Source organism: Janthinobacterium sp. 67 (genome assembly GCF_002797895.1).
Lineage (GTDB): Bacteria > Pseudomonadota > Gammaproteobacteria > Burkholderiales > Burkholderiaceae_D > Janthinobacterium.
In genome coordinates, this window is record NZ_PGES01000001.1 from 5,827,381 (window position 1) to 6,189,404 (window position 362,024).

The following is a 362,024-nucleotide window of genomic DNA, read 5'->3' on the forward strand; positions in this document are numbered from 1 at the left end:
TCACCAGGGCCGATGCCTTGCTCGCATCGTCGATGTAGGCGGCCAGGTCCGAGCGGCGCAAGCCGGGGCCGTTCATCAGGCGTTCCACGTCTTCCGTCTTTTGCTGCATGGTGCTGGCGATTAATAAACTGTTGCCGATCGGGGTATTCAGTTCATGCGCCACGCCGGCCATCAGCGAGCCGAGGGCGGCCAGCTTTTCCTGCGACGCCAGTTGCGCCTGGGCGTCCTGCAGTTGCCGGTAGGCGCTGGCATTGTCGAGCGCGATGGCGCCGTACGCGCACAGGGTGCGGAAGATCAGGCGTTCGCGTTCGCCGTAGGCATGGGCATGGCAAGCCTGCACCGTCATCACGCCCAGCACGCGCTCGCCCACCGTCAAGGGCACGTACAGCACGCTCTGGTTATGCAGGGTGCCGGGCACGGTGTAGGCGTGGCGCTTCGGTGGTACCTGGTCGATATACACTTCGCACCGGCCCAGCAGGCAGCGCACGGAGTAGGCGCGCGGGTTGCTCAGCGGAATGGCATTGTCCGACAGGGGCCGGCCCGCTTCCATGCCGTGCGCGCGGCGCAGCGCCGTGCCCGCCGCATCAAGCATGTAGACGGCGAAGGTATTGACTGGCAGCAAGGCGTGCACGTGGCGGTCGAGCACTTGGAACACGGCGCTGGCGTCGAGGTGGGTGGTGATTTCCTGGCCGATGGCCGACAGCCGCTCCAGGGTGTCGCTCGTTTGCTGCAGCACTTCGGCGCGTCGCGCTTCGGAGGCGGCCAGTTCGCGGTGGTGATAGCCTTCCGAGCGCGCATGTTCCGTCTGGTGGTAGACCTGCATGGCGGTGGCGCGGTTGCTCGCCTGCTGGGTGTGGCTTTTTTCGCGCGCCACGCCCGCCGCGAGGGCGATATCGTAGGCGCGCGCATAGTCGCCCGCATGCGCGTATTCGCGCGCCAGCGCATCGAGCAGTTCGCCGGGCGGCACATAGCCGTCGATGGAGTCGGCCACCTGCAGCGCCTGGTGCAGGAAATGCAGGGCGGGATTGCGTTCCTGCATGCCTGCGGGCGGCGGCAAGTCGTTGCGTGCGTGCAGCATGGACAGCACGCGCAGCGCCGCCACCTGGTGCATGGCGTCGCCCTGCGCGGTGGCCAGCTGGCAAGCCCGTTCGGCCGCCTGCAGCGCTTCGTCCGGACGGTCCAGATAGGACAGCGCGTGGGCGCTGCCGCGCTGCGCCATGCTGCGGAAATCGGCCTGGCCCAGCGCTTCGGCCCGCTGCGCCAGGCGGCTGAAGGCGTCGAGCGCCGTGTCGTAATCGCCCTTGTCCAGGCTCAGTTCACCGAGGTGGAACAGGGCGTTGGCATAGGTGCGCGCGCCCGCCACGGGGGCCAGGATGTGCAGCGCTTCGCGCAGCAAGTCTTCCGCCGTGCCCAGGCGCCCCAGCTTGCGCATGGTCTCGGCCGTATGCGTCTGGCAGGCGCCGATGCTGCGCGGCCAGCCGGTGGGGCGCGCCAGGTCCAGCGCGCACTGCATCCATTCGAGGGCCGATTCGTTGTCGTTGAGGCTGGAGAAGCAGTCGCCGATATTGATGGCGGCCGTGATCGCGCCGCGCAACTGGCCGCTTTCCAGCGCCGCCTCGTAGCTTTGCATGTAGTGGCCGGCGGCCGTGCCCAGGTCGCGCGACGTATGCGCCAGCAAGCCGCGGAAGTCGTGCACCCAGGCGGCCAGCGGCGCGGGCAGCTTGCCGCCGGCGCCGTCGATCTGAAAGTGGCCGCCCCAGCGGGCCTGGGCGGCCGGCGCATCGCGCAGGACGGCCCAGCGCGCCGTGGCCGCGTCGGCCAGGCTGGCGCGCATCGCATCGCCGGCGCCGCGCGCTTGCTGCGCCGCGGCCAGCAGTTCGGCATCGCAGCGGGCATGGTCGCCGCGGTCGACGGCGATCGAGGACAGCAGCCAGTGGGCATCGGCGCAGCCGGCGCCGTCGCCGTGCGCGTCGCAGGTGGCGCGCGCCGCCGTGGCCAGGCTTTCCGCGGAGTCGAGCGCGCCTTGCAGCCAGGCCACTTCCGCCTGCACCAGTTGCAGGCGCGCGCGCGCCCGTTCCTGCGCGCCCGCTTCCAGGCCGGCCAGCGGCAGCAGCAGCTGCGCTTCTTCGCTCAGTTGAATTGCTCTGGCGCAATCGCGCTGGCGCAAATGCCAGGACAGCAACAACAGCAGCGGTACGCGCCCGGCGCCGCGCAACGGCAGCAATGCGCTTTCCCACTGCGCTACGTCATGTTCGAGCGCGAACATTTCCATTCAAGCATTCTCCCCGCAAACAGTGGCGCCAGCCTGCGACCGCACAGGCCATGTGTCATCGCATTGTAAGCTGCATTCAGGGGAATTGTTCAGTGCGCCAGTCAGAATTCTGCGTCCGGCATGGCGCCACAGGCGAGGGCGGTTGGCCCCGTCGTTCGATGGCGGACCAGGCGCCTAGCGCGACACGAGGCGGATGCTGGTGCCGCCATTCGCGGTGCTGGCGCTGCGCGTGTCGGCAGGCACGTGCAAGCCGGGCAGGAACTGGGCGTCGTCGATCACCACGTGCGTGCCTTCGTTGCTGAAGACGAAGTTGGCGCCCTTTTTGCTGACGAACTGGCCGGGGCCGGTGGGGTAGATTTCCACGCTGGGTTTTTCCTGCCATTCGCGGTCATCGATCAGGCGGCCAAAAAAATGGTTGTCCTGCTGGTGGACTTCCAGGCGTTGTCCATTCGACAGGCGGTATTGCTGTTCGATGTCGAAGGCTTCCTGGGCCGTGACGTGATAGTAGGAACCCGAGGTCACGCGCACGCTGTCCGTGGCTTGTGGTGCGGCGGCGGTTTGCGCCTGGGCGGCGGCGCCGGCAAGTGCGAAGAGGGTGGCGAGGAGGGGGAGGACGCGTTTGGTATGCATGACATTCACCTTCGATCAGAATGGCTGGATGGATGGAAATTAGATCGTGTGGTCGCTGGCAGGTTTCCGGCAGGGACTGGTGTCAAGTTAGCAAACACGCCTGGCCATCGCCAGCGACAGGCGATGGAAGGCAGGTTTTAGGCGATGAAGTGCGTAAAACGGCAGACGAATGGTTTTGGGATTAAAAACGGAAAGCGAACTCGACGGCAAAATTAAATTTTGCCGGCCGAGGTTTTTTGGCGCTATTTTTGCGTTGCGGCGGGAGCTTAGTACAGGGTCTGCGCCGATTCGTGCAGCAGCTGGCCGTACAGGGTGTGGCGCATCTTGGCGATCTTGCCTTCAGACACGGCTTGCAGGATGGCGCACTGCGGCTCGATCAGGTGGCGGCAGTTATAGAACTTGCAGCCGCCCAGGTAGGGCTGGAATTCGCGGAAGGCCCGCTCCAGCATGCCTTCGGACAGGTGGTACAGGCCGAATTCCTGGAAGCCGGGCGAATCGATGATGGAGCTGTTCGCGCCCAGTTCGTCGAGCTTGTACAGGCGCGTAAAGGTCGTCGTGTGCTTGCCCGTGTCGAGCGCGGCCGAGATTTCACGCACGGCGATGTCCGCGTCCGGCACCAGCAGGTTGATCAGCGACGACTTGCCCATGCCCGATTGGCCGATCAGGATCGACGACTGGCCCGCCAGCAGCGGCGCCAGCGTGGCCACGGCATGTTCCGGTTCGGCGCGCGCCGACACTTCATCGACGGGATAGCCCATCGAGGAATACGGCAGCAGGCGTTCGCGGGCGCGTTCCAGCGACGCGGTCACGTCCGTCTTGTTGAGGATGATGCGCGCCTCGATGCCGGCCGCGTCGGCCGCCACCAGCGAGCGCGAGATCAGGTCGTCGGCAAAGCCCGGTTCCGTCGCCACGACGATGAACAGCTGCGTCAGGTTGGCAGCCAGTAATTTCGATTTGTACTGGTCCGAACGGTACAGCAGGGTCTTGCGTTCCTCGATGCGGTCGATGACGGCCTGGTCGCTGGACGTGCGCGTCAGGTGCACGATGTCGCCCACGGCCACATTGGTTTTCTTGCCGCGCGTCACGCATTGCAGCTTGGCGCCGTCCACGTCGGCCAGGTAATGGCGGCCGTGGGCGGCGATGATGATGCCCGTCAACTTGCCTTCGCTCATGGGGCCACCTGGCTGCTCTGGTAGATGAGGTCTGCCTTGGCGGCGCAGATGAAGTCGTTTTCGGACAGGCCGCCGGCGCCCTGGTTGACCGAGTGCGTGTCGTAGCGCACGGCGCAGGTTTTGTAAGTAATGATGAGCTCCGGATGGTGGTCTTGCGTATGGATCATATAGGCCAGGGCGTTCACGAACGCCAGGGTCTGGTAGTAATTCTTGAAGCCGAAGTCGCGGCACAGCTTGCCGTTTTGCAGCGTCCACTGGGGCAGCAGGGCGTGCAGGGTGGCGATGTCCGAGTCGCCCAGCGCCTGCTGGCGCGGCGCGCAGCTCAGTTGGGCCAGGTCTTGCGAAGTCGATGGCGTATTCATGCGAGAACCCCTTTCAGGTGGCGGATGCGCACGCTGGCCGGCGGGTGGCTATCGTAAAAGGCCGAGTGCAGCGGGTCGGGCGTCAGGGTCGACGCGTTGTCTTCATACATTTTGACGAGGGCCGAGACGAGATCGTCCGCTTGCGTGTGCGTGGCGGCAAAGGCGTCCGCTTCGAATTCGTGCTTGCGCGAGCTGAGCGACGTCAACGGTCCCAGCAGGAAAGTGAAGACGGGCAAGGCCAGCATGAACAGCAGCAGGGCCAGCGCGTCCGTCGGCTGGCCAGTGAGCGCCAGGGCGACCGGGTCGACACCGAGGCCCGCATAGAACCACGGCTGCGTCTTCAGGTAACCCAGCAGTGCCAGGAAGCCCAGCGAGATGACGAACATCATGGCGATGCGCTTGACGATGTGCTTGAGCTTGAAGTGGCCCAGTTCATGCGCCAGCACGGCCTCGATTTCCTGCGGCGCCAGGCGCGACAGCAGGGTGTCGAAGAATACGATGCGCTTGTTGGCGCCAAAACCCGAGAAATAGGCATTGCCGTGGGCGCTGCGCTTCGAGCCATCCATGACGAACAGGCCTTTCGAGGCGAAACCGACGCGCTGCATCAAGCCTTCGATGCGGCTTTTCAGGGATTCGTCGGCCAGCGGCGTAAATTTGTTGAACAGGGGAGCGATGACGGTGGGGAACAGCACCATCATCAGCAGCTGGAAGCCGCTCCAGACGAACCACGCGTACAGCCACCACAGGCCGCCCGATTTGGCCATCAGGGTCAGCACGACCCAGATCAGCGGCAGGCCGATGGCCGCGCCCAGGCCCACGCCCTTGAGCATGTCCATGAAGAACAGCTTGCGCGCCATGGTGTTGAAGCCGAAGCGCTGCTCCAGCACGAACTGGCGGTAGTAATCGAAGGGCAGGTCGATCAGGCCGGAAATGGCGGCAAAGGCGGCGATCAGGCCGATCTGGTACAGCATGGGCGAACCCGGCCCCGTCAGTTCGTTCAGGTACAGCGCCAGCCATTGCAGGCCGCCCAGCAAGGTAAAACCGATCAGCACGGCGTAGTTGACCAGCAGGGTCAGCAGGCCGAACTTGGTCTTGGCCACCGTGTAGTCGGCCGCCTTCTGGTGCGCGGCGAGCGGGATTTTTTCCGCGAATTCGGGCGGAACAGCCGCGCGGTGGGCCAGCACGTGGCGAATCTGCCGTGAAGCGAGCCAGAAGCGCACGGCCAGGGTCAAAACGAGGACGGATACAAACAAAATCGAAAACGCGAGTGAATACATTCTGTGCCTGTGAGAAAATGGCTGATTATTTAGTTTGATTAGGCCAAGAGAGAATTATGTCACAAGCGACCGACTTAACTGCAGCCACCTCTGCATCCGCCCCCGCACCCACCGTGCCGGCACGTCCAAACGAGATGAACCTGGTCTGGGTCGACATGGAAATGACGGGCCTGGAGCCCGATACCGACCGCATCATCGAGGTGGCGGTCGTGGTGACGGACATGCATTTGAACCTGCTGGCCGAAGGCCCCGTGTTCGTGATTCACCAGTCGGATGAAACCCTGAACAAGATGGATGCCTGGAACAAGGGTACGCACGGCCGCTCGGGCCTGATCGACAAGGTCAAGGCGTCGACCGTGACGGAAGCGCAGGCGGAAGCGGAACTGATCGCGTTCCTGAAGAAATACGTACCGGCAGGCAAGTCGCCCATGTGCGGCAACACCATCGGCCAGGACCGCCGCTTCATGGTGCGCGGCATGCCGAAGCTGGAAGCGTTCTTCCACTATCGCAACGTTGACGTGTCAACACTGAAAGAGCTGTGCAAGCGCTGGAAACCGGAAATCGCCACCGGTTTCAAGAAACACCAGAAGCATACGGCGCTGGCCGATATTCTTGAGTCGATCGAAGAATTGAAGTACTACCGCGAGCACTTCATCAAGTTGTAATGATGTTGTCGGCTTACGCGCTGCGCGCTAAGCCGACCTACGGGCCAGCCACCGCCGCTGGCGTAGGTCGGCGTAGGTCGGCGTAGGTCGGCTTAGCACCCCGGCGCGTAAGCCGACACATCCGCCGCCTCAAAGACAAGGCTGTGCCAAGCGCCATCCTCACCCTGCCACTCCAGCGCAAACGGTCCCGTTTGCCGTAAAGCCGTGATCCAGCGCACCGCGCCTGGCTGGCGGAAATAGGCCGCGCACTGGCCGAACAGCTGGCCCAGCCGGCACAGCACCAATCCCTCGCCCGCCACGGCGCACCATTGCTCATTCGCATCGATCAAGGCCACGGCCGGGTCGCCATAGAACTCGCCCAGGCTCGCTTGCCGGCCATCGGCCGCCGTCACCGTGGCCTGTTCGTATTCGTGCTGCACGCTATATGCGGCGCTGCGCGCCAATTCCTGCTGAGTCATGCGGTCTCCACGGTGGGCCAGACGGTTTCCTGGTCGGCGCGCGCCTCGGCGATCAGCCATTCGCAGAATGCATGCACGAGGGGCCGCGTTTCCGCCTGGGGCGAGCGCAGCAGATAATAGCAGTGGGGGCCGCGCACGGCGTGTTCGAACACGCGCACCAGGCGGCCCGAGCGCAGATCGTCGCCGATCAGGGGGCTGGCGGCTATGGCCACGCCCTGGCCGCTGGCGGCCGCGTCCAGGCATAAATACGTGTGCGAAAAGCGCGCGCCGCTGTTGCCGCTATTGCCGCTGTAATGCACGCCGCAGCTGTGCAGCCAGCGCGTCCAGTCGATTTCGCCGGGCAGGTGCACCTCCGGCTCGTCGTGCAGCAGCGGATAGCGCAGCAGGTCGGCCGGCTGGCGCAGGCTGGCCGCGTTGGCGCGAAAGCCGGGGCTGCAGACGGCGGAAAACCATTCTTCCATCAGTAAATCCACTTTGAGGCCCGGATAGCGTCCCGGTCCCAGGCGGATGGCCACGTCCACGCCATCGCGCGCCAGGTCGACGGGGTGCATCGACGCCAGCACGCGCAGTTCGATCTGCGGATAGCGGTCGCGCAGCCGGCCCAGGCGCGGCATCAGCCAGCGCGAGACGAGCGAGCTGGTGGCCGTCACCGTCACCACCTTGTCATCGCCCTGGCGCCGCGCCTGCTCGGACACGTCGGCCAGCTGGTTGAGGATCGGCCCCAGCGAGGCCGCATAGCGCTGGCCGGCATTGGTCAGCACGACGCCGCGCGGCAGGCGCTGGAACAGTACGATGCCCAGCCATGCTTCCAGCTGCTTGACGTGGTGGCCGATGGCGCCGGCCGACACGTGCAATTCTTCGCCCGCGCGCTGGAAGCCTTCATGGCGGGCGGCCGCCTCAAAGGCGTGCAGGGCGGCAAGTGGGGGCAAGGGACGTGACATGGCGTTCTCAGGAGAATTGAGCCTCAGTATTATTGGGCCTATCCGTGAAGAATATTGGTTTGTTTCATTTTGCGCAAGCGAATATGATGCCGTCACTGCGTGAAGCGACCCGCAATAGGATTTACGCATGCATCATCTCCCGGCCTTGCTGGGCATTTATATTTGCAACGTTACAACGCCTGGAAAACCGTCGCGATACGCAGCAGGTTTGCCCAAGTGTACTCAAAGAGGTTAGTCATGTCTGATCGCCGCGCCGTTGCGCTGGTGTTGCTGTCGGCCGCCGGTTTCGGCAGTTCCGCAGTGTTTGCCAAGGCGGCCTATGCGTCCGGGGTCAACCCGTCGACCATGCTGGCCTTGCGTTTCGTCATCGCCGCCATGCTGTTGCTGCCGCTCGTGTGGCTCGGTGGCTGGCGCTTGCCGCGCGGCCGCCTGCTGGCCGGCTACATGCTGATGGGCCTGATGTACACGGCCCAGTCGCAAGGCTATTTCAATGCCCTCATGTATGCCAGCAGCGGCCTGTGCGGCATGCTGCTGTACGTGTATCCCGTGCTGGTCACCATCCTCGCGCTGGCGCTGGGCTGGGAAAAGCTGGACCGGCGCATGCTGGTGCTGATGGCGCTGGCCATTGCCGGCATGGCCATCACCCTGGGCGGCAAGCTGCAGGGTCAGCCCATCGGCATCGCCCTCGCATTGATGGCGGCCGGCGTGTACGCCGTGTACATCCTGTTTGGCAACAGCCTGGCCAAAAGCCGCGAGAATATTCACCCATTGGCGGCCTGCGTCGTGATTTTGGGGACGGCAGGCCTGTCGAACAGCGCGATCGCCCTGTGGCAGGGCGTGTCCTTGCCGGGCACGGCGACGGGCTGGCTGGCCGTCAGCGCCATCGCCCTGTTCTCGACGGCCATCGCCATTGCCGCCTTCTTTGCCGGCGTGGCGCAGATCGGCGCGGCCAAGGCCTCGATTATTTCCACGTTCGAGCCCGTGATCACGATGGCCTTCGGCGTGACCTTGCTGAAGGAGTCCGTCAGCGGCACGCAATTGCTGGGCGGCGCCATGGTGCTGGCCGCCGTCGTCCTGCTGGCGCAGCGGCCCACTGCCAAGCCGGTATCCATGCCGGCCGTGCAGGCCAGCGCCTGACTTTTTTTCCGAACTGATCGGTTGTATCGATCGGTCTCCTTTGGCGCCGCGACGGGTTTCCTGTCGCGGCGCTTTTTTTTGCCGGACACAAATATCTCTTGATTGCGAATGATTCTCATTTATAATTGATTTCAAGATTCCCCACCACCAGCCAGCCCATGCCAGCCAGTGTTCGCCTTGAAAGGAGACACCGTGACGAGCATGCCCCCTATTTGCAATACCGAGATGATCGCCGGCGAATTTGCCCGCCTGCGCCGCGAGAAAAAAGCCCGCCACCGCGACTTCGCCGAGCAACTGGCCATTTCCGAAGGCGAGCTGATCGCCTCGCATGCGGGCCTGTCGCTGGCCAACGGCGCCTTGCTGGGCGCCGTGCGCCTGCAGCCCGACTGGCCCGCCATCGTCCAGGCGCTGGAAGCGCTGGGCGAAGTCATGGCGCTGACGCGCAACGCCTCGTGCGTCCATGAAAAGACGGGCGTCTATCGAAATGCCAGCCACAACAACCACGTGGGCCTGGTGCTCGGCGGCGACATCGACTTGCGCGTGTTCTACCGTCAGTGGGCGCATGGCTTTGCCGTACGCGAGATGGGAGAAAAGGAAGTGCAGCGCAGCCTGCAGTTTTTCGACGCGGCCGGCCAGGCCGTGCACAAGATTTTCATGAAGCCGCACAGCGATATTGCCGCTTATGACGCGCTGGTCGCGCATTTCGCCGACGCGGACCAGGCGGCCGGCATCGCCGTGAAGGCGCCGGCGCCGGCGCCGGCCGAATTGCCCGACGCGCAGATCGACGTGGCCGGCTTTCGCGCCGCCTGGGCAGACTTGCGCGACACGCATGAATTTTTCACCATGTTGAAAAAATATTCGGTCTCGCGCCTGCAGGGCCTGCGCCTGGCCGAGGCGCGCTTCGTGCAGCAGCTCGACAAATCCTGCGTGCTCGACCTGCTCAACGACGCCGCCCTTGAAAAAGTATCGATCATGGCCTTCGTCGGCAATGCCGGCATGATCCAGATCCATTCGGGACCCGTGCACAAGATCGCCGTGATGGGACCGTGGATCAATGTCCTCGATGCGCGCTTCAACCTGCATTTGCGCGAAGACCATGTCGCCAGCGCCTGGGTGGTGAAAAAACCGACGGTCGATGGCCTGGTGACGTCGGTGGAACTGTTCGACGCGAATGGCGACACCATCGTCATGTTCTTCGGCGAACGCAAGCCGGGCGTGCACGAGCTGTGCGAATGGCGCCATATCGTCGACCGGGTGGTGCGGGAGGGCGAGCTATGCGCCGCATGATCGCCGCCAGCGTGGCGCGCCGCATCGCGCTGAAAAAAACGGGGGCGGGCGCGCTGGCCCTGGCCGCGCCGATGCAGGTGCTGGCCGCCGTGCCAGACGCGGCCAAGCCGGTGGCCAAGGCGCGGCGCATCGTCAGCGTGGGCAGCGGGGGGCGTTACAAGAGGGGATAAGAAAACGCCGGGACAGTGCCCGGCGCGAATGACTTGATTACTCGGCTGCCGGCTCGGCGCCGCAGCATTTCTTGAACTTCTTGCCGCTGCCGCAAGGGCAGTCGTCGTTGCGGCCCACTTTCGGCTCTTCGCGCTTCATGGTTTGCACGGGAGCCTTGCGGCGCGGGACCCAGAATCGGTGGATGGCCGGCAGGTTCGCTTCCAGTTCCTGCGCCAGCTTGTGCGCCTTGACCGGGTCTTCCACCAGTTTCAGCTCTTCTTCCTTGATTTCGTCGGCGCCCAGCAGGTAGATAGGCTGCATCAGTTCGGCCACTTCGGAATCCCAGATCTCGTTCCACGAGCCCGGACGCAGTTCCATGCCGTCCCAGAAGCCCCAGCACCAGGCTTCGGCATCGATCAGGGTCTGGCCTTCGTAGTCGTGTTCGACGAACAGGGCTTCGAACTCCTTCGGCGCCACTTCGAACGTCACCAGCACTTCATTCATGAAGCGCATGATCAGATTGACGATGCGTTCTTCTTCCTTGCTGTTCTTGAACTTCGGCGCGTCGTTGGCATCTTCGCCCCATACGCGCGGCAGCCATTCGGCCGGCATGATCGGCTCAGGACCGATGGCCACGGCCGTCAGATAGCCGTGCAGCATATCCATGGTCATCGCGTCTTCGGAGCACCGGTCCGACAACAGGAATTGGTCTAATTCGTCAAATTCTTTTTCTGATAATGGCTGTTCGAGTTGCATGGCTTGCTCTTTTATGAATGTAAGGCGCCAGTATACGCCTTGCGGCGCTTCAGCACCGAAGTGTTTGCACCTGCGGCCCGCGCGCGCCTTACAATGTCGCTTATGCACAATGAAAACCAGCCGCACGAGGACGACCGGCCCGTCCATCCCTTTTCCGCCCTGAGCCCCGATTGCGTGCTCGACGCGCTCGATAGCGTGGGGCTGCGCGGCGATGGCCGCCTGCTGGCCTTGAACAGCTATGAAAACCGCGTCTACCAGGTGGGCATCGAAGACAGCGCGCCGCTGGTGGCCAAGTTTTACCGCCCCGCGCGCTGGAGCGATACGGCCATCCTGGAAGAACACGCGTTCGTGTCCGAGCTGGTCGAGCGCGAAATCCAGGTGGTGCCGGCGCTGTCCATCAATGGCAGCACCCTGCACCAGTACCAGGGCTTCCGCTTTGCCGTCTTCCCCCGTCATGGCGGACGCGCGCCCGAGCTGGACGACCCGGCCACGCTGGAATGGATAGGGCGCTTCATCGGCCGCATCCACGCCGTCGGCGCGCTGTCGACCTACAAGGAACGGCCGGCGCTCGATCACCAGACGTTCGGCGTCGAACCGCGCGAGTTTCTGCTGGAGGGTAATTTCCTGCCGCCCGAACTGCTGGCCGCCTATTCCAGCGTGGCGCAGCAGGCGCTCGACGGCGTCAAGCGCTGCTATGACCGCGCGGGCGACGTGGCCATGCTGCGCACGCACGGCGACTGCCATGGCGGCAACGTGCTGTGGACGGACGCCGGCCCCCATTTCGTCGATTTCGACGACAGCCGCATGGGACCGGCCATCCAGGACCTGTGGATGATGCTGTCGGGCGAGCGCAGCGACCAGGTGCGCCAGATGGGCGACATCCTGGCCGGCTACGAGGATTTTTGCGATTTCGACCCGCGCCAGTTGTACCTGGTCGAAGCGCTGCGCACCCTGCGCCTGATCCATTATTCGGCCTGGCTGGCGCGCCGCTGGGACGACCCCGCCTTCCCCGTCGCCTTCCCGTGGTTTAACACGCAGCGCTACTGGCAGGACCGCATCCTGGAATTGCGCGAACAGGTGGCGTTGATGGACGAGGCGCCTTTGTGGCCCATCTGAATGCATATTTTGCCAATAAAACCGTAGCGAGCGGCAGTGATTTGCGTCCGAGAAGCGCAACTGGGCTGACGCCCAGTGAGCATCGCCGGACACAAAGCGCGACGCGCAGTAGGTTTGATTGGTGAAATGATGAAAAGGGCGGTAAAAGGCGCTCTTCTTGCCGCGCTGATTTGTGCATGCCTGTTCGATAATGGTGGTAATAAATTCCCATAAGCAACGGAATTCACCCGAACAAGCGAGAAATCATGCAAGCACAGCAAAATCAGCGCCAGGCCGCCTCCCTTACCGTCGCGTATTCCGCCGACGACGAGTTCGACCAGGACAGCATCGTCTCGCTGCATGATTTCAAGGACCTGGAAAGCAAGGCGGAAGCGCCTGCCGCCGCCATCACGCCCGAGCTGCAAGCCGAAGCACAGGCCGAGCCGGCAGTCGAAGCCGACAGCAAGGCACCCGCCGCCGAACGCCAGAAAATGGAATTGAAAGCCATCCACGAGGCGATCGCCCGTGTGGAAGCGGAAGCGAAGGCCACCTGCGCCGCCGAAAGCCGGGCCCTGGCCGAGGCACGCGTGCGCTCGCTGGCCGAGGACCGCGCCGCCATCGACGCGGCCGCCGCCGCCGCCGCGCAGCAAAATGCGCAGGCCGCTGAAGAAGCGATTGCCGCCAACCGCGAACGTCTCGATACCATGCGCGCCGCCGCGCAAGCGAGCGTGGCCCGCCTGGAAGCCGTCAAGCAGGAGACGGCGGAACTGCGCGCCCGCGTGGAGTCCGACAATGAAATCCGCCTGGCCGCCGAACAGCGCGCCCGCGCCGAGCAGGAAAGCCGCTTGCGCGCCAGCGAGCAGGTGGCCGTGCAGTCGGAACTGGCCGAGCAGGCCGCCCGCGCCGCCGAGGAATTGCAGGCGCAGACGGAGCAGGCGCGCCTGCAGGCCGTCGAGCGCGTCGCCGCCGTGCAGGCGGCCAAGGAAGAAATGGTGGGCATCGCCTCGGCCGACGCGCGAGTGGCCGTGCTGGCCCGCGAACGCGAGCGCCATGCGCACGGCGCGCGCCAGACGGCGCAGATGCTGGCCGAAGCGGAAAGCGAAGCGCTGGACTTGACGGTGCAGCGCGAGCGCGCCGACCAGATCGCGCTGGAATCGGCATTCAATCGCGCCGCCGCCGAAGTGCGCGCCCTGGAAGAAGCGCGCGCGCTGGCGCACCTGGAACAGGAACGCGAAGCCATCGCGCTGGCGCAGGCGGAATCGGAACGCCATGCGGCGCAGTCGCTGCGTTTGCGCCTGCAGACGGAAAAGGAATTGCGCGACGCGGCCATCCACCGCGAGCGCCTGGAAATGGTCGCCGTGGCCAGCGCGCAGGCGCGCCGCGATGCCGACGTGCGCATCCTGGCCGCCACCGAAGCGCGCATCGAGGTGGACCGCCAGCTGCGCGCCGTGGCGCTGGCCCGCGTGGCTGCCGAACAGGATGCGGAAATCGCCGGCCACGCCAAGCTGGAAGCGGAAACAGCGGCTCTCGAAGAAACCAAGGCCCGCGAAGCGGCCGAGCAGGCCGCCGCCGTGGCCGCCGCCCGCGAACTGGAAGAGCAGCAGCGCGCCGCCAGCCTGGCGCAGGAACGCGCCGAACTGGCGCGCCAGGCGTCGGAACTGGCCGCCAGCCAGAACGACGCCGAGCAGGCCGAAGTCGATGCCGGCAAGGCGACCTTGGCCGCGCAGGCGCAAGTGTCGCAACTGGCGCAGGAAAAAGCCCGTCAGGCAGAGCAGCTGCTGCAGGCGGAGCAGGAGCGCCTGGCCGCCGAACAAGCCGCCATCACCGCCTTGAAAGAAAAGCTGGAAGCGGAAGCGCTGGCGTTTGGCGCGGCGCAGGAACGCATCGCCGCCGAAGGCGCGCAAGCGGAACTGCTGCGCGGCCAGCACGCGGCCGAACTGGCCTTGCGGGAAGCGGCGCAAAAGGAAGCGGACGCCATCCGCATCCTGATGGACCAGGCCCTCGTCGAAGGCGAACAGAAAGCCGCTGCCGCGCAAGCCGTGCAGGCGCAGGCGCGCCTGGCCGTGGAACTGGGCCAGGTGCATAGCGAGCGCGCCCGCGTGGAAGAAGACAAGGCGCAAGCGGCCGAAGCGCTGCTGGCGTCCGAGCGCGATTTCGTCGCGGCCGAACGCGAGTCGCTGGCCCTGATCGCGCAAAAACTGGTGCAGCAGCGCCAGACCAGCAGCGCCGAAGAGCGCGCCTCGCAAGCCATCGCCGGCCGCCTGGAAGCGGAAAAGCAGGCGACGGCGGCTGCCGAAGCGCGCGCCGCCCTGGAGCAGCAGGCGCTCGACGCCATGCGCCAGCGCGAGCAGCTGGAACTGGCCGCGCAGCAGGCCGCCAGCGAGAAGCTCGACGCGCAGCAAGCCTTGCTGGCCAGCGCCCAGGCCCATGCGGCCCTGCAGCGCAAGGCGGCCGAGACGACGCGCGCGATGGCGGCTGCCAAGCAGCAGTTGCTGGAACGGGAAATGGAGCGTGCGCAGCAGCAAGAGCGCGAACTGGCCGCCCTGCGCGCCAGCCTGGAGCAGCCGCAAAGCGCGTTTTCCAGCTCATTGACCGCCGCCCGCGCGAAAGCCGAACAGGTGAGTTCGGCCAGCTTGACGCGGGAAGTGATCGAGCGGCTGACGCAGCCGAATGACGCGGGAGCCGTGTGGCGTTCGCGCTGAGAGTCTGAGAACCCGATAACAGCCGGGGTCGGACCCTAATGGGGAAACGCAGTCCAATGGACTGCGTTTCAATCGCGCAGCGACCGACCCCAGTCCTGGGTTTGGGTTACGTCTGTATCTTCCTCAAAACTTCCTGCCCACGCCGACCAGGAACACATCGGCATCGCGGTGGTAATCCGTCACCACCCGGTTCCACACCACGTGCGCCACCCAGTGGCGGTTGACGTGGTAGCGGGCCACGGCCGACAGCAGGCCGTTCAGGCGCGCGTCGTGGCCCGGAGTGTCGCGTGCATCCCACGCCATGTACGGGCCGCCGCCCATGCCGAATTCCACTTTTTCATTGAGCGAGCGTATCAGCCACAGCTGGGCGGCCAGGCCGCGCCGGTGCGCCAGCGCCGTGCCGCCTTCGTCGATGAGGGTGGCGCTCCAGTCCACGTATTTTCCTGCCGCGCGCCGGTATTCCAGGGTGAACGGGCGCGCGGTTTCGGAGCGGAAACTGTTGACGATGGTGTGGCCCGTCGATAGGGTCAGGGTGTCGTCGTATGCCCAGTTCTGCAAGTGCAGCTTGGCGCCGGGCACGCCGTCATAGCGGTAGCCGGCGCCGATCAGCAGGTGCGTCGTGTTGTCCTTGCCGTCTGGCTTGATCCGGTTGAGCTGTGCCTGCGCATACCAGCGGTTGTCGAATTGCCAGCGCGCCTGCAGGCTGGCGATGGACCCCCAGCCATGGTCATTGGCGAAGTTGTGGAGGCCGTCGTCCGTCCTGGCCGTGTCGAAGAAAAAATAGCGGCCCACGCCGGCGCCCAGCATCAGCCCTTGCTCCACGTTTTTCGTGCGCAGCCACACCTGGCCCGCCATGCCGTCGCGGTGATGGTCTTGCGGGTGTCCCTCGTTGATGTACGACAGGCTGACGGCGCTGTAGGTGTTCACGGGCTGCGTGTAGCTGACGGCGGCGACAAAGGTGCGCTCATTGGTCGCGTTCACTTTCAGGGCGCCGGCCATGCCGGAGATATCCTGTGCCTGAGCGGACAGGGGGAGCGAGGCGGCCAGCAAGGCCAGGGCGGTGTATGGCAGGCGCATGACGTTTTCCAGTGACAGGTGAATACACGCTAAAGGTCGTCTGGCGGGGCATCATGCGATTGCGCAAGAATCTTGCACATTGGCTACATTTATGGACTGTATTGGCCAGAACTCAGCACAAGTGTATAAGAAAGTGAGAATGTGTGAGGCGCGCCAATGATGAGGCGGGAGGGGAGGCGCCGGCCTGGAAGGGCTGGCCGGCGCGATGCTGCCGAATTGTGGTGTTACTGGCTCAAGACGACTTTATCGGCAAAATATTCCGTCTCGCCGAAGCATTGCGTGGGCACGCCCTTGTGCTGGCTGTAGGTGACGAGAATGCGCTTGCCGGCGGCGGCCGTCAGCTGCTTCGCCACCTCTTCATCGCGCACGCTGAACTGGAATTTTTCCGGGATGGTGCCCGGCAGCGCCGTCAGCAGCAATTCCCCCTCCCATGTCTTGCAGATCCAGCCCCGCTTGGAGAACTTCTGCAGGTAGCCCGCCCGTTCGCCTTCCGAGTACGAGAAGCTGAGGGCCATCCACGTGTAGGCTGCCAGCAGCAGGAAGCCGGCCACGAGGAAGATGGCGAAGGCGAAGGTGACTTTTTTGGTCGTAGGGGTCATGGTTGGGTTGTCTAGGTAAAAGGATCAGTCCTTGCGGCCGGCTTTCCAGTTCAGGCCGAAATTGTAGCGTTCGTCCATGGCCTGGTGCGCCGTGATTTTACCTTGGCCGCCGAAGTATTCCACCAATTTTGTCACCTGCAGGTTGCCGCCGTGGTTTTCCAGCATGGCGATGGCGCACATGGCGTGCTGGCTGTCGCTGTCGAGGCGCACTTCCACGGTCGGCTGGCCGGGAATCTCGATCGTCACGACGCCATCGGTGGCGGCCCAGTTCGGCACGCCTTCGTAGATGAAGGCGTAGACGAGCACGCGCTTGATCTGGTCGAAATGGGTGCCGTTGATGAAGATGTTTTCGCCGCTGCTGATGCTGCCCGTGCGGTCGTCGCCTTCCAGGTGGATGTACGGCGGACGGTCGTAGGCGCCCCAGCTGTTGCCCAGCGCCTGCACGGCGCTTTTGCTGCCGTTGCTCATCTCGAACAGGCAGCCGATATCGAGGTCGATGCCGCCCGAACGGCCGGCCGGCTTGTTGAACAGTTTGCCGAGGAAGCCCGTGTCCAGTTTCGAGGCGGGCGCCTGGCCTTGCGACGCGTTCTGGTTCCAGTTCAGGTTGACCCGGATGCGGCCATAGCCGCCGCTGTCGCGCTTGTCGAGCGAAATCTTGTCGCCGCGTTTTTCCAGGCGAATTTTCGACAGCGAGATCTTATTTGCCGGCGGCGGGGCCGCTGGCGTGGGCACCGGGATCGGTGCTGGCGCAGGGGAAGACGAAGCGGCCTCGCTGCCGCCAAAGTGCTTCAGCAGGGCCGCCAGGCCGCCCGCGAAACCCTGGCCCACGGCGCCGAAGCGCCAGCTGCCGTCGCGGCGATACAGTTCGCCGATGATGACGGCTTTTTCATCCTGGAAGTCCGTGCCCGTGAAGGCGAACGTGGCTGCCTGGCCCAGCGCCATGCTGGAGTTGCCCAGCGCGCGCATGCTGCCATGTTCCGTCGCCGCGGTAAACACCAGCTTGTCGATCGAGGCGGGCAGGCGCGACAGGTCGACCTTGAAGGTGGAGCGGGGGCCGTTCAGCTCCACCGTGACGGCGTTGTCCGGCGCGCTTTTCTGGTTGTAGAACACCATGTAGCGGTCGTCCGACAGCTTGCCTGCCGCATCGACGCCGAAGCAGCTGACGTCCACTTCCATCGAACCCGATGCGATATCGAGGGTGACGGCAAACGGGCCGTTCAAGCCCAGGTCAGCCAGTTTGCCTTTTTGTCCGCGTGTGAAATTGGTCATGGTCGTGCAATCCCTTCGTCGCTTGAGAGTTGAGTCAATGTGGTAGTGGGCAGGTGCGCGGGCGCCGCGTCGGCCGCATGGCGGATGCCGAACAGGCGCGCCTGCTCGATGATGCGCAAGGCCCAGCTGCTGTGCGTGGCCACTTCGCACATCGATTCCTGCATGCGGAACACGGCCGGGCTGTCCGGGTCGATGATGCGCAGCGCCAGTTCGATGTCGGACTGCGCCACCTGGTAGTGGCGCTCGATCTGCGGCACCTGGTCCGGGTGGATGGCCGTCTTGGCGATCATGCCGTGTGCCATGTCCTGCGCCACTTCCACGTCGAGCCACCCGCCCTGCGACAGGTGCTCGAAGACGGGCGCCGTCAGCTGGAAGCCGTGCGGCTTGAAGGTGGTGACCAGGCGGCCGATGACCTGGCCCAGCGGCGTCTGGTAAATGGTGCCGCTGGTGGGGCGGCGCAGTCCCAGCAGGGCCAGCAGATCATTGCCGCCGATGCGCAGGGCCAGGATGCGGCGCCGCACTTCCGGCGCCGACAGCTCGATGCGGAACTGCTTCATTTCCTCGTCGTCGAACACTTCCGCCGTTTCCAGCGTCGGCATGAGCCAGTGGTGCGTGTGGCGCACCAGCTCGAAATACGCGCTGAAATTGCTGCGCGTGGATTTCGGCAGCACGAAGCCGCTCAATTTGTCGGCGCCGGGCATGGCCAGCACGCGCGCCAGCACTTCGAGATTGCGCACGCGCACGAAGCGCAAGGTATCCGAGTCGTCGCCCATGTTTTGCAGCGCCAGCGACAGGTTGAACAGCGCGTAACTGAGGTCGCGTTCCGCGATGGCGTCTTCGGTGCAAAGAATGACCGAACGCAGATGGCTGAATTTGTCGCCATTGGCGATCGCCAGCAAGTCCTTGTGCGTGGTCGGCACATACATGGAGGCGCCCAGCGCCGCCTTATGTTCGCTTTGTGGGTGTAGGGAGTTGTTATCCATCGACTGCGCTCCTGATAAGGGCGACCGCCTGGTAAGGCAGCGCCGGTTCTACTGTGACGGGTATGGCTTTTTCCTGCGCCAGAAGCAGCAAATGTGCCACGTCCGGCGCATTCGTGTCGCGCACGATCAGGCGCTCGGGCACGCGGCGCAGCAGCACGCGCGTCGCTTCACCGATGCCCGGCTTGATCAGGTTGATGTCGCTGATGCCGTATGCCTGCTGCGCGGCGGCCATGTAGGCTTGCGAGCGGGCCGCCATCGCCGGCGCATCGCTCGCTTCGGCCAGCGGCACGCCGCTGCTGGCGGCAATGGCCATGGCGTCGGCCACCAGGCCGTCGGCGAAAGCGCGCGACTGGTCGTGCTGCTCGAACTGCGCGTAGTACACGCAGCCGTGGAAGTCGTCGGGACCGATGGCATCATTGAGCACGGAGCGGCTCACCAGGCCCGAGACGGTGGCGTTCAGGATGCTCGACGGGATCAGGTAGTCGCTGGCCGAGGCGGCGCAGGCGGCCGTGCCGGCCAGGTCGGACAGCACGAACAGGCCGCCGTCGATGGCCGTGCCATGCGCGGCATTGAAGTCGTTGACGGTCTGGCGCAGTTCGCGCGAGATCACGCCCTTGCCCGTCCAGCCGTCGACGAAGACGAGGGAAGCGTCGCCATGGCCCTGTGCCAGGATGTGCCGCAGGGCGTTCGCATCGATGCCGCGGTCGCGGATGATGGAGACGGAATAGTGGCTGCAGTCGCGCTGGAACACCTGGCGCAGCAAGTGGCCCAGGATCACGCCCACGGGCGTGCCGGCGCGCGCCAGCGATACCAAGGTGATGGGCCCGGTGCGACGCGCCGCGATCAGGGCGGCCAGGCGCAGGCAGTCGCGCGCCATCTGCAGGCGATTGGCCGCAAACGCGCTCTGGAACAACGCCAGGTAGGCGGGCGAGGGCAAGGATTCCGGCGACAGCATTTCGCTGTAGTGGCGCTGGCCAGACTGGATCAGACGCTCTTTTTCGGCCAGGTCGAGGATGGGCTCGAGCGCCATCGGCGTGAGCAGGAACTCCACGTCTTCCTGGCGGTAGCTGCCGCTGAAATGCTGCGTGCCTTCGGTCATAGCGCCGCCACCGTGAGTGCCGCCAGCTGGGTACCGTTGGGGATGATGGCGTAGTCGCAGGCAGCCATGAAGCGCGCGTCCGAACGGCTGTCGCCCATGCCGAAGCTGACGATGGGGCCGTGTTCGGCTTCCAGTTCCGCGCGCAGGTAGGCCACGGCGCGCGCCTTGTTCAAGGTCTTCGGCAGCACGGCCAGGTTGTTGCCGTTGCGGTGGATGAAGTAGTCGGAACCTTCCGCCGCGATCCACTGCCGCAGCACCTGCTCTTCGATGTCGGCCAGGCGCTCGCCGCGCGCTTCATGGTCCTTGACGACGATGTAGAACGGCGTGTCGTAATCCTCGATCAGGCGCGCGCGCGAAGGCATGCCCGTCCTGGTCTGGAAATCGTCGATGATGCGCATCGCGTCCCGCAGGCCGGGCAAGGCCGTCTGCATGTCGTTCTGCATCAGGGCCAGCCAGCCAGCGTCGAGCGCACCACCCGGCTGCAGCACGATGCCGCCGTAATCGAGCACGCTGTAGCTGGTAAACGGCAGGTCGACGCGGCGGAAGGCGTCGCCATTTCTCGCCGTGGCGGGTATCAGGGTCATGCCGCTTTGCGCGAACTCGAAGAAGGCGCGCTGGCGCGCCGTCGTAAACGAGCAGGCGTCGCCATTTTTCAAATAGGCGGCCGCTTGCAGGTCGGTCTCGCCCGGGCATTTTTTCGGGGTCTGGAACAGTGTGTCGTCCAGGTCAACAAACAGGAATTTCTTCAATTGTGGTCTCTGACTGAAAGTGGAACAGGCGGCCGTTCAACTGGCCGGCGAGTTGCATGAGGGCCGGGCTGGCCGGGGTTTCATGGCAGATGAAAACGTGCTGGTACTGGCCAGGCGCCACGTTGTACAGGTAATTGGCGATGCCTTCGCCGTAGTTGTCGTCGCAGTGGACGATGTGGCCGACGGAGCCCCATGACAAAATCGGCGAGCGCGTGGTCGATTGCACCACGACGTTCTTGCCCAGCGCTTCGAGTTCGCGCGCCAGCAGGAACGACGGGTGCATGAATTCGCCCGTGCCCAGCACGAGCACGGAGTCGCCTGCGCCGATTTCCTGCGCCAGCCGCACGGCCAGGCCTTGCGGCGGCGTCAGGGCGCGTCCCACGCCGATGCGGCCGAACGCGGGACTGGCGCCCCGTTCCGCATTCGCCTCGAAGCGCTGCGCGCTGGCCGCCACGGGAGCCGGCGCAGCGCCGGCCTGGAAGGCATACTGGCCGGAGAGCGCCGCGCCTATGCTGGTGGGCAGGCCGAAACGCTCGCTCAAGCCCGCATTGGCGGCCTGGCCCATGAAGTTGGTGATCACGCCCAGGTGCAGCTTTTCCAGCTGCGGATAGCGCGCGCGGCACACTTGCACCAGGTTGGCGAAGGTGTTGCCGGTCGACGCTTCATCGTCGATCAGCACCAGGCTGCTGGCCGTGGAAAACAGGGCGCTGGCCGCGTCCGACAAATGCAAAAACTGGCGCGGCGCGTGGCTGTGCGATTCCTCGAATTCGAAGAAGGGCACCGTGCCCACGCGGTAGCGCGAGCTGTGCAAAAACAACGCTTTTCCGTTCGGGTTGGCGCGCAGCCACGCTTCGAACACGCCCTGGCCCAGGCCGACGGCCGTTTCCGCCATGGCGATGAAGACGACGGGACCGGGCAGGCTGGGAGGGATCTGCGCGGCCAGGTCGTCGTGGATGGTTTGCATGGCGCGCGGCGTGACGGGCCAGTGTTTGCCCAGCACTTTTGAAAGGAACAGGAAGCCGCGCTTGGCGTTGGCGCGCGCGGCAAAGCCGATCAGCCAGTCCAGCGGAAAGCGCGCCTCGTCCACTTTCAAGGTCAGCTCGCCCGTGGGCATCTGCTGCTTGACGAGGTTCATGGCAGCTCCACGGCGTAGGCGGCTTCGCCCACGCGCATGCCTTCGGCGATGGCGGGCACGGCGAGCTTGTCAAAGCCCTGGTCGAAACCTGCCAGCGCCAGGTAGGGCAAATTCGGGCCGGCCGCGCAAGCCATGCCGATGCCGCCCGACATGCGCGGGTTGATCTCCAGCAGCGCCAGGCCGTTCGCGCCTTCGCGGAACTGGATGTTGAAGACGCCATTCAGGCGGTAGTCGCGCGCCAGTTTCTCGCAGGCCGCCAGCAAGTCGGCGCGCAGCTCGATCAGCTGGCCGCTGCCGCCCCCGTGCAGCTTCTTGCGCGGCACGGCGCAAACGAGCGTGCCCTGGTCTGCCACGCAGTCGGCGCTGTATTCGTGGCCATCGAGGTATTCCATCAGCAGCAGGGTCTTGAACGATGCCATCTGCGCCAGGCCGTTGCGCAATTCCTGCGCATTGATCTGGTAGGCGGCGCCGGCCAGCAGCAGCTGGGCGCTGGTGCGCTCCTCATCGAGAATGGCAAAGCCCAGGGCATACACGGATTCGGACGGCTTGATGCACAGCTTGCGATGCAGCGGGCGCAGCTCGGTGTAGGCGGCGTCGTATTCTGCAATGGTGGTCACGGCGCGGTAGTCGGCCGGGCGCGCCATCGGCAGATCGAGGCCGTCGCAGAAGCGCGCCTTGTCGTGCATCAGGGTCAGGGTCTCTTCGCTGGCCACGCTGAGCACGCGCGTGCCGATGGCGGCGAAGCGCGCGCTGGCGCTGCCGATCAGGCCCGCTTCCTTGCCGGGCCAGAAAATCGTGATGCCCCGCTCGCGGCAAAATTCCAGGCACCACTCGACATAATCGAGACCCGTGAGGCCTGACGGCTCGACCGCATATTCGTGGGCCGCCAAAAAGGCGGCAGCGTGCGCATTCGTATTGCTGCACACGATGTGATAGCGGGGCACGCCGTTTGTCGCGGCCATGTCGGCTTCGCGGATCAAACGCATGGCCGTGCCGACCGAGGAAAATGTTTTGTTGAACCAGACTCTTTGCATGTACGGTGACCGGGTAAAAGAAAAGGCGCGCGCAGGTGCGCGCGCGGGGAGTGTAGCTAGAAAAACTTAACCTGGCCTTAGAAAAACGCCAGCCCAGACCTGCTGCGCATCGTGGACGGTTTTGGCGGGCGTTTGGGGATCAGCCGGCTTTGCCCGACGCCGTCCACTTCAGGAAGGCGTCGCGGTTGCGCGAGCAAATAAATACTTTGCCCGAGCCGGAAAAGCGCAGCACGATGCCTTCGCCGCTGGTGACGCTATTGACGATATTGCCGAGGAAACCGCCGATGCCGCCGCCACTGCCCGAGCCGCCGCCCGTGGTCACGGAAATCTCGTATTTCAGGCTGTTGTCCCAGCAGACCACGTGGGAATTGTCGATCACGACGTCCTTGCCCGGCTCGACGTCGAGCTGGAACATGGAGCCGAAGCCCGACACCACCACTTGCCCCGTGCCGGCCGTCTCCATGACGAAGAAGCCGCCCGACTGGGCGAACAGGGCGTTGCCGATGCTTTGCGTGCGCACCTTCATTTCCGTGCCCGAGGTGGCGGCGACAAAGGCGCCGTCGTTGAGCAGGTACTGGCGCGCGCCCACGTCGACCACTTCGATGGCGCCCGGCAGGGTGGGCGAGAGCAGGCAGTCGCCGCTGCCGCGCACCGCTTCGATATGCTGCTGGAAGAACGATTCGCCATTCGCGAAGCGGCGCATGATGGCGCTGCCCAGGCCGCCCGTCATCTTGCCCTTCAAGTCGAGCGCCGTCTCCATCATCACCATCGCATCGGATTCGCAATAGATGGTTTCACCCTGCTTCATGCTGACGTGCAGGAATGGATCGACGTCGCCCGTGACACTAAATACTGGCATGATAAATCTCCAAAAAAAAGCCGCCTGATCTGTGCAGGCGGCAGTAATGATATGACATTAAGATAATTCACCTCGGAAAACCGTAGCGAGCAAGCTCGATTTCGGGTTAAGTCGCGCAGCTGTACGGAGGTACGGGACCGCCGAGGTAGCGAGCAACGCAGGCCCGAAAGTGAGCGGCGCAGCAGGTTTAACGAGCGTGAATTAGGCGTTGACGCCGAACGAACGTGCGAGGGGGCCCAGGCCGCCGTTGAAGCCCTGGCCGATGGCCTTGAACTTCCATTCGCCGTTGTAGCGGTAGATTTCGCCGAAGATCATCGCCGTTTCCGTCGAGCTGTCTTCGGACAGGTCGTAGCGGGCGATTTCTTTTTCGCCTTCCGCGTTCAGGCAACGGATGAAGGCTTTCGAGACCATGCCGAAGTTCTGGCGGCGCGCATCGGCGTCGTGGATGGTGACGGTGATGCTGATGCGGTCGATGTCGTTTGGCACGCGGGTCAGGTCGATTTCGATGCGCTCATCGTCGCCTTCGCCTTCGCCCGTGGTGTTGTCGCCCGTGTGGACGACGGAGCCATCGGTCGACTTCAGGTTGTTGTAGAAGATGAAGTCAGAGTCGCCACGGACTTTGCCGTCGCTTTTCAGGAGGAACGCGCTACCGTCAAGGTCGAAGGTGGCGCCGTCCGTCGAACGAGGATCCCAGCCGAGGCCGACGATGATCTTCTTCAGGTTCGGTGCTTCCTTGCTCAGGTTGACGTTGCCGCCTTTTTGCAAACTGATTGCCATGTGGTGCTCCTTTTCAGTAAATAACTCAAACATGCCTGCATGGGATGAGCGCGCATGGCGCTCGTGCCATTACTCTTTCAATTGGGGGCGGAACCCCCGATTTCAAGCTTGTGCCGCGTGCCGTTTGCGATAACGCAAGGATGACCACAGCGAGACCAGGATGAAAGCCACGCCCGACAGGCCCGTGAACCACTCCGGAATATGGTATTTGACGGACGCCAGCATGATCAGGGCGAGGATGCCGATCGCATAATGGGCACCGTGCTCGAGGTAGACGAATTCGTCCAGGGTACCCTTGTGCACGAGGAAGACCGTCATCGAACGCACGAACATGGCGCCGATGGCCAGGCCCAGCATGATGACGACGACGTCGTTGGTGATGGCGAAGGCGCCGATCACGCCGTCAAAGCTGAACGAGGCATCCAGCACTTCCAGGTACAGGAAGCCGCCGATACTGCCGCGTGCCACGCTTTTTACCAGGTCGCCATTGCCGTTGCGGGCTGGCGCGGCGCCTTCTTCTTCGTCATCCTGCAAGTCCGGTTCGCCTTCTTCCAGCAAGCCGCTGATCCAGTTCACGCCGATGTAGACGGCGATGCCGACGATGCCCGACGCGAGCACGCTGTATTTTTCATCGACCGGCCCCATGGCCACGCAAGCGGCCACGGCGCCCATGGTGATCAGCACGGCCAGGCTTTCGGTGCCCAGCGCGTTGACTTTTTCCTCGGCCCAGCCCAGCCAGTGCAATTCCTTCTCGTCGTCGAACAGGAAGTTCAGGAAGACCAGCAGCAGGAAAGCGCCGCCGAAGGCCGCCACTTGCGCATGGTTGTCCGTCAGGTGCTTGGCATACACGTCCGGCGTCGTGGTGGCCATGGTCCACACGTCGACCAGGCTCAGGCCCGTGGCGACGGAAACGATGACGAGCGGGAACAGCAGCCGCATGCCGAAGACGGCCACGAGGATACCGACCGTCAAGAACAGTTTTTGCCAGAATTCATTCCAGTGGCGCAAGACCGAGGCGTTGACCACGGCATTGTCGAACGACAGCGACACTTCCATGATGCCCAGCACGCCCGTGATCCACAGCGCCTGGATCATGCCCGGCATGCCGCCATGGCTGTAACCCCACCAGCCCGACACCGCCATCAGGACAAAAGTGACTAAAAAGGAAATTCTGAAATGCCGCATGAGTACCCCGTTGCAAGTATGAAAGACGTTTGATTATCCGCGCCGCTGTGCGCGCCGCACTCAGTGTTGATATACGTCAATTGTTGTATATGCCATGATTTTATATGATCGCCGGCGGCGGCGGCGTTTTTATGGCCTGGCAATGGACAGTTCTGCTGGCGCGGCTGATCTGCGATAATTGCGGCGCGCCTGTCTGGCTGCCGCAGCCCCTGACACACTCTCGACATATATATAAGAAGGAATACCCCGTGGATATCGCTTACCTCGTCACGCCCCTGATCGCCTGGATCCTGGTCGGACCGATCAAATTCCTGATCAACAGTGCCCGCACGCGGCAATGGGCGTTCGGCCTGGTCGGCAATGGCGGTTTTCCCAGCAACCATAGCGCCGTCGTGTCCAGCATGGCAACGCTGATCGCCTTGCGCGAAGGCATCGGCCATCCCGCCTTCGGCGTGGCCGTGACCTTGGCCTTCATCGTCATCATCGACGCCAACAGCCTGCGCCAGCACGTGGGCAAGCAGGCTGCCGCCATCAACCGCCTGGCCAAGGAAGCGGGCAGCGCCGCGCACAAGACCTTGCGCGAGCGCATGGGCCACACGCTGGTGGAAATCGCCGGCGGCCTGTGCACGGGCGTGGCCATCGGTTTCCTGATCAACACCGTGTTTGCCCGGTAGGCGTCTTTCCCCTGCAATGCAAAACCCCGCTTGAAGGCGGGGTTTTGCGTTTCAGGGCGTAAAAACTACGTTTCATCCATTGAATAAAGCATTACAGGAAACGGCCGATTGACATGCCCGGATGCGCTCATGGATACTTTGGCGCTTGTGGTTTTAATAAAAATAAATGCTTGCTATCGCCTGCAGCCTTATCCGGGCCGCCGGGACGGTCGTGGCGCTATCTATCCGGAGAAATACCCATGTTGCGCAAAACCCTGTTTGTTCTGGCAATCGCTTCTGCCCTGACCGCCTGCGGCAAAGAGTCCAAAGATCCCGGCAAGGGCGGCAAGGATGGCAAGGAACAGGCGGGCGCCGCCGTCAATCTGCTCGTCTCTCCGGAAGACTTGCTGACCATCCAGAGCAATGCGCTGGCGTCCGGCCCCGTCATCACCGGTTCCGTGCAGCCCGAGCGCAACGCGGACTTGCGCGCCGAAGTGTCGGCCGTCGTGATCCAGGTACTGAAGGAAAATGGCGAAATCGTCAAACGGGGCGACGTGCTCGTGCGCCTGGACGAAACGGCCATCCGCGACAGCCTCAATTCGGCCGAGGAAGCGAGCCGTGCTTCGAGCCAGGTGCTGGAACAGTCCGAACGCATGTTCCAGCGCATGAAAACCCTGCGCGCCTCGGGCATGACGTCGACGCAGGCGCTGGAAGACGCGGAAATCCGCCGCAACAATGCGCAAAGCGATCTGTCGGCCGCGAAAAGCCGCGCCGCCCAGGCCCGCCAGCAGTTGCAGCGCACCCTCGTGCGCGCGCCGTTCGACGGCATCGTGAGCGAGCGCAAGGTCTCGAATGGCGATACGGCGCAAGTCGGCAAGGAATTGATCAAGGTCATCGATCCGACCAGCATGCGCCTCGAAGGCCTGGTGTCGGCCGACAAGATCGGCGTCGTCAAGGTGGGCCAGCCCGTGCTGTTCCGCATCAATGGCTATCCGGGCCAGGATTTCGCGGGCAAGGTGCGCCGTGTCGATCCTGCCGCCAACGCCGTCACGCGCCAGGTGGCCGTGCTGGTCGATTTCAACGACAAGGAACAGCCGCGCGTGGCGGGCCTGTACGCGGAAGGGCGCATCGAGACGGAAACCGTCAGCGCGCTGATGATCCCCGACTCGGCCCTAGTGAAGGCGGGCGACGTCACGTACACGTGGAAAGTCAAGGACAAGGCCTTGCATAAAGTGAATTTGCGCATCGGCGCGCGCGACGTGCGCACGGGCCAATGGGAAGTGCAAAGCGGCCTGGCCAGCGGCGATACCGTGCTGCGCACGCCGGGCTCGACCTTCAAGGATGGGCAGAAAGTGGAATTGACGGCAGCCAAAGCCGTGCCCGCCGCCGCCGTGGCCAGCAGCAGCGTCGCCGTTGCCGGTAAAGGAAACTAAGCCATGTTCCTTTCCGATTTCAGTATCAAGCGGCCCACGGCCACCATCGTCCTGATCCTGGCGATGATGTGCGTCGGCTTGCTGGCGCTCAAGAAACTGCGCGTCAACCAGAATCCGGACGTCGAAGTGCCGTTCATCGTCGTCAGCATTCCTTACCCTGGCGCATCGCCCGACACGGTCGAGCGCGAAGTGGTGAACCGCCTGGAAAAGTCGCTGCAGAGCATTTCCGGCGTGACCGAGGTCAACAGCGATTCCAACGAGGGGGCCGCCAGCATCTTCCTGAAGTTTTCCTTCAATACCAATTTGATCGAAGCGTCCGACAATATCCGCAATGCGATTGCCGCCGTGCGCTACAAGTTGCCGACGGAAATGCGCGAACCGATCTTGCAGCGCATCGACCCGGCTGCCGAACCGATCATGCAGCTGGCGCTGTCGTCGAATTCGCAAAGCCACGCGGAAATTTCGCGCCTGGCCGAGGACGTGCTGTCGGACCGCTTCCGCACCGTCGATGGCGTGGCGCTCGTCAACGTGGGCGGTTCGCTCAAGCGCGAACTGTCCGTGCTGCTGAGGGCGGAAAAATTGCGTGAATACAATGTGTCCGTCAGCGACGTCGTCACCGCCTTGCGCAACCAGAATACCAATGCCCCCGTGGGCAAGGTGCGCGGCACGCTGGACGAGAAAAGCATCCGCCTCGTGGGCCGCATCGAGTCGCCAAGCGACTTCGAAAAAGTGGTGATCAAGCGCCGCGGCGACGAAATCGTGCGCCTGGCGCAAGTGGCCACCATCGAAGATGGCTTTGCCGAAGTCAACAGCCTGAGCATGCGCAGCGGCAAGCCCAACGTGGGCATTTCGATCACCCGCGTGCGCGACGCTTCCACCGTCAGCGTGGCCAACAAGATCCGCGACATGGTGGCGGAAATCAACAAGACCTTGCCGAAAGGCACGATCCTCCAAGTGACGCGCGACGGCGGCGAAAACGCCCAGCACAGCTTGAACAACGTGATCGAATCGCTGGTGCTGGGTGCCGTGCTGACGATCTTCGTCGTCTACGCCTTTTTGAACTCCTGGCGTTCGACCCTGATCACGGCGCTGAGCCTGCCCACGTCCGTGATTGCCGCCTTCATCGCCGTGTGGCTGTGCGGCTTTACCCTGAACTTCATGACCTTGCTGGGTCTGTCGCTGGCCATCGGCGTGCTGATCGATGACGCCATCGTCGTGCGCGAAAACATCGTGCGCCACATGCAGATGGGCAAGGACCGCCGCACGGCCGCGCTGGAAGGCACGGCCGAGATCGGCATGGCCGTGGCCGCCACGACCTTCTCCATCATCGCCGTCTTCATTCCCGTGGCCTTCATGCCGGGGATCTCGGGCGAATGGTTCCGTCCGTTTGCCTTGACGGTGACGTGCTCGGTGCTCGTCAGCCTGGGCATCTCGTTTACGCTCGACCCCATGCTGTCGGCCTACTGGGGTGACCCGGTCGAGGAACATTCGGCGCCGAAAAAAGGCATCGGCCGCGTGCTGGAAAAATTCAACCACTGGTTCGACCACCAGGCCGACCGCTATGGCCGCGTGATCGCCTGGGCCCTGCATCACCGCCGCTGGATGGCCGTCATCGCCTTCGGCAGCCTGGTGGGCGCCATCGTTCTGCATGCAACGCATGGCGGCACGAGTTTCCTGCCTGCATCCGATTCGGGCAACCTGATGATCAATGTGCGCACGCCATCGTCGAGCAGCATCGAGTATTCGCGTCTGAAACTGGAAGCGGCGGCCGTGCTGGCGCGTACCTTGCCTGAAACCAAGGATACCAACAGCTCCATCAATGCGGGCGGCGGACGTGTGTATGTCGACATCGGCAAGCGCAACACCCGCAAGCGTTCGGCCAAGGAAATCGCGGTCGAGCTGCGCGAGAAGATGTCGCGCCTGGTGGGCGCCGAATACGTGGTGCAGGATGACTTGAGCAACGGTTCGCAAAAACCGATCCAGGTGGAATTCACGGGCCCGGATTCGCGCAAGCTGATGGAAATCACGAATGCCTACATGGACAAGCTGCGCGCCATTCCCGGCGCCGTCGACGTGGGCCTGTCCGAGCAGGACCCGAAGAACGAGCTGCAGATTGAGCTCAACCGTGGCCTGGCCAACTCGATGGGTATTTCCGTCAACGACGCGGCGCAATCGTTGCGTGTGGCCTTTGCCGGCGTGGAAGTGGGCGACTGGGTCGATCCGACGGGCGAGACGCGCGACGTGGCCGTGCGCCTGCATCCCGACGACCGCGTGGCCTCGGAAAATATCGAGCGCCTGCCGATCAGCGTGACGGGCACGTCGCAAATGGTGCCGCTCGACCAGATTGCCACCATTACCATGGGCAAGGGCCCGTCCGGCATCGAGCACAAGAATGGCAAGCGCACGATCACCGTGTCGGCCAATGCGCAAGGCCGCTCGAACGGCGAAGTGACGAGCGACGCCATGAAGCTGGCCAATTCCATCGACTTCCCGCCTGGCTACGGCCTGGCGCTGGGCGGCGCGGGACAAGACCAGCAAGAGCTGTTCACGGAAATGCTGATCGCGCTGGTGATGGGTATCGGCCTGATGTATTTGATCCTGGTGATGCAGTTTGGTTCCTTCACGGCGCCGGTGGCCGTGATGATGTCCTTGCCGCTCAGCCTGATCGGCGTGGTGGTGGCGCTGGTGATCACGAACAACACCCTCAACCTGATGAGCTTTATCGGCATCATCATGCTGATGGGCCTGGTCGCCAAGAATGCCATCCTGCTGCTGGACGCGGCGCGCAAGCGCGAGGAAGAGGGCCATGGCCGCGAAGACGCGCTCATGTATGCGGGCCGCATGCGGCTGCGCCCCATCCTGATGACGACGTTCGCGCTGATCGCCGGCATGTTCCCCGTGGCGCTGGGCCTGGGCGAGGGCGGCGAGTTCTACCGCCCGTTGGCGATCGCCATTATCGGCGGCACCATCACCTCGACGATTCTGACCCTGCTGGTCGTGCCGACCTTCTATGACAGCATCGAGATCGCCCGTGATGGCGCCGTGGCCAAGTTCCACCGCCGCGCCGCGCGCATGCCCGTGGCTTTTGCCCTGATCCTGACCTTGCTCGAGTGCGTGCTGACCCTGCTGCTGGTGCGCTTCGTCTACCGCATGCTGAAGAAGGCCGTGCTGTTCCTGATGGGACGCCGCGCGCCGAAAGCGGTGCCGGTCGGCCTGCAAAAGTAAGTCAGGCAGCCTCGGCTGGGTAATCCTTGTGCCAGGTCAAAGAGCCTTCTTCGGAAGGCTCTTTTTACGTCTGGTGCTCTACAATCGTAGAACGGGTGGGCGGGATCGCCAGCCCGTAATGGAATACTTTTGCCCCCCTTTTCAACGGTGATGTGATACTGCAACGTATCGGACAAGAACCATGTTCTCCAGCATCCGGCAGCCCATACTCGGCATCCTCATGGCATGCCTGCTGGCCGCTTGCGCCGTGGGGCCGGACTTCCGGCGTCCCGCCGCTCCCGGCGGTGGCGATGGCTACACGCCGGCACCGTTGCCGGCGCAAACGGCGGCGGCGCCCGGTCCCGCTGGCCTGGCGCAGCGCTTCGTGCCGGGCCAGGATATCCCCGCGCAATGGTGGTCGCTATTCCAGTCGCCGGCGCTGGACCAGCTGGTGCGCGGCGCCCTCGCGCGCAATCCCGGCCTGGCGTCGGCCCAGGCGGCCTTGCGCCAGGCCGATGAAAACTACCGCGCCCTGTCGGGCAGCCTGCTGTATCCCGAGGTGGGCGCCCAGCTGGGCGCCAGCCGCGAAAAAAACAGCGGCCTGGAAGGGACGGGCGGCGTCCTCAATTTGTACAATGCCTCGGTGAATGTGTCGTATGCGCTCGATGTGTTTGGCGGCAACAAGCGCCAGCTGGAAAGCCTGCAAGCCCAGGCCGAATATCAGCAGTACCAGCTGGAAGCGGCCTACCTGGCCCTGACGGCCAACCTGGTGACGACGGCCATACGCGAAGCATCCTTGCGCGCCCAGCTGCAGGCCACCGGCGAGATACTCGACGCGCAGCAGAAGCAGCTGGAGCTGATCGAACAGCAACTGCGCTTTGGCGCCATCGGCCGCGCCACGGTGCTGGTCCAGCGCAACACGGTGGCGCAGACGCGGGCCAGCGTGCCGCCGCTGGAAAAAGCCCTGGCCCTGACGCGCCACCAGCTGTCCGTGTATGCGGGCCGCTTGCCCAGCGAGCCCGGCATGCCTGAATTCGACCTGGCGTCGCTGCGCCTGCCGCAGGACTTGCCCGTTTCGCTGCCGTCGGTCCTCGTGCGCCAGCGCCCCGACATCCGCGCCAGCGAAGCGCTGCTGCAGCAGGCCAGCGCGCAGATCGGCGTTGCCACGGCAGCCATGTATCCGCAGTTCACCTTGACGGGCAATGTCGGCGCGCTGTCCACCAGCGTTTCCGCGCTGCTGCACGCCAGCTCTTCCGTGTGGGGCGTGGCGGCCGGGCTGGCCCAGCCCATTTTCAATGGCGGCGCGCTGCGCGCCCGCCGGCGTGCCGCCATCGCCGCCTACGAGGGGGCGGCCGCCACATACCGCGCCACCGTGCTGGGCGCCTTCCAGAACGTGGCGGACAGCCTGCGCGCCCTCGATGCCGACGCTGCCGCCTTGCAGCAGCAAGCCGAGGTGGAGGCGCTGGCCAGCGAATCGCTGGCGCTCAGTACGCAGCAATTCAAGCTGGGCGCCATCAGCTACCTGAGCCTGCTGGACGCCCAGCGCACCTACCAGCAAGCCAGGGTGGGCCTGGTGCAGGCGCAGGCGGCCCGCTATGCCGATAGCGCCGCGCTGTTCCAGGCGCTGGGCGGCGGCTGGTGGAACCGTCCCGCGCTGCAGGCCGTTTCCACTGCGACAAGCTTGCCGGTGGCGGCGAGCGCGGACTGACGGGCTTGGCACCGGCAGTCTTGCGGCGCACGCGCAATGGCAGCCGCAAGCAATGACTAGGAGCGTATCCATGACGAAACGCACGAAACGCATGTTCATCATGCTGGGAACCGTGGTGCTGTTGATTGCCCTGCTGGCGCTGGGATTTTTCCTGCACATCCGCCAGCTCATGGCCAGCGCGCCCAAGCCCACGCCGCAGACGGTGTCGGCGACCATCATCCGCAAGGTCGAGTGGCAGCCGCACCTGTCGTCCGTGGGCACCCTGGTGGCCGTGCGCGGCGTCGACGTGACGAGCGAAATCGCCGGCCTCGTCAGATCCATCCATTTCAAGTCCGGCCAGGAGGTGAGAGCGGGGCAAGTGCTGCTGCAGCTGAACGCGGACGCCGACCTGGCGCAGCTGCGCGCGCTGGAGGCGGCGGCCGAACTGGCCGCATCCGTGCTGGCGCGCGACCGCCAGCAATTTGCCGTGCAGGCGATCAGCCAGGCGCAGGTCGACAACGACGTGGCCGACGTGAAAAGCCGCAAGGCCCTGGCGGCCCAGCAGGCGGCGCTGGTGGACAAGAAAACCATCCGCGCGCCGTTCGCGGGCAAGCTCGGCATCACCACCGTCAATCCGGGCCAGTACCTCAATCCCGGCGACAAGATCGTCACCTTGCAAACCATCGATCCCATCTATGTCGACTTCCATATTCCGCAAAAGCAGCTGGGCGGCCTGCAGGTGGGGCAGCTACTGAACCTGTCCAGCGATGCGCATGCGAACACGGCGTTTGCGGGCAAGGTCAGCGCCATCAGTTCCAAGGTCGATCCCGCCACGCGCAACGTGCAGGTGGAGGCCACGGTGGCCAATCCGCAGCGGCAGTTGTTGCCGGGCATGTTTGCCAACGTCAAGGTGGAAGTGGGCGACAAGAAACAGTACCTGACCTTGCCGCAGACGGCGATCACCTACAACCCGTATGGCTCCACCGTCTTCGTCGTGCATCCGGCCCCGCCGCCCAAGGTCGGCGCGCCTCCGCCGGCGGCAGGCGAACGGGTGGTGCGGCAAGTATTCGTGACGACCGGTGAAACACGGGGCGACCAGGTGGCCGTACTGACGGGGCTCACCGAGGGGCAGCAGGTCGTCACCAGCGGGCAGATCAAGCTCAAGAACGGCAGTCCCGTGGTGATCAGCAACGTCGTCGAGCCGCGCAACAATCCGCAGCCCACGCCGCAGGAACACTGAGGCGCCGTCATGAACTTCACCGATCTCTTTATCCGCCGGCCCGTGCTGGCGATGGTGGTAAGCCTGCTGCTGGTGGTGCTGGGCTTGCGCTCCCTGTTCAGCTTGCCAATCAACCAGTATCCGAAGACGCAGAACGCCGTCGTGACGATCTCCACCACCTATTACGGTGCCGATGCGCAGACGGTGGCCGGGTTCATCACGCAGCCGCTGGAATCGGCCATTGCCCAGGCGCAGGGCATCGATTATCTGTCCTCGTCCAGCAGCAGCGGCGTGTCGACCATCACGGCCACCTTGCGTCTCAATTACGACGCGAACCGGGCGCTGACGGAAATCAATACCCAGGTCAGTTCCGTGAAAAACCAGCTGCCGGCCCAGGCGCAGACGCCCGTGCTGACGGTGGAGAGAGGGCAGACGACGGACGCCATGTACCTGGGCTTTTACAGCAAGACCTTGCCGACGAATAATGTGACGGATTACCTGAGCCGCGTGGTCAAGCCCAAGCTCGATTCCGTCAGCGGCGTGCAGACGGCGGAACTGCTGGGCGCGCGCCTGTTCGCCCTGCGCGCCTGGCTCGATGCGGACAAGATGGCCGCGTTCGGCGTGACGGCGGCCGAGGTCAGCACCGCCCTGGGCAATAACAATTACCTGGCCGCGCTGGGCTCCAGCAAGGGCCAGATGGTGACCATTCCCCTGACGGCCGGCACGGATCTGCATTCGGTCGAGGAGTTCAGGCAGCTCGTCGTCAAGCGCAGCGGCGACTCCATCGTGCGTTTGCAAGACCTGGCCACCGTCGTGCTGGGTTCGGAAAACTATGATTTCAACGTGGCCTTCAGTGGCGTGCGTTCCGTCTTCATCGGCATCAAGGTGGCGCCGGAAGCCAATATCCTCGACGTGGCCCAGCGCGTGCGCGCCAGTTTCCCCGATATCCAGGCCCAGCTGCCAGCCGGGCTGACGGGGGAAATCGTGTACGACTCGACCTTCTTCATCAATACGTCGATCCGGGAAGTCATCAAGACCCTCGTCGAGGCGCTGCTGATCGTCACCATCGTCATCTATCTGTTCCTGGGCAGCTTGCGGGCCGTGATCGTACCCGTGATCGCCATGCCGCTGTCCCTGATCGGCACGTTTACGGCCATGCTGGCGCTCGGCTATTCCATCAACTTGCTGACCTTGCTGGCCATCGTGCTGGCCATCGGCCTCGTCGTCGTCGACGACGCCATCATCGTCGTGGAAAACGTGGACCGCCACATGAAGCAGGGCCAGCCGCCGCTGGAAGCGAGCCTGCTGGCGGCACGCGAACTGGGCAGCCCCATCCTGGCCATGACGGTGGTGCTCATCGCCGTGTACGTGCCCATCGGTTTTCAGGGCGGCCTGACGGGCGCGCTGTTCACCGAATTCGCCTTCACCCTGGCCGGCGCCGTGGCCGTGTCTGGCGTGGTGGCCCTGACCCTGTCGCCCATGATGTGTTCGCGCTTTTTCCGTCCGGAACAGGACAGCGGCCGCTTCGTGCAAGCGATCGACCGCGTCTTCGGCAAGGTGCATGATACGTATTTGCGCCTGCTGCACGCGCTGCTCGATACCTGGGTGGTGCTCATCGTCCTGGCGGCGATCTTGATGGTGGTGCTGGGGTTGATGTTCAAGATGGCGCAGTCCGAGCTGGCGCCCGAGGAAGACCAGGGCGTCGTGCTGTCGCAAGTGGTGGGCGACCCGACGGCCACGTCGGACCAGATGCAGGTGTATGCCGAGCAAATCTACCAGGTGGCCAAGGCCATGCCCGAATACAGCCAGATGTTCCAGATCACGGGCGTGCCGACCGTCAACTCCGGTTTTGGCGGCATGCTGATGACGCCCTGGGACGAGCGCACGCGCAGCGCCCAGGAAGTGCAGCAAGACTTGCAGGCGGGCTGGAACCGGATTGCCGGCGCCCGCGTGGCCGCCTTCCAGTTTCCCGCCTTGCCCGGTTCCTCGGGTTTGCCCGTGCAGTTCGTCATCGCCACCACGGAACCGTTTGAAAACCTCGACGCCATCGCGCAGCAGGTGCTGGAAAAGGCGCGCGCATCGGGCAAGTTCTATTTCATCGATACGGACTTGAAAATCGACAAGCCGCAAGCGACCGTCGTGGTCGACCGCGACAGTGTCGCCGCGCTGGGCATGACGCAGCAGGACGTGGGCTCGGCCCTGGGAGCCGCCTTGGGCGGAGGCTACGTCAATTACTTTTCCATCGCCGGGCGCTCATACAAGGTGATCCCGCAGGTGCTGCAGGTGGACCGCCTGAACCCGTCGGCCGTGCTGGATTTTCATATCAAGACGCCCAATGGCACGATGATACCGGCCAGTACCGTCGCGCACATCCAGTACGACGTCGTGCCCGAATCGATCAACCGCTTCCAGCAGCTGAACTCCGTCACCTTGTCCGGTGTGTCCGGCGCCTCGCAGGGCGAAGTGCTGGACTTCATGCGCGAGACGCTGGCCCAAGTGGCGCCCAGTGGCTACACGGCCGATTACGCTGGCCAGTCGCGCCAGTTCGTGCAGGAATCGGGCGGCTTCATCGTCACCATGCTGTTTGCCGTGGTGATCGTCTTCCTGGCGCTGGCGGCCCAGTTCGAGAGCTTCCGCGACCCTGTCGTGATCCTCGTTTCCGTGCCGCTGGCCTTGTTTGGCGCCACCATGTTCATCTTCCTCGGCTTTGCATCGATCAATATCTACACGGAAGTGGGCCTGGTGACCTTGATGGGATTGATCAGCAAGCATGGCATCCTGATCGTGGAAGTGGCCAATCAGCTGCAAAAGACGGGCAAGAGCAAGCGCGAGGCCGTCGAAGCGGCCGCAGCCGTGCGCCTGCGTCCCATCCTGATGACGACGGCCGCCATGGTGTTCGGCGTGCTGCCGCTGGTGATCGCCTCGGGCGCGGGCGCGGCCGGGCGCCACGCGATGGGGCTGGTGATTTTCACGGGCTTGTCCATCGGCACTTTGTTTACCCTGTTCGTCGTGCCGGCCATGTATCTGTTCCTGGCGGCGGACCATCAGGCGCTGGGCGCCCGGAGCACAGCGACAGCGGCGCCAGCCCACTGAGGCACCGTGGCGCCTCGTGATGGGGAGAATTGCTGCGCTGTGCAAGAAAAAGAGCCTTCGTCGGAAGGCTCTTTGCTGCGTATGCTGCCGCAGGCTTTGTGTTGCTGGCGTTCCGGCCGGTCGCCGGAACGCGGCTGTTAGCTGTTGCGCGGCGGTGGGGTGGTGCCGGTACCGGTTCCTGTGCCGGTACCGGTCCCGGTGCCCGGCGTGGTGCCATTGTTGGGCGTGGTGGCCGGCGGCGTGGTCGTGCCGTCGGGATTGGTGGTGGTGCCCGGTGCAACGGATGGGGTGGCGGGTGTGGTGGCGTCCGGCGTGGTGGTGCCGCTGGTACCAGAAGTGCCGCTGCCGCCTGTGCCGGGTGTGGTGGCGGGCGTGGCCGGGGCGGTGGTGGTCGATTCGTTGTGCTTGTTGCAGCCGCCCAGCAGCGCGCATACGATGGCGGTGCCGAGGACAAGCTTGCTGGTGCTAGGGAGTGGGGCCGTCATGATTGTTCCTTTCTCGTTGGAAAGCTGTCGTGGGTGATCCTACCTTGCCAGGTTGCCTGCCACAGTGCGGGCAGGCTATCGCAGCAGTGCTGGCATCGCTTGCAAAAATTAGAGTAGGCAGGCGCGCGCAGGTTCACCGGATTTACAAATCAGCGGCCATCGGCGCAAGGAGAGGCGATCCGCTTTGATATGGCGCAAACGTGCCACGTGAACGAGAGGCAGTGGGCCAGGACAGGACGCCCTGGCCGCAGCGGTGTTTATTTCGACGACGAAACCTTGCTCACTTCTACTTCCCAATCCACGCCCGATTCGACGTGGTGTTTGGCGGCAAAGTCGCCCTGGCTGATGGCGACGGCCACGTCGAGCAGGCTGTTCAGGTAGACGAGCGGCTTGCCCTTGGCGACGCCGCCAAACGTGTGCTCGAACGGCGCCGTCACCTTGGCCACTTGCTTGCCTTTGTGCAGGATGCGCACTTGCAGCGGATCGTGCAGTTTGACCTGCAATTCATCGAGCAGGGATTTCGGGATATTCGTCCACACGTTGCCGTATTTGACGTCCAGCACGGGCACGATGCCGCGGATGGTATTGCCGTCGCGTACAGGTTTCTGATACGCGATCTTGACCACGGCTTCGCTTGGCAGCTGCGGGCCCACCTGTTCATAGCTGATGGCGCCCGAGGCCAGGCGCGCACCGACATAGGCGTACACGTCGCGGCCATGGAAGGTGTACGACTCGGCGGAGCCAGCCAGGCGGTTGACCTTTTCATCGATTTCACGCAGTTCCGCCACGCCGTCGCGCTCGGCGATCAGGGTGAACAGGCCATTGTCCGGCCCCACGAAGTAGCGTCCACCCTTGGTTTTCAGCACCACCGACTTGCGATTGGTCCCCACGCCCGGGTCGATGACGGACACGAACACAGTGCCTTGCGGCCAGTAGTTGGCCGTCTGGTACAAACGGTAGGCGCCCAGCCAGATATCGTAGTCGGGAATCTGGTGCGTCAGGTCCGAGATGGTGAGCTGGGGATCGACGCCATAGGCGACGCCATGCATGGCGGACACGGCGCCATCGGCCGTGCCGAAGTCCGTCATCAGCACCAGCGGCGCGGCGGCCTGGGCGGCAGACAGCATGAGCGCGCTCAGGCAGGCACCGGCGACGAGGTGGGAGATTTTCTTGATGATCATGTGTTCTTTCCGTGGCCTTAGAAGGTGTAGTTCAGCTTGGCGTAAAAGTACGCGCCATTGACGCCGATGGGGTTGATGAAATTGTAGGGCAGGGCGCCGCCATACGTGGCGTTATTCGTTTCCCGCACGCGCTGCGGATAGCGGTCGAGGATGTTGTTGCCGCCCACGCTCAAGGTCAGTTGCTTGCTCAGCTTTAACTGGCCTTCCAGGTCCAGCGACCAGACGGCGCCGAAGCGCTGCGCGGGGATGCCGTCGATCAGGGGCGCATCGCTGTCGTACGAGAAATCTTTCAGCTCGCCAAAGCGCGTGGCGCGTGCCTGCACGCCCCAGCCGGCCGCCTGCCAGTCGGCGCCGAGTATCAATTTGCTGTTGGGGGACGCATGTTTGATGCGGAACAAACTCGTCTCCGTCAGCAGGGTCAGACTCGGATCGATATTGGCCAGCGCAGCAGAACTCTGGCGCACCTTGTCGAGGCTGGTTTTGTTCAGGTTCAGCGCCGCGTTCAGGTTCAGCTTGCCTGACGTGAACGCCAGGTCGTGGTTCAGCACCACGTCCAGGCCGCGGGTAGCGGTGTCGAGCAGGTTGGCCAGGTAGGCGACGGACTGGATGTCGCTGCGCCCATTTGCGGCCAGATAGGCCGTGACGGCGTCGCTTTGCAAGTCGCTCGAGCGCGTGATGCGGTCGCGGATGCGGATCACGTAGGCGTCCACCGTCACGCTGGTGGCGGCGGCCGGTTTCCAGGCAAGGCCAAGGGACACGTTGGTCGATTTTTCAGGTTTCAGCTGTTGCGCGCCGAAGCTGCGCGCCAGCGGGTCGCTGGCCGGCAGCAGCGCCGCCGTTTGCAGGGCCGTGCCATCGGCGTTGAAGTTCAGCGTGGCGAAGCGGAAACCCGTCTGAACGAGGGCCGGCGCGCGGAAGCTGTTCGACAGCGAGCCGCGCACGAGAAAATTGTCCGTCACTTTATAGCGCGTGGACAGTTTGCCCGTGCTGGCGCTGCCGAAATCGCTGTAATCGGAATAGCGGGCGGCGGCGCCCACCAGCAGGCGCGGCGTGAGGTCGCTTTCCACGTCCGCATACACGGAGCGGATCTGGCGGCTGCCGTCGTAGGCGTCCGACGGGCGCAAGCCCGGTCCCGCCTGCGCGCCCGGCGGCGCGTCCGTGAAGCTGCCGGCCGCGTACGAAGCGGGGTCGCCGGCCGAGCTGGTGTAGGTTTCGCGCATCCATTCGGCGCCCACGGCCAGGCTCAAGGGCGCGGGCAAGCCGATGTCGATGGTCCGCGTGGCATCGAGGTTCAAGGCGTTCTGGCGGAAGTCGAAGCCGGCCAAGTTGAAACGCGTGGGGCTGGCGGCGCCCAGCGAGGCGTTGACGGAGTGGCTCACGCCGTAGTCGAAGCGGTCGCTGCCGTGACGCGCGCTGGCGTCCCAGTTCCATTCGCCCAGACTGCCGCGCACGCCGGCCACGATGCTGAGGTCGCGCTTGTCGCCATTGGTGACGGGGCGGTAGCCGTTCGGATACAGGGCCGGTACGTTCGACGGGTCGCCCGGGTAGCGGAAGTAGGCGCTGCCGTCGGACTTGCGTTCGTTCAGGGTGGCAAACGAGTACAGGTCCATGCCGTTGGCCAGGGTGAGCTGGGTGTTGTAGAACAAATAGTTGTTGCGCTGGCGCGAGTCGCCCGACTTGAACACGACCTTGCCGTCGAGCGCCTGGTCGGCCGGCGTGAAGTTGTAGGACGTCCAGCCCGCGTCGCTGGGGCCGGCCCGTTCCGTGGGCGAGCGGCGCCGTGTTTCCGCGCCGAAGCGGAAGAATCCCGCCTCGCCCAGCGGCACGCCATAGTCGGCGTTGACGATGACGGTCTGGCCATCCGTCAGGGTCTGGTCGGTCGGCTCGAAATGCGTGTGGTTGGCGCCATAGCTGACGGAAGCGGCGCCGCCCGTGCGCGCTTTTTTCAGCACGATGTTGATGACACCCGCCACGGCATCGCTGCCGTACTGGGCGCCGGCGCCGTCGCGCAGGATTTCGATGTGGTCGATGGCGTTGGGCGGAATCGCATTGATGTCGACCGGCACGGTGCCGGCAAAGCTGCTTTCCGTGTCGAGCACGGCGCTCGTATGGCGGCGCTTGCCGTTGATCAGCACCAGCACCTGGTCGGGCGCGAGGCCCCGCAACTGGATGCCGCGCACGGAGTCCGATGCGCCGCTCGACTCGATGCGGGGGAAATTGATCGATGGCGACAGGTTTTGCAGGGCCGCGCCCACGTCGCCCGTCGACAGCGCATTGCTCACTTCGCGTGCGCCGAAACGGTCGATGGGCACGCTGCTGTCGAACACCGTGCGGTTGCGCGCGCGCGAACCGACGACGGTGACCTGGTCGATGCTGGCGCTGGCCGTTTCCGTGGCGCTGCCCGCCACGTCTTGTGCCCAGATGGATGGTGCGCCCAGCATGGCGCAGGCCAGCACGGTGGCGCGCAGCGGTGTGGCGGGAAGGGAAAGCGTGGAGGTTGAATGGCGCGGATACAAGGTGGTGTCCTTTAAGCTTGTTCATCTGAAAACAATTGAATGAGCTTAAGGGAGGTTGTTGCCTGGGCGAACGATTCTTTATGGATATGCTTATGGCTGTTGTTTTTATGCCGCCAGATTGCGCAGCAGCGCGGGAATCTCGGCCGGGATTTCGCGCGCCAGGTAGCCGAGGATGCCGAAGCGCAGGGCCAGCTGTTCGCCCGCCAGCGCATGCAGGGCAATGCCCCAGGCGCACGCCTGCTCCAACGGCGCGCCGCGCGCGGCCAGGCCCGTGATGATGCCGGCCAGAGTGTCGCCGGAGCCGGAAATGGCCAGGCCGATATTGCCGCCTGCATGTGTCCAGTTGGTGCCATCGGGCATGGCGATGACGGTCAGCGCGCCTTTCAGGGCGACGATGGCATTCCAGCGCCGCGCCGCGTCCACGGCGCAGGCATGCGGGGCGGCCAGCACGGCGTCTTTCGACAGGCCCATCAGCTGGGCCAGTTCGCCCGCGTGCGGCGTCAGCAGCACGGGCTGGTCAAAACGGAAGTGCGCGGGCTTGCGCACCATTTGCATGGCGCAGGCGTCAAGGATCAGACGGCTATTCGCAAACAGGGGCAGCAAATGGCGCATCAGCTCGCAGCTGGCGGCCGTGTCGCACATGCCTGGCCCGACGAGCACGGCATCGACCTTGCCGGCCAGCGGCGCCAGCTGGTGTTGCGCTTCGTGGCGGAAGCCGCCCAGCGCCGTTTCGTCCAGGCCGATGACCCGCGCCTCGGGCATGGCGACGGCCACTTGCGCCGCCACCGACGCGCCCGTCGCCAGCGTCAGCTTGCCCGCGCCCGCGCGCAGGGCGGCCGTGGCCGCCAGCAAGATGGCGCCCGGCATTTCCGCCGAGCCGGCGACGATCAGCAAATGGCCGCGTACTTCCTTGTCGCCATCGGGCTGGGGCATGGGCAGGGGCCAGGAACGCAACTGGGTAGCGGTGATGTCGGTGGTGTCCATGCATGAGCTCCGAAAAAACTAGGATTTGGGACTAGGACTTAGGCGCGGCCGGCATGTCGGGCTGGGCCGTGACGGGTGTGCCCGCCGCTTCCAAAGGCGCGACGAAGTTGCACAGGTCCAGCTGCAACTTGCCGTGCTTGCCCAAGGCCGGGTTGAAAGCGTACGAGGTGACGCCGCAGTTGGGCACGTCGGCCGCCTTGTCGATGGCCAGGATGGCTTGCTCGTCGCAGCGTTCCAGCAGGTAGCGGAAGCAATTGACGATGACCTGGTGGCCGACGATCAGCACCCGTTCTCCCCGGTATTCGCGGGTGATGGTGTCGAGCACGCTGCGCAGGCGCAGGATGACGTCGCACCAGCTTTCGCCACCGGGCGGACGGAAATAGAACTTGCCCACGTGCTGGCGCTGCTCGTGCAGTTCCGGGTACTTGCTGGCGATGCCGTGCACGGTCAGGCGGTCGAGGATGCCGAATTCCTTTTCGCGCAGGCGCTCGTCGGCCACCACGGCGTTCAAGCTGTCCGCATCGATGCGCGCCAGCACGGCTTGCGCCGTCTGCTGCGCCCGCACGTACGGCGAATACAGCACGACGGTCGGTTGTTGTTCAGGGGGGAGGGTGGCGAACCAGTCGCCCAGGGCTTGCGCCTGGCGCGCGCCAAGCTCGGAGAGGGGAACGTCGACATCGCGCTCGGCGATGGCGATCAACAGCTGTTTTTCCGCTTCGGCGGCATCGCGCGCCACGTTGCCGGCACTTTGGCCGTGACGCACGATCCAGATTTGCTGCGGCCATTTCTGTTCCATCGCCTTGCGCCTTCCTCCGTATTTATTGCTAATAAATATAGACGAAAGCGGCAAGGCGCGGCGCGCCGCTGGATAGATTTTTAGGCTGCGTGTTCCGCTTCGTCCAGGTCGGGCGCGTCGTCGCTGTTGTAGACGGCCAGGTCGGTCTCGCCCATGACCCGGCTGGTGACGGTGCCGGCCGTGATCGAGCCGCTGACGTTCAGCGCCGTGCGGCCCATGTCGATCAGCGGTTCGACGGAGATCAGCAAGCCGGCCAGCGCGACGGGCAAGTCCATCGCCGACAGCACGATCAGCGCGGCAAACGTGGCGCCGCCGCCCACGCCGGCCACGCCGACGGAACCGATGGTGATGATGGCCAGCAGGGGCAGCAGGAAGCTGACCGTGAAGGGATCGACGCCGACGGTCGGGGCGATCATGACGGCCAGCATGGCCGGATAGATGCCGGCGCAGCCGTTCTGGCCGATGGTCGAACCGAACGAGGCGGCGAAGTTGGCGATGCCTTCCGGCGTGCCCAGGCGCTGCGTTTGCGTCTGCACGCTCATCGGGATCGAACCGGCGCTGGTGCGCGACGTGAACGCGAAGGCCAGCACGGGGAAGACTTTTTTCACGAAGCGCAGCGGGTTCAGGCCCACGCCGGCGATGATGGCCAGGTGCACGAGGAACATCAAAATCAGCGCGCTGTACGAAGCGACGACGAAGTTGATCAATTTCAAGATGTCCGTGTAGCTCGACGAGGCCACCACTTCAAACATCAGCGCGAACACGCCGTACGGCGTCAGGCGCAGCACCAGGGTAACCATGCGCATGACGATGGCGTGCGCCACTTTCATGAAGTGCTCGAACGAGGCAAAAATCTCCGGCTTTTTCGCCGCAATGCCCGTGGCCGAGATGCCGATGAAGATCGAGAACACGACCACGGCGATGGTCGACGTCTTGCGCGCGCCCGTCATGTCGAGGAAGGGATTGGTCGGCACGAAGCTGACCAGCAGTTTCGGCAGGGACAGGGCCTTCGCCGTTTCCAGCGAGCCTTGCAGCTGCACGCCGCGCGCCACTTCGGCGGCGCTCGACGTCAGGCCGACAGCCGTCAGGCCGAACAGCTTGGCCATCAAAATGCCCAGCGCGGCGGCGACGGTCGTCGTGATGAGCAGGGTGCCGATGGTCAGCGCGCTGATCTTGCCCAGCGAGCTCGCGTCCTTGAGTTTCAGGATGGCGGAAATGATGGACACCATGATCAGCGGCATGATGATCATCTGCAGCAGTTTGACGTAGCCGCTGCCGACGATGTCCATGTATTCATTGGTGCCCGCGATGATGGGCGAGCCGGCGCCGTACAGCCACTGCACGGCCGCACCGAGCAGCACGCCCAGGCCCAGGCCCGTGAAGACGCGCACGGTAAACGTCGCGTGTTTGCGTTGCTGATGGAACATGAAAGCGAAGACGAGCAACGCAACGAGCAGGTTCAGGATGATGTTAATTGCCATGAAGGGGCCTTATCTTGGTTTTATTCGAGACTGCACGGAGCACATAAACTGTACTACAACTGACAGCTGCCCCAGCCCGGGGCGGAAGGGCAAGCACTGTACAGTACTATGGTGGCGTTTTGCGCAATACCGCTGCGAATATTACGCTATATAAATATGCTTCACAGGTATAAGCCTTGTGGCTGATTGTGAATTTAGCTATTTCGTGCCAGCATGCTTTTCCCGTTTGCTAAGATGCGCCAGACTATTTGATAGGAAGAAGATGAATGCATTAACTGAAGTACAAGTGCTCGATGCGGAAGAACGCTTGCGCCTGGCCATGATGGCTTCCGACGTGGCCGCGCTGAACGTCTTGCTGGCCGACGACTTGCTGTTTACCAATCACCTGGGCCACTTGCTGAGCAAGCATGCTGACCTGGCCGCGCACGAGCAGCGCCTGCTGGCCATCACCGACCTGCGCGCGTCCGAGCGCCATGTGCGGATCAACGGCAACGTGGCCGTCGTCTCCGTGCGCATGCAGCTGACGGGCACCTACCACGATGTGGAAACGCATGGCGACTTCCGTTTTACGCGCGTCTGGGCGCAGGATGCGGCCGGCGCGCTGCAAGTGATCGCCGCCCATTCCGGCGTCGTGGCTTGAGGAGTATCAGTGGATCATCGTTCCAAAGGGCAGCTGTTTGAAGCTGTCATCGCCGCCGGCCCGGCCACCCTGGCCATCACGGCAGGCTATCCCGTGCTGCTGTACAACCTGGTGCGCACCTGGGCCGACGCTCCCGGCGCCAATGCCCTGGCCGCGCTGCTGCTGACGGGTGGCGTGTGGGCCTTGCTGGAATTCTGGCGCATCGCGCTGGCGACCGTGGCGCGCAAGGCATACGCATTCAACTGGCGCTTCTGGCTGGCCATCGCCAGTTTTCTTGCCTGCTTCGTGCGTTTCGTGCCGGACATGCCGGCCGGACTGATGCTGTTGTTGCTGGTGCTGCCGGCGCTGGCGTGGACGCATTTCATTTTGCTGCAGCTCAAGCGGCCCGCCAACTTGTAAGTTTCATTCTTCCTCTTCCGCTTCCGCTTTCAGCCAGACGATGCGGCCATTGCCCGCCTCATGCAGATGGGCCAGCAGGGCGGTGGCGGCCGTTTCAGGCAGGCTGAAGTCGAACAGCACGTGCTCGCCGTGTTCCACGTTCAGCAAGGTGGCGCCGGCGCCATCGAGTTCGCGGCGCAGCATGCCTTCCATCGCATACGGCACCGTGCAGCGCAAAGTTCTCTGGCGTACGATGGCCGTCTTTTCCGCCTGCAGCAGCGCTTGCGCCACGCTATCCGTGTAGGCGCGCACGAGGCCGCCCGCGCCCAGCTTGATCCCGCCAAAATAGCGCACGACGGTCGCCAGCACGCCTTCCAGGTCCTGGTGGCGCAGCACGTCGAGCATGGGCCGCCCGGCCGTGCCGCTCGGTTCGCCATCATCGACGGCCGCCGATTGCCCGCCCGCCAGCAGCGCCCAGCACACATGGCAGGCGCCCGGATGCTGCGCCTTCAAGTCATTGACCACCTGCTGCGCGCTGGCGCGGTCCGTCATCGGCTGCACGCAGCCGATGAAACGGCTTTTCTTGATGATCAGTTCGCTGTGGACGGGAGTGGCAATGGTAAACGGCATGGCGGGTGCGAAGGCGGGCAAAGCAGCATGATAGAGTAAATGCGCGCCGTGGACGAGTCAGCTCGCTCGCGCGGCGGAAGCGGCCACCAGTTCGCGCAGCGCCGCATCGCGCACTTGCAGGATATCGAACAGTCCCAGCGCGTGCAGGGCGGGCAAGGCGTCGACAATGTCGCGCTCGGCAATGCTCCGTTCGGCGCTGCCGCTGGGCTCGTCCAGCCATAGCCTGGCATTGGCGAGGAAGGCGCCCACCGTGCCCTTGCGTACGGTCACGCCATTGAACTGGCCCTGGTTTTGTTGATCCGGCAATACGTCTTCTGCGCGCATGGTGAACTCCTGAGATAGTAAGAGACTCCACTGTATGATGATCTGATTGTCTTGCCTGCGCTGTTTATGTCATTCGATACGTCAAATCCGCCAATCTTGTCGCCATCGCTGCCGCTGCGCGCCATACGCATTGCCCAGCCGCAGGAGAGGGTGACGGCGGCGCACCGCCACGCCAGCGGCCAGCTGTTCGGCGCCATGCGAGGCCTTTCCGTTGCCGCCGACAGCGGGCAGTGGGTAGTGCCGGCCAGCCATTGCGTATGGATGCCGCCCCATCACGTCCATGCCCTGCGGTCGCACGGCCCGTTTGCGGGCTGGAGCGTGTATGTGGACGAGACCAGTTGCGCCAGCTTGCCCGCCGCGCCGTGCGTGATGCGCGTCTCGGGCTTGCTGCGCGAAGCGGTGGACCGTGCCAGCACCTGGGACGATGTCGCGCTCGACGTGCGGCAAGCCCGTGTGGCGGGCGTGATCCTCGACGAAATCGCCGCCGCGCCGTACGAGCCCTTCGGCTTGCCCCTGCCCACGGACCCGCGCCTGCTGCGCGTGGCGCGCGCCATCCTCGATGACCTGGCCGACGAGCGGGGCGTGGAAGCGCTGGCCGCCTGGGCCGGCGTATCACCGCGCACCCTGGCCCGCCGTTTCACGCTCGAGACCGGCTTTACGCCCTCGGCCTGGCGCCAGCGCGCCCGCATCCTGCGTGCCCTGGAATTGTTGGCTAGTGGCCAGCCCGTCACGACGATTGCGCTGGACTTGGGCTACGACAACGTCAGCGCCTTCATCGCCATGTTCAAGCGCGTGATGGGCGTGACGCCGGGCAAGTATGGGGAAGGCCCCGCGCCAGAAACTTATTTTGTGGTGTAGCCGCCATTGATCAGGATAGTCTGACCGGTGATCCACCAGCCATCGCTGACCAGGTGCCGGATGAACGGGACTACGTCATGGATATCGGTGAGGCCGGTCTTGCTGAATCCGGAGAGTGCCGCGGCCGTCTTGTGGTACGCCACCGCGTCATCGCCTTCGGCGGGATAGAAAAACGGCGTGTCCATCGGACCTGGCCCGACCGCCGTCACCGAGATGCCGCGCGCACCGAACTCCTTGGACGCCGCGCGGGTGTAGTGCTCCACCGGCGCCTTGGTGCCGGCATACGCGGCGTAGAAGGGCGTGAATGCACCCAGCAGCGAGGTGACCACGGTGCAGATCTTGCCATTGTCGTTGAGGTTCTTGCCGGCCTCCTTGAGAAAGAAGAAAGCGGTCTTGGAGTTGACCGCCGTCATTTCGTCGTATTCGGCTTCGCTGATCTCCGCGATCGGCTTCTTCAGCACCTTCCCAACGGTGTTAATCGCGATGTCCAGGTTGCCGACCGCGGCAATGGCGTCGGCGAACAGCTTCTCGACGGCCCCGGCCGTCGTCAGGTTGGCCTGGATTGCGACGGCTTGTGCGCCTGCGGCCTTGATCGCGGCCACGGTTGCCTCGGCATCGGCCTTGCTGGCTGCGCTGTTGTAGTGGATGGCCACTGCCTTGGCGCCTTGCTGCGCCAGGTCGCGGGCGATCAGTCCCCCGAGGTTCTTGCCTCCTCCGGCGATGAGGACGGTCTTGCCTTTGATGCAATGGTCAGTCATGTCGATCTCCTTGGATACGTATTGGGAGGCTCGAGTATAAGCAGCATCCAATGGAAGATCAGCTACGCCCGGCTGGATGGATTGTCCAGAAAAACAGCCCAATCGGGACTGGCCAGGCCAGAATCAGCCACGCCAGCCTCGCTGCGTTTCATGATTCGAGATGTGGCCGCATTAACGTTTCGAACCATTCGAAAAATGCATTCAGCCTGCGCGACAGTTGCTTGCGGTGCGAGAAAACGAGCGACACCGGCATGGACGCCGCGCGGAATTCCGGCATGACTTCAATGAGTTCGCCGCTGTCGAGCAGGTGTTGCACGTCGAAACGGGGAATCTGGATCAATCCCACCCCCGCCACACAGCAGGCAATGTAATTTTCGGCGTTGTTGACGATCACCCGGCTGGGAATTGACAGTGATCGTTTGCGTCCCGCATCCAGATACTCCCAGGGAGACTCTTTCGCGGCAGGACCGGAGGCATATCCAACCGTCCAGTGTCCTTTGCTCAAATCATCTGGCGTTGCCGGCACACCATGCTCGCGTACATAGCCTAGACTGGCGCAGTTGATCAGTGCGATATGCCCGAGAGGACGCGCGACGATACTGCTGTCCTGCAACGTCCCGACGCGCACGGCACAGTCCACGCCTTCCTGCACCATGTCGATCGCACGGTCCGAGGAACTCAATATCAACTCGAGCCGGGGGTAGGCGCGTAAAAAGCCGGGCAGCGCCGGAGCGATCAGCCTGCGCCCGATGCGGCTGGGGGCATCCACGCAGAGTCGCCCTGAAATCTTGCTGTGCTGCACATGAAACAGTTGATCGATATCTTCCGCATCCGCCAGAAGCGAACGAACGCGCTCGAGCAGGAGCATGCCATCCGCGGTCAGTTGTACTTGCCGCGTGGTGCGATGCAATAAGCGCGTGCCAATCACCAGTTCAAGCTGCTGTATGGCGGCGGAGATGGAGGCCCTCGGCATGCCCAGCGCATTGGCAGCCTTGATGAAACTCCCCATTTCAGCTACTTGTGTGAAAACACGGTACTGATTGAATTTGTCCATGAGTGTTTTTTATATCGCCTTGACCGTAATCAAAAATCAATCTATGGCGCAGCATACGCGATCGGCAGCGGTGTCGTGCGGACGGTCGAGCAGGCCAAAGCGGACGACAAAGCGGCCGTTTGCTCCCGCACCCAGCCTGGAATTTTTTGATCAAACAGCAAAAATCGGTCTTGCTGTATGCGGACGCTCAGTGGACCGGGAATGGGCCGGAAAACAAAAAAGCCAACCGCGAACGGTTGGCTTCTCTGAAGTATTTGGTAGGCCGTGCGGGATTCGAACCTGCGACCAACGGATTAAAAGTCCGCTGCTCTACCAGCTGAGCTAACGACCCAAAAACTTTTACAACGGAACTGCGGTAACGCTGTGTCCATCAGCATGCTTGCATGGTGACGACTGAATCTTGGTAGGCCGTGCGGGATTCGAACCTGCGACCAACGGATTAAAAGTCCGCTGCTCTACCAGCTGAGCTAACGACCCAAGGGCGGCTATTATGACGGCCAAAGGCGGTTTTGGGAAGGGCGGGGATGGAAAAAAACCTTGCATGGCGCCCGGGTACGGCATAATATAGGTAGATAGCCTACCTACTTATAAATTCTTATGCCCACTACCGAAGATCTTCCCATCCCCGAACGCGCGCTGGCGCTGTCCGATGATTTGCGCACGGCGTTCAAGCGTTTGCTGCGTTCCATGCAGCGCGAAGGGGGCGAGCTGGAAGGCAGCGTGTCGATGATGCAATACATGCTGCTGGCCCTGATCCACGAACAACCGGGCATCGGCGTGGCCGCGCTGGCGCGCCTGCAGAATGTGCGCGGTCCCACCGTCAGCGCGCAGGTCAAGTCGCTGGAAGAGGCGGGACTGGTCGAGCGCGGCGCGCCCGATCCGCAGGATCGGCGCCGCTCGGGGCTGCAGGTGTCCGCGCAAGGTCTGGCCATCCTCGAAACCCTGCGTGCGCGGCGCCGCGATGTGCTGGCGCAGCGCATTGCCCGTCTTACGCCGCAGCAGATCGATGCGCTGGAAGCGGCCATGCAGCCGCTGCTTGAGATCGGACAAGCATGAGCCGCCACGATCAAGCCGCAGGCGCAGAAAAGGACGCTGTAAAACCCGTCACCGAGCGCGAAGTGCGCGCCATCTACCTGGGCCTGATGGCCGTGCTGGGCCTCGGTGCGCTGGACCAGAGCATCGTCGCCACGGCCTTGCCGCGCATCGTCGATGACCTGGGCGGCATGGCGCATCTGTCGTGGGTGGTGACGGCGTACGTGCTGGCCTCGACGGCCACCATGCCCCTGTACGGCAAGCTGGCCGACCAGTACGGCCGCCGCCCCATGATCTTCACGGCCCTGCTGACCTTTCTGCTCGGCTCCGTGCTGTGCGGGTTGGCGCAGAACATGACGGAGCTGATCATTTTCCGCGCCATCCAAGGTCTCGGTGCGGGCGGCTTCATGCCGCTGGCGCAAATCATCATCGGCGACATCGTGCCGCCGGCCGAGCGGGGCAAGCGGCAGGGCATGGTGCCCATCGTGTATGCCGTCACCAGCGTACTCGGCCCCGTGCTGGGTGGCGTGATCACGGATGCTTTGTCGTGGCACTGGATTTTCTATGTCAACCTGCCCATCGGTGTCGCCGCCTTTGTCATCATCGCGCGCGCCATGCGCAAGCCCGTGCGCATGCATGCGCACAAGATCGACTATCTGGGATCGGCCTTGCTGACGGGCGCCATCACGGCGGCCCTGCTGGTGCTGGCGCTGGGCGGCACCGAGTGGCCGTGGGATGCGCTGGCCATCAAAGTGTGCGGCGGCGTCGCCGTGCTGCTGGGGATCTGGCTGGCCTTCCACGTGGGCAGGGTCGATGAGCCCGTGCTGCCGCCCGACCTGTTCGAAAACCGCACCTTCAATATCGCCAGCCTGGTCATGGCCGTGACCTTCATGGGGTTGATGGGCGCCAGCGTCTTCTTTCCCCTGTTCTTCCAGCTGGTGATGGGCACGAGTCCGGCGCAGTCCGGCGTGATGACGGTGCCGATGATGGTGGGGCTGGTGGCCTCGTCTATCTTCAACGGCCGAGTGCTGTCGCGTTCGGGCAAGTACAAGATGGTGCAGGTGGCGGGATTGGCGGTGGCGCTGCTGGCGTTTGCCGTGCTGGCCTGGGGCATGGAAACGTCGCGCGGTTACTGGATCATCGAGCCGGCCATCTTCTTCCTCGGCACGGGGCTGGGACTGGTGATGCCGAACATGACGATCGCCGTGCAAAATGCCTTGCCCCTGGCGCGGCGCGGCGTGGGCACGGCCATGCTGGCCTTTTTCCGCTCGCTGGGCGGCTTGCTGGGCGTGACGGCGTCCGGCGCCATTCTCGCGCATCAGTTGCACAAGCACGGCGTGGAAGCCGTCTCGGCGCTGGGCGCGCAGGCGGCCACGCAGACGGTGGACGTGTACCGTCATGCGATCGCCAGCGTGTTTGGCGCCGGCGCCGTGCTGCTGCTATTGGGGCTGATCTTCCTGCTGTTCCTGCCGGAACTGCCCCTGGAGGGGCATCCGGCAACGGTCAAGGACGATCAATAGCGCTCGAGCCAGTGCGCGTACGGCGCCGGCAGGGTCCACGAGGCGCGTTCCACGCCGAGTTCCTTGGCGGCAAAGTATGCCCAGTGCGGATTGGCCAGGTGCGCCTTGCCGACCATCACCACGTCGAGTTGCTCGTCCTTGACGACGCGCTCGGCAATCGCTGGCGTGCCGAAGCCCCAGGCGGAAGAGACGGGCACACCCGCTTCGCGACGCACGCGTTCGGCAATCGGCCCCATGAAGGCGGGGCCCCATGGAATCGACACGTCGGGAATGGTAAAACCCATGCTGACGCTGATCATGTCCATGCCCGCGTCCTTGAACTGGCGCACGAGGCCGATCGATTCGAGCAGGGTTTGCTCGTCGCGGCCGTCAAATTCCAGCACGCCGAAGCGGATCGTCAACGGCAGGTGCTCGGGCCACACTTCGCGCACGGCTTTCAATGTTTCCAGCAGGAAGCGGCTGCGGTTTTCCAGGCTGCCGCCATAGATATCGTCGCGCTGGTTCGAGTGGGCGGAAAAGAAGCTTTGCGCCAGGTAGCCGTGGGCGAAGTGCAGCTCCAGCCATTCGAAGCCCACTTCGCGGGCGCGCACGGCTGCGTCGACGAAGTTCTGTTTCACGCGGGCGATATCGTCGAGGTCCATGGCGCGCGGCACTTTCGGCAGGCCGCCGCCGAAGGCGATGGCGGACGGGGCGATGGTTTGCCAGCCGCGCGCGTCACCCTCTACGATATGGTCGTCGCCTTCCCATGGACGGTTGGAACTGGCCTTGCGGCCCGCATGGGCGATCTGGATGCCGGGCACGGAGCCGGCCGCCTTGATGGCTTTCACGACAGGCACGAAGGCTTGCGCTAGGTCATCGTTCCAGATACCCGTGCAGCCGGGCGTGATGCGGCCTTCCGGCGCCACGGCCGTCGCTTCGACGATCACCAGGCCGGCGCCGCCACGGGCCATGCCCGCGTAATGCGACAGATGCCAGTCGTTGGCCACGCCATCGACGGCCATGTACTGGCACATGGGCGGCACGGCGATGCGGTTGCGCAGGGTGACGTTTTTGAGAGTGTAGGGCTGGAAGAGGGCGGACATGGTGGCCTTTGTGTTTGTTGGTGGTGTAGGGAAATATTGATTCGGTAGTTCGTAAATATTCGAAGAATGGAATTAGTATAGCGCATGCTGTATGATTCTGCTCATGCGTCCACACAAACATCCTCCCGCCAGCGAATTCGTGCTCGAAAGAGTGCTGTACGCCTTGAGCGATTCCATTCGCCTCGACATCGTGCGCCACCTGGCCAGGGTGGACGCGGCCGCTTGCGGCGACCTCGACGGCGGGCGGCCGAAGTCGACCGTTTCCCACCATTTCAAGGTCTTGCGCGAAGCGGGCCTCGTCTACACGGAAAACGCGGGCACGACGCACATGAACACCTTGCGCCGCGCCGATATCGAGAGCCGTTTTCCCGGCCTGCTCGACGCCATCCTGGCGCAGCAGCCATTGGCGCCCGCATCGCCGGACGCGGGCGGACAGGCAGTCTAGCCGCCTGCCGTGCCCCGCCATTTGCCAGGCTCGGCTATCATGTCGGCCTTTCGGTAAATCCTCGGCCGCGCGCCTGTTGCGCGCATGGCTGGCGACACTACCTGGCACGGCAAGGATAGGGAATGACGGCAGTAGCAGCGGTATCACAGGCGGACCTGGCACATCGTCCGCAGTTTGGCTGGATCAATGGTTTGAAGGCGGGCGCGGCGCAGCTGATCGTGTTGCATCACCTGGCGTTTTACGGGCCCATGTCCGACTACGTGCAGCCCCTGTGGCCCGCGCTGCTGGACTGGCTCGGCGGCAGCGCGCGCATCGCCGTGCAAGTATTTCTCGTCATCGGCGGCTTTCTCGTCGCCAAATCCCTCTCGCCCGCCGGCCATCCCGGCATTGCTTCCCCGCTGCAGGCGATCTGGCGCCGCTATGCCAAGCTGGCGCCACCTTTCCTGGTGGCCACCTTGCTTGCCGCCATCATCACGCCCGTCGCCGGTATCTGGATGCAGCACGATTCCATGTCGGCCGCCGTCACCCTGGGCCAGTTGAGTGCCCATGCCTTGCTGCTGCACGGCGTGCTGGGCTATGAATCGCTGTCGGCCGGCGCCTGGTACGTGGCCATCGATTTCCAGCTGTACCTGCTGACGGTGTCGCTGCTGTGGCTGGGCGGCCGCCTGGCGGGCCAGCGGCGCGGGCGCTGGCTGATGCCGCTGGCCGTCACTGCGGGCATCACCTTTTCCTTGCTGTATTTCAATCTCGACGCGGGTTGGGACAATTGGGCGCCGTATTTCTTCGGTAGCTACGGCCTGGGCATGCTGGCCTGGTGGGCCAGCGACCCGGCCCGCAAACCCGGCGCCATGACGGTGCTCATGGTCATGATGGCGGTTCCCGTCCTGCTGGCCCTGGCCGTCGACTACCGCAGCCGCATCGCCCTGGCCCTGATCGTCGCCTGCGCCCTGATCCTGTTCGGCCGTGCCCGCACGCCGTCGCAGGGCGGCGCCTGGAACGTCATCAACGCCCTGGGCCGCATCTCGTATGCCGTGTTCCTCGTCCACTTCCCCGTCAGCCTGCTGGTCAATGCCTTGTTTGTCACCTATGTTCCGTTGGAGCCAGAGTGGCAGGCGCTGGGCATGCTGACGGCCTGGGGCGCCAGCCTGGCGGCCGGCGCCGCGTTTTACCGGTGGGTGGAAGTGCCGCTGGGGCGGGTGATGGGGAGCGTGGTGGCGCATCTGGCCGGGCGGCCGGCGCTGGTGTCGCGTTAGAAACTCGGAGCGGGCTTCTTGAGCTTCAACCTTCCACTGAATCGGCAGCATGGCCGTCAGTCTGCGGCGTGACGATTTTCTTCAGTTGCGCCATGACTGTCTCGTGCGAGGCGGTAAGAGATGTATCGCAGGTGGCAAGGCGTTTGATTTGTGTCAGGGGGAGGGTGTCCCGTGCAAGTGACGCTGCTGAAAACAAAAAAGCCAACCGCGAACGGTTGGCTTCTCTGAAGTATTTGGTAGGCCGTGCGGGATTCGAACCTGCGACCAACGGATTAAAAGTCCGCTGCTCTACCAGCTGAGCTAACGACCCAAAAACTTTTTACAACAACTTCGGTAACACTGTGCCGTAAAAAAATGCTTGCTATAACAACTCGCAAGCAGATCAGTACTGCGTATTCGTGGTAGGCCGTGCGGGATTCGAACCTGCGACCAACGGATTAAAAGTCCGCTGCTCTACCAGCTGAGCTAACGACCCGAAGAAGAAAGATTATAGGGGGTGCCCGGGATTCTGTCAAACCTAACGGGCAACTTTTTCCCTGCTTTTACTTTTTGCCGGCCCGTTCCTTGGCGGCCTGGGCCGCGCTGGAGTCCGGGTAGCGCGAGATCAGGGCGTTCAGCGTCTTGGTGGCGTTGGCCTTGTCTTTCAGCTCCGTGTAGCAGCTGGCGATGTTGAGCATGGCGTCGGCCGCCTTCGGGCTGTCCGGGTAGTTCTTCAGCACTGCCTGCTGGGCCGTGATGGCGTTCTTGCAGTCGCGCTGGGCGTAATAGGCGTTGCCCAGCCAGTATTGCGCGTTGGCCGCGTAGGCCGATTCCGGGTAGCGCTTGACGAAGCCGTCCAGGGCCGAGACGGCGCCCTTGTAGTCGCCCGACTTGAACAGGCCGAACGCGGATTCGTATGCGCTTTGCTCGGATACGCCCACGGCCGCTTCCTGGCCGTCGATGGTGACCTGGCGCGGTTCGAGCTTGCGCAGGCGCGCGTCGATGTCGGTGTAGAAATCCTTCTGGCGCTTTTGCACGTTCGCCAGGTCGTTGCCCAGTACTTCGATCTGGCCGCGCAGGCGGGCGATCTCTTGCATGGTCTGGTCGTGCTGGTTGATCAGGCTCAGGGTGCTGGTCTTGTCCGCCTTGGCGTCGATGCGGCTGTTCAGGTCGCGCGCCATGGCGTCGACCTTGGCGCGCAGCTCGAGGATGGCCTTGCGCGCTTCGTCGTCATCGAACAGGGCGGCGTTGGCGTGCAGGGGCAGGTAGGCAAACGCGGCCATCAAGGCGGCGGCGACGCCGGCTTTCGAGAATGTCATCATGGGTCGGGCTTTCTAAGGTTACGCAAACATGCAAACGGGGCGCCGGGCGGTGAATCACCGCGCTGCGCCCCATTATTATGCCTATGACTGGCCAGTTAGGTAAGCGCCAATGCTGCCGCGCTCACCCGTCAACATCAATAAACGATGTCAGCGCGGCGGTTTTCTGCCCATGCTGCTTCGTTGCTGCCTTGTGCTTTAGGCTTTTCTTTGCCCAGCGACACGGCTTCCATTTGGCCTTCTGGCACGCCCAGGGCTGCCATCGACTTGCGCACGGCTTCAGCACGTTTCTGGCCCAGGGCCAGGTTGTACTCAGCGCCACCGCGTTCATCGGTGTTACCTTGGATCAGGATCTTGCGGCTAGGCGTTTTCACCAGGTAAGCAGCGTGGTTTTGCACGACTGGGGTGTCCGCTTCACGCACGACGTATTTGTCGAAGTCGAAGTAGATGCTGCGGTTAGCCAACACGCCTTTTGGATCGTCCAGTGGATCGACCGATGCGGTCGTTACTGGCTGAACTTGACGGGTGTCAACTGGAGCTGCGACTTTTTCAGGAGCGCGCTCAACCACTGGGGTCTCGGCTACTTTGACTGGGGTGCTGCAGGCGGACAGCAGAGCTGCGGTAGCGGCGATGAAAGCCAAGCTTTTAAAGTTACTCATTTTTATTCTCCGGGTCATGGTTAAAGGTGAAACTGTACAGCATTTACTTCATGAAAGGACCCCAGGTGGGCTCCTTGATATTGCCAGCTTGCGTAGTCAAACGCTGTTTGACGCGGCCATCCACCGATACCACTGCCAGCGACTTGCGTCGTCCGGATTCGGTCGCGTACATGATATATTTCCCGTTGGGCGAAAAGCTCGGTGATTCGTCGTTGGCGGTGTCCGACAGGCGCAGTTCCTGGCCACTAGCCAGGTCGAGCGCGTAGAGCTGGAAATTGCCGTCGCGACGGGAAATATAAGCAAGTGTCTTCCCGTCGGACGAGATCCGCGGGCTGATGTTGTAGGAGCCGCCAAACGTCACGCGCTTGGCTTCGCCACCGCTGGCCGACATGCGGTAGATTTGTGGTCCGCCGCTGCGATCGCTGGTGAAGTAAATGCTTTGGCCATCGGCCGAGAATTGAGGTTCCGTATCGATGCCGCTGCTGGTGCTGACGCGGCGCAAACCGCTGCCGTCGGCATTGACGGTATAGACTTGGGTATGGCCATCGCGCGACAGGGCCACGGCCAGGCGCGAGCCGTCCGGGCTCCAGCTCGGCGCCGAATTGCTGCCTTTTTCATTCGATACGATGGTGCGCTGGCGCGTCACCAGGTTTTGCACGTAGACGATCGGCTTTTTCTTTTCAAACGAGACATACGCGACCTTGGTGCCGTCCGGCGACCAGGCTGGCGAAATGATCGGCTCGTTCGAGCGCAGGGCGACCTGGATGCCTTCGCCATCGGCGTCGGCCACTTCCAGCCGGTACTCGCGGCCCGATTGCGTGACGTAGGCGATGCGCGTGGCGAACGCGCCCTTGACGCCCGTCAGCTTTTCATAGATGTCGTCGGCGATCTTGTGCGCCAGCAAGCGGTTGAACTGCGGGGCGGCCGCATTGTTCATGCTGGAAATCTGGGCGCCCTTGATGGTGTCGAACAGCTTGTAGCGCACGTCCAGGCGGCCGTCGGCCATGCTTTGCACGGTACCCGCCGCCAGCGCGTCGGCGCCGCGCGACTTCCACTGCTCGTAGCTGACGGGCGCCGTTTCCGATACGGGCGCATCGGCGTCGATCAGCTTGAACACGCCGCTGCGCGCCAGGTCGGCCTTGATGATGCCGGACAGCGATTGCGGCGCCGCCGATTCATTGACGAAGCTGGCGACAGCGACCGGGATCTGGTTGCTGCCGATTCCCGTAATCTCCACGCGCAGCTGCGCCTGGGCGCCGGTCGCGCCCAGCATCAGGCCGGCGCAGAGCACGACATAGCTCATTTTTTTCATGGTCATCATTTAGGCAAATCCTTCATCTCGAATATGAGTTCAATCTCGCGTTCCACGGTGCCGTCTTTTTTCTTCGGCAGTGGCGACGATTTATTAATGGCGTTTTCCACCGAGCTGTCATACGCCGGCAGGCCGCTGCTTTTAATCTTTCGGACCGAAATAATTTCCCCAGTTGGCAGTTGCTCGATCTTGAACACGGCGCGCGGGTTGCCCGGCACGTCCGTGCTACCGCTGTATGCGATATTGCTCTTGATCTTGCTCGTCAGGGCAGCGACATAGCCGCTGTCCTTGCGTGGCGCGGTCGCTTTCGCGGCCGTGCCCGTCGTGCCGGCGCCCGCCGCACCCGTGATGCGGCTCATTTCCGCAGCGCGCGCCTTGTCGGCGGCTTTTTTCTCTTCCGCCGCTTTTTTCGCCTTGGCAGCTTTTTCCGCCGCCGCTTTTTTCTCGGACAGTTCCTTCTCGGCTTTTTCTTCCGCCGCTTTTTCTTTCTCTTTGGCCTGCTTGGCTTTCTCCAGCTTGTCGGCCTTTTCTTTTTCCAGCTTTTCAGCCTTGTCTTTTTCTTTCTGCTTCTGTTTTTCCAGTTCGCGTTTTTCTTCCTCGCGTTCCTTCTGTTCCTGCTTGCGCCGCTCTTCGGCCGCCGCTTTTTCTTTCTCTTCCTTCAGCTTGGCCTTCTTGCGCTCGAGGGCGATCTCCGCTTCGCGCAGGTCGACCTTCGGCTCGGGCGCGGCCACCGGCGGCGGTGGCGGCGGGGCCGGCTGTTCCACTTGCGGTTCAGGCGGCGGCGTTGGCGTCGGCTCCGGTTCCGTCGCCACTTCGGGCGGCGGCGCGGCCGTCTGCACTTTCATGTCCCATACTTCCGCTTCGACGGCTACAGGCTCCGTATTTTGCCAGTGTACGCCCACCCACAGGAAAAACAGCAGGCCAAGATGCATCGCCAGCGCCAGGCCCAGCGAGGGCCAGCGGCTGCGTTCGCGCGGCACGCTGTAGGGCTTGCCGAGTACATGGTCGATTTGTTTGGTCTGCAAAGTCTAGTCTATCTAAAAACGGTCAAGTCTGGAAAACACGATGCTGCGCTTACTTGGTGGCCAGGCCGACGCGGGTAATGCCCATTTTTTTTGCTTCCGAAATGAGCTGGATCACGTCGTCGTACTTGCTTTCCTTGTCGCCCGCGATCATCACGGGATAGTCGGGATTGCTTTCATGCAGGCCGCGCAGCTTGCGCAGCAGGGCGTCGCGGTTCGGTTCCGTTTCCGGTGACAGCTGTTCCTTGCCGATGACGCCGATCGACAGCGAACCATTTGGTTTCAGCACGATCTGAATATAGTCATCGGGCGGTTTCGCCGACTTTTCCGCGTTGGGCAAGTTCACCACGCTGGGATTGTTCGACGACGGCATCACCATGAAAATGATCAGCAGCACCAGCATCACGTCGATGTACGGCACGACGTTGATCTCGGACTTGAACTTGCGGCCACGGCCGCCGCGCATGCCGCCGCTATTGAATGAGGAACCCATGGACGCTGCTCCCTCTTAGCGCGACTGGCGCTGCAAGATGTTGGAGAATTCCTCGACGAAGCTCTCGAAGCGGATCGCCAGGCGGTCGATGTCGTGCGAAAAACGGTTGTAGGCGACGACGGCGGGAATCGCGGCGAACAGGCCGATGGCGGTGGCGATCAGCGCTTCGGCAATGCCGGGCGCGACGGCCGCCAGGGTGGCTTGTTGCACGTTGGCCAGGCCGCGGAAGGCGTTCATGATGCCCCAGACGGTACCGAGCAAGCCGATGTACGGCGAGACGGAACCGACGGAAGCGAGGAAGGCCAGGTGCGATTCGAGCACGTCCATTTCACGCTGGAAGGCGGCGCGCATGGCGCGGCGTGCGCCGTCGAGCACGGCACCCACGTCCAGCGCTTCGCGCGAACCGTAGGAAGCCTTGCCCTTGATGAATTCACCCATGCCGGCGTCGAAGATGCGGGCCAGCGCGCCGCTCTGGTCGCGGTTGCCGCTGGCGTTCTGGTGCAGCGCATGCAGGTTGCCGCCGGCCCAGAAGCTGCGTTCGAATTCGATGGTTTGCTTGCGCGCCTGGCGCACGGCAAACATCTTGCGGAAAATGTAGGTCCAGCTGGTCAGGGAAATCAGCAGCAGCAGGGCCATGATCAGTTGCACGATCAGGTGGGCATTGGTGATGAGCGCGAGGAAAGAAAGATCTTGTGTAACGTTCATTGGCTGGCAGTCTGTTGGGTGAATTATCCGGGGTGGCGGGTGGGGTTCAGGCGGCGCGCATGCGGGCCGCTACCGCATCGGGCACGGCGCGCGGGCGCAGTGCCGAATCGACGCAGCCGATCTTGACGCGTGCCGTGTTGAGCAGGCGGTCGCCGCACCAGGCTTGTTGCAGGAAAACGATGGAGGCGCGCCCCATTTTCTCTATGCTTAATGTCAATCTTACCGTGTCATCGAGCCTGGCTGGCGCATGATAGTCGGCGTTGACGCTTTTGACAACGAACATCGCGTCGTGCTGCTCGAGCAATTCCTGCTGGCCCACGCCGATGGCGCGCAGCCATTCGGTGCGCGCGCGCTCGAAGAATTTCAGGTAGTTAGCGTAATAGACGATGCCGCCGGCGTCGGTGTCTTCATAGTAGACACGTACGTTCCAGGTAAAGACTGAAGGCATGTTTATTGCGCCAGTAGTGAGATTGAGCAACATTTTACGCGATTTTTCTTCTTGTGACTGTGGGCGCTTGCTGGAAAGCCATGCAAAAGCTGCATATAAGTTGCACCGCAGCATTGTAAAACGGAGGGCTGCAATGGCAAGCCCCGTAACATACGCTTACATGCATGAGCAAAGTTTACATCCAGCTTAAGACGACGGAGCGGCGCTGCCCGGGCGGCGATTATAGCCGCACGCTTGCATTCCTTGCTCAATTTGGGCACTTAACTTACAATTTGCATTCCATTACGTCTCACGTGACTGGCGAAAAGTCGGGCGATCTCCATGAGTGGTGATCGGCAATCCGGCGAAAGGTGGGCACCCACCGGGAAACGTGAGATTTTTCATCAGCCGTTCGCCTGGGTAGCCACTATGGAAAAGCACGAAGAGGCTGCCTGTCCAATGTTGTTATTCACTTAACGCCGGCTCCCCTCATTCGATCCAATCTGCCAGTACAAGCACCCTCATACTTGGAGTTTTTACATGTTTGCAAAAGATCATACCCTCGCCAACGTCGATCCTGAATTGTTCGCCGTCATTCAAAAAGAGAACACGCGCCAGCACGATCACATCGAACTGATCGCGTCGGAAAACTACACGTCGCCGGCCGTAATGGAAGCGCAAGGCTCGCAGCTGACGAACAAGTATGCCGAAGGCTATCCAGGCAAGCGCTACTACGGCGGCTGCGAATACGTCGACGTGGCCGAGCAACTGGCTATCGACCGCGTGAAACAGCTGTTCGGCGCCGAATGCGCGAACGTGCAGCCGAACTCGGGCTCGCAGGCAAACCAGGGCGTGTTCTTCGCCATGCTGAAACCAGGCGACCTGATCATGGGTATGTCGCTGGCCGAAGGCGGCCACCTGACCCACGGCATGCCGCTGAACATGTCCGGCAAATGGTTTGACGTCGTCTCCTACGGCTTGACGGCGGAAGAAGACATCGACTACGAGGCAATGGAGCGCCTGGCCCGCGAACGCAAGCCGAAACTGATCATCGCCGGCGCGTCCGCCTTCTCGAAAAAGATCGACTTCGAACGCTTCAGCAAGATCGCCAAGGAAGTCGGCGCCTACTTCATGGTCGACATGGCCCACTACGCCGGCCTGATCGCCGCCGGCCTGTACCCGAACCCGGTGCCGTTCGCCGACTTCGTCACCTCGACCACGCACAAATCGCTGCGCGGCCCGCGCGGCGGCATCATCCTGATGAAGGCCGAACACGAAAAAGCCATCAACTCGGCCATCTTCCCTGGCATCCAGGGCGGCCCGCTGATGCACGTGATCGCCGGCAAGGCCGTCGCCTTCAAGGAAGCGCTGAGCCCTGAATTCGTCGAATACCAGAAGCAAGTGATCAAGAACGCCGACGTGCTGGCGAAAACCCTGATCAAGCGCGGCCTGCGCATCGTGTCCGGCGGCACCGAATCGCACGTCATGCTGGTCGACCTGCGCGCCAAGAACCTGACAGGCAAGGAAGCTGAAGCCATCCTCGGTTCCGCGCACATCACCTGCAACAAGAACGGCATCCCGAACGACCCGCAAAAGCCATTCGTCACCTCGGGCATCCGCCTGGGCAGCCCGGCGATGACGACGCGCGGTTTCAAGGAAGCGCAAGCGGAAGAAGTGGGCAACCTGATCGCCGACGTGCTGGACAATCCGCATGACGCCGCCACCATCGAGCGCGTGAAAGCGGCCGTGAAAGTGCTGGCCGACGCGCACCCTGTGTACGCCGCATAATAATTTGTCCAGAATGTGTCATACAGAGTAAGATTCTGGATGACACATTCCTTCGTGCCCCAGGGCGCCCGGAGTGATTCGGGCGCCCTTTGTACAAGGGCGGCGATTTCCCGTAATTATTACTATAAAGTTGTAGCCAGCCCATGAAATGTCCATTTTGCCAGCACGGCGATACCCAGGTTCTCGATACGCGCGTATCGGAGGAAGGGGATGCCATTCGGCGCCGCCGCCGCTGCGGCAAATGCGACAAGCGTTTTACGACTTACGAACGCATTGAACTTATCATGCCGGCCGTCGTCAAAAAGAATGGCAGCCGGACGGAGTTCGCTGCGGATAAGTTGCGCGGCAGTTTGATGCTGGCCTTGCGCAAGCGTCCCGTCGCGGCCGCCTCCGTGGATACGGCCATTGCCTCCATCCAGGAAAAACTGCTGACCAGCGGTCAGCGTGAAGTCGATTCCGGCTATATCGGCGAACTCGTCATGCAGGAACTCAAGCGCCTGGACAAGATCGCCTACATCCGCTTCGCTTCCGTCTACAAGAATTTCGAAGACCTGGCCGAGTTCCAGGACGCAATCGCCGAAGTGGGGCAGGCGCGCAAGCCCTGACCTCACCTTCTTGTTCACCTTCTTGAAGGCGGGGCTGCTTATGCGCCCCGTTTTCACCACGCCAAGGTTTGTCTGGCAAGCGGCCTGATCAATACCAACGCTGTTCTTCCCACCTTATTGCCGTGTTGTTTGCGCCAGCGCAGACCCGGCTTTTTGCGCGCGCCTATCTTGTAGCTGGGCCGTGCGTCCGTGCGGCTCCGGTCCTGGTTTCATTCTGTCCGCAGGAGAAGCTCATGCACAGCGGTGCGCGCGGTCTGATCGGTGGCAGCAGCCTCGTCGAGGTGCTCGTGTCGCTGCTGCTGTTGGCGCTGGGCCTGCTCGGCGCCAGCATCCTGCAACTGAATTCCCTGCGCGCACGCCATGAGTCGGCGCTATTGTCGGCGGGCGTGCAACTGGCCGCGGGCATGGCCGAACGCATGCGCGCGAATAGCGTACTCATGAATGGCCCCGATACGGGCAATCCCTACCTGAACGTGGCCTACGCAGCGGCGGACGGTGGCGACACTGGCGGCGGCGCGCCGGACTGCTTTGGCGCCACGCTCTGCAGCGCGGCCGACCTGGCGCAATTCGATATCGCCGAGTGGAAACAGCAACTGCATGTGGCCTTGCCCGGCGCGCGCCTGCATATCTGCCGCGACACTTCCGCGTGGGATGCGCCCGCCCAAGGCTTGCAGTGGGCGTGCAGCGGCGGCATGGGCGCGCCCATCGTCATCAAGCTGGGCTGGCGCGGCCGCCTGCCCGATGGTTCACCCGCCGTGAATGCGGCAGGCGAGTCGTTGCCCAGGCTGGCATTCCAGCTGGGCGGGGGCGGCGCATGAACGAGGTCCTGTATAGGTATCGCGGCATGAGCCTGGTCGAATTGCTGGTGGCCCTGTCGCTGGGCGCGCTGCTGATGCTGGCCGCCAGTAGCGTGCTGCTGGCGGCCAGCGGCAGTTATGGCGACCAGTCCGCCAGTGCGCGGCTCGACGACAACGGCCGCTATGCGCTCGACACCATTGCCCGCGCCGTGCGCCAGACGGCGTACGTGAACTGGGACAGCAGCGCCGCGCCCGTCGCCCATGCCGATGACGACAGCGCCAATGTGGCTGGGCTCGACGCGCGCACTCTGGGCAAGAACAGCGAGGGCATCGGCGGCGCGCTGCCCGGCGCCCTGCACGGCAGCGACGTGCTGGCCCTGCGTTATTACGGCGCCGGCAAGGAAGAGGGCGGCGACGGTTCCGTGCTCAATTGCGCGGGCTTCGGCGTGGGCGCCGCGCAAACGCAGGCGCAGCGGGGCTGGAGCATTTTCTATGTAGCGCAGGGCGCCGATGGCGAGGGCGAGCTGCGCTGCAAATACCGGGGCGCGAACGGCTGGGGCGCGGACGCCATCATCCGTGGCGTCGACGGTTTCCAGGTGCTGTATGGCCTCGACACGGATACGCCGCCCGACGGCGTGGCGAACCGTTACGTCAACGCCAGCGCGCTCGACGCCTACGATGCGGCACTGGTGCTGGAGGGGGCGGATGAAGCCGCCCGCCAGCGCGATCTGTACCGGCGCACGCACTGGAAGCGCGTGGCCAGCGTGCGCGTGGCCCTGTTGCTGCACGGCGAGGCCGGCCAGGCGGACAAGCTGGCGGAACTGGGACCGGCGCAGTTCGACCTGTTCGGCAAGGCCTATGCCGAGGCGCACGGCGCAGGCGACACGGGCGTGCGCATCGCGCGCGCGTCCTTGCCCGCCGCGACGCGCTCCCGGCTGCGGCAACTGGTGCAGACGAGCATCATGCTGCGCAACGGGCCGGCCTAGGCGGGCGGCGCGATGGCTGGCACGGGCGTCAACTGTCGCAAACCGTGGCGTCTGCCTCGTGTACGCCACGGCGGCGCCACTCTGGTGTATGTGCTGTGCCTGCTGGTGATCATCTTGCTGCTGGGCGTATCGGCGGCGCAGATGGCCTTGCAGGGCGAGAAGGCGGCGCGCGGCGAGCGCGACCGGCAGATCGCGTTTCAGGCGGCGGAGGAGGCATTGGTGGATGCGCAGAACGATATCGAAGGCTTGCCCGGCGCGCCGGGACGCAGCAGCCTTTTCGCGCCGGATAGCGCGGCCGGGTTCGCGGATGGCTGCGGCGAGGCAGGCGCACTGGGCCTGTGCCTGCCCGCCGCCCCGGATGCGCCGGCCCTCTGGTTAAGTACTGACCTCGATGGCGCCGAAGCTGGCAACCGCACGGTGCCGTACGGCCAGTTCACGGGCGCCGTCATGCAGACGGGGCAGGGTTTCCTGCCGTCGAGCCGGCCCCGCTACCTGATCGAACTGCTGCCGTTTCATCCGCCCGGCGCGCAGGCCACGGCAGCGGCTGGCGGCCTGGCCACGGAAAGCTATGTGTACCGCATCACGGCCATCGGTTTTGGCGCACAGGAAAGCACGCAAGTCGTGCTGCAAAGTTATTACCGCAAGCAGGCGGTGGGAGCGGGGCCATGAGGCCTTTGACGTTTGCCTTGCTGCTGCTCGGCTGGATTTTCCTGGCTTGCGGCGGCGCCATCGCCGCTCCGCTCCCGGTGGTGCTGGCGCGGGCCGACGCGGGCTTGCACGGTGCCAGGGTGCCGCCGAATCTGCTGCTCAACCTGTCCCTCACGCATGCGGCCGCCGCTGCCGCGCATGGCGGCGACTATGCGCCGCAGCGCGAGTACTTCGGTTACTTCCATGCACGCATGTGCTACAGCTATCCATATCGCAGCAAGGACGGTGTGACGCTGCCGGACTTGCGCGTAGCGACCGCTTACTTCTCCGTGCTGAAACCGGCCGATGCCTTGCACGGCTGCGGCGGCGACAGTTTCAGCGGCAACTTTCTCAACTGGGCCAGCGCCAGCATGCTCGACATCGTGCGCTATGCGCTGACGGGCGGCGACCGCGTCATCGACGAAGTGCGCAAGACGGTGCTGCAGCGCGCCTACCTGCCCGATGCCGACGGTCCCATCGACTTCTTTGCCCACCCTGTCTTTTTCCCGCGCAAGGTCTTGCAGACCGGCGTGGCGGCCGCGACGCCGTTTGCGCTGGCGCAACTGGCCATCGTTTCCTGCCGCAACCGCCTGCTGTTTGGCGACGCCAGCTTGCCCCCGGGCGGCAGCTGCGCCGCGCCCGGCTTTGCTGCCACGCACGGCGTGTTCCTCGCGCGCGTGCGCGTTTGCGATGCCGATGAAGGGCCGCTGCGCGACGACTTGTGCCTCGCGTATGGCAAGAACTACAAGCCGGTGGGCGCCGTGCAGCGCCATGGCGGCCGGGTGCGCGTGGGCGTGTTTGGCCACTTGAACGGCCAGCCCGCCAGCGCCGGACCCGTGTATGGCGGCGTGCTGCGCGCGCCATTGGCTCACGTGGGACGGCAGCGTTGGGCGGCGCCCGATTTTATGCCGCAAGACAATGCCGGCGCCGAATGGAATCCCGCCACTGGCGTGTATGCATCTCAATCTGTGGGCTCTGGCGGCGGGGTGACCGCTTACATCAATGGCGTGGGGCGCGGCAACGCCGGGCATCCCGGTGCGTACGCAAAGGCGGCGCCGCTGGCCGAATTGCTGTACGAATCGCTGCGCTACCTGCAGGGACGGCAGGCGAGCGCTGTGGTGCCGCCCGCCACGGCCCCGCCTGCCATCGATGATGGCTTGCCGGTCGTGACGTCATGGAGCGATCCGCAAACGGCAAGTTGCCAGCGTCACGTCGTCGTCAGTCTCGGCGATGCGGGCATGGCGGGCGACCGCTATGTGCCCGGCAATGTCCCGGTGACTCCCGCATCCAACGGCGATCGCGCACGCGCCGCCGATGGCTTTGCGCCGCCGCCGTTCGACGCGATGGCCTGGACGCATGCGGTGGGCAACCTGGAAAGCGGCGGCGCGCAGGGCAATCCCGCGCCACGGCCTGAACTGGCGGCGCTGGAATGGCTGGCCGACGGGGCGGGCGGCGCCAGCTACCATGCGGCAGGGCTGGCCTACTGGTCGCATGTGCAGCCGCTGCGTCCCGGCGGCAAGAACGACGGCGTTGCAAAGGTCGAGCACTACGCGGGCGACTTGCGCCAGGGCGACCCGGCCGCCCCTCCTGCCACTACGCCCTTGCTGCTGGCGGCCAAGTATGGCGGTTTTCTCGATATGAATGGCGACGCCAACCCGTTCAAGAGCGCGTCGGGCAGCGCGCTGGACGAGTGGACGCTGGACGGGCGCTGGCCCGACCATTATTTGCCCGGCAGCGATCCGGCCGCCCTGATCGCGGGACTGCGCGCAGCCTTTGCGGCCGCCGACAAGGCTACCTTGCCGGCGACGCTCGCGGGGCCGGCCCTGATGGCGCTGGCCAGCGGAACGGAAGAGGCATACTGGTTCCAGACGCAGCTGCGCCTGGCCGATGGCGGCATGACCGTGTCGCGCTCTGCGTTTGTCGTGGGCGCCGATGGCGCACTGCTTCCCGGCAAGCCCTTGTGGCGCGCAGGCGGACAGGAAAAGTTGGAGCCGGATGGACCGCCGTCGGCCTTGCGTCCCGTCTACACGCTCGACGCCAAGGGCGCCCTGATGCCGCTGGCCTGGAAGCGGCTGGACGCAGAGCAGCGCGGCGCATTCGACGGCGGCGATGGCCGGGGCGAGGAGCGCCTGGCGTATCTGCTGGGACAGCGCACATACGAGGTGGGCCAGCCGGGCGGCTTTCTGCGGCGCCGCTCAGGCAGCTTGGGCGCGGCCCCGTATGGCAACCTCGTGTACGTGGGCGCGCCGGGACTGGGCATGCCGGGCGCCGGCTATGGACTGCATCGCAAGGCCTTATTGGAGCGGCGCAAAATGCTGTACCTGGGCGCCAACGACGGCTTGCTGCATGGCTTCGACGCGCGCACGGGCAGCGAAGTGTTCGCCTATCTGCCGCAAGCGTTGCTGCACCTTGCGCCAGCTGTTGCGAGCACTCACTACAGCCCCGGACCGCTGCTCGACGGCGCGGCGGCCACGGCGGAAGTGCTGGCGCTGGGACACTGGAAGACGGTATTGGTGTCGGGTATGGGCGGCGGGGCGCAAGGCGTGTTTGCGCTCGACGTCACGGACCCGGCCCGCTTCGCGCAAGACGGGGCGCTGTGGGAATTTACAGACCGCGACGACAAGCTCATGGGTAACGTGCGCGCGCCGCCCGCCTTTGCCCGCATCAACATGGGCGGCAAGGACGGTGCGCCGGCCTACCGCGATTTTGTTGTCGTCGCCAGCGGCTACAACAACCATGTCAACGACGGCAAGGACACGACGGCGCCCGCATCGGCCGATGCCATTTTCCTGCTGGCGCTGGACAAGACGCCCGGCACGCCATGGACGTTGGGAAGTAATTACTTCCGCCTCAAGGTGCCGGTGGCCGGCGGTGGCGGTGATGGCGGCCATGGCAGCGATGCGGATGCCTCGCCCCAGGCGCTGGCCCCGCCTGCCCTGGTGCCGGGTGGCGACGGGGCGCTGACTTTCCTGTATGCGGGCGATTTGCAGGGCAATATCTGGCGCTTCGACTTGGCTGCCGGGCCGCCGTGGAAGGACGGCCAGGGGCGCAAGCTCGTCTTTGTCGCGCGCGATGCGCAGGGCCGGCGCCAGCCCGTGACGCAGCAGCTGAACGTGGCGTATGCGCCCGGCGGCTATCTGCTGCTGTTCGGCACGGGCAAGCTGGTCGAAGCGGCCGATACCTGGCCTTCCGCTTTTCTGTCGCAGTCGTTTTACGCCGTGCACGACGATCTGCGCGAGTCGTCCCCCACGCGCAGCCGGAGCGACCTGGAGCAGCGCAGCTTGGGCGAGGCGGCGGGTGGCGTACGCGTCGACGGCGCCGAGTTGCGCTATACGGGCAGCGACGCCATGCGCGGCTGGTACCTCGATTTTCTCGATACCGCGCTGACAGGTGAACGTAGCATAAATAGTCCTGTGCTGGCCGCCGGCAAGGTGCTGTTCAATACCGTATTGCCCGGTCGCGACCCTTGCGCCAGGCCGGCCACGCGCCTGTACGTGCTCGACGTGCTGAGCGGCTTTGCCGCCGATGGCGCCGGTGTCGTGCAGGCGGGCGAGCAGACGGGACACTTGTTCGACGGCCTGGCGCGTGCGCCACCGCTGGCGCTGGAACTGACCAGCACGGTGGGCGCCGCGACGGCCACCGGGCGGGCCGAGGGGCGCAAGGAACTGGCCGTGCTGCAACCTGGCTTGCCCGGCGCGGTCAGCGGGACGGGGCTCAAGGTCGTCAGTGCGCCGCTGCCGGCGAGGCGCCTCAGCTGGCGCGAAGTGGCGAACTGGCGCGAATTGCACGAGGCGGCCAAGAAAAAATAGGTCCTGGCAAGGCTGCAGCGTATTGGCTGGCGCTTTTTGGAAAGGGGGAGATCGCATGGGGATGCTGGCAAGACGGAATGGGCTCTCAGCAAAAAGTGGGCGCACTCCCGGCTTCAGCCTGATCGAACTGCTGGCCGCGCTGGCGATCATGAGCCTGCTGCTGGCGCTGGCCGTGCCCGCTTATCATGGCCACGTCGTGCGCGCCAAGCGGGTGCAGGGGCAGGCGGCCCTGCTGCGGCTGATGCAGCAGCAGGAGCGCTATTATTCGCAAAACAACCGCTATCTGGCGTTTTCCTCGGCGTCGCCGGCGGAGCAGGCGCAGCAGTTCCCGTGGTGGTCCGGCGACGGGGGCGCGGCCGGCAGCGCGTATGAAATCGAGGCGCTGGCCTGTCCCGGCCTGGCGATCGGGCAATGCGTGCTGTTGCGCGCCATGCCGGGCACGTCCAAGGTCGATGCGCAGTTCCAGGATGCCGATTGCGGCGTCCTGTCGTTCAGCAGCATGGGCCAGCGCGGCAGCAGCGGCCCGGCCAGCCATTGCTGGCCCTAGCCGATGGCCACCCGCAAGCGGCCACCTTGGAGCAGGCAAACTTTCGGCCACACCGTCGGGCACACCATGCTCGAATTGCTGGCCGTGCTGGCGATTGCCGCGCTGCTGGCGGCCGCGGCCATGCCCAGCTTGCAGCAGGTGCTGGCGCGCCAGCAGGTGCGCGCGGCGGCCACGGACTTGTTCTCGGCCATCGAATTGACGCGGGCGCAGGCGATGGCGCGGGGACAGCGCGTGCTGCTGATGCCGGCCGGGCCCGGTGGCGCGGACTGGCGCACGGGCTGGCTGGTATTCATCGACCGCAATGTCAACCTGGCGTTCGATGGCGATGACGAATTGCTGTTCCGCCAGGGACCGCTGCCCGAGGGCATCACGGCCCAGTTCACATTTTCCTCGGCCACGGCGCCGTTTTATATCGCCTACAATGGCGCAGGACGCAGTTGCAGCGCGACCAATAGTTTGGCGGCGCGCTGGGGCACCTTGTCCCTGGCTTTGGGAAAGCAGGTACGGCATATTAAAATCAATATGCTGGGCAGGGTGCGCGTGTGCGATCCGCAGCAGCAGGCGGTCAATTGCAGCGGCGTGGCCGACAGTTCGTAGCAAGACTGACCAATTATTTATCTTCAAGCAAAGAAGCCCGTGGAAATACTCAACGATATCGATGGCATGCGCCTGGCGCTGGAATGGGCGGCGCGCGGTTTGTACACGACCTCGCCCAATCCCCGCATCGGCTGCGTGATCGTCAGGGACGGCCAGGTGATCGGCGCCGGCGTGACGCAGGCGGCCGGGCAGGATCATGCGGAGGTGCAAGCGCTGGCCAATGCGGCGGTGCGCGGCAACGACGTGCGCGGCGCCACCGCCTATGTCACCTTGGAACCGTGCAACCACCACGGCCGCACGCCGCCATGCTCCGATGCGCTCGTGCGCGCGGGGCTGGGCCGCGTCGTGGCCGCCATGACGGACCCGAACCCGCTGGTGGCGGGGCAGGGGCTGGCCAAGCTGCAAGCAGCCGGCATCGCCGTCACCACGGACGTGCTGGCCGATGAGGCTTATGAAATGAATATCGGCTTCTTTTCGCGCATGCAGCGCGGCAAGCCGTGGGTGCGCATGAAAACGGCGGCCAGCCTGGACGGCATGACGGCCTTGCACAACGGGCAAAGCCAGTGGATCACGGGGCCGCTGGCGCGCGCCGACGGCCACGCCTGGCGCGCGCGCGCCTGCGCCATCCTGACGGGCATCGGCACGGTCAAGGCGGACGACCCGCAACTGAACGTGCGCGCCGTCGAGACGCCGCGCCAGCCGCGCCGCATCGTCGTCGACAGCCGGCTCGACATCAGCGCCGATGCGCGTATTTTGCAGGGCGGCGGCACGTGGATCGTGGCCGCCGTCGCCAATCCGGAAAAGGAAGCGCAGCTGCGTGGCCTGGGCGCGGAAGTCATCGTGCTGCCGAATGGGGACGGCAAGGTCGACCTGCCCGCGCTGATGCTGGAACTGGGTCGCCGGCAAATCAATGAAGTCCACGTCGAGGCTGGCGCCAAACTCAATGGTTCGCTGATACGCGAAGGCTGCGTCGACGAGTTGCTGGTCTACCTGGCGCCCACCTTGCTGGGCGATGCGCAAGGCATGTTCGACTTGCCCGCACTGACGGATATCAAGCAACAGCGCACTTTGCAATTTCACCAGGTTCAGCAAGTGGGCGAAGATGTGCGTATCCTTGCAAGATTCGCCCAGCGCAATTAATACTTTTACACTTTTATAGGGTTAGCTCCATGTTTACAGGAATTGTTGCCGCCATCGGCAAGATTGAAACCGTGCAAGCACTCGACGGCGGCCTCGATGCCGGCGTGCGTCTGAACATCCACGCTGGCGGCTTGCCGCTGGCGGACGTGGCCCTGGGCGATTCCATCGCCATCAATGGCGCCTGCATGACGGTGGTGGAAAAATCGGACACGGGCTTTGCCGTCGATGTCTCGCGCGAAAGCCTCAATTGCACCGTGGGCCTCGATACCACCACGGAAGTGAACCTGGAAAAAGCCCTGACCCTGGCCGAACGCCTGGGCGGCCACCTGGTGTCCGGCCACGTTGACGGCCTGGGCATCGTGCGCAAGTTCGAAGCCGTGGGCGAATCGTGGGAACTGGTGATCGAAGCACCGCATGAGTTGGCGAAATACCTGGCCTTCAAGGGTTCCGTCGTCGTCAATGGCGTGTCCCTGACCGTCAACCGAGTGGAAGACCTGGGCGCGGGCGCCGTCAACGGCTGCCGTTTCTCGATCAACCTGATCCCGCACACGATCGCCATGACGACCTTGAAACACTTGACGGTCGATGGCAAGGTCAACCTGGAAATCGATTTGATCGCCCGCTATGTCGAGCGCATGTTGTCCTTGGACAAGGCTGCCGCTTAACATCACAGCTTGAAGCAACACAGCTGCCGCCTTGCCAAGCGTGTGTTGCTTTTCCTTCAGACGCGCATACTATGAAGCTTTCCGCAGTGGAGGCTAGCCATGGACCCGATTTCGCGCGCAACCGTGCCCAATACCATCCCGGCCACGCCGCGCGTGGGTGCGACGGCGCCGCTGGCGCCCGCGTGGCCCGTGCCGCCGTCCAGTGCGGCGGCGGCCCTTGCCATCCAGTCCTCGACCCAGGTCGATATCTCCCCGCTGGGCCAGTTCCTGTCCGGCGTGGCCTTGTCGCGCCGGCAACTGCTGGCCCTGCAGGGCGCCACGGAAGAGGCCAGGGCGGCAAATACTCCCGTGAATGTTAATGACGACCTGCTGGCCTTGGCGCGGCAGTTGACGGAATCGTTCGCCCAGCTGCAGACGAGCGGCATCGACGCCAGCCAGCTGGCGACGGCAGGCGACACACCGGGCAGCCTGGCGCAGCGCTACGATTTGCTGTCGGGCGATGGCACGACGGATACGGCCGCCGCGCTGGCGCAGGACGGCGGCTTGCTCACGCAAGCGCAGCTGGCCCGCATCGGCATCGACTTGCGCAATGAAGATGTCGATGCGCCAACTTTGCAGGCAGCGTATGCGGCCGACAGCAATGCCACCCTGGACGCCTTGCAACAGGGAACGGACGTGCTGGCGCAGGTGGGCGCCGTGCTGGCCCAGCAGCAGGGCGCGCCGCTGGCAACCAATGTCGAAGCGGATTTGACGGGCGAAGCACTGTCGCCCAGCGCAACGCAAGCCGTCCAGCCGCAGCCCGTCGACGAGGCGCCGCCGCAAACGGCTGCCATTGCGCAGCGACAGCTGGAACTGCAGCAGCAACTGGAAGCGGAAGAGCTGAACCTGGACTTGCGGGAACTGCGGCCCCCGCCTGCGGCGCAAGCCGCCGCCGATGCAGCGGAACTACTGCGGACGCGGCGCACGGACAATCAGCGCGTCGATGCCGAGCGCCTGGATGCCGAACGCCTGGATAACGAACGCATCAATACCGATCAGCAGGCGCGGCAGCAGGGAGCGGAGCGGGTGGACGAACTGCGCCAGGGCCAAGTGCAGCAGCAGGGGCTGCAGCAGCGGGCGCAAGCAGCGGCGGATGATACGACGCGGGCGCAGCTGGCCGCCGACGCCCCACAATTGGCGGCTCAGGTACTGGCACGCGCAGCGCAGGGGCAGGCCGATGCGGGCCTGGCGACGGCCCAAGCCCAGATGGCCCGGCAAAATGCGCAGGCGCAAGAGCTGGCTGCGCAAAACGCGGGCCAGGCCGTGCCCTTGCCCTCATCGCAAGACCCGTCCGTGGCGGCGGCCATTGCCGCCTATAACCTGAACAATGCAGCCCTGAATCCCGGCCTGATGAACCGGCCATTGCCGGCCAGCGACTCGCGCCTGCCGCGGGTGGCGCCGGTAGCCCCCGTGGAGCCCGTCAAGCCCGTGCCTAAAATCTAGGGCAGCAGGGTGGCGTCCAGGGTGATGTTGGCTTTCAGCAGCTTCGACACGGGGCAGCCGGCCTTGGCCTTGGCCGTCAATTCCTCGAATTTCGCCTGGTCGGCGCCCGGTATCTTTGCTTTGAGGATCAGGTGGACGGCCGTGATGGCGAAGCCATCGTCCACCTTGTCGAGGGTCACTTCGGCCGTCGTGTCCATTTTTTCCGCCGTCAGGCCCGCTTCGCCGAGGATCAGCGACAAGGCCATGGTGAAGCAGCCCGCGTGCGCGGCGCCGATCAATTCCTCGGGATTCGTGCCGGGCTTGCCTTCGAAGCGGCTGGCAAAGCCGTAGGGATATTCCTGCAAGGCGCCGCTGCGCGTGCTGATGGCGCCCTTGCCATCCTTGATGCCGCCTGACCAGATAGCCGATCCATTGGTTTTCATATTGCCGCTCCTGTGTGGGGTGTCGCTGCGAGTGGGTATCAGCGCCGTGGCGGTGACAGTCTGATCTTATGCTCTTTGCAAGGCCGGCGGCGCGCGCTTTGCCGCCGCCGCGTGCGCAGGATCGGGGAATCGGCGCTTTCCCGGGCCTGCTGCGGCATCCGTGCCGCAAAGCTGTCTTATTTCAGGTCTGCAAGCGCTAAATCCTTTAAAATAGCAGGTTATAAGAAAATTCCCGGAAATCCGAGGAATATTCGTGCTTGATGTTTCAGTTTTAGTTTCACTAACAACGCCCGGCAAAACCGTCGCGAGCGGAAGGGAGAGGTGGCCGAGACGCGCAACCGTACGAAGGTACGGTGAGCATCGCAGGCCGCCTATACCGACGCGCAGCAGGTTTGGCCAGGCGTCATACGAGGATGAACAATGTCTATATCCAGCACCGAAGAGATCGTCGCTGAATTGCGCGCCGGCCGCATGGTGATACTGGTCGATGAAGAAGACCGGGAAAATGAAGGCGATCTGGTGCTTGCCGCCGATTTCGTGACGCCTGAAGCCATCAATTTCATGATCACGCATGCGCGTGGCCTGGTCTGCCTGACCCTGACGGAAGAGCGTTGCGACGAGCTGAACCTGTCGATGATGACGTCGCGCAACGGCACGGCTTACGGCACCAATTTCACGGTCTCGATCGAAGCGGCCGAAGGCGTGACGACGGGCATTTCCGCCGCCGACCGCGCCAAGACTATCCAGGTGGCTGTTGCCAAGGGCACGCAGCCCAGCGATATCGTCCAGCCTGGCCATATCTTCCCGCTGAAAGCGCAGAAAGGCGGCGTGCTGATGCGCGCAGGCCATACGGAAGCCGGTTGCGACCTGACGGCCATGGCCGGCTTGACGCCCGCGTCCGTGATTTGCGAAATCATGAAGGATGACGGCACCATGGCGCGTCTGCCGGACTTGCTGGTGTTTGCCGAGCAGCATGGCCTGAAGATCGGCACGATTGCCGACCTGATCCATTACCGCAGCCAGACCGAGTCCCTGGTCGAGCGCGTTGCCGAGCGCACCCTGCACACGGCGCACGGCGAATTCCGTCTGATCGCCTTCCGCGACAAGCCCAGCGCATCGGCCCACCTGGCCCTCGTGCATGGCGACCTGGCTCCCGGCCTGGAAGCGCTGGTGCGCGTGCACCAGCCCGTTTCCCTGCTGGACGTGCTGGAAAGCGAAGCGACCACCCACTCGTGGACGGTGGCCGCCTCGATGGCCGCCATCAAGCAGGCCGAGCGTGGCGTGATGGTCTTGCTGAACTGCGGCGAGACGTCGAGCGAGCTGTTTGCCCAGTTCGCCGCGCTTGATACGCCGCAAGCCAAGCCAAAAGGCCGCGCCGCCAGCATGGACTTGCGCAGCTATGGCATCGGCGCGCAAATCCTGCGCGACCTGGGCGTGAGCAAGATGCAATTGCTGGCCAGCCCCCGCAAGATGCCGTCGATGGTCGGTTTCGACCTGGAAGTGACCGGTTTTCAGTGCCATCCTGGCCAGCAGTAATTAAATAATTTCGGCGGCCTGGCGCATGGCTGGCCGCTGATCACCTGATAAAGAGGCATATGATGACCGTAGGAGCATACGAAACCAATTTTGCCGGCGAAGGTTTGCGCGTCGGTATCGTCCAGGCACGATTCAATGAAATCGTCGGTGGTGGCTTGCTGTCGGCATGCCTGGAAGAGTTGAGCAAGCTGGGCGTGGCCGATGAAGATATCCTGCACGTGACCGTGCCGGGCGCCCTGGAAATCCCACTGATTCTGCAAAAAATGGCGGAAACCGAGCAATTCGACGCCCTGATCGCACTGGGCGCCGTGATTCGCGGTGAAACCTACCACTTCGAGCTGGTATCGAACGAATCGGGCGCGGGCATCACGCGCGTCGGTCTCGATTACGGCATCCCCATCGCCAACGCAGTGTTGACGACCGAAAACGACGAGCAGGCGGAAGTGCGCATGCTGGTCAAGGGAGCGGAAGCGGCACGCGTGGCGGTGGAAATGGCCAATCTGGCGCAAGCGCTGGAAGAGTTGCAAGACACAGACGAGGATTAATCGTGCTTGCGCCGCAGTGTGCTGCCTGGCAGCGCACCGCGGTATTCGTCACTATCTGCAGTAAATACGTATTTAAGAACAGGTAACAATCATGACTGAGAAAAATTTGCTCGCCAATCCCAGCAAAAACCGCACGCCGCGTCACCGCGCGCGCGAGTTTGCGCTGCAGGGCTTGTACCAGTGGCTGCTGAACAATGAAGACGCGACCACCGTCGTGAACAATATTCGCGCGGCCCACGGTTTCGACAAGGCCGATGGCGATCATTTCACGGTGCTGCTGTACGGCGCCATCAAGGATTCGCTGGCGCTGCGCGAAAGCATGGCGCCCTTGATCGACCGCAATATCGCGGAACTGTCGCCGATCGAACACGGCATCCTGCTGATCGGCGCGTTCGAGCTGAAGAACAACATGGAAATCCCGTACCGCGTCGTCATCAACGAAGCGGTCGAGCTGGCCAAGTCGTTTGGCGGTATCGACGGCCACAAGTATGTGAACGGCGTGCTCGACAAGCTGGCAGTGAAATTCCGCGAGGAAGAAGTCAACGCCAACAAGCGCAAGTAATATAGCGTAATCCCTGCGGCTGCTGCCGCAGGGCAATAAAAAAGCCACCGGCACTTGCGTGCGGTGGCTTTTTTACTGGGTGCTGCTTTTTGGATGCCCCTGTGAGGGCTTTTAAAGGGTCACAGGCCGGCGATCTCGTTGTGGGGCAGTACTTTGATGGTGATGCCGCTTTCCGCTACCGCTGTCGGCGCCTTGGCTGGCGCTGGCGTGTTCGATGCCATCACCGGCGTCGTGGTCGGCACGCGCTGGCCGGCCGACACTTGCTTCAGGCGGCGGTATTCGGCCAGCACGCGCGAGCCGTAGCCCGAGTCGGTGGCGAAGTTGGCGGCGCCCACGTAGGTTTTCAGGCCCGCTTCGACGGAACCGCCACGCGTGACGTAGTCTTTCAGGATCAGGGAGCCGACGCGGATGTTGGCGACCGGGTTCAGGGCTGCCTGCACGCCGCCCATTTCCTGGAAGCGCTCATGGTGCACTTTCGACATGACTTGCATCAAGCCTTGCGCGCCGACGGGGCTTTCCGCGAACGGGTTCAAACCCGATTCGATGGCCATCACGGCCAGGATCAGCAGCGGGTCCAGCTTGATTTCGCGGGCCGTCAGGTAGGCCGTCGACACGAGCATATTGGTCGCGTCGTTGGCCACGCGGTAGCGCTTGGAGAGCCAGTTGGTCACCCATTGCTGCTGCTTTTGCGTACCCAGCAAGGCTTTTTCTTCCTTGGTCAAAGGTGCTTCGCTGGCGGCGGCCGTTTGCACGGAGGCGGGCGCTTCCATCAGTGCCGACAGGGCCGGCGCTTCAACGGCTTGCGCTTCCGCCATCGGCAGCGGGAACAGGCTGTGCGTCAGTTGCTTGCCCAGGTCCGGGCGGAACATCAGCAGGGCGATCAGTGCCAGGGCGGAAATGCCGAAGACTGTCAGTGTGTGTTGCGCCGTGGTCAATACGCCACGTGCTGAAATGGCCTTCGCGCGGGCGCGCAAACGCGCCAATGCTGGCTGGCCAGCCACGGTTGAAGCAGGCAATGCTGCTTCAGTGCTACGATGAGTCATAGAGTTCCCCGAAATGTCGCGTCAACAGGCGGTCCCTCCGCGGTGTCGCGGTGTTGTGGGTACTGCCAATGCCGTGCATCAGAAATATCATCGTTTCCGCCGCGTATGGATGCGTGCGAGAAACGCCGTCATTGCTTGCTTGAGCTGATCGGTCCCATGCTGGTATTGGATCAGTCGCAATACAACTTTTACCGGGGGTAAGGCAGACGCCTTTTGAAAACACTCCTTAAAATGTCATGTGGAGCCCCGACTCCGTGAATGAAAGAGAAACGCTAAAATCAAGCTCTGGGCCGGCGTGCTCTTTCAAGTTGGGCGAATTGTAGAAGCCGTTTTATATCAAGTCAATACTAACGAATCGTTTCTTTATTACTTTTATGTCTTACTTTTTGACTTGCATTGTGCCAAAAGCCAATAAAATCAATTACTTGGCATAGATCCTTCAGCAACGGCGTCCGACGTCAAAAAAAATTAAAAACACATGAAATATTCAGATTTACGAGATTTTATTTCTCAACTGCAACAAATGGGTGAACTTAAGCCCATTTCGACCCCCATTTCACCGATTTTGGAGATGACGGAAGTCTGCGACCGCACCTTGCGCGCGGGCGGGCCGGCCTTGCTGTTCAATAATCCGACGGGACACGCCATGCCGGTGCTGGGCAACCTGTTCGGCACCACGCGCCGCGTGGCGCTGGGCATGGGCGCGGAAGACGTCAGCGAGTTGCGCAAGATCGGCCATGTGCTGGCGCGCCTGAAGGAACCGGAACCGCCGAAAGATTTCAAGGATCTGTTGGGCCTCGGTTCGCTGGTGAAATCCGTGTGGGACATGTCGCCCAAAGAATTACGCGGCGCGAAGTGCCAGGAAATCGTCTGGGAGGGTAACGACGTCGACCTGGCGCGCCTGCCGATCCAGCATTGCTGGCCCGGCGACGTCGCCCCCCTGATCACCTGGGGCCTGGTGATCACCAAGGGCCCGAACAAGAAGCGGCAAAACCTCGGCATCTACCGCCAGCAAGTATTGGGGCGCAACAAGGTCATCATGCGCTGGCTGGCGCACCGGGGCGGGGCGCTGGACTTCCGCGAGTACGCGATCCAGAGCAAGGGCAAGCCATATCCGATCGCCGTCGCGCTCGGCGCCGATCCCGCTACTATATTAGGGGCCGTCACGCCGGTGCCGGACAGCCTGTCCGAATACCAGTTCGCCGGCCTGCTGCGCGGCAGCCGCACGGAGCTGGTGAAAGCCATCGGCAGCGAGCTGCGCGTGCCTGCGTCGGCCGAAATCGTGCTCGAAGGCCATATCTATCCGGACGAAAACCATCCGAGCGGCTACGAGCATGCGCTGGAAGGGCCGTATGGCGACCACACGGGCTACTATAATGAGCAGGACAGTTTCCCCGTGTTTACCATCGACCGCATCACCATGCGCCGCGACCCGATCTATCACTCCACCTATACAGGCAAACCGCCGGACGAGCCGGCCGTGCTGGGCCTGGCCCTGAACGAAGTGTTCGTGCCGCTGCTGCAAAAGCAGTTCAGCGAAATCACCGATTTCTACCTGCCGCCCGAAGGCTGCAGCTATCGCATGGCCGTGGTGCAGATCAAGAAACAGTACGCGGGCCACGCCAAGCGCGTGATGTTCGGCGTGTGGAGCTTCTTGCGCCAGTTCATGTATACCAAGTTCATCGTCGTGGTTGATGAAGACGTCAATATCCGCGACTGGAAAGAAGTCATCTGGGCCATCACCACGCGTGTCGACCCCATCCGCGACACGACCCTGGTCGACAACACGCCGATCGACTACCTGGACTTCGCTTCGCCGGTCAGCGGCTTGGGCAGCAAGATGGGCATCGATGCGACGAATAAATGGCCGGGCGAAACGACGCGCGAGTGGGGCACGACGATTGCCATGACGCCGGAAGTGAAGGCCAAGGTGGATGGGATTTGGCAGGAGCTGGGTTTATAGGTAGTGACGTAGGTCGGCTTAGCGCGCAGCGCGTAAGCCGACGTTGCGGTGCTTGCGTGTTCGGCAGCGTTTGGATACCCAGGGCAGGCATATTCAGTAGCGTCGGCTTACGGCCTGCGGCCTAAGCCGACCTACGCCGGCCTAAGCCGACCTACGCCGACCTGCGCAGCATTGACACGGCAATTTCCCAATCTTGCGCAGGTCGGTTATAATTGTCCCCGGCGGGCCCCTGCGCATCGTGGCATGGCTAACCTGGTCAGGTCGGGAACGAAGCAGCCACGGCTATTAACCATGAGTGCCGCAGATCAGGCTCGCCTCCTTCGGGAATGTTTTATCAGGATCAACAATCAAGCTGCCAAGGGCAGCTTTTTTGCTTTTACGGCCCCGTTTTCTTGCCGATCCACTGCATTGCCGGGCTTGCCGTGTTTTCACTGTTTCTAGCTGGCCATGTTATACAATTGCTGCTTTGCCGCGTCTGCCATATTGGAATGGCCCGGCCATGAGGCTTGCGCCCGCCGCGCAGGATCACCCGCAAAATCGCATGGTAAAATCTCAGCATGTCCTATCAAGTCCTCGCCCGTAAATACCGCCCCAAGAATTTCGAGACGCTCGTCGGCCAGGAGCACGTCGTGCGCGCGCTCACGCATGCCTTGCACAGCGGCCGATTGCATCACGCCTACCTGTTCACGGGCACGCGCGGCGTCGGCAAGACGACCCTGTCGCGCATCCTGGCCAAGTCGCTCAATTGCATCGGCCCCGACGGCACGGGCGGCATCACGGCCCAGCCTTGCGGCGTGTGCGAAGCGTGCACGGCGATCGATGCGGGACGCTTTGTCGACTATATAGAGATGGATGCGGCGTCGAACCGCGGCGTCGATGAAATGGCGCAGCTGCTCGAGCAAGCCGTGTATGCGCCAAGCAATGCGCGCTTCAAGGTCTATATGATCGATGAGGTGCACATGCTGACGAACCACGCGTTCAATTCCATGCTGAAAACCCTGGAAGAACCGCCCGAGCACGTCAAGTTCATCCTGGCGACGACGGACCCGCAAAAGATACCCGTGACCGTGCTGTCGCGCTGCCTGCAGTTCAACCTCAAGCAGATGCCGCCCGGCCACATCATCAGCCACCTGGACAATATCCTGGGACAGGAAGGCATTGTCTTCGAACAGCCGGCCTTGCGCCTGCTGGCCCAGGGCGCCCATGGTTCCATGCGCGATGCGCTGTCCCTGACGGACCAGGCCATCGCCTACGCGGCCGGCGCGGTGACGCTCGACGCCGTGCAAGGCATGCTCGGTGCGCTCGACCAATCGTACCTGGTGCGCCTGCTCGACGCGCTGGCGCAGCAGGATGGCGCGGACTTGCTGGCCGTGGCCGACGAGATGGCTTCGCGTAGCCTGTCGTATAACGGCGCCCTGCAAGACTTGGGCACCTTGCTGCACCGCATTGCGCTGGCGCAAACCGTGCCCGCCGCCTTGCCGCAGGATTTGCCTGAGTACGCGGACATCGTGCGTCTGGCTGCCGCGTTCGATGCGGAAGAAGTCCAGCTGTTTTACCAGATCGCCGTGCATGGCCGCAATGAACTGGGCCTGGCGCCCGACGAATACGCGGGCTTTACCATGACCTTGCTGCGCATGCTGGCCTTTCGGCCCGGCATAGGCGGCGCCGAAGGGGTACCTGCTGCCGCGCCTGCGTCAGCTCCTGGCAATCGTCCCGCCGCCGTGGCCGCCGCGCGCGCCGCCGCTGGCGCATCCGCACCGGCTGCCCGCGCCGCCACGAACAGCGTGGCCAGCCATGCAGCCGTAACACCGCCCGCCGTGGTGGCAGCCGCTGCCGCCAGCATGGCGCGCGGCGAAGCGCCGCCGCCACGCCCGGCCGCTCCGGCACCGGCACCTGTAGCCGCCCCGGCGCCAGCACCTGTGGCGCCGCCGCCTGCCGCCGCTCCCGCTGCGGCTGCCCCGGCCGCCTCGGGCGCCCCGATCAGTTCCGCCCGCGCCGCCATCAATGCGGCGCTGGAAGCGGCCCGCGCCGCATCGAAAGGCCGTCCGGGCAGCGCGCCCTCGGCGCCATCGTCGGCGCCCAAGCCGGTGGCTCTTGCACCGGAACCTGTCGCCGCCGCGCCAGTGGCACCTGCAGCACCACCAGCACCTGCAGCGCCACCACCGCCCGCCGCCGCGAAAGCGCCTGCGCCGTGGGACGATGCGCCACCGGTCGCCGTGATGGAAGCGCCCGTGGCCGCTGCCGCGCCCGTGCAGCAAACGCGTCCTGCCGCGCCGCCGCCACAGCAGGCGCCCGCCGACGACGACTTGCCGCCTTGGGTCACCGAATTTTCCGACGACAGTGCTTCGGCTGCCGTGTCGGCGCCCGCCGCGCAAAGCAGCGAGCAGCCGGCCGTCGTCATGCCGCAGCGTGCCGCCAAGCAAGCCGCACCGAGCGGGCCGTATGTGATCACGCCCGTGCCGGGCCTGGACTGGGACGGCAACTGGCCGGCCGTCGCCGCCGCGCTGCCCCTGCGTGGCATAGCCCAGCAGCTGGCCGTGCAGGCCGAGCTGATCGAATGCCTGCACGACGGCCACAGCACCACGTTCCGCTTGCGCGTGCCGATCGACACGTGGCGCAGTCCGGCCAACGTGGAAAAACTGGCGGCCGTGCTCAGCGAGCGTTTCGGCCGCAAGGTCAATGTCGACACGGAACTGGGCGCCGTCTGGTACACGGCCAGCGCGGAAGCGCAGGCCCACCGCGAGGCGTGCCAGCTGCAAGCGGAAGAAACCATTGCCAGCGATCCCTTCGTGCTCGACATGAAGCGTGCATTCGACGCTTTTGTTGTGCCGGGAACGATTACCCCTGCACCGGCCGGCTCCGCCGCGCCGACCCTGCATTGATGATTAACAAAACTCATAAACTGAATTGAACGGAGCATTCTCATGATGAAAAATCAACTGGCTGGCCTGATGAAGCAGGCGCAAGCAATGCAAGACAACATGAAAAAAGCCCAGGAACAACTGGCGCTGGTGGAAGTGGAAGGCCAGTCCGGCGCCGGCCTGGTGAAAATCGTCATGACGTGCAAGAACGACGTCAAGCGCGTCTCCATCGACCCGTCGCTGCTGGCCGACGACAAGGACATGCTGGAAGACCTGGTGGCCGCCGCCTTCAATGATGCCGTGCGCAAGGCGGAAGCGACGTCGGCTGAAAAAATGGCGGGCTTGACTGGTGGCATGAACTTGCCAGCCGGCTTCAAAATGCCATTCTGATGCACTGCCGCATGCGCTCGATCTATGGCACGGGGCAAGGTTGATCCATGTCCAAGTCGCTTGAATTCTTGACCGAGGCGCTGCGGCGCCTGCCTGGCGTCGGCCCCAAGTCGGCGCAGCGGATGGCGTTTCATTTGTTGCAGCACGATAGGGAAGGCGCGGCCATGCTGTCGCGCGCCCTGTTCCAGGCCGTCGATGCCGTGCATCACTGCGGCCTGTGCAATACCTTTACCGAACATGAAGTGTGCGAGACCTGTCTCGACGAAGAGCGCGACAAGCGCTTGCTGTGCGTGGTGGAAACGCCCGCCGACCAGCTGATGATCGAGCAGACGCTCACCTACAAGGGCCTGTATTTCGTCCTCATGGGGCGGCTCTCTCCGCTGGACGGCATCGGCCCGAAAGACATCCACCTCGAAAAATTGCTGAACCGCGCCAACGATGGCGTGGTCGGCGAAGTGGTGCTGGCCACCAACTTCACCAATGAAGGCGAAGCGACGGCCCACTACATCAGCGAAATGCTGAAAGCGCGGGGCTTGCGCGTGAGCCGTCTGGCCCGCGGCGTGCCCGTGGGCGGCGAACTGGAATACGTCGACGCGGGCACAATTGCCCGCGCGATGCTCGACCGCAGGGCAACCTGAGCACAACATGACTGAACCCTCCGCGAATACTGGTCCTTTAAAAGGTATCAAAGTCCTGGAACTGGGCACCCTGATCGCGGGGCCGTTCTGCGCCCGCATGCTGGCCGAATTCGGCGCCGACGTGATCAAGATCGAGTCGCCCGATGGCGGCGACCCCATCCGTACTTGGCGCGTGCTGAAGGATGGCACCTCGCTGTGGTGGTCGGTGCAGGCGCGCAACAAGAAAAGCGTCACCCTGAACCTGAAGTCGCCCGAAGGCAGGGCGATTGCCCGCCAGCTGGCCCTGGAGGCGGACATCATCATCGAGAACTACCGCCCCGGCGTGCTGGAAAAGTGGGATCTCGGCTACGAACAGCTCAAGCAGATCAAACCGTCCATCATCATGGTGCGCCTGTCCGGCTTTGGCCAGACGGGGCCGATGAAGGATTTGCCCGGCTTCGGCGCCATCGGCGAATCGATGGGCGGCTTGCGCTATGTGTCCGGCTTTGCCGACCGCCCGCCCGTGCGCGTGGGCGTGTCCATCGGTGACTCCGTGGCGGCCCTGCACGGCGTGATCGGCGCCATGATGGCCTTGCGCCACCGCGACGTGACGGGCGGGGCGGCCGCCGGCGAAGGCCAGATGGTCGACGTGGCCCTGTACGAATCCGTGTTCAACCTGATGGAATCCTTGGTGCCCGAGTACGACCAGGCGGGCGTCGTGCGCGAGCGCACGGGCGGCTCGCTGCCCGGCATCGTGCCCTCGAATACCTACACGACGGGCGACGGCGAAAACATCGTGATTGCCGGCAACGGCGATGCCATCTTCAAGCGCCTGATGCTGGCCATGGGTCGCATCGACATGGCGGGCGACCCGCAACTGGCGCGCAATGACGGCAGGGTGGCGCGCACGCAGGAAATCGACGACGCCATCGGCGCCTGGTGCGCCACGCACACGATAGACAGCGCGCTGGCCGTGCTCAAGGCTGCCGACGTGCCGGCCGGCAAAATCTACTCCGTGCGCGACATGATGAGCGACCCGCAATTCCTTGCCCGCGAGATGTTCGAACAGCACCAGTTCCCCGACGGCACGCCCGTCAAATTGCCCGCCATCAGTCCGAAACTGTCCGCCACGCCGGGCAAGACCCAGTGGCTGGGGCCGACCTTGGGCCAGCATAACGACGAGGTGCTGGCGTCGCTGGGATTTGATGCTGCCGCCATCGCGCGGCTGAAGGCCGATGGGGTGGTGTAGTGGAATGATGTCGGCAAGGTAGGTCGGATTAGCGGCGGCACGCCGCGTAATCCGACGCCACCACCGGCCAAGTTAACAATGTTGTCGGCTTACGTGCTTCGCGCTAAGCCGACCTACGCAACTCACTGATACCTGTCATGCACCGACCTTTCCGCACTGCGCTTGCCCTGGCGTCCACCGCCATCCTCCTCTCCGCCTGCGCCAGCTTCCCCCATGACGCACCGGTTGCAGGCTTGCGCCTGATCGGTGAGCAGCGCATCGCGCTCAGGCAGGCGTTCGAGGGCACCACCGTAGGCGGCTTGTCCGGCATCGATTACGATGCGGCCAACAAGAGCTGGGTGATGGAAAGCGATGACCGCTCGGAAATCAATCCGGCCCGTTTCTACCGTGCTACCTTGAATTACGACAGCAAGGCGTTTACCAGTGTGACCTTGAACAGCGTGCATTTCTTCACGCAACCCGACGGCAGCCGCTATCCGAATCTGGCGCATGCCAAGCTGGAGCAGGGCGAGCAGGTACCCGACATCGAAACTATCCGCGTCGATCCGCAGGACGGCAGCCTGTGGTACGGCAGCGAAGGCAACCGCAAGGTGGGCCTGCACCCGTTCGTGCGCCATGCCGACAGCGGCGGCCACTACCTGGCCACCTTGCCCACGCCTGCCATGTTCAAGGTCTCGCAGGAAGCAACGGGATCGCGCAACAACATGAGTTTTGAAGCGCTGTCGTTTGCCAGCGATGGCAAGAGTTTGTGGCTGGGCATGGAAGCGGCCCTGTACCAGGATGGCCCGCTGGCCACGCCCGACCATGGCTCCGTCGTGCGCATCACGCGCCTGGACCGCGCGGGCACCGTGCTGGGCCAGTACGCGTATGCTATCGAACCCATCGCGTCGCGGCCCGCACCGGGGCGCGAGGCGGACAATGGCGTGTCGGAAATTCTCTCCGTCAACGATCACCAGTTGCTGGTGGTGGAGCGGGCCGGCGTGGAAAACGCGGCCGGCGTCTACACGAACCACGTGCGCATCTACGAAATGGAAACGGAGGGCGCCACTGATGTGCAGGCCATGCCGGCCCTGGCGGGCGCGGCTTACGTGCCGGCGCGCAAGCGCCTGTTGCTGGACCTGGAAAAGACCGGTCTCAAAAGAATCGACAATATCGAAGGCATCAGCTGGGGGCCGCGTCTGGAAAACGGCCGCCGCAGCCTCGTATTGATTTCCGACGACAATTTTAATCCGCAGCAAGTCACGCAAATCCTTGCCTTCGAAGTGCTCTAGTTTCCACGCTGGCCAGCTGCTTCGCCTGCCTGGCCAGCATGGCCGTGATCGTGTCGTGCGGCGACGGGTGGCCCAGGAAATAGCCTTGCACCATGTCGCAGCCGTATTCTTCCAGCATCACCAGCTGCTCGTCCGTTTCCACGCCTTCGGCCACCACCACCATCTTCAAGCCATGCGCCATGGCGATGATGGCGCGCGTGATGGCCGCGTTTTCCGCATCCTGCGGCAAGCCGGCGATAAAGCTCTTGTCGATTTTTAATGCCCGCACGTCGAAGCGTTTCAGATAATTCATTGACGAATAGCCCGTGCCGAAGTCGTCGATCGACAGGTACACGCCGATGCCGCGCAATTGCTCCAGGGTCGCCATGGTGGCGCGCGCATCGTCCATCAAGGTACCTTCCGTCAATTCCAGTTCCAGCAGGCGCGCATCGAGGCCCGTGTCGGCCAGGGCCGAGAGCACGATCTGCATCAGGTTTTCATCCTTGAATTGCTTGGCCGACAGGTTGACGGCCATGCGGATGGCGCGCCCGCTACCGTTTTGCCACGCCTTGGCCTGGTTGCACGCCGTGCGCAGCACCCATTCGCCGATGGGCACGATCAGCCCCGTCTCTTCGGCCAGCGGGATGAATTCCGTGGGCGAGATGATGCCCCGTTCCGGATGGCGCCACCGCACCAGCGCTTCCACGCCGACGATCTGCGTGCTGGGCACGTCGATCTGCGGCTGGTACAGCAAGTACAGCTCGTTGTTCTGCAAGGCTTTCCTCAAGCCCACTTCCATTTTGACGTGGCTCATGATTTCCATCGTCAGCGAAGAGCTGTACAGCTTGGCGTTGTTCTTGCCGCAGTTCTTCGCGTGGTACATGGCCGTGTCCGCATATTTGAGCAACGAATTGCAATCCTCGCCGTCTTCCGGATACAGCGAAATGCCGATGCTGGCCGTGACGAAAATCTCGTGCGCCTCGATCATGAATGGCCGGCGCATGGCTTCTTTTACACGGTGCGCCACGTTCAGGGCGTCTTCCACGCGCTCCAGGTCGGGTATCAATATCGTGAATTCGTCGCCGCCCAGGCGCGCCAGGTTGCTGCTGCGGAAAGTGGCTTCAAAGTCGTGCTCGGCACGCAGTACCAGGTCGCTGGGGCGGATGGTTTCGCGCAGGCGCTCGGACACGACCTTGAGCAAATGGTCGCCCACGTCGTGGCCCAGGGTGTCGTTGATGCGCTTGAAGGCGTCGAGGTCCATGAACAGCACGGCGAATTTCTTGTCGTGCTCTTTCGAGCGCACCAGTTCGCGCTCCAGGGTTTCCAGGAACGCTTGCCGGTTGGGAATGCCCGTCAGGCTGTCGCAATAGGCGAGGCGGCGGATCTGCTCTTCCGTACGCTTGCGCTCGCTGATGTCGCGCACCAGGCCCAGCACTTCATCGGCCCCCGTCGCCACCAGGCGTGCTTCGAAATGGCGCGTGCTGTCTTCGTGCGTGAGCGTGTAGTCGACCGAGCCGATGTGCTGCGTGGCCAGCACGGCGTGCGCCTGGTCGAGCAGGCGCGCGGCGATCTCGGGCGGCAGCACGTCGCGGATATGGCTGCCCACGCAGTCGCTGAGGGAAAAGCCGGCGCTGGCGTCGTGTCCCTGTTCGTAGTCGAGATAAAAGCCTTCGCGGTTGAGACGAAAGAAAGTGTCGGGGATGGCGGCCAGCACGGCGCGGTTGTGCGCGTCGGCGATGCGCAGGCGGGCGATGGCGTCGCTGGCGCGCAGCACGTACAGTACGCGGTGTCCGAGGATGGGCCAGTTGATGGGCTTGGAAATGAAGTCGGTGGCGCCCACCTCGTAGGCGCGCGTGACGGCTTCCAGCTCGTCGCCGCCCGTGACCATGATGATGGGCACCGTGCCGCCCACTTCCTGGTGGCGGATTTCGCGGCATACGGCAAAGCCGTCCATGGCCGGCATGTCGACGTCGAGCATGACGAGGTCCGGGCCGCTGTGCTTGTAGCTGGCCAGCGCCTGCACGCCGTCTTCGGCTTCGATCACGTCCAGGCCCACCTGCGTGAGCATTTGCCGCATCAGCAGGCGCATCACGGGATCGTCGTCGGCCACCAGCACCAGGCCGCGGGGAGGGGAAAGGGGCGCTGTCATGTCAGTGTTCCTTCACGAGGATGGCGTTCAGCGATTCGCGTACGGTCAGGAACGCTTGCCGCATCTGCCGCAGCAGGGCAGCTGCGCCCTCGGTGCTGCCGGCGCGGCCCAGTTTTTCCATTTCCTTGCACAGCTGCGCCAGGCCGTCGGCGCCCACGTTGGCGCTGCTTGACTTCAGGCTGTGCGCCGCCTTGCGCAGTGCTTCCGCATCCGCGCCGGCAATCGCCTCGCGCATGGCCGTCAACTGGCGCGGCGTCTCGCCGGCAAAGGCGAGGATGACGCGCTCGAGCAACGCATCGCCGTCGGTGCCAGACAGGGCGCGGATGTTTTCCAGCGCCTGCCGGTTCAGCGGCTGGCCGTCGGACGCGGTCTCGGGCGCGGCTTCGGGCGTGGGGGGCGGCGCCGCTGGTGGCGTCAGCAGCTCCGGCGCTTCGCTGTGGTGCACGGTGGCTGCGCGCGGCAGGGTGATCCAGCGCGCGATCGTGTGGCCCAGGTCCTGCTGCGTGAACGGTTTGCTCAGGTAATCGTCCATGCCGGCCGCCAGGCACGCTTCGCGGTCGCCCTGCAGCGCATTGGCCGTGATGGCGACGATGGGCAGCACGCGCGCGTGGCCGCACTGCTGTTCGTGGCGGCGGATTTCCTCCGTGGCGGCAAAGCCATCCATCACGGGCATCTGGCAATCCATCAGGATCAGATCGAAGTCCTCGGCCTGCGCCGCCTGCAAGGCTTCCTCGCCATTGCGCGCGCAGACCACGTCCAGGCCCAGGCTGTCGAGCATGGCCAGCGCCACTTCCACGTTGACGGGATTGTCCTCGGCCAGCAGCACGCGGCGGCGCTGGCGCCGGCCGGGGTGGCGTACGGCATGGCGCCCCGTGTGCGGTGGATGGATGCGCATGCCCTCGCTGGCGCGCGGCGGCGTGACGATGCAGTCGAACAGGTCGCATTCGCGGGCCGGCTTGATCAGCTGGAAGGCCACGCCCGCTTCGCGCCGCTGCACCGGGTCGGCCGCCGCCGGTTCCGTGCTCAGCAGCAGAAGCTTGAGGTCGGCCAGCAGCGGGTCGCTCTTGATGGTGGCGGCCAGGGCCAGGCCGCTGGTGCGCGGCAATTCCATGTCGAGCAGGGCCACGCCATACGGCGTGCCCGCCTGGGCGGCCGCGTGCAGCTTGGCCAGGCAGTCGCTGGCCGTGCCGGCGCTGTCGCTGACGATGTGCCAGCTGGCCAGTTGCCGCTCCAGCACGGCGCGCGTGGCCGGTGTGTGGTCGACGATCAAGGCGCGTAATCCTCGCGTGGTTTTCAGGTTGAAGGACGGGTCGTCGCTGTCGACCCGCCGCTTATCGAAATTTACTTCGAACCAGAAGATCGATCCTTGCGTTAAAGCATTATCGACGCCGATAGTGCCGCCCATCAGCTCCACCAGCTGCTTCGAGATTGTCAGCCCCAGGCCCGTGCCGCCGTGCTTGCGCGTGGTCGAGCCGTCCGCCTGCGAAAACGATTCGAAGATGCGGCTCTGCGCCTCGTTCGATACGCCGATGCCCGTGTCGTGCACCTCGAAGCGCAAGCCCACGCTGGGCGCGTCTTCGCTGCAGACGGTCACTTTCACGGTGACCTTGCCCGTTTCCGTAAACTTGATGGCATTGCCCAGCAGATTGACGATGATCTGGCGCAAACGGTTCGGGTCGCCGCAGATGGCGATCGGAATGTCAAACGCGATGTCGAATTCCAGGCTGATGTTTTTCGCTTGCGCCTGCGGCGCGAACACGTGTTCTATGTCGTCGAGCAATTCGCGGAAATTGAAGCGGATGTATTCCACGCTCAGCTTGCCTGCCTCGATCTTGGAAAAGTCGAGGATGTCGTTGATGATCACCAGCAAATTCTGTCCCGAGCGCTGCACCATGCTCGTGTAATGGCGCTGCTGCGGGCTCAAAGGGCTGGCCAGCAGCAGCTCCGTCATGCCCAGCACGCCATTCATCGGCGTGCGGATTTCATGACTCATGGTGGCAAGAAACGCGCTTTTCGCCTGGCTGGCCGCCTCGGCCGCATCCTTGGCCTTTTCCAGCTGCGCCGTGCGCACGCCCACCTGGCGTTCGAGCTGGTCGCGGTAATTGGCCAGGGTGCTGTCGCGGCTGTCGATCTGCGCCAGCATGTCGTTGAAACTGTCGATCAGCACGCCCAGCTCGTCGCTGCGCTGGTGTGCGATGCGGTGGCTGTAGGTCTGGCTGCTCGAGACTTTTTGCGCCGTATCGATCAGCTTGGTGATGGGTTCGGCGATCACGCTCTTGAAGCGCCGCGCGAGGAACACGGCGATCAGGAAGGACAGCACGGTGGCGCCGCCGATGGCGCCCACGTGGCGGCCGATGTCGCGCCACATGTGGTTCAGGTCGGCCTCGATCAGCACGGCGCCGATCAGCTGTTGCGGCTCGCCTGGCCGGTAGACGGGACGGTACAGACGCATGGCGGGCGCCAGGGCCGTGCCCGTGCCCTGCGTGACGGGCTGATCGGCCATGCCGGCCAGCAGGGCCGGGTCCAGGTCTTCCGGCGCTGCCAGGCCATCCGCATGCTGCGGCGCGCGGTACAGGGCGAACAGGCGCCCGTTCCGGTCGAACAGGGCCGCCTGGGCGACCTCGTCGCGCGCGGCCAGCGCGGCCAGCACCTGTTCCGCCTGCGGCTGTGCCGATTTCCCCGCCAGCAGGGGCGCCGCGCCGGCCGCACCGATCACGCCCGCCATGGACAGCAATTGCTTGCCTTCATCGTCCTTGTGGCTGAGCACGGACGTTAGCGCAAACGCCACGAACACCAGCAGCAGCGCGCAGCCCGACGACAGTACCGAAATCATGGTCAGCTTCTGGCTGATGCTGGAGCGTTGGAAATTGAACATGGTGGCGGCGCTTCTCCGGTCGGCCTGTTGACTGTTTTTTAATTTCCTATTGGAAAAATATAGACGCGAAGACACACCATGATATTGATGTGGGTCTAAGGGAGGAGAGGGGGAGGGGAACTAAATATGGCCGGGGTCGGACCCTTCGGGTCTGACCCCAGTATTTGCTTTGGGGCTTACACGGTTAAACCCCTGAGAAGCTGGGGTCAGACCCGGCGGGTCTGACCCCGGTGCTGGCCCGGTATTAGCAACAACCACCACGCTTACCGGCGCCGCCGTAACGGGCTTCCTGCCGTTCGCGGAAGAACTCTTCATACGTCATCATCGGCTCGCCGGGATGGGTCACTTCCCGGTGGGCCACATAGGTGTCGTACTCGGGCAAGCCGCACATGAGCCGCATGCTTTGCCCCAGATACCGTCCAGCCTTGATGATATCGGCTATCATCATTGCACCGTGGGCAAGGCCTGGAACGGCGTTTCCTTGGTGCTTGGACGGCTGTCGGCGCGCGCCTTCATGATGGTGCGGATGCCGAAGAACAGCACGCTGACGACGACCACCACGAAGAAGGCGGCCAGGCCGGCGTCCAGGTAATCGTTGAAGATGATCTGCTGCATCTGCGCCACCGACTTGGCCGGTGCCAGCAGGGTGCCTTCATCGAGTGCCGCCGAGTATTTCTTGGCGTGCGCGAGGAAGCCGACGCGCGGGTTGGCGTCGAAAATCTTTTGCCAGCCCGCCGTCAAGGTGCACAGCAGCAGCCAGATCGTCGGCGTGATGGTGACCCATGCATACTGGCCACGTTTCATCTTGAACAGCACGCAGGTGCCGAGGATCAGCGCGATGGCCGCCAGCATCTGGTTGGCGATGCCGAACAGCGGCCACAGGGTGTTGATGCCGCCCAATGGATCGACGACGCCCTGGTACAGGAAGTAGCCCCAGGCCGCCACGCACAGGCCCGTCGCCAGCAGGTTGGCGATGACGTTTTCCGTCTGTTTCAGCGCTGGCACGAAGCTGCCCAGCAAGTCTTGCAGCATGAAGCGGCCGGCACGCGTGCCCGCATCGACTGCCGTCAGGATGAACAGCGCTTCGAACAGGATGGCGAAGTGGTACCAGAAGGCCATCATGGCCTTGCCGCCGATGGCGCCGGACAGGATCTGCGCCATGCCGACGGCCAGGGTCGGTGCGCCGCCCGCGCGCGAGATGATGCTGTGCTCGCCAACGTCCTTGGCCGTTTGCGTCAGCATGTCCGGCGTCACATAGAAGCCCCATTGCGAGATTGCCTGTGCGGCCGACTCGGCCGTGGTGCCGATCAGGGCGGCCGGGCTGTTCATGGCGAAATAGATGCCCGGCTCGATGGTCGAGGCGGCCACCAGGGCCATGATGGCAACGAACGATTCCATCAGCATGGCGCCATAGCCGATGAAGCGGGCGTGGCTTTCGTTTTCAATCATCTTCGGCGTGGTGCCCGAGGAAATCAGGGCGTGGAAGCCAGAGACGGCGCCGCAGGCGATCGTGATGAACAGGAAGGGGAACAGATTGCCCGACCAGACGGGGCCGGAGCCGTCGATGAACTTGGTCATGGCCGGCATTTTCAGGTAAGGAGCGACGACGATGATGCCGATGGCCAGGCCCAGGATGGTGCCGATTTTCAGAAAAGTAGACAGATAGTCGCGCGGCGCCAGCAGCAGCCACACGGGCAGGACCGAGGCGATGAAGCCGTAGCCGATCAGCATCCACGTCAGTTCCGTTCCCGTGAACGTGAACATCGGGCCCAGAACGGCGTGTTCCTGCACGTACTGGCCGCCGATGATGGCCAGCATCAGCAGGACGAAGCCGATGATGGAAATTTCGCCGATGCGGCCCACGCGGATGAAGCGCGAATACACGCCCATGAACAGGGCGATGGGGATCGTCGCCATCACGGTGAAGCTGCCCCATGGGGAGCCGGTCAGCGCCTTGACGACGATCAATGCCAGCACGGCCAGGATGATGACCATGATCATGAAGCAGCCCAAGAGCGCAATCATGCCGGGAATCTCGCCCAGTTCAGCCTTGATCAGGTCGCCCAGCGAGCGGCCGTCACGGCGCATGGAAATGAACAGCACGATGAAATCCTGCACGGCGCCCGCAAACACGACGCCAGCCAAAATCCACAGCATGCCGGGCAGATAGCCCATCTGCGCGGCCAGCACGGGGCCGACGAGGGGACCGGCGCCGGCAATCGCTGCGAAATGGTGGCCGAACAGCACATATTTGTTGGTCGGCACGTGGTCGAGGCCATCGTTGTGCTTGAACGCCGGCGTCATGCGGCGCGGGTCCAGGCTCAGCACCTTGTCGGCGATGAACAGGCTGTAGAAACGGTAGGCGATCAGATAGACGCAGACGGCGGCGATGACGATCCAGATCGCGCTGATCGGTTCGCCACGTTGCAGGGCGACGACGCCCAGGGACCCGGCGCCTGCCAGCGCAAGCGCTGCCCAGCCGAGCTGTTTGAAAATGCGGTTCATGCTTCCTCCAGAGATGTGACGGGCGCTGTGCCGTGCGATGATGTGTGCTGCCGAGCCTGGTCGTCGCCAGTTTGGGTATGAATCGGGTGTATCTGCAGCTTATGGCGAGTATTCAGGAATCGTATAATCGATGCAAGCGCAGCACTACGCAGTAACGCTCAGTATTACTACGCAGACTGATCGCCGCGCCCCGACGTAAAATCACGCATTCCCACCAGCATCGACGCCGCCGGAGCGCCAGGCCATGAAACTCAGACAGAAAGTGATCTTCCTGGCCCTCACGCCGCTCATCCTCGCCCTGTGCGCGATCGCGTTTGCCGTGCGGCACCAGGCGATTACCCTGGCCGAGCAGCAGCGCGCCACCATCCAGCAAGCGTATCTGGCCAGCAAGGAAGCCGAACTCAAGCATTACGTGACCCTGGCCAGCCATTCCATCGCCTCGCTGTACCAGTCGGGGCGCAAGGATGACGCCACGCAAGAGGAGGCCAAGCGCATCCTGTCCGCCCTCAGCTATGGCGACGACGGCTATTTCTTTATCTATGATTTGCAGGGCAAGTCGCTGATGCATCCGCGCCAGCCTGAACTGGTGGGGCAGAACCTGTGGCAGTTGCGCGACGCCGAAGGCAATCTGACCATCCAGCGCCTGATGCAGCGGGCCAGGAGCGGCGGCGGTTTCGAGCGCTACAACTGGATCAAGCCGTCGACCAACAAGTCCGCGCCCAAGCTCGGTTATGTGATCCTGATGCCGGAATGGGGCTGGATGATGGGCACGGGCATCTACATGGACGACGTGGACCAGGCGCTGGCCAAGGTCGACGCCCAGCAGTCGCGCAACATCCGCTCGACCATGGAGCTGATCGCCGCCATTGCCATCCTCGGCTCCCTACTGGTGGCCGCCTGCGGATTGGTACTGAACTTGCGCGAATTGCGCGTGGCCGACGCCAAGCTGAAAGTGCTGGCGCAGAGGGTGGTCGAGTCGCAGGAGGAGGAGCGGGCGCGGCTGTCTCGCGACTTGCATGACGGCATCAGCCAGTGGCTCGTGTCGATCAAGCTGCAGATCGAGGCGGGCATCGCGCGCCTGGCCGGCAATGCCGAGCAGAAAGACAAGGCGCCGGCCACCTTCGAGCGGGCCGCCGAGCAGCTGAACAAGGTGCTGGGCGAGGTGCGGCGCATTTCGCACAATCTGCGCCCGGCCATTCTGGATGACCTGGGCCTGGCCGCCGCGCTCGACCACCTCGTGCATGAATTTAATGACAGCAGCAGCGCGCAAGCCAGTTTCACGGCCAGTCCGGCGGCGGCGGGCGAGGGCTTGCCCGATATGGTGAATACCGTGCTGTTCCGCATTGCCCAGGAAGCGCTGACCAATTGCGAGCGCCATGCCCACGCCCGCGGCGTGGAAGTGAGCTTGCACGAGGCGGGCAAGGCCGTGGAATTGCGCATCGGGGATAATGGCGGCGGCTTCGATTTCGACGGTATCGCCCTGCATCCGCAGCGCGGCATCGGCCTGCGCAACATGACGGAACGCATGGAAGCCATCGGCGGCAGCCTGCGCATCACCTCGTCTCCGGCCGGCACCGTGGTGCTGGCGCGGCTCGAGCTTTCTTCCACACATTAAAATAGAAAACCATGACGGACACGATCAAGATACTGCTGGTGGACGACCACCCCCTCGTGCGCGACGGCTTGCGGGCGCGCCTGGAAGCGGTGGCGCATTTCGACGTGGTGGCCGAGGCGGGCGGCGCCGATGAAGCATTGAATCAGGCGCGCGCGCACCAGGTGGATCTCGTGTTGATGGATATTAATATGCGCGGCACGAACGGCATCGAAGCGACGGCCCTGTTCAAGCAGGCGTTTCCGCAGATCGCCGTGCTGATCCTGTCCATGCACGACAAGCTCGAATATGTGTCGCAAGCCATCGCCGCCGGCGCGCGCGGCTACGTCCTCAAGGATGCGCCCGGCAAGGACATCGTCTTCGCCATCGAAACGGTGATGTCCGGCGGCATTTATTACAGCGCCGCCCTGGCGCGGCAGCTATCTCGTCCGCAAGTCCACGATTCCTTCCTCACCACGCGCGAGCAGCAGGTGCTGCAGCACATCGCGGCGGGCCAGGCGAACAAGCAGATCGCCCGCGCGCTCGACCTGAGCGTGCGCACGGTGGAGACGCATCGGCTGAACATCAAGCGCAAGCTCGGCATCGAAGGGCAGGCCGAATTGATCAAATACGCGGTCGAGCACGCGCACGGCGGCAGCGCCTGAGCTTGCGTGCGCCGCGCCATGTTGTTGCCTAAGCCGCATGACAGGCGGGTCTCGCGGGGGAATGTTCTTTTTGAAAATTTATTGCCAAAATTAAACTGTTTCGTGGGTGAGATTCGGATAGAATGATTCTCGCTGTCGAGGGCATCCCTGTCGGGCCAGGGTTGCCAATGCTGGTCAGTTTATTTACTATGGCGCCCTACCCACACTGAGATACCGATGTCAGCGTCTGAATCAAACCTGTTTCCGTTGGTGGGATTACAAGCAGTGGCCAATGCTCATAACGAGTGGGTCGCTGTCACCCTGCATGTGCCGCAGGCCTCGACGGCGCCGCTGCTGGCGGCGCTGGCCGCCGCCGATGCGTATGCCTTCCTGGCGCCGCTCGATTGCATCATTCCCCTGGCCGACCCGCATGGCGTGGACGAGGCCGTGCTGGCGCAACTGGCGCCGCAACGCACCATCTTCCGTTTGCCGGCCCAGCTTGCCGACGACAAGCAACTCCAGAAAAAATGCCGGCAATGGCGCGACGCCGGCTACCGCATCCTCCTCGATGGCGCCGATGCCAGTCCCGTGGTGGCGGCGCAAGTCGACGCGCGCGCACTGAGCTTTGACGCGGCCGGCGCCCGCCCGGCCCTGCATCAGCTGCTGCCCTTGCCGGGGCCGCACCTGGCCTACAACATCGCCGATGGGGGGCAGATTGCCGCATTGCAAGAACTTGGCGTCAGCTGGTTTGCCGGCGATTACGCCTTGCAGCATGCGCGCCAGCAAGGCGAGTCGGAAGACGCCACGTCGCGCAAGCGCCTGCTGGCTCTGCTGGGCCTGCTGGCGCGCGATGCCGACGCGCACGAGCTGGAAGTGCCGCTCAAGCAAGACCCGGCCCTCAGCTATCATTTATTGAAACTGGTCAATTCAGCCGCCTTCGGTTTCACGGCGCCCATTACCAGCTTCAGCCAGGCCATCACCCTGCTGGGCCGGCGCCAGCTGCAGCGCTGGCTGCAACTGCTGCTGTATGCGCGCCAGCAAGATGACGGCAAGATCCACGCGCTGCTCCCGCTGGCGGCCGTGCGCGCGGCGCAGATGGAAGCGCTGTGCCAGCTGCGCGGCGGCGACCGCGACGCGCAGGACCTGGCCTTCATGGCGGGCGTGTTCTCGCTGCTCGACGTCCTGCTGGGCATGCCGATGGAAGAGATCATCGCCACCCTGAACCTGGCGCCCGAAGTGAGCACGGCCCTGCTCGAACGCAATGGCGAGCTGGGCACCTTGCTGGCGCTGGTCGAAAGCGCCACGCCGCCGCCCGAGGGCTTGCGCCGCGCCGGCATCGATGGAGAAACCTATTGGCGCAGCCTGCTGCAGGCCTACCAATGGGCCATCCAGGTCAGCCGGAATATCTAGCATGGCCCTGTTTCCGGTGTCGGATTTCCTTGGTGACAGCGCCGCCCTGTGCGACGCCGTCGTGCGTTTGCGCGGCCCAGCGCTGGTAGCCGAGCTGGGCCGTATCGCCAGCACCGTGATGGCCAGCCCGCTTGGCCAGTTCCTGCCCGCGGCCAGCACGGACGCCGCCGCGCCGGTGGCGCCATTTCCCCGCGATACGCCCGCCTTGCTGCAGGAAATCAGTTTCGACGGCCATTGTTTCGGCCATTACGCCGTGGCCGGCCGCCCGCTGTATAACGACGCCGACCGCCGCCACCTGGCCAGCCTGGCCTCGTTGACGGCCGGCGTCCTGCAGGTCCATTCGCTGGCGCAACGCTCGACTCATGCCTACGCGCAAGTCGAAGCCTTGCTGGCGCAGCAGACGCAAATCCTCGACCAGTTGCACGAATCCGTACTGACGATGGACTTGACCGGTTACATCACCAGCTGGAACAAGGGCGCCGAGCGCCTGTTCGGCTACACCTCGGTGGAAGCCGTGGGCCGCAACATCCTGTTCCTGTACGACGATGAAGACACGGGTTTCCACGACGCCTTCCTGGAGCAGGGAGGACGCCTGATGGAGGTGCGCCGCCGAAAGAAGTCGGGCGAGATCTTCTGGGCCAGCTTGTCCCTGTCGCCGCTGCAAGACCTGGACGACAAGCCCATCGGACTCATCGCCTACCTGACCGACATCACGGAACGCAAGCTGGCCGAAGAGCGGCTGCACCACCTGGCCTATTACGACCCGCTGACCAGCCTGCCCAACCGCACCTTGCTGGCCAAGCTGGTCGACCAGGCCCTCTCCGTGGCGCAGCGCAGCAAGATGCTCGGCTGCGTGCTGTTCATCGACCTGAACCGTTTTAAACTGATCAACGACACCCTGGGCCGGCGCATCGGCGACGAACTGCTGCGCCAGGTCTCCCTGCGTTTCCGCCAGGTATTGCGCGACCAGGACCTGGTGGCGCGCCTGGGCGGCGACGAGTTCGCCGTCGGCCTGTTCGACATCGGCCAGCATTTCGAAGCGAGCATGGTGGCGCAAAAGCTCTTGGCCTCGCTGGTGGAGCCGTTCCTGATCGAAGGCCACGACTTGCGCGTGGGCGCCAGCATCGGCATCAGCGTCTATCCGCAGGACGCGCACGACGCGGAAACCCTGCTGCGCCTGGCCGACATCGCCATGTACCGCGCCAAGCAGGACAGCGGCGGTGAAGCGGAAAGCGTGGCCTTCTACAGCCAGGACATGAATGTGGGCATGCAGGCCCGCATGCGCCTGGAAACAGGCTTGCGCCAGGCTTTGTCTGAACAGCAACTGCTGCTGCACTACCAGCCGAAATACGCGCTGGGCAGCGGCCGGATCATCGGCGCCGAAGCCCTGGTGCGCTGGCACCACCCGCAGCACGGCATGATCCCGCCCGCCGAGTTCATCCCCCTGGCCGAATCGACGGGCCTGGTGGTGCAAGTGGGCGAATGGGTGCTGGAAGCGGCCTGCGCCCAGGCGCAAGCGTGGAAACTGGCCGGCCTGCCGCCGATCCGCCTGGCCGTCAATGTCTCCGCCCGCGAATTCACGGCAGCCTTGCCCGCCAGGGTAGCGGCGACCCTGGCCCGCTACGGCCTGGAAGCGGCCTGGCTGGAACTGGAAATCACGGAAAGCACCCTGATGCACAACATCGAGCGCGTGATCGGCATCATGGACCGCATCACGGCCCTGGGCGTGGCCCTGTCGCTGGACGATTTCGGCACCGGCTACTCAAGCCTGTCCTATTTGAAACGCTTTCCCATCGATACATTGAAGATCGACCGGTCGTTCACCACCGGCATCCCGACAGACGCCAGCGACTGCGCCATCGCCAGCACCATCATCAGCATCGCCCAGCAGCTGCACCATAAAGTTATCGCGGAAGGCGTGGAAACGGCGGAGCAACTGGCCTTCCTGAAGAGCTCAGGCTGCGACGAAGTACAGGGCTACCTGTTCTCGCGCCCGCTGCCGGCGGGAGAGTTCGAGCGCGCGCTGCGGGAAAACTGGGGCGTATAAGGCAAGCGTGCCCGCTCTTTCCTGTCAGGCAAACGGTGCTAGCCATTGGTAAGCCACCGACCTTTATGTATAATGCTGCCATCTGGAAGCGTGGCCGAGTGGTTGAAGGCACTAGTCTTGAAAACTAGCGACGGGTTAAACTGTTCGTGAGTTCGAATCTCACCGCTTCCGCCAGGAAATAAAGAAACCGCCTTCGGGCGGTTTTTTATTGCCTGGCGGAAGCGAGCAGGGCGGCACCCTGCGTGTGAGATTCGAAGGGCTGGGCCTACCGGCCCAGCCCGCCACGAATCTTCCACCTGCTGCCGCTGCGCGGCAGCTCCGCGCGCCGCAGGCGCGCGTTCGTGGTTCCAATCCGCTTTTCGGCTGAGCCAGTGTCTACGGCGCCAATGGATCAGTTCGTGTCCGAATAGCGGATCTGACCCCGGCTCGCAATAAACATAAGCATGCTTGGCTCCAATTGTAAAGGAAAAGCCCCGCGAATAAGCGGGCCTACTTTTTAAAACGAACTCAAGAGTCTAGAAACGAGGTTGTCATTATGTTGCCTTCCGTTCCCAGTACTTCTCCGCTGGCAGGACTGGAAACAATTTTTCCAGGAATTTCTGGGTGCTTTCGGGGAATAATCGGCAATATGCGTCAGCTCGTGGCGTAACCAGGCTTTGGGTCCGACGAGAGTGGCCCGATATCAAGGGTGGGCTATTTAGCAGAGAAGGTTTGCGGCAAATTCTGGACACGAAATGCCTCGACAACAAAATCGATAAAGGCGCGCGTCTTAGCCGGCAACAGTTTCTGACTGGTGAAATACAACGAGACCGCCCCGACATCCCCATACCAATTTGGCAGTAATCGCACCAGCGCACCACTTTTCAGATGTGGAGCGGCGTGTGGAACTGGTATTAACCCGACGCCAAGGCCTAGTACCACGGCGCGACTGAGTGCATCCGGATCGTTGACCAGCATTACTGGTTGCTGTTTTGCCGTGACTTCGATGCCAGTGTTATTGCGCATGGCTTGCGTCCGCATGCGACCAGTCAATGGAGAACGTATCACCACACTGGGAAACTCGGCAAGTTCAGAAGGGTCTTTCGGACGGCGCTTGCCCTGTAGTAGTGCTGGCGATACCACCGCAATCAAATGTATTCGCGCCAATTCGCGCGCCACCATACCGGGCGGTAGCTCAAAACCGGCGCCGACTGCCGCATCAAAGCCGCCTGCGATCAGGTCCAGCGGACGGCTATCGAAAACCCAATCGGGAGTTACGCCCGGATATCTTTCGAGAAACGCCGGCATGAGAGGTAACAGATAATCCATGCCGAATCCAGGTGCCGCGCTCAACTTCAACACGCCAGCCGGTTGCCCGGCATTGACCTTGATGTCGGCAATTGCACCTTGGATGCTGTCGAGACCATTCTGCACTGATTGCCGAAAACGTTCACCCGCTTCACTCTGCGTCAGGCCACGGGTGCTACGCTGGAAAAGTCGTACGCCAAGGTTCCGTTCAAGAAGCGCGACGTTCCGACTCACTGCTGCTGGCGTCAGGCCCAGCCGGCGTGCTGCAGCAGAAAAGCTACCGCTCTCGGCACTGCGGACGAATGACTCCAGATTGGCCAGAGTTTCCACGATTTCACCTTCAAGCAATAATTGAAACTGATCATAGCTGATTGATACTAACGCCATAAACGTCAAGGCCCTAAAATTCAACTCAACAAACAGTTGATTCATTTAATTTTAAAGGAAAAATCATGACTATCGGCATCATTGGCTCGGGCGCTCTCGGCTCCAACTTCGCTCGCATTCTTGCAAAAAAAGGGATATCCGCCACCATCTCTAACAGCCGTGGACCAACCTCGCTTGCTGACCTGGTTGAGGAGCTGGGGCCATCTATTAAGGCCGGTACAGTGGAAGAGGCCGCAAGCGCCGACATGGTACTAATTGCGGTCCGCTGGGTCGATGCAGAGAAAGTACTGGGTAGCCTGCCAGCGTGGAGCGGTCGCATCGTGATCGACGGCACTAACCCGGTGGAGTTCTTCGATCCCGCAACGTCGCCGGATGCGAACGACGCGAACAATCCTCTCGCAGCATATGGGATCAAGGCGGTTGATCTTGGCGGAAAGCATTCGAGCCAGATTATCCAGCAATTCGTTCCTGGTGCACGGGTCGTCAAAGCATTCAATCATAACGACGTCAATGTGCTGAAGGAGCCGGAGAAGGCCGGTGGCAAGCGCGTATTGTTTTACTCTGGCGATGATGCTGCCGCAAAGGCCGAGGTGCGCAGTGTCATGGAAGTCGCCGGATTCTTCCCGATTGACCTCGGCGCGCTGGACGTCGGTGGACCGCTGGCCTCGCTGCCCTTCGGGCCGCTGTCGACGCATAACTTTATCAGTATCTGATCGAGATCATGCGCGCATGCCCTGTATCAGCTGTAAGTAACTATTGTGCATAGGAGAAGTGCGAGGATTTTTGTGGCGATGTCTGTGCGTAGGTACGATTGTTAAATTATTCGTAAAAACTGCATAAAAACTAGCTATTCGCGTTACACCGCTTCTGCCAGGAAATAAAGAACCCGCCTTCGGGCGGTTTTTTTATTTCACCATGACTCCAGCACCGAAATTCGCTGGACTACGCTACAGCCCGATACAGCAGGTTTATCAATGACTTAAGCGAGTTCAACATATGCCGGTGCTTTCCGAAACCTGACCTGACTTCCGACCGCCTGACTCCTATCCGGCCCTTGGAATCCAGGTCTTTCCAAGGAGTCATCATGGCTAAGATCAAACTCACTAAGTCCGCTGTCGATGCGGCGCAACCCCAGGCAGAGGCCGTCGAACTCCGGGACACGCTGGTCCCCGGCTTCCTGTGCAAGATTACCCCGGCGGGTCGCAAGGTGTTCATGCTCCAGTACCGGACGAACGCTGGCGAGCGCCGCAAGCCCTCGCTAGGACTGTACGGGGAGCTGACCGTCGAACAGGCGCGGTCGCTGGCGCAGGAATGGCTGGCCCAAGTCCGCCGAGGCGGAGATCCCGCCGCAGAGAAGGCGGAGGCGCGCCAGGCACCTACGGTCAAGGAGCTATGCACGAAGTTCATGGAGGACTACTCCAAGAAGCGCAACAAGCTCAGCACCCAAGCCGGCTATCAGGCTGTCATCAATCGCAACATTATTCCGCTGCTGGGACGCAAGAAAGTTCAGGACGTGAAGCGTCCTGAAATCGCCGGACTGATGGAAAAGCTTTCGTACAAGCAGACCGAGGCGAACAAGGTATTCAGCGTCTTGCGCAAGATGTTCAACATGGCCGAGGTATGGGGCTATCGGCCCGACGGTACCAACCCTTGCCGTCACGTCCCGATGTTCCCTGCCGGCAAATCGACTCACCTCATCAGCGACGAAGAAATGGGCAACCTGTTCCGACAGCTCGACAAGATCGAGTCGGAGGGGCTGGAGAACTACGTCATCCCTTTGGGAATCCGCCTGCAGTTCGAGTTCGCCGGCCGCCGCTCGGAAATCATCGCGCTGGAATGGAACTGGGTTGACTTGCAGAACCGGCGCGTCGTCTGGCCTGACAGCAAGACAGGCGGCATGTCTAAGCCCATGAGCGAGGAAGCCTATCGGCTACTCTCGACGGCACCCCGGCAGGAGGGTAGCCGCTATGTGCTGCCTTCTCCTAGCCACGCTGGCAAGCATCTAACCACGGGCGAGTATTACGGTGGCTGGAGCCGTGCGCTCAAGGCGGCTGGCGCTACGCACGTGGGCACGCACGGCATCCGCCACCGTTCGGCGACCGACATTGCCAATTCGGGCATCCCGGTCAAGGTCGGCATGGCGCTAACGGCGCACAAGACCGTCGTCATGTTCATGCGCTACGTCCACACCGAGGATAAGCCGGTGCGAGAGGCGGCCGAACTGGTGGCGAATCGGCGTAAGACGATCACCGGGATGCAGGGAGCCAAGGAGGTGGCCGCATGACCCGGCGCAAGGCATCCGTCTCAGCGCCAGCAGCGCCGCCCGCGCTGCTGGGCGACATCCGGGCACTGATCGAAGCGTCGCGCCAGCGCGTCGCCTCGGCGGTCAATGCCGAGCTGACATTGCTGTTCTGGCGCATTGGCCAGCGCATCCATACGGAAGTGCTTGCCGGGCAGCGGGCCGGGTACGGCGACGAAATCCTGCCGACCCTGGCGGCGCAGCTTGTCCGCGACTACGGACGTAGCTTCGCGGACAAGAACCTGCGCCGGATGGTGCAGTTCGCCGCCACCTTCTCGGACGAGCCAATTGTCGTGACGCTGTCACGACAATTGAGCTGGTCGCATTTCGTGGCGCTGCTGCCGCTAAAAGACCCGCTCCAGCGGGACTACTACGTGCAAATGGCCAGCGCCGAACGCTGGAGCGTGCGGACGCTACGCGAGCGCATCGACTCGATGCTATACGAGCGCACGGCGCTGTCCAAGAAGCCGGACGAGACGATCACGCAAGAGCTGGCGGCGATGCGCGATGCGCAGCGCATGTCGCCGGCGCTGGTCATGCGCGACCCGTACATCCTCGACTTCCTGGGCCTGCGCGATACCTGGCAGGAAGGCGACCTGGAAGCCGCGATCATCCGCGAAATGGAGTCTTTTTTGCTGGAGTTGGGCGCGGGCTTCTCTTTCCTAGCCCGGCAGAAACGCATCCAGATCGACGACGAGGATTTCCACCTGGACCTGCTGTTCTATAACCGCAAGCTGCGGCGGCTGGTGGCGGTGGAGTTGAAGATCGGCGAGTTCAAGGCAGCATACAAGGGGCAGATGGAGCTTTATTTGCGTTGGCTCGACAAGCACGAACGCGAACCGGAGGAAGCCTCGCCGCTGGGCATCATTCTTTGTACCGGCAAGAAGTCAGAGCAGATCGAGTTGCTGGAGCTGGACAAGTCGGGCATCCACGTAGCCGAATACCTGACGACCCTGCCGCCGCGTGCGGTGCTGGGGGAGCGGTTGCAGCAGGCGACCGAACGGGCGCGGTTGCAGATCGAGCAGCGGCAGCCTGGCGAGAAGTCCTGACAGCAGCATCTGTCCAACCGTACACCCAAACCACAGCACGAGCATGTGGCAACGGATCTCTTGCTCTATCGAGGCTCCATGCTAGTGTGGAATCGCCATAGGCCGATAAGGAACTGGCCTGCGGCTCAAGGATGCGCTGGGGCTAGTGGGCGCGAGCGCCCAATCACATGATTATCGCGGGCAGCAGCGCCATGTTCTATGCCGATCGCTGTTTTAATTAAATATCTCAAACTATAAAGTCAGTTAATTTTTTCAAAATATTCACGAATCAAGTCATCATTTTTTAAATACGAATCGAGAACCTGAAACAGAAAAAGATCCCCGCTAATATTTATATCAAACGGGATCATTGAGTTATCTATTTTGAATGTCTTTATTTTTCTATGCCCCTTGATGTTGGCATTGCTCAATCTTTCTTGATAGCTATCCAACGTATATACGATAAATTCGTGATCCAAGTGAGTTATAAAAAAATCATCGCCTTTTGAACTGTATTCAAGATGGATGACTTGCGTTACGACGTCGTCGCCTGCCACCTCAAAGTCCTCCATCAATTCTTCAAAAGTCAAACTTAGCTTCTCTGCGTCATGGTGAATCCATAGATTGTTCTCATATTTATCGGTGGAGTAGAACTTTGACAATCTAGGAAGGGAAGATATTTTCAATCGCAACGGAGCGCCAAACTCCATCTCCTCCATTGCAGGGACATAATCGGAGACGTAATCAATCCTGAATGCTATTTCGGACAGCATTCCTTTTTCAATGAGTTCCTCGATAGAGGTAAGCAGCTTCCTCGGAACTTTTATCCAGAAGTGTCGCCCTATGCGTTCATCGCGTATTGTCTGACTATCCTTGTCGTTGAATATCTGAATATTCTCGTTCAGGCTGACAAGACTATATTTAGAGAACTGAGCATCTTCCTTTCTTATGTCAATTCCAATTTTCTCGTACTCACGTTCAACTACCTTGGAATATTTTAGCTCCAGCATCTCAGCCCTCCCCATGATTGATTGGTGCTTGGAATAAAAAATGCAGCCAATGCGATAATTTGCGTAATTTTCTTTTATGTACGAAACACCATCTTCGTCATGGATATGCTTGTAGGAATTGTTGAGAATTTCTAGCGATCCCGGATACTCGTTGAGATAATTATTTAAGTAGTCCATTAAATGCTGGATTGTCTTTATAGCCAATCGCTTGTCCACTAGATCAAGCTGTGGCCCATAAAACTTGGCTGCGTTTGGATGGTCGCGTTTGGCTTCAAATTCTTTCAGAATGGCCGCCTTTTCATTCATGCAGCCCTCCGTATAAGCACGCATTACGTCTGCCTGAAAGCTCTCATTTGCCAGAGAGGTTTGGATGAGGGGAAGCAATTTCTTGACAAAGATCGGGTCTTTATTAAGAAAGACGTAGCAAAATTTCCCAAAGCTGAATAACGCGATTTTTTCCGAAGAAAATTCATTGATTTCTTCAAAGATATTTTTCATATTTTTTACTCAACTCGCCGTAGTCCAAATAGTAAGCGACGGAACCTTGAGCGTCTCCACTTTGTGGATCGCGCTGCTCCACGTTCGCTATTCGCTCATCCCTGACGGGACTGGCATTCGCCAGCCCTCCACGGCCCGACACTGTGATCCGGGCCTGCGCGCTCCGCTTGCATGTTGAGCTGGCGACAGCAGGGCATGCAGAGCGAGCCGCGCGCAGATGATTCAGCCAAACGCTAAACAAAGCTGTAGGGCATCCCATAGAGAGCGCGGTTGCGCTACTCGTGATTTCTATGGAATTTGATCGTATCCAAAACTGCATGAGGCAAGCTTGCGAGTTACTTGATACTCTTCGCCAGAATACTGGCGAACTCGACCTCGTTCCGAAACAAGGTGCAGGTTCTTCCTTGCCCGCGAACCAATGACATACAGCAATTTCATCGCGCTTTCTTGACCGTTCGGATCATTGAAATGCGGCACCATATCTTCTAATAATGCATAAGCGATCACTGCATCGAACTCGGCTCCCTTGACGCCGTGTATCGTCGAGATGGTGATTCCAGTCCTATGCTGAAATACCTTCCTGAATGTCTCAATATCGCCTATAAATTCGCTACCTTCACTCTTCAATCGATTTACCCGGGCTTGCGAACTATCGAAGAAGGCAACGTGATGCTCTTGAAGCAGCGTGAAAAGGCGAAAGTCGATTGCTAAGTTTGCAAACAGACGCTCGAAAAATGCGCTCAAGTAGGTAAGACCATCTGTTTCATCGATCTTAATTGCATTGCACTCCCTCAACAAGGACCTCCGCGTGAGCTTCGACACGCTAGCCCCGGCCGCCTCTAGGTCATTCAGAATCTCCCCGGCCCACCGCAGTCTGCGCACATACATTCCCGGCGATGCCTGAGTAAGTGCAATCTTAGAAAGCCTGTACCAGAAATTCTCTGTGTCCCGTGCAAAGGGAACCATACCGGGGCCATCGAATGAGTACTCCGGCATGCTGGCGACCAAACGACGTGTCATGCTTGCAAGATGCGTCCACTGTGGCGCGAGAATGCACACCTCGTGAGGTGAGATGCCCATAGTCTCAATGTTGAAACGGATGAGCCGGATGAGCTCAGCGTCCAGATCATTTTTGCTCACTGTGTCGTCGAATGAAATAAGGCTTGGGTACGCCTTGTCCTCGGATGCGGCTTCGATGCGTGTGTTGTGAACGTTGTAGTTTCCGAAGTACTCAATGATGCGCTCAGAAGAACGGTAGTTCCGCGACAGTTCGAGTTCGTCCAAATCGATATTGGCCATCGCCTTGAAATCCTCGAAGGCAATCGGATATCCGCCAAGCGATTGATAAATCGCCTGGTTAGGATCTCCGACAATAAAGGCCTTGGTCGCACCTTGACCAGCTTTCAGAATGGCGGTGATGATCGAATACTGAATTCGTTTGGTGTCCTGATACTCGTCGATCAGCACGAAAGAGAACAACTGTGCCAGAAGAGTGCTGATCGCAGGATGACGTGCGATCAGTTGGTACGCATAGTAAAGAATGAGCTCAAAGTCTAGCTGCCGACTTTCGTGCAGAATCTCAAAATACTTGCCCAATATGACGTGAAGACCCGAATGCTTCCAATCTTGTGGGCAGGAGAGCACATATCCAGTTTCGGTGTAATAAAACTCACAATCCCAGAATGTTATTTTTGGCTTCTGGTAAGGCTTGCACAATGCCTCCAGGATTTTCTCGCGCTCATGCTGATCGATCACACGGAAGCCTCGATCCAACGCTTCGTGATAGATGCCGTACGGTTTCAATATCCATTCAAGACAGAACGAATGTATCGTTCCTATCCATAATCGGGATGTATCCACCCCAAGGCTCTCAATGCGCTCGTGGATTTCGTCGGCGGCACGGTGCGTATAAGTGATGGCAACGACAAACTGCTTGTTCGATTTCAGCCTGGACAACTCATAGGCGATTTTGTAGGTGAGCGTGCGCGTTTTCCCGCTGCCCGGGCAAGCGATGAGAAAGACGCTCCCTGGCTTCAGAATGGCTGCTTCCTGCTCGGGATTCAGATCATCTTTGTTCCACATGAACATGATCAGAACACCGCGAGTACATCGTTGATGCGATCATCTGGGAACGTGGCAAGCATCTCGTTTCGGATGCCGACGAAGTCGATGTCTCCATTTCGGAAGGCCAGCAGCTTGGCCCTAAAGTCGTCGAATACGGCAGACGCAGTGAAGATATCTTCTGCATCGATGTAGTTCACGCGGTAGCTCAGCACGTTAAACCAGACTTCCTTAGTGACCACCGGATGCGCAAAAGCGATGGCGTCCAAGATGTACTTCGGAATGGCGGTCTGCGGATCGATCTTCTTTCCCAGCAAGATGGCAAACCATCCCTTGCCGTAGTTGTCCGCCATGGTCAATGCGCGCTGACCGAACAACGCGATGTCCGCTGATTCGAGCTCCGCCTTGGCCGTCGCGATGGTTGGTGCATCCTTGTAGACATCAGGAAGGATGCCGACCACCTTACGCGCATTGCCGGCGGCAATGAAGTCGACCTCGAAGGTATGGGGGGCAAAGAATGGAGAAACCCACCCGTTATCTTTGAAGGTGTCTTCCAATAACGCTTTCCTGGCGACCCCTTTTTCCTGGGATGCCTGATACTTGCCCTTGCGCCGGAGCAGCCCTTCGGAGTCTCCCGCCGCCGGCGTTGTGTCAATGATGGACTTGTCAAGGTCGGTGACGATGCTGCACCGCTTCCGGATTCGGGCATCATCGAAAAGAACCGCGACGTTCTGAAATCCAGTGCTGCGGATATTAATTAAACTGATGCCGAGTTCATCAAAGCTGACGCCTAGCACGTTCTTGATCAGGATCGGAACGAGAATTTCTTCTGCATCGCCCTCCACTAAGAGGACGCTCTTGGCAAACAACAAGTTGCTACGGACAGCATCCAGGTAGCGTTGAATGTTGCCGATCTCTTCTGGGTTTAGGCCAATTGCAGGCTGGTATGCCTCGCAACGATCACCTTCTCTGCCGAGGATGTTCACGTTCTGAACATTGCTGACCTCAGAGATGTGCGTCGAATGGGTCGAATAAATGATCTGTGTGTCGTCGTATTTGAGCTTGTCGAACAGTGTTTTCTGGATATGTGTGTGAATGTGAGCTTCCGGCTCTTCGATAAGCAGAAAGTTGGCGATCGACTGTTTAGCCTTTTGATACTTGAATTCAAGCAGTTTCAACGTGAGGAATATCAGGTTTGCTCCACCAAGGCTCAGCTCGTGGATCGGTCCTTCGTGGCTCTCCCCCGATTCGCCAACGAACAGCTTGAGCGACTGGAACAACTTGTCAGCTTCGTCTGGCAGATCCGACTTGATAGAAAGAGAAGACGGCGAATACGCCTCACCCGCCGCATCCTTGATGGTGTCTCTGATATCCGTCCGGACGACCTGCACGTCTGGCAACGCTTCGATGGAGTCATTCAATGCCTTTACCCCGTCGGTGATAGCCTGGAACGCCACGGGGTCGATATCGCCGCTCTTGCCCTTCAGAAGCGAAAAGAGCGGATTTGTCCGGTTGTTGTGAAATTCGGAGACGACGTCCCGTAGCGCCTGGACGAAAGTGAACGAAATTTCTTTGGAGACGGACAGCACGTTCGGAATCTTCGCGCCGATAACACGAAATTCAACCTCTTCATTGAATCGAACATTCGCGAAGTCGCCGACCACATCCTTATAGAAGGCCTCGTCGTTGAAGTCGGCTTCACTCCGACCTGTGAAAATCGTTTCATAGTCGTCGATGGTGACCGGGTTCAGGATAGCGTCGAGGCCTGCCTGATCACCATCGTTCAATTGAGAAAGTCGCAGCCTGATTTCCTTCTTCGGACGAAAGATCAGGTTGTAAGTGGCCTTGCCGTTCGCCTCTTCCTCAATTACGCCCGTCCCATGTCGGAAGAGCGCCTGCACTGATTCATCCGCAGAGATTTCCTCAAACTCAAGACTGATGATGATCCAATGTCCCTGCCAGCGCCCTAGGCCGCGATGAAAGTCGGTATGCTCCAGCCGGTAGGCAGAGCGAATCATGTTGTCATCAAGCAGCAATCTGATTGCGCGAAAGAGATTGGTTTTGCCAGATCCATTTTCGCCGATGACAGTGTTGATACCCTTCTGGAACAGCAGCTTCGTGTTGGGAAAGTTCCGGTAGTTGACCAGGCTGAGCTTGGATATATGCATTTGATTCAATCTTGTTGTTGAAATCCACATGCCGATCGGCCGATGGATTGGTTGAACACTGCAGCCATTGATCCCAACTACGGAATGGCCAACTGTCAGTTGGTTTTAGAACGGCACCGTGTCTAAGGTAGGAATCGGTTGGAGCGCATTTTTAATCTCGGTTAGCCTTGCAAGTAGTTCATCGAAAGTCACGATCACGATCTCTGCGAACGCATTTCGAACGAGCTCGAATGACTTTCTGAGGTACCCTGACTTTTTCGGACACTCTAGTTTGGTAAACTTCACCAACTGGAGAACTTATGACACGCTCAACAACATACACACCGGAGCTTCGGGAAGAAGCGGTAAAACTGGTCCTGACACAAGGCCTGACGCTGGAAGACGCCGCGTTGCGTCTCACCATTCCCAAGGGCACGCTAGCGAACTGGGTCAGTGCGGCAAGGCGCGGCACGTCGCCCAAAGTAGCCCCTGGTAGCCGCTCCGTGCCGGAGCTTGAGGCTGAGGTAACCAAGCTGCGCAAAGAGCTTGCCGAGGCACGCATGGAGCGCGATATCGTAAAAAAAGCGGCAGCGTACTTTGCGCGGGAGTCGCTGCCAAGTACGCGGTCATGAAGACCTTGCGACTCGAATTTCCTGTCACCATCATGTGCCGCGTCTTTAGCGTCTCGCGCAGCGGTTTCTACGCTTGGGCGAACGGCAAACCGTCGCAGCGGGCGCAGGACGACGCACGCCTGAAGGTCGCCATCGAGGCCGTGCACGCGCAGAGCCGGCAGACTTATGGCCCGTTGCGCATGCAGCCGGAACTGACGGCGCAAGGCTTTCCGGCCGGCCGTGATCGTATCGTCCGTCTGCGTCGCGAGCTCGCCCTGCGCTGCAAGCAAAAGCGCAAGTTCAAGGCCACCACGAACTCGAATCATGACCTGCCGGTGGCCGACAACCTGCTCAATCAGACTTTCGCGCCGACCCGGCCGAACGAAGCCTGGGTGACCGACATCACCTATGTGGCGACCGGCGAGGGCTGGCTTTACCTGGCCGGTATCAAGGACGTGTTCACCTGCGAGCTGGTGGGCTACGCGATGGACGAGCGCATGACGCAAACGCTGACGGCAACAGCACTGTGGAAGGCCGTGCGCAACAAACGCCCCGCGCCGGGCTTGATTCACCACTCCGACCGTGGCAGTCAGTATTGCGCCCACGACTATCAGAAACTGGTGACGCAGTTCGGCATGAAGCCGTCCATGTCGCGCCGAGGAAACTGCTATGACAACGCGCCCATGGAAAGCTTCTGGGGCAGCCTGAAAAACGAGCTGGTGCACCATCAACGTTACGCGACCCGGGCCGACGCGAAAGCCGCAATACAGGAATATATCGAAAGCTTTTACAACCGCCAGCGACGCCATTCGCGCCTTGGCAATGTTCCGCCCGCGTTGTTCGCTGAAAAATTCAGCAAACAGCCGCGGGTGGCTTGAAACAAGAGTGTCCGCTATTGACAGTACACCTCATTCTTTGCTGATGCTCTTGTGGCGTCATGCCAGCGACAACTATGCAGCGAACCGCATAGCTGTGGAGGTCGTATCGGTTCATGTTATTTTTTATGACGGGTAGTTCACTCTGCAATTTGAAACGCTGATCTAGAATTTGAGCAATCGCTCCACCCAATTCTGTCGATGGGCCAAAAACATCATCTCCACGATAGGGAGATTTTCCTAGCAGTTCGGTTTGCGGCTTTTTTATCTCAATGAGGCCAAGATTGCCCGTGGAAGCGGATGCGTATAGAAAATCTGAAAATTTTCCGCCGGACCCGTTAAGTCGCTTGCCACCTGCATAAGCTTGCCCCTGAACCAGCATGGCTGGAACGGCAAATGCAAGACTAAGTATGAAAGGATTTTCCAGAAAGAAGCTTTGCCACTTGCTTTCCGTCAGTCCTTTTCCAAGCATTTCCTGGTATCGCTCAATCAGTTGATTCAGTGTGATGAGCTCAATATCATTCTTTAATGCCAGCAGCGAGCGCGGCTCAGATTCCGCCAGTGCTTCTATATTGTCTTGAACCATGCGAACAGCGGCGCGCCGATCACGCTTGGAAAGCGTCACATGCTGCCGCCCACCATCGGTCATTTCCGTTAGTGCATCAGGTCTTACGCTCTTCTTTAGAGCGGGAAATTGTGCTGAATCGGCAGCATGTAATAAGGTCTGGTAGACATGAAATTGCTTGTCCTTGCGCGCGTCTCTCTGGTGGCGAGAGGCTATGCGATTTAATTCTTTTCTTAATTCATGAAATCTTCTTATTCCGAGAATAAAGAATGGCGAATCAATTTTCGCGTCATTTCCTTTGTGGACAATGAGTATGCTTACGTTTTCTAAGCTGGCGGCTGTTTCGCAAATTTGCCGATATTCCCACAGAAGCCCCAAACCGAATCGAAAATCTTTGGCAAACCCATCCGGCAACTGCTCAAGAAGCCCAACGACATCGTCAGTAGTCTCTGGCAGTATGTAGGGCTCGATAACAGGCCGAGCGACGACGATGCGTTCAAGGGTGCCGTATTTAGGTTGCAGGTAATCGTCGCGATCTTCTCGAATATTAAGAGGCCAAATGGTCAATCTGTCTGGACACACATTGAGCAGTCTCGCTATTGGCGAATCCGGCTTGCGCTCCGCTGCGGGAATATCAGTGAAGAAAACGTTAATGCCTTCCTCTTCCGGTTCGGCTGCTTCAATGACAAGGAAGGGGCCGCCGTCCAAACGCTCACGTTGATTGAATGCTGAAGGTCTGATAGATGCCATGAACTATTCTTGATCCCTACTGTTCAGAGAAACGATTTGCGGGCCTTGCCTCAGCGCAACCTTATGGTGCCTTCCGATCAGAATCGGACGACACACGATTGATGTCAAAGGGGAGTGCCTTATCTGCCGCGATTCGGGTCAGCAGCATCCGAATCGCATCCGAAATTGATAACCCCATTTCAGCCAGAACAACAGTTGCGGCTTCTTTAATCTGCCCGTCAATCCGGGCACGAACGACGTCGTTACTTGCCATTGTTGCGCTCACAATAGATGTAGCTACATTGTGGCTCATAAGTACTATTGCGTCACTTACATTTTGTTGTGAACAGTAGAGCATCCCGGCGTGCCGCCGTCGGGCTCGCGGGCGTTGCCCCGCGCCTCGTGCCGAGTCGCGGCCATGCGGCTTTGATCCCTGATGCCTCCGGCCGTCTCTTCGCTCCTGGCCTGCGCGCGGCGCTTGCCCTCCAGGGGATCGGCTGGACAGCCCATCCCCGCCGCGCCTTGCTTGGCGCCCCTCGCATGCACCGAACAGGTTGCACCTGATCGACCAACAGCCATCCAGCTAGGCGTGCCGCTGGCACGCAGGGGCGCTCGCCGCGCGGCGTTGGTTTCAGCGCACCCCCTGGCCCATTGGCCGCTGTTCGTCTTTCCCCAAGTTCATCGCTTTTTCCCGCGACCGTAGCCCGCGGTGCCTGGCCGTCAAGGCGCGCAGGGCCGAGTCCTCGCTGCGCTGCGGGCCGCACCAACCCTGCGCTTCTCCCTTGACGGCCAGTCCCTCGCTGGCCCGGTTTTTCGCGGGCGATGAACTCAGGAAAGACGGCGGCAAACAGGACCGGCCCAGGTCTCTGCGCCGAACCAACCGAAGCCACAACGGGCTCCGAATCTTGGAATCCGGTCAGCTTTGAAACCACAGCAACTCATTGGAGAAAACCATGCAACTCGCATCTCGATTCGCTTCCCATTCCCCGACGCTGCGCAGTGACTACCCGCTGTCCGACGACCAAATCCGCCGCGTAGCCCCGTCCATCTTCGCGGAGGCCCCGCACGATAGCCGCTCCGAACGGTACGCCTACATTCCCACCGCCGCCGTGCTGGCGGAACTGCGCAAGGAAGGGTTTGAACCCTTCATGGCAGCGCAAACCCGCGTGCGGCACGACGACCGCCGCGACTACACCAAACACATGATTCGCCTGCGCCATGCCAGTCAGATCAACGGCGCGGAAGCCAATGAAATCGTGCTGCTGAACTCGCACGACGGCACCAGCAGCTATCAGATGCTGGCCGGAATGTTCCGGTTCGTTTGCAGCAATGGCCTTGTGTGCGGCGATACCGTGGCCGATGTGCGCGTGCCGCACAAGGGCGACGTGGCCGGTTCTGTCATCGAAGGCGCTTTCGAGGTGTTGAGCGGCTTCGAACGCGTGAAGGAATCCCGCGACCTGATGCGCGCTATCACGCTGGACGAAGGCGAAGCCGAAGTGTTCGCCCGTTCCGCGCTGGCCCTCAAGTACGACCCCACCGATAACAAGCCCGCGCCCATCACGGAAAGCCAAATCCTGATGCCGCGCCGGTTCGACGACCGCCGCCCGGACTTGTGGAGCGTGTTCAACCGCACCCAAGAAAACCTGACCAAAGGCGGATTGCATGGCCGCAGCGCCAACGGACGCCGCCAGCAGACCCGCCCCGTGCAGGGCATTGATTCCGATGTGCGCCTCAATCGCGCCCTCTGGATGTTGGCCGATGGCCTGCGCCAGTTGAAGGCCTGATTCCCCACGCGGCAGGGGCAGGCAGCAGCCCTTGCCGCTTTCTTCGCTGCTGCATCCCTGAACCGATAGGAGTTATCACCATGAACGCCATTACCCAAACCGAAGCCCGCGCCCTCAACACCGCCGCCGCTATCCCGCTGGAAGCCGCCGACCCGACCAAGAACCTGATTTTGGTTCCGCTGTCGCGGCTGGTGTCGCGTCCTGCTGGCCGCAACGTGCGCAAGACCCCGCGCATGTCCATTCCCGAACTCGCCGCGAGCATTCAGCGTGTCGGCCTGCTGCAAAACCTCATCGTCATTGCCGCCGCCGATGGCGAGCATTACGAAGTCGTGGCCGGTGGCCGCAGGCTGGCCGCGTTGAAGCTGCTGGCGAAGAAGCGCCGCATCAGCAAGGAATGGGAAGTGCCTTGCCTGTTGGTGGCCGATGGCACCGCCCGCACGGCCAGCCTCACCGAGAACGTGCAGCGCGAAGCCATGCACCCCGCCGACCAGTTCGAGGCATTCGCCGCGCTGGTGGCCGAAGGCCGACCCATCGAGGACATAGCCGCCGATTTCAGCGTCACGCCGCTGGTGGTGCAGCGCCGCTTGAAGCTGGCGAACGTCTCGCCCCGGCTGCTGGCCGACTACCGCGCCGAAGCCGTGACGCTCGATCAGTTGATGGCCCTTGCCATCACCGACGACCACGCCGCGCAGGAAACCGCGTTCTACGACGCGCCGACGTGGCAGCGCAACCCTTCCCAATTGCGCGACCGCCTCACCGAGCGCGAGATTGACGCATACCGGCATCCGCTGGTGCGTTTCGTGGGGCTGGATACCTACGGAGCCGCAGGCGGTGGTGTGCGCCGTGACCTGTTCGCGGAAGGTGACGCGGGCGTGTATCTGACCGATGCCGCGCTGCTGGAACGGCTGGCGCAAGACAAGCTGGCAGGTATCGCCGCCGAGGTGAAGGACGAAGGCTGGGCGTGGGTGGATGCCACCCCCGCCGTGACCCATGCCGACCTGCACGCCTTCCAGCGTGCGCCGAGGGAGCGCCGCGAACCGAACAAGCGCGAAGCGCAGCGCATCGAGAAGCTGCAAACCAAGATGCACGAACTGGCCGCCGCCGTGGATGACGCGCTTGATACCGAAGACGAGGAAAAGGCCGATGCCTTGCAGGAAGAAGGCGAAGCCGTGGGCGAGCAGTTGCAGGCGCTGGAAGATGGCTTGCAGGACTACGGCACGACCGTGAAGGCCGCAGCCGGTGCCATCGTCACCATCGACCGCAACGGGCAGGCAGTGATTCATCGCGGGTTGATGCGCGAGGCCGAGGCCAAGGCGCTGCGCACACTGGAACGCCTGCGCCAAGGTTTCGGCAGCGAAAGCGAAGCCGGGAACGACGACGAAGGCGAGGACGACGAGCAGCCCAAGACCGCCGCCATGTCCGACAAGCTGGCGCAGCGGTTGAGCGCCCACCGCACCGCCGCGCTGCAAATCGAAGTCGCCCGGCATCCGCAAGTGGCGCTGGCCGCGCTGGTGCATGGCATGGTGCAGACCGTCTTGCAGGGCAGCCACTACGGCCACGACTTGCCGCTGGGCGTGAGCCTGAAAGCGCAAGACCGGCTGGAAGGCATCGCCCCGGATATACCGGATTCGCCCGCCGCCGTGGCGCTGCGCGAGTTGCAGCAGGTAGCAGGCGAAGGCTTGCCGGAGGACAGCGCCGAACTGTTCGCCGTGCTGCTAGCGAAGTCGCAAGATGAACTGGTGCGGCTGCTGGCGATATCCGTGGCCGTCACGGTGGACGTGGTGACACCCCGCGCCACGCCGCAGCAACCGGGCGCGGAACTGGCGCAGGCTGTCGGCTTGGACATGGCCGCATGGTGGAAGCCCACCAATGAGGGTTATTTCCGGCATGTGCCGAAGGCCGCGATTCTGGAAGCCGTGGAGCAGTACGCCCCGGCGCACGTCACCCGGCTGGCGAAGTTGAAGAAGGCCGACATTGCCAGCGAAGCCGAGCGGCTGGCCGATGGCACCGGCTGGATGCCTGCCATCTTCAAGGCCGAAGGCACCGACGACACCACGGCGCAGGATGCGCCGCAGGCGGTGACGAACGACGAGCCGGAAGCCATCGACAACGACGACGAGCAGCAGGCCCACGCACTCGCCGCCTGACCTTCACCACCACCGAGCGCCCCGGTTTCGGCCGGGGCGCTTCGCTGTTCCATCAGCATCGGCCCCAGGCCGTTCCGCCCTGGTGCCGATGGTCAAAAATCCGGGCGCGGCGGTGGCCGCGCCCGGTTTCCAAGCCCAAAGCCAGAACGCCCCTTCGCCGCCTTCGGGCGGACGGCGAAGGGGCGGCGCACAAGTGACCTTGTGCGCGGGAAACCCTCGAAGCCCATAAGTGCGTCGGCGCACAGCGCCGACGACATTCCGAACGCGCCCCACCGCAATGGACGGGCGTGTGGGGCTACGCCCCGGCTTGCTGCCGCAGGTTGCACGAAAGCGTGCCGTCCTCGACGCTGGCGGTTCGTCGCCTGTACGTCACGAAGGACGGTTCACCGACACGCCGCCCGGCCTTGCAATGGAGCTTCCACGCCACGCCTCACGCAAAGGGCCGCAAGCAGCAGTAGGGACGCTTTCACCTTGTCGCTGGGCATTGTCCTTGCCCGTGTCAGGGCGCAGGCCGGTGAAGCCGTCGCGCGGGGATGCCGAGTCGGCCATGCCTCCATTCGGGAGCGGGCGGCCAGTACGTCCTTGTGTTGTTGTGAATCCTGGCGGTGGCTGGGCTTCATGGCCGCAACCTTCCAGCGAAAACAATTCCCCCTGCGCTGCGCGCATTCCTCGCGGGACAAATTCTTTTCGCTTCCAGGTTCTCCACGGTGTTGCGACCGCTGCGCGGTGCGGCCAGCCCATCCCCCGCCGGACGGATCACAACAAGGACGCACTGGCGCGACCTTGTTCAACCCGAAAGGAGAAATCATCATGGCTAACATCGGCACCTTCACCGCAGAGAAAGACGGCTTCACCGGCCAGCTCCGCACCCTGACCCTCAACTTCAAGGTCAAGCTGGTTCCCAACGACAAGGGCGAGAACGAAAGCGCCCCGGACTTCCGCCTGCAAGCGGCCGGCCACGACTTCGGCGCGGCGTGGAAGAAAACCAGCGAGGCCGGGCGGGATTACCTGTCGGTGGCCATCGACGATCCTTCATTCCCGGCGACGGTCTATGCCCGCCTGATCGAAGGCGAGAATGACACGCACGACCTCATCTGGTCGCGCAGCAAGCCCAAGGCGGCCTGACGGCCGCCCACCGCGCCCCGCCCATTGCGGCGGGGCGCGGTGCTGCTGATCGCAGCATCGCACGCACAGGGTTTCGGCAGTTGCCCCATGTCCCGCATGTCCAAGGCCAGCATTGCATTGGTGATGGTCGAATGGCTCGAAGCCCGTGGCAGTAGGAACAGCATGGCGTGTCGGCGCATTGCGCCGCCGGGCTTTCGGGCTGCGCCCCATGCCGCCAATGGCGTCATGTCCATTCGGCTTCAATCCCTCACGCCTTCGCGCCTGGCGGCGCTGCGCGCTCCGCTTGCGGGCATTCAGACGCGCTAGGGCGCGTCGCGCTCTTTCAGCACGGCCTCGAACTCCTGGCGCACCCGCGCCAGCAGTTCGTCGGCCTTGTGCGTGTCGTCGCCGGCGTAGGCCAGCGTCAACAGCGTCAGCGGATGCACTTCCATGACCTCGCACAGCTCGGTCAGCTTGTGCAGGGTCGGACTTTTCAAGTCGCGCTCCAGCGTACTCATATAGGTGCGGCTGGACACGTCGGAGAACGCTTCCTGGCTCAAGCCTCGCGCCTTCCTGACTGTCCGTATTGCCGTTGCCAATGAGTGTTTCGCTGTCACTAACTTGGTTTCCCCATAAAAACCAAGATGACAGCCCATTGCGCCCTATAGGGCTACAATCTATAGTGTTCATTCATGGCTGAAAGGCCCGCTTTCGTGCTTTTACGGAAATCCGCAGATGCGGATTCCGACAGAACCGGGGAATCGCATCCGTGTCTTTCCGGCTTCCGACAATTCCGCTTCGGCGCTTCTGTTCTTCTACGGATGCGATGGCTTGCACATCGGTGCTTCCACACGAATGCACGGATGCGTTTCGGCAGTTCTGCGCTTCGGCACCAAAGCGCATTCGCGCATCGTCGGTTTCGTGGAGAAGCTGCCCATGACCCTGCCGCTTGTCACCGCTGATGAACGCGCCCGGCTGCTGGCCCACGGCGCGGCGCTCGCCGCTGGTCAGCGGCTCGACCCGCTGCCCGTGGTGCGCTTGTTCACCCCGGACGCGCATGTGACCTGGCTGCTGGTGTCGCTCGACCCGGCGGATGGCGACACGGCCTACGGCCTGATCGACCTCGGTATCGGTATGCCTGAGCTCGGGATGGTCAAGCTGTCCGACCTGGCGGGCATCGTCGGGCCGCGCAAGCTGCCGGTGCGGCGGGATCGGTATTTCCAGGCGGTGCGCCCGTTATCGGAGTACGTCCGGCTGGCGCAGGAGAACGGCGCGATCACGGACTGATGAAAACCAGCGCGGCCTAGCCAGCCGGGGCGCATCGTGACTATTTCAATCTTGATCAAGACCGTGCAGGTCTGAATCCGCATTCTTGCACCGAAGTGGTGCGATCCTGTTGAAAACAGTCCTGATCTTGGGCGCGGGCTGCGGCACGGTGTTCGGTGCTGCGCGTCATTTTCCTGAAGGCGTAGCCGTCGCATTCAGACGATTTCCGCAACACGCAGAGCCAAATGGTCTTGACACCGACAGTTACAGCCTAACCAATTTTGATGACGACCTGATGGCATTTCGATAGTTCCCGCATCGCGGAAATCGTGGCGACGCATCCCAAACAGAGGGAGGTTTCGCCATGACTGATCGCAGCGCCGAACACTGGTATCCGACAGCGGCCTATCTCTACGTTCTGCACCTTGACGGCCCTGCGCTGGCGTGGGAATACCTGCGCCGAAATCCCGACTACCGCCGCGACTGGCTGCGCCGCCGCCGCCGGCCGGACACGGCGCAGGCGTGGGGCCTGCGCCTGCTGGAAGACCCAGCCCTGGATGCGCGCGACGCGCATCCGGCCTGGTTTCCCGATCACGATGCCGTCGTGCAGGTTTACCCGGACGATGACCCGCCACCCGAAGCCCATGCCTTCGAGTTCTGGCGCGTCCCTGGCCGCAAGCAACTGATCCACGACGGCAAGCGCCTGGTGCTGGTGTCGCATTGGCCCGGCTGCTGCCTGCGGCTCGCGCTCGCGCCGGGCCTGGAAGACGGCATGGCCTACCTCTACGCCACCCGCGCCTGCGCCACGCCCTGCGCGCGCTATCGCACGCTCGCGTCCGAGCTGGACGCATTGGCCGTGGCCACGGTTGCCACGCCTGCGGCGGCGGCCCGTTCCAGGCCCACGACGGCCGCGGTGCTGGAACTGCACACCTTGCAGACGCTCGACGCGACCCTGGCGGGCGCGTCATTGCGCGAAGTGGCCGAAGGGCTGTTCGGCGCCGATGCCGTCGCCGCCGACTGGCACAAGGACAGCGCCTTACGTGCCCGCGTGCGGCGGCTGGTACGTCGTGGCGATGCGCTGATGCGTGGCGGCTATCGCCGCCTGGCACAGCTTCCGCCGCCGTTGCAGTAGGGGGGGACGTTTCGCGTCCCCCGTAGATCGTCCCTTAGCAAGCAGCCTCGCTTTCTTGAAAGTGCCTCTAACCGGCCGCGTGGTGTGGCCGGGCTTGATGGAGGTACATCCCATGCGACCCGCTCCCTTGCGGCCTGCCGCCGCTGCTGTCGCTGCGCCTGCGCAGCCCCAACGCTACCTGACCAACGACGAAGCCGCCGAGTACCTGCGCCTGTCGCCACGCACGCTGGAGAAACAGCGCGTGATCGGCGGCGGCCCGAAGTTCCGCAAGTTCGGCCGCCGCGTCATGTACGCGGTGTCCGACCTCGATGCCTGGGCCGACCAGCGCAGCTACGAGGCGACTTCCGACCCGGAATATGCCGAACGCCACGCGGGCGATTACCGTGATGGCCGCTGATCGCTGGCGCGTGGGTGGCCGTCGCCATGTCCAGCCCGCCAGGGCAAGCCTTGCAGCGCGAACAGCTCGACCTGTTCCGCGCGCTGCCGGGCGACATGGCACCCCGCGACAGCCAGGACTTGATGGCCTTTCCGTTCTTCTCGCTGGCGAAGTCGCGGCGTACCGCGCCGATCGACTTCCGCGCCGGCGGCATCACCATCCGCGTGGAGGGTACGCAGGAGCACGGCATCGCAACGATATGGGATGCCGACCTGCTGATTTGGGCCGCCTCGCAGATCGTGGAGGCGCGCGACGCGGGCTTGCGCCCGTCGCGCTGGATACGCGCCACTCCCTACGAGATCCTGCGCTTCATCGGGCGCGGCACGTCCCTCAACGACTACCAGCGCCTGAAAGCCGCGCTCGACCGGCTGCAATCGACCACCGTGGCCACGTCCATCCGCGAAACCACGGGAAGACGATTGCATCGCTTCTCGTGGATCAACGAGTGGAAGGAGCTGGCCGATGCCAGCGGCGTGCCGCTGGGCATCGAACTGATCCTGCCGGACTGGTTCTATGCGGGCGTGCTCGATGCCGCCCTGGTGCTGACCATCGACCCAGCCTATTTCCGCTTGAAGGGCGGGATCGAACGCTGGCTGTACCGTCTGGTGCGCAAGCACGGCGGCAAGCAGCCGGGCGGCTGGCAATTCGACTTCCGGTACCTGCACCGCAAGTCGGGCAGCGCTGCGCGCTTCTCCGACTTCGCTTACGACCTGCGCGTCCTGGTGGCGCGGCAGTCGCTGCCCGGTTACGTCCTGGGCATCGAGCGGATGCCGGACGACGGAATGGAGCTACTGACGTTCCGGCCCGTGCTGCACACGGCACGGGGATAAGTCGGGGAAAAGGTGTGGACGGCCTCGTGCTATCAGGAGTACCGGGTATCGTGCTATCGGGAGTACGCCTATCGTGCTATCAGGAGTACGAAAACGCCGGGAAGCCAATAACGGCGCGGGTTTGCGGCCCCTCTAACTTCCCTAACAAGAAATACATAACTTGTAGTAGAAGCGCGCCGTTTCGGTGGACAACCGCGAAACGGCACGGCGAACAGCGTTTTGCACGGCAGGCAAAGCTTGGCTTTCCAGTCTGGAGGGCCACGCCATGATCGTCGCGCTGCTCAACCAGAAAGGCGGCGTCGGCAAGACCACGCTTGCCACACACATCGCCGGCGAGCTGGCGCTACACGGCCAGCATGTCGTCCTGCTCGATGCCGACCCGCAGGGTTCATCTCTGGACTGGACACAGCGCAGAAGTCAGCAAGGCTTGCCACGGCTGTTCAGCGCCGTGGGCCTAGCCCGCGAAACGCTGCATCAGGAAGCGCCAGAACTCGCCAGGCGGGCCGATCACGTCATCATCGACGGCCCGCCGCGCATCGCCGCCCTGGCGCGCTCCGCGCTGCTGGCGGCCGAGCGCGTGCTGATCCCGGTGCAGCCCAGCCCCTACGATCTGTGGGCCAGTGCCGAGATGGTGGCGCTGATCCGCGAGGCGCAGGTGTTCCGGCCTGCGCTGCGCGCGGCCTTCGTCATCAACCGGCGCGTCAGCACCACAGTGATCGGGCGCGAAGCGCGGCAATCGCTGGCTGAACAGCCGCTGCCCGCGCTGCGTTCGGAAGTGCATCAGCGCATCGTGTTCGCCGACAGCGTGGCCGCTGGCCGGCTCGCACGCGAGACAGCGCCCGACAGTGCCGCCGCCCGCGAGATCACCGCCCTGGTGGACGAACTGCTGCGGTGGCCGACATGACAGCGCAGCAGCCACCCAACAGCAAACGCACGGGCAAGCGCGTCGGCATCGGCGCGCGTCCGCCCGCGAATCCGCACGCCGAGGCGTGGATTCGTCAGGGCGATGCCGACGCGCTGGGCAAAGGCGACCTCTACACCGCGCGCCTGACCCTCGACATCACGCCCGCCATGCGGGCGCGCATCAAGGTGTTGGCCTTCACGCGAGGCGTGACCGTGGCCGACCTGCTGCGCGGTCTGCTGGAGCGGGAGTTTCCACCGGAGAACACACCATGACCGCATCCGCTTTGCCTGCCGCGAACGCGGCACCGGCTGCGCTGCCGCTGCATCCCGTAGCACTCGCCGGACAGGCCGGCAACGTGCCGCTGACGCGCGTTTCGTTGGCCTATCTCGAACACCGCTTCAAGCTCTACCTGCGCTTCGGCGAACCCGCACGCACGCTGCGCCTGGACGACTGGCGGCGCTGCGCGGTGTTCCTGCCGAGCGCGATGTTCTGCCGCATCCGCTGGCAGGCCAACGACTACGGCACGATCCGCTGGCAACTCATGGTGATGCAGGCTTGCACACCGCTGGACGCGGCGCAGCGCATCCCCGGCGTGCAGCCGGGTGCACGCTTGCTGCTGCACGCCGAAGGCGATGCCAACGTGCGCGCCGTGCTGGAACGTATCGACGGCATCGAGGCGCTGGGCATCGCCGCCATCGACGTGTCGCCCGCGTACTGGTGCACGCTGGGCAACCGTCTTGCGGCTCGCCTTGCGCTGCCCGAATACAACGCCGAGCGGCATACCGCCTGGCTGGCCGGGAAGGTGCTGCCATGACGGCCCCGACCACCACGGCCAACGCGCCCGCCGTACCACCGCGTCCTCGCTCACGCCTGCGCGCTCGCATCGTGCTGGCGACACTGGCCGCCATCGGCTTCGCTGCGCTGACCTGGGCGGCTTTCGTGTCGCCGCTGCCGCGTCTGACCTACAACCCGTCCGACAGCGTGGCGGTCGGTTGGTATCGCATTGACCCGTTCGACCCGCGCACCGCCTCATTGCCACGCCCGTTGTCCGTGGACAACATCGTGCTGGTGCCGCTTTCGGCCACGGCCGCCGCGCTCGCTGCGCAGCGCGGCTATCTGCCGACGCGCGTTCCGCTGCTCAAACGTGTGGGCGCGGTCGCGCCGCAACACGTCTGCATCGTCGCCGGTCAGGTACGCATCGACGGCGTGCCTTCCGCCGCCGTGCTGCCTGCCGACCGGCTGGGCCGGGCGCTGCCGTCCCTGCAACTTTGCCGCCGCCTCGAACCGGGCGAGCTGTTCCTGTTGAGCGTGACCAATCCAGCATCGTTCGACAGCCGTTACTTCGGCCCGGTCAGCGCATCCGCCGTGATCGGCATTGCGCATCCGGTGTGGCTGGAGATACGCCCATGATGGCCGCCGATTCGCTACGCTCCGGCGTGCCATCGGGCATGTCGTTCTCGCTGCTGCTGCCGTGTCGTCGCGGTTGCCGTGCTGGTGCATTCGCACCGCACGTCGCGCAGCATCCGGCGCAGCCGTCCAACGTGCAGGCGTCTTGCCTCGAACGCGCCCGGCCTGCGGCCATTGGCGCGTTCGCCGGCGCGCTGGCTGCTCACGCAGCAGCGCCGCCGGGCCGCCGGTGCCTGGAGCGACAGCGAAGGGCAAAGGCGGAAGGCAAGACAAAAGGACGCGGCACTGGGCCGCGTCGAAAGCCTGTCTGCACATGGGGGGAACACAGCACGGAGCGGCTTTGCCGCCGTGCCGCGTTCGGCGCGAGGGTCGCGCCAATGCAGGCATGCCCGCGTGCTTCGCACGACAGGACACGCCTGAGCTTGCCGGGAGAATGGCGATGACCGACCGCCGCGACGACGATTTCCGGGTGCGCCCCAGCGCCCCGAAGAACCGGGGCAAGGGCCAGGGGCAGAGCTTCGTTTCCAAGGTGCTCAAGCAGGCTGGCAAAGCCAGCAGCGGCAAGTCGGCGGTGCGCCGTCCTGGGGCCGCAGGCACCGGCCAGCGCCCCGGCTCTCGGCTCGGGCGCGGCCACACGGCAGCGCGCTTCGCCGGGGCGAAGCTAACGCCCATGTCGCGGCGCGTGACCATCAAGACCTTGCTGGTCAATCACCAGCGGGCCAGCCCGCAGTCGCTCGCCAAACACCTGCGGTACGTCGAGCGCGACGGCGCGGGCCGCGATGGCGAACCTGGCCAGGCCTACGGACCGCAGTCCGACGAAGCCGACCTGGACGCCTTCAAGGAACGCTGCGCCGATGACCGCCACCATTTCCGCTTCATCGTGTCCCCCGAAGACGGCGTGGAGCTGGACGACCTGCGCACCTACACCCGCCATCTGGTGAACCGCATGGAAGCCGACCTGGGCACACGGCTGGATTGGGTCGCGGTCGATCACTGGAACACCGACAACCCGCATACCCACTTGATCGTGCGCGGGCGCGACGACACCGGCAAAGACCTCATCATCGCGGGCGACTACATCGCACACGGCTTTCGCCATCGGGCCGCCGAACTGGCGACCGAATGGCTGGGGCCGCGCACCGAACTGGAGATCCACCAGACCTTGGGGCGCGAGGTCGAACAGGAGCGATGGACGAGCCTCGATCGCACGCTGCAACGCGAGGCCGGCGAGGATAGCAGGGTGCGAATCGAACGCTTCAATGAGCCGGACTTACAACGCCAGCGCCTGCTGCTGATCGGCCGGCTGCAACGCTTGCAGCGCCTGGGCCTGGCCGACGAGGTGCAGCCCGGCACCTGGGCCGTCCATACAGACGCGGAGAAGACGTTGCGTGCACTGGGCGAGCGCGGCGACATCATCCGCACCATGCAGCGCGCCATGCGCGGCGAGCCGCGCGAGCTGGCGGTGTTCGAGCCAGGCGACGACGGCCGAACCATCCTCGGCCGCGTGGCCGCCAAGGGCTTGGCCGACGAGCTGCACGACCGGGGCTATCTGGTCATCGACGGCACGGATGGCAAGGCCCACTACGTCACGCTGAACGCCCGCGACGAGCTGGCGAACTACCCCACGGGCGCGGTGGTGGAAGTGAAGGGTTCGGCCGACGTGCGCGCCGCCGACAAGAACATCGCCGCGCTGGCGAGCGATGGCCTGTACCGCGCCGATCATCACCTGGCGATCGAGCAAGGCCGGGCAGTACCCGGACGCGACCCGCAGGAAGTTGTCGCCGCCCACGTCCGGCGGCTGGAAGCCCTGCGCCGGGCCGGCGTCGTGGAGCGCGTGGCCGAAGGGCTATGGAAGGTGCCGGACGACATGGCCGAGCGTGGCCGTCAGTACGACGCGCAACGGCTGGGCGGTGTGTCCGTGGAGCTGAAAACGCATCTGCCCATCGAGCGGCAGGTGCGCGTGATCGGCGCGACTTGGCTCGACCAACAATTGATCGGCGGCGGTCGTGGGCTGGGCGAACTGGGCTTTGGCGGCGACGCCAAGCAGGCTATGCAGCAGCGCGCCAACTTCCTGGCCGAACAAGGGCTAGCCGAGCGGCGCGGGCAGCGCGTGATCCTTGCCCGGAATCTGCTGGGCACGCTGCGCAGTCGGGAACTGGCACAAGCCGCCAAGGACATTGCGGCGGAAACCGGCCTGGAACATCGCTCTGTCACAGACGGCCAGCGCGTCGCCGGCATTTACCGGCGCTCCGTCATGCTCTCCAGCGGGCGCTACGCGATGCTCGATGACGGCATGGGGTTCAGCCTAGTGCCGTGGCGGCCGGTGATTGAGCCGCGGCTGGGGCAACAGCTTGCCGCCAAGGTTATCGGCGGAAGTGCCTCTTGGGAACTCGGACGAAAGCCCGGTATCGGTATCACTTAAATATCAAGGGGAGCTGAGTCCTAGGCACTGTCTGCTTGCCCGTCGAGATTCTTTTTAAAGATTCAATCAGCGCCAGAAACTCCTCGGATTGCCTCAGTGCTTCGCTTCCCGCAGTTTGCAGGTCCAAGACATCCTTGGCCTCGATTGTGAAGGCTGTGGGCACGCGTAGCAGCGAGTGCCGGATCTTGTCGTCCGGCACGTCGTTCAGACTTACGCTTACTACATGGATTTCTGCGTCAGCTGCAAAGGGGCTGTCCGCTTGGCCACGGGTGCGAGCAATCTCGGAACGCCAGTGCTGCAGGTCGTCGTTAAGCATGGCCAGCGTCACCTGGGTCTCGCGAGCGCCTGCACCGAAGATCAGCGACTCAAGTACTTGCGTCGTACTGGGGACTCGGTCGCTACTGTCCACGCGCTCGCTCAGGCCGCGTTCGGAGTTCACAGTCACCAACACGAGTCGGCGCAGGCTTCCGGGCTTGACGTCCGAGAAGTTGGCGCTCATTGAGCCCGAGGCTACTAGCCGGTCTAGCATCAGACGTACGCCGAGGTTGTCGGAGACACCACCGTCTACGAGGTGGATAAAGGGCCGATCCTGCGCATTGCGGTAGCTGTCTATGCTGCTTTGCAGGATGCGTGATCTGAAATCTTGCCCACGGATAGGCAAAGATCGAAGAGGCGGCGGACAAGTATTCGCGTTGTTTCGTACCGTTACGGGCGACAGCAGCAGCGGCACTGCCGACGAGGCCGCCACCGCGAAAGACAGCGGCGTGGCATCGAGGTCGGAACAGATTAGCCGGAACTGCTCGGTAGTGAAATCGAAAGGGGCACCGGTAGTGAGGTCGGTTGCCGTGATCATCAGATCGGGCGCGCCCGGTCGTCGACGCACGTCACCAAAGGTGCGACCTTCGAAAAGTTCGTCCAGGCGTTGAGCCAAGATCTGGCTGCGTCCAAACCAAGGTGAAGTTAGTCGATAGAGACGCGCAGGCCAGAGAGCTTCACGTACGAGTCGCGCCTCAAAGGGTACAAGCAGAAAATCCGGTTCGAAACGAGTCAGCGTGGCATCGCCGAATGCCGCGAAATGCGCGGCAAGGATGCTGCCCCCCGACACGCCGCTGACCAAAGACACCTGGTCCAGCAGAGTTGTCTCCTGGCCCTCTAGAGCGAAGCGTGTGGCCTTGAGTTCGCGCAGCACGCCCAGGCCAAAGGCCGCCGCCCGCGCGCCTCCACCTGACAGTGTTACCGCGACAACGACCGGTTGGTTGACCTCTGGCGGCCGGATGCGTTGGTCGCCCTCGGCGGAAGCCACTAAGGTGGCCTCGGAAAGTGGTGGGTTGATCCAAGGACGGTAGGTGGAGCACCCTGTCAGAACTACCATCGCCATCGCGCAGGCCAAACCCAACCGCGTGGATCTACACGCCTCCAGTCGCTTTACCCCCGCAAATAGCATCGCGCAACCTCTCGAATAGAAAAGAACGAAAGGCCACGGCAATTTTGCGGTGGAACCGAGCGAATTCAGAATGATGCTGGCGATCCAAGAAAGGCACCCCACCAACCCTCTTAATGGGGTTTCTCGCACTTTGCTTGTGGCGCGCGCAGGTATGGAATAAATGCTATTCACGAGTCAGCACTTCTCCAAGCGCTATTGATCTGTTCAAGGCAGGTGGAGATTGCAGACTTTGCATGTCCGAGCAGTGTATAGGACCCTTTGAAATCAGCGAGAGCGTTGCCGTGCCCGAAGCAGCTAGCAGCAGCAACTCGACGACCTGTTTGTTCATCTACTGCCTCGAACTCCAAACTGGCTCCGCCGGTTGTCACTGGCCCAACAAGCAACGTCGTTAGGGTATTGACTGCTCGATTAGGTGTCTCAATGGTCGTAATTGCCACACGCACACGTATGCGGCCTGACGAGGAGGGAGCTTCGGACTTGGTTTGGAGGTGTCGCAGTTCACTGTTGACATGATCGAGAAGCTCACGCACTTGCTCCGAGTCAAGACCATCAATGCGTCCAGTTCCCGTCACTATCTGAGCACCCTCGACTACTATTTCCCGGTAATGACGGGGCTCAAAGCCAGGCGCTTTAAAGAGTAAAACGTTCTCGTACTTCGTTTTTTCCAATGCATCGTAATTACCAAGAAACGCAGATCTCGTCATTCCGTTTGATGCACAGCCAGACAAGGTCGCAGCAAGGCTTAGCACCAGAAGGAGCCGGGCCGGTGAAATAGAGGTATTCATAGAAAGTTTCGCTTATCCCATTTTCAAACAGACAATTCCGGAGACAACAAGCGCAATGCCGGCCCAACGTATCAAGGAAGCCGTGTCACCGAACACATACACACCCACAAGAAATGCACCTAGTGAACCGATGCCGGTCCAGACCGCATAGGCTGTTCCCATGGGAATATGCTTGAGTGATAGCCATAGGAAAAATCCACTGGCTGCCATACAGGCAACCGCAATGGCCGGCCCCACGTAGCGCATCGCCACATTGATTGCACCCAGCTTGAGGCCGAGTGGCCAACCTATTTCGAAAAGTCCAGCAAGCAGAAGCACTAGCCATGGATTCCACATCAGCGGGTTCATGTATTTCTCCAAATCTATTCAGAAAAACTTAGCCATCCAACCATCGACAAAATCGGCAGGTTGGCGACAGTTAGTTTTATTCCTAGAGTCTTTCCAATAACGCTGAATCAGCCCCCTGCGTTGCCCCAGCTACGGGACATGACGGGGCCTAACACGTTGATCAGATGGTTTAAATCGGCTGCGTCGGATGTCGCGTCGCTTCTTGACGCTGCTTTCTGCCGGGCCACTTCATCCCAAACAGCACTTCGTAGAGCAGCGGGATCAATCCCAGCGTCACGAGAGTGCCAAGCGCTAAGCCACCAATCATGGCGATGGCCATGCCCTTCCACAGCGGACCTGCAAACAACATCAGTGGCACCAGACCGGCGATACAGGTCACCTTCGTCATCACGATCGGACGCAGCCGCTGCATCGCCGCCCCCACCAGGGCCTCATGCCGCGCGAGCCCTTCCGCGAGGCCCTGTTCAATGCGTTCGAGCAGCAGAACAGCGTTGTTGACGATGATTCCAAAAAGCGCGAGCACACCAAAGGTCGCCATGAAGCTGAAAGGCGTCCCTGTCGCCTTCAATGCAATCACGACACCAATCAACGTGAACGGAATGGTTGCTAGGATGACGATCAGCTTGCGGAACGAGTTGAACTGCCAGATGAACAGCAGCAGCATCGCCAGAAGAGCAAACGGCATGTAGTGCGAAAGCGAAGCATTCGATTCAGCTGATTCTTCAATTTCTCCACCAAGCTCTATGGCATAGCCTGCAGGTAGTTCAATTGCGGCGATCCGAGGTGCGAGGTGATCCACGATCTCTTGCGCGGTGTATGCGGTGTTCTGCCCCTGAACTGTGACTGTACGAATGAGATTGCGGCGCTGGATCACAGACGGCTCGCTAGCGAGCGTGACATCGGCCACTTGCGCCAGGGAAACCGGCTGGCCACCCGACGCTGGATAGATGGTCGTCGAACCAACGTCCGCAGTGCTGCGCCGATCATTGGACGTCCCGCGCATCACGATTGGCACGCTGGTATCGCCATCTCGGATCACAGAGATCGACTGGCCGATGTAGCGGGTGCCAAGCCAGGCAGCTATGTCGTCGGTGGTGACGCCAGCACGTCGCGCACGATCTTGATCGACCCGAACATCGAGACGGCCGACACGGGTATCCCAGTTGTTCTTGATGTTGGCCGTACCTGGCAGCTCCCGTAGCGCGGACTCAATTTTCGCCGCCGCATTCATCAGCACCTCATGATCCGGCCCACTGACCCGGTAGACGGCTGTGCCGGCTTCGGTAGTGCCTAGCGAGAACCGCTGAGGCTCTGCGCGTACATCTCCATGATGCTGCGCGAAGTAAGCCCGAGTTCGGGCAATCACGACGTCAATGTTGGTGCCTGCCTTGACCGTCACGACAAAGTACGCGATGTTCGATGCTGGCAATGGGGGATTGAGCCCAAGGATGAAGCGCGGCCCACCGTCAGCGACGTAGCCAATGTGATCCGTGATTTCGGGGTTGATTTCTTGATCACCGAGCCAGCCGCTCACTTCCTTCACTTTGGCAAGAGTGAGCCGTGAATCCGTTCCAGGGGCGAGCTGCACCGGTATTTGGAATTGAACTCGGTCGGACTTCGGCAAGAAGTCGTATGGCAGTGTCGTGAATCCGTACAGAGCTACGGCCAATGCACCCGTCATCACACCAACGTAGATCGCCTTGTGGTCAAGCACCCACTCAAGCAACTTGCGATAGCCGCGATAGAAGCGTGTGTTGTAGGTTTGCGCGTCATTCGCCGGTTGATGATGCACTTTGGTGAAGTGGTAGCACAGCAGTGGAGTGACGGTCAGACACAACAGCCAAGATCCGAGTAACGTGAGCGCGAGGACAATGACGAGAGAGCGCAGATACTCACTCGTCGCACTCTGGCCGAAGAAGAACGGGGAGAAGGCGATGACGATAACCAATGAGGACGTCAGCAGCGGCAGTGCGAGGGTACGACCCGCTTCGAGACAAGCCTGTTTGCGGTCTTCACCGGCTGCCAAGCGCCGTTCAATGTCTTCGGCAATCACGATGCCGTTGTCTACCAAGAGCCCCAAAGCGATGATGATGGCTGCCATCGAAACACTTTGCAGCTCGATGTTCAGCGCGCGCATCACGATCAGTGCCCCCAGAATGGTAAGCGGCACGATCATCCCGACGATGAATCCTGTGCGCCATCCCAGGAAAAGGACGACGACGCCGAGCACGATGACAATCGTTTCGATCATCACCTGGTTCATCTTGCCCATTTCACGTTTGACGACGTCTGCCTGGAATGTCACATAGGAGAGCTCGAAACCTGCGGGCAGAAGTTTCTCAAGCTCGGCCACACGGGATTTGAGGGCTACGCCGAATTGCTCCACGTTCTGGCCCGAGGTCATGGACACTGCCATCACTACGGCAGGCTGGCCCTTATAGACTGCAGCAGACTCGGGAGGATCTGCAGGTTGTACCTGCACGCGCGCAAGCTCTCCCAGTGAGATTGAAGGAGCAGGCGAAGCACCGCGCGCACCCTGAGCTTGCGCCATCATGATCGGCAACGCGCGCAGCGAAGCGGCGTCGCGAACCTCTCCACTAACAGCCAGCGAAGCGTTGATGCCACCGATGGCGATTTGCCCGCCTGAAAGCACGACGTTTTGTTTAACGAGTTGATCGATCACCCCTTGTGGGGTCAATCCAAGCTGGGCTAGTTTTGGTCGATCAAATTCGAGATAGACGCGCTCTTCCTGCAAGCCGTAGAAGCTGATGCGATCAACGCCGGGAAGCGCGTATAGGCGATCGCGCATCTCTTTCAACGACACACGCATTTCGCCCATGGAGTAGCCCGGCGCGGTCACCGCAATGGAGGCCACGGCAACACGGCCGAAGTCGTCGTTGACAAATGGCCCCAACGTACCCTGTGGAAGCAGAGGCTGAGCATCGGCAACCTTCGCGCGAACGCGCTGCCATATGGGGGCTAGGTCGGTGTACCGCTCCCAGATCGTGACCTGTATGACGGCCCCGCCCGCGCGAACGGTTGTGGTTACACGCTTGACCTCGGCCAGCTCCCGCAAACGCTCCTCGATCGGACGCGCGATCAACTGCTCAACACGTTCGGCTGGCATGCCAGGGTTCAGAACGGCAACAACCGCATCTCGAATCGTGACCGATGGCTCTTCCTGCGAAGGGAAATTGAGAAACGTGGCAATGCCGGCAACAAGAATGATGACCGCGGCAAGGTAGGTGAGTCTGCTGGCGCGCAGCGCCATTTCTGTGATCTTCATAGCGAAGTCTTCCTGTAGCGGGTCAGCGTCCGGCCAATTGGGTCGTGGCCTTGAGTGGGGTGACTTGTTGCTCGTTCGTCAGCCAACTCGCGCCAGCCGCGACTACCATCTCGCCGCGCTTCAGGCCGCCCACAACGCGAACGTTGTCGCCGCCTGGCTCGCTCTGGAATTGCACTTCCCGGCGGTGCACCTTCTTTCCGGTCACGTCATATACAAACACTGCGGCTTGTCCTGCTTTCTCACTGAGCACCAGTGCCGAATAGGGAAGCATCAGACGATCTGGTGAGGCATCCTTCGCTTCCGGTGCCTTCAGCAATACTTGAACGGCAGACCCGGGTCGAAGACTGCGCGCAAGAGTAGCATCTTGAGGAACGAGCACGACAGGTAAAAGTGAGCCATTTTCAGCACGCAAGCCGATGCGTTGTACCGAAGCACGAACGGGACTTGCTGACTCGCTCAGGCGCAGTTCGGCGACCTGCCCAATTTTGATATTTGCCGCCTGGGTCGTCGATGCAGTCGCAAGGACTTCTACGCCGCTGCGTAGTCCATCCACTTGAAGCACCGGCGCTCCGGCTGCAATATCTGTGAACGGCAGAGCGAGTTTCTCCGCGACGACGCCGTCGAATGGCGCATGAATGGCGGCCCCCCTTCGCGCACGCTCGGCAAGGCCGAATGCGGCCTTTGCATTGCGCACCTGGCCTTCAGCTGCAACCAACTGTGCTTTCACACTCTCGAATGCAGCCGGGGAGATTACGTTGCCCTCAAGCAGCCCCCTTTGCTGCGTTGTCTGCACGATTCTGTCTGCCAATGCGGCTTCCGCAGCAGCGAGTGTCGCCCGAGCCTGTTCTAGGCGGAGTTGCTCGGGCTGAACATCCAACTCAGCCAGAAGCTGTCCGCGAGAGAAGCGATCTCCCACGTCCACATGAAGCTTGCTGATACGCCCGCCAGTCTCGAACCCCAAGGTACTCCGCTCACTGGAGCGAGCTAGACCACTCAATTCAATGCGATTGGCCACAGAACCTACATCCCCCACCGTGAGCAGCTTGACCGCTCGCGGTGGATCGGAAGCAGGCTCCTTCTGACTACCACAGCCGGCAAGCGATGCGAGCAGAACAAACGCGAGGCCGACTTTCTGCATTTGCCAGGACTGGGATTTAAAGGGAGTGCAAGACACGGGAAGGCCTTTCATCAGCGTTTATCAATAGGGGTGAGTTCCAGTTCGCCGCGGGCGAGCGCCTGGAGGGTGTGCATGAGTCGAGAAAGGTCTTCGGCAGCAAACGTCGGAAAACCCATCATTTCGGCGAGGAAGACTCCGTCCAAGGCAAATAGAACGATTCCGGCGATATCGGTGCCGCGTGGAGATTTGCTCGCGTTCTCGTACTGCCTGCGGTACCAGCCGCGCACAGGCTCAAGCAGCGTGGGGTCTTCAGCCACGGCCGCCAGCAATGCAGCGCTCATCTTTTGCATCCCGCCGTCAGGCATAGCCGAGACCTGGCTGGATAGCCAAGGGTCTGGATCGCCGACGAATGGCAGCTCTCGCTCTTCCTGCCCGCCATCAAACGCCGAGACCTGGTCATCAATCATCGTGAGGAGCAGATCGCGCTTGGTCTTGAAGTGGTACAGGAACGCACCTTTGCTCATTCCTGCCCGTGCAACGACCGCGTCAAGCGTTAGGTGCCCGGCACCTCCCTCCATGACTACGTCACGCGCAGCTTGAAGGATGCGCTCCCGTGTTTGTTGCGCTTTCTTAGAGATGGAGGGGGCTTCAGCGCCGTTGTCCGCCGAATGCGACTCCTCTGGGCTTGATTTCATACGAGTTGCCATGGTGAAACTCCAAAGATGCTTGATTTTTGAATCGTCTGGACGGTATAGTACACGCCATGAACTATGCCCGTCAAGACGGCCTCCTCAATTCACAACCTAGTGGCTCAACATGTCCGATCCCTACGCCCGCCGCGGCCTTACTGCTGTTGCATTCCTATCGATCACGCTTCTCGCCGCGTGCAGCCACTCGCCTCACAGGGTGGAGACATCACGCGTTGAGGTTCCGGCCAAATTCATGAACGAAGCGGGTCTGGCTGTGCAGCAGGTGCCAGCACAAGCACTCCCGGCCGAGTGGTGGACGGCGTACGGTGATCCGCTGATTGACGCGCTGGTGCGCAACGCGCTGGAGCACAACACCGATCTCGCTATTGCAAGAGCGCGGATTGATGAAGCTGTGGCGATCACCCGACGTACACGCGCTTCAATGTTCCCTAGCTTGGCGCTCACGCCCCAAGCAACGCGCGCGCGCGACTTTTCTTTGGCACCGACCATCAGCAGCGATGCCAGGCTTCCGCTGTCGGCTTCATGGGAAGTTGATCTAGCGGGCCGCCTCTCGCATGCCGCTGATGGCGCACGGATGGACGCAGTTGCTGTCGAACAGAACTGGTTCGCGACACGTTGGCAGATCGCCTTTGAGACAGTGTCCGCTGCACTGCAGCAGCGGCAGGCGGCAGAGCTGGAAGATCTGGCAAAAGAGCGACTTCAAGTCGCCGAGCGCCTTGAGCGTCTGACAGAGCAGAAGTTCAAGGCAGGTCAAGCTACGGGCTTTGACATTGAACGCACGCGTTCCGAGGTCATCGCCCTCCGGGTGGAGCAAGAGCAGTTGCGACGCGTACGCGGCGAAGCAACGCATGCCTTGGATGTGCTCGTTGGCCGGATTCCGGGGGCGCTTGGCAGCGGTCCTGCGCTTGCCTCTCTCACCATGCCCGATTGGACTCCCAGAAGCGTGCCAGGCGAATTGCTGCAGCAGCGCCCCGACGTCAGAGCCGCGCAGGCGCGTCTTGCAGCGGCGACGGCGCGATGGAACGCAGCAGAAGGCGAGCGGCTCCCCAAACTTGTGCTCGATTTGAGTGGTGGGCGCCAACGCTTCGAGAACAACGGAACACGTGTGGCAGGGAACATTTTCTCTCTGGGCTTGGGTGTGACGCTTCCGATCTTTGACGGTGGAGCAATACAAGCGGGAATCGACGAGGGCTCAGCACGCAGTCGCGGCGCACAGGCTGACCTGGAACGCACGGTTTTGCTTGCGCTTCAGGATGTGGAGAACGCTTATCTGGGCTGGCAGACCCAGCGGACTTCTCTGCAGCATCAGGTCGATGGTCTTGTCGTCGCTGATCGACTCCTTGACCGCAGTCGACGCCTCTTTGAGGCGGGACAGGTGGATGCGACCGTTGTTGCAGAAGCGGAGCGTGGCACCTTGTCCCAGCGAGCGGCTCTGGTCCGTGCTCGCGCCGACGCAGCCGTGCAATGGGGTGTTCTCGCTAAAGCGCTTTCTGGTTCGCCAGAGCATGTGAATCTGCAATCTTCACCCTGAGTCCTTGAGTTGGAAGAACGCAGCATGGCAGCGAGTTTTAAATACTGAATAGATCGACGATTAGTAGGGGACGCATGGAAATTCGACATCTACGTTGTTTTATGGCGCTCGCCGAGGAACTTCACTTCGCTCGCGCCGCTGCGAAACTGCATATTGAGCAGTCCCCACTGTCTCGCACGATCAAAGAACTCGAAGAGGAGTTAGGAGCACAGCTCTTTATTCGGAACACGAGAAGCACGCGTTTGACACGAGCTGGGTTGATGCTCATGGAGCACGCACCTCGGGTGTTCGCATCCTTGCAACAGGCGCGGGACTGCGTGAAGGCAGCAAAAAATGGCTTTCATGGACAACTCCGCGTCGCCTTGTCAGACGGCGCAACACTACTGTGCTTACCAGCCCTATTGGCGTTGTGTCGCGAGGAGGAGCCCGAGGTTGAGATTCGCTTTTTTGAGGTGCCACTATCCCAACAAATCAAAGGATTGCACGACGACCTGTATGACGTCGGCTTTGCACAGTCCGACGACGTAGGTGATGGAATCGTCGCACTTCCCGCGTGGACTGACACGCTTATGGTGGCGCTGCCAGCTCGGCATCCGTTGCTGGCTCTTAAGCGAATTCCATTGGATGAACTGCTGCGCTACCCGCTAGTGCTATCTGATCCTCAAGTGTGCGAGGGCCACGCCAAGCACATTGAGCGAGTACTTAGCCGGGCTGAAATGCAGCCTCTAGTTGCCGAGCGGGTTACCACTTTCGACCTGATGATGGCGTTGGTATCTGCCGGTTTTGCACTCGGACTTACAGGGGCTGCACACATTGCAGCCTCCCGAGAGCCAGGAGTCGTGGCGAGGCCGCTTTCGACACGCGTACCACCTTTGACGACCTATCTACTCAGACTTGAAGGCGATCCGTTTGACGAGCTTGCGCGCTTCATTCAGCGAGTACAGGCCATCGAATTGCCAGAGTTTCTCAGGTCAACAAAAAGCCGAAATCCCGATCTTCCGGAGGAATTGATGCCATGAGACTCGCCATCACGCTCGTCGCTGCAATGCTAGTCGCATGCGGTCAATCTGATAAACCGCACAAAGCCACTAGTGCAGAAAAGAAAACCCCGACAGTAGAAGAGCTGGTGGCAGACCCGGAACAGCTCAAGAAGTTGCGCCAGCAATGCAAGACGGATCGGCCTACTTTGGGCGAACTGCTTTGCAACCGGGTAGCGGAGGCAACACGTAAGCGGTTCTACGGTGACGGAAAAACGCCATACACACCGCCCAAAGAATCCCCCAAATTCTGAAATTCAGCAATTCAGCAATTCAGCAATTCAGCAATTCAGCAATTCAGCAATTCAGCAATTCGCTAGTCTGCCTGAATCTTCTGTTCGGCACGCTGATATTCGCCGGCGCTTACGGAGTCACTCCCTGGCTAGACACAGCGCGAATTCATTCTTTCTTATCGACCTTTCTGCCCCAAACGGTCTTTGACCGGCACTAAGCCAGCACCGATCCTGACGCCTGCGGCACATTTCTAAGCCGCGTTTCCCAAGGGAATCAGCGTAGGAGAGATTGGAGGCGGGGCTATGCAAGGTACGAATGTGCTGTTCGGTCAGATAGCCGTGGTATTCGGCATCGTGATCGCGGGTGTGTGGGGCGCCACACAATGGACGGCAGCAGCCCTTGGCTATCAGGTACGCCTTGGCTCCCCCTGGTTTGATTTCCTCGGCACACCGATCTACCTCCCGTGGAAGCTGTTTGAGTGGTGGTTCTTCTTCGATGCCTACGCGCCACGCGTTTTCGACACGGGCGGTGCCATAGCGGGTGGCAGTGGCTTGCTGGCGGTGGTGGTCGCAGTCTGCATGTCGATCTGGCGCTCTCGTCAATCACGCCTAGTCACGACCTATGGCTCGGCACGCTGGGCAAGTACGGAGGACATTCGCAAAGCCGGCCTTACGCAGCCGATCGGCGTGTTCCTCGGTCAGCACGATGGCAAGTACCTTCGGCATGAAGGCCCGGAACACATCCTCACTTTCGCGCCCACGCGCTCAGGCAAAGGCGTCGGCCTTGTGGTGCCGACGCTGCTTTCTTGGCCTGCATCCGCCGTAGTCCACGACATCAAGGGCGAGAATTGGCAGATCACCGCAGGTTGGCGCTCACGCTACTCACACTGCCTGCTGTTCAATCCGACCGATGCGAAGTCGGCGGCCTACAACCCGCTGCTAGAAGTTCGGCGCGGCGCACATGAAGTGCGTGACGTACAGAACATAGCCGACATTCTGGTCGATCCAGAAGGCGCGCTTGAGAAGCGCAACCATTGGGAGAAGACTTCGCACGCGCTGCTGGTCGGGGCCATCCTGCATGTGCTCTACGCGGGCGAGGACAAGACGCTGCGCGGCGTCGCCAATTTCCTCTCCGATCCGGCCAGCCCCTTCGAGCTGACCTTGCACCGGATGATGACCACACAGCACCTCGTGAACGTGGAAGGTGGTGGCCCGCATCCAGTCGTCGCTTCGGCGGCGCGCGAAGTGCTCAACAAGTCGGACAACGAGCGTTCCGGCGTGTTGAGCACCGCCATGTCGTTCCTGGGCCTCTACCGCGACCCCACGGTGGCCGAAGTCACCTCGCGCTGCGACTGGCGTATCGCCGACCTGATCGCGTCCGAGCATCCGGTGTCGCTTTATCTGGTAGTGCCACCTTCGGATATTTCGCGGACGAAACCGCTCATTCGCCTGATCCTCAACCAGATCGGCCGACGGCTCACCGAATCGCTCGACGGCAGCGACGGCATCGAACGCCGCCACAAGCTGCTGCTGATGCTCGATGAGTTCCCGGCGCTGGGCCGCCTGGACTTCTTCGAGACGGCGCTTGCCTTCATGGCGGGCTACGGAATCCGCAGTTTTCTTATCGCCCAATCGCTCAACCAGATCGACAAAGCCTACGGCCAGAACCATTCGATTCTGGATAACTGCCATGTCCGCGTGACGTTCGCCACCAACGATGAACGCACTGCGAAACGGATCTCCGAAACGCTTGGCACCGCTACCGAACTGCGCGCGCAGCGCAACTATGCCGGGCACAGATTGGCACCGTGGCTGGGGCACCTCATGGTGTCGCGGCAGGAGACGGCCCGCCCGCTACTGACGCCCGGTGAAGTGATGCAGCTTCCGACTGAGGAAGCTGTGGTGATGGTGTCCAGCGTGGCACCGATCAAGGCCAAGAAGCTGCGCTACTACGCCGACGCGAATTTCAAGAACCGCGTTTTACCGCCGCCTGTGCTCGCGGCCGGGCAATACGCGGACGCGCCACCGGCCCGGCCCGACGACTGGAGCGGCCTATCGATCCCAGCCGTGTCAACGGTCCGGGCTGCGGGCCTGTCCGGCGATGGCACAGGCACCGCCGATGACGGCGGCCCACGCCGACAGCCGGAGCTATCCGAAGTCAGCGAATACAGCCCCGAACCGCTGCTCGCCGGCCATGACCTGACTCTGCTCGATGACGACGACGACCTGCCGCTGCCGCTTCCCGGCCAGCTCGACCCGGCCATGCAGCGCACGGCCCGGCTGGCTTCCCTCGACCCCAACGACGGAATCGACTTATGAGCCAATACCGCCTCAATCTGTTCATTCAGCCCGAGCACGCCAAGCGTCTCGAAGAACTGGCCGCCAAGAAAGGCGTGTCCAAGTCGTCCATTGTCGCGGCGGCGCTCGCGTCGTGGCTATCGCCCGATGCTGGCGACCAGCGCGAGGCGGCCATCGCCAAGCGGCTCGATCGCCTGTCGCGGCAGGCCGAGCGCATGGAGCGCGACCAGAACATCCAGATCGAAACACTGGCGCTGTTCATCCGCTACTTCCTGACCGTCAGCACCCCGATTCCCGAAGCCCATCAGGACGCAGCTCGCGCCCAAGGCAAAGCGCGTTTCGAGCAATTCGTGGAGCGGCTCGGCCGCCACCTGCTGCGTGGCCGCAGCCTGGTGCGCGACGTTGTGGAAGAACTGCACCCAGACCCGGCGCGAATGGATGACGCGGAGGCACTGGCTGAAGCGCAGGAGCGTGCCTCATGAGCGCCATTCCGCAAACCCCGCCCGAACTCTCATCCGCCGCAACCTCTCTGGATCGCCGTATCCAGATGCTGCGCACGGCAATGGGGCCAGTCATCGCCGCTGCGCTGGCCGACCCCGACGTGGTGGAAATCATGCTCAACCCCGACCGCACCCTATGGGTGGATCGGTTGTCATCGGGCCGCATGCCGCTGGGCGTGGAGCTGTCCCAAGACGATGGCGAACGCATCATCCGGCTGGTGGCTGCGCACGTCGGCGCAGAGGTGCATCGCGGGCGGCCGCTGCTGACCGCCGAGCTGCCCGAAACCGGCGAGCGGTTCGAGGGCATCTTGCCGCCCGCAGCGCCCGGCCCAGCCTTCGCGCTGCGCAAGCGCGCCGTGAGCATCATCGGGCTGGATCGCTATGTGGCCGACGGCATCTTGACCACAGGCCAGGCCGAGTTCCTGCGCCGCGCCGTGCGTGAGCGCCAGAACATCCTGATCGCCGGGGCGACGAGCAGCGGCAAAACCACACTCGCCAATGCCTTGCTTGCGGAGATCGCCGCCACGGGCGACCGCGTGCTTGTGCTCGAAGACACCATCGAGCTGCAATGCGCAGCCCGCGACCATGTGCCGCTGCGCACCCGCGCTGGCGTCGTGTCTATGACCGAGCTGGTGCGGGCCACGATGCGCCTGCGCCCCGACCGCGTGATCGTCGGCGAGGTACGCGGCGGCGAAGCCCTGGACTTGGTTAAGGTGTGGGGCACCGGCCACCCCGGCGGCATCGCCACCATCCACGCCGGTTCCGCGCTGGGCGCGCTGCTGCGCCTCGAACAGTTGATTCTTGAAGTGGCGGTGAACCCACCGCGTGCGCTGATCGCCGAGGCGGTCAACGTCGTGATCCACATCGCCGGGCGTGGCCGCAAGCGCCGCGTCGAAAGCATCGCCCGTGTCGTCGGTTTCGACGGCACCGGCTATCGCCTGGCGGACGCGCTGGAAACACCGTTTCCCGAGCTGATGCCGGTTCCTCTCGCAGCCGATGCCGCTGCGCCTTCCTCGTCCCTTGACCTACCTGGAGAACTGCCATGACGCAGATGCACGTTCACGCTTTCCGTAATTCCGTAAATCCGGTTTCAACCATCGCACGCCTGCGGCGGCTGGCCGGCCCCGCGCACCACGGCCTGCTGCTGGCCGCAGTCATGCTGATGACGGCGGGCACGGCGAAGGCATCCGGCTCCTCGATGCCGTGGGAAGGCCCGCTGCAATCCATTCTGGAGTCGATTCAGGGGCCGGTGGCACGCATCGTCGCGGTCATCATCATCATCGCCACGGGCCTCGCGCTCGCCTTCGGCGACACGTCGGGCGGCTTTCGCAAGCTGATCCAGATCGTGTTCGGTTTGAGCATCGCGTTCGCCGCGTCCTCGTTCTTCCTGTCGTTCTTCAGCTTCTCCGGCGGGGCTGTCGTATGAGTGGCCCGGATAGCTTCGCGGCCGGCTTCGAGGTGCCGCTACATCGCTCGCTGACCGAGCCGCTCTTGATGGGCGGCGCACCGCGCACGGTGGCGATTGCCAACGGCACGCTAGCCGCTGCCGTCGGGCTGGGCCTGCAACTCTGGATTCCTGGCGTAGTGCTCTGGATCGTCGGTCACTCGCTGGCCGTGTGGGGCGCGAGGGTCGATCCGCAGTTCATGCAGGTCTTCGCCCGGCACATCAAGCACAAGCCGCTGCTGGACGTGTAGGAGACGCCGCCATGCTTAACCTTGCCGAATACCGCCAGCGGCCCGCCTTGCTGGCCGACTGGCTTCCCTGGGCTGGGCTGATCGCGCCGGGCGTGGTGCTGAACAAGGATGGCTCGTTTCAGCGCACGGCGCGCTTTCGCGGGCCTGATCTGGACAGCGCCACGCAGGGCGAATTGATCGCCACGACGGCACGGCTAAACAACGCGTTGCGCCGGCTGGGTTCGGGCTGGGCGCTGTTCGTGGAAGCCGAGCGCCAGTCGGCCGCGGACTATCCGCATTCCGACTTTCCCGAACCGCTGTCCTGGCTGGTGGACGAAGAACGCCGCGCTGCCTTTGAGGAATCGGGGAACCACTACGAAAGCAGCTATCACCTGACGCTAGCCTATCTGCCGCCGGAGGAATCCCGCGCTCGTGCAGCCAAGCTGCTCTACGAGCACGCGCCGGGCGATGGTGTGGACTGGCGCGGTCGGCTTGACGCCTTCCTGGCAGAAACGGATCGGGTTTTCGACCTGCTCGATGGCGTGATGCCAGAAATCGTCTGGTTGGACGATGCCGCGACGCTGACTTATCTTCACGCCACGGTGTCCACGCGGCGCTACCGGCTGGCCGTGCCCGAGGTGCCTTTCCACCTCGACGCACTGCTGGCCGATTCCGCCCTAGTCGGCGGCCTTGCGCCCATGCTGGGTGACCAGCATCTGCGCGTGGTGTCGGTGCGGGGCTTTCCGACCTCGACCTGGCCGGGCCTGCTGGACGACCTCAATCGCCTGGGCTTTGCCTATCGCTGGAGTACCCGGTTTCTCTGCCTCGATAAAGCCGAGGCGGAAAAGGAGCTGGGCCGCCTGCGTCGCCAGTGGTTTGCGAAACGGAAGAATGTCATTGCGCTACTGCGCGAAACCATCTTCCAGCAGGAATCGCCGCTGGTGGACACGGATGCCAGCAACAAGGCGGCCGACGCGGATGCCGCCTTGCAAGAGCTTGGCAGCGATCAAGTCGCCTTCGGCTACCTCACCGCCACGGTGACGGTGTTCGATGACGACCCTGCCGTAGCCGACGAAAAGCTGCGCATGGTGGAACGTGTCATCCAAGGACGTGGCTTCGTCACCATCCCCGAAACCTTAAATGCAGTCGATGCGTGGCTGTCGTCCATACCAGGCAATGCCTATGCCAACGTGCGCCAGCCCATCGTCTCGACGCTGAATCTGGCGCACATGATGCCGGTGTCCGCCGTGTGGGCTGGGCCGGAGAAAAACGCCCATCTCGACGGCCCGCCGCTGATCGTCACGCGCACGGATGGCGCGACGCCGTTCCGGCTGGTGACGCACATCGGCGACGTGGGGCATACGCTGGTCGCGGGGCCGACGGGCATGGGAAAATCTGTCCTGCTGGCGATGCTCGCCTTGCAGTTCCGCCGCTATGGCGGCTCGCGCATCTTCGCCTTCGACATGGGGCGATCCATGCGGGCGACGGTGCTGGGCCTGGGCGGCGAACACTACGACCTCGGCGCGGACGGCGCCATTGCCTTTCAGCCCTTGGCCCGTATCGACAGCGAAGGCTATCGCACCTGGGCCGCCGAGTGGATCGAAGGCCGCCTGCTGCATGAAGGCGTGACCGTCGGCCCCGACGAGAAAGCCGCCATTTGGTCGGCGCTCGGCAGCCTCGCTGGTGCGCCGGTGGAGCAGCGCACGATGACCGGGCTTTCGGTGCTGCTGCAATCGAACGCGCTGCGGCAGGCATTGTCGCCGTATGTGCTGGGCGGCGCGCACGGCAAGCTACTGGATGCCGACCGCGACCGGCTCGGCAGCGGCGACGTGCAGGGCTTTGAGATGGAAGAGCTAATGCACAGCCCCGCCGCCGTGCAAGCGGTGCTGCGCTACTTGTTCGCCCGCTTCGATGCACGTTTCGACGGTGCTCCCACGCTGCTGATTCTCGATGAAGCCTGGCTATTCCTTGATGAACCGTCCTTCGCGGCACGCATCCGGCAATGGTTGAAAACTCTGCGCAAGAAAAACGTGTCGGTGATCTTCGCCACGCAGTCGCTTGCCGACATCAAGGATTCGACCATCGCGCCCGCGATCATCGAAAGCTGCGCGAGCCGGATTTTCTTGCCCAACCCGCAGGCGACCGAGCCGCAGATTCGCACGGTCTACGAGGGCTTTGGCCTCAACAGTCGGCAAATCGAAATCGTCGCCACCGCGCAGCCCAAGCGCGACTACTACTACCAATCGCGCCTGGGCAATCGTCTGTTCGACCTCGACCTGGGGCCAGCCGCGCTCGCCTTCTCGGGCGCATCCACACCGCAAGACCAACGCGACATTGACCGAGTGCTGACGCAGGCCGGCGCTCCCGGCTTCGCCGGTGCGTGGCTACGCCATCGCGGCCTCGATTGGGCCGCCGACCTGCTGCCGTCCTCGCCGTCGGCGGCTTCTTTCCTCGCTACTCAACCCCTGGAGATTTCGCCATGAAGACCCGTGTACTTTCCGTTTCGCTCGCCGCCGCGCTGGCCGGCTCGCTGATGCTCGCTCAGCCAGCGGCGGCGCTCACTTTCGTTGATCCCGTCAACTTGGTGCAGAACACGCTGACTGCCATCCGCACGCTGGAGCAGATCAACAACCAGATCAACCAGCTCCAGAACGAAGCGCAGATGTTGATGAACCAGGCGCGCAACCTGGCGAATCTCGACTTCAACATCGTCAACCGGCTGCGCTCGACGCTCGCCACGACTGAACGCCTGATTGCCGAGGCGCAAGGGCTGGCCTACGACGTGCAGAGCATGGATGCCACGTTCTCGCGCCTGTACCCGGAGCAGTACGCCGCCACCATCAGCGGCGACCGCATGGCACAGGACGCACGCGAACGCTGGAAGAACACGCTCGACGGCCTGCACACCGCGATGCGGATGCAGGCGCAGGTGTCGCAGAACCTGACGCAAGACGAAAGCGCGCTGGCCGACCTCGTGAGCCAAAGCCAATCGGCCACGGGTGCGCTGCAAGCGATGCAGGCAACGAACCAGCTTCTCGCCTTGCAGGCCAAGCAGTCCATCCAGGCCCAGCAGCTCCAGATCACACAAGACAGGGCGGCCTCGCTGGAGCTGGCGCGGCAGGCAGCGGCCACCGAGCGCGCCCGCGAAGTGCGGCGGCGCTTCCTGGGCACCGGCACGCCGTACACACCGCAGTCCGTCAACTTCTACAACAACTGACGGGAGGCGGCCATGCGATGCGTTCCTGTCCTGCTGGCCGTGCTGCTGACCGCATGCGGCCAGCAGCCGGCTGAAGACCTGACCGCCACCTTGGCCGCCGATCCCGTGCGGCTCAAGGCGCTGCGCGCCCAATGCGCAGCCGACCGGCAAACCGCAGGCGAAGACACCTGTCGCGCCGCTGCCGAAGCCTTCCGGCGGCGCTTCTTCACCGGCCAGACTGGGCCGGACGAATACCGGACGCTGGCAGAACTGCCGCCGATTCCGGCGAGTTTCGACACGCCAACCGACGACGCGCCGGAAGGTGATGCGTCGCTCGCCGCTGCGGAGGACACGCCATGAACGACGTAACGATCATCGACAGATTCCTCGATACCTTCTCGCGCTACATCGACTCCGGTTTCGGTCTGCTGCAAGGCGAAGTCGCGTTCCTGACGGCCACTCTCATTGTCATCGACATGACCATTGCCGGTCTGTATTGGGCCATGAGCCATGCGACCGGCCAGGGCGAGGACGTGATCGCCAAGCTGCTGCGCAAGGTGCTTTACGTCGGTGCCTTCGCCTACATCATCGGTAACTTCAATTGGCTGTCGAGCATCGTGTTCCGCTCGTTCGCCGGGCTAGGCATCACCGCCACTGGCTCGGCCATAACGATGGAGAACTTCTTGCAGCCGGGTCGGCTTGCCAAGACCGGCATCGACGCCGCTGCGCCGATCCTCGACCAGATCGGTGACATGGCCGGCTTCCCCGAAGTGTTCGTGAACCTCGACCCCATCGTGGTGCTGTTCATCGCTTGGCTGGTGGTGATCCTCTGTTTCTTCGTGCTCGCGGTTCAGCTTTTCATCACGTTGATCGAGTTCAAGCTGACCACGCTTGCCGGCTTCGTCTTGATCCCGTTTGCGCTCTGGAACAAAACCTCGTTCCTCGCGGAAAAGGTGCTCGGCAATGTGGTTTCGTCAGGCATCAAGGTCTTGGTGCTGGCGGTAATCGTCGGCATCGGCTCGGGCCTGTTCGCGGAGTTCCAGGTTCATCCCGACGAGCCTTCCATCGACCATGCGCTTGTCGTGATGCTGGCTTCGCTTGCCTTGCTGGCGCTGGGCATCTTCGGCCCCGGCATCGCCACGGGCCTTGTGTCCGGTGCGCCGCAGCTCGGCGCGGGTGCGATGGCGGGCGCTGCCGTCGGCGCGGTAGGCACGGGTGTTGCCATCGGTGCCGCCGCGACCGGCGTGGGCGGTGCCGTCATGGCGGGCGCACGCATGGCCCCGGCCGCCGCAAAGCTGGCCGGGAGCGGCGCACGCGCCGCCACGTCGGCGGCCAGCAGCGCCAAGTCCGCATTCCAGGCCGGTTCCGCCGCTGCGGGCGGCGGGGCTAAAGGCGCGGCTGCGGGCCTCGGCAATGTCGCCAAGACCGGCGCGCAAGCGGCAGGCCGCCGAGCTGCATCGGGCGCTTCCGCTGCCGGTCAGAAGGTGGCCGACTCCTTCCGGGCAGGATGGAACGGTGCGGATGTCGGCGCTGCCGGTTCCGGCCAGGCCGCCGCAGGCGAAGGCGCAGCCAGCGCGCCGAAGCAAGAGCAACCCGCCTGGGCAAAGCGGATGCACCGCCGCCAGCAGATCACCCATGCCGCAACCACCGCAGCCCACACGCTGCGCAGTGGCGACGGCGGCGGCTCAGGGCAAGGCCCAAGCCTGCGCCCCGATGCGTGACCCGATACCTGACCACCAAGGAGAACCCTATGCGATTCAAACGCCCGCAGGTGCGCTATGCCGACACGCCGCAGCCTGCCACCCCGTACCAATCCGCCGCGCAGGTGTGGGACGAGCGCATCGGCTCGGCCCGCGTCCAGGCCAAGAACTGGCGTTTTATGGCCTTCGGCTGCCTCACGCTTGCGCTGCTGATGGCCGGTGGCCTGGTGTGGCGCTCGGCGCAGTCCATCGTCACCCCTTACGTCATCGAGGTCGATCAGTCGGGGCAGGTGCGCGCCGTCGGCGAAGCCGCCACGCCGTACCGGCCCGCCGATGCGCAGATCGCGCACCACCTGGCGCGCTTCGTGACGCTGGTGCGCTCGCTGTCTATCGATCCCATCGTGGTGCGGCAAAACTGGCTGGACGCCTACGACTACACCACCGACAAAGGCGCGGCGGTGCTCAACGACTACGCCAGCAAGAACGATCCTTTCGCCCGTGTTGGCCGCGAGTCGGTGACGGTGCAGATCACCAGCGTGGTACGCGCCAGCGATGCCTCGTTCAACGTCCGTTGGACGGAGCAACGGTTCATCAACGGTGCCCCCGCCGGGACCGAGCGATGGAACGCGGTGCTTTCCACCGTCCTGCAAACCCCGCGCACCGAACAGCGCCTGCGCAAGAACCCGCTGGGTATCTACGTCAACGGCCTGTCGTGGAGCCGCGAACTGGATTCTTCTGAAGGAGCCAAGCCATGAACCTGTCTTTCCGCTTATACGCTTTCGCGCTGACCGTGGTGGCCCTGTCGGGCTGCGCTTCGCAGGGCAAGCCGCCTCCGTCCATTTCGCTCGATGAGCCGGTGCAGGCACAGCCGCTGCCGGAGCCGCCTGCTCCAGTGGAAGTCGTCGCCATGCCCGAGCCGCTGGCGCTGCCAGCGCAGTTGAAGCCGCTGCACGAGTTGGACGCGGCCCCGGCTAAGCCGGAGCCGGCCGATGAGAAGGTGCGCGTTTCCCGTGCCAATGCCGAGGCGCGCATCGCGCCCACGCGCGAGGGCTACGTCAATGCGATTCAGGTGTGGCCCTTCACCGATGGTGCGCTCTTCCAAGTCTATGCCGCGCCGGGACGCGTGACCGTGGTTTCCTTGCAGCCGGGCGAGGAACTAGTGACGGTCGCAGCCGGCGATACCGTGCGCTGGATCGTCGGTGACACGTCCAGCGGCAGCGGCGACGCGATGCGCATCAATGTGCTGGTCAAGCCCATCCGCTCAGGCCTCAAGACGAATTTGGTCATCACCACCAGTCGCAGAACATACCTGCTGGAACTGACCTCGACGGAAAAGGCATGGATGGCGTCGGTGTCCTGGGACTACCCAAAAGACCGGATGTTGGCCTTGCAGCGCCAGTCGCAGGCGGCTAGCGCCGCCGCACCGGTCGATACCGGACTGTCGCTGGAGAAGATCCGCTTCCGATATTCCGTCTCAGGCAGCAATCCGCCGTGGAAGCCGCTGCGCGCCTTCGACGATGGCGAGAAGGTCTATATCCAGTTCCCGCCGGGAATCGCCCAAGGCGAGCTGCCACCGCTGTTCGTCATCGGCGCGCAGGGCGACGGACAACTGGTGAATTACCGTTTTCGCTCGCCTTACTACATCGTGGATCGGCTGTTCGGCGCGGCCGAACTGCGCCTGGGCGGCGACAAGGGTGACGTGGTGCGTATCGAACGCACGGATGGCTTGGCGCGGAGGAACTGACCATGAGCCAGGACGACACTCCCGACCTCGCCACGCCGCATGCGGGCAAGGTGGCACCCGAGGCAGTTGCGCTGCGCGCCCAACCGCGCCCGGTCACGCGCCTGAACCGGCGCACGCTGGCCATCCTCGTCGGCGGTCTCTCGGTCGCTGTGCTCGGCGCGCTGATGTGGTCGCTGCAACCGCAGCGGCGCGGTGCAGGCGAGCAGACCGAGCTTTACAACGTCGATCGCGTCTCGAAGTCCGAAGGGTTGGACGCGCTGCCGGCGGACTACTCGAAGCTGCCGCCCCCCTTGGCGGCATCCGTGCCGGAGTTGGGGCCGCCGCTGCCAGGCGATCTTGGCCCGGCCATTGTGAAGTCGCAGCAGCCGGTGACGGCCGCCTACGCGGCCCCCGGCAACGACCCCAACGACGCGTTGCGCAAGGAAGCCGAAGCAGCAGCGGCATCGGCGGTGTTCTTCCGCTCTGGTTCGCAGAAGGCCGCGCCGGTGGCGCAGACACAGGTAGCCGCTGCGCCGGGCTTCACCGCCAATGCGGCCTTCGACCCGCTGGCGGCCGGGCCTGCGTCGACGGCGGCCCAGCCCGCCGACCCGACCGCCGTGCAGAACCGGCAAGACCAGAAAGAGGCATTCCAGAAAGCCGGAACCACGGAAGCCCGTGATTCCGGCAACCTGACGCTGCCGGCGTCGCCGTATCAGGTCATGGCCGGAACGGTGGTCGCCGGGGCGCTGGTGACGGGCATCAAGTCGGACTTGCCGGGCGATGTGATCGCCACAGTGACGGAGCCGGTCTATGACACGGCTACCGGCAAGTTCCTGCTGATCCCGCAGGGGTCACGCATCCTGGGCAAATACAACAGCCAGGTCAGCTACGGGCAGAGCCGCGTGCAAGTGGTGTGGAACCGGATCATCCTGCCCGACACGTCTTCGCTCAAGCTCGACAACTTGGCCGGCACCGATCCGGCCGGCTACGCCGGCTTGGAAGATGATGTGGATTGGCATTGGGATCGCGTCTTTGCCGGTGCGGCACTGACGACGCTACTGGGCATCGGTGCCGAACTGGCTGCGCCGGAGAACCGGCAGGACGGTGATCGCGTCATCATCGCCGGCCGCGATAGCGCCCAGGACAGCATCAATCAGGTCGGTCAGGAGATGACCCGGCGCAACCTCAACATCCAGCCCACCTTGACGGAGCGCCCCGGCTTGCCGGTTCGCATCATCGTCAACCGCGATCTGGTGCTGCGGCCGTACCAGCCACTTTTCTTCAACAGGGGGACTTCGCGATGACGACGCGCAAGCTACGGCTCGGGCCGCTGCCGAAAACGGAATCCACGAAGCTGACTTTTGCTTGCCCGGCCAGCCTGAAAGCCGACCTCGACCGCTACGCTACGCTGCACGCGCAGACCTACGGCGAGGCGGTCGATGCCACGGTGCTAATTCCGCACATGCTAGAAGCCTTCATGGTCGGAGATCGGGGATTCAGGAAGGGAGGCGCGGGCAAGGCCGCGCCGCCGAAGCCAAGCTGATGATGCCGGTTTCCGCTGGCGGCCATCCCTCAAACGCGCAGCCCAAGGCTGCGCGTTCTTCATTCTGGAGGACGGCGACCGATTGGGCTATGAAGACCAAACGCGGCTACCGCCTGCAGGCAACCGCCCCCGATGCAGCACGCTCGGGCTTTCTACCGCGAAGCTCCTATGTGGCTCCCAGCCCACAACGCCACAGCCCCGCAAGGCGGCCCGAAGTAGAGCCAAACCCGCACCCCATATAGACTTCCGGCCATCAGGCTGATTTCAACAATCGCTTGACTGCGGACATTTTTTATTGCCTGTCGGAAGCGAGCAGGGCGGCGCCCTGCGTGTGAGATTCGCAGGACCGAGCCTACCAACCCATCACGCCCATCGACATTTCATGGCAATTCCAACAACACCAACCCGCCAGCGTAGTGTATAACTAATACATGCCACTGCTGTGTGACGCACGGAACCAGCGAGCCTTGTGCTCGCCCGAAAACCTCAAAGGAGACTGCTATGCCAAAGTACGTTATTGAGCGTGATATTCCCGGGGCTGGAAAGTTGTCAGAGCAAGAACTTCAAGCCATTTCGCAGAAGTCATGCAGTGTATTGAACAAGATGGGACCGCAAATTCAATGGGTCCAGAGTTATGTTACCGGCGATAAAATCTACTGTGTTTACATCGCTGCAAACGAAGAGCTCGTTCGCGAACATGCGCAGCAAGGCGGCTTCCCTGCAAACCGCGTGTCGGAAGTCATCTCAGTGATTGACCCGACTACGGCAGAGTAGTGCCACCCAACAAAGTACTGTAGCTTCGTCCCTGGCCAAGCTTCGCTCTGATAATGCTGAACCTGGCCAGGCCGTTGCCGCCGCGCGGCGGCTTCGCGCGCCGTGGGTGCGTGTTCGATTATCTAATCAGATTTCGACTGAGCCAGCTTTCACGGCACCCAGCGCATCGGTCCGTCCCTTCAACCGTGACCTGATCATTTACGCGCGACCGGCCCCTTGTCGACCGGCACAAAGACTTCCCATTTATGTTGTGGAGTGGGCTTTACAGTCTTGTCGCAACTTACCGCAACATTCGGTCCAGACAGACCATGGCTCTTCGGAACCCATTTCACCCGCAAAGCTGCCGCGCATTTCGCCACCAGAATCTTCCGGTTCGGCTCCAATACCTGCCAGCTTGTTCCATTTTTGGAATTCTCGGCAGCCATGAATTTTACTGCGGCCTCCCTGATCTCGAACAAGCCATGTATGTCACCGCGTGTGCGATCCTCGTCAAGCGTGGCAGCGAGTGCCGATGCGGCACCGGCGGCAAGAAAGCCGACAAGGGCGGTGCACACGCGTTTATTCCATCGTGACGCTAGCAATATATTTACAATCCAAATCGGCATTCCCCACCCTCGTAAAATCAAGCCGCTTCACCCCGTCGATATACAAATTCCTGACGGTCAATACCCTGCGTAACAAAATCCGCATCCGCTGGTATCGTTTCCCAGAAATATACATGTTTAAAGATGGGAATCTTGTTGAATTTTTTGGAGCGGAATATCCATCTGTTTTTCGTGAAATCGCTGTAGCGGTCGCCTTTGAACTGCTTGTGCACGGCGGTGAAGGGAAGCAGTCTTTCCGCAATATCCGGGAAAGAATAATCGGGATGATTGTCCTTGAATTTCTCGAAAATTTCGAATTGATCCCTGCAGATAACTTGAATGGCGGTTTCCGGGAAACGATAGCGCGGCGACCACAGGACGTTCCAGCCTGATTCGATTTCATTGATAAACTTTACCAGGCGCGGTGTCATGATATAGGCGTCCGATTCGATATGGATGATTTTATCCACGCCTAATTCATTTGCCACCTTGACGGAGTGGAGAAAGCTGCGCCACCAGCCAGGGTAGTCGGCCCCGCTTTGTCGTCCCAGATTGTTGTCGAAACGAATGATGAGGTTTTTATCGTCATTCGATGCCAACGGAGCGCTATGGGAAACTGTGTTGATAATGTCTGCGGGTGGAAGGAATGGCGATCCATCATCGATCATTATCTTCTTTACCGCATTGATAGGAATATCTTCGTAGTAATCGAGCCACCGCTGATACCGACTTTCCCATGATGGGGCATCTTTTATAAAGCTGGTGCAGAATATAATGGCTTTCATTTGCTAAGCACATTTCTTGTATTTGAAAGATTCGGTTTATTCATGGTCTGATCATTAAAATTTTCAACTATTTTAACAGGTTGGGGGCGCCAAAATAACTGGATGGACATGCCGGCGATGTGCTTGTTTGCATCATGGCGCCCCTGGCGCCGCCTCCCCCTCGCGGTACAGGCGGTCACCCATTTGTACAGAATTGACCTCGGACAAATTCCTCACTGGAATTCGTTTGACCGCCCCTCGCGCCAGGTCTAGAGTCAACAAGAAGACTTCAACCGACTGCGTCCCCCCATGGCCAAGCCCTTTCCCCTGAATCCCAAGAACCCCGAGCGCATCTGCTGGGGATGCGACAAGTATTGTCCGCCGGACGCCATGCGTTGTGGCAATGGTTCCGAGCGCACGCAGCATCCGATCGAGCTGTTTGGGGAAGGCTGGAATGACTGGGGCCTGGCTGCCGCCGACAAGGAAGAGGCGGAGACAAAATCTGAACAGTGATCGCAAGCGAACCGTGCTGCGACCCGCTACAATTTCCCATCGCATCCGCGCCGAGGAAATGTCCATGCAAGAAACCTTGTTCCGCTGGCTGGAAAGCCATGCCGGCGATTGCCCATTCGTCGAACACCCGGCCGTGCATACCATCGCCGAAGCACTGATCCACGTGCCGCCCATGCCTGGCCTGATGGTGAAGAATCTGTTCGTGCGCGACGAGAAAGGCCGGCGGCATTTTCTCATCATCGTGCCTTTCGACAAGCGTATCGACCTGGCGGCGCTGGGACGCTTGCTGCCGACCAGCAAGCTGAGCATGGCTTCGCCTGAACGCCTGCTGCAGCACCTGGGCATCACGCCAGGGGCCGTCAGCCTGTTTGCGTTGATCCACGACAGCGCGCACGCGGTGGAACTGGTGCTGGACCAGGCCGTGTGGGATGCTGACTCAGTGCAAGCCCACCCGCTGCGCAACACGGCCACGGTGGCGCTGTCGCATGCCGCCGTCGTCGATTTCCTCGCGCATGCGGGTCACGTTCCCCGCATTCTGAACGTACCGGCAGCTATTCAATAGCGTCTTCTCAATGCCCGGCCATGGGCGCACCGCCGCTGCGCCGTCCCGGCCGGAAGCCGTGCGCGGTAAAAGCCGTAGGAGCGCGAGGCGGGGTCGCTGGAGCAGCCGAGGAACAGTCGTTGGTGGCCTTGCGCGCGCAGTTCCGCCATCACCCGTTCCAGCAAGGTCTTGCCGATGCCTAAGCCTTCGAATGCGGGCGAGCTGTTTGGCGAAGGCTGGAATGACTGGGGGCTGGCGGCGGCTGACAAGGAAAAGGACGCGGACAAGAAGACGCCATAAGCCGATGGTGGCCAGGTGGTAAACTGCTTGTCGGCGGCTGAAACCGTCCACTCTTCGCTTTCCTCCGCGAAGCACGACAATCGGCGCATCGCCTGTGCGCTACGCTCATTACATATTGAGCGCGCCAAGGCCGGGCTAAGTGCCTGGGTGAACCATGGGCATCCCCCGTCTGAAAGAAAAAGGGCTGAGCCCTGTGGAAGACAGGACTCAGCCCTTGGCTATCGGCGCACCATCACGCCGGCAGCAGGTGATTACATGAAGTGGTAGTTGGCGCTGATGCGGAAGTAGCGGCCTTGACCATTGTGCAGCTGTGGATTGAAACCTTCCACTGGGTAACGTGGATCGTATGGCGCCTTGATATCAAACACGTTCTTGATATTGAACGACAAGGTCAGATCCTTGAAGCCCGTGTAGGAGTACGCCATATTGGTCGTCGTCCAGCTCTTCACGTCGCAGCTGCTGATGTAGTTGCTGTACTTCGGCAAGCCGCTCAGCCCATATGCCGACTTCGGTTGACCGACGCCGTACTGGCAGTATGGTTTCTCGTAGACCACGTCGTTGTCGCTACGGCGCAGCAACGATACGGGACCGACGAAATCTACCGACGTCGTCAGGGAGTGGTCGCCACGGGTCCAGTTGACGGACAGGTTGCTGCGGTTCTTCGGATTGTCGCCGACCGAGGTCGCATAGTCGGACAGGCCGCCATTCGAGCCGGAGGTATCGGTTGCCACTTCGCCCGGGCGCTCGGCGCGCTTGAAGCTCATCAGATAGCTCCAGTTCAGGTTTGCGGTCAGACGGCCCAGATCGCCCAGCGATTTGCGGTACGCCACTTCGAAATCGATGCCCTGCACTTCGGTGCTACCCTGGTTCACATACGAACGGTTGACCTGGGAAATCGGACCGGAGTTAGGCACCACATTGCCGTTGGCATCGGTCACCAGATTGGCCGGATTGTTGTCGCGTATGACGCTGCCAGGGTAGCGGTCTTGACGATCAACCATGTACTGCGCACTAAACAAGGCGGTTTCATCCACTTTCTTGATGCGGTAGTAATCGACCAGCACGTCGATTTCCTTGGTTGGGGCCAGGATCAGACCCAGCGAGTAGCTCTTCGATGTTTCAGGACGCAGATCAGGCGTGGCCGCGGACAGGCTGGAAATGCCTTTCTTGCAATCGCTGATGTCGGCGCCGGAGGCAGGGTGAACGCCGTCCGGGCAGCGCAGCGGGTCGACCACGTTGCTGAACGACTGCACGCCGCCGGGCGAAACCTGGGTCAGCGCAGGTGCGCGGAAGCCTTCGGCATAGGTGCTGCGCACGGCCACGCGGTCGCTGATGGTCCACTTGGCGCCGACTTTCGGCACGAAGTTGCCCTTCAGGTTAGGGTATTTGTCGTAACGGCCGGCGAAGTCCATTTCAAAGTATTTCGCAAACGGCGTGCGTACTTCGATGAAGGTCGAGCTGACATTGCGGCGGCCATCGGCCGACGAGTTGGCCAAGCCAATGATGTCGCCGCGCTGCGTCGCCATGTCCGGAGTCAGACCGATTTTTTCTTGACGGAATTCGGCGCCGAATGCCACGCCAATCTGGCCGCCGGCCAACTGGCCAAATGCGGTACTGGCCTTGGCGTCGACTTGCGTTACCTGGGCATAGCCGCGGTTTTCCAGGTCGCGCGTGACGCTAGGATCGGCATTGACCTGCGCCAGGGTCCAGTTTTGCGTCATGACTTTTTCGAGGGTCGGGCGGTACAGCATGCCGTTCCAGTTTTCGGTGCGCTCGGCACGGTTCCACAGCACGGCCGTTTCCCAGTCCCACGCACCAGCCGTGCCGCGCACGCCAGCGAGCAAGCGATAGGTTTCGTTCAGATTGACAGCGCCGCCAGGGGCGCTCACGCGGTAGCCGACCGCGGCGCGCTGCGTCGGAAACGGATTGTCAGGATGACCTACCGGCAAGATCATCTGGAACTGCTGCGGTGCGCCGTTGAGTTGATACACGGTGGTCGAAGCCGTACTGCGGAAGGCCGTCGGCACGCGCAGATAGGTGCGCTCGGAACGGCTGTAGCCGGCTTCGGCAAAGGCCGTCATGTCCTGGTTGATTTCGAACGTGGCGCGCGACAGGACGTTGGCGTCCTTGCCGGCGCTTTGCACTTCGGCGTAATCGTCGATGTTGAAGTTGCAGAAGGTGCGGCCCACCAGCGGGTCGCTTGCCAGCATGTTGTGCGTCGCCATGTTGCCGGTAATTTGCTGCGACGTAGGGCAGTCCAGGCGATTGACGATTTGTGCGCGCTGGGCGTAGGTGGTAGCGAATTTCTTCGTGCCTGGCACTGTCTCAGCGTAGAAGAAAGGCGACGTGGTCAGACTGCTGGAGAACGGGTTCAGGCGGCCGTTGATGTCGGCATACATGCCTCTCTCGACGTCCTTTTCGTTCTTGATGATGGTGCTGTCGCGCTTGGCTACGTCAAAGCTGACGAAGGCATTGAATCGGTCCTTGCCAAAGCCGAAGATGCCGCTGGCGCTCTTGCGGGCAAATTCGCCGTCGTCGTTGGCGCTGATGCTGGCGCTCATTTCGGCGCCCGTGTACTTGGTTTTGGTGATGAAGTTGACTACGCCGGCGATGGCGTCGGAACCATACACGGCCGATGCGCCATCCTTGAACACTTCAACGCGTTCGATCGCCGACACGGGGATGCTGTTCAAGTCATAGACGGCCGATTTTCCTTGGTTCGGGTCGGCATACGCGGATGCGGTGATGCGGCGGCCATTGAGCAAAATCAGGGTGGAAGACGAACCCAGGCCACGCATGGAGGCGGTTGCCGCACCGCGGGCGAAGCCGCCATCGGTCACGTCCACCGACGAGCCCGAGCCGAAAGCTGGAATCGAGTGCAACAGTTCGGCCACAGTATTGGCGCCGGTAGCGGCAATCTGTTTGGCATTCAAGGTCTGGATAGGCGAGGAGCCTTCTTTTTCCGTGCGCTTGATGTTCGAACCGGTCACCAGGACTTTTTGCAGTGCCGGCTCTGCCGGTACTTCCTGGGCAAACGCCACATGGGATGAGGACAGTGTCAATGCGACAGCGACGACGCTGCGCTTCAGAACAAACTTCTTAGTCAATTCATTTCTCCGTACGAGTCATTCTCAGGACCCGTTTTATGCGAAAAACTGTTGAAACAAGCGCATTGCGATAGGCGCGCGCCTGTCAACCCGATCTAGTTTGACCGTTCAAGTGCAGTCATTTTTTGTAAAATGTGATATTCATTTTACCTAGCAGACACATAAAAACATTTCCATGCAGGAAATGTCAATTTTATCTAGCACTGTTGCTCTTATTTACAACAGTAAATATTTTCTTTACAGATCGGCGATGCTGAAATTTCCGTTTTTTTGCAGATGATGAATGGAATGAGGCGCGCTCATCGCGAGGCAGCGAGGTGGTGGGCATGAGAGAGCATGCCGCTTCAGGAGGGAAACCCGTGATTCAAAGCTGTTGTCTTGCTGGCAATTTACGTGTAACGGAAATTGTCAACAGGCGTTTTTTGATGACAGCGCGATAGCTGTCGCCAATACGCCGTAATCGCTATGACGGACGCCATGGATGGCTGAAGGAAAATGCAAGCGCCATGACGGCGCTCCTGCTGTCAGTTGAGTATGAACTCCAGCACGTCGTCGCCATACTTGTCCGTCTCGCCCGTCGCCGTCCAGCCCAGGTAGCGGTAAAAGCCGTAGGAGCGCGAAGCGGGGTCGCTGGAGCAGCCGAGGAACAGTCGTTGGTGGCCTTGCGCGCGCAGTTCCGCCATCACCCGTTCCAGCAAGGTCTTGCCGATGCCTAAGCCTTCGAATGCCGGCAGCAGGGCCAGGACGATGATTTCGCCCGTGTCGCGCTCGCCAAAACAGTAGCCGACCAATTGCCCGTCGTGATGGCATACCTGGCCAGGCAGGCTGCCCGAGCGCATCATTTCCGCCCAGGACTCGGCCGTGATGCCCACTTCCGCCAGGCGTTCCTCGGGAATGGCGTTTTGCCGCGTCTTGCCGCGCAATGCGATGAAGGCTGGCGCATCTTCCGCCTTGGCGGGGTGGAAGGTAATCGATGCCGGGTGTGTCGTCATGTGTGTTGTTCGATGATGTCGGATAGTGGATAAGATCATTCCCAGGATTTGCGCATGGTTTGCGCCTGGCGCTGCCAGTCAACAACATTTGTCTTTTCGATGGCCTGCTGGCCGGGATTGCCGTTATCGATGATTTCATCCCTGACGATGATCAAATCGTTTTTTTCATTCAAGCGATATTCCCGATAGCGCTCGCAATCCTGTTCGCGCCGGGCGGTGGCGATTAATTTGTCGGCCCGCCAGGTATAGCTGTCTTCATAAAAACATTGCGCCGCGCAGCCGCAATTGGGGATGCCGCCTTCGATACCTTGACCGGCGATGCGGATATCCAGATTCGGAATGACTGATAATGGCTTGTTGAAGCTGTATTTTTTCGCCGATGCGTCCCACAGCCACACGTCGGAACAGCGGATGCGTCCCTGGCTATCCGTGTAGCCAGTCACCCACAGGTCGGCATGGCCGTCGAAATTCATGTCGACCAGCAGCGCGTGCAAATTGCCTGTGCCGCTGCTGCTGCAACTGCCATTGAGCCACTGCTTGCCGATTTTCAGCTGGTAAGTCTGTTTTTCATCGTGATTCGCATAACGGATATCGGCCGCTTGCCGCACTTTGCCTGTCACCGCTTTTTCCAGGTGCAAGGTGCCGCCATAAGCCGAGGTGGAAATCAGGGATAAAAGCAGCGATAAAGACAACGCGGTCAATTTCATGGCGATATTCTTGGGCGGGTATTGGGCACAATGCGCCGATTGCATCAGGCGGGGAACGATCATAACGCATGATTTGGGCAATGCGCCACACCATTCCTATCGTGCATTCTGTGTGGAACCGTGCTGTGTACAATGAAAAAAATCCCCGAATAAGGAATTCTCATGACATCGTCTCCCGAATCGTTGAATGAAGCGGGCATCGTCGCGTATAACGATCATAATCATGCCGAGGCGTTCAGGCAATTCGACGCGGCGGCGCGCACTGGCGATCCCGCCGGCCAGCATTTATTGGCCAGCCTGTATTACCAGGGCCATGGCGTCGAGCAAAATTTGCCGAAGGCGGTGGAATTGTTCACGGCCGCCGCGCAATCGGGTTTTCCGCCGTCGCTGGCCAATCTGGCCCTGATGTATGCGAGCGGCGACGGTGTCGCGCAAGACATCGCGCAAGCGCTCGCCTATGGGCGCAAGGCGGCCGAGGCGGGCGATGGCCAGTCGCAATTCAACCTGGCGCAGGCCTACCGCAAGGGCGATGGCGTACCGCAAGACTATGCCGAGGCGGCGTTCTGGTACAAACAGGCGGCCGAAGCCGGTTCCCTGTCGGCGCAGAATGAATACGGCTTGCTGTACGCGCAAGGGCAGGGCGTGGAGCTCGATTACGTGCAGGCCTACGCGTGGATCGCCATGCCGGCCGAGGCGGGCAGCACGCAATCGATCAAGAACCGCGACCAGTTGCTGGAAATCCTCACGCCCTCACAGCAGCAGGCGGCGCGTGCGCTGGCGGCCGAGTATGCGGCGCAATACGGCGTCAATCCCCACTAAAATAACACCTGACAAAACCTACTGCGCGTCGTAATTTGCGGTCTGCGATGCTCACTGTACCTTCGTACAGTTGCGCTTCTCGACCACAACTTCCTTCCGCTCGCTACGGTTTTGTCAGGCGTCGTTAATTCGGTTTTAACGGCAGTTTGATCAGCTCGCCGGCCGCATCGAGTTCATAGCTGTCGAAATCGCGTGCCAGGAATAGTTCGCCCGAGTAATGCCGCCGCGCTTCCGCTTCCAGTTCGGCCATGCCGTCCGCATTGTGATAGCGGGCGCTGAAGTGGGTGAGGATCAGGTTCGGCAGGCGCACCGCTTCGGCGAACTGCGCCACGCGCTGCACGGAGCTGTGCGTGGGGCCGGGGCCCACTTTCTGCAGCATCGCTTCCGTGTAGGTGGCTTCATGCACGAGCAATTGCGTGCCGATGCAGGCGTCCGCCAGCAGCGATGGCGTGTCGTTGTCGCCGCCGATCACGACCGTGGCGCGCTGCGTTTCCGTCTGGCGGAAGGCACCGGCCGCTAGTACCGTGCCATCGTCCAGGATCGCGTCCTGGCCCGCCTGCAACAGTCCCCAGGCGGGGCCGGGTGGCACGCCGGCCGCCAGCAGGGCTGGCTTGTCCAGCTTCCATCGGCGCGTTTCCAGCGCAAAACGGTAAGCGACGCTGGGTGCGCGGTGCGACAGCGCGTGGCGCTCGATGGTCAAGCCTGCCTCGTCATGCACGACTGGCGCGCTGTCCACGTCGATGTGGATCAGCGGGTACGTCAGGAACAGTTCCGTGTGCAGCAGGGTCGCATCGATCCAGGCCTTGATGGCGGCCGGGGCGATCAGCAGCAAGGGCTTCTTGCGTCCCGTCATCGAGGCGCTGGCCAGCAAGCCCGGCAGCCCATAGCTGTGGTCGCCATGCACGTGGGTGATGCAGATGCCGACCAGGTCGTGCACGGACAGGGGGATGCGCTGCAGCCGGTGCTGCGTCGCTTCGCCGCAATCGATCATCCACCAGTCGCGGTTGTGCGTGGTTTGCAGGGCCAGCGACGTGACGTTGCGGTGGCGCGTGGGCACGCCGGAAGACGTGCCGAGAAAAGTCAGTTTGAACATGCCCGCATTATGCGGCAGGGCCGCGCTTTTGTGCAGGATCCAGGCAACTCGCCTGTGCCGTGTAATCGACAAAACCGTCGCGGCGGCAAAAGCTGGCCAGCTGCATGCCGGCCTGGCGCGCGATGCGGATGGCCAGCGAAGTGGGCGCCGAGATGGTGGCGACGAGCCCGATATGCATGCGCGCCGACTTGCGTACCAGTTCATAGCTGGCGCGGCTGGACAGGAAGACGAAACCGTCATGCATGGCGATGCGGTGCAGCGCCAGGTAGCCGATCAGTTTATCCAGGCCGTTATGCCGGCCCACATCCTCGAACACTTTCACGATGGCGCCCTCGGCCGTGCACCAGGCGGCCGCGTGCACGCCGCCCGTCTTGTGCATCAGTTCCTGCCAGGGCAGCAGCTCGCGCGCGGCGCGCCCGAGGATGGCGCTGCTGGCGATCAGCGGCGGCAGGGGACGCGTGATCTTTTCCGGCACCAGGTCCAGCAGGGCCAGGCTTTCGATGCCGCACACGCCGCAGCCCGTGCGCCCCGTCAGCGCGCGGCGGCGGGCCTTGAGCTTGATCAAATCCGGCTGCGCGATGGTCAGCCGTACTTCCGCGCTATCCTCGCCGCAGCATACGTCGAGGTCGTAGATGTCGCGCACGCTGCCGACGATGCCTTCCGTCAAGGTAAAGCCGACGGCGAATTCCTCGAGGTCGCGCGGCGTGGCCATCATCACGGCGTGGGCGATGCCGTTGTAGACGAGGGCCACGGGATACTCCTCGGCCACCATGTCGTGGCCCGCCGTGGCCACGCCGGCCTGATGGCGCACCATGGGAACTTCCAGGAAACCGTCGCGTTCGGTGGTAGTGGTATCAAAGTCCATGCTGTTCTCCCGTTAATTGATTTGATAGCGCGGGCAGGGCCGGATCGAGGGCGGCAGCGGGTCGCCATTCAATTCCAGCAGTGAGCGTTCCGTTTCCCGCGTCATGGCGTTCAGGGCCAGGCAGTTGGGCGCCAGGCCGAACGGTTCGGCGATCTGCTGCGCGATGGCTTCCAGCGCAAACAGGGTGTAGGCAACAAAGACGGAAATGAGGGGCGTGGCCACGCCGATGGCGTCCACCAGGCCCAGCGGCAGCAAGAAACAGTACATATAGACGGTGCGGTGCACCAGCACGCCGTACGGATACGGTATCGGCGTGTTCTTGATGCGCTCGCAGCCGGCCACGGTGGCGGCCAGGTCGTTGAGCTGCGTGTCGAGCATCCACAGCAGCTGCGTCTGGCCCGGCTGGCGCTGCACGGCGTCGTGCAGCATGGCGCGCACGGAATGGAGCACGGCGACGGGCTTGAAGGCGATGCCCTGCAGACGCTGAACTTCCTCGGCCGGCAGGTAGCGCGCCAGGTCTTGCTGCGCATCCGTCTGGCGCAGCTGGTGCTTGAGCGCATAGACGAAGGCGATCAGGCGGCGCAGCAGCAACTCGCGGTCCAGGCCGCTCGTTTCCTGCGGCAGATACGTGAGCGCCTGCGAAGCCAGGGCGCGCGCGGCGATCAGCAATTGCCCCCAGATATGCCGCGCCTCGACAAAGCGCGCATAGCTGGCGTTGTTGCGAAAGCCGAGGAAGATCGCCAGGCTGATGCCGACCATGGGAAACGGCGCCGTATCGAGCGGAATCTTGACGCCAAAGATACGGCCATCCGTCAGCAGGGCCAGCGAACTGACGACCAGCATCAGCAGCAATTGCGGGATGATGGCTTGCAGCACCGAGCCATCCCAGACGAACAGCATGCGGAACCAGTTGGTGGTGGGGCGAATGATCATGATGGAAGACGCATGCCGTGATGCCGGTTAATGTTTCCGGGGCACGACTTTGCCCTCGAAGACGTAGTATTGGAACAGGTTGTAGCCGATCATGATCGGCAGCATGGAACCCATGCCGATGAGCATGAAGATCAGGGTCGGTTCATCCGACGCGGCCGCCGCGATGCTCAGCTTGCCCGGCACGAGGTCGGGGAAGAAGCTGATGGCCAGGCCCGCGAACGAGGCCAGGAACAGCACGATGGCGCCACGGAACGGTCCGCGCACGCCGTTCACATGGACGGCCCACAGGATATAAATAAAAGCGCTGGCGGCGATGGCTGCCAGGGCCAGCAGCACGCCGAACACGCCCGGCTGCGCCCAGCGGTCGTGGCCGATGGCGCTGAAGACCATGGTGCCGGCCGACAGCACGATGGCGGCCGCGACAGTCGCCAGCACGCTGGCCGTCGCATAGCGGCGCGCCGCCGCTTCCAGCTGGCCGCCCGTCTTCTTGATCAGATAAGTGCTGCCCAGCAGGCAATAGCCGGCCACCACGCCCAGCGCCGTGCACGCCGTGAAGATGCCGCTCAGCCATCCCGGCTGCAAGCCCGTGATGACCTCGCCCAGCACCACGCCTTGCGCCACGGCGGCCAGCAGGCTGCCCACGCCGAAGACCAGGTCCCACAGGCGCTTCTTGCCGGCCGCATGGCGGAACTCGATCGAGGCGCCGCGCATGATCAGGCTGGCGATCAGCAGCATGATGGGGATATACAGCTGTTCCAGCAAGGTGGCATAGGCGCTGGGAAAGGCGCCGAACAGGGCGCCGCCCACCACCACCAGCCAGGTTTCGTTGGCGTCCCACACGTGCTCGATGGACTGGAAGATCAGGTTGCGTTCCTGCTCGCGGCGGGTAAACAGGCTGAGGATGCCCACGCCCAGGTCGAAGCCGTCCGTGACCACGTAAAAGATCAGCATCAGGCCGATCAGGCCGAACCATGCATTGCCCAGCATGGCATGCGAATTGATATCCATTACAAACTCCTTGATTGGTAGCGGCGCATTTCAATACCCCGCGGCATGGGCGGTGTCCGGCAGCGGCAGCGCCACGTCCGGGCCTTGTTGCAGCCATTTCTTGGCAAACACAAAGAAAGTGACGAACAGCACGATGTAAAACACGCAGAACATCAGCATGCTGCCGGCCACGGCATGGGCGGCCACGTCGGAGACGGCGTCGCGCGTGCGCAGCAAGCCGTACACGACCCACGGCTGGCGTCCCACTTCGCGCACGATCCAGCCGCACTCGACGGCGATGTAGGGCAGCGGTATCGTCAGCACCCAGGCCAGCAGCAGCTTGCGCTGGCGCACGAACTCCTGCACCCGCCCGCCCACCTTGCGCCAGGCCACGAAGGTCCAGAACGACAGCAGCACGAACCACATGCCGATGCCGGCCATGGCGCGAAACGCGTAGTACAGCAGCGGCAGCATGGGCGGCTGGTCTTCGCGGGCGATGTCGGCCAGGCCCGTGATCTTGCCCGTGGCGCTATGCGTGGCGATCACGCTGAGCATGCCGGGCACTTCGATGGACCAGTCATTCTTCTGCTCCGCCTGGTTGGGCCAGGCCAGCAGGGACCAGGCCGCGCCTTCGCCATCGCGGTTCATGTGCCAGTGGCCTTCGATGGCCGCGCCCTTGGCGGGCTGGGTCTTGAAGACGTCGACGCCGCTCGAATCGCCGAGCCAGACTTGCAACGGCGCGATGACCAGCAGCAACATCAGCGCCAGCTTGAACGAGCGGGCGAAGAAGGCCGGTTCGCGGCGCTTGAACATATACCAGGCGGAAATGCCGGCGATGACGAACAAGCCCGTTTCCACGGCGGCCACCCACATGTGGCCCACGGCCCAGGCCATGTCGGGATTGAAGATGGCGGCCACGTAATCGGTGACGATGATCTTGCCGTCGAGCACGCGCACGCCGGCCGGCGTCTGCATCCAGGAATTGGCGACCATGATCCAGAACGAGGAAATGCTGGAACCGAGCGCCACCATGCCGGTGGCAAACAGGTGCACGCCCTTCGGTACGCGGCCCCAGCCGAACATCATGACGCCGATGAAGCCCGCTTCCAGCATGAAGGCCATGGCGCCTTCGAAGCCGAGGATGTTGCCGATGAACTGCCCCGAATGGTGCGAGAACGGCGCCCAGTTGGTGCCGAACTGGAATTCCAGGGGAATCCCGCTGACGACGCCGACGGCAAAGTTCAGCACCAGCAGCTTGCTCCAGAAGCGCGCGTGGCGGTAGTAGACGGGGTCGCTGGTACGCAGCCACAGCGCCTCGACAACAAACAGGAACAGCGACAGGCTGATCGTCAATATGGGCCACAGGATGTGGAAGATGGCCGTCATCGCAAATTGCGCGCGCGACAGGTCCAGGGTATCGAAACCGAACATGGCGTTCTCCTGATCAACTGAGGGCGGCCGAAGGCGACAGCAGCACGGGGATGGATTTGAAGGTCGGCGTGCGCGAACCTTCGCCCACGCTGTCGAGGGGCACCAGCGGATTGGTTTCCGGGTAGTAGGCGCCGATGCAGCCGCGCGGAATGTCGTACTCGACCAGCAGGAAGCGGTCGGCGCGGCGTTCGATGCCGTCATGCCACACGCCGATCAGGTCGACCCAGTCGCCGGCCGCAAAGCCCAGCATGGCCAGGTCGTCCTTGTTGATGAAAACGACCCGGCGCTGGCCGAACACGCCGCGGTAGCGGTCGTCCATGGCGTAGATCGTCGTGTTGTACTGGTCGTGCGAACGCGTCGTCATCAGCACCATCAGGCGCTCGCCATATTGCTGGCGTGCACGGTGGATCGGCGTGTCCAGTTCGATGGCGTTGACGAGGAATTGCGCCTTGCCGCTGTCCGTCTTCCATACCCGTTCACGCGAGGCGATTTTTAGGTGGAAACCTCCCGGTTTGGCCACGCGCAAGTTGTAGTCGAAAAAGTCTTCAAAAACTTGTTCGATGGAATCGCGCAGCCGCGCATAGTTGCCGGCATAGCGCAGCCAGTCGATCTTTTCGCTACCGATGGTCGCCTGCGCCATGCCGGCCACGATGGCGATTTCCGAACGCAAGTTGGGCGAAGCGGGCTGGTTCATGCCGAACGAGATATGCACCATGCTCATCGAATCTTCCACCGTCACGCCTTGCGCCACGCCTTCCTGCACGTCGATTTCCGTGCGGCCCAGGGTGGGCAGGATCAGCGCATCCTTGCCGTGCACGAGGTGGCTGCGGTTGAGCTTGGTGGAGATGTGCACGGTCAGGTCGCACGAACGCAGCGCGTCCCACGTGCGCGGCGTATCCGGCGTGGCCATCGAGAAATTGCCACCGAGCGCCACAAACACCTTGACCTTTTTTTCCAGCATGGCGGCGATGGTGCCGACGGCGTCGTAGCCGTGGTGGCGCGGCGGCTCGAAATTGAAGACGAGGCCCAGGCGGTCGAGGAATTCCTTGGTCGGCTGTTCCTCGATGCCCATGGTGCGGTCGCCCTGCACGTTCGAGTGGCCGCGCACGGGGCACAGGCCCGCGCCGCGCTTGCCGATATTGCCGCGCATCATCATCAAGTTCGACAGGATTTGCACGGTGGCCAGCGAATTCTTGTGCTGCGTCACGCCCATGCCCCAGGTGGCGATGACGGCCTTGCCCTTCACGTAGATCTGCGTGAGTTCCTCGATCTTGTCGCGCGCCACGCCCGATTCGGCCAGCAGCAAGTCCCAGTTTTCCGCGCGCAGGTCGGCCGCGAAGGCGTCGAAGCCCGTCGTGTGTTCGGCGATGAAGGCGCAGTCGAGCACGCGCTCCTGGCCGTGGGCGATGGCCTCGTCATCGAGCTCGACGACGCGCTTGGCCATGGCCTTGATCAGCGCGAAGTCGCCGCCCAGGGTGGGGCAGATGAACAGCGAACAGATGTTCGTGCTGCCGCCCGTCAGCATTTCCAGCGGGTGCTGCGGGCTCGTAAAACGCTCGAGGCCCCGTTCGTGCAATGGGTTGATGGAAACAATGGTGGCGCCGCGGCGCGATGCTTCGCGCAATTCGCCCAGCATGCGCGGATGGTTGGTGGCGGGATTCTGGCCGAACAGCAGCAGGGTGTCCGCATGTTCGAAGTCGTCCAGCAGCACCGTGCCCTTGCCGATGCCCACCGTTTCCGGCAAGCCGCGGCTCGTCGCTTCGTGGCACAGGTTGGAACAGTCGGGGAAGTTGTTCGTTCCGTAGGCGCGCACGAACAGCTGGTACAGGAAGGCCGCTTCGTTGCTGGCGCGGCCCGACGTGTAGAAGGCGGCCTGGTTCGGGTCGTCCAGCGCGTGCAGGTGGTGCGCCACGAGGGCGAACGCATCGTCCCAGGAAATGGCCTGGTATTTGTCGCTGGCGGCGTCGTACACCATGGGGTCCGTCAAACGGCCATGTTGCTCCAGATCATAGTCCGACTGTTCCATCAATTCGGTGACCGTGTGCTCCTGGAAAAACTCGGGACGCACGCGCTTGCTCGTCGATTCGGCGGCCACGGCCTTGACACCGTTTTCACAGAACTCGAACGTCGACGCGTGTTCGCGGTCGGGCCAGGCGCAGCCCGGGCAGTCGAAACCGTCGGGCTGGTTTTGCTCGAACAGCGAGCGGTAATTGCCCGCGCTGACTTTTTCCTTGAACAGGTTGATGGCCACGTACTTGAGGGCACCCCAGCCGGCCGCGGCATGGGTGTAGGGCGCGATGCGCGCGTCGGACTTTGGCTTGCTCATGATGACTCTCCTGGTGATGTGCGATGGGACAATCACATGGTAGGGGCGGCGGCTTGCCCCGTAGGCGCACAGTTCCGGACAAAAATACAGAGTACAGATGGCAAGACGACGATGCCGGCCGCGCCGGCGCCGGCCGTGATTTATGATGCGGGCAAGGAGAAAGAACATGCACAAGGAAGACAAGGAAGAAGGAATCGACGCGGCGCTGATCGCGCTGCTGGCGCTGCTGTGGGAAGCGCGGCGGGAGGCGCCTGAAAAACCGTGGTCGCTGGCCAAGCTGGCCAAGCGGGCGGGAATACAGATGAGCACCTTGCTGCGCCAGCTCAATGCGCTGTCCAGCGCGGGACTGGTGACAGTTGCCACGGCGGAGAGCGGCGGCGGCAGCGCTTCGCTGAGTACGGCGGGCGCCGAGCTGTGCGCCAGCGTGTTCGCGCCGCCGGCAGCGGATTAGCGTGCGTCTGTACTCTATCGGCTGGCGCCGGACTGTACCTCACTGAGTGCCTGCATTCGTCCTATGCTACTTCCAGACGAATGCACATCAAGGGGAAGCACAATGAACACCATCAGGTATCCGCAGCCAGACGAGAGTGAACCATGCGTGGACATGCTGGGCCGCCCCCTGACGGACTTGCGCATTTCCGTCATCGACCAGTGCAACTTCCGCTGCACCTATTGCATGCCGGCCGAGCTGTACCCGAGCGACTATCCATTCCTGCCATCGAGCGAGCGCCTGTCCTTCGAGCAGATTGAAACCATGGCGCGCGCCTTCGTGCGCCTCGGCGTCGATAAAATCCGCATCACGGGCGGCGAGCCGCTGCTGCGCAAGAACCTCGAGCAGCTGATCGAGACGCTGGCGCGGCTCACCACGCCGGACGGGCGCGCCGTAAGCATCGCGTTGACGACGAATGGCAGCTTGCTGGCGGCCAAGGCGCGCTCGCTGAAGGATGCGGGCCTGGACCGGGTCACCGTCAGCCTCGACAGCCTGGACAACGGTATTTTCCAGCGCATGAATGGCGTCGACTTTCCCGTCGAGAAAGTGCTGCACGGCATAGCGGTAGCGCAAGCCGTGGGCTTGAACCCCGTGAAGGTCAACATGGTGGTGCAGAAAGGCGTCAACGATAGCCAGATCGTGCCGCTGGCGCGCCACTTCCGCCATACGGGCGTGAACTTGCGCCTGATCGAATTCATGGATGTGGGCGGCATCGGCGCCTGGTCGCGCACGCACATCGTCACGTCCGAGGCGGCACGCGCGCTGATCGCGGCCGAATTCCCCCTCGAGTCGCTGGGGAACGGCAAGCCCATGTCGCATGAAACGGCCAGCCGTTACCGCTATCTTGATGGCGGCGGCGAAGTAGGCTTCATTTCCAGCGTGTCCCAGCCGTTCTGCGGCGACTGCAGTCGGGTGCGCGTGTCGTCCGATGGCAAGCTGTTTACTTGTTTGTTCGCCCAGGACGGCCTCGACCTGCGGCCCCTGCTTGACTCCGCGCAAGGGTTGGAAACCGCGCTGCGCCAGCACTGGCAGCGCCGTGGCGACCGCTACTCGGAAGTGCGCGGCGCACTGGCCCAGCTTGGCGGGCGCAAGCAGTATCCCACCGTGCGCATGTCGCTGGTGGGCGGGTGAACAGTCTACAAAAACTCGGTGATGAGTTTGCCGAGCAGGATGATGGCCTGTTCCACGCCCACGCTCCACGGATAGCTGTAGTTGAGGCGGATGCAATGCCTGTAGGCCTGGCTGACGGAAAACATGCGTCCCGGGCCCACCGTGATCTTGCATTCCAGCGCGCGCCGGTACAGTTGCATGGAGTCTATGTCGCCGGGCAATTCCACCCACAGCACGTAGCCGCCCTGCGGGTGCGAGATTTTCGTCCCGGCAGGAAAGAAGCGCAGCACGGCGGCGGCCATGATGCGCGCCTGCTGGGCATAGGCTTTGCGGGTGCGGCGCAGATGCTGTTCGTAGCCATCGTTTTGCAGATATTCGGCAATCGCCAGCTGCGGGAACGAGGACGTGGCCAGGGTGTTGAGGAATTTGAGTTCCTCGACCCTGCCCCGGTAGCGTCCGGCCAGGGCCCAGCCCACGCGCTGCGCGGAACTGAGGCTCTTGGAAAACGAGGAGCAGTGCAGCACCATGCCTTTGCGGTCCCAGGATTTGAGCGAGGACGGGTGGGCGTCGCCGTAATACAGTTCGTTGTAGACGCCGTTTTCGATGGCGGGTACGTCGTGCTGCTCCAGCAACTGGACCAGGGCGCGCTTGCGCTGGTCGGACATCTGGAAGCCCAGCGGATTCTGGAAGTTCGGCATCACCATGACGGCGGCGATCGGTTGCCGGGCCATGATGTCGGCCAGCGCTTCGATGCTGATGCCGTCGTACGGATCGGTGGATACTTCCACCACCTTCATGCCCAGCCGTTCGACGGCCATCAGCATGGCATAGAAGGTGGGCGACTCGACGGCGATGGTGTCACCCGGCTTGGCCACGGCTTGCAGGCACAGGTTGATCGCTTCCGTGGCGCCCACGGTGACGATGATTTCGTCGGGATCGACGGCCAGGCCGTTTTCCATGTAGCGGCGGGCGATTTCGCGGATCAGTTGCGGGTTGCCCGGCGGCAGGTCGTCCGTCACGTTCCACGCGCGGTTGCGGCGCGCCACGGCGCCCGCATACTGGTTGATGCGTTCCCAGGGAAACAGAGACGGGTCGGGGTAAGGCGAGCCCAGCGGGATGGCGTCGTGCAAGCCGATCGAGCGCAAGGTCGACAGCACCAGGCGGCTGACGTGCACTTCCGCCGGCACGGTACTGGGCTGCGACGCCTGCATGCACAGGTCGGTGGCCCGCGCATCGCCGGCGCGGGCGCGCACGAAGTAGCCGGACTGGGGCCGGCTTTCGATCACGCCCATGCTTTCCAGCTTGACGTAGGCGCGCAGCACCGTGGTGATGCTCAGCTTGTGCTGCTGGCTGGTCTGGCGCACGGAGGGTATGCGTTCGCCCGGCAGGAGCACACCCTTGGCCACCAGTTGCTCGATGTCGCCGACGAGCTTTTCATACAGTTTCATGCAATGGTATCCATTCTTTGATTCTTGCTCTACGTCATTGCATTATCGTCCAATTCATGAAGGCGGTACGGCTGCGGTCACCGCATATTGTCGAAATGAAACTTTCATTCGACAGTTCTGGTTTAATATCTACTTAGCAAATAAAAAGGAATATTGGTCATGGCAATTCCACAAAGCATGCTGTCTGTCGTCGCGCGCGACGAAGTGCATTTGCAGTTCAATGTGAAGGCCGGTGTCGACCTGCGGCAGTTGTTCAAGTTGCTGGGCAAGCTGTGGGAATCCGAAGTCACGGGCATCCTCGACCCCACCCTGAACCGCCACCATCAGTTGACGGGCGGCACGGCCAACGTGGTACTGGGATTCAAGCCCGAGCTGTGGCGCGCCGCTTGCCCCGGCTGCGTGCCGGACAACATGGCATCGTTCGCGCAAGACCTGGTGGGCGCCAACGGCAAGACGGCGCCGGCCACCCAGCACGATTTCTGGGTCTGGATCACGCAGTCGAACGCGGCCACCCTGTACGACAGCATGCGCACGACGCTCACGTTACTGAGTCCCTTCGCCGAACTGGCCAGCGAGCAGGTGTGTTTTCCGTATCACAATAACGTGACCTTCGACGGCTTTGCCGATGGCGTCGCCAATCCGAATCCGTTCCGTGCCAATGGCGTGGCCATCATTCCGGACGGCGAGGCGGGCGCGGGCGGCTCCACCGTGCTGCTGCAGAAATGGCGCATGGACGTGGAGCGCCTGCGCGCCTTGCCCGTGCACGCGGCCGAGCAGGTGTGGGGCCGCACCAAGGCCGGCAGCCATGAATTGTCGCCGCTGCCCGTCGATTCCCACGTGGGCCGCAACCAGTTCATCCGCGATGGCGAGGAAGCCGACATCGTGCGCCGCAATGCCAATTACGCCAATGCGAGCGAGGCGGGCGTCATGTTCGTCGGTTTCTGCAAGGACATCACGGTGACCATGGGCATGCTGCGGCAAATGTATGGCGTAGGCTATGATGGCGTCACCAAGACGGACAGGCTGCTGGATTTTTCCACGGCGCTGTCGTCGGCGATCTATTTCGTGCCCAGCATCGATGCCTTGCTGGCCGTGGGTATTTCGCCGGCGGATCCCGGCTAAGGGCCGCTCCGGCGGTTCCGATTTTTACTTTTACTAGGAGTTTTTCATGCGTATTCGTCCCGCCACCTTGCTGTCCGCCCTGATCTTCGGCAGCGTCGTCTTCAGCGCTTCCGCCTCCGCCGTCGGCCTGGGTTTCCTGGCCGATACGCCGATGGCTTATCTGAACAAGAATGACAAGCCCGTCTTCGTGAAGGCCGTCACCGACGTGCTCAATGACAAGAAGGATGGCGAAACCGTGCAATGGAGCAATGAAGGCTTGCGCAATTCCGTGCGCATCGCCGCCGACATCACGGCCAGCGACACGGAAAAGACGGATGCGCAAACCTGCCGCAAGGTGCAGGTGGGCTTGAGCGCCAAAGGCCAGGAACAGACCCTCAAGCTGAAGGTCTGCAAGGCCGGCACGGCCGCGTGGAAAGTGGCAAAGAGCTGATCGTCCGTGTTGCTCCCTTGCCGGTTCCGCACCGGCAAGGTGCGACTTTCCTCTAGGTAAGTCTGGCAGCGGTTAGAATCACGCTTTACCCTCACTTTTCTCACCTGCATGCAGCAAAGTCGCCTCCTGTTCTTCCGCCTGGCCGGCCAGTTTCGCCGCTATGGCGCCATCGTTGCCGCCACCTTGCTGGCCGTGGGCGTGGCGTCCGCCACCGATGTGTTGTTAATCCGTCAGTTGCAAAACGTCGTCGACGCCATGCGCGCGACGGCCAGCACGCAGGCTGCGCCCGCGTCCGGCGTGATGGGCATGTTGCAGGGCTGGGTCGACCGTTTCTTGCCGGCACAGGCGGGGCAGGTGGACTTGTGGGTGATTCCCGCCACCATCCTGGGCCTGGCCGTGCTGCGCATGGTGTCGAGCTTTGCCGGCGATTACGGTTCCGTATGGCTCTCGAGCCGGGTGCAGGCCGATTTGCGCGAAAAAATGTTCGCCACCATCATGCGCTTGCCCAGCCGCTTTTTCGATACCACCACCACCAGTTTGACGCAGTCGCGCGTGGCTTTCGACGCCAGCCAGGTGTCGCAGGCGGGCTTGAACGTGCTTAACGTGATGGTGCGCGATTCCGTCGCCACCGTCGGCTATTTGATCTTGCTGTTCAGCATCGACGTGAAACTGGCCCTGTTCTGCATGGCGTCGATGCCCATCGTGGCCATCGTCGTGACCCTGGCGGGGCGCCGCATGCGCCACCTGAGCAAGAGTTCGCAGCAAGCCGTGGGCGAGCTGACGTCCGTGCTCGACGAAAGCATCGCCGGCCAGCGCGTCGTGAAAATTTTCGGCGGGCAGGATTACGAGCAGGCGCGCTTCGTCGACGTCGTCAAGCGCAACCGCCAGCTGGCCGTCAAGCACGCGGCCACCTCGGCCATGAATTCCGGCTTCATCATGATGCTCGTCGGTATCACCCTGTCGTCCGTGATCTACTTCGCCATGCTGCGCGCGCAAAGCGGCGCCATCACGCCGGGCGCCTTTGTTGCCTTCATGGGCGCGCTGATGGCGATGCAGTCGCCGATCAAGAATCTGACGAAGATCAATGAACCGCTGCAGCGGGGCCTGGCGGCTGCCGAGTCCGTCTTTGGCCTGATCGACACGCCGCTGGAACCGGACCCGGGCACCATCGCCCCGGCGGCCGTGCAGGGCAATCTGTCCTTGCAAAACGTGCAATTTCGCTACAACAGCGACGACCCCGACGCGCCCACGGCCTTGAGCGACATCACGCTCGACATCCGCGCCGGCGAAACGGTGGCCCTGGTGGGCGGCTCCGGCGGCGGCAAGACGACCTTGCTGGGCTTGCTGCCCCGCTTCTACGACGTCAGCGGCGGCCGGATCCTGCTCGACGGCGTCGACGTGCGCGACTACGCCTTGCTGGCCCTGCGGCGCCAGTTCGCCCTCGTCAGCCAGGACGTGATTTTGTTCAACGACACGATGGCGGCCAATATCGCGTACGGCGACCCGGCCCCGGACCAGGCCCGTATCGAAGCGTCGGCGCGCGCCGCCTACGCCCACGACTTCATCATGCAGCTGCCGCAAGGCTACGCCACGCAGGCGGGGCAGAACGGTTCACGCCTGTCGGGCGGGCAACGTCAGCGCCTGGCGATTGCGCGCGCCCTGTACAAGGATGCGCCGATTCTCTTGCTCGACGAAGCGACCAGCGCGCTGGACACGGAGTCGGAGCGTTCCGTGCAGGCGGCCTTGGAAGTGCTGATGCGCAACCGCACCACCATCGTCATCGCCCACCGCCTGTCGACCATCGAAAGTGCCGACCGCATCGTCGTCATGCAGGGCGGCCGCCTGGTCGAGTCGGGCAGCCATGCCGCCTTGCTGCAGCAGGGCGGCGCGTATGCGCGCCTGCATGCGAGCCAGTTGTCGCCCGTCAAGGACAGCGTGGGCTGAGCTGTCCCTCTCTTTTTCATTGCGTGCGGCAATCGTGCCCATGGCGCACGGCGCTTGCCTTTATGATGGTGGCCGCAAAGCAACATGAACAATGGAACAACATGAAGAATCAACAGACGCTGCGCTGGCTGCTGGCCGCCGCACTGGGCATGGGTGCGACCCTGCCGCCGGCGGCGGTGTCAACGCCAACGCTGCAGGAGGAAGACCACACCATGTACCTGGATCAAGATTTCATGCCCAGCAAGCAGCGCCGCGCTACCTATGCGCTGCGCACGCCGCCCGTGCGCGACGAGGCGCTGGGCGCCTGGCACGTGCGGCTCGAATTTCCCGACACGCCGGGCGTGCTGGCCTTTGAAACCTATGCCACCGACCTGGATCTGAGCCAGGTCAGGTTCGTGCGTTTTCGCAAGTACTACTACGAAAATGGTCAGTTGTTGCGCGAAACCTATTTCAATGACCAGGGCGAGGAGCTGCTCGGCGGCTGCGTGTACTTCGAGAATGGCCAGGTCAAGCAGCGGGTGACGGCCTTGCCGAACGGGCGCGACAGCATCTCGGAAACGTATCACGAGAATGGCCAGCTGATGAACCGCACCTTGTATCACGGCGACGAGATGGCCGACGGCGAGCACGTGTCATATGGCGCGAACGGGGCCGTCAGCAACCGGTCTTATCAACGCAATGGCAAGATGGATGGTGTGCAGGAATCGTTTTATGACGATGGCAAGCTGTTCCAGCGGGGACAGTTCGTCGATGGCAAGCGCGAGGGCGAGTTTGTCACGTATGCGCAGGACGGCAAGGTGCTGGCCAAAACCGTGTGGGTGCACGGCCAGCCCGACGGCTGGTCGTTTGAAAGCCATGGCAATGGCGTCATGTCGAACAAAACGCTGTACCAGAAAGGCGCCGTGCTCAGCCTGGAAAAGTGGGGGGCGAATGGCCATCCCATTTTTGCCTGGCAGAAAGACGCGCAGGGGCGCGACCACGGCGACACGACGGATTGGCATGCCAACGGCGTGCGCGCCAGCGTGACGCCGTTCGTCAAAGGCCAGCGCCACGGCTTGCTGCAAACCTGGTACAGCGACGGCAGCCTGCGGCAGATCGTGCCGTATGAACATGGCAAGAAGCACGGCATCGAGCGCCAGTGGGACAAGACCGGCAAGCTGGTGCTGGAACAGGCATGGCAGGATGGGCAGCCGGTGACAGGCAGTTAGTTCCGCGCCGCCATTGCAGGTATCATGCAGGGATTCCGGCCCGCCAGCAGGCGCGAAGCCGGCACGATAACGGAGGCAATGGTGGTGGAAGCGGAAGTTTCGGCGGTGGCCAGGGCGCAGGGGCTGGCCTTGCAAAACATGCGCGTCGTCATGCGTGCGGCGCAGCGGCACTCGGCGCAGATCGAGAAGCAATGCGGCGTGTCGGGCGCGCAACTGTGGGTGATGCAGGAATTGCTGGAGCGCCCAGGCCTGCGCATGGGCGAGCTGGCCGGCAAGATGTCGATCCACCAGACGACGGCCAGCAACCTGGTCGACGCGCTGGTCAAGAAAGCCTATGTGCGCAAGGCGCGCGACCAGCCCGACCAGCGCGTGGTGACATTGACCCTGACGGTGGAAGGGCAGGCCGTCATCGCCGGCGCGCCGCAGCCGGCGCGCGGCTTGCTGCCCAGTGCCCTGGCCCAGCTGGACGCCGCCAGCCTGGCGCACCTGAACCAGGGCTTGAGCGCCTTGCTGGCCGTCATCGCTCCCGATGACAGGCAGGCCGGCATGCAGCCGTTTCCGTTTACGATGTAGCTTACGATGTAGTTTCCCGGCTGGCCTGCGGCAGCCGCTGCAGCTGCAGTTGCGCCAGCGCCCCGTACAGCGGTTCGCTCAGCACGCGCGAGACCGTGCTGGCCACGACGGCGCAGGCCATCAGGCTGAGCACCATGCCGTGGCCGTCGACCATTTCCATGACAATGATAAACGCCGTCAGCGGCGCTTGCGTGGCGGCGGCCAGGAAACCGACCATGCCCAGCGCGATCAGGGCCGGCGCGTGCGGGTAATGGAGCAGGACGGCGACATCGTGGCCGATGCCGGCGCCGATGGCCAGCGACGGCGCGAAGATGCCGGCCGGCACGCCCGACCACACGGTCAGCCACGTCGCCACATATTTGAAGGCGACAAAGGCGGGCGCCACGTCGGACGAGCCTTCCAGCATGGCGCGCGTGGCCACGGTGCCGCTGCCGAACGTGGCGCCATGGCTGGCGATGCCGATGGCCGCCACCAGCAGGCCACACACGGCGGCGAACAGCACGGGCCGGCCTTTTCTCCACGCGGACAATTTGCCCAGCGGATTGCCGCGGGCGGACGCCAGCAGCAGCCGCGCGAACAGGCCGCCGGCCACGCCCGCGACCAGGGTCACGAGCAAGCCCGGCAAGGCCAGCGCCAGGCCGATGGGACCCGGGTGGATGATGCCGAAGTGGGTGGCGTTGCCGTGGATGGACACGGCCATCATGCCGGCCAGCACGATGCCGGCGACGATGAGGCCGCTGTTGCGCTGCTCGGGCGAGCGCGAAAGTTCCTCGATGGCAAACATGACGCCGGCCAGCGGCGTGTTGAAGGCGGCCGCGATGCCGGCCGCGCCGCCGGCCACCAGCAGGGAATGGGCGCTCACCTGCGAATGACGGGGCAGCCAGCGGCGCGCGGACAGCATCACGCCGGCGGCGATCTGCACGGATGGCCCTTCGCGCCCCAGCGACAATCCCCCCAGCAAGCCGCCCGCCGTCAGGACGATCTTCGCGGCGCTGAGTTTCAGGGAGACAAACAATGAGCGCTGCTCGGGCGCGACGGCCGGGTCCAGTGTCGCCATCACTTGCGGGATGCCGGAACCGGCCGCGCCCATCGCGTAGCGGCGCGTCAGCCAGACCAGCAGGGCGGCGCAGGCCGGCGTCCACAGCAGGGCGAACCACCAGGCCTTGCCGTTAAAAAAGAGAAACAAGTCCAGCGCTTCCTCCGCCAGCCACGTAAAGCCCACGACGACGAGCCCCGCGATGGCGGCCATGCCGACGACGACGGCGCGCGACCACCACAGGCGCGGGTTGGCAAATTCATGCTTGAAGGCAGAGGGAATATCGTGCAAATGCTTCATTGCGGCAAGTCCAGGAAGGGGCGCGCAGGGCGTCGGGGAGACTTGCCATTATATATGTGTATTTGTCCGAATGCATTTTATCGGCCTGATCCGTAGGCGGCTGGCAACAGAAGATCCGCTCCGGCCAGGAAATCGACGAGCGCCCGCACTTTCGGCGCCAGGTGCGGCCCGGATGGCCACAGCAGCCAGCAACTGTGGGCCGGATGGCCGGCGATCGCGTAGTCCCTCAGCACTTCGACCAAGCTGCCGTCGTCGATGGCGGAGCGCACATAAAAGTCGGGCAGCCAGGCGATACCCAGGCCTTGCCGCGCGAAGTGCAGCCGTGCCTCGACGTTGTTGCAGACCATGGACAGTGGCAATTCCGGCACCGGCGCCTCGGCTTGCTGGCGCAGCTGCCACTGTTCCACCTTGCCGCTGTGGCGGAAGCGGTAGTGCAGGCAAGCATGTTGTTGCAGTTCAAGGGGATGGCTGGGCGTGCCGTGGCGCGCCAGGTAGGCGGGCGAGGCCACGAGGCAGGAGCGGAACTGGCCCAGCTTGCGGGCGGCCAGGCGCGAATCGCGCGGGGCGCCGATGCGGATGACGGCGTCGAAACCGTCGCCGACGACATCGGCCAGCGCATCGGAAAAGTCCAGGTCGAGGGCGATGGCCGGGTGCTGCGCGGCAAAATCGGCCAGCGCGGGCAGGAACACGCTACCCAGTTCCGGCAAGCCCAGGCGCAGGCGTCCGCGCGGCGCCAGCTTGCCCGCCAACTCCTCCTGCGCCGCCTGCATTTCCGCCAGGATGCGCTCGCTGCGCGCGAGGAACAGCTTGCCCTCGGCCGTCAGGCTCAGCTGGCGCGTGCTGCGCTGGAACAGGCGCGCGCCCAGCCGCTGCTCGAGTCGGGCCAGACTCTTGCTGACGGCCGATGGAGAAATGCCGGCCTGGCGCGCGGCGGCGACAAAGCTGCCCGCCTGCGCCAGTTGCACGAACAGGGCCACGCCGGAGAGATTATCGATGTCTTGCATGATTCATGACAGTTTGGTCAGGTGTGAAACGCATTGAAGCATATTTTTCTTTCTCGCGTGGCTGCTTACCATGGGGTTTTGACCTGCGGGAGCATGCAATGAAGATGATCGGTTTCAAGAAAGGCAGCAGTGTGGGCGAACAAGGCGGCCTGTTCGACATGGAAGGCCCGATGCCCGTGCCCGGCCCGCGCGAGGTGCTGGTGCAGGTGCGCGCCGTCGGTATCAATCCGCTCGACACCAAGGTGCGCGCGGGGCTGGTGACGGTACCCGATGCCGTCACGACTCTGGGCTGGGATGCGGCCGGCGTCGTGCATGCGGTGGGCAGCGAAGTGACCCTGTTTAAACCGGGGCAAGCCGTGTATTACGCGGGTTCGTTCCACCGCGCGGGTGCAAATGCCGCATATCAGCTGGTCGATGAGCGTATCGCGGGGCGCATGCCGGTGACGCTGGATTTTGCGCAGGCCGCCAGCGTGCCGCTGGCGGCGCTGACGGCGTGGCAATTGCTGTTCGAGCGTTTTGCCGTCGCGCCCGGCGACAGGCGGGAACGGGGCAGCCTGCTGGTGCTGGGCGGCGCGGGCGGCGTCGGTTCCATGCTGATCCAGCTGGCGCGCCAGTTGACGGGTTTTACGGTGATCGCCACGGCCTCGCGTGGCGACAGCGGCGACTGGTGCCGCGCCATGGGCGCCCATCACGTGATCGACCATGCACAACCCCTGCCGGCGCAGGTGGCGGCATTGAACGTGGCGCCCGTGCGCCATATCGCCGCGCTGTCGCACACGGCGCAACACGTCGCGCAACTGGTGGAGCTTATCGCGCCGCATGGCAAGCTGGCCGTCATCGACGACCACGAGCAGTTTGATGCGGCGCCGCTGAAGGGCAAGAGCATCTCCTTGCACTGGGAAATGGTGTTTACGCGGCCTTTGTTTGCCACCGAAGACATGATCGAGCAGCACCGGATACTGAACCGCGTGGCGCGCTTGCTGGAAGATGGCGTGCTGCGCCATACCGTGCGGCAGGAATTGTCGCCCATGGACGCGGCCACCTTGCGGCGCGCCCATGCGCTGCTGGAGCGGGGCGGGCAACCGGGCAAGATCGTCGTCAGCGCCGTGTAGCGCCTAGACGAACAGTTCGCGCCGCGCGCTCTGGCTGATGGCGACGGTGGCCGGGTGGCGCAAGCGCCGTTCCGTCGTGATCGCATACACCTGCTCGACGAGGCTGTCGACCCGGCCCAGCGCCACCACGGCGTATTGTTCGCACACCTGGGGCGCGATGACGGTGGGGGCGAAGAACAGGCCGGCGCCGGACTGGCCGAAGGCCTTCATCATGGCGCTGTCGTCGAACTCGCCGACGATGCGCGGGTGCAAATTATTGTCGCCGAGCCACTGCAGCAAGCGCCCGTAGATGGCGAAGTCTTCGCCCGGCAGCAGCAGCGGCGCGCCGTCCAGGCATTGCGGGAAGCCGCCCGTCAGGGTGGCGGCCAGGGCTGGCGTGCCGAACAGGGTCATGCCGCTTTCGCCGAGCAAATGGTTAAAGCCGCGCACGCTCAGGTGGGCCGGCATGGGGCGGTCCGCCATGATCAGGTCGAGCCGGTGCACGGCCAGGTCCGCCAGCAGGCTGGCCAGTCGTCCTTCGCGGCAGATGATGCGCAGCGGCTCGGCCAGGCCCAGCGCCGGCTCCACGAGGCGGCAGGCGATCAGTTTCGACACGGAATCGGCGCAGCCCACGCGGAAGGTGGTCGTCGTCGTGCGCGACTGGTCGCGCACGATTTCCAGCAATTCATCGCCCGTGCTGAAAATGCTTTCGGCATGGCTGAGGATGCGCCTGCCCGTGTCCGTCAATTCCAGCTGGCGCCCGCTGCGGCGGAACAGTTCCACGCCCAGGGTGTCGGCAAACTCGCTGAGCTGGCCGGAGATCGATTGCGGCGTCAGGTGCAGCTGCTCGGCCGCGCGGGCGATGCTGCCCGTCTTGGCCACCATCCAGAAATAACGCAAGTGCTTGAAGTTGAGTGTCGACATGGGTTTTCCCGGCAGATTAATGCATCGAGTTTTTCGATGTATTATTAAATTATATTCGATTTGTTCGATGTTTATATTCAGACTATGATGGCTGCTCAATTCATGCAAGGAGAGTGTCATGGAGTTCAGGATACAAACGGATAGTTGCGGAGGCCGCCGATGAATGGCCTGGAAAGTATTGCAACAGCACCCATGTGGGCCGGCTTCATCGCCTTTGTCCTCGTGATGCTGGCGCTGGACTTGTTCGTTTTCGGCGGCAACAAGGCGCACAAGGTCAGTGTGAAGGAAGCGGCGACGTGGTCGCTCGTGTGGGTCAGCCTGGCCCTGCTGTTCAACGGCGGGCTGTGGTGGTATCTGAACGGCACGGCCGGTCCTGAGATCGCCAACCAGAAGGCGCTGGAATTTTTCTCCGGCTACCTGATCGAGAAAGCCCTGTCGGTCGATAACGTGTTCGTCTTCCTGCTGATCTTCAGCGCCTTCCAGGTGCCGATCCAGTACCAGCGCCGGGTGTTGATCTATGGCGTGCTGGGCGCCATCGTCATGCGCGCCGTGATGATCATGGCCGGTGCGTGGGTGGTGAGCGAGTTCAGCTGGGTGCTGTACCTGTTCGGCGCCTTCCTGCTGGTGACCGGCATGCGCATGCTGGTGGCGGCCGATGCGGAACCGGACGTGGCGAACAACCCCGTGCTGCGCTTTGCCCGCCGCCACTTGCGGGTGGCGGACGGCGACCACGGCGAGCGTTTCTTCGTGGCCAAGGGTGGCTTGCGCTATGTCACGCCCTTGTTCCTCGTGCTGATCCTGATCGAGGTGACGGACCTGGTATTCGCGGTCGATTCGATCCCGGCGATTTTCGCCATTACGACGGACCCGTTCATCGTCTTCACGTCGAACCTGTTCGCCATCATGGGATTGCGTGCCCTGTACTTCCTGCTGGTGGACGTGGCTGACCGCTTCCACATGCTCAAGTATGGCCTGGCGATGGTACTGGTGTTCATCGGCGCCAAGATGCTGATCATGCCGTGGTACCACGTGCCGGTGGAAGCATCGTTGCTGGTGGTGGCGGTCCTGATCGTATCGAGCTGCGTGGCCAGCGTGTTCATCACCCGCAGCGACAAGAAGTAAATGCCGTACCGCGCGCCCTGCAATGGCGGGGCGCGCTTTTTAAACTGAGAATGGAAAGTGAACTATGCGTACCTATGCAATGAACAGTCCCCAGGCAGCGGGACGTATCCTGGCCCTGATGATGGTGGTCGATGGCAACCTGGCCAGTGCCGAGCTGCAAGCCATGCACCGCAGCAAGATCCTCGAGCATATCGACCTGGAGCCGGCCGCCTTCCAGCAACTGCTGCAAGACCTGTGCGACGACATGCTGACGTCGACCGTGCATGGCGCCGTGCAACTGGCCAATGGCGTGATCGACAGCCTGCTTGATGAAATCACCGAGCCGGACCTGCGCCGCAAGCTGCTGCAAGCCATGTGGAAGATCGCCGATGCGGACGACTGGCTGGCCGATGGCGAAGCCGTCTTGCTGGCCCGCGCCAGCGCGGCGTGGTCGGCGGAAACGAACTTTCGCCGGCATGCGGCGTAATTACTGCGCCTTGTGCCCCATGGCAATGACGGCGGCGCCGGCCAGGGCCAGGCCCACGCCGGCGACGTCGCTCCAGGCGGGCGTGACGCCGTCCACCAGCCACAGCCAGCCCAGCGCCGTGGCGATATAGATGGCGCCATACGTGGCATACACGCGGCCGCTGGCGGCCGGGTGCAAGGTCAGCAGCCAGACGAAGACCAGCAGGCTGAGGGCGGCCGGCAACAGCAGCCAGGCGCTGCCCTTGTTGCTCAGCCATAGCATGGGCAGGTAGCAGCCCAGCAGCTCGGCCACGGCCGTGACGGTAAACAGCCCGAAAGTGCGGGCAAGACTGGTCCATTCGATGGCGTCGTTCATGCTATTCCTGTTGTGCGGTCAGCCGTCATTGTAGACGGGGGCGTCAATTGAGCTGCAGGGCGACATACAGCAGCAGGCGGTCATCCGTGTCGTCCAGGTCCAGCCCCGTCAGTTCGGCGATCTTTTGCAGCCGGTAATCGAGCGTGTTGCGGTGGATGTGCAGGGCCCTGGCCGTGGCCATCGGGTGGCTGTGGTGGCGGAACCAGGCGGCCAGGGTGCGCATCAGGGTGCCCGACTTGCGGTCGTGCGCCAGCAGGCGCGCCAGGGTCTGGCGCAATTGCTCGGCCTGCCAACCGGCTTGCAGGCCGGACAACAGCACGGGCAGGCTCAGTTCCAGATAGGAAAAAGTGGATTGTCCGCCATCGCGGGCGCGTCCCACGCGCGCCGTCTGCTTTGCCGATTCATACGAAGCCGTCGCGCCATCGAGGCCCGGCAAGGCCACGCCCATGGACAGGGTGGCGCTCGGCGTGAGCGCCTGCTGCGCCACCTGGTGCAGTTCGAGCAGGCGCTGCCTGGCTTGCGCCGCGCGCGCCTGCTGCGGGCCGCTGGCGGGAAAGGCGTCGAGCAGCACCAGTTCTCCCGGCGAGACGACGGCCATCAGCAGCGAGGGCCAGCGGGCGGACAGGTCGGACTGCACTTGCTGCAGCTGTGTCAGCACCTGGTCCAGCCGCTCGCCCGGGCCTTCGCCCGCATCGGGTATTTCCAGCACGAACATGGCGCGCGGCACGCGCAAATCGACGGCCAGGCGCGCCGCCCATGCCTGCATGCTGGCGTCCGAAATGCCCGTGCGGTAGACGAGCTGGAACACGAATTCCTCGCGGTAGCGCTTTTCGTGCTGCAATTCGCTGACCAGTCGCGCCTGCTCCAGCATCATTTCCGCCATGGTACGCACCAGTTCGCCGAACTGGCGCACGGCGTCCGGCTCGCCCGTCAGGCCCAGCACGCCACAAATCTCGCCGCGCACCGTCAGGGGCAGGTTGATGCCGGCCCGCGTGCCGGGCAGCCGGGCCAGGTCGGCCGCGCCGATTTCCACGCTGGCGCGCCGGGCCAGCGCCAGTTGCGCGCCCGGATGCAGGTCGCCCACGCGCTGCGGATCGCCGCTGGCCAGGATCATGCCACGCGCATCGATGACGTTCACGCTGAAGGGAATGATGTGCATGGTGCGCCGGACGATGTCCTGCGCCAGGGGAAGGTCAATATTCGGCATGGGGTGGTCCGTCTTGTGCATCTGCATGGAATCATTGTATAAAACACTATATTTCTTCATGCATCCGCACGATGACTGTTTCTGTGGGCGATTGTACGATGGGCTGGCCGTATCCCATAAAAAAATAGTCAGGAGACACCCATGAGCACCCATCCAGGCGCCAGCCTGCCCGCCGGCGCATCCGCGCAAGACCGCGTGCGCGAAGGCGCCTACCGCAAGGTCACCTTGCATCTGATCCCCTTCATCTTCATCTGCTACCTGTTCAATTACCTGGACCGCGTGAATGTCGGCTTTGCCAAGCTGCAAATGCTCGATGCGCTGCAATGGAGCGAGAGCGTGTACGGCCTGGGCGCCGGCATTTTCTTCATCGGCTACGTGGCCAGTGGCGTGCCCAGCAATCTGCTGCTGCACCGCCTGGGCGCGCGCAAGGTCATCGGCACCCTGATGATCGCCTGGGGCATCGCCTCGGCCTGCCTGATGTTCGTCACCACGCCGGCCGCGTTCTATTCGCTGCGCTTCATCACGGGCGTGTTCGAGGCGGGCTTCTTCCCCGGCATCGTGCTGTACTTTACGAACTGGTATCCCGCGTCGCGCCGGGGCCGCATCATGGGCCTGTTCATGTCGGCCATTCCCATTTCCGGCTTGCTGGGCAGCCCCTTGTCGGGCTGGATGATGCAATCGTTCGCCGGCCACGGCGGCCTGGCCGGCTGGCAATGGATGTTCTTGATGCAAGGCATTCCTACCGTGCTGCTGGGCTTGCTTGTGTACGTGCTGCTGAACGACGGCATCGCCCAGGCGAAATGGCTCAATGCGGAAGAAAAACAGCTGCTGCGCGCCGACCTCGACGAGGATGAACGCCAGCGCCGCAACGGCGCGAATACGGCCGACACCTTTGCCAGCGTGCTGCGCAACAAGCACGTGTGGATGCTGGGCCTTGTGTATTTCTGCATCCAGATGGGCGTGTACGCGATCAACTTCTGGTTGCCCACCATCGTCAAGTCGCTCGGTTTCGCCAGCCCCGTGGCCGTGGGCTGGGTCAGCGCCATTCCCTACCTGTGCGCCAGCATCTTCATGATCTGGGTGGGCCGTTCGGCCGACAGGCACAAGGAACGCCGCTGGCATTTGAGCGGCCCCCTGCTGATGGCGCTGTGCGGCTTGCTGCTGGCGACACAGGCGCACGGCAACGTGGTCGTCGCCCTTGTCGGCCTGTCGCTGGCGACCATGGGCGCGCTGTCCGGCCTGCCCATGTTCTGGCCCTTGCCGACGGCGTTTCTCGGCAGCGCGGCGGCGGCCGGCGGCCTGGCGCTGATCAATTCGCTGGGCCAGGTGGCCGGTTTCGTCAGTCCTTTCCTCGTCGGCTGGATCAAGGATGCGACGGGCGGCACCGACGTGGCACTGTATATTCTTTCCGCAGTCCTGCTGCTGGGCGCCATACTGGTGCTGCGCGTTCCCGCGCGTATTGTCAACCGTTGAGTGAACCGCTGATTGAACCGGAGGAATAGACCATGACGACGACCCCACCGCCGCGCGCCTTGCTGCAAGCGATGTTCCAGGCCGCCATCGCCGCGGCCCAGCCATCGCACTGCATCCCGCCCCATTTGCCGCCCGCGCCCAAGGGCCGGCTGATCGTCATCGGCGCGGGCAAGGCGTCGGCCGCCATGGCGCAAGCCGTGGAGCGGCACTGGCCGGGGCCGCTGTCGGGCCTCGTCGTCACGCGCTACGGCTATGCCGTGCCGTGCGAACGCATCGAGATCGTCGAAGCGTCGCACCCCGTGCCCGACCAGGCAGGCATGGACGCGGCGCGCCGCATGCTCGAACTGGTCGGCAATTTGCAAGCTGACGATACGGTGCTGTGCCTGATTTCGGGCGGCGGCTCGTCACTGTTGGCCTTGCCCCTGGACGACATTACTTTGGCCGACAAGCAGGCATTGAACCGCGCGCTGCTGGCGTCGGGCGCCACCATCGGCGAAATGAATTGCGTGCGCCGGCATTTGTCCGCCATCAAGGGTGGCAGGCTGGCGGCCGCCTGCCATCCGGCGCAAGTCATCACGTTGGCCATTTCCGACGTGCCCGGCGACAAGCTCGGCGACATCGCGTCCGGCCCCACGGTGGGCGACGCGACGACGTGCGACGATGCGCTGGCCATCGTGCGCCGCTATGGCATGGACTTGCCGGACAGCATAAGAAAGACCTTGGAAAGCGGGCGCGGCGAATCCGTGAAGCCCGATGACCCACGGCTGGCGCGCACGCGCACGACCCTGATCGCCACGCCGCAGATGGCCCTGGAAGCGGCCGCAGGGGTGGCGCGAGCGGCCGGCGTCACGCCGTATATCCTGGGCGACAGCCTGGAAGGCGAGGCGCGCGACGTGGGCAAGGTGATGGCCGGCATCGCGCTGCAAACGGCCGCGCGGGGCCAGCCATTCCCCGCCCCGTGCGTGCTGCTGTCGGGCGGCGAAACGACGGTCACCGTGCGCGGCGACGGGCGCGGCGGGCGCAACGTGGAATTCCTGCTGGCGCTGGGCATCGCGCTGGACGGCCACGAAGGCATCCACGCGCTGGCCGGCGACACGGATGGCGTCGACGGCCAGGAAGATATCGCCGGCGCGGTTCTGGCGCCCGACACCCTGCAACGGGCCTGGGCGCAAGGCATCAAGCCACGCGACAGCCTGGACAACAACGATGGCCACGGCTTCTTCCAGGCGCTGGGAGATAGCGTGATCACTGGCCCAACCTTGACGAACGTCAATGATTTCCGGGCCATTTTGATTGCCTGATTAATTAAAACTTTCCAGCACGATTTTCCCTTTCGCGGTATTGCTTTCCAGCAGGGCATGCGCGCGTTTCAGGTTTGCCGCATTGATCGTGCCGAAGCGCTCGGCCAGGGTGGTCTTGATGACGCCCGCATCGACCAGCTGCGCCAGTTCCTCGAGCAATTCGTGCTGCTTGACCATGTCTGGCGTCTGGAACAGCGAACGGGTAAACATCAGTTCCCAGTGCAGCGACACGCTCTTGCCCTTGAACTTGCGCACATCGATGTGCTCGGGGTCGTCGATCAGGGCAAACTTGCCCTGCGGCGCGATCAGTTCCACGATTTGCTCGAAATGCCTGTCCGTCTGGTTCAGGCTGATTACATAATCGACGGGTGGCAAGCCCAGGCGCGTGATTTCCTGCGCCAGCGGCAGGCTGTGGTCGATCACGTGGTGGGCGCCCAGTTCCCTGACCCAGTCCGCCGTTTCCGCGCGCGACGCCGTGCCGATGATGGTCACTCCCGTCAATTGCCGCGCCAGTTGCACGAGCACGGAACCGACGCCACCGGCCGCGCCGATCACCAGCAGGGACTTGCCGGTATGACTCTTGTCACGGCTGATCTGCAGGCGGTCGAACAGCAATTCCCAGGCCGTAATGGCCGTCAAAGGCAGGGCGGCGGCCGGGGCGAAGTCGAGGTTGGCCGGCATGTGGCCCACGATGCGCTCGTCGACCAGCTGGAATTCGCTGTTGCTGCCGGGGCGGTTGATGGCGCCCGCGTACCAGACTTTATCTCCCACCTGGAACAGGCTCACGTCGGGGCCGACGGCGGTGACGACGCCGGTTGCATCCCAGCCCAGCACTTCCGGCTGGCCGTCTTTCGGCGCGCGGTTCTTGCGCACCTTGGTGTCGACGGGGTTGACGGAAATGGCCTTGACGGCGACGAGCAGGTCGCGCCCCGTGGCGGCGGGCACTGGCAGCTCGATGTCGAGCAGGGCGTCGGCATCGGTGATGGGCAGGCTGTGACGGTAGGCGATGGCTTTCATGGGTGTTCTTTCGGTAAACAGTGATGGAGTAGGCGTAGGTCGGATCAGGTCCGAAGGACCGTAATCCGATACCATTGTTGGCGTGGCCATACGGGCTTGACGTATCATGGCCATTTTCTCGCCCTGGAAACAGGGGGCGCGTACCGAAACACTTTCAAAGGAATGCTGAAAATTGCTGCGACTCGATGACTTGCAGGTATTTGTGCGCACGGCCGACCGGGGCAGTTTGTCGGCGGCCGCGCGCGAGATCGGCATTTCGCCCGCGCTGGCCAGCGCCGCCGTCAAGCGCCTGGAAGGGGAACTGGGCTTGCGCCTGCTGGCCCGCACGACCCGTTCGCTGAGCCTGACGGCGGAAGGCACGCAATACCTGGAACATGCGCGCGAAGCCTTGCGCCTGCTGCGCGCCGGTCACGATGCGCTGCTGGCAGGCAAGGACAGTTTCGGCGGAACCTTGAAAATTGCCATGCCTTCGGACCTGGGCCGCAACCTGATGCTGGGCTGGCTCGACGAATTCCAGTCGCGCCATCCGAAGCTGCACTACCAGCTCAGCGTCAGCGACCGGGTGGCCGACATGGTGCGCCAGCAAGTCGACGTGGCCATCCGCTATGGCCGGCAGGACGATTCGAGCATGGTCGCCATGCCGGTCGCGCCTGCCAACGACCGGGTGCTGGTGGCGTCGCCCGCCTATTTGCGCGAACAAGGCCCCCTGCAGGCGCTGGAAGATTTGGCGCAGCACAATTGCCTGCGCTTTGCGCTGGAAGACGGCTTGCACGACCGCTGGACCTTTTACCGCCTGCCGCAGCGCGAGCAGGTGACGATAACCGTGAGCGGCAACCGCAGCGCCGACGATGCCGACCTGGTGCGCCGCTGGGCCGTGGCGGGCCTGGGCATCGCCTACAAGTCGCGGCTCGACGTATCCGGCGACGTGGCCTCCGGCCGGCTGCAAGTGCTGCTGCCCGAGGTGGCGGGCGAGGCCGCGCCCTTGCAGCTGCTGTGCATGCACCGGGCGCAAGTGACGCCGCTCGTGCTGCAGTTGCGCGATTTTCTGCGCGACAAGTGCGCGGAGCGAACAGCATGATTGACCGTGGATGGTTCATTTCCGATGTGCGCGCCGCCGATCTGCGCATCATCGATTCTTTAAAATCACCTCGCTCATGTATTGATTCAAATCGCGAAAATCCTTTACCCGCCACGCATAGGGCGCGATCTTGACGCCATTCTCTTTCAAGGTCTTTGGAATCAAGTCGCCATTCGGGCGAAGGATGACCGACGATACAATCACGCCGGGATAATCCTTGAGGCGTTTTTTGAACGCGGCTGTTGTCAGGTCCGGCGTGGGAGGATTGCTTTTATTTGCCAATGGCCCCGTTCCCTTGATATCTGCTCCGTGGCAGACGGCACATCTCTGTACATACAGCGTTTTTCCATTGAGATTATCCGCGAAGGATGACGGCGTTTGCATCAGCGATAACATTCCCAGTGCGGCGATAAATAATATTTTCATTTCATTTTTAATGTGGACTTATTGTATGGATAATGCCTGGATCGAGAGAAAATACGGCAGTGCCATTGCAATACGCAGTTCTCTCGATAATATTTTATCCGAGATTGTTCATTGCTAATGTGCCCGCGCCCGAGGGAAATCGGCAGGCAAACCGTCGCGCTTGATTACAACTCGTTGCAAATGGCAATCATGCGCAGGTCAACCTGGGCGTACCCTCAGGCATTCTGGTTGAAACCGCTTGAAGGACTGCCATGACCCCTCGCCGAATATTGCCCACGACCTTGATTTCCCTGCTGTTGCTGGCCAGCTGCGCCGCCACCGGACCTGCCGTCCAGGCCGACCATCGCGCGCAGACCAGTTCCTCGCAGGACATTGCCTTGCTGGAAAGGGTCAGCTGGGGCGTCAATGCCGGCAGCGCGCGCCAGGTGCAGGCGCAAGGCTGGCAGCGCTACCTGCAGGCGCAATTGCATCCGGGCAAAGCCAGCCTGCCGCCCGCCGTGCAGGCGCAGATCGACGCCATGACCATCAGTCAGGTGCCGCTGGATCAATTGGTGGTTTCTATGGAGCAAAAACGCAAGGAGTCGGCCGCCGTCATGGATGACATGGCCAAGCAGCAGGCGCAAAAGGATTACCAGCAGGAACTCAACCGCCTGGCGCGCGAGGCGGCCACGCGCTCCTTGCTGTTGGACGTGTATTCGACTAACCAGCTGCAACAGCAACTGAGCTGGTTCTGGCTCAACCATTTCAGCGTGCACCAGGGCAAGCACAACTTGCGCGCCATGGTCGGCGATTATGAGGCGAACGCCATCGCCCCGCATGCGCTGGGGAAATTCCGCGACTTGCTGGGCGCCACCGTCCACCATCCGGCCATGCTGCGCTACCTGGACAATGAAGCCAACGCTGCCAAGCGCATCAATGAAAACTATGCGCGTGAACTGATGGAGCTGCACACCCTTGGCGTCAATGGCGGCTACAGCCAGGCGGACGTGCAGGAGCTGGCGCGCATCCTGACGGGCGTGGGCGTGAACCTGGGACCGGATACGCCGAAGGTGAAACCGGCCTTGCAGTCGCAATACGTGCGCCAGGGCTTGTTCGAGTTCAACCCGAACCGCCACGATTACGGCGATAAGCAATTCCTCGGCAAAACGGTGAAGGGCAGGGGACTGGCCGAGCTCGATGAAGCGCTGGACCGCCTCAGCCGCAGTCCCGCCACCGCGCACTTTATCAGCGGCAAGCTGGCCCAGTATTTCGTCGGCGACAATCCGCCCGCGCCCCTGGTGGCGCGCATGGCGGCCACCTTCCAGCAGAGCGACGGCATGATCGCCGACGTGCTGCAAACCATGTTCAACAGCCCCGAATTCACGCAATCGCTGGGCAAGAAATTCAAGGACCCCATGCATTACGTGGTGTCGGCCGTGCGCCTCAGCTATGACGATAAGCCCATCCTGAACGCGGGCCCCATGCTGAACTGGCTTTCGCGCATGGGCCAACCCCTGTACGGACGCCAGACGCCGGACGGCTATCCCTTGACGGATGCTTCCTGGGCCAGCCCCGGACAGATGACGACGCGCTTCGATATCGCCCGCACCATCGGTTCGGGCAGCGCCGGCCTGTTCAAGACGGATGGCCCGCAGCCGCAGGAAAAGGTCGCGTTTCCCCAGTTGGCCAGCGCCCTGTATTACCAGTCGCTGCAGCCAACCTTGAGTCCCGCCACGCGCCAGGCCCTGGAACAGGCCGCTTCGCCGCAGGAGTGGAACACCTTCCTGCTCTCGTCGCCCGAAATGATGCACCGCTGAAAGGAATTGTCATGAACCGTCGTGACCTGTTGAAAGCCCTGGCCGCCGCGCCGCTGTTGTCGCATGCGGGCAGCTTGCTGGCCGCGCCCGCCACGAATGCGAAGCTGCTGTTCGTCTTTTTGCGCGGCGGTTATGACGCGAACAACTTGCTGGTGCCCATCGGCAGCGATTTTTACTATGCATCGCGGCCGAATATCGCCATCGCGAAACCAGGCGAGGAAAACGGCGCGTTGGCCTTGAACGCCGACTGGGCCCTGCATCCGGCCTTGCGCGAAACCATCTATCCCATGTTTACGAGCGGCGAGGCGGCCTTCATCCCATTTGCGGGCACGACGGATTTGACGCGCAGCCATTTCGAGACGCAGGACAGCATCGAACTGGGGCAGGAACTCGGTGGGCGCCGAGATTTCCGCTCGGGCTTTTTGAACCGGCTGGCGCAAAGCCTCAATAGCAAGCAAGGCAACCACGCCATTTCCTTCACGGACCAGTTGCCGCTGATCTTCCAGGGCGGCGTGCAAGTGCCGAACATGGCACTGCGCTCCGTGGGCAAGTCGGGCATAGATGCGCGTCAAAGCCAGGTCATCGCCGCCATGTACAAGGGCACGCCCCTGCAGCAGCCGGTCAGCGCGGGCTTTGCCGTGCGCGACGATGTAACGAAGGAATTGACGGGAGAGATGCAGGCGGCCAACCGCAACGCCATCAGTACCAAGGGCTTTGAACTGGAAGCGCAGCGCATTGCCCGCTTGATGAAGGACAAATACAAGCTGGGCTTTGTGGACGTGGGCGGCTGGGATACGCACGTGGGACAGGGCGGCGCCAACGGCTACCTGGCGGGGCGCTTCGACGAGCTGGGGCGTGGTCTGGCCGCGTTTTCGCAGGAAATGGGCAGCGAGTGGCGCAATACCGTCGTCGTCGTGGTCAGCGAATTTGGCCGCACCTTCCGCGAAAACGGCAACCGCGGCACGGACCATGGCCACGGCAGCGTCTTCTGGGTGCTGGGCGGGGCGATCCATGGCAAGCAGGTGGCGGGCGAGCAGGTGGCGATTTCGCAGGCGAACCTGTTCCAGAACCGCGACATGCCCGTGCTCAATGAATACCGGGCCGTGCTGGGCGGCCTGCTGCGCCGCACTTTCGGTTTGACCCCGGCGCAGCTTGACCACGTGTTTGCCGGCGTGAAACCGGTGGAACTGGGCCTCGTGTAAATCGCCATGCCGCCGTGTTACGCTACGCCTGCGCGACTGGCGCGTAGCGTATCCTGGCCGCGCTTGGCGCCGGGCACGAATGGAGTGGCATGAACGATACCCAGCGCGACATCGTCAGCGCAGGCTTTTCCCTGGCCCTGGTCGCCGTGACGGCCTTCGTCATGCAGCGTTTCTTTTTGCCGCTCGTGTGGGCCGGCATCCTGTGCGTGGCCACCTGGCCCTTGTACCTGCGCGTGCGCGCGGCCCTGGGCCAGCGTCCCATCGTGGCGGCCGCCGTGCTGACCCTGGCGTTTGCCTGCATCTTCATCATTCCCGTGCTGTTCGGCGTGGCACAGGCGGCGCGCGAAGTGCCCGTGCTGGCCAATTTCGTCGTCCATGCGAATACCGACGGCTTGCCCGTGCCGGACTGGGTGGCGCACATTCCCCTGGCCGGCAGTGCCATCGGCGACTGGTGGCAAGCCACCCTGAGCCAGCCCCATGGCCTCGGCCACTTCTTTGCTGGCAGCGCCGTGGGCGGCTTTCATTCGGCGCGCGACATGCTCAAGGTGCTGGGCGCGGACGTGTTCCACCGCCTGGTCGACTTCGGCCTGGCGTTTTTATGCCTGTTTTTCTTCTACAAGGATGGCGAAGCGCTGACGCGCCAGATCACGGCTGTCGGCAGCCATTTCCTGCGCCCCGAACGGTGGGGCCGCTATGCGCAAAAGATCCCGACCGCCATCCGCGCGACAGTCAACGGCCTGGTGCTGGTGGGCCTGGCCGAAGGCGTGCTGATCGGCATTGCCTACGCCATCGCCGGCTTGCCGTCGCCCGCCCTGTGGGCCTTTGCCACGGGCATCCTGGCCATCATCCCCTTTGGCGCGCCGCTCGCCTACTTGTGTGCGGCCGCCTTGCTGGTTTTCCAGGGTAATGTCGGCGCCGCCATCGGCGTGGCCGTGTGGGGCACGGTGGTGCTGTTCGTGGCCGACCATTTCGTGCGTCCCGGCATGATCGGTAACGCCACCCGCTTGCCTTTCCTGGCCGTGCTGTTCGGCATCCTGGGCGGCGTGGAAACCCTGGGACTCGTGGGCCTGTTCATCGGCCCTGTCGTCATGGTGCTGTTCGTGACCTTGTGGTACGAAGCGAACGTGTCTGACAAGGCACTGCCAGTGCAAACACCTGCCAGCCCGGCCGCACCGGAACGCACACAGTAATGAGGGGTTGGCCAGCGTTGCCGCTGGCCAGTACTGGCGCGCTCCCGGCGTGGCCGGGCGGAGCTGACTTTACAACAGGGTGCGAGCACCTTGTTTTAAAGTCATTCTTAATGTGCCTTGGATAGAATGAGCAACCAACGGCGCATCAGCAGCACTTCAACATAGCCCGGCTCGATGCCCGTACCGCACTCGATCAAGGGATTGACGGTGTAGTAGCGCTTGCGGAAGTCGCGGCAGACGAGGATTTCGCGCTTGCCCATGCGGACGAGGAAAGAGCTTGGGGCGTATTCCAGGCCGAACCGTGAGCCAAAACCGCTATTCAATGTTGCCATGACAATTCCTTTGAGGGAGATGTGTTGAACGAGTCATCAGAATAGCATAACTACTGTATGAATACACAGCTACTGTATGAATAAACAGTATTTTTTTACTGGTGTGGTTTTTTTGATCAGCACCAGGAACATGAAAGAGAGATGAGTTTGCAAGAGAAAAATGACATGAGCATGACCACGGGCTGGGCCACGAAACTGCGCCGCTTCGTCGAGGCGCGTCTGTCGCCCGAAGGCGAGCTGGGCCTGCATATGACGGTGGGCGTGGCCCTGATGCTGGTGGCCATCGTGGTCTTCCACGAGATCGCCGAAGCCGTCATGGGCATGGCCCAAATTACCGTGATCGACTTGCAGGTGGCGCAGTGGTTCAACCAGCATGCCGTGCCGTGGGCTACCCGCTGCCTGCTGGTCGTCACGCACATGCATGGCGTGATCGGCGCCATTACTCTGGCCGTCTTGCTGGGCTGGTATCTGCACCGCAAGGGCGCCGATTACTGGCTGTTTACCCTGGTTATCACCATGCCGGGCGTCATGTTTTTGAACCTGCTGCTAAAGTACATTTTTGTCCGCGCTCGGCCCAGTTTTGACGAACCCATCCTGCAGACGGCCTTGAGCACGTACAGTTTTCCCAGTGGCCATACCGCCACCTCGACGGCCCTGTACGGCTTGCTGGCCGCCTACCTGATTTGCCAGACGGCGCCGGGCGCCTGGGGCAAGCGCATCGCCATCGCGCTGGCGGCATTCCTGATGGCGGCGCTCGTGGGTTTCAGCCGCATCTACCTGGGCGCGCATTACCTGAGCGATGTGCTGGCGGCCATGGCGGAAAGCTATGGCTGGCTCGCCATCTGCATCGCCGGCGTGTCGACCCTGCGCCGGCGCCGGCACATCCGGCAAACCAAATAAGGGGGAACGATCCTGAGCAAGATTGCAGTTATCATCAACGGGGGCGCCGGCTGCGGCTATGCGCCCGACTGGGCGCAGCAGCTCGAAGCGAAATTCGCCACCGTGGGGCTTGACGCCGCCATCACCCTGGCGCAAAGCGGTGTCGAGATGATCGCCACGGCCGAACAAGCGCTGCGCGATGGCGCGCCCATCGTCGTGGCCGGCGGCGGCGACGGCACCATCAATGCCGTCGCTTCCGTCGTCGTGGGCAGCGGCACGCCGTTCGGCGTCTTGCCGCTGGGTAGCTTGAACCATTTCGCCAAGGATTTGACTATCCCGCTCGAGCTCGATGCGGCGATTGCCAACGTGGCGCAGGGCGTGCCGCGGCAGGTCGACGTGGGCGAAGTCAATGGCCGTATCTTCCTGAACAATTCCAGCCTGGGCCTGTATCCCGATATCGTGCGCGACCGCGAAAAGCAGCAGCGCCGGCTGGGGCGGGGCAAGTGGCTGGCCTTCAGCTGGGCCCTGGTGGCGGCCTTGCGCCGCTACCCGTTTCTCAGCGTGCAACTGACACTCAACGACGCCGTGCATGCGCGGCGCACGCCATTCGTCTTCATCGGCAATAATGAATACCTGATGGAAGGCTTGAATATCGGCGAGCGCGAACGGCTCGATGGCGGCCAGCTGAGCCTGTACGTGGCGCAGCGTCCGGGCCGATTGGGCTTGCTCAAGCTGGCCTTGCATGCGCTGTTCGGCAAGTTGTCGCAGGCCAAGGATTTTGACGTGCTGACGGCAACGGACCTGGAAATCGCCACGCATCACCGCCGCCTGCGCGTGGCCACCGATGGCGAGGTGACCATCATGAATACGCCGCTGCAGTACCGCATCCGTCCGGCCGCGCTGGACGTGATCGTGCCGGCGCCAGTCAAGGAGTAAGGCCATGCGTACCATCGTGCATTTGTCCGACTTGCATTTTGGCAGGGTCGACGCGGACTTGCTGGCACCCTTGCGCGCGCTCGTCGAGCGCCTGGAGCCGGACGTCGTGGTGGTGTCGGGCGACCTCACGCAGCGGGCCCGCAGCGTCCAGTTCCAGCAGGCGCGGCATTTTCTCGACAGCTTGCCGGGGCCGCAGATCGTCGTGCCGGGCAACCATGACGTTCCCCTGTACAACGTCTTTTCCCGCTTCCTCACGCCGCTGGTGAAGTACCGGCGCCATGTGACGGACGATTTGTCGCCTGAATATGTGGACGAGGAAATCGCCGTGCTGGGCATCAACACGGCCCGCTCCCTGACCTTCAAGGATGGGCGCATCAGCCACGAGCAGATCGATTTCCTGCGTGAACGCCTGGGCCGTTTGCCGCCCGGTTTGACGCGCATTATCGTCACGCATCACCCGTTCGACTTGCCCGAGCACTTCGACGAAGACGACCTGGTCGACCGCGCGCCGCAAGCCTTGCAAATGTTTTCCGAATGCGGCGTCGATTTGCTGCTGGCGGGACATTTGCATGCCAGCGTGGCGGGCAATACGGCCGAGCGCTACAAGATCGCCGGCTACGCCGCCCTGATGGTGCAGGCGGGCACGGCCACGTCCACGCGGGGCAGGGGCGAGTCGAACTCCTTCAACGTGCTGCGCGTGGAAAACAGCTGCATCCGGGTCGAGCGCTACAGCTGGAATGAAGATGCCGCCGACTTTGAAAAAGTCAGCACGGAAGCGTTCGAGCGCCAGGGTGGCGTGTGGGCCAGCTTGCGGCCGCTGTAGGTTTCCCGTAGGTCGGATTAGCGCGGCGAAGCCGGGCGTAATCCGACAATATTGTTGGCTTTGGTAATGGCTGTGGTGATGTCGGATTACGCTCCGCTAATCCGACCTACAGCCAGTAATTCATGAAGCGCGCCGCCCATTCCTTCATGCGGTCCGAGAGCGGCCGTGTTTCCCATTTCGATTTGGTGATTTCTTCCGAATCGCGCAAGTCTTCCTGGAAGGCGTTTTCCATTTCACGGCCGAAACTGTCACCGAGCACGATCACGTTCAGCTCGCTGTTGTGCAGGAAGCTGCGCATGTCGATATTCGTCGATCCGACGGTCGACCAGGCGCCGTCGATGACGGCCGTCTTGGCATGCAGCACGGCCAGTTTCAAATGAAAGATGCGGATGCCGCCGGCCAACAGCTGGTCGTACAGCGCGTGTCCAGCATGAAATACGAGGCCGCTGTCGGATACGCCGGGCAGCACCACGGTGACGTCCACGCCCCGCTTTGCAGCCGCGATCAGGGCGTCGACCGTCTGCTGGTCGGGCACGAAATAGGCGGACGTGATGTGGATCGATTTCTTGGCTTCCTGGATGGCCAGGATGTAGGCCTTGTAGATTTCAAAGCCGCCCTCGGGCTCGCTGGCCACGACGCGCACGAGCTTGTCGCCCACTTCGGCGAGGACAGGGAAATAATTGGCGTCCGGCAGGTCGGCCTGGTCTTGCTGGGCCCAGGTGCGGATGAACAGCCACTGGAAGGCGGCCACGGCCGGGCCTTCCACTTTCACGTGGGTATCGCGCCAGCCCACGTCCTTCTTGTCGGCGGCCTTGTTCTTGGAGCGGAACAGCGAGCTTTTTGCATAGGTATCGCTGATATTGATGCCGCCCGTAAAAGCCGTCTTGCCGTCGACGATCAGCACCTTGCGATGGTCGCGGTTGTTGATCTTCCAGTCGTCTCCCTTGAGCTTGGCCGGATTGACGGGGTTGAACGCCACCAGGTGCACGCCGGCCGCGCGCATGCGATCAAAAAACGCCTGCGGCACGCCGATGGTGCCCACGCTGTCGTAGATGACGTTGACCGTCACGCCCGCTTGCTGCTTTTCGATCAGCATGTCGGCAAATTTCAGGCCCAGCGGGTCCTGGTCGAAGATATACGTTTCCAGGTTGATGCTGGTCTTGGCGTCGCTGATGGCCTGGAACATGGCGGCCATGGTTTGCGGGCCGTCGAACAGCAAGGTTACCTTGTTGCCCTTGATCAAAGGCACGCCCGTGGCCGCCTCTTCCAGCGCGGCCTGGGTTTTCAAGTCCATACCGGACTTGGCCCAGCGCTTGTTGAGCAGGGCGGCGCGGCTGTTGACGTTCAGCACGGCGCCCTTGCCCGTGATCACCTTGGGCTTGGCAACGGGTTCCAGGGTGGTATTGAGATTCTTGACATTGGGCAGCGAGGCGCATGCAGCCAGGGTCCAGCACAGCAATAGGGCGGTGAGGCAGGGTTGCATGCGCCTAGCGGTCATTTTTGAGCCTTGTTCGTCAGTGACAGGTTTGCCGATTCATCGGCCAATGCCAGGGGTGGCGGGTTTTTCGAGCCAAAGAAGAAGACGATGGGCGAGCGCAGGAAACGCTTGCCCAGAATCTTCAGCAATTGCATGCCGTGCTTGAAGCGCACCTGGCGCGAACGCAGGGCCACCCACAGGGCCAGGCCGAAGCTGACCAGCAGGTTGGCCGTGCCGATGGCGAAGATGCCCGACAGCGACTTGACGGCCAGCTGCCAGCTCATGTTGTGGTCGAGGCCCACGAGGGCCGTGGCGAAGTTGGCGGCCGAGAAGGTGATGTGGCGGATATCGATCGGCAGGCCGATCAAAAAGCCCAGGGTGCCGATGGAGCCGAGCAGGATGCCGAAATAGAAGTTACCCATCAGTCCGCCCAGGTTGTTTTCCAGGTACAGGCCCAGGCGCTGCAGGCGTTCCTGGCCGATCACGCGGCCCAGGCTGCGCAATTGCGCGATGCGTTGCGCCCAGCGCGTGTACAGGGCCTGGTTGTCATAGTAGCCGGAAATCAGGCCCGCCACGAACAGGCACACGCCGGCGATCATGGCGTAGAAGATGGCGGGGCTGCCGATGGGGTCGATATCATGCAGCAGGCGCATGGCTTTTTCCGGCGTCACCAGATTGTGCCCCGTGATCGCCTTGTAGCCGAGCGCGATCAGCCACGCCGTGGGAATGGCCGTGGCCAGGTTGCCCAGCACGGCCATGTTTTGCGTGCGGAAGACCTTGTTGATCAGTTCGGCCATGCTGTCGAGGTCGATGTTCCGGCCATCCTTGCTGTGCAGGCCTGCCGCGATGCGCGACGCCGTCATGGCCGGCTGCTTGGTGGCGACCGTGAAGTGCAGCAAGTGGATGAACATGAAGCCGATCGAGTAATTCATGCTGAACATGAAGGCTTCGACCAGCGGCGCCGAGCGCAGATACGACATCAGTATCTTGAACAGGGCCATGAAGCCGATGATGATGCCCGCGCCCGCCGACGAGAGGAACATGGCGCCCATTTCGCGGCGGTTTTCGGCGATGTAGTGTTCGCCCGTGCGGCTCGCGTTTTCCGTCACATTGCGCGCCAGCAAGTTGATATTGTCGGAAAACAGGTCGCTGACCTTGTATTTGTTGTTGTGCGCCTGGATCAGTTCCAGCGCCAGCCCGACGGCGCCCGCGCGGCGGCGGCTGACGGGTTGCGGGTGCAGCAGGTCTTGCGTGGCGTCGACCGTGATGGCGGCGATGTCCACGTTGTTCGACGCGGGCAGCTCGCCGCTCGTGTCGACGAGGAACAGCAGCTTGCGCAGGCGCTCGATGCTTTGCGCCAGCGCCACCAATAAATACGTGAGGGGAATGCTGGTGCCCTGGTACAGCGCCTTTTTGCGGATCTTGGCGATGACGGCGTCGCACTGGTCCAGCATCACCAGCAAATGGCGCGCATCCTCGATGTGCTCGATGTCGCCTTGCAGCAAATTCGTGTAGGCGTCGAGGTAGGCGTTCACTTCCGTGTTTTGCACCATGAATGGCGACTGGAACACTTCGATTTCACTGTGGAAACGCGTCAATTCCGGTTCCAGTCCCATCGCGCAGACGCGGTAGGACAGGGTGCGGATGGCGTCGAGCATGCCTGGCAGCATGATGTTGCCATCGCCGACGGCCAGTTCGATGTCGTCGCTGGTGAGCACGTCGAACAGTTCCAGCCAGTCCGTCGCGGGCACGTTGCTGATCCACAAATAATCGGTCTTCAGGTACAGCACCTGGTCGAGCGCGTCGTTCAGATATTCATCGCCGAGGGCGGGCGGCAGCATGCGGTAGGCGATGCGGCGTTTCAATTCCGTGAAAAAACCGCTGTTCGACAGCACGCCGATATCGGTGTAGAGGCTGGCGTGGCGGCGCGCGGCCAGCACGCGCAGCACGTATTCGTGCAGGGCGCGCGCCTGGGCGGGGTTACCTTTGAGAAGCTGGCGCAGGGTGCGCACGTTGGCAATCGCGGTAGCGCTGTCGTGAGGGCGCTTGGGACGCAGTGAGTTGAATAATTCCACCAGCAAGTCGATATTGCTGGAATTGGGGTCAATGCGTTCGAGGATAGCTAGCATGCAAAAAAACGGGCGAGCCGCTGTCGGTAAAACCAGTAGTGTACCGCCTGCATCAGATCACGCAACGTTCGCCACCGAACATTGCTGTACGGCAGGGCCTGCTATTCACGTCATTTTGCCGCAGATTGCCACACATCATGGTCATTCTTGCGTGTTGTCAGTGTACGACGCATTTCCCGGGACTAAGCTGAAGTTTCTGTTGTACAACGCACGGATGGCTGGACAAAAAGCGGGGATAAGGTAACACTGAGATCAGACACACAGCGCATGTCCTGATCAATACCGGGAAGTTTCATCCACGTTACCGAGATATTTATCATGAAGACCTCGTATTTTGCGCTTGCTGTGATAGGGATGGGGCCTTTTGCGCTGGGCGCGACGGCCCAGGCTGCCGATGGCGCGGGCAGTGCCGCATCCAGTCACGTTGCCGTGTACGGCGTGCTCGACGCGGGCATCGTCGCCGAGCGGGGCTGCGCCGCCGATTGCGCCGGCGCCAAGGTGTCCGGCGGCGTCGCGTCCGGCTCGCGCCTGGGCGTGCGGGGCCGCGAAGCGCTGGGCAACGACGTCTCCGCCGTCTTCACCCTGGAAGCGGGCATCCAGAACGACACGGGCCAGTCGGAAGAGGGCCGTCTGTTCGGCCGCCAGGCCTATGTGGGCCTCGACAGCCGCCTGGGCGCGCTGACCCTGGGACGCCAGTACAACCTGCAATACCTGACCCTGACCGACGTGGCCGACCCGTTCAAGGGCGGCATGGCCGGCAGCGCCGGCAACCTGGCCGGCTACAGCGTGAAACGTTACGACAATACCGTCAAATACGCGACACCGGCCTTGCGCGGCGTGACCGCCAGCGCCATTTACAGTTTCGGCGAGTCGCCGTACAGCAGCGCCAACAACCGCGCCTATGGCGCCACCCTCGGCTATTCGGCCGGCGCCGTGAATGTCAGCGTGTCGCACCAGCGCAAGAACAACTTCATCCTCGCCTCCGGCACCTTGCCCGCCATCGACATGTCGGCCCGCAACACCCTGATCGCGGCCAACATCGACCTGAAAGTGGCCACCGCCTTTGCCGCCGTGGGCGTGAACAAGGGCTATGGCAGTTCGCCGTGGGACCCGAACAATGCCTACAGCTCGCTGGCCCTGTCGATGTCGTCGTCGGACAGCCGCGACACCTTGCTGGGCGTGTCCGTGCCCGTGGGCGGCTTCAAGCTGCTGGCGTCCTGGGTGCGCAAGGATGACCGCGACCTGGCCAACCGCGACGCCAGCCAGGTGGCCGTGGGCCTCACGTACTCGCTGTCAAGGCGCAGCGATTTCTACGCGTCCTACGCAAAGATCCACAACAAGAACGGCGCCCGCTACACGGTGGGCAATGCCAGCGACGCGGGACGCGGCGACGCCGCCTTCAACATGGGCTTTCGTCACGGTTTCTGACCAGCAGCGCTTGATGGCGTGGGGCAGTTTGCTCCCAGCCACTTGCCGTTGCTCGTCACGTTCACCTGTTCCGGCGTACCGCGCGCGCTGGTCGTCACCGCCAGTTGCATGCTGAACGCCTGCTCGCCGCTGAATATCACCTTGCCTTCGCCGCTCGATTTCGGATTCGCGCACGTAAACGACACCTGCATTCCGCCTGCGATGTCCTTGTTCTTCGAGGTGCAATCGCCGGGCTGGCCCGTGGGAATCTGCTTGCGCGCGGCCATTTCCGGCGTCACGCACGCCGTCACGCGCACGGCGCCGCTGGCGTCCACGGTGGGCATGGCCATGCCGCGGCTGGCCGCCATGCTTTCCAGCTGCTTGCGTTGATCGGGAGGAAGGTTGCCCAGCTGCTGCAACACCATGGACATGGCGTTGTCGGTGGCGGCGTCGGGCGACGCCATCTTGCTGTCGACTTGCCACAGGCCAGGCTTGATGGTGGTCGATGGCGGGGCGGCCTGGACACTGGCTTGGGCGCCCAAGGCGGTGCAAGCCAGCAGGCTCAGGCTTAGCAAAGAGTGGTTCATGTTGGCGTCTCCAGAAAAGGCAGACCCCAGCATACGGCATGGCAAGCGGGGCACGCTTGCCATTGTGTTACAAACTGTGATCGGGCTCGATGCGGCGCACGTCGACGCTGGCGATGCGGCGCTCGTCGGCCTCGAGGATTTCATAGCGCAGATCGTCGAGTTCCAGCACTTCGCCCACGGCCGGCATGTTTTCGAAATGCGCCAGCAGGAAGCCGGCCAGCGAGTTGTACTCGCCGTCTTCGCTGACCAGGGTTTCCGTCTCGAACACTTGCTCCAGGTAATGCAAGTCCGTCGCGCCGTCGATGCGCCAGTGGCCGGGACCCAGCACTTCCACGTCGGGCTGCTCGTCCTCGTCGGGGAATTCGCCGGCGATGGCTTCCAGGATGTCGATCGGCGTGAGCACGCCCTGCACGGTGCCGAACTCGTCGACCACCAGCACCAGCTGGCCGCGCGAGCGCTTCAGCGTTTCCATGGCTTTCAGCACGCCGGCCGCTTCCGGCACGACGACGGCTTCGCGCATGCTGGCCGGGTCGATCTTGCCGTGCGATACCAGGTCTTCGATCAGGTCCTTGCTGCGCGCGATGCCGACCACATTGTCGAGGTCGTCATTGCAGACAGGAATCATGCTGTGCGGCGTTTCGCGCAGCAGTTGCAGCATCTTGTCGCTGCTGTCGTTCAGGTTGACCCACGACACGTCGCCGCGCGGCGTCATGACGGAGCGGATCGAGCGCTCGGCCAGGGTCAGCACGCCGCTGACCATGTTGCGCTCTTCCACGCCGAAGGCGGAGACGTCGGGCAATTCCTTGACTTCGTGCTCTTCCACGGTTTCGCGGCCCTTGCGCCCGCCCAGCAGGCTCAGCACGGCTTGCGCCGTGCGGTCGCGCAGCGGGGCGTTCGACTGCAGCTTGAGGAAGTTGCGGCGCGCCAGCTGGTTGAAGAACTCGATGACGATGGAGAAACCGATGGCCGCATACAGATAGCCTTTCGGAATGTGGAAGCCCAAACCCTCGGCCACCAGCGACAGGCCGATCATCAGCAAAAAGCTCAGACACAGCACGACGACGGTGGGGTGGGCGTTGACGAAGCGCGTCAGCACCTTCGAGGCCAGCATCATGACGACGATGGAAATGACGACGGCCGCCATCATCACGTACAGGTTTTCCACCATGCCGACGGCCGTGATGACGGCGTCGAGCGAGAAGACGGCGTCGAGCACGACGATCTGCGCCACCACGAGGCCGAAGCCCGCGTAGACTTTCGGGCCCGTCTGGGCGTGCGTCACGCCTTCGAGGCGCTCGTGCAGCTCGCTGGTGGCCTTGAACAGCAGGAACAGGCCGCCGACGAGCAGGATCAGGTCGCGCCCCGAAAACGAGAATGTCCATATGGAAAACAATGGCGTCGTCAGGGTGACCAGCCAGGAAATCAGCGAAAGCAGGCCCAGGCGCATGACGAGGGCCAGGGTCAGGCCCAGCACTCTGGCCTTGTCGCGCTGGTGCGGCGGCAGCTTTTCGGCCAGGATGGCGATGAAGATCAGGTTGTCGATACCCAGTACGATTTCCAGTACGACCAGCGTCAGCAGGCCGACCCAGATTGTCGGGTCAAATAACCATTCCATGTGTGTAACCTTGTAAAGTCAGTAAGTATCAAGCTTGCCTGGCGGCTAGTGCCCCGGGCGTGATGGGTGCTGCCGTGTTCGTCTCAGTGGCGGACGCGCGGCGGCCGTGTGGCCAGCCGCACGTCCGCTTCGGAAAGTGCGCCCGGTCCCGCTTGCCAAATGATGGCGTAAAACGGCACGGCCTGGCGCGAGCTCGGGTACAGCGTGATGGGGTCGTTGTCGCAGTCGTCGGCGTCGCCGCTGTCGCCAGGCAGACCCGCATGGAGGCTGGCGTCGGCACTATCGATGCTGAAGGAGGGCGTGGCTGTAGTGCCGGCCGCGATTGCATGCTGGAATGGGGAAGGGCTGGCGTAGGCCATGCTGGCGAACGCCTGGGGCAAAGCGATGAAGACAAAAAGGCAGAGCAGGACGAGAGCTCGTCTCATATACAGGCAGATAGTTCTGGAACCGTGGAGTATAACACGGGCACATAACAGCTCGATGACAGGGACTTGCGTAACTGATAAGTATGCCGTAAATTGCGAGAGCAATGATTTCCCTGGGCAGCGAAGACGCAGCGCGGGCCCATGGCAATTCTTGCGTTTGTATCGCATTGCGCCCGAGCATCTTTCGCTTGCGCATCTTTAAACGTAGTGTTACCAGGACTCCGCCTTGAAACCCATTACCGCTCTCCTGCTTGCCGCCGGCATCCTGTCGCCGTCGTTCATCCTGGCCGCCACCCCGGTCGAAGCCGCGCCGACCCAGAAAACCGGCAAGGCCGCACCGAACCGTGCCGCCGCCGTCAAGGTCACGTCCGTCGAAGGCATTACCGAATACCGCCTGTCCAATGGCTTGCGCGTGCTGCTGTTTCCGGACGCCAGCAAGCCGACCCTGACCACCAACATCGTCTACCTGGTCGGTTCGCGCCATGAAAACTATGGCGAAACGGGCATGGCCCACTTGCTTGAGCACTTGCTGTTCAAGCCCAGCGCCAACTTCGGCGTCAAGAAGGGCACGAAAACCCCCGTCGAGATCCTGAACTCGACGGGCGCCCAGTTCAACGGCACCACCTGGTACGACCGCACCAATTACTACGCGACCTTCCCCGCCAACGACGACAATCTGCGCCAGATGCTGGCCATGGAAGCGGACCGCATGGTCAACGCTGCCATCGACCAGAACGACCTGTGGAATCCCAAGACGCAAAAAGGCGAAATGACCGTCGTGCGCAACGAATTCGAGATGGGCGAGAGCGACCCGATCGGCGTGACGAGCGAACGCATCCAGGCCATTGCCTACGATTGGCACAACTATGGCAAGTCGACCATCGGCGCCCGTTCCGACATCGAGCAGGTGAACATTCCCCGTTTGCGCGCGTTTTACCATAAATATTATCAGCCCGATAACGCCGTGCTGATGGTGGCGGGCCGCTTCGACGAAGCGAAGGTCTTGAAGCAGATCAATGAGCTGTTCGGCAAGATCCCGAAACCGACGCGCGTGATCGAGCCGACCTACACGGCCGAGCCCGTGCAGGATGGCGAACGCGCCGTGACGGTGCGCCGCAGCGGCGGCACGCAGTTCGTCGGCGCCGGCTATCACGTGGCGCCTTCCGGCAACCCGGACGCCGTCGCCATCGAAGTGCTGGGCCACGTGCTGACGGACGCACCGGCCGGGCGCCTGCACAAGGCGCTGGTGGAAACCAAGCTGGCCAGCAAGATCGAATACAACTCGGTGAGCAACCTCGAGCCGGGCTACAACCTGTTCGGCGCGCTGGTGCCCGTCGATGGCAACCTCGACGCGGCGCAAGCGGCCATGCTGAAAGTGCTGGAAGACTTGAAATCGCAGCCAATCACGGATGCCGAAGTGGCGCGCGTGAAACAGCAGCTGAACAAGCAGGTCGAACTGATCACCTCGAACACGGCGCGCATGACGATCGCCCTGACGGAGTCCTTGGCGGCCGGCGACTGGCGTCTGTTCTTCTTGCAGCGCGACTTGCTCGACAAGCTGACGACGGCGCAGGTGCAGGCGGCGGCCGAGAAATACCTGAAGAGCTCGAACCGCACCCTGGGCCGTTTCATCCCTACCGATGCGCCGGACCGCACCGTCGTGCCGGCCTATGCCGACGTGGCGCCGCAACTGGCCGGCTACACGGGCCGCGCCGTGGTGGCGCAGGGCGAAGCGTTCGATCCGAGCCCCGACAATATCGAAGCGCGCACCACGCGCTTCACCTTGCCGAACGGCTTGAAAGGCGCTTTGCTGCCGAAGAAAACCAAGGGCGGCACCGTCAGCGTCGTGTTGAAATTGCAGCTCGGCAGCGAAGAGAGCTTGCGCGGCAAGGCGCAAGTGGGCAGCTACACGGCCAATCTGCTGTCGCGCGGTACGGATAAACTGTCGCGCCAGGAAGTGAAGGACAAATTCGACCAGCTGGGCACGCAAGTGGCCATCACGGGTGGCGCCGAGGGTGTCACCGCCATGCTGATGGGCAAGCGCGAGAACTTGCCCGCCGCCATGGACCTGCTGGCGCAAGTGTTGCAAAAGCCGGCCCTGAACGAGACGGAATTCCTGGAGTTGCAGCGCGAGCGCGTTGGCCGCGCGGAGCAGGAATTGCCGGAACCGCAGCCGCTGGCCGTGAACGCCTTCCGCCGCCTGCTCGACGCCACGCCGGAAGGCCATGTGCGCCACGTGGCCACCTTGCCGGCGGAGCTGGCGCAATGGAAAGCCATCAAGGTCACCGACGTAAAAGCTTTCCATGGCGCCTACTATGGCGCGGCGAACGCCACTTTTGCCGCCGTGGGCGACTTCGACCCGGCCGCGCTGAAGGCGCAAGTGGCCAGCCTGTACGGCAGCTGGAAGGCGCAGCAGCCATATGTGCGTATTCCTGATGCCGTCAAGCCCGTCAGCGGTGAGAAAGTCACGCTGGAAACGCCGGACAAGGCCAACAGCGTGTTGTTCGCCATCCAGCCGATTCCCCTCAAGGATGACGCCGCCAGCTATCCGGCCTTGCTGATCGCCAACCACATGCTCGGCGGCGGCGCCTTGCGCAGCCGCCTGGCCGACCGCATCCGCCAGAAGGAAGGCCTGTCGTACGGCGTCGGCTCGCAAGTGAGCATTCCGTCGCGTGAACCGGCCGGCTACTGGATGGCCTACGCCATCAGTGCGCCGCAAAATACGGTCAAGGTGGAAGCGGCCCTGCGCGAGGAAATCGCCAAGGTGCTGGCCGACGGCTACACGGAAGCGGAACTGGCCGAAGCGAAGAAGGGCTGGCTGCAATCGGAAGAAGTGGGCCGCACGCAGGACAGCGGCCTGGCGCGCGAGCTGGCCACCTACCTTGCCGAAGACCGCACCATGGCTTACGACAAGGACCTGGAAGCGAAAGTGGCTGCCTTGACCCTGGCCCAAGTGAACCAGGGCCTGCGCGAATACCTGAAGCCATCGGCCGTGTCGGTCGTGACGGCGGGCGATTTTGCCAAGGTGGCGAAAGAGGGTGAGAGCGGCGCCAAGGCAACGACGTCGAAGTAAGCTGTTTTAAATGGAAAAAACCCGCCGGCAAGTGACCTTGCCGGCGGGTTTTTTATTGAAGAATGTCAACTTAGCGTGGCGCCATTTCGGCTACGTAGATTTCCACGCGGCGGTTGCGTGCGCGTCCCGATGCATCGGCATTCGAGGCGATCGGCTCGCGCGAGCCGCGGCCTTCCGTCACGACGCGGGTCGGCGAGACGCCGCGCATGGACAGGTAGTCGCGCGTGTGGGCCGCGCGTTCCACCGACAGCGGCTCGTTGATGGAATCGCTGCCCGTGCTGTCCGTGTGGCCGATGATGCTGACCGTCGTGTTCGGGTTTTCATTCAGGGTGGCGGCAAAGCGGTCGAGGATGGGGCGGAAGTTGCCCTTGATGTCGGCACGGTTGGTGTCGAAGGAAATGTCGCTCGGGATTTCCATTTTCAGGCGGTTGTCGGCCGTTTGCGACACTTGCACACCAGTACCCTGTGTCGCTTGTTCCATCGCGCGCTTCTGGTTTTCCATGCGGTTCGACCAGATATTGCCGATGACGGCGCCCGCTGCCGCGCCGATCAGGGCGCCGCCGGCCGTGCGGCCGCTGCTGCCGCCACCGGTGGTGCCGCCGATCAAGGCGCCCAGGCCTGCGCCGACGCCGGCGCCCGTGGCCGTGCCACGTTGCGTTGCGGACATATCCGCGCAACCGCTGGCGGCCAATGCGATCACCAGCATGCCGATCAGGGATTTGGCGCCAGGGCCTTTTTTGAATGTTTCTTTCATGGATTTTCTCCTAGTTTTGTTATTGGGACATACCCAGGACTACCTGTACACGTTACTGCAAAACGGGCCTGCTTGCCAGCGCACGCAAAAGGGCGGCGCCCGTTCGCACGCGCACCGCCCCCTCCGGCCAGTCAATTGGCCTCTATAAACCGCGCCCGCTGATCAGGCGCAACAGGATCATGATGACTGCCACCACCAAGAGGATGTGAATGAAGCCGCCAATGGTATAGGAAGTTACCAGGCCCAGCAGCCAAAGAATGATGAGTACGACGGCGATTGTATACAGCATGATGTGTCCTCCGAAAGTAGTGTGTGGATGACGGCGGCTGCCTTGGCCTTGCGCCGTCATCGGTTCTTGTCATTGCGCGGCGACCGGGTCGCTGAACGCTGATGCCATGACTGATTGTCTATTTTGTTTTCCCTGCCTTCTGTACGCTGTCGTACACAAAGCTCAACTAACGGGGGCCGTTGGCGTGTTCATCGGCCATGCCCGGCACCCACGCCAGCATGCCGGCCATGCCGACGGCGCCGGCCAGGCAGCTGACCATGCCGCCCGTCAGCAGCAGCATGACGCCAAACACGGGACCGCCCGTTTCCGGCGCCAGGTCCAGCGCGCAAAAGCCCAGCGCGGTGGCCAGCAAGCCGCCGCCGATAAAGCCCAGCCAGATTTTGTTGCTGCCTGCCTTGTCGCATTCCATGGCGCCTCCTTTGATGTCGTCGTTGAAATTTCCTGAATGCATCATCTCGCGGGACGGCAAGCTCATCTGTACGCCAACGAACATTATCAAAAAGAAAACGCCCGGACAGGCCGGGCGTGTATTCAGTTTGCAACGCCTTGCAGCGCTGTCATGGCCAATTTAGCCCATGGCGCGCAAGCCGCCGTTGACGACGCGCACGCGGTCGCCCTGGCGCCAGTTCGGCGCGGCGCTCTGGTGCACGGTGCGCGTCTTGCCGTTATCGAGACGCACGACGATGTTGTAGCTGCGCGTGGCGCGCACATTGCCTTCGATCTGGTTGCCGGCCACGGCGCCGCCGACGGCGCCCAGCACGGTGGCCAGCTGCCTGCCGTGGCCGCCGCCTACCTGGTTGCCCAGCAAGCCGCCGACGACGGCGCCGCCGGCCGCGCCCACGCCGCTGCCTTCGGCGCGCGTATTGACTTCATGGATGGCTTCGATCACGCCGCAGTTGCCGCACACCTGTGGCGCAGGGGCTGCCGCGTATTGTTGCTGCTGCTGCTGTTGCTGTTGCTGCTGGCGCATGGGCTGCTGCTGTGGCTGCGGTGGCATGGCGGCCAGCGGCTGCGCGCCGGCAGGCGGCAAGGCCGCTTGCGGCTGGTTTGCCTGCAAATTGGCCATCTGTTCGGCCGAGGCGCTGGCCGGCAGGGGCTGGCTATCGCCCTGGGACGAGGGCAGCCAGCCCATCAGGGCTGCCGTGCCCACGCCGCAAAACAGCAGGACGGCAACGGCGGCGGCAAGCACCAGCGGATGGAGGGATTTGGTGGTGGTGGTCATGGAAGGCTCCTTGGTCTTTTTAAAATAATGAAATGGGTCGTGCGTGTTATCCGTGCGATTCGCGTGTATGGCCAGTGTGCTGTACCGCTTGCCGCGCTTCCGTGCGTCACCGTACATACAGGGACGGTGACGCACCGTAGGCTAGGTAAAAATTATGTCGAGTTGTAACGACACCAAGGAAAAGCAATGCCACCAACGACTGCCAGCACGACCCTGTCCCGCGATACGGGCCGATCCGGCCTGGGATCGTCCGTGGGCGCGCCCGACGCCGGCAACCGCTTGCTGGCCAGCCTGCCCGAGCACGACTTGCGGCACCTGGCGGCGCTGTTCGATACCGTCAAGGTCGAGGTGGGCGAGGTGCTGTACGAACCGGGCCAGCCCATCGGCCACATCTATTTCCCCGTCGACTGCCTGATCTCGCTGCTGGCCGTGGCGGAAGGCCGCATGACACTGGAAGTGGGCTCCGTCGGCCGTGAAGGCGTCCTGGGCGCTTCCGTCGCGCTCGGCCATGAGCTGGCGCAAGTGCGTGCCGTCGTGCAACGTTCCGGCACGGCCAGCCGCATCGCGCGGGCCGATTTCTGCGCCGAATTCGCCCAGCTCGAGTCCCTGCAGCGCCTGCTGTACCGCTACACGGATACCCTGCTGGCGCAAGCCATCCAGATTGCCGTGTGCAGCCGCTTCCACGTGCTCGAGGCGCGCCTGGCCCGTTCGCTGCTGATCACGCGCGACCGCCTGCAGTCGGAAAAATTTCACCTGACGCATGAATTCCTCGCCCATACCCTGGGCGTGCGGCGGGTCGGCGTGACCAAGGCGGCCAGCGCGCTGCAACAGCAAAAACTCATCACCTACAGCCGCGGCAATATCGAAATCCTCGATTCGGCCGGCCTGGAAGCCGTGTCCTGCCGCTGCTACGAGCTGGTCAAGGACAGCGGCACCATCGGCATGGCCAACGTCTTCGTCTGATTTCCCTGCTTTCTTTCCTGGTGCAACAGACGCAAAAAAGCGGGGCGGGCGCCTGGGCACCCACCCCGCTTTCTCGTTCAATGATTACTTCGGTTTGACCTGGTTGCCGATCACGCCGCCGACAGCGGCGCCGCCGACTGCGCCGACGGCGCTGCCGCCCGTCAGCACGGAACCGGCGACTGCGCCGACGCCGGCGCCGATGGCCGTGTTCTTATCCTGGCGCGACATGTTGGAGCAGGCCGTCAGGCTCAACAGCAGGGCGGCAACGGAAGTGGTAGCGGCGATTTTTTTAATGATTTGCATGATAGTTCTCCTATGAATTCGGACCTCGTGGCGCCGGCATGGTATGGGCCGGATGACTTCGTGACGCCGTGTGTTTCAGGCACGATCACAGAATAGGATTGTGACAAGGCAGGGTCTGTTCGGCAACGCACATAGGGGTGTAACAATTGTAATTGTGCACGGCTGGCGATATTGTCACCATGTTTTGCGCGGCGTCTTGCCCGGCTTCGGCGCCACCGGTTTCACGCGGGCCTGGGCCAGCAGGGCGGCGCAGGCGCTGTCCTCGCCGGGGCCGGTGTTGACCAGCGGCAGCAGGGCAGCCACGGGCGCCACCACGGCCAAGGCGAGGGCGCCGCCCGCGCGCAGGGCCAGCACGCCCTTGTCGACGCTCACGTCGGGCTTGCTGAAGGTACCGCGCACGTACAGGGGCGAGCGCAGCGAAAAGACGCGCAAGCCCTTGCTGTCCGGTTGCAATGTCAGGTCCAGCCGTTCATCGGCCAGGTTCACCGTGCCGTCGACGTGCAATATGGCATCGTCCGTGTCGACGATGAACTGACGCGTGCGCATCAGTCCCTTGGTGGCGACGAAATCGGCGGCCATGCAGTTCAGCTTGACCTGCTTGTCGCCCACCAGCTTGGTCAGCACGACACTGCCGATATTCAAGCCCATCTCTTCCAGCAGCAGCTTGCTGATGCTGCCCCGCTCGATCAGCGCGCGCACTTCGCCGTTCGAACTGCCCAGCAGGCTGGCGACGGAATTGCCCGTGGCCGACAGCGACGCGTCGCCATTGATTTCGCCGGCGCTGGCGTGCAGTGCCGGCAGGCGGGGAAACAGCTGCTGGATGCGCAGATGGCGGGCGCTGGCCTTGAGTTCGGCCGCGATGCCGTTGGCGATGACCTTGCCGCTGCCGTCGAGCTTGATCTGCGACGTCAGCGTGCCGCCCGCCACGTTGAAGTTGAGTGGCGTCAAGGACAGTACGCCATCCGTCAGCACCACGTGCGTGTCGAGCTTGCTGATCGGCAAATCAGCGTCGCGCGTGATCTTGTCGGCCGTGTAGCGCACGTCGGCGTCCAGGCTGGTCCAGCGCTCCGTCTTGAAGGTTTCCACGGGCAGCACGCGGCCGGCCGGCTGCGTCGAGGCCACGCCCCGTTCCTTCTTGCTGGCGCTGGAATCGGCGCCCACCAGCGGGCCGAGGTCGGAAAATTGCAGCAGGCGCGAGTGGACTTCGCCCGTCAGGCGCTTGCGTGGCGTGCTGGCGGACAAAGCCAGCTTGCCGCTAATGTCGCTGGACCCCACCTTGCCGCTGAACTTGTCATAGACCCATTCGCCGCCGCGCGGTGCCAGGGTGCCCGTCAAATGGCCTTCCGTGCTGTAGTGCGGCGTTTCCGGCAGCAGCACGCCCGTCAATGGATACAGGCGCGCCATGCTGGGCCCGGACAGCTTCAGGCGCACGTCGAGCGCGGCCAGGTCCGCCGGGCGCGTCAGCGTGCCTTCGATGGCCATGCTGTTGCCGCCTGCGCGCATGTCGGCCTGGATGGGGAAGGGCGTGCCTTGCTGCTGCAGCGACAGCACGCCGCCCGCCTTGCCGCCGCCCTTGACGGTTTCGCCACGGTACTTGCCCGACAGCGTCCAGGCGATGCCGTAGCGCGTATCGCCCGCGATGGTGTCGACATCGGCGCGCATGGCCGTTTGCGTGACCTCATCGTCGAGCACGACCGTGCCCTTGCTGAACACCACGCTTTGCAGTTCCAGCTGCCACGGCGATGGCTGTTCCTGCTTGTCGAAGGTCCAGTTGTTCTTGCCATCCTTGTTGCGCAGCAAGCTCACCTGCGGCGTGTCGAAGCGCAATTGCGGGATGATGATTTTCTTGTCCAGCAAGGCCAGGGGATTGAGCGAGAACGCCAACTGGCTGACGGTGGCCAGCTGCGTTTCGTCATCCGTCCCTGCCATCGTGCTCGGATTGCCCAGGCGCACATCCTTGGCCTGCAGGTGCGGCCATGGCAAATAGTCGCGCCAGCCTTGTTGCCCGCCATGCGCCGGCTGCTGCCACGTCAGCGCCAGGTCGCCCTCGATGGCGAACGGCCGTCCCAGCGCTTCGCTGGCGCGCGCATTGAGCCAGGGCCTGGCGCGGTTCCAGTCCATATTCATCAGGACGATGGAAGCCGTGACGGGCAGGGCGACGAGCACGGCGGCGCTGGCGAGGGCGATTTTCTGACGGCGGGAGAGGGGCATAAGCTGATTCTTTCTGGACAAGTAGCCACGATGCTACAGGAATCGCTTCACGGCCGGGGCTGTTTCAGGTTTTGTTGGCGGACACGTGCGCTGGCGCACGTTGCCCATGCAAGTATTGTCGATTTCCTACCGTATGTGCGGCACCGAACGGATATGCGGGGAGGGGGAGCCTATAACGTCTACATCAAACGCCGTTCCTGATTCCAGAAGCACCGACGTATGAACCCCCACGCTTAACATTCTCCAGGAGAAGAAAAATGACAAACCGAGATTTCAAGATGTCCCCGCTGGCTACCCTTGCCGCTTGCGCCACCGCCGTTGTCCTGATGACGGGTTGTTCCAGCCTGAAAACGCCGGCCACGGCCGATGTTGCCGTGTCGCGCGCCGCCGTCGATAACGCGGCCAGCGCCGGCGCCGCCGACCTGGCACCCGATGAAATGCGTTCGGCCCGCGAAAAAATGCGCATGGCCAATCAAGCCCTGAAAGACCGCGACTACAAGACGGCGCGCGACCTGGCCGACCAGGCGCAAGCGGACGCCAAGCTGGCGCAAAGCAAGGCCAACTCGGCCAAGGCCACCAGCGCCGCCGATGAAATCAACGAGAACATCCGCGTCATGCGCGAAGAGCTCGACCGCGCCAACCAGCAAGTCCCAAAACAATAAGCAACAATAAGAACAGGATTCCATCATGAAAAAAGCTCACTACACCACCATTCCCGGCCTGCTGGCCATGGCCGCCTTTGTCGCCGCCTGCAGCTCCGCACCGACCACCACCAGCCTGCTCGACCAGACGCGCGGCGATTACATGGCGGCGCAATCGAATCCGCTGGTGTCGACTTATGCGCCACGCGAATTCCGCGAAGCGAGCGCTGCGCTGGAAGCGGCAAACGCGGCCGCCACGCGCCAGGACGATAGCGAAAAAGTCGACAAGCTGGCCTACCTGGCCAAGCAAAAGATAGCCACGGCGCAAGAAGTCGCCAAGCAGAAGGCGGCTGAGGCGGACATCGCCAACGCCGGCAAGCAGCGCGACCAGTTGCGCCTCGATGCGCGCACGCAGCAGGCTGACCAGGCCACGGCGCGCGCCCAGTCGGCGCAAGCCGATGCGGAAGCGGCCAAGGCCCAGGCGCAAGCGGCTGAAGCGTCGGCCCGCGATGCGCAAGCCCGCGCCGCCGGACTCGAAGCGCAACTGGCCGACCTGGCCGCCAAGAAAACCGAGCGCGGCATGGTCATTACCTTGGGCGACGTGCTGTTTGGCACGGACAAGGCGAATTTGACGGCCGATGGCGCGAATACGGCCCGCAAGCTGGCCGACGTGCTGAAAAACAATCCGCAGCGCACCGTGCTGATCGAAGGCTTTACGGATAGCACGGGCGGTTCCGCGCACAATCTGGAATTGTCGCAACGCCGCGCCGAATCCGTGCGCAATGCCCTGCTGGAGCAAGGCATCAGCCGCGATCGCATCGCCACCAAAGGCTATGGCGCCGCCTATCCGGCCGCCGGCAATGATACGGCGGCGAACCGCCAGCTGAATCGCCGGGTGGAAATCGTCTTGTCCGAGGACAACACGGCGATTCCCGCCCGCCGTTAAACGCCTTCAAGCGTTGTAGTCGCTAAAGGCAGCACCGGCCGAACCTTGGCCGGTGGATACCCACGCAAGTATTGAAAGGAAGCATCATGACACCAACATCTGTTGAGATCCCAGCCGGCATCGACACGGCGGCCATCCGCGCCGCCGCGAAAAACCTGGACGACGGCGCGGTGACGGCCGGCTACCAGGCCGACCGCGAGGAGCTGATCACCCTGCTGAATGGGGCGCTGGCCACCGAACTGGTGTGTATCGCGCGCTATAAACGCCATTACTACACCGTGAGCGGACGCGACAACGGCAGCATCAAGGCCGAGTTCCTCGAGCATGCGCAGCAGGAGCAGGAACACGCCGACTGGCTGGCCGAACGCATCGTGCAATTGAATGGCAAGCCGGATTTTAATCCTGCAACATTGCTTGCGCGTAGCCATGCCGAGTATGATGACTCCGAAGACGTGCAAAGCATGGTGCGTGCCAACCTGATCGCGGAGCGGGTGGCGATCGAGTCCTACCGCCAGATGATCGTCAAAATCGGCGACAAGGATCCGACCACACGCCACTTGCTGATCAAGATCATGGCTGTCGAGGAAGAGCACGCCGATGATATGCGCGATCTGATGGAATAGTGTTTTTGAGTAAAGTAGGTATAGTAACTACATTCATCCATAGCTAAGGAGCTAAACCATGTTGGAAAACAATATCACCACCGTCAATAACGATGTCAAAACCCTGGTCAAGGATGCGCAAGCCCTGTTCAGCGCCGCTGCCGCCCTGACCGGCGAAAAGGCCGACGAAGTGCGCGTCAAGGGCATGAAAACCCTGGATGCCGCCCTGGCCAAGGCGCATGAAGCGCAAGCGTCGGCCATCGTCGCCACCAAGCAGATGGCTGCCCAGGCGGACGGCTATGTCAAGGAAAACCCATGGCGTACGGTGGCTGTCGCCGCTGGCGTCGGCGTGCTGGTCGGCTTCATCCTGGGCCGCAAGTAATCCACTGTCAGGAGCGATATGGACAAGTCTGCTACGTCTCACCAGGGGCCGGGATTGATCGGCTCGGTCGCCGGCCTGGCCAAAAACGCCGTCGGACTGATGTTGTCGCGGCTGGAACTGGCCACCATCGAACTGTCGGAAGTGCGCAATCACATGCTGCAGCTGGTTGTCATTTTCGCGCTGGCGACGGTGGCGGGCTTGTTTGCCATTGCTTACGGCAGCGTGCTGATCGTTTTCCTGGCCTGGGATAGTCTGGGCTGGAAGATCCTCGCCATCATGACGGTCGTGTTCGTACTGCTGGCCATCGCCCTGGTCCTGTATGCGCGCGCCATGCTGCGTCAAGGAAAGCTGTCCATGCCCGCCACCATGGCGGAATTGAAGGCCGACCGCGACATGCTGATGTAAGCTGCCTCACGAGGAGAATTCATGTCGGAACACGACAAACTGGCGGCGCAAGCCGCCCGCAAGCGCCTGCTGATCGCCCAGGGCGAAATGTACCGCGTGGGCATCGTGCATGCGCGTGCCAACGTGGGCTATGCATTGCGTCCTGAATCGCTGTTGCAGGGCGTCGTCGAGACGGCTGTCGGCTTTGCCGGCCACCGCGTCGAATCGCTGCTGGCGCCGGGCGGCATGCGTTTGCAAGGCGCCATGCCGTATGTGCTGACGGCGTTATCGTTTATCGGACGCAAGAAGCTGGTGAAACCGGCCCTGGTCCTCGTGGCCGTGGCCGCCGTTGCCGCCAGCTGGCTGCGCCGCAAGCGCTGACGCTGGAATCGCCCGGAACGCCGTCATCGACGGCGTTTTTTTTTGGCTCTGTCATCGGCAAGTAGGGGAAATGCCGGAATCTTCCTGTGGCCGTGCTGTCTGACTCTGCATACTCACTCTGCGGGAGCCAATCATGCGGCCAGCCGAATGGATCACCTTGATTGCGCAGTTTGCCCGGTTGAGCCGACGTCAGCGGCAAGCAGGCATTGCCCTGCTGCATGGCAACCCTCCACACGACGCGACCATCGCGCTGCTGGAAAGTGTGGCCCAGCCGCGATTGGCCTGTCCCGCCTGCCATTCAGACCACTTGCACCGGCACGGCCATGCGCACGGACTGCAGCGCTACCGCTGCGTGCCCTGCGGGCGCACCTTCAATGCGCTCACCGGCACCCCGCTGGCCCGCTTGCGCCACAAGGCGCTGTGGCTCGACTACGCCGATTGTCTGCTGGCATCGGATTCCGTGCGCAAGGCGGCATTGCAGCTGGGCGTGCACCGCAACACCACCTTTCGCTGGCGCCACCGGTTTTTATCGCTGGCAAAGACGGACCGGCCGCATGGCCTGCATGGCATTGCCGAGGCCGACGAGCTGTATCTGCTGGAATCGGAAAAGGGCGCCAGAACAATGACGCGTCCTGCCCGTCGCCGGGGCGGCCATGCCCACAAGCGCGGCATTTCCAATGAACAGGTCTGCATCCTGGTGGCGCGCGACCGCACGGGCCAGACCCTGGATTTCGTCACGGGCAAAGGAGCGCTAACCAAGGCGCAGTTGCACCACTGTTTATTGCCCGTCATCGACAAGGACGTGCTGCTGGTCACCGATGGCCATGCCGCCTACCGGGCTTTTGCGAGGGAAGCTCGTATCAGCCACCAGGCCGTCAACTTGCGCGCCGGCATCCGCGTGCAGGGCGCCGCCCACGTGCAGAACGTCAACGCCTATCACAGCCGATTACGACAATGGCTGGGGCCGTTTCATGGCGTGGCGACGCGCTACCTGCCGAACTATCTGGGATGGCGCTGGATACTCGATGCCAGGCGCATCCGCTCACCCGAAACGTTATTGAAGGCAACATTGGGCGCATTCCCACATCTGACGGTGACATAGCCTTTTTTTTGCCCGTACCCAACGTCCGGCGCAGACAGGCGCAATCCCTTACAATGATTCACGCCGCACCCGCGCGGCGGACAGAGGGCCATCTTGATGACGAATTCGAAGACACCGATCAATCAGTTAAATCCCTCGCGCCTGCGCATCGTGCTGGTGCTGCAGGGCGGTGGCGCACTGGGCGCCTACCAGGCCGGCGTCTACCACGCGCTCCACGAACATGGCCTGGTCCCCGACTGGGTGGTGGGCACCTCGATCGGCGCCATCAATGCGGCCATTCTGGCTGGCAACAAGCACGAGGACAGGCTCGTGCGTTTAAAACAGTTCTGGCAGCGTGTGGAGCACCGCGACAGCGTCGACATGAACCTCGTATCGGACCAGCAGCGCCGCTCGAACATCTGGCTGGCCACGCTCGATACCGTGCTGCGCGGCGTGCCAGGCTTCTTCAAGCCGCGCACTTTCAGCCTGTTTCCCGCCGGAATCGCCGTCAAGCCGGAAGAGGCCAGTTTTTACGATACCAGCGAGCTGGCCAGCACCCTCGAGGAACTGGTCGATTTCGATTACCTGAACGAGCCCGGCGGCATGCGCCTGACGGTCAACGCGCTGCGCGTCAAATGCGGCAGCTTGACCAGTTTCGACAGCCAGCAGCAGCCCCTGACGGCCGATCATATCCGCGCCAGCGGCGCCTTGCCGCCCGGCTTTGCCGGCGTGCGCGTCGATGGCGATCTATATTGGGATGGCGGCCTGTATTCGAACACGCCGCTGGAAACCGTGCTCGACGACACGCCTCACGTCGACACCCTGGTCTTCATGGTGGACCTGTGGAGCTCGGAAGGACCGGAACCGACCACGCTCGACGAGGTGCAGACGCGGCAAAAGGACGTCACTTTCGCGTCGCGCTCGAAGCGGCACATCGCCGATTACGTCAGCACGCACACCTTGCAGCGCAAATTGCGCGAACTGTACGCCAACCTGCCCGACACCAAGCACAACCGCCAACAGACGGAAGAGCTGGTAGCGCTGGGCTGCGACAGCACCATGCACATCGTGCGCCTGCCGTATGCGGGGCGCGACTGGCACATGGCGGCCAAGGACATCAATTTCTCCAAGGGCTCCATCGAATGGCGCTGGGAGCAGGGCTACCAGGATGGCTTGCGCGCGATCAAGGCGGCCGGCTGGCTCGCCTTTGTCACGGAAGACACGCCGCTCGTGGTGCACGAATTGCCGCCATACGAACGCGACGCCGCTTAGTGACGGCTGTCAAAACCTGCTGCGCGACGGTTTTGCCAGGCGTTGCAACAGCATCCCTGCATCACTGCGGATGGGCCGCCATACGCAGTTTTTCCGCGTTCGCCATGTCTTGCCGGTACGTGTCTTGCGCGTCCTTCAGGCAGGTGGCGCGCGTGGCGGACGGTTCCGTACGGCAGGCTTTCCTGGCCTCGGCCAGGGCGGCGGCGATTTCCTTGCGCAGGGTGCGCAGCTGGGCTTGCGCCGTGCTGTCTTCCTGGTACCAGCGCTGCGGGTCGCCCGGCTGTGGCGTGGCCGTCTGGGCCAGGGCCAGCGGCGCCACGCTGCAGGCGAGCAGGGTGGCCAAGAGTGTGTTGTGGATGGTCATGATATTTCCTCCTTGAAATAAAAAAGGCGCCGTAGCGCCTTTTTTTACAACCTGCCCGTCAGTAATAGCAGGATCAGTATCACTACGACGAGGCCGGCGATGCCGCTGGGGCCGTAACCCCAGTTGCGGCTGTGCGGCCAGGTAGGCAGGACGCCGACCAGGGCCAGGATCAAGATGATCAGAATGATGGTGCCCATGGTATCTCCTTGTTGGTGCATGGTCCGGCGCGGGCTTGCGGGCAAGCGCGGCCAGTGGATTAATAGCGGTAGACGCGGCCGTCGACGACGCGCACGCGGTTACCCGGGCGCAAATCATTCGCGTTGTCCTGCACCACGGTGCGGTATTCGCCGTTGTCGAGGCGCACACTGATCTGGTAAGCCTGCGCCTGCTGCCTGCGGCCTTCTACCTGGTTGCCCACGACGCCGCCGGCGACGGCGCCCGCCACGGTGGCGGCCGTGCGGCCGCTGCCCGAGCCGATGGTATTGCCCAGCAGTGCGCCGGCGATGCCGCCCACCACGGCGCCTGCGCCGCTCGTTTGGCCGCCGCCTTGCACGATCTGGATGGAATCGACGGTGCCATACATGGCGGACTCAGGCTGATTGGCCGGGTAATATTGTTGTGATTGGGAAGGGCCTGTGGCGCAACCGCTGAGTACGGCGGTGGCGGCGAGCATCAGTGCAGCCAAGGTGGCGTTGGTTTTCATTTTATTCTCCTGACGAGGTAAGGGTGTCATGCCATCTTAGTCAGGCCCCCGTTTCCGGTCTGTACGCTGCCGCACGTACTTATTCGCTGCCAGCGCGGTTGGGGTCCCGCACAAATGTTGTTATTTCTTCCTGCGTGCCTGCTTGTTTCAAAATAAATTGCTTGTGTACGGCAGCGTACAGAAGAATGGGGGCGATCCACGTAAAACGGTAGTCATGCCAAGCAGACATGCTTGGTAACACCAGGGAGAAAATATATGAACAAGAACAAGCTCTTCACCGCCGTCGTCGTCAGCCTCGCATGTGCCGCCTGGGGCGGCCAGGCAGCGGCCGCCACGCCGGAAGCGAAAGCAGCCTACAAGGCCGCCAATGAGCAGGCGGCCCTGAACTACAAGCTGGCGCATGCCGAGTGCGAAAAAATCACGGGCAACCCGAAGGATGTCTGCATCGCCGAAGCGAAAGCCGTGCGCACCTACGATGAAGCCGTGGCGCAGGCGCAATACACGAACACCCTGCGTGCCTACACCAAGGCGCGCATCAAGATTGCCGATGCCAATTACGACGTCGACCTGGCGCGCTGCAATGCGCTGACGGGCAACGACAAGGATGTCTGCGTCAAGCTGGCCAAGTCCACCAAGGTGGCGGCCCTGGCCGACGCGAAGGCGGACAAGAAAGTCATCGAAGCGCGCAGCGATGCGCGTGAAGCAAAAAGAAAAGCCGAGTACAAGGTCGCGACAGAAAAATGCGATGCATTAGCCGGCGCAGCCAAGGATGACTGTATCAAGGCTGCAAAAACCCAGTTTGGCTACTGAGCTCCATCCGGCGCGCAGTCACCACACTGGTATAAGAAGCTCATTGTGAGCACATTGATTGACCACTCCTAAGGAAAAAACCATGAAATTCACTAAATCTATCGCTACCGGCCTTTTCGTCGCTTCCCTGTTCGCCGTTGCAGGCTGCGCTTCGACCCCAACCAAGGAAGGCACGGGCGAGTACATCGACGACGCCGCGATCACCACCAAGGTGAAAGCCAGCATCTTCAACGAGCCTACCCTGAAATCGACGGAAATCAACGTGGAAACCTTCAAGGGCGTGGTTCAGCTGAGCGGCTTCGTTGCCCAGCCAGCCGATGCCGCCAAAGCGGGTGAAGTTGCCCGTGGCGTCAAGGGCGTGAAGTCGGTGAAAAACGACATCCGCGTCAAGTAATGGCCTGACCCGCCGCAGCGGCCAGCCCCACGGCTGGCTCTGCGGCCCACCACCGACCGTCGCGGGAATCGCATGCACATCCAGCCTACAGATACCCCGCCCGAGCCGGTGGCGGCTGTCTCCACCGAGCCTGCCGGGCCACCTCCCGGCGCGCCCGTGGAGCAGCCAGACGCATCCCTGCGTTTGCCGCTGCACGTCAATGCGCGTGGCATGGCGCTGGGCATCATCGCCACCGTCAGCTTCATTTATGCGCTGCAGTGGGCACAGAAATTCCTCATTCCCGTCATCTTCGGCATTTTCATTGCCTATACCCTCAATCCCGTCGTCGCCTGGCTGGAAAAGCTGCGCCTGCCGCGCGCCATCGGCGCCACGGCCGTCACGGCCCTGATCCTGTTCGGCTCCATCGTGGTGGTCGAGCGCGTGCAGGGCGAATTCGAATCCATCGTTGAAGAGTTGCCGGCCGCCACGCACAAACTGTCGCGGCTGATCGCCGCCAATACGGGCGGCAAGAACAGCACCTTCCAGAAGATGCAGGCCGTGGCCAATGAAATCGAGCAAGTGGCCGCCGGCGCCGAAGCGCGCCGCAACACGCGCCGCGCGGCGGCGGCATCCGACGGTCCCAATTTCAAGATCATGGACTGGGTCTGGGCCGGTTCGCTGGGCCTGGTGGGCTTTGTCAGCCAGGCCACCATGGTCATCTTCCTCGTGTTTTTCCTGCTGCTGTCGGGAGATACCTTCAAGCGCAAGCTCGTCAAGCTGACGGGACCGTCACTGAGCCGCAAGAAGGTCACCGTACATATCCTGGAAGACATCAATACCTCGATCCAGAACTATATGTTCATGCTGCTCGTCACGAATGTCTTGCTGGCCGTGCTGATGTGGATCGCCCTGCGCGTGATCGGCCTGGAAAACGCGGGCGCATGGGCCATCGTGGCCGGTTTGCTGCACATCATGCCGTATTTCGGCCCCTTGCTCATCACCATCGCCACGGGCCTCGTCGCCTTCTTGCAGTTCGAATCGCTGGAAATGGTCTTGCTGGTGACGGGCACGTCGATGGCCATCGCCACCCTGGTCGGCACCTTTGTCACCACCTGGATGACGGGGCGCATCGCCCGCATGAATCCCACGGCCGTGTTCATCAGCCTGCTGTTCTGGGGCTGGCTGTGGGGCGTCTGGGGCCTGCTGCTGGGCGTGCCCATCATCGTTATCGTGAAAGTCGTGGCCGAACGCGTGCAAGGCATGGAAGTGGTGGCGGAACTGCTGGGCGAGTAAGTTGAAGCTTCATAAAAAACGGCGCCCGCGGGCGCCGTTGTTGCGTGCAGACTGCTTACGACTGGTGGCGTTTCAGTATCTTGACTTGCACGTCGCCATCTTCCGTCTTCGGCATGTCCTTCATGCTGCCCAGCTGCAATGCGAACTGGCGCGTGAATTCGGCGCCCAGGAAGAAGATTTGCGCCGAGTAATATACCCATAGCAGCAGGGCCACCAGGGACCCGGCTGCGCCATAACTGCTGGCCACGCCGCTATTGCCGATATACACGCCAATCGCATATTTCCCCAGTGAAAACATGAAGGCTGTACCGATGGCGCCGATCAGCACGTCGCGCCAGGACAGGCGCACGCGCGGCAGCATTTTATAGATGACGGCAAACAGGCTGGCGATGACGGCAAAGCCGATCAGGTTCGACAGGATGGTAAACAGCACGGCCGTGTCCTTCCACACGCCTTCCCAGAAGTTGGCGAGGATGGCCATGGCCGCATTGACCACCAGCGACACCATCAGCAGAAAGGCCAGCACCAGCACCAGGCCGAAGGACAGCAGGCGCGTGCGCAGCATGTCCCAGGCACCCGCTTCCTTCAGTGGCGGCACTTGCCAGATTTCATCGAGACTCGCTTTCAGTTCGGCAAACACGCTGGTGGCGCCAAACAGCAGCAGGGCGCTGGCGATGAGGGTGGCGATGCGGCCCTGTTCATGGTTCTTCGCGCCGGCCAGCACCAGCTGGATGGCTTCCGCGCCCTGCGTGCCCAGCAAGCCTTGCAGCTGCCCCATCAGCTCGCCGCGCGCGGCGGCCGGGCCATAGAAAAAGCCGGCGATGGCGATGACGAGCACGAGGATGGGGGCGATGGAAAACAGGGTGTAATAGGCGAGGGCGGCGCCCTTGCTCGAAGCGCGGTGTTCCAGCCATTCGGTGACGGAGCAGACGATGACACTGCGCATCTGCTTGCTGAGCGGCGCCAGGCCGGCCAGTTTGGGATAGCGGGTAGAGAAATTCATGATGGCTTTCAATGCAAAAAGGGGCGCGAGCCCCTTTTTTTAATTCACAAGTGGCGTACCACTGTTCAGCTTACTGCACGCGGCGTTCGATGGTGATTTGTTCCACTTCAACGCGGCGGTTTGGTTCCAGGCACTTGATCAGGTCGGCACGTTTCTTGTTGTTGCAGGTGACGACAGGATTCGTGGAACCCTTGCCTTCGGCCGTCAAGCGGTTGGCGGCAACACCGTGGGCGACCAGGTATTCCTTGACTGCATCAGCGCGCTGCTGCGACAGTTTCAGATTGTACTTGGGCGAACCGATGCGGTCGGCATAACCACTGATGACGACGTTGTTGACGTCAGGCGCCGCGTTCAGCACGCGGGCGATTTCGTCGAGCTTGGTCTGTGTCGGGCCCAGCTTGGCGCTGTCGAACGCGAACAGTTCCGTTGCCGACATCGTCACTTTTTCAAAGCGTGCTGGCGGTGGTGGCGGTGGCGGTGGTGGCACGACCACGACCACTTCTTCACGCACTGGCGGCGGTGGCGGTGGTGGCGGCGGTGCAGCTGGTTTGTCGAACGCGTAGTTCAGGCCCACGGTGAAATAGTAGTTGTTGGACTTGCTGCTCGGGTCGAAGGTATTGCCGCGCAGGAAACCGTGCACATTGCGCACGTCAGCCTGGATGGACAATTGCTCCGTGATGCTGGACTGGAAACCCAGGCCAACGCTGGCGTATGGCGAGCTTTTTGTGCGCTCACCGAAGGCGAAGCTGGTGTCCTTGTCGCGCTGCATGCCGGCACCGACCAGCAGGAAGGGACGGAAGGCTTTGCGCGAGAACATGTACAAGCCGTCTACGCCCAGCGTGTTCTGCTGGTAGCGCTGGCCGCCATCCTTGGAACGGGCATACGTGGTGCCCAGCTGGATATCCCAGTCCTGGGAAACAGGCTTACCGAAGCGCAAGCCTGCGCCATAGCCGGTTTTATCCGTGGCGAAGTCGGAATCTGGCTTGAGTGCGTTGATGCTAGGTTGAATATACCAGGAGGGATTGATTTCCTGGGCCTGTGCGCCGAGGGCGGAGCACAAGACTGCGGCGGCAACGGCGATTTTTTTTAGATTATTCACAAGTAACTCCCAACGTTAATAAGAGATTTTCTCTACGGCATCAAAACACTTCTTGCTACACGTGCTATTGCTAGAGATAGACCACACTTCCAGGTGCGCATTCTTGCGATAAATGCACTGCTGTTGGACTAGAGAATACGGTTGCAGGTTCAGCTGGTCGGTGCGCTGGCGCACAAAGCATTGCGGTATATCAATGGTGTTGCAGATTCACTACAAAGGCTTTGCTGTTGAAAAAAACTAATTTGCTCGGTGAAACTTTTACAAGCACGGCCACTTTCTGGCGCCGCGACAAGAGGCAATCGTACGACTTCTTACCTGCATGCCACTGTATATTAGCAACAATGATGAGCTTGATAACTAATATTACATTGATGTTGTATTCCTGCCGCGTTCTGTTGCCATATAGGGCTTCCTCAAGGCAACTCTTGCACGCCGCAGCCAGCTCCGCCACTTTTCATCAAGGAGTTACCCGTGCCTGACCTGTCCCGTGTTTTTTCTTCCCCGCTGCCTGGCAAACTGGGGCAGCTGTGCCTGCTGCTGTCGCTGGGTATGGCGGCGCCGGTCTGGGCCGATAGCGGCGTGTCCGTGTTTTCGCCGAGCGGCACGGTCAAGGCCGTACGCCAGGTGCGGGCCCAGTTCGCCACGCCGATGGTGCCGTTCGGCGACATGGGCTTGCCCGCACCGTTCGCCATCGATTGCGGCAAGGCCGAGCCTGGCGTCGTGGCGGGAGCGGGGCGCTGGGCCGACGAGCGCAACTGGAACTTCGATTTCGAGCGCGACTTGCCGGCCGGCGTGGCCTGCAGCTTTACCCTGAAGCCGGGGCTGAAGGACCAGGCGGGCCAGGCCTTGCAGGGGACGGCTTCGTACCGCTTTTCCACGGGCGGCCCGGCCATCGTCGAGGCCGTACCGTATGACGGCCAGCCCTACATCGATGAAAACCAGATCTTCGTGCTGGGCCTGGACGCCGCGCCGAACGAGGCCAGCGTGGCCGCGAACGCGTATTGCCGCGCCGATGGCATCAATGAAAAGATTCCCGTGCGCCTGCTCAAAGGCAAGGAGCTGGAGCAGGTTTTGACCCTGCGCAAGAGCTTCCTCGACCGCTATCTGACCGTGTATTTCAAGAAGCGGGGCATCGTGTGGAAAGTGGGCATGCCCGTCGCCAGCAAGGGCGCGCCGCCGCTGCCCGTCACCGTGCTGCAATGCAAGCGCAGCTTTCCCGCCAATGCCAAGGTGTCGCTCGTGTGGGGCGAAGGCATCGCCAGCGCCAGCGGCATTGCCACGGACAAGGCGCAAACCCTGCAGTTCAAGACGCGTCCCGATTTCACGGCCAAGTTCAGTTGCGAGCGCAGCAATCCGAAGGAGCAATGCATCCCCTTCCTGCCCATGCGCGTGCAGTTTTCCGCGCCCGTGAAGGCGTCGCTGGTGCGCGCCATGACCTTGCGGGGAGGCGGCAAGACGTATGCGCCGACGATTTCAAAAGAGGAAGAAAAGGCGGAATTCCTGTACGGCGCCGCCTTCAACGGCCCCTTCCCCGTGCAAACCAGTTTTGTCTTGAATCTGCCGCCGAAGCTGACGGATGACGCGGGCCGCGCCTTGCTCAACCGCGCGCGCTTCCCGATGACGGTGCGCACGGGCGAACAGCCGCCGCTGCTGAAATTCCCGGCCCCGTTCGGCATCATCGAAGCGAAGGGCGATGGCTTGCTGCCCGTCACCGTGCGCAATATCGAGCCCGTGCTGTCGGGCAAGGAAATCGCCCAGCCATCCGCTGCCGCCACGGGCGCCACCTTGCGCGTGCCCGACAATGACGACAAGTTCATCATCGAATGGATGCAGCGCCTGGCCGGCAATGGCGACGGGGGCGAATACTGGCAGCCGTACGCCCAATATGCGGGCAACATGAGCAAATCCGTGCTGGCGGGCGCGTCCGGTACGCGCCCCATCAGCCTGCCGCGCCCCGATGGCAAGAAAACCTTTGAAGTGATCGGCATCCCTTTGCTGAAACCGGGCTTTTACGTGGTCGAGCTGGCCAGCCCCATCCTTGGCAAGGTGCTGCTGGGCAAACCGACGACGGCCTACATCCGCACGGCCGCGCTGGTGACGAATCTGGCCGCCCACTTCAAGCATGGCGCGCAATCGTCGCTCGTGTGGGTGACGTCGCTCGACAAGGGCGCGCCTGTTGCGAAAGCGCAAGTAGCCGTGCGCGACTGCGCCGGCAAGCTGCTGTGGCAAGGCGCCACGGGCGCGGACGGCGTGGCGCATATCCCCGGCGAGCTGGCCAATTCCAGCTGCAAGAACAATGGCCGCTACTTTATCAGTGCGCGCAGCGGCGGCGACATGACGTTCACCCTGTCGGACTGGGTGGGCGGCATCGAAGCGTGGCGATTCAACTTACCCACGGACGACACGCGCGCCGACAACACTCTGCTGGCCACGGTATTCGACCGCACCTTGCTGCGCGCCGGCGAAACCGTGCACATGAAGCATTTCATCCGCAAGCACACGGGCGAGGGCATGAGCCTGGTCGACAAGAACAACGGTCCCGGCAGCGCCACCTCCGTTGTCATCACGCACCAGGGCAGCGACCAGAACTATCAATTGCCGCTGCGCTGGTCGGCCAGCGGCACGGCGGAAAGCGACTGGCTCATTCCCGCCGACGCCAAGCAGGGCGAGTACAGCGTGACGATGGCGGGCCGCCCGTCCGGCAGCTTCCGCGTGGAAGCGTTCCGCGTGCCCACCATGAAAGCCGTGCTGCAAGGCCCGAAAGCGCCTGCCGTGCAGGCGAAACAGCTGGCCCTCGATGCGCAGATCACCTACCTGGCCGGCGGCGCGGCCACCAACGCGCCCGTCAAGCTGCGCACGGTGCTGCAAGACAAGAGCGTGACGTTTGCCGACTATCCCGAATACAGCTTCAGCAATGGCGACGTGAAGGAAGGCCTGGTGAAGCAGGGCACCGGCTACGACGACGATGAAGGCGAGTGGCAGGATGAAGGCCATGGCGCGGGTGGCCCCGGCGCGGCGGCCGCACGCACGCAAAGCTTGACCCTGGACAAGGCGGGCGGCGCGCGCATCGTCATCGACCAGTTGCCGCAGCTGTCCACACCGCGCGACCTGGTGGCGGAAATGGCGTTCCAGGATGCGAATGGCGAGACGGCTTCCGTGGCCACGCGCGTACCGCTGTGGCCATCGAACTATGTGATCGGCATCAAGCCCGACGCCTGGGCCTTGAGCAAGGATGCCTTCAAGTTCACGGTGGCCGTGCTGGGCACCAATGGCAAGCCCGTGGCGAACGCCCCGGTCGCCGTCGACTTCTTCCAGCGCAACAGCTATTCGCACCGCCGGCGGCTGATCGGCGGCTTTTATGCCTATGAAAACAGCAGCGAAGTGGTCAAGCTGGGTCCGGCGTGTTCAGGCAAGACGGACGGCAAGGGCTTGTTGATGTGCGACGTGAAGGCGCCCGCCAGCGGCAATCTGATTTTGCGCGCCAGCACGCAGGATGCATCCGGCAACGCGGCCGTCGCCAACCGCGAAACCTGGGTGGCCGGCAGCGGTGACTGGTGGTTCAATGTCAGCGACAATGACCGCATTGACTTACTGCCGGAAAAGAAACGCTATGAACCGGGCCAGGAAGCAAGCTTGCAAGTACGCATGCCGTTCCGCTCGGGCACGGCCTTGATTACGGTCGAGCGCGAAGGCATCCTCGATACCTATGTGCGCCAGCTCAATGGCCGGGAACCGGTGGTGAATATTCCGGTCAAACCGAACTATGCGCCGAATGTGTACGTGTCCGTGTTCGTCGTGCGGGGCAGGGTGGACGGCGTGCAGCCGACGGCCCTGGTCGACCTGGGCAAGCCGGCCTACAAGATGGGTATCGCGCCGCTGAACGTGGGTTGGCAGGCGCATGAACTGAACGTGATGGTGGTGTCCGACAAGGAGGTGTACAAGACGCGCGACAAGGCGGAGGTTTCCGTGCGCGTGCGCCGTGCCGACGGGAAACCGTTGCCGGCCGGCGCCGAAGTGGCGCTGGCGGCCGTCGACACGGGGCTGCTGGAACTGATGCCCAACGATAGCTGGAAGTTGCTCGACACCATGATGGCCCAGCGCAGCCTGCAGGTGGAAACGGCGACGGCGCAGATGCAGGTGATCGGCAAGCGCCACTTCGGCCGCAAGGCTTTCCCGGCCGGCGGTGGCGGCGGCAAGGGCGCCAGCCGCGAACTGTTCGACACTTTGCTGTTCTGGAAAGGCACGGTCAAGCTTGACGCCAAGGGCGAGGCGACCGTGCAGGTTCCGCTCAACGATTCGCTGACGGCGTTCCGCATCGTCGCCATCGCCAGCGCGGGCAAGGCATTGTTTGGCACGGGCAGCACGGATATCCGCAGTTCGCAAGACCTGATACTGATGTCGGGCTTGCCGACCCTCGTGCGCGAAGGCGACCAGTTGCGCGCAGGCTTCACCGTGCGCAACACCTCGGCCGCAGCCTTGAGTGTGGATCTCAATGCCACGGCGGCCGGCAAGGCCTTGCCGCGCCAGAGCTTGACCCTGGCGGCCGGCGAAGCGCGCGAGGTGGGCTGGGATTACCAGGTGCCGCTGGGTGCGCAAACGGTCGTGTGGGAGGTCGCTGCGAAAGCGGGCAACCATACCGATAAACTGAAAATCACGCAAAAGGTGGGCCAGGCCACGCCCGTGCGCACGTACCAGGCCACCTTGCAGCAAGTCGACAAGCCCGTCAATATGTCCGTGCACATGCCGGCCGGCGCCTTGCCGGGCCGGGGCGGCATCCAGACCAGCTTTGTCGCCAAGCTCGGTGGTGAGTTGCCCGGCGTGCGCGAGTACATGGCCGCGTATCCGTACACCTGCTTCGAGCAAAACACGTCGAAAGCCATTGCCTTGCAAGACGAGGAGGCGTGGAACAAGCTGGCCGCCAGCCTGCCCGCCTACCTCGACGGTGACGGCATGCTGAAATATTTCCCCATCATGGAACAGGGCAGCGACAGCTTGACGGCCTACGTGCTGTCGGCAACAAAAGAAGCGGGCTATGCGATTCCGGAACAGACGAAAAACCGCATGGAAGCAGCCTTGACGGCTTTCGTGCAGGGCCGCATCGTGCGGCGTTCCGCGCTGGATACGACGGACCTGGCCGTGCGTAAACTTGCCGCCCTGGAAGCGCTGTCGCGTTCCAACAAGGTGCCGCCCGATGCCCTGGAGAGCATCAGCATCAATCCGAACCTGTGGCCGACTTCCGCCGTCATCGACTGGAGCCTGTTGCTGCAACGCACGCCAGGCCTGGCGCGCCGCGACGTGCTGCTGGCCGAGGCGCAGCAGATCTTGCGTTCGCGCCTGAACTTCCAGGGCACGACCATGGGATTTTCCACCGAGCGCAAGGATAACTGGTGGTGGCTGATGGTGTCCGGCGACGTCAACGCCAATCGCCTGCTGCTGGCCGTGATGGACAATCCGGCGTGGAAAGACGACATCGGCCGCCTCGTGCGCGGCAGCATGGGCCGCCAGAAGAAGGGCCGCTGGGATACGACGGTGGCCAACGCCTGGGGCACCCTGGCCATCAATAAATTCTCGGCCAAGTTCGAATCCACCCCCGTGACGGGCGCCAGCGCCGTCAAGCTGGGCGGCGATACGCAAGCGCTTGTGTGGAATGGCGCGGCGAAAGTGGGACCCTTGCTGCAGGCGTGGCCGAAAGGCACGGATACCCTGGGCCTGGCGCACAGCGGCACGGGCAAGCCTTGGGCCACCGTGCAAAGCCTGGCGGCCATCCCGCTGACGGCGCCCGTTTCCAGCGGCTACACGATCAAGAAAACGATTACGCCAGTGGAGCAGAAGACCACTGGCCAGTGGTCGCGTGGCGACGTCTACCGTGTGCGCCTGGACTTGTCGGCGCAGGCGGACATGAGCTGGGTGGTGGTCGACGACCCGATTCCGGCCAGCGCCACGGTGCTGGGCAAGGGCCTGGGCCGCGATTCACAGCTGATGACGGCCGGCGAGAAATCCACGGGCTGGGTCTGGCCTACCTTCGAGGAACGGGCTTTCGACGCCTTCCGCGCCTATTACGCGTTCGTGCCGAAGGGTAACTGGAGCGTGGAATACACGGTGCGCCTGAACAATGCCGGCGACTTCAGCCTGCCAGCCACGCGCATCGAAGCCATGTATTCGCCCGAAGTGTTTGGCGAGTCGCCGAACGCAAATGTGAAGGTGGCGCAGTGAAAGGTAAGGTTTTACTGATGGGCTGCCTGCTGGCCAGTCCGGTCTTCGCCGAGACTGTCCTGACGCCGGCCCAGGTGCAGGCCGCCTACCGCAGTTCGGAAGCGCAGTTGCTGGACCGCAGCGGCGCACCGCTGCAATCCTTGCGCGTGGACATGAAAGTGCGGCGTCTGCCGTGGGTGCCGCTGGCCGACATCTCGCCTGCCGTGCAGCAGGCCGTGCTGCTGGCGGAAGACCAGCGCTTCATGCGCCATGGCGGCGTGGATGTGTCCGCGTTGGCCACGGCCGCCTGGGACAACCTGTTTTCCAAGAAAGCCCGGGGCGCGTCGACCATCACCATGCAGCTGGCGGGCCAGCTGGACGCGGACTTGCAGGCGTCGTCGGGAGGACGCAGCCTGCGCCAGAAATGGGACCAGATGCGCGCGGCGCAAGCCATCGAGGACAGCTGGAGCAAGGGGCAGATTTTCGAAGCGTATTTGAATCTCGTGTCGTTCCGCGGCGAGCTGCAAGGCATCGCCTCCGCCTCGTACAGCCTGTTCGGCAAGGCGCCGTCCGGCCTGAACCAGACGGACGCCATCATTCTGGCCAGCCTCGTGCGCGCGCCGAACGCGGCGCCGGCCATCGTGTCGCGCCGCGCCTGCGCGCTGGCGAAAGAGTGGCGCATGGACAGCAGTTGCCAGCTGATCGGCCAGCGCGTGCAGACGGCCCTGCAGCGCAATGCGTTGTATGCGGAACTGGCGCCGGCGCCGCAAGTGGCGCAGCAACTGCTGAAACAGCCGGGCGCGCAGGTCGCCAGCACGCTCGATGGTCCCCTGCAGCGCTTCGCGCAGGAAAACTTGCGCCAGCAATTGGGCTCCTTGCGCGAGCGCAATGTCAACGATGGCGCCATCATCGTGCTGGACAACCGCAGCGGCGAGATTCTCGCGTATGTCGGCAATGCGGGGGGCAGCCACGTCGATGGCGTGACGGCCCTGCGCCAGGCGGGATCGACATTAAAACCGTTCTTGTATGAACTGGCTATCGAGCGCCGGCTGATGACGGCCGCGTCCGTCATGGACGACTCGCCGCTCGACGTCGCCACGGCGTCCGGCATGTATGCGCCGCAAAACTACGACCGCAATTTCAAGGGTTACGTCAGCGCCCGCACCAGCCTGGCCAGTTCCCTCAACATTCCCGCCGTGCGCACGGTGCTGCTGACGGGACAGGATGGCTTTTACAACCGTCTCAAGGAAGTGGGCCTGTCCAGCCTGACGGAACCGGCCGAATACTACGGCCCGTCGCTGGCGCTGGGCTCGTCCGAAGTGACCTTGCTGGAACTGGCCAACGCCTATCGCGCGCTGGCCAATGGCGGGCTGTACAGCATTGCCAGCCTGCAGCCGGGACAGGCTGGCAAGGATAAACGCCGCGTGATGGAGCCGGGCGCCGCCTTCATCGTGGGCGACATCCTGGCCGACCGCGCCGCGCGCAGCATGACGTTTGGCTTGCGCAATGAGCTGGGGACGAATTTCTGGAGCGCCGTCAAGACGGGCACGAGCAAGGACATGCGCGACAACTGGTGCATGGGCTATTCGGCGCGCTACACGGTGGGCGTGTGGGTGGGCAACTTTGACGGCAAGCCCATGTGGGACGTGTCGGGCGTGACGGGCGCCGCGCCCGTGTGGCGCGACGTGATGGATTACCTGCACAAGAACGTTCCCAGCCATGCCCCGAAAGCGCCGCCAGGCGTACTGCAGCAGATGGTGGCGTACCAGCCCGCGCTGGAATCGCCGCGCCGCGAATGGTTTATTGCCGGCACGGAAAGCCCCGTCATCGCCGTGCTGGGCGACACGGTGAAGCCGCCCGCCATCGTGTATCCGGCCGAGGACAGCATCCTCGCCATCGACCCCGACATCCCGCCCGCCCTGCAGCGCGTGTTCTTCCAGGCGCAAGGCAGCCACGGCTTGCGCTGGGTGCTCGACGGCAAGGACCTGGGCGGCGCGGCGGAAAGCATCAGCTGGCGCCCCGTGCCGGGCAAGCACGCGCTGGCCCTCGTCGATGATGCTGGAAAAACTGTGGCCAAGGTGGCGTTCCAGGTGCGGGGGAATGCGCTGGCGCAGCTTGCCGCACACGATAAATAATCAGTTCGATGGATAATTCGCCGGGTCGATGGCCGGCGTGACGTAGTGCCGCAATACATCGCCGCCGTGCGGATGTTTTTGCGTGCGGCGTTTTTCTTCCGACGGCGGGCTGACCAGGACGATGGTCGCTTCCTCGTTGTTGCGCAAGTTCACCACGGCGCTGACCCCGCCATCGCGGTAGCTGCCCATCACGCCGATGGCCATCTGCACGAACAGGGTGGCCGCGCCCGTATTGCCCAGGCGCTGGTCGGTATCGATCCATTGCGCCGTGTTGCCGCTGTCGAGTTCCGTGCCGCCATCTTCCGCATGTTTCAGCACGGTCTTGTGCAATGCAAGCAGCTGCGCCTGATTGCCGCCGGTGGCAGCGATCAGGCGCGTCGGCGCGGCGGGACGCTCGGTTTCCGGCAAGCTGCGCAAGGCTTCTTGCCAGCCTGCCTGCAACGCTTGCTCGCGCTGGTCGCGTCGCGTGAGCGGCTTGCCGTGTTCATCCTTCATCCTGACAAACGTGGGCCTGTGGATGAAGCCGAAGGTGGGCAGGCGGTCCAGCTGCGCCAGCTGCTCCTTGTTGAACGGCAGGGGAAACCAGGGCGTGGGTTGCCAGTCTTTTGGTGGGTGATACGTTTTGTGCTCGAGTCTGTCGACCATGCTGAAAGTGCCGGTGTCACGGATGTCGGGGCGCTGCGCGAATTGCGCGGCCACGGGGAGCCATTCGGCGATGCTGGGCTGGCGCCGGGTGATGGCTGTCGGATCGGTTTCCAGGTGTGCCTGCGGCACTGTTCCCATCAACTCATAGTACGCCAGATACAGCCGCCGGGCTACACCGTAGGTATTCAAATCATCGACGCTGTCTTCTGGCGGGGCGTCCTCGTAAGCGAACTTTCGCACGGCGTCGATGCGTTCACGACGCGCCAGCACGAAGAGGGCGGAGGCGTCGGGCATTTCGGGGATGTAGTAGCCGTCTTTGAGCAATTCGGGAGTGTTGGGACTGCGATTGATATCGCGCGATTCCATGCCATCATGCGAATTCAAGATGATGTATGGTACGTCAGGATGGGCGTCAAAAAATGCGAAAACATTTTCTAGAATATGCTCTGGGTGTTCTTCGAAGCGTCGTGGTCCCGCCACAAATAGGTGCCAGTGCATGCCGGAAGAGGCGGTGCTGCCTGCCAGACCCATAATGGGCGAGTGTGGTGTATCTTGCAGCGCAGGATCTGCAATGGGGCCTTCGGCGTTAAATATGGGTACGGCAAAATACATTGGCGTATTCAGCGCGCCATTTTCGAGTGAGTCGCCTGCACGCCCCCCACTGGTGCCTGCTTTGTCCAGGCTGCTCCATGGATATTTCTTCTTATCTTGTTCGCGGATGCTGGTATAAGCGTTTCCAGTTTGTAGGGCTTCCCAAAGCTTGCCCTGGCGATACCTGTCCAAGGTGACGCCGAGGCCGATGACTTCCAGTACATACTCGCGTTTCTCTTGCTCGGTGGGTGTCGCCAGTTGCACTTGTGGTTTTGCGACGGCCACAGGCTTGGACGAATGCAGCCAGCGAGAACCGAGCAATGTGGCAGCTACAACGGGTGGGATGAGCAATAGCCATTGCAGGTACCACCATATTTTGCTGCTCATTGTGGGCTCCAATAAGAAAGGTGATGGATTGATCAGCAAAGACCCAAGCACTGTCAGGACGATGAGGGCTGCACCGAGTGGATATCGCAACCGTGGAAATTTGCTTTTCATTTTGGGATATCGTCGCTTGGCTTGTGGACGACTGGCGTGATGACCGATTCGGTGCGCCTGCCGTTGACTATTTCACATACAACGGTGGAAGGCAGGCCCGCATGTAAGGCAGGAATGCAAGCGGGAAGCTCCCCTGAACTGTAATAGCGCGCATTACCTACGATGATCGCTTTACGTGCCGCCGGTTCGACAGACAAGTAGACTGCGAAATTTTTTGCAAAGGTATCCCATTTCAATATGGATGGGCGCGGTATTTTGTCATCTGTTTTCAACCGCCAATCCGCCACCGCACACAAATACTGGTAAAACTTCGGATCGCTGCTCGCCTTGCCCCCGCCGATGGCCACGTCATACGCCGTCACGTTGCGATGATTCTCTGCGTTGCCGATGATGGCCCCGTGGAAGGATTTGGGGCTGACCTCGTTCTGCCAGCGCTTGCGAGCCTCGTTCGGGGTTTCTTCGCGGTTCACAAGCAGCTTGTCGCCGCCACCCGGATGGCGCGAGACGCGGTCGATTTTGCATTGGTCGCCCGCTTCCTTGCCCAGGTTCAAGGCCTTTTCCACCTGATCGCGCTCGCCAGCGCCGAACATGCCGGCGCCGTATTCGGGGATGCGGTGCTTTAGCGGCCGCGGGTCGGCGATGATTTCCTGTTTGCGCATCCGCAAACCTTTCTTGCTGGTCACTGCGATGGCCGCGTCGATCGGATCGACTTCCTCGCACGGTCCCTGCTGGCTGCGCGGCAGCTTGGCCTGGTCGGAATCCTTGGGGAATTGCGCCGGGCGGATCTCGCCGCCGTCCAGCACGGCTTTCATGGGCACGCGCAGCGCTTCGCCATTGATCGTGCGCAAGCCTTCGCGGCGACTCGCTTCCGTGGAAAAGATATTCCATTTGCCGGGTTTGACGGGCGGCCATGGCACCTCGTCATGGTTGCCACGGTGGCCCCGGTTGGCGCCGGCTACGTGGGCATGGTCGTCCTCGCCTTCCAGCCTCAGTGCGAAGTCGTGCGGCGGCTGGCCCACCAGCACAGGCCCATTGTTTTTGCCAGCGGCGTCAAGGCGTTGCTTGTTGGTAAAGACGCGCTGGTAAAATCCCTTACCCAGTTCCGCCAGCGGCTGTCGGTGCTGGGATTCCTTGTCCCAGTAGGTGGGGCCATCACCCCAGATGCTTTTGTCCGTCTTGCCCTTGGTTTTGGACAGGCCATGACCGTCGATGTGGTCGGGTATGCCCTGCCAGCCGATGCCTTGCATATTATCCAGTGCCACCGTCATGTCTTCAGGACAAAAGTACAGGTAGACCTTGCCCCGGTTGTCGCGGTCCGCTTCCGCGCGCCATGCCGCGCCCGCCATGCCATGGCAGACGGTGTGATCCTGGATGTGCGCAAAGGCGGGTGTGGCGTGCTTTTTTGCCACTACGCCCTGGACGATCTGCGCCAGGGTTTGCAGGCGCGCATGCAGGGTCTGGCGGTTGTCGATGGCGTCGTACTGGCTTTCCATTGCCGCATCCCTGCCGCCGCCAAAGATGCGGCTCGATTCCGCCGCGCCGAAAAACATGGTCGTGTCTTCCACCAGGCTGTAGGGCGGATGCGTGAGGATCAGGGTGTCGGCAGGCCGCTTGCCTTCGTCGAGCAGAAAGGCTTGGGCCAGCAGCGAGATCAGGCATCCCTGGCTGTGCGCGACGATGGAGACCACATCGTTGCTGTCGTAATCGCGGATCATGGCGATGAGGGCCGCCAGGCGCTTGGCGGCCAGCACCATGTACATGCGCCCCGGCGCCGTCTTCAAAGGGCGCACGGGGTCGCCGCCCACATCGTAGGGTGAAAACAGTCCCTTGTTCCACATGTCGGGCAGGGTGTTGGTGGCGTTGCCGAACGGGCCGCCATTCTTCGACATGTCCTTGTCCAGGCGGTTGCCGTAGCGGTCCGTGTTCTGTCCGTTGACCACTTTGCAGGCGTTGCCTTGTTCGCGAAAGCCCCAGTAAAAGGGGATCACGGGGCTGTACGTCGCGTCATCAGGCTGGCGCTTGAAAAAGATGGCGTCCGGATCGGCTATGGTTTCATGCTTGTCGGACTCCTGCGGCAGGCGGTAGGCGGCCGGGGTGAACACATGGCCGCCTCCGTACATGCGCGCATCAAGGCCTTGGCACAGCCCTTTTTCCACGGCACTGAAACTGGTGCCGACGTCGTTCACGCCATGGATGACGATGACGTTGCCGGGCAGTTCAGGCCGGATGCGCACGATGGCGTCGTTGAGGCGGCCGCAATGGAGCAGGGCGGTACTCTTGCCGCTGGTGTAGGGAAGTTTGGGATACGCCATCGCCGCTCCATGCTGACCAGACAGTTCAGTGTAGAGGAGTGGGACGGCAGATTAATTGCGTTTACGCAAGCATTGCGGAGAGAAGGCCGTCTTATGGCGCGCTGATAATGTTCGTCAGCGCAATCCGATACGCGGGCTGCACCTCGCCATTCTTGTCCAGCTTGTCCGTCATGATCACGCCGAAACCCTGCGCTTACCATACGTATTCGCCGCTTTTTCCTTTGCTTTTTCCGCCCACGTCGCGCAGTTCGAACTTGCAGGCGTCGGGGAAGCGGCGGCCGCCCAGCTCCAGGCGTTCCCAGCCGAGGAAGGTGATGGAGAAGTTGCGCTCGTCCGTGCGCGTGGAGGTGGTGATCTTGTCGGACTGGCCCGCCAGCGGGTAGTGGGTGCTCGTTTGCGTGTCCGAAAATTGCACGCGCACTTCCTGGCCGGGGCGCATGTTGGCGGGGATGGCGGACTGCGGCGTGTAGACGTTCTTGCTGCGCACGGTGCCGTCTTCATTGTAGTGGACGTTGCCCGTCAGGAATACCTGGCCATCGCGGATGTCCTGGTAGGACGTGGCCAGCAGCACGCCGCCGTTGAGGATCAGCTGCGTGCCCTTCTGTTTCTTGCCTTCAAAGTTTTCCTCGACATTGACTTGCGCATCGCCATTGTTCTTGCTGAACTTGATGCCCGTCGTCAATTCCATGCACTCGCCCACCGTGGGCGCCGCCCGTACGCTCGCGGCCGCCAAAACGCCTGCTGCCATCATCCCGAACCATGCTGCTTTCATTGTCTTCCTGGCTATCTTGTAAAGGCGCGATGATAGCGTGCCTGGAAGCAAGGTGGCGCAGTGCTGAACTTATTTGGTGGGGGCGACGGGGATGCTGGGGACCGCTGGCGTCGACGCTGGCGGCTCGGTAGGCGCGCCGCTGTGTGGCTTGTTCCCGTGATTGGCCGTCGGTTTTCCGCGCCGAGTGCGTTTGTCCGTGCGGGTCTTGGCGGGCTTGGCGTCGTGGACCAGCTTGCCTTTGTTGTCGAGCTTGTCGGAGGCATCCGATTGCTGGCCCGGATCGTTGGCATTGTTGGTGTGGTTGCCCGTCTGGTTGACGTTCGTCGTCGACTGGGCTTGCACCCAGGCGCCGCCGATGGTCATCAGGATGGCTGCCAGCAAGAGAGCGGGAGTTTTCATGGTGCGTGTCCTGTGTCAAAGTTGGGAGTTGCTGTCGAGGCTAGATTGTCACATGCGTGTCGCCGTTTCCAAGTAGGAATATGCCGCATGCGCGTGTGAGCATATTGCCAGTGTTTAAGCCTGTTGACCCGCACGCAAGCGCAGGCGCCGCGCGCTCAAGCCATCGCGCACGCACCATGCCAGCGAGATGGCACCCATGGCGGCCAGCCACTGGCCAGCTGCGCTGGGCGGCAGGGCTTGCATGGCGGTCGGCAGGGCAAGCCAGCCGGGCAGCGCTTGCAACAGCAAGGTGGCGATCACGCCCAGGTTAATGAACAGCAGGACGTGCAAGATGCGTTCTGGCACGGGCAAGCGGCGCGTGTCGCCTTCGACCACGGTGTCGCGCAGCGAGACCAGTATCTCCGCCAGCAGCAATGCCACGGGCCACCAGGCCAGCCAGCCATGCCAGCTGAACAGGCCCAGCGAGGGAAACAGCAGGCCGAAGATGGCTTCGCGCGCGCTGTGCAGGCGCTGCTCGGCGGCCGCGCCCGGACGCGACGGCAGCCGCACGAGCAGCTCGTGGTTGAGGATGACGTCGGCCCCGCCCAGCAGGCCGTGCAACAGCAGCGCGACCTGCAGCGCCGTCATGGCCGTCCCGTGCCGCGTTGGCGGCGCTTAGCGGCCGGGCTGGCGCGGCGGCACCACGCCCGTGTTGCCCGTGGTGCCGGAATTGCCGCTGTTGCCGCTGTTGCCGGTGTTGCCCGACGTGCCAGAGGTGCCGCTATTGCCGGAAGTCCCCGACGTGCCTGTGCCGCCCGTGTTGCCGTTCATGTTCTGCGTGCCGCTGCGCGCGGCGTTGCCTGCGGACTGGCCGGCGCTGCCCGGGGCGCCGCCGCCCGAGTTGCTGCCGCTGGTCGATTGTCCCGTGTCGTGGCTGCGCGATTTGTCCGATTTCTTGTGCTGTTTCTTGCCATGTTTGCGCGTCGTCGTCGTGTCGTCTTGCGATGTATTTTGCTGGGCGGACGTACCGGTGTTGCCAGTGCTGCCCGTGGTATTGCCGGTGCCCGTCGATTGCGCCTGTGCCAGGGCGCTTGCACTACCGAACAGCAGGATGGCCAGCATCAATGCGGATGGTTTCATGGGAACTCCTTCTCGTGGCAGGAAATGGAGTCACGATTCTGGCACGCGCGGGCAGGGCGGCAAGTAGGAGCGCGCCGCCTGCTGCTGTGGGGGCATGGCTGGTCGCGGCGCAGGCGTCAGCGGAACTGCTCGGTTGAAATGTCGAAACGCTTGAGCTTGTCGTACAGGGTTTTCTTTGGAATATTCAAGCTGGCGGCCGCGTCGACGACGTTGCCATTGTGGCGGCGCAAGGCTTCCTCGATGATGGAAATTTCGAACGTGTCCACCTGCTCGGCCAGCGACGCTTCGCGGCAGCCGGCCGGGCTCAGCGTGTCGTCGAGCAGACCCAGCACGAAGCGGTCGGCCACGTTGTGCAGCTCGCGCACATTGCCGGCCCAGCGCTGCGCCATCAGGGACGCGACCAGTTCGCCGCTGACGAGGGCGGCCGGCTGGCCATAGCGCAGCGCCGCCTGCAGCACGAAGAACTCGAACAGCAGCGGGATATCCTCGCGCCGGTTGCGCAGGGCGGGCAGGGTCAGGCTGGCCACGTTCAGGCGGTAATACAGGTCGGGCCGGAACTTGCCCTGTTCGGCCAGCACATTCAAATCTTCCTTGGCGGCGGCGATCACGCGGAAATTGACGGAAATGAGTTTGTTCGAACCGAGCCGTTCCACCTGCCGCTCCTGCAGCACGCGCAGCAGTTTCACTTGCAGGGCCAGCGGCATGCTTTCGATTTCATCGAGGAACAGGGTGCCGCCGTTCGCGTACTCGATCTTGCCGATGCGCTGGCGCTGCGCGCCCGTAAACGCGCCTTCCTCGTGGCCGAACAGTTCCGATTCGAAGATCGACTCGGGCAGGGCGCCGCAGTTGATGGCCACGAAAGGATGGTCGCGCCGCTCGCTGAAGTCGTGCAGGCAGCGGGCGATCAGTTCCTTGCCCGTCCCCGTTTCGCCGAGGATGATGATGTCGGCCGATTTCGGCGCCAGGTTCAGCACCAGCTGGCGCACCTTGGCCATGGCCGCGCTGCGACCGACGATGCGCGCCTCGATGCCGACGCGCTGCTCGAGCTGGCGGCGCAAGTTCATGTTTTCCAGCACCAGGTGGCGCTTGTCGAGTGCGCGGCGGCACACTTCCACCAGCAAGTCGGCGGAAAACGGTTTTTCGATGAAATCGTAGGCGCCACGGCGCATGGCGCCCACGGCCATCGACACGTCGCCGTGGCCCGTGACGAGGATGACGGGCAGGCTGGCATCCTGCGCCACGGCGATATCGAGCAGTTTCAAGCCATCCATGCCCGGCAGCTTGATGTCGCTCAATAAAATGCCCGCAAATTCGGGCACCAGATAGGGCAGCGCTTCCTCGGCCGTGGCGACGGCCGTCACTTGCAAGCCCGCCAGTTCCAGCGATTGCCGGGCGCCCTTGCGCACGACGGCGTCGTCTTCCACCAGCAGCACTTGCATGCCTTCAAAATTATTCTCGTGCATCAGATGTTTCCTTGTCTCTCTCCCCCGGGTCGCAGCTCAGGGTGATGGTAAATTGCGCACCGCCCCCTTCCTGCGCGCTGCGGTTGCGCACGGCCAGGGCGCTGCCGGCTGCGCGCAGTATGCCAGCGCTGATCGACAAACCCAAGCCCAGCCCGTGTTCCTTGGTGGTGTAGAAGGGGTCGAAAATCTTGTCGAGCGAGGCCAGCGGGATGCCGGGGCCATTATCGGTGATATGCAGCACGGCAAGGTCGTTTTCGCGGCGCACCTGGAACCAGATTTGCACGGGCTCGCTTTCCGGCACGGCATCCATGGCGTTCGTGATCAGGTTGGTAAACACCTGTTCCAGGCCGATGGCGTTGCACAGCACGATGATGTCATCCTCCAGCCAGCTTTCATGCAGGGTCAAACGCTGCGAGTTCTTGCGCGTGCGGATTTGCAGCATGGTTTGCGCGAACGCCTGGCGCACGCTGACGGGCTTGCGGGCATCGTCGCTGCGCCGGGCAAAGCCTTTCAGTTGCGACGTCACATAGCCGAGACGCTTGACGAGGTCGGATATGGTCGACAGGTTGTCGAGCGCGTCGTCGATCTGACCGCGCGCCAGGAACACCTTGGCATTGTCGGAAAACGTTTGCAGGGCGGCCAGCGGCTGGTTCAGCTCGTGCGTGACGCCGGCCGCCATCTGGCCGATGGCCGCCAGCTTGCCGCTTTGCACCAGTTCGGCCTGCGCATAGCGCAAGGTTTGCTCGGCCCGCTCGCGTTCCGTCACCTCGGCCTGCAGGCGGCCATTCGCATGGACGAGGTCGGCCGTGCGCTGCTCGACCTTGATTTCCAGCTGTTCATACGCGCGCGCCAGGGTTTGTTGCGCATTGAGCTTGTCGGCGATGCGGCGCCGGCGCTGGCGCGCATACATCAGGGCCAGCAGCAGCGAGGCCCAGCCCAGCGCGGCGGCGATGGCCGCGTTGCGCGCCGCCTCACTCACCTGGTCGAGCTCGGCCAGCACGGTGATCTGCCATTGCAACGGGCCCAAGGCGCGGTTCACTGCCAGATAGTCGGCGCTGCCGGACAGGGCGGGGGTGTCGCCAGCCTGCGGACGTTCCAGTGTCATCACGCTGGCGCCGTCGGCGAACTGGCGGCTGACGCGGTGCGGCAGGATGGGGAGATTTTCCTGCAGGAACTGGCGCTGTTCGCTGATGTCCTTCTTGGCGTCCGCCGACAGCGGGGCGAGCGTCTTGAACTTGAAGGCGGGTGTGGTGGCCAGGATGATCACGCCATTCGCATCCTTGACCCAGATCTGTTCGCCCGCGCCGGGCGTGCGCCACGATTGCTCGATCCAGTCCAGGTTGACCTTGGCGGCGACGATGCCGATGATGCGCCCGTCGCGCTGCACGGGCTGCGAAATGAAATAGCCGGCCTCGAAGGTGGAAAAACCGATGCCGTAGAAGCGGCCGATGCCGCCCGCGATGGCGTTCTTGAAATACGGACGGAAGCCGTAGTTGACGCCCACGTACGAGCTGCGGTCTTGCCAGTTGCTCGACGCCAGGGTCGTGCCCTTGTCGTCGAGCACGTAGACGGCAAAGGCGCCCGCGCGGCGGTTCATGTCGACCAGGTAGGCGTTGATCTGCGTGACCTTGTCGGCGCTGGGCTGTTCCAGCAATTGCGCCACCGCATCGCTCTGGGCCACGGCCAGGGGCAGGAATTCGTACTTGTTGAGTGCGCCGCCGATGGACGCCGCATACAGTTCCGCGCGCGAATCGAGGGTGCGGTGCAATTCATCGAGCTGGCGCTGCCGCACCCAGGCATACGACGCCCACGCCAGCACGACCAGCGACCCCACGGCCAGCAGGGGGGCGAGTAGCTGTCTCAGGGGCCATTTGCCGGCTGCCATGGTGCTCCGTGTGTCGGGTGAAATACGACGGTATTGTAAGGCTGAAACCCGCAAGTCGAAGACTGGGGTCGGACCTTAAGGTCCGACCCCGGCACTTGCTTTCGGGTTAGCTTGCACGACGATTAATCAGCGGTACTTGCCATCGTCTCCGCATTGTGATGACGCTGCTGCTCTTCCATCACCATCTCGCCCAGCATGCGCTTCAAGCGGTTGAACTCGGGGTCGCTCGGGTCGCGCGGGCGGGGCAGGTCGATGGCCACGTCGCGCTTGATGGTGCCGGGACGGTAGGTCATGACGATAGTGCGGTCGGCCAGGTAGATCGATTCCTCGATCGAGTGCGTGACGAACACGATGGTGGTGCCGAAGACTTTCCAGATTTTCAGCAATTCATCTTGCAGGTTGCGTCGCGTCAAGGCGTCCAGCGCGCCGAACGGTTCATCCATCAGCATGATGGGCGAATCGAGAGCCAGCACGCGGGCGATGGCCACGCGCTGGCGCATGCCGCCCGACAAGTCTTTCGGGTAGCGGGCACGGAATTCCGTCAAGCCCAGCATGCTCAGCAGCATGTCGACCCGTTCGCGGATCTCGGCCGGCGTCTTGCCGGCGATTTCCAGGCCGAAAGCGATATTGGCTTCGATGCTCATCCACGGGAACAGCGCGTATTCCTGGAACACCATGCCGCGGTCGGGACCGGGTTCTGTGATCAGCTTGCCGCCGGCCAAGATCTGGCCCGACGTCGGCTGCGAGAAGCCGGCGATGGCGTTCAACAGGGTCGACTTGCCGCAGCCGGACGGTCCCAGCAGGCAGATGAACTCGCCGCTGGCGATTTCCAGGTTGATGTCCTTCAGGGCGATGACGTCCGCGCCGCCCGTGGTGAAGATTTTATTGACTGCATTGATATTGATCGTGGTCATGGCCGTTCCTCTCAGTGTTCCAGGCCGCGGTGCCACTGCAGCAAATGATTATTCAGGGCATTCATGGCGATATCGATGGCCAGGCCGAACAGGCCGATGGTGAACATGCCGGCGATAATCTTGTCGGACCAGAAGTACTCGCGCGCTTCCAGGATGCGGAAGCCGAGGCCGCTGTTGACGGCGATCATTTCCGCCACGATCACGACGATGAAGGCCGTGCCCATGCCGATGCGCGCGCCGGCCAAAATATACGGCGTGGCGGCCGGCAGGATGACGCGGCGGAACATCGTCATCTGGCTAGCGCCCAGGTTGCGCGCGGCGCGGATATAGATGCCGTCGACCTGGCGCACGCCGGCGATGGTATTCATCAGCACGGGGAAGAAGGAACCGATGCTGATCAGGAAGAACGCAGGTGGATTGCCCAGGCCGAACCACAAGATCGCCAGCGGAATGTAGGCGATGGGCGGAATCGGGCGCAGCACCTGCACCAGCGGGTCGAACAGTTTGTAGATGGTCTTGTTGGTGCCCATCAGCAAACCCAGCGGCAAGGCCAGGCCGGCGCCGATGGCAAAGCCGCCCAGCACGCGCGACAGGCTGGCCCAGGCGTCGTGCGGCAATTCGCCCGAGAACATCCACACCAGGTAATTGCCCGCTTCGGGCGTGTACGCTTGCAGCGGCATCAGGTATTCATACCACTTCACCACCACGGCCACGGGCGAGGGCAGGATTTGCGGATTGATCCAGCCGAAGGTCGACATGGCTTGCCACAGCAACAGCACGGCGACGGGCACGGCGGCACCGTGCGCGAAGCGTTTCATCATTTGCATATTCATCGTGAGACTTTCAGATTGGCGTGATTAGCGTGGAGCGTAGGATTTCTTGGCTTTTTCCAGCAGGTCCAGCTTGACCCAATCCTTGGCGACAGGCGGCTTGGCCATGCGGCCCACGCCGAATTTCATCATGTAGTCGGTGGTCAGCTGCACGTGGCTTTGCGTGATGTCTTCCGTGAAGATGGCATTGTCGATGGCGTCGCGGTAATCATCGCTCGTGATCTGGTTCTTGAACATCGATTCGCGCACGTATTTTTCCGCCAGTTTCGGGTCGGCCAGGAAGGCGCGGGTGGCGGCGACGAAGCAATCCATGAAGCGCTGGGCCACGGCCGGCTTTTCCTTGTACATCTTTTCCGTCATCACGAGCGCGCGCACGGGCTCGCCCAGCGGGGTGTCGTAAGGCTTGAGGATGGCCGAACCGTATTTCTTGTGGATGGCTTGCGTGGAGTACGGCTCGGACTGGCTCATGGCGTCGATATCCTTGGTCAGCAGTGCCTGGTTCAGGTCCGGGTAGCCCATGTACAGGATCTGCACGTCCTTGCCCGGCTTGTCGGACCAGGTCAGGTTCGCCTTCGACAATTCGGCAAACAGCAGGATTTCCTGCGGGCCACCGCGCGTGACGCCGACTTTCTTGCCTTTCAGGTCGGCGATGCCCTTGATGTTCAAGTCCGGGCGGCCGACGATCTGCACGCCGCCCTTGGCGAAGCCGCCCACCAGGTAGACGGGCAAGCCCGTGGCGCGGCCCGTGATGGCCGCTTCCAGCGCGCTGGCCGACACGTCGATTTCGCCGGCGATCATGGCCGGCACGATGTCGAGGCCCTTGGCGAAGATGCGCTCTTCGATTTTCAGGTCGTATTTCGGCGCGATTTCCTTCATGTAGGCGACGGCGCCGTAATGGGCGAATTTCAGGTTGCCCAGACGTACGGTATCGGCCGCATGCACGGCCAGCGGGAATTGCGCGGCCAGCGCGACGGCGATGGCCAGTGCCTTGGTGTTCAGGAAGGACGAGATGCGGAAGGTGCGTGCCATGCTGTTGTCTCCAAAAGGTAGATGGTTTTTATATATGGGTCAGGCTGCCGCTCTGACGGCGGTATGAAAATATAAAAGCATCTTCCGTGCCAGTGGAGCGCATTTTGGCGTTTATTGCAAGTGATTGTTTATAAAGGTTTAATTTGAATCTGTTGAAAATGGGAAATGGTGGAATTCCGACTTTCCGCACGGCGAGTGGAATGGCTGTGCGGATTGCCGCATTTTGGAGGGGTCTGGTTCGATATCGGCTTGCGGGCTTACATGCCGTTGAACCTTCATGGCATGGCCGACTCCAATCGTAAAAAAACGCGTTGCAAACAGGCTGGCAACGCGTAACTCCCCCGTGGAGTAGGGGCGGCGCCGCGCGGGCGCTTGATGGATAGCTCTGTCTGCCGCGCTTACTTCGGCGTCGTGGCGGGCGGCAGGGCGGGTGCGGTGGCCGGGTCCGTCAGCGGCGCGGGCGGCGTCGTGCTGCCAGGACCCGCTTCCGGCGTGGCTGGCGCGACGGGAGGCGGCATCACTTGTGGCGCGGAACTGGGATTGGGTGCCGTTTCCGGCAGCGGTGCTTCGGCCGGTTTTTTGCAGGCGGACAAGGTGATCAGGGCGGCGGCGGCCAGCAGACTAGGCATGTTCATGATGGTTCCTTTGCAAAGTATCAAGATTGGCGCGATGCGGGCGGCGGGCGCCGCCCAAGAGGCTTGAATTTATTGCAAGAGTGCCCACGCTTCTGTTCGCTATTTCACTTTGTGTGCAAATGCGAGTACGGAGTTTGGAGATGTCATTTTTGAATGCCACGAGAGAAATAATTCAGTAGGGCAATATTTTTCACTTTCTTGCTTCTAATGTTCGTTAACGCACAGACCGCAGCCGCCGACACAGGCATTCTGTGCCCAGACGCTCAGGATTCGTGGCGTTCTGGTATAAAAATTGCCAAGAACTTAACAATCCGGGCTACCGGCAATCGTTTAAAAGGAGTATTCAAATGCATGCAATGACTCAGTCTCACGTGAAGAGCGAATTAAAGGCAGCGCACCAGGAACTTCGTAGCCCCGAAAAAGGCTCGCAAATGGTCGAACGCGCAGCACCCATCCCCCCGGAACGCATGAATCCCATTTCCATGGCACCGATCGAGCGCGTGCGTTCGACGTCGGCCACCCTGCGCCGCATCGAGAACATGCAAAAGCTGATCGGCGAATTGTCGCTGCACGAGATGCTGGCCGATGAAATCGCCTGGTTCCTCAAGTTTTCGCCATCGGGCGCCCGCAAATACATCCGCGACCTGCGCGAGGCGGGCGTGATCGAACTGGCACGCTACATCGAAGGTACCGCCACCTACCTGGGCAAGGCAGTGTACCAGCTGACCCCTGACCCTGAGCGCGTGCGCGCCTTCCTGGCCGCCATCGTCCAGCCGAAACGCGAAGGCGCGCCACCGCGCAAGGACCGCCCAGGCCTGCGCGAGCAAAGCATGGCAGGCAGCGGCCGTCACTTCCACATCCTGGCCGATGACACGCATTACGCCATCCGCGTCAACCGCGGTCCCGTGACGCGCGATCCGCTGGTGGCAGCCTTGTTCGGTGCGCCGCAGCAAAAGTCGGCCGAGTAATAGCTGACGGTTTTGTCAGGCGTTGTGACGTTGTAATGAAAGCCGGGTTGCAACCCGGCTTTTGGCGTTGGGGCAGGCCATTTTACGTCGTCTGATTGAAAAGACTGCAAGCATCCCCATGTGGGCTGGACTGCTGCCCGCAACGCGCGGGTTCACTTGAAGGAGCTTGTCCTTGTCTGCCTACGCCGTGTTCTTTTGCCCCATCGCCGCCATAGTCCTGACGCGGGCCGCCGCATGAATCCGCTGCTGTGGATCGCCCTCGTCACGGCCGCCATCGTCTTTTCGCTGTGGTTTCCCCGCTGGCGCCTGAAGCGGGCCCTGTCCAGGCCCTTGCCGGCTGAAGGCCTGGCCGTGCTGGAAAAGAATATTCCCGTCTATCCCCGCATGCCGGCGCCGCTGCAGGAACAATTGCGCCGCCTCGTCGTGCAATTCCTGTATCAGAAGAAATTCGTCGGTTGCGGCGGCCTGGAGATCACGGACGAGATGCGCTATACCATCGCCGGCCAGGCTTGTTTGCTGCTGCTGAACCGCCAGACCCAGGTGTATCCGGAACTCGACACCATCCTCGTGTATCCCACGGAATTCATCGTCACGCGCGATGAAGTGGGGCCGGGCGGCGTGGTCACGCCATCGGCCAATGGTTTGTTGGGCGAATCCTGGGGCGATGGCAGAGTGGTGCTGGCCTGGGACCACGTGCAGCGCGGGGCGGCCGACTGGACCGATGGCCACAATGTCGTGCTGCATGAATTTGCCCACCAGCTCGACAGCGAATCGGGCGCCGCGAATGGCGCACCGTATTTGCCCAGCGTGTCGAGCTACCGCAGCTGGGCCACCGTGCTGTCGCGCGACTTCGACAACCTGCGCCATGACGCCATCTACCAGCAGCACAGCGTGATGGACCATTACGGCGCCACGAATCCCGCCGAATTCTTTGCCGTGGCCACGGAAACCTTCTTTGAAAAACCGTACCAGATGGCCGAGCACCACGAGGAACTGTACGCGCAATTCTTGCAGTACTACAAGGTCGATCCGCGCGACTGGATGGCGCCGCCCTTGGAGCCCGAGCACATGGCCTCGCCGTTTCCCAACTACGCGCCGCACTGGTAGGCGTTCAGCCCAGCAGCCGCCGTTTCAGCGCGGGATAGCTGCTGCGCGACACGGGTATGCCCGTGCTCGTTTGCGTGTCGAGCGCGTATTTGCCGCCCGCCGCGATCTGCAGCCTTTTGAAACCCAGGCTGTTGACGATGTAGGAGCGGTGCACGCGCAGGAAGTGGGGCGGCAGCAGGGCCATGAGCTTGTCGATGGCCAGGTCGTGAAAACACTGTTCGCCGCTGCGCAGCACGATGTTGCTGTAGTGGCCATCGGCTTGTACGTGGTCGATGTCGGCCATGGCGATCCATTCCAGCGCCCCGCGTTTCTTGACGGCCAGCGAGGCCGCTTGCGTATGCCGTCCCGTATAGCGTTGCAGCGCCTTGTGCAGCCGTTCGCGGCTGAAAGGCTTGGCAACGAAGTCGAGCACGCCGAACTCGAAGGCCGTGATCGAGCGTTCCGCGTGGGCCGAGACGATGATGGTCTGCAACGGGGCTGTCTGGGCCAGGCGCAGCAAGTCATAGCCGTCCGCGCCATGCAGGTTCAAGTCCAGCAGCAGCAAGTCGACCTGTCCCTGGGCCAGCGCGGCCAGCGCTTGCGGGACATTGTCATGCAGCACGAGATTGCCGAGGCGCGCGCCGAAATGCGCGCGCACCTCGCGTTCGAGGCCTTGCGCGATCAGCGGTTCATCTTCCAGTATCAACACCTTCATGGCGCCGCCGGCAAGGTAAAGGTGAGGCGCCAGCCTGGTTGCCGTGGCGCGCTGTCATAGCGGGCGCTGTCGCCAAACACGGCGTGCAGGCTGGCGCGGATGTACTGTTCGCCCACGCCGCCGCCCGCGTGCGGTCGCGTCTCGCCTTCAGGCAGGAGCAGGGTGAGCACCTGCGTTTGCGTATGGTGTGCGATGCGCAGGATAAAGACCGCGCCGTGGCGGTAGCGGTTGTGGCTGAACGCATTTTCCAGCGCCGTCAGCAACATGGCGGGCGGCACGGTGATGCCTGCCGCTTCGCCATCGAGCTGCAGGCTGCACGGTTGCTGCAGCCGCGTGCCCATGATACTCAGGTAATTCTGGCACAGGGCCAGTTCCTGCGTCAGTGCAATGCTGGGCTGCTGGGCGAACTCGTTGAGCATGCGCAACTCGGCGCCCAGCGCTTCGATGAAGGTTTCGGCCGCCTGCGGCGATTGCGCATTGAGTTCGCCGATCAGGCTCAGGGAATTCATCAGGAAATGCGGTTGCATGCTTTTGCGCAAGAGCTGGTTTTCCAGCTGCCGGGCACGCGCCGCCTTGCCGCGTTCGCGCAGCAGCTGGGCCAGCAATTGCGCGCACAGGGGCAGCAGCAAGAAACACACGACGAGGGCGAAGCCGCCTTCGGCAAACTGGCTGCCCGTCAGCAGGAACAGGGCGCAAGACGCCAGCGCGATCAAGGCGCCGCCGCGGCTGCCCGGCAGGCGGCGCCACAGGGCGCCCAGGTTGAGCGCCAGGCTCGCTGCCAGGCCCGTCAAAAACATCGACCAGCAGCGCGAGTCGAAATGCGCGGGCAGCGCGCCGGCCAGCGCGATGCCCGCCAGCAGCAAGGCCGCCGCCAGCGGCCAGCGCGGCAGCCGGTATGCCGTATAAAAATACAGGGGCAGCAAGGCGGAAAACAGCCAGGTCAGGGCGCTGACGGCGTACAGGCGCGGCAAGTGCAAGGGATAGGCATAGCCGGCAACGCTGCGCCAGAGTTCCACCACCAGCAGCAGCGCCGCCACCAGGCACAGCGCGGCAAACATGGCCCAGTGCCGCTGCCGCTGGTACAGCGTCGTCAAGGAAAAGAAAAGCAGGGCGGCGGCGCCCAGAGCCCCGGCCAGCAGCAGCGGCGGCAGCCGGTACCAGGCCAGCGCTGCGCGGTAGTCTTGCCGGTCGACCAGGTACAGCGCATAGAATGGCGACGCCAGGCGGGCCGGCGCCTGCTGCGTCGACAGCAGCAGGCGCAGATGGTGCGTGCCCATGGACAACTGCCGTGGCGTCAGGTGGATGGCGAAATCGATGTCGCCCGCGCGCTCCCCGCTGGCCTGGCGGGCCGGCTGGCCATTGCTGCCGATCAATATGCCGTCCAGCCAGAATTCGCTGGCGGCCAGCGCCGACAGCACCAGCAGCTGCGTCGACGAGGGCGTGGCGGCCACGGTGATGTCGCGCTCGGCGCACAGCAGCTGGCCAGGCTTGAGCAGCTGGCGCAGCGAAGCGGCGGGCGTGGCAGCACTGACGCCGCAGGCGCGCCAGCCTTCGGCCAGCGATAGCCTGTCCATGCCCATGGCGAAAGAGGGCAAGGCCAGGCAGCACAGCAGCAGGTAGCGGAAGCAGGAGGGCATGGCGGGCATTGTAGCTGCTCATTTGCCAACCCTTTGCAACATTTTCACCCACTTCGGTGCCGTTCGTGCTGGCCACGTGCAGTTCGTGCACGGCCCGCCAACAATGTGTAAAAGACACTTACCATGCCTCAGCGCCGTGCTGTGGACACGGCCCTCACCATGGACTCATGACTATGCAAAGCAAGACTTGTTTCGCCGGCGCGCTGGCGCTGTTTTGCGGCGTGGCGCAGGCCGCTTCCGCTCCCGCTTCTGTTCCCGCTCCTGCGCTGGCCGCGCGCCTGGCCGACTTCGACGGCTGGGTGGCCCAGCGCATGGACACGGCACGCATCCCGGGCGTCACCGTCGGTTTCAGCCAGGGCGACGTGGAGTGGGTCAAAGGCTATGGCTATGCGGACCTGGAAAACCGCGTGCCGGCCACGGCCCGGTCCAGCTACCGGCTCGCGTCCGTCACCAAGCCCATGACGGCGGTGGCCATCTTGCAACTGGTCGAACAGGGCAAGATCGACCTGGACGCACCCGTGCAAACCTATGTGCCCTACTTCCCCGTCAAGCCGTTTCCCGTGACCGTGCGCCAGTTGCTGGGCCATCTGGGCGGCATCGACGCCTACCGCGACAGCAAGGCGGAAAAGCACTTCAAGGAACACAAGGATACGCGCCAGTCCATCGCCGTCTTCGAACAGTTCGACCTGATCGCCGAACCGGGCACGCGCTTCCGCTACACGAGCTATGGCTACAACCTGCTGGGTGCCGTCATCGAGAGTGCCTCGGGCGAAAGCTATGGCGGCTACATGCGGCGCCACGTGTGGGGGCCGCTGGGCATGGACACCATCGTGATGGATGACCCGGACGCCGTGATCGCCCATCGCGCGCGCGGCTACCGCCTGGACGGCAAGGAGTGGAAGAATGCGGAATTCGTCGACATCAGCAGCCGCTTTTCCGCCGGCGGCACGCGCGCCAGCGTGCCTGACATGCTGGCGTTTGGCAGGGGCGTGCATGAAGGCAAGATCCTGTCGGCGGCCAGCGTGGCCGCGATGGTGCAGCCGATGGTCACGCGCGCCGGCCGCTTGACGGACTATGGCATGGGCTGGGAAGTCGTCCCGACGGGCGGGCGCTACGCCATCGCCCACAGCGGCCAGCAGCCGGAAACCGTCACCTATCTGTACAGTTTTCCATCGCGCAAGCTGACCCTTGCCGTCGCCGCCAACCTCGAGCGCGTCAATCCCGAAGTCTTCGTACAGCGCCTGTTCGAGGTGGTCACGGGCGAACCGTGGCAGCTGAACACGTATATCGCCGATGCGGGCGCGCAGCGCGCGTACCAAGTGGCGCAAGGCCTGTTCGAGGAGGGCAGGGCGTACGCCGAGCGCACGGATCAGCCGTATGCCGATGCGGCCGCCACGCGCGAAGCCTTTACGCAAATCAACCGGCAAGCGCTGGCGCCGGAGGCCAAGGCGGCGCGCGCCTTCATCGACGCGGCCCGCCATCCCGCAGGCGGCCGCGTGTTTCTCACGGCCGGCGCCAGCATGGCCAGGCAGTTGCGCGAGGCAGGCGTCGACCTGACTCAATACGCGCGCGGTGGCGCGCTGGCGTTTGCACGCGACTATATCCTGTTGTCGCAAGGAGCACAGGCAGGTACCCTGCCCCGTTTTGAGGCTTCCTTCGAGCAAGCCATCGTGACCCTGGCTGGCAGCTGGGACCGCACGGCCGCCATCGCCTGGCCGGCCGCGCCGGTATCCATCGCCGCACGCGATAGCCAGTTGCGCACGGCCTTCCGCGGCCAGCGCGCCTATCCCGATTTCGTGCCCGAGCTGCAGGAGCTGGCGCAAGCGTCGGCCGCGCGCGGCGAGATGGAGGCGGCGCTGGCGGCCGGCCGCCTGGCCGTGGAACTGTATCCGCTCAGCGACCGCGCGCATGCGCTGCAAGGCTTGACTTTGCTGCATGCCGGCAAGCCGGAAGCGGCCCTCGCGGCCCTGCGCCTGGCGCTGGAGCGCGATCCGCTGGGTGCGGCCAGTCCGGCGGCGCTGAACCTGGAAGCTTACCGTTTGAAAGGCAGCGGTGCCGTGGCGCAAGGCATGGCCGTGCTGCAAGCGGCCGTCAGCCTGCATCCGCGCAACGCGAATCTGCAGGACAGTCTGGCCGAATTTTATGTGGAGCAAGACTTGCGCCCGCAGGCCATCGAAGCCTACCGCCAGGCGCTGCAGCTCGACCCCGGCTATCCGGGTGCCGTGGGCGCCAAAGCGGCGATCATCCGTCTTAGATGAATTCTTTATAAGCAAGGGTGAAAAGATTCCTTTTTGGAAATAAGAGCGCCGCGGTCTAATGGCGGCATTCGTTATCCACCAGAGGAATCCCATGCAGACCCGTCTTCACTTCGCCGCGCTTCTTTTCACCACCATTGCCTTCACCCAGGTGGCGCAAGCGGACCAGCTGGCCAGCATCAAGGCAAAGGGCGAGCTGGTCTGCGGCACCCTGGGCACGGACGAGCCCAACAGTTTCATCGACGCCAGGTCGCGCCAGCTGGTCGGCTATGAAGTGGACTTGTGCCGCGCCATCGCCCAGGGCCTTGGCGTCAAGCCGGTGATCAAGCAACTGGCCGTGGCCGCCCGCATTCCCGAATTGCAGCAGGGCCGCATCGACATCCTGACGGCGTCCCTGACGCACAACAAGGAACGCGAAGCGCTCGTCGATTTTTCCCTGTCCACGTTCTACACGGGCCAGCGCGTGCTGGTCAAAAAAAGCAGCAATATCACGACGGTCGCTGGCCTGGCTGGCAAGAAAGTGCTGACCGTCAAGGGCGGCACGCAGGAGCCGAATATCCGCAAGGCCGTGCCCGGCGTGGACGTGGTGACGTTCGAGACGGCGGGCCAGGCTTACCTGGGCTTGCAGCAGGGAAAAGGCGTCGGCTATGTCGACGATGAAGTTTCCTTGCTCAACAACTACGCCAAGCTGGGCGCCGCGCAAAAGGATTACATTGTGCTGCCGCAAAACATCAGCCAGGAAGTGTTTGCCTTCGGCATACGCAAGGGCGAGACGGGCGTGAAAACAGCCGTCGATAAGGTGCTGCGGGAACTGGAAAAGTCGGGCGAGGCAGAAAAACTGTTCTTCAAATGGTATGGCCCGACGAGCAATGTGAAATTCCAGAAACGCACATTTAGGATTGAATCGGACCAGATCGACGCCTGAATCTTGCCGCCTCTTCCGCATGTTTGATCTGAACTTTTTACTGGCCGGAGACTATGGCGACTGGTTGCTGTCCGGCCTGCTGCTCTCTCTGCAACTGATGGGCGTCACCTTGCTGCTGGCTTTGCCGCTGGCGTGCGGCGTGGCCATGCTGCGCCTGGCGCCGTCGCGCCTGCTCAACGGGCTGGGTGCCGCGTATGTCGAGCTGATCCGTAACGTGCCCTTGCTGGCCCACTTCCTGTTCTGGTATTTCGGCGCGCCCGAATTGCTGCCCGACACGTGGAAGGAGCGCTTGTATGCCGGCAATATCGAAGCTGCCAGCGCCATCGCGGCCCTGACCTTGTACACGGCCGCCTACATGGCGGAAGACATCCGCAGCGGCATCCGCGCTATTCCTGTCCAGCAATTCGAGGCGGGCCGGGCGCTGGGGTTCAGCTTTCTCGCCACCATGCGTTTGTGCATCGTGCCGCAGGCGCTGCGCCTGGCCGCGCCGCCGCTGCTGTCGCAAACCCTGAACCTGTGGCAAAACACCAGCATCGCCACCGTCATCGGCGTGGCCGAACTGATGTACCAGACCCAGCGCGTGGAGGCGGCTTCGTTCCGCAGCGTCGATGCGTTCATTTTCGCCAGCGCGGCGTATCTGGCCGTTTCCCTGCTCATCGCGGGCCTGGCGGCCTGGCTGCAAAAGAAGGTGTCCTGATGCTGGAACTGATACACGATTACTGGCTGTATTTCCTCGTCGGACGCTATCCCGAGGGACCGCTGGGCGGCCTCGCGCTGACGGTGCTGCTGGCCAGCCTGGCACTGGTGCTCAGCTTGCCGTTCGGCTTGCTGCTGGGGCTGGCGCGCTTGAGTCCCTGGCGGCTGCTGCGCTGGCCCGTCGCCGCGCTGATCCACGTGGTACGGGGCATCCCCTTGCTGCTCGTCATCTTCTGGGCCTATTTTTTCCTGCCCAGCATCACGGGCCATGAAGGCGGGCAGTTCGGCACCATGCTGGCCGCCCTCGTCATTTTCGACGGCATTTATCTGGCGGAGATCGTGCGCGCCGGCGTGCAAGCCGTGCCGCGCGGACAGGTGGAAGCGGCCCGTTCGCTGGGCTTGAACTATCTGGACAGCATGCGCCAGGTCGTGCTGCCGCAGGCGCTGCGCCACATGCTGCCTTCGCTGGTGAACCAGTTCGTCTCGACGATCAAGGAAACCTCGCTGGGAACCATCATCGGCCTGACTGAAGTGTCGTTCATCGCTACGCAAGTCAATGGCCTGGTGCTGACGAAACCCGTGCAAGTGTATTTCCTGCTGGGCATGACGTATTTTGTTTTATGTTTCAGCCTGTCGCGCGCCGCCTTCTGGCTCGAGCGGCGCCAGGCGCGTCTCTTGAAAGCGGCGGCATGATCAACTTTGACAACGTCAACAAATACTATGGCGATTATCACGCCTTGAATGGCATCAACGAGCATGTGGCCAAGGGCGAGGTGCTGGTCGTGTGCGGGCCGTCCGGCTCCGGCAAGTCGACCCTGATCCGCACCATCAACCGGCTCGAACCTATCGCTTCGGGTCGCATCACGGTGGCGGGCCAGGACATTTACGCGCCGGGGCTGGACGTGAATGCCTTCCGCTCGCACATCGGTTTTGTATTCCAGCAATTCAACCTGTTCCCGCATTTGTCCGTGCTGGACAATTGCGCGCTGGCGCCGCAGCGCTTGCGCGGCCTGACCCGGCGCGAGGCCGAGGAGCGGGCGCTGGCCCTGCTGGAACGGGTGGGGCTGGCGCACAAGGCGCGGGCCATGCCGGCGGCCCTGTCGGGCGGGCAGCAGCAGCGCGTGGCCATCGCCCGCGCGCTGGCCATGCAGCCGCCGCTGATGCTGTTCGACGAACCGACGAGTGCGCTGGACCCGGAAATGGTGGGCGAGGTGCTGCAAGTGATGCGCGACCTGGCGCGGGGCGGCATGACGATGGTGTGCGTGACGCATGAAATGGGCTTTGCGCGCGAAGTGGCGGACCGCGTCTGGTTCATGGACCACGGACAAGTACTGGAACGGGCCACGCCCGATGAATTTTTTACGCGGCCGCAACATGCGCGCGCACAGCAATTCCTGTCCGATATCCGCAGTCCCTTCGGCGCGGCCGCATGATTGGGCGGCTGTGTGCGCAAGCGAACGGTATTTCGCTGGCGGCAAGCGCACGCTAGCCAGGCAAGCGGCGCGCGTTGCGCCAGCAGCCGACCAGGAGGGCCGTACCATGTCACGCATCATCGCAGGTCATTTTCAGTTGCAGGAACAGATCGACGCCGCGCGCGCGGCCCTGAACCAGGCGGGCTTTCCCGATAGCCGCATCAGTTCCTTCTTTGTCAACCAGCCGGGCCAGCACGACTTGCATGCGCTGGGCGGCGACCGCGACGTGTCGCCGGGCGCGAAGGAAACGCCCGAGGGCGTCGCCGAAGGCGTGGCCGTCGGGGCCGCCGTGGGTGCGGGCATCGGCGCGGCCACCACCCTGGCGACGGGGCCGCTGGGCCCGGTGGTGGGGGCGCTGGTGGGCGCCCACGTGGGCTCGCTCTACAGTTTCAACAAGATGAAGGAGGCGGGTGAGCCGGAAGCCAATGGCGAGGAAAATGGCGAAAACCGCCGCCAGCCCCGCCACCCTGGCATGCTGATCGCTGTCGCGCTGGGCGGCCCCGACGAGCGCGAACGGGCGCTCGAGACCTTGCACCGGCTGGGCGCCGAGCACATCGAGGAAGCGGAAGGCACGATCGCCAATGGCGACTGGCACGATTTCGACCCGCTCAGCATTCCCGTGCTGGTGGCCTGAATCGGCGTGCCGGCTGTGGAATATGCATAAATGCCGCGCCGCATGAAATTTTAGGTATGATCCTTGTTAGTATTCGTAATAATTCAATGCCGACAGGGATAGTTTCCGCGCGCCCGAAGTGACACTGGACCCAGGTGACTGCCTGTAGTACTTGCCTCGCATGCTAACGAGTATGAATAGGAGGTCGCGTCATGACACAGGGATGGTTCATTCTGACACGGGCCGACGGGCGCGACATCTGCGCGCCCTCGCCGGCACAGCTGGCCGATGCGCTGGCCGAGGTCTACCGCGGCGGCGGCGCCACGCAGGACGGCGGCCCGGCCGCCGTGCTGTTGCGCTTTGGCTACGACGACGGCTTGATGTATCAGGTCGAAGTCGCTAGCGGAGGCGAAGTCACTTTCGAGGAATGGTCGGACCGCGATTGCGAAATCGCCCTGGCCAGTCCGCGCCACATGTCGGCCTTGCCGCAGGACGCCGCCTTGCAGCTGTGGCAGTGGCTGGCGCAGCGCCAGGTGGCGAAAATCCGCAGCCAGCCCTGGCAGGGCGGCTAGCCCGCCCCTTTGAATAATCCCTAGTGCGCCATCAGCACGGGGATCGTCATGCTTTGCAAAATCGTGCGCGTGACGCCACCGAGGATGGTTTCGCGCAGGCGCGAATGGCCATACGCCCCCATCACCAGCAAGTCGGCCGACAGGTCGGCCGCCTGCGACAGCAGCGCTTCGCCGATATCGCCGCGCCGCACGCCACCGCCATCGAGCAAATGCAGCCGCGCTTCCACGCCGTGGCGCGCCAGGTATTGCGTCAGTTCCGCGCCCGGCTGTTCGCCGTGCTCGGCGGCATGCACCTGGGCGTCGAAGATGGCCACGTGGACTTGGCCGGCGCGCTGCAGCAGGGGCAGGGCGGCGCTCACGGCGCGGCTCGCTTCCTTGCTGGCATTCCAGGAAATGAGCACATTGCGCGCGGCCGCCGGCGGCGCCAGCAGGGGCAGCGGCGGCGCATACGGCACGATCAGCACGGGTCGGCCCGAATGCAGCAGCACATAGGCGGGAAAGTCGCGCATCACGGACGGCGATTTATCCTTGGCATTGTATTGGCTGATGACGACCAGGTCCGCATAGCGGGCGAGCAGGCTGATGCCGCCCGCCGCCTCGTCGTCGAGCACGCGCTGTTCGAACGAGGCGACGCCGGCCGCGCGCACCTGCGCCTCGAAACCGTCGAGGGCGCGCGTGGCCCGGTCGCGCAGGAAGTTCAGGTGCAGGCTCAGATTCGGGTCCGCATCGAGGTCGGGCTGGTTCTGGTACAGCAGGCGCGACACGCCCGTCAGCGCCACGCCCGTCAGGTGGCCGCCGCAAGCCTGGGCGATGCTGGCCGCCGCTTCGATGCGGGCGGCGCGCCCCGCGCTGTCGTCGACGTGGAGCAATACGGTTTTATACGTCATGGCCTGTCCTCTCGCTGTGCAGTAGCGGCCATTCTGGCACAGTCCCGGGTGCCCGTCGCGCACGACTGCATCAGACTGGGCATTTGATATGGCGCAAGGCTGGCTATAAAAACTGCTCCTACACTTGATGCCACGCAGAACAACCATAACAAGCGGGGAGAAACAGTCATGAAGGAGCAAAAAGTAGCGCTGGTCACGGGCGGCATGGGCGGCCTGGGCACGGCCTTGTGCCGCCGCCTGCATGGGGCGGGCTTTGCCGTCGTGGCCGCGCATACGCCGGGCAATGCGCGGGTGGCTGGCTGGCTCGACGAGCAGCAGGCGCAGCAGTATTATTTTCATCCGCTGGCCCTCGACGTGACGGATTTCGCCGCCTGCGGCGAGGCCGTGTCCAGCGTGCTGGCGCAGTTCGGTCGCATCGACGTGCTGGTCAACAACGCCGGCATCACGCGCGATCAGAGCATGCGCAAGATGGAATTGCCGCATTGGAGCGAGGTCATGCGTACCAATCTCGACAGCCTGTTCAACATGAGCAAGCAGGTGCTCGAACCGATGCTCGAACATAAATGGGGGCGCATCATCAATATCTCGTCCGTCAATGGCCAGAAGGGCGCGTTTGGCCAGTGCAATTACGCGGCCGCCAAGGCGGGCGTGCATGGCTTCAGCAAGGCGCTGGCGCTGGAAGTGGCGCGCCACGGCATCACCGTCAACACGGTCTCGCCCGGCTATTTGCGCACGCAGATGGTGACGGCCGTGCCCGCCGATATCATGGAAACGAAGATCCTGCCGCAAATTCCCCTGGGCCGCCTGGGCGAGCCGGACGAGGTGGCCGCCCTGGTCGCTTACCTGGCATCGGACGAGGCCGCGTTTGTGACGGGCGCGAACATCGCCATCAATGGCGGGCAGCACATGAGTTAAGCAAGCGAACAGCTTGCACAGAGGCAATGGCAGTAGAGGAGACCCGTCCACCCAGCCGGCGCACAGACGCTGGCGCAGGACGGCAGGCAATGGCAGTCACGCTGGAATACAGGGGGCAGGGCAGCGATGCCTTGCCCTTTGTTGTTGCGCAGTCATGCAGCCCTTATGGTACCGGGCGCCGGGCTTTTTCCAGCCGCGTCTGGCAATCGATGCACAGCCGCGCTTCCGGGCGGGCGTTCAGGCGCGACAGGCCGATGGCTTCGCCGCAGCTGTCGCACAGGCCGTAGCTGCCATCGGCAAACTTGGCCAGCGCGTGCTTGATGATGGCCAGTTGCGCCTGATTGTGCTCGGCCGCTTCGCTGACGAGGGCGTTCAAGGTGCGCACGCTGGCGTTGTCGGCCGGCGAGGCTTCGATTTCATTAAGCAAGGAGGCGCGCGCGTCCGCTTCGGCCGCTTCGCTATCGATCTGTTCCTGCAGCGCCAGCTTGCGTTGCTCCAGCACGCCCTGCAGGCGTTGCAACTGGTCTTGCGGCAATCCATTCATGGCTGTCCCCGATAGGAGTCTCTCCTCTATGGTAGTCCAGGATGGGCGACTTTGCTTGCGCCAGCACCCGCGCCGCGTTTGACGCGGCGCAGGCGGGCATGGGCCGTTTTATGCTGGTTCTTTCAGGCAGTTGATCATCCAGGCGACGCCGAACTGGTCTTTCAGCATGCCGAAGCGCTTGGCCCAGAACGTTTCTTCCATGGGCATCTGGATGGTGCCGTCACGGGCCAGCGCGGCGAAAGCCTGTTCCGCCTCTTCCGGCGTATCGACGGTCAGGCAGACCGAGCAGCCGTTCATGCCCTTGGCGCCGTCTTCGTTGCAGCCGCCATCCGAGCCCATCAGCATCGTGGGGCCCAGCTGCACGGAGCCGTGCATGATCTTGTCATACCAGTCTTCCTTGACTTGCTCCTGGCCCGGCGTGCCCCGAAATGGCATCAGGCACAGGTCCGTGCCATGCAGGTGTTGGCGGTAGTATTCCAGCGCTTGCGCGCAGTTTCCATTGAATTGCAAATACGGTTCGATACGCATGTTGGTCTCCTCTGGTGGCCCCGCGGGCACGATTGCCAGGCGGGGACGTCCCAGTATAGGCGCTCGCTGGCCGATTTCAATCAGTCCGGCGCCATCTCTTGCAGCCGCTCACGCACCTTGCCCAGGGTGCTGAGGATGCGTTCCGGATTGCCGGCGAGCACGGCGCTACCCAGGTGCAGCAAGCTCGTCGCCAGGCTGATCCAGTGACGCACGTCATCGTTGCGGGCGATGCGCAGGCGCACCGCGTCGAGCAGGCCGCTGAGCTGGCGCTGCGCCGTCTCCAGGCCCGCCACCGTGTGTCCGGCCGCATCGGCATACAGCTGGTTGGCTTGCTGGCGCAAGGCCACTTCCAGGGCGAAAACGGCTTGCGCCTGGCTGTGGCTGATGCCATTTTCTCCCTGGCTGGCGCGCTTGCGGATGGCGCGCATGACGGCGCCGTGCAAGGTGACGGCCGCCTGCGACAGGCTGTCGGCCAGTTGCTCGACGCGCATGGCGCTGCTGAGAGCCGCTTCGCGGCGTTCGCTGTCTCCGCTCCTGCCTACCGATCCGTCCATCTTGCCTCCGTGGTGGTGAGGGCGGCGGCGAGCCGGGCGTGTTCGCGTCCCAGTGCCGCCAGTTGCCGGCGCGCCAGGGTGTGGCGCAAGCCGTACAGCCGGTATTCCTCGGTCTTGTTTTGCTGCATGTTTTTCGCCAGCACGGCCAGCAGGCGCTGCCGCGGCGCGTCCGCATAGGCGATTTCCACGTCGAGCAAGCCGAGCACCATGTCGCGCTCGTTGTCGCCGCTTTTGTCGTACAGCGCCAGCAAGCCGTCGAGCGCGGCCAGCAGGGTTTGCAGCGGCGTGTCGCCGTCGTGCAGCACTTGCGCCAGCTGCGCCTGCTGGCTGGCCGCGCCGCCCAGACGCGCGAGTTGCTGCAGCAGCAAGGTGTAGGCGTTGACGTGGCGGTCGTCGATGCCGCTGCCCGGCCAGGCGCGGATGGCGGCGCCGGCGCCGGCCAGTTCCGTCTGCACGTCATATGCGTCGGCATCGGCCAGCCGGCCCAGGGCCTGCAGGTACAGGCGTACGGCTTGCGCCAGGCGGGCGACGTCGGCCTGCGCGGCGCGGCGCTGGACGTCGAGCAGGCGTTCGCGCGCGTCTTCGGATGGCGACAGATAGGGGCGGGTGCGCTGGTAGCTGTCCACGTGGCGCTGCGACAGTTCGCTGAACGCGGTCAGGCCATCGGTGCCGGCGGCCAGGGCCCGCACGTGCGCCAGCTCGGGGCGCGCGGTGGCGCAGCCGCACAGCGCGGCAGCCAGGAAAAAACTCAGGAAAACGGTGCGGCGATGGCGGGCGGGCAGGGCGGACACGACACCTCTCGACAGGAAATACTGTATGGAAAGGTATTGTCGTGCCGGCCTGCGCCGCCCGCCTTGTGCGGGCGCAAGCGGGCTGCGATCAGGCGCCCGCGCCGCCTGCCAATTGTTCGCGCCAGCCCAGTCCGGAAACGGTGTCGCTGGCGGGACGGTATTCGCAGCCGACCCAGCCCGCGTAGCCGACCTGGTCCAGCAGCTTGAACAGATGGCGGTAGTTGATCTCGCCCGTGCCCGGTTCGTGGCGGCCCGGCGTGTCGGCGATCTGGATGTGGCGGATCAGGGGCAGCATGGCGCGGATGGTGTTGCTCAACTCGCCCTCCATGCGCTGCATGTGATAAATGTCGTACTGCAGGAAGATATTGCTGCGCTGGCAGTCGGCGATGATGTCGGCCGCCTGCTGACTATGGTTCAGAAAGTAACCGGGCATGTCGTGGTGGTTGATCGGCTCGATCAGCACGTTGATGCCATGCGGACGGCAGGCGTCGGCCGCATATTGCAGGTTGCCGATCAGGCTTTGCCGCGCCCGCTCCAGGCTCATGCCGGGCGGCACGATGCCGGACATGCAGTGCAGCTGTTTCGCCCCCAGCGCCAGCGCGTAGTTGAGCGCCAGCTGCACGTTGCTGCGGAACTCTTCACCCCGGCGCGGGTCGCAGGCGATGCCCCGCTCGCCGTGTTCCCAGTCGCCGGGAGGGAAGTTGAAGACGGCCAGCTGCAGCTGGTGGCGCTCCAGCCGCATGGCGATCTGCCGCGCCTCGACGGCATAGGGAAACAGGAATTCGACGGCATCGAAGCCCGCTTCCCTGGCGGCGGCAAAGCGGTCGAGGAAGGGCAGTTCGGTAAACATCATGCTGAGGTTGGCAGCGAAGTTCGGCATGGCGGCACGCAGGTGAGGGCAATGGGCACTATCGTAGCCCAAATCCGCAATTGGTGGCGGGCATGAAAAATGCGCCCGCCAACGAGGTTGGGGAGCGCATTTCAAGAAAGACAAACGCCGCCTGAAAGCGTAGCGAGCGGGAGTGATATTGCGTCGAGTAGCGCAGCCGTACAAGAGTACGGCGAGCAACGCAAACGCAATAGCGCCCCGCGCAGTAGCTTTAAGGCTGCGTTTTAGCGGCCGCGACCGCCGGAACGGTGCGATGCTGCCGAACGCGGCGCATTGCCGCTGCGGTTGCCGCCGCCACCGCCGCCCGAAGGGCCGGCGCTGCGTGGCTTGGCGCCGCCGCCACCGGTTTTCACGCGCACGACGGCGCCCGCTGGCGCGCGGCTGTTGTTGCGGTGGCCGCCGGTGCCGCTGCGCAATTGCACAGGCTGGGCACGTGCGGTCGGGTCCGGTTCAAAACCGGCGATGACTTCGCGCGGCAGGGTTTGCTTGATCAGCTTTTCGATGTCTTTCAACATTTCGTGCTCATCCACGCAGACCAGCGACACGGCTTCGCCCTTGGCGCCGGCACGGCCCGTGCGGCCGATACGGTGCACATAGTCTTCCGGAATGTTCGGCAAGTCGTAGTTGACGACGTGCGGCAACTGGTCGATATCGATACCGCGCGCGGCGATGTCGGTGGCGACCAGCACTTGCAAGGTGCCATCCTTGAACTCGGACAGCGCGCGCGTGCGCGCCGACTGGCTCTTGTTGCCGTGGATGGCCAGGGCGCCGATGCCGTCCGCACCCAGCTGCTCGACCAGCTTATTGGCGCCATGCTTGGTGCGCGTAAAGACCAGCACTTGCGTCCAGCTGTTCGACTTGATCAGGTAGGACAGCATCGGGTGCTTCTTGTCGCGGTCGACCGGATGGATCTTTTGCTTGATCACTTCCACGGTCGAATTGCGGCGCGCCACTTCGATCATGGCCGGCTTGTTCAGCAAGCCGTCGGCCAGGGCCTTGATCTCTTCCGAGAAGGTAGCCGAGAACAGCAGGTTCTGGCGTTTTGGCGGCAGCACGGCCAGCACTTTCTTGATGTCGCGGATGAAACCCATGTCCAGCATGCGGTCGGCTTCGTCCAGGATCAGGATTTCCACTTTCGACAGGTCGACGGTGCCCTGGCCCATGTGGTCGAGCAAACGGCCCGGCGTGGCGACGAGGATGTCGACGCCATGCTTGAGCTGCTTGATTTGCGGGTTGATGCCGACGCCGCCGAAGATCACGGCCGAGTTCAATTTCGTGTACTTGCTGTAGGCGCGCACGCTTTCCTCGACCTGCGCGGCGAGTTCGCGCGTCGGGGCCAGGATCAGGGCGCGGATAGGACGCGTCGACGTGTTGCTGGTGATGGCCGCGCCATTGGCGTCGGTCGACAGGCGGTGCAGCACGGGCAGGGTGAAGCCGGCCGTCTTGCCGGTACCGGTTTGTGCGCCGGCCAGCAAGTCGCCGCCAGCCAGCACGGCGGGAATCGCCTGCGACTGGATCGGGGTCGGCACGGTGTAGCCGTGTTCGGTAACGGCACGTACGATAGCGTCGGACAATCCGAGGGAGGAAAAGGACATGGTAACTTTATTGTGAGATCGGCCTGTCGCCATCGTGAGGCGCCAGTCGCAGGCAATCAGATTAGGGGTCGAAAGACAGCGGCAAGGGGACTGGTCATATGTGCCGCACACGCGAAGTATAACAGCCTGGCAAAAACGCGCCTGTTTTGTTTCAGGTTTGCAATGTCGCAAGTAAAGAAAAGCGAGGCCAAGGCACGCTGTCGTTCTGGAAAGCCTGAGTTATACGATATGGAAACTGGGCAGTGGCGACGTGATCACTGGCCTTTCGCGGCCACCTGGACAGGGCGTGCCCGAGCGGAAGACGCACGGGAGGCGTTTTAGCGCATGCGACAGCTGTCGCAAATAGTGCTTGTGTGCGTGTGGCTGTTGTCGCATAATTGTGTCAATAGTCACTAAAGGATGCACCATGAGCACGCCCTCCGTCACCGAGCTGTCGTTATTGAAAGCATTGTGGAAAGATCATCCGCTGTCCGCGCGTGAATTGCACGCCAGGGTGGAAGACGAGCTGGGATGGTCGTTCTCATCCACGCGCAAGACCGTCGAGCGCATGCTGGACAAGGGCATGCTGCTGCAGCGCAGCGTGCATGGCGTGCGCGTGTATGAGGCGAACGTGGACAAGGTGGTCACCCTGGCCGCGTTCGCCCACGACTTTGGCCGGCGCGTGATGGAAATCGACAGTCCCTTGCCGGTCAGTATGTTTACGGGCAGCAAACTCGTGGACCAGCAGGAACTGGCGGCGCTGGAGCAACTGCTGCAGGACTGGCCGCTTGAGGGAAAGGACTGAGCGATGCTGCTGTTTTCCCTCACGCTGTTGCAGGCCAGCGCCGCCTGTCTCGTGACCGGCTTGCTGCTGTGGGCATTGCTGAGTCTGGCACAACGGCGCTGGCCCGCGCTGGCGGCGCAGCGCAGCGTGTGGCTGGGTGCTCAGCTCGTGCTGGTCGCCGTGTTTGTGCTGCCGCTGCTGCCTGACACGCGGCAACTGAGCGTGGTGCCCGAACTGAGCGTGCCCGTTTCCCTGGCCGGCTCGGCGCCCGGCGTGCAGCTGGCCATGGCTGCGCCAGCTGCCGGGCTGCCATCGGCCGCATCCTGGCTGGCCTGGGTGCCATCCGCCTGGGGCCTGATTTACCTGCTGGGCGTCGCTTGCGCAGCCTGGCGCTGGCAGCGAGGCCACGCCATGTTGCGCAGCTTGTTGCAACTGGCGCAGCGCCGCCGCCTGCACGGCGTGGACGTGCTGGAAGTGGCGGCGCCGATCTCGCCGATGCTGGTGGGCGTGTGGCAGCCGCGTCTGCTGTTGCCGGCGCACCTGGCGCAATTTACGCCGGAACAGCAGCAGCTGGTGATCGCCCATGAGCTGACCCATGCACGCCGGCGCGATCCCGTACTCTTGCTGCTGACCAACATGCTGCAGGCGCTGCTGTGGTTCAATCCCGCCGCGCGCTGGCTGGCCGGCCAGCTGGCTTGGGCGCAAGAGCTCGGTTGCGACCGCCAGGTACTGGCTGGCCGGCCCCCGCGCCAGCGCCAGCAATATGCGGCGGCCCTGGTCAGGCAACTGGGCCTGCAGGCCCAGCCGCTGCCGGGGCTGGCCTTTGGTGGCGGCAGCATGGCCGAGCGCCTGCTGCGCATGCGTGACGGGCAGGCGCGTCCATCCACGGCCCTGCGGGCGCTGACGGCGCTGCTGCTGTGCGCGATTGGCGCGGCCAGCCTGGCGCTGCAGCCGGCACTGGCGTGGGCCGTGGCAGCCGCGCCGGCAAGCATGCTCGCTGCGCCGGCGACGGCGCCAGCTCTCTGGCGCAATCCCCTGGACACCATGCGCGTGACCGGCTTCTTTGGCGTCGTGCGCCAGATGACGCCGCAAGGTCATCGCGGCATCGATCTGGGCGCCAGGCGCGGCACGCCCGTGCATGCGGCGGCCGACGGCATCGCCAGCGTCAGCGAAGATGCGCGCCTTGGCAAGACCGTGCGCATCGACCATGGCGCTGGCGTCGAGTCGCTGTATGCCCATCTCGACCGGGTCACGCTGACGACCGGCATGGCCGTCACGGCAGGGCAGGCCATCGGCACCGTGGGCGCCACCGGTCTGGCGACGGGGCCGCATTTGCATTTCGAGGTCACGCGCGACGGGCGCTTGCAGGATCCGAGACAGTGGCTGGCCGGCCTCGATGCCAACGCCACCGCGCGCGCCCTGCGCATGCGCAAGGAACAATTCGGCCATTAGCGTGATCCGGCCGCAGGTCGGCTGAGCGCGGGAACGCGCAAGCCGTCACCACCATAGACCTTTCAGGATTTTCCATGCGATTGAGTATTGTATTGTGCAGCCTTGCGCTGCCGTTGACGGCGCACGTGCGTGCCGAAGACGTCCTGCCTTCCGTGACGGTCAATGCCGGCAAAGTGGAGCAGCGCCGCAACGACACCGTCGCCGCCATCGTCGTCGACCACGAGGAATTGATACGCCAGGGCGACCGTGCCCTGTCCGACGCCCTGAAACGCCTGCCCGGCATTACCATCGGCGGCACGGCTTCGGGCACGGCTGGCGGGCAAATCCAGCTGCGCGGACTGGGCCAGGGTTATACCTTGATCATGCTCGACGGCGTGCCCGTGCCGCCGGGTTTTTCGCTCGACTCTCTGGACCCGGAACTGGTCGAACGCGTGGAAATCATGCGTGCCGCCACGGCGCAATTTTCCGCCCAGGCGATCGCCGGTTCCATCAATATCGTGCTGAAAAAATCGGGCAGGCGGCGCGAACACACCTTCAAGCTGGGGGCGGCCGGTAGCCACGGCATGCCCGCCGGCAGCGCCACCGTGCAGTGGGCGGACAAGGACGGCCGCCTGTCGTATGCGCTGGCCGGCACGCTCGCGCACACGGGACGCCGGGGCTTGCTCGACGAATGGAACCGCGCATTTGATGGCGAAGGCAGGCCCACGGTGGTGCGCCATATGCCGCTGAACGAGCGCGTAACCAGCGATACGTTCGAGCTGGCGCCCCGTTTGCAATGGGCGCTGGCGGGCGAAGACAGCCTGGCCTGGCAAAGCCTGGTCAGCTTGCGCCGCCTGGCCAGCCGCCGCCAGGTCGTGGAAACGGCTTACCTGGGCGGCCATACCGACTATCCGGACAACGACGCCGCGTTCAGTCAGGACAGCAGCACCGTGCGCAGCGATCTGCACTGGCTGCGCAAGTTCGGACCAGGGGATAGTCTCGACATGAAACTGGGCCTCGATGCCAACCGCCGTGGCAGCGACTATCTGTTCCAGGGCGTCAGCGCCGCGCCAGGACCGGCGAATGTGCGCCGGGTCGATGCGGGCCTCGATGATGTGGGCGTGCAGACCAGCGGCACCTATCGCCGGACTCTGGGCCAGGGACATGCGCTGGCGGCGGGCTGGGATGCGGGTAACCGGCGGCGCACGGAGTTCCGCCGCGAACGCCAGCTGTCGCCGGGCGGGCCGCCCGTGCTGCCGGACGAAGACTATGCGGCCACGGTGCGGCGCCTGGCCCTGTTCGCGCAGGATGAATGGGATATCTCCGCGCGCTGGTCGCTGTATCTGGGGCTGCGCTGGGAAACCTTGCGCACGGCCAGCGCCAATGGTGGCGCGCAGCGCCGCGTCGACGTGCGCGCGCAGGTATGGAGTCCCGTGCTGCAAAGCCTGTGGAAGCTGGCCGGCAAGGATCAGCTGCGCCTTGCCATCACCCGCACCTACAAGGCGCCGCAGATTTTTCAGCTGATCCCGCGCCCCTATCTCAACGATAACGGCAATAGCCCCGTGAATCCTGACAACCAGGGCAACCCGGCGCTGCGCCCGGAACTGGCGTGGGGCCTGGATGCGGCCTACGAATACTATCTTGGGGAAGGCGCCATGCTGGGCGCCAGCGCTTCGCTGCGGCGCATCGGCGACGTGATGCTGGACCGGCTGTATCAGGACCAGGGGCGCTGGGTGGCCACGCCCGTCAATCAGGGCAGGGCGCAGGTGCGCGGCATCGAACTGGAAGCGAAGCTGCCGCTGTCGGCGCTGTGGGCGGGCGCCCCCGCGCTGGACCTGCGGACAAACGTGGCGCGCAACTGGTCGACGCTGGACGCCGTCGCCGGCCCGGACAACCGCCTCGATGGCCAGCTGCCGTGGAGCGCCAACCTGGGCGCCGATTACCGGCTGACCGGCAAGCCCTTGACCCTGGGCGGCAATCTGCATTTCAAGGGCGGTGGACGCTCGCGCGCGTCAAGCCAGCTGCTGGCCTGGCAGGGCGCCCGGCGCGAACTGGATCTGTACGCGTTGTGGAAGTTCAGCGACCAGCTGCGCCTGCGCCTGTCGGGCGCCAATCTGCTGCGCCAGCTTGAGCGCACGCGCAGCCTGTATGCGGATGGCGGCGGCAGCCTGCTGCGCACGGTCGATACGGGCAGCTACCGCACCCTGCGCGTCATGCTCGAAGGCTCCTTGTAGGTTTTTTCAGTCGTCGATCTCCGCGACGGCGTAGTCCACGCCCTGCGCATCGAGCCAGTCGCGCACGGCGGCCAGGCCGTGCCACGGGTCCGGGCGCAGGTGCTGGCACACATACAGGCCGGCGTCCGTCAGCCTTGCGTCGGTGTCGGGCATGGCGCCCGGCGCGCGCGGCGCCGGCGTCGCCAGCTCTGACAGCTGCGCCAGGTGCCGGCGCTGTTCCTGCGTCAGGCTGGCCGTGATCCTGAATTCAAATCCCATGTTTTCTCCTTGATGTACAGCTTGCTGTTGCCGCTATTTTTCATTATCGAAAAAATTGCACATAGCTTGGCATTCTTTCCGTTTTTGTTTTCAAAGTATCTCGTCCATACTGCATAGCACTGGCCCGGCACACACAGCGTGACGCAAGGGCAGGAGCAGAAGCACCGTATAACGACCTCTCTTTTTTTATATTCAATTATTTTCACTAAGGAAAACATCATGCCTATCGCCACCGCCCAAGCCGCCCAAAAACTGCTGACCCCGAACGATCATACCCTGATCATGATCGATCACCAGTCGCAGATGGCCTTCGCCACCCGCTCCATCGACCTGGCCCTGCTGCGCAACAATGCGGCCCTGGTAGCCAAGGCGGCAGCGGAATTCAAGGTGCCGACGATTTTGACGACGGTGGCCGCCAAATCGTTCTCCGGCCCGATCTTCGACGAGATCCAGTCCGTCTTCCCGGAGCAGGCGCCGATCGACCGCACCAGCATGAATACCTGGGAAGATGCGCGCATCGCCGACAAGGTCAATGGCTACGGCAAGGGCAAGATCGTGCTGGCCGGCCTGTGGACGTCCGTCTGCATCGTGGGCCCCGCGCTGTCGGCGCTGGAACAGGGTTTTGAAGTCTACGTGATCGCCGACGCCAGCGGCGACGTCTCCGACGAAGCCCATGCGATGGCCATGCAGCGCATGATACAGGCGGGCGCGCAGCCGATGACGTCCGTGCAATACTTGCTGGAACTGCAGCGCGACTGGGCCCGCGGCGAGACCTACAATGAAACCGTGGCGACGGCCGTGGCGCACGGCGGCGGCTATGGCCTGGGCCTGATCTACGCCAAATCGATGTTCAACGCCAGCGAAGGCCATTGATTTTTCACTGACTCCGGCTCCGCCGCCCGCCGGCGGGGCCGTTTTTTCACCTGATCCGGGAGTTCCCATGCACGCAAACACCATCTTGCTCAACGGCCGTTTTCACACGGTCGACAGGACGCAGCCGCTGGCGTCCGCCGTCGCCATCGCCGATGGCAAATTTCTCGCCGTCGGCGACGTGGAAGACGTGATGCGCCATCGCGGCCCGGCCACGCAGGTGATCGACCTGGCTGGCCGCACGGTGATTCCCGGCCTGAACGACTCGCATCTGCACCTGATCCGGGGCGGCTTGAACTACAACCTGGAATTGCGCTGGGAAGGCGTGCCCTCGCTGGCCGACGCCCTGCGCATGCTGAAGGAACAGGCCTTGCGCACGCCGAACCCGCAGTGGGTGCGCGTCGTGGGCGGCTGGACGGAATTCCAGTTCGCGGAAAAACGCATGCCGACCCTCGATGAGATCAACGCGGCCGCGCCCGATACGCCCGTCTTCATCCTGCACCTGTACGACCGCGCCCTGCTGAACCGCGCCGCCCTGCGCGCCGTCGGCTACGACAAGAACACGCCGAACCCGCCCGGCGGCGAAATCGTGCGTGACGCTGCAGGCAATCCGACGGGCTTGCTGATCGCCCGCCCGAACGCCATGATTTTATATGCGACCCTGGCGAAAGGCCCCAAGCTGCCGCTCGAATTGCAGGTCAATTCCACGCGCCAGTTCATGCGCGAATTGAACCGCCTCGGCATCACCAGCGCCATCGACGCGGGTGGCGGCTTCCAGAATTATCCCGAGGATTACGCCGTCGTCGACGAACTGGCGCAAAAGGAGCAGCTGACCATCCGCATCGCCTACAACCTGTTCACGCAAAACAAGGGCGCGGAATTGCAGGATTTCCAGAAGTGGACGGGCATGATCAAGCCCGGTGACGGCACCGACTTTTACCGCCATAACGGCGCCGGCGAAATGCTCGTGTTTTCCGCCGCCGACTTCGAGGATTTCCTCGAGCCGCGCCCCGAGCTGGTGGCCGGCATGGAAGACGAGCTGGAAAAGGTCGTGCGCCACCTGGTCGAGCAGCGCTGGCCCTTCCGCCTGCATGCCACCTATGACGAATCGATCAGCCGCATGCTCGACGTGTTTGAAAAGGTCAACCGCGACACGCCGTTTGGCGGCCTGCACTGGCTGTTCGACCACGCGGAAACCATCAGCCCGCGCAATATCGACCGGGTCAAGGCGCTGGGCGGCGGCCTGGCCATCCAGCACCGCATGGCCTTCCAGGGCGAATATTTTGTCGAGCGCTATGGCGCGGACGCGGCGAAAGCCACGCCGCCCGTGCAGCGCATGCTGGACGCGGGCGTGCCCGTGGGCGGCGGCACGGATGCGACCAGGGTCGCCAGCTACAACCCGTGGACGGCCCTGTACTGGCTCGTTTCGGGGCGCACCGTCGGCGGCCTGGCCCTGACGGATGCGGCGGGCAGACTGTCGCGCGACACGGCGCTGGAACTGTGGACGGCGGGCAGCGCCTGGTTCTCCAGCGAGCAAGGCAAGAAGGGGCGCATCCGCGAGGGCATGCTGGCCGATCTCTGCGTGCTGTCGGCCGATTATTTCACGGTGCCGGAAGAGGCGATCAAGTCGATCGACTCCGTGCTGACCATGGTGGGCGGCAAGGTCGTCTACGGTCAGTCGGAGTTCACCCATCTGGCGCCGCCACCGATTCCCGTACTGCCCGAATGGTCGCCCGTGCGCACGGTGCCCGGCCATTACCGGCCCGTGGCGAAGCAGGCGCAAGCGGCCATGCCGCACCAGTGCGCGGGCGCCTGCGGCGTGCATGCGCATGCCCACGACAGGGCGCGCAAGTCGGCCGTGCCGATTTCCGATTTTTCCGGTTTCTGGGGCACCCTGGGCTGCAGCTGCTTCGCCTTCTAGGAGAATTTCATGTATTACAAAAAAGTGATATTGGGCCTGCTGCTGGCTTTTGTCGTGGGTTTCGTCTGCCAGCTGACGCACATTCCCGTGCCGGCGCCGCCCGTGCTGGGCGCCGCGCTGCTGGTGTTTTTGACCAGTTGCGGCTACTGGCTCACGGGCTTGTACCTGCAGCGCCGTGACATGAAAAGGGAGGCGCCATGAACGTCATGCTGGCAGGGTCGCTGCTGGGCTTGCTGGTGGGCGCCGTGTGCCGCTGGTTCGACCTGCCGTCGCCCACGCCGCCCACGCCGACGGGCGCGGCGATGGTGGTGGCCATGACATTGGGCTTTGTCGTGGCGGGGCAGGTCAGCCCCTGAATGCAAAAAACCGGCCTTGGCCGGTTTTTTTATGGATGCCGCGTGCGCAACCTTATGCGAATGGTGTCAGCAAGGTAATCATCTGGCCAAAGATCTTCGGGCTGGCGGCGATGACGTCGCCCTTGTACAGGTAGTCCGATTCGCCGGAAAATTCACCGACGATGCCGCCCGATTCCGTGATCATCAGGGCGCCGGCGGCGATATCCCAAGGCTTCAAGCCTTTTTCGTAGAAGCCGTCCAGGCGGCCGCAAGCGACGTAGGCCAGGTCCAGCGCGGCCGAGCCGGCGCGGCGCACGCCCTGGCTGCGCTCACCCATGATCGCGTACATCTTCAGGTATTCGTCCAGCGCGCGGGCGCTGCCGGCCACGTAGCCGGTGCCCAGCAGGGCGTTCGAGATGCGGTCGAGCTTGGTGACGCGGATGCGTTTTTCGTTCAGGTAGGCGCCGGCGCCCTTGGTGGCCGTAAACAGGTCGTTGCGGACCGGGTCGTAGATGACGGCTTGCGTGACGACGCCGCGATGCGCGAGGGCGATCGAGATGCAGTATTGCGGGAAGCCGTGGATGAAGTTGGTGGTGCCGTCCAGCGGATCGATGATCCACTGATATTCATTCTCGTCGTGCGAGTTGGCGGAAGCTCCCGATTCCTCAGCCAGGAACGCGTGGTCCGGGTAGGCTTTGGACAGCACCTCGATGATGGCTTGTTCGGCCGCCTGGTCGACGTCGGTGACGAAATCGTTATGTTGTTTTTCCGTGACGACGACGCGGTCGAGGTCAAAAGAGGCGCGATTGATGACGGCGGCGCCGCGGCGGGCGGCTTTGATCGCCGTGTTGAGCATTGGGTGCATGTGAGCTTCCGTTAAAAGCACGCGACCGCCCAGCGTCGCCTTTCGGCGCCGGTACGATAGAGTGCAAGAATGAATTAAAGAGCGGAGCGGTGCCGAAGTGGTTAAAATCCCGGCCTGGCGTCAGCGTTTTGTGACTCCGTTTCCCGAAATTTCCTGTATCGATACCGCGCAATAGCGCTATTTTAAATGAATCTGCCCGAAATCAACACGTCTCTTTTCAAACGCCTGCGATTTATTCTTGTCGAAACTAGTCGCTCTGGCAACATTGGCGCCGTCGCGCGCGCCATGAAAACGATGGGTTTTTCCGATCTGGTGCTGGTCAACCCCCGCTTTCCCGATGCCTTGACGGATGCGGAAGCGGTGGCCTTCGCCAGCGGTGCGCAGGATATTTTGTCGGGCGCGCGCATCGTCGGCTCGATCGCCGAGGCGCTCGAAGGCTGCAATTACGCGGCCGCCGTGTCGGCCCGGTTGCGCGAATTCTCGCCGCCCGTCACGGCGCCGCGCGCCATCGCGGCCCAGCTGGCGGCCAGCGAAGAGCTGCACGCGGCCGTCATCTTCGGCAACGAGCGCTTCGGCTTGCCCAACGAGATCGTCGAGCAGTGCAATGTGCTGATCAACATCCCCGCCAATCCCGAGTATTCCTCGCTGAACCTGTCGCAGGCGGCGCAGGTCGTCGCCTATGAATGCCGCGTGGCGGCGCTCGGCGATGGGCAAATGGCCAGCCCCGTCGGTTTCCATGGCGACGCGGCGAGCCTGGCGCAGGTTGACGGCATGTACGCGCATCTGGAGCAGGCGCTGGTCGCCATCGATTTCCTCGACGCCGACAACCCGAAAAAACTCATGCCGCGCCTGAAACGCCTGTTTTCGCGCACGGGGCTGGAAACGGAAGAAGTCAACATCCTGCGCGGCATCGCGCGGCATATCCTGGCGGTAGCCAAAAAAGGCCCATGATCGAGACCCGGCTGCTGCGCCAGTTCATCGCCGTCGCCGAGGAACTGAACTTTCGCCGCGCGGCCGAACGGCTGCACATGGCGCAGCCGCCGTTGTCGCAGGCGATATTGCGGCTGGAAGAGGCGCTCGGCTACCCCGTATTCGAGCGCACGAACCGCAAGGTCGCCTTGACGCCGGCCGGCAACACTTTTTTGGCCACGGCGCGCCAGGTGCTCGCCAGCCTGGAAGAGGGCGTGGCCGCTGCGCGCCGCGTGGCGCAGGGCATCGAGGGCCACTTGCGCCTCGGTTTCATCCACATCACGCCGTATGCCCACGTGCTGGGCGCCTTGCGTGCGTTTCGCGCCGCCTCGCCCGCCGTGCAATTCACCTTGCGCGAAGCGTCGACGCAGCAGCAGGTCGAGTGGCTGGAAAAAAACGAGATCGACATCGCCCTGCTGCGCGCACCGGGCCGCAGCACGCCGGGCTTGCGCTTCGAGCGCCTGTCCGGCGAAGACATCGTGATCGCGCTGCCGTCGGACCACCGCTGCGCGGGCCAGGCGAAGGTGGACCTGGCGGACCTGGCGCAAGATGATTTCGTCGCTTCGCCGCGCGAGCTGGGCCAGGGCTTCCACGACCAGCTGGCCAGCCTGTGCCTGCACGCGGGCTTCGTGCCGCACGTGGCGCAGCAGGCGCGCCGCCTGCAAACGGTGCTGGGACTGGTGGCGGCCGGTTTTGGCGTGGCCCTGCTGCCGGCCAGCCTCGCCGCCTGCGCGCCAGCGGGCGTGGTCATGCTGCCGCTGCATAGCGATGCGCCCGAAGCGCTGCGCCAGCTCGACCTGTACATGGCGTGGGACCCGCAGCGCGACTCTCCCGTGCGCGAGCGGCTGCTGGAGCAGCTGCGGCGGTCTGCCGCACATTGAGACTTGCAGGGTTTCGTTTCAATACAAATAAGATATTTTACAGATGATGGCCCAGGGGTCAGCATGGCGTTTTGATTTGCTGGAAGCGCCATGTCTCCTGTTTCTATCCGCGCCGCGGCACCCCTGCCGCCCGCCATTTATCTGCTCTCCCTGTGCAGCTTCGCCTTCGGCTTGTGCGAATTCATCGCCGCCGGCCTGCTGTCTCCCATGGCGCGCGACTTGCACGCCAGCGTGGCCGCTGCCGGCGGCGCCATTGCCGCGTATGCGCTGGGGGCGGCCATCGGCGCACCGATCCTGACGGCGATGCTGGCGCGCCGGCCCTCGCGCCAGGTGCTGGTGGTCACCATGCTCGTGCTGGCGGCAGGCAGCGTGGCCATGGCGGCCGCGCCGGCGCTGGGCGCGCTGCTCGGTGTGCGCTTTGCCGTGGGACTCGCGCATGGCGTGTTCATGGCCGTCGCTTCGCATGCGGCCACCAGCCTGGTCGAGCCGTCCCGCGCGGGACGGGCGTTATCCATCGTCTGGCTGGGCCTGACCCTGGCGCTGGCGGGCGGCGTGCCGCTGGGGACGTGGCTGGGCGCCGTCTCGTCGTGGCGCTGGGTATTTGCGGCCATCGGCGTGCTGGCACTGTGCGGCGGCGCCGGCTTGCGCTTTGCCATGCCGGCCGCGCGCCAGCAGGCCGCTGCCGTCTCGGCACTGGCCAGCCTGCGCGCCATCGTGCAGCCGCCCCTGCTGCTGGCGGCAGGCGTGGCGGCGCTGGTCAGCGTGGCCACCTTCAGCTTTTTCACGTATGTCTCGCCTTTCCTGCTGCAGCTGGGCGGGCTCGGTGCGGCCTGGCTCAGTGCCGCCATGCTGTGCTTTGGCGCGTGCGCCATCGGCGGCAACCTGCTGGGCGGCTGGTGCGCCGATAGGCCCCACGCGCTGCGCGCCACCGTGCTGGCCCTGGCCGCGCTGGCGCTCAATTTGCTGGCGTTTTATATGCTGCAGGCCTGGCCACTGGCCTTGCTGGCCCTGTGCGGCACCTTGGGCTTGCTGTTCTTTGCCCTCGTCACCCTGTCCACCATGCGGCTGCTGCGCCTGGCGCAATGGCATTGCCCGGGCAGCGACGCCGTGGCGGCGGGCCTCAATATCGCCGCCTTCAATGCGGGCACGGCTGCCGGTGGCGCGTTGGGCGGCGTGCTGATCGTCGCCTTTGGCTTGCCCAGCATCGCCATCGGCGGGGCGCTGGCGGCGCTGCTGGCCATGCTGCCGCTGTGGTTCCCGTCGCGCAAACTAGACGGGTCGCTCTAGTTTTTGCGTTCAAACGCCCGCTGCCTTTGGCGTACACTGGCCTGCAAAAGGCCGTACAAAACAAGGGGAGACATGGGGATGCGACGCAGATCGTTTCTGAAACTGGGCGTGCTCGGCGCGGCTGCGCTGGCGGCCGGCGGCGCCGCGTACCGCCTCGTGCGCGGACCGGCGGCGCCTGGCCGCTTCGTGCTCGATGGCGGGGCGCGCACGGCGCTGACGGCCATCGTGCCGGCCATGCTGGGCAGCGCCTTGCCGCAGGACGCCACCGCGCGGGCTGCGGCGTTGGACGGTGCCATCGCCGGCGTGGACACGGCCATCCGCGGCTTGCCCCTGGCGGCGCAGCAGGAAGTGCAGGATTTGTTTGGCTTGCTGGCGCTGGCGCCCGCGCGGCGCTTCGTCGCCGGCGTGCATGGCGGCTGGTTTGATGCCGACCCGGCCCAGGTGAGTGCTTTTCTGCAGTCGTGGCGCACGCACCGCCTGGCCACCTTGCAGACGGCTTACCTGGCCCTGCACGACCTGATCCTCGGCGCCTGGTATGCCGATGCCGCCCACTGGGCCGCCATCGGCTATCCGGGACCGCTGCCCGAACTGAGCGCATAAGGCATCCATGAGCACATCTCCCATACCCGATCCCATCGCCCTCGGCGTAGCCAGCGGCTGGAACGTCACCGACGCCAGCACCCTGGGCGCCGACCGCACTTTCGAGGCGGACGTCGTCGTCATCGGCAGCGGCGCCGGCGGCGGCGTGACGGCGGAAATCCTCGCGCTGGCCGGCTTGAAGGTCTTGATCGTCGAGGAGGGCGGCCTGAAGTCCTCGCAAGACTTCAAGATGCGCGAAGCGCAAGCCTATCCCGCACTGTACCAGGAATCGGCCGCGCGCAAGACGCGCGACAAGGCGATCAATATTTTGCAGGGACGCACCGTGGGCGGCTCGACCACCGTCAACTGGACCTCGAGCTTTCGCACGCCGCCCGGCACGCTCGAATACTGGCGCAAGCATTTCGGCTTGTCCGGCTATGGCGTCGATGCCATGGCGCCCTGGTTTGCCATGATGGAAAAGCGCCTGCACGTGAGCGACTGGGCCGCGCCGCCCAATGAGAACAACGATCTGTTGCGCCGTGGCGCCGCGGCGCTGGGCATCCCCACGGCCGCCATCCGGCGCAACGTGAACGGCTGCTGGAACCTCGGCTACTGCGGCATGGGCTGCCCGACCAACGCCAAGCAGTCGATGCTGGTGACGACGATCCCCGCCGCGCTGGCGCTGGGCGCGGGCCTGCTCGTGCATGCGCGCGCCGAGCACTTCATCTTCAAGGGCGAGCGCGTCGACAGCCTGCAAGTCACCGCGCTGGACGCGGCCGGACAAGTGCCGACGGGCGTGCGCCTGACGCTGCGCGCCAAACATTTTGTGCTGGCCGGCGGCGCCATCAATTCGCCCGCGCTGCTGCTGCGCTCGCAGGCGCCCGACCCGCACGGCTTGCTGGGCCGGCGCACCTTCTTGCATCCGACCGTGGTCTCGGCGGGCCTGTTCCCGCAGCGAGTCGACGCCTATGCGGGCGCACCGCAGACGATTTATTCCGACCATTTCCTGCACGTGGCGCCCATCGATGGCCCCATCGGCTACAAGCTTGAAGCGCCACCGCTGCACCCGCTGCTGATGGCCACCACCATGGGCGGCTTCGGCGACGAGCATGCGCGCACCATGCGCGAATTTCCCCATGCGCACGCCTTGCTGGCGCTGCTGCGCGACGGCTTTCACCACGATGCGGCCGGCGGCACGGTAGCCATCGACGGTTTCGGCGCGCCCGTGCTCGACTATCCGCTCACGCCGTTCATCTGGGATGGCGTGCGGCGCGCGCTGCTGTCGATGGCGGAAATCCAGTTCGCGGCCGGCGCGCGGAGCGTGTATCCCGTGCATGAGCTGGCCAGCCACTACACGAGCTGGGCGCAGGCGAAGCAGGCCATCGGCGATTTGCCGATGAAGGCGCTGCTGGCGCGCGTGGTGTCGGCCCACGTGATGGGCGGCTGCGCCATGTCGGACGATGCGCGCCTTGGCGTGACGGGCGCCGATGGCCGCTACCATGGCGTGCGCAACCTGTCCGTGCACGATGGCTCGCTGTTCCCCACCTCGATCGGCGCCAATCCGCAACTGACGATCTATGCGCTGGCAGCGCGCCTGGCCAGCGGCCTGGCGCAAGCGCTGACGGGCAAGCCGGCCCCCGTTCCCGTTGCGACGACCGCATGATCGCGCGCATCCTCAAGTGGCTGATGCTGCTGCAAGTACTGGCCGTGCTGGGCTTGGCGTACCTGGCCATGCATGCCTGGAGCGTCGCGTCGCCGCTGCTGGCCGTGCTGCTGGCGCTGGCCATGTTGCTGGCCATGCGTGCGCTGATCGTCGCGCGCAATTTTTGGGAAAGCCGGCGCCTGGGCAGCCCCGTGCCACGGGAATATCAATTGGGCGCCATGGCCGCCGCGCGCCTGTTTGGGGGCGAGTTGCGCGCCACCCTGTGGACGTCGTCGTGGGGCATGTTGCGTCCGCGCCTGCAGGCGGCCGGCGGCATCCCCGGCCAGGGCCTGCCCGTGCTGCTGGTGCACGGCTATGTGTGCAACCGCGGCTACTGGACAAAGCTGAGCCTGCAACTCGCGCAGGCGGGTATCGCGCATGACGCCGTCGACCTGGAACCGATCAACGCCGACATCGAGGACTTCGTGCCGCAGATCGAGCAAGCCATTGGCCAGCTGTGCGCCCGCACGGGCAGCGAGCGCGTCATCATCGTCGCCCACAGCATGGGCGGCCTGGTGGCGCGCGCCTGGCTGCGCCGTTTCGGCGCGGCCCGCGTGGCCCGCATCGTCACCATCGGCACGCCGCACCACGGCACGGCGCTGGCCAACCTGGCGGCGGGGACAAATGCGCGCCAGATGAGCCGTGTCGATGGCACGCCGAGCGGCTGGCTGGCACAGCTGGCCGCCAGCGAGACACCGGAGACGCGCGCCCTGATCACCTCGATCTATTCGCATCACGACAATATCGTCGCGCCGCAATCGTCCGCGCAGCTGCCCGGCGCGCGCAATCTCGCTTTCGGCGGCATCGGCCACGTGGCGCTGGCCAGCGATGCGCGCGTGCTGCGCCAGGTGCTGGCGGAAATCACTATCGAAGACGAAGTCGCCCGGCCCCCGTCTGCCCCCCATTTCGCCTGAATCCTGTTGTGTTTTGTCTGCATGGCAAGACTGTCTCTTTTGACTCTGCTGTTGCCCATGTTTAACAACGCAAGGGGCAGATAATGCTGTTTTCCACTGGCGTACTGTATTAAGCTAACGTCGGAAGACAGCCGGAGAAAATTTGTTCATGAGGCCGCTTGCGCCGTTCCGCAGGCGCACGGTAGCCAGATATTTCTCTGAATGTATGGCAAGATGTTGTAGGATTGTTATGTACGCCGCACAGGCGGAAGCCGAACGCAGGCAGAAGATGAGTCCATGCCGTTTTTATTGGGGGCGCTAATTGTCCGCACGTATCCTGATTATCGAAGATAACGCCACCAATATGGAATTGATGGTGTATTTGCTGCGTGCCTTCGGGTACACGCCGCTGGCCGCCTATGATGGCGAAGAGGGTGTGCGCATGGCGCGCAGCGAATTGCCGGACTTGATCATTTGCGACGTGCATTTGCCCAAGCTCGATGGCTATGGCGTGGTGGCGGAGCTGAAAAAAGACCCGCAACTGCGCAAGATCCCGGCGCTGGCCGTGACGGCGCTGGCCATGGTGGGCGACCGCGAGCGCCTGCTCGAAGCGGGCTTCAATGGCTACATCGGCAAGCCGATCGAACCCGACCTGTTCGTCGCGGAGCTGGAGTCTTTTTTACCCGGGGCGCCGTCGACGCCAGTTAAAAACGACATAGCCACCATCCTGATCGTCGATGATCATGTGCTGAACCGCGAGTTCCTGACCGCACTGCTGGGCTACGGCGGGCACCGCCTGCTGGAGGCGGCCAACGGCGCCGACGCGCTGGAAATACTGCGCACCGAGCGGCCGGACCTGATCATTTCCGATATCCTCATGCCGAACATGGATGGCTACGAATTCGTCACGCGCGTGCATGCCGATGCCGCGCTGACCGACGTGCCCATCATCTTTTATACGGCCACCTACCGCGAGCAGGAAGCGATCCTGCTGGCGCAGGCGTGCGGCGTGCGCTGGGTCCTGCCCAAGCCATCGGACCCGGAAGTCATCGTGCGCACCGTCAACGAGGCGCTGGGACTGATGCCGGCGGCGGCCCAGGTGCCGGCGGCGCCGGGCGTGGGCAGCGGTGCGCCCCCTTCCGCCACGGGCAAGCTGGCCGGCATCGAGCACCAGGTCAGCGGCTACCTCGACGAACTCGAATCGAGCAGCCAGCAGATTTCGCAGCTGGCCAGCCAGCGCGAGGGCCAGGCCGCCATTCCCGAAGACCTGGGCATCATGACGGAGCGCTTGTCGCGCTCACTGTCGAGCCTGCAGGCGGTGAGCCTGCGCCTGACGGCCCTGATCGAACTGGGCATCGAGCTGGGCGCCGAACGCGATCCGCGCGCCCTGATCGAGGCGGGTTGCAAGGTGGCGCAGAATATCTGCGTCTCGAAGTATGCCTGCATCGGCGTGCTGGAAGAGGGCGCCGAAAAGCTCAGTTATTTTTCCTCGTGCGGCGCCGAGAAAAACCTCGAGCGCATCGCCAGCACGCCGCGCATGGGCATTTTGAACCGCTTGCTGGAACAGCGCCAGCCCTACCGGGTCAATGGCTTGAAGGGCGACCCCGCTGCGCTGGGCCTGCCCGACACGCACCCGCCCGTGCACTCCTTCCTGGGCGTGGCCATCGCCTCGCGCGAGCGCAGCCACGGCTGGCTGTACCTGGTCGACAAGCTGGGGGCGAATGAATTTTCCGAAGTCGACGAGCGGGTCGCCGCCACGGTGGCGGCGCAGATCGCCGTCGCCTACGACAACCTGCTGCTGTACGACGAAATCAAGCGCCACCACGAGCAGCTGACCCTGGACATGGCGGCGCGCATCCGCCTCGATGAAGACCTGCGCCGCTTCCGCCTGGCGATGGACGCCACGGCCGACGCGATTTTCCTCGTCGACCGCGCCGGCATGTGCTTCGTCGACGTCAACCAGACGGCGTGCCGCATGCTCGGTTTCGAGCGCGAGGATTTCCTGCGCGTGGGGCCGGGCCGCGCGCACGAGGGAGAGTCCCAGCTGGAAGAGCTGTACAACAAGCTGCTGGCCGGCGACCAGGGCGGCCCGATGACGGAATTGCAGCTGCAGCGCAAGGACGGCTCGCCCCTGTCCGTGGAAGTGCAGCGGCGCACCCTGCGCTCGGGGCAGAGCTGGATACTGGTGGCCGTGGCGCGCGACATCACCGAGCGCAAGGATGCCGAGCAGCGCCTGATGAAGCTGGCCCATTTCGATACCCTGACGGGCTTGCCGAACCGCAGCCAGTTCTATGCCTCGCTGACCCATTCGCTGGCCCAGGCGGCTGAACACCAGTGGGCCGTGGCCGTGCTGTTCATGGACATCGACCGCTTCAAGAATATCAACGACACGCTGGGCCACACCATCGGCGACGATTTGCTGCGCCAGTTTTCCAGCCGCCTCGTCGATTGCCTGCGCGTGCGCGACACCATCGGCCGCTTTGGCGGCGACGAATTCGCCACCATCCTGCTGCTGCCGGAAGGCGCCCAGCATGCCGTCGGCGTGGTCGACAAGATCCGCGAGGCGATGCGCAAACCGTTCGACTTGCAGGGCCACGAGGTGACGGTGACGGTCAGCATCGGCATTTCCGTGTTCCCCGATGACGCGGCCGATGCGGACACCCTGATTCAATATGCCGACACGGCCATGTACCGCGCCAAGGAGGCGGGCCGCGACGCCTTCCGCTTCTTCACGGCGGAAATGAACGCGCAATCGATGGCGCGGCTGGACATGGAAAATGCCCTGCGGCGCGCCATCGACAACGAGGAATTCGTGCTGTTCTTCCAGCCCAAGGTGAATATCATCTCGGGGCGCATCAGCGGCGCCGAGGCGCTGATACGCTGGCGCCGGCCCGGCCACGGCATGGTCTCGCCAGCCCTGTTCATCCCCCTGCTGGAAGAAACGGGTCTCATCGTGCGCGTCGGTAACTGGGTGCTCGACGAGGCGTGCAAGAAGATCAGCGAGTGGGGCGCCAGCAGCATCGGCCCCGTGCACCTGTCGGTGAATGTCTCGGGCATCCAGTTTTTTGTCGGCGGCCTGGAAGAAGAGGTGCTCAAGGCGATCCGCAAGTACGATATCGCGCCCGACCTGCTGGAGCTGGAGCTGACGGAAAGCTCGCTGATGTCGAATGCCGAGGAAACCATCGCCGTGCTGCGCAACCTGAAGGCGCTGGGCATCCAGATTTCCATCGACGATTTCGGCACCGGCTATTCCAGCCTGGCCTATCTGAAGCGCTTCCCCATCGACAAGCTGAAGATCGACATCGCCTTCGTGCGCGAAGTGACGAGCAATCCGGACGACGCGGCCATCGTGCTGGCCATCATCAGCATGGCGCACAGCATGAAGCTGGAAGTGATCGCCGAAGGCGTGGAAAACGATGCGCAGCTGGCCTACCTGCGGCGCCACGGCTGCGACGAGATGCAGGGCTATTATTTCAGCCGCCCCGTGCCGCAGGAAGAATTCGAGCAGATGCTGATGGGCGGCAAGCTGCTGCAAGCGCCCGAGGATGCGGGCAGCGAAGAGCAGCAAACCTTGCTCATCGTCGACGACGACGTCTTCATGCTCGACGTGCTCAGCGACTTCCTGGCGCAGGACGGCTACCGCATCCTGACGGCGCAGACGGCCGCCGAGGGCTTCGACATCCTGGCGCGCCACAAGGTGCAGGTGATCCTGTGCGACCAGTGCATGCCGCTCATGAGCGGCACCGAATTCATGGAGCGGGTCAAGCATCTGTGCCCCGACACCTTCCGCATCATGCTGTCCGCCTTTGCCGACCTGACGCCCATCATGGCGGCCATCAACCGCGGCGCCGTCGACCGCTTCTATACCAAGCCGTGGAAAGGCGCCGTGCTGCGCGAGAATATCCGCGAAGGCTTCCGCCTGCACAAGCTGCTGCATGGCCCCGTGAAAGCGGCGGCCTAGGGGCTTGCTAGGCGCTGGCAACCGGCCGGCCGTGTGCGCTGGCGCACCTTGAGCGGTAGCTTTCCATCGAATTAGACTCCCGTCTCTAGTTTTGCTCTCTAGAATAAAAGTATCCATGTAGTGGCATGGCCTTTCACATGACGGGAGCTGGCGATGGTGAAGAAACTGAAGGAGCTGACGGAAGACACGGAATTGGCAAGCGCCGTGCGCTCGTCCGCGCAGCAGATCTGGCAAGCGGGCCTCGGTGCCTTCGCCAAGGCGCAGGAAGAGGGCGGGCGCGTGTTTTCCCGGCTGGTGAAGGAAGGCACGGAATTCCAGAAACGGGCCGAAGACAAGGTGGCCGACGTCAGCGGCAGCGTCAGCAAGCTGGCCGATGGCGTGGGGAAGCAGGCCAGCGGTTCCTGGGACAAGCTGGAACAGGTGTTCGAAGAGCGCGTGGCGCGCGCCTTGGCCACCATCGGCGTGCCCACGCAGCAGGATATCGCCGCGCTGCACGCGCAGATCGATGCCTTGAGCCGGCAAGTGGCGGCGCTGTCGGCCAAGCCCGCGCCAGCGCCCAAGCCGAAGGCGGTGGCCAAGCCCGCCGTGAAGGCGGCGCCCAAAACCGCACCGACATCCGCATCGAAGGCGGCCGCCGCCAAGGCCCCGGCCAAGCTTGCGGGCAAGGCGGCGAGCAAACCTGCCGCGAGACCGGCGGCGAAGAAAAAAGCACCGGCCGCCTGAGCCGGCGCCGCATCCCTCCGGCCTGCTCGCGCAGGCTTTTTTTTGCCCCGGCTTTCGCCGCCGCCGTGGGGCGTAGTGTTTCATTACGGCTATCTTAGGTGGTATGCTTGAGGCAGAACACAGAGAGATTGCCCGCCATGCTACAAAAAGCACCACGCCGTACCCGCGAACGCATCCTGGAGTTGTCGCTGCGCCTGTTCAATGAGTTTGGTGAGCCGAATATCACGACGACCGTGATTGCGGAAGAGATGAATATTTCGCCGGGAAACCTGTACTACCACTTCCGCAACAAGGACGACATCGTCAATTCGATCTTCGTCCAGTTCGAGGCGGAAATCGAACGTATCCTGACCGTGCCCGACGGACGCCGTTCGAATATCGAGGATGTCTGGCTGTACCTGCACCTGATGTTCGAGCTGATCTGGCGCTACCGCTTTTTCTATCGCGACCTCAACGATTTGCTGTCGCGTAACCGCAAGCTGGAACTGCACTTCAAGCTGATCCTGGCGCACAAGATCAAGGTGGCCACGCAGCTGTGCGAGGATTTGCGCAGCGAACAGTCGCTGGAAGCGTCGGACATGGAAATCGGTGCGATGGCGACGAATATGGTGGTCGTTGCCACCTACTGGCTGTCGTACGAGTATGTGCGCAACCCGCGCAAGTACAGCGAGCAGCAATCGATGTCCGATGCGCTGGCGCGCGGCTGCTACCAGGTGCTGTCGCTGATCGGGCCGTATTTGCGCAATGAAACGCATTTGCTGTTTCGCAAACTGTCGGAAGAGTATGTGACCAAACTGAAGAACGACTGACGCTGCTGCTGGCGCCACGTCGTCAATTACAGGAGAGATATATGGCTTGGAAACAATTTCCCTATCCGGACGACGCATATGTCTACACGCCGCAAACCCTGGAAGCGGCCTGGACGCGCCTGCATGCGGGCGACGTGGAACCGTTTCCCACGCACCCGTCACTGGTGCAAGCCTGGCTGGCCTTCCATGCGGGCGACTTCGAGCGCGCCGTGAAGCTGGGCCTGGCCGTCGGCGTGCCCGGCTATGCGGTGGCGCACAAGGCCACGTGTATCTACGCCACGCACTTGGAAGTCGATGACAGCCAGAAACTCGACATGTACGAGGAAGTGGCCGAGCGCTGCGAGCGCCAGCAGAGCGAGCAGCCGGACAATCCGGCCGGCTATTACTGGCATGCCTACAGCCTGGGCCGCTATGCGCTGGGCACGTCCGTCGTCAAGGCCCTGGCGCAAGGCATGGGCGCGCGCGTGCGCAACAGCCTGGACCGCACGATGACGATAGCGCCCATGCATGCGGAAGCGCATATCGCATTTGGGATTTATCATACGGAAATTATCGACAAGGTCGGCGCCATGATAGGCGGCCTGACGTACGGCGCCAACAAGGAAGACGGCTACCAGCACTTCAAGACGGCGCTGGCCCTGACGCCCCATTCGGCGCTGGCGCACAGCGAATATGCGCGCGCCTTGAACATGCTCGACGGAAAGAAAAAACTGGCGGAAGCGCTGGCCCTGTATGAAAAGGCGGCCGAGTGCGTGGCACTGGACGCCAAGGAACGCCTCGAGGTCGAGGCGGCGATCGATGAATTGAAAGGGTAGGAATACTGTGATCAAGGCTTTATGTGTGTACTGTGGCGCCAATGCGGGCGTCTCGCCGGACTATGCCGTGGCGGCGCGCGAACTGGCGCGCGTGCTGGTGGCGGAAAATATTTCGCTCGTGTATGGCGGCGGCAAGGTGGGCCTGATGGGCGTGATCGCCGATGAAGTGCTGCGCCTGGGCGGCGAGGTGACGGGCGTGATTCCCACCCAGCTGGTCGAACGCGAAGTGGGCCATACGGGCTTGACGCGCCAGTTCATCGTGAAGGACATGCATGAGCGCAAGGCGATGATGGCCAGCCTGTCCGACGCCTTCATCGCCATGCCCGGCGGCTATGGCACCCTGGAAGAACTGTTCGAGATGCTCACGTGGGCCCAGCTGGGCTTGCACGCCAAGCCCATCGGCTTGCTCAATGTCGACCGTTTCTATGATGGTTTGATCGCTTTTGTGCAAAACGGCAAGGAACAGGGTTTTATCCGCCCGCAGCACGCGGCCTTCCTCAATGCCGACGCCGATCCTGCCGCGCTGGTGCAGCGCCTGAAGGAGTGCGCGCCGTAAATCATGTCTGCCTGGCCGCCGGTCAGCTGTTTCCTGTCGCTTGCAAGGGCCATGCGGTGCGCACCGCATGGCTTTTTTATTTCTGCACGGGAAAATTGATCGGGCTTGGCGACTCAATTAATAAAAATATGGCAAAAAAATTGTATCTGCAGCATGTTTTTTTGAAAATGAAGATGCTTTTTAGGCATGGGTGTGGTTTACTGGCAGGGTTCAAAGTTAGGAATATCGGACACCGACGAGCGTTGTACAGACTCCCAAAAAAGGTGCCGACCCGTTTCAAGTTGCCCCAACCACGCTACTTCATCATCTCGAAAGGATGCTATTTTGAAACCTATGACCTTCTTGCGAGCGACCGCGGTCGCCGCCATTCTCGCCGCCGCTGGCGGCGCCCAAGCCCAAACCACCATCATCGGCTTCGATTCGCTGGAACAACCGGGCTACTTCGGTTCCGTGTTCAAATCCTACTCCGAAGGCGGCTACAACTTCGACAGCAGCTTCCTCGGACTGCTGAGCTCGGCACATCAGGATAGCTTCGCCTATGCCGGTTCGGCCGGTCTCGGCGCGACGCCCCTGTCGACGACCACCCTGAGCCGTGCCGATGGCGCCGCTTTCTCGCTGGGCTCGATCAGCCTGGCCGACTTCGTGAGCTTGCCCGGTTCCTTTGACGTGACGTTCGTCGGCCACCAGGTGGGCGGCGGCACGGTGAGCCAGACCTTTACCCTCGGTGGCGGCCACACCTTTGCCGATTACACGTTTACGGGTTTCAGCAATCTGCTGTCGGCAACGTGGAAGGAAGGCGCCTTGCATACCTTCCAGGTCGACAATATCGCGGCCACCGTCAGCGCCGTGCCGGAACCGGCCACCTACGGCATGATGCTGGGCGGACTGGGCCTGCTGGCCTTCCTGCGCCGCCGCAAGAACGCCGCCTGAACCTGAGCATGAGGCCGGCCTGCCGGCATCAGTAACAATGACAATGCCGCCCAGTGGATGCCCCGGGCGGCATTGTCATGTGGGCTTCATGCGCCGGACGTCATGACCACAGGCGCTGGCCCGACAGGTCGAGCTGGGTCAGGTACAGGCGCACGTCGAATTCGTACTGGTGGTATTGCGGTTCCATATACGTGCACAGCTTGTAGAACGCCTTGTCGTGCTGCTTTTCCTTGACGTGCGCCAGCTCGTGCACGGCGATCATGCGCAGGAATTCCAGCGGCACTTCCTTGAACATGGTGGCCACGCGGATTTCATGCTTGGCCTTGAGCTTGCCGCCCTGCACGCGCGAAATCGAGGTGTGCAAGCCCAGCGCATGCTGGATCACATGGATCTTGCTGTCGAACGCCACCTTGTTGATGGGTTCCGCATTGCGCAGGAATTCATTCTTCAAGTCCTGCACATACTGGTATAAAGCCTTGTCGTTGCGCACATCGTGCGCGTTCGGATAGCGTTTCAACAAAACGTCGCCCAGCTTGTCCTGTGCGATCAGTTGCTGCACTTGCGCTTGCGTTTGTTCGGAATAGGCGCTCAGGTATTTCAGGGATGGCTGCATGCGGGGAAGGGCGGGGCGTGGCGCGGAGGTGTCGGTAAGGCGAGAATGTACCATACCGCCGCGCCCGGCGCTGCGCCAACCCTTGCACGGGGCCGCCAGGGCCGCCCCGTGCCTTCCTGCGTCAAGCTGCGCGCTACCGTGCCGAGCCGCTCAGCCCGGCCAGTCCCGCCAGCCCTCGTCAGCCCTTGTCGTCTTCGTCCTTGCCGCCCTGCCGGCCAGTGCTGCTGCGCGCCGTCGTGCCGCGGCTTTCATTGGCGCGCTGGGCCGATTGCCGGCTTTCGCCGCCCTTGCGGCCGATTTCCGCCATGTGTTCGCGGTTACGGCTGACGGCTTCGCCGCCTTTCTGCCCGGCACGGCGTGCTTCTTCCGAGTCGAATTCATGCGCCGTGCCTTTTTGATGGGCTGCCTGGCCGCCCTTGCTGGCAATTTCGCGTTGCTGTTCCTCGTTCATGGCGGCGAAACCGCGCTTGCTCGTGCCTTTGCCGCTGCCCGATTCGCCGGCTTTCTGGCTGCTGCCAGCGCCTTTGCCCTGTTCATTACCTTGATTGCTAGCCATGTCGCTCTCCTTGCTGTCGAGTGGGGTCAAGTGGTCAATGCAGGTGTTCAATGCGCCTGCTCGGATTGCCTGCTGGTTTCGTGGTTGCGGCCCGCGCCATCGCGGTGGCCCGTGGCATGCATTTTTTCGATCATTTCACGCTGGCGCTGCGTGGCTTTTTCCGTCTCTTCCGCCGTCTTGCGTACCACTTCGTCGGCGAAAGCCACGGCCGTGCGGCTCGCTTCGGGCAGGTGGTTCTCTGCCGTGCGGTTCATCTCGACATTGGCGTTGGCGACGAGATTGCCGAGTTGCTGCTGGTACTGGCGCAGCTTGTCGCCGCCCGGCTGCACCTGGGCGGCGGCCAGCGACATGAACTCGCCCGTGTCGCGCGCACACAGCAGTTGCTGGCTGGCGCTGCTCCATTCCTGCAGCAAGTCTTGCGCCAGCCGCAGATGCAGCTCGCTCAGTTGCTGCACTGTATCGAACATCTTGCGCGATAGTTCCGTGGCGAAATTGCACTGGGCCTCGAGATGGGACTTCAGGGCGGGGCTGAAACTGGGGGACATACTGTTTGTGAACATGTTCTACCTCAATGAAAAGCGGATCCAGAAAACACCCGGTGCACCGGGTGCGGCGTATGGTGAAACAAGCAAAGGGATAGACGCCCAACGGCGCGCCAGGTTCCATGGCCGATGCCGGTTTGGCGTGAGAATGGGGTCTGGCAGATGAAAAAACGCGGTGACTTTGTGCCAGATCAAATGAACGTCAATCAGCCTGCCGCAGTCGGCAGCCATGCCGCTTGTGTGGAAAATGCATGTTTACTGGCCCGGGCGTGCGACAATAGCCGGCTCGCGGCAGCGCAGCCGATGGCCGGCGCGCGTGGCTGAGCCGAGCATCGCCTTACTTTTTGACCTATTTCCGCGACCATGACGCATCCCGAATACATCCTGACCCTGTCCTGCCTGGACCAGCGCGGCATCGTGCACCGCGTCTCCGGCTTCCTGGCCGAGCGCGGCTGCAACATCCTCGATTCCGCCCAGTTCGGCGACCAGGAATCGCAGCTGTTCTTCATGCGCGTGCATTTCGCGCTGGAAGACGGCGCCGTCAGCGACGCCCAGCTGCGCAGCGATTTTGCCGACCTGTCGCAAGCCATGCAGTTGAATGGCCCCTTCCACGGCCAGCTGCACGATGCGCGCGTCAAGCCGCGCGTGATGCTGATGGTGTCGAAGATCGGCCATTGCCTGAACGATTTGCTGTTCCGCTACAAGAGCGGTTTGCTGAACGTGGAAATTCCCGCCATCGTGTCGAACCACATGGAGTTCTACCAGCTGGCGGCCAGCTACAATATTCCCTTCCACCACCTGCCGCTGGCGGCCGGCGCGCCGGAAGCGGCCAAGCTGGCGCAGGAAGCGAAGATCATCGACTTGATGGACACGCACAAGATCGACCTGGTGGTGCTGGCGCGCTACATGCAAATCCTGTCGCCGGGCCTGTGCCAGGCACTCGACGGCCGCGCCATCAATATCCACCATTCCTTCCTGCCCAGCTTCAAGGGCGCCAAGCCGTATGCGCAGGCGCATCACCGCGGCGTCAAGCTGATCGGCGCGACGGCCCATTTCGTCACGGGCGACCTGGACGAAGGCCCGATCATCGAGCAGGACGTCGAGCGCGTCGACCATGCGATGGATGCGGAAACCCTGACGGCCATCGGCCGCGACGTGGAATGCGTCGTGCTGGCACGCGCCGTAAAATGGTTCGTCGAGCACCGCATCTTGAAAAATGGCGACAAGACGGTGGTTTTCCGCTGATACCGACTTCACTATTTACTTTACCGAGACAGAAACACGATGGCCCTCAAAGCAACAATTTTCAAATGCGATCTGCAGATCGCCGACATGGACCGCAATTACTACCAGGATCACGCGCTGACCCTGGCGCGCCACCCGTCCGAGACGGACGAGCGCATGATGGTGCGCCTGCTGGCGTTCGCCATCCACGCCGACGAGGCGCTGACGTTTACCAAGGGCCTGTTCGACACGGAAGAGCCCGACCTGTGGCAGAAAGACCTGACGGGCGCCATCCAGCTGTGGATCGAAGTAGGCCAGCCCGACGAAAAGCGCATCCTGAAGGCTTGCGGCCGTTCGGAGCAGGTCATCGTCTACAGTTATGGCGCAACGAGCCACATCTGGTGGAAGCAGATCGCCAACAAGCTGGAGCGGGCGAAAAACCTGACCGTGATCAACCTGCCATCCGAGGCGGCGCAAGAGATGAGCAAGCTGGCGCAGCGCACGATGCAGCTGCAATGCACGATCCAGGATGGCCAGATCTGGCTGACGGACAGCGTCAACACGGTGCTGATCGACCGCGAACCGGTAAAGCCGGCCCGCTGATGCCTGCTGTCTGAAACGCAAAAAAGCCCGGAGCGATCCGGGCTTTTCTCATTGTGATTGATCAATTCGGTGCTGCGCCCAGGCGCTTGATGCTGCTCGAACGCTGCATGCTGCGGCTGATGCGCGGATCTCCGTAGTAGTTCACTTCGCCCGAACCGCCGATGCTGATGGTCAGGTCCTCCTTGGCCCACACGGTGGCTTCGCCCGAGCCGCCGATGCTCACCTGCACTTCGCGCGCGGCAAGGCGGCCTGCCTGGATATTGCCCGAGCCGCCGATCGATGCCGTCAGTTGCTCCGTCTTGCCGCTGGCCTTGAAGCCGCCGCTGCCGCCGATGGCGACTGAAACCTGGCGGCTGTCGAGGTCGCGCGCGTTGATGGAGCCGGAGCCGCCCACGTCGAAGCGCAGGTTCTCGGCGCGCAAGCCCGTTGCCGTGATGTTGCCCGAGCCGCCCACGCTGACGCGTTCCACCTGGCGCGCCTGGATGACGATGGTCAGGCTGCTCTGGCGGAAGTTGGCGTTGCGCTTGGCGGGGCGGATGCGCAGGGTGCCGTTTTCCACGGCCGTGTCGATCAGCGGCAGGATATTGTCGTCCGCTTCGATGGTGATGCTGTCCGTGTTGCCGATGCGCAGTTCGACATTGCCCGGCACGTTCAGCGCCACGGCATGGAAACTGCCTACGTCGCGCGTCTGCTTTTGCAGCTTGCCGCTGCCCTGGATGCTGTTGCCGGAAATCCAGTCGAGCGGCGAGGCCAGGGCCGGCGCGGCCGGGATGGCCAGCGCGCAGGCGGCCAGCAGCATGGCGGCGCCGGCATGGCGGCGGTGGAAAAGTGGCTGTGTCATTCTTGCTCCCTGTTTTGAATTGATCTGCACGCATGGTATGCCAGCCGGCCGCGCCCGCGTATCGCCCTGCGACAGACTGCGCCAGCGGCGGCATGGAATGCAGAAGGCTGCGACAGGATGGCATGAGGTATCATGCCGGTATTGGACTTACGACGGCCGGCACGCGCTGGCCACACTACTGGAATTACATGCTGATCATCACCATCAAACAGGGCAAGGAAAAGAGCTTGCTGGGCCAATCGTGGATATACGCGTCCGCGATCGAAAAAGTCGAAGGCAAGCCGCAGGAAAAAATGAAGCCCGGCTCGACGGCCATCGTGCAAAGCTCCTCGAAGCAGTTCATTGCCCGCGCCGCCTACAATTCGAAGTCGCAGATCCGCGCGCGCATCTGGAGCTTCAAGGAAGACGAACCGGTCGACCACGCGCTGATCAAGCGCCGGGTCAAGGCCGCCATCGAGAAAAAACTGCCAGCCATCAAAAAGGCGGGCGAAAACCAGCTGCTGACCCTGATCAAGGGCGAAGACGAGGGCTTGCCCGGCCTGGTGGTGCAGCTGTTTGGCGGCGTGCAAGGCTATCTGATCTGCGAATTCAATGCCGGCGGCGTCGACGCGTGGAAAGTGGCCATCGTGCAATCGCTGATGGCGTCCACCGGTTGCGCCAACGTGTACGAGCGCTGCGACGACCTGATGCGCAAGGGCGAAGGCTTGCCCCTGATCGACGGCGCCCTGGCCGGCGAGGAGCCGCCCGATGAAGTCATGCTGACGGATAACGGCGTACGCTATGCGCTGGACCTCAAGACGGGGCACAAGAGCAAGTTCCGCTGAGGACTGCTGTGGTTCATGAAAAAGCCGGCGCGAGCCGGCTTTTTCATGTCTCCTATTCCAGCGGCACGCTGCGGTATCTGTTCACCTCCAGGGCCGACACGGCCGGCGCATCATTGCCCCACGACGCGCGCAGAAAGGTCACCACGGCCGCCACTTCCGCGTCATCCATGACGGGGCCGAACGGCGGCATGCCGTAGGGGCGCGGGTTGCCTTTTGTCCCGGGCGCGAAGCCGCCGTTGAGCACGAGGCGGATGGCGTTGACGGCCGACTGCGTCGTCAGCGCGCGGTTGCCGGCCAGTGGCGGGTAGCCCGGTGGCACGCCCTTGCCGTCGGCCTGGTGGCAGCTTGCGCATTGCGCCTCATACAGTTTCGCGCCCAGCGCCAGTTGCTGCCTGGCTTGCTCCGACGTGTCGCGCGGCGCCCGTTGCGCAGGCTGCGCGGGGCCGGGCATGCTTTTCAGATAGACGGCCATCGCCTGCACGTCGGCCGTGCTCATGTGCTGCAAGCTTTGCCGCACGACTTCCGCCATGGGGCCGAAGACGGTGGCGCGCGGCGACACGCCCGTTTGCAGCAATTCCACGATATGCGCCGTATCCCAGTCGCCCAGGCCCGCTTCCGCATCCGACGTCAGCGACGGCGCGTACCAGCCCAGCACGGGGATCAGGCCGCCCGACAGGCCGTCGTCGCTGCCGCCCAGGGTAGTGCGGCTGCTATGGCAGGCGCTGCAGTGGCCCAGGCCCTGCACCAGGTAGGCGCCGCGGTTCCATTCCATGCTTTTGTTTGTGAGCGGCTGGTACACGCCCGGCTTGAAATACAGGGCGCGCCAGGCGGCCAGCGCGATCTGCTGATTGTAGGGAAAGCGCAGCGCATGCGGTGCGTTCGCCTGTTTGTGCGGCGGCACGCTCTGGAAATACGCGTACAGGGCGTCGCTGTCCTCGCGCTGCACCTTGGTGTAGCTGGTGTAAGGAAAGGCCGGATACAGCAAGCGGCCATCCTTGGACTTGCCGTTGTGGATGGCGCGCCAGAAATCGTCAGCCGTCCAGTTGCCGATGCCCGTTTCCTTGTCGGCCGTGATGTTGGGCGAGAGCACCTTGCCGAACGGCGTCTGCAAGGCCCGTCCGCCCGCGTAAGGTACGCCGCCGCGCGTCGTGTGGCAGGCCATGCAGTCGCCCGCCTTGGCCAGGTAGGCGCCGCGCGCGACCAGCTGTTCCTGGCTCAGGGGGCTGGCCACGGCGGGTGGACCCGCGTCGTCGCCCGGGTACAGCACGAACCTGGCGCCGGCCGCGCCGATGGCCACGATGGCGGCCGCGATCATCCATTTTTTCATGGCGCCACCTGCGCGCTGGAACCGGGCACGCCGCCGCAATGCAGCGGCAAGGGCAGGGCGATGCTGCTGGCGGGGCGCGCGTCGGCGCTGGCCACCTGCGTGCCCAGCCAGGCCGAGACGGCGCCCACGTCCGCGTCGGACAGGCGCTGCGCCACTTGCGCCATGCAGTCGGGCGCGTGGGCGCGGCGGATGCCGTTCTTCCACGCGCCCAGCTGGGCGTTGATATAGTCACGCGGCAAGCCCAGCAAGCCGGGGATGGCGGGCGCCACGCCGGCCAGCTGCTGGCCGTGGCAGGCGATACAGGCGGGAATCTTGTTGCCGGCGTCACCGCGCAGCACCAGTTGCTGTCCCCGCGCCAGGGCCGATGCGCCGGCGCCGCTGGGCTGGGCCGGCGGCGGGGCAGGGTGTTGTGCCGCAAAATATTCGGCGATTTCGCGCAGATAATCGTCCGGCAAGTGTTCGACCATGTAGTTCATCATCGGATACTGACGCCGTCCCTCGCGAAAATTCAGCAGCTGGTTGTACAGGTAGCCGGCAGGCTTGCCGGCGATGCGGGGAAAGAAGGCGTCGTGCTTTTCCTGTTGCGCATGACAGGACGTGCACGCCTTGATGCGCTGCTCCAGGCTGTCGTGGCTGGCGGAGATGGCAGCGGGCGCGGCCAGCGCCATGCCGGGCAGCACGAGGGCCAGTGCCAGCATGGAGAGGGAATGCGGTAGCATGGAGAGTTGCATGGACAATAGCCTGTCTCGTCGGTCGATGTGGTGTACCGGTGTTGCTGCCCGGCTAATTTTTATGAGCCTAGCATATACCGGGTGCTGTCACTGTAACAGGATCAGTTGTGCAATAAAACCACGGATCAGTTTGAGGAGCAGGGTTGAAACGATATGAGGAATTGGCGGAAGAAGTCGCCGCCATGATCAGCACGCAGCTGCTGTTGCCCGGTGAAAAATTGCCGTCCGTGCGCCAGCAGCATGCGCGCAGGGGCGTGAGCCCGTCGACGGTATTCCAGGCCTACTACTTACTTGAAGCGCGCGGCATGATCGTCTCGCGTCCCCGCTCCGGTTATTACGTGGCGCCGCAGCGCGCCGCGCTGGCCCCCGAGCCGGACAGTTCGCACCCGCTGGCCGCCAGCACCACCGTCGACGTCAGCGACCTCGTGTTCGACGTGCTGGGCGCCGTGGGCGCGCGCGATATCGTGCCGTTCGGCTCGGCGTTTCCCAGTCCGCAGCTGTTCCCGATGGAACGGCTGGCGCGGGCCGTGTCGGCCAGCATGCGCCGCCTCGACCCGTGGAGCACCGTCACGGATTTGTCCCTGGGCAATGCGGAACTGCGCCGCCAGATCGCCTTGCGCTACCAGCTCGACGGCGTGCCCGTGTCCAGCGACGACATCGTCATCACGAATGGCGCGCTGGAGGCGCTGAACCTGTGCCTGCAAGCCGTCACGCGGCCAGGCGACACGGTGCTGATCGAGTCGCCCAGTTTCTATGCATGCCTGCAGGCGCTGGAGCGGCTGGAACTCAAGGCGGTCGAGATCGCCACCAGTCCGCGCGACGGCGTCGACCTGGCCGCGCTGGAAGAGTTGCTGCAGCGCCAGCAGCCCAAGGCGTGCTGGCTGATGACGAGTTTCCAGAATCCCCTGGGCAGCCTGATGCCGCCGGAAAAAAAGCGCGCGCTGGCCGAATTGCTGGCGCGCCACGGCGTGCCGCTGATCGAGGATGACGTGTATGGCGAGCTGTACTTTGGCAAGCAGCGCCCGGGCCTGACGAAAAGCCACGACAGCGCGGGTCTCGTCATGCATTGCAGCTCGTTTTCCAAGACCCTGGCACCGGGTTTTCGTTTGGGCTGGGCCGTGGCCGGCCGCTACGCGCGCCAGGTCCAGCGCTTGAAGCTGACGACCAGCCTGTCGGCGCCCATCCCCCTGCAGATGGCGCTGGCCGATTACCTGGCGCAAGGCGGCTACGACCGCCATTTGCGCCAGCTGCGGCTGACCCTGGCGGCGCAGCAACACACCATGCTGCAAGCCATCGCCGTGCATTTTCCGCCCGGTACAAGGGTGACGCGGCCGCAGGGCGGCTATTTCGTGTGGGTGGAGATGCCTGCCGGTATCGATGCGCTGGCCTTGCACCGCAGCGCGCTGGCGGCCGGCATCAGCATCGCGCCCGGCCCCATTTTTTCCGCCACGCGCGCGTTTCGCCACTGCATCCGCCTCAATTACGGCCACCCGTGGAGTCCGCAGCTGGAAGCGGCCATCGCCACCCTGGGGCGGCTGGCGCAGGCGGCGACAAGCGGTACCTGAAAAAAGTCCCTTGCAGCAGCAAGTGTTTCATTTCAAAAAGAAATATTACTGTTATATTGATGTATCTATAACTAATGATGGGAATGATAATGGACAACACGCAGCCGGAAGTGGGTCGTACGCAAGATACGACGATCGCCATCCTGTCCCACGTTGGCGGCCTGTTCACCAGCTGGGTGGCGCCGCTGATCATTTATTTGATCAAGAAGGATGATGCGGATAAATTCTCGGCCGAGAACGCCCGCGAAGCGCTCAATTTCCAGATCACCCTGATCATCTGGTATTTCGCCTGCTTCGTCCTGTCGTTCGTGCTGATCGGCCTGTTCCTGTTCTGGATCGTGGCGCTGGCCAACCTGGTGTGCTCGATCGTGGCGGCAGTCAAGGCCAGCAATGGAGTCACTTACCGCTACCCCCTGACCTTGCGTCTGGTCAAATAAGGCTGCGCCGGCCGCCGGGTTTCAGCCCGGGCGGCCGGGCAGTATCAGCAATGACGCAAAGTCGGGCGCCACCGCGCTGGTGGCGCCTGTTTCGTGCGACCACAGCACGACCACCGGCTCGCCCGATGGTCCCGTTTGCGCATAGTCAAAACAATAGTAATCGCCCGTGCCGAACTGGGCGAAGGGCAGCAGGGCGCTGGCCTCGTTGCCGCCATCCACATTCTCCAGCCATTCCTGCCAGCCCGTGTTGTAGTAGCGCTCGATCGATTCCCACGTCTTGCGCGCATTGGCCGCGTCGTGGACGGGAAATACGCTCAAGGCGCCCAGCGCGCGGCCATTGTTCACCAACAACCATTGCACGTAGGACGCGGGCAGCGCTCGCCCCAGCGCCTGTTCGGCGTCGGCGATCGCCTCAAGCGTGGTGCCGATGGACTTGCTCTTGTTCATGTTGCGGGAAGGCGCCAGTTTCAGGCGGGGGCGGGCGGCGCGGCAGGCGGCGTGCTGGCACGCGGGGCTTTTTGCGGCGTGACCTTGCCGCCTTCGGCGATCCAGCGGCGGTACACGCGCAGGGCCACTTGCGCGTCGTCGGCCGCGTACAGTATCTGCTTTTCCGTCAGGCGCGACGTGGCCCAATTGGTGGTCGAGATCTTTTTCGATTTCTGCAGGTGCAGGCCGAAGAACTTGGCCACGGCCGTCTTCGCACCCAGGTCGTTGCGCTGGCCGCCGCGCAGGGCGACGGACAGGTCGAGCACCTGGGCCGGGGCGATGCCGAGCTTGTTGCGCAGGCGCTTGACGTCGTCGGACAGGCCGAAACCCACTTTCAGGGTGGTCGTCGATTCGAGGATGGCTTTGAGTTCGGCCAGAGCCGGCGCCGGCGTGCTGCCCACCTGGAACAGGTAGGCGATGTCGTCGGTGGCCAGCTGGATCAAATGCGGACCCGTGGAAGACTCGCCCTTGACGAACGTCGGCTTCGATTCCGTATCGAAGCCGATGGCGTCGGCCGCCAGCAGGGCGGTCATGGCCGCCTGCGCATCGTCGCTGGTGCGTACCAGCTTGACGTGGTCGAGGGTGATGCCTTGATAGGGGGGCAGTGGCGGTGCGGCAACTGTGTCCATGAAACCGGATCAGCCCTTGCGCGAGAATTTCGCGGTCAGCTGATTCAGTTTTTCCAGGCGCAAGCGGTTCGCTTCTTCGGCGGCGGCCGCGTCGCGCTCGGCTTTCTTGCGCTCGGCTTCCTTCTTGAAGCGCTGCTGCAATACCTGCGTGGCGTGATCGCGGTGGGTTTGCGTCACTTCCGCGCCGGCAGTGCCGTCGAGGTCGTAGCGTACCTTGGCTTTTTCCATCACGCGCAGGTAGCGCAGCGAACCCGTGTGGATGCCCAGCGCCGTGCGCATCAGCTTGCGGTCCAGGTCCGGCAGGCGCGCCAGGATCTGCTTGTCGATACCGATGGACAAGGGCAGGCAATCGCGGAATGGCGGGAATTGCTCCTGGAACTGTTTCAGCAGGGCGCGCGCGGTCAGGCCGGCAGGCGCCGGTGTGGTCGCTGCGGCCGGTGCCGCCGCTGGGGCTGCATCGACTGGCGTGTCAGGAGTGGTGGCTTGCTGGTCTGGCGTGGAGCTGGTCATCGACATCATTGGTTGGGCTATAAAAGGGGAGCATAGCACGCGCCACAGGCAAGTGCATTGTCTTTTTTGGCAACTTGACCTGCGATAAGCGGCTTCGCGCTACAGCCGACGCAGCGCGAAATGCGGGAAATGTGTATAATGTCGGCTTGCGCTGATGACTGGACCCCGTTTTCGACGGTCTGGCTCAGGTGTGCAGGGGATAGGAGCAGTGCGGTGCAGGGCCATCATTATTGTTATTTTTGATATCAGATATTTTGCTTATCAATTATCCAGATAACTGGCCTTCGTGCATAATCTTGCTCTCCGCTGTGTCTTCACTGAACAACAATAGATTCAAGCCCGTTCTGGTACGGGCTTTTTTTCATTCCGCAATGTACATCGCTTATTTATCTGACCCGGCTTCGGCCTCGCCGTACGGTCCGCCGCTCCGCATGACGGATGCGCGGGCTTTGAACGTCCCGATAGACAGGCGCCGCTGCCGTTAACACGGCAGCCGCAACAATACGCTCCATCGAGTCCGGTTTCGCAGGCTTAGGTGGAATCATTCACTTCGCGCCGACACCATCTGGTCTCGCATTAAGAGATATCTCATGAAGAATACGCCAAAAACTTTAACGTTGTCCGCCAAGGCGCCACGCCCAGCCGCGGCGCCGCTTGCCGTACCCAAAACGACTTTATCTTACTTCATCGATAATGCGCAAGCGAATCCGGAAGCCACCGTCACGACGGCGCCGACCGTCGTCACCGTGGTGAAGAAAAGCCGCTCGCGCCTGGCCGCCGTGCCACCGGCCGGGACGGCAGCGGAAGCGCCCGTCGCCGCGCCGGCCGTCGAGGCCGTTGCCGAGGTAGTCGAGGCTGCACCGGCCAAGACGCCGAGCGTGAAGATCGCCCCGGGCGCCAAGGCCCCGGCCGCGCCGCGCAAGGTCAGCGAAAGCGCCGCCACGAACAAAGTGGTGACGGCTGCCCGTTCGAAAGTCGTGCGTGCCAAGCCGGAAGCGGCGCCCGTGACCATCATCACCGGCGCGCAAGTGGTCAGCAAGACCACGGACGCCGATGCCCTGGCCGCCATCGATACCTCGAATTACTTCCTGCCAACCGTCAAGGTGCCAGGCCGCCGTGGCCGCAAGCCGAGCGAATTCACGCCGGAAAACGATGAAGTGGCGGCACTGAACGCCGTCGAACGCGCCGAACTGAAGGCCGTGTCGAAAGCGCGTGACCGCAAGGCCAAGGGCGGCCTGGCCGATGCGCTGGGCGATCCGGAAGCATCGGCAGCGGACCTGGAACGCCGCCGCAAGCAGATCACGGGCTTGATCAACATGGGCAAGGAACGCGGTTTCCTGACCTATGCCGAGATCAATGACCAATTGCCGGAAAACATCATCGATCCGGAAGCGATCGAAGGCATCATCGCCACCTTCAACGACATGGGTATCGCCGTCTACGAGCGCGCCCCTGACGCGGAAAGCCTGTTGTTGACTGACAACGTCGCCACCGTCACCAGCGACGATGAAGTGGAAGCGGCTGCCGCGACCGCCTTGTCGACCGTCGACTCCGACTTCGGCCGCACCACCGACCCCGTGCGCATGTACATGCGTGAAATGGGCGCCGTGGCGCTGCTGACGCGCGAAGGCGAGATCGAGATCGCCAAGCGCATCGAAGGCGGCCTGAAAGACATGATCCAGGCCATTTCCGCCTGCCCGACCACGATCGGCGAAATCGTCGCGCTGTCGCAAAAAATCGCGCGCGACGAAATCAAGGTCGATGAAGTGGTCGACGGCTTCGTCGATTTGAACGAAAGCAATGCCCCGGCACCGGCCGCTGCCGCCGCGCCTGCCGCCGCCAGCGCTGACGACGAGGAAGAGGAAGAAGAAGCCGAGGAAGAAGACGGCGACGCCAATGGCGGCGCGGCCGGTTTCTCGAGCGAGCAATTGGCGCAACTGAAAAAGAATGCGTTGGAGAAATTCAACGTCATTTCCACGCAGTACGACAAGATGCGCAAGGCGCCAGAGGGCTACAACTCGAAAGCCTACATCAAGGCGCAGGAAGCCATTTCGCAGGAATTGCTGGGCATCCGCTTCACGGCCAAGGTCGTGGAAAAGCTGTGCGACACCTTGCGCGGCCAGATGGAAGAAGTGCGCCACATCGAGCGCGCCGTACTGGAACTGTGCGTGAACAAATGCGGCATGCCGCGCGCCCACTTCATCAAGGTGTTCCCGGGCAATGAATGCGACCTGGAATGGGTCGACCGCGAAGTCGATTGCAAGTATCCGTACAGCGCCATCCTCAGCCGCAACGTGCCTGCCGTCAAGGAACTGCAAAAGAAGATGATCGACCTGCAAGCGCGCGTGGCCCTGCCGCTGGCTGACTTGCGCAAGATCAACAAGCAGATGGCTGCCGGCGAAAAGCGTGCGCGTCACGCAAAACGCGAAATGACGGTCGCCAACTTGCGCCTGGTCATTTCGATCGCCAAGAAATACATCAACCGCGGCTTGCAATTCCTCGATCTGATCCAGGAAGGCAACATCGGCTTGCTGAAGGCCGTCGACAAATTCGAATACCGCCGCGGCTACAAGTTCTCGACCTACGCCACCTGGTGGATACGCCAGGCCATCACGCGTTCGATCGCCGACATGGCCCGCACCATCCGCGTGCCGGTGCACATGATCGAAACGATCAACAAGATGAACCGCATCTCGCGCCAGATCATGCAGGAAACGGGTAGCGAGCCGGACCTGGCGACCCTGGCCGTCAAGATGGAAATGCCGGAAAACAAGGTGCGCGAAATCATGAAGATCGCGAAAGAACCGATTTCCATGGAAACGCCGATGGGCGAAGATGGCGATTCGCAACTGGGCGACTTCATCGAAGACAACACGACCCTGGCGCCGCTGGACGCCGCGCTGCACGCATCGATGCGCAACGTGATCAAGGAAGTGCTCGATTCCCTGACGCCGCGCGAAGCGAAAGTGCTGCGCATGCGTTACGGCGTGGAAATGTCGAACGACCACACCCTGGAAGAGGTGGGCAAGCAGTTCGACGTGACGCGCGAGCGCATCCGCCAGATCGAGGCGAAAGCCATGAGCAAGCTGCGCCAGCCTTCGCGTTCGGACAAGCTGAAAACGTTCTTGACGCAAAACTAAGCAGTCGGCAGGTAATGAAAAGGAGGCGCAAGCCTCCTTTTTTTCGTCCATACCAGCAGGGTATAGATTTTCTGTTTTTGTGGCGCACCATTTTTTGTCCGCTACGGCGGCCAAGTTGAACAAGGCATCTTCATAGCGCTCAATGCTGTGTTTGTGATCGAGGAGTGCATCGACTAACGTATGGCTGACAATGGGGCAAGCGCCGTAGCAACCGCGGCCCTGTCTTTATCCCAGCTTGCAGTTCCTGCCGCAAGCATCGGACTCAGTTCGCCGCCATGCTTGTGCATGGCGCTCAGGCCTGCCTGAATGGGTTTTTAAAAAACTCAACGGTGGTGCCGGCGTTGGCAGCTACGTGTAACTTGGTGGGTACCACTTCCAGCGGCGCTCGATTAAGGCTGTCAATAGCCCGCTTTGGGGGTGTGGCGCAAACAGTTTCTTTGTTGATAATGCTATCGATTTTTGCTTTTAGCCTGGCAGGCAATCTCGTCGGTTCATTTTGGCCTCGACGGTGAATATCTTGGCGTTTTTGTATTCGACGATGTATTGGCGATGTTGAAAGGCGGATAGAATCCGGTCGCTGGTGACCGAACACGTTCATGGATTAGCAGCCTGTCGCCCACCATGAAGCGAGTGCCGAGACTAATGCTGGCGCGATGGTGGCGCAATAGAAGACTGCGTCGAAAAATACTGATGAGAGTGGTAACTGTTTTGCATTTCTATGCGCATGGTAATGACGATAACGACGGAAGGAGGGCCGGCGCGAACACCGGCGCTCAGGTGATTCCTGTCAGCCAGGTGGCAAGGTTAATGCATAGGCCTCGATATCGGGAATCAGGCGATCGAGCATTTTCTGGGCAAGTTTTACCCGCGCCTCGGCGCCGTTGGTATTGTACAGATCCAAGAGGGAATCGCCTTCGGTCGAGACCACTTTATAGCGGTGCAGCGAAGGGGACGTTGCGCCACTGACTAGCATGGAGATATCGAGCAGAAATTCAACTCTGTCGCCATTGAACCTTGCGCGGTCGATATTAATGGCGATCATAATATCCGCTTTCTCTGCCGTGTTGCTTGTGATGTCCTTGACGATGCCGAGCCTTAGGAGTTCCTTCTTCAGTGATGCCGCAAATTCCTGCTGGGAATCAGACTCGAAAACCTTGCCATTTGATTTTTGCGCCATCGGAATCAGAATGCCGCCAGCAGGCATCAGGGTGGTACTGTTGATGCCACCAATGCCGCTCGACGTGATGAGTATGCTCGCTGTCTTATCTGTTCTGACCTTGGCGACACCCTTATAAGACAGATTATCAATAGGAATGGGGGCGATGACACAGCCAGACAACATCGTCGCCAACATGGCGGCATTGGAAAGTCGCGATATGAGTTTCATTGTTTTCCAAAGTTACCGTGATAAAAAATGTCAGTATATCAACTTATGGGAAAATAAACACCCTCCACGTTGTGATGCCGTTCAGCTAAGACTGGACTGCATTTTCATCTGGGGCTTGTAAATGCCGAGGTCTGCGGTTCGCCCTCCGGATTATGTTCGATGACAATCTCCATGTCCTGGCAAGCCACCTTGCGGACGCATGGCAATGTCGAGACCCGTGAACACTCCGAGGTACAAACTTATTTTACAGCGAATGCGGACGCTGGCCCAGCAGGCCGGCACGGAAGTGGCGCCGCGCGCGGTACAGCGCCGCGCCGCAGGCGGCGGCGATGACGGTCATGAAGAACCAGTCCAGCGGGTTGCGGCGCGGCGGTGGCGGCGACGCTTGCGACGGCACGGCGAAGGCCTGGAATTTATGTCCCGTGTAGACGGCGCCCACCACGAGTCCGGCGTCCGTGATCTTGTTGGTCAGGTACAGGCCGTCGTCGCGGCGGCGCACCGTCATCACGCCTTCCTTGTAGACAAAGGTCATCGGTTCATAGCCGTTGATGTTGACGCTGCCGACCACGTGTCCGGCCGCGTTGACGGCCGTGGCGTAGCTGTCGCCCTGGCCGATCATGGCGCCCAGATCGAGCATGCGCTTGCCGTCCCAGGCAAACGCGTGCCAGCGGCGCTTTTCCGTTTCCGAGGCGCCCACGATCAGACCCGCGTCGTTGATGGCGGTGGCCGAGCTGATGCGTCCGCCGGGCAGGGTGCCGATTTCCTGCATGCCCGCACCGGGGCGGTAGACGAAGGCGCGGCGGTAGCCGTCGTCGCGCTGGGCCGTGCCCACCACCACGCCATGGCTGTTCAAGCCGCTGGCATAGCTGCTGGCGCCGCCCAAGGTGCCCAGGTCTTGCAGGCTGTGGTCGGCTTTCGTCACAAAGGCGTGGAAATCGCCGCCGCTCGTATCGGCATAGCCGGCTACCTGGCCGCCGCGCGCGATGGCCGTGGCGTAGCTGCTGGTGCCACCCAGGGTACCCAGGTCGCGCATGCCGTCCGCCGCATCGTAGCGGAAGGCATGCCAGGCACCGCTGGCCGTCTGCGCCGAGCCGACCACCACGCCATGGATATTGATGGCCTTGGTGAAACCTTCATCGCCGCCCAGGGTGCCCAGCTCGCGAAGGCGGCCATGCTGATACGTCACGGCGCGGCGCCGTCCTGCTTCCTCCATGATGATGCCGGCCACCAGGCCCGCCGGATTCAGGTCGGACGCGATGCTGCCATTGCCATCCCTTTCGCCAAAGCCCCGTTCGGCATAGATGGTGGCGCTGGCGGTGGAGACGGCGGCCAGCAGGCACAGGCCGAGCAGCGGGGCGGGGAAGCGGGAGAACCGTGGCGGCATGATAGTTTCCTCAAAAAAAACTTACTATACTTTTTTATGCCGCAGATGCATACTTAATTTGCTACTATTTTTGCCAATGTTTGTATGTCGTCATGCTCGGCTGGCGCGCTTTTCCTGGGCTGCGGCACGTGGATGGCCAGCACGGTGCCCTGGCCGGCCTGGCTGTCGATGCGCAGTTCGCCGCCCAGCGCGTGGACGCGTTCGCGTATGCTTTTCAGGCCGAAGGTAGCCTTCTTGCCGTGGTCGTCCGGCTGCATGCCGATGCCGTTGTCGCTGATGCGCAGCACGATGGCATCCTTATCTTGCGCCAGCGCCACTTCCACTTCGCTGGCCTGGGCATGGCGCACGATGTTCGACAACGATTCCTGCAGTACGCGGAAGATGGCCGACGTTTGGCGCTGGTCCAGGCCCAGGTCCGGCGCCTCGCTGTCGAGCGTGAGCCGGTAGCGGATGGCGCCGCGGCCCTCCATCTGGCGGATCAGCCATTCGGCTGCCGGGCCCAGTCCCAGCTCCAGGGTGCTGGGATGCAAGTCATTGATGATGGTGCGCACGGAGCGGATGGTGGTATCGATGGTGTCGAGCACGCGCTGGGCGTGGCGGTGCAGGCGCGGGTGGGTCTTGGCGGTGCGCGCGTGCAGCAGCGACACGTCGATGCGCAGCACCATCAGGTTCTGGCCCAGGTCGTCATGGATGTCGAGCGCGATGCGGCGCCGCTCCTCTTCCTTGATGGTTTGCTGATGGTCGCTCAGTTCGCGCAGCTGGGCCAGGGTGCGTTCCAGGCTTTCCTCGTTGCGCTTGCTGTCGGTGATGTCGATGGCCATGGCGATGATCATCTGCGGCTGGCCATCGGCGTTGAACACGGGTTTCTTGTGCGTCTGCACGAGGCGGTTTTCCTGCAACTGGGCGTTCCATACCAATTCTTCGCGTATCACCACCTTGCGGCTGGCAAACGCTTCCCGGTCCGCCGCATGGAAGCCCACGTTCTGGTCGCTGGGAAAGTGCTTCAGGTCGCGTCCTTCGGCGATGTCCTGGTGGCGCACGCCCCATTGCTGTTCGCAGGCCTGGTTCATCAGCACGATGCGCGAATCGGCATCCTTGAGGAACAGCGACAGGGGCATCATGGAAATGATGTCCTGCAGCCGCTCTTCGCTGCGCGCCAGCGCCGCTTCCGTTTGCGCGCGCATGGCGATTTCCGCGGACAGTTGGAGATTTACGTCGAGCAACTGGGCCGTGCGCAGGGCCACGCGGTTTTCCAGTTCCGCATGGGCCATGCTCAGCGCGTGTTCTGCCCGTTTTTGTTCGGTAATGTCGCTGGCCATCACGAGCGCTCCCGTCAGCCTGCCTTGCGGGTCGTACAGGCAGCGGCCGCTGATCATGGCCCAGCGTTCCGAACCGTCGCCGTGCCGGTACTGCAGTTCGCCCATGCAGCTGCGTTCCTGTTCGCGCCTCAGCGGGCACAGGCGCAGCAAGGTCGCTTCGTCGTGGTATTCGCTCATCTTGTGGCCCAGCAGCTTTTCCGCCGGCATGCCCAGCATGTCGCACAGGCGCTGGTTGATGTGCAATATCGTGCCTTGCGCATCCGTTTGCCACATGCCGTCCTGCGCCGCGTCGCTCAGGTCGCGGTAACGCATGGCGCTGGCGTCGAGCTGCAGCCGCGTGTTGGCCAGGTGGGTGCGCAGCTTGCGCATCAGCCACATGGCCGTGCCGGCCGAGGCCGCCAGCAGCAGCGACAGCCAGATGTGCTCCCAGAAGTCGAGCTCCTGCCAGGCCGCGCCGGCCAGCCAGCCCAGCATGATCAGGATGAGGGCGGCGCATGCCGCACTCAGCGTTTCAATCGACCATTTGCTCATCCGCGTTCCTGGCGTCATGGTTGGCCGCTGCCGTGCGCCTGGCGCCGGAGTGGGAAAAAGTGTCAGCCGCTAGTGTAATACCAAATGTTGTTTTCTTGAGAATATTTTTCCGTTGGGAAAAAAAGGCCGGCCCTTGCGGTGCCGGCCCCGGCCTGCCGATGGCAGTGCGACCTTATCAGCCCGTGTTGCGCAGCCCGGCCGCGACGCCATTGATCGACAGCTGGATGCCGCGGTGGACCCGTTCGTCGACCTTGCTGGCGCTGGACAGGGCGCGGTTGCGCTTGATCAATTCCACCTGCAAGTGGTTCAGCGGGTCGAGATAGGCGAAGCGGTTCTGGATCGAGCGGGCCAGCAGCGGGTTGCCCGCCAGCCGTTCCGTATTGCCGGTGATCAGTTCCAGGCAGCGCAAGGTGTTGCCATGCTCGTCCGTGATGCGCTTGTAGATACGTTCGCGCAATTCCTGGTCCGCCACCAGTTCCGCATAGCGCGAGGCGATCGCCAGGTCCGTCTTGGCCAGCACCATGTCCATGTTCGACAGCAGGGTGGCAAAGAATGGCCACTCCGCGTACATGGCGCGCAGGGTGGCGATCTTGTCATCCTTCGCGGCGCTGTCGGCCTGGTTGATCCAGGCTTCGATGGCGCTGCCGAAACCGAACCAGCCCGGCAGCAGCAAGCGGCACTGGCCCCAGGAAAAGCCCCAGGGAATGGCGCGCAAGTCTTCGATGCGCTGGTTGGCCTTGCGCGAGGCGGGGCGCGAGCCGAGGTTCAGTTCGGCGATTTCCGCAATCGGCGTGGCCGAGAAGAAATACTCCGTAAAGCCCGGCGTTTCATACACGAGGTGGCGGTAGGCGTGATAGGCGAGGTCCGACAATTCCGCCATCACGGCTTCGAACTGCGCCAGCTGGCTGGCGTGCGCGGGATTGGCTGCCTGCGGCGCCAGGCTCGCTTCCAGGGTGGCGGCGACCAGCAATTCCAGGTTGCGCCGGCCGATTTCCGCATTGGAAAACTTCGACGCGATGATCTCGCCTTGCTCCGTCAGACGGATCTGGCCGTTGACGGTGCCCGGCGGCTGGGCCAGGATGGCTTCGTAGCTGGGGCCGCCGCCACGGCCCACCGTGCCGCCGCGGCCATGGAACAGGCGCAGCTTGACGCCGGCCTTCTGGAAGTCGGAGACGAGCGCCAGTTCCGCCTTGTACAGTTCCCAGTTCGACGTGAGGAAACCGCCATCCTTGTTCGAGTCGGAATAACCGAGCATGACTTCCTGCAACTGCCCCTGCTTGGCGATCAGTTGCTTGACCAGCGGCAAGGCCATGACCTGGCTCATGATGCCGGCCGCGCGCTGCAGGTCGGGGATCGTCTCGAACAGGGGGATGACCATCAGCTCGCACGTGCTGTCGCCGTCGCCTCCCGCTGTCCAGTCCGTGCGCAGCAAGCCTGTTTCCTTTTGCAGCAGCAATACTTCCAGCAGGTCGGACACGGTTTCCGTGTGCGAAATGATGTAGTTGCGGATGGCCCGCGCGCCGTAGCGCTGGCGGATGTCGCGCGCCGCGCGCAAAATCGCCAGCTCGGAATCCGTTTCCGCCGCATAGCTGATATAGGGCGAATACAGCAAACGCGGCTGCGCCAGTTCGTTCAGCAGCAGGGCCTGCTTGTCTTCCTCGGACAGGGCCGTGTAGTCGGCGGCCACGCCGCTTTTCGCGAACAGGTCGGCCAGCACGCGCTCGTGCACGTCCGAGGTCTGGCGCATGTCGAGCGAGGCAAGATGAAAACCGAAGATGTCGGCCGCGCGCGCCAGGGTGGCCAGGCGCGGGCGCACGAGGGCGGCGCCGTGGTGCGACTCGAGCGAGGCGACGATGGTGCGCAGGTCGGCCACAAAGGCGGCCGCGTCCGGATAGGCCGCGGCCGCACCCACTTCCTTGCGCAGGATGTTGGTGGCGCCCAGCGCGCGGGCCGTGGCGGCCAGGCGCGCATAGATGCCGATCAGGGCGCGGCGGTACGGCTCGTCGCTGCGGTGCGGCGAAGCGTCCGGCGACTGGTCGGCCAGCGCCTGCAGTTCGGCGCTCACGCCCACCATCAGGGTCGAGACGGACAATTCCGCGCCCAGCGCGTGCACTTCGTCGAGGTAAAAGTCGAGGATGGTGGTGGCGTGGCGCGCCAGCGCATGCTGCATGGTGCCCGCGTTGACGTTCGGGTTGCCGTCGCGGTCGCCGCCGATCCAGCTGCCCATCTGTACGTAGGCGGCGTTGATCGGGTCTATCGTGCCGTTGCCGTTCGGGTACTCGGCGGCGACGTCTTCCTCGATGTCGTCATACAGGCCCGGCAGTTCGCGCAGGAAGGTGATGCGGTAGTAGGACAGGGCATTTTCGATCTCGTCGGCCACCGTCAGCTTCGAATAGCGCAGCATGCGCGTCTGCCACAGGGTGGCGACGCGCGAGCGCAGCAGCTGCATGTTGGCTTGCCGTTCTTTCGGCGTCTGCGGCAAGTCGCGCTCGGCCAGCAGGCGGGCGATGTCGTGCTCGGCGTCGAGGATGCTCTTGCGCTGCACTTCCGTCGGGTGGGCCGTCAGCACGGGCGCGATCAGGGCGTCCTGGAAAAAGGTGTCGACGGTCTTGCGCGGCACGCCGGCGGCGCGCAGTTTTTTCAGCGCGAAGCTGACGCTGCCCTTTTGCGCAGGGGAACCAGCCAGCAGGTGGGCGCGGCGGCGGCGGATGTGGTGCTGGTCTTCCGCGATGTTGGCCAGGTGCGAAAAGTAGGAAAAGGCGCGCACGACGGAAATCGTCTGTTCGCGGCTCAGTTCCTTGAGCATGGCGTCCAGTTCCAGGGCCGCGTCCGCGTCCGCTTCGCGGCGGAAGCGCACGGAAGTCTGGCGTATGGTTTCCACCACATTGAAGACGGCGTCGCCTTCCTGTTCGCGCAGCACGTCGCCCAGCAGGCGGCCCAGCAGGCGGATGTCTTCTTTCAGCGGCGCGTCCTTGTCGGAGCCGGCCGCTGGAACTATTTCTGGTGCTACTGCGTCATTGAGCATAATAAAGAACCAAAGTAAGTGTAAAAGCAAGGGAATGTGGATCGCACCGGGCGTTTGGCCGCAGAGGGGAGGGGGCGCATGATAAAATTTGTGGTCTTCAACATGGACGCTAGCCTGACTTGGCCTTCTAGGCCAAGGGATAACGATTATAGCGACGCCGGGCACCATTTCGATACAAATTGATATCGGACGGGCGAATTGGCAACGATAATGACAACGACAGCCACAGCGAAAGAACTTGTTTTGAAAGCATCCGAATTGACCCCGAACGAATTGAATATTCCTGCCCGCCTGGTGATCGCCACGCGCGAGAGCCGTCTTGCCATGTGGCAGGCTGAACACGTGCGTGCGCGCCTGGCCGCCCTGTATCCGCAGTGTAGCGTTGAAATTCTCGGCATGACCACACGCGGCGACCAGATTCTGGACCGCGCCCTGTCCAAGGTAGGCGGCAAGGGCCTGTTCGTCAAGGAACTGGAAGTGGCGATGGAAGAAGGGCGCGCCGACCTGGCCGTGCATTCGCTCAAGGACGTGCCGATGGAGTTGCCGCAAGGCTTTGCCCTGGCCGCCATCCTCGAACGCGAAGACCCGCGCGACGCGTTCGTGTCGAACGACTACGCCAGCCTGGCCGAGCTGCCGCACGGCGCCGTCGTCGGCACCAGCAGCCTGCGCCGCCAGTCGCTGATCGCCGCGCGCTATCCGCACCTGACGATTTTGCCCCTGCGCGGCAACCTCGATACGCGTTTGGGCAAGCTCGACCGTGGCGATTACGCCGCCATCATCCTGGCCGCCGCCGGCCTGAAACGCCTGGGCCTGGCCTCGCGCATCCGCGCCGTGCTGGCGCCGGAAGACAGCCTGCCGGCGGCGGGCCAGGGCGCCATGGCGATCGAGATCCGCAGCGGGCGCGCGGATGGTGCCGACCTCGTGCGCCTGCTGGCGCCGCTGAACCACACGGCCACGGCGCAAGCCGTCACGGCAGAGCGCAAGGTGTCGAAGATTTTCGGCGGCAGCTGCCAAATTCCGCTGGCCGCGTTCGCCACTGTCGAAGGCGACAACATGCGCCTGCGCGCCATGGTCGCCACGCCCGATGGCGCGCGCATGGCCAGCGCCGACGTCGGTGGCCCGGCCGACGCCCCCGAACAGCTGGGCGAACAGGTGGCCGAACTGCTGCGCGGGCAGGATGCCGCCGCCATCCTCGCCTCGTGCTTTGTTACTCCCGACAACCATGAAGGCCTGGCGCCGCATGCCTGACACTGTGGTGATCACGCGGCCCGCGCAACAAGCGGGGCCGCTGGCCGCCAGCATCGCGGCGCTGGGCTTGCCCGTAACGCGCTTGCCGCTGCTGGAAATCCACGCGCTTGACGGCGAGGACGAATGCGCGCACTTGCAGGCCGTGCTGGCGCGCCTGCGCGAGTTCGACTTGGTGGCCTTCGTGTCGCCGAACGCCATCGACTGCGTCTTTGCGCACTTGCCCGCCTGGCCGCTAGGTGTGCCGCTGGCCGTGGTGGGCGAGGGCAGCCGCATGGCCCTGGCCGCGCATGGCGTCACGGAGGCCAACGCGGCCATCACCAGCCCGTTTGACACGGCGCGCAGCGATTCCGAACATTTATTGCTGGCGCTGGACTTGCCGGCCCTGCGCGGCAAGCGCGTGCTGATCGTGCGCGGCGATGGCGGACGCGATTACCTGGCCGACGGCTTGCGCGCGGCCGGCGCCGAAGTCGAGTTCGTCACTGCCTACCGCCGCAAGGTGCCGACGCTGACGCCGGCCTTGCGGGCGACCCTGGAAAACCTGTTGCAGCATAATAATGACTGGATCATCACCAGCTCGGAAGCGCTGCGCGGTTTGCTGGCGCTGCTGGGCGAAATGGATGCTGAAAAGACGGCTGTTGTGAAAATGCAACAGCAGCATCTGATCGTGCCGCACGCCCGCATTGCACAAACGGCGGCGGCCCTGGGTTTTGCCCGCGTCACCCTGACAGGATCAGGCGACGCAGGAGTGCTCGCCGCGTTACAATCACGACCATGAACGAAATGCCTACACTCTCCGAACCGAATGCAACGCCTGGCAGCGCCGTGAAGACGGCGCCGCAGGCGGCCGACCAACCTGCCGGCCGCGCGCCGACCCTGCTGGAACAGCTGCAAAAGCCCATGAGCATCGCCGTCATCGTGCTGGCCGTGCTGCTGGCTGCGCAAAGCTGGTCGTCCAGCAAGCAGATCCGCAACCTGCGCGAAGAAGTGGCCAAGCGCCTGCAAAAGGGCGATGTCAGCAATGCCGAAACGGGCGTGCTGGCGCGCAACGTGCAAGAAGGCACGAAAGAGCTGCAAATCAAGGTGGGCGCGCTGGAAAACCGCCAGAGCGAAACGCAAAGCCAGCAACTGGCGCTGGAACAACTGTATAACGACTTGTCGAAGAACCGCGACGAGTGGGCGCTGACGGAAATCGAGCAAGTGCTGTCGACGGCCAGCCAGCAGCTGCAGCTGGCCGGCAACGTGCCCGGCGCGCTGATCGCCCTGCAAAACGCCGACCGCAGCCTGTCGCGTTCGGACAAGCCGCAATTCATCACCATCCGCCGCGCCATCGGGCGCGACATGGAAAAACTCAAGGCCCTCCCTAGCGTCGATTCGACGGGCGTGGCCCTGCGCCTCGACGCCGTGATCGCCCAGATCGATTCGCTGCCGATGCTGTCCGACGAAACGCCGGCCTTGCCGGCCGCGCCGGAAAAACCGGGCAAGGCCAAGCCCGTGCGCGATGCCAGCGGCAAGCTGATGGGGCCGCCTGCGCCGGAACCGCTGCTGCAAAAAGTGCGCGACGGCTTCAATACCTGGAGCGGCGACATGTGGGCCGACGTGCGCCAGTTGATCCGTATCCGCCGCGTCGATACGCCGGAAGCGCTGATGCTGTCGCCGACGCAATCGTATTTCTTGCGCGAAAACGTCAAGCTGCGCCTGCTCAATGCCCGCATGGCCTTGTTGTCGCGTAATGAAACGGCTTTCCGTAACGATTTGATCGCTGCGCAGGATGCGCTGGCCAAGTATTTCGACACCCGCGCCAAGAGCACGCAGACGGCGCAAGCGCTGCTGCGCCAGGTGCAGGGTAGCAACCTGGCCATCGAAATGCCAACCTTGTCCGACAGCCTGACGGCTGTGCGCAACTACAAAGCGAAGTCCTGAGCCCATGCGTCTATTTCTCTGGTTACTCGCCCTGATGGCCGCGGCGATCGGTATCGCCGTGACGGCCCGTTTCAACCCTGGCAACGTGGTGCTGTTCTATCCGCCATACCGCATCGATTTGTCGCTGAACTTCTTCCTGCTGCTGGAGGTCGTGCTGTTCGTCCTGCTGTACCTGCTGGTGCGCGCCGTGCGCGCCACCGTGCGCATGCCGGCGCAAGTGGCGGCCTACCGCCAGCGCAAGCGTGAGCGCGACGGCAACAAGGGCTTGCGCGAAGCCTTGAAAGCCCTGTTCGAAGGCCGTTTCGGCCATGCCGAGAAGGCCGCCTTGCGCGCCGCCGAGCTGGACGAAAACGCCGGCCTGGCCGCGCTGATCGGCGCGCGCGCCGCGCACCGCATGCGCCAGTCCGAACGCCGCGACAGCTGGCTGGCCCGCGTCGAAGGCGATGCCAGCCTGAAGACGGCCCGGTTGATGACGGTGACGGAATTGCTGGTCGACGACCACCAGCCGGAAGCGGCCCTGGCCGCCGTGCGCGAACTCAATGCCAGCGGCACGCGCCACATCCACGCCCTGCAATGGTCGCTCAAGGCCGAGCAGCAGGCGAAGAACTGGCCGGAAGTGCTGCGCCTCGTGCGTTCGCTCGACAAGCACCGCGCCCTGCATCCGGCCCTGTCGTCGCGCCTGCGCGAACTGGCCTACGACCATTTGCTGTCCGACCCGTCGCATGACGCGGAATCGCTGATGCGCGTGTGGTCCACCGTGCCGAGCAGCGACCGGGTCAAGCCGTATATCGCCTGCCGCGCCGCCACGGCCCTGAATGCGCGCGGCCTGCACGACGAAGCGCGCCTCGTGTGCGAAGAGTCGCTGGCCGCCGACTGGGACGAGCGCGTCGTGCGCGCCTACCGCGAAGCGGCGGCGCCGAGCGGCACGCCGGCCCTGCTGCTGCAGATTGAGCACTGCGAGCAATGGATGAAACAGCGTCCGCTGGATGCGGAACTGGCGCTGACCTTGGGCACCTTGTGCCTCAAGCAAAAACTGTGGGGCAAGGCCCAGCGTCACCTGGAGCAGGCTTTGTCGGACGCGAACGAGCCGCAAATGGTGCGCGACGCCCACCTGAAGCTGGCGCAGATGCACGATGCCTTGCAGCAGACGGAACAGGCTGCCGCCCATTACCGGCAGTGCGCGCTGGCGACCATCCTGTAAGCGACTTGTTTCTTCAGGCGTAAAAAAGCCGTTCAGTACAGACTGAACGGCTTTTTTTTGCGCTGCTACTTTGCTATTTTACTTCTTCGCGCTTTACTTCTTCTCTACGGCAGTGCCTTCCGGCAAGGCATACGCGACCAGGGTGTCGCTCATCTTCGTGCCCAGCGAACCGTGGCCGCCGGCCATGACGACGACGAACTGGCGTCCCGACTTGTTCGACACATAGCTCATCGGCGTAGCCTGGCCGCCAGCTGGCAGGCGGGCTTTCCAGATCACTTTACCGTTGCTGACGTCGTAGCCGCGGATGTAGTAGTCGAGCGTGCTGCTGAGGAAGGTCACGCCGCCACCTGTGGTGACCATGCCGCCCAGGCTGGGCACGCCCAGTGGCAGCGGGATCGGCACGGGGCCGCTGTCGCGCGTGGTGCCGTTCTTGTGCATCCACACTTTCTTCATCGTGCGCAGGTCGACGGCGGCCACATAGCCCCACGGCGGTGCCTGGCACGGGAAGCCCAGCGGCGACAGGAAGGCCTTGATTTCCACGGCGAACGGGACGCCCGTCTGCGGCTGCAAGCCCATTTCGCCACCGGTGCCGCCCTTGGCCGTCGTTTCCGCGCGCGGCACGAGTTTTTCCAGGAAGCCCATGTAGTCGGGGTTGACGATCAACAACTGGCGCACGGGGTCGATGGCCGCGCCACCCCATTCGAAGATACCCAATGGACCCGGGGAAATGACGGCGCCCTTGCCAGCCGTTTGCGGCGTGAACGGGCCTTCATAGCGGCGTTCCTTGAAGATGATGCGGCAGGCGAGCTGGTCGAATGGCGTCGTGCCCCACATGTCCGCTTCGCTGATATTGCGCTCTGGCAGGAACGTGAGGGCCGAGAACGGCTGCGTGGGCGACAGGGTGTCGCCGGCGGCAGGATTGCTCGTCGGCACGGGTTTTTCCGGCGCGGGCACGACCAGGCTGCCGTCGCGGCGATCGATCACGTAGATGTCGCCGCGCTTGGTGGTGGCCACGACGGACGGCACTTTGCCTTTCGGCGTGTCGATGTCGACCAGGCTGGGTTGGCCGCCGATGTCCATGTCCCAGATATCGTGGTGCACGGTCTGGTAGACCCAGCGCACTTTACCCGTCGCCAGGTCGAGCGCGACAATGGCGCTGTTGAATTTCTCGCCGTTCTTGTTGCGGCTGCCGCCCCAGGTATCGGGGGTTTCATTGCCCATCGGAATGTAGACCATGCCCAGCTTTTCATCGATGCTGGCCACGCCCCACGAGTTGGGCGAGTTGTTGGTGTAGTTCTTGCCTTCAGGGAAGGGCTGCGTATCTTCCGGCGTGGCCGGGTCCCAGTTCCACATCAGCTTGCCGGTGACGGGATCGTAGCCGCGGATCACGCCCGACGGCTCTTCCGTCGAGTGGTTGTCCGTCACGCTGGCGGCGATCACGGCCATTTTCTGCGACACGGCCGGCGGCGAGGTCGGCATCAGGAAACCGCGCTTGATCATCGCCATGTTCTTGTACAGGTTGACGACGCCGTTGTTGCCAAAGCTCTTGCACGACTCGCCCGTATCGGCGTTCACGGCGATCATGGTGCCGTCCATGGTCGGCGCCAGGATGCGGCGCGGGCATTCCATGCCGGCGGCTTCCGGTGCGGGATTGTTCTTCGCGCGGCCCGCGTTCACGTCCCAGTACGCCACGCCGCGGCAGATCATGTGCTGGTAGCTGGCCGCGTCGCGGTTGATCTTCGGATCGTGGCGCCAGATTTCCTTGCCCGTGTCCGGGTTCAGGGCGATGACGATATTGTGCGGCGTGCACAAATACAGCATGTCATTGACCTTCAGCGGCGTGACTTCGTTGGCGATCTCGCCCGGATCGTTCGGTCCCTTGAAGTCGCCCGTGTGGTAGGTCCAGGCTTCTTTCAGGCCGGAAATATTGGCTGGCGTGATTTGCGCGGCAGGGGCATAGCGGTCGCCATAGCCGGAGCGGCCATACGCGGACCAGTCGTTGTGCTCGACGCCGGGCGCCAGGTCGCCCGTGGCGGTGGCGGCCATGTTTTCGGCCGGCACGTCGCCATGCAGGTCATGGTAGTCCTGGAACAGGGCGATGACGCCGGCGATGACGGTCAGGCCCACGGCGGCGGAGAGGGCCGTCTTGCCCGCGTGCCCCTGTTTCGCTGCGGCGGCTGGCGCCAGGCGGCGGCTGACGAAGGGCAGCAGCAGCCAGACGGCGGCGGCAAACCAGATATCGAGGCGCGGCAGCAATTGCCACCAGTCGAATTTGACTTCAATGAGGGACCAGATCAGGGTGGCGAGCAGCAGGAAGGCCATGAAGGGCTGCGCGCTGCGCTTGCCTTTGAAGACGAGCGCGCCTGCGATCAGCATGCCTATGCCGGCCAGCAGGTAGTACCAGGAGCCGCCCAGAGAGGCGAGCCAGATGCCGCCGCCCAGCAGGGCAAGGCCGAACAGAATGAAAATAACGCCGGTGACCTTTAATAAAGGCCCGGGCCGGAAAGAGGGAATCATCATATTCCTTTTTGCAAGGATTTATCGGTGGCGCGCGGAGGCGCCATATTGAATCTAGCGTAGGCTTTGTTTGCAGAGTATGCGAAGTTTTGGAAACACCAGAATGTGACAGTTTATCAGAATTGATGATTGTCTTCTGGTCGCGCCACTTTTTGGAAGGTCCGCCATTTGAATCAATAAATGCTGCAAATAAGCGCAAATATTATGCTGGAAGAGGGGATTCCCGGGCTGGAGGGAGGTATTGAAGCGGCTGCGTCGCCATGCGCGCGCATCGCGGAGAGAATGAAATTGAAATCGTTGTTATAAGTGACTGCATAAAATGCAATATCAAATACCATAACCACGTTTGCCGCATGGTGATATTGAATTGAAAATAGGCGGATATAGGCGGCATTAACTCGGGGGCGACCGTAGTAATGCTTAAGTGTTTCTACTTATTATTTTTGGTGGCCTGTTTATACTCCCGGTGGCAGGCGGTGGTGTTCGGCGGGCCGGGTATGCCACTGTTGCTGGCAGGACGCGCAAAACGCCGACGGGCTGCTGCTGCATCGCACAAGCGGCCTGTACTTCGCTATAATTGCGCGGTTAAAACACCACCCGCTAATGAGGAACCCCATGAGTTTGAATAACGTCTCTTCCGGCCGCGACCTGCCGAACGATTTCAACGTCGTCATCGAAATCCCGATGAATGCCGATCCGATCAAGTACGAAGTCGACAAGGAAAGCGGCGCGATCTTCGTCGATCGCTTCATGGGTACCGCCATGCATTACCCGTGCAACTACGGCTACGTGCCGAACACCCTGTCGCCGGACGGCGACCCGGTCGACGTGCTGGTCATCACCCCGTTCCCGCTGATCCCTGGCGTGGTCGTGCGCTGCCGTCCTATCGGCGTGCTGAAAATGACCGACGAGTCGGGCGAAGACGCGAAAGTGCTGGCCGTGCCAGTCGACAAGGTCCTGTCGATCTACAGCCACTGGCAAAAGCCGGAAGACTTGAACGAACTGCGTCTGCGCCAGATCCAGCATTTCTTCGAGCACTACAAGGATCTGGAAAAAGGCAAATGGGTCAAGATCGACGGCTGGTATGGTCCTGAAGTGGCCAAGGAAGAGATCCTCGGCGGCGTCGCCGCCTACAAGGCAGATGCTGAAAAAGCAGCTTCCTGATTAGCCGCCCGCGCGACAAACCGCGGCTTGCAGCCGGTTTCCCTGCCGTGTGCGAGTAAAAAGCGCCTCCTGCTATCATGGCGGGAGGCTTTTTTTTGCCATAAGTATCATGCTTTCCGAAGGATGACGTCGCTTCGCCACGACTGATTTATTATTAATAGTTCAATCTTTCAATAAATCACAGGGAGGTAATATGCATACCGGGCATTTATTCATGCGTTCGTGGTGGGTGCTGGCCTTGCGGGGGCTGGCGGCCCTCATCTTTGGCGCGATCACCCTGGCGTGGCCGGGTGTCACCGTGCTGTCGCTGTTGATGGTGTTTGCCGCTTACGCGTTGCTCGGCGGCGGCGCGTCCGTGATCGGCGCGTTCAGCAACCGCAAGCATGGCGGCGACTGGTGGGCTTTGCTGCTTCTGGGTATCTGCGGCCTGGCCGTAGGCATATTGACCATCATCAACCCGCTGCTGACAACGTTTGCCCTGATCGTCATGATCGGCGTCAATGCCCTTGTTTCCGGGGTGTTCGACATCGTGCTGGCGATCCGCCTGCGCAAGGCGATCCAGGGCGAATGGTTGCTGGTGCTTAACGCCGTCATCTCCATCGCCTTCGGCATCCTGATCTTGCTGTTTCCCGCAGCAGGCACGTTCGCCCTCGTGTGGATGATAGGCGTGTATGCCTTGCTGACGGGCATCTTGCTGCTGACCCTGGCATGGCGCGCCTACAAGCTGCACAAGGATGGCGCCGCCACTTCCAGCCCCGGTCGTTCGACCGCCTGACCTGGCTCAATGACGTTGGATGAATGACGCTCCCCGCCGCCTGGCCGGGAAGGGGTTCTACGTCATGAAGGTGATGCGGACCGAAACGGACTGTGCTCGTTCAACTCGTCGAGATAGGCGTCGATGCCGCCCCGTTCGCGCTCGAGGAAGCGCTGCACGGCGTCCGCAAAGGCCGGGTGCGCCAGCCAGTGGGCGGACCAGGTCTTTTGCGGCAGGAAGCCGCGCGCCATCTTGTGCTCGCCCTGGGCGCCGCCTTCGAAGGTGGCGATGCCGTTGGCGATGCAAAACTCCAGCGGCTGGTAATACGCCGTCTCGAAATGCAGACAGGGCACGTGCTCGAGCGCACCCCAGTAGCGGCCATACAGGGTGTCAGCCGTGTGGATCACCAGCGAGGCGGCGATGGCCCGGCCTTCGCGCTCGGCGATCACCAAGAGAATGTTCTGCGGCATGCTGGCGCCCAGGCGCCGGAAGAACTCCAGCGACAGATAGGGCGAGGAACGGTGTTCCGCATAGGTATTGCTGTAGCAGCGGTGGAACAGCTGCCAGTCCGCGTCCGTCGCCTCCGTCCCGCGTACCTGGCGCAGGATGACGCCCGCTTCCCGGACCTTGCGCCGCTCGGCGCGGATATTCTTGCGCTTCTTGTGTTCGAGGGTGGCGAGGAATTGCTCGAAATCCGTGTAGCCGGGATTGAGCCAGTGAAACTGCACGCCACTACGCATCAGGTAGCCGGCTTCCTCCAGCTGGCGCGCTTCGCTTTCCGGCGGGAACAGGATGTGGCAGGACGAGACGTCGGCCGCTTGCTGCTGCGCCTGCAGGAAGGCCAGCAGGGCGGCGCGCGCCTCGCCATCGCGGGCCAGCAGGCGCGTGCCGCTCACAGGCGTGAATGGAATCGCGGACAGCAGTTTCGGGTAATATTCAAGGCCGTGTTGCCGATAGGCGTCGGCCCAGGCCCAGTCGAACACGTATTCGCCATACGAGTGCATTTTGAGGTACAGGGGCAGGGCGGCGGCCAGGGTCTCGCCTTGCCACAGCACCAGGTAATTGGGCTGCCAGCCCGTGTCCGCGCTGGCGCAGCCGGACTCGTGCAGCGCGTGCAGGAAGGCGTAGGAAAGGAAGGGATTGGCCTCCGCCTTGGCCTCCGCCTGGCTTGCCAGCAGTTCAGACCAGGCCGCTTCGCCAATTTCAGCCAGGGTAGTGACGATAGCCGTGCGATAATTCATTGTTGTAGTGTGCATTCATCACTCTCGGGGCGCCGTCATCGGCCTGCGCGCCCCTGTCTTGTTTAATAGAACGAAAATATCCATCATCATCATGACAGTCAAAGTCGCAATTGCTCAAATGAATAGTACGGTCGGCGATCTGGCCGGCAACCGTGCCAAGATCTTCGACCTTTCCCGCCGCGCCTTTGAAGCGGGCGCCGATATCGTGCTCACGCCGGAACTGTCGCTGGTCGGCTATCCACCCGAGGACCTGTTGCTGCGCAATGCATTCTACGCAAAAACGCAGGAAGCGTTTGCGGGACTGGCTGCCGACCTGGCCCAGTTCAAGGATTTGCACGTGGTGGTGGGCTTGCCCCTGCAAGACGAGAAGGGCGTGCGCTACAACGCCGCCTCCGTGTTGCTCAATGGCGAAGTGCTGGGCACCTACCGCAAGCACGATTTGCCGAACACGACCGTGTTCGATGAAAAGCGTTACTTCACGTCGTCGGTCCAGGCTTTCGTGTTTGGCGTGAAGGGCGTGCGTTTCGGCATCAATATCTGCGAAGACACGTGGTTCGAGCATGCGCCTGCGCGTGCCCGCGCGGCCGGCGCGCAAGTGCTGCTGGTGCCGAACGGCTCGCCCTACCACATGAACAAGCAGCATCTGCGCTATGACACCATGCGCAGGAACGTCGGCGCGCAAGGCATGGCCCTGGTCTACGCCAACCTTGTCGGCGGCCAGGATGAACTGATTTTCGACGGCGACTCGTTCGTCATGGATGCGGCCGGCACCATCTGCGCCCAGCTGCGCCACTTCGAGGAAGATTTGCAGCTGGTCGACTTCGACGGTGCCACGCCCGTGCCGCAACCGCTGGCCGCGCCGTTGAGCACGGAAGCGCAGGTGTACCAGGCGCTGGTGCTGGGCGTGCGCGACTATATCGGCAAGAATGGTTTCCCGGGCGTGCTGATCGGCATGTCGGGCGGCGTCGATTCCGCCCTGACCCTGGCCATTGCCGTCGATGCGCTGGGCGCCGACAAAGTGCGCGCCGTCATGATGCCATCGCAATTTACGGCCGATATCTCGTGGATCGATTCACGCGACATGGTAAAACGCCTTGATGTGCGCTACGATGAAATTCCGATCAAGCACACCTTCGACGCCTTCCGCGCCACCCTGGCTGACGAGTTCGCCGGGCTGGCGGAAGACGCGACGGAAGAGAACATCCAGGCGCGCATCCGCGGCACCTTGCTGATGGCCTTGTCGAACAAGCATGGCAGCATCGTGCTAACGACGGGCAACAAGAGCGAGATGGCGGTCGGTTACTGCACCCTGTACGGCGACATGGCGGGCGGCTTTGCCGTGATCAAGGATATCGCCAAGACCCTCGTCTACCGTTTGTGCGCGTACCGCAACAGTGTGTCCGACGTGATCCCCGAGCGCATCCTCACGCGCGGACCGTCGGCCGAATTGCGGGCCGACCAGCTGGACCAGGATTCCCTGCCGCCGTACGACATACTCGATGGCATCATGCAGCTGTACATGGAAGAAAACCGGCCGATCGCCGACATTATCGAGGCTGGCTACCCGCCGGCCGACGTGGCGAAAATCACGCGCCTGATCAAGATCAATGAATACAAGCGGCGCCAGTCGCCGGTGGGCATCCGCGTCACGCACCGTGGCTTCGGCCGCGACTGGCGCTACCCGATCACGTCGAAGTTCTACGAATAACGAGGGGAACCCCGCCAAACCTACTGCGCAGCTCACTACCGGGCATCCGTTGCTCACCGTACTTAAAGTACGGCTCCGCTACTCAACCCGGTATTGAACTTGCTCGCTACGGTTTTGCGGGGTCCCGTTAAGCAAGTTGGTGAAGAATTGTCGATTATCAATAAGGAGAAAGCCATGAAACAGATTACCGCCATCATCAAACCATTCAAGCTTGACGAAGTGCGCGAGGCTCTGGCCGACGTGAACGTGACGGGCTTGACCGTGACGGAAGTGAAGGGCTTTGGCCGCCAGAAGGGTCATACCGAGCTGTACCGTGGCGCCGAGTACGTGGTCGACTTCCTGCCGAAGGTCAAAGTCGAAGTGGTGGTGGACGACAGCGTGTCGGAACTGGTGGTCGACGCCATCATCAAGGCAGCCCGCACGGGCAAGATCGGCGATGGCAAGATTTTCGTGCGCGACGTGGAGCAGGTGATCCGTATTCGCACGGGCGAAACTGGTCCGGACGCGGTGTAAGTCTGGGCCAGCAATGGTGTCGGATTACGGTCCTGCGGACCTAATCCGACCTACCCGTAGCAATGTGTGTCATGCCGTAGGTCGGCTTGGCGTGCCAGCGCGTAAGCCGACATGCGCCGCCAACAATGTTGCCGCTTGGCGCATCAGCGCCCCAGCCGCATATCGAATTTCCAGCATATCAGGCGCAGAATCGTGATGCCGCTGGCGCTGGTCCACAGCGCGAAGTCGTGCTCGGCGCCGAAGTGCATCTGCAATAAATAAGCCCAGCAGCCGAAAAACGCGCAGATGGCGTACGGTTTGCCGTCGCGAAACACCATCGGCACTTCGTTGCAGACGATGTCGCGCATCACACCGCCGAAAATCCCCGTAATCACCCCCATCATCGAGGCGATAAAGATCGGCATGCCGGCGCGCATGGCTTCGGCCACGCCCGCGATGGCGAACATGCCCAGGCCGATGGCGTCGGCGATGACGATCAGCCGTTCCGAGACGATTTGCCGCAGATGCTGGATCAGGGGCGCGGCCGTCAGGGCCAGCACGAAGATGAGGATCGCGTATTCCTGGTGCGAAACCCAGAACAAAGGCCGCTTGTCGAGCAGGATGTCGCGCAAAGTCCCCCCGCCGAATGCCGTGATGAAGGCCACGACGAACACGCCGACCAGGTCCATGCGCTTGCGGCGCGCTTCGATGAAGCCGGAAAACGCGCCCACCAGGATGGCGATGACCTCAATGATCTTGATCAGCGAGCCAGGCGGCAATTGGGGTGGCATCATGGGTGGAGCGCGTGCACGAGACGCTAAGCAGGAAATAATTGTCACAGGTTAACATGACACGGCCCCGAATGGTGACAAACGGGGCCGTGTGCGAGAGCTAACTTGTTACTGAGTTGTAATTTCTTGCTGCGGTGCTCAGCGGATGGGCTGCAGGGCGGAAGAAAGCAATACGACGAGGGCGCCATCGCCCCCTTCGGAGCGGCGCGCCTGGCAAAAGGCGACGACTTCATCCTTTTGCACGAGCCAGCTGTGCACCATCGATTTCAAGACCGGTTCCTGGCCTTTCGAGCCAAAACCCTTGCCGTGGATCACGCGCACGCAGCGCAGCTTGCGCCGCGTCGCCTGGTTCAGGAAGGCGCCGATGCCGTCGCGCGCCTCGTCGCGGCGCAAGCCGTGCAAGTCCAGCTCATCCTGGATGGGCCAGTGGCCCTTGCGCATCTTCTTGACCACGTCCGGTCCCACGCCGGGGCGGGCGTAGTTCAGGGCAGGATCGTTTTCCAGGTAATGATCGACCTCGAACAAGTCCGACAGCGATTCGCGCAGCACGGCCGCATCGTCCTCTTCCGGAGACAATTTGCGCGCCGGCTGCTGGGCGCTGACCGCGCCCGCCTTGGGCAAGCTGGGCACGTAGCGGTCCGACTCGGGCAGGCGCTTGACGCCGCCGATGCTGGCCTTGAACAGATTGCTTTCCACGGCCTGCACCTTGACCTGCTTGGCGCGCTCAGCCGCGGCTTGCGCGCGCGCGTCCGCCTGCTCCTTGAGCTGCTTGCTGACCGCTTTCAGGTCGGCAAAGTCTTTCATCGACGCCATGCGACGCTTACTCCTGGCCTTCCAGGTAGCGCTGGGCGTCCAGTGCTGCCATGCAACCCGTACCGGCACTGGTGATGGCCTGGCGGTAAATATGGTCTTGCACGTCGCCGGCGGCAAACACGCCCGGCGCGCTGGTGGCCGTGGCCATGCCTTCCAGGCCCGTCTTGGTTTTGATGTAGCCGTTGTGCATGTCCAGCTGGCCTTCGAAGATGCCCGTGTTCGGCTTGTGGCCGATGGCGATGAACACGCCGTGCACGCTCAAGGCTTCGACCTTGCCGTCGATGGTCGACTTGATGTTCAAGCCCGTCACGCCGCCTTCGTTGCCCGTGACTTCGTCCAGAGTGTGGTTATATTTCAACACAATTTTGCCTTCGGCAACCTTGGCGTTCAGGCGGTCGATCAAGATCGCTTCCGCGCGGAACTTGTCGCGGCGGTGGATCAGCGTGACTTTATTGGCGATGTTCGACAGGTACAGCGCTTCTTCGACGGCCGTGTTGCCGCCGCCGACGACGGCCACTTCCTGGTTGCGGTAGAAGAAACCATCGCAGGTGGCGCAGGCGGACACGCCCTTGCCCATGAATTCCGCTTCCGATGGCAGGCCCAGGTATTGCGCGGACGCGCCCGTGGCGATGATCAGGGTGTCGCACGTATATTCGTGGCTGTCGCCCTTCAGGCGGATCGGCTTTTCATTGAGGAACGTGGTGTGGATGTGGTCAAACACGATTTCCGTATTGAAACGCTCGGCGTGCTGCAGCAGGCGCTGCATCAGGTCCGGGCCTTGCACGCCCATCGGGTCGCCGGGCCAGTTTTCCACGTCGGTGGTGGTCATCAACTGGCCGCCTTGTTCCACGCCGGTGACCAGCATCGGGTTCAAGTTGGCGCGGGCGGCGTAGACGGCGGCGCTGTAGCCGGCTGGGCCGGAGCCGAGGATCAAAACGCGGGCGTGTTTGGTAGTGGTCATGGGAAGCTTCTCTATGAGTGGGGTCTATCCGAATTGGGGGCATACGCGCGAAGAACAAGGGCGTATTGCGCTTGCGCAATCAATCCACGATTATAGACCAAGCCGCCTGTAGCGACGAATCGTGGGGCCGTCCGGGGCATATATGGCTTAGAATACTTCCTTATTATGGGAAATTCCCTTTCAGAAACATTTTTCACCTTGCAGCGCTTCCCAGAATGACTAAACCAGCCCAGGCCAATCAAAATAGCTACACCCGAAAACCGGTCGAACGCCGGCCCCTGCCCAACCGGCTGGTGCGGCTGCTGTCCGAGGCGCGCTGGTTCGCGCTGGCCGCGTTTGCCTTGTATTTCGTGCTCATCCTGGCCAGCTTCAACAAGCTTGACCCCGGCTGGTCGCACGCCACCAATGTCGACAAGGTGGCCAACCTGGGCGGCAAGCTCGGCGCGACCTTCTCCGATCTGTTGCTGTATATCTTCGGCTTTTCCGCCTGGTGGTGGTGCGTGTGGCTGCTGCGCACGGTCTGGCACGGCTATCGCCGCCTGAGCAAGCGCTTCCTGCTGGAAGAAGAGGAAGTGGAGCGCGAGCACCATGTCGAGATGCTGATCCGCATCGTCGGCTTCTCCATCATGCTGATCGGCAGCATGGGACTTGAATACTTGCGCATGGCAAAAAGCCTGCACGTGCAGCTGCCGCGCGACCCGGGCGGCGTGCTGGGGCAGCTGGTCGGGCACTCGGCCCACGTGGCCTTTGGTTTCACGGGCGCCACCTTGCTGCTGTTGCTGCTGTTCGGCCTGGGCTTTTCCCTGTTCTTCCATGTGTCCTGGCTGCAAGTGGCCGAGCGCATCGGCGGCGCCATCGAAGACGCCGTCAACTGGTTCGTGCTGCGCTACCAGGACCGCGAAGACCGCCGCCAAGGCGAAGTGGCCGCCGTGCGCCGCGACGAAGTGGTGGTCATCGAGCGGGCCAAGCATGTCGAGAAACACGTGGCCGCGCCGCCCGTGAAGATCGAACCGCAGGTGGTGACGGTGGTGAAATCGGAGCGCGTGGAAAAGGAGCGCCAGGCCCATCTGTTCGAGAACCTGGGCGATGGCAAGCTGCCGCCGCTGTCGCTGCTCGATGAAGCGCCGCCCGTGGTGGAAACGGTGTCCGTGGAAACCCTGGAATTCACGAGCCGCCTGATCGAAAAGAAATTGTCCGACTTTGGCGTGGATGCCAAGGTAGTGGCCGCTTACCCCGGCCCCGTCGTTACGCGCTATGAAATCGAGCCGGCCACGGGGGTCAAGGGCAGCCAGATCGTGGGCCTGGCGCGCGACCTGGCCCGTTCGCTGTCCCTGACGTCGATTCGTGTGGTGGAAACCATTCCAGGCAAGAATTACATGGCCTTGGAGCTGCCGAACACCAAGCGCCAGATCGTGCGCCTGACGGAAATCCTCGGCTCCAAGGTCTACAACGATGGCGTGTCCAGCCTGACGATCGCGCTGGGCAAGGATATCGCGGGCAAGCCCGTCGTCGCCGATCTCGCCAAGATGCCCCACTTGCTGGTGGCCGGCACGACCGGTTCCGGTAAGTCGGTCGGCATCAATGCGACGATTCTGTCGCTGCTGTACAAATCCGACCCGCTCGACGTACGCCTGATCCTGATCGATCCGAAGATGCTGGAAATGTCCGTCTACGAGGGCATTCCGCACTTGCTGGCGCCCGTCGTCACCGACATGCGCCAGGCCGGCCACGCGCTGAACTGGGCCGTGAACGAGATGGAACGCCGCTACAAGCTGATGAGCAAGATGGGCGTGCGTAACCTGGCCGGCTACAACGCGAAGATCGCCGACGCGAAAAAGCGCGAAGAACACATCCCGAATCCGTTCAGCCTGACGCCGGATTCGCCCGAGCCGCTGGAAAAATTGCCGACCATCGTCATCATCATCGATGAGCTGGCCGATTTGATGATGGTGGTGGGCAAAAAAGTCGAGGAATTGATCGCCCGTATCGCCCAAAAGGCGCGTGCCGCCGGCTTGCACTTGATTCTGGCCACGCAGCGCCCATCTGTAGACGTGATCACGGGCTTGATCAAGGCGAACATTCCCACGCGTATCGCCTTCCAGGTGTCGTCGAAGATCGACTCGCGCACCATTCTCGACCAGATGGGTGCGGAAACCCTGCTGGGCATGGGCGACATGCTGTACATGCCGCCTGGCACGGGCTTGCCGATGCGCGTGCACGGCGCGTTCGTGTCCGATGAAGAAGTCCACCGCGTTGTCAGCCATTTGAAGCTGCAGGGCGAACCGAATTACATCGAGGGCATCCTCGAAGGCGGCACCCTGGAAGGCGATGGCGCTGAAGGCGGCGCGCCGGGCGAGGGTGGCGGCGAGGCCGATGCCCTGTACGACCAGGCGGTGGCGGTGGTGCTGAAAAACCGCCGCGCCTCGATTTCGCTGGTGCAGCGTCATTTGCGCATCGGCTACAACCGCGCCGCCCGTCTGCTCGAGCAGATGGAGCAGAGCGGGGTGGTATCAACCATGCAATCCAATGGCAACCGGGACATCCTCGTGCCGGCGGCCAGTAGTGAACAAGGGTAAACAGAATGAAGAACACGACTTTCGCAGCAAAAATGATGATCGGCGCGGCCAGCGTTGCCTGCAGCCTGCTGTTCGCGGCCAGCGCCTCGGCCAGCGCGCTGGAGCAATTCAAGAGCTTTGCGGCCGGCACCAAGTCGGCCAAGGGCGAGTTCGTGCAGCGCCAGGTCAAGAAGGCGGACGCGGCCGGCAAGGCGAAAGTGTCGACGCCGGCCAGCGGCACGTTCGAGTTTGCCCGCCCAGGCAAGTTCATCTGGACCTATCTGAAGCCGTACGAGCAGCTGCTGCAAGCCGATGGCGACAAGCTGTACATCTACGACAAGGACTTGAGCCAGGTGACGGTCAAGAAACTGGGCGACGCGCTCGGTTCCTCGCCAGCGGCGATTTTGTTCGGCAGCAACGACCTGGAAAAGAACTTTACCTTGGCCGAAGCGGGCACGCGCGATGGCCTGGAATGGCTGAAAGCGACACCGAAAGCCAAGGACACGACGTTCGACGAAATCACCATCGGCCTGCGCAACGGCGTGCCGGAAGCGATGGAATTGCGCGATTCGTTCGGACAGACGTCGGTGCTGGCGTTCAAGAACTTCCAGAAGAATCCTGCCTTGTCTGCCAATCACTTTCAATTTGTCATGCCCAAGGGCGCGGATGTCATCAATAATTGATTGTTGACGTTTTGTTTTTGACCGGCCTCGCAGCGATGCGGGGCCTTTGCATTCTTACCCGGTAAATATTATGGCGGATCTCTTTTCCACCGCACCGCGCCAGCCCTTGGCCGAAGCCTTGCGGCCAGCCACCCTGAATGAAGTCATCGGCCAGACGCATCTGCTGGGCGTGGGCAAGCCGCTGCGCCTCGCGTTCGAGGCGGGCAAGGCCCATTCGATGATCTTGTGGGGGCCGCCCGGCGTGGGCAAGACCACCCTGGCGCGGCTGATGGCGAATGCCTTCGACAGCGAATTCATCGCTTTGTCGGCCGTGTTTGCCGGCGTAAAAGATATCCGCGCGGCCATGGACCAGGCACGCCACAGCCTGGACCAGTTCGGCAAGCACACATTATTGTTCGTCGACGAGATCCACAGGTTTAACAAGTCGCAGCAGGATGCCTTGCTGCCCTTCGTCGAATCGGGCCTGGTGACGTTTATTGGCGCCACCACCGAAAACCCCAGCTTCGAAGTGAACTCGGCGCTGCTGTCGCGCGCGCAAGTGTATGTGTTGAAATCGCTCAACGAAGATGAGATGAAGCAGTTGCTGGCCAAGGCGCAAAGCACGGCGCTGACGCACCTGACTTTTGACGATGCGGCCGCCGACACCCTGATCGGCTATGCGGATGGCGATGCGCGGCGCTTTTTGAATTTGCTGGAACAGGCCGAGACGGCCGCCAGCTCGACGGGTACGACCAAGATCGACGCGGCCTTCGTCGACAATGCGCTCACATTAAATTCGCGCCGCTTTGACAAGGGCGGCGACAATTTCTATGACCAGATTTCCGCCCTGCATAAATCCGTGCGCGGCTCCAACCCCGATGCGGCCCTGTACTGGTTTTGCCGCATGATCGATGGCGGCGCCGACCCGCGCTATTTGTCGCGGCGCATCGTGCGCATGGCCTGGGAAGACATCGGCCTGGCCGACCCGCGCGCCTTGACCATGGTCAATGACGCGGCCGAAACGTATGAACGCTTGGGTTCGCCCGAAGGCGAGCTGGCGCTGGGCCAGGCCGTGATTTACCTGGCGATTGCCGCGAAAAGCAATGCCGGCTATAACGCCTTCAATACGGCGATGGCGTTTGTGAAGAAAGACAAGTCGAAGGAAGTGCCCGTGCATCTACGCAATGCACCGACGAAGCTGATGAAGGAACTCGGTTACGGCCACGCCTACCGCTACGCGCACGACGAGCCCGATGCGTATGCTGCTGGCGAAACCTATTTCCCGGACGGCATGGCCGAACCGGGCTGGTACCAGCCCGTGCCGCGCGGTCTGGAAAGCAAGATCGCCGATAAATTGGCGTGGCTGCGCGAGCTGGATCGCAAAGCGGGAAAAGGCTGAGCTTATAAACCCAGTAAGGTAAAACCGTCATCCTGCGGTGCGTAGCCGACCAGCTGGCGCGTCGCTGCAATCGACAGCCGCTTGTAGCGGTTATCCGACACCCCATGCACGACGTGGTAGCCGGCCGGCACGTCCGCCGTCATGCAGCGGGCCAGCAGTTGCACCACGTCACGCTCGCTGATGAAGGCGGCGATGTCGCGTGCGCTGTGCTGTTGACCTGGCGCAAAGTGGGCCACGTTGGCGATGCGCACGGCGATCGCCGTCATGCCATGCTGGTGCGCAAAGGCCGAGGCCACGCCTTCGCCAAAGGCCTTGCTGGCGCCATACATGTTCGCGGGACGCGCCGGCATGCTTTCCTGCACTTGCACGTCCAGCGGGTAACCCTCGATGGCTTGCGCGCTGCTGGCAAGTACCACTCTTTTCACTCCCTGTTCCTGTGCCGCGCGGAAGATGTTGTGCGTGCCGACGATGTTCGGCTGCAGCAGTTGTGCATCGAAATCGGCGCTGGCGTGCGGCACGCCGGCCAGGTGCAGCACCACGTCGATATCCATGCAGGCAGCCAGACAGGCGGCATAGTCGGCGACGTCAAGCTCAATGGCGGGGCAGGGCGCTTCGGCCAGCTTGCCTGTGTGCAGGTCGGCCAGGCGCAGGGAGAACTCCCCGTGCCGGCTCTTCCAGAAAGCGGTGCCGATGATGCCGGCGGCGCCCGTGACGAGGACGCGCAGTGGAGCTTGTGTCATGTATTCCTTGTGATCAGTGTGTGAGGCAGTGCCAGGTTCAGCCAGCGCAGCAGGGCAGGGCGCGGAGCGGCGGTCCCATGCACGCGGATGTGTCCGCTACCGACGGCTTCGACGAGCACCAGGCCGTCGTTCGGTATCGTATAGCGTTCGCCGCTGCGCAGCACGCAATCCTCGAACTGGGCGTAGGCCGTGATCCACGCCGTGCCGGACAGGCATTCGATGACCCTGGCGTGCGCGTTTTCCAGGCGTAAGGGCCGTTCGCTGCGTAATTCGTGGTCGGTATGCATGGCATCGCTCCTGTTGTGCTGACAGGAACAGCTTAGGCGCTTGCCGTGAACCATGACAGATGCAGGAAAACGAAATTGTCATGAACACAGTGTCCCTTGTCGTACACTGTGCTTGTCAAAAAACTCGGCAACTGTATCTGTGCCGGCCACGTGCGCGAGCCGCATACTGAAGGGATGAACATGAGCGCGCATTTGAATCTGTACGAGCACCTGGCCAACGAGCTGGGCGCCTTGATCGACTCGCGCGTGTTCGCGCCCGGCGACCGCCTGCCATCGATCCGCCACCTGGCGCAGCAAAAGCGCATTTCCGTCAGCACGGTGATGCAAGCCTTGCGCCTGATGGAAGACCGGGGGCAGGTCGATGCGCGGCCCCAGTCCGGCTATTTCGTGCGCCACCGCGCGCCGCGCCGCCCGTGCAGCGCGGACGCCCAGCATTTGAAGGAGCCGGCCTTTGTCGGCATCAACAACCTGTTGATGCGCGTGCTGAAGGAAAACGAGGCGCCCGATATCGTACAGCTGGGCACGGCCTGGCCGCCCGACGAGATACTGCCCATCAAGCGCATGCAGCGCACCATCAGCGCCGTGGCGCGGCGCGAGCCCGCTTTATTGAGCAAGGTCAGCTGCTACGACGTCAGCGAAAGCAATTTCCTGCGCCAGGTGACGCGCCGCGCGCTGGACTGGGGCAAGCTGGACCCGCACGAGATCGTCGTGACGAATTCCTGCACGGAAGCAATCAGCCTGTGCCTGCGCGCCGTCGCCAAGCCCGGCGACACGATCGCCATCGAGTCGGCCACGTATTTCGTGCTGTTGCAGATGATAGAAAGCCTGGGCATGAAGGCGCTGGAAATCCCCACCGACCCGAAGATGGGGCCGTCGCTCGACGCGCTCGAGCTGGCCCTGCGCGCCGGCCTCGTGCAGGCGTGTCTGTTCGTGCCGAACGCAAATAACCCGCTCGGTTGCGTGATGCCGGAAGAAAACAAGAAGCGGCTGGCGGGGCTGCTGTCGGAATTCAATATTCCGCTGGTGGAAGACGATGTATATGGCGACCTGTGCTTTGCCCCGCAGCGGCCCTGGCCCGTGAAAGCCTACGATACGAGCGGCAACGTGTTGCTGTGCTCCTCGTTTTCCAAGGCCATCACGCCTGCTTCGCGCGTCGGTTACGTGCTGGCCGGGCGCTTCGCGCAGGAAGTGGCTCTGCTGAAAACCGTGTCGAGCGGCGCCACCAGCCATTTCTTCCAGGCCGTGCTGGCCGATTTTCTGGAAGGCAGCAGCTACGACCAGCAACTGCGCAAGATGCGACGCACCCTGGTGCAGCGCATCGCCCGCATGTCCGACGCCGTGGCGGCCAGCTTTCCGGCGGACTGCATGCTGTCCGAACCGCAGGGCGGTTTCGTGCTGTGGGTGCAGATGCCGCCGCAAATCGATGCGCTGGCCCTGCACGGCCAGGCCATCGCGGACGGCGTGGCGTACATGCCGGGCCAGCTGTTCTCGGCCTCGGGCAAGTTCGGCAATTATCTGCGCCTCAATTGCGGCAATGCGTGGACGCCGCGCATCGAACAGGCTATCAGCCGGCTAGGGCGTATCGTCAAGGACGCCTTGTAACTATTCTGTGCGCTTCAATCCCCGTTTTTCACCGTTCGCTCCCTGTTTTTCGCCGCTGGTCGCAAGCCGGTGGCGTTGTTTGTGGCCGTTGGCTAAAGTAGCACCATACCAGCAGCAGTCAACGACGCAAACCAACCAGGAGTCACATCATGAACGCACTGAAAAACATGGAAATCACCTTTGTCGCCGCCGCCATCATCGCCATCGGCGCCAGCTTCGCCACCGCCGGCGCAAATACCCTGGAAGTGAGCGCCACCTCCACCGTGGTCGCCCAGGCCGCAGACAGCACGATGCCTGTCGTGACCGTCAGCGCCCGCCGCCTGAGCGCTGCCGAAAAAGCCGCCTTTATCTAAGCACTAAACTAAGCAGTCGCCGCAAAGCGGGCGCGGGTGCCCAGCCATGCCGCCATGACGATGGCCGCCATGTGCAAAACTCATAAAGAACTGAACGGGTCTTGGTACAATGAGTGCTTTCGATACATCGGCACCGCCATCCACCCATGATAGATATCCAACTTCTCCGTAAAGACATCGCCACCGTCGCAGAACGCCTGGCGACGCGCAAATTCCAGCTCGACGTGGCAGGTTTTACCGCCCTCGAAGCCGAACGCAAGGCGATCCAGACGCGCACCGAAGAGCTGCAGGGCAAGCGCAACGCGCTGTCCAAGCAAATCGGCATGTTGAAAGGCAAGGGGGAAGACACCTCGGCCGTGATGGCGGAAGTGGCCGGCCTGGGCGATGAACTGAAAGCCGACGAAGCGGCCCTGACCGTGGTGCAAGCCAAGCTGAGCGACTTCATCATGGCCGTGCCGAACTTGCCGCACGAATCGTCGCCCGTGGGCATGGACGAGTCGGGCAACGTGGAAGTGCGCAAGGTCGGCACGCCACGCAGCTTCGATTTCGAGGTCAAGGATCACGTCGACGTGGGCGGCCCGCTGGGTCTCGATTTCGAAGTGGCCACCAAGCTGACCGGTTCGCGCTTTTCCGTCATGAAGGGCGGCATCGCCCGTCTGCACCGCGCGCTGGCGCAATTCATGCTCAACACCCACGTGGACGAGCACGGCTACACGGAATGCTATACCCCTTACATGGTCAACGCCGATTCGCTGCGCGGCACGGGCCAGCTGCCGAAATTCGAAGCCGATCTGTTCTCGGTGAAAAAAGGCGGCGCGGAAGGCGAGGGCGAGACCTTCTACCTGATCCCGACGTCGGAAGTGTCGCTGACCAACATCGCGCGCGATGAAATCCTCGCGCTCGACCAACTGCCGCTGAAAATGACGGCCCATACGCCATGCTTCCGTTCGGAAGCGGGAAGCTACGGCCGCGACACGCGCGGCATGATCCGCCAGCATCAGTTCGATAAAGTCGAAATGGTGCAAGTAGTGCATCCGGACACCTCGTACCAGGTGCTGGACGAAATGGTCGGCCACGCGGAAACGATTCTGCAACGCCTGGGTCTGCCATACCGCGTCATGTCGCTGTGCACGGGCGATATGGGTTTCGGCGCCACCAAGACCTTCGACCTGGAAGTGTGGCTGCCGGCGCAAAACACCTACCGCGAAATTTCATCCCTGTCGAACTGCGAAGCCTTCCAGTCCCGCCGCATGCAGGCGCGTTTCCGCAACGCCGCCGGCAAGCCGGAACTGGCCCACACCCTGAACGGCTCCGGCCTGGCGGTGGGCCGCACCTTGGTCGCCGTGCTGGAAAATTACCAGCAAGCGGACGGCAGCGTCGAGATCCCTGCCGTGCTGCGCCCGTACATGGGCGGCCTGACGCATCTGAAGGCCTAAAATAGTCCTTTTCTTTTCGCTGCGGGCTGCTATAATCTTGCCTTCTCGCAGCAATGCGGGGAAAGACCGCAGCAAATGGAGAGGTGGCAGAGTGGTCGAATGTACTTGACTCGAAATCAAGCGTACGTTAAATCGTACCGTGGGTTCGAATCCCACCCTCTCCGCCAGAACAAATAGAGAAAGCTCCCGAAAGGGAGCTTTTTTTATTTGTGGCGGCGGAAAGGAGTACGCCCCCTGCGGGGCGTACGCGTGGGATTCGAAGACGAGCGCGTATTCGCGCGAGGCTCCCCGAATCGTCAAATTGGGTTTTGCTTTTCCAAAGCAAGATCAGCAACAAACCCCTACCCAACCCAACAACACCCATGCTAAAATAGCGCCTCGTTCAAACCGGCATGTCAGTTTGAATGAATAGACCGCAGTAAACGGAGAGGTGGCAGAGTGGTCGAATGTACTTGACTCGAAATCAAGCGTACGTTAAATCGTACCGTGGGTTCGAATCCCACCCTCTCCGCCAGAATACATAAGAGAAGCTCCCGCAAGGGAGCTTTTTTTATTTGTGATGCCAACAGACCTGCGACGTCTCAATGCATGTAGAAAAACCGCCCAAAGCGCGCAGCGCAAGGCGTTTTTTCCTCCATTCAAGTTCTAATAACTAGCGCCGCCACTAACGCAACAAGCTAGTGCACAAACCTAGCCACCGCAAACGCCACGCCCGACAGTGCAATCATTGTGCCCACACACGACAGGATGACAGCCGACTTCGCCTCAGCTACATCGGATTTGGTCGCATAATTGGAGCGCACCACTGCCAAGTCCAGTTTCAAGTTGCCGACATCCGTCTTGAGAACGGCAATATCTGCTTTTACGCCAGCCATGTCTTTTCCCAGTGTGTTGACCTGCTCGTCCATGGTGCAATCCTCCATGCTTTTCATTCCATGCTCCTCGTTTTTTTCACCCCTGTCAAACAGTGTCCCGAGCGTATCGTGCATGGCCTTGCTATTCCTCGCCAAGCGTTGCGCCAGTGCCATCGCGCGTTGCAAGTCAGCCATTCCTTCATCCTGTAGCTGGTCCGTGGCAGTCTGCAATTCGGCAGCGATCTGTTCGCTGAGGCTGGCCGCAACCTGCAGCCATGCATCGATCTTGCGCTGGCGTGCGTGTCGCTCCAGCGCGTCAGGCCGCAGCCACGTATCGCTCAGCTCGTGCATGCTGTTCATGCTGCGTCCTCTTCAGCTTCGGTCGATGCCGATGCAGTCCACGCTACGCCTCGCCGTCGCCACCCACCTTGACCCTGCTCAGCCTATGGTAATCTACCCCCTCCCATCCCGACCCCACCAATAAAAGCAATGAGCCGATTCTGGAGCAACATCGTCAGCGAGCTGACCCCCTATATCCCTGGCGAGCAACCCAAACTGCCCGACCTGGTCAAACTCAACACCAACGAAAATCCCTACGGCCCGTCGCCGCAAGTGCTGGCCGCACTGCACGAAGCCAGTAACGACACCTTGCGCCTCTACCCCGATCCCACGGCCAGCGAACTGAAGCAAACTCTGGCCGGCTACCACGGCTTGCACAGCGCGCAAGTATTCGTCGGCAACGGTTCCGACGAAGTGCTGGCGCTGGCCTTCATGGCCTTGCTCAAGCACGATGCGCCGCTGCTGTTTCCGGACATCAGCTACAGTTTCTATCCCGTGTATTGCAAGCTGTACGGCATCGATTACCGCACCGTGCCGCTCGACGACACCATGCGTATCCGCCCCGAAGACTACCAGGGGCCATGCGGCGCCATCATCTTCCCGAACCCGAATGCCCCGACGGGCGTGGACTTGCCGCTGGCCGGCGTGGAAACCCTGTTGCGCGACCATCCCGACGCCGTGGTGGTGGTCGATGAAGCGTACGTGGATTTCGGCGGCGAGAGCGCCGTGGCCCTGGTCGACCGTTATCCGAACTTGCTGGTGGTGCAGACGTTCTCGAAATCGCGTTCGCTGGCCGGCTTGCGCGTCGGCTGCGCCTTCGGGCATGCTGACCTGATCGAGGCGCTGGAACGTGTGAAGAACAGTTTCAATTCGTATCCGCTGGACCGGCTGGCGCTGGCCGGCGCCGTCGCTTCGCTGCACGATGAAGCGTATTTCCAGCAGACGCGCCAGGCCGTGATCGCCAGCCGCGATCAGCTGACGCAAGACCTGGCGGCGCTGGGCTTCGAGGTGCTGCCGTCGGTGGCCAATTTCGTCTTTGCCCGCCACCCGCAGCATGACGCGGCGCAACTGGCGGCCGGCTTGCGCGCCCGTTCCGTGATCGTGCGCCATTTCAATGCACCGCGCATCAGCCAGTATCTGCGCATCAGCATCGGCAATGTGGGCGAATGCGCGGCCTTGCTGGCGGCCTTGCGCGCAATACTGTGACGCCATGCTGACCTTCGTTCCTACCAGCCTGGCCGATGGCGAGGCGCTGGCCAGCCTGCGCGTGGCCGCCATGCGCGAAAGTCTCGAGCGCATCGGCCGCTATGATCCGCAGCGCGCGCGCCAGCGCTTCCTGGCCACCTTCGACCCCGCCTGCACCTGGCAGTTGCGCCACGGCGGCACGCTGGCAGGCTTTTATGTGCTGCGCCCGCAAGCCGATTATCTGTTGCTCGACCACCTCTACCTGGCGCCCGAACGCCAGCGGCAAGGCCTGGGCGCGGCCGTGCTGGCGCGCGTGTTTGCCGAGGCCGATGCGGCTCGCAAGAGCGTGCGCGTGGGCGCCTTGCGCGGCAGCGAGGCGAACCGCTTCTACGTGCGGCACGGCTTCGTACCCGATGGAGAGGAAGCGTTCGACCTGTATTATCGGCGCGCCCCCGCGGCTTGATGCTGCCGGCGGCGACTGTTTGTGCAACAATAATCGGATTCATACATCGACAGGACGGACAATATGGCAAAAGTGGCATTCATCGGTTTGGGCGTCATGGGTTTCCCCATGGCAGGCCATCTGGCGGCGGGCGGGCACGACGTCACCGTGTACAACCGCAACCCGGCCCGCGCGGCCGCCTGGCTGGAGCAGCACAAGGGCAAGAGCGCCGCCACGCCGGCAGAAGCCGCTGCCGGCGCCGAGTTCGTCTTCACCTGCATCGGCAACGATAACGACCTGTATCAAGTGATCCTGGAAGAGGGCGGCTTGCTGTCCGCCATGGCGCCGGGCAGCATCCTGATCGACCACACGACGGCTTCGGCCGAAGCGGCGCGCACCATCCACGCGGCGGCGAATGAGAAGGGCGTGTTCTTCCTCGACGCGCCCGTGTCCGGCGGCCAGGCTGGCGCGGAAAACGGCAAGCTGACCGTGATGGTGGGCGGCGACGCAGAGGCCTATGCACGGGCCGAGCCCGTCATCGTCCTGTTTTCGCGCGCCGTCACCTATATGGGCGCGTCCGGTTCCGGCCAGCTCACAAAAATGGTCAACCAGATCTGCATCGCGGGCCTCGTGCAAGCCTTGAGCGAAGGCATCGCCTTTGCGGAAAACGCGGGCCTCGACGCAGCGCTGGTAGTCGACGTGATTTCCAAGGGCGCGGCACAGTCGTGGCAGCTGGAAAACCGGGGCAAGACCATGATAGAGCGCAAGTTCGACTTCGGTTTCGCCGTCGACCTGATGCGCAAGGACCTCGGTATCTGCCTCGCCGAAGCCCAGCGCAACGGCAGCGACTTGCCCGTGACGACCTTGACGGACCAGTTCTATGGCGAAGTGCAGCAGGCGGGCGGCAACCGCTACGATACGTCCAGCCTGATCACCCGCCTGAACAAAAAGTAAAATTTAACTCGTCAGTAGAGAGCGGCGCGTCCCTGCAAAGGGCCGCGCCGCTTGTCGTTTACGGGACTGAAAAGTAAAAAACGTCAGTTTCCGGAACATACGGTTTCGATTTTCATGGAAAAGCATGGACTTCGCTAGCTCATCGTGTATTATTAAAAAACGAGATGAAATGTCCCAATTTTTAAAACATTATGAGCGGACCCGCATGAAAACCAACTCCTCAGCGATAACACGCGTTGTCGACAAGAACATTCCCTACCTGTCTTCGGCCGTCGCCATCTGGCGCCCCCGCGCCGTGCTGCGTAGCTGGCCCGGCGTGGCCATCGCGCTGGTGATTGCCTTGTCGGCCACCTTTATTTCCAGTAATTACGGCGGTCCGCAACTGCTGTACGCACTGTTCTTCGGCCTGGCTTTCCACTTCCTCGCGTCCGATCCCACCTGCAAGCCCGGCATCGAGTTTTGCAGCAAGGTGTTGTTGCGCACGGGCGTGGCCCTGCTGGGCGCGCGTATCACCTTCAACCAGATCGCTTCGGTCGGCGTGACGCCCTTGCTGATCGTCGTCGGCGGCCTCATCGCCACCCTGGGTTTCGGCTACCTGCTGGCCAGGTGGCTCAAGCGGCCCATCACGGAAGGGATATTGTCGGGCGGCTCGGTCGCCATCTGCGGCGCGTCGGCCGCGCTGGCCATCTCGGCCGTGCTGCCGCAAACCAAGGAAAACGAAAAGTTCACCCTGCTGACGGTGGTCGGCGTGACGTCGCTGTCGACCCTGGCCATGATCGTCTACCCGCTGCTGGTCAAGCTGCTGGGTTTTGACCCGACGGAAGCGGGCGTGTTCATCGGCGGCACCATCCATGACGTGGCGCAAGTGGTGGGCGCCGGCTACCTGGTCAGCAACCATACGGGCGACGTGGCCACCTTCGTCAAACTGACGCGCGTGGCCTGCCTCGTGCCCGTCGTGCTGGGCCTGTCCATCATGTTCAAGCGCAAGGACGGCAAGAGCGAAGTGGACGCGCCGCCGCTCGTGCCCTTTTTCCTGATCGGCTTTGTCTGGCTCGTCATCACGAACAGCCTGGGCCTGATCCCGCAGGAAGTCAATGGCTGGATCAACAACGCTTCGCGCGCCTGTCTCGTCATCGCCATCGCCGCCCTGGGCGTCAAAACGTCGTTCCAGTCGCTGGCCTCGCTGGGCTGGCGTCCCGTGATCATGCTGGTGATGGAAACCGTGTGGATCGCCGCCTTTGTCGCCATCGCCGTCCTGCTGACGCGCTGAGCGAGCCGGACCCGCCATGAAGATCCTAGTCCTCGGCGCCGGCGTGGTCGGCACGGCATCGGCCTGGTACTTGCGCCAGGCGGGCCACGACGTACGCGTGCTCGAGCGCCAGGCGGGCGCCGCGCAGGAAACGAGCTTCGGCAATGGCGGGCAGATTTCCGTCTCGCACGCGGAGCCGTGGGCCAATCCCGCCACCCTGCGCAAGGTCGTGCGCTGGCTGGGCAAGGACGACGCGCCGTTGCTGTTCCGTCCCCGTCTCGATATGCTGCAATGGCAGTGGGCCTTACACTACCTGCGCGAATGTTTGCCATCGAGGGTGTCGCGCAATATGCGCCAGATCGTCGCCCTGGCCGAGTACAGCCGCCAGAGCCTGCAAGCCTTGCGCCGCGAAACGGGCATCGCCTATGACCACCTCGAGCGGGGCATATTGCATTTTTATACGGACCAGCAGGAGTTCGACAAATCGCAGTCGGGCGCCGCGCTCTTGCGCGAGCTGGGCTGCCCGCGCAATACCGTCAGCGCCGATGAAGTGATCCGGCTGGAACCGGCCCTGCGCCACGCGCGCAGCCAGATCGTCGGCGGCGATTTTACGGCCAGCGACGAGTCGGGCGACGTGCATTTGTTTACCACGGCCTTGGCGGCCCGCGCGGCGGTGGCCGGCGTGGATTTTCAGTACGGCACGACGGTGACGCGCTTGCTGGCGGATGGCGAACGCATCACGGGCGTGGAATGCATCGATGCGCAGGGCCGCCATCGCCTCGAGCACGCGGATGCCGTGGTGGTCGCCATGGGCAGTTTTTCCGCACCGCTGCTGCAGCCGCTCGGCATCCGCTTGATGCTGTATCCGGGCAAAGGGTATTCCGCCACCTATCCGATACGCGACCCTGTCAGCGCACCGACCGTCTCGCTGACGGACGATGGGCACAAACTGGTGTTTTCGCGCCTGGGCGAGCGCCTGCGCGTGGCGGGCACGTGCGAACTGAACGGCTACACGCGAGAACTGAACCCCGTGCGCTGCGCCGCCATCACGCGCAGAGTGCAAGCGCTGTTTCCCCACGCCTGCGATTACAGCGACCCCGTCTACTGGGCCGGCCTGCGCCCGCTCACGCCATCGAACGTGCCGTATATCGGTACGACGCGCTACCGCCGGCTGTTCCTCAACACGGGCCACGGCACCCTGGGCTGGACCATGGGCTGCGGCGCGGGCAGGGCGATCGCCGACCTCGTGTCCGGGCGGCGGCCGGAAGTCGATTTTGCGTTTTGCGGGGAAACCCAAGGAAAAAGGCTGGGGTCGGTCCCACCGGGAGCGGAATGTGGCCCATTGGGCCACGTTCCCCCTCAGGGGCCGACCCCGGATTTTGCTTCTGGTTTAAATGAATTGCACAGGAGATCAAGATGAGAGACGACGCCACCCCCGGCCAACCACCGACCGGCCTGACCCTGGCCGGCACCACTTACCAGTCGCGCCTGCTGGTAGGCACGGGCAAGTACAAGGATTTCGAGGAAACGCGACTGGCCATCGAAGCAAGCGGCGCCGAGATCGTCACCGTGACGATACGGCGCGTGAACATCGGCCAGGAAAAGGGCGAGCCGAACCTGCTCGACTTCATTCCGCCGTCGAAATACACGATCCTGCCCAACACGGGCGGCTGCTACAACGCGCGCGACGCCGTCTACACCTTGCAGCTGGCGCGCGAGCTGCTGGGCGGCCACCAGTTGTGCAAGCTGGAGGTGCTCGGCGATGAAAAGACCCTGTTCCCGAACATGCCGGAAACGCTGAAAGCGGCGCAGGAGCTGGTGCGCGACGGCTTCCAGGTGATGGTGTACTGCAGCGACGACCCCATCCAGGCGCGCATGCTGGAAGACATCGGCTGCATCGCCGTCATGCCGCTGGCGTCCCTGATCGGCTCGGGCATGGGCATTCTGAACCCGTGGAATCTGTCGCTGATCATCGAGCAAGCCAGGGTCCCCGTGCTGGTCGACGCCGGTGTCGGCACGGCGTCGGACGCGGCCATCGCCATGGAACTCGGTTGCGATGGCATTTTGATGAATACCGCCATCGCGGCGGCGCGCGAACCGGTACGCATGGCGCGCGCCATGAAACTGGCAGTGCAGGGCGGACGCGAGGCCTACCTGGCCGGACGCATGCCCCGGCGGGCGGGCGTCATGAGCGCCTCGCCCTCGTCGCCGATGGCCGGGCTGATCGCCTGAGCCCGATTTGTAGCAAGGCAGTTGATGATTGTTTCAAGCGTTTATAAAAACCACAATACCTGGAGATGACATGAAACACACACTCGTAGCGGCAGCCATCCTGGCCTCCTTCTTCGCCGGCAGCGCCAGCGCCCAATCGTCCGTCACCGTGTACGGCTTGCTCGATGCGGGCCTGACGTCCGAACACGGCGGCGCGGACGGTTCCGTCACCAAGCTGGCCACCGGCGTGCAGTCGGGCAGCCGCATCGGCTTCAAGGGCACGGAAGACCTGGGCAACAATCTGAAAGCCAACTTCTTGCTGGAAAATGGCCTCGACGTGGACACGGGCGCCAACCGCCAGGGCGCCCTGTTCGGGCGCAAGGCCTACGTGGGCCTGTCGGGCGGCTTTGGCGCTGTGAACCTGGGCTTGCAGCACAACCCGCTGTTCACCGCGCTGGACAATATCGACCCCTTCGAGACGGGCATGACGGGCGCCTCGATCAACCTGATGAGCGTGGCCAGCCTGCGCACGAAAAACTCCATCATGTACGAGACGCCGAAGGTGAACGGCTTGTCGGCCGCCGTGATGGTTGGCCTCGGCGAAAAGCCGGACAGCAATACGCTGGGCCGCACCATCGACTTTTCCATCGATTACGCCAACGGCCCGCTCGTGCTGACCCTGGCGCACGACAACCGCAAGGACACGCCGCTGAACACGGCCAAGGTCACCTTGCTGGGCGGCACCTACGACTTCGGCCCGGCCAAGCTGCACGCCGCATATGAGACGGACAAGGATGACGCGGGCACGGATTTCCGCAGCTACATGCTGGGCGCGTCGGCCCCCGTGGGCGCGGCGGGCAGCGTGATGGCGTCCTACATCAAGAAGGATGACCGCACGAATGCGCGCCGCGGCGGGCGCCAGCTGGCCATCGGCTACACCTATGCCTTGTCCAAGCGCACGAATCTGTACACCTCGTACGGCCGCATCAACAACGATGGCGCGGGCACCAACTTCGTTGGCGACGCATCGAGCGGCGGCAGCGTGCCCTTGCCTGGGCATAACTCGAGCGCCTTCACGGCCGGCATGCGTTTGAAGTTCTAAGACGCGGCGCGGGACGAGGCGATGGCGGGCTGTCTGTTGCGGATAGCCCGCCATTGTTGTTTCAGGAGCGGGGTAAAGTCACGGATTCCGGATTCAGGAATGAAACAGTCCGATTTTTCATGAATTTTCATTGACAGCGCATTTCGCAACCGTTAAATTGACCATGTATTTCAAATATCGGAACAAAATATACCGATTTTTCATAAAACCGTAAGGAGACTGAGCCATGACCGATTTGTCCGACCAAAAAGCCGCCGCCGCTGCCGTTCCCGTTGGCCCGCAAAAGATGACGCCTTCCGAAGCGTTCGTGGAAACCCTGGCCGCCAATGGCGTGACCGACATGTTCGGCATCATGGGCTCGGCCTTCATGGACCCGATGGATATCTTCGCCCCGGCCGGCATCCGATTGATCCCCGTCGTGCACGAGCAGGGCGCCGGGCACATGGCCGACGGTTACGCCCGCGTCTCGGGCCGCCATGGCGTCGTCATCGGCCAGAACGGCCCCGGCATCAGCAATTGCGTCACGGCGATTGCCGCCGCCTACTGGGCGCACACGCCCGTCGTGATCATCACGCCGGAGACGGGCACCATGAGCATGGGCCTGGGCGGCTTCCAGGAAGCGAACCAGCTGCCGATGTTCGAGGAATTCACCAAGTACCAGGGCCACGTGACGAATCCGGCCCGCATGGCGGAATTTACGGGCCGCTGCTTTGACCGCGCCATGTCGGAAATGGGGCCGACGCAGCTGAACATCCCGCGCGACTATTTTTATGGCGAAATCAAGGCGGAAATCCCGAAACCGAACCGTCTGGACCGTGGCGCCGGCGGCGAGCAAAGCCTCAACGATGCGGCCGAGCTGCTGGCGAAAGCCAAGTTCCCCGTCATCATCTCGGGCGGCGGCGTCGTCATGGGCGACGCGATCGACGAGTGCAAGGCCCTGGCCGAGCGCCTCGGCGCCCCCGTCGTCAACAGCTACCTGCACAACGACTCCTTCCCCGCCAGCCACCCGCTGTGGTGCGGCCCGCTCGGCTACCAGGGTTCCAAGGCGGCGATGAAACTGATCGCCCAGGCCGACGTCGTCGTGGCCTTGGGGTCGCGCCTGGGCCCGTTCGGCACCTTGCCGCAGCACGGCATGGATTACTGGCCGAAGAACGCGAAGATCATCCAGATCGACGCGGACAACAAGATGCTGGGCCTGGTCAAGAAGATTTCGGTGGGCATCTGCGGCGACGCCAAGGCGGCCGCCAAGGCGATTCTTGCCCGGCTGGACGGCAAGGCCCTCGACTGCGACGCCACGCGCGACGAGCGCTATGCCACGGTGCAAGCCGAGAAGGCCGCGTGGGAAGAGGAATTGACGAACTGGACGCACGAAAAAGATGCGTACAGCCTGGACATGATCGAAGAGCAAAAGAAAGAGCCGGGCAACTACCTGCACCCGCGCCAGGTCTTGCGCGAGCTGGAAAAAGCCATGCCGGAAGACGTGATGGTGTCGACCGACATCGGCAACATCAACTCGGTGGCGAACAGCTATCTGCGCTTTGAAAAGCCGCGCAGCTTCTTTGCGGCGATGAGCTTTGGCAACTGCGGCTACGCGTTTCCGACCATCATCGGCGCCAAGGTGGCCGCACCGCACCGTCCGGCCGTGTCGTATGCGGGCGACGGCGCCTGGGGCATGAGCCTGATGGAAACGATGACTTGCGTGCGCCACAACATCCCGGTGACGGCCGTGGTGTTCCACAACCGCCAGTGGGGCGCGGAAAAGAAAAACCAGGTCGATTTCTACAACCGCCGTTTTGTCGCCGGTGAGCTCGACAACCAGAGCTTTGCCGAGATCGCGCGCGCCATGGGCGCCGAAGGCATCACGGTCGACAAGCTGGAAGACGTGGGTCCGGCCTTGAAGAGGGCCATCGACATGCAGATGAATGAAGGCAAGACGACCATCATTGAAATCATGTGCACGCGCGAGCTGGGCGACCCGTTCCGCCGCGATGCGCTGAGCAAACCGGTGCGGCATCTGGATAAATATAAAGATTACGTTTGATTTGCTGCTGGAGTGTTGGATTACGCCCTCTGGGCTAATCCAACCTACGTGTAGCACGTATCGAATGCGTAGGTCGGATTAGCCGGGCCCTGGCCCGGCGTAATCCGACACCACTCTGACCGATCCTTGTATGACCCCGGCCATGCCGGGTTTTATGTGCCGGAACCATGCCTCATGCTTCCATGGTTCCGGCATTTTTTTACCGAATTGGAGTTCCCATGAAAGCCCTGCACCGCATCATCGCCCAGGCCCGCGCCGTGCCGAAACATATCGTCTTGTGCGAGGGCGGCGACGTGCGCGTGCTGCAGGCGGCCGCGCGGGCGGCAAGCGAAGGCCTGGCCCACATCACCATCGTGGGCAATCCGGCCGCCATCCTGGCCCTGGCGCAGGAACACGCGCTGGACCTGGACGCCGTGCGCCTGGTCGACCCGGTAGAATCGAGCGAGTCGGAACACTACGCCCAGCAATTGTTCGTGCTGCGCCAGTCCAAGGGCATGACGGTGGAGCAGGCGAGGAAAGCCGTGCAGGACCCGCTGTGCCACGCCAACCTGATGGTGCGCCTGGGCGACGCGGATGGCTGCGTGGCGGGCGCCGTGCACACGACGGCCGATGTGGTGCGCAGCGCCATCCAGATCATCGGCGTCGATCCGGCTTTCAAGCTCGTGTCCAGCTTTTTCCTGATGATGCTGTGCGAACCTTTCCACAGCCTCAAGGGCGGTTTTATCTTTTCCGACTGCGCCCTCGTGGTCGATCCGAAAGCCGAGGAATTGGCCGACATCGCCATGGCGGCCGCCGACAGCGCGCAAGCCTTGCTGATGGAAGAACCGCGCGTGGCCATGCTGTCGTTTTCCACCAGCGGCAGCGCCCACCACGCGGCCGTGGACAAGGTGCATGCGGCCACGGACAAGGTCAAGGCCCAGCGTCCGCTGCTGGCCATCGATGGCGACGTGCAGCTGGACGCGGCCATCGTGGCCGAGATTTCGCAGAGAAAAGTCAAGGATTCCGTCGTCAATGGCCGCGCCAACGTACTCGTGTTCCCGAACCTGGACGCGGGCAATATCGGCTATAAATTGGCCGAGCGCATGGGCGGCGCCGTCGCCATCGGCCCCTTGCTGCAAGGCTTGAAGAAGCCGGCCAACGACTTGTCGCGCGGCTGCAGCGCCGATGACGTGTATAACGTGATTGCCGTCACGTCCGTGCAGGCCCAGGGTGGGCGCTGAGTTGTTCAGCCTGCCCGTGCTGGCGCTGCTGGGTGTGGTGGCGGCGGGCACGTATTTCCAGACCGTCACGGGCTTTGGCCTGGGCATGATCGTCATGGGCGTGGCCAGCGGCCTGGGCCTGGCGCCCGTGCCCGCGCTGGCGGCCCTCGTCAGCCTGCTGTCCCTGGCCAATTGCCTCGTGGCCTTGCCGGGCGCCTTGCACCACCTGGACTGGCGCGCCATCCGCGCCGCCAGCATCGGCTTGCTGCCGGCCATGGCGGCCGGTGTCTTGCTATTGGGATACCTGGACCAGGCGTATGCGCCCTTGCTGAAGCTGCTGCTGGGCGCGGCCATCGTGTACGGCGGCGTCAGCATCCTGCTGCAGGCGCCGCCGGGGCCGGGCGCGGCCGACAAGCGCAGCTTCTTCATCAGCGGCGTGTGCGGCGGCCTGTTCTCGGGCCTGTTTTCGCTGGCCGGGCCGCCGCTCGTGTACCAGTTCTACCGCCAGGAAATGAGCTTGAAAACCATCCGCTACAGCCTGATCTTCCTGTTCGCCATCAGCGCGGGCGGACGCTCCTTGATGGCGGGCAGCCAGGGCCAGCTCGACGCAAAAGTGCTGTTGCTGTGCGCGCTGGCCTTGCCCGTGGGCGTGCTGGCGACGATGGCCGGCAAGCGCTACCCGCCGCCGATCGCGCAGCGCGGCATGCGCCGCATCGCGTTTGCCGTGCTGACCGCCATCGGCATTTCGCTGATGGCGGCAGCCGTGCCGCAATTGTTCGGCTAGTCTCCAAGCGTGCGGCGCTTGCAAAATATGCAAACAGCCTTTATATTCGCGGTTCTTTCTAGAACCTCTTCCTTATTGGAGCCAAAAGTGCCTCGCTTCTTCGCCATCACCTGCTAACGCTGACGAAATGCTCTTTGCAGCATCGTTCGGCGCGTTGACGCCCCCCGATTGCTGCGGCACTGCTCTTTCCGCACACGTATCCAAGACTACGCTCTTGATCGTCCACGCCCGAACACGTCGTCAGCACCCCTGACCCTGTATGGACACGCCCCGGTGAACGCGGCGTGGGACGCTATGTTTTTACAATCTTTACCCTTATTCAAATACCCGCGCACGCCGCACCTGGAAGGCTCGCGCCTGCAGGATGGCGACGACGGCTCGGACCAGATGCCCCTGAAAAAGCTGGCCGGCCAGTACGTCGTCATCGAGGAGAAAATCGATGGCGCGAACTCCGCCGTGTCGTTCAGCGATGCGGGCGAAGTGCTGCTGCAGTCGCGCGGCCATTACCTGGCGGGCGGCGGCAGCGAACGCCAGTTCAACCTGTTGAAACCGTGGGCGCATGCGCACGAACACGCCTTGCTGGGCTTGCTGGAAGACCAGTATGTGTTGTTTGGCGAATGGTCGTACAGCAAGCATTCCGTGTTTTACGACCGGCTGCCCCATTACTTCAACGAGTTCGACGTGTATTGCCGCCGCAGCCAGATGTTTTTGTCGACGGCGCGCCGTCACGCCATGCTGGCCGGCTCGCCCGTGCTGTCCGTGCCCGTGCTGTATGCGGGCTTGATGCCGGCCACGCCGAAGCAGTTGTGGCTGCTGCTGCGCCATTCGCTGGCCAAGTCCCGTCTGTGGCGCGACACGTTTGAACACGCGGTGGCGCGCGAACGCCTGCCGCTGAACCTGTGCTGGAAGCAGACGGACAAGTCCGACCATGCGGAAGGCCTGTACCTGAAGGTGGAGGACGACGAGCAAGTGCTGGCCCGCTACAAGCTGGTGCGCCATGACTTTACGCAAACCATCCTCGACAGCGGTTCGCACCACAGCACGCGGCCATTGATTCCCAACCAGCTGGCCGAGGGCGTGGACCTGTACGCGCCGCAGCCGCTCGTCACGTGGGAAAGCCTGGGCTTGCATACCTGCCATTCGCTCGATGAACTGGCAGCTTTATCGAGGAGTACAACATGATGAGCTGGAAAACCCTGCAGCAACTGGCGCCCTTGCCTGGCCAGTCGCCCGATTTCAACGCTTGCCTGGCCGCCTTCCCGCAGCTGGAACTGGCCAAGACGACGCCGCAAAACCCCGTGTATCACGCGGAAGGCGATGTGTGGACGCATACGATGATGGTGGTCGAGTCCCTGCTGGCCATGCCCGAGTACCGGCAAGCCACGCGCGCGGAACAGGAAATCGTGTTCCTTGCCGCCTTGCTGCACGACGTGGCCAAGTGCAGCACCACGGTGATCGACCCCATCACGGGCGCCATCGGCCAGCCCGGCCACTCGCGCAAGGGCGCGCTCGATGCGCGCATCGCCTTGTGGGATTGCGACGTGCCGTTTGCCGCGCGCGAGGAAATCTGCCGCCTGATCCATGTGCACCAGGTGCCGTTCTTTGCGCTGGAAACGTCGCGGCGCGGTGTCACGCCGGAATTTACCGTGCGCGAACTGTCGTGGCAAGTCGATATCCGGCTGCTGGCCATGCTGGCCGAAGCCGATATCCGCGGCCGCATCTGCCCCGATCCGCAGCGCATTTTGGATGCCATCGAGCTGTTCCGCGAACTGGCGCGTGAGGAAGGCTGCTATGGCCAGCGGCGCGCCTTTGTCGACGATCACACACGCGTCAAATATTTTCGCGGCGCCGAAGCCCATCCCGACTATCCATTGTTTCAGGAAGCGGGTTCGCACGTGATCGTCATGTCGGGCTTGCCCGCGTCGGGCAAGAACACGTGGGTGGACAAGCACCATCCGCGCCTGCCCGTCGTGTCGTTTGACGATGCGCGGACGGCCTTGGGCTTGAAGCATGGCAAGAACGAAGGGCAGGTGGGCGACTATGCGGAAGAGCGGGCGCGCGAACTGTTGCGCAAGGGCGAACCGTTCGTGTGGAACGCCACGCACCTGTCCAAGCTGATGCGCGAAAAGACGCTCAATCTGCTGTACAAGTACCACGCGCAGGTGGAGCTCGTGTACCTGGAGCAGCCGCGCAAGGAGCTACTGCGGCGCAACGGCCAGCGCGACACATCGCTGAGCAACAAGAAGCTGCAAGCGATGCTGTGGAACTGGGAAATCCCGCTGCCGATGGAAGCGCACACGGTGCGCTACGAGGTGGGCTGAACGCTAGCGTTTGCGGCCACCAAGCAACTGCGCGATCTCGCTGAACAGCTCATTGTTCAGCGAGGCGGGCAGGGTGGTGGCCAGGCTGCGGCTGTAGTAGGCGCCCAGGTCCAGGCCCAGCCCCAGCCCGCAAATCTCGATGGCGCCCTGCGCTTCGCGGCGCGCCACCACTTGCTTCAAGTGTTGCGCCAGGTAGAACTCGTCGTTGGCCAGATTCGTGGCCGTGTCCATGGGGCAACCGTCGGACACGACGAGCAGGATGCGCCGTCGTTCCGGGCGTGCCAGCATGCGCGTGCACGCCCAGTCCACGGCTTCGCCATCGACGCCTTCGCGGTACAAATCCGCCTTCAGCAGGGCTGCGATGTCGGGCCGCGCGCGGCGCCAGCTTGTATCGCCATCCTTGAAGACCATGTGCACGAGTTCATTCAAGCGGCCCGGATTGGCCGGCGAGCGGGCGCGCATCCAGTCGCGCTTGGCTCGTCCGCCGTTCCAGGCGCCCGTCGTAAAACCCAGCAACTCCGTCGCGACACCGGCCTGGTCCAGGGCGCGCAGAACAATGTCGAGCAGCACGGCCACGGATTCCGCATGCGTCTTCATGGAGCCGGAGCAGTCGACAAGAAAGGTGACGAGGCAATCGGCTTGCGGTAAAAATTGTTCCTTGCGAAACAGCCTGCGTTCGGACGGCGAGCTGATCAGTTGCGCCAGGCGCCGGCCGTCGATATACCCCTCTTCCTCGCCGAAGGACCAGCCGTCGCGCTCGGGCACGGCCAGCAATTGCGTGAAACGCCGCGCCAGGCGGGCCGTGTTGATGCCCAGGCTGGCGATGCGCTCGTCCATGCGTTCGCGGTATTCGAGCAGCAGGGCGCGGCGGACCAATTCACCCGCTTTTTCTTCGCGGTCGTATGCCGTGGAGTAGGCCTTGTAGCCGCCATCGCCATCGCTGAAGGCGCGGCTCTCGCCCAGCGGGGCGGCGTCCGGAAGGTGGTCGTTGTCGCTGTCGAAATCGAGCAGCAGCTTGAAGGCCGCCTGCGCCTTCGCGTCGCCGGCGGCGTCCTCGCCGCCATCGCGCGCCGTTTGCGCGTCTTTCAGCATGGCGTCGACGGCGTGGCTGATGGCCAGCGCATGGCGCGCAAAGGCGGCCTGGTCGGCGCGGTGGCGGCGCAATCCCGCCAGGTCGCCGCTCAGTGCGGAAGAAACGGACCAGCGCGTCGCCTCAATAAAATCTTCCGTCTTTTCCAGCACGGGCCTGGCCGTCAGGCGCGACCAGCACATCTGGAATACCGTGTACAGCAGCAAGCCCGACGCGCCCTCGGCCAGGCCGGAATCGTAGAACGCATGCGACCAGGCCGTGAAGCGGTGGCGCAGGTTGTGGATCACGCCTGCGTGCTGTTCTGGCGCAAGCGTTTCCACTCTTAACTGTTCCAGCAATTCAAACACGAGCCGCGCCACGGGTTCGGCCGGACACAGTGAGCGGTGCAGCTTGGCGTCCGTATGCAGCAGCCGCAGGGCCACGCTGTCGGCCGCGCCGCGCAAGGACGGCAAATCCTGCAGCGCCGCATCGGGCTGCAGATGGGCCGCATGGATGGGTAGCGGGCGGTGGCCGTCGTGCAGGCGCCGGCCCCGGTAGCGTATCGAGGGCGAACCGCTGAGGGCGCGGATGGCGCCCGCGCACAACTCGTCCGTTTCCTGCTGCTCGCGCGTGTAGGCGGCAGGCGCCGTCGTTTCCGTACTCATGCCTGGCTCGCCAGCAAATCCTCATTGAAACAGCGCTGGTAATACTCGGCCACCATGGGCCGCTCTGCCTCGTCGCATTTGTTGAGGAAGGACAGGCGGAAGGCCAGGGCCGGGTCGCGGAAGATCTGGCAGTTTTCCGCCCACGTGATCACCGTGCGCGGCGACATCAGACAGGCCAGGTCGCCCGCCGCATAGCCGTGGCGCGTGAGGCTGGCCACAGCCACCATGCTGGCGGCCAGCTGGCGGCCCGCCTCGTCGTCCATGGCGGGGACACGCGCCAGGACGATCTGGGTTTCTTCCTCCTGCGGCAGATAGTTCAATGTGGCAACGATATTCCAGCGGTCGATCTGCGCGTGGTTGAGCACTTGCGTGCCGTGGTACATGCCGTTCAGGTTGCCCAGGCCCACGGTATTCGACGTGGCGAACAAACGGAAGTGGGGGTGCGGCGTGATGACGCGGTTCTGGTCGAGCAGGGTGAACTTGCCGTCGCGCTCGAGGATGCGCTGGATGACGAACATCACGTCGGGGCGGCCCGCATCGTACTCGTCGAAGATCAGGGCCACGGGCCGTTGCAGGGACCAGGGCACGATGCCTTCCTGGAATTGCGTCACCTGCTGCTGTTCGCGCAGCACGATGGCGTCCTTGCCGACCAGGTCCAGGCGGCTGATGTGGCCGTCGAGGTTGACCCGCACGCAAGGCCAGTTCAGGCGCGCCGCCACTTGTTCGATATGCGTGGACTTGCCCGTGCCGTGCAAGCCCTGCACCATCACGCGGCGGTTGTGGGTGAAGCCGGCGAGGATCGCCAGGGTCACGTCCTTGTTGAAGCGGTAGGCGGGGTCGATGTCGGGCACGTGCGGGTCGCGCTCCGTGAAGACGGGCACGAGCAGGTCGCTGTCGATATCGAACAGGCTGCGCACGGACTGCAAGGTTTGCGCCGCTGCGGCGGGGGGATGTTGGCGTGAATCTGGCACCTTGTTCTCCTGTGAAGCCGCAGCATTGGCGCTACGGCGGTTATGAATGACCGGTTTGCAATGCGTCGTCGTCCCCACCCGTCGTCGGCATGGTTTCCGATTCGATGGCGGCCAGGGCTTGCGCGGCGCGTTGTAATGCTGGCAAGAAATGTAAAGCCTTGTCGTGCGTCAAACGGATGATGGGCGCCTGGATGGCCACGGCCAGGTTCGAGCGGCCGTTCGGGTTCGGCACCAGCACGGCCACGCACAGCAGGCCGGGCAGGAATTCCTCGTCGTCCAGCGCATAGCCGTTGCGGCGCACCAGTTCCAGTTCGCGCTCGAGCTTGACGGGGTCCGTTTCCGTCTTGTCCGTAAAGCGCGTCAATTCCATGTGGCCCAGCAGGCGGCGCCGTTGCACGGGCGTCATCTGTGCCAGGAACAGCTTGCCGCTGGACGAGCAGTGGGCAGGCACCCGCGAACCGGGATGCAGGTAGAAGCGCAGCGGGGCCGCCGTTTCCACCCGGTCCAGGTACACCACTTCGCTGCCGCTGAAGGCCGTCAGGTTGCAGCTTTCGCCCACTTCCTCGACCAACTGGCGCAAGACCATGCGGCGGGCGCCATGGAACGTGTTGTTAATTAGCAGGTTCGACGCCAGGCGGCGCAGGCGCACGCCCGTGCTGTAGTGGCGGCCATCGCTTTCGCGCTGCAGCACGCCCACGCTTTCCAGCTGTTGCAGCATGCGGTGCAGGGTGGGCTTGGGCAAGCCCGTTTCTTCCACCAGCGCCTGCAGCGACAGCAACTGGTCTTTTTCGGCAATCACTTCCAGCAAGGCAAACAAACGCATCGTGGGCGTGTCGCCTTCCAGTTTTTCCGGCTCAAGTTTTGGGGATGAAATCATGTCCATGGTGGCCTCGGTTGTCTGTCTGAGTGTTATTTCATTTTCGAACTCAAATTGTACCGTTTCCTCGAAATTCTGTTTGACTTTTGATTGCTGAACGCTTAAATTGAATTGTATATCAAATTTCGGAACAAAATATACCGTTTTTTGATAATTTAGCCTAAGCTTATCACCACAGACCAGGAGACACCCATGAATGACATGACCGACCAAAAAGCCGCCGCCGCAGCGGCCATCCCCACCGGCCCGCAAAAGATGACGCCTTCCGAAGCGTTCGTGGAAACCCTGGCCGCCAATGGCGTGACCGACATGTTCGGCATCATGGGCTCGGCCTTCATGGACCCGATGGATATCTTCGCCCCCGCCGGCATCCGGCTGATCCCCGTCGTGCACGAGCAGGGCGCCGGCCACATGGCCGACGGTTATGCCCGCGTCTCGGGCCGCCATGGCGTCGTCATCGGCCAGAACGGCCCCGGCATCAGCAATTGCGTCACCGCCATCGCGGCCGCCTACTGGGCGCATACGCCCGTCGTCATCATCACGCCGGAGACGGGCACGATGAGCATGGGCCTGGGCGGCTTCCAGGAAGCGAACCAGCTGCCGATGTTCGAGGAATTCACGAAGTACCAGGGTCACGTGACCCATCCGGCCCGCATGGCCGAATACACGGGCCGTTGTTTTGACCGCGCCATGTCCGAAATGGGCCCGACCCAGCTGAACATCCCGCGCGACTATTTTTATGGCGAAATCAAGGCCGAGATCCCGAAACCTAACCGCCTGGACCGCGGCGCCGGCGGCGAACAAAGCCTCAATGACGCGGCCGAATTGCTGGCGAAAGCCAAGTTCCCCGTGATTATCTCCGGCGGGGGCGTCGTCATGGGCGACGCGATCGACGAATGCAAGGCCCTGGCCGAGCGCCTGGGCGCCCCCGTGGTCAACAGCTACCTGCACAACGACTCCTTCCCCGCCAGCCACCCGCTGTGGTGCGGTCCGCTCGGTTACCAGGGTTCGAAGGCGGCCATGAAACTGATCGCCCAGGCCGACGTCGTCGTGGCCTTGGGTTCGCGCCTGGGCCCGTTCGGCACCTTGCCGCAGCACGGCATGGATTACTGGCCGAAGAATGCGAAGATCATCCAGATCGACGCGGACAACAAGATGCTGGGCCTGGTGAAAAAGATTTCCGTGGGCATCTGCGGCGACGCCAAGGCGGCCGCGAAAGCCATCCTGGCGCGCCTGGATGGCAAGTCCCTCGACTGCGACGCCACGCGCGACGAGCGCTATGCCACCGTGCAAGCCGAGAAGGCCGCGTGGGAAGAGGAATTGACGAACTGGACGCACGAAAAAGATGCGTACAGCCTGGACATGATCGAAGAGCAAAAGAAAGAGCCGGGCAATTACCTGCACCCGCGCCAGGTCTTGCGCGAGCTGGAAAAAGCCATGCCGGAAGACGTGATGGTGTCGACCGACATCGGCAACATCAACTCGGTGGCGAACAGCTATCTGCGCTTTGAAAAGCCGCGCAGCTTCTTTGCGGCGATGAGCTTTGGCAACTGCGGTTACGCGTTCCCGACCATCATCGGCGCCAAGGTGGCCGCACCGCACCGTCCGGCCGTGTCGTATGCGGGCGACGGCGCCTGGGGCATGAGCCTGATGGAAACGATGACTTGCGTGCGCCACAACATCCCGGTGACGGCCGTGGTGTTCCACAACCGCCAGTGGGGCGCGGAAAAGAAAAACCAGGTCGATTTCTACAACCGCCGTTTTGTCGCCGGTGAGCTCGACAACCAGAGTTTCGCCGAGATCGCGCGCGCCATGGGCGCCGAAGGCATCACGGTCGACAAGCTGGAAGACGTGGGTCCGGCCTTGAAGAAGGCCATCGACATGCAGATGAATGAAGGCAAGACGACCATCATTGAAATCATGTGCACGCGCGAGCTGGGCGACCCGTTCCGCCGCGATGCGCTGAGCAAACCGGTGCGGCATCTGGACAAGTATAAAGACTACGTTTGATGTGATGGGGTTGTTGGATTACGCCTTTCAGGCTAATCCAACCTACGCCACGGCATGCGCGTAGGTCGGATTAGCCGGGCCTCGGCCCGGCGTAATCCGACACAGCGTTGTGACGAAATTCTCACAGATTGTCACGGAAACATCATAATTTCATTAAAGAATACAAGGCGTCCCGTTTTTTGGATTATTTGATTTGACAAGGCCATGCTTAAGGCTTAAATTCAATAAAAGACAAAAAACGGAACGTAGCGTATCAAAAACGATTTACGGAGACCACCATGAACCACCCTGTACCGCACACCGACGCCGTCACCATCGACTTTTTGCAAGCGTTCGGCGATGCCTGGAACCGCCACGATATCGACGCCCTGATGGCCGCCATGGCCGACGATTGCGAATTCCATGCCGTGGCCGGCCCTGATCTGCTGGGCAAGAGTTTTGTCGGCCGCGACGCCGTGCGCGCCGGCTTCGAACTGGCCTGGCAAACCTTCCCTGACGCCGCCTGGCTCAATCCAGAACACTTTGTCAGCGGCCAGCGCGGCGTGACGGAGTCGACGTTTGCCGGCACCAAGGCGGACGGCACGCGCATCGAAGCGCGCATGGTCGACATCTTCACTTTCCGCGACGGCAAGATCGCAGTAAAAAATGCCTTCCGCAAGGATCGCCCACCGGTCGCTACCGGCAACAAAGCCTGAGCCAGCACGTTCACCGGGAATGATCATGAACAAACCTGTCGACACCCCATCTGACGTATTGGGCACCAGCACCGCCGCCCGCACGTCCTACGATCCCGCCTACGATCCGCTGGTGGCCCAGCGCCCCGGCCACGGCAATGCCTACGCGCCCACCTACTGGATCGGCACGGCCGGCGAGCCACCCGCCGACGACGGCCCCATCACGCATGATATCGATGTCGACGTGGCCATCATCGGCTCCGGCTTCACGGGCTTGTCCTGCGCCATCTTTTTGGCCCAGGAACACGGCATCAAGGCCACCGTGCTGGAAGCGAACCGGGTCAGCTGGGGCTGCAGCACGCGCAACGGCGGCCAGGCGCAATGCACGACGGGCCGCCTGAAACGTTCGCAGTGGATCGCCCGCTACGGCATGGACACGGCCCTGAAACTGCACGCGGAAGTGTGCGACGCGATGCAAACGTTCAAGAAGATCACGGCCGACATCGATTGCGAGCCGCAGCCGGGCGGCCACCTGTACATCGCCCACAAGGCGAAAGCCATGCCCGCGCTGGAAAAAGAAGCCAAGGTCATGCGCGAAATCTTCAAGTACGACGCGCGCATCCTCGACGCCGATACCGTCAAGCGCGAATTCGTCGACGACAAGGAAGCGGCCGGCGCCCTGCACGAGCCGGAAGGCATCGGCATTCACGCGGGCAAGCTGGCGTTCGGCTACCTGCGCAAGGCCCGTGCGCTGGGCGCCAAGGTGCATCCATCGAGCCCCGTGATGGGATGGGAAACGCGCAACGGCGTGCATTATCTGCAAACGCCGGGCGGTGTGGTGCGTGCCCGTTCCGTGGCCGTGGCCACGGGCGGCTACACTTCGCCGCACCTGCATCCGCAAGTGAAGAACCGCCTGCTGCCGATTCTGTCGAATTCGCTCGTCACGCGCCCATTGACGCCGGCGGAAATCGAGGCGTGCAACTTCCGCACCCACCAGGTGATCACGGATACACGCATCTTGCGCCACTACTACCGATTGATGCCGGACAACCGCGTGCAGATCGGCAGCCGCAGCGCCATCACGGGCGCCGACGCGCCGGACGACAAGTACAAGCAATTTTTGATCAACGATCTGCACCGCAAGTTCCCCGCGCTGACGGGCATCGCCATCGATTATTCGTGGTGGGGCTGGGTCGACGTCAGCCACGACATGATGCCGCGCATCGTGCAACCGGACCCGAAGCAATCGATCTTCTATTCGCTCGGTTACGGCGGCAACGGCGTCATGTACTCGGCGCAAGCGGGCCGGCGCATGGCCGAGCGCATCGCGGGCAAGGCCAGCGACACGGGCTTGCCGATCTTCAATTCGAAACTGCCGTACCCGAACATGATGGAACTGGTCGAGTCGCAAGCGTTCGCCCCGTTCCGCCGCCTGGGCCAGCGCTTCCTGTACCGCTGGTATCACCTGAAAGATGAAGTTTTCTAAAAGCAGCACTGCAGTTCAAGTCGTCGCATGAGCTGGCATAGACCGGCCAGCGGCGCCATCCGCAAGGATGTTATTGCCCGAACGTTCACACATAACAATAACTTGGAGTGAGACATGAACACTAATACGAGCAAAACAGGTTTTTCAACGATGCGCCGCGCCGTCCTCGGCACCCTGGTACTGGGCGTCGCCCTGGCCTCGAGCGGCACGGCCTTTGCGCAAGGCAAGGAAGTGACGATTGCCTACCAGGAAATCAACGGTCCCTTCCTGGTGGCGATCGCCAGCGGCGAAGTGGAAAAAACCACCGGCTATAAAATCAACTGGCGCAAGTTCGACTCGGGCGCCAAGGTAGCCACCGGCATGGCGTCCGGCGACGTGCAGATCGGCGTCATCGGTTCGAGTCCCTTGACGGCGGCCGTCAGCCGCGGCGTCGACCTGCAGCTGTTCTGGATCATCGACGACATCAACGAAGCCGAAGCGATGGTGGCCCGCAATGGCGCCGGCATCACCAAGCCGACGGACTTGCGCGGCAAGAAGATCGCCGTGCCATTCGTGTCCACCACGCACTTCCACACCATGTTCGCGCTGGAAACGTGGGGCATCAAGCCCACGGAAGTGAAATTGCTCAACATGCAGCCGAACCAGATCGCCGCCGCCTGGGAACGCGGCGACATCGACGCCGCCTTCGTGTGGGACCCGGCCTTGAGCAAGCTCAAGCAAAACGGCAAGGTGCTCGTCACGTCCGGCGAACTGAGCAAGAAGGGCAAGGCCACGTTTGACGGCATGGCCGTCGAGCGCGCCTGGGGCGAAGCGAACGCCGATTTCATGGCCAAGTTCGTCAAGGTGATGGCGGCCGCCGACGCCGACTACCGCGCCAATCCGAAGGCGTGGACCATCGATTCCCCGCAAGTGAAAGCCAACGTCAAGCATTCTGGCGCCGCCGCCAAGGACGTGGCCGCTTCCGTGGCCCTGTACGCCTACCCATCGTTGCAGGAGCAGGCGTCGCCCACCTGGCTCGGTGGTGGCGCCAAGGGCGGCGTGGCGCAAGCCTTGCTCGCCACGGCGCAATTTCTGAAAGCGGAAGGCAAGATCGACGCCCTGGCTCCCGATTACGCCAAATATGTGACACCCAGGTATGCACAGGCCGCCGGCCTGCTGAAGTAAACGTTGTGCGATGGCGCGCCTGCGGGCGCGCTGACTGAACAGAATGCGTTGAACTGAAGTGACTACACCTATGCGGGGCACATGATGGAAAATCTCTACGTCAAGGATGTCAGCGTGATTTATCCGGGCAAGACGGCCGGTGAACGCGTACATGCCTTAAATAATATCAATCTCACCATCAATAGCGGCGACTTCGTCGTCGCGCTGGGCGCCTCGGGCTGCGGCAAGACTACCTTGCTGAGCCTGATGGCGGGCTTTATCGCCCCGTCCAAGGGCGAAATCATGTTGGGCAGCAATAAAGTGGAAGGGCCGGGCGCCGACCGTGGCGTCGTGTTCCAGAAACATGCCTTGCTGCCATGGTTGAACGTGATGGAAAACGTGGAATTCGGCCTCAAGCTGCAAGGCGTGGCTAAAGCCGTGCGGCGCGAACAGGCGGCCAAGAACCTGGCGCTGGTCGGCTTGAAGGACTTTCACGACAATATGATTTATCAATTGTCGGGCGGCATGCAGCAGCGCGTCGGCATCGCCCGCGCGCTGACCTGCAATCCCGCCATGCTGCTGATGGATGAACCGATGGCGGCGCTCGACGCGCTGACGCGTGAAACCATCCAGGAATTGCTGCTCGATATATGGGCCAAATCGAGCACCATGTTCTTCTTCATTACCCACAGCGTCGACGAGGCGCTGTTCCTGGCGAACCGGCTGATCGTCATGTCGCCCCGTCCGGGCCGCATTACGCACACGTATGAACTCGATTTCAACAAGCGCTTCCTCGAATGCCGCGATGCGCGCGCCGTGAAATCGAGCCCGGACTTCATCAAGATGCGCGAAACGGTGCTCAACATCATTTATGGCGACGAGCGCGCCGTCAATAAAGAGCTGGAGGTGTCTCATGCATAGCCCATCCGCCGTGGGATTTCCTCCCGCCACCGCCAAGCGCGCCGGCTTCTTTGGCCGCCTGTTCGCCCCCCGCTGCGCCATGCCGGGCGAAGCGTTCGGCGCGCCGGGGCAGGGCAATTCCAGCCGCATCGCCACCGTCACCGTCATCGCTGTATTGCTGTTGTGGTTCGGCGTGACGGCCAGCGGCATGGTCAAGCCGCTGTTCCTGCCGTCGCCGCAAGCCGTGTATGAAAAATTCATCATGGCGGCGACCACCGGTTTCGGCGGCGCCACCTTGTGGGAACACACCGTTGCCAGTCTGGTGCGTGTGTTCGGCGCCTTTGGCCTGGCCTGCCTGTTCGCCATTCCCGTCGGCGTGATGATGGGCGTGAACCGCGTGGCGCGTGGCATCTTCGATCCCTTGATCGAGTTCTACCGTCCTCTGCCGCCGCTCGCTTATTTGCCACTGGTTATCATCTGGTTCGGCATCGGCGAGTTTTCGAAGGTCTACCTGATCTTCCTGGCCATCTTCGCGCCGATGGCCATCGCGGCCCGCGCCGGCGTCAGCTCCGTGTCGCTGGAGCAAATCCACGCGGCGTACTCGATGGGCGCCACCCGTTTCCAGGTCATCGTGCACGTGATCCTGCGTGCCGCGATTCCGGAAATCCTCACCGGCATGCGTATCGGCATCGGTGTGGGCTGGACCACCCTGGTGGCTGGCGAAATGGTGGCGGCCACGCGCGGCCTGGGCTACATGGTGCTCAGCGCTTCCGAGTTCCTGGCCAGCGACGTGGTGATCATGGGCATCATCGTGATCGGCTTCTTCGCTTTCCTGTTTGATTTGATGATGCGTTACCTCGAACGTACCCTCGTGCCATGGAAGGGCAAGGTGTAAGACGTTCCCGGGAGTGGCGCGCACGCCACAAGTGTTGCCGCCGCTCCCATCTTTTAAGCAGCAATAACTGAGCAATACCCCGTACTTACCCTCCAGCGCGCTTGCCCCCTGGCTGCCGCGCCGGGCCGCTGCATTTCCAGATTGACTTATGGAATGCGGCCAACCAGACTGATTCACACGATGTATCGATGCTGCTTGACGGTGTTGCCTAAATAAAACAAAGCCGCGTGGCAAGAACAAGCCGCAGCAGGCAGGGCGCACCGAGCTTCAGAGATTTTCAGGAGACAAAACATGATTAGCGAATCGCATAACAGTACCGGCTTGCAGCACTCGCTCAAGCAACGCCACATGAGCATGATCGCCATCGGCGGCGTGATCGGCGCCGGCCTCTTTGTCGGCAGCGGCGTCATCGCCAAGGCCGCCGGCCCGGCCGCCATCCTGTCCTTTCTGCTCACGGGCGGCCTCGTCGTCCTGATCATGCGCATGCTGGGCGAGCTGGCCTCGTCCCTGCCCGTGGTCGGCTCCTTTTACGAGTATGCGCGCCTCGCTTTCGACGACAAGCCGAAAGTGTCGAAATTCCTCGGCTTCATGAGCGGCTGGATGTACTGGTATTTCTGGGTCGTCGTCGTGGCCCTGGAAGCCATCGCCGGCGCCAAGCTCGTCAACTTCTGGCTGCCTGACGTGCCCTCATGGGCTATCAGCCTGGTGCTGCTCGTGTCGATGACCGTGCTCAATCTGTTCTCCGTCAAGGCCTTCGGCGAATTCGAATTCTGGTTCGCCTCGATCAAGGTGGTCGCCATCGTCGTCTTCCTGTTCGTCGGCGCCCTGTTCATCACGGGCAGCTTGCCCAACAGCATCCCGACCCTGGGTTTCTTGACCAGCCATGGCGGCTTCATGCCCCACGGCTGGGGACCTGTGCTCAGCGGCGCCGTCGCCGCCACGGCCTTTTATTCGGGCGCCGAGATCGTCACCATCGCCGCGGCAGAAACGTCGGACCCGGCCAAGGCCATCGCCCGCGCCACCAATTCCGTCGTCATGCGCGTGCTGATGTTCTATGTCGGGTCCATGTTCGTCGTCGTCTGCATCGTGCCCTGGGATTCGCCGGCCATCGCCACGCCTTTCGTCAGCGCCCTGACCGTCATGAACATCCCGTACGCGGCCCACATCATGAACGCCATCATTTTGACGGCCGTGCTGTCGGCCCTGAATTCCAGCCTGTACGCCTCGTCGCGCATGATCTTCGCGCTGACGCGCCGCGGCGACGCCCCCACGGGCCTGGTCAAGCTGAGCAAGAATGGCGTGCCGATCCGCGCCATCCTGTTCAGCACCTTGTTCGCCTATTTCGCCATTGCCGTCTCGTATGTGTCGGCCGACCTGGTATTCCCGTTCATCGTCAATTCCTACGGCATCCTGATCCTGTTCGTCTACCTGCTCATTGCGATATCTCAATTGCGTTTGCGCCGCCGCCTCGAGCGCGAATGCCCGGAACGCATCAAGGTGCGCATGTGGCTGTTCCCCTACCTGACCTATTTCACCATCATCGCCATGCTGGTGATCCTCGGCGCCATGAGCGTGTCGTCCGATACGGAACAGCGCGTGTCGTTCTGGTTCGGCCTGCTGAGCGTGGTCATCATGAGCGTCATGTACTACATCAAGAAACTCGTCAACGACGACCGCAACGGCGACAACGAAACCAAAGTGGAGCTCAAACATGTCTGACACCACCTTGCTGCCCGCAAACCGGCGCCGCTTCCTGCGCACGACGGCCGCCCTGGGCGCCGCCGCCGTGGCGGGGCCGACCTTGGCCGCCTCCGTCACTTTGCCGTTTGAAAACGGCGAGCGTGAACTGGTGGCCTTCCCGCAGAAACGGCCGCTGATCCTGCTGACCAGCCGTCCGCCCCAGCTGGAAACGCCGTTCAGCGTCTTCAGCGAGGGGGCGATCACGCCCAATGACGCGTTTTTCGTGCGCTACCACTGGAGCGGCTTGCCAACCAGCATAGATGGCGACAGCTACCGGCTGCGCATCGGCGGTCTGGTGAAGACGCCTCTGGAGCTGTCGCTGGCGGAATTGAAACAGCTGGCCGAACCCGTCGACGTGGTGGCCGTGACGCAATGTTCCGGCAATAGCCGCGGTTTCTTTACGCCGCGCGCCAACGGCGGGCAGCTGGGCAATGGCGCCATGGGCAATGCCCGCTGGACGGGTATCCCCCTGAAAACCGTGCTGGAAAAGGCCGGCATCGCGGCCAATGCCGTGCAAGTGGCCTTCAATGGCCTGGAAACGCCGCCCGTGGGCGACGGTCCCGACTTTCAAAAAGCCTTGTCCGTCGAGCACATCATGGCCGGCGACGTCATGCTGGCCTGGGCCATGAATGGCGAGGACATTCCTTTCCTGAACGGCTATCCGCTGCGCCTGATCGTGCCAGGCTACTATGGCACTTACTGGGTCAAGCACCTGAGCGACATCACGGTGCTCGACAAGCCGTTCGACGGCTTCTGGATGAGCACGGGCTACCGCATTCCCGACAATGGTTCCGGCTTCATCGAGCCGGGCACGCCCGTGGGCAAGACGACGCCGATCAGCCGCCTCAACGTGCGCTCCTTCATTACCAGCGTGCACGATGGCGCGCAGGTGAAAGCGGGGCGCGACCTGGCCCTGCGCGGCATCGCTTTTGATGGCGGCCAGGGCATCAGCGAAGTGACCGTGTCGGTGGACGGCGGGCAGACGTGGCAGGAAGCCAGGCTGGGCAAGGACCTGGGACGCTTCTCGTTCCGCGAGTGGACGATGGTCATGAAGGCGCCGCGCAAGGGCAAGCACGTGCTGATGGTGCGCGCCGTCAACCGCGTCGGCCAGAGCCAGCCCATGAAAGCCCTGTGGAATCCCATGGGTTATATGCGCAATGTGGTGGAAACCACGCGCATCGACGCAGTGTAAGGAGAATCAAATGCAGATAAGAACACTTGCCGCCACCGTGGCCCTGGCGCTTGCCGGCAGCGCTGGCGCGCTGGAAATCCAGCTGCCGCCGGAAACGGCGACCTACAAACCCAGCGAATTGCCCGGCTACCAGCTGGTGCAGCGCAACTGCATGACGTGCCACGCGGCCCAGTATGCATCGAGCCAGCCGCCCGCTTCGCCGCGCGCCTACTGGGAAGCGACCGTCAAGAAGATGAAAAAGCCGTTCGGCGCCCAGTTTGACGATGCGGACGTGCCGGCCATGGTCGATTACCTGGTGAAAACCTATGGCGCGGAGCGGGGCGCTGCCGTACCCGCCGCCGTCGCCAAGCCCGTGGCCGCCGCGGTTACGGCCGCCAGCGGGAAGGATGTGAAAACCTTGCTGGCGGCGAACGGCTGCATGGCTTGCCACGCCCTCGACCAGAAGGTGGTCGGTCCCGGCTTTGCGGAAGTGGCGGCCAGGTACAAGGGCAAGGATGGAGTCGTCGCCGTGGCGGCCAACATCCGCAGCGGTGGTTCCGGCAAATGGGGCCCCGTGCCCATGCCGCCCTTCAGCCAGCTGAGCGAGACGGACGCGACGGCCCTCGCGAAGTACGTGCTGAACCGATAAATTCGTCGCGGACGCGCGCCAACCATTAATACCACTTGCGCCCACCCATCTTGCGCGGTATTGCCCGCTGCCATTGCGCAGCGGGCTTTTTTTTACCTCCTCCATTCGCCGCCGCATCGCTTGCCAATGCAGCGGTCAACAGCACTGGTACTGTAAAAAACACCGTTATATAAAACCACTTGACTACCAATTTTGGGCGTCGCATTCTCTGTGCAGAAAGCCGATGCTGCACTGTGCTTTCTTTACGTACAACATAAAAAGCTACTTCGATAGTTTTCGTATAACGTTCAGGAGACATTGTGAAGACACGGCAAATTAGCCGGCTGGCCTCGCCTTTGATGGTTGGCCTGCTGGGCAGCGCGCTGCTTGCTTGCGGCGGCAATTCCACCACCGAAGCCCCATCGACCCTGCTGGCCGCCACGGCCGCCAGCGACAGTTGTGCCGCCTGGAGCGCCAGCGCCGTCTACACGGCGGGCCAGTGCGCCGTCTACGATGGCAAGGTGTATCGCGCCAAATGGTGGGTGCAGGGCACGGCGCCGAACAACGACCAGTGGGGACCGTGGAGCCTTGATACGAGCACACCCACCCCGACTCCCACCCCGACTCCTACTCCAACACCCACGCCAACGCCGACACCGACACCAGGCGTGCCCACCAAGGCCCAGGCCGAGGCCAACGAGGCGGCGCTGACGAACAACGATTTTTTCCGCAAGGTCAAGGCGTCGATCCGCACCCTGGGCAATGCGGCCGTCGAGGCCGTGCAGCCTGGCCTGGCCGGCAATCCGCTCAACGTCAAGCGTGTCGAACGCCTGCTGCCGGCGGCCAAGTGGGATTATTATTTTGCCGCGCGCGACGCCAGCTACACGTACCAGCGCTTCCTGCAAGCCGTGGCCAAGTTCCCCGCCGTGTGCGACGACTACAGCGACGGGCGCAATGCGGATGCCATCTGCCGCCACAGCCTGGCCACCATGTTCGCCCACTTCGGTCAGGAAACGGGCGACCACAACGCCAGCAGCCCGCTGCCGCAATGGCGCCAGGGCTTGAAGTATTTGCGCGAACTGGGCTGCGACGAGACGGGCGCCGGCTGCGGCTACAACGTCGAGTGTGCCGATCCCGTTTTCAACAAGGTCTGGACCTGCGGCAAGAATGCCGATGGCAGCTTCAAGAAATACTTTGGCCGTGGCGCCAAGCAGCTGTCGTACAACTACAACTACGGTCCCTTCTCGCAAGCCATGCATGACGGCGACCAGTCCGTGCTGCTGAAGAATCCGGACCTGGTGGCGTCGACCTGGCTGAACCTGGCGTCGGCCACGTTTTTCTTTGTCTATCCGCAACCGCCGAAGCCGTCGATGCTGCACGTGCTCGACGGCACGTGGGTGCCGAACGCGGCCGACACGACGGCGGGGGCGGGCAATAACTTCGCCACCACCATCATGATCATCAACGCCGAGTGCGGGCAGGGCACGGAAAAGCAGGCCGCGCAAAACCGCATCGATTACTACAAGCAGTTTGCCGCCGACATGGGCTGGGATTATTCCGGCGAACAATTGTCGTGCGCCAACATGCAGCGCTTCACCCCGGCCAGTTCCGCTTCCTACAACATCTATTGGGAAAAGAACTGGAGCGCCGGCGGCGAGAACCAATGCCAGCTGGTCAGCTATCAAACCCCGTACAGCGCCTTGCTGGCGGGGAACTACGTGAAATGCGTGGAAGCCAACTGGAATGTGAAGTTGCAGTAACAGCAAGTGCAAGTCTAGCCAGCCAGGGATAACAGTTGACAAGAGCCCCTCGAGGGGCCTGCAACAGCTCTCGATGTAAAACCATAACGGAGACCAATACAACATGAAATCGAATGCATTATTGATGGCCCTGCTCAGCGGCGTACTCGTCGCTTGCGGCGGGGGCCAGGACGGCACGACCGCCACGCCCAACACCTTGCTTGCCGCCGTGGAAGCGTGCGCCGTCTGGGATGCCGCCACCGTCTACACGGGCGGCCAGTGCGTGCTTTACCAGGGTGTCACCTACAAGGCCAAGTGGTGGACGCAGGGCAATGTCCCCAGCGCCGCCGACCAGTGGGGCCCGTGGGCCGTGACGGATACGACCCCGACGCCAACGCCCACCCCGACGCCAACACCGACGCCCACCCCAACGCCGACGCCGACGCCGACACCGACACCAACGCCGACACCGACACCAACGCCAACGCCAACGCCAACGCCAACGCCGACCCCCACGGCTTGCCGTCCGGACGGCCTCATCTCGGCCGTGCCGAATGTGCCATATTGCAAGGTGTACGACGCGAATGGCCGCGAAGTGCTGGGCAATGGCTTGAACCGGCGCATCGTCGGCTATTTCGCCAGCTGGCGCACGGGCGCCGATGGCAGCCCCACGTATCTGGTGAATAACCTGCCGTGGGACAAGATCACCCACCTGAACTACGCATTCGCCTCCGTCGATCCGGCCACGTCGAAAATCGCCATCGGCAGCGGTGCGGCCAATCCCGATACGGGCCTCACCTGGCCGAACGTGCCGGCCGCCGCCATGGACCCGTCCTTGCCGTACAAGGGCCACTTCAACTTGCTGGCGCAATACAAGAAGAAGTATCCTGGCGTGAAACTGATGATTTCCGTGGGCGGCTGGGCCGGCAGCGGCGGCTTCTATACGGCCACGACGAACGCGGACGGCAGCATCAACACGGCCGGCATCAACACCCTGGCCGATTCCATGGTGGCCTTCGTGCGCCAATATAGCTTCTTCGATGGCGTCGACGTCGATTACGAACACCCGACCACCAACAATGAAGCGGGCAATCCGAACGACTTCGCCGTCTCGAAACCGCGCCTGGCCGGCCTGATGACGAGCTACAACGTGCTGTTGAAAGTGCTGCGCCAGAAGCTCGACGAAGCGGCCGTGCAGGACAATAAATACTATCTGCTCACCATCGCCGGCTCCGCCTCGGGCTGGGTCTTGCGTGGCGAGGAAAATATGTCGGGATTGAAATATCTCGATTACGCCAGCCTGATGACCTACGACTTGCACGGCGCGTGGAACCAGTACGTGGGACCGAACGCGGCGCTGTTTGACGACGGCAACGATGGCGAACTGCGTGCCGGCAATGCCTACCAGTACCAGAACATCGGCTACCTGAACACGGACTGGGCCTACCGCTACTACCGTGGCGCCATGCAGGCGGGGCGCATCAATATCGGCGTGCCGTTCTACACGCGGGGGTGGAAGGACGTGACGGGTGGCACGAATGGACTGTGGGGCACGACGGCGCTGAACAACTCGACGGTCACGTGCGCGGGCGTGAAAACCTGCGGCATGGGCGCCACCGGCATCGACAACGTGTGGTACGACCTCGACTCGCAAGGCAAGCCGACGCCAGGTGGCGGCAACCCCATCTGGCATGCGCTGAACTTGCAGAATGGTATCGTGCCGAGTTACCTGGACGCCTATAAAGTCACGGACAAGGCGCTCGTGGGCACCTATGTGCCGTACTACAGCAGCACCATGGTGGCGCCGTGGCTGTGGAATGCGACCAAGAAAGTGTTCATTTCCACGGAAACCACGCAGTCGATCGCGGCCAAGGCCCAGTACATCGTCAACAACAATATCGGCGGCGTGATGATCTGGGAAATGGCGGGCGACTATGCCTGGGATGCCACGCGCAATGGCGGCAAGGGCGAGTATTTCATGGGCACCACCCTGACGGACGTGCTGTACCAGGCTTTCCGCACGGCTGGCGCGTACGGCAACAAGCGCGCTGAAATCGCCATGCCGGGCACGGCGGCCAACGTCAGCATCACCCTGGGCG

The 362,024-nt window shown here is 62.9% G+C and carries 328 protein-coding genes, 7 tRNA genes, 1 other RNA gene and 1 riboswitch (1 of these 337 running past the window's edge); of the genes, 191 read left to right on the plus strand and 145 right to left on the minus strand.

Annotated elements, in window-relative coordinates; translation table 11 throughout:
* From CLU90_RS26155 to CLU90_RS26175, 5 genes are all read right to left on the minus strand, one after another.
* Window positions 1-2,266: the 5' portion of an ATP-binding protein gene (locus tag CLU90_RS26155; RefSeq protein ID WP_232731339.1), read on the minus strand. 584 nt of this gene lie to the left of the window's left edge; only the first 2,266 of its 2,850 coding nucleotides appear in the window; the start codon lies at window positions 2,264-2,266; its stop codon lies off the left edge, out of view.
* Between the two features lie 180 nt (window positions 2,267-2,446).
* Window positions 2,447-2,902 carry a hypothetical protein gene (locus CLU90_RS26160; protein WP_100429221.1) on the minus strand — a complete coding sequence of 152 codons (456 nt, stop codon included), beginning with the start codon at window positions 2,900-2,902 and terminating at the stop codon, window positions 2,447-2,449.
* A 266-nt stretch (window positions 2,903-3,168) separates the two neighbouring features.
* Window positions 3,169-4,074 carry a ribosome small subunit-dependent GTPase A gene (gene rsgA, locus CLU90_RS26165; protein ID WP_100429222.1) on the minus strand — a complete coding sequence of 302 codons (906 nt, stop codon included), beginning with the start codon at window positions 4,072-4,074 and terminating at the stop codon, window positions 3,169-3,171.
* Window positions 4,071-4,436, minus strand: coding sequence for a 4a-hydroxytetrahydrobiopterin dehydratase (locus CLU90_RS26170; RefSeq protein ID WP_092717761.1), 366 nt, complete (start codon window positions 4,434-4,436; stop codon window positions 4,071-4,073). The genes rsgA and CLU90_RS26170 overlap by 4 nt, the downstream gene beginning before the upstream one ends.
* Window positions 4,433-5,713, minus strand: a complete 1,281-nt coding sequence (locus CLU90_RS26175; RefSeq protein WP_100429223.1) for a M48 family metallopeptidase — start codon at window positions 5,711-5,713, stop codon at window positions 4,433-4,435. Before CLU90_RS26175 ends, CLU90_RS26170 begins: the two co-directional genes overlap by 4 nt.
* Window positions 5,714-5,769: 56 nt before the next feature.
* Between CLU90_RS26175 and orn the strand changes: the two genes are divergently transcribed.
* Window positions 5,770-6,378 (plus strand): oligoribonuclease, encoded by a 609-nt coding sequence (gene orn / locus CLU90_RS26180; protein WP_175444464.1) that lies wholly within the window; start codon window positions 5,770-5,772, stop codon window positions 6,376-6,378.
* A gap of 92 nt (window positions 6,379-6,470) precedes the next feature.
* On the opposite strand, the gene CLU90_RS26185 is transcribed toward orn, so the two are convergent.
* On the minus strand, window positions 6,471-6,836 hold the full coding sequence (locus tag CLU90_RS26185) for a hypothetical protein (protein ID WP_092717767.1): 366 nt from the start codon (window positions 6,834-6,836) through the stop codon (window positions 6,471-6,473).
* Window positions 6,833-7,777: a transcriptional regulator GcvA gene (gcvA, locus tag CLU90_RS26190; RefSeq protein WP_092717770.1), complete on the minus strand. Its 945-nt coding sequence runs from the start codon at window positions 7,775-7,777 to the stop codon at window positions 6,833-6,835. The genes CLU90_RS26185 and gcvA overlap by 4 nt, the downstream gene beginning before the upstream one ends.
* Before the next feature lie 237 nt (window positions 7,778-8,014).
* Between gcvA and CLU90_RS26195 the strand changes: the two genes are divergently transcribed.
* From CLU90_RS26195 to CLU90_RS26205, 3 genes are all read left to right on the plus strand, one after another.
* On the plus strand, window positions 8,015-8,914 hold the full coding sequence (locus CLU90_RS26195; RefSeq protein ID WP_092717773.1) for a DMT family transporter: 900 nt from the start codon (window positions 8,015-8,017) through the stop codon (window positions 8,912-8,914).
* Between the two features lie 201 nt (window positions 8,915-9,115).
* The gene (locus CLU90_RS26200; RefSeq protein WP_175539408.1) at window positions 9,116-10,201 is read left to right on the plus strand and encodes a hemin-degrading factor; all 1,086 of its coding nucleotides are present in this window, start codon (window positions 9,116-9,118) and stop codon (window positions 10,199-10,201) included.
* The gene (locus CLU90_RS26205) at window positions 10,189-10,371 is read left to right on the plus strand and encodes a hypothetical protein (protein ID WP_092717778.1); all 183 of its coding nucleotides are present in this window, start codon (window positions 10,189-10,191) and stop codon (window positions 10,369-10,371) included. The genes CLU90_RS26200 and CLU90_RS26205 overlap by 13 nt, the downstream gene beginning before the upstream one ends.
* 37 nt (window positions 10,372-10,408) lie before the next feature.
* Here the strand turns inward: CLU90_RS26205 and CLU90_RS26210 are convergent, their stop codons facing one another.
* Entirely contained in the window at window positions 10,409-11,107 is a 699-nt protein-coding gene (locus CLU90_RS26210) for a UPF0149 family protein (RefSeq protein ID WP_092717781.1), read from the minus strand.
* Window positions 11,108-11,209: 102 nt separating this feature from the next.
* Here CLU90_RS26210 and CLU90_RS26215 point away from each other — a divergent pair, with 102 nt between their 5' ends.
* Both CLU90_RS26215 and CLU90_RS26220 read left to right on the plus strand, forming a co-directional pair.
* The gene (locus tag CLU90_RS26215; RefSeq protein ID WP_092717783.1) at window positions 11,210-12,223 is read left to right on the plus strand and encodes a serine/threonine protein kinase; all 1,014 of its coding nucleotides are present in this window, start codon (window positions 11,210-11,212) and stop codon (window positions 12,221-12,223) included.
* Between the two features lie 245 nt (window positions 12,224-12,468).
* A complete protein-coding gene (locus CLU90_RS26220) occupies window positions 12,469-14,904 on the plus strand; it encodes a hypothetical protein (RefSeq protein ID WP_092717786.1) in 2,436 nt (811 codons plus the stop codon).
* A gap of 123 nt (window positions 14,905-15,027) precedes the next feature.
* On the opposite strand, the gene CLU90_RS26225 is transcribed toward CLU90_RS26220, so the two are convergent.
* From CLU90_RS26225 to CLU90_RS26275, 11 genes are all read right to left on the minus strand, one after another.
* On the minus strand, window positions 15,028-15,981 hold the full coding sequence (locus tag CLU90_RS26225) for a hypothetical protein (protein ID WP_092717789.1): 954 nt from the start codon (window positions 15,979-15,981) through the stop codon (window positions 15,028-15,030).
* A gap of 224 nt (window positions 15,982-16,205) precedes the next feature.
* Window positions 16,206-16,580: a hypothetical protein gene (locus CLU90_RS26230; protein ID WP_046682297.1), complete on the minus strand. Its 375-nt coding sequence runs from the start codon at window positions 16,578-16,580 to the stop codon at window positions 16,206-16,208.
* 24 nt (window positions 16,581-16,604) lie between these two features.
* Entirely contained in the window at window positions 16,605-17,849 is a 1,245-nt protein-coding gene (locus CLU90_RS26235) for a TerD family protein (protein ID WP_092717792.1), read from the minus strand.
* Window positions 17,846-18,832, minus strand: coding sequence for an HpcH/HpaI aldolase/citrate lyase family protein (locus CLU90_RS26240; RefSeq protein WP_092717795.1), 987 nt, complete (start codon window positions 18,830-18,832; stop codon window positions 17,846-17,848). Before CLU90_RS26240 ends, CLU90_RS26235 begins: the two co-directional genes overlap by 4 nt.
* Window positions 18,825-19,931, minus strand: coding sequence for a cysteine protease StiP family protein (locus CLU90_RS26245; protein ID WP_092717798.1), 1,107 nt, complete (start codon window positions 19,929-19,931; stop codon window positions 18,825-18,827). The genes CLU90_RS26240 and CLU90_RS26245 overlap by 8 nt, the downstream gene beginning before the upstream one ends.
* Entirely contained in the window at window positions 19,928-20,680 is a 753-nt protein-coding gene (locus tag CLU90_RS26250) for an HAD family hydrolase (RefSeq protein ID WP_092717800.1), read from the minus strand. The genes CLU90_RS26245 and CLU90_RS26250 overlap by 4 nt, the downstream gene beginning before the upstream one ends.
* The gene (locus CLU90_RS26255) at window positions 20,658-21,815 is read right to left on the minus strand and encodes a phosphoribosyltransferase domain-containing protein (protein ID WP_092717804.1); all 1,158 of its coding nucleotides are present in this window, start codon (window positions 21,813-21,815) and stop codon (window positions 20,658-20,660) included. Before CLU90_RS26255 ends, CLU90_RS26250 begins: the two co-directional genes overlap by 23 nt.
* Window positions 21,812-22,849, minus strand: coding sequence for an ATP-grasp domain-containing protein (locus tag CLU90_RS26260; RefSeq protein WP_092717807.1), 1,038 nt, complete (start codon window positions 22,847-22,849; stop codon window positions 21,812-21,814). Before CLU90_RS26260 ends, CLU90_RS26255 begins: the two co-directional genes overlap by 4 nt.
* A gap of 139 nt (window positions 22,850-22,988) precedes the next feature.
* Entirely contained in the window at window positions 22,989-23,708 is a 720-nt protein-coding gene (locus CLU90_RS26265; protein ID WP_092717810.1) for a TIGR00266 family protein, read from the minus strand.
* A 201-nt stretch (window positions 23,709-23,909) separates the two neighbouring features.
* Window positions 23,910-24,485 (minus strand): TerD family protein, encoded by a 576-nt coding sequence (locus CLU90_RS26270; RefSeq protein WP_086146096.1) that lies wholly within the window; start codon window positions 24,483-24,485, stop codon window positions 23,910-23,912.
* 102 nt (window positions 24,486-24,587) lie between these two features.
* Window positions 24,588-25,670: a DUF475 domain-containing protein gene (locus CLU90_RS26275; RefSeq protein ID WP_100429224.1), complete on the minus strand. Its 1,083-nt coding sequence runs from the start codon at window positions 25,668-25,670 to the stop codon at window positions 24,588-24,590.
* A gap of 248 nt (window positions 25,671-25,918) precedes the next feature.
* On the opposite strand from CLU90_RS26275, the gene CLU90_RS26280 reads away from it, so the two are divergent.
* The 6 genes from CLU90_RS26280 to CLU90_RS26305 all read left to right on the plus strand — a co-directional run bounded on the left by CLU90_RS26280 (window position 25,919) and on the right by CLU90_RS26305 (window position 36,959).
* The gene (locus CLU90_RS26280) at window positions 25,919-26,344 is read left to right on the plus strand and encodes a divergent PAP2 family protein (RefSeq protein WP_092718203.1); all 426 of its coding nucleotides are present in this window, start codon (window positions 25,919-25,921) and stop codon (window positions 26,342-26,344) included.
* A gap of 239 nt (window positions 26,345-26,583) precedes the next feature.
* Entirely contained in the window at window positions 26,584-27,756 is a 1,173-nt protein-coding gene (locus tag CLU90_RS26285) for an efflux RND transporter periplasmic adaptor subunit (RefSeq protein WP_100429225.1), read from the plus strand.
* A gap of 3 nt (window positions 27,757-27,759) precedes the next feature.
* Window positions 27,760-30,981: an efflux RND transporter permease subunit gene (locus tag CLU90_RS26290; protein WP_100429226.1), complete on the plus strand. Its 3,222-nt coding sequence runs from the start codon at window positions 27,760-27,762 to the stop codon at window positions 30,979-30,981.
* Between the two features lie 181 nt (window positions 30,982-31,162).
* Window positions 31,163-32,668 (plus strand): efflux transporter outer membrane subunit, encoded by a 1,506-nt coding sequence (locus CLU90_RS26295; protein ID WP_100429227.1) that lies wholly within the window; start codon window positions 31,163-31,165, stop codon window positions 32,666-32,668.
* A 70-nt stretch (window positions 32,669-32,738) separates the two neighbouring features.
* On the plus strand, window positions 32,739-33,887 hold the full coding sequence (locus tag CLU90_RS26300; RefSeq protein ID WP_100429228.1) for an efflux RND transporter periplasmic adaptor subunit: 1,149 nt from the start codon (window positions 32,739-32,741) through the stop codon (window positions 33,885-33,887).
* A 9-nt stretch (window positions 33,888-33,896) separates the two neighbouring features.
* Complete coding sequence (locus tag CLU90_RS26305; RefSeq protein WP_100429229.1) at window positions 33,897-36,959, plus strand: efflux RND transporter permease subunit; 3,063 nt, start codon at window positions 33,897-33,899, stop codon at window positions 36,957-36,959.
* Window positions 36,960-37,096: 137 nt separating this feature from the next.
* Here CLU90_RS26305 and CLU90_RS26310 read toward each other — a convergent pair whose 3' ends face one another.
* From CLU90_RS26310 to CLU90_RS26335, 6 genes are all read right to left on the minus strand, one after another.
* A complete protein-coding gene (locus CLU90_RS26310; protein WP_100429230.1) occupies window positions 37,097-37,444 on the minus strand; it encodes a hypothetical protein in 348 nt (115 codons plus the stop codon).
* A gap of 257 nt (window positions 37,445-37,701) precedes the next feature.
* The gene (locus CLU90_RS26315; RefSeq protein WP_092717834.1) at window positions 37,702-38,625 is read right to left on the minus strand and encodes an SAM hydrolase/SAM-dependent halogenase family protein; all 924 of its coding nucleotides are present in this window, start codon (window positions 38,623-38,625) and stop codon (window positions 37,702-37,704) included.
* A gap of 17 nt (window positions 38,626-38,642) precedes the next feature.
* On the minus strand, window positions 38,643-41,141 hold the full coding sequence (locus tag CLU90_RS26320) for a TonB-dependent receptor plug domain-containing protein (RefSeq protein WP_232731340.1): 2,499 nt from the start codon (window positions 41,139-41,141) through the stop codon (window positions 38,643-38,645).
* Between the two features lie 105 nt (window positions 41,142-41,246).
* Entirely contained in the window at window positions 41,247-42,125 is an 879-nt protein-coding gene (locus tag CLU90_RS26325; RefSeq protein WP_092717837.1) for an NAD(P)H-hydrate dehydratase, read from the minus strand.
* A gap of 31 nt (window positions 42,126-42,156) precedes the next feature.
* Window positions 42,157-42,921: a histidine phosphatase family protein gene (locus CLU90_RS26330; RefSeq protein WP_092717840.1), complete on the minus strand. Its 765-nt coding sequence runs from the start codon at window positions 42,919-42,921 to the stop codon at window positions 42,157-42,159.
* Window positions 42,922-43,001: 80 nt separating this feature from the next.
* Window positions 43,002-44,402 carry an L-cystine transporter gene (locus CLU90_RS26335; RefSeq protein WP_092717844.1) on the minus strand — a complete coding sequence of 467 codons (1,401 nt, stop codon included), beginning with the start codon at window positions 44,400-44,402 and terminating at the stop codon, window positions 43,002-43,004.
* Between the two features lie 262 nt (window positions 44,403-44,664).
* Between CLU90_RS26335 and CLU90_RS26340 the strand changes: the two genes are divergently transcribed.
* Both CLU90_RS26340 and CLU90_RS26345 read left to right on the plus strand, forming a co-directional pair.
* Complete coding sequence (locus CLU90_RS26340; RefSeq protein WP_092717848.1) at window positions 44,665-45,042, plus strand: nuclear transport factor 2 family protein; 378 nt, start codon at window positions 44,665-44,667, stop codon at window positions 45,040-45,042.
* Window positions 45,043-45,051: 9 nt separating this feature from the next.
* A complete protein-coding gene (locus tag CLU90_RS26345) occupies window positions 45,052-45,441 on the plus strand; it encodes a hypothetical protein (RefSeq protein ID WP_092717852.1) in 390 nt (129 codons plus the stop codon).
* Between the two features lie 3 nt (window positions 45,442-45,444).
* Here CLU90_RS26345 and CLU90_RS26350 read toward each other — a convergent pair whose 3' ends face one another.
* Together CLU90_RS26350 and CLU90_RS26355 are read right to left on the minus strand one after the other, a co-directional pair.
* Window positions 45,445-46,050: an IMPACT family protein gene (locus CLU90_RS26350; RefSeq protein ID WP_092718209.1), complete on the minus strand. Its 606-nt coding sequence runs from the start codon at window positions 46,048-46,050 to the stop codon at window positions 45,445-45,447.
* 57 nt (window positions 46,051-46,107) lie between these two features.
* Window positions 46,108-46,374 (minus strand): hypothetical protein, encoded by a 267-nt coding sequence (locus CLU90_RS26355; RefSeq protein ID WP_092717856.1) that lies wholly within the window; start codon window positions 46,372-46,374, stop codon window positions 46,108-46,110.
* 93 nt (window positions 46,375-46,467) lie between these two features.
* On the opposite strand from CLU90_RS26355, the gene CLU90_RS26360 reads away from it, so the two are divergent.
* The gene (locus tag CLU90_RS26360) at window positions 46,468-47,232 is read left to right on the plus strand and encodes an AraC family transcriptional regulator (protein ID WP_442906752.1); all 765 of its coding nucleotides are present in this window, start codon (window positions 46,468-46,470) and stop codon (window positions 47,230-47,232) included.
* Here the strand turns inward: CLU90_RS26360 and CLU90_RS26365 are convergent.
* From CLU90_RS26365 to CLU90_RS26380, 4 genes are all read right to left on the minus strand, one after another.
* Window positions 47,217-47,990: an SDR family oxidoreductase gene (locus CLU90_RS26365; RefSeq protein ID WP_092717860.1), complete on the minus strand. Its 774-nt coding sequence runs from the start codon at window positions 47,988-47,990 to the stop codon at window positions 47,217-47,219. The two genes, CLU90_RS26360 and CLU90_RS26365, sit on opposite strands and share 16 nt — an antisense overlap.
* A gap of 148 nt (window positions 47,991-48,138) precedes the next feature.
* Window positions 48,139-49,044, minus strand: a complete 906-nt coding sequence (locus CLU90_RS26370) for a LysR family transcriptional regulator (protein ID WP_092717863.1) — start codon at window positions 49,042-49,044, stop codon at window positions 48,139-48,141.
* Window positions 49,045-49,299: 255 nt separating this feature from the next.
* Window positions 49,300-49,375, minus strand: a tRNA-Lys gene (locus CLU90_RS26375).
* Window positions 49,376-49,445: 70 nt separating this feature from the next.
* Window positions 49,446-49,521, minus strand: a tRNA-Lys gene (locus CLU90_RS26380).
* A gap of 120 nt (window positions 49,522-49,641) precedes the next feature.
* Here CLU90_RS26380 and CLU90_RS26385 point away from each other — a divergent pair.
* Together CLU90_RS26385 and CLU90_RS26390 are read left to right on the plus strand one after the other, a co-directional pair.
* A complete protein-coding gene (locus CLU90_RS26385) occupies window positions 49,642-50,100 on the plus strand; it encodes a MarR family winged helix-turn-helix transcriptional regulator (RefSeq protein ID WP_092717865.1) in 459 nt (152 codons plus the stop codon).
* Window positions 50,097-51,596 carry an MDR family MFS transporter gene (locus CLU90_RS26390; RefSeq protein WP_232731341.1) on the plus strand — a complete coding sequence of 500 codons (1,500 nt, stop codon included), beginning with the start codon at window positions 50,097-50,099 and terminating at the stop codon, window positions 51,594-51,596. Before CLU90_RS26385 ends, CLU90_RS26390 begins: the two co-directional genes overlap by 4 nt.
* Here the strand turns inward: CLU90_RS26390 and CLU90_RS26395 are convergent.
* The gene (locus CLU90_RS26395) at window positions 51,590-52,678 is read right to left on the minus strand and encodes an NADH:flavin oxidoreductase/NADH oxidase (protein ID WP_100429231.1); all 1,089 of its coding nucleotides are present in this window, start codon (window positions 52,676-52,678) and stop codon (window positions 51,590-51,592) included. The genes CLU90_RS26390 and CLU90_RS26395 overlap by 7 nt on opposite strands.
* A 103-nt stretch (window positions 52,679-52,781) precedes the next feature.
* Here CLU90_RS26395 and CLU90_RS26400 point away from each other — a divergent pair, with 103 nt between their 5' ends.
* Both CLU90_RS26400 and CLU90_RS26405 read left to right on the plus strand, forming a co-directional pair.
* On the plus strand, window positions 52,782-53,123 hold the full coding sequence (locus CLU90_RS26400) for an ArsR/SmtB family transcription factor (protein WP_092718217.1): 342 nt from the start codon (window positions 52,782-52,784) through the stop codon (window positions 53,121-53,123).
* Between the two features lie 122 nt (window positions 53,124-53,245).
* Window positions 53,246-54,376 (plus strand): acyltransferase family protein, encoded by a 1,131-nt coding sequence (locus CLU90_RS26405; protein ID WP_092717870.1) that lies wholly within the window; start codon window positions 53,246-53,248, stop codon window positions 54,374-54,376.
* A 234-nt stretch (window positions 54,377-54,610) separates the two neighbouring features.
* On the opposite strand, the gene CLU90_RS26410 is transcribed toward CLU90_RS26405, so the two are convergent.
* The 9 genes from CLU90_RS26410 to ybgC all read right to left on the minus strand — a co-directional run bounded on the left by CLU90_RS26410 (window position 54,611) and on the right by ybgC (window position 60,313).
* Window positions 54,611-54,686: transfer RNA gene (locus tag CLU90_RS26410), tRNA-Lys, on the minus strand.
* An 89-nt stretch (window positions 54,687-54,775) separates the two neighbouring features.
* Window positions 54,776-54,851: transfer RNA gene (locus CLU90_RS26415), tRNA-Lys, on the minus strand.
* A 67-nt stretch (window positions 54,852-54,918) separates the two neighbouring features.
* Entirely contained in the window at window positions 54,919-55,677 is a 759-nt protein-coding gene (ybgF, locus tag CLU90_RS26420; protein WP_100429232.1) for a tol-pal system protein YbgF, read from the minus strand.
* 134 nt (window positions 55,678-55,811) lie between these two features.
* Window positions 55,812-56,333 carry a peptidoglycan-associated lipoprotein Pal gene (gene pal, locus CLU90_RS26425; RefSeq protein ID WP_034759187.1) on the minus strand — a complete coding sequence of 174 codons (522 nt, stop codon included), beginning with the start codon at window positions 56,331-56,333 and terminating at the stop codon, window positions 55,812-55,814.
* A 43-nt stretch (window positions 56,334-56,376) separates the two neighbouring features.
* Window positions 56,377-57,654: a Tol-Pal system beta propeller repeat protein TolB gene (tolB, locus tag CLU90_RS26430; protein ID WP_100429233.1), complete on the minus strand. Its 1,278-nt coding sequence runs from the start codon at window positions 57,652-57,654 to the stop codon at window positions 56,377-56,379.
* Window positions 57,651-58,670 carry a cell envelope integrity protein TolA gene (tolA, locus tag CLU90_RS26435; RefSeq protein WP_100429234.1) on the minus strand — a complete coding sequence of 340 codons (1,020 nt, stop codon included), beginning with the start codon at window positions 58,668-58,670 and terminating at the stop codon, window positions 57,651-57,653. The genes tolB and tolA overlap by 4 nt, the downstream gene beginning before the upstream one ends.
* A 49-nt stretch (window positions 58,671-58,719) precedes the next feature.
* Window positions 58,720-59,160 carry an ExbD/TolR family protein gene (locus CLU90_RS26440; RefSeq protein ID WP_223278896.1) on the minus strand — a complete coding sequence of 147 codons (441 nt, stop codon included), beginning with the start codon at window positions 59,158-59,160 and terminating at the stop codon, window positions 58,720-58,722.
* A 15-nt stretch (window positions 59,161-59,175) separates the two neighbouring features.
* Window positions 59,176-59,865 carry a protein TolQ gene (gene tolQ, locus CLU90_RS26445; RefSeq protein WP_046682323.1) on the minus strand — a complete coding sequence of 230 codons (690 nt, stop codon included), beginning with the start codon at window positions 59,863-59,865 and terminating at the stop codon, window positions 59,176-59,178.
* Window positions 59,866-59,911: 46 nt separating this feature from the next.
* On the minus strand, window positions 59,912-60,313 hold the full coding sequence (ybgC, locus tag CLU90_RS26450; protein ID WP_100429235.1) for a tol-pal system-associated acyl-CoA thioesterase: 402 nt from the start codon (window positions 60,311-60,313) through the stop codon (window positions 59,912-59,914).
* A 283-nt stretch (window positions 60,314-60,596) separates the two neighbouring features.
* A riboswitch (ZMP/ZTP riboswitch) is annotated at window positions 60,597-60,721 on the plus strand.
* Between the two features lie 111 nt (window positions 60,722-60,832).
* On the opposite strand from ybgC, the gene glyA reads away from it, so the two are divergent.
* The 11 genes from glyA (at window position 60,833) to CLU90_RS26505 (ending at window position 73,395) form a co-directional block, all read left to right on the plus strand.
* Entirely contained in the window at window positions 60,833-62,080 is a 1,248-nt protein-coding gene (gene glyA, locus CLU90_RS26455; RefSeq protein ID WP_034759173.1) for a serine hydroxymethyltransferase, read from the plus strand.
* Between the two features lie 143 nt (window positions 62,081-62,223).
* On the plus strand, window positions 62,224-62,685 hold the full coding sequence (nrdR, locus tag CLU90_RS26460) for a transcriptional regulator NrdR (protein WP_092717881.1): 462 nt from the start codon (window positions 62,224-62,226) through the stop codon (window positions 62,683-62,685).
* 233 nt (window positions 62,686-62,918) lie between these two features.
* Window positions 62,919-63,503, plus strand: a complete 585-nt coding sequence (gene pilV / locus CLU90_RS26465) for a type IV pilus modification protein PilV (RefSeq protein WP_100429236.1) — start codon at window positions 62,919-62,921, stop codon at window positions 63,501-63,503.
* Window positions 63,500-64,468, plus strand: a complete 969-nt coding sequence (locus CLU90_RS26470; RefSeq protein ID WP_100429237.1) for a PilW family protein — start codon at window positions 63,500-63,502, stop codon at window positions 64,466-64,468. Before pilV ends, CLU90_RS26470 begins: the two co-directional genes overlap by 4 nt.
* 12 nt (window positions 64,469-64,480) lie before the next feature.
* Complete coding sequence (locus tag CLU90_RS26475) at window positions 64,481-65,137, plus strand: pilus assembly PilX family protein (RefSeq protein ID WP_100429238.1); 657 nt, start codon at window positions 64,481-64,483, stop codon at window positions 65,135-65,137.
* Window positions 65,134-68,964 (plus strand): pilus assembly protein, encoded by a 3,831-nt coding sequence (locus CLU90_RS26480; protein ID WP_100429239.1) that lies wholly within the window; start codon window positions 65,134-65,136, stop codon window positions 68,962-68,964. Before CLU90_RS26475 ends, CLU90_RS26480 begins: the two co-directional genes overlap by 4 nt.
* A 55-nt stretch (window positions 68,965-69,019) precedes the next feature.
* A complete protein-coding gene (locus tag CLU90_RS26485; protein WP_100429240.1) occupies window positions 69,020-69,511 on the plus strand; it encodes a type IV pilin protein in 492 nt (163 codons plus the stop codon).
* Window positions 69,512-69,577: 66 nt separating this feature from the next.
* Entirely contained in the window at window positions 69,578-70,108 is a 531-nt protein-coding gene (locus CLU90_RS26490; protein WP_100429241.1) for a GspH/FimT family protein, read from the plus strand.
* Between the two features lie 39 nt (window positions 70,109-70,147).
* On the plus strand, window positions 70,148-71,248 hold the full coding sequence (gene ribD, locus CLU90_RS26495) for a bifunctional diaminohydroxyphosphoribosylaminopyrimidine deaminase/5-amino-6-(5-phosphoribosylamino)uracil reductase RibD (protein WP_100429242.1): 1,101 nt from the start codon (window positions 70,148-70,150) through the stop codon (window positions 71,246-71,248).
* A gap of 29 nt (window positions 71,249-71,277) precedes the next feature.
* Window positions 71,278-71,913, plus strand: a complete 636-nt coding sequence (locus tag CLU90_RS26500) for a riboflavin synthase (protein ID WP_035826106.1) — start codon at window positions 71,278-71,280, stop codon at window positions 71,911-71,913.
* Between the two features lie 99 nt (window positions 71,914-72,012).
* Entirely contained in the window at window positions 72,013-73,395 is a 1,383-nt protein-coding gene (locus CLU90_RS26505; protein WP_092717904.1) for a hypothetical protein, read from the plus strand.
* On the opposite strand, the gene CLU90_RS26510 is transcribed toward CLU90_RS26505, so the two are convergent.
* A complete protein-coding gene (locus CLU90_RS26510; protein ID WP_092717907.1) occupies window positions 73,392-73,817 on the minus strand; it encodes an OsmC family protein in 426 nt (141 codons plus the stop codon). The two genes, CLU90_RS26505 and CLU90_RS26510, sit on opposite strands and share 4 nt — an antisense overlap.
* 420 nt (window positions 73,818-74,237) lie before the next feature.
* Between CLU90_RS26510 and ribBA the strand changes: the two genes are divergently transcribed.
* The 3 genes from ribBA (at window position 74,238) to nusB (ending at window position 76,460) form a co-directional block, all read left to right on the plus strand.
* Entirely contained in the window at window positions 74,238-75,353 is a 1,116-nt protein-coding gene (gene ribBA / locus CLU90_RS26515; RefSeq protein ID WP_046682331.1) for a bifunctional 3,4-dihydroxy-2-butanone-4-phosphate synthase/GTP cyclohydrolase II, read from the plus strand.
* Between the two features lie 62 nt (window positions 75,354-75,415).
* Complete coding sequence (gene ribH, locus CLU90_RS26520) at window positions 75,416-75,898, plus strand: 6,7-dimethyl-8-ribityllumazine synthase (protein ID WP_034759563.1); 483 nt, start codon at window positions 75,416-75,418, stop codon at window positions 75,896-75,898.
* 91 nt (window positions 75,899-75,989) lie between these two features.
* Window positions 75,990-76,460 (plus strand): transcription antitermination factor NusB, encoded by a 471-nt coding sequence (gene nusB / locus CLU90_RS26525; RefSeq protein WP_034759129.1) that lies wholly within the window; start codon window positions 75,990-75,992, stop codon window positions 76,458-76,460.
* Window positions 76,461-76,579: 119 nt separating this feature from the next.
* Here nusB and CLU90_RS26530 read toward each other — a convergent pair whose 3' ends face one another.
* Entirely contained in the window at window positions 76,580-77,503 is a 924-nt protein-coding gene (locus CLU90_RS26530) for a lytic transglycosylase domain-containing protein (protein WP_175539398.1), read from the minus strand.
* Window positions 77,504-77,981: 478 nt separating this feature from the next.
* Here CLU90_RS26530 and ubiD point away from each other — a divergent pair, with 478 nt between their 5' ends.
* The 7 genes from ubiD (at window position 77,982) to CLU90_RS26565 (ending at window position 85,854) form a co-directional block, all read left to right on the plus strand.
* Entirely contained in the window at window positions 77,982-79,466 is a 1,485-nt protein-coding gene (gene ubiD / locus CLU90_RS26535; protein WP_100429243.1) for a 4-hydroxy-3-polyprenylbenzoate decarboxylase, read from the plus strand.
* 220 nt (window positions 79,467-79,686) lie between these two features.
* Window positions 79,687-79,785, plus strand: an RNA gene (ffs, locus tag CLU90_RS26540) — signal recognition particle sRNA small type.
* A gap of 238 nt (window positions 79,786-80,023) precedes the next feature.
* On the plus strand, window positions 80,024-82,348 hold the full coding sequence (dnaX, locus tag CLU90_RS26545; protein WP_100429244.1) for a DNA polymerase III subunit gamma/tau: 2,325 nt from the start codon (window positions 80,024-80,026) through the stop codon (window positions 82,346-82,348).
* A gap of 42 nt (window positions 82,349-82,390) precedes the next feature.
* Entirely contained in the window at window positions 82,391-82,717 is a 327-nt protein-coding gene (locus CLU90_RS26550; RefSeq protein WP_034759121.1) for a YbaB/EbfC family nucleoid-associated protein, read from the plus strand.
* A 47-nt stretch (window positions 82,718-82,764) separates the two neighbouring features.
* Window positions 82,765-83,355: a recombination mediator RecR gene (recR, locus tag CLU90_RS26555; RefSeq protein WP_034786598.1), complete on the plus strand. Its 591-nt coding sequence runs from the start codon at window positions 82,765-82,767 to the stop codon at window positions 83,353-83,355.
* Window positions 83,356-83,362: 7 nt separating this feature from the next.
* Window positions 83,363-84,583 carry a CaiB/BaiF CoA transferase family protein gene (locus CLU90_RS26560; RefSeq protein WP_100429245.1) on the plus strand — a complete coding sequence of 407 codons (1,221 nt, stop codon included), beginning with the start codon at window positions 83,363-83,365 and terminating at the stop codon, window positions 84,581-84,583.
* A 137-nt stretch (window positions 84,584-84,720) separates the two neighbouring features.
* Window positions 84,721-85,854 (plus strand): esterase-like activity of phytase family protein, encoded by a 1,134-nt coding sequence (locus CLU90_RS26565; RefSeq protein WP_100429246.1) that lies wholly within the window; start codon window positions 84,721-84,723, stop codon window positions 85,852-85,854.
* Here the strand turns inward: CLU90_RS26565 and CLU90_RS26570 are convergent.
* The 4 genes from CLU90_RS26570 to CLU90_RS26585 all read right to left on the minus strand — a co-directional run bounded on the left by CLU90_RS26570 (window position 85,823) and on the right by CLU90_RS26585 (window position 93,362).
* The gene (locus CLU90_RS26570; protein WP_100429247.1) at window positions 85,823-87,982 is read right to left on the minus strand and encodes a putative bifunctional diguanylate cyclase/phosphodiesterase; all 2,160 of its coding nucleotides are present in this window, start codon (window positions 87,980-87,982) and stop codon (window positions 85,823-85,825) included. The two genes, CLU90_RS26565 and CLU90_RS26570, sit on opposite strands and share 32 nt — an antisense overlap.
* Window position 87,983: 1 nt before the next feature.
* Window positions 87,984-90,857, minus strand: a complete 2,874-nt coding sequence (locus CLU90_RS26575) for a hybrid sensor histidine kinase/response regulator (RefSeq protein WP_100429248.1) — start codon at window positions 90,855-90,857, stop codon at window positions 87,984-87,986.
* A 244-nt stretch (window positions 90,858-91,101) separates the two neighbouring features.
* A complete protein-coding gene (locus CLU90_RS26580) occupies window positions 91,102-91,302 on the minus strand; it encodes a YbdD/YjiX family protein (RefSeq protein WP_092718220.1) in 201 nt (66 codons plus the stop codon).
* Complete coding sequence (locus tag CLU90_RS26585; protein WP_092717928.1) at window positions 91,302-93,362, minus strand: carbon starvation CstA family protein; 2,061 nt, start codon at window positions 93,360-93,362, stop codon at window positions 91,302-91,304. The genes CLU90_RS26580 and CLU90_RS26585 overlap by 1 nt, the downstream gene beginning before the upstream one ends.
* A 244-nt stretch (window positions 93,363-93,606) precedes the next feature.
* On the opposite strand from CLU90_RS26585, the gene CLU90_RS26590 reads away from it, so the two are divergent.
* The 5 genes from CLU90_RS26590 to CLU90_RS26610 all read left to right on the plus strand — a co-directional run bounded on the left by CLU90_RS26590 (window position 93,607) and on the right by CLU90_RS26610 (window position 99,228).
* Entirely contained in the window at window positions 93,607-94,977 is a 1,371-nt protein-coding gene (locus CLU90_RS26590; protein WP_100429249.1) for a cache domain-containing protein, read from the plus strand.
* 11 nt (window positions 94,978-94,988) lie between these two features.
* Window positions 94,989-95,618, plus strand: coding sequence for a response regulator transcription factor (locus CLU90_RS26595; protein ID WP_092717934.1), 630 nt, complete (start codon window positions 94,989-94,991; stop codon window positions 95,616-95,618).
* Between the two features lie 264 nt (window positions 95,619-95,882).
* A complete protein-coding gene (locus tag CLU90_RS26600; RefSeq protein ID WP_332870876.1) occupies window positions 95,883-97,007 on the plus strand; it encodes an EAL and HDOD domain-containing protein in 1,125 nt (374 codons plus the stop codon).
* 1 nt (window position 97,008) lies between these two features.
* Window positions 97,009-99,054, plus strand: a complete 2,046-nt coding sequence (locus CLU90_RS26605) for a putative bifunctional diguanylate cyclase/phosphodiesterase (protein WP_100429251.1) — start codon at window positions 97,009-97,011, stop codon at window positions 99,052-99,054.
* Window positions 99,055-99,138: 84 nt separating this feature from the next.
* A tRNA-Ser gene (locus CLU90_RS26610) sits at window positions 99,139-99,228 on the plus strand.
* A gap of 519 nt (window positions 99,229-99,747) precedes the next feature.
* On the opposite strand, the gene CLU90_RS26615 is transcribed toward CLU90_RS26610, so the two are convergent.
* Window positions 99,748-100,671 (minus strand): LysR family transcriptional regulator, encoded by a 924-nt coding sequence (locus CLU90_RS26615; RefSeq protein ID WP_100429574.1) that lies wholly within the window; start codon window positions 100,669-100,671, stop codon window positions 99,748-99,750.
* Window positions 100,672-100,793: 122 nt separating this feature from the next.
* Between CLU90_RS26615 and CLU90_RS26620 the strand changes: the two genes are divergently transcribed.
* The 3 genes from CLU90_RS26620 to CLU90_RS26630 all read left to right on the plus strand — a co-directional run bounded on the left by CLU90_RS26620 (window position 100,794) and on the right by CLU90_RS26630 (window position 104,076).
* A complete protein-coding gene (locus tag CLU90_RS26620; RefSeq protein WP_100429252.1) occupies window positions 100,794-101,441 on the plus strand; it encodes an NADPH-dependent F420 reductase in 648 nt (215 codons plus the stop codon).
* A gap of 371 nt (window positions 101,442-101,812) precedes the next feature.
* Window positions 101,813-103,012: a tyrosine-type recombinase/integrase gene (locus tag CLU90_RS26625; protein WP_004883034.1), complete on the plus strand. Its 1,200-nt coding sequence runs from the start codon at window positions 101,813-101,815 to the stop codon at window positions 103,010-103,012.
* Window positions 103,009-104,076, plus strand: a complete 1,068-nt coding sequence (locus CLU90_RS26630) for a PDDEXK nuclease domain-containing protein (protein WP_004883035.1) — start codon at window positions 103,009-103,011, stop codon at window positions 104,074-104,076. Before CLU90_RS26625 ends, CLU90_RS26630 begins: the two co-directional genes overlap by 4 nt.
* Before the next feature lie 239 nt (window positions 104,077-104,315).
* Here CLU90_RS26630 and CLU90_RS26635 read toward each other — a convergent pair whose 3' ends face one another.
* The 3 genes from CLU90_RS26635 to CLU90_RS26645 form a co-directional block, all read right to left on the minus strand.
* Window positions 104,316-105,563 carry a hypothetical protein gene (locus tag CLU90_RS26635; RefSeq protein ID WP_004883036.1) on the minus strand — a complete coding sequence of 416 codons (1,248 nt, stop codon included), beginning with the start codon at window positions 105,561-105,563 and terminating at the stop codon, window positions 104,316-104,318.
* A gap of 288 nt (window positions 105,564-105,851) precedes the next feature.
* Window positions 105,852-107,651 (minus strand): UvrD-helicase domain-containing protein, encoded by a 1,800-nt coding sequence (locus CLU90_RS26640; RefSeq protein ID WP_004883039.1) that lies wholly within the window; start codon window positions 107,649-107,651, stop codon window positions 105,852-105,854.
* Window positions 107,652-107,653: 2 nt separating this feature from the next.
* A complete protein-coding gene (locus CLU90_RS26645; RefSeq protein WP_100429253.1) occupies window positions 107,654-109,792 on the minus strand; it encodes an AAA family ATPase in 2,139 nt (712 codons plus the stop codon).
* 299 nt (window positions 109,793-110,091) lie between these two features.
* On the opposite strand from CLU90_RS26645, the gene CLU90_RS26655 reads away from it, so the two are divergent.
* Window positions 110,092-111,260 (plus strand): IS3 family transposase gene (locus CLU90_RS26655; protein WP_100429255.1). Its coding sequence is split into 2 segments (ribosomal slippage): window positions 110,092-110,356 and window positions 110,356-111,260, totalling 1,170 coding nucleotides; the frame shifts between segments, so codons are not numbered across the junction.
* On the opposite strand, the gene CLU90_RS26660 is transcribed toward CLU90_RS26655, so the two are convergent.
* Together CLU90_RS26660 and CLU90_RS26665 are read right to left on the minus strand one after the other, a co-directional pair.
* On the minus strand, window positions 111,235-112,572 hold the full coding sequence (locus CLU90_RS26660) for a Shedu immune nuclease family protein (protein WP_100429256.1): 1,338 nt from the start codon (window positions 112,570-112,572) through the stop codon (window positions 111,235-111,237). The two genes, CLU90_RS26655 and CLU90_RS26660, sit on opposite strands and share 26 nt — an antisense overlap.
* Window positions 112,573-112,633: 61 nt before the next feature.
* Window positions 112,634-112,864 (minus strand): type II toxin-antitoxin system RelB/DinJ family antitoxin, encoded by a 231-nt coding sequence (locus tag CLU90_RS26665; RefSeq protein WP_050554911.1) that lies wholly within the window; start codon window positions 112,862-112,864, stop codon window positions 112,634-112,636.
* A 640-nt stretch (window positions 112,865-113,504) separates the two neighbouring features.
* Between CLU90_RS26665 and CLU90_RS26675 the strand changes: the two genes are divergently transcribed.
* From CLU90_RS26675 to CLU90_RS29515, 4 genes are all read left to right on the plus strand, one after another.
* Window positions 113,505-114,335 (plus strand): DUF932 domain-containing protein, encoded by an 831-nt coding sequence (locus CLU90_RS26675; RefSeq protein WP_004883049.1) that lies wholly within the window; start codon window positions 113,505-113,507, stop codon window positions 114,333-114,335.
* Window positions 114,336-114,415: 80 nt separating this feature from the next.
* A complete protein-coding gene (locus CLU90_RS26680) occupies window positions 114,416-116,482 on the plus strand; it encodes a ParB/RepB/Spo0J family partition protein (protein WP_004883050.1) in 2,067 nt (688 codons plus the stop codon).
* Window positions 116,483-117,292: 810 nt separating this feature from the next.
* Window positions 117,293-117,607: a DUF736 domain-containing protein gene (locus CLU90_RS26695; RefSeq protein ID WP_004883051.1), complete on the plus strand. Its 315-nt coding sequence runs from the start codon at window positions 117,293-117,295 to the stop codon at window positions 117,605-117,607.
* An 87-nt stretch (window positions 117,608-117,694) separates the two neighbouring features.
* Window positions 117,695-117,913 (plus strand): hypothetical protein, encoded by a 219-nt coding sequence (locus CLU90_RS29515; protein WP_103790875.1) that lies wholly within the window; start codon window positions 117,695-117,697, stop codon window positions 117,911-117,913.
* Here the strand turns inward: CLU90_RS29515 and CLU90_RS26700 are convergent.
* The gene (locus CLU90_RS26700; protein ID WP_064717570.1) at window positions 117,910-118,203 is read right to left on the minus strand and encodes a helix-turn-helix domain-containing protein; all 294 of its coding nucleotides are present in this window, start codon (window positions 118,201-118,203) and stop codon (window positions 117,910-117,912) included. The genes CLU90_RS29515 and CLU90_RS26700 overlap by 4 nt on opposite strands.
* Before the next feature lie 319 nt (window positions 118,204-118,522).
* Between CLU90_RS26700 and CLU90_RS30225 the strand changes: the two genes are divergently transcribed.
* The 9 genes from CLU90_RS30225 to CLU90_RS26755 all read left to right on the plus strand — a co-directional run bounded on the left by CLU90_RS30225 (window position 118,523) and on the right by CLU90_RS26755 (window position 125,983).
* Window positions 118,523-118,873 (plus strand): DUF2958 domain-containing protein, encoded by a 351-nt coding sequence (locus CLU90_RS30225; RefSeq protein ID WP_028699139.1) that lies wholly within the window; start codon window positions 118,523-118,525, stop codon window positions 118,871-118,873.
* A 343-nt stretch (window positions 118,874-119,216) separates the two neighbouring features.
* Window positions 119,217-119,984, plus strand: a complete 768-nt coding sequence (locus CLU90_RS26710) for a DUF2285 domain-containing protein (RefSeq protein WP_004883055.1) — start codon at window positions 119,217-119,219, stop codon at window positions 119,982-119,984.
* A 112-nt stretch (window positions 119,985-120,096) separates the two neighbouring features.
* Complete coding sequence (locus tag CLU90_RS26715) at window positions 120,097-120,381, plus strand: helix-turn-helix transcriptional regulator (RefSeq protein ID WP_004883058.1); 285 nt, start codon at window positions 120,097-120,099, stop codon at window positions 120,379-120,381.
* Between the two features lie 26 nt (window positions 120,382-120,407).
* Complete coding sequence (locus CLU90_RS26720; protein WP_100429575.1) at window positions 120,408-121,250, plus strand: replication initiator protein A; 843 nt, start codon at window positions 120,408-120,410, stop codon at window positions 121,248-121,250.
* A 265-nt stretch (window positions 121,251-121,515) separates the two neighbouring features.
* Window positions 121,516-122,154 carry a ParA family partition ATPase gene (gene parA / locus CLU90_RS26730; RefSeq protein WP_100185502.1) on the plus strand — a complete coding sequence of 213 codons (639 nt, stop codon included), beginning with the start codon at window positions 121,516-121,518 and terminating at the stop codon, window positions 122,152-122,154.
* The gene (locus CLU90_RS26735; protein WP_100185503.1) at window positions 122,151-122,426 is read left to right on the plus strand and encodes a chromosome partitioning protein ParB; all 276 of its coding nucleotides are present in this window, start codon (window positions 122,151-122,153) and stop codon (window positions 122,424-122,426) included. The genes parA and CLU90_RS26735 overlap by 4 nt, the downstream gene beginning before the upstream one ends.
* Complete coding sequence (locus CLU90_RS26740; protein WP_100185504.1) at window positions 122,423-122,968, plus strand: DUF2840 domain-containing protein; 546 nt, start codon at window positions 122,423-122,425, stop codon at window positions 122,966-122,968. The genes CLU90_RS26735 and CLU90_RS26740 overlap by 4 nt, the downstream gene beginning before the upstream one ends.
* Complete coding sequence (locus CLU90_RS26745) at window positions 122,965-123,564, plus strand: S26 family signal peptidase (protein WP_100185505.1); 600 nt, start codon at window positions 122,965-122,967, stop codon at window positions 123,562-123,564. The genes CLU90_RS26740 and CLU90_RS26745 overlap by 4 nt, the downstream gene beginning before the upstream one ends.
* A 436-nt stretch (window positions 123,565-124,000) precedes the next feature.
* On the plus strand, window positions 124,001-125,983 hold the full coding sequence (locus CLU90_RS26755; protein ID WP_100429576.1) for a relaxase/mobilization nuclease domain-containing protein: 1,983 nt from the start codon (window positions 124,001-124,003) through the stop codon (window positions 125,981-125,983).
* Here CLU90_RS26755 and CLU90_RS26760 read toward each other — a convergent pair.
* From CLU90_RS26760 to CLU90_RS26785, 6 genes are all read right to left on the minus strand, one after another.
* Window positions 125,976-127,598: a patatin-like phospholipase family protein gene (locus CLU90_RS26760; protein WP_232731342.1), complete on the minus strand. Its 1,623-nt coding sequence runs from the start codon at window positions 127,596-127,598 to the stop codon at window positions 125,976-125,978. The two genes, CLU90_RS26755 and CLU90_RS26760, sit on opposite strands and share 8 nt — an antisense overlap.
* On the minus strand, window positions 127,595-128,212 hold the full coding sequence (locus CLU90_RS26765; RefSeq protein WP_036412908.1) for a DUF3313 family protein: 618 nt from the start codon (window positions 128,210-128,212) through the stop codon (window positions 127,595-127,597). Before CLU90_RS26765 ends, CLU90_RS26760 begins: the two co-directional genes overlap by 4 nt.
* Window positions 128,213-128,224: 12 nt before the next feature.
* Complete coding sequence (locus tag CLU90_RS26770) at window positions 128,225-128,560, minus strand: DMT family transporter (RefSeq protein ID WP_080750184.1); 336 nt, start codon at window positions 128,558-128,560, stop codon at window positions 128,225-128,227.
* A 169-nt stretch (window positions 128,561-128,729) separates the two neighbouring features.
* Window positions 128,730-131,846: an efflux RND transporter permease subunit gene (locus tag CLU90_RS26775; protein ID WP_100429258.1), complete on the minus strand. Its 3,117-nt coding sequence runs from the start codon at window positions 131,844-131,846 to the stop codon at window positions 128,730-128,732.
* A 22-nt stretch (window positions 131,847-131,868) separates the two neighbouring features.
* Complete coding sequence (locus tag CLU90_RS26780) at window positions 131,869-133,035, minus strand: efflux RND transporter periplasmic adaptor subunit (RefSeq protein WP_023123862.1); 1,167 nt, start codon at window positions 133,033-133,035, stop codon at window positions 131,869-131,871.
* Window positions 133,035-133,670, minus strand: a complete 636-nt coding sequence (locus CLU90_RS26785; RefSeq protein ID WP_022652140.1) for a TetR/AcrR family transcriptional regulator — start codon at window positions 133,668-133,670, stop codon at window positions 133,035-133,037. Before CLU90_RS26785 ends, CLU90_RS26780 begins: the two co-directional genes overlap by 1 nt.
* A gap of 109 nt (window positions 133,671-133,779) precedes the next feature.
* On the opposite strand from CLU90_RS26785, the gene CLU90_RS26790 reads away from it, so the two are divergent.
* The 17 genes from CLU90_RS26790 (at window position 133,780) to CLU90_RS26870 (ending at window position 149,882) form a co-directional block, all read left to right on the plus strand.
* The gene (locus CLU90_RS26790) at window positions 133,780-135,204 is read left to right on the plus strand and encodes an efflux transporter outer membrane subunit (protein WP_092937913.1); all 1,425 of its coding nucleotides are present in this window, start codon (window positions 133,780-133,782) and stop codon (window positions 135,202-135,204) included.
* A gap of 74 nt (window positions 135,205-135,278) precedes the next feature.
* Window positions 135,279-136,223, plus strand: coding sequence for a LysR family transcriptional regulator (locus tag CLU90_RS26795; protein WP_004883081.1), 945 nt, complete (start codon window positions 135,279-135,281; stop codon window positions 136,221-136,223).
* The gene (locus CLU90_RS26800; RefSeq protein WP_004883082.1) at window positions 136,220-136,495 is read left to right on the plus strand and encodes an EexN family lipoprotein; all 276 of its coding nucleotides are present in this window, start codon (window positions 136,220-136,222) and stop codon (window positions 136,493-136,495) included. Before CLU90_RS26795 ends, CLU90_RS26800 begins: the two co-directional genes overlap by 4 nt.
* A gap of 282 nt (window positions 136,496-136,777) precedes the next feature.
* Window positions 136,778-138,793 carry a conjugal transfer protein TraG gene (locus CLU90_RS26805; protein ID WP_004883083.1) on the plus strand — a complete coding sequence of 672 codons (2,016 nt, stop codon included), beginning with the start codon at window positions 136,778-136,780 and terminating at the stop codon, window positions 138,791-138,793.
* Window positions 138,790-139,254 (plus strand): ribbon-helix-helix protein, CopG family, encoded by a 465-nt coding sequence (locus tag CLU90_RS26810; RefSeq protein ID WP_004883086.1) that lies wholly within the window; start codon window positions 138,790-138,792, stop codon window positions 139,252-139,254. Before CLU90_RS26805 ends, CLU90_RS26810 begins: the two co-directional genes overlap by 4 nt.
* Window positions 139,251-140,318 (plus strand): P-type conjugative transfer ATPase TrbB, encoded by a 1,068-nt coding sequence (trbB, locus tag CLU90_RS26815; protein WP_004883088.1) that lies wholly within the window; start codon window positions 139,251-139,253, stop codon window positions 140,316-140,318. The genes CLU90_RS26810 and trbB overlap by 4 nt, the downstream gene beginning before the upstream one ends.
* Window positions 140,315-140,698: a TrbC/VirB2 family protein gene (locus tag CLU90_RS26820; RefSeq protein WP_004883090.1), complete on the plus strand. Its 384-nt coding sequence runs from the start codon at window positions 140,315-140,317 to the stop codon at window positions 140,696-140,698. The genes trbB and CLU90_RS26820 overlap by 4 nt, the downstream gene beginning before the upstream one ends.
* On the plus strand, window positions 140,695-140,967 hold the full coding sequence (locus CLU90_RS26825; RefSeq protein ID WP_004883097.1) for a VirB3 family type IV secretion system protein: 273 nt from the start codon (window positions 140,695-140,697) through the stop codon (window positions 140,965-140,967). Before CLU90_RS26820 ends, CLU90_RS26825 begins: the two co-directional genes overlap by 4 nt.
* 11 nt (window positions 140,968-140,978) lie before the next feature.
* Window positions 140,979-143,429, plus strand: a complete 2,451-nt coding sequence (gene trbE / locus CLU90_RS26830) for a conjugal transfer protein TrbE (RefSeq protein ID WP_004883099.1) — start codon at window positions 140,979-140,981, stop codon at window positions 143,427-143,429.
* Complete coding sequence (gene trbJ / locus CLU90_RS26835; protein ID WP_004883101.1) at window positions 143,426-144,163, plus strand: P-type conjugative transfer protein TrbJ; 738 nt, start codon at window positions 143,426-143,428, stop codon at window positions 144,161-144,163. The genes trbE and trbJ overlap by 4 nt, the downstream gene beginning before the upstream one ends.
* A 12-nt stretch (window positions 144,164-144,175) precedes the next feature.
* Window positions 144,176-144,502 carry a hypothetical protein gene (locus CLU90_RS26840; protein WP_004883103.1) on the plus strand — a complete coding sequence of 109 codons (327 nt, stop codon included), beginning with the start codon at window positions 144,176-144,178 and terminating at the stop codon, window positions 144,500-144,502.
* The gene (gene trbL, locus CLU90_RS26845; protein ID WP_004883106.1) at window positions 144,499-145,863 is read left to right on the plus strand and encodes a P-type conjugative transfer protein TrbL; all 1,365 of its coding nucleotides are present in this window, start codon (window positions 144,499-144,501) and stop codon (window positions 145,861-145,863) included. The genes CLU90_RS26840 and trbL overlap by 4 nt, the downstream gene beginning before the upstream one ends.
* 29 nt (window positions 145,864-145,892) lie before the next feature.
* On the plus strand, window positions 145,893-146,597 hold the full coding sequence (gene trbF, locus CLU90_RS26850; RefSeq protein ID WP_004883108.1) for a conjugal transfer protein TrbF: 705 nt from the start codon (window positions 145,893-145,895) through the stop codon (window positions 146,595-146,597).
* Window positions 146,594-147,586, plus strand: coding sequence for a P-type conjugative transfer protein TrbG (gene trbG / locus CLU90_RS26855; RefSeq protein ID WP_100429259.1), 993 nt, complete (start codon window positions 146,594-146,596; stop codon window positions 147,584-147,586). Before trbF ends, trbG begins: the two co-directional genes overlap by 4 nt.
* Window positions 147,587-147,588: 2 nt before the next feature.
* On the plus strand, window positions 147,589-148,869 hold the full coding sequence (locus CLU90_RS26860; protein WP_004883119.1) for a TrbI/VirB10 family protein: 1,281 nt from the start codon (window positions 147,589-147,591) through the stop codon (window positions 148,867-148,869).
* Window positions 148,866-149,108 carry a DUF2274 domain-containing protein gene (locus tag CLU90_RS26865; protein ID WP_004883121.1) on the plus strand — a complete coding sequence of 81 codons (243 nt, stop codon included), beginning with the start codon at window positions 148,866-148,868 and terminating at the stop codon, window positions 149,106-149,108. Before CLU90_RS26860 ends, CLU90_RS26865 begins: the two co-directional genes overlap by 4 nt.
* Window positions 149,109-149,609: 501 nt before the next feature.
* Entirely contained in the window at window positions 149,610-149,882 is a 273-nt protein-coding gene (locus CLU90_RS26870) for a DUF4242 domain-containing protein (protein WP_092718045.1), read from the plus strand.
* Window positions 149,883-150,076: 194 nt separating this feature from the next.
* On the opposite strand, the gene CLU90_RS29520 is transcribed toward CLU90_RS26870, so the two are convergent.
* Both CLU90_RS29520 and CLU90_RS29525 read right to left on the minus strand, forming a co-directional pair.
* The gene (locus CLU90_RS29520) at window positions 150,077-150,436 is read right to left on the minus strand and encodes a hypothetical protein (protein WP_157808905.1); all 360 of its coding nucleotides are present in this window, start codon (window positions 150,434-150,436) and stop codon (window positions 150,077-150,079) included.
* 68 nt (window positions 150,437-150,504) lie between these two features.
* On the minus strand, window positions 150,505-151,251 hold the full coding sequence (locus CLU90_RS29525; RefSeq protein WP_157808906.1) for a hypothetical protein: 747 nt from the start codon (window positions 151,249-151,251) through the stop codon (window positions 150,505-150,507).
* 288 nt (window positions 151,252-151,539) lie between these two features.
* Between CLU90_RS29525 and CLU90_RS26880 the strand changes: the two genes are divergently transcribed.
* Entirely contained in the window at window positions 151,540-151,743 is a 204-nt protein-coding gene (locus CLU90_RS26880; protein WP_092718231.1) for a DUF3079 domain-containing protein, read from the plus strand.
* Between the two features lie 64 nt (window positions 151,744-151,807).
* Window positions 151,808-152,305, plus strand: a complete 498-nt coding sequence (locus tag CLU90_RS26885; RefSeq protein ID WP_157808907.1) for a prolyl-tRNA synthetase associated domain-containing protein — start codon at window positions 151,808-151,810, stop codon at window positions 152,303-152,305.
* On the opposite strand, the gene CLU90_RS30230 is transcribed toward CLU90_RS26885, so the two are convergent.
* The 4 genes from CLU90_RS30230 to CLU90_RS26905 form a co-directional block, all read right to left on the minus strand.
* A complete protein-coding gene (locus tag CLU90_RS30230; protein WP_442906753.1) occupies window positions 152,299-152,454 on the minus strand; it encodes a hypothetical protein in 156 nt (51 codons plus the stop codon). The two genes, CLU90_RS26885 and CLU90_RS30230, sit on opposite strands and share 7 nt — an antisense overlap.
* A gap of 381 nt (window positions 152,455-152,835) precedes the next feature.
* Window positions 152,836-155,691, minus strand: a complete 2,856-nt coding sequence (locus CLU90_RS26895; protein WP_092718061.1) for a TonB-dependent receptor plug domain-containing protein — start codon at window positions 155,689-155,691, stop codon at window positions 152,836-152,838.
* 524 nt (window positions 155,692-156,215) lie between these two features.
* On the minus strand, window positions 156,216-156,683 hold the full coding sequence (locus CLU90_RS26900) for a GNAT family N-acetyltransferase (RefSeq protein WP_100429262.1): 468 nt from the start codon (window positions 156,681-156,683) through the stop codon (window positions 156,216-156,218).
* A gap of 35 nt (window positions 156,684-156,718) precedes the next feature.
* The gene (locus CLU90_RS26905; RefSeq protein WP_157808908.1) at window positions 156,719-157,390 is read right to left on the minus strand and encodes an XAC2610-related protein; all 672 of its coding nucleotides are present in this window, start codon (window positions 157,388-157,390) and stop codon (window positions 156,719-156,721) included.
* Between the two features lie 162 nt (window positions 157,391-157,552).
* Between CLU90_RS26905 and CLU90_RS26910 the strand changes: the two genes are divergently transcribed.
* The gene (locus CLU90_RS26910) at window positions 157,553-158,209 is read left to right on the plus strand and encodes a tetratricopeptide repeat protein (protein ID WP_100429264.1); all 657 of its coding nucleotides are present in this window, start codon (window positions 157,553-157,555) and stop codon (window positions 158,207-158,209) included.
* 124 nt (window positions 158,210-158,333) lie between these two features.
* Here the strand turns inward: CLU90_RS26910 and CLU90_RS26915 are convergent, their stop codons facing one another.
* Genes CLU90_RS26915 through CLU90_RS26940 form a run of 6 tightly spaced genes read right to left on the minus strand, consistent with a single transcriptional unit; the run spans window position 158,334 to window position 165,844 of the window.
* Complete coding sequence (locus tag CLU90_RS26915; RefSeq protein ID WP_100429265.1) at window positions 158,334-159,302, minus strand: ribonuclease Z; 969 nt, start codon at window positions 159,300-159,302, stop codon at window positions 158,334-158,336.
* Window positions 159,303-159,309: 7 nt separating this feature from the next.
* The gene (fdhD, locus tag CLU90_RS26920) at window positions 159,310-160,167 is read right to left on the minus strand and encodes a formate dehydrogenase accessory sulfurtransferase FdhD (protein WP_100429266.1); all 858 of its coding nucleotides are present in this window, start codon (window positions 160,165-160,167) and stop codon (window positions 159,310-159,312) included.
* Window positions 160,168-160,179: 12 nt separating this feature from the next.
* The gene (locus CLU90_RS26925; protein ID WP_100429267.1) at window positions 160,180-161,100 is read right to left on the minus strand and encodes a bestrophin family protein; all 921 of its coding nucleotides are present in this window, start codon (window positions 161,098-161,100) and stop codon (window positions 160,180-160,182) included.
* Window positions 161,101-161,127: 27 nt separating this feature from the next.
* A complete protein-coding gene (locus CLU90_RS26930; protein ID WP_100429268.1) occupies window positions 161,128-162,108 on the minus strand; it encodes a cytochrome d ubiquinol oxidase subunit II in 981 nt (326 codons plus the stop codon).
* Window positions 162,109-162,138: 30 nt separating this feature from the next.
* Complete coding sequence (locus CLU90_RS26935) at window positions 162,139-163,518, minus strand: cytochrome ubiquinol oxidase subunit I (RefSeq protein ID WP_100429269.1); 1,380 nt, start codon at window positions 163,516-163,518, stop codon at window positions 162,139-162,141.
* A 13-nt stretch (window positions 163,519-163,531) separates the two neighbouring features.
* Entirely contained in the window at window positions 163,532-165,844 is a 2,313-nt protein-coding gene (locus CLU90_RS26940; protein WP_100429270.1) for an FdhF/YdeP family oxidoreductase, read from the minus strand.
* Window positions 165,845-166,010: 166 nt separating this feature from the next.
* On the opposite strand from CLU90_RS26940, the gene CLU90_RS26945 reads away from it, so the two are divergent.
* On the plus strand, window positions 166,011-166,295 hold the full coding sequence (locus CLU90_RS26945) for a helix-turn-helix domain-containing protein (protein ID WP_100429271.1): 285 nt from the start codon (window positions 166,011-166,013) through the stop codon (window positions 166,293-166,295).
* Window positions 166,296-166,397: 102 nt separating this feature from the next.
* The gene (gene moaA, locus CLU90_RS26950; protein WP_100429272.1) at window positions 166,398-167,465 is read left to right on the plus strand and encodes a GTP 3',8-cyclase MoaA; all 1,068 of its coding nucleotides are present in this window, start codon (window positions 166,398-166,400) and stop codon (window positions 167,463-167,465) included.
* A 5-nt stretch (window positions 167,466-167,470) separates the two neighbouring features.
* Here the strand turns inward: moaA and CLU90_RS26955 are convergent, their stop codons facing one another.
* On the minus strand, window positions 167,471-168,892 hold the full coding sequence (locus CLU90_RS26955) for an aminotransferase-like domain-containing protein (RefSeq protein ID WP_100429273.1): 1,422 nt from the start codon (window positions 168,890-168,892) through the stop codon (window positions 167,471-167,473).
* Between the two features lie 159 nt (window positions 168,893-169,051).
* On the opposite strand from CLU90_RS26955, the gene CLU90_RS26960 reads away from it, so the two are divergent.
* The 5 genes from CLU90_RS26960 (at window position 169,052) to CLU90_RS26980 (ending at window position 174,169) form a co-directional block, all read left to right on the plus strand.
* On the plus strand, window positions 169,052-170,014 hold the full coding sequence (locus CLU90_RS26960; protein WP_100429274.1) for a Dyp-type peroxidase: 963 nt from the start codon (window positions 169,052-169,054) through the stop codon (window positions 170,012-170,014).
* Window positions 170,015-170,060: 46 nt separating this feature from the next.
* A complete protein-coding gene (locus CLU90_RS26965; RefSeq protein ID WP_100429275.1) occupies window positions 170,061-170,444 on the plus strand; it encodes a hypothetical protein in 384 nt (127 codons plus the stop codon).
* A gap of 108 nt (window positions 170,445-170,552) precedes the next feature.
* Complete coding sequence (gene msbA / locus CLU90_RS26970; protein ID WP_100429276.1) at window positions 170,553-172,388, plus strand: lipid A export permease/ATP-binding protein MsbA; 1,836 nt, start codon at window positions 170,553-170,555, stop codon at window positions 172,386-172,388.
* Between the two features lie 101 nt (window positions 172,389-172,489).
* A complete protein-coding gene (locus tag CLU90_RS26975) occupies window positions 172,490-173,596 on the plus strand; it encodes a toxin-antitoxin system YwqK family antitoxin (protein WP_198511271.1) in 1,107 nt (368 codons plus the stop codon).
* 24 nt (window positions 173,597-173,620) lie between these two features.
* Window positions 173,621-174,169, plus strand: coding sequence for a MarR family winged helix-turn-helix transcriptional regulator (locus CLU90_RS26980; protein ID WP_232731343.1), 549 nt, complete (start codon window positions 173,621-173,623; stop codon window positions 174,167-174,169).
* A gap of 1 nt (window position 174,170) precedes the next feature.
* On the opposite strand, the gene CLU90_RS26985 is transcribed toward CLU90_RS26980, so the two are convergent.
* Window positions 174,171-175,505: a chloride channel protein gene (locus CLU90_RS26985; RefSeq protein ID WP_100429278.1), complete on the minus strand. Its 1,335-nt coding sequence runs from the start codon at window positions 175,503-175,505 to the stop codon at window positions 174,171-174,173.
* Window positions 175,506-175,582: 77 nt separating this feature from the next.
* Window positions 175,583-176,509 carry a LysR family transcriptional regulator gene (locus CLU90_RS26990; RefSeq protein WP_314606934.1) on the minus strand — a complete coding sequence of 309 codons (927 nt, stop codon included), beginning with the start codon at window positions 176,507-176,509 and terminating at the stop codon, window positions 175,583-175,585.
* 98 nt (window positions 176,510-176,607) lie between these two features.
* Between CLU90_RS26990 and CLU90_RS26995 the strand changes: the two genes are divergently transcribed.
* Window positions 176,608-177,621 (plus strand): zinc-binding alcohol dehydrogenase family protein, encoded by a 1,014-nt coding sequence (locus CLU90_RS26995; RefSeq protein WP_100429279.1) that lies wholly within the window; start codon window positions 176,608-176,610, stop codon window positions 177,619-177,621.
* Window positions 177,622-177,624: 3 nt separating this feature from the next.
* Here the strand turns inward: CLU90_RS26995 and nhaR are convergent, their stop codons facing one another.
* Entirely contained in the window at window positions 177,625-178,524 is a 900-nt protein-coding gene (nhaR, locus tag CLU90_RS27000; protein WP_046682401.1) for a transcriptional activator NhaR, read from the minus strand.
* Between the two features lie 159 nt (window positions 178,525-178,683).
* Here nhaR and CLU90_RS27005 point away from each other — a divergent pair, with 159 nt between their 5' ends.
* On the plus strand, window positions 178,684-179,646 hold the full coding sequence (locus tag CLU90_RS27005; protein ID WP_072456397.1) for a TerC family protein: 963 nt from the start codon (window positions 178,684-178,686) through the stop codon (window positions 179,644-179,646).
* A gap of 64 nt (window positions 179,647-179,710) precedes the next feature.
* Window positions 179,711-180,112 carry a tellurite resistance TerB family protein gene (locus tag CLU90_RS27010; RefSeq protein WP_232731344.1) on the plus strand — a complete coding sequence of 134 codons (402 nt, stop codon included), beginning with the start codon at window positions 179,711-179,713 and terminating at the stop codon, window positions 180,110-180,112.
* Here CLU90_RS27010 and CLU90_RS27015 read toward each other — a convergent pair whose 3' ends face one another.
* Together CLU90_RS27015 and CLU90_RS27020 are read right to left on the minus strand one after the other, a co-directional pair.
* Window positions 180,113-180,466, minus strand: coding sequence for a YnfA family protein (locus CLU90_RS27015; protein ID WP_100429281.1), 354 nt, complete (start codon window positions 180,464-180,466; stop codon window positions 180,113-180,115). It abuts the gene before it with no gap.
* 43 nt (window positions 180,467-180,509) lie between these two features.
* Window positions 180,510-181,673 carry a sugar diacid recognition domain-containing protein gene (locus CLU90_RS27020; RefSeq protein WP_100429578.1) on the minus strand — a complete coding sequence of 388 codons (1,164 nt, stop codon included), beginning with the start codon at window positions 181,671-181,673 and terminating at the stop codon, window positions 180,510-180,512.
* A 141-nt stretch (window positions 181,674-181,814) separates the two neighbouring features.
* Between CLU90_RS27020 and CLU90_RS27025 the strand changes: the two genes are divergently transcribed.
* Both CLU90_RS27025 and CLU90_RS27030 read left to right on the plus strand, forming a co-directional pair.
* Complete coding sequence (locus CLU90_RS27025; RefSeq protein ID WP_100429282.1) at window positions 181,815-183,146, plus strand: MFS transporter; 1,332 nt, start codon at window positions 181,815-181,817, stop codon at window positions 183,144-183,146.
* A gap of 32 nt (window positions 183,147-183,178) precedes the next feature.
* Window positions 183,179-184,447, plus strand: a complete 1,269-nt coding sequence (locus CLU90_RS27030; RefSeq protein ID WP_100429283.1) for a glycerate kinase type-2 family protein — start codon at window positions 183,179-183,181, stop codon at window positions 184,445-184,447.
* On the opposite strand, the gene CLU90_RS27035 is transcribed toward CLU90_RS27030, so the two are convergent.
* A complete protein-coding gene (locus CLU90_RS27035) occupies window positions 184,448-185,464 on the minus strand; it encodes a zinc-binding alcohol dehydrogenase family protein (RefSeq protein WP_100429284.1) in 1,017 nt (338 codons plus the stop codon).
* A 172-nt stretch (window positions 185,465-185,636) separates the two neighbouring features.
* On the opposite strand from CLU90_RS27035, the gene CLU90_RS27040 reads away from it, so the two are divergent.
* Complete coding sequence (locus tag CLU90_RS27040; RefSeq protein WP_092718139.1) at window positions 185,637-186,542, plus strand: LysR family transcriptional regulator; 906 nt, start codon at window positions 185,637-185,639, stop codon at window positions 186,540-186,542.
* A 48-nt stretch (window positions 186,543-186,590) separates the two neighbouring features.
* Here CLU90_RS27040 and CLU90_RS27045 read toward each other — a convergent pair whose 3' ends face one another.
* Complete coding sequence (locus CLU90_RS27045) at window positions 186,591-186,968, minus strand: c-type cytochrome (protein WP_092718142.1); 378 nt, start codon at window positions 186,966-186,968, stop codon at window positions 186,591-186,593.
* Window positions 186,969-187,219: 251 nt separating this feature from the next.
* On the opposite strand from CLU90_RS27045, the gene CLU90_RS27050 reads away from it, so the two are divergent.
* The 3 genes from CLU90_RS27050 (at window position 187,220) to CLU90_RS27060 (ending at window position 191,156) form a co-directional block, all read left to right on the plus strand.
* Complete coding sequence (locus CLU90_RS27050) at window positions 187,220-188,764, plus strand: DUF1800 domain-containing protein (protein WP_092718146.1); 1,545 nt, start codon at window positions 187,220-187,222, stop codon at window positions 188,762-188,764.
* 11 nt (window positions 188,765-188,775) lie between these two features.
* A complete protein-coding gene (locus tag CLU90_RS27055) occupies window positions 188,776-189,966 on the plus strand; it encodes a DUF1501 domain-containing protein (RefSeq protein WP_092718149.1) in 1,191 nt (396 codons plus the stop codon).
* A gap of 89 nt (window positions 189,967-190,055) precedes the next feature.
* Window positions 190,056-191,156: an AI-2E family transporter gene (locus CLU90_RS27060; RefSeq protein ID WP_092718152.1), complete on the plus strand. Its 1,101-nt coding sequence runs from the start codon at window positions 190,056-190,058 to the stop codon at window positions 191,154-191,156.
* Between the two features lie 107 nt (window positions 191,157-191,263).
* Here CLU90_RS27060 and CLU90_RS27065 read toward each other — a convergent pair whose 3' ends face one another.
* Window positions 191,264-191,488, minus strand: a complete 225-nt coding sequence (locus tag CLU90_RS27065) for a hypothetical protein (protein ID WP_010396348.1) — start codon at window positions 191,486-191,488, stop codon at window positions 191,264-191,266.
* A gap of 165 nt (window positions 191,489-191,653) precedes the next feature.
* Between CLU90_RS27065 and CLU90_RS27070 the strand changes: the two genes are divergently transcribed.
* The 3 genes from CLU90_RS27070 to CLU90_RS27080 are packed head-to-tail and all read left to right on the plus strand — an operon-like array spanning window position 191,654 to window position 194,126.
* Window positions 191,654-192,388, plus strand: coding sequence for a phosphatase PAP2 family protein (locus CLU90_RS27070; protein ID WP_092718240.1), 735 nt, complete (start codon window positions 191,654-191,656; stop codon window positions 192,386-192,388).
* Window positions 192,389-192,400: 12 nt separating this feature from the next.
* Window positions 192,401-193,303, plus strand: coding sequence for a diacylglycerol/lipid kinase family protein (locus CLU90_RS27075; protein ID WP_100429285.1), 903 nt, complete (start codon window positions 192,401-192,403; stop codon window positions 193,301-193,303).
* 4 nt (window positions 193,304-193,307) lie between these two features.
* A complete protein-coding gene (locus CLU90_RS27080) occupies window positions 193,308-194,126 on the plus strand; it encodes a metallophosphoesterase family protein (RefSeq protein ID WP_092718157.1) in 819 nt (272 codons plus the stop codon).
* A gap of 106 nt (window positions 194,127-194,232) precedes the next feature.
* Here the strand turns inward: CLU90_RS27080 and cls are convergent, their stop codons facing one another.
* Both cls and CLU90_RS27090 read right to left on the minus strand, forming a co-directional pair.
* The gene (gene cls / locus CLU90_RS27085) at window positions 194,233-195,609 is read right to left on the minus strand and encodes a cardiolipin synthase (RefSeq protein ID WP_442906722.1); all 1,377 of its coding nucleotides are present in this window, start codon (window positions 195,607-195,609) and stop codon (window positions 194,233-194,235) included.
* A gap of 11 nt (window positions 195,610-195,620) precedes the next feature.
* Window positions 195,621-197,732, minus strand: a complete 2,112-nt coding sequence (locus CLU90_RS27090) for a site-specific recombinase (protein ID WP_092718162.1) — start codon at window positions 197,730-197,732, stop codon at window positions 195,621-195,623.
* Window positions 197,733-198,086: 354 nt separating this feature from the next.
* Between CLU90_RS27090 and CLU90_RS27095 the strand changes: the two genes are divergently transcribed.
* On the plus strand, window positions 198,087-199,160 hold the full coding sequence (locus tag CLU90_RS27095) for a porin (protein ID WP_232731345.1): 1,074 nt from the start codon (window positions 198,087-198,089) through the stop codon (window positions 199,158-199,160).
* Here CLU90_RS27095 and CLU90_RS27100 read toward each other — a convergent pair.
* From CLU90_RS27100 to CLU90_RS27110, 3 genes are all read right to left on the minus strand, one after another.
* Complete coding sequence (locus tag CLU90_RS27100; protein WP_100429287.1) at window positions 199,148-199,726, minus strand: DUF3617 domain-containing protein; 579 nt, start codon at window positions 199,724-199,726, stop codon at window positions 199,148-199,150. The two genes, CLU90_RS27095 and CLU90_RS27100, sit on opposite strands and share 13 nt — an antisense overlap.
* A 67-nt stretch (window positions 199,727-199,793) precedes the next feature.
* The gene (locus tag CLU90_RS27105; protein ID WP_092718170.1) at window positions 199,794-201,341 is read right to left on the minus strand and encodes a TerC family protein; all 1,548 of its coding nucleotides are present in this window, start codon (window positions 201,339-201,341) and stop codon (window positions 199,794-199,796) included.
* A gap of 83 nt (window positions 201,342-201,424) precedes the next feature.
* Window positions 201,425-201,700: a hypothetical protein gene (locus CLU90_RS27110; protein WP_092718173.1), complete on the minus strand. Its 276-nt coding sequence runs from the start codon at window positions 201,698-201,700 to the stop codon at window positions 201,425-201,427.
* 292 nt (window positions 201,701-201,992) lie between these two features.
* Between CLU90_RS27110 and CLU90_RS27115 the strand changes: the two genes are divergently transcribed.
* Complete coding sequence (locus CLU90_RS27115) at window positions 201,993-204,839, plus strand: M16 family metallopeptidase (RefSeq protein ID WP_100429288.1); 2,847 nt, start codon at window positions 201,993-201,995, stop codon at window positions 204,837-204,839.
* 70 nt (window positions 204,840-204,909) lie between these two features.
* Here the strand turns inward: CLU90_RS27115 and CLU90_RS27120 are convergent, their stop codons facing one another.
* From CLU90_RS27120 to CLU90_RS27130, 4 genes are all read right to left on the minus strand, one after another.
* Window positions 204,910-205,545 (minus strand): OmpA family protein, encoded by a 636-nt coding sequence (locus CLU90_RS27120; protein WP_092718242.1) that lies wholly within the window; start codon window positions 205,543-205,545, stop codon window positions 204,910-204,912.
* Window positions 205,546-205,735: 190 nt separating this feature from the next.
* Window positions 205,736-205,882 carry a lmo0937 family membrane protein gene (locus tag CLU90_RS29530; protein WP_121670992.1) on the minus strand — a complete coding sequence of 49 codons (147 nt, stop codon included), beginning with the start codon at window positions 205,880-205,882 and terminating at the stop codon, window positions 205,736-205,738.
* A 166-nt stretch (window positions 205,883-206,048) separates the two neighbouring features.
* Window positions 206,049-206,357 carry a hypothetical protein gene (locus tag CLU90_RS27125; RefSeq protein WP_100429289.1) on the minus strand — a complete coding sequence of 103 codons (309 nt, stop codon included), beginning with the start codon at window positions 206,355-206,357 and terminating at the stop codon, window positions 206,049-206,051.
* A 93-nt stretch (window positions 206,358-206,450) separates the two neighbouring features.
* Window positions 206,451-207,104, minus strand: coding sequence for a glycine zipper 2TM domain-containing protein (locus CLU90_RS27130; protein ID WP_092718182.1), 654 nt, complete (start codon window positions 207,102-207,104; stop codon window positions 206,451-206,453).
* A 186-nt stretch (window positions 207,105-207,290) separates the two neighbouring features.
* Here CLU90_RS27130 and CLU90_RS27135 point away from each other — a divergent pair, with 186 nt between their 5' ends.
* On the plus strand, window positions 207,291-208,067 hold the full coding sequence (locus tag CLU90_RS27135) for a Crp/Fnr family transcriptional regulator (RefSeq protein ID WP_092718185.1): 777 nt from the start codon (window positions 207,291-207,293) through the stop codon (window positions 208,065-208,067).
* Window positions 208,068-208,151: 84 nt separating this feature from the next.
* On the opposite strand, the gene CLU90_RS27140 is transcribed toward CLU90_RS27135, so the two are convergent.
* Window positions 208,152-208,370, minus strand: coding sequence for an osmotically-inducible lipoprotein OsmB (locus tag CLU90_RS27140; RefSeq protein WP_092718188.1), 219 nt, complete (start codon window positions 208,368-208,370; stop codon window positions 208,152-208,154).
* Window positions 208,371-208,544: 174 nt separating this feature from the next.
* Complete coding sequence (locus CLU90_RS27145; RefSeq protein WP_100429290.1) at window positions 208,545-210,581, minus strand: AsmA family protein; 2,037 nt, start codon at window positions 210,579-210,581, stop codon at window positions 208,545-208,547.
* Between the two features lie 257 nt (window positions 210,582-210,838).
* Between CLU90_RS27145 and CLU90_RS27150 the strand changes: the two genes are divergently transcribed.
* The 8 genes from CLU90_RS27150 to CLU90_RS27185 all read left to right on the plus strand — a co-directional run bounded on the left by CLU90_RS27150 (window position 210,839) and on the right by CLU90_RS27185 (window position 216,270).
* The gene (locus CLU90_RS27150; protein ID WP_100429291.1) at window positions 210,839-211,243 is read left to right on the plus strand and encodes a DUF4398 domain-containing protein; all 405 of its coding nucleotides are present in this window, start codon (window positions 210,839-210,841) and stop codon (window positions 211,241-211,243) included.
* Between the two features lie 25 nt (window positions 211,244-211,268).
* The gene (locus CLU90_RS27155) at window positions 211,269-212,168 is read left to right on the plus strand and encodes an OmpA family protein (RefSeq protein ID WP_092718195.1); all 900 of its coding nucleotides are present in this window, start codon (window positions 211,269-211,271) and stop codon (window positions 212,166-212,168) included.
* 86 nt (window positions 212,169-212,254) lie between these two features.
* Complete coding sequence (locus CLU90_RS27160) at window positions 212,255-212,791, plus strand: ferritin-like domain-containing protein (RefSeq protein WP_070304102.1); 537 nt, start codon at window positions 212,255-212,257, stop codon at window positions 212,789-212,791.
* A gap of 58 nt (window positions 212,792-212,849) precedes the next feature.
* Window positions 212,850-213,152 carry a DUF883 family protein gene (locus tag CLU90_RS27165; protein ID WP_035826246.1) on the plus strand — a complete coding sequence of 101 codons (303 nt, stop codon included), beginning with the start codon at window positions 212,850-212,852 and terminating at the stop codon, window positions 213,150-213,152.
* 18 nt (window positions 213,153-213,170) lie between these two features.
* The gene (locus CLU90_RS27170) at window positions 213,171-213,557 is read left to right on the plus strand and encodes a phage holin family protein (RefSeq protein ID WP_092718197.1); all 387 of its coding nucleotides are present in this window, start codon (window positions 213,171-213,173) and stop codon (window positions 213,555-213,557) included.
* A 21-nt stretch (window positions 213,558-213,578) separates the two neighbouring features.
* Window positions 213,579-213,917, plus strand: coding sequence for a hypothetical protein (locus tag CLU90_RS27175; RefSeq protein WP_100429292.1), 339 nt, complete (start codon window positions 213,579-213,581; stop codon window positions 213,915-213,917).
* A gap of 133 nt (window positions 213,918-214,050) precedes the next feature.
* Complete coding sequence (locus CLU90_RS27180; protein ID WP_100429293.1) at window positions 214,051-215,019, plus strand: IS1595 family transposase; 969 nt, start codon at window positions 214,051-214,053, stop codon at window positions 215,017-215,019.
* A gap of 96 nt (window positions 215,020-215,115) precedes the next feature.
* Window positions 215,116-216,270, plus strand: a complete 1,155-nt coding sequence (locus tag CLU90_RS27185; protein ID WP_092718599.1) for a patatin-like phospholipase family protein — start codon at window positions 215,116-215,118, stop codon at window positions 216,268-216,270.
* A gap of 61 nt (window positions 216,271-216,331) precedes the next feature.
* On the opposite strand, the gene CLU90_RS27190 is transcribed toward CLU90_RS27185, so the two are convergent.
* The 3 genes from CLU90_RS27190 to CLU90_RS27200 are packed head-to-tail and all read right to left on the minus strand — an operon-like array spanning window position 216,332 to window position 217,337.
* Window positions 216,332-216,634 carry a hypothetical protein gene (locus CLU90_RS27190; protein WP_100429294.1) on the minus strand — a complete coding sequence of 101 codons (303 nt, stop codon included), beginning with the start codon at window positions 216,632-216,634 and terminating at the stop codon, window positions 216,332-216,334.
* Between the two features lie 44 nt (window positions 216,635-216,678).
* Window positions 216,679-216,831 carry a DUF3309 family protein gene (locus CLU90_RS27195; protein ID WP_010396415.1) on the minus strand — a complete coding sequence of 51 codons (153 nt, stop codon included), beginning with the start codon at window positions 216,829-216,831 and terminating at the stop codon, window positions 216,679-216,681.
* 59 nt (window positions 216,832-216,890) lie between these two features.
* Window positions 216,891-217,337: a glycine zipper 2TM domain-containing protein gene (locus CLU90_RS27200; RefSeq protein ID WP_092718605.1), complete on the minus strand. Its 447-nt coding sequence runs from the start codon at window positions 217,335-217,337 to the stop codon at window positions 216,891-216,893.
* A 255-nt stretch (window positions 217,338-217,592) separates the two neighbouring features.
* On the opposite strand from CLU90_RS27200, the gene CLU90_RS27205 reads away from it, so the two are divergent.
* The 3 genes from CLU90_RS27205 to CLU90_RS27215 all read left to right on the plus strand — a co-directional run bounded on the left by CLU90_RS27205 (window position 217,593) and on the right by CLU90_RS27215 (window position 219,813).
* Window positions 217,593-218,147, plus strand: coding sequence for a hypothetical protein (locus CLU90_RS27205; protein ID WP_092718607.1), 555 nt, complete (start codon window positions 217,593-217,595; stop codon window positions 218,145-218,147).
* 82 nt (window positions 218,148-218,229) lie between these two features.
* Window positions 218,230-218,541 (plus strand): BON domain-containing protein, encoded by a 312-nt coding sequence (locus CLU90_RS27210; protein WP_034758914.1) that lies wholly within the window; start codon window positions 218,230-218,232, stop codon window positions 218,539-218,541.
* A gap of 72 nt (window positions 218,542-218,613) precedes the next feature.
* Window positions 218,614-219,813: an AI-2E family transporter gene (locus CLU90_RS27215; protein ID WP_442906723.1), complete on the plus strand. Its 1,200-nt coding sequence runs from the start codon at window positions 218,614-218,616 to the stop codon at window positions 219,811-219,813.
* 55 nt (window positions 219,814-219,868) lie between these two features.
* Here the strand turns inward: CLU90_RS27215 and CLU90_RS27220 are convergent, their stop codons facing one another.
* Window positions 219,869-220,816: a YihY/virulence factor BrkB family protein gene (locus CLU90_RS27220; protein ID WP_092718610.1), complete on the minus strand. Its 948-nt coding sequence runs from the start codon at window positions 220,814-220,816 to the stop codon at window positions 219,869-219,871.
* Window positions 220,817-220,886: 70 nt separating this feature from the next.
* Entirely contained in the window at window positions 220,887-221,915 is a 1,029-nt protein-coding gene (locus tag CLU90_RS27225; RefSeq protein ID WP_092718613.1) for an OmpA family protein, read from the minus strand.
* Between the two features lie 471 nt (window positions 221,916-222,386).
* Here CLU90_RS27225 and CLU90_RS27235 point away from each other — a divergent pair, with 471 nt between their 5' ends.
* Both CLU90_RS27235 and pbpC read left to right on the plus strand, forming a co-directional pair.
* Entirely contained in the window at window positions 222,387-228,128 is a 5,742-nt protein-coding gene (locus CLU90_RS27235) for an alpha-2-macroglobulin family protein (protein ID WP_232731347.1), read from the plus strand.
* Between the two features lie 17 nt (window positions 228,129-228,145).
* On the plus strand, window positions 228,146-230,242 hold the full coding sequence (gene pbpC, locus CLU90_RS27240) for a penicillin-binding protein 1C (protein WP_100429295.1): 2,097 nt from the start codon (window positions 228,146-228,148) through the stop codon (window positions 230,240-230,242).
* Here the strand turns inward: pbpC and CLU90_RS27245 are convergent, their stop codons facing one another.
* The 12 genes from CLU90_RS27245 to CLU90_RS27300 all read right to left on the minus strand — a co-directional run bounded on the left by CLU90_RS27245 (window position 230,243) and on the right by CLU90_RS27300 (window position 243,334).
* Window positions 230,243-231,865: a type VI lipase adapter Tla3 domain-containing protein gene (locus CLU90_RS27245; protein ID WP_157808909.1), complete on the minus strand. Its 1,623-nt coding sequence runs from the start codon at window positions 231,863-231,865 to the stop codon at window positions 230,243-230,245.
* Between the two features lie 107 nt (window positions 231,866-231,972).
* Complete coding sequence (locus CLU90_RS27250; protein WP_092718624.1) at window positions 231,973-234,288, minus strand: T6SS effector phospholipase Tle3 domain-containing protein; 2,316 nt, start codon at window positions 234,286-234,288, stop codon at window positions 231,973-231,975.
* 193 nt (window positions 234,289-234,481) lie between these two features.
* Window positions 234,482-235,060, minus strand: coding sequence for a hypothetical protein (locus tag CLU90_RS27255; RefSeq protein WP_139178486.1), 579 nt, complete (start codon window positions 235,058-235,060; stop codon window positions 234,482-234,484).
* Window positions 235,061-235,129: 69 nt separating this feature from the next.
* Entirely contained in the window at window positions 235,130-235,459 is a 330-nt protein-coding gene (locus CLU90_RS27260; RefSeq protein ID WP_139178488.1) for a hypothetical protein, read from the minus strand.
* 114 nt (window positions 235,460-235,573) lie between these two features.
* Window positions 235,574-236,086, minus strand: a complete 513-nt coding sequence (locus CLU90_RS27265) for a hypothetical protein (RefSeq protein ID WP_092718632.1) — start codon at window positions 236,084-236,086, stop codon at window positions 235,574-235,576.
* Between the two features lie 27 nt (window positions 236,087-236,113).
* Window positions 236,114-236,578, minus strand: a complete 465-nt coding sequence (locus CLU90_RS27270; RefSeq protein WP_139178490.1) for a hypothetical protein — start codon at window positions 236,576-236,578, stop codon at window positions 236,114-236,116.
* A gap of 116 nt (window positions 236,579-236,694) precedes the next feature.
* The gene (locus tag CLU90_RS27275; protein ID WP_092718638.1) at window positions 236,695-238,041 is read right to left on the minus strand and encodes a sigma-54-dependent transcriptional regulator; all 1,347 of its coding nucleotides are present in this window, start codon (window positions 238,039-238,041) and stop codon (window positions 236,695-236,697) included.
* Window positions 238,028-239,926: a sensor histidine kinase gene (locus tag CLU90_RS27280; protein WP_092718641.1), complete on the minus strand. Its 1,899-nt coding sequence runs from the start codon at window positions 239,924-239,926 to the stop codon at window positions 238,028-238,030. The genes CLU90_RS27275 and CLU90_RS27280 overlap by 14 nt, the downstream gene beginning before the upstream one ends.
* 122 nt (window positions 239,927-240,048) lie before the next feature.
* The gene (locus tag CLU90_RS27285) at window positions 240,049-240,840 is read right to left on the minus strand and encodes an ABC transporter ATP-binding protein (RefSeq protein ID WP_092718644.1); all 792 of its coding nucleotides are present in this window, start codon (window positions 240,838-240,840) and stop codon (window positions 240,049-240,051) included.
* 11 nt (window positions 240,841-240,851) lie between these two features.
* Window positions 240,852-241,661 carry an ABC transporter permease gene (locus tag CLU90_RS27290; protein ID WP_442906724.1) on the minus strand — a complete coding sequence of 270 codons (810 nt, stop codon included), beginning with the start codon at window positions 241,659-241,661 and terminating at the stop codon, window positions 240,852-240,854.
* Between the two features lie 36 nt (window positions 241,662-241,697).
* Complete coding sequence (locus tag CLU90_RS27295; RefSeq protein WP_092718649.1) at window positions 241,698-242,699, minus strand: ABC transporter substrate-binding protein; 1,002 nt, start codon at window positions 242,697-242,699, stop codon at window positions 241,698-241,700.
* 398 nt (window positions 242,700-243,097) lie between these two features.
* Window positions 243,098-243,334 (minus strand): hypothetical protein, encoded by a 237-nt coding sequence (locus tag CLU90_RS27300; protein ID WP_092718652.1) that lies wholly within the window; start codon window positions 243,332-243,334, stop codon window positions 243,098-243,100.
* Between the two features lie 467 nt (window positions 243,335-243,801).
* Here CLU90_RS27300 and CLU90_RS27305 point away from each other — a divergent pair, with 467 nt between their 5' ends.
* Both CLU90_RS27305 and CLU90_RS27310 read left to right on the plus strand, forming a co-directional pair.
* Window positions 243,802-244,302, plus strand: a complete 501-nt coding sequence (locus tag CLU90_RS27305) for a winged helix-turn-helix domain-containing protein (RefSeq protein WP_223278908.1) — start codon at window positions 243,802-243,804, stop codon at window positions 244,300-244,302.
* 234 nt (window positions 244,303-244,536) lie between these two features.
* Window positions 244,537-245,409 (plus strand): zinc-dependent peptidase, encoded by an 873-nt coding sequence (locus CLU90_RS27310; RefSeq protein WP_092718654.1) that lies wholly within the window; start codon window positions 244,537-244,539, stop codon window positions 245,407-245,409.
* Between the two features lie 4 nt (window positions 245,410-245,413).
* On the opposite strand, the gene CLU90_RS27315 is transcribed toward CLU90_RS27310, so the two are convergent.
* Window positions 245,414-246,103: a LytR/AlgR family response regulator transcription factor gene (locus CLU90_RS27315; protein WP_092718657.1), complete on the minus strand. Its 690-nt coding sequence runs from the start codon at window positions 246,101-246,103 to the stop codon at window positions 245,414-245,416.
* Window positions 246,100-247,749, minus strand: a complete 1,650-nt coding sequence (locus CLU90_RS27320; RefSeq protein ID WP_092718660.1) for a histidine kinase — start codon at window positions 247,747-247,749, stop codon at window positions 246,100-246,102. The genes CLU90_RS27315 and CLU90_RS27320 overlap by 4 nt, the downstream gene beginning before the upstream one ends.
* A 164-nt stretch (window positions 247,750-247,913) precedes the next feature.
* Here CLU90_RS27320 and CLU90_RS27325 point away from each other — a divergent pair, with 164 nt between their 5' ends.
* The 7 genes from CLU90_RS27325 (at window position 247,914) to CLU90_RS27355 (ending at window position 254,273) form a co-directional block, all read left to right on the plus strand.
* A complete protein-coding gene (locus CLU90_RS27325; RefSeq protein ID WP_157808910.1) occupies window positions 247,914-249,998 on the plus strand; it encodes a serine hydrolase domain-containing protein in 2,085 nt (694 codons plus the stop codon).
* Window positions 249,999-250,089: 91 nt separating this feature from the next.
* Entirely contained in the window at window positions 250,090-250,920 is an 831-nt protein-coding gene (locus CLU90_RS27330; protein ID WP_092718666.1) for a transporter substrate-binding domain-containing protein, read from the plus strand.
* Between the two features lie 19 nt (window positions 250,921-250,939).
* A complete protein-coding gene (locus CLU90_RS27335) occupies window positions 250,940-251,617 on the plus strand; it encodes an amino acid ABC transporter permease (protein WP_092718669.1) in 678 nt (225 codons plus the stop codon).
* Window positions 251,617-252,309: an amino acid ABC transporter permease gene (locus tag CLU90_RS27340; protein ID WP_092718672.1), complete on the plus strand. Its 693-nt coding sequence runs from the start codon at window positions 251,617-251,619 to the stop codon at window positions 252,307-252,309. Before CLU90_RS27335 ends, CLU90_RS27340 begins: the two co-directional genes overlap by 1 nt.
* On the plus strand, window positions 252,306-253,049 hold the full coding sequence (locus tag CLU90_RS27345) for an amino acid ABC transporter ATP-binding protein (protein ID WP_092718675.1): 744 nt from the start codon (window positions 252,306-252,308) through the stop codon (window positions 253,047-253,049). Before CLU90_RS27340 ends, CLU90_RS27345 begins: the two co-directional genes overlap by 4 nt.
* Before the next feature lie 106 nt (window positions 253,050-253,155).
* On the plus strand, window positions 253,156-253,722 hold the full coding sequence (locus CLU90_RS27350) for a glycine zipper domain-containing protein (RefSeq protein WP_092718678.1): 567 nt from the start codon (window positions 253,156-253,158) through the stop codon (window positions 253,720-253,722).
* 191 nt (window positions 253,723-253,913) lie between these two features.
* Window positions 253,914-254,273 (plus strand): hypothetical protein, encoded by a 360-nt coding sequence (locus CLU90_RS27355; protein ID WP_100429297.1) that lies wholly within the window; start codon window positions 253,914-253,916, stop codon window positions 254,271-254,273.
* Window positions 254,274-254,293: 20 nt separating this feature from the next.
* Here CLU90_RS27355 and CLU90_RS27360 read toward each other — a convergent pair whose 3' ends face one another.
* The gene (locus CLU90_RS27360) at window positions 254,294-255,160 is read right to left on the minus strand and encodes a universal stress protein (RefSeq protein ID WP_092718683.1); all 867 of its coding nucleotides are present in this window, start codon (window positions 255,158-255,160) and stop codon (window positions 254,294-254,296) included.
* Between the two features lie 168 nt (window positions 255,161-255,328).
* On the opposite strand from CLU90_RS27360, the gene phbB reads away from it, so the two are divergent.
* Window positions 255,329-256,075: an acetoacetyl-CoA reductase gene (gene phbB, locus CLU90_RS27365; protein ID WP_100429298.1), complete on the plus strand. Its 747-nt coding sequence runs from the start codon at window positions 255,329-255,331 to the stop codon at window positions 256,073-256,075.
* Window positions 256,076-256,238: 163 nt separating this feature from the next.
* Here phbB and CLU90_RS27370 read toward each other — a convergent pair whose 3' ends face one another.
* From CLU90_RS27370 to CLU90_RS27395, 6 genes are all read right to left on the minus strand, one after another.
* Window positions 256,239-256,619, minus strand: a complete 381-nt coding sequence (locus tag CLU90_RS27370) for a TraR/DksA family transcriptional regulator (protein ID WP_092718689.1) — start codon at window positions 256,617-256,619, stop codon at window positions 256,239-256,241.
* 108 nt (window positions 256,620-256,727) lie between these two features.
* Window positions 256,728-257,147: a VOC family protein gene (locus tag CLU90_RS27375; protein WP_100429299.1), complete on the minus strand. Its 420-nt coding sequence runs from the start codon at window positions 257,145-257,147 to the stop codon at window positions 256,728-256,730.
* A gap of 80 nt (window positions 257,148-257,227) precedes the next feature.
* Window positions 257,228-257,701, minus strand: coding sequence for a hypothetical protein (locus CLU90_RS27380; protein WP_092718694.1), 474 nt, complete (start codon window positions 257,699-257,701; stop codon window positions 257,228-257,230).
* Window positions 257,686-258,492, minus strand: a complete 807-nt coding sequence (locus CLU90_RS27385; protein WP_100429301.1) for a hypothetical protein — start codon at window positions 258,490-258,492, stop codon at window positions 257,686-257,688. The genes CLU90_RS27380 and CLU90_RS27385 overlap by 16 nt, the downstream gene beginning before the upstream one ends.
* An 88-nt stretch (window positions 258,493-258,580) precedes the next feature.
* Window positions 258,581-259,372 (minus strand): 2-oxo-tetronate isomerase, encoded by a 792-nt coding sequence (otnI, locus tag CLU90_RS27390; RefSeq protein ID WP_092718698.1) that lies wholly within the window; start codon window positions 259,370-259,372, stop codon window positions 258,581-258,583.
* Between the two features lie 233 nt (window positions 259,373-259,605).
* The gene (locus tag CLU90_RS27395; protein WP_092718700.1) at window positions 259,606-260,976 is read right to left on the minus strand and encodes a DEAD/DEAH box helicase; all 1,371 of its coding nucleotides are present in this window, start codon (window positions 260,974-260,976) and stop codon (window positions 259,606-259,608) included.
* Window positions 260,977-261,382: 406 nt separating this feature from the next.
* On the opposite strand from CLU90_RS27395, the gene CLU90_RS27400 reads away from it, so the two are divergent.
* From CLU90_RS27400 to CLU90_RS27410, 3 genes are all read left to right on the plus strand, one after another.
* Window positions 261,383-261,760, plus strand: coding sequence for a BlaI/MecI/CopY family transcriptional regulator (locus tag CLU90_RS27400; protein WP_092718702.1), 378 nt, complete (start codon window positions 261,383-261,385; stop codon window positions 261,758-261,760).
* Between the two features lie 3 nt (window positions 261,761-261,763).
* Window positions 261,764-263,191, plus strand: coding sequence for a M23/M56 family metallopeptidase (locus CLU90_RS27405; protein WP_092718705.1), 1,428 nt, complete (start codon window positions 261,764-261,766; stop codon window positions 263,189-263,191).
* A 74-nt stretch (window positions 263,192-263,265) separates the two neighbouring features.
* A complete protein-coding gene (locus CLU90_RS27410; protein WP_092718708.1) occupies window positions 263,266-265,404 on the plus strand; it encodes a TonB-dependent receptor plug domain-containing protein in 2,139 nt (712 codons plus the stop codon).
* A gap of 6 nt (window positions 265,405-265,410) precedes the next feature.
* Here CLU90_RS27410 and CLU90_RS27415 read toward each other — a convergent pair whose 3' ends face one another.
* Window positions 265,411-265,662 (minus strand): hypothetical protein, encoded by a 252-nt coding sequence (locus CLU90_RS27415; protein WP_092718710.1) that lies wholly within the window; start codon window positions 265,660-265,662, stop codon window positions 265,411-265,413.
* 219 nt (window positions 265,663-265,881) lie between these two features.
* Between CLU90_RS27415 and CLU90_RS27420 the strand changes: the two genes are divergently transcribed.
* From CLU90_RS27420 to CLU90_RS27435, 4 genes are all read left to right on the plus strand, one after another.
* Window positions 265,882-266,535 carry a hydrolase gene (locus CLU90_RS27420; RefSeq protein ID WP_092718713.1) on the plus strand — a complete coding sequence of 218 codons (654 nt, stop codon included), beginning with the start codon at window positions 265,882-265,884 and terminating at the stop codon, window positions 266,533-266,535.
* A 67-nt stretch (window positions 266,536-266,602) separates the two neighbouring features.
* Window positions 266,603-268,453 carry an amidohydrolase gene (locus tag CLU90_RS27425; RefSeq protein ID WP_100429302.1) on the plus strand — a complete coding sequence of 617 codons (1,851 nt, stop codon included), beginning with the start codon at window positions 266,603-266,605 and terminating at the stop codon, window positions 268,451-268,453.
* A gap of 9 nt (window positions 268,454-268,462) precedes the next feature.
* Complete coding sequence (locus tag CLU90_RS27430) at window positions 268,463-268,654, plus strand: DUF1427 family protein (RefSeq protein WP_092718718.1); 192 nt, start codon at window positions 268,463-268,465, stop codon at window positions 268,652-268,654.
* On the plus strand, window positions 268,651-268,809 hold the full coding sequence (locus CLU90_RS27435) for a XapX domain-containing protein (RefSeq protein ID WP_046682465.1): 159 nt from the start codon (window positions 268,651-268,653) through the stop codon (window positions 268,807-268,809). The genes CLU90_RS27430 and CLU90_RS27435 overlap by 4 nt, the downstream gene beginning before the upstream one ends.
* A 52-nt stretch (window positions 268,810-268,861) precedes the next feature.
* On the opposite strand, the gene CLU90_RS27440 is transcribed toward CLU90_RS27435, so the two are convergent.
* Complete coding sequence (locus CLU90_RS27440) at window positions 268,862-269,644, minus strand: inositol monophosphatase family protein (protein WP_034758799.1); 783 nt, start codon at window positions 269,642-269,644, stop codon at window positions 268,862-268,864.
* A 195-nt stretch (window positions 269,645-269,839) separates the two neighbouring features.
* Here CLU90_RS27440 and CLU90_RS27445 point away from each other — a divergent pair, with 195 nt between their 5' ends.
* From CLU90_RS27445 to CLU90_RS30015, 12 genes are all read left to right on the plus strand, one after another.
* Window positions 269,840-270,604: an RNA methyltransferase gene (locus tag CLU90_RS27445; RefSeq protein WP_092718720.1), complete on the plus strand. Its 765-nt coding sequence runs from the start codon at window positions 269,840-269,842 to the stop codon at window positions 270,602-270,604.
* A complete protein-coding gene (locus tag CLU90_RS27450) occupies window positions 270,601-271,503 on the plus strand; it encodes a LysR substrate-binding domain-containing protein (protein ID WP_100429303.1) in 903 nt (300 codons plus the stop codon). Before CLU90_RS27445 ends, CLU90_RS27450 begins: the two co-directional genes overlap by 4 nt.
* A 90-nt stretch (window positions 271,504-271,593) precedes the next feature.
* Entirely contained in the window at window positions 271,594-272,790 is a 1,197-nt protein-coding gene (locus CLU90_RS27455) for an MFS transporter (RefSeq protein ID WP_232731348.1), read from the plus strand.
* A 72-nt stretch (window positions 272,791-272,862) separates the two neighbouring features.
* The gene (locus CLU90_RS27460) at window positions 272,863-273,390 is read left to right on the plus strand and encodes a hypothetical protein (protein ID WP_092718726.1); all 528 of its coding nucleotides are present in this window, start codon (window positions 272,863-272,865) and stop codon (window positions 273,388-273,390) included.
* A gap of 7 nt (window positions 273,391-273,397) precedes the next feature.
* Window positions 273,398-275,032 carry a GMC family oxidoreductase gene (locus CLU90_RS27465; protein WP_100429304.1) on the plus strand — a complete coding sequence of 545 codons (1,635 nt, stop codon included), beginning with the start codon at window positions 273,398-273,400 and terminating at the stop codon, window positions 275,030-275,032.
* Window positions 275,029-275,985 (plus strand): esterase/lipase family protein, encoded by a 957-nt coding sequence (locus tag CLU90_RS27470; protein WP_100429305.1) that lies wholly within the window; start codon window positions 275,029-275,031, stop codon window positions 275,983-275,985. The genes CLU90_RS27465 and CLU90_RS27470 overlap by 4 nt, the downstream gene beginning before the upstream one ends.
* Before the next feature lie 301 nt (window positions 275,986-276,286).
* Complete coding sequence (locus CLU90_RS27475; protein WP_092718735.1) at window positions 276,287-279,925, plus strand: EAL domain-containing protein; 3,639 nt, start codon at window positions 276,287-276,289, stop codon at window positions 279,923-279,925.
* A 153-nt stretch (window positions 279,926-280,078) separates the two neighbouring features.
* A complete protein-coding gene (locus tag CLU90_RS27480) occupies window positions 280,079-280,648 on the plus strand; it encodes a phasin family protein (RefSeq protein WP_092718738.1) in 570 nt (189 codons plus the stop codon).
* A 137-nt stretch (window positions 280,649-280,785) separates the two neighbouring features.
* Complete coding sequence (locus CLU90_RS27485) at window positions 280,786-281,457, plus strand: TetR/AcrR family transcriptional regulator (RefSeq protein ID WP_071324565.1); 672 nt, start codon at window positions 280,786-280,788, stop codon at window positions 281,455-281,457.
* Window positions 281,458-281,498: 41 nt separating this feature from the next.
* Window positions 281,499-282,272 (plus strand): hypothetical protein, encoded by a 774-nt coding sequence (locus CLU90_RS27490; RefSeq protein ID WP_092718740.1) that lies wholly within the window; start codon window positions 281,499-281,501, stop codon window positions 282,270-282,272.
* A gap of 10 nt (window positions 282,273-282,282) precedes the next feature.
* A complete protein-coding gene (locus tag CLU90_RS27495; RefSeq protein WP_034786386.1) occupies window positions 282,283-282,828 on the plus strand; it encodes a TIGR00730 family Rossman fold protein in 546 nt (181 codons plus the stop codon).
* A 333-nt stretch (window positions 282,829-283,161) separates the two neighbouring features.
* Complete coding sequence (locus CLU90_RS30015) at window positions 283,162-283,758, plus strand: PEP-CTERM sorting domain-containing protein (protein ID WP_232731349.1); 597 nt, start codon at window positions 283,162-283,164, stop codon at window positions 283,756-283,758.
* Between the two features lie 100 nt (window positions 283,759-283,858).
* Here CLU90_RS30015 and CLU90_RS27505 read toward each other — a convergent pair whose 3' ends face one another.
* The 3 genes from CLU90_RS27505 to CLU90_RS27515 form a co-directional block, all read right to left on the minus strand.
* Window positions 283,859-284,371: a YgjP-like metallopeptidase domain-containing protein gene (locus CLU90_RS27505; RefSeq protein WP_034758768.1), complete on the minus strand. Its 513-nt coding sequence runs from the start codon at window positions 284,369-284,371 to the stop codon at window positions 283,859-283,861.
* 178 nt (window positions 284,372-284,549) lie between these two features.
* Window positions 284,550-284,927: a KGG domain-containing protein gene (locus tag CLU90_RS27510; protein WP_092718749.1), complete on the minus strand. Its 378-nt coding sequence runs from the start codon at window positions 284,925-284,927 to the stop codon at window positions 284,550-284,552.
* Between the two features lie 47 nt (window positions 284,928-284,974).
* Window positions 284,975-285,487: a phasin family protein gene (locus tag CLU90_RS27515; protein WP_092718752.1), complete on the minus strand. Its 513-nt coding sequence runs from the start codon at window positions 285,485-285,487 to the stop codon at window positions 284,975-284,977.
* A gap of 345 nt (window positions 285,488-285,832) precedes the next feature.
* On the opposite strand from CLU90_RS27515, the gene purU reads away from it, so the two are divergent.
* Together purU and CLU90_RS27525 are read left to right on the plus strand one after the other, a co-directional pair.
* On the plus strand, window positions 285,833-286,714 hold the full coding sequence (gene purU / locus CLU90_RS27520; RefSeq protein ID WP_034786194.1) for a formyltetrahydrofolate deformylase: 882 nt from the start codon (window positions 285,833-285,835) through the stop codon (window positions 286,712-286,714).
* 39 nt (window positions 286,715-286,753) lie between these two features.
* Window positions 286,754-287,296 carry a YaeQ family protein gene (locus tag CLU90_RS27525; RefSeq protein ID WP_092718754.1) on the plus strand — a complete coding sequence of 181 codons (543 nt, stop codon included), beginning with the start codon at window positions 286,754-286,756 and terminating at the stop codon, window positions 287,294-287,296.
* Between the two features lie 61 nt (window positions 287,297-287,357).
* On the opposite strand, the gene CLU90_RS27530 is transcribed toward CLU90_RS27525, so the two are convergent.
* Window positions 287,358-288,137 carry a head GIN domain-containing protein gene (locus CLU90_RS27530; RefSeq protein ID WP_092718756.1) on the minus strand — a complete coding sequence of 260 codons (780 nt, stop codon included), beginning with the start codon at window positions 288,135-288,137 and terminating at the stop codon, window positions 287,358-287,360.
* 188 nt (window positions 288,138-288,325) lie between these two features.
* Here CLU90_RS27530 and CLU90_RS27535 point away from each other — a divergent pair, with 188 nt between their 5' ends.
* The gene (locus CLU90_RS27535; RefSeq protein ID WP_034758744.1) at window positions 288,326-288,961 is read left to right on the plus strand and encodes an SAM-dependent methyltransferase; all 636 of its coding nucleotides are present in this window, start codon (window positions 288,326-288,328) and stop codon (window positions 288,959-288,961) included.
* 52 nt (window positions 288,962-289,013) lie between these two features.
* On the opposite strand, the gene CLU90_RS27540 is transcribed toward CLU90_RS27535, so the two are convergent.
* Both CLU90_RS27540 and CLU90_RS27545 read right to left on the minus strand, forming a co-directional pair.
* Window positions 289,014-290,288, minus strand: coding sequence for a c-type cytochrome (locus CLU90_RS27540; protein ID WP_092718758.1), 1,275 nt, complete (start codon window positions 290,286-290,288; stop codon window positions 289,014-289,016).
* A complete protein-coding gene (locus CLU90_RS27545; protein ID WP_232731350.1) occupies window positions 290,285-291,019 on the minus strand; it encodes a c-type cytochrome in 735 nt (244 codons plus the stop codon). Before CLU90_RS27545 ends, CLU90_RS27540 begins: the two co-directional genes overlap by 4 nt.
* A gap of 143 nt (window positions 291,020-291,162) precedes the next feature.
* On the opposite strand from CLU90_RS27545, the gene CLU90_RS27550 reads away from it, so the two are divergent.
* Window positions 291,163-292,584, plus strand: coding sequence for an aminotransferase-like domain-containing protein (locus tag CLU90_RS27550; protein ID WP_100429306.1), 1,422 nt, complete (start codon window positions 291,163-291,165; stop codon window positions 292,582-292,584).
* Between the two features lie 89 nt (window positions 292,585-292,673).
* On the plus strand, window positions 292,674-293,021 hold the full coding sequence (locus tag CLU90_RS27555) for a DUF4870 domain-containing protein (protein ID WP_175539418.1): 348 nt from the start codon (window positions 292,674-292,676) through the stop codon (window positions 293,019-293,021).
* A 21-nt stretch (window positions 293,022-293,042) separates the two neighbouring features.
* Here the strand turns inward: CLU90_RS27555 and CLU90_RS27560 are convergent, their stop codons facing one another.
* The 3 genes from CLU90_RS27560 to CLU90_RS27570 are packed head-to-tail and all read right to left on the minus strand — an operon-like array spanning window position 293,043 to window position 294,655.
* Window positions 293,043-293,468, minus strand: a complete 426-nt coding sequence (locus tag CLU90_RS27560; protein ID WP_100429307.1) for an SMI1/KNR4 family protein — start codon at window positions 293,466-293,468, stop codon at window positions 293,043-293,045.
* Window positions 293,469-293,488: 20 nt separating this feature from the next.
* Window positions 293,489-294,136: a 3'-5' exonuclease gene (locus CLU90_RS27565; RefSeq protein WP_092718769.1), complete on the minus strand. Its 648-nt coding sequence runs from the start codon at window positions 294,134-294,136 to the stop codon at window positions 293,489-293,491.
* A 9-nt stretch (window positions 294,137-294,145) separates the two neighbouring features.
* Window positions 294,146-294,655, minus strand: coding sequence for a ProQ/FINO family protein (locus CLU90_RS27570; RefSeq protein ID WP_034758713.1), 510 nt, complete (start codon window positions 294,653-294,655; stop codon window positions 294,146-294,148).
* Between the two features lie 581 nt (window positions 294,656-295,236).
* Between CLU90_RS27570 and rpoD the strand changes: the two genes are divergently transcribed.
* Window positions 295,237-297,786, plus strand: a complete 2,550-nt coding sequence (rpoD, locus tag CLU90_RS27575) for an RNA polymerase sigma factor RpoD (RefSeq protein ID WP_100429308.1) — start codon at window positions 295,237-295,239, stop codon at window positions 297,784-297,786.
* A gap of 787 nt (window positions 297,787-298,573) precedes the next feature.
* Here rpoD and CLU90_RS27580 read toward each other — a convergent pair.
* The 4 genes from CLU90_RS27580 to ppc form a co-directional block, all read right to left on the minus strand.
* Window positions 298,574-299,173 carry a hypothetical protein gene (locus CLU90_RS27580; protein WP_092718774.1) on the minus strand — a complete coding sequence of 200 codons (600 nt, stop codon included), beginning with the start codon at window positions 299,171-299,173 and terminating at the stop codon, window positions 298,574-298,576.
* Between the two features lie 244 nt (window positions 299,174-299,417).
* The gene (locus CLU90_RS27585; protein ID WP_100429309.1) at window positions 299,418-300,557 is read right to left on the minus strand and encodes an HAF repeat-containing protein; all 1,140 of its coding nucleotides are present in this window, start codon (window positions 300,555-300,557) and stop codon (window positions 299,418-299,420) included.
* A gap of 53 nt (window positions 300,558-300,610) precedes the next feature.
* Entirely contained in the window at window positions 300,611-302,407 is a 1,797-nt protein-coding gene (locus CLU90_RS27590) for a PAS domain-containing sensor histidine kinase (protein ID WP_198511272.1), read from the minus strand.
* Window positions 302,408-302,582: 175 nt separating this feature from the next.
* The gene (gene ppc / locus CLU90_RS27595) at window positions 302,583-305,432 is read right to left on the minus strand and encodes a phosphoenolpyruvate carboxylase (RefSeq protein ID WP_100429311.1); all 2,850 of its coding nucleotides are present in this window, start codon (window positions 305,430-305,432) and stop codon (window positions 302,583-302,585) included.
* 243 nt (window positions 305,433-305,675) lie between these two features.
* Between ppc and hemC the strand changes: the two genes are divergently transcribed.
* The 4 genes from hemC to CLU90_RS27615 are packed head-to-tail and all read left to right on the plus strand — an operon-like array spanning window position 305,676 to window position 309,801.
* Window positions 305,676-306,680: a hydroxymethylbilane synthase gene (gene hemC / locus CLU90_RS27600; protein WP_092718784.1), complete on the plus strand. Its 1,005-nt coding sequence runs from the start codon at window positions 305,676-305,678 to the stop codon at window positions 306,678-306,680.
* Window positions 306,673-307,455 (plus strand): uroporphyrinogen-III synthase, encoded by a 783-nt coding sequence (locus CLU90_RS27605; RefSeq protein WP_092718862.1) that lies wholly within the window; start codon window positions 306,673-306,675, stop codon window positions 307,453-307,455. The genes hemC and CLU90_RS27605 overlap by 8 nt, the downstream gene beginning before the upstream one ends.
* Entirely contained in the window at window positions 307,452-308,600 is a 1,149-nt protein-coding gene (locus CLU90_RS27610) for a uroporphyrinogen-III C-methyltransferase (RefSeq protein WP_092718787.1), read from the plus strand. Before CLU90_RS27605 ends, CLU90_RS27610 begins: the two co-directional genes overlap by 4 nt.
* 4 nt (window positions 308,601-308,604) lie before the next feature.
* A complete protein-coding gene (locus tag CLU90_RS27615) occupies window positions 308,605-309,801 on the plus strand; it encodes a heme biosynthesis protein HemY (protein WP_092718789.1) in 1,197 nt (398 codons plus the stop codon).
* 93 nt (window positions 309,802-309,894) lie between these two features.
* Here CLU90_RS27615 and CLU90_RS27620 read toward each other — a convergent pair whose 3' ends face one another.
* On the minus strand, window positions 309,895-312,321 hold the full coding sequence (locus tag CLU90_RS27620) for a membrane-bound PQQ-dependent dehydrogenase, glucose/quinate/shikimate family (protein WP_232731351.1): 2,427 nt from the start codon (window positions 312,319-312,321) through the stop codon (window positions 309,895-309,897).
* 612 nt (window positions 312,322-312,933) lie between these two features.
* On the opposite strand from CLU90_RS27620, the gene ppa reads away from it, so the two are divergent.
* A complete protein-coding gene (ppa, locus tag CLU90_RS27625) occupies window positions 312,934-313,482 on the plus strand; it encodes an inorganic diphosphatase (protein WP_071324543.1) in 549 nt (182 codons plus the stop codon).
* Window positions 313,483-313,696: 214 nt separating this feature from the next.
* Entirely contained in the window at window positions 313,697-314,257 is a 561-nt protein-coding gene (locus CLU90_RS27630) for an HdeD family acid-resistance protein (RefSeq protein WP_092718793.1), read from the plus strand.
* 62 nt (window positions 314,258-314,319) lie between these two features.
* Here the strand turns inward: CLU90_RS27630 and CLU90_RS27635 are convergent, their stop codons facing one another.
* A complete protein-coding gene (locus CLU90_RS27635; protein ID WP_092718796.1) occupies window positions 314,320-315,477 on the minus strand; it encodes a GNAT family N-acetyltransferase in 1,158 nt (385 codons plus the stop codon).
* A gap of 91 nt (window positions 315,478-315,568) precedes the next feature.
* Between CLU90_RS27635 and CLU90_RS27640 the strand changes: the two genes are divergently transcribed.
* Together CLU90_RS27640 and CLU90_RS27645 are read left to right on the plus strand one after the other, a co-directional pair.
* Window positions 315,569-317,185, plus strand: a complete 1,617-nt coding sequence (locus CLU90_RS27640) for an NAD+ synthase (RefSeq protein ID WP_100429312.1) — start codon at window positions 315,569-315,571, stop codon at window positions 317,183-317,185.
* Window positions 317,186-317,359: 174 nt separating this feature from the next.
* The gene (locus CLU90_RS27645) at window positions 317,360-317,698 is read left to right on the plus strand and encodes a P-II family nitrogen regulator (RefSeq protein WP_034758685.1); all 339 of its coding nucleotides are present in this window, start codon (window positions 317,360-317,362) and stop codon (window positions 317,696-317,698) included.
* A 143-nt stretch (window positions 317,699-317,841) separates the two neighbouring features.
* Here the strand turns inward: CLU90_RS27645 and CLU90_RS27650 are convergent, their stop codons facing one another.
* The 3 genes from CLU90_RS27650 to trxB all read right to left on the minus strand — a co-directional run bounded on the left by CLU90_RS27650 (window position 317,842) and on the right by trxB (window position 320,242).
* Complete coding sequence (locus CLU90_RS27650) at window positions 317,842-318,471, minus strand: trimeric intracellular cation channel family protein (RefSeq protein WP_034786156.1); 630 nt, start codon at window positions 318,469-318,471, stop codon at window positions 317,842-317,844.
* A gap of 135 nt (window positions 318,472-318,606) precedes the next feature.
* Window positions 318,607-319,281, minus strand: coding sequence for a Smr/MutS family protein (locus tag CLU90_RS27655; RefSeq protein ID WP_092718801.1), 675 nt, complete (start codon window positions 319,279-319,281; stop codon window positions 318,607-318,609).
* Between the two features lie 7 nt (window positions 319,282-319,288).
* Window positions 319,289-320,242 (minus strand): thioredoxin-disulfide reductase, encoded by a 954-nt coding sequence (gene trxB, locus CLU90_RS27660; protein WP_034758671.1) that lies wholly within the window; start codon window positions 320,240-320,242, stop codon window positions 319,289-319,291.
* 215 nt (window positions 320,243-320,457) lie between these two features.
* Here trxB and CLU90_RS27665 point away from each other — a divergent pair, with 215 nt between their 5' ends.
* From CLU90_RS27665 to CLU90_RS27675, 3 genes are all read left to right on the plus strand, one after another.
* Window positions 320,458-322,818: a DNA translocase FtsK gene (locus CLU90_RS27665; protein ID WP_092718803.1), complete on the plus strand. Its 2,361-nt coding sequence runs from the start codon at window positions 320,458-320,460 to the stop codon at window positions 322,816-322,818.
* 5 nt (window positions 322,819-322,823) lie between these two features.
* Complete coding sequence (gene lolA, locus CLU90_RS27670) at window positions 322,824-323,480, plus strand: outer membrane lipoprotein chaperone LolA (RefSeq protein WP_232731352.1); 657 nt, start codon at window positions 322,824-322,826, stop codon at window positions 323,478-323,480.
* A 70-nt stretch (window positions 323,481-323,550) separates the two neighbouring features.
* Window positions 323,551-324,858, plus strand: coding sequence for a replication-associated recombination protein A (locus tag CLU90_RS27675; protein ID WP_100429314.1), 1,308 nt, complete (start codon window positions 323,551-323,553; stop codon window positions 324,856-324,858).
* A gap of 2 nt (window positions 324,859-324,860) precedes the next feature.
* Here CLU90_RS27675 and CLU90_RS27680 read toward each other — a convergent pair whose 3' ends face one another.
* Both CLU90_RS27680 and CLU90_RS27685 read right to left on the minus strand, forming a co-directional pair.
* A complete protein-coding gene (locus tag CLU90_RS27680; protein WP_100429315.1) occupies window positions 324,861-325,598 on the minus strand; it encodes an NAD-dependent epimerase/dehydratase family protein in 738 nt (245 codons plus the stop codon).
* Window positions 325,595-325,885 (minus strand): DUF2917 domain-containing protein, encoded by a 291-nt coding sequence (locus CLU90_RS27685; RefSeq protein ID WP_157808911.1) that lies wholly within the window; start codon window positions 325,883-325,885, stop codon window positions 325,595-325,597. Before CLU90_RS27685 ends, CLU90_RS27680 begins: the two co-directional genes overlap by 4 nt.
* 180 nt (window positions 325,886-326,065) lie before the next feature.
* On the opposite strand from CLU90_RS27685, the gene CLU90_RS27690 reads away from it, so the two are divergent.
* The 5 genes from CLU90_RS27690 (at window position 326,066) to CLU90_RS27710 (ending at window position 329,790) form a co-directional block, all read left to right on the plus strand.
* The gene (locus CLU90_RS27690; RefSeq protein WP_100429582.1) at window positions 326,066-327,487 is read left to right on the plus strand and encodes an aminotransferase-like domain-containing protein; all 1,422 of its coding nucleotides are present in this window, start codon (window positions 326,066-326,068) and stop codon (window positions 327,485-327,487) included.
* Window positions 327,488-327,636: 149 nt separating this feature from the next.
* The gene (locus CLU90_RS27695; RefSeq protein WP_100429317.1) at window positions 327,637-327,840 is read left to right on the plus strand and encodes a hypothetical protein; all 204 of its coding nucleotides are present in this window, start codon (window positions 327,637-327,639) and stop codon (window positions 327,838-327,840) included.
* A gap of 146 nt (window positions 327,841-327,986) precedes the next feature.
* On the plus strand, window positions 327,987-329,276 hold the full coding sequence (gene serS, locus CLU90_RS27700; RefSeq protein WP_100429318.1) for a serine--tRNA ligase: 1,290 nt from the start codon (window positions 327,987-327,989) through the stop codon (window positions 329,274-329,276).
* Window positions 329,277-329,353: 77 nt separating this feature from the next.
* Window positions 329,354-329,443: transfer RNA gene (locus CLU90_RS27705), tRNA-Ser, on the plus strand.
* Window positions 329,444-329,700: 257 nt separating this feature from the next.
* Window positions 329,701-329,790, plus strand: a tRNA-Ser gene (locus CLU90_RS27710).
* Between the two features lie 163 nt (window positions 329,791-329,953).
* On the opposite strand, the gene CLU90_RS27715 is transcribed toward CLU90_RS27710, so the two are convergent.
* Window positions 329,954-330,490 carry a hypothetical protein gene (locus tag CLU90_RS27715; RefSeq protein ID WP_157808912.1) on the minus strand — a complete coding sequence of 179 codons (537 nt, stop codon included), beginning with the start codon at window positions 330,488-330,490 and terminating at the stop codon, window positions 329,954-329,956.
* Window positions 330,491-330,619: 129 nt separating this feature from the next.
* Between CLU90_RS27715 and hisC the strand changes: the two genes are divergently transcribed.
* From hisC to CLU90_RS27775, 12 genes are all read left to right on the plus strand, one after another.
* Window positions 330,620-331,675 carry a histidinol-phosphate transaminase gene (gene hisC / locus CLU90_RS27720; protein ID WP_100429320.1) on the plus strand — a complete coding sequence of 352 codons (1,056 nt, stop codon included), beginning with the start codon at window positions 330,620-330,622 and terminating at the stop codon, window positions 331,673-331,675.
* 4 nt (window positions 331,676-331,679) lie between these two features.
* A complete protein-coding gene (locus tag CLU90_RS27725; RefSeq protein ID WP_100429321.1) occupies window positions 331,680-332,117 on the plus strand; it encodes a GNAT family N-acetyltransferase in 438 nt (145 codons plus the stop codon).
* A gap of 63 nt (window positions 332,118-332,180) precedes the next feature.
* On the plus strand, window positions 332,181-333,050 hold the full coding sequence (locus tag CLU90_RS27730; protein ID WP_100429322.1) for an NAD(P)-dependent oxidoreductase: 870 nt from the start codon (window positions 332,181-332,183) through the stop codon (window positions 333,048-333,050).
* 205 nt (window positions 333,051-333,255) lie between these two features.
* On the plus strand, window positions 333,256-334,320 hold the full coding sequence (locus CLU90_RS27735; protein ID WP_092718840.1) for a YeiH family protein: 1,065 nt from the start codon (window positions 333,256-333,258) through the stop codon (window positions 334,318-334,320).
* 16 nt (window positions 334,321-334,336) lie between these two features.
* On the plus strand, window positions 334,337-335,719 hold the full coding sequence (locus CLU90_RS27740) for a D-amino acid dehydrogenase (RefSeq protein ID WP_100429323.1): 1,383 nt from the start codon (window positions 334,337-334,339) through the stop codon (window positions 335,717-335,719).
* Window positions 335,716-336,531 (plus strand): thiazole synthase, encoded by an 816-nt coding sequence (locus CLU90_RS27745; protein ID WP_100429324.1) that lies wholly within the window; start codon window positions 335,716-335,718, stop codon window positions 336,529-336,531. Before CLU90_RS27740 ends, CLU90_RS27745 begins: the two co-directional genes overlap by 4 nt.
* Before the next feature lie 70 nt (window positions 336,532-336,601).
* Window positions 336,602-337,612, plus strand: a complete 1,011-nt coding sequence (locus CLU90_RS27750; protein WP_100429325.1) for a porin — start codon at window positions 336,602-336,604, stop codon at window positions 337,610-337,612.
* A gap of 226 nt (window positions 337,613-337,838) precedes the next feature.
* Window positions 337,839-339,653, plus strand: coding sequence for a sulfoacetaldehyde acetyltransferase (xsc, locus tag CLU90_RS27755; RefSeq protein WP_100429326.1), 1,815 nt, complete (start codon window positions 337,839-337,841; stop codon window positions 339,651-339,653).
* Between the two features lie 218 nt (window positions 339,654-339,871).
* Window positions 339,872-340,873, plus strand: coding sequence for a phosphate acetyltransferase (gene pta, locus CLU90_RS27760; protein ID WP_100429327.1), 1,002 nt, complete (start codon window positions 339,872-339,874; stop codon window positions 340,871-340,873).
* A gap of 1 nt (window position 340,874) precedes the next feature.
* Window positions 340,875-341,636 carry a sulfite exporter TauE/SafE family protein gene (locus CLU90_RS27765; protein WP_232731353.1) on the plus strand — a complete coding sequence of 254 codons (762 nt, stop codon included), beginning with the start codon at window positions 340,875-340,877 and terminating at the stop codon, window positions 341,634-341,636.
* Window positions 341,637-341,930: 294 nt separating this feature from the next.
* Entirely contained in the window at window positions 341,931-342,818 is an 888-nt protein-coding gene (locus CLU90_RS27770) for an RNA ligase family protein (RefSeq protein WP_100429329.1), read from the plus strand.
* Window positions 342,815-343,957: an AAA family ATPase gene (locus tag CLU90_RS27775; protein ID WP_442906729.1), complete on the plus strand. Its 1,143-nt coding sequence runs from the start codon at window positions 342,815-342,817 to the stop codon at window positions 343,955-343,957. The genes CLU90_RS27770 and CLU90_RS27775 overlap by 4 nt, the downstream gene beginning before the upstream one ends.
* A 3-nt stretch (window positions 343,958-343,960) precedes the next feature.
* Here CLU90_RS27775 and CLU90_RS27780 read toward each other — a convergent pair whose 3' ends face one another.
* Genes CLU90_RS27780 through CLU90_RS27790 form a run of 3 tightly spaced genes read right to left on the minus strand, consistent with a single transcriptional unit; the run spans window position 343,961 to window position 347,539 of the window.
* Complete coding sequence (locus CLU90_RS27780) at window positions 343,961-345,691, minus strand: cobaltochelatase CobT-related protein (protein ID WP_100429330.1); 1,731 nt, start codon at window positions 345,689-345,691, stop codon at window positions 343,961-343,963.
* Complete coding sequence (locus CLU90_RS27785; RefSeq protein ID WP_232731354.1) at window positions 345,688-346,662, minus strand: AAA family ATPase; 975 nt, start codon at window positions 346,660-346,662, stop codon at window positions 345,688-345,690. The genes CLU90_RS27780 and CLU90_RS27785 overlap by 4 nt, the downstream gene beginning before the upstream one ends.
* Window positions 346,663-346,702: 40 nt before the next feature.
* A complete protein-coding gene (locus tag CLU90_RS27790; RefSeq protein WP_374106902.1) occupies window positions 346,703-347,539 on the minus strand; it encodes an IclR family transcriptional regulator in 837 nt (278 codons plus the stop codon).
* A gap of 201 nt (window positions 347,540-347,740) precedes the next feature.
* On the opposite strand from CLU90_RS27790, the gene xsc (CLU90_RS27795) reads away from it, so the two are divergent.
* The 9 genes from xsc (CLU90_RS27795) to sorB all read left to right on the plus strand — a co-directional run bounded on the left by xsc (CLU90_RS27795) (window position 347,741) and on the right by sorB (window position 358,207).
* Window positions 347,741-349,549, plus strand: coding sequence for a sulfoacetaldehyde acetyltransferase (gene xsc, locus CLU90_RS27795; RefSeq protein ID WP_100429584.1), 1,809 nt, complete (start codon window positions 347,741-347,743; stop codon window positions 349,547-349,549).
* Window positions 349,550-349,827: 278 nt separating this feature from the next.
* Window positions 349,828-350,244: a nuclear transport factor 2 family protein gene (locus tag CLU90_RS27800; protein WP_092719674.1), complete on the plus strand. Its 417-nt coding sequence runs from the start codon at window positions 349,828-349,830 to the stop codon at window positions 350,242-350,244.
* 25 nt (window positions 350,245-350,269) lie between these two features.
* On the plus strand, window positions 350,270-351,709 hold the full coding sequence (locus CLU90_RS27805) for an NAD(P)/FAD-dependent oxidoreductase (RefSeq protein ID WP_100429585.1): 1,440 nt from the start codon (window positions 350,270-350,272) through the stop codon (window positions 351,707-351,709).
* A 114-nt stretch (window positions 351,710-351,823) separates the two neighbouring features.
* Window positions 351,824-352,873: a taurine ABC transporter substrate-binding protein gene (tauA, locus tag CLU90_RS27810; protein ID WP_198511275.1), complete on the plus strand. Its 1,050-nt coding sequence runs from the start codon at window positions 351,824-351,826 to the stop codon at window positions 352,871-352,873.
* An 84-nt stretch (window positions 352,874-352,957) separates the two neighbouring features.
* Entirely contained in the window at window positions 352,958-353,773 is an 816-nt protein-coding gene (locus CLU90_RS27815; RefSeq protein ID WP_100429586.1) for a taurine ABC transporter ATP-binding protein, read from the plus strand.
* Between the two features lie 79 nt (window positions 353,774-353,852).
* Window positions 353,853-354,647 carry an ABC transporter permease subunit gene (locus CLU90_RS27820; RefSeq protein WP_058049276.1) on the plus strand — a complete coding sequence of 265 codons (795 nt, stop codon included), beginning with the start codon at window positions 353,853-353,855 and terminating at the stop codon, window positions 354,645-354,647.
* A 291-nt stretch (window positions 354,648-354,938) separates the two neighbouring features.
* Window positions 354,939-356,366, plus strand: a complete 1,428-nt coding sequence (locus CLU90_RS27825) for an amino acid permease (RefSeq protein ID WP_092719679.1) — start codon at window positions 354,939-354,941, stop codon at window positions 356,364-356,366.
* Window positions 356,359-357,579, plus strand: a complete 1,221-nt coding sequence (sorA, locus tag CLU90_RS27830) for a SorA family sulfite dehydrogenase catalytic subunit (RefSeq protein ID WP_100429333.1) — start codon at window positions 356,359-356,361, stop codon at window positions 357,577-357,579. The genes CLU90_RS27825 and sorA overlap by 8 nt, the downstream gene beginning before the upstream one ends.
* Before the next feature lie 10 nt (window positions 357,580-357,589).
* On the plus strand, window positions 357,590-358,207 hold the full coding sequence (gene sorB, locus CLU90_RS27835; protein WP_100429334.1) for a SorB family sulfite dehydrogenase c-type cytochrome subunit: 618 nt from the start codon (window positions 357,590-357,592) through the stop codon (window positions 358,205-358,207).
* 25 nt (window positions 358,208-358,232) lie between these two features.
* On the opposite strand, the gene CLU90_RS29535 is transcribed toward sorB, so the two are convergent.
* A complete protein-coding gene (locus CLU90_RS29535) occupies window positions 358,233-358,505 on the minus strand; it encodes a hypothetical protein (RefSeq protein ID WP_139178512.1) in 273 nt (90 codons plus the stop codon).
* A 1-nt stretch (window position 358,506) separates the two neighbouring features.
* On the opposite strand from CLU90_RS29535, the gene CLU90_RS27840 reads away from it, so the two are divergent.
* Entirely contained in the window at window positions 358,507-359,946 is a 1,440-nt protein-coding gene (locus tag CLU90_RS27840; protein ID WP_232731355.1) for a glycoside hydrolase family 19 protein, read from the plus strand.
* Between the two features lie 103 nt (window positions 359,947-360,049).
* Window positions 360,050-362,024, plus strand: a 1,975-nt coding sequence (locus CLU90_RS27845; protein ID WP_100429587.1) for a glycosyl hydrolase family 18 protein, incomplete at its 3' end; no start/stop codon positions are given.

What these genes read in the sequence shown, in the direction of transcription:
- CLU90_RS27045 (WP_092718142.1), bottom strand. Translation starts at nt 186,968, where the DNA reads ATGAAAATATTATTTATCGCCGCACTGGGAATGTTATCGCTGATGCAA.
- rpoD (WP_100429308.1), top strand. Translation starts at nt 295,237, where the DNA reads ATGAAGAATACGCCAAAAACTTTAACGTTGTCCGCCAAGGCGCCACGC.
- tauA (WP_198511275.1), top strand. Translation starts at nt 351,824, where the DNA reads ATGAACACTAATACGAGCAAAACAGGTTTTTCAACGATGCGCCGCGCC.
- CLU90_RS26905 (WP_157808908.1), bottom strand. Translation starts at nt 157,390, where the DNA reads ATGAAATTGACCGCGTTGTCTTTATCGCTGCTTTTATCCCTGATTTCC.
- CLU90_RS27490 (WP_092718740.1), top strand. Translation starts at nt 281,499, where the DNA reads ATGGCTTGGAAACAATTTCCCTATCCGGACGACGCATATGTCTACACG.
- CLU90_RS27485 (WP_071324565.1), top strand. Translation starts at nt 280,786, where the DNA reads ATGCTACAAAAAGCACCACGCCGTACCCGCGAACGCATCCTGGAGTTG.
- CLU90_RS27425 (WP_100429302.1), top strand. Translation starts at nt 266,603, where the DNA reads ATGCACGCAAACACCATCTTGCTCAACGGCCGTTTTCACACGGTCGAC.
- CLU90_RS27145 (WP_100429290.1), bottom strand. Translation starts at nt 210,581, where the DNA reads ATGCCCCTCTCCCGCCGTCAGAAAATCGCCCTCGCCAGCGCCGCCGTG.
- CLU90_RS26945 (WP_100429271.1), top strand. Translation starts at nt 166,011, where the DNA reads ATGCACAAGGAAGACAAGGAAGAAGGAATCGACGCGGCGCTGATCGCG.
- CLU90_RS27405 (WP_092718705.1), top strand. Translation starts at nt 261,764, where the DNA reads ATGCTGCTGTTTTCCCTCACGCTGTTGCAGGCCAGCGCCGCCTGTCTC.
- CLU90_RS26565 (WP_100429246.1), top strand. Translation starts at nt 84,721, where the DNA reads ATGCACCGACCTTTCCGCACTGCGCTTGCCCTGGCGTCCACCGCCATC.
- CLU90_RS26385 (WP_092717865.1), top strand. Translation starts at nt 49,642, where the DNA reads ATGCCCACTACCGAAGATCTTCCCATCCCCGAACGCGCGCTGGCGCTG.
- CLU90_RS26930 (WP_100429268.1), bottom strand. Translation starts at nt 162,108, where the DNA reads ATGGATATCAATTCGCATGCCATGCTGGGCAATGCATGGTTCGGCCTG.
- CLU90_RS26160 (WP_100429221.1), bottom strand. Translation starts at nt 2,902, where the DNA reads ATGCATACCAAACGCGTCCTCCCCCTCCTCGCCACCCTCTTCGCACTT.
- CLU90_RS26825 (WP_004883097.1), top strand. Translation starts at nt 140,695, where the DNA reads ATGAGTGGCCCGGATAGCTTCGCGGCCGGCTTCGAGGTGCCGCTACAT.
- CLU90_RS27305 (WP_223278908.1), top strand. Translation starts at nt 243,802, where the DNA reads ATGAATCCCATTTCCATGGCACCGATCGAGCGCGTGCGTTCGACGTCG.
- CLU90_RS26865 (WP_004883121.1), top strand. Translation starts at nt 148,866, where the DNA reads ATGACGACGCGCAAGCTACGGCTCGGGCCGCTGCCGAAAACGGAATCC.
- CLU90_RS27695 (WP_100429317.1), top strand. Translation starts at nt 327,637, where the DNA reads ATGAACGCACTGAAAAACATGGAAATCACCTTTGTCGCCGCCGCCATC.
- pta (WP_100429327.1), top strand. Translation starts at nt 339,872, where the DNA reads ATGAAAGCCCTGCACCGCATCATCGCCCAGGCCCGCGCCGTGCCGAAA.
- sorA (WP_100429333.1), top strand. Translation starts at nt 356,359, where the DNA reads ATGTCTGACACCACCTTGCTGCCCGCAAACCGGCGCCGCTTCCTGCGC.
- CLU90_RS27025 (WP_100429282.1), top strand. Translation starts at nt 181,815, where the DNA reads ATGAGCACCCATCCAGGCGCCAGCCTGCCCGCCGGCGCATCCGCGCAA.
- CLU90_RS27545 (WP_232731350.1), bottom strand. Translation starts at nt 291,019, where the DNA reads ATGCAACTCTCCATGCTACCGCATTCCCTCTCCATGCTGGCACTGGCC.
- CLU90_RS27340 (WP_092718672.1), top strand. Translation starts at nt 251,617, where the DNA reads ATGCTGGAACTGATACACGATTACTGGCTGTATTTCCTCGTCGGACGC.
- CLU90_RS27260 (WP_139178488.1), bottom strand. Translation starts at nt 235,459, where the DNA reads ATGAAAACTCCCGCTCTCTTGCTGGCAGCCATCCTGATGACCATCGGC.
- CLU90_RS27515 (WP_092718752.1), bottom strand. Translation starts at nt 285,487, where the DNA reads ATGTTCACAAACAGTATGTCCCCCAGTTTCAGCCCCGCCCTGAAGTCC.
- CLU90_RS26220 (WP_092717786.1), top strand. Translation starts at nt 12,469, where the DNA reads ATGCAAGCACAGCAAAATCAGCGCCAGGCCGCCTCCCTTACCGTCGCG.
- CLU90_RS27215 (WP_442906723.1), top strand. Translation starts at nt 218,614, where the DNA reads ATGCACATCCAGCCTACAGATACCCCGCCCGAGCCGGTGGCGGCTGTC.
- CLU90_RS27805 (WP_100429585.1), top strand. Translation starts at nt 350,270, where the DNA reads ATGAACAAACCTGTCGACACCCCATCTGACGTATTGGGCACCAGCACC.
- CLU90_RS27790 (WP_374106902.1), bottom strand. Translation starts at nt 347,539, where the DNA reads ATGATTTCATCCCCAAAACTTGAGCCGGAAAAACTGGAAGGCGACACG.
- hisC (WP_100429320.1), top strand. Translation starts at nt 330,620, where the DNA reads ATGAGCCGATTCTGGAGCAACATCGTCAGCGAGCTGACCCCCTATATC.
- CLU90_RS27610 (WP_092718787.1), top strand. Translation starts at nt 307,452, where the DNA reads ATGAACGAAATGCCTACACTCTCCGAACCGAATGCAACGCCTGGCAGC.
- CLU90_RS26325 (WP_092717837.1), bottom strand. Translation starts at nt 42,125, where the DNA reads ATGGACACCACCGACATCACCGCTACCCAGTTGCGTTCCTGGCCCCTG.
- CLU90_RS27280 (WP_092718641.1), bottom strand. Translation starts at nt 239,926, where the DNA reads ATGGCAGCCGGCAAATGGCCCCTGAGACAGCTACTCGCCCCCCTGCTG.
- CLU90_RS26285 (WP_100429225.1), top strand. Translation starts at nt 26,584, where the DNA reads ATGTTGCGCAAAACCCTGTTTGTTCTGGCAATCGCTTCTGCCCTGACC.
- CLU90_RS26715 (WP_004883058.1), top strand. Translation starts at nt 120,097, where the DNA reads ATGCGACCCGCTCCCTTGCGGCCTGCCGCCGCTGCTGTCGCTGCGCCT.
- otnI (WP_092718698.1), bottom strand. Translation starts at nt 259,372, where the DNA reads ATGCCGAACTTCGCTGCCAACCTCAGCATGATGTTTACCGAACTGCCC.
- CLU90_RS27125 (WP_100429289.1), bottom strand. Translation starts at nt 206,357, where the DNA reads ATGAGCTTGCCGTCCCGCGAGATGATGCATTCAGGAAATTTCAACGAC.
- parA (WP_100185502.1), top strand. Translation starts at nt 121,516, where the DNA reads ATGATCGTCGCGCTGCTCAACCAGAAAGGCGGCGTCGGCAAGACCACG.
- CLU90_RS26260 (WP_092717807.1), bottom strand. Translation starts at nt 22,849, where the DNA reads ATGCAAAGAGTCTGGTTCAACAAAACATTTTCCTCGGTCGGCACGGCC.
- orn (WP_175444464.1), top strand. Translation starts at nt 5,770, where the DNA reads ATGTCACAAGCGACCGACTTAACTGCAGCCACCTCTGCATCCGCCCCC.
- CLU90_RS27130 (WP_092718182.1), bottom strand. Translation starts at nt 207,104, where the DNA reads ATGACCACCACCACCAAATCCCTCCATCCGCTGGTGCTTGCCGCCGCC.
- CLU90_RS26575 (WP_100429248.1), bottom strand. Translation starts at nt 90,857, where the DNA reads ATGTTCAATTTCCAACGCTCCAGCATCAGCCAGAAGCTGACCATGATT.
- CLU90_RS26765 (WP_036412908.1), bottom strand. Translation starts at nt 128,212, where the DNA reads ATGAATACCTCTATTTCACCGGCCCGGCTCCTTCTGGTGCTAAGCCTT.
- CLU90_RS27465 (WP_100429304.1), top strand. Translation starts at nt 273,398, where the DNA reads ATGAGCACATCTCCCATACCCGATCCCATCGCCCTCGGCGTAGCCAGC.
- CLU90_RS26630 (WP_004883035.1), top strand. Translation starts at nt 103,009, where the DNA reads ATGACCCGGCGCAAGGCATCCGTCTCAGCGCCAGCAGCGCCGCCCGCG.
- CLU90_RS27450 (WP_100429303.1), top strand. Translation starts at nt 270,601, where the DNA reads ATGATCGAGACCCGGCTGCTGCGCCAGTTCATCGCCGTCGCCGAGGAA.
- CLU90_RS26870 (WP_092718045.1), top strand. Translation starts at nt 149,610, where the DNA reads ATGCCAAAGTACGTTATTGAGCGTGATATTCCCGGGGCTGGAAAGTTG.
- CLU90_RS27315 (WP_092718657.1), bottom strand. Translation starts at nt 246,103, where the DNA reads ATGAAGGTGTTGATACTGGAAGATGAACCGCTGATCGCGCAAGGCCTC.
- CLU90_RS27245 (WP_157808909.1), bottom strand. Translation starts at nt 231,865, where the DNA reads ATGAGCAGCAAAATATGGTGGTACCTGCAATGGCTATTGCTCATCCCA.
- CLU90_RS26805 (WP_004883083.1), top strand. Translation starts at nt 136,778, where the DNA reads ATGCAAGGTACGAATGTGCTGTTCGGTCAGATAGCCGTGGTATTCGGC.
- CLU90_RS27165 (WP_035826246.1), top strand. Translation starts at nt 212,850, where the DNA reads ATGTTGGAAAACAATATCACCACCGTCAATAACGATGTCAAAACCCTG.
- CLU90_RS26985 (WP_100429278.1), bottom strand. Translation starts at nt 175,505, where the DNA reads ATGAAGCATTTGCACGATATTCCCTCTGCCTTCAAGCATGAATTTGCC.
- CLU90_RS27190 (WP_100429294.1), bottom strand. Translation starts at nt 216,634, where the DNA reads ATGACCATCCACAACACACTCTTGGCCACCCTGCTCGCCTGCAGCGTG.
- CLU90_RS27255 (WP_139178486.1), bottom strand. Translation starts at nt 235,060, where the DNA reads ATGAAAGCAGCATGGTTCGGGATGATGGCAGCAGGCGTTTTGGCGGCC.
- CLU90_RS27010 (WP_232731344.1), top strand. Translation starts at nt 179,711, where the DNA reads ATGCGTACCTATGCAATGAACAGTCCCCAGGCAGCGGGACGTATCCTG.
- tolQ (WP_046682323.1), bottom strand. Translation starts at nt 59,865, where the DNA reads ATGAACGTTACACAAGATCTTTCTTTCCTCGCGCTCATCACCAATGCC.
- CLU90_RS26800 (WP_004883082.1), top strand. Translation starts at nt 136,220, where the DNA reads ATGAGACTCGCCATCACGCTCGTCGCTGCAATGCTAGTCGCATGCGGT.
- CLU90_RS26710 (WP_004883055.1), top strand. Translation starts at nt 119,217, where the DNA reads ATGACTGATCGCAGCGCCGAACACTGGTATCCGACAGCGGCCTATCTC.
- CLU90_RS27330 (WP_092718666.1), top strand. Translation starts at nt 250,090, where the DNA reads ATGCAGACCCGTCTTCACTTCGCCGCGCTTCTTTTCACCACCATTGCC.
- CLU90_RS27770 (WP_100429329.1), top strand. Translation starts at nt 341,931, where the DNA reads ATGTTTTTACAATCTTTACCCTTATTCAAATACCCGCGCACGCCGCAC.
- CLU90_RS27345 (WP_092718675.1), top strand. Translation starts at nt 252,306, where the DNA reads ATGATCAACTTTGACAACGTCAACAAATACTATGGCGATTATCACGCC.
- CLU90_RS26640 (WP_004883039.1), bottom strand. Translation starts at nt 107,651, where the DNA reads ATGTTCATGTGGAACAAAGATGATCTGAATCCCGAGCAGGAAGCAGCC.
- CLU90_RS27375 (WP_100429299.1), bottom strand. Translation starts at nt 257,147, where the DNA reads ATGCGTATCGAACCGTATTTGCAATTCAATGGAAACTGCGCGCAAGCG.
- CLU90_RS26240 (WP_092717795.1), bottom strand. Translation starts at nt 18,832, where the DNA reads ATGGATAACAACTCCCTACACCCACAAAGCGAACATAAGGCGGCGCTG.
- CLU90_RS26200 (WP_175539408.1), top strand. Translation starts at nt 9,116, where the DNA reads ATGCCCCCTATTTGCAATACCGAGATGATCGCCGGCGAATTTGCCCGC.
- CLU90_RS26775 (WP_100429258.1), bottom strand. Translation starts at nt 131,846, where the DNA reads ATGAAGATCACAGAAATGGCGCTGCGCGCCAGCAGACTCACCTACCTT.
- CLU90_RS27175 (WP_100429292.1), top strand. Translation starts at nt 213,579, where the DNA reads ATGTCGGAACACGACAAACTGGCGGCGCAAGCCGCCCGCAAGCGCCTG.
- CLU90_RS26755 (WP_100429576.1), top strand. Translation starts at nt 124,001, where the DNA reads ATGACCGACCGCCGCGACGACGATTTCCGGGTGCGCCCCAGCGCCCCG.
- CLU90_RS26505 (WP_092717904.1), top strand. Translation starts at nt 72,013, where the DNA reads ATGGACCCGATTTCGCGCGCAACCGTGCCCAATACCATCCCGGCCACG.
- CLU90_RS27035 (WP_100429284.1), bottom strand. Translation starts at nt 185,464, where the DNA reads ATGAAAGCCATCGCCTACCGTCACAGCCTGCCCATCACCGATGCCGAC.
- CLU90_RS27735 (WP_092718840.1), top strand. Translation starts at nt 333,256, where the DNA reads ATGAAAACCAACTCCTCAGCGATAACACGCGTTGTCGACAAGAACATT.
- CLU90_RS27570 (WP_034758713.1), bottom strand. Translation starts at nt 294,655, where the DNA reads ATGATGTCGATGACCAGCTCCACGCCAGACCAGCAAGCCACCACTCCT.
- CLU90_RS27200 (WP_092718605.1), bottom strand. Translation starts at nt 217,337, where the DNA reads ATGAAAACCAACGCCACCTTGGCTGCACTGATGCTCGCCGCCACCGCC.
- CLU90_RS27325 (WP_157808910.1), top strand. Translation starts at nt 247,914, where the DNA reads ATGCAAAGCAAGACTTGTTTCGCCGGCGCGCTGGCGCTGTTTTGCGGC.
- CLU90_RS27030 (WP_100429283.1), top strand. Translation starts at nt 183,179, where the DNA reads ATGACGACGACCCCACCGCCGCGCGCCTTGCTGCAAGCGATGTTCCAG.
- CLU90_RS27585 (WP_100429309.1), bottom strand. Translation starts at nt 300,557, where the DNA reads ATGCCGCCACGGTTCTCCCGCTTCCCCGCCCCGCTGCTCGGCCTGTGC.
- CLU90_RS26975 (WP_198511271.1), top strand. Translation starts at nt 172,490, where the DNA reads ATGAAGAATCAACAGACGCTGCGCTGGCTGCTGGCCGCCGCACTGGGC.
- CLU90_RS27015 (WP_100429281.1), bottom strand. Translation starts at nt 180,466, where the DNA reads ATGAACGACGCCATCGAATGGACCAGTCTTGCCCGCACTTTCGGGCTG.
- ppa (WP_071324543.1), top strand. Translation starts at nt 312,934, where the DNA reads ATGAGTTTGAATAACGTCTCTTCCGGCCGCGACCTGCCGAACGATTTC.
- CLU90_RS26295 (WP_100429227.1), top strand. Translation starts at nt 31,163, where the DNA reads ATGTTCTCCAGCATCCGGCAGCCCATACTCGGCATCCTCATGGCATGC.
- CLU90_RS27100 (WP_100429287.1), bottom strand. Translation starts at nt 199,726, where the DNA reads ATGAACCACTCTTTGCTAAGCCTGAGCCTGCTGGCTTGCACCGCCTTG.
- serS (WP_100429318.1), top strand. Translation starts at nt 327,987, where the DNA reads ATGATAGATATCCAACTTCTCCGTAAAGACATCGCCACCGTCGCAGAA.
- CLU90_RS27580 (WP_092718774.1), bottom strand. Translation starts at nt 299,173, where the DNA reads ATGAAACTCATATCGCGACTTTCCAATGCCGCCATGTTGGCGACGATG.
- trbE (WP_004883099.1), top strand. Translation starts at nt 140,979, where the DNA reads ATGCTTAACCTTGCCGAATACCGCCAGCGGCCCGCCTTGCTGGCCGAC.
- CLU90_RS26645 (WP_100429253.1), bottom strand. Translation starts at nt 109,792, where the DNA reads ATGCATATATCCAAGCTCAGCCTGGTCAACTACCGGAACTTTCCCAAC.
- nhaR (WP_046682401.1), bottom strand. Translation starts at nt 178,524, where the DNA reads ATGTCGACACTCAACTTCAAGCACTTGCGTTATTTCTGGATGGTGGCC.
- CLU90_RS27295 (WP_092718649.1), bottom strand. Translation starts at nt 242,699, where the DNA reads ATGGCACGCACCTTCCGCATCTCGTCCTTCCTGAACACCAAGGCACTG.
- CLU90_RS26550 (WP_034759121.1), top strand. Translation starts at nt 82,391, where the DNA reads ATGATGAAAAATCAACTGGCTGGCCTGATGAAGCAGGCGCAAGCAATG.
- CLU90_RS27685 (WP_157808911.1), bottom strand. Translation starts at nt 325,885, where the DNA reads ATGCATACCGACCACGAATTACGCAGCGAACGGCCCTTACGCCTGGAA.
- CLU90_RS27105 (WP_092718170.1), bottom strand. Translation starts at nt 201,341, where the DNA reads ATGGAATGGTTATTTGACCCGACAATCTGGGTCGGCCTGCTGACGCTG.
- CLU90_RS26270 (WP_086146096.1), bottom strand. Translation starts at nt 24,485, where the DNA reads ATGGCAATCAGTTTGCAAAAAGGCGGCAACGTCAACCTGAGCAAGGAA.
- CLU90_RS29530 (WP_121670992.1), bottom strand. Translation starts at nt 205,882, where the DNA reads ATGCTGTATACAATCGCCGTCGTACTCATCATTCTTTGGCTGCTGGGC.
- CLU90_RS27525 (WP_092718754.1), top strand. Translation starts at nt 286,754, where the DNA reads ATGGCCCTCAAAGCAACAATTTTCAAATGCGATCTGCAGATCGCCGAC.
- CLU90_RS26960 (WP_100429274.1), top strand. Translation starts at nt 169,052, where the DNA reads ATGGCAATTCCACAAAGCATGCTGTCTGTCGTCGCGCGCGACGAAGTG.
- CLU90_RS27250 (WP_092718624.1), bottom strand. Translation starts at nt 234,288, where the DNA reads ATGGCGTATCCCAAACTTCCCTACACCAGCGGCAAGAGTACCGCCCTG.
- CLU90_RS26590 (WP_100429249.1), top strand. Translation starts at nt 93,607, where the DNA reads ATGAAACTCAGACAGAAAGTGATCTTCCTGGCCCTCACGCCGCTCATC.
- CLU90_RS27360 (WP_092718683.1), bottom strand. Translation starts at nt 255,160, where the DNA reads ATGACGTATAAAACCGTATTGCTCCACGTCGACGACAGCGCGGGGCGC.
- CLU90_RS26170 (WP_092717761.1), bottom strand. Translation starts at nt 4,436, where the DNA reads ATGAATACGCCATCGACTTCGCAAGACCTGGCCCAACTGAGCTGCGCG.
- CLU90_RS26980 (WP_232731343.1), top strand. Translation starts at nt 173,621, where the DNA reads ATGCAGGGATTCCGGCCCGCCAGCAGGCGCGAAGCCGGCACGATAACG.
- CLU90_RS27650 (WP_034786156.1), bottom strand. Translation starts at nt 318,471, where the DNA reads ATGATGCCACCCCAATTGCCGCCTGGCTCGCTGATCAAGATCATTGAG.
- CLU90_RS26370 (WP_092717863.1), bottom strand. Translation starts at nt 49,044, where the DNA reads ATGGACAAATTCAATCAGTACCGTGTTTTCACACAAGTAGCTGAAATG.
- CLU90_RS27055 (WP_092718149.1), top strand. Translation starts at nt 188,776, where the DNA reads ATGAACCGTCGTGACCTGTTGAAAGCCCTGGCCGCCGCGCCGCTGTTG.
- CLU90_RS27445 (WP_092718720.1), top strand. Translation starts at nt 269,840, where the DNA reads ATGAATCTGCCCGAAATCAACACGTCTCTTTTCAAACGCCTGCGATTT.
- pilV (WP_100429236.1), top strand. Translation starts at nt 62,919, where the DNA reads ATGCACAGCGGTGCGCGCGGTCTGATCGGTGGCAGCAGCCTCGTCGAG.
- recR (WP_034786598.1), top strand. Translation starts at nt 82,765, where the DNA reads ATGTCCAAGTCGCTTGAATTCTTGACCGAGGCGCTGCGGCGCCTGCCT.
- CLU90_RS27290 (WP_442906724.1), bottom strand. Translation starts at nt 241,661, where the DNA reads ATGATGAAACGCTTCGCGCACGGTGCCGCCGTGCCCGTCGCCGTGCTG.
- CLU90_RS26785 (WP_022652140.1), bottom strand. Translation starts at nt 133,670, where the DNA reads ATGGCAACTCGTATGAAATCAAGCCCAGAGGAGTCGCATTCGGCGGAC.
- CLU90_RS26390 (WP_232731341.1), top strand. Translation starts at nt 50,097, where the DNA reads ATGAGCCGCCACGATCAAGCCGCAGGCGCAGAAAAGGACGCTGTAAAA.
- lolA (WP_232731352.1), top strand. Translation starts at nt 322,824, where the DNA reads ATGAAGAACACGACTTTCGCAGCAAAAATGATGATCGGCGCGGCCAGC.
- CLU90_RS26790 (WP_092937913.1), top strand. Translation starts at nt 133,780, where the DNA reads ATGTCCGATCCCTACGCCCGCCGCGGCCTTACTGCTGTTGCATTCCTA.
- CLU90_RS29535 (WP_139178512.1), bottom strand. Translation starts at nt 358,505, where the DNA reads ATGTCTCCTGAACGTTATACGAAAACTATCGAAGTAGCTTTTTATGTT.
- CLU90_RS26740 (WP_100185504.1), top strand. Translation starts at nt 122,423, where the DNA reads ATGACCGCATCCGCTTTGCCTGCCGCGAACGCGGCACCGGCTGCGCTG.
- CLU90_RS27065 (WP_010396348.1), bottom strand. Translation starts at nt 191,488, where the DNA reads ATGGCAACATTGAATAGCGGTTTTGGCTCACGGTTCGGCCTGGAATAC.
- CLU90_RS26530 (WP_175539398.1), bottom strand. Translation starts at nt 77,503, where the DNA reads ATGACTCATCGTAGCACTGAAGCAGCATTGCCTGCTTCAACCGTGGCT.
- CLU90_RS27815 (WP_100429586.1), top strand. Translation starts at nt 352,958, where the DNA reads ATGGAAAATCTCTACGTCAAGGATGTCAGCGTGATTTATCCGGGCAAG.
- CLU90_RS26635 (WP_004883036.1), bottom strand. Translation starts at nt 105,563, where the DNA reads ATGAAAAATATCTTTGAAGAAATCAATGAATTTTCTTCGGAAAAAATC.
- pal (WP_034759187.1), bottom strand. Translation starts at nt 56,333, where the DNA reads ATGAGTAACTTTAAAAGCTTGGCTTTCATCGCCGCTACCGCAGCTCTG.
- CLU90_RS27180 (WP_100429293.1), top strand. Translation starts at nt 214,051, where the DNA reads ATGCGGCCAGCCGAATGGATCACCTTGATTGCGCAGTTTGCCCGGTTG.
- CLU90_RS26915 (WP_100429265.1), bottom strand. Translation starts at nt 159,302, where the DNA reads ATGTTCAAACTGACTTTTCTCGGCACGTCTTCCGGCGTGCCCACGCGC.
- CLU90_RS26355 (WP_092717856.1), bottom strand. Translation starts at nt 46,374, where the DNA reads ATGCGCGCAGAAGACGTATTGCCGGATCAACAAAACCAGGGCCAGTTC.
- CLU90_RS27645 (WP_034758685.1), top strand. Translation starts at nt 317,360, where the DNA reads ATGAAACAGATTACCGCCATCATCAAACCATTCAAGCTTGACGAAGTG.
- CLU90_RS26195 (WP_092717773.1), top strand. Translation starts at nt 8,015, where the DNA reads ATGTCTGATCGCCGCGCCGTTGCGCTGGTGTTGCTGTCGGCCGCCGGT.
- CLU90_RS26440 (WP_223278896.1), bottom strand. Translation starts at nt 59,160, where the DNA reads ATGGGTTCCTCATTCAATAGCGGCGGCATGCGCGGCGGCCGTGGCCGC.
- CLU90_RS26205 (WP_092717778.1), top strand. Translation starts at nt 10,189, where the DNA reads ATGCGCCGCATGATCGCCGCCAGCGTGGCGCGCCGCATCGCGCTGAAA.
- CLU90_RS27135 (WP_092718185.1), top strand. Translation starts at nt 207,291, where the DNA reads ATGCCACCAACGACTGCCAGCACGACCCTGTCCCGCGATACGGGCCGA.
- CLU90_RS26780 (WP_023123862.1), bottom strand. Translation starts at nt 133,035, where the DNA reads ATGAAAGGCCTTCCCGTGTCTTGCACTCCCTTTAAATCCCAGTCCTGG.
- CLU90_RS27410 (WP_092718708.1), top strand. Translation starts at nt 263,266, where the DNA reads ATGCGATTGAGTATTGTATTGTGCAGCCTTGCGCTGCCGTTGACGGCG.
- CLU90_RS27750 (WP_100429325.1), top strand. Translation starts at nt 336,602, where the DNA reads ATGAAACACACACTCGTAGCGGCAGCCATCCTGGCCTCCTTCTTCGCC.
- ubiD (WP_100429243.1), top strand. Translation starts at nt 77,982, where the DNA reads ATGAAATATTCAGATTTACGAGATTTTATTTCTCAACTGCAACAAATG.
- CLU90_RS26265 (WP_092717810.1), bottom strand. Translation starts at nt 23,708, where the DNA reads ATGCCAGTATTTAGTGTCACGGGCGACGTCGATCCATTCCTGCACGTC.
- CLU90_RS26995 (WP_100429279.1), top strand. Translation starts at nt 176,608, where the DNA reads ATGAAGATGATCGGTTTCAAGAAAGGCAGCAGTGTGGGCGAACAAGGC.
- CLU90_RS27300 (WP_092718652.1), bottom strand. Translation starts at nt 243,334, where the DNA reads ATGAACATGCCTAGTCTGCTGGCCGCCGCCGCCCTGATCACCTTGTCC.
- CLU90_RS26955 (WP_100429273.1), bottom strand. Translation starts at nt 168,892, where the DNA reads ATGAAACTGTATGAAAAGCTCGTCGGCGACATCGAGCAACTGGTGGCC.
- CLU90_RS27285 (WP_092718644.1), bottom strand. Translation starts at nt 240,840, where the DNA reads ATGACCACGATCAATATCAATGCAGTCAATAAAATCTTCACCACGGGC.
- CLU90_RS27725 (WP_100429321.1), top strand. Translation starts at nt 331,680, where the DNA reads ATGCTGACCTTCGTTCCTACCAGCCTGGCCGATGGCGAGGCGCTGGCC.
- CLU90_RS26475 (WP_100429238.1), top strand. Translation starts at nt 64,481, where the DNA reads ATGGCTGGCACGGGCGTCAACTGTCGCAAACCGTGGCGTCTGCCTCGT.
- CLU90_RS27440 (WP_034758799.1), bottom strand. Translation starts at nt 269,644, where the DNA reads ATGCTCAACACGGCGATCAAAGCCGCCCGCCGCGGCGCCGCCGTCATC.
- CLU90_RS27435 (WP_046682465.1), top strand. Translation starts at nt 268,651, where the DNA reads ATGAACGTCATGCTGGCAGGGTCGCTGCTGGGCTTGCTGGTGGGCGCC.
- CLU90_RS26175 (WP_100429223.1), bottom strand. Translation starts at nt 5,713, where the DNA reads ATGTATTCACTCGCGTTTTCGATTTTGTTTGTATCCGTCCTCGTTTTG.
- CLU90_RS27745 (WP_100429324.1), top strand. Translation starts at nt 335,716, where the DNA reads ATGAGAGACGACGCCACCCCCGGCCAACCACCGACCGGCCTGACCCTG.
- CLU90_RS27590 (WP_198511272.1), bottom strand. Translation starts at nt 302,407, where the DNA reads ATGAGCAAATGGTCGATTGAAACGCTGAGTGCGGCATGCGCCGCCCTC.
- CLU90_RS26235 (WP_092717792.1), bottom strand. Translation starts at nt 17,849, where the DNA reads ATGACCAATTTCACACGCGGACAAAAAGGCAAACTGGCTGACCTGGGC.
- CLU90_RS26820 (WP_004883090.1), top strand. Translation starts at nt 140,315, where the DNA reads ATGACGCAGATGCACGTTCACGCTTTCCGTAATTCCGTAAATCCGGTT.
- trbF (WP_004883108.1), top strand. Translation starts at nt 145,893, where the DNA reads ATGCGATTCAAACGCCCGCAGGTGCGCTATGCCGACACGCCGCAGCCT.
- CLU90_RS27460 (WP_092718726.1), top strand. Translation starts at nt 272,863, where the DNA reads ATGGGGATGCGACGCAGATCGTTTCTGAAACTGGGCGTGCTCGGCGCG.
- CLU90_RS26275 (WP_100429224.1), bottom strand. Translation starts at nt 25,670, where the DNA reads ATGCGGCATTTCAGAATTTCCTTTTTAGTCACTTTTGTCCTGATGGCG.
- CLU90_RS26910 (WP_100429264.1), top strand. Translation starts at nt 157,553, where the DNA reads ATGACATCGTCTCCCGAATCGTTGAATGAAGCGGGCATCGTCGCGTAT.
- trbB (WP_004883088.1), top strand. Translation starts at nt 139,251, where the DNA reads ATGAGCGCCATTCCGCAAACCCCGCCCGAACTCTCATCCGCCGCAACC.
- CLU90_RS27630 (WP_092718793.1), top strand. Translation starts at nt 313,697, where the DNA reads ATGCGTTCGTGGTGGGTGCTGGCCTTGCGGGGGCTGGCGGCCCTCATC.
- CLU90_RS27825 (WP_092719679.1), top strand. Translation starts at nt 354,939, where the DNA reads ATGATTAGCGAATCGCATAACAGTACCGGCTTGCAGCACTCGCTCAAG.
- CLU90_RS26340 (WP_092717848.1), top strand. Translation starts at nt 44,665, where the DNA reads ATGAATGCATTAACTGAAGTACAAGTGCTCGATGCGGAAGAACGCTTG.
- CLU90_RS26350 (WP_092718209.1), bottom strand. Translation starts at nt 46,050, where the DNA reads ATGCCGTTTACCATTGCCACTCCCGTCCACAGCGAACTGATCATCAAG.
- CLU90_RS27560 (WP_100429307.1), bottom strand. Translation starts at nt 293,468, where the DNA reads ATGAACAAGAGCAAGTCCATCGGCACCACGCTTGAGGCGATCGCCGAC.
- CLU90_RS26925 (WP_100429267.1), bottom strand. Translation starts at nt 161,100, where the DNA reads ATGATCATTCGCCCCACCACCAACTGGTTCCGCATGCTGTTCGTCTGG.
- CLU90_RS27615 (WP_092718789.1), top strand. Translation starts at nt 308,605, where the DNA reads ATGCGTCTATTTCTCTGGTTACTCGCCCTGATGGCCGCGGCGATCGGT.
- gcvA (WP_092717770.1), bottom strand. Translation starts at nt 7,777, where the DNA reads ATGTCACGTCCCTTGCCCCCACTTGCCGCCCTGCACGCCTTTGAGGCG.
- CLU90_RS27510 (WP_092718749.1), bottom strand. Translation starts at nt 284,927, where the DNA reads ATGGCTAGCAATCAAGGTAATGAACAGGGCAAAGGCGCTGGCAGCAGC.
- CLU90_RS27635 (WP_092718796.1), bottom strand. Translation starts at nt 315,477, where the DNA reads ATGAATTATCGCACGGCTATCGTCACTACCCTGGCTGAAATTGGCGAA.
- CLU90_RS26795 (WP_004883081.1), top strand. Translation starts at nt 135,279, where the DNA reads ATGGAAATTCGACATCTACGTTGTTTTATGGCGCTCGCCGAGGAACTT.
- CLU90_RS26735 (WP_100185503.1), top strand. Translation starts at nt 122,151, where the DNA reads ATGACAGCGCAGCAGCCACCCAACAGCAAACGCACGGGCAAGCGCGTC.
- CLU90_RS26215 (WP_092717783.1), top strand. Translation starts at nt 11,210, where the DNA reads ATGCACAATGAAAACCAGCCGCACGAGGACGACCGGCCCGTCCATCCC.
- CLU90_RS27350 (WP_092718678.1), top strand. Translation starts at nt 253,156, where the DNA reads ATGTCACGCATCATCGCAGGTCATTTTCAGTTGCAGGAACAGATCGAC.
- ybgC (WP_100429235.1), bottom strand. Translation starts at nt 60,313, where the DNA reads ATGCCTTCAGTCTTTACCTGGAACGTACGTGTCTACTATGAAGACACC.
- nrdR (WP_092717881.1), top strand. Translation starts at nt 62,224, where the DNA reads ATGAAATGTCCATTTTGCCAGCACGGCGATACCCAGGTTCTCGATACG.
- CLU90_RS26720 (WP_100429575.1), top strand. Translation starts at nt 120,408, where the DNA reads ATGTCCAGCCCGCCAGGGCAAGCCTTGCAGCGCGAACAGCTCGACCTG.
- CLU90_RS26625 (WP_004883034.1), top strand. Translation starts at nt 101,813, where the DNA reads ATGGCTAAGATCAAACTCACTAAGTCCGCTGTCGATGCGGCGCAACCC.
- CLU90_RS27665 (WP_092718803.1), top strand. Translation starts at nt 320,458, where the DNA reads ATGACTAAACCAGCCCAGGCCAATCAAAATAGCTACACCCGAAAACCG.
- CLU90_RS27050 (WP_092718146.1), top strand. Translation starts at nt 187,220, where the DNA reads ATGACCCCTCGCCGAATATTGCCCACGACCTTGATTTCCCTGCTGTTG.
- CLU90_RS27420 (WP_092718713.1), top strand. Translation starts at nt 265,882, where the DNA reads ATGCCTATCGCCACCGCCCAAGCCGCCCAAAAACTGCTGACCCCGAAC.
- CLU90_RS26225 (WP_092717789.1), bottom strand. Translation starts at nt 15,981, where the DNA reads ATGCGCCTGCCATACACCGCCCTGGCCTTGCTGGCCGCCTCGCTCCCC.
- CLU90_RS26395 (WP_100429231.1), bottom strand. Translation starts at nt 52,678, where the DNA reads ATGTCCGCCCTCTTCCAGCCCTACACTCTCAAAAACGTCACCCTGCGC.
- CLU90_RS27680 (WP_100429315.1), bottom strand. Translation starts at nt 325,598, where the DNA reads ATGACACAAGCTCCACTGCGCGTCCTCGTCACGGGCGCCGCCGGCATC.
- CLU90_RS27120 (WP_092718242.1), bottom strand. Translation starts at nt 205,545, where the DNA reads ATGCTGGTGATCGCATTGGCCGCCAGCGGTTGCGCGGATATGTCCGCA.
- CLU90_RS26880 (WP_092718231.1), top strand. Translation starts at nt 151,540, where the DNA reads ATGGCCAAGCCCTTTCCCCTGAATCCCAAGAACCCCGAGCGCATCTGC.
- CLU90_RS26230 (WP_046682297.1), bottom strand. Translation starts at nt 16,580, where the DNA reads ATGACCCCTACGACCAAAAAAGTCACCTTCGCCTTCGCCATCTTCCTC.
- CLU90_RS26255 (WP_092717804.1), bottom strand. Translation starts at nt 21,815, where the DNA reads ATGAACCTCGTCAAGCAGCAGATGCCCACGGGCGAGCTGACCTTGAAA.
- CLU90_RS26580 (WP_092718220.1), bottom strand. Translation starts at nt 91,302, where the DNA reads ATGATAGCCGATATCATCAAGGCTGGACGGTATCTGGGGCAAAGCATG.
- CLU90_RS26595 (WP_092717934.1), top strand. Translation starts at nt 94,989, where the DNA reads ATGACGGACACGATCAAGATACTGCTGGTGGACGACCACCCCCTCGTG.
- CLU90_RS26585 (WP_092717928.1), bottom strand. Translation starts at nt 93,362, where the DNA reads ATGAACCGCATTTTCAAACAGCTCGGCTGGGCAGCGCTTGCGCTGGCA.
- CLU90_RS27415 (WP_092718710.1), bottom strand. Translation starts at nt 265,662, where the DNA reads ATGGGATTTGAATTCAGGATCACGGCCAGCCTGACGCAGGAACAGCGC.
- CLU90_RS27605 (WP_092718862.1), top strand. Translation starts at nt 306,673, where the DNA reads ATGCCTGACACTGTGGTGATCACGCGGCCCGCGCAACAAGCGGGGCCG.
- CLU90_RS27640 (WP_100429312.1), top strand. Translation starts at nt 315,569, where the DNA reads ATGACAGTCAAAGTCGCAATTGCTCAAATGAATAGTACGGTCGGCGAT.
- CLU90_RS27380 (WP_092718694.1), bottom strand. Translation starts at nt 257,701, where the DNA reads ATGGACGGATCGGTAGGCAGGAGCGGAGACAGCGAACGCCGCGAAGCG.
- CLU90_RS26810 (WP_004883086.1), top strand. Translation starts at nt 138,790, where the DNA reads ATGAGCCAATACCGCCTCAATCTGTTCATTCAGCCCGAGCACGCCAAG.
- trbL (WP_004883106.1), top strand. Translation starts at nt 144,499, where the DNA reads ATGAACGACGTAACGATCATCGACAGATTCCTCGATACCTTCTCGCGC.
- CLU90_RS27800 (WP_092719674.1), top strand. Translation starts at nt 349,828, where the DNA reads ATGAACCACCCTGTACCGCACACCGACGCCGTCACCATCGACTTTTTG.
- CLU90_RS27155 (WP_092718195.1), top strand. Translation starts at nt 211,269, where the DNA reads ATGAAAAAAGCTCACTACACCACCATTCCCGGCCTGCTGGCCATGGCC.
- CLU90_RS26940 (WP_100429270.1), bottom strand. Translation starts at nt 165,844, where the DNA reads ATGAGCAAGCCAAAGTCCGACGCGCGCATCGCGCCCTACACCCATGCC.
- CLU90_RS26510 (WP_092717907.1), bottom strand. Translation starts at nt 73,817, where the DNA reads ATGAAAACCAATGGATCGGCTATCTGGTCAGGCGGCATCAAGGATGGC.
- moaA (WP_100429272.1), top strand. Translation starts at nt 166,398, where the DNA reads ATGAACACCATCAGGTATCCGCAGCCAGACGAGAGTGAACCATGCGTG.
- phbB (WP_100429298.1), top strand. Translation starts at nt 255,329, where the DNA reads ATGAAGGAGCAAAAAGTAGCGCTGGTCACGGGCGGCATGGGCGGCCTG.
- CLU90_RS27675 (WP_100429314.1), top strand. Translation starts at nt 323,551, where the DNA reads ATGGCGGATCTCTTTTCCACCGCACCGCGCCAGCCCTTGGCCGAAGCC.
- CLU90_RS27505 (WP_034758768.1), bottom strand. Translation starts at nt 284,371, where the DNA reads ATGCAGCCATCCCTGAAATACCTGAGCGCCTATTCCGAACAAACGCAA.
- xsc (WP_100429326.1), top strand. Translation starts at nt 337,839, where the DNA reads ATGACCGATTTGTCCGACCAAAAAGCCGCCGCCGCTGCCGTTCCCGTT.
- CLU90_RS27400 (WP_092718702.1), top strand. Translation starts at nt 261,383, where the DNA reads ATGAGCACGCCCTCCGTCACCGAGCTGTCGTTATTGAAAGCATTGTGG.
- CLU90_RS26470 (WP_100429237.1), top strand. Translation starts at nt 63,500, where the DNA reads ATGAACGAGGTCCTGTATAGGTATCGCGGCATGAGCCTGGTCGAATTG.
- CLU90_RS26245 (WP_092717798.1), bottom strand. Translation starts at nt 19,931, where the DNA reads ATGACCGAAGGCACGCAGCATTTCAGCGGCAGCTACCGCCAGGAAGAC.
- CLU90_RS26330 (WP_092717840.1), bottom strand. Translation starts at nt 42,921, where the DNA reads ATGGAACAGAAATGGCCGCAGCAAATCTGGATCGTGCGTCACGGCCAA.
- CLU90_RS26675 (WP_004883049.1), top strand. Translation starts at nt 113,505, where the DNA reads ATGCAACTCGCATCTCGATTCGCTTCCCATTCCCCGACGCTGCGCAGT.
- CLU90_RS26335 (WP_092717844.1), bottom strand. Translation starts at nt 44,402, where the DNA reads ATGGCAATTAACATCATCCTGAACCTGCTCGTTGCGTTGCTCGTCTTC.
- CLU90_RS27530 (WP_092718756.1), bottom strand. Translation starts at nt 288,137, where the DNA reads ATGACACAGCCACTTTTCCACCGCCGCCATGCCGGCGCCGCCATGCTG.
- CLU90_RS26605 (WP_100429251.1), top strand. Translation starts at nt 97,009, where the DNA reads ATGGCCCTGTTTCCGGTGTCGGATTTCCTTGGTGACAGCGCCGCCCTG.
- CLU90_RS27540 (WP_092718758.1), bottom strand. Translation starts at nt 290,288, where the DNA reads ATGAAAAAATGGATGATCGCGGCCGCCATCGTGGCCATCGGCGCGGCC.
- CLU90_RS27730 (WP_100429322.1), top strand. Translation starts at nt 332,181, where the DNA reads ATGGCAAAAGTGGCATTCATCGGTTTGGGCGTCATGGGTTTCCCCATG.
- rsgA (WP_100429222.1), bottom strand. Translation starts at nt 4,074, where the DNA reads ATGAGCGAAGGCAAGTTGACGGGCATCATCATCGCCGCCCACGGCCGC.
- CLU90_RS27110 (WP_092718173.1), bottom strand. Translation starts at nt 201,700, where the DNA reads ATGGCCTACGCCAGCCCTTCCCCATTCCAGCATGCAATCGCGGCCGGC.
- CLU90_RS27070 (WP_092718240.1), top strand. Translation starts at nt 191,654, where the DNA reads ATGAGCATGACCACGGGCTGGGCCACGAAACTGCGCCGCTTCGTCGAG.
- CLU90_RS27535 (WP_034758744.1), top strand. Translation starts at nt 288,326, where the DNA reads ATGCTGATCATCACCATCAAACAGGGCAAGGAAAAGAGCTTGCTGGGC.
- CLU90_RS27620 (WP_232731351.1), bottom strand. Translation starts at nt 312,321, where the DNA reads ATGATGATTCCCTCTTTCCGGCCCGGGCCTTTATTAAAGGTCACCGGC.
- CLU90_RS26620 (WP_100429252.1), top strand. Translation starts at nt 100,794, where the DNA reads ATGACTATCGGCATCATTGGCTCGGGCGCTCTCGGCTCCAACTTCGCT.
- CLU90_RS27270 (WP_139178490.1), bottom strand. Translation starts at nt 236,578, where the DNA reads ATGAAACCATCCGCATTGATGCTGGCCATCCTGCTGTTCGGTAGTGCA.
- CLU90_RS26570 (WP_100429247.1), bottom strand. Translation starts at nt 87,982, where the DNA reads ATGACAGCGCCCCTTTCCCCTCCCCGCGGCCTGGTGCTGGTGGCCGAC.
- CLU90_RS27265 (WP_092718632.1), bottom strand. Translation starts at nt 236,086, where the DNA reads ATGACGGCGCTGCAGGTCGCGCTGCTGTTGCACGGCCTGCTGGGCGGG.
- sorB (WP_100429334.1), top strand. Translation starts at nt 357,590, where the DNA reads ATGCAGATAAGAACACTTGCCGCCACCGTGGCCCTGGCGCTTGCCGGC.
- glyA (WP_034759173.1), top strand. Translation starts at nt 60,833, where the DNA reads ATGTTTGCAAAAGATCATACCCTCGCCAACGTCGATCCTGAATTGTTC.
- CLU90_RS26560 (WP_100429245.1), top strand. Translation starts at nt 83,363, where the DNA reads ATGACTGAACCCTCCGCGAATACTGGTCCTTTAAAAGGTATCAAAGTC.
- CLU90_RS27020 (WP_100429578.1), bottom strand. Translation starts at nt 181,673, where the DNA reads ATGCCGAATATTGACCTTCCCCTGGCGCAGGACATCGTCCGGCGCACC.
- CLU90_RS27470 (WP_100429305.1), top strand. Translation starts at nt 275,029, where the DNA reads ATGATCGCGCGCATCCTCAAGTGGCTGATGCTGCTGCAAGTACTGGCC.
- CLU90_RS27690 (WP_100429582.1), top strand. Translation starts at nt 326,066, where the DNA reads ATGAGCGCGCATTTGAATCTGTACGAGCACCTGGCCAACGAGCTGGGC.
- CLU90_RS26695 (WP_004883051.1), top strand. Translation starts at nt 117,293, where the DNA reads ATGGCTAACATCGGCACCTTCACCGCAGAGAAAGACGGCTTCACCGGC.
- CLU90_RS26935 (WP_100429269.1), bottom strand. Translation starts at nt 163,518, where the DNA reads ATGTTCGGTTTCGATACCCTGGACCTGTCGCGCGCGCAATTTGCGATG.
- CLU90_RS26310 (WP_100429230.1), bottom strand. Translation starts at nt 37,444, where the DNA reads ATGACGGCCCCACTCCCTAGCACCAGCAAGCTTGTCCTCGGCACCGCC.
- CLU90_RS26290 (WP_100429226.1), top strand. Translation starts at nt 27,760, where the DNA reads ATGTTCCTTTCCGATTTCAGTATCAAGCGGCCCACGGCCACCATCGTC.
- CLU90_RS27275 (WP_092718638.1), bottom strand. Translation starts at nt 238,041, where the DNA reads ATGCACGAGAATAATTTTGAAGGCATGCAAGTGCTGCTGGTGGAAGAC.
- CLU90_RS27205 (WP_092718607.1), top strand. Translation starts at nt 217,593, where the DNA reads ATGAACAAGAACAAGCTCTTCACCGCCGTCGTCGTCAGCCTCGCATGT.
- CLU90_RS27335 (WP_092718669.1), top strand. Translation starts at nt 250,940, where the DNA reads ATGTTTGATCTGAACTTTTTACTGGCCGGAGACTATGGCGACTGGTTG.
- CLU90_RS26965 (WP_100429275.1), top strand. Translation starts at nt 170,061, where the DNA reads ATGCGTATTCGTCCCGCCACCTTGCTGTCCGCCCTGATCTTCGGCAGC.
- CLU90_RS27160 (WP_070304102.1), top strand. Translation starts at nt 212,255, where the DNA reads ATGACACCAACATCTGTTGAGATCCCAGCCGGCATCGACACGGCGGCC.
- CLU90_RS26480 (WP_100429239.1), top strand. Translation starts at nt 65,134, where the DNA reads ATGAGGCCTTTGACGTTTGCCTTGCTGCTGCTCGGCTGGATTTTCCTG.
- nusB (WP_034759129.1), top strand. Translation starts at nt 75,990, where the DNA reads ATGACTGAGAAAAATTTGCTCGCCAATCCCAGCAAAAACCGCACGCCG.
- trbJ (WP_004883101.1), top strand. Translation starts at nt 143,426, where the DNA reads ATGAAGACCCGTGTACTTTCCGTTTCGCTCGCCGCCGCGCTGGCCGGC.
- CLU90_RS27060 (WP_092718152.1), top strand. Translation starts at nt 190,056, where the DNA reads ATGAACGATACCCAGCGCGACATCGTCAGCGCAGGCTTTTCCCTGGCC.
- CLU90_RS27140 (WP_092718188.1), bottom strand. Translation starts at nt 208,370, where the DNA reads ATGCAAATCATTAAAAAAATCGCCGCTACCACTTCCGTTGCCGCCCTG.
- ybgF (WP_100429232.1), bottom strand. Translation starts at nt 55,677, where the DNA reads ATGATGACATTCTCGAAAGCCGGCGTCGCCGCCGCCTTGATGGCCGCG.
- tolB (WP_100429233.1), bottom strand. Translation starts at nt 57,654, where the DNA reads ATGATGACCATGAAAAAAATGAGCTATGTCGTGCTCTGCGCCGGCCTG.
- CLU90_RS26365 (WP_092717860.1), bottom strand. Translation starts at nt 47,990, where the DNA reads ATGACTGACCATTGCATCAAAGGCAAGACCGTCCTCATCGCCGGAGGA.
- cls (WP_442906722.1), bottom strand. Translation starts at nt 195,609, where the DNA reads ATGCAACCCTGCCTCACCGCCCTATTGCTGTGCTGGACCCTGGCTGCA.
- CLU90_RS30225 (WP_028699139.1), top strand. Translation starts at nt 118,523, where the DNA reads ATGACCCTGCCGCTTGTCACCGCTGATGAACGCGCCCGGCTGCTGGCC.
- CLU90_RS26745 (WP_100185505.1), top strand. Translation starts at nt 122,965, where the DNA reads ATGACGGCCCCGACCACCACGGCCAACGCGCCCGCCGTACCACCGCGT.
- CLU90_RS29515 (WP_103790875.1), top strand. Translation starts at nt 117,695, where the DNA reads ATGTCCCGCATGTCCAAGGCCAGCATTGCATTGGTGATGGTCGAATGG.
- CLU90_RS27455 (WP_232731348.1), top strand. Translation starts at nt 271,594, where the DNA reads ATGTCTCCTGTTTCTATCCGCGCCGCGGCACCCCTGCCGCCCGCCATT.
- CLU90_RS27080 (WP_092718157.1), top strand. Translation starts at nt 193,308, where the DNA reads ATGCGTACCATCGTGCATTTGTCCGACTTGCATTTTGGCAGGGTCGAC.
- CLU90_RS27775 (WP_442906729.1), top strand. Translation starts at nt 342,815, where the DNA reads ATGATGAGCTGGAAAACCCTGCAGCAACTGGCGCCCTTGCCTGGCCAG.
- CLU90_RS26315 (WP_092717834.1), bottom strand. Translation starts at nt 38,625, where the DNA reads ATGATCATCAAGAAAATCTCCCACCTCGTCGCCGGTGCCTGCCTGAGC.
- trxB (WP_034758671.1), bottom strand. Translation starts at nt 320,242, where the DNA reads ATGACCACTACCAAACACGCCCGCGTTTTGATCCTCGGCTCCGGCCCA.
- CLU90_RS26500 (WP_035826106.1), top strand. Translation starts at nt 71,278, where the DNA reads ATGTTTACAGGAATTGTTGCCGCCATCGGCAAGATTGAAACCGTGCAA.
- CLU90_RS29525 (WP_157808906.1), bottom strand. Translation starts at nt 151,251, where the DNA reads ATGAAAGCCATTATATTCTGCACCAGCTTTATAAAAGATGCCCCATCA.
- CLU90_RS27310 (WP_092718654.1), top strand. Translation starts at nt 244,537, where the DNA reads ATGAATCCGCTGCTGTGGATCGCCCTCGTCACGGCCGCCATCGTCTTT.
- CLU90_RS26485 (WP_100429240.1), top strand. Translation starts at nt 69,020, where the DNA reads ATGGGGATGCTGGCAAGACGGAATGGGCTCTCAGCAAAAAGTGGGCGC.
- CLU90_RS27740 (WP_100429323.1), top strand. Translation starts at nt 334,337, where the DNA reads ATGAAGATCCTAGTCCTCGGCGCCGGCGTGGTCGGCACGGCATCGGCC.
- CLU90_RS30230 (WP_442906753.1), bottom strand. Translation starts at nt 152,454, where the DNA reads ATGGCGGAACTGCGCGCGCAAGGCCACCAACGACTGTTCCTCGGCTGC.
- CLU90_RS30015 (WP_232731349.1), top strand. Translation starts at nt 283,162, where the DNA reads ATGACCTTCTTGCGAGCGACCGCGGTCGCCGCCATTCTCGCCGCCGCT.
- purU (WP_034786194.1), top strand. Translation starts at nt 285,833, where the DNA reads ATGACGCATCCCGAATACATCCTGACCCTGTCCTGCCTGGACCAGCGC.
- dnaX (WP_100429244.1), top strand. Translation starts at nt 80,024, where the DNA reads ATGTCCTATCAAGTCCTCGCCCGTAAATACCGCCCCAAGAATTTCGAG.
- CLU90_RS26680 (WP_004883050.1), top strand. Translation starts at nt 114,416, where the DNA reads ATGAACGCCATTACCCAAACCGAAGCCCGCGCCCTCAACACCGCCGCC.
- CLU90_RS27655 (WP_092718801.1), bottom strand. Translation starts at nt 319,281, where the DNA reads ATGGCGTCGATGAAAGACTTTGCCGACCTGAAAGCGGTCAGCAAGCAG.
- CLU90_RS27480 (WP_092718738.1), top strand. Translation starts at nt 280,079, where the DNA reads ATGGTGAAGAAACTGAAGGAGCTGACGGAAGACACGGAATTGGCAAGC.
- ribBA (WP_046682331.1), top strand. Translation starts at nt 74,238, where the DNA reads ATGTCTATATCCAGCACCGAAGAGATCGTCGCTGAATTGCGCGCCGGC.
- ribH (WP_034759563.1), top strand. Translation starts at nt 75,416, where the DNA reads ATGACCGTAGGAGCATACGAAACCAATTTTGCCGGCGAAGGTTTGCGC.
- CLU90_RS27370 (WP_092718689.1), bottom strand. Translation starts at nt 256,619, where the DNA reads ATGAATGGATTGCCGCAAGACCAGTTGCAACGCCTGCAGGGCGTGCTG.
- CLU90_RS26210 (WP_092717781.1), bottom strand. Translation starts at nt 11,107, where the DNA reads ATGCAACTCGAACAGCCATTATCAGAAAAAGAATTTGACGAATTAGAC.
- CLU90_RS27170 (WP_092718197.1), top strand. Translation starts at nt 213,171, where the DNA reads ATGGACAAGTCTGCTACGTCTCACCAGGGGCCGGGATTGATCGGCTCG.
- CLU90_RS27395 (WP_092718700.1), bottom strand. Translation starts at nt 260,976, where the DNA reads ATGTCCTTTTCCTCCCTCGGATTGTCCGACGCTATCGTACGTGCCGTT.
- CLU90_RS26305 (WP_100429229.1), top strand. Translation starts at nt 33,897, where the DNA reads ATGAACTTCACCGATCTCTTTATCCGCCGGCCCGTGCTGGCGATGGTG.
- CLU90_RS27220 (WP_092718610.1), bottom strand. Translation starts at nt 220,816, where the DNA reads ATGAATTTCTCTACCCGCTATCCCAAACTGGCCGGCCTGGCGCCGCTC.
- CLU90_RS27780 (WP_100429330.1), bottom strand. Translation starts at nt 345,691, where the DNA reads ATGAGTACGGAAACGACGGCGCCTGCCGCCTACACGCGCGAGCAGCAG.
- xsc (WP_100429584.1), top strand. Translation starts at nt 347,741, where the DNA reads ATGACCGACCAAAAAGCCGCCGCCGCAGCGGCCATCCCCACCGGCCCG.
- fdhD (WP_100429266.1), bottom strand. Translation starts at nt 160,167, where the DNA reads ATGGACTTTGATACCACTACCACCGAACGCGACGGTTTCCTGGAAGTT.
- CLU90_RS27210 (WP_034758914.1), top strand. Translation starts at nt 218,230, where the DNA reads ATGAAATTCACTAAATCTATCGCTACCGGCCTTTTCGTCGCTTCCCTG.
- CLU90_RS27095 (WP_232731345.1), top strand. Translation starts at nt 198,087, where the DNA reads ATGGGGCCTTTTGCGCTGGGCGCGACGGCCCAGGCTGCCGATGGCGCG.
- CLU90_RS26900 (WP_100429262.1), bottom strand. Translation starts at nt 156,683, where the DNA reads ATGACGACACACCCGGCATCGATTACCTTCCACCCCGCCAAGGCGGAA.
- CLU90_RS27185 (WP_092718599.1), top strand. Translation starts at nt 215,116, where the DNA reads ATGACGAATTCGAAGACACCGATCAATCAGTTAAATCCCTCGCGCCTG.
- trbG (WP_100429259.1), top strand. Translation starts at nt 146,594, where the DNA reads ATGAACCTGTCTTTCCGCTTATACGCTTTCGCGCTGACCGTGGTGGCC.
- CLU90_RS27820 (WP_058049276.1), top strand. Translation starts at nt 353,853, where the DNA reads ATGCCGGGCGAAGCGTTCGGCGCGCCGGGGCAGGGCAATTCCAGCCGC.
- CLU90_RS27555 (WP_175539418.1), top strand. Translation starts at nt 292,674, where the DNA reads ATGGACAACACGCAGCCGGAAGTGGGTCGTACGCAAGATACGACGATC.
- CLU90_RS27150 (WP_100429291.1), top strand. Translation starts at nt 210,839, where the DNA reads ATGACAAACCGAGATTTCAAGATGTCCCCGCTGGCTACCCTTGCCGCT.
- CLU90_RS26490 (WP_100429241.1), top strand. Translation starts at nt 69,578, where the DNA reads ATGCTCGAATTGCTGGCCGTGCTGGCGATTGCCGCGCTGCTGGCGGCC.
- CLU90_RS26300 (WP_100429228.1), top strand. Translation starts at nt 32,739, where the DNA reads ATGACGAAACGCACGAAACGCATGTTCATCATGCTGGGAACCGTGGTG.
- msbA (WP_100429276.1), top strand. Translation starts at nt 170,553, where the DNA reads ATGCAGCAAAGTCGCCTCCTGTTCTTCCGCCTGGCCGGCCAGTTTCGC.
- CLU90_RS27430 (WP_092718718.1), top strand. Translation starts at nt 268,463, where the DNA reads ATGTATTACAAAAAAGTGATATTGGGCCTGCTGCTGGCTTTTGTCGTG.
- CLU90_RS26885 (WP_157808907.1), top strand. Translation starts at nt 151,808, where the DNA reads ATGCAAGAAACCTTGTTCCGCTGGCTGGAAAGCCATGCCGGCGATTGC.
- CLU90_RS27320 (WP_092718660.1), bottom strand. Translation starts at nt 247,749, where the DNA reads ATGCCCGCCATGCCCTCCTGCTTCCGCTACCTGCTGCTGTGCTGCCTG.
- CLU90_RS26990 (WP_314606934.1), bottom strand. Translation starts at nt 176,509, where the DNA reads ATGCAAGACATCGATAATCTCTCCGGCGTGGCCCTGTTCGTGCAACTG.
- CLU90_RS26860 (WP_004883119.1), top strand. Translation starts at nt 147,589, where the DNA reads ATGAGCCAGGACGACACTCCCGACCTCGCCACGCCGCATGCGGGCAAG.
- CLU90_RS26185 (WP_092717767.1), bottom strand. Translation starts at nt 6,836, where the DNA reads ATGACTCAGCAGGAATTGGCGCGCAGCGCCGCATATAGCGTGCAGCAC.
- CLU90_RS27715 (WP_157808912.1), bottom strand. Translation starts at nt 330,490, where the DNA reads ATGAACAGCATGCACGAGCTGAGCGATACGTGGCTGCGGCCTGACGCG.
- CLU90_RS26665 (WP_050554911.1), bottom strand. Translation starts at nt 112,864, where the DNA reads ATGAGCCACAATGTAGCTACATCTATTGTGAGCGCAACAATGGCAAGT.
- pbpC (WP_100429295.1), top strand. Translation starts at nt 228,146, where the DNA reads ATGGGCTGCCTGCTGGCCAGTCCGGTCTTCGCCGAGACTGTCCTGACG.
- CLU90_RS26400 (WP_092718217.1), top strand. Translation starts at nt 52,782, where the DNA reads ATGCGTCCACACAAACATCCTCCCGCCAGCGAATTCGTGCTCGAAAGA.
- ppc (WP_100429311.1), bottom strand. Translation starts at nt 305,432, where the DNA reads ATGCTCAATGACGCAGTAGCACCAGAAATAGTTCCAGCGGCCGGCTCC.
- CLU90_RS27195 (WP_010396415.1), bottom strand. Translation starts at nt 216,831, where the DNA reads ATGGGCACCATCATTCTGATCATCTTGATCCTGGCCCTGGTCGGCGTC.
- CLU90_RS27565 (WP_092718769.1), bottom strand. Translation starts at nt 294,136, where the DNA reads ATGGACACAGTTGCCGCACCGCCACTGCCCCCCTATCAAGGCATCACC.
- CLU90_RS27090 (WP_092718162.1), bottom strand. Translation starts at nt 197,732, where the DNA reads ATGCTAGCTATCCTCGAACGCATTGACCCCAATTCCAGCAATATCGAC.
- CLU90_RS26405 (WP_092717870.1), top strand. Translation starts at nt 53,246, where the DNA reads ATGACGGCAGTAGCAGCGGTATCACAGGCGGACCTGGCACATCGTCCG.
- CLU90_RS26840 (WP_004883103.1), top strand. Translation starts at nt 144,176, where the DNA reads ATGCGATGCGTTCCTGTCCTGCTGGCCGTGCTGCTGACCGCATGCGGC.
- CLU90_RS26770 (WP_080750184.1), bottom strand. Translation starts at nt 128,560, where the DNA reads ATGAACCCGCTGATGTGGAATCCATGGCTAGTGCTTCTGCTTGCTGGA.
- CLU90_RS27005 (WP_072456397.1), top strand. Translation starts at nt 178,684, where the DNA reads ATGAATGGCCTGGAAAGTATTGCAACAGCACCCATGTGGGCCGGCTTC.
- CLU90_RS26660 (WP_100429256.1), bottom strand. Translation starts at nt 112,572, where the DNA reads ATGGCATCTATCAGACCTTCAGCATTCAATCAACGTGAGCGTTTGGAC.
- CLU90_RS27355 (WP_100429297.1), top strand. Translation starts at nt 253,914, where the DNA reads ATGACACAGGGATGGTTCATTCTGACACGGGCCGACGGGCGCGACATC.